The sequence below is a fragment of the Paenibacillus sp. FSL R7-0340 genome (assembly GCF_038002205.1).
Lineage (GTDB): Bacteria > Bacillota > Bacilli > Paenibacillales > Paenibacillaceae > Paenibacillus > Paenibacillus polymyxa_B.
The window spans coordinates 2,367,229-2,828,601 of the sequence record NZ_JBBOBY010000001.1 but is presented as its reverse complement, the minus strand read 5'-3'; the positions used below and the strand labels follow the sequence as shown (position 1 = coordinate 2,828,601).

431 protein-coding genes, 1 tRNA gene, 4 pseudogenes, 1 riboswitch and 2 other annotated features (2 of these 439 cut by a window edge) are annotated in these 461,373 nt (G+C 46.1%); of the genes and pseudogenes, 86 read left to right on the top strand and 350 right to left on the bottom strand.

Features of this window, described 5'->3' with window-relative positions; translation table 11 throughout:
* A protein-coding gene (locus MKX59_RS12575) for a helix-turn-helix domain-containing protein (RefSeq protein ID WP_076295330.1) crosses the window boundary here: on the top strand, window positions 1-118 show its 3' portion. Its footprint begins 110 nt before the window's first position; only the last 118 of its 228 coding nucleotides appear in the window; its start codon lies off the left edge, out of view; its stop codon occupies window positions 116-118.
* 28 nt (window positions 119-146) lie between these two features.
* Here MKX59_RS12575 and MKX59_RS12570 read toward each other — a convergent pair whose 3' ends face one another.
* The 15 genes from MKX59_RS12570 to MKX59_RS12500 all read right to left on the bottom strand — a co-directional run bounded on the left by MKX59_RS12570 (window position 147) and on the right by MKX59_RS12500 (window position 9,030).
* Window positions 147-374, bottom strand: coding sequence for a hypothetical protein (locus MKX59_RS12570; RefSeq protein ID WP_076295329.1), 228 nt, complete (start codon window positions 372-374; stop codon window positions 147-149).
* Window positions 371-685, bottom strand: coding sequence for a hypothetical protein (locus tag MKX59_RS12565; RefSeq protein ID WP_179085381.1), 315 nt, complete (start codon window positions 683-685; stop codon window positions 371-373). Before MKX59_RS12565 ends, MKX59_RS12570 begins: the two co-directional genes overlap by 4 nt.
* Window positions 636-1,154: a DUF1064 domain-containing protein gene (locus MKX59_RS12560; RefSeq protein ID WP_076295328.1), complete on the bottom strand. Its 519-nt coding sequence runs from the start codon at window positions 1,152-1,154 to the stop codon at window positions 636-638. Before MKX59_RS12560 ends, MKX59_RS12565 begins: the two co-directional genes overlap by 50 nt.
* Window positions 1,154-2,284: a DNA polymerase III subunit beta gene (gene dnaN, locus MKX59_RS12555; RefSeq protein WP_340858451.1), complete on the bottom strand. Its 1,131-nt coding sequence runs from the start codon at window positions 2,282-2,284 to the stop codon at window positions 1,154-1,156. The genes MKX59_RS12560 and dnaN overlap by 1 nt, the downstream gene beginning before the upstream one ends.
* 131 nt (window positions 2,285-2,415) lie before the next feature.
* Complete coding sequence (gene dnaI, locus MKX59_RS12550; protein ID WP_076295326.1) at window positions 2,416-3,366, bottom strand: primosomal protein DnaI; 951 nt, start codon at window positions 3,364-3,366, stop codon at window positions 2,416-2,418.
* Between the two features lie 6 nt (window positions 3,367-3,372).
* Window positions 3,373-4,383 (bottom strand): phage replisome organizer N-terminal domain-containing protein, encoded by a 1,011-nt coding sequence (locus tag MKX59_RS12545; RefSeq protein WP_076295325.1) that lies wholly within the window; start codon window positions 4,381-4,383, stop codon window positions 3,373-3,375.
* The gene (locus MKX59_RS12540) at window positions 4,376-4,672 is read right to left on the bottom strand and encodes an HNH endonuclease (protein WP_076295324.1); all 297 of its coding nucleotides are present in this window, start codon (window positions 4,670-4,672) and stop codon (window positions 4,376-4,378) included. Before MKX59_RS12540 ends, MKX59_RS12545 begins: the two co-directional genes overlap by 8 nt.
* A gap of 161 nt (window positions 4,673-4,833) precedes the next feature.
* Window positions 4,834-5,241, bottom strand: a complete 408-nt coding sequence (locus MKX59_RS12535; RefSeq protein ID WP_256704495.1) for a hypothetical protein — start codon at window positions 5,239-5,241, stop codon at window positions 4,834-4,836.
* Between the two features lie 32 nt (window positions 5,242-5,273).
* Window positions 5,274-5,945 (bottom strand): hypothetical protein, encoded by a 672-nt coding sequence (locus MKX59_RS12530; RefSeq protein WP_076295322.1) that lies wholly within the window; start codon window positions 5,943-5,945, stop codon window positions 5,274-5,276.
* Between the two features lie 60 nt (window positions 5,946-6,005).
* Window positions 6,006-6,389, bottom strand: a complete 384-nt coding sequence (locus MKX59_RS12525; protein WP_256704494.1) for a hypothetical protein — start codon at window positions 6,387-6,389, stop codon at window positions 6,006-6,008.
* A gap of 5 nt (window positions 6,390-6,394) precedes the next feature.
* A complete protein-coding gene (locus tag MKX59_RS12520) occupies window positions 6,395-6,754 on the bottom strand; it encodes a hypothetical protein (RefSeq protein WP_076295320.1) in 360 nt (119 codons plus the stop codon).
* Between the two features lie 103 nt (window positions 6,755-6,857).
* Window positions 6,858-7,289, bottom strand: a complete 432-nt coding sequence (locus tag MKX59_RS12515) for an ORF6C domain-containing protein (RefSeq protein WP_076295319.1) — start codon at window positions 7,287-7,289, stop codon at window positions 6,858-6,860.
* Complete coding sequence (locus tag MKX59_RS12510; protein ID WP_076295318.1) at window positions 7,270-8,409, bottom strand: ParB N-terminal domain-containing protein; 1,140 nt, start codon at window positions 8,407-8,409, stop codon at window positions 7,270-7,272. The genes MKX59_RS12515 and MKX59_RS12510 overlap by 20 nt, the downstream gene beginning before the upstream one ends.
* A gap of 15 nt (window positions 8,410-8,424) precedes the next feature.
* A complete protein-coding gene (locus MKX59_RS12505) occupies window positions 8,425-8,691 on the bottom strand; it encodes a hypothetical protein (RefSeq protein WP_064963048.1) in 267 nt (88 codons plus the stop codon).
* 99 nt (window positions 8,692-8,790) lie between these two features.
* Window positions 8,791-9,030 carry a helix-turn-helix transcriptional regulator gene (locus tag MKX59_RS12500; protein ID WP_076295317.1) on the bottom strand — a complete coding sequence of 80 codons (240 nt, stop codon included), beginning with the start codon at window positions 9,028-9,030 and terminating at the stop codon, window positions 8,791-8,793.
* 91 nt (window positions 9,031-9,121) lie between these two features.
* On the opposite strand from MKX59_RS12500, the gene MKX59_RS12495 reads away from it, so the two are divergent.
* Window positions 9,122-9,493 (top strand): helix-turn-helix domain-containing protein, encoded by a 372-nt coding sequence (locus tag MKX59_RS12495; RefSeq protein WP_076295316.1) that lies wholly within the window; start codon window positions 9,122-9,124, stop codon window positions 9,491-9,493.
* 102 nt (window positions 9,494-9,595) lie between these two features.
* Entirely contained in the window at window positions 9,596-10,750 is a 1,155-nt protein-coding gene (locus tag MKX59_RS12490) for a tyrosine-type recombinase/integrase (RefSeq protein WP_330706138.1), read from the top strand.
* A gap of 110 nt (window positions 10,751-10,860) precedes the next feature.
* Here the strand turns inward: MKX59_RS12490 and glnA are convergent, their stop codons facing one another.
* The 16 genes from glnA to MKX59_RS12410 form a co-directional block, all read right to left on the bottom strand.
* Window positions 10,861-12,189 (bottom strand): type I glutamate--ammonia ligase, encoded by a 1,329-nt coding sequence (gene glnA / locus MKX59_RS12485; protein ID WP_013310575.1) that lies wholly within the window; start codon window positions 12,187-12,189, stop codon window positions 10,861-10,863.
* A 117-nt stretch (window positions 12,190-12,306) separates the two neighbouring features.
* Complete coding sequence (locus MKX59_RS12480; RefSeq protein ID WP_007430683.1) at window positions 12,307-12,720, bottom strand: MerR family transcriptional regulator; 414 nt, start codon at window positions 12,718-12,720, stop codon at window positions 12,307-12,309.
* Between the two features lie 83 nt (window positions 12,721-12,803).
* Window positions 12,804-14,057 carry a methionine gamma-lyase family protein gene (locus tag MKX59_RS12475; RefSeq protein ID WP_071558586.1) on the bottom strand — a complete coding sequence of 418 codons (1,254 nt, stop codon included), beginning with the start codon at window positions 14,055-14,057 and terminating at the stop codon, window positions 12,804-12,806.
* Window positions 14,058-14,168: 111 nt separating this feature from the next.
* Complete coding sequence (gene hflX, locus MKX59_RS12470; RefSeq protein WP_023989039.1) at window positions 14,169-15,455, bottom strand: GTPase HflX; 1,287 nt, start codon at window positions 15,453-15,455, stop codon at window positions 14,169-14,171.
* A gap of 113 nt (window positions 15,456-15,568) precedes the next feature.
* A complete protein-coding gene (locus MKX59_RS12465) occupies window positions 15,569-16,552 on the bottom strand; it encodes an AAA family ATPase (protein ID WP_071558585.1) in 984 nt (327 codons plus the stop codon).
* A 115-nt stretch (window positions 16,553-16,667) separates the two neighbouring features.
* Entirely contained in the window at window positions 16,668-17,363 is a 696-nt protein-coding gene (locus tag MKX59_RS12460; protein WP_023989041.1) for a YdcF family protein, read from the bottom strand.
* On the bottom strand, window positions 17,360-17,917 hold the full coding sequence (locus MKX59_RS12455) for a DUF402 domain-containing protein (protein WP_013310580.1): 558 nt from the start codon (window positions 17,915-17,917) through the stop codon (window positions 17,360-17,362). The genes MKX59_RS12460 and MKX59_RS12455 overlap by 4 nt, the downstream gene beginning before the upstream one ends.
* 163 nt (window positions 17,918-18,080) lie before the next feature.
* A complete protein-coding gene (locus tag MKX59_RS12450) occupies window positions 18,081-20,741 on the bottom strand; it encodes a PBP1A family penicillin-binding protein (protein ID WP_076264860.1) in 2,661 nt (886 codons plus the stop codon).
* 190 nt (window positions 20,742-20,931) lie between these two features.
* Window positions 20,932-21,177 (bottom strand): RNA chaperone Hfq, encoded by a 246-nt coding sequence (gene hfq / locus MKX59_RS12445; RefSeq protein WP_023989043.1) that lies wholly within the window; start codon window positions 21,175-21,177, stop codon window positions 20,932-20,934.
* Between the two features lie 20 nt (window positions 21,178-21,197).
* Window positions 21,198-22,178, bottom strand: coding sequence for a tRNA (adenosine(37)-N6)-dimethylallyltransferase MiaA (miaA, locus tag MKX59_RS12440; protein ID WP_076264859.1), 981 nt, complete (start codon window positions 22,176-22,178; stop codon window positions 21,198-21,200).
* Window positions 22,162-23,013 carry a class I SAM-dependent methyltransferase gene (locus MKX59_RS12435; protein WP_076264858.1) on the bottom strand — a complete coding sequence of 284 codons (852 nt, stop codon included), beginning with the start codon at window positions 23,011-23,013 and terminating at the stop codon, window positions 22,162-22,164. Before MKX59_RS12435 ends, miaA begins: the two co-directional genes overlap by 17 nt.
* 12 nt (window positions 23,014-23,025) lie before the next feature.
* A complete protein-coding gene (gene mutL, locus MKX59_RS12430; protein WP_076264857.1) occupies window positions 23,026-25,200 on the bottom strand; it encodes a DNA mismatch repair endonuclease MutL in 2,175 nt (724 codons plus the stop codon).
* Between the two features lie 63 nt (window positions 25,201-25,263).
* On the bottom strand, window positions 25,264-28,083 hold the full coding sequence (gene mutS, locus MKX59_RS12425; protein ID WP_076264856.1) for a DNA mismatch repair protein MutS: 2,820 nt from the start codon (window positions 28,081-28,083) through the stop codon (window positions 25,264-25,266).
* A 110-nt stretch (window positions 28,084-28,193) separates the two neighbouring features.
* Window positions 28,194-29,429, bottom strand: a complete 1,236-nt coding sequence (locus MKX59_RS12420; RefSeq protein ID WP_076264855.1) for a putative amidoligase domain-containing protein — start codon at window positions 29,427-29,429, stop codon at window positions 28,194-28,196.
* 132 nt (window positions 29,430-29,561) lie between these two features.
* Window positions 29,562-30,119 carry an outer spore coat protein CotE gene (locus MKX59_RS12415; protein ID WP_013310588.1) on the bottom strand — a complete coding sequence of 186 codons (558 nt, stop codon included), beginning with the start codon at window positions 30,117-30,119 and terminating at the stop codon, window positions 29,562-29,564.
* Window positions 30,120-30,254: 135 nt separating this feature from the next.
* Window positions 30,255-31,142 (bottom strand): LysR family transcriptional regulator, encoded by an 888-nt coding sequence (locus MKX59_RS12410; protein WP_076264879.1) that lies wholly within the window; start codon window positions 31,140-31,142, stop codon window positions 30,255-30,257.
* 115 nt (window positions 31,143-31,257) lie between these two features.
* On the opposite strand from MKX59_RS12410, the gene MKX59_RS12405 reads away from it, so the two are divergent.
* On the top strand, window positions 31,258-32,574 hold the full coding sequence (locus MKX59_RS12405) for an amino acid permease (RefSeq protein ID WP_071558579.1): 1,317 nt from the start codon (window positions 31,258-31,260) through the stop codon (window positions 32,572-32,574).
* A 21-nt stretch (window positions 32,575-32,595) separates the two neighbouring features.
* Here MKX59_RS12405 and MKX59_RS12400 read toward each other — a convergent pair whose 3' ends face one another.
* The 5 genes from MKX59_RS12400 to MKX59_RS12380 form a co-directional block, all read right to left on the bottom strand.
* Window positions 32,596-33,552 (bottom strand): aromatic acid exporter family protein, encoded by a 957-nt coding sequence (locus MKX59_RS12400; protein ID WP_023989050.1) that lies wholly within the window; start codon window positions 33,550-33,552, stop codon window positions 32,596-32,598.
* A 117-nt stretch (window positions 33,553-33,669) separates the two neighbouring features.
* Complete coding sequence (locus MKX59_RS12395; RefSeq protein WP_023989051.1) at window positions 33,670-34,503, bottom strand: ABC transporter permease; 834 nt, start codon at window positions 34,501-34,503, stop codon at window positions 33,670-33,672.
* An 8-nt stretch (window positions 34,504-34,511) separates the two neighbouring features.
* Entirely contained in the window at window positions 34,512-35,324 is an 813-nt protein-coding gene (locus MKX59_RS12390) for an ABC transporter ATP-binding protein (protein WP_023989052.1), read from the bottom strand.
* Entirely contained in the window at window positions 35,321-36,412 is a 1,092-nt protein-coding gene (locus MKX59_RS12385; protein ID WP_023989053.1) for an ABC transporter substrate-binding protein, read from the bottom strand. The genes MKX59_RS12390 and MKX59_RS12385 overlap by 4 nt, the downstream gene beginning before the upstream one ends.
* Before the next feature lie 146 nt (window positions 36,413-36,558).
* Window positions 36,559-38,076 (bottom strand): carboxypeptidase M32, encoded by a 1,518-nt coding sequence (locus MKX59_RS12380; RefSeq protein ID WP_028540702.1) that lies wholly within the window; start codon window positions 38,074-38,076, stop codon window positions 36,559-36,561.
* A 173-nt stretch (window positions 38,077-38,249) separates the two neighbouring features.
* Between MKX59_RS12380 and MKX59_RS12375 the strand changes: the two genes are divergently transcribed.
* From MKX59_RS12375 to MKX59_RS12350, 6 genes are all read left to right on the top strand, one after another.
* Complete coding sequence (locus MKX59_RS12375) at window positions 38,250-38,813, top strand: beta-class carbonic anhydrase (RefSeq protein WP_023989055.1); 564 nt, start codon at window positions 38,250-38,252, stop codon at window positions 38,811-38,813.
* 250 nt (window positions 38,814-39,063) lie between these two features.
* Complete coding sequence (locus MKX59_RS12370) at window positions 39,064-39,636, top strand: PadR family transcriptional regulator (RefSeq protein WP_028540701.1); 573 nt, start codon at window positions 39,064-39,066, stop codon at window positions 39,634-39,636.
* 154 nt (window positions 39,637-39,790) lie between these two features.
* Window positions 39,791-40,246 carry a hypothetical protein gene (locus tag MKX59_RS12365; protein WP_023989057.1) on the top strand — a complete coding sequence of 152 codons (456 nt, stop codon included), beginning with the start codon at window positions 39,791-39,793 and terminating at the stop codon, window positions 40,244-40,246.
* Window positions 40,247-40,249: 3 nt separating this feature from the next.
* Window positions 40,250-40,528: a YxcD family protein gene (locus MKX59_RS12360; protein WP_044647775.1), complete on the top strand. Its 279-nt coding sequence runs from the start codon at window positions 40,250-40,252 to the stop codon at window positions 40,526-40,528.
* 263 nt (window positions 40,529-40,791) lie between these two features.
* On the top strand, window positions 40,792-41,433 hold the full coding sequence (locus MKX59_RS12355; RefSeq protein ID WP_143758223.1) for a TetR/AcrR family transcriptional regulator: 642 nt from the start codon (window positions 40,792-40,794) through the stop codon (window positions 41,431-41,433).
* An 84-nt stretch (window positions 41,434-41,517) separates the two neighbouring features.
* The gene (locus MKX59_RS12350; RefSeq protein ID WP_044647803.1) at window positions 41,518-42,339 is read left to right on the top strand and encodes an N-acyl homoserine lactonase family protein; all 822 of its coding nucleotides are present in this window, start codon (window positions 41,518-41,520) and stop codon (window positions 42,337-42,339) included.
* A 156-nt stretch (window positions 42,340-42,495) separates the two neighbouring features.
* Here MKX59_RS12350 and MKX59_RS12345 read toward each other — a convergent pair whose 3' ends face one another.
* The 11 genes and pseudogenes from MKX59_RS12345 to MKX59_RS12295 form a co-directional block, all read right to left on the bottom strand.
* Window positions 42,496-43,350, bottom strand: coding sequence for an STM4011 family radical SAM protein (locus tag MKX59_RS12345; RefSeq protein ID WP_340858442.1), 855 nt, complete (start codon window positions 43,348-43,350; stop codon window positions 42,496-42,498).
* Window positions 43,347-44,765 (bottom strand): STM4012 family radical SAM protein, encoded by a 1,419-nt coding sequence (locus tag MKX59_RS12340; protein ID WP_028540700.1) that lies wholly within the window; start codon window positions 44,763-44,765, stop codon window positions 43,347-43,349. Before MKX59_RS12340 ends, MKX59_RS12345 begins: the two co-directional genes overlap by 4 nt.
* Before the next feature lie 69 nt (window positions 44,766-44,834).
* Window positions 44,835-45,617, bottom strand: coding sequence for an STM4013/SEN3800 family hydrolase (locus tag MKX59_RS12335; protein ID WP_023989060.1), 783 nt, complete (start codon window positions 45,615-45,617; stop codon window positions 44,835-44,837).
* Complete coding sequence (locus tag MKX59_RS12330; protein ID WP_340858441.1) at window positions 45,610-46,950, bottom strand: STM4014 family protein; 1,341 nt, start codon at window positions 46,948-46,950, stop codon at window positions 45,610-45,612. Before MKX59_RS12330 ends, MKX59_RS12335 begins: the two co-directional genes overlap by 8 nt.
* Window positions 46,951-47,016: 66 nt before the next feature.
* Window positions 47,017-47,859: an STM4015 family protein gene (locus tag MKX59_RS12325; protein WP_340858440.1), complete on the bottom strand. Its 843-nt coding sequence runs from the start codon at window positions 47,857-47,859 to the stop codon at window positions 47,017-47,019.
* Window positions 47,860-48,081: 222 nt separating this feature from the next.
* On the bottom strand, window positions 48,082-49,548 hold the full coding sequence (locus MKX59_RS12320) for an efflux RND transporter periplasmic adaptor subunit (RefSeq protein WP_023989063.1): 1,467 nt from the start codon (window positions 49,546-49,548) through the stop codon (window positions 48,082-48,084).
* A 68-nt stretch (window positions 49,549-49,616) separates the two neighbouring features.
* Window positions 49,617-51,134: a DHA2 family efflux MFS transporter permease subunit gene (locus MKX59_RS12315; protein WP_023989064.1), complete on the bottom strand. Its 1,518-nt coding sequence runs from the start codon at window positions 51,132-51,134 to the stop codon at window positions 49,617-49,619.
* Window positions 51,135-51,149: 15 nt separating this feature from the next.
* Window positions 51,150-51,803: an HlyD family secretion protein gene (locus MKX59_RS12310; protein ID WP_023989065.1), complete on the bottom strand. Its 654-nt coding sequence runs from the start codon at window positions 51,801-51,803 to the stop codon at window positions 51,150-51,152.
* Between the two features lie 357 nt (window positions 51,804-52,160).
* On the bottom strand, window positions 52,161-52,973 hold the full coding sequence (locus MKX59_RS12305; RefSeq protein WP_053325630.1) for a hypothetical protein: 813 nt from the start codon (window positions 52,971-52,973) through the stop codon (window positions 52,161-52,163).
* A 20-nt stretch (window positions 52,974-52,993) separates the two neighbouring features.
* Window positions 52,994-53,452, bottom strand: coding sequence for a flavodoxin (locus MKX59_RS12300; protein ID WP_034095047.1), 459 nt, complete (start codon window positions 53,450-53,452; stop codon window positions 52,994-52,996).
* Between the two features lie 107 nt (window positions 53,453-53,559).
* A pseudogene (locus MKX59_RS12295) lies at window positions 53,560-53,703 on the bottom strand (hypothetical protein); the annotation flags it as partial.
* A gap of 364 nt (window positions 53,704-54,067) precedes the next feature.
* Between MKX59_RS12295 and MKX59_RS12290 the strand changes: the two are divergent.
* Window positions 54,068-54,931, top strand: coding sequence for a class I SAM-dependent methyltransferase (locus MKX59_RS12290; RefSeq protein ID WP_028540694.1), 864 nt, complete (start codon window positions 54,068-54,070; stop codon window positions 54,929-54,931).
* A 9-nt stretch (window positions 54,932-54,940) separates the two neighbouring features.
* Window positions 54,941-55,687 (top strand): RluA family pseudouridine synthase, encoded by a 747-nt coding sequence (locus MKX59_RS12285; RefSeq protein ID WP_023989069.1) that lies wholly within the window; start codon window positions 54,941-54,943, stop codon window positions 55,685-55,687.
* A gap of 137 nt (window positions 55,688-55,824) precedes the next feature.
* On the opposite strand, the gene MKX59_RS12280 is transcribed toward MKX59_RS12285, so the two are convergent.
* The 22 genes from MKX59_RS12280 to leuC form a co-directional block, all read right to left on the bottom strand.
* Complete coding sequence (locus MKX59_RS12280; RefSeq protein ID WP_028540693.1) at window positions 55,825-57,327, bottom strand: DHA2 family efflux MFS transporter permease subunit; 1,503 nt, start codon at window positions 57,325-57,327, stop codon at window positions 55,825-55,827.
* Complete coding sequence (locus MKX59_RS12275; protein ID WP_023989070.1) at window positions 57,311-57,796, bottom strand: MarR family winged helix-turn-helix transcriptional regulator; 486 nt, start codon at window positions 57,794-57,796, stop codon at window positions 57,311-57,313. The genes MKX59_RS12280 and MKX59_RS12275 overlap by 17 nt, the downstream gene beginning before the upstream one ends.
* A gap of 294 nt (window positions 57,797-58,090) precedes the next feature.
* Window positions 58,091-58,561, bottom strand: coding sequence for a MarR family winged helix-turn-helix transcriptional regulator (locus MKX59_RS12270; RefSeq protein ID WP_013310615.1), 471 nt, complete (start codon window positions 58,559-58,561; stop codon window positions 58,091-58,093).
* Between the two features lie 275 nt (window positions 58,562-58,836).
* Window positions 58,837-61,299 (bottom strand): DNA gyrase subunit A, encoded by a 2,463-nt coding sequence (gene gyrA, locus MKX59_RS12265; RefSeq protein ID WP_023989071.1) that lies wholly within the window; start codon window positions 61,297-61,299, stop codon window positions 58,837-58,839.
* Window positions 61,300-61,321: 22 nt separating this feature from the next.
* Window positions 61,322-63,301, bottom strand: a complete 1,980-nt coding sequence (parE, locus tag MKX59_RS12260; RefSeq protein WP_028540692.1) for a DNA topoisomerase IV subunit B — start codon at window positions 63,299-63,301, stop codon at window positions 61,322-61,324.
* A gap of 98 nt (window positions 63,302-63,399) precedes the next feature.
* Entirely contained in the window at window positions 63,400-64,389 is a 990-nt protein-coding gene (locus MKX59_RS12255) for an ABC transporter permease (protein WP_023989072.1), read from the bottom strand.
* The gene (locus MKX59_RS12250) at window positions 64,382-65,458 is read right to left on the bottom strand and encodes an ABC transporter ATP-binding protein (protein ID WP_028540691.1); all 1,077 of its coding nucleotides are present in this window, start codon (window positions 65,456-65,458) and stop codon (window positions 64,382-64,384) included. Before MKX59_RS12250 ends, MKX59_RS12255 begins: the two co-directional genes overlap by 8 nt.
* Window positions 65,458-66,405 (bottom strand): GDSL-type esterase/lipase family protein, encoded by a 948-nt coding sequence (locus MKX59_RS12245; RefSeq protein WP_071558576.1) that lies wholly within the window; start codon window positions 66,403-66,405, stop codon window positions 65,458-65,460. The genes MKX59_RS12250 and MKX59_RS12245 overlap by 1 nt, the downstream gene beginning before the upstream one ends.
* A gap of 175 nt (window positions 66,406-66,580) precedes the next feature.
* The gene (locus MKX59_RS12240; protein WP_023989075.1) at window positions 66,581-67,261 is read right to left on the bottom strand and encodes a TIGR00266 family protein; all 681 of its coding nucleotides are present in this window, start codon (window positions 67,259-67,261) and stop codon (window positions 66,581-66,583) included.
* 227 nt (window positions 67,262-67,488) lie between these two features.
* Entirely contained in the window at window positions 67,489-68,229 is a 741-nt protein-coding gene (locus tag MKX59_RS12235; RefSeq protein WP_028540689.1) for a CAP domain-containing protein, read from the bottom strand.
* A gap of 208 nt (window positions 68,230-68,437) precedes the next feature.
* Window positions 68,438-68,899: a GNAT family N-acetyltransferase gene (locus MKX59_RS12230; RefSeq protein ID WP_013310623.1), complete on the bottom strand. Its 462-nt coding sequence runs from the start codon at window positions 68,897-68,899 to the stop codon at window positions 68,438-68,440.
* Window positions 68,892-70,076, bottom strand: a complete 1,185-nt coding sequence (purT, locus tag MKX59_RS12225) for a formate-dependent phosphoribosylglycinamide formyltransferase (RefSeq protein WP_071558575.1) — start codon at window positions 70,074-70,076, stop codon at window positions 68,892-68,894. The genes MKX59_RS12230 and purT overlap by 8 nt, the downstream gene beginning before the upstream one ends.
* Window positions 70,077-70,205: 129 nt before the next feature.
* On the bottom strand, window positions 70,206-72,044 hold the full coding sequence (locus MKX59_RS12220; RefSeq protein WP_028540688.1) for an ABC transporter ATP-binding protein: 1,839 nt from the start codon (window positions 72,042-72,044) through the stop codon (window positions 70,206-70,208).
* Window positions 72,041-73,816: an ABC transporter ATP-binding protein gene (locus MKX59_RS12215; RefSeq protein ID WP_023989079.1), complete on the bottom strand. Its 1,776-nt coding sequence runs from the start codon at window positions 73,814-73,816 to the stop codon at window positions 72,041-72,043. The genes MKX59_RS12220 and MKX59_RS12215 overlap by 4 nt, the downstream gene beginning before the upstream one ends.
* A gap of 263 nt (window positions 73,817-74,079) precedes the next feature.
* Window positions 74,080-77,739 carry a dynamin family protein gene (locus tag MKX59_RS12210; RefSeq protein WP_340858439.1) on the bottom strand — a complete coding sequence of 1,220 codons (3,660 nt, stop codon included), beginning with the start codon at window positions 77,737-77,739 and terminating at the stop codon, window positions 74,080-74,082.
* A gap of 482 nt (window positions 77,740-78,221) precedes the next feature.
* Window positions 78,222-78,494, bottom strand: a complete 273-nt coding sequence (locus tag MKX59_RS12200) for a hypothetical protein (RefSeq protein ID WP_013310628.1) — start codon at window positions 78,492-78,494, stop codon at window positions 78,222-78,224.
* Window positions 78,495-78,550: 56 nt separating this feature from the next.
* Complete coding sequence (gene nth / locus MKX59_RS12195; RefSeq protein WP_023989081.1) at window positions 78,551-79,225, bottom strand: endonuclease III; 675 nt, start codon at window positions 79,223-79,225, stop codon at window positions 78,551-78,553.
* Between the two features lie 213 nt (window positions 79,226-79,438).
* A complete protein-coding gene (locus tag MKX59_RS12190) occupies window positions 79,439-80,089 on the bottom strand; it encodes a GerMN domain-containing protein (protein ID WP_023989082.1) in 651 nt (216 codons plus the stop codon).
* Between the two features lie 45 nt (window positions 80,090-80,134).
* On the bottom strand, window positions 80,135-81,634 hold the full coding sequence (locus MKX59_RS12185; protein WP_340858438.1) for an N-acetylmuramoyl-L-alanine amidase family protein: 1,500 nt from the start codon (window positions 81,632-81,634) through the stop codon (window positions 80,135-80,137).
* A gap of 293 nt (window positions 81,635-81,927) precedes the next feature.
* Complete coding sequence (locus tag MKX59_RS12180) at window positions 81,928-83,502, bottom strand: N-acetylmuramoyl-L-alanine amidase family protein (RefSeq protein WP_068942691.1); 1,575 nt, start codon at window positions 83,500-83,502, stop codon at window positions 81,928-81,930.
* 232 nt (window positions 83,503-83,734) lie between these two features.
* Entirely contained in the window at window positions 83,735-84,337 is a 603-nt protein-coding gene (gene leuD / locus MKX59_RS12175) for a 3-isopropylmalate dehydratase small subunit (RefSeq protein WP_013310633.1), read from the bottom strand.
* A 20-nt stretch (window positions 84,338-84,357) separates the two neighbouring features.
* Window positions 84,358-85,782, bottom strand: a complete 1,425-nt coding sequence (gene leuC / locus MKX59_RS12170; protein ID WP_013310634.1) for a 3-isopropylmalate dehydratase large subunit — start codon at window positions 85,780-85,782, stop codon at window positions 84,358-84,360.
* A 604-nt stretch (window positions 85,783-86,386) separates the two neighbouring features.
* On the opposite strand from leuC, the gene MKX59_RS12165 reads away from it, so the two are divergent.
* A complete protein-coding gene (locus MKX59_RS12165) occupies window positions 86,387-87,865 on the top strand; it encodes an FAD-binding protein (protein ID WP_256703639.1) in 1,479 nt (492 codons plus the stop codon).
* A gap of 234 nt (window positions 87,866-88,099) precedes the next feature.
* Here MKX59_RS12165 and MKX59_RS12160 read toward each other — a convergent pair whose 3' ends face one another.
* The gene (locus tag MKX59_RS12160) at window positions 88,100-88,207 is read right to left on the bottom strand and encodes a sporulation protein YjcZ (protein ID WP_196233322.1); all 108 of its coding nucleotides are present in this window, start codon (window positions 88,205-88,207) and stop codon (window positions 88,100-88,102) included.
* A gap of 576 nt (window positions 88,208-88,783) precedes the next feature.
* On the opposite strand from MKX59_RS12160, the gene MKX59_RS12155 reads away from it, so the two are divergent.
* Window positions 88,784-89,767, top strand: coding sequence for a discoidin domain-containing protein (locus tag MKX59_RS12155; protein WP_340858437.1), 984 nt, complete (start codon window positions 88,784-88,786; stop codon window positions 89,765-89,767).
* 412 nt (window positions 89,768-90,179) lie between these two features.
* Here MKX59_RS12155 and MKX59_RS12150 read toward each other — a convergent pair whose 3' ends face one another.
* Window positions 90,180-91,598: a helix-turn-helix transcriptional regulator gene (locus tag MKX59_RS12150; protein ID WP_076264852.1), complete on the bottom strand. Its 1,419-nt coding sequence runs from the start codon at window positions 91,596-91,598 to the stop codon at window positions 90,180-90,182.
* A gap of 319 nt (window positions 91,599-91,917) precedes the next feature.
* Between MKX59_RS12150 and MKX59_RS12145 the strand changes: the two genes are divergently transcribed.
* Window positions 91,918-92,343, top strand: coding sequence for a MaoC family dehydratase (locus tag MKX59_RS12145; RefSeq protein ID WP_023989095.1), 426 nt, complete (start codon window positions 91,918-91,920; stop codon window positions 92,341-92,343).
* A gap of 68 nt (window positions 92,344-92,411) precedes the next feature.
* Here the strand turns inward: MKX59_RS12145 and MKX59_RS12140 are convergent, their stop codons facing one another.
* The gene (locus MKX59_RS12140; protein WP_071558572.1) at window positions 92,412-93,464 is read right to left on the bottom strand and encodes a ketopantoate reductase family protein; all 1,053 of its coding nucleotides are present in this window, start codon (window positions 93,462-93,464) and stop codon (window positions 92,412-92,414) included.
* A 202-nt stretch (window positions 93,465-93,666) separates the two neighbouring features.
* On the opposite strand from MKX59_RS12140, the gene MKX59_RS12135 reads away from it, so the two are divergent.
* The 8 genes from MKX59_RS12135 (at window position 93,667) to hydF (ending at window position 103,024) form a co-directional block, all read left to right on the top strand.
* Window positions 93,667-94,212, top strand: a complete 546-nt coding sequence (locus MKX59_RS12135) for a TetR/AcrR family transcriptional regulator (RefSeq protein ID WP_071558571.1) — start codon at window positions 93,667-93,669, stop codon at window positions 94,210-94,212.
* Window positions 94,213-94,842: 630 nt separating this feature from the next.
* The gene (locus MKX59_RS12130; protein WP_013310644.1) at window positions 94,843-95,208 is read left to right on the top strand and encodes a hypothetical protein; all 366 of its coding nucleotides are present in this window, start codon (window positions 94,843-94,845) and stop codon (window positions 95,206-95,208) included.
* A 127-nt stretch (window positions 95,209-95,335) separates the two neighbouring features.
* Window positions 95,336-97,498: a formate dehydrogenase subunit alpha gene (gene fdhF / locus MKX59_RS12125; protein ID WP_028540678.1), complete on the top strand. Its 2,163-nt coding sequence runs from the start codon at window positions 95,336-95,338 to the stop codon at window positions 97,496-97,498.
* Entirely contained in the window at window positions 97,495-98,145 is a 651-nt protein-coding gene (locus MKX59_RS12120; RefSeq protein WP_023989098.1) for a 4Fe-4S dicluster domain-containing protein, read from the top strand. Before fdhF ends, MKX59_RS12120 begins: the two co-directional genes overlap by 4 nt.
* Before the next feature lie 32 nt (window positions 98,146-98,177).
* The gene (locus MKX59_RS12115) at window positions 98,178-99,683 is read left to right on the top strand and encodes a [FeFe] hydrogenase, group A (protein ID WP_023989099.1); all 1,506 of its coding nucleotides are present in this window, start codon (window positions 98,178-98,180) and stop codon (window positions 99,681-99,683) included.
* Window positions 99,684-99,748: 65 nt separating this feature from the next.
* A complete protein-coding gene (locus tag MKX59_RS12110; protein WP_028540676.1) occupies window positions 99,749-100,339 on the top strand; it encodes a 4Fe-4S dicluster domain-containing protein in 591 nt (196 codons plus the stop codon).
* Window positions 100,336-101,784 carry an aspartate ammonia-lyase gene (locus tag MKX59_RS12105; RefSeq protein WP_076159271.1) on the top strand — a complete coding sequence of 483 codons (1,449 nt, stop codon included), beginning with the start codon at window positions 100,336-100,338 and terminating at the stop codon, window positions 101,782-101,784. Before MKX59_RS12110 ends, MKX59_RS12105 begins: the two co-directional genes overlap by 4 nt.
* Entirely contained in the window at window positions 101,771-103,024 is a 1,254-nt protein-coding gene (gene hydF, locus MKX59_RS12100) for a [FeFe] hydrogenase H-cluster maturation GTPase HydF (RefSeq protein ID WP_071558569.1), read from the top strand. Before MKX59_RS12105 ends, hydF begins: the two co-directional genes overlap by 14 nt.
* Before the next feature lie 147 nt (window positions 103,025-103,171).
* On the opposite strand, the gene hydG is transcribed toward hydF, so the two are convergent.
* The 10 genes from hydG to MKX59_RS12050 all read right to left on the bottom strand — a co-directional run bounded on the left by hydG (window position 103,172) and on the right by MKX59_RS12050 (window position 114,867).
* Window positions 103,172-104,584, bottom strand: a complete 1,413-nt coding sequence (gene hydG, locus MKX59_RS12095; RefSeq protein ID WP_013310651.1) for a [FeFe] hydrogenase H-cluster radical SAM maturase HydG — start codon at window positions 104,582-104,584, stop codon at window positions 103,172-103,174.
* A gap of 49 nt (window positions 104,585-104,633) precedes the next feature.
* Window positions 104,634-105,686: a [FeFe] hydrogenase H-cluster radical SAM maturase HydE gene (hydE, locus tag MKX59_RS12090; protein WP_226887778.1), complete on the bottom strand. Its 1,053-nt coding sequence runs from the start codon at window positions 105,684-105,686 to the stop codon at window positions 104,634-104,636.
* Window positions 105,687-105,942: 256 nt separating this feature from the next.
* Window positions 105,943-107,559: an alkaline phosphatase gene (locus MKX59_RS12085; RefSeq protein ID WP_053325646.1), complete on the bottom strand. Its 1,617-nt coding sequence runs from the start codon at window positions 107,557-107,559 to the stop codon at window positions 105,943-105,945.
* A gap of 117 nt (window positions 107,560-107,676) precedes the next feature.
* On the bottom strand, window positions 107,677-108,816 hold the full coding sequence (locus MKX59_RS12080) for an amidohydrolase family protein (protein ID WP_053325647.1): 1,140 nt from the start codon (window positions 108,814-108,816) through the stop codon (window positions 107,677-107,679).
* Window positions 108,806-109,876, bottom strand: coding sequence for a pyridoxal-phosphate-dependent aminotransferase family protein (locus MKX59_RS12075; protein WP_028540671.1), 1,071 nt, complete (start codon window positions 109,874-109,876; stop codon window positions 108,806-108,808). The genes MKX59_RS12080 and MKX59_RS12075 overlap by 11 nt, the downstream gene beginning before the upstream one ends.
* Window positions 109,863-110,645: an ABC transporter ATP-binding protein gene (locus tag MKX59_RS12070; RefSeq protein WP_053325649.1), complete on the bottom strand. Its 783-nt coding sequence runs from the start codon at window positions 110,643-110,645 to the stop codon at window positions 109,863-109,865. Before MKX59_RS12070 ends, MKX59_RS12075 begins: the two co-directional genes overlap by 14 nt.
* Window positions 110,642-111,415 (bottom strand): ABC transporter ATP-binding protein, encoded by a 774-nt coding sequence (locus tag MKX59_RS12065; RefSeq protein ID WP_048481509.1) that lies wholly within the window; start codon window positions 111,413-111,415, stop codon window positions 110,642-110,644. Before MKX59_RS12065 ends, MKX59_RS12070 begins: the two co-directional genes overlap by 4 nt.
* Window positions 111,400-112,266, bottom strand: coding sequence for an ABC transporter permease (locus MKX59_RS12060; protein ID WP_023989108.1), 867 nt, complete (start codon window positions 112,264-112,266; stop codon window positions 111,400-111,402). Before MKX59_RS12060 ends, MKX59_RS12065 begins: the two co-directional genes overlap by 16 nt.
* Window positions 112,263-113,261 (bottom strand): ABC transporter permease, encoded by a 999-nt coding sequence (locus MKX59_RS12055; protein WP_023989109.1) that lies wholly within the window; start codon window positions 113,259-113,261, stop codon window positions 112,263-112,265. The genes MKX59_RS12060 and MKX59_RS12055 overlap by 4 nt, the downstream gene beginning before the upstream one ends.
* 4 nt (window positions 113,262-113,265) lie before the next feature.
* Window positions 113,266-114,867 (bottom strand): ABC transporter substrate-binding protein, encoded by a 1,602-nt coding sequence (locus MKX59_RS12050; protein WP_053325650.1) that lies wholly within the window; start codon window positions 114,865-114,867, stop codon window positions 113,266-113,268.
* Between the two features lie 274 nt (window positions 114,868-115,141).
* On the opposite strand from MKX59_RS12050, the gene MKX59_RS12045 reads away from it, so the two are divergent.
* Window positions 115,142-116,059, top strand: a complete 918-nt coding sequence (locus MKX59_RS12045; protein WP_025723122.1) for a LysR family transcriptional regulator — start codon at window positions 115,142-115,144, stop codon at window positions 116,057-116,059.
* 339 nt (window positions 116,060-116,398) lie between these two features.
* Here MKX59_RS12045 and MKX59_RS12040 read toward each other — a convergent pair whose 3' ends face one another.
* From MKX59_RS12040 to MKX59_RS12020, 5 genes are all read right to left on the bottom strand, one after another.
* Window positions 116,399-116,539 carry a hypothetical protein gene (locus MKX59_RS12040; protein WP_023989112.1) on the bottom strand — a complete coding sequence of 47 codons (141 nt, stop codon included), beginning with the start codon at window positions 116,537-116,539 and terminating at the stop codon, window positions 116,399-116,401.
* A gap of 82 nt (window positions 116,540-116,621) precedes the next feature.
* The gene (locus MKX59_RS12035; RefSeq protein ID WP_071558565.1) at window positions 116,622-117,422 is read right to left on the bottom strand and encodes a hypothetical protein; all 801 of its coding nucleotides are present in this window, start codon (window positions 117,420-117,422) and stop codon (window positions 116,622-116,624) included.
* Window positions 117,423-117,493: 71 nt separating this feature from the next.
* Window positions 117,494-117,913, bottom strand: coding sequence for a hypothetical protein (locus MKX59_RS12030; protein ID WP_053325652.1), 420 nt, complete (start codon window positions 117,911-117,913; stop codon window positions 117,494-117,496).
* 235 nt (window positions 117,914-118,148) lie between these two features.
* A complete protein-coding gene (locus tag MKX59_RS12025) occupies window positions 118,149-119,429 on the bottom strand; it encodes a helix-turn-helix domain-containing protein (RefSeq protein WP_071558564.1) in 1,281 nt (426 codons plus the stop codon).
* Between the two features lie 22 nt (window positions 119,430-119,451).
* Window positions 119,452-120,270, bottom strand: coding sequence for a carbon-nitrogen family hydrolase (locus MKX59_RS12020; protein WP_340858436.1), 819 nt, complete (start codon window positions 120,268-120,270; stop codon window positions 119,452-119,454).
* A gap of 176 nt (window positions 120,271-120,446) precedes the next feature.
* Between MKX59_RS12020 and MKX59_RS12015 the strand changes: the two genes are divergently transcribed.
* The 7 genes from MKX59_RS12015 to MKX59_RS11985 all read left to right on the top strand — a co-directional run bounded on the left by MKX59_RS12015 (window position 120,447) and on the right by MKX59_RS11985 (window position 127,825).
* The gene (locus tag MKX59_RS12015) at window positions 120,447-121,628 is read left to right on the top strand and encodes a pyridoxal phosphate-dependent aminotransferase (protein WP_340858435.1); all 1,182 of its coding nucleotides are present in this window, start codon (window positions 120,447-120,449) and stop codon (window positions 121,626-121,628) included.
* 241 nt (window positions 121,629-121,869) lie between these two features.
* Complete coding sequence (gene proB / locus MKX59_RS12010) at window positions 121,870-123,075, top strand: glutamate 5-kinase (RefSeq protein WP_028540662.1); 1,206 nt, start codon at window positions 121,870-121,872, stop codon at window positions 123,073-123,075.
* 12 nt (window positions 123,076-123,087) lie between these two features.
* Complete coding sequence (locus MKX59_RS12005; RefSeq protein WP_028540661.1) at window positions 123,088-124,380, top strand: glutamate-5-semialdehyde dehydrogenase; 1,293 nt, start codon at window positions 123,088-123,090, stop codon at window positions 124,378-124,380.
* A 39-nt stretch (window positions 124,381-124,419) separates the two neighbouring features.
* Window positions 124,420-125,286, top strand: a complete 867-nt coding sequence (gene proC, locus MKX59_RS12000; protein ID WP_023989119.1) for a pyrroline-5-carboxylate reductase — start codon at window positions 124,420-124,422, stop codon at window positions 125,284-125,286.
* A complete protein-coding gene (locus tag MKX59_RS11995) occupies window positions 125,283-126,494 on the top strand; it encodes a 2,3-diketo-5-methylthiopentyl-1-phosphate enolase (RefSeq protein ID WP_023989120.1) in 1,212 nt (403 codons plus the stop codon). The genes proC and MKX59_RS11995 overlap by 4 nt, the downstream gene beginning before the upstream one ends.
* The gene (locus MKX59_RS11990; RefSeq protein ID WP_023989121.1) at window positions 126,491-127,168 is read left to right on the top strand and encodes a 2-hydroxy-3-keto-5-methylthiopentenyl-1-phosphate phosphatase; all 678 of its coding nucleotides are present in this window, start codon (window positions 126,491-126,493) and stop codon (window positions 127,166-127,168) included. The genes MKX59_RS11995 and MKX59_RS11990 overlap by 4 nt, the downstream gene beginning before the upstream one ends.
* Window positions 127,169-127,825, top strand: a complete 657-nt coding sequence (locus MKX59_RS11985) for a methylthioribulose 1-phosphate dehydratase (protein ID WP_023989122.1) — start codon at window positions 127,169-127,171, stop codon at window positions 127,823-127,825.
* 202 nt (window positions 127,826-128,027) lie between these two features.
* Here the strand turns inward: MKX59_RS11985 and MKX59_RS11980 are convergent, their stop codons facing one another.
* The 27 genes from MKX59_RS11980 to MKX59_RS11850 all read right to left on the bottom strand — a co-directional run bounded on the left by MKX59_RS11980 (window position 128,028) and on the right by MKX59_RS11850 (window position 154,536).
* Window positions 128,028-128,639: a flavin reductase family protein gene (locus MKX59_RS11980; RefSeq protein WP_023989123.1), complete on the bottom strand. Its 612-nt coding sequence runs from the start codon at window positions 128,637-128,639 to the stop codon at window positions 128,028-128,030.
* Between the two features lie 164 nt (window positions 128,640-128,803).
* Entirely contained in the window at window positions 128,804-129,586 is a 783-nt protein-coding gene (locus MKX59_RS11975) for a hypothetical protein (protein WP_023989124.1), read from the bottom strand.
* Between the two features lies 1 nt (window position 129,587).
* Entirely contained in the window at window positions 129,588-130,853 is a 1,266-nt protein-coding gene (locus tag MKX59_RS11970) for a hypothetical protein (RefSeq protein WP_023989125.1), read from the bottom strand.
* A gap of 92 nt (window positions 130,854-130,945) precedes the next feature.
* Window positions 130,946-131,416, bottom strand: a complete 471-nt coding sequence (locus MKX59_RS11965) for a hypothetical protein (protein ID WP_023989126.1) — start codon at window positions 131,414-131,416, stop codon at window positions 130,946-130,948.
* On the bottom strand, window positions 131,413-131,901 hold the full coding sequence (locus tag MKX59_RS11960; RefSeq protein ID WP_048481510.1) for an RNA polymerase sigma factor: 489 nt from the start codon (window positions 131,899-131,901) through the stop codon (window positions 131,413-131,415). Before MKX59_RS11960 ends, MKX59_RS11965 begins: the two co-directional genes overlap by 4 nt.
* Before the next feature lie 322 nt (window positions 131,902-132,223).
* Window positions 132,224-132,952: a DnaD domain-containing protein gene (locus MKX59_RS11955; RefSeq protein WP_023989128.1), complete on the bottom strand. Its 729-nt coding sequence runs from the start codon at window positions 132,950-132,952 to the stop codon at window positions 132,224-132,226.
* A gap of 3 nt (window positions 132,953-132,955) precedes the next feature.
* Window positions 132,956-134,251, bottom strand: coding sequence for an asparagine--tRNA ligase (gene asnS / locus MKX59_RS11950; RefSeq protein ID WP_013310674.1), 1,296 nt, complete (start codon window positions 134,249-134,251; stop codon window positions 132,956-132,958).
* A 132-nt stretch (window positions 134,252-134,383) separates the two neighbouring features.
* Complete coding sequence (locus tag MKX59_RS11945; protein ID WP_023989129.1) at window positions 134,384-135,580, bottom strand: acetate/propionate family kinase; 1,197 nt, start codon at window positions 135,578-135,580, stop codon at window positions 134,384-134,386.
* Window positions 135,577-136,449 carry a 3-hydroxyacyl-CoA dehydrogenase family protein gene (locus MKX59_RS11940; protein WP_023989130.1) on the bottom strand — a complete coding sequence of 291 codons (873 nt, stop codon included), beginning with the start codon at window positions 136,447-136,449 and terminating at the stop codon, window positions 135,577-135,579. Before MKX59_RS11940 ends, MKX59_RS11945 begins: the two co-directional genes overlap by 4 nt.
* 136 nt (window positions 136,450-136,585) lie before the next feature.
* Window positions 136,586-138,088 (bottom strand): AAA family ATPase, encoded by a 1,503-nt coding sequence (locus MKX59_RS11935; protein WP_025723104.1) that lies wholly within the window; start codon window positions 138,086-138,088, stop codon window positions 136,586-136,588.
* Window positions 138,081-138,614 (bottom strand): hypothetical protein, encoded by a 534-nt coding sequence (locus MKX59_RS11930; protein ID WP_023989132.1) that lies wholly within the window; start codon window positions 138,612-138,614, stop codon window positions 138,081-138,083. The genes MKX59_RS11935 and MKX59_RS11930 overlap by 8 nt, the downstream gene beginning before the upstream one ends.
* Window positions 138,615-139,060: 446 nt before the next feature.
* Window positions 139,061-139,585 (bottom strand): cell wall elongation regulator TseB-like domain-containing protein, encoded by a 525-nt coding sequence (locus MKX59_RS11925; RefSeq protein ID WP_023989133.1) that lies wholly within the window; start codon window positions 139,583-139,585, stop codon window positions 139,061-139,063.
* A 37-nt stretch (window positions 139,586-139,622) separates the two neighbouring features.
* A complete protein-coding gene (locus MKX59_RS11920) occupies window positions 139,623-140,924 on the bottom strand; it encodes an amidohydrolase (protein ID WP_023989134.1) in 1,302 nt (433 codons plus the stop codon).
* Window positions 140,911-141,564 carry a redox-sensing transcriptional repressor Rex gene (locus MKX59_RS11915; protein ID WP_023989135.1) on the bottom strand — a complete coding sequence of 218 codons (654 nt, stop codon included), beginning with the start codon at window positions 141,562-141,564 and terminating at the stop codon, window positions 140,911-140,913. The genes MKX59_RS11920 and MKX59_RS11915 overlap by 14 nt, the downstream gene beginning before the upstream one ends.
* Before the next feature lie 44 nt (window positions 141,565-141,608).
* Window positions 141,609-144,476, bottom strand: a complete 2,868-nt coding sequence (dinG, locus tag MKX59_RS11910; protein ID WP_053325663.1) for an ATP-dependent DNA helicase DinG — start codon at window positions 144,474-144,476, stop codon at window positions 141,609-141,611.
* Window positions 144,477-144,633: 157 nt separating this feature from the next.
* A complete protein-coding gene (locus tag MKX59_RS11905) occupies window positions 144,634-145,266 on the bottom strand; it encodes a tetratricopeptide repeat protein (protein WP_023989137.1) in 633 nt (210 codons plus the stop codon).
* Between the two features lie 82 nt (window positions 145,267-145,348).
* Window positions 145,349-145,732 (bottom strand): aspartate 1-decarboxylase, encoded by a 384-nt coding sequence (gene panD / locus MKX59_RS11900; RefSeq protein ID WP_013371641.1) that lies wholly within the window; start codon window positions 145,730-145,732, stop codon window positions 145,349-145,351.
* A complete protein-coding gene (gene panC / locus MKX59_RS11895; RefSeq protein WP_023989138.1) occupies window positions 145,725-146,663 on the bottom strand; it encodes a pantoate--beta-alanine ligase in 939 nt (312 codons plus the stop codon). The genes panD and panC overlap by 8 nt, the downstream gene beginning before the upstream one ends.
* Window positions 146,660-147,559 carry a 3-methyl-2-oxobutanoate hydroxymethyltransferase gene (gene panB / locus MKX59_RS11890; protein ID WP_023989139.1) on the bottom strand — a complete coding sequence of 300 codons (900 nt, stop codon included), beginning with the start codon at window positions 147,557-147,559 and terminating at the stop codon, window positions 146,660-146,662. Before panB ends, panC begins: the two co-directional genes overlap by 4 nt.
* 345 nt (window positions 147,560-147,904) lie before the next feature.
* Window positions 147,905-148,879 (bottom strand): biotin--[acetyl-CoA-carboxylase] ligase, encoded by a 975-nt coding sequence (locus tag MKX59_RS11885; RefSeq protein WP_028540649.1) that lies wholly within the window; start codon window positions 148,877-148,879, stop codon window positions 147,905-147,907.
* Window positions 148,872-150,194 (bottom strand): CCA tRNA nucleotidyltransferase, encoded by a 1,323-nt coding sequence (locus tag MKX59_RS11880; protein ID WP_028540648.1) that lies wholly within the window; start codon window positions 150,192-150,194, stop codon window positions 148,872-148,874. The genes MKX59_RS11885 and MKX59_RS11880 overlap by 8 nt, the downstream gene beginning before the upstream one ends.
* Window positions 150,195-150,249: 55 nt before the next feature.
* Window positions 150,250-151,413, bottom strand: coding sequence for an N-acetyl-alpha-D-glucosaminyl L-malate synthase BshA (bshA, locus tag MKX59_RS11875; protein ID WP_023989143.1), 1,164 nt, complete (start codon window positions 151,411-151,413; stop codon window positions 150,250-150,252).
* A 206-nt stretch (window positions 151,414-151,619) separates the two neighbouring features.
* Window positions 151,620-152,312 (bottom strand): bacillithiol biosynthesis deacetylase BshB1, encoded by a 693-nt coding sequence (bshB1, locus tag MKX59_RS11870; protein ID WP_023989144.1) that lies wholly within the window; start codon window positions 152,310-152,312, stop codon window positions 151,620-151,622.
* The gene (gene mgsA, locus MKX59_RS11865) at window positions 152,309-152,746 is read right to left on the bottom strand and encodes a methylglyoxal synthase (protein ID WP_023989145.1); all 438 of its coding nucleotides are present in this window, start codon (window positions 152,744-152,746) and stop codon (window positions 152,309-152,311) included. The genes bshB1 and mgsA overlap by 4 nt, the downstream gene beginning before the upstream one ends.
* A gap of 56 nt (window positions 152,747-152,802) precedes the next feature.
* Window positions 152,803-153,606 (bottom strand): 4-hydroxy-tetrahydrodipicolinate reductase, encoded by an 804-nt coding sequence (gene dapB, locus MKX59_RS11860; protein ID WP_023989146.1) that lies wholly within the window; start codon window positions 153,604-153,606, stop codon window positions 152,803-152,805.
* A gap of 31 nt (window positions 153,607-153,637) precedes the next feature.
* Window positions 153,638-154,156 (bottom strand): tetratricopeptide repeat protein, encoded by a 519-nt coding sequence (locus tag MKX59_RS11855; protein WP_013310696.1) that lies wholly within the window; start codon window positions 154,154-154,156, stop codon window positions 153,638-153,640.
* A gap of 50 nt (window positions 154,157-154,206) precedes the next feature.
* Window positions 154,207-154,536, bottom strand: a complete 330-nt coding sequence (locus MKX59_RS11850; RefSeq protein ID WP_023989148.1) for a nucleotide pyrophosphohydrolase — start codon at window positions 154,534-154,536, stop codon at window positions 154,207-154,209.
* Between the two features lie 214 nt (window positions 154,537-154,750).
* Here MKX59_RS11850 and MKX59_RS11845 point away from each other — a divergent pair, with 214 nt between their 5' ends.
* Window positions 154,751-155,620, top strand: a complete 870-nt coding sequence (locus tag MKX59_RS11845) for a YitT family protein (protein WP_023989149.1) — start codon at window positions 154,751-154,753, stop codon at window positions 155,618-155,620.
* A gap of 77 nt (window positions 155,621-155,697) precedes the next feature.
* On the opposite strand, the gene MKX59_RS11840 is transcribed toward MKX59_RS11845, so the two are convergent.
* The 30 genes from MKX59_RS11840 to mtrB form a co-directional block, all read right to left on the bottom strand.
* Entirely contained in the window at window positions 155,698-156,543 is an 846-nt protein-coding gene (locus MKX59_RS11840; protein ID WP_023989150.1) for a sporulation protein YpjB, read from the bottom strand.
* A gap of 80 nt (window positions 156,544-156,623) precedes the next feature.
* Entirely contained in the window at window positions 156,624-157,520 is an 897-nt protein-coding gene (locus MKX59_RS11835) for a GNAT family N-acetyltransferase (RefSeq protein WP_028540647.1), read from the bottom strand.
* A 2-nt stretch (window positions 157,521-157,522) separates the two neighbouring features.
* The gene (locus MKX59_RS11830) at window positions 157,523-158,167 is read right to left on the bottom strand and encodes a DUF1405 domain-containing protein (protein WP_028540646.1); all 645 of its coding nucleotides are present in this window, start codon (window positions 158,165-158,167) and stop codon (window positions 157,523-157,525) included.
* Window positions 158,168-158,340: 173 nt separating this feature from the next.
* Window positions 158,341-158,520, bottom strand: coding sequence for an IDEAL domain-containing protein (locus MKX59_RS11825; RefSeq protein WP_013371655.1), 180 nt, complete (start codon window positions 158,518-158,520; stop codon window positions 158,341-158,343).
* A gap of 22 nt (window positions 158,521-158,542) precedes the next feature.
* A complete protein-coding gene (locus MKX59_RS11820; RefSeq protein ID WP_023989153.1) occupies window positions 158,543-159,049 on the bottom strand; it encodes a gamma carbonic anhydrase family protein in 507 nt (168 codons plus the stop codon).
* A 52-nt stretch (window positions 159,050-159,101) separates the two neighbouring features.
* Entirely contained in the window at window positions 159,102-160,211 is a 1,110-nt protein-coding gene (locus MKX59_RS11815; RefSeq protein ID WP_023989154.1) for a hypothetical protein, read from the bottom strand.
* Between the two features lie 165 nt (window positions 160,212-160,376).
* Window positions 160,377-160,979 carry a histidine phosphatase family protein gene (locus MKX59_RS11810; protein ID WP_028540645.1) on the bottom strand — a complete coding sequence of 201 codons (603 nt, stop codon included), beginning with the start codon at window positions 160,977-160,979 and terminating at the stop codon, window positions 160,377-160,379.
* 68 nt (window positions 160,980-161,047) lie between these two features.
* The gene (locus MKX59_RS11805) at window positions 161,048-161,674 is read right to left on the bottom strand and encodes a hypothetical protein (RefSeq protein WP_025723085.1); all 627 of its coding nucleotides are present in this window, start codon (window positions 161,672-161,674) and stop codon (window positions 161,048-161,050) included.
* Window positions 161,671-162,267: an RNA polymerase sigma factor gene (locus MKX59_RS11800; RefSeq protein WP_013310707.1), complete on the bottom strand. Its 597-nt coding sequence runs from the start codon at window positions 162,265-162,267 to the stop codon at window positions 161,671-161,673. The genes MKX59_RS11805 and MKX59_RS11800 overlap by 4 nt, the downstream gene beginning before the upstream one ends.
* An 808-nt stretch (window positions 162,268-163,075) precedes the next feature.
* Window positions 163,076-164,164, bottom strand: coding sequence for a prephenate dehydrogenase (locus tag MKX59_RS11795; protein ID WP_068941606.1), 1,089 nt, complete (start codon window positions 164,162-164,164; stop codon window positions 163,076-163,078).
* Window positions 164,165-164,190: 26 nt separating this feature from the next.
* Window positions 164,191-165,294 carry a histidinol-phosphate transaminase gene (gene hisC / locus MKX59_RS11790; RefSeq protein WP_023989160.1) on the bottom strand — a complete coding sequence of 368 codons (1,104 nt, stop codon included), beginning with the start codon at window positions 165,292-165,294 and terminating at the stop codon, window positions 164,191-164,193.
* A gap of 57 nt (window positions 165,295-165,351) precedes the next feature.
* Window positions 165,352-166,158 (bottom strand): tryptophan synthase subunit alpha, encoded by an 807-nt coding sequence (trpA, locus tag MKX59_RS11785; RefSeq protein ID WP_023989161.1) that lies wholly within the window; start codon window positions 166,156-166,158, stop codon window positions 165,352-165,354.
* The gene (gene trpB / locus MKX59_RS11780) at window positions 166,155-167,351 is read right to left on the bottom strand and encodes a tryptophan synthase subunit beta (RefSeq protein ID WP_013310713.1); all 1,197 of its coding nucleotides are present in this window, start codon (window positions 167,349-167,351) and stop codon (window positions 166,155-166,157) included. Before trpB ends, trpA begins: the two co-directional genes overlap by 4 nt.
* Window positions 167,348-168,019, bottom strand: coding sequence for a phosphoribosylanthranilate isomerase (locus MKX59_RS11775; protein WP_028540642.1), 672 nt, complete (start codon window positions 168,017-168,019; stop codon window positions 167,348-167,350). Before MKX59_RS11775 ends, trpB begins: the two co-directional genes overlap by 4 nt.
* Complete coding sequence (trpC, locus tag MKX59_RS11770) at window positions 168,016-168,810, bottom strand: indole-3-glycerol phosphate synthase TrpC (RefSeq protein ID WP_028540641.1); 795 nt, start codon at window positions 168,808-168,810, stop codon at window positions 168,016-168,018. Before trpC ends, MKX59_RS11775 begins: the two co-directional genes overlap by 4 nt.
* On the bottom strand, window positions 168,800-169,846 hold the full coding sequence (gene trpD / locus MKX59_RS11765) for an anthranilate phosphoribosyltransferase (RefSeq protein ID WP_028540640.1): 1,047 nt from the start codon (window positions 169,844-169,846) through the stop codon (window positions 168,800-168,802). Before trpD ends, trpC begins: the two co-directional genes overlap by 11 nt.
* Window positions 169,847-169,880: 34 nt before the next feature.
* Window positions 169,881-171,431, bottom strand: a complete 1,551-nt coding sequence (gene trpE / locus MKX59_RS11760; protein ID WP_028540639.1) for an anthranilate synthase component I — start codon at window positions 171,429-171,431, stop codon at window positions 169,881-169,883.
* A gap of 386 nt (window positions 171,432-171,817) precedes the next feature.
* Window positions 171,818-172,192: a chorismate mutase gene (gene aroH, locus MKX59_RS11755; RefSeq protein WP_013310718.1), complete on the bottom strand. Its 375-nt coding sequence runs from the start codon at window positions 172,190-172,192 to the stop codon at window positions 171,818-171,820.
* Window positions 172,193-172,194: 2 nt separating this feature from the next.
* Window positions 172,195-173,289, bottom strand: coding sequence for a 3-dehydroquinate synthase (gene aroB / locus MKX59_RS11750; protein WP_076159307.1), 1,095 nt, complete (start codon window positions 173,287-173,289; stop codon window positions 172,195-172,197).
* Between the two features lies 1 nt (window position 173,290).
* Window positions 173,291-174,460: a chorismate synthase gene (gene aroC / locus MKX59_RS11745; RefSeq protein ID WP_028540638.1), complete on the bottom strand. Its 1,170-nt coding sequence runs from the start codon at window positions 174,458-174,460 to the stop codon at window positions 173,291-173,293.
* A 228-nt stretch (window positions 174,461-174,688) separates the two neighbouring features.
* On the bottom strand, window positions 174,689-175,489 hold the full coding sequence (locus MKX59_RS11740; RefSeq protein WP_023989169.1) for a CheR family methyltransferase: 801 nt from the start codon (window positions 175,487-175,489) through the stop codon (window positions 174,689-174,691).
* A 30-nt stretch (window positions 175,490-175,519) separates the two neighbouring features.
* Entirely contained in the window at window positions 175,520-175,963 is a 444-nt protein-coding gene (gene ndk / locus MKX59_RS11735) for a nucleoside-diphosphate kinase (protein ID WP_013310722.1), read from the bottom strand.
* Between the two features lie 110 nt (window positions 175,964-176,073).
* A complete protein-coding gene (locus tag MKX59_RS11730) occupies window positions 176,074-177,048 on the bottom strand; it encodes a polyprenyl synthetase family protein (protein ID WP_340858434.1) in 975 nt (324 codons plus the stop codon).
* Window positions 177,045-177,911, bottom strand: coding sequence for a menaquinone biosynthetic enzyme MqnA/MqnD family protein (locus tag MKX59_RS11725; protein WP_028540636.1), 867 nt, complete (start codon window positions 177,909-177,911; stop codon window positions 177,045-177,047). The genes MKX59_RS11730 and MKX59_RS11725 overlap by 4 nt, the downstream gene beginning before the upstream one ends.
* Window positions 177,868-178,527, bottom strand: a complete 660-nt coding sequence (locus MKX59_RS11720; RefSeq protein WP_013310725.1) for a UbiX family flavin prenyltransferase — start codon at window positions 178,525-178,527, stop codon at window positions 177,868-177,870. The genes MKX59_RS11725 and MKX59_RS11720 overlap by 44 nt, the downstream gene beginning before the upstream one ends.
* On the bottom strand, window positions 178,527-179,399 hold the full coding sequence (locus tag MKX59_RS11715) for a UbiA-like polyprenyltransferase (RefSeq protein ID WP_028540635.1): 873 nt from the start codon (window positions 179,397-179,399) through the stop codon (window positions 178,527-178,529). The genes MKX59_RS11720 and MKX59_RS11715 overlap by 1 nt, the downstream gene beginning before the upstream one ends.
* Window positions 179,392-180,120 carry a demethylmenaquinone methyltransferase gene (locus MKX59_RS11710; protein WP_023989173.1) on the bottom strand — a complete coding sequence of 243 codons (729 nt, stop codon included), beginning with the start codon at window positions 180,118-180,120 and terminating at the stop codon, window positions 179,392-179,394. Before MKX59_RS11710 ends, MKX59_RS11715 begins: the two co-directional genes overlap by 8 nt.
* A gap of 9 nt (window positions 180,121-180,129) precedes the next feature.
* Entirely contained in the window at window positions 180,130-180,999 is an 870-nt protein-coding gene (locus tag MKX59_RS11705) for a heptaprenyl diphosphate synthase component 1 (RefSeq protein WP_028540634.1), read from the bottom strand.
* Between the two features lie 116 nt (window positions 181,000-181,115).
* The gene (locus tag MKX59_RS11700) at window positions 181,116-181,667 is read right to left on the bottom strand and encodes a hypothetical protein (RefSeq protein ID WP_254347449.1); all 552 of its coding nucleotides are present in this window, start codon (window positions 181,665-181,667) and stop codon (window positions 181,116-181,118) included.
* Window positions 181,668-181,765: 98 nt separating this feature from the next.
* Window positions 181,766-181,996: a trp RNA-binding attenuation protein MtrB gene (gene mtrB, locus MKX59_RS11695; RefSeq protein ID WP_013310730.1), complete on the bottom strand. Its 231-nt coding sequence runs from the start codon at window positions 181,994-181,996 to the stop codon at window positions 181,766-181,768.
* Between the two features lie 37 nt (window positions 181,997-182,033).
* Here mtrB and MKX59_RS11690 point away from each other — a divergent pair, with 37 nt between their 5' ends.
* The gene (locus tag MKX59_RS11690) at window positions 182,034-182,327 is read left to right on the top strand and encodes a hypothetical protein (RefSeq protein WP_034095056.1); all 294 of its coding nucleotides are present in this window, start codon (window positions 182,034-182,036) and stop codon (window positions 182,325-182,327) included.
* A 71-nt stretch (window positions 182,328-182,398) separates the two neighbouring features.
* Here MKX59_RS11690 and MKX59_RS11685 read toward each other — a convergent pair whose 3' ends face one another.
* The 5 genes from MKX59_RS11685 to MKX59_RS11665 all read right to left on the bottom strand — a co-directional run bounded on the left by MKX59_RS11685 (window position 182,399) and on the right by MKX59_RS11665 (window position 187,866).
* Window positions 182,399-182,671, bottom strand: a complete 273-nt coding sequence (locus MKX59_RS11685; RefSeq protein WP_013310732.1) for an HU family DNA-binding protein — start codon at window positions 182,669-182,671, stop codon at window positions 182,399-182,401.
* A gap of 247 nt (window positions 182,672-182,918) precedes the next feature.
* The gene (locus tag MKX59_RS11680; protein WP_013310733.1) at window positions 182,919-183,905 is read right to left on the bottom strand and encodes an ABC transporter permease; all 987 of its coding nucleotides are present in this window, start codon (window positions 183,903-183,905) and stop codon (window positions 182,919-182,921) included.
* Window positions 183,902-185,419: a sugar ABC transporter ATP-binding protein gene (locus MKX59_RS11675; protein WP_068941596.1), complete on the bottom strand. Its 1,518-nt coding sequence runs from the start codon at window positions 185,417-185,419 to the stop codon at window positions 183,902-183,904. Before MKX59_RS11675 ends, MKX59_RS11680 begins: the two co-directional genes overlap by 4 nt.
* A 66-nt stretch (window positions 185,420-185,485) precedes the next feature.
* A complete protein-coding gene (locus MKX59_RS11670; RefSeq protein WP_023989178.1) occupies window positions 185,486-186,601 on the bottom strand; it encodes a sugar ABC transporter substrate-binding protein in 1,116 nt (371 codons plus the stop codon).
* Window positions 186,602-186,933: 332 nt separating this feature from the next.
* Window positions 186,934-187,866: a zinc-binding dehydrogenase gene (locus MKX59_RS11665; protein ID WP_340858433.1), complete on the bottom strand. Its 933-nt coding sequence runs from the start codon at window positions 187,864-187,866 to the stop codon at window positions 186,934-186,936.
* 131 nt (window positions 187,867-187,997) lie between these two features.
* Here MKX59_RS11665 and MKX59_RS11660 point away from each other — a divergent pair, with 131 nt between their 5' ends.
* On the top strand, window positions 187,998-188,909 hold the full coding sequence (locus MKX59_RS11660) for an MmyB family transcriptional regulator (RefSeq protein ID WP_023989180.1): 912 nt from the start codon (window positions 187,998-188,000) through the stop codon (window positions 188,907-188,909).
* Between the two features lie 331 nt (window positions 188,910-189,240).
* Here MKX59_RS11660 and spoIVA read toward each other — a convergent pair whose 3' ends face one another.
* From spoIVA to MKX59_RS11585, 15 genes are all read right to left on the bottom strand, one after another.
* The gene (spoIVA, locus tag MKX59_RS11655) at window positions 189,241-190,719 is read right to left on the bottom strand and encodes a stage IV sporulation protein A (RefSeq protein WP_023989182.1); all 1,479 of its coding nucleotides are present in this window, start codon (window positions 190,717-190,719) and stop codon (window positions 189,241-189,243) included.
* Window positions 190,720-191,139: 420 nt separating this feature from the next.
* Window positions 191,140-191,490, bottom strand: a complete 351-nt coding sequence (locus MKX59_RS11650) for a 2Fe-2S iron-sulfur cluster-binding protein (protein ID WP_028540631.1) — start codon at window positions 191,488-191,490, stop codon at window positions 191,140-191,142.
* A gap of 39 nt (window positions 191,491-191,529) precedes the next feature.
* Entirely contained in the window at window positions 191,530-192,180 is a 651-nt protein-coding gene (locus tag MKX59_RS11645) for a hypothetical protein (RefSeq protein ID WP_076159337.1), read from the bottom strand.
* A gap of 178 nt (window positions 192,181-192,358) precedes the next feature.
* Entirely contained in the window at window positions 192,359-192,634 is a 276-nt protein-coding gene (locus tag MKX59_RS11640) for a stage VI sporulation protein F (protein ID WP_013310741.1), read from the bottom strand.
* A 165-nt stretch (window positions 192,635-192,799) separates the two neighbouring features.
* Window positions 192,800-193,840: an NAD(P)H-dependent glycerol-3-phosphate dehydrogenase gene (locus tag MKX59_RS11635; protein ID WP_023989185.1), complete on the bottom strand. Its 1,041-nt coding sequence runs from the start codon at window positions 193,838-193,840 to the stop codon at window positions 192,800-192,802.
* Window positions 193,833-194,441 (bottom strand): glycerol-3-phosphate 1-O-acyltransferase PlsY, encoded by a 609-nt coding sequence (plsY, locus tag MKX59_RS11630; protein WP_023989186.1) that lies wholly within the window; start codon window positions 194,439-194,441, stop codon window positions 193,833-193,835. Before plsY ends, MKX59_RS11635 begins: the two co-directional genes overlap by 8 nt.
* A gap of 11 nt (window positions 194,442-194,452) precedes the next feature.
* Window positions 194,453-195,775 (bottom strand): ribosome biogenesis GTPase Der, encoded by a 1,323-nt coding sequence (gene der / locus MKX59_RS11625; RefSeq protein WP_013310744.1) that lies wholly within the window; start codon window positions 195,773-195,775, stop codon window positions 194,453-194,455.
* 147 nt (window positions 195,776-195,922) lie between these two features.
* Entirely contained in the window at window positions 195,923-197,149 is a 1,227-nt protein-coding gene (rpsA, locus tag MKX59_RS11620; RefSeq protein WP_340858432.1) for a 30S ribosomal protein S1, read from the bottom strand.
* 120 nt (window positions 197,150-197,269) lie between these two features.
* Window positions 197,270-197,863, bottom strand: coding sequence for a lysophospholipid acyltransferase family protein (locus MKX59_RS11615; protein ID WP_013310746.1), 594 nt, complete (start codon window positions 197,861-197,863; stop codon window positions 197,270-197,272).
* The gene (gene cmk, locus MKX59_RS11610; protein ID WP_023989187.1) at window positions 197,860-198,567 is read right to left on the bottom strand and encodes a (d)CMP kinase; all 708 of its coding nucleotides are present in this window, start codon (window positions 198,565-198,567) and stop codon (window positions 197,860-197,862) included. The genes MKX59_RS11615 and cmk overlap by 4 nt, the downstream gene beginning before the upstream one ends.
* Before the next feature lie 128 nt (window positions 198,568-198,695).
* The gene (locus tag MKX59_RS11605) at window positions 198,696-199,355 is read right to left on the bottom strand and encodes a flagellar brake protein (RefSeq protein ID WP_023989188.1); all 660 of its coding nucleotides are present in this window, start codon (window positions 199,353-199,355) and stop codon (window positions 198,696-198,698) included.
* Window positions 199,356-199,520: 165 nt separating this feature from the next.
* Window positions 199,521-200,906 carry a germination protein YpeB gene (gene ypeB / locus MKX59_RS11600; RefSeq protein ID WP_023989189.1) on the bottom strand — a complete coding sequence of 462 codons (1,386 nt, stop codon included), beginning with the start codon at window positions 200,904-200,906 and terminating at the stop codon, window positions 199,521-199,523.
* Between the two features lie 264 nt (window positions 200,907-201,170).
* Entirely contained in the window at window positions 201,171-201,866 is a 696-nt protein-coding gene (prsW, locus tag MKX59_RS11595) for a glutamic-type intramembrane protease PrsW (RefSeq protein ID WP_023989190.1), read from the bottom strand.
* A gap of 86 nt (window positions 201,867-201,952) precedes the next feature.
* Complete coding sequence (locus MKX59_RS11590; protein WP_013310751.1) at window positions 201,953-202,567, bottom strand: genetic competence negative regulator; 615 nt, start codon at window positions 202,565-202,567, stop codon at window positions 201,953-201,955.
* Window positions 202,568-202,764: 197 nt separating this feature from the next.
* A complete protein-coding gene (locus tag MKX59_RS11585; RefSeq protein ID WP_053325676.1) occupies window positions 202,765-203,142 on the bottom strand; it encodes a hypothetical protein in 378 nt (125 codons plus the stop codon).
* A 94-nt stretch (window positions 203,143-203,236) separates the two neighbouring features.
* Between MKX59_RS11585 and MKX59_RS11580 the strand changes: the two genes are divergently transcribed.
* Window positions 203,237-204,160, top strand: coding sequence for a polysaccharide deacetylase family protein (locus MKX59_RS11580; protein ID WP_023989192.1), 924 nt, complete (start codon window positions 203,237-203,239; stop codon window positions 204,158-204,160).
* Between the two features lie 140 nt (window positions 204,161-204,300).
* Here MKX59_RS11580 and MKX59_RS11575 read toward each other — a convergent pair whose 3' ends face one another.
* Complete coding sequence (locus MKX59_RS11575; protein ID WP_023989193.1) at window positions 204,301-204,642, bottom strand: hypothetical protein; 342 nt, start codon at window positions 204,640-204,642, stop codon at window positions 204,301-204,303.
* Window positions 204,639-205,226 (bottom strand): type II CAAX endopeptidase family protein, encoded by a 588-nt coding sequence (locus MKX59_RS11570; RefSeq protein ID WP_339200294.1) that lies wholly within the window; start codon window positions 205,224-205,226, stop codon window positions 204,639-204,641. The genes MKX59_RS11575 and MKX59_RS11570 overlap by 4 nt, the downstream gene beginning before the upstream one ends.
* A 185-nt stretch (window positions 205,227-205,411) precedes the next feature.
* Window positions 205,412-205,661, top strand: a binding site (T-box leader).
* Between the two features lie 261 nt (window positions 205,662-205,922).
* Between MKX59_RS11570 and serA the strand changes: the two genes are divergently transcribed.
* Complete coding sequence (serA, locus tag MKX59_RS11565) at window positions 205,923-207,515, top strand: phosphoglycerate dehydrogenase (RefSeq protein WP_028540623.1); 1,593 nt, start codon at window positions 205,923-205,925, stop codon at window positions 207,513-207,515.
* Window positions 207,516-207,730: 215 nt separating this feature from the next.
* On the opposite strand, the gene MKX59_RS11560 is transcribed toward serA, so the two are convergent.
* The 6 genes from MKX59_RS11560 to MKX59_RS11535 form a co-directional block, all read right to left on the bottom strand.
* Window positions 207,731-209,173 carry an ATP-binding protein gene (locus MKX59_RS11560; RefSeq protein WP_023989196.1) on the bottom strand — a complete coding sequence of 481 codons (1,443 nt, stop codon included), beginning with the start codon at window positions 209,171-209,173 and terminating at the stop codon, window positions 207,731-207,733.
* 1 nt (window position 209,174) lies between these two features.
* Window positions 209,175-209,891, bottom strand: a complete 717-nt coding sequence (locus tag MKX59_RS11555; protein ID WP_013310758.1) for a response regulator transcription factor — start codon at window positions 209,889-209,891, stop codon at window positions 209,175-209,177.
* A gap of 109 nt (window positions 209,892-210,000) precedes the next feature.
* Window positions 210,001-210,759 (bottom strand): pseudouridine synthase, encoded by a 759-nt coding sequence (locus MKX59_RS11550; RefSeq protein WP_013310759.1) that lies wholly within the window; start codon window positions 210,757-210,759, stop codon window positions 210,001-210,003.
* A gap of 78 nt (window positions 210,760-210,837) precedes the next feature.
* Window positions 210,838-211,368, bottom strand: coding sequence for a spore maturation protein (locus MKX59_RS11545; RefSeq protein WP_023989198.1), 531 nt, complete (start codon window positions 211,366-211,368; stop codon window positions 210,838-210,840).
* A 7-nt stretch (window positions 211,369-211,375) separates the two neighbouring features.
* The gene (locus tag MKX59_RS11540) at window positions 211,376-212,119 is read right to left on the bottom strand and encodes a nucleoside recognition domain-containing protein (RefSeq protein ID WP_279832695.1); all 744 of its coding nucleotides are present in this window, start codon (window positions 212,117-212,119) and stop codon (window positions 211,376-211,378) included.
* Window positions 212,120-212,176: 57 nt separating this feature from the next.
* Window positions 212,177-213,439, bottom strand: coding sequence for a D-alanyl-D-alanine carboxypeptidase family protein (locus MKX59_RS11535; RefSeq protein WP_279832692.1), 1,263 nt, complete (start codon window positions 213,437-213,439; stop codon window positions 212,177-212,179).
* A 208-nt stretch (window positions 213,440-213,647) separates the two neighbouring features.
* Between MKX59_RS11535 and MKX59_RS11530 the strand changes: the two genes are divergently transcribed.
* Window positions 213,648-214,370 carry a protein-glutamine gamma-glutamyltransferase gene (locus tag MKX59_RS11530; protein WP_023989201.1) on the top strand — a complete coding sequence of 241 codons (723 nt, stop codon included), beginning with the start codon at window positions 213,648-213,650 and terminating at the stop codon, window positions 214,368-214,370.
* Window positions 214,371-214,461: 91 nt separating this feature from the next.
* Here MKX59_RS11530 and ytfJ read toward each other — a convergent pair whose 3' ends face one another.
* From ytfJ to MKX59_RS11430, 20 genes are all read right to left on the bottom strand, one after another.
* Window positions 214,462-214,953: a GerW family sporulation protein gene (ytfJ, locus tag MKX59_RS11525; protein ID WP_023989202.1), complete on the bottom strand. Its 492-nt coding sequence runs from the start codon at window positions 214,951-214,953 to the stop codon at window positions 214,462-214,464.
* Between the two features lie 129 nt (window positions 214,954-215,082).
* Entirely contained in the window at window positions 215,083-215,796 is a 714-nt protein-coding gene (locus MKX59_RS11520) for a DUF2953 domain-containing protein (protein WP_069079978.1), read from the bottom strand.
* A gap of 167 nt (window positions 215,797-215,963) precedes the next feature.
* Window positions 215,964-216,575 carry an SMC-Scp complex subunit ScpB gene (gene scpB / locus MKX59_RS11515; protein WP_069079979.1) on the bottom strand — a complete coding sequence of 204 codons (612 nt, stop codon included), beginning with the start codon at window positions 216,573-216,575 and terminating at the stop codon, window positions 215,964-215,966.
* Entirely contained in the window at window positions 216,544-217,338 is a 795-nt protein-coding gene (locus tag MKX59_RS11510) for a segregation and condensation protein A (protein ID WP_034095057.1), read from the bottom strand. The genes scpB and MKX59_RS11510 overlap by 32 nt, the downstream gene beginning before the upstream one ends.
* Window positions 217,339-217,510: 172 nt before the next feature.
* On the bottom strand, window positions 217,511-217,975 hold the full coding sequence (gene ribH / locus MKX59_RS11505) for a 6,7-dimethyl-8-ribityllumazine synthase (RefSeq protein WP_209942716.1): 465 nt from the start codon (window positions 217,973-217,975) through the stop codon (window positions 217,511-217,513).
* A 79-nt stretch (window positions 217,976-218,054) separates the two neighbouring features.
* Entirely contained in the window at window positions 218,055-218,738 is a 684-nt protein-coding gene (gene ribB / locus MKX59_RS11500; protein ID WP_081819194.1) for a 3,4-dihydroxy-2-butanone-4-phosphate synthase, read from the bottom strand.
* 60 nt (window positions 218,739-218,798) lie between these two features.
* On the bottom strand, window positions 218,799-219,464 hold the full coding sequence (ribE, locus tag MKX59_RS11495; RefSeq protein WP_316243905.1) for a riboflavin synthase: 666 nt from the start codon (window positions 219,462-219,464) through the stop codon (window positions 218,799-218,801).
* A gap of 331 nt (window positions 219,465-219,795) precedes the next feature.
* Window positions 219,796-219,969: riboswitch (FMN riboswitch) on the bottom strand.
* Window positions 219,970-220,037: 68 nt separating this feature from the next.
* Window positions 220,038-220,505, bottom strand: a complete 468-nt coding sequence (locus MKX59_RS11490) for an IDEAL domain-containing protein (RefSeq protein ID WP_013310772.1) — start codon at window positions 220,503-220,505, stop codon at window positions 220,038-220,040.
* Window positions 220,506-220,725: 220 nt separating this feature from the next.
* Window positions 220,726-223,014, bottom strand: coding sequence for a thiamine pyrophosphate-dependent enzyme (locus MKX59_RS11485; RefSeq protein WP_340858431.1), 2,289 nt, complete (start codon window positions 223,012-223,014; stop codon window positions 220,726-220,728).
* Window positions 223,014-224,027: a 2-oxoacid:acceptor oxidoreductase family protein gene (locus MKX59_RS11480; protein WP_023989209.1), complete on the bottom strand. Its 1,014-nt coding sequence runs from the start codon at window positions 224,025-224,027 to the stop codon at window positions 223,014-223,016. The genes MKX59_RS11485 and MKX59_RS11480 overlap by 1 nt, the downstream gene beginning before the upstream one ends.
* Window positions 224,028-224,278: 251 nt before the next feature.
* Window positions 224,279-224,713, bottom strand: a complete 435-nt coding sequence (locus MKX59_RS11475; RefSeq protein WP_013310775.1) for a peptidylprolyl isomerase — start codon at window positions 224,711-224,713, stop codon at window positions 224,279-224,281.
* 162 nt (window positions 224,714-224,875) lie between these two features.
* Complete coding sequence (gene lysA / locus MKX59_RS11470) at window positions 224,876-226,243, bottom strand: diaminopimelate decarboxylase (protein ID WP_013310776.1); 1,368 nt, start codon at window positions 226,241-226,243, stop codon at window positions 224,876-224,878.
* 110 nt (window positions 226,244-226,353) lie between these two features.
* Window positions 226,354-228,048, bottom strand: a complete 1,695-nt coding sequence (locus MKX59_RS11465) for a spore germination protein (protein ID WP_340858430.1) — start codon at window positions 228,046-228,048, stop codon at window positions 226,354-226,356.
* Between the two features lie 26 nt (window positions 228,049-228,074).
* Window positions 228,075-228,497 (bottom strand): stage V sporulation protein AB, encoded by a 423-nt coding sequence (locus MKX59_RS11460; protein WP_023989211.1) that lies wholly within the window; start codon window positions 228,495-228,497, stop codon window positions 228,075-228,077.
* Complete coding sequence (locus MKX59_RS11455; protein WP_340858429.1) at window positions 228,494-229,147, bottom strand: stage V sporulation protein AA; 654 nt, start codon at window positions 229,145-229,147, stop codon at window positions 228,494-228,496. Before MKX59_RS11455 ends, MKX59_RS11460 begins: the two co-directional genes overlap by 4 nt.
* A gap of 176 nt (window positions 229,148-229,323) precedes the next feature.
* Entirely contained in the window at window positions 229,324-230,079 is a 756-nt protein-coding gene (gene sigF / locus MKX59_RS11450) for an RNA polymerase sporulation sigma factor SigF (RefSeq protein WP_023989213.1), read from the bottom strand.
* An 11-nt stretch (window positions 230,080-230,090) separates the two neighbouring features.
* Complete coding sequence (gene spoIIAB / locus MKX59_RS11445; RefSeq protein WP_023989214.1) at window positions 230,091-230,546, bottom strand: anti-sigma F factor; 456 nt, start codon at window positions 230,544-230,546, stop codon at window positions 230,091-230,093.
* Window positions 230,543-230,896, bottom strand: a complete 354-nt coding sequence (gene spoIIAA / locus MKX59_RS11440; RefSeq protein ID WP_013310782.1) for an anti-sigma F factor antagonist — start codon at window positions 230,894-230,896, stop codon at window positions 230,543-230,545. Before spoIIAA ends, spoIIAB begins: the two co-directional genes overlap by 4 nt.
* Window positions 230,897-230,992: 96 nt before the next feature.
* Complete coding sequence (locus MKX59_RS11435; protein ID WP_340858428.1) at window positions 230,993-232,186, bottom strand: D-alanyl-D-alanine carboxypeptidase family protein; 1,194 nt, start codon at window positions 232,184-232,186, stop codon at window positions 230,993-230,995.
* 213 nt (window positions 232,187-232,399) lie between these two features.
* Window positions 232,400-234,043: a glycosyl hydrolase family 28-related protein gene (locus MKX59_RS11430; protein WP_068941573.1), complete on the bottom strand. Its 1,644-nt coding sequence runs from the start codon at window positions 234,041-234,043 to the stop codon at window positions 232,400-232,402.
* 205 nt (window positions 234,044-234,248) lie between these two features.
* On the opposite strand from MKX59_RS11430, the gene MKX59_RS11425 reads away from it, so the two are divergent.
* A complete protein-coding gene (locus tag MKX59_RS11425; RefSeq protein ID WP_028540613.1) occupies window positions 234,249-235,460 on the top strand; it encodes an O-antigen ligase family protein in 1,212 nt (403 codons plus the stop codon).
* A 123-nt stretch (window positions 235,461-235,583) separates the two neighbouring features.
* Here MKX59_RS11425 and MKX59_RS11420 read toward each other — a convergent pair whose 3' ends face one another.
* From MKX59_RS11420 to MKX59_RS11390, 7 genes are all read right to left on the bottom strand, one after another.
* Window positions 235,584-236,408, bottom strand: a complete 825-nt coding sequence (locus tag MKX59_RS11420; protein WP_023989218.1) for a purine-nucleoside phosphorylase — start codon at window positions 236,406-236,408, stop codon at window positions 235,584-235,586.
* Between the two features lie 72 nt (window positions 236,409-236,480).
* Window positions 236,481-237,425 carry a site-specific tyrosine recombinase XerD gene (gene xerD / locus MKX59_RS11415; RefSeq protein ID WP_025723042.1) on the bottom strand — a complete coding sequence of 315 codons (945 nt, stop codon included), beginning with the start codon at window positions 237,423-237,425 and terminating at the stop codon, window positions 236,481-236,483.
* A gap of 105 nt (window positions 237,426-237,530) precedes the next feature.
* The gene (locus MKX59_RS11410) at window positions 237,531-237,773 is read right to left on the bottom strand and encodes a YqzK family protein (protein ID WP_023989220.1); all 243 of its coding nucleotides are present in this window, start codon (window positions 237,771-237,773) and stop codon (window positions 237,531-237,533) included.
* Window positions 237,774-237,939: 166 nt separating this feature from the next.
* Window positions 237,940-238,437: a ferric iron uptake transcriptional regulator gene (fur, locus tag MKX59_RS11405; RefSeq protein WP_023989221.1), complete on the bottom strand. Its 498-nt coding sequence runs from the start codon at window positions 238,435-238,437 to the stop codon at window positions 237,940-237,942.
* 99 nt (window positions 238,438-238,536) lie between these two features.
* Window positions 238,537-239,190: a stage II sporulation protein M gene (gene spoIIM / locus MKX59_RS11400; RefSeq protein WP_023989222.1), complete on the bottom strand. Its 654-nt coding sequence runs from the start codon at window positions 239,188-239,190 to the stop codon at window positions 238,537-238,539.
* A gap of 188 nt (window positions 239,191-239,378) precedes the next feature.
* Window positions 239,379-240,575, bottom strand: a complete 1,197-nt coding sequence (locus tag MKX59_RS11395) for an endonuclease Q family protein (RefSeq protein WP_071558542.1) — start codon at window positions 240,573-240,575, stop codon at window positions 239,379-239,381.
* A gap of 4 nt (window positions 240,576-240,579) precedes the next feature.
* Window positions 240,580-241,191, bottom strand: a complete 612-nt coding sequence (locus MKX59_RS11390) for an NUDIX domain-containing protein (protein WP_071558541.1) — start codon at window positions 241,189-241,191, stop codon at window positions 240,580-240,582.
* A gap of 125 nt (window positions 241,192-241,316) precedes the next feature.
* Between MKX59_RS11390 and mciZ the strand changes: the two genes are divergently transcribed.
* Complete coding sequence (gene mciZ, locus MKX59_RS11385; RefSeq protein WP_071558540.1) at window positions 241,317-241,460, top strand: Z-ring formation inhibitor MciZ; 144 nt, start codon at window positions 241,317-241,319, stop codon at window positions 241,458-241,460.
* A gap of 71 nt (window positions 241,461-241,531) precedes the next feature.
* On the opposite strand, the gene MKX59_RS11380 is transcribed toward mciZ, so the two are convergent.
* A complete protein-coding gene (locus MKX59_RS11380) occupies window positions 241,532-242,665 on the bottom strand; it encodes a tripeptidase T (RefSeq protein WP_023989225.1) in 1,134 nt (377 codons plus the stop codon).
* A gap of 85 nt (window positions 242,666-242,750) precedes the next feature.
* On the opposite strand from MKX59_RS11380, the gene prli42 reads away from it, so the two are divergent.
* Entirely contained in the window at window positions 242,751-242,855 is a 105-nt protein-coding gene (gene prli42, locus MKX59_RS11375; protein ID WP_023989226.1) for a stressosome-associated protein Prli42, read from the top strand.
* A 121-nt stretch (window positions 242,856-242,976) separates the two neighbouring features.
* Here the strand turns inward: prli42 and lipB are convergent, their stop codons facing one another.
* From lipB to MKX59_RS11345, 6 genes are all read right to left on the bottom strand, one after another.
* Window positions 242,977-243,675 (bottom strand): lipoyl(octanoyl) transferase LipB, encoded by a 699-nt coding sequence (lipB, locus tag MKX59_RS11370; protein WP_068941567.1) that lies wholly within the window; start codon window positions 243,673-243,675, stop codon window positions 242,977-242,979.
* Between the two features lie 45 nt (window positions 243,676-243,720).
* A complete protein-coding gene (locus MKX59_RS11365) occupies window positions 243,721-245,112 on the bottom strand; it encodes a dihydrolipoamide acetyltransferase family protein (RefSeq protein ID WP_069079986.1) in 1,392 nt (463 codons plus the stop codon).
* Between the two features lie 88 nt (window positions 245,113-245,200).
* A complete protein-coding gene (locus MKX59_RS11360) occupies window positions 245,201-246,187 on the bottom strand; it encodes an alpha-ketoacid dehydrogenase subunit beta (protein ID WP_013310796.1) in 987 nt (328 codons plus the stop codon).
* 2 nt (window positions 246,188-246,189) lie between these two features.
* A complete protein-coding gene (locus MKX59_RS11355; protein WP_340858427.1) occupies window positions 246,190-247,218 on the bottom strand; it encodes a thiamine pyrophosphate-dependent dehydrogenase E1 component subunit alpha in 1,029 nt (342 codons plus the stop codon).
* 140 nt (window positions 247,219-247,358) lie between these two features.
* Window positions 247,359-248,780 carry a dihydrolipoyl dehydrogenase gene (gene lpdA, locus MKX59_RS11350; RefSeq protein ID WP_209942725.1) on the bottom strand — a complete coding sequence of 474 codons (1,422 nt, stop codon included), beginning with the start codon at window positions 248,778-248,780 and terminating at the stop codon, window positions 247,359-247,361.
* A gap of 126 nt (window positions 248,781-248,906) precedes the next feature.
* Window positions 248,907-249,140: a hypothetical protein gene (locus tag MKX59_RS11345; protein WP_336297594.1), complete on the bottom strand. Its 234-nt coding sequence runs from the start codon at window positions 249,138-249,140 to the stop codon at window positions 248,907-248,909.
* A gap of 208 nt (window positions 249,141-249,348) precedes the next feature.
* Here MKX59_RS11345 and MKX59_RS11340 point away from each other — a divergent pair, with 208 nt between their 5' ends.
* Together MKX59_RS11340 and MKX59_RS11335 are read left to right on the top strand one after the other, a co-directional pair.
* Window positions 249,349-249,945 carry a thymidine kinase gene (locus MKX59_RS11340; protein WP_023989232.1) on the top strand — a complete coding sequence of 199 codons (597 nt, stop codon included), beginning with the start codon at window positions 249,349-249,351 and terminating at the stop codon, window positions 249,943-249,945.
* 171 nt (window positions 249,946-250,116) lie between these two features.
* Window positions 250,117-250,893 (top strand): sporulation protein, encoded by a 777-nt coding sequence (locus tag MKX59_RS11335; RefSeq protein WP_340858426.1) that lies wholly within the window; start codon window positions 250,117-250,119, stop codon window positions 250,891-250,893.
* Window positions 250,894-251,001: 108 nt separating this feature from the next.
* Here the strand turns inward: MKX59_RS11335 and MKX59_RS11330 are convergent, their stop codons facing one another.
* The 33 genes from MKX59_RS11330 to MKX59_RS11170 form a co-directional block, all read right to left on the bottom strand.
* Window positions 251,002-251,406: a hypothetical protein gene (locus MKX59_RS11330; protein WP_028540603.1), complete on the bottom strand. Its 405-nt coding sequence runs from the start codon at window positions 251,404-251,406 to the stop codon at window positions 251,002-251,004.
* Window positions 251,407-251,770: 364 nt separating this feature from the next.
* Window positions 251,771-252,325, bottom strand: a complete 555-nt coding sequence (locus tag MKX59_RS11325; RefSeq protein ID WP_235322285.1) for a hypothetical protein — start codon at window positions 252,323-252,325, stop codon at window positions 251,771-251,773.
* Window positions 252,326-252,438: 113 nt separating this feature from the next.
* On the bottom strand, window positions 252,439-254,139 hold the full coding sequence (locus MKX59_RS11320; RefSeq protein ID WP_023989236.1) for a methyl-accepting chemotaxis protein: 1,701 nt from the start codon (window positions 254,137-254,139) through the stop codon (window positions 252,439-252,441).
* A 299-nt stretch (window positions 254,140-254,438) separates the two neighbouring features.
* Window positions 254,439-255,188: a class I SAM-dependent methyltransferase gene (locus tag MKX59_RS11315; protein WP_028540600.1), complete on the bottom strand. Its 750-nt coding sequence runs from the start codon at window positions 255,186-255,188 to the stop codon at window positions 254,439-254,441.
* A gap of 526 nt (window positions 255,189-255,714) precedes the next feature.
* Entirely contained in the window at window positions 255,715-256,518 is an 804-nt protein-coding gene (gene spo0A / locus MKX59_RS11310; RefSeq protein WP_023989239.1) for a sporulation transcription factor Spo0A, read from the bottom strand.
* A gap of 216 nt (window positions 256,519-256,734) precedes the next feature.
* Entirely contained in the window at window positions 256,735-257,895 is a 1,161-nt protein-coding gene (gene spoIVB / locus MKX59_RS11305) for a SpoIVB peptidase (RefSeq protein ID WP_023989240.1), read from the bottom strand.
* Between the two features lie 123 nt (window positions 257,896-258,018).
* A complete protein-coding gene (recN, locus tag MKX59_RS11300) occupies window positions 258,019-259,737 on the bottom strand; it encodes a DNA repair protein RecN (protein WP_071558536.1) in 1,719 nt (572 codons plus the stop codon).
* Between the two features lie 58 nt (window positions 259,738-259,795).
* A complete protein-coding gene (gene ahrC / locus MKX59_RS11295) occupies window positions 259,796-260,245 on the bottom strand; it encodes a transcriptional regulator AhrC/ArgR (protein WP_013310809.1) in 450 nt (149 codons plus the stop codon).
* A 16-nt stretch (window positions 260,246-260,261) separates the two neighbouring features.
* Complete coding sequence (locus MKX59_RS11290; protein ID WP_071558535.1) at window positions 260,262-260,738, bottom strand: hypothetical protein; 477 nt, start codon at window positions 260,736-260,738, stop codon at window positions 260,262-260,264.
* Window positions 260,739-260,893: 155 nt separating this feature from the next.
* The gene (locus tag MKX59_RS11285; RefSeq protein WP_023989243.1) at window positions 260,894-261,745 is read right to left on the bottom strand and encodes a TlyA family RNA methyltransferase; all 852 of its coding nucleotides are present in this window, start codon (window positions 261,743-261,745) and stop codon (window positions 260,894-260,896) included.
* 76 nt (window positions 261,746-261,821) lie between these two features.
* The gene (dxs, locus tag MKX59_RS11280) at window positions 261,822-263,720 is read right to left on the bottom strand and encodes a 1-deoxy-D-xylulose-5-phosphate synthase (protein ID WP_023989244.1); all 1,899 of its coding nucleotides are present in this window, start codon (window positions 263,718-263,720) and stop codon (window positions 261,822-261,824) included.
* 107 nt (window positions 263,721-263,827) lie between these two features.
* Window positions 263,828-264,751 (bottom strand): polyprenyl synthetase family protein, encoded by a 924-nt coding sequence (locus MKX59_RS11275; protein WP_023989245.1) that lies wholly within the window; start codon window positions 264,749-264,751, stop codon window positions 263,828-263,830.
* Window positions 264,723-264,983, bottom strand: a complete 261-nt coding sequence (gene xseB / locus MKX59_RS11270; RefSeq protein ID WP_013310814.1) for an exodeoxyribonuclease VII small subunit — start codon at window positions 264,981-264,983, stop codon at window positions 264,723-264,725. The genes MKX59_RS11275 and xseB overlap by 29 nt, the downstream gene beginning before the upstream one ends.
* Window positions 264,973-266,337: an exodeoxyribonuclease VII large subunit gene (gene xseA / locus MKX59_RS11265; RefSeq protein ID WP_340858425.1), complete on the bottom strand. Its 1,365-nt coding sequence runs from the start codon at window positions 266,335-266,337 to the stop codon at window positions 264,973-264,975. Before xseA ends, xseB begins: the two co-directional genes overlap by 11 nt.
* A gap of 12 nt (window positions 266,338-266,349) precedes the next feature.
* Complete coding sequence (folD, locus tag MKX59_RS11260) at window positions 266,350-267,207, bottom strand: bifunctional methylenetetrahydrofolate dehydrogenase/methenyltetrahydrofolate cyclohydrolase FolD (RefSeq protein WP_076264823.1); 858 nt, start codon at window positions 267,205-267,207, stop codon at window positions 266,350-266,352.
* 37 nt (window positions 267,208-267,244) lie between these two features.
* Window positions 267,245-267,694 carry a transcription antitermination factor NusB gene (gene nusB / locus MKX59_RS11255; protein ID WP_013310817.1) on the bottom strand — a complete coding sequence of 150 codons (450 nt, stop codon included), beginning with the start codon at window positions 267,692-267,694 and terminating at the stop codon, window positions 267,245-267,247.
* Between the two features lie 135 nt (window positions 267,695-267,829).
* Entirely contained in the window at window positions 267,830-268,063 is a 234-nt protein-coding gene (locus MKX59_RS11250) for a DUF2273 domain-containing protein (protein ID WP_023989248.1), read from the bottom strand.
* Window positions 268,064-268,078: 15 nt separating this feature from the next.
* Window positions 268,079-268,618 (bottom strand): alkaline shock response membrane anchor protein AmaP, encoded by a 540-nt coding sequence (gene amaP, locus MKX59_RS11245; protein WP_013310819.1) that lies wholly within the window; start codon window positions 268,616-268,618, stop codon window positions 268,079-268,081.
* A 73-nt stretch (window positions 268,619-268,691) separates the two neighbouring features.
* The gene (locus MKX59_RS11240) at window positions 268,692-269,105 is read right to left on the bottom strand and encodes an Asp23/Gls24 family envelope stress response protein (RefSeq protein WP_028540595.1); all 414 of its coding nucleotides are present in this window, start codon (window positions 269,103-269,105) and stop codon (window positions 268,692-268,694) included.
* 125 nt (window positions 269,106-269,230) lie between these two features.
* Window positions 269,231-270,574, bottom strand: coding sequence for an acetyl-CoA carboxylase biotin carboxylase subunit (gene accC, locus MKX59_RS11235; RefSeq protein WP_023989250.1), 1,344 nt, complete (start codon window positions 270,572-270,574; stop codon window positions 269,231-269,233).
* Window positions 270,575-270,635: 61 nt separating this feature from the next.
* Window positions 270,636-271,121 (bottom strand): acetyl-CoA carboxylase biotin carboxyl carrier protein, encoded by a 486-nt coding sequence (gene accB, locus MKX59_RS11230; RefSeq protein ID WP_068941548.1) that lies wholly within the window; start codon window positions 271,119-271,121, stop codon window positions 270,636-270,638.
* Window positions 271,122-271,259: 138 nt separating this feature from the next.
* Entirely contained in the window at window positions 271,260-272,084 is an 825-nt protein-coding gene (locus tag MKX59_RS11225) for a SpoIIIAH-like family protein (protein ID WP_053325695.1), read from the bottom strand.
* A 62-nt stretch (window positions 272,085-272,146) separates the two neighbouring features.
* Complete coding sequence (gene spoIIIAG, locus MKX59_RS11220) at window positions 272,147-272,788, bottom strand: stage III sporulation protein AG (RefSeq protein ID WP_023989253.1); 642 nt, start codon at window positions 272,786-272,788, stop codon at window positions 272,147-272,149.
* Between the two features lie 16 nt (window positions 272,789-272,804).
* Window positions 272,805-273,575 carry a stage III sporulation protein AF gene (gene spoIIIAF, locus MKX59_RS11215; RefSeq protein WP_023989254.1) on the bottom strand — a complete coding sequence of 257 codons (771 nt, stop codon included), beginning with the start codon at window positions 273,573-273,575 and terminating at the stop codon, window positions 272,805-272,807.
* Window positions 273,576-273,614: 39 nt separating this feature from the next.
* Complete coding sequence (spoIIIAE, locus tag MKX59_RS11210) at window positions 273,615-274,805, bottom strand: stage III sporulation protein AE (protein WP_023989255.1); 1,191 nt, start codon at window positions 274,803-274,805, stop codon at window positions 273,615-273,617.
* A 12-nt stretch (window positions 274,806-274,817) separates the two neighbouring features.
* Entirely contained in the window at window positions 274,818-275,207 is a 390-nt protein-coding gene (gene spoIIIAD, locus MKX59_RS11205; protein ID WP_013310826.1) for a stage III sporulation protein AD, read from the bottom strand.
* An 8-nt stretch (window positions 275,208-275,215) separates the two neighbouring features.
* Window positions 275,216-275,419 carry a stage III sporulation protein AC gene (spoIIIAC, locus tag MKX59_RS11200; protein ID WP_010345636.1) on the bottom strand — a complete coding sequence of 68 codons (204 nt, stop codon included), beginning with the start codon at window positions 275,417-275,419 and terminating at the stop codon, window positions 275,216-275,218.
* Window positions 275,420-275,431: 12 nt separating this feature from the next.
* Window positions 275,432-275,950, bottom strand: a complete 519-nt coding sequence (spoIIIAB, locus tag MKX59_RS11195; RefSeq protein WP_023989256.1) for a stage III sporulation protein SpoIIIAB — start codon at window positions 275,948-275,950, stop codon at window positions 275,432-275,434.
* The gene (gene spoIIIAA / locus MKX59_RS11190; RefSeq protein ID WP_023989257.1) at window positions 275,943-276,938 is read right to left on the bottom strand and encodes a stage III sporulation protein AA; all 996 of its coding nucleotides are present in this window, start codon (window positions 276,936-276,938) and stop codon (window positions 275,943-275,945) included. The genes spoIIIAB and spoIIIAA overlap by 8 nt, the downstream gene beginning before the upstream one ends.
* Window positions 276,939-277,349: 411 nt before the next feature.
* Entirely contained in the window at window positions 277,350-278,603 is a 1,254-nt protein-coding gene (locus MKX59_RS11185; protein WP_028540593.1) for an aspartate kinase, read from the bottom strand.
* 197 nt (window positions 278,604-278,800) lie between these two features.
* Window positions 278,801-279,358, bottom strand: a complete 558-nt coding sequence (gene efp / locus MKX59_RS11180) for an elongation factor P (RefSeq protein ID WP_023989259.1) — start codon at window positions 279,356-279,358, stop codon at window positions 278,801-278,803.
* 33 nt (window positions 279,359-279,391) lie between these two features.
* Window positions 279,392-280,465 carry a M24 family metallopeptidase gene (locus tag MKX59_RS11175; RefSeq protein WP_053325698.1) on the bottom strand — a complete coding sequence of 358 codons (1,074 nt, stop codon included), beginning with the start codon at window positions 280,463-280,465 and terminating at the stop codon, window positions 279,392-279,394.
* Between the two features lie 81 nt (window positions 280,466-280,546).
* Window positions 280,547-281,128, bottom strand: coding sequence for a YqhR family membrane protein (locus MKX59_RS11170; protein ID WP_023989261.1), 582 nt, complete (start codon window positions 281,126-281,128; stop codon window positions 280,547-280,549).
* Between the two features lie 286 nt (window positions 281,129-281,414).
* On the opposite strand from MKX59_RS11170, the gene MKX59_RS11165 reads away from it, so the two are divergent.
* The 3 genes from MKX59_RS11165 (at window position 281,415) to MKX59_RS11155 (ending at window position 283,987) form a co-directional block, all read left to right on the top strand.
* On the top strand, window positions 281,415-282,416 hold the full coding sequence (locus MKX59_RS11165) for an ABC transporter substrate-binding protein (protein WP_023989262.1): 1,002 nt from the start codon (window positions 281,415-281,417) through the stop codon (window positions 282,414-282,416).
* 250 nt (window positions 282,417-282,666) lie between these two features.
* Window positions 282,667-283,659 carry a DUF1385 domain-containing protein gene (locus tag MKX59_RS11160; protein ID WP_023989264.1) on the top strand — a complete coding sequence of 331 codons (993 nt, stop codon included), beginning with the start codon at window positions 282,667-282,669 and terminating at the stop codon, window positions 283,657-283,659.
* 7 nt (window positions 283,660-283,666) lie between these two features.
* Window positions 283,667-283,987, top strand: a complete 321-nt coding sequence (locus tag MKX59_RS11155) for a hypothetical protein (RefSeq protein WP_023989265.1) — start codon at window positions 283,667-283,669, stop codon at window positions 283,985-283,987.
* A gap of 117 nt (window positions 283,988-284,104) precedes the next feature.
* Here the strand turns inward: MKX59_RS11155 and MKX59_RS11150 are convergent, their stop codons facing one another.
* The 3 genes from MKX59_RS11150 to mntR form a co-directional block, all read right to left on the bottom strand.
* Window positions 284,105-285,094, bottom strand: a complete 990-nt coding sequence (locus tag MKX59_RS11150; protein ID WP_023989266.1) for a patatin-like phospholipase family protein — start codon at window positions 285,092-285,094, stop codon at window positions 284,105-284,107.
* Between the two features lie 95 nt (window positions 285,095-285,189).
* Window positions 285,190-286,932, bottom strand: a complete 1,743-nt coding sequence (locus MKX59_RS11145; protein ID WP_068941545.1) for a family 10 glycosylhydrolase — start codon at window positions 286,930-286,932, stop codon at window positions 285,190-285,192.
* Between the two features lie 136 nt (window positions 286,933-287,068).
* A complete protein-coding gene (mntR, locus tag MKX59_RS11140; protein WP_007430946.1) occupies window positions 287,069-287,494 on the bottom strand; it encodes a transcriptional regulator MntR in 426 nt (141 codons plus the stop codon).
* Window positions 287,495-287,746: 252 nt separating this feature from the next.
* On the opposite strand from mntR, the gene splB reads away from it, so the two are divergent.
* Entirely contained in the window at window positions 287,747-288,811 is a 1,065-nt protein-coding gene (gene splB / locus MKX59_RS11135) for a spore photoproduct lyase (RefSeq protein WP_023989268.1), read from the top strand.
* On the opposite strand, the gene MKX59_RS11130 is transcribed toward splB, so the two are convergent.
* The 8 genes from MKX59_RS11130 to adhE form a co-directional block, all read right to left on the bottom strand.
* Window positions 288,804-289,520: a cytochrome c biogenesis CcdA family protein gene (locus MKX59_RS11130; protein WP_340858999.1), complete on the bottom strand. Its 717-nt coding sequence runs from the start codon at window positions 289,518-289,520 to the stop codon at window positions 288,804-288,806. The genes splB and MKX59_RS11130 overlap by 8 nt on opposite strands.
* A 166-nt stretch (window positions 289,521-289,686) precedes the next feature.
* Window positions 289,687-291,705 carry a methionine--tRNA ligase gene (gene metG / locus MKX59_RS11125; RefSeq protein ID WP_023989270.1) on the bottom strand — a complete coding sequence of 673 codons (2,019 nt, stop codon included), beginning with the start codon at window positions 291,703-291,705 and terminating at the stop codon, window positions 289,687-289,689.
* 412 nt (window positions 291,706-292,117) lie between these two features.
* Window positions 292,118-292,408 carry a membrane protein insertion efficiency factor YidD gene (yidD, locus tag MKX59_RS11120; RefSeq protein WP_023989271.1) on the bottom strand — a complete coding sequence of 97 codons (291 nt, stop codon included), beginning with the start codon at window positions 292,406-292,408 and terminating at the stop codon, window positions 292,118-292,120.
* A 1-nt stretch (window position 292,409) separates the two neighbouring features.
* Window positions 292,410-292,901, bottom strand: coding sequence for a Fur family transcriptional regulator (locus tag MKX59_RS11115; protein WP_013310843.1), 492 nt, complete (start codon window positions 292,899-292,901; stop codon window positions 292,410-292,412).
* A 253-nt stretch (window positions 292,902-293,154) separates the two neighbouring features.
* On the bottom strand, window positions 293,155-295,377 hold the full coding sequence (locus tag MKX59_RS11110) for a copper amine oxidase N-terminal domain-containing protein (protein ID WP_028540587.1): 2,223 nt from the start codon (window positions 295,375-295,377) through the stop codon (window positions 293,155-293,157).
* A 219-nt stretch (window positions 295,378-295,596) separates the two neighbouring features.
* Entirely contained in the window at window positions 295,597-296,355 is a 759-nt protein-coding gene (gene pflA / locus MKX59_RS11105; protein ID WP_013310845.1) for a pyruvate formate-lyase-activating protein, read from the bottom strand.
* 51 nt (window positions 296,356-296,406) lie between these two features.
* The gene (gene pflB, locus MKX59_RS11100) at window positions 296,407-298,668 is read right to left on the bottom strand and encodes a formate C-acetyltransferase (protein ID WP_025722256.1); all 2,262 of its coding nucleotides are present in this window, start codon (window positions 298,666-298,668) and stop codon (window positions 296,407-296,409) included.
* Between the two features lie 328 nt (window positions 298,669-298,996).
* Window positions 298,997-301,609: a bifunctional acetaldehyde-CoA/alcohol dehydrogenase gene (gene adhE, locus MKX59_RS11095; protein ID WP_023989274.1), complete on the bottom strand. Its 2,613-nt coding sequence runs from the start codon at window positions 301,607-301,609 to the stop codon at window positions 298,997-298,999.
* A gap of 258 nt (window positions 301,610-301,867) precedes the next feature.
* Between adhE and MKX59_RS11090 the strand changes: the two genes are divergently transcribed.
* Window positions 301,868-302,584: a Crp/Fnr family transcriptional regulator gene (locus MKX59_RS11090; protein ID WP_013310849.1), complete on the top strand. Its 717-nt coding sequence runs from the start codon at window positions 301,868-301,870 to the stop codon at window positions 302,582-302,584.
* 139 nt (window positions 302,585-302,723) lie between these two features.
* Here the strand turns inward: MKX59_RS11090 and MKX59_RS11085 are convergent, their stop codons facing one another.
* On the bottom strand, window positions 302,724-303,491 hold the full coding sequence (locus MKX59_RS11085) for a DODA-type extradiol aromatic ring-opening family dioxygenase (RefSeq protein ID WP_340858424.1): 768 nt from the start codon (window positions 303,489-303,491) through the stop codon (window positions 302,724-302,726).
* Between the two features lie 317 nt (window positions 303,492-303,808).
* Here MKX59_RS11085 and MKX59_RS11080 point away from each other — a divergent pair, with 317 nt between their 5' ends.
* Window positions 303,809-304,108, top strand: a complete 300-nt coding sequence (locus MKX59_RS11080; RefSeq protein ID WP_226887755.1) for a hypothetical protein — start codon at window positions 303,809-303,811, stop codon at window positions 304,106-304,108.
* 125 nt (window positions 304,109-304,233) lie between these two features.
* Here MKX59_RS11080 and MKX59_RS11075 read toward each other — a convergent pair whose 3' ends face one another.
* The 7 genes and pseudogenes from MKX59_RS11075 to MKX59_RS11045 form a co-directional block, all read right to left on the bottom strand.
* Window positions 304,234-304,578 carry a winged helix-turn-helix transcriptional regulator gene (locus MKX59_RS11075; protein ID WP_034095058.1) on the bottom strand — a complete coding sequence of 115 codons (345 nt, stop codon included), beginning with the start codon at window positions 304,576-304,578 and terminating at the stop codon, window positions 304,234-304,236.
* Between the two features lie 245 nt (window positions 304,579-304,823).
* Window positions 304,824-305,555 carry a ThuA domain-containing protein gene (locus MKX59_RS11070; protein ID WP_071558528.1) on the bottom strand — a complete coding sequence of 244 codons (732 nt, stop codon included), beginning with the start codon at window positions 305,553-305,555 and terminating at the stop codon, window positions 304,824-304,826.
* 20 nt (window positions 305,556-305,575) lie between these two features.
* Window positions 305,576-306,544: a sugar phosphate isomerase/epimerase family protein gene (locus MKX59_RS11065; RefSeq protein WP_013310854.1), complete on the bottom strand. Its 969-nt coding sequence runs from the start codon at window positions 306,542-306,544 to the stop codon at window positions 305,576-305,578.
* 77 nt (window positions 306,545-306,621) lie between these two features.
* Window positions 306,622-307,704, bottom strand: coding sequence for a Gfo/Idh/MocA family protein (locus MKX59_RS11060; RefSeq protein ID WP_071558527.1), 1,083 nt, complete (start codon window positions 307,702-307,704; stop codon window positions 306,622-306,624).
* Window positions 307,697-308,464, bottom strand: coding sequence for a sugar phosphate isomerase/epimerase family protein (locus tag MKX59_RS11055; protein ID WP_013310856.1), 768 nt, complete (start codon window positions 308,462-308,464; stop codon window positions 307,697-307,699). The genes MKX59_RS11060 and MKX59_RS11055 overlap by 8 nt, the downstream gene beginning before the upstream one ends.
* An 18-nt stretch (window positions 308,465-308,482) precedes the next feature.
* On the bottom strand, window positions 308,483-308,653 hold the full coding sequence (locus MKX59_RS11050) for a hypothetical protein (protein WP_233903743.1): 171 nt from the start codon (window positions 308,651-308,653) through the stop codon (window positions 308,483-308,485).
* Between the two features lie 2 nt (window positions 308,654-308,655).
* A pseudogene (locus tag MKX59_RS11045) lies at window positions 308,656-308,949 on the bottom strand (Gfo/Idh/MocA family protein); the annotation flags it as partial.
* 166 nt (window positions 308,950-309,115) lie between these two features.
* Between MKX59_RS11045 and MKX59_RS11040 the strand changes: the two are divergent.
* The gene (locus tag MKX59_RS11040; protein WP_023989280.1) at window positions 309,116-309,934 is read left to right on the top strand and encodes an AraC family transcriptional regulator; all 819 of its coding nucleotides are present in this window, start codon (window positions 309,116-309,118) and stop codon (window positions 309,932-309,934) included.
* An 84-nt stretch (window positions 309,935-310,018) separates the two neighbouring features.
* Here the strand turns inward: MKX59_RS11040 and MKX59_RS11035 are convergent, their stop codons facing one another.
* The 5 genes from MKX59_RS11035 to MKX59_RS11015 form a co-directional block, all read right to left on the bottom strand.
* Window positions 310,019-311,503, bottom strand: coding sequence for an alpha-N-arabinofuranosidase (locus MKX59_RS11035; RefSeq protein WP_028540582.1), 1,485 nt, complete (start codon window positions 311,501-311,503; stop codon window positions 310,019-310,021).
* Window positions 311,504-311,823: 320 nt separating this feature from the next.
* Entirely contained in the window at window positions 311,824-312,102 is a 279-nt protein-coding gene (locus MKX59_RS11030) for a hypothetical protein (protein ID WP_023989282.1), read from the bottom strand.
* 96 nt (window positions 312,103-312,198) lie between these two features.
* On the bottom strand, window positions 312,199-312,519 hold the full coding sequence (locus MKX59_RS11025) for a hypothetical protein (protein ID WP_023989283.1): 321 nt from the start codon (window positions 312,517-312,519) through the stop codon (window positions 312,199-312,201).
* Window positions 312,520-312,591: 72 nt separating this feature from the next.
* The gene (locus MKX59_RS11020; protein WP_076159489.1) at window positions 312,592-313,536 is read right to left on the bottom strand and encodes a Gfo/Idh/MocA family protein; all 945 of its coding nucleotides are present in this window, start codon (window positions 313,534-313,536) and stop codon (window positions 312,592-312,594) included.
* 163 nt (window positions 313,537-313,699) lie between these two features.
* Window positions 313,700-314,389, bottom strand: a complete 690-nt coding sequence (locus MKX59_RS11015) for a TerC family protein (protein WP_023989285.1) — start codon at window positions 314,387-314,389, stop codon at window positions 313,700-313,702.
* Between the two features lie 351 nt (window positions 314,390-314,740).
* Between MKX59_RS11015 and MKX59_RS11010 the strand changes: the two genes are divergently transcribed.
* A complete protein-coding gene (locus MKX59_RS11010; RefSeq protein ID WP_023989286.1) occupies window positions 314,741-315,358 on the top strand; it encodes a TVP38/TMEM64 family protein in 618 nt (205 codons plus the stop codon).
* A gap of 179 nt (window positions 315,359-315,537) precedes the next feature.
* A complete protein-coding gene (gene msrA / locus MKX59_RS11005) occupies window positions 315,538-316,509 on the top strand; it encodes a peptide-methionine (S)-S-oxide reductase MsrA (protein WP_076159486.1) in 972 nt (323 codons plus the stop codon).
* A gap of 105 nt (window positions 316,510-316,614) precedes the next feature.
* Here the strand turns inward: msrA and MKX59_RS11000 are convergent, their stop codons facing one another.
* Complete coding sequence (locus MKX59_RS11000) at window positions 316,615-317,418, bottom strand: lipid II flippase Amj family protein (RefSeq protein ID WP_069079998.1); 804 nt, start codon at window positions 317,416-317,418, stop codon at window positions 316,615-316,617.
* 153 nt (window positions 317,419-317,571) lie between these two features.
* On the opposite strand from MKX59_RS11000, the gene MKX59_RS10995 reads away from it, so the two are divergent.
* Window positions 317,572-318,021, top strand: coding sequence for a DUF2188 domain-containing protein (locus tag MKX59_RS10995; RefSeq protein WP_071558523.1), 450 nt, complete (start codon window positions 317,572-317,574; stop codon window positions 318,019-318,021).
* A gap of 66 nt (window positions 318,022-318,087) precedes the next feature.
* Here the strand turns inward: MKX59_RS10995 and MKX59_RS10990 are convergent, their stop codons facing one another.
* Complete coding sequence (locus MKX59_RS10990; RefSeq protein WP_013310869.1) at window positions 318,088-318,792, bottom strand: YitT family protein; 705 nt, start codon at window positions 318,790-318,792, stop codon at window positions 318,088-318,090.
* Window positions 318,793-319,254: 462 nt separating this feature from the next.
* Complete coding sequence (locus tag MKX59_RS10985) at window positions 319,255-320,145, bottom strand: DMT family transporter (protein WP_069079999.1); 891 nt, start codon at window positions 320,143-320,145, stop codon at window positions 319,255-319,257.
* Window positions 320,146-320,452: 307 nt separating this feature from the next.
* On the opposite strand from MKX59_RS10985, the gene MKX59_RS10980 reads away from it, so the two are divergent.
* From MKX59_RS10980 to MKX59_RS10960, 4 genes and pseudogenes are all read left to right on the top strand, one after another.
* Window positions 320,453-320,854, top strand: a complete 402-nt coding sequence (locus MKX59_RS10980; protein ID WP_028540573.1) for a hypothetical protein — start codon at window positions 320,453-320,455, stop codon at window positions 320,852-320,854.
* Window positions 320,855-321,077: 223 nt separating this feature from the next.
* A pseudogene (locus MKX59_RS10970) lies at window positions 321,078-322,542 on the top strand (spore germination protein).
* A complete protein-coding gene (locus MKX59_RS10965) occupies window positions 322,535-323,626 on the top strand; it encodes a GerAB/ArcD/ProY family transporter (RefSeq protein WP_076264820.1) in 1,092 nt (363 codons plus the stop codon). The pseudogene MKX59_RS10970 and the gene MKX59_RS10965 overlap by 8 nt, the downstream one beginning before the upstream one ends.
* Window positions 323,623-324,744 carry a Ger(x)C family spore germination protein gene (locus MKX59_RS10960; RefSeq protein ID WP_076264819.1) on the top strand — a complete coding sequence of 374 codons (1,122 nt, stop codon included), beginning with the start codon at window positions 323,623-323,625 and terminating at the stop codon, window positions 324,742-324,744. Before MKX59_RS10965 ends, MKX59_RS10960 begins: the two co-directional genes overlap by 4 nt.
* 14 nt (window positions 324,745-324,758) lie before the next feature.
* On the opposite strand, the gene MKX59_RS10955 is transcribed toward MKX59_RS10960, so the two are convergent.
* The gene (locus tag MKX59_RS10955; protein ID WP_023989294.1) at window positions 324,759-327,284 is read right to left on the bottom strand and encodes a transglycosylase domain-containing protein; all 2,526 of its coding nucleotides are present in this window, start codon (window positions 327,282-327,284) and stop codon (window positions 324,759-324,761) included.
* Between the two features lie 216 nt (window positions 327,285-327,500).
* Here MKX59_RS10955 and MKX59_RS10950 point away from each other — a divergent pair, with 216 nt between their 5' ends.
* Complete coding sequence (locus MKX59_RS10950; protein WP_076264818.1) at window positions 327,501-328,769, top strand: DNA polymerase IV; 1,269 nt, start codon at window positions 327,501-327,503, stop codon at window positions 328,767-328,769.
* Between the two features lie 148 nt (window positions 328,770-328,917).
* Here MKX59_RS10950 and MKX59_RS10945 read toward each other — a convergent pair whose 3' ends face one another.
* From MKX59_RS10945 to MKX59_RS10930, 4 genes are all read right to left on the bottom strand, one after another.
* Entirely contained in the window at window positions 328,918-329,205 is a 288-nt protein-coding gene (locus tag MKX59_RS10945; protein WP_013310877.1) for a stage VI sporulation protein F, read from the bottom strand.
* Between the two features lie 111 nt (window positions 329,206-329,316).
* A complete protein-coding gene (gene recG, locus MKX59_RS10940; RefSeq protein ID WP_028540567.1) occupies window positions 329,317-331,365 on the bottom strand; it encodes an ATP-dependent DNA helicase RecG in 2,049 nt (682 codons plus the stop codon).
* Window position 331,366: 1 nt separating this feature from the next.
* Window positions 331,367-332,236 carry a DegV family protein gene (locus MKX59_RS10935; RefSeq protein WP_023989297.1) on the bottom strand — a complete coding sequence of 290 codons (870 nt, stop codon included), beginning with the start codon at window positions 332,234-332,236 and terminating at the stop codon, window positions 331,367-331,369.
* Window positions 332,237-332,285: 49 nt separating this feature from the next.
* Window positions 332,286-334,070 carry a DAK2 domain-containing protein gene (locus tag MKX59_RS10930; protein WP_028540566.1) on the bottom strand — a complete coding sequence of 595 codons (1,785 nt, stop codon included), beginning with the start codon at window positions 334,068-334,070 and terminating at the stop codon, window positions 332,286-332,288.
* A 509-nt stretch (window positions 334,071-334,579) separates the two neighbouring features.
* On the opposite strand from MKX59_RS10930, the gene rpmB reads away from it, so the two are divergent.
* Window positions 334,580-334,768, top strand: coding sequence for a 50S ribosomal protein L28 (gene rpmB, locus MKX59_RS10925; RefSeq protein ID WP_013310881.1), 189 nt, complete (start codon window positions 334,580-334,582; stop codon window positions 334,766-334,768).
* A gap of 223 nt (window positions 334,769-334,991) precedes the next feature.
* On the opposite strand, the gene spoVM is transcribed toward rpmB, so the two are convergent.
* The 19 genes from spoVM to MKX59_RS10830 form a co-directional block, all read right to left on the bottom strand.
* The gene (spoVM, locus tag MKX59_RS10920; protein WP_010345573.1) at window positions 334,992-335,072 is read right to left on the bottom strand and encodes a stage V sporulation protein SpoVM; all 81 of its coding nucleotides are present in this window, start codon (window positions 335,070-335,072) and stop codon (window positions 334,992-334,994) included.
* A 391-nt stretch (window positions 335,073-335,463) separates the two neighbouring features.
* Window positions 335,464-336,132, bottom strand: a complete 669-nt coding sequence (gene rpe, locus MKX59_RS10915) for a ribulose-phosphate 3-epimerase (protein WP_028540565.1) — start codon at window positions 336,130-336,132, stop codon at window positions 335,464-335,466.
* Window positions 336,133-336,136: 4 nt separating this feature from the next.
* Window positions 336,137-337,054: a ribosome small subunit-dependent GTPase A gene (rsgA, locus tag MKX59_RS10910; protein WP_023989300.1), complete on the bottom strand. Its 918-nt coding sequence runs from the start codon at window positions 337,052-337,054 to the stop codon at window positions 336,137-336,139.
* Between the two features lie 73 nt (window positions 337,055-337,127).
* Window positions 337,128-339,398: a Stk1 family PASTA domain-containing Ser/Thr kinase gene (gene pknB / locus MKX59_RS10905; protein WP_071558518.1), complete on the bottom strand. Its 2,271-nt coding sequence runs from the start codon at window positions 339,396-339,398 to the stop codon at window positions 337,128-337,130.
* Complete coding sequence (locus MKX59_RS10900) at window positions 339,395-340,171, bottom strand: Stp1/IreP family PP2C-type Ser/Thr phosphatase (protein ID WP_025723490.1); 777 nt, start codon at window positions 340,169-340,171, stop codon at window positions 339,395-339,397. The genes pknB and MKX59_RS10900 overlap by 4 nt, the downstream gene beginning before the upstream one ends.
* Window positions 340,172-340,177: 6 nt before the next feature.
* On the bottom strand, window positions 340,178-341,218 hold the full coding sequence (gene rlmN, locus MKX59_RS10895; protein WP_013310887.1) for a 23S rRNA (adenine(2503)-C(2))-methyltransferase RlmN: 1,041 nt from the start codon (window positions 341,216-341,218) through the stop codon (window positions 340,178-340,180).
* 187 nt (window positions 341,219-341,405) lie between these two features.
* Window positions 341,406-342,821 carry a 16S rRNA (cytosine(967)-C(5))-methyltransferase RsmB gene (gene rsmB / locus MKX59_RS10890; RefSeq protein WP_076264817.1) on the bottom strand — a complete coding sequence of 472 codons (1,416 nt, stop codon included), beginning with the start codon at window positions 342,819-342,821 and terminating at the stop codon, window positions 341,406-341,408.
* The gene (gene fmt / locus MKX59_RS10885) at window positions 342,818-343,777 is read right to left on the bottom strand and encodes a methionyl-tRNA formyltransferase (RefSeq protein WP_340858423.1); all 960 of its coding nucleotides are present in this window, start codon (window positions 343,775-343,777) and stop codon (window positions 342,818-342,820) included. The genes rsmB and fmt overlap by 4 nt, the downstream gene beginning before the upstream one ends.
* Before the next feature lie 6 nt (window positions 343,778-343,783).
* A complete protein-coding gene (def, locus tag MKX59_RS10880) occupies window positions 343,784-344,281 on the bottom strand; it encodes a peptide deformylase (RefSeq protein ID WP_013310890.1) in 498 nt (165 codons plus the stop codon).
* Between the two features lie 132 nt (window positions 344,282-344,413).
* The gene (priA, locus tag MKX59_RS10875) at window positions 344,414-346,990 is read right to left on the bottom strand and encodes a primosomal protein N' (protein ID WP_028540561.1); all 2,577 of its coding nucleotides are present in this window, start codon (window positions 346,988-346,990) and stop codon (window positions 344,414-344,416) included.
* Window positions 346,990-348,294 carry a bifunctional phosphopantothenoylcysteine decarboxylase/phosphopantothenate--cysteine ligase CoaBC gene (gene coaBC / locus MKX59_RS10870; protein ID WP_023989307.1) on the bottom strand — a complete coding sequence of 435 codons (1,305 nt, stop codon included), beginning with the start codon at window positions 348,292-348,294 and terminating at the stop codon, window positions 346,990-346,992. The genes priA and coaBC overlap by 1 nt, the downstream gene beginning before the upstream one ends.
* 90 nt (window positions 348,295-348,384) lie before the next feature.
* On the bottom strand, window positions 348,385-348,588 hold the full coding sequence (rpoZ, locus tag MKX59_RS10865) for a DNA-directed RNA polymerase subunit omega (protein WP_013310893.1): 204 nt from the start codon (window positions 348,586-348,588) through the stop codon (window positions 348,385-348,387).
* Between the two features lie 122 nt (window positions 348,589-348,710).
* Window positions 348,711-349,283 (bottom strand): guanylate kinase, encoded by a 573-nt coding sequence (gene gmk / locus MKX59_RS10860; protein ID WP_013310894.1) that lies wholly within the window; start codon window positions 349,281-349,283, stop codon window positions 348,711-348,713.
* 14 nt (window positions 349,284-349,297) lie between these two features.
* Complete coding sequence (remA, locus tag MKX59_RS10855) at window positions 349,298-349,558, bottom strand: extracellular matrix/biofilm regulator RemA (RefSeq protein ID WP_005548256.1); 261 nt, start codon at window positions 349,556-349,558, stop codon at window positions 349,298-349,300.
* Window positions 349,559-349,614: 56 nt separating this feature from the next.
* Window positions 349,615-350,502, bottom strand: a complete 888-nt coding sequence (locus MKX59_RS10850; RefSeq protein ID WP_013310895.1) for a YicC/YloC family endoribonuclease — start codon at window positions 350,500-350,502, stop codon at window positions 349,615-349,617.
* Between the two features lie 35 nt (window positions 350,503-350,537).
* Window positions 350,538-352,424 carry a bifunctional homocysteine S-methyltransferase/methylenetetrahydrofolate reductase gene (locus MKX59_RS10845; protein WP_028540559.1) on the bottom strand — a complete coding sequence of 629 codons (1,887 nt, stop codon included), beginning with the start codon at window positions 352,422-352,424 and terminating at the stop codon, window positions 350,538-350,540.
* A gap of 155 nt (window positions 352,425-352,579) precedes the next feature.
* Window positions 352,580-353,605, bottom strand: coding sequence for a hypothetical protein (locus MKX59_RS10840; RefSeq protein ID WP_023989310.1), 1,026 nt, complete (start codon window positions 353,603-353,605; stop codon window positions 352,580-352,582).
* 207 nt (window positions 353,606-353,812) lie between these two features.
* Window positions 353,813-354,646, bottom strand: a complete 834-nt coding sequence (gene dapF / locus MKX59_RS10835) for a diaminopimelate epimerase (RefSeq protein ID WP_076264816.1) — start codon at window positions 354,644-354,646, stop codon at window positions 353,813-353,815.
* A gap of 109 nt (window positions 354,647-354,755) precedes the next feature.
* Complete coding sequence (locus MKX59_RS10830) at window positions 354,756-357,554, bottom strand: calcium-translocating P-type ATPase, SERCA-type (protein ID WP_023989312.1); 2,799 nt, start codon at window positions 357,552-357,554, stop codon at window positions 354,756-354,758.
* Window positions 357,555-357,783: 229 nt separating this feature from the next.
* Between MKX59_RS10830 and MKX59_RS10825 the strand changes: the two genes are divergently transcribed.
* Window positions 357,784-359,529, top strand: a complete 1,746-nt coding sequence (locus tag MKX59_RS10825) for an Rqc2 family fibronectin-binding protein (RefSeq protein WP_028540556.1) — start codon at window positions 357,784-357,786, stop codon at window positions 359,527-359,529.
* A 93-nt stretch (window positions 359,530-359,622) separates the two neighbouring features.
* Here MKX59_RS10825 and MKX59_RS10820 read toward each other — a convergent pair whose 3' ends face one another.
* The 9 genes from MKX59_RS10820 to MKX59_RS10780 all read right to left on the bottom strand — a co-directional run bounded on the left by MKX59_RS10820 (window position 359,623) and on the right by MKX59_RS10780 (window position 368,921).
* Window positions 359,623-360,492, bottom strand: coding sequence for a PHP domain-containing protein (locus MKX59_RS10820; protein WP_028540555.1), 870 nt, complete (start codon window positions 360,490-360,492; stop codon window positions 359,623-359,625).
* Complete coding sequence (locus MKX59_RS10815; protein WP_049828338.1) at window positions 360,492-361,448, bottom strand: selenium metabolism-associated LysR family transcriptional regulator; 957 nt, start codon at window positions 361,446-361,448, stop codon at window positions 360,492-360,494. The genes MKX59_RS10820 and MKX59_RS10815 overlap by 1 nt, the downstream gene beginning before the upstream one ends.
* A 209-nt stretch (window positions 361,449-361,657) precedes the next feature.
* Entirely contained in the window at window positions 361,658-362,095 is a 438-nt protein-coding gene (locus tag MKX59_RS10810) for a hypothetical protein (RefSeq protein WP_023989315.1), read from the bottom strand.
* Window positions 362,096-362,325: 230 nt separating this feature from the next.
* Window positions 362,326-362,586 (bottom strand): YlbG family protein, encoded by a 261-nt coding sequence (locus MKX59_RS10805; RefSeq protein WP_023989316.1) that lies wholly within the window; start codon window positions 362,584-362,586, stop codon window positions 362,326-362,328.
* 39 nt (window positions 362,587-362,625) lie between these two features.
* On the bottom strand, window positions 362,626-363,066 hold the full coding sequence (locus MKX59_RS10800) for a YlbF family regulator (protein WP_013310906.1): 441 nt from the start codon (window positions 363,064-363,066) through the stop codon (window positions 362,626-362,628).
* Window positions 363,067-363,174: 108 nt separating this feature from the next.
* Window positions 363,175-365,196: a helicase-associated domain-containing protein gene (locus MKX59_RS10795; protein WP_340858422.1), complete on the bottom strand. Its 2,022-nt coding sequence runs from the start codon at window positions 365,194-365,196 to the stop codon at window positions 363,175-363,177.
* A gap of 6 nt (window positions 365,197-365,202) precedes the next feature.
* Window positions 365,203-367,026, bottom strand: coding sequence for a DNA repair helicase XPB (locus MKX59_RS10790; RefSeq protein WP_340858421.1), 1,824 nt, complete (start codon window positions 367,024-367,026; stop codon window positions 365,203-365,205).
* Window positions 367,027-367,202: 176 nt separating this feature from the next.
* The gene (locus tag MKX59_RS10785) at window positions 367,203-367,631 is read right to left on the bottom strand and encodes a CBS domain-containing protein (RefSeq protein ID WP_023989320.1); all 429 of its coding nucleotides are present in this window, start codon (window positions 367,629-367,631) and stop codon (window positions 367,203-367,205) included.
* A gap of 84 nt (window positions 367,632-367,715) precedes the next feature.
* Window positions 367,716-368,921, bottom strand: coding sequence for a M20 metallopeptidase family protein (locus MKX59_RS10780; RefSeq protein WP_023989321.1), 1,206 nt, complete (start codon window positions 368,919-368,921; stop codon window positions 367,716-367,718).
* Between the two features lie 250 nt (window positions 368,922-369,171).
* On the opposite strand from MKX59_RS10780, the gene ftsW reads away from it, so the two are divergent.
* Window positions 369,172-370,431 carry a putative lipid II flippase FtsW gene (gene ftsW / locus MKX59_RS10775; protein WP_025723472.1) on the top strand — a complete coding sequence of 420 codons (1,260 nt, stop codon included), beginning with the start codon at window positions 369,172-369,174 and terminating at the stop codon, window positions 370,429-370,431.
* A gap of 225 nt (window positions 370,432-370,656) precedes the next feature.
* Here ftsW and MKX59_RS10770 read toward each other — a convergent pair whose 3' ends face one another.
* The gene (locus MKX59_RS10770) at window positions 370,657-371,022 is read right to left on the bottom strand and encodes an Asp23/Gls24 family envelope stress response protein (RefSeq protein ID WP_013310912.1); all 366 of its coding nucleotides are present in this window, start codon (window positions 371,020-371,022) and stop codon (window positions 370,657-370,659) included.
* A 192-nt stretch (window positions 371,023-371,214) separates the two neighbouring features.
* Between MKX59_RS10770 and cax the strand changes: the two genes are divergently transcribed.
* On the top strand, window positions 371,215-372,285 hold the full coding sequence (cax, locus tag MKX59_RS10765) for a calcium/proton exchanger (RefSeq protein ID WP_068941497.1): 1,071 nt from the start codon (window positions 371,215-371,217) through the stop codon (window positions 372,283-372,285).
* 140 nt (window positions 372,286-372,425) lie between these two features.
* Here the strand turns inward: cax and MKX59_RS10760 are convergent, their stop codons facing one another.
* The 5 genes from MKX59_RS10760 to MKX59_RS10740 all read right to left on the bottom strand — a co-directional run bounded on the left by MKX59_RS10760 (window position 372,426) and on the right by MKX59_RS10740 (window position 377,414).
* Complete coding sequence (locus MKX59_RS10760; RefSeq protein ID WP_007431028.1) at window positions 372,426-372,716, bottom strand: YlaN family protein; 291 nt, start codon at window positions 372,714-372,716, stop codon at window positions 372,426-372,428.
* A 141-nt stretch (window positions 372,717-372,857) separates the two neighbouring features.
* Window positions 372,858-373,100: an HPr family phosphocarrier protein gene (locus tag MKX59_RS10755; protein WP_013310915.1), complete on the bottom strand. Its 243-nt coding sequence runs from the start codon at window positions 373,098-373,100 to the stop codon at window positions 372,858-372,860.
* Window positions 373,101-373,189: 89 nt separating this feature from the next.
* A complete protein-coding gene (locus MKX59_RS10750; RefSeq protein ID WP_013310916.1) occupies window positions 373,190-374,305 on the bottom strand; it encodes an aminopeptidase in 1,116 nt (371 codons plus the stop codon).
* 76 nt (window positions 374,306-374,381) lie between these two features.
* Complete coding sequence (locus tag MKX59_RS10745; RefSeq protein ID WP_023989325.1) at window positions 374,382-375,233, bottom strand: hypothetical protein; 852 nt, start codon at window positions 375,231-375,233, stop codon at window positions 374,382-374,384.
* A 195-nt stretch (window positions 375,234-375,428) separates the two neighbouring features.
* Window positions 375,429-377,414 (bottom strand): sensor domain-containing diguanylate cyclase, encoded by a 1,986-nt coding sequence (locus MKX59_RS10740; RefSeq protein WP_028540548.1) that lies wholly within the window; start codon window positions 377,412-377,414, stop codon window positions 375,429-375,431.
* Between the two features lie 436 nt (window positions 377,415-377,850).
* Between MKX59_RS10740 and rpsD the strand changes: the two genes are divergently transcribed.
* The gene (rpsD, locus tag MKX59_RS10735; protein ID WP_025723468.1) at window positions 377,851-378,450 is read left to right on the top strand and encodes a 30S ribosomal protein S4; all 600 of its coding nucleotides are present in this window, start codon (window positions 377,851-377,853) and stop codon (window positions 378,448-378,450) included.
* Window positions 378,451-378,529: 79 nt separating this feature from the next.
* Here rpsD and MKX59_RS10730 read toward each other — a convergent pair whose 3' ends face one another.
* A complete protein-coding gene (locus MKX59_RS10730; RefSeq protein WP_068941495.1) occupies window positions 378,530-379,399 on the bottom strand; it encodes an AraC family transcriptional regulator in 870 nt (289 codons plus the stop codon).
* Window positions 379,400-379,600: 201 nt separating this feature from the next.
* On the bottom strand, window positions 379,601-380,854 hold the full coding sequence (gene tyrS, locus MKX59_RS10725) for a tyrosine--tRNA ligase (RefSeq protein WP_013310921.1): 1,254 nt from the start codon (window positions 380,852-380,854) through the stop codon (window positions 379,601-379,603).
* 66 nt (window positions 380,855-380,920) lie between these two features.
* Window positions 380,921-381,187, bottom strand: a binding site (T-box leader).
* Between the two features lie 135 nt (window positions 381,188-381,322).
* On the opposite strand from tyrS, the gene MKX59_RS10720 reads away from it, so the two are divergent.
* The gene (locus MKX59_RS10720; protein WP_068941492.1) at window positions 381,323-384,346 is read left to right on the top strand and encodes a penicillin-binding protein 1A; all 3,024 of its coding nucleotides are present in this window, start codon (window positions 381,323-381,325) and stop codon (window positions 384,344-384,346) included.
* A gap of 123 nt (window positions 384,347-384,469) precedes the next feature.
* Here the strand turns inward: MKX59_RS10720 and acsA are convergent, their stop codons facing one another.
* Window positions 384,470-386,185, bottom strand: a complete 1,716-nt coding sequence (gene acsA / locus MKX59_RS10715; protein ID WP_068941489.1) for an acetate--CoA ligase — start codon at window positions 386,183-386,185, stop codon at window positions 384,470-384,472.
* 246 nt (window positions 386,186-386,431) lie between these two features.
* On the opposite strand from acsA, the gene MKX59_RS10710 reads away from it, so the two are divergent.
* Window positions 386,432-387,064, top strand: a complete 633-nt coding sequence (locus MKX59_RS10710; RefSeq protein ID WP_068941487.1) for a GNAT family N-acetyltransferase — start codon at window positions 386,432-386,434, stop codon at window positions 387,062-387,064.
* Between the two features lie 12 nt (window positions 387,065-387,076).
* On the opposite strand, the gene MKX59_RS10705 is transcribed toward MKX59_RS10710, so the two are convergent.
* The 4 genes from MKX59_RS10705 to MKX59_RS10690 all read right to left on the bottom strand — a co-directional run bounded on the left by MKX59_RS10705 (window position 387,077) and on the right by MKX59_RS10690 (window position 389,894).
* A complete protein-coding gene (locus MKX59_RS10705; protein WP_068941485.1) occupies window positions 387,077-387,775 on the bottom strand; it encodes a 5'-methylthioadenosine/adenosylhomocysteine nucleosidase in 699 nt (232 codons plus the stop codon).
* Window positions 387,776-387,889: 114 nt separating this feature from the next.
* Window positions 387,890-388,897, bottom strand: coding sequence for a catabolite control protein A (gene ccpA, locus MKX59_RS10700; protein WP_023989333.1), 1,008 nt, complete (start codon window positions 388,895-388,897; stop codon window positions 387,890-387,892).
* Between the two features lie 107 nt (window positions 388,898-389,004).
* A complete protein-coding gene (gene ytxJ / locus MKX59_RS10695; RefSeq protein ID WP_013310927.1) occupies window positions 389,005-389,346 on the bottom strand; it encodes a bacillithiol system redox-active protein YtxJ in 342 nt (113 codons plus the stop codon).
* Between the two features lie 101 nt (window positions 389,347-389,447).
* Window positions 389,448-389,894 carry a hypothetical protein gene (locus MKX59_RS10690; RefSeq protein WP_023989334.1) on the bottom strand — a complete coding sequence of 149 codons (447 nt, stop codon included), beginning with the start codon at window positions 389,892-389,894 and terminating at the stop codon, window positions 389,448-389,450.
* A gap of 338 nt (window positions 389,895-390,232) precedes the next feature.
* Here MKX59_RS10690 and MKX59_RS10685 point away from each other — a divergent pair, with 338 nt between their 5' ends.
* Window positions 390,233-390,769: a type 1 glutamine amidotransferase domain-containing protein gene (locus MKX59_RS10685; RefSeq protein WP_023989335.1), complete on the top strand. Its 537-nt coding sequence runs from the start codon at window positions 390,233-390,235 to the stop codon at window positions 390,767-390,769.
* Window positions 390,770-390,956: 187 nt separating this feature from the next.
* Here the strand turns inward: MKX59_RS10685 and ptsP are convergent, their stop codons facing one another.
* From ptsP to aroA, 4 genes are all read right to left on the bottom strand, one after another.
* A complete protein-coding gene (gene ptsP / locus MKX59_RS10680; protein ID WP_023989336.1) occupies window positions 390,957-392,702 on the bottom strand; it encodes a phosphoenolpyruvate--protein phosphotransferase in 1,746 nt (581 codons plus the stop codon).
* Window positions 392,699-394,582 carry a glucose PTS transporter subunit IIA gene (locus MKX59_RS10675; RefSeq protein WP_023989337.1) on the bottom strand — a complete coding sequence of 628 codons (1,884 nt, stop codon included), beginning with the start codon at window positions 394,580-394,582 and terminating at the stop codon, window positions 392,699-392,701. The genes ptsP and MKX59_RS10675 overlap by 4 nt, the downstream gene beginning before the upstream one ends.
* A 300-nt stretch (window positions 394,583-394,882) precedes the next feature.
* The gene (locus MKX59_RS10670; protein ID WP_013310932.1) at window positions 394,883-395,317 is read right to left on the bottom strand and encodes a CoA-binding protein; all 435 of its coding nucleotides are present in this window, start codon (window positions 395,315-395,317) and stop codon (window positions 394,883-394,885) included.
* Between the two features lie 33 nt (window positions 395,318-395,350).
* Complete coding sequence (aroA, locus tag MKX59_RS10665; protein WP_053325724.1) at window positions 395,351-396,643, bottom strand: 3-phosphoshikimate 1-carboxyvinyltransferase; 1,293 nt, start codon at window positions 396,641-396,643, stop codon at window positions 395,351-395,353.
* Window positions 396,644-396,912: 269 nt separating this feature from the next.
* On the opposite strand from aroA, the gene MKX59_RS10660 reads away from it, so the two are divergent.
* Window positions 396,913-397,218, top strand: coding sequence for a rhodanese-like domain-containing protein (locus MKX59_RS10660; protein ID WP_010345522.1), 306 nt, complete (start codon window positions 396,913-396,915; stop codon window positions 397,216-397,218).
* Window positions 397,219-397,463: 245 nt separating this feature from the next.
* Here MKX59_RS10660 and gndA read toward each other — a convergent pair whose 3' ends face one another.
* Together gndA and MKX59_RS10650 are read right to left on the bottom strand one after the other, a co-directional pair.
* The gene (gndA, locus tag MKX59_RS10655; protein WP_013310934.1) at window positions 397,464-398,870 is read right to left on the bottom strand and encodes an NADP-dependent phosphogluconate dehydrogenase; all 1,407 of its coding nucleotides are present in this window, start codon (window positions 398,868-398,870) and stop codon (window positions 397,464-397,466) included.
* A gap of 173 nt (window positions 398,871-399,043) precedes the next feature.
* The gene (locus MKX59_RS10650) at window positions 399,044-399,643 is read right to left on the bottom strand and encodes a hypothetical protein (protein ID WP_340858420.1); all 600 of its coding nucleotides are present in this window, start codon (window positions 399,641-399,643) and stop codon (window positions 399,044-399,046) included.
* 279 nt (window positions 399,644-399,922) lie between these two features.
* Here MKX59_RS10650 and MKX59_RS10645 point away from each other — a divergent pair, with 279 nt between their 5' ends.
* Window positions 399,923-400,555, top strand: coding sequence for a YktB family protein (locus MKX59_RS10645; RefSeq protein WP_340858419.1), 633 nt, complete (start codon window positions 399,923-399,925; stop codon window positions 400,553-400,555).
* 25 nt (window positions 400,556-400,580) lie between these two features.
* On the opposite strand, the gene MKX59_RS10640 is transcribed toward MKX59_RS10645, so the two are convergent.
* Window positions 400,581-401,864: an MFS transporter gene (locus tag MKX59_RS10640; protein ID WP_023989342.1), complete on the bottom strand. Its 1,284-nt coding sequence runs from the start codon at window positions 401,862-401,864 to the stop codon at window positions 400,581-400,583.
* Between the two features lie 187 nt (window positions 401,865-402,051).
* Here MKX59_RS10640 and MKX59_RS10635 point away from each other — a divergent pair, with 187 nt between their 5' ends.
* Window positions 402,052-403,527: an aminotransferase class I/II-fold pyridoxal phosphate-dependent enzyme gene (locus MKX59_RS10635; RefSeq protein WP_013310938.1), complete on the top strand. Its 1,476-nt coding sequence runs from the start codon at window positions 402,052-402,054 to the stop codon at window positions 403,525-403,527.
* 106 nt (window positions 403,528-403,633) lie between these two features.
* Here MKX59_RS10635 and MKX59_RS10630 read toward each other — a convergent pair whose 3' ends face one another.
* On the bottom strand, window positions 403,634-403,939 hold the full coding sequence (locus MKX59_RS10630; protein WP_007431055.1) for a DUF1292 domain-containing protein: 306 nt from the start codon (window positions 403,937-403,939) through the stop codon (window positions 403,634-403,636).
* A gap of 79 nt (window positions 403,940-404,018) precedes the next feature.
* Window positions 404,019-404,576: a hypothetical protein gene (locus MKX59_RS10625; protein WP_023989343.1), complete on the bottom strand. Its 558-nt coding sequence runs from the start codon at window positions 404,574-404,576 to the stop codon at window positions 404,019-404,021.
* A 201-nt stretch (window positions 404,577-404,777) separates the two neighbouring features.
* On the opposite strand from MKX59_RS10625, the gene MKX59_RS10620 reads away from it, so the two are divergent.
* On the top strand, window positions 404,778-405,536 hold the full coding sequence (locus MKX59_RS10620; protein WP_028540538.1) for an MBL fold metallo-hydrolase: 759 nt from the start codon (window positions 404,778-404,780) through the stop codon (window positions 405,534-405,536).
* 122 nt (window positions 405,537-405,658) lie between these two features.
* On the opposite strand, the gene MKX59_RS10615 is transcribed toward MKX59_RS10620, so the two are convergent.
* Window positions 405,659-405,895, bottom strand: a complete 237-nt coding sequence (locus tag MKX59_RS10615) for a DUF3892 domain-containing protein (protein ID WP_023989345.1) — start codon at window positions 405,893-405,895, stop codon at window positions 405,659-405,661.
* Between the two features lie 90 nt (window positions 405,896-405,985).
* Window positions 405,986-406,429 carry a GNAT family N-acetyltransferase gene (locus MKX59_RS10610; protein ID WP_028540537.1) on the bottom strand — a complete coding sequence of 148 codons (444 nt, stop codon included), beginning with the start codon at window positions 406,427-406,429 and terminating at the stop codon, window positions 405,986-405,988.
* A 141-nt stretch (window positions 406,430-406,570) separates the two neighbouring features.
* Between MKX59_RS10610 and MKX59_RS10605 the strand changes: the two genes are divergently transcribed.
* A tRNA-Val gene (locus tag MKX59_RS10605) sits at window positions 406,571-406,642 on the top strand.
* Between the two features lie 290 nt (window positions 406,643-406,932).
* Here MKX59_RS10605 and nirD read toward each other — a convergent pair.
* On the bottom strand, window positions 406,933-407,262 hold the full coding sequence (gene nirD, locus MKX59_RS10600; RefSeq protein ID WP_025724005.1) for a nitrite reductase small subunit NirD: 330 nt from the start codon (window positions 407,260-407,262) through the stop codon (window positions 406,933-406,935).
* A gap of 12 nt (window positions 407,263-407,274) precedes the next feature.
* A complete protein-coding gene (gene nirB / locus MKX59_RS10595; protein ID WP_076264809.1) occupies window positions 407,275-409,707 on the bottom strand; it encodes a nitrite reductase large subunit NirB in 2,433 nt (810 codons plus the stop codon).
* A gap of 445 nt (window positions 409,708-410,152) precedes the next feature.
* Here nirB (MKX59_RS10595) and MKX59_RS10590 point away from each other — a divergent pair, with 445 nt between their 5' ends.
* Together MKX59_RS10590 and MKX59_RS10585 are read left to right on the top strand one after the other, a co-directional pair.
* Window positions 410,153-410,755, top strand: a complete 603-nt coding sequence (locus MKX59_RS10590) for an ANTAR domain-containing response regulator (RefSeq protein ID WP_023989349.1) — start codon at window positions 410,153-410,155, stop codon at window positions 410,753-410,755.
* Window positions 410,756-410,774: 19 nt separating this feature from the next.
* Window positions 410,775-411,848, top strand: a complete 1,074-nt coding sequence (locus MKX59_RS10585; protein ID WP_028540535.1) for an anthranilate phosphoribosyltransferase — start codon at window positions 410,775-410,777, stop codon at window positions 411,846-411,848.
* 127 nt (window positions 411,849-411,975) lie between these two features.
* On the opposite strand, the gene nasC is transcribed toward MKX59_RS10585, so the two are convergent.
* Window positions 411,976-414,156, bottom strand: a complete 2,181-nt coding sequence (gene nasC / locus MKX59_RS10580; protein ID WP_076295273.1) for an assimilatory nitrate reductase catalytic subunit NasC — start codon at window positions 414,154-414,156, stop codon at window positions 411,976-411,978.
* 86 nt (window positions 414,157-414,242) lie between these two features.
* The gene (gene nirB, locus MKX59_RS10575) at window positions 414,243-416,417 is read right to left on the bottom strand and encodes a nitrite reductase large subunit NirB (RefSeq protein ID WP_076295272.1); all 2,175 of its coding nucleotides are present in this window, start codon (window positions 416,415-416,417) and stop codon (window positions 414,243-414,245) included.
* A gap of 419 nt (window positions 416,418-416,836) precedes the next feature.
* Between nirB (MKX59_RS10575) and MKX59_RS10570 the strand changes: the two genes are divergently transcribed.
* The 4 genes from MKX59_RS10570 to MKX59_RS10555 all read left to right on the top strand — a co-directional run bounded on the left by MKX59_RS10570 (window position 416,837) and on the right by MKX59_RS10555 (window position 423,321).
* Complete coding sequence (locus MKX59_RS10570) at window positions 416,837-418,078, top strand: nitrate/nitrite transporter (protein WP_076295271.1); 1,242 nt, start codon at window positions 416,837-416,839, stop codon at window positions 418,076-418,078.
* Window positions 418,079-418,455: 377 nt separating this feature from the next.
* On the top strand, window positions 418,456-420,174 hold the full coding sequence (locus MKX59_RS10565; RefSeq protein WP_023989354.1) for an NAD-dependent malic enzyme: 1,719 nt from the start codon (window positions 418,456-418,458) through the stop codon (window positions 420,172-420,174).
* Between the two features lie 98 nt (window positions 420,175-420,272).
* Window positions 420,273-421,232, top strand: a complete 960-nt coding sequence (locus MKX59_RS10560) for an AEC family transporter (RefSeq protein ID WP_025718424.1) — start codon at window positions 420,273-420,275, stop codon at window positions 421,230-421,232.
* A 325-nt stretch (window positions 421,233-421,557) separates the two neighbouring features.
* Entirely contained in the window at window positions 421,558-423,321 is a 1,764-nt protein-coding gene (locus MKX59_RS10555) for a methyl-accepting chemotaxis protein (RefSeq protein WP_071558508.1), read from the top strand.
* A 96-nt stretch (window positions 423,322-423,417) separates the two neighbouring features.
* On the opposite strand, the gene MKX59_RS10550 is transcribed toward MKX59_RS10555, so the two are convergent.
* From MKX59_RS10550 to MKX59_RS10520, 7 genes are all read right to left on the bottom strand, one after another.
* Window positions 423,418-424,470 carry a glycoside hydrolase family 53 protein gene (locus MKX59_RS10550; RefSeq protein WP_075154426.1) on the bottom strand — a complete coding sequence of 351 codons (1,053 nt, stop codon included), beginning with the start codon at window positions 424,468-424,470 and terminating at the stop codon, window positions 423,418-423,420.
* Window positions 424,471-424,572: 102 nt separating this feature from the next.
* A complete protein-coding gene (locus MKX59_RS10545) occupies window positions 424,573-426,660 on the bottom strand; it encodes a beta-galactosidase (protein ID WP_340858418.1) in 2,088 nt (695 codons plus the stop codon).
* Window positions 426,661-426,688: 28 nt separating this feature from the next.
* Entirely contained in the window at window positions 426,689-427,567 is an 879-nt protein-coding gene (locus tag MKX59_RS10540) for a carbohydrate ABC transporter permease (protein ID WP_023989359.1), read from the bottom strand.
* A 27-nt stretch (window positions 427,568-427,594) separates the two neighbouring features.
* Window positions 427,595-428,485, bottom strand: coding sequence for an ABC transporter permease (locus tag MKX59_RS10535; RefSeq protein ID WP_025718416.1), 891 nt, complete (start codon window positions 428,483-428,485; stop codon window positions 427,595-427,597).
* A gap of 243 nt (window positions 428,486-428,728) precedes the next feature.
* On the bottom strand, window positions 428,729-430,411 hold the full coding sequence (locus MKX59_RS10530; RefSeq protein WP_028540528.1) for an extracellular solute-binding protein: 1,683 nt from the start codon (window positions 430,409-430,411) through the stop codon (window positions 428,729-428,731).
* A 136-nt stretch (window positions 430,412-430,547) separates the two neighbouring features.
* Window positions 430,548-432,173: a response regulator transcription factor gene (locus MKX59_RS10525; RefSeq protein WP_340858417.1), complete on the bottom strand. Its 1,626-nt coding sequence runs from the start codon at window positions 432,171-432,173 to the stop codon at window positions 430,548-430,550.
* Window positions 432,148-433,968 carry a sensor histidine kinase gene (locus MKX59_RS10520; RefSeq protein WP_340858416.1) on the bottom strand — a complete coding sequence of 607 codons (1,821 nt, stop codon included), beginning with the start codon at window positions 433,966-433,968 and terminating at the stop codon, window positions 432,148-432,150. The genes MKX59_RS10525 and MKX59_RS10520 overlap by 26 nt, the downstream gene beginning before the upstream one ends.
* A 114-nt stretch (window positions 433,969-434,082) precedes the next feature.
* On the opposite strand from MKX59_RS10520, the gene MKX59_RS10515 reads away from it, so the two are divergent.
* Window positions 434,083-434,235: a hypothetical protein gene (locus MKX59_RS10515; RefSeq protein WP_023989363.1), complete on the top strand. Its 153-nt coding sequence runs from the start codon at window positions 434,083-434,085 to the stop codon at window positions 434,233-434,235.
* Between the two features lie 5 nt (window positions 434,236-434,240).
* Here MKX59_RS10515 and MKX59_RS10510 read toward each other — a convergent pair whose 3' ends face one another.
* A complete protein-coding gene (locus tag MKX59_RS10510; protein WP_023989364.1) occupies window positions 434,241-434,678 on the bottom strand; it encodes a NucA/NucB deoxyribonuclease domain-containing protein in 438 nt (145 codons plus the stop codon).
* Between the two features lie 140 nt (window positions 434,679-434,818).
* Here MKX59_RS10510 and MKX59_RS10505 point away from each other — a divergent pair, with 140 nt between their 5' ends.
* Both MKX59_RS10505 and MKX59_RS10500 read left to right on the top strand, forming a co-directional pair.
* Complete coding sequence (locus MKX59_RS10505; protein ID WP_013310963.1) at window positions 434,819-435,013, top strand: hypothetical protein; 195 nt, start codon at window positions 434,819-434,821, stop codon at window positions 435,011-435,013.
* Window positions 435,014-435,400: 387 nt separating this feature from the next.
* Window positions 435,401-435,703 (top strand): hypothetical protein, encoded by a 303-nt coding sequence (locus MKX59_RS10500; protein WP_013310964.1) that lies wholly within the window; start codon window positions 435,401-435,403, stop codon window positions 435,701-435,703.
* A gap of 69 nt (window positions 435,704-435,772) precedes the next feature.
* Here MKX59_RS10500 and MKX59_RS10495 read toward each other — a convergent pair whose 3' ends face one another.
* From MKX59_RS10495 to MKX59_RS10445, 11 genes are all read right to left on the bottom strand, one after another.
* Window positions 435,773-437,659: an Ig-like domain-containing protein gene (locus MKX59_RS10495; RefSeq protein ID WP_340858415.1), complete on the bottom strand. Its 1,887-nt coding sequence runs from the start codon at window positions 437,657-437,659 to the stop codon at window positions 435,773-435,775.
* A 120-nt stretch (window positions 437,660-437,779) separates the two neighbouring features.
* Window positions 437,780-438,202, bottom strand: coding sequence for a hypothetical protein (locus tag MKX59_RS10490; RefSeq protein WP_023989366.1), 423 nt, complete (start codon window positions 438,200-438,202; stop codon window positions 437,780-437,782).
* 16 nt (window positions 438,203-438,218) lie between these two features.
* Window positions 438,219-438,887 carry a uracil-DNA glycosylase gene (locus MKX59_RS10485; protein ID WP_013310967.1) on the bottom strand — a complete coding sequence of 223 codons (669 nt, stop codon included), beginning with the start codon at window positions 438,885-438,887 and terminating at the stop codon, window positions 438,219-438,221.
* Window positions 438,888-439,146: 259 nt separating this feature from the next.
* Complete coding sequence (locus MKX59_RS10480; protein ID WP_025718398.1) at window positions 439,147-439,809, bottom strand: S-layer homology domain-containing protein; 663 nt, start codon at window positions 439,807-439,809, stop codon at window positions 439,147-439,149.
* A gap of 123 nt (window positions 439,810-439,932) precedes the next feature.
* The gene (locus MKX59_RS10475) at window positions 439,933-441,219 is read right to left on the bottom strand and encodes an apiosidase-like domain-containing protein (protein WP_340858414.1); all 1,287 of its coding nucleotides are present in this window, start codon (window positions 441,217-441,219) and stop codon (window positions 439,933-439,935) included.
* A 71-nt stretch (window positions 441,220-441,290) separates the two neighbouring features.
* Window positions 441,291-442,595: a PTS sugar transporter subunit IIC gene (locus MKX59_RS10470; protein ID WP_053325740.1), complete on the bottom strand. Its 1,305-nt coding sequence runs from the start codon at window positions 442,593-442,595 to the stop codon at window positions 441,291-441,293.
* A 45-nt stretch (window positions 442,596-442,640) separates the two neighbouring features.
* Window positions 442,641-444,050, bottom strand: coding sequence for a glycoside hydrolase family 1 protein (locus MKX59_RS10465; protein ID WP_076159405.1), 1,410 nt, complete (start codon window positions 444,048-444,050; stop codon window positions 442,641-442,643).
* A gap of 44 nt (window positions 444,051-444,094) precedes the next feature.
* Complete coding sequence (locus MKX59_RS10460) at window positions 444,095-444,394, bottom strand: PTS sugar transporter subunit IIB (protein ID WP_023989371.1); 300 nt, start codon at window positions 444,392-444,394, stop codon at window positions 444,095-444,097.
* The gene (locus tag MKX59_RS10455) at window positions 444,391-444,750 is read right to left on the bottom strand and encodes a PTS lactose/cellobiose transporter subunit IIA (protein ID WP_023989372.1); all 360 of its coding nucleotides are present in this window, start codon (window positions 444,748-444,750) and stop codon (window positions 444,391-444,393) included. The genes MKX59_RS10460 and MKX59_RS10455 overlap by 4 nt, the downstream gene beginning before the upstream one ends.
* A 178-nt stretch (window positions 444,751-444,928) precedes the next feature.
* Entirely contained in the window at window positions 444,929-446,878 is a 1,950-nt protein-coding gene (locus MKX59_RS10450; RefSeq protein ID WP_028540520.1) for a BglG family transcription antiterminator, read from the bottom strand.
* A 42-nt stretch (window positions 446,879-446,920) separates the two neighbouring features.
* Window positions 446,921-447,991: a LacI family DNA-binding transcriptional regulator gene (locus MKX59_RS10445; RefSeq protein ID WP_023989374.1), complete on the bottom strand. Its 1,071-nt coding sequence runs from the start codon at window positions 447,989-447,991 to the stop codon at window positions 446,921-446,923.
* Between the two features lie 311 nt (window positions 447,992-448,302).
* Here MKX59_RS10445 and MKX59_RS10440 point away from each other — a divergent pair, with 311 nt between their 5' ends.
* From MKX59_RS10440 to glpK, 4 genes are read left to right on the top strand one after another with little or no spacing between them, the layout of a single operon-like run.
* The gene (locus MKX59_RS10440) at window positions 448,303-449,766 is read left to right on the top strand and encodes an L-fucose/L-arabinose isomerase family protein (protein WP_068941454.1); all 1,464 of its coding nucleotides are present in this window, start codon (window positions 448,303-448,305) and stop codon (window positions 449,764-449,766) included.
* Between the two features lie 54 nt (window positions 449,767-449,820).
* Window positions 449,821-450,666 carry a transketolase gene (locus MKX59_RS10435; RefSeq protein ID WP_025718384.1) on the top strand — a complete coding sequence of 282 codons (846 nt, stop codon included), beginning with the start codon at window positions 449,821-449,823 and terminating at the stop codon, window positions 450,664-450,666.
* A 2-nt stretch (window positions 450,667-450,668) separates the two neighbouring features.
* Window positions 450,669-451,604, top strand: coding sequence for a transketolase family protein (locus tag MKX59_RS10430; RefSeq protein ID WP_076264801.1), 936 nt, complete (start codon window positions 450,669-450,671; stop codon window positions 451,602-451,604).
* 12 nt (window positions 451,605-451,616) lie between these two features.
* Window positions 451,617-453,134 carry a glycerol kinase GlpK gene (gene glpK / locus MKX59_RS10425; RefSeq protein ID WP_076264800.1) on the top strand — a complete coding sequence of 506 codons (1,518 nt, stop codon included), beginning with the start codon at window positions 451,617-451,619 and terminating at the stop codon, window positions 453,132-453,134.
* An 86-nt stretch (window positions 453,135-453,220) separates the two neighbouring features.
* Here glpK and MKX59_RS10420 read toward each other — a convergent pair.
* Window positions 453,221-454,098: pseudogene (locus tag MKX59_RS10420) on the bottom strand (LysR family transcriptional regulator).
* Window positions 454,099-454,189: 91 nt separating this feature from the next.
* Here MKX59_RS10420 and MKX59_RS10415 point away from each other — a divergent pair.
* Both MKX59_RS10415 and MKX59_RS10410 read left to right on the top strand, forming a co-directional pair.
* Window positions 454,190-454,444 carry an MFS transporter gene (locus MKX59_RS10415; protein ID WP_076264799.1) on the top strand — a complete coding sequence of 85 codons (255 nt, stop codon included), beginning with the start codon at window positions 454,190-454,192 and terminating at the stop codon, window positions 454,442-454,444.
* A 10-nt stretch (window positions 454,445-454,454) separates the two neighbouring features.
* Entirely contained in the window at window positions 454,455-454,637 is a 183-nt protein-coding gene (locus MKX59_RS10410; RefSeq protein WP_175405281.1) for a hypothetical protein, read from the top strand.
* 169 nt (window positions 454,638-454,806) lie between these two features.
* Here the strand turns inward: MKX59_RS10410 and MKX59_RS10405 are convergent, their stop codons facing one another.
* Window positions 454,807-456,867 (bottom strand): glycosyl hydrolase 115 family protein, encoded by a 2,061-nt coding sequence (locus MKX59_RS10405; RefSeq protein WP_081391167.1) that lies wholly within the window; start codon window positions 456,865-456,867, stop codon window positions 454,807-454,809.
* A gap of 256 nt (window positions 456,868-457,123) precedes the next feature.
* On the opposite strand from MKX59_RS10405, the gene MKX59_RS10400 reads away from it, so the two are divergent.
* Window positions 457,124-459,067 carry a serine hydrolase domain-containing protein gene (locus MKX59_RS10400; protein WP_071558499.1) on the top strand — a complete coding sequence of 648 codons (1,944 nt, stop codon included), beginning with the start codon at window positions 457,124-457,126 and terminating at the stop codon, window positions 459,065-459,067.
* A 185-nt stretch (window positions 459,068-459,252) separates the two neighbouring features.
* Here the strand turns inward: MKX59_RS10400 and aspS are convergent, their stop codons facing one another.
* Together aspS and fabD are read right to left on the bottom strand one after the other, a co-directional pair.
* Complete coding sequence (gene aspS, locus MKX59_RS10395; RefSeq protein ID WP_069080030.1) at window positions 459,253-461,022, bottom strand: aspartate--tRNA ligase; 1,770 nt, start codon at window positions 461,020-461,022, stop codon at window positions 459,253-459,255.
* A gap of 64 nt (window positions 461,023-461,086) precedes the next feature.
* Window positions 461,087-461,373 carry the 3' end of an ACP S-malonyltransferase gene (gene fabD, locus MKX59_RS10390; RefSeq protein ID WP_023989384.1) on the bottom strand. It continues 1,987 nt past the right edge of the window, so only the last 287 of its 2,274 coding nucleotides appear in the window; the start codon falls outside the window, past its right edge — the gene reads right to left on this strand; its stop codon occupies window positions 461,087-461,089.

The window sequence follows — 461,373 nt, the reverse complement described above, 5'->3', positions numbered from 1 at the left end:
CAATAAGGCTAAACAGTGGTCACCAGAAAACTTAAACAAGATATACAAGGCGTTGGGTTTGGAGTCAGTCAATGATTTAATAGAATATGTTGATGAAGCGGAGCAAGAGGAGAAATAACCTCTATGCTCCTTTTTTTGTTTCCCGCTTAGATCGGATTAAGAAGCCTTTCAAGTCGCATAACTTCTTTCTGAAGGTATTGAATCAAATCAGCTGCCTCTTCCAAGGCCATGAGTTTCCAGTCATAGGACATATCTGATACCTGGTCTATGGTGGTTCCATACTTCTTTAGACCTTTCTCGTTTTGCTTGTCCAGCAATTCTATGATCCGTTGTGTTACTTCTGGACGTTCAATTTCATTTTGAGAGTGCTTCATTTAATCGCCTCCTCCGTCTCCGGTAGAATAAGCATATCTCCGTCATACTTCAACTCCGCCTGATTAGGGTCAATCACTGGTCCCCAATGGTTATTAGCCTGCATGATGCGGACTATATCAGCCGCATATGTTTCGTCGGTGTTAACTACCAGATAGGTATTTAAAGCTGGCTTTCCATTCAGATGTCGCAACTCTTGGATTTTCCAAAGAATGCGGGACAACTCACTTTTATCCCGATCATCAAGGTAATTCTCAGCATCCTCATTTTTGATTACGGTGAATCTGACTTTTATTCCGGCCAGTTCTGACATTTTTAATCTCTCCTTCGGCTCGTTTTACTAATTTATTGATTGCTCGCTTTCGATCTGCCCGTTCTTTCTTGGCCTGCTGTGTAGGGATAAATTCGCCACGCCGCTTTACCAGTATTTCAATTGGTAAAGTCGGGTATTTTAGTAGGAAAAGCTTCAACTTCACTCTGAAGGTAGCCGTTTCAACTCCCTTTATGTCAATTACTCGTTGGCTTCCGTCAAGATCAGTAACAAGGAAATCTGCAATGTAGGTCACCTTCGGGCTTTCCTGTAAGACGTATTTGGGCTGACAAACAAAATCCTTTATTTCCCCAAGCTGCTTCTGCATGAGCAATTCCTGATAATACTCACCTTCCATTTTGCTATCGAAGCGAATACCAGTTACATCAAGGTTATATTTCTTTACCAACCATTCCTCGAATAGGGTTCCATCGGCTGTAACAATCACTTTTTTAGCATTGTATTTACTCATTAATCTACCGTCCTATAAGGTTGTACAATATGAATGCTTTGATTATCTTCATTGCTAAGAATGAAAATAGACTTCGTTTTGCCTGCAAAAACCAAGGTAACTTTTTCCCCATCCAAAGCTTTTAAAGCATCTATAGCATACTTAGAATTTAAAGATATAGATAACTCCTGTCCCGTAAACTTAGTGGGCACAATACTTTCGCTTGCCTTGCCCGTTTGCTTTCCTTTTCCACGAATATTTATTTCTTTTTCAGTTATATCAAGCTTGACCATATTATTTTTTTCTTCTTTTGCCAGAGTGTAAATAAGTTCAACTGATTCCAAGAATTCTTGTTTATTTATCTCAATCCTCGTACCACTATCAGGTAAAATAACCATCTGGTGTATGTCTGGATACTCACCCTCTAGAACACGAGAGTAAAAAGCGAATCTCTCTGTGCGAGCAAAGGCATAGACTACCCGATCATCCTTCCCCTTTGAAAAGCCAAATTGGACATCGTCCTTATCTGTAATGATCTTCTGTAGTTCAACTAGTCCTCTCGCCTCGATCACGGCACTACCAAAATCGCCTGATTCAATATCTTTTTCTGCTTTTGAAAGGCGATGCCTATTGGTTGCTTCCATTCCTATTTTTCCATCCTTGAGGTAGACATTTGCTCCAGTTAGTATAGGCATGCCTTTACCATCAATGTCCGCTGCAAAGATAGCCTTTTTGAATAGTCCCCTTAGGTCTTTCCCTGTAATTTCAATATATTCATCGTCATTTATAGTAGGTGGTGAAGGGAATTCCTCAGGGTCCAATCCTGCCATTTCAATTTCTTTATTCCGGGACGTGATAATCACATTCATACCATCTTTAGACTCAATCCGAACGTCACCACTTAATTTCTTGAGCATTTTCAAAAACAATTCAGGCAGAACTACCTTTCCACTCCGTTCGATTTGAACATGCTCCTCGAAAATATATGATTGTATTGTTGCTCTATCATCAGTTCCTGTCACAGTTAACCCCTCTTGATTCGCTTCAATCAAAAAGCAATCAAGTATCGGCATGATACTTTTGGCTGAAATAGCTTTACTGGTATCTTCTAAAGCCTCAGCTAATAGAGAACTGTCCACTACTATATTCATAAGGTTTGACCCCCTCCTTCGAAATGTCCTTTCTAGCATTAGGGTTACACTCCGGGCATGGACCTGATATCATCATGGAGCCGAGAAACTGATATGCTACCTTACAGCCGCCGCATGTTCTGCACATATGCTTACCCCCTACGTCTATTCCGTCCGCCTACTGGCAGTATTTTTACAAATGGTTCAATCCGTTCGATAATTCGCGCCGCTTTCTTCTCATTCTGCTCACTAGGCTTGCTGTCTTTTGGATTCGCCAAATGCTGTTTCAACTCACTCATAGTTAAATTCGATGTGTAGATCGTCGTTAGGCGTTCCATACGTCGCTGAAGTATCGGTCCCAGGACTTCATCCCTTGTCCAAGTCGTTAATGACTCGGCCCCAATATCATCCAATATCAACACAGGAACTGTCCTCAAAGCATCAAGCTTACTTTCAACAGTTTCTGTCTTTGAACCAATCGCATCCTTGACCTCCAGTAGGAAATCAGGAACATAGACCATCAGTACGCTTACGTCACGCTTAGCCAACTCTTGGGCAATGGCTCCAACGATCCGGCTTTTGCCTACGCCCATTTGACCGTAAAAGTATAGTCCTGTTGTCGTTTCTCCTGGAACAAATTCATCACAGAAGCTTATTGCCGCCGCAATTGCAGATATCCGCTGCGGGTCAGGTTCAATGTCTTCGAAGGTGGCATTCAGGATGTGAGCCGGGATGTAATGACTCTTGATCCTTTGACCTATTCCTTGTTCTCTTTCGTGAGCGACCAACAATGGGCATTTCCGAAGTCGGAAGACCAGTTCGTCAGCTTTGGTCGGGTTAGGCTCCGCAACGCTTGCATGCCCCTTCTGTTCGTTCCGGCAAGCAAGCAACCCTGGACACTCGCTGCATTTATCGCAATAGGATATATGCTGTGACAAATCTCTATATCGTTTGGGTTCGGTCAGATCCTCAGTTCGGTCAGGAAATTCGCTTTTTAATCTCTGAACCTCAGGATGGTTTGTTAGACGTTCCAGCACCGCAGCCTGTCTCTTGGCAAAACCTGCGGGTATTAATGCCTTTAGCTCTTTGCCGAAACTCTCCATACGGCATCAACCTCCCTGTTTAGCCCTTAGTTTTGCAAGCATGCTTTGAATGTCCGACTCGGTGTATTCGCTTGGCGGCACATCTATTTGTGACTCAGGTTTATAAGGCAAAGGACTTTCGGCCCTCTCCCCCTTACCAACATCTTCACGTAAGGCGTGTAAGGAGAAAATAATAGTCGCACAATAACTCAGACTCCGTATCCCATCGCGCTTATGCTTAGGTTTAAATTTGTCAAAGGATTGATCAATTCCGTCCAAAGCGGTTTGAAGCGGTACACCAGCAGTCAGCAATTCATCAATGCTCGTTTCGTCGGCTGCTGTAATGTCTAATCCTTTCCCCCTGCGCTGTAGGTACTTGTTGGCAAGGGTGTTGCGATAATCAATATCCGAAGATGATACTTCATTCTGTCCAGAGTCGGCATCTGTTTCAGGATTGACAGGAACGGCATCCTGTCGGGTGAACGGTATCCCCTCATCTTCGGATTTGATTTCAGTCTCGGGCGTTAAACAACAACTTTCTTTTTCTAGTTCTAAATCTAATTCTTTATCTGTTTCGTTACCGACCGTTACTGTAACGTTACCAGTAACGTTTCCTGTAACATGAGGATCATTTCCACCTGAATCAAGCTGCTTTTGCTTGTTCCGGTAATTTTGAACCCTCTTTTTAGTTTGTTCCCTGACCTTATCCATTCCATCTACATTCTGATGTTTCTCCCAGTTAGGCAGAAAGAAAGCTCCTTGCTCAGAAACTTCCAGCATCCCGAATCTTTCGAAGATGGATAGAGCCATTTTTATAACCGGCAGCGGCCTTTTGATCACTGAAATCAACATGTCCTCTGTATATGGAATAGTTTCGGTCAGCATGATGTAACCGCCCATATTTGATCTTCCTGTCATAGTCATTAGCTTGAGCCATATAACAATGATCGTGTCAGCTTCGGGCATATCTTCGATAATTTTAATTTTTTCGTCGTCGAACATACCAGTACTGAGCTTAATCCATTTAATTTCAGCCATCTGTATCAACCCTCTGAATAGCAACTCTCATATTTTCAGCATCTTTAACACCCTTCTTGGAATTGCACGATTTACAAGCAACTACCAAGTTATGAGGCTCAGTCGGTCCGCCCTTTGATTCAGGAATCACATGGTCGATTGTTAGTCCCTTTTCTCTTCCGCAATATTGGCATTTGTAGCAATCTCTTTCTAATACCAGTTCCCTCATTTCCTTAGGAATCAACGCTTTAGAATAAACAGGTATCTTTTTTATTATGTTCACTGGCCTTCTACGAGGGTTAGGTTCCATAATCCATCGTCTTCTAACCTCCAGTAGCACATCTGGCAAATGCCATATCCTGTACCCTCAAAGTTCACGAATCTTATGTGACTCATTTCTTCAGAGGTATGCTCACACCATAAGCAAATACTTTTTTTGTCCAATTCACTCACCCCGGAAACTTCTGTATACTATCTCGTTCCGCTGGCTGAACTACCGAATTCAGCTAGAAGAACCTTCAAGCTATATTTCAAAGAGTTTATTACCTGGTCATTACTTTCCACAGCATTACTCCAGCGGACTTTATCAGCTTCTGCATCAGCCTCTTGAAGGCGAAGTTCAATTACCGCCAATTCCGCACGTTGCTCCCTTAGGTTCTTTGCTGCAATATACGCTTCAGCATAAACACGCTTCCTCTCAGCATATTTCTTCTTATAATCCCTTACGGCCTCAGCTGCCTTGCGCCCCAAAAGAATCTGGACTTCGGTCAGTAATTCAATCTTACGTGCCAGTGTAGCAGGGTAATCATGGCTGCATTGATCCGCAAGACTATAAAGCTCTCCGAGCGTATATTGTTTTTTTAGAGACAATGCAACCACTCTTTCTTACTTATTTGTCTGTTCAATTTCAATTAGTATTCGCTGTTTTCGTAATAGAGGTTTATTTCATCCTCATCAATGACTAACTTAGAACCATGAGCATAAATCTTGAATAAATCCTCTGCAATTCCATGTAAGCCGTACATCATATCTTTTGATTTAATTTCGCGATCATCTATTTTCAGGCAAAATAATGTACCATCATCGCGAATAAGCATTCCATATTTGCATTGATACTTACCCTTATCCGGTTCTGGATCAAGGTGAATCCACGTACTATAATCCTTGTCAATATGAAGGGAGAACTCATCACTGTCATCATATTCATCATCTTCGTTTTCACTTTTTTTCCAGCTGTTGATAAGCTCTGATAGTTTATACTCTGGCTTAACATCAGCAAGCATTCTATCCATCTGTTCCTTCAATTTTTCTACACCCTGTATATGAGTAATCTCATCCAGTTTTTCTTTAATTACTTGCGCGATTAATGTGTTGTAAGACGGTAAATCCAACACGCCAAGATTGATAGAAAAATGTTGTTTTACATGTTCTTTTAATTGCTTCCCAAAGTCTCCATAGGAACTAAAAATATCATCAATAATAGATTCAATTGTTTTTTCAAGCTTATTTCTGACGATTTTTTCAACTAACCCCTCACTATGAATATTCGTTAGCGCCTGATTTACCATATTATTCAAATCCATATTATTACACTCCTATTTTCATTTTTTAGAATCCATGATATACTGCCGTTGAAATGTTTCTTAAATGATCGTGTTGGTAGCACGATTGTTTGTCAGGGCTTCTCTGTCTTTTCTTTTGCGGTATAACTTACGGCAATAGTAATTACAGAAAAGTCCTTCTTCATTTGGAATGGGGTGTTTCTGATCTTCGAATATCTCTTTCCCACAATGATTGCAGCAGCCTATTCCTTTACCGGATATCTTGTATTCTGACGGCTTAGGAGATTCTAGTCCTTCATATTCTTCGTTTTTAAATTGCTCAAGTTCACTTAATTCGGCAGTAAGCAAGCCTATTTGAGCATGAATTTCGTCAGTCGATAATCCGAATTTGACAGCATCAATACTGTCCTCGTATAGCTCCCTTAATTGTGCTCTAAGCACCCTAGATTGTTTATGCTCGTCCAACTCTCTCAGCTCCATATCTCCGCTTCAAGTTCGGATATTCTAGTTTTTAATCGCCTTTCTTGTTCCTTCAAAGGCTTCATCCTCTGGATACAAACATGATTAGGCCATGGACTATCTGTAATAGCATATTGAGTTTTATAAATGGCCTGAAGCTTTTGTTCAGTAAGTTCTTTTTCCTTTTGAAGAGAGATCTTTTTCTTATCCTGCTCTGTCAGCTCTAGCATCTCAATATCTACTGAATGTTGACAATTTAACCAGCGATGCATGAGTAATACAGCGGCTATAAGTGAGTCTGCTGTTTGATCTAAGTTAAATTTGAATCCTTCATCATCCACGATTGGAATAGAGTAAATCTTGCTGCTCATTTTGACTTGTCCTTACGCCGGATATTACGAACGATAATGGCATGCTGTAATTCATTTTCGAACCAGATACGAGCCAGTTCTGGTAGAGTCATATCCTTCCCCCCTAGATATAGTCTTCTGGACGAAACTCTTTAACGAAGTAAATGGAATCATCAAAATCTATGCGCCGGATGTGACTGTACTTTGCAACCGAGAACAAAACTTTCAGCTTACTCCAAATCATGCGGCGATATTTTCCGACCGTTTCATTAAATTTTCCATCTGTCTCCTTGTAACGATCTTTTGCGAGAGTAATGGACCTGATTCTTACTGCGTTCTGTAACTGATAGCATTCGGCATCTGTGAGCGTAACACTGTCACGAACCTCCTGGACCATCATCTGGACTTCCTCAACTTTTCCAGTAACATCCTCCTGCATCTTCTTCATACCGTCCCACAGGCCTCGAATGGCAACTCCTTGAGACTCTGTAAGTTGGAGCTGCTTTTCCACCAGCATCATATAATCCGATTGTTGATTATTGTTTATCAATGTCATATACTTCTACCACCTTTCTGCCGTTTACGGCTGGTCTAACTTGGTCTATAAAACGTTGCAACATATCAAGGCTTTCCCCCAAGCGCTTTTTCTCCCCCATGTTTGCAGCCCCAATTGCACCTAGCATGAATGAAGTGATTCCGACCGTTTCAAGAAATCTTTTTACATGGGTATTCAGTTGTAAGGCGTTGATATTAGACTCAGAGCGAAGCTTCCTCATTTTCAATTCCGCTTGCTGCTCGTCAAAATCATCTGTCTTCTGCAATTTCATCGCTTCCAACTCTTCTTTTTTCTGTTGGTAGCCTAATTTCAATTGTTCGATTTTCAAACGTTCTTTTTCCAAATCTTCAGTGATTTTGTTTTTCCAGTATTCATCACGTTGTTTAAGCTGCACCTCAGCTTCTTTTTCCTTCTGCCGGATAAATACAGTGGTTTCTTCCTCATGACGCTCTACAGCAGCAGATACTGCATCTTCAAGTTGATCAGCAGGAATGGCATCTTTGTACTGTCTTTGTAACTCAAGCTTGTCCCGCTCTGCCTGCTCTGCTCTTTCCTCGGCATCACGGACAGCAGCTTCGAGCCGAGCTTTGGTTTCTACAAATGCTTTGTGAGTGCTGATCAAGCCTTCATCAAGCTGCTGAATGATCTCAGGAGTAGCATTTTCTGCAATAAACTTCGCTTTGTCGTACTGTCTGCCAGAGCCAAAGCCTGCCTGATCCGCTACAATATCCCGAACTTGTCCGGTAGGTTGGTCAGGAAAATTTTCCGTACCTCCAGCCATACGCTCTTTGGCCTTCAAGCGTTCGACCTCTTCAAGTCGCCGCGCCCATTCTACTCGCTCGGAAAAAGTGAACTCCTTACGATGTTCATTCTCGGAAATCTCAAGCTGAAGTTGATGCTCGAAATCCTTAATTTCCATAACTCTTACCGTCACTTCTGAGCGTCCAAGGAACTGGTGCGCTCTCAACCGCCGCTCTCCGGCAATTAACTGATAATCTGGTGTTACTACAATAGGATTAATGAGTCCGTTTTGTTCTATATCCCGGGCCAGTTCTTCGATTCCGCCAAAGTCTTTGCGGATACGATCACTGACAATGATTTTGTTAATGTCAATTTGCAAGTTGAATCTCCTTTCTTAATAAGATTGTTCAAATAACCAAGTTTCCAAAAATAATCGTGTTTCCTTGGCTGGAAAATACCACTTCTTGCCTATCTTTGTTTTCTTAAATCTCGGATCATGAAAAAAAGTGTCTAGAATTGCATTCCAACTCATGCATGTACGTTTCCGCAGCTCTGTGGAATCCCAAAATACATATTCAGTTTCAGCCTCTTTTACTAGCTTTGCTATTTTTTCATGAACGATTTTCTTCGCTTCTTGTTCATCAACCTTTACAGTTATCATAAAGCACCTCATAAATGATAATTTAATTATCCAAAAAGACCAAAAAAATAGCGTGCTTGACACCGATAATTAAATTATCTATAATACCAAATAGATACTTTAATTATCTATTTTCGTCAAAGACTTTTTAAAATAGTCAGGAAAAAGCTTTGTAGCATCAGTATTAAAGTAAGAAGACAAGCGGAACATTAGATCTCTTCCCGGAGTGAATGTTCCATTTTCAATCATTCTCACGTAAACTTCTGATATTCCGTTCTCAGTAGCAACTTTTGCTTGGGTTCCTTTCTGTTTACGAAGTTCAGAAAAAAGTTCACGCTTGGCGCGTTTTTCGTTCTGCATCCAGCGACCTCCTTTCGATAATTTTATTATAGTGGATAATATAATTATCCGTCAAGGAGTTTGGATAATTTAATTTTCGGAGGCGTTTGTTTTGAGTATAGGTTCTAGATTAACGGACTTAAGAAAGAAAACCGGTCTAAGCCAGTATGAGGTTGCTGAACGGCTAGGAATTCAGAGAGGTCGTTACAATAGCTGGGAAAACGACATAGCCAAACCTCGTACGGAAATGATAAATAAATTAGCTGACTTTTACGAAGTGAATCCAAACTATCTTTTAGGCTACGAGGATCATTCTATACCAGAATGGGCCACCGAGAAAGACAAACGTGATTTCAAGAAAATGCTGGAGAGCGGGGAACAAGTCCTTTTTGATGGAGTACCAATTGAAGGGGAAGCACGGCAACGTGTTATTGACGTACTTACCGGCATGTTTTGGGAAACTAAGAAAAATAAGCAAGATTAATTCGATCAAAGTTTCTACTTTATTAATAACTTTGCGCTTTCACCGCCGCAAGGCGGTTTCACATACACAAAATTAGAACAAACGTTCCTATGGAGGTATGAAATGGCAAACTTCAAAAAGCATAACACAGGTTGGGAATACAGACTTAAATACAAAGATCCCTTCACTGACAAATTTCGTGAAAAATCAGGTAAAGGATTTCGTACAAAAAAAGAAGCTGAAGACGCAGCCGCAGACATGAAGAAAAAACTTGAGGAAAAATCCGAGCAAGGAGATATATCGCTTTCATTTTTTTTAGACGAATGGCTGAATGAATACAAAAAAGGTAACGTTCGAAAAAATACGTTGAATCTTCATGAGTACAACATTGAAAAGCACATAAAACCCCACTTCAAAAAAATGACATTACAAAAATTAAAACCGCTCATGTATCAAAAATTCATAAATAAACTTTCTGAGAGTAAAGGTAGAGGGGATAAAGTTTATAGCAGACGTACAGTAGAACTCATACATTCCACTATGCATGACGCGCTAGAAAAGGCTGTTACGCTCGGTAAACTGGATAAGAATCCGTGTGAAGGTGTGACTATCAGGGGGATTAAGAAATCAGATAAAGTAAAATTTATTGAGTCAGAGCACATTCCTGAATTTCTAGCAAATGCAAAAAAATACGGATATATTTATTGGTTTTTCTTTATGTTTATGTTAGAGACAGGTATGCGAAAAGGAGAAGTTGGCGCGTTACAGTGGCCAGACATTGATCTAAAAAATGGCTTGGCAACCGTTAGTAAAACTTTAGATTACGATCTCCCTGAGAATCCTGATGATTTATTTGGTGATACAAAGACATTCAACTCAAAAAGAACCATAAAAATAAGTAACACTTTATTGGCTGCATTAAGACACCACCTAAATGTTCAAAATCAAAACAAGATCACTTTAGGCGAAATGTATAGGCATGATCTTAATCTAATTATGTGTCGTACAGATGGGAGTCCGATCCCAAAATCGTCTTTGTTCAATTCATTTTCTAGGATAATAAAACGAGCGGGCCTCCCCCCCTTACCGATCCATTCTCTTCGACATACGCACGCAGTATTGCAATTAGAAGCTGGGGCTGAAATGAAATATGTGCAGGAACGTTTGGGACATGGTAGCATCCAAATAACTTCTGACATCTATGCACACATTTCTAAAAAAATAGAGATGAATAACATGGAGAAATATGAGTCTTTTACTGAAAATTTATTTCGATAAAAAAAATTTTAGGGGCAATTTGGGGGCAATTATAAACCAACTTAATAAAATTCTTTACCTACCCCCGAAAAAAAATCCCTCAACGCTTAGAGCGCCAAGGGATTCCCATTTTAGTAAAGAGTCAGATATTGATCACGTTCCCATTGATGCACTTGGGTGCGATACATATCCCATTCAATTTCCTTAAGCTCATAGAAGTAGGCCAGAGCATGGTCGCCCAGTGCGTCAGAGATAACTTCGCTCCGAATAAGCTCAGACAAAGCTTCTTTCAAGTCTGCAGGCAGACTTGGAATGCCTTCTTCAATCCGCTCTTCCTCAGACATTACGTAAATGTTACGATCAATAGGAGCTGGCAGAGCCAACTGACGTTTGATACCATCCAAACCAGCTCTCAGCATCACTGCCAAGGCCAAATAAGGATTCGCTGCCGGGTCAGGGTTACGAACTTCGACGCGAGTGCTCAGACCACGAGATGCGGGAATCCGAATCATTGGACTGCGATTGCTTGCAGACCAAGCCACATAACAAGGCGCTTCATAACCTGGTACGAGACGTTTGTAGGAATTTACCGTTGGATTCGTGATCGCTGCCATTGCACGTGCATGTTTAAGAATACCAGCCATATAGTGGCGGGCTGTCTGGCTTAATCCGAGTTCATCCGTTTCATCATAAAATACATTTTCATTATCCTTAAACAAGGATTGATTGCAGTGCATACCGGAGCCATTTACACCAAACAAAGGTTTTGGCATAAAGGTAGCATGCAAACCATGCTGACGAGCAATCGTCTTAACAACGAGCTTGAACGTTTGAATCTGGTCGGCAGCTTTAATTGCATCTGCATATTTAAAGTCAATCTCATGCTGACCAGGTGCAACTTCATGATGAGATGCTTCAATTTCGAAGCCCATCTCTTCAAGCTTAAGTACAATTTCACGACGGCAGTTTTCACCTAGATCCATCGGAGCCAGGTCAAAATACCCGCCTTGGTCATTCAGTTCTGTAGTTGGCTCGCCTTTTTCATCCGTTTTGAACAAGAAGAATTCAGGCTCTGGTCCGACATTCATCGAAGTATATCCCAACTCTTCTGCTTCCTTAAGTACACGTTTCAAGATACCCCGCGGGTCGCCTGCAAACGGAACTCCGTCCGGCTTGTAAATATCGCAGATCAAACGGGCTACACGATCCGAGGTTACCCAAGGGAATACAACCCAAGTGTCCAAATCCGGATATAAATACATATCAGATTCTTCAATACGCACATAACCTTCTATGGAAGAACCGTCAAACATCATTTTATTATCCAATGCTTTTTCCAGTTGACTAACCGGAATTTCAACGTTCTTAATAGTGCCCAGCAAATCTGTAAATTGCAAACGAATAAAACGAACATTTTCTTCTTTCGCAATCCGAAGGATATCTTCTCTGCTATAACTCACTCTAACCTCTCCCTTTCTGTAACGACTATATACGAATCGGTTGTTGTATAAATTACTTAAATGATGAGACCGGGTTTTAAAGTAAAGCGACCTTATGCCAAGAGGTAAGTCAAAGCATTATCTCTTATTGAAGAACCGTGATAATTCGCCTTGGATCAGGGATACCTGTCCTGGTCTTTTGCCTGCAACAAGTTGTTGTTTCAGCAAGCGGTGAAGCTGAGTATCGGACATTTCACGGCGTTTGACTTCCGTATCTGCAGTAATAACCGTAGCTTCCTCCGATTCCTTGGTAACCGGATTCATGACTTGTTTAATTCCCGCAATGTTAACACCCTTCTCGATCAACGCCTTAATTTCAAGCAGACGCTCTACGTCATTAAAAGAAAAAAGACGTTGGTTTCCCGATGTACGGGCAGGAACTATCAAGTTATGCTGTTCATAATAACGAATCTGACGTGCTGACAAGTCCGTTAGCTTCATGACAATACCTATTGGAAATAAGGCCATATTTCTGCGAATTTCGTCGCCCATTTGTCATCAACCTTCCAGTGATCTATTATTCACCTTATTGTACATTTAGCTGATGCAAAGTGTCAATGACATGTTAGAAAAACTCACAATAATTTACGTTCTTTCATCGTTTGCAGAGCCATAAGCACTCCAAATTTAACATGAGAGTAGGTTAAGCCCCCTTGCATGTAACCAATATAAGGCTCACGAATCGGAGCATCCGCAGATAGTTCCAAACTTCCCCCTTGTATGAACGTACCTGCAGCCATGATAACTGGATGCTCATAACCCGGCATATCCCACGGCTCCGGCACCACATGGCTATCCACGGCAGCTGCACGCTGAATGCCCTGTACAAAAGCAATTAGATGCTCTGGTCCACTAAAAGAAATAGCCTGAATCAAATCCGTACGCTCTTCATGCCAGGCAGGTTTGGTCTCAAATCCCATCTCCTCAAAGACCGCAGCTGCGAATACGCTCCCTTTAACCGCTTGCCCAACCAGTGTCGGAGCAAGGAATAGTCCCTGAAATATGCCTCGTGTAGTACCTAGCATGGCACCTACTTCTCCACCGATTCCAGGTGCAGTTAATCGGTAGGATGCTAGCTCTACATACTTTTGTTTGCCGCAGATATATCCACCCGTTTCTGCAATGCCACCACCGGGATTTTTAATCAACGAACCTGCCATCAAATCGACACCTACCTGAGTAGGTTCCAGCTTCTCGGTAAATTCACCGTAGCAATTGTCAACAAAGACAATGACGTCAGGTTTTATTTCCTTCACACGTGCTGTCATTTCTTCAATATCTGCTACACTAAACGAAGCTCTCCAATCATAACCGCGTGAACGCTGAATACCGATCACTTTGGTATTGGCATGGATCGCAGCCTCCACCGCTTCCCAGTCCACTTTACCTTCCGCTGTCAGTGCGGTTTCTCCATAAGTAACACCAAAATCCTGCAATGATCCTGTTCCATCGCCGGGCTTACCAATCACTTTGTGGAGGGTATCATAAGGTCTCCCAGTAATGTACAACAGTTCATCCCCTGGACGCAGCACACCAAATAAAGCAGTGGCAATTGTATGAGTACCCGAGGCAAAATGCGGACGCACCAACGCTGCCTCCGCACCGAACACATCCGCATAGACTTCTTCCAGCACCTCACGTCCCCGATCATTGTAAGCATATCCCGTAGAACCCGCAAAGTGAAAATCGCTCACTTGCTTCCGCTGGAATGCCTGAATTACCTTCCACTGATTTGAATCTACAATATGATCTATGTGCTGTATACGTTCTTGTATTTTATGTTCTGCAGTTTCCTGAATTTTCTGAATTTCTGGACTAAAAACTACCATTTACCTTCTTGACCCTCTCTCTTACGCAGCCTTAGGCTATTCATGTTATATTATTGTTCACTTTGAACGATGAGCATTTTCATTTTATTGACCCAAAAACATCATTAGATGTTAACCTTCTGTGAACTCGCTGAGTGCATGACCGTACTTTTCGTACTCGCCTCTTTGAATTTCAACCTCATAAATGACATCATTGCCATCATACTCTGTCAGCAGTACATCTCCGATTCGATAAAGCACCGAGGTTAAATCCCCACGTTCCGCAGGAATGCGGAATCTCAGCGTATCACCGCTCAGATGCTCTTGAATCAGTTCACGAATGTGCAGCAAATCCCCTTCATCAAAAGCACTAATTTTCAAATAGCCCTCCCCAGAAGGAAGCATTTCCAGTTGCTCAGGGGTACAGGCATCTTTTTTGTTAAATAATACGATCTGAGGCTTGTCCGCAGCCCCTAGCTGCTGCAAGATCGTCTCTACAACTTTCATCTGTTCGTCTCGCATATCCGAGGAAGCGTCCACGACATGCAAAATGAGATGAGCCTCATTCGCCTCCTCCAAAGTAGCCCGGAAGGAAGCAACCAAATCATGAGGAAGATTTTGGATAAAACCGACTGTATCCGTAAGAATAATTTCTTTTCCACTCGGTAGCTCCATTGTTCTGGAGGTAGGATCCAGCGTCGCAAACAGTTGGTTCTCAATATATACATCGGCTGCTGTCAGTTGCTTCAACAGCGTCGATTTGCCCGCATTGGTATAGCCAACAAGTGCAACCTGAACAATACCGCTCTTTTGTCTGCGCTCCCTGTGCAAATACCGGTGACGAGTCACTTCCTCCAGTTGGCGTTTCAGATCACTGATTCGGTCACGAATATGACGACGGTCTGTCTCCAGCTTGCTTTCACCAGGACCACGTGTTCCGATTCCGCCACCGAGACGCGAGAGATTTTTGCCATGTCCAGACAAACGGGGGAGTAAATATGACAACTGCGCCAGTTCAACCTGAATAATACCTTCCCGTGTTTTTGCACGTTGAGCAAAAATGTCCAGAATCAACTGTGTCCGGTCAATAATTTTGAGATCCAGACTTTCTTCCAGATTTCGTACCTGAGCTCCCGAGAGCTCCTGATCAAAAATAGCTGTATTCGCTCCCAATTCTTCAGCAACTGCACGCAATTCCTCTACTTTTCCTTTGCCAATAAACCATTTTGAATCCTTGGCTTCCTTATTCTGTGTCAGGACGCTCAGTACTTCAACTCCCGCTGTCTCAGCCAATTTCACCAGCTCATCCAACGAGTATTCCGTATTGATGCCAGATCGTTTGACTTCATCCGTAATCAGACTGACCAGTACCGCCTTGTCCTGCATTTCAGTTTGTGTATCATGAGTGGAGTTCGCCATATTGTTTGCTCCTTTATTTTCATGTCAACTCTCGAACAGAGACCGACCTGATGTTCAGGCCGGCCCCCGTTCGATGTCATACCATTCGATGTGATTCAGATTCCTATTATCGCCTATCTTTTGTCCATTTTCAAATCCTCTGGACGCAGCGTCATCAATTCCTGCTTGCCGGGTTGCCCGCTCCGGTACTGATTGAGCAACCTGACAGCTTGGTGCCGAATCGCTTTTTCAATCACGTTACGAACATAGCGTGCATTACTAAATGCATGAAGACTGTCATTACGCTCGTTTAGCAAATGCTCCTTCATTTTAATTATGGACTGAGGCATGAGAATATAATCCCGCTCCTTGGCCATCAGCTCGGAAATTTGGATAAGCTGATCTACAGTATAATCAGGAAAATCCAACTGGATTGGAAAGCGAGAAGGAAGACCAGGATTCGTTCGTAAAAAAAAGTCCATTTCCCCCGAGTATCCAGCGAGAATCAAAATAAATTGATTTTTTTGATCTTCCATGGACTTTACCAAGGTATCAATCGCTTCTTTTCCAAAATCCTTTTCCCCTCCGCGTGCCAAACTGTAAGCCTCATCAATGAACAACACGCCGCCAAGAGATTTCTTTACCAGATCTCGCGTTTTCTGTGCAGTGTGCCCAATATACTCACCGACCAGATCAGCCCTCTCCACTTCAATCAGATGACCTTTGCTCAGTACCCCCATTTTTTGCAGCATTTTAGCGATAATGCGGGCTACTGTCGTTTTCCCCGTACCTGGATTTCCTTTGAAAATCATGTGATATACGTGTGCATTGCTCAACAATCCCGCATCCGTGCGCATATGGGCGATTTGCAAAAAGGCATATACCTCAAATACCAGGTCTTTGATGTTATCCAAGCCGACGAGATGATCGAGTTCTTTCTGAATTTCCTGATAAAGACTGAGATACTGCGGTAGCGCCTGTGACTTGGTTGAAGCCACTGCTTCCGTCTCGTCCACAGTCACCGAAGCTATCGGCTCCGGGCTACGCAGCACGACATTAATTTGTCTGGAAGGTCTCTCCTCCGACCGCTTGCCCGCGGCGATTCCCCGTCCGTTCATGCATCCATCACCTCAACATTTCTTCAGGCACAGCTTACCCTATTAATGTATTCGGTCTGGCATGTCCTTATTAGCATAAAAGCAACGGGAACGTGCACAAAGCCTTTTCTTAAATTCAGGCAACCCAAGTTTGAGCGCTGATCCACCACCGTTGCAGCGTCCATTTAGCGTATGCCAATACTTCTCTTGATTGATGAATTGGCATATTGAGCACTTTGGATTCCGTCAGAGCCATCTGAGGATGATCAAAATTCAAGAATTGAGCAATCTCCATCGCCCGAGGGCCATGATAGCTATGTGTAATGATCACGGTGGAGGTCCATCCATATTCCTTCATAATGCGCTGGCTATAGAGCAGATTTTCGTAAGTACTGGTCGCATGGTTTTCCAACACAATATGCTGTACAGGGACCCCTTTATCTACCAAATAGCGTTGCATGCCCTCAGCCTCCGTATACGGAAAATCTGGTTTATCCAGTCCCCCACTTACAATTAGACGCTGTACCGTCCCGTTGCGGTATAAGTGCAAGGCTTCTTCCAGCCTTTCCTTCAATCCAGGGCTGGGCTCAGCTCCCCACATAGAAGCACCTAGTACGATACCAATTTGCACTTGCTGGAGCGGAGTGGTAGAGGCAGCCGTATTCATGTTCCACACTCGGATACCTGCCCATACCAATCCGACCAAAATGAAAATCATCAAACAAAGTACAAGACGCTTGGATACCATAGATATTTTCTTAAGGCGACTCTGCCTGCTTTTCAACTCAGGACGTTTGGGCCCAGTGTCTTTAATCCACTGCAAAACTTTCACCGTTCTCTCTTGAAATCACCGTTGTGAAACCATTCTGCCCGGTGTTTCAGTGACATTTTAAAATAGGGGAACACGTGGGCATCTATCTGATGTAACACATCAGCCGCTGTACGGTTAGCCAATTCTGCCTCTTGCGTTGAGATATGCCCCCGTTGTAACGCCTCCTCCAATTCATCCTCATCCACTAGGAAGATTTCACCGTTTTTAAGCACCACAACATCCAAATACAAATCGTCAAACCATGGGACTCCTTGATCGGTCACACCCTGATTACGGCAGGTGTCAATGTACCATTCAACGATCTGCTCCCGATTGTCAAACATAGCAGTCACCACGTAGTGCTCACCTTTTGGATAATATTGCAGCCAGGAATATCCTTTATCGGCTATGCAAAACGTATGACCACCGTAACTTTTCCATAACGGCTCCTTGAGACTCAAAATTGTATACAGGGTCACATATCCTGTAAACGCGTCACTTTCTACATACCGGCAAGCAAACTTGCGATTGGTGATTCTGCGCCAGTTGGCCCGGTCTCCGAATTTGCGCTTCATAAATGATGTTCCTCTCCAACATTGGTAAAACCAGCTTACCATATTTAAACTGTACACTCAAAAAGAACCCCTTTAAAACAGCAAAAAAGGTATTCTCAGACCAGTTCACGGACTGAGAATACCTTTGATTTGAAGCATATTCAACTTACTAAAGTAATACTTGCTAATTCCGATTATGACGTCCACGATTGGAATTCGAATGACCGTTGGAATTGCCTTCTTGAGTCCCATCCGTTGTGACTTCAGTCGTAGATGCATCCGTGTTTTCTGGATTTACCATAGTATCTTCATCAGAAATACCTGCATCCGGTGTAGTAGTCTGACCATTTCCCTGATTAGTATCGTTTCCATTGCCGGAATTGCCACTATTGTTACCTGTGCCGCCAGCACCATTCCCATTAGTATCCCCAGGAGATGCCGGAAGCTGACCTGAGCCATTATTGTTATTGATACCGCCAGGAGTTGTATTTCCCTGATCTGTACCGTTTTGTCCGTCTGTAGCCCCGCCATTATCCGGTAAGGTTCCATTCTCGTTTGGATCAGTCCCTGGCTGTGGATCAACCGGAGTAGTCTCTGCCGGAATTTCCACACGGATCGTATTAGAAGCCTCGGATTCTTTACCATCCGCCCCATAAGCTACTACATAATATTCATACGTGTTTCCAGCTATAGGAGACGTGTCTTCACCACTCGTGCCCTTCATGGCCTCCATGATTGCCGTAAAGCCTGTATCGGAAGTCCCCTTGCGATACACGCGGTATTGTACATTATCCCCCGTAGCCGCAGTCCAGGATAACGATACAATTTGGGTGTCCTGACTATAAGACCCGCTCAGTCCGCTCGGAGCGGTAGCCTGAACCGGCTCTTCTGGCTTCTGCTCAACTGGTGGTTCATATCCCTTCGGCTCGCTGAATTGCGTAACCGGGTGTCCCTTGAGAGCTTCACCCATGACCCTTCCGAAAAAGGCTGCCGACTGCCCACTGTAGTTTCTCAGCATATGCTTGCTGTCCGGCTTGTCATAACCCATCCATACCGCTCCGGTATATTCCGGTGTATAACCGACAAACCAGATGTCCCGGTTACCACTGTTACCGCTAATCCCACTTTGGGTCGTACCCGTTTTACCAGCTACAGGCCAGTCAATACGTGCTTTGCGACCTGTACCGCTATTGACTACATTTTGCATCATTTGTGTCATTTCATAAGCCGTTTTTTCACTCATTACAGATTTAGTTTCCTCTTCATGAGTATAAACAACTTGATCATCACTATTGTTAATTTGCTTAATAGAATAAGCTTTTTGGAATTGTCCTTTATTGGCAAAAGCGCTGTACGCCTGCGCCATTTCAAGGGTATTCGTTCCTTTGCTTAATCCACCCAATGCGATAGCAAGTGAGTGATCATTTTTGTCCATCGGAATTCCTACGCTCTCGGCAAATTGAACCCCTTTTTCCACACCGATTTGGTTCAGCAACCATACAGGCGGAATATTTTCAGATTTCGTAATGGCGTCGAGCATGCTGATGGTCGACGAGTAACCATGCAAGTTTTTCGGACTGTATCCGTTAAAACTCTGGCGTTCGTTACTCAAAGGGGTATCCATCGTAAACTTACCGGATTCAAGAGCTGGCGCATAGGCTACAATCGGCTTAAAGGCCGATCCTGGCTGTCTGCGGCTCTGTGTCGCACGATTGAAGGTTCCCTTTTTGTAATCCCGTCCGGGTGCCATCGCGGCAATTCCACCTGTCTGGTTGTTAATAATGACCATCGAGGCTTGAACAGGCTGATCGTCCGGACTTTTTTCGAACATGTCATCATCTGCCATCGCCTGATCCAGCGCATTTTGAGCCTGGGCATCCATTGTGGTATGAATTTTATAACCACCAATAATCAGATCATTACCGCTAACTCCTGGCAACGCATCCTCTGCCTCATCCATGACATATTCCATAAAATTTTGATACTTTTGAACTTTTTCCGGCTGTTTGTAATCGTAATTTACAGCTTTGGCCTCTTCCATCTCTTGCTTCCCAATCATCCCTTGCTCAAACATCAGCTGGAGAACCACAGCACGCCGGGCCTTTGAGTTTTCTGGGTTACTAATCGGATTATACTTGGATGGCCCTTTTGGAATAGCTGCCAGTGTAGCGACCTGCCACAATTTTAATTTATTCAAATCCGTTTGCCCAAAATAGCCTTCCGACGCTGCCTTAATTCCAGAATACGAGCGTCCAAACCAAATCCGGTTCAGGTAAAGTGTAATAATTTCATCTTTAGTCAAATTCCGCTCCAGCGCCATTGCGATGGATACCTCTGTCGCTTTACGGAAAAAGGTTTTGTCACGTGTCAAAAACAAGTTTTTGGCCAGCTGCTGAGTCAGCGTACTGCCGCCCTCCACTGCCGAACGGGCCACGATATCCTTAACGGCTGCCCGGCCGATAGACCAAATATCAACCCCTTGATGCTCCATAAAACGCTTATCCTCGGTTGCGATAAATGCTTTTTTGAGCAGCGGTGGAATTTCTTCACTTTTGACAGGATCGCTTTTTTGCACAGACAACTCACCCATGAGCACACCGTTGCGGTCATAAACCTTCGATGTCTCGTTCACTGTAATTTTGTCCTTGTTGGCTTTGTAAATTTTTTCGCCATTAACCATGACAAATAAGTATCCACCAAGTGCGCAAAATATGGCTAACGCCGCTGTAATAAATAGCGTCCACCCCACTCGCTTACCTGTTATTTTCTTTTTCTTGCCCTTCGGCTTCTCTTTAGATGTGTTTCTATTGCGATTGCCGGATCTGGACAATGAATCGTTTGGCATTCCCCTGACTCCCTTTCGCGAATAATCATATGATACCTAACATAAGCTTAAAGCTTGCTGTCGGCAGCATGAAAGTAAACGGAATGAAAAGAACAACCCTGATCAGGTTGCTCCCGGTCACATTCCTATACAGTTAGACGAGACGGGAGCCTGAAAAGTTTCATGAACCCGGGCGACCGTCAAGCCGTAATCAGTTATCGCTAGCGTTATCCTGTTGCTGTACAAGCGATACATTGCGTTGCGGTGTAAAGGTGGAGATGGCATGCTTGTAAATCAGCTGTTGCTTTCCATCCGAGTCGATAACAATCGTAAAATTGTCAAATGCTTTAATCGTCCCTCGCACCTGAAATCCATTGATGAGGTATACCGTTACAGGTATAGAATCCTTGCGCAATTGATTCAGAAACGTATCTTGGATATTAATGGACTTGTTCATTTTAGCCGTACCCCCAATAATCATTTGGATTGTTTTGAAGTATATTCAAGGTCTGTCCGGAACTTTCCTGCTATAATTTCGTGTATTCGGGCTGCATGAGCAGAAAAATTTCCGAAATCAGTGACATCTACCCACTGGATATCCTTCATATGGCGAAACCACGAGAGCTGTCGCTTCGCAAAATGACGCGTATCCCGTTTTAGCCAAGTCACCGCCTCTTCCAAAGACACTTCTCCCCGCAGGTAGGAGGATATCTCTTTATAGCCTAGACCTTGCATGGAGATGGCATCGCTTCGCACTCCCCGTTCCATTAAGGAGGTTACCTCAGCAACAAGCCCTTGATCGAGCATCCCGTCAATTCGGTCTTCAATACGTTTATATAGCATTTGCCTATCCATTGTCAAACCTACAATGCAGAGTTGGTAGGGAGATTCCTTTTTTTGACTGGCAAGTTGAGAGCTAAGTGTCGTTCCGCTAACATGGTAAATTTCGAGTGCCCGAACGACACGACGACGATCATTAGGATGCAAACGAAGTGCACTTTCGGGATCAACCGCCTGTAGTCGCGCATGAAGCGCCTCAGCTCCAAACTGTTCGGCATAGTCAAGCTGTTCCTGACGAAAAGCTTCGTCAGCCTCTACCTCGGAAAACTGGTATTCATAGCAGACTGATTCTACATATAAACCTGTTCCGCCTACGATAAACGGTAGCTTTCCTCTAGATTGAATATCAGGTATGAGACGACGACAGTCTTCCTGAAATTGGGCTACTGAATATGGGTATTCAGGCTCATGAATATCAATTAAATGGTGCTTGATTCCTTCCATTTCCTGTTCGGAAATTTTGGCGGTTCCAACGTCCATACGACGGTATACCTGCATGGAATCCCCGGAAATAATTTCTGCGTCAAATTGTCGAGCCATCTCGATGCTTAGTTTCGTCTTGCCAACCGCAGTCGGGCCAACAAGAACAAGTAGTTTAGGCTTAGGTGCCACTGTCAATATCAATCACTCCGTACACTGTTTTCGTTGTGCCCCGCTGCTCCACACGGAAGCCGAGGCGGGCAAATTCCCCGCTACCCCGTTTTTCTTTTAATACAATTGTTTTTCGTGCAATCCGTTTCGCATGAATAATACTTTCCTCACTCAACGCGTCTGGGTTAGCCAACCCTCTCAATGGACCGATTGCGCTGGAATCGAGCAACGGATCACGGAACATAGGGTCAAAGTAAATAATATCTATACTGCGATCCGGCAAACTACGCAAATAGTCCAAATGATGACCAAAACGAACGTCAATGTTGGAAAAGGCCTGATCTACTTCAGCGTTGCCGGAACGGTAATGCCTCATTCCATCCTTGATTAAAGCGTAGACGGGGAAAGAACTCTCCACAGCAGTGACTTGTCCAGAGCTTCCCGTTCCAATTGAAAATAGAAGAGAATCCGTACCAAGTCCTGCGGTGCAATCCAGAACAGTATCACCCGGGACGATCCGGGCAGCCGTCAACATTGGGTCAGGTTCACCCTTTAATACCCGTTTGGCGCGAATGAAGCCCATACTCGGGTGAAAAACCATCGGTGATTGTTCTGGACTAATCAACCTCACTTCGCTCTGCACCAGAACCAACGCTTGGCGGACTCTGTGAGCCGCAATTAGCTTAGCTACCGATATGCCACGACGAGGGGCGTACAGCACCCCTAACTCGGCTGCAAGCAGCTTCGCTCGCTCCATAACCTCAGCCGAAGGGGAATCCCCTGTCGTGACCAGTAATTCGACTTGCTTCTCCCGTAGCCTCGACCGCTCTTCTTCTTCATGGTTTTCCCGATCCTGCAACATATATATACTCCCTTACATTACTCTTTTAAACAGCTTCTCTAAATCATATGTGGAAAAGGAAACCACAATAGGTCGCCCATGAGGGCAAGTATATGGTTGTTTGCATGCTGCCAAACGCTCTAGCAGCACGATAGCCTGTCGGTCAGTCAGCTTCTGGTTTGCTTTAATCGAAGCCCGGCAGGAGCACATAATTGAGGCTGCTTCCCGCAGCTTAGCAAGATCAATGGCTCTTTCCTCCAGCACCCATCCGGCCATTTCCTCAATGACATCCGCTTCTTCCCCTTGGGGAAGCCAATACGGGTAAGAGCTGACACGGAAGGTTTGACCGCCAAAATGCTCCAAATACACCCCCGCCTGTTCAAACCAGTGCAGCCTTGTTTTCAACTTTTCCGTCTCGGAAGGCGTAAAATCCAGTGTAATTGGCAGTAGCAGTTCCTGCGATACTGACGCAGGATTGCCGAACTTTTCATAATAAAATTCATAATTCACCCGTTCATGCGCGGCATGTTGATCAATTAAATACAAGCCCTGGTCGTTCTGCGCAATCAGATATGTCCCATGGTGCTGACCGATTAAATTCAGTTCAGGAAAAGTGGGCAACTCTGGAGCTTCTCCCGACACCGCTGCCAATTGCTCGGCATCTAGGCGTTGCTGGCGCGGCTTCTGATCCGCGAAATGACGGGAATCCGTAGCGTGTCCCGCAATCGGCGGCATAGAAGATGGGTAAGCAGCAGAAGCAGCCGTTTCCTGTATCCCTCCACTGTATAAGGAAGATGTGCCTATTGCGGCACTATCTCCTTCGGACGACTGTACAGTCGCTCCATCAGGGAGCGGCACGTCCCCTCTAACTTCACTCCCGCTGTTTTCTTCTACAAAATCTGCATCCAGTTCATCATCACTAATACTTTTACCTGAAAGGTTGTTTGCCCGTCCAATGACTGAGAGGCTATCCCTGCTCGGACGTTGCTCACGCTCCTGGCTACCTCTGTTATTCTCTTCGTTTCTGTTCAAGTAATTGGATTGGCGCGGTACCTGGCTCTCCGGCGAAGTCACGGAAAGTGGCAGTGCTCCCCCCTGGTCTTTGCCGGAAGGAGCATCCCCTTCCACACTATTTCCCTTCGAGAAGTGAAACTGCTCCTGCACAAACGAGCCACTGTCCTTGCCACCGATCTCGCGCTTGACTGCCTTCGGAATCAGCACTTGCTGCCCTAAAACAGCTTTTACCGAATCTTCAACCAACTGAAACAGTTCAGCTTCTTTGCTGAACCTTACCTCCAGCTTGGCAGGATGAACGTTAACATCCACCAAAGAAGGATGCATTTCCAGTTGGATCACAGCCAGCGGAAAACGATTGATCGGCAACAAGGTATGATACGCCTTGAGCAACGCCTGATTAAGCCCGTAGCTTCGCACAAAACGTCCATTCACTACCGTAGAGATCGCATTTCGATTTGATCTCGTCCACTCTGGACGGCTGACATAGCCGCTAATTCGGTAATCGAGGCTCTCTCCTTCCAGCAGCAGCATGGATTTCGCCGCAGAAGTTCCGTAAATAGCGGCAATCACCTGCAGCAAATCACCATTACCCAGCGTTTGCAGCAATGTATTGCCATTATGCCGCAATGTGAAGGCTACTTCTGGATGCGAAAGCGCCATTCGATACAATACATCCGAAATGTGTCCCAGCTCGGTCTGGATTGTTTTCATATATTTCAGCCGTGCAGGTGTATTATAAAACAGCTCCCGTACGGTAAAATCCGTCCCTTGTCTACTAGCAGCATCCTCGTGAAGCAACAGCTTACCGCCCTCAATCACTAATTTACGGGCACGTCCGTCATCTCCGGCTGCTGTAAGCAACTCTACTTTCGATACAGCCGCAATACTTGGCAACGCCTCTCCTCGGAAGCCGAGACTTGTGATCTGAAACAGGTCGCGACCATGTCCAATTTTGCTTGTCGCGTGCCGATAGAATGCCGTCTCCACATCTTCAGGCTCAATGCCACTTCCATTATCCGTCACCCGGATACTTTGCAGGCCGCCCTCTTCTACCCATACGTCCACCCGCGTACCGCCTGCATCAATCGCATTTTCCACCAGCTCCTTCACGACGGAGGCTGGACGTTCTACGACCTCACCGGCAGCAATCTGGTTCGCAATATGTTCATCCAGTACCCGAATTTTAGACATCCTTTTAACCTCCTCCTGACTTCAAAGTGTGATGAAAAATAAGAATAATGTCACTTATTTTAACTACAGGCCATTGGCCTTGTTTTTAAGATCATTTAATAGCTGCATTGCCTGTAAAGGAGTCATATTCATGACATCAGCATTTTTCACCTTGCGCAAAATTTGGCGCACAATCGGATTAGCCTCTACTGTCTCTGCGTGTGGCTTGGAGGCGGCAAGCTCCTGCTCTCCGAAAATGGACAGCTGTACCACTTCGGTTGCTCCTTGCTCCAACGTGTTGGAAGTTTCCACCGTCTGCAGAGTATCTTCTTTTACCAGGGTGGCCTGCTGTGATAAAGACTGAGCTGATGATGCAGTTTCTCCGCTTTCTCGCAATGTCTGGCCTGAATTATATTCGGTCAAAGAAGAAATATCTTCTGTCCCTGAAACTGTACGAAGATCAGTCCCTTCCTTCCCTCCTACTACTGTCTCGGTACCTGCCGTTACTTGAGCCGCTGCCTGTTCAAAACCATTCAGCAGTCCATTCGCTCGCTCAATAATGTTATTGGGCAAACCTGCAAGCCGAGCACAATAAATACCATAGCTACTGCTAGCCGCTCCCGGTATGAGCTTGCGCAAGAAATTCACCTTGTCGCCGCTTTCCTGCACGGCCATAGAGTAATTTCGCAGCGAAGACAGGCCTTGCTCCAAATGTGCCAGCTCATGGAAATGCGTGGATACCAGCGCCTTACAGCCAATCGTGTCATGGACAAATTCGATGACTGCCTGTGCAATTGCCATTCCTTCACTGGTGGACGTACCTCGTCCCAGTTCATCAATAATGATCAAGCTTCGCGGAGTTGCCTTGTCCGTCATTACTTGGATATCTGCCATTTCGACCATAAACGTACTCTGCCCGCCGATGAGATCATCCGCCGCGCCGATCCGTGTGAAAATGCGATCCAGCATTGGCACCTTGGCACGTGCAGCAGGGACAAAGCAGCCAATTTGAGCCATAATCGCAATAAGCGCAACCTGACGCATATATGTACTTTTCCCAGCCATGTTCGGCCCAGTGATAAGTAGAATATGCGCATCGGCTTCCTCCAACACCGTGCTGTTTGCGATAAAACCGCCATCTTTCATTACAGCTTCCACCACGGGATGGCGACCCTGCTCCACTACGAAATCATATCCTGTAGTCAGCTCAGGTTTCACGAATCCCCGTTCCGAGCTAACCGAAGCCAGCGACTGATACACGTCAATTTCAGCCACTTGTTCTGCCAGCTTTTGCAAACGTGGAATTTCAGCGTTCAGTTTACTGCGAAGCTCGGAGAAAAGCGTGTACTCCAGATCAACCATTTTATCCTCGGCTTCCAGAATTAGAGATTCCTTTTCCTTCAACTCCGGTGTAATATACCGTTCCGCATTCGCCAACGTCTGTTTGCGTTCATATCGACCTTCTGGTAATGAAGCCAAATTGGATTTGGTCACCTCGATATAATAACCAAATACTTTGTTGTATCCAATCTTAAGTGACCGAATGCCGGTTGCTGCACGTTCCTTGGCCTCTAGCTCAGCGATCCAACGCTTACCGTTCACACTCGCCTCGCGCAGTTCGTCCAGACGCTGATGGTAGCCTTCCTTAATAAGACCTCCATCCCTTACGGAAATCGGCGGTTCATCCGCCACCGCTTCCTCAATCAACGCACACAGGTCTGTACAGCTATCCAGCGTTTGTGCAATTCGTCTCAGCGTCTTCGAAGGAGATTCAGCGCACAATTCGCGTAAAGACGGAATTCGGGCCAGCGACAGCTTGAGAGCGATCAGATCACGTGCATTAGCACTACCAAAGGCGATCCGCCCAACTAGACGCTCCAGATCGTAAATCTCTTTAAGCTGAGCACGTACATCCTCTCGGAAAATAAATTGGTGGTATAGCTTGTCCACCGCCTCCAAGCGCTCCTCAATAAGATTGCTGCTCAACAGCGGCTTGTCAATCCAACGACGCAACAGACGCGCTCCCATGGAAGTCTCTGTGCGATCCAACAGCCACAGCAGCGAGCCTTTCTTTGAGCGTTCACGTACCGTCTCCACCAGTTCCAGATTCCTGCGGGTAAATGGATCCAGAATCATAAAATGGTTTGGCTCATATACCGAGATTTGGGTCAATTGGCCTAACGATCTTTTTTGCGTTTCATTCAAATAGGAAATCAGGCGCGATACGCACCGTCTACGTTCCTCCGTAAGCCTTGCCCATGTGGCTTCGCCAAATTGATCCCGAACCAGATCATCCTTGGATTTGTCCCAAGCCGTATACACAACGCGCCGTCCAACGGGGGACATACGGGATGTCACAAAATCGAGCAGATGACCATCCCCCAACATTTCGGAAGGCTCATAAATGTTAATTTCATCTAGTAGCCATTCTTTCGAATCAGGCACAGAGGTCACATACAATTCACCTGTTGACAAGTCGCACGCCGCAAGTGCCAGCATCCCGTCCGTCTCTGTGACACATACCATATAGTTGTTGGATTTGTCACCCAGCACCTTGCCTTCCATTACCGTACCCGGGGTCACAACGCGGACAATATCCCGCCGCACCATCCCCTTCGTAGCTGAGGCTTCCTCCATTTGCTCACAGATGGCCACTTTATAACCCTTCTCAATGAGGCGCTGTATGTAATTTTCCGCTGAATGATAAGGCACGCCGCACATCGGAATTTTTTCCGTGGCGCCACCCTCACGACCCGTAAGTGTAATTTCCAGCTCCTTGGATGCAAGAATTGCATCATCGAAAAACATCTCGTAAAAATCTCCCAGGCGGAAAAACAAAAATGCATCTTTGGCCTGCTCTTTTATGGATAAATATTGCTCTATCATCGGTGTATATTTGGACATACCGTTTACTAACCCCCACACTTTGTTCCGTTTAAACTTATAATTATCTCTCATTATATCAAAAATGACAGTCGATAACATGAAACCATTCCTGGTGTCGACACTTCATTTTACGTAAGCTTCCAATACGGGCGCAAATCCCGTGATTCATCCCACTGTTTCCCCTTGCGGAGGCTGTCCAGCAATGGCGCTACATAAGCTTCATATTGCGAGTATATTTCCAGTGAAACCATGTCCAAAATAAGAGGTTCCATATACTCTTTAAGGACAAGTTGATTTCCTTCATAAAAGGCTCTGTGAGCCTCCTCCTCACCCAGCGGCCTACGTTGCAAACGCGGATATTGAGAGGCAATGAGAAACGCCATTCCAATCACACCTTTCGCCAGCTGTGGTGAGATAAGAAAACTGGGCAGTGTACGATATTCAAAGCCTCCATACGACTGACGGCGAAAATCACCTAAATTGCCATAATGCGGTCTGCGCCGAGTCGCACGCTTGTCTTCCAGTAGCGCCAAAGGCAGTGCCAAATAGTTATCTAGTGCCCGAAGCAAGGCACCGTTTAGCGAAACCCCGCTGAAATGCAGATGTCCGCCCAGCGGAAAACCCGGTTGTGGCATCCCCCCTGCCTGCCAGATGAGTGTGTGGTCGGCAATGCGCCGGGCTGCTGTTGCAAAAGCTTGACGCAGGTGCTTCAGCAGATGGGCCGGATCTCCACTCGGCGCAGGGCGAAGCTCAGCGACTGGATACAGTGTTCGTCCTCGACGAGTAACAGCATCGCAGCCGGCTATGCCGAGACGACCCAAATATCTTGAGGCCGGAACGACCCGTCCCTCGGGCATACGAACCAGCACAAATTCAGGGTCCATTCCGATGAGCAGTCGATCTCTTCCTCGTTGCGCTGAAAGATTCTCACTCTCAACATCCCCTTCGCGCGCAGCAATTTCATATAATGTGGCCAAACGTCCATCGTTCAGCCATGGCTGTGCCGAGATTTCGCGCACCTGACAGCTGCGCTCCCCCAGCGGCGTCAGTACCACCTCACCACTGTCCAAACCCAGGGTGTACAACGCTCGTACAGCCAGCCGCTCCATCCGGACATAGAGCGGTGAATGTTGATCCAGTTCAGACAGATCGTATGCGCGGACTTTGGAAGGGCCTTCGATGGCACGTCTACGAATTTCCAACACTCGCAGTAGATGGATTTGCACCGCGTAGCCTATCTCAAAATCTGCTATACTGCTATCCATCCACTGCACCGCTATGCCTGAACGCTCCAGTCTACGCTTTTTTTCATCATTTGGCATCTGTCTGAAGCGTATGAGCGCCTGTCCCGGCTGCTGCATCATATTCCCCCCTACGGACTACGTACGGATTTCAACCCAATTTCAACCCACAATAACAAAAAAGGAGGGCCTTTGCCCCCTGCGCAGAATCAGCCGGCGCAAAGAGTAAAGCGGCCCTCTTTTTGGTTACTTCTGTCAGAGCTCGTCGTCAATGAGGTCGGGGTCGAGCTCCTCATAGTCCCCCTCTTCCGCTCCAAAATCAAAGTCTTTGTCAAAATCATCGCTGCTACCATTCGGGAATACTTCTACAACAATCTTCGTTTCCGCCACCAGCTCCACCGCAAATTCCCGCTCGACCCGGATCATTACGCTGCCACCTCCAGAAGACACACTGGCCTCGACGCAACTCGGCTCCTGTGTAGCTTCGGCGGATACTTCCACTGTAGACGCCCGGTGCTTCGGATCAAGATACGAGAGCGGCACATTTTCCACGTACGACACCGTTTCCTTGGCCACATCGGTCTGCGAGTTTTTATCGTATGAGTACCAAATATTGATATCATACGTCCCGACGACCTCAATGCCGTCCCCCGCCGCCACAGCTTCATACTGGTGGTTAATAATCCATGCCCCTAAAATGCTCGTCGGATTATTCGGCGGAGTTACGGTATGGGTTACGGTAGAGAATCTGCGACCTTTACCACAGATCGCTTTGGTAATAATCTCTCTACGATTTTTATGACTTAATGCCATTCTTGAACCTCCTCCATACAATCAATCATTCCATACATATGTATGCAGGTTGTGGGCGAATGTTGAGTGAATAGGCGAAAAGGAAAAAATATTATTTGTATAAGCATATGCCGCGATGGCTTGAACTCATGCACGTCAATGTGTTACATGCTGCTCAACGATCTGTAAAAATTCACTAAGAGCCGGGGATTTCCACTTTTTCGTGTGATAGGCGACCTGAGTAGCCACCTGCTGTTCACTGTCATCCCAGGCTAAACGCGCCATTTTACCTTCTCGCAGCTCGTTTTGTACCGTTACCAGCGGAAGCAGCGCGATACCCAATCCAGCCATGACACACTGCTTGATGGCTTCAATACTCCAAAATTCCAGGCTAGGGTCTGAAAAAATACCGTGTTTATTCAAATACTGCTCAAAAAGGATACGGTACGTACATCCTGCCTCCGTATGCAAAATGGTTTCGTCTTTCAAGTCAGCAGGCTCTACCCGGGTATAGGTAACCAGCGAATGCTTAAGTGGAGCAACCAAGGCCATCGGCTCATGAATAAGCGTGGTGACATTCAGTTCTCTATCCTCCGTCTCAGGCTGAAGCAAAAAAGCCAAATCCAGCTCACCGGAGCGGATCAAATCGCGTAATTCCCAGCATTCGCCGGGTTTAAGGACAATTTTAACCTTCGGATACCGTTCTCTGTACTCACGGATCAGACTCGGCAGACGAAAAGCGGCCAGAGACTCTGGTGCTCCTATTTTCAGCGTGCCTGCCAATTCCGTTTCTGAACGAAGCGCATCCTTGGCCATAGCATGCATCTTGGAAATTTCCTGCGCATAGGGCAGCAAACGTCGTCCAGCATCCGTCAGCATGATTTTCTTGCCAATGCGATCAAAAAGCGGCGTACCCAACTCTGCCTCCAGCGTTTGAATTTGAGCAGTGATACTCGACTGTGCATAATCCAGTATACGCGCTGCTCGCGTAAAACTGCCTGCCTCAACTACATTTAAAAAGGTAAACAAATGCCGCGATTCCATAATCCGCTCCTTCAATCGGTTTTTCCGATGCAAGCAATCGTTATATTCCGTTTTTCCGATAGATTGATTATCTGATAAGCTGGAGAAAATAACAAGAGAAAGAAGGCTTTTCTGCATGACAAATGAAAGTAAACTTCAATCCACCATTGGTCTTCCACAGGCCATTGCACTCTATATCGGAGCTGTACTGGGTTCGGGGATATTGATTGTGCCTGGTCTTGCCGCCCAAATGGCGGGGCCGGCATCGCTGCTGGCATGGGGTTTTATGACCCTGCTCATCCTGCCAATGGCACTTTCCATGGGTCTTCTATCCGCCAAATTTCCGAATGCGGGAGGGGTATCGCATTTTGTCACGTTGGCCTTTTCGCCACGTGCCGGTGCTTATATCGGGTGGTTTTTTCTCATGTCGGTTCCGATTGGGGCACCTGTTGCCGCACTCACTGGAGCCGGCTATATGACCGCAGCCATGGGCTGGGGAGAGGAAAGCCGCATGATGTTAGCCGCTGCTATGTTGGCGGTGGGCCTGATCATCAACTGGATCGGCATGAAGGTCGCGGGACGTATTCAGATCGCTGTCGTCATAGCTATCGTTGCCGTCCTCATATTCGCCATTGCCGCAGCACTTCCTCAGATGGAAACAGTCCATTTCACCCCGTTTGTTCCACATGGCTGGTTCCCTGTCGGTCAAGCGGCCGCGATTCTGTTCTGGTGCTTCATCGGTTGGGAGGCTGTGTCCCATATGTCAGAGGAATTCACCAATCCCCAGAGAGCAGCCGTTAAAGGCGTGACCATTGCAGCCGTCATTGTTGGTTTGCTTTATTTCTTAACTGCGCTGGCTACTGTGGGCACACAAAGTTACCTTGCAGGGGATTCGGATGCTTCGCTCGTATGGGTGATTAGTCGGGCTATCGGGCCATGGGGCGCGATAATTGCAGGCTTGACGGGTATCTTTATTTGTACCGCTACTATTATTGCTTATGTTGGTGCCGCTTCACGTGTCGCTTATGCTTTATCCCGGCAAGGACAGGCCTTTCGCTGGATGGGCATGTTATCCCAACGATTCCATACCCCTATCGGTGGCATTGCTTTTCTTAGCGTCTGCTTCGTGATCATTATGGTGTTGTACGGTAGTGGTACTGTTTCACTCACTAACCTGATCCAGTTCCCGAACGCCACCTTTATTCTGACCTATCTAGGCGGTTGTGCAGCAGGAATTAAGCTTCTGCGTGGTAGTCGCTGGGGCGTTTCCATTAGTTGGATATCGTTCATCTCTACGGCGATCGTTTTCCCCTTTGTTGGGTGGGCTATGCTGTACCCTTGCCTGATCACCGCTGTTTTATGGATCACAGACCGAATTCGGCACAAACGGACTTTGAGTCATCCGACTTCTACCATCACTGAACAAGAAAAGGCTACTGTCCGTCATGGATAGTAGCCGCTTAAGGCCTTTACTCTAATTTTTCACTGGAGTAGGGGCCTTGTCCTTTTTCGCAATTTTCAAATACTGATGAAGCTCATGTGTAAGCTGCAATAATGCCGAACGAATCTCAAATTCCTCCCGGGTTGCGGGAAGCTCCATAGCTTTAAATTCTTCACGAACCTGCTCCAGCAGCTTCTCAGTCTGTCCCGTATAATGTCCAGCCAAAACGTCATTGCTAAGCTGGTCGAACAGCTCGGCCAGCAGCTTGGCCTGCGGCATATGCTGATACATTTGTGCGATCAACTGCATCATGTTTTGGATCGAATCCAGCTGCTCTTTTCGCATATAAAAATACACATTCCAGCCCTCTTGGGGACGAAGCATCTGATTTTCCAAGGAACGCCCCGCCTCAGTGACCCCTTTGGCTATCACGCTGTTCGCTTCAATAACTTCCTTGCCATCCCATATGTATGCTGGACTACGCAGCGTATTGGCCATATTTCTGAATATAACAGAAAAAGTCCGATCCACCTCCTGCCGAATTTGTTGCATTGTATTATCAGAACCCGGCATATAGGCTAAGTTGACAATCATCGCGGAACCCAGCCCAATCACTAGCAGAGCTAGCTGGGTCAGCAGTACTTCCATATCAATCACGCCGCCGCTGAATACGCGAAAAACCACGACCGAGCCGGTGACGATCCCTTCTTTAAAGCCCACCCGTACAATGACTGGAAACGCCGTTAAAATATATAATGCTAGTACCCAATCATGAAATCCGAATACCACAAACAAAACACAAGCAAAAAGAAGCCCCACGACGGATGCAAAAAATCTCGCCGAAATGGTACGGAGACTTCTCTTGCGTGTGACATCCACCCCCAAAATCGCTAAAAGCCCTGCTGAGGTGGCTCCATGAATGCCAAAACCCTCCGCAATAAGTACGGCCATTAATGCGGCAATAGCCGTTTTAATCGTACGAAAGCCCATGAAAAAATTCTGTCCTCTCTAGATGAAATCTGTTTCCACATTTTCATAAATATTAAGTATTTCATTTTCATGGTACTTTATTTTCACGTTTTACACAAATGTTCAGAAATTTTATTATTACCGATGAGGACGACCGGAAAGCAGACGATGCTCCACATACACGACCGCCTGATACATCAGTGTAGCTACGACAGCAATGATCAACAAACTGGACATAACCAGCGTGAAATTGAACACCTGAAAACCATAGATAATCAAATAGCCTAAGCCGTTTTTGGCCACCAGAAATTCACCAACTATCACGCCAACCCATGCCATACCGACATTCACTTTCAGCGTAGAGACGATTGCAGGAAAGGATGCAGGTAAAATCACCTTTTTAAACGTATCCCGGCGTGATCCGCCAAACGTACGAACCACTTTGATCAGATTCGAATCAACTTCCTGAAAGCTGTTGTATACGACTAGTGTCGTAATAATGACCGTAATGGAGAGGGTTGTCATTAGGATAGCAGTAAATCCCGCCCCAAACATGACGATAAAAATTGGACCTAGCGCCACCTTAGGCATACTGTTGAACACGACCATATAGGGATCAAGCACCCTCGACAAAAACGGTGACCACCAAATAAGTACAGCCAGCAACGTACCTAACAGTGTACCGAGTAAAAACCCCGCCATCGTTTCTCCCACGGTGACACCTACATGTCCCCATAATTCACCACTGACCGCATCCTTACCGATCTGGGTGAAAATTTTGCTCGGATAGCTGAACAACAGTACATCAATCCACTTCAAACGGCCTGCAATTTCCCATAGCACAAACAAAAGCAGTAAAATAGCTGTCTGTACACCTGTCACTAACCATCGCTGCGAACGCCTGCTGCGTAAATACGCCTGATGTAGTCCTTGAATCCAACGTTGCTCAAGCTGATCCGCTTCGTCCTTCATACGTTAACTCACTCCTTTGCTCCCGAAGCCTCCAGTTCACCCCATATTTCATGAAAAAGCTCATTAAAACCCGGCTGCTCGCGTGCATAAAAAGGCTGAGCTTTTCGGATGCAATCCGGAATCTCGAAGGTACGTCGGACATGACCAGGATTTCGACCCATCACTATAATCCGGTCACTGACCGCAATGGCCTCGGCCAAATCATGTGTGACTAAAATAGCCGTCTTTCTCCGCTCGCGCAAGGTTTCCGCAATCAGATCTTCCAGCTGTAGCTTGGTTTGATAATCCAGCGCGGAGAAAGGCTCATCCAGCAGCAGCAGCCCCGGATTGGTCGCCAGCGTCCGTACCAGCGCCACGCGCTGACGCATTCCCCCAGACAGCTGGGACGGATGCAGATGCTCCTTCCCTCCTAGACCCATGCCTTCCAGCAACAGCCGTGTCCGCTCACGCGCAGCTTCATCCACTCTATTGCCTAGCTCCAAACCCAACAATGCGTTATCCATTATCGTCCGCCACGGGAACAGATAATCCTGCTGCAGCATGTAACCGACCTCTGGACTCGGACCACTTACCGGCTGACCTTGCAGCATGACTTGGCCTGCCGCTGGACGCAGTAGCCCCGCGATCATGGACAGGATCGTCGTTTTGCCGCAGCCGCTTGGACCAACCAAACTGACAAACTCCCCTGTCTCTACAGAAAAATCAATATTCTCAACCGCCAGCGAAGCTTCACGATCCGTTACATAGACATGCGTCACTTTCTCCATTCTCACCATCGGGATGGTCGCGTCCGAAGTGAGGCCACTCCGTTCCTCCATCATGACGAACCTCCAGCACCGACACCTGCATCCGTAGATTCAGTTGTGCTCTTTTTCACAGGCGGTTCAGTATTCCCGGTAGAGTTTGATGAAATCGCTTGTTGTGCAAAGCTTGGGTTCACTAGCTTATCTAGTACAACCGGACTTTTAAGCTCCCCTGCCGAGGTCATGACATCCTGTAAGTTCTTCCATTCCTTTTCCTCAATCATCGGGTTCAAAGCATAGGTACTCTGTTCCTTATATCGTTTGATACTACTCGTCAAAACAGCTAAATCTGTATCTTTAAAATAGGGCGTGATTGCTTCAGCAATCTGTTCAGGTGAATGCGTAGCAATCCACTGTTGTGCCCGATATACAGCATTTGTAAATTTCTGTGCAGCCTCGCTATTTGTGTTCAGGTAGCTTTGCTTAGCCATATATACCGTATACGGCAACTCGCCGCTCTCCACACCGATAGAGGCAACTACCCGTCCACGGCCTTCCTTTTCAAAAATAGATGCCTGTGGCTCAAACAGCTGCACATAATCCCCTGTACCGGAGCCGAAAGCAGAGGCAACATTAGCAAAATCAATATTTTGAATCAGCTTCAGATCCTTATGAGGATCAATGCCGTGTTTGCGAAGCGTAAATTCAAGTGACATTTGCGGCATTCCGCCCTTGCGTTGCCCCAAAAAGTTTTGTCCTTTCAGCTTTTCCCATTCAAAGCTATCCTGCGTTTGACGGGCAAATAAAAAGGTACCATCCTTCTGTGTCAGTTGGGCAAAATTAATGATAGGGTCCTCTGCTCCTTGCTGATACACATAAATAGATGTTTCCGCGCCGATCAGCGCGATATCTGCCTGATTGGACAATAACGCCGTCATCGCCTTGTCACCCCCGGGAATCGTTGCGAGTTGGACATCCAGTCCCTCCTGAGCAAACATCCCCTGGCTCAAGGCTACATACTGCGGCGCATAAAAGACCGTACGGGCTACCTCGCCCAGTCTGATCTCAATCGTCTGCTCCCCTCCTTTAGGGGTGCACCCACTGAGCAACAGTAATCCGAGTAGTGCCGCAGCCACCACAGCTTTGAAACGAGCGCCGTTTTTCATCCTTGTTCCCTCCCCACCTTTTTACATCGGTTGACTTCATATATTGTTATGCGACTGTCGTTATAATGGTTAATCGCACAAAAAAAACCCGCGTTCGCCTAGGAACGCGGGGTAGATGCATATATGATTATTTTATAGTTTCTAAATTACAGCTTGTATATGGAGGTATATTTCTCTTCCAGATAGTCGGCGAGATAATCCGGGTTCAGCTCCTCACCTGTAATGGCTACAATCAATTCGGATGGCGTCCGACTCTTGCCGTAACGGTAAATACGTTCGGTCAGCCATTGCTTGATCGGCTCAAGTTCCCCAGCAGCAATTAATTCATCCAGATTGGGCAACTCTTTGCGTAATGTCGCCAAAATTTGCGCTGCATACATATTGCCAAGCGAGTAGGAAGCAAAATAACCAAAATCACCACCGGACCAGTGAACGTCTTGAAGTACGCCCAGTCCGTCATTCGGTGGTAGAAGCCCCAGGTAGTCCTTATATTTCGCATTCCACACCTCGGGGAGACGCTTCACATCCAGCTTTTCATTAAACAGCATTTTTTCAATTTCATAACGGATAATGATATGTAAATTATATGTTAGCTCATCCGCTTCAATACGAATCAGTGAATTTTCCACACGGTTGACTGCCCGGTAGAATTGCTCTGCCGTAACCTTCGCCAAACGATCAGGAAAATGCTGTTGCAAATCATCGTAATACCGATCCCAAAAAGCACGACTGCGTCCGATTTTATTTTCCCACAAGCGCGACTGGGATTCATGAATCCCCATAGAGGTTCCTCCAGACAGTAGTGATCCTGCCAGCTCTGGAGCAATATTTTGTTCGTACAGCGCATGGCCTCCTTCATGCAACGAACTGAAAATAGCGCTGGTTACATCATCTTGCAGATAATGAGTTGTTATACGCACATCACCTGGATTTAATCCTGTTGCGAAAGGATGTACACTCTCATCCAAACGACCTGCGTCAAAGTCATACCCCATCTGTCCTAAAATGAACAGGCTGAACTTCTCCTGCTGCTTCACATCAAACACACCATCTAAAAAGCTCTTATCCGGCTGGTTCGATGAAGCCTGAATTTTAGACAATAGGGGCACAAGGCGCTTTTTGAGACGATCAAACACAGCATCCAGCTTTTCAACCGTCATCCCCGGCTCATATTGATCCAAAAGCGTGTCATACTCTGTATCCTTAACACCCCAGTAGCCGATAAACTCACGCTTCATGTCGACGATTTTAGACAAGTACGGTTCAAATCCGGCAAAATCGCTATGTTCCTTTGCGTCCTCCCACTTGCTCTCTGCCTGTGCTGCAAGAATGCTATACTGCCGATATCGGTCTGCCGGAACCGAACGATTCAGTTCATAATTTTTACGGCATTCCTCCACCAATCTGCGATCATTATCCTCCAGTTGCTTCAGCTTGTCTTCTGGGGCAAAAAATTGCAGCAATTGTCCCATTTCATCCGAGATCATCAGCTTGAACATTTCAGTGGACAGCATACCTAACGTCTCCGACCGAATGTCAACGCCCTTTCGCGGGGCACCAGTCCGTAAATCCCAGTGCAGCAGACCTACTGCTTCGCCATAACTACTAATTTTGTGTGCAAGCTCCTTTAAAGCCGTCAATTGATCCAACGTCTGTTGCGCCATATTTGAGGTCACCTCTTTAACTTAAAATGGTTAAAACTTTACAATACCTATACTTGATGATACTTATATTAAAAAGTATAATCAACACACAACATGTACGACCAGCTCCTAAGACCTGAAATAAACGTTGGGCTGTACATATCAAACTTTATAAGAATCTGGAGGGAACAATCGTGGATCACATCAAAGACATTTTAGAGTACAATCGTGTTTTCGTAGAAAACAAAGAATACGAGGCCTATAGAACGGGCAAGTTCCCCAATAAAAAAATGGTCATTATCACCTGTATGGATACACGGCTAACAGAGTTACTCCCTAAAGCCATGAACCTGCGTAATGGTGATGTGAAAATCATCAAAAATGCGGGTGCGATTATTTCACAGCCCTTTGGAAGCGTAATGCGCAGTGTACTAGTCGCCCTGTATGAGCTGGGAGCAGACGAAGTAGTGGTCGTGGGCCATTATGAATGCGGCATGGCTGCATTAAATGCAGACCACATGGTCAATGAAATGCTCGATCGCGGAATTTCTCAGGAAGTGCTGAATACATTAGAAAATTCAGGAATTAAGCTAAATAAATGGTTGAAAGGTTTTGACAACATTGAAGAAGGGGTAAAAACTACCGTGAAGCTTATTAAAAATCACCCGCTTCTCCCCCCTAATGCCCCCGTTCACGGCATGGTTATTCATCCAGATACAGGAGCGTTAACGCTTGTCGTTGACGGGAATGAACAGTAAATAGGATACGCTTCGGCAGAAAGTTACCAGGTAGTTTAAGCTCGTACATACGAGCTTAAACTACCCTTTTTTATGAAAAAAAGCGCATATACGTGGAAAATGACAGGAGCCAATTTTGGCTAACCTGTGAACGACCTGTCTGAAAGTTGTCAAACCATACAGTTTCAGTGTACACTTTTCATGAAGCTGCAGAATACCTGCCGCAGTGCTGTTACAACCGTTACTATGATGGATGAAGGAGATAAGATCTATGAATTTACTATCGTATGGTCTGTTGGGGCTTCTCGCAAGAGAGGAATCCTCCGGCTATGATCTGATGTTGCGTATCCAGCCTTTTTGGCAGGCCAAGCACAGTCAGATCTATCCGCTACTGGCCCGTATGGAGGGCAAGGAACTACTAGCCTCCCGTTGGATTCAGCAGTCCGACAAGCCTGATAAGAAAATGTATACCATTACCGACAAGGGAATCCATATGCTTCAGCAATGGTCCCAGGAAGCGTTAGCTGCTCCGGTTACACGGGATGAATTAAGTCTTCGACTGTTCTGTCTTTGGTTGACAGACAAAAGTAGTGCCAATCGTATGCTGGAGGAACGCAAACGTCATTTTATTCAGAAAATCCAGCATCTAGAGGATATTCTGAACAACATTCCCGCAGAGAATTTACATTTTGGCAGTAAAAACTTTGGTGACTATATTTTAGTACAAAAAGGGCTTTTGAATGCTAAAGCAGGTCTGGAATGGTGCCAAATGGTTCTGCACATGCTGCTTGCCGGTGATGTCAGTGTGGACACTAATCCGTTTGCACTTAAGCCGCAAAGCTGAATGCTTTTGCTAATCCATGCATAGGATTTAAGGAACGTTATTATTTAATTTTTTAAAAATTAAAATTCTTTGAAACCCTTTTCCATGCCATTCGTATTACTAGTAAGCGGTTGTTTGACCTATAAAACAATTTACTAAGGGGGATTATATTTACATGAAAAAAACATTCACTTTGAAAAATATGATGATGCTGATGATGGCTTTTACCCTATTCATTGCTATGATCGCACCATCTACAGCTGACGCAAGGCGAGGCGGCGGGTTTAAATCCGGGCCTAAATCGTACCAATCTACACCAAGCAAGGCGAATGACAGCAATGGCATCAATAAGTCAGATAGCGGAACCAAGTCAGGGGCAACTGCTGGTAATACAAGCAGAACTGGTGGATTCCTTGGCGGTGGCGGCGGTTTCCTGAAAGGTATGATGCTGGGCGGATTGGCAGGTATGCTCTTCGGTGGATTGTTCGGCAACATGGGCGCATTGGGCAGCTTGCTTGGCCTTGCCGTTAACGTTCTCGCCATTTACGTCCTGATCATGGCCGGAGTAGGTATCTACCGTGCTATTAAAAATCGTCGCAGACCAGATGATTCCCGCGGAGGACGTTACTAAGCTATGATTTTGAGTATGGATGAGATTGTCAACGCTATTTGCTTGCATATGGCTGAACGCAAAGGTGTCCAGCCCACTGATGTGACAGTAGAATTAAGCTGGGAAGAGGATACAGGTTATTCAGCAGAAGTCCATGTACAGGGCCGCAGTCAATATCTGGTGGAAGCCAATATGATTGAAGCAATTCTGAGATACCTGCATTCCGAGTACAATATCCGTGCCTATCGCGAGCAGGTCAGACTGGATCTGGACGAAGAAATTACAGCCATTGTCCAGAACTAACTCTGCATTTCGCATAGATTAGTCGTGCTAAGCACGCTATACAACATCAGAACCGACCTTTGCTTGATGCAAGGGTCGGTTCTTTTTTTGACACCGTTTTTTGTTATAGCTTCTTCGAAATGTGGAAATATAGTGTGAAGTACGTAGCTCCAGTAAAGGCCCAGCCACATCCTTATTTATTGATCAGGCACTTAATGCGGTTGACACTTTAATTTAATTATTATATATTTCATTCAACGGACGGTTAATGAATATGAAAGAAGATGATGTATGTAGTGCATACTCCAAAAAACTCTCGACAGATCCAAGCTGCAGAAACACGTCGAAAAATTCTGCAACAAGCTAAAATACTGTTTTTTAGGGAAGGCTATCATAAAACTACAGTAAGAAGCATTCATAGAGCATTAAATATGGCAGATGGCATTTTGTATCATTATTTTCCTGGTGGGAAAAGAGAATTGCTGACTGTTCTTATTCAAGAAGGATTCGAAGAACAACTAGGAAAACTTAATTCATCTAATTCAGATTTAGAATCCCTTCCATTAAAGGAAGCATTGAAAAAGATATATGAATTGGGAAATGAATTGTTTACGGGGGACATAGAACTCATGCGTATTTTGTTCAGAGAAAGTGATGTGATGGAGCTTTCTGAAACCATTCACCTTTCAAATTTACTTCATGAGCGGCTCCAATGGTTCGCAGGTTTTTTGCAGAGAAGATATGAAAAAGGCGAAGTACGTAAAATGAACTTTGAAATCGCAGCTAGACAGTTCATGTCTATGAGTATACAGGATATTGTAAGCAAATTGATCAATATTGAATTATTAAGCGACCTTTCCAGAGATATTACCAGGGAACAAATTATTGATCATATGCTCGATTTATGGAACCCCTTGACATCATAATCGTGTCAAGGGGTTTAATAGGAAATTAAATTCAACAACCGGTTAATGAAATTTAAATTGCTGACGAAAGCTGAGGTTATTATAATGTCTGAAACGATTAAAATTCATGTACTGCACTGCGGCCAAGTTCAAACCGACATGGCTCTGCCATTTAACCAAAACACACTCAACCCTATTGCTTTTACAGGGATTTTCAGGTCAAAAAAATATCAGAATAAGCTGCCTGTTTCCGCTTATTTAATCGAACATCCTAAGGGCCTCGTATTAATTGATACCGGTTGGCACACCGATGTACGTAAAGATCAGCGCAAATACATGGGTAGAATTCATTACCAAATTAATAAAGCTATTCTTCCAGAAGGTCAGGCAATTGATGAACAACTTCAGAATTTGGGTGTGAAAATAAAGAATTTAGATTATGTCATTTTAAGCCATCTCGATATTGATCATGCGAGCGGTATTAAACTGGTAAGCAAAGCTAAGAATATTTTGACTAGTGACATTGAATGGGAAGCCGCGCCCAAAAGCAAACATCGCTACTTACAACATATGTGGGAAGGAGTCCCGATCAGGACCTTCTCTTTTAAACCATCAGAATATGGTCCACAACATCAGTCATTTGACTTATTTGGTGATGAATCTTTAATTTTTGTGCACACTCCTGGTCATTCCCATGGTTTGTCAGCTACTATTGTAAAAAATAACGGGAAATTTGTTCTCTTAACTAGCGATACAGGATATGCAAAAAAGTCTTGGGAGGAAATGATTCTTCAGGGTGTACTTGTTAATAAACAACAGGCCATTGAATCGTTGAAGTGGGTCAAACATATGAGTAATGAACCTAACTGTATAGAAGTGATCGCTAATCATGACCCAGACATTAAGCCGCATACGATTGTGTTATGATGAGTCATATCTTTGGGGGGCGTTAAGCAAAAGCCCATCCCGATGCCAATTGGAAATAAATCAACTTCCAAGCAATCGGTGATGGGCTCATTTGCATTAGTCAAATCGGTATACCACACTACAGTATTTTAGCTACCATTAGAAGTTTGAATTCATCTACCTTTGCGGCACCCTTTCGAGCAAGCCGCGACCGTACATTTCCCGAAACGGCTGCTCCTCCATATGGATATAGCCGATATAGCAGCCGCATTCTTTCATCCGACACGGGCGCTTGCCGCTCAGACCTTCCAAGCCATCCCTGTACAGATGCCCAATTACACGTCGATCCTGATAGCAATGCTTTACACGTCCATCGCCTTGAACATAAAATACATCCTCTCCGGCACGACATGCTCGCCCCTGACTGCTGTAATCCTGCAAATTCCATTGGAAATAGGGGTCGATTACAGCCAATTCGTCCATCTCGGCATCCGTATAATAATGGGGGCGATCCTTGTAGGCGTTGATCCACAAATAAACATCCTTTGGAAGTTGCGATCGTAAGGAACGAATAGCCGGAAATGCCTGTCTTAACCCGACGGTACCGACACTATAGGAAATACCAAGTTCATATAGCTTTATAGCCTGCGATATAAAAACTTGCTCTTTCGTCTCTCCAGGGTGATATGTAGCCCACAGCGCAGCAGTCTCCGGGTTCAGTTCTTGCGTCCAATCCAGCTTAGTCGATAGATTCGTCTGTACCGCCACTTTTTCCACATGCGCCATGTGGGAAAACTCAATCATGGTCTTGCGATACCAGGAATGAATTAAGGCTTCTCCATACGGATTAAAAAAAATAGAGAGACGATGCCCCAAAGCGCCCTGTTCCCGTACCCAATCAGCAAAACGTTCCAACTGGGCCCGATCCTTGTTCAACGTTTCCCGACTATCAACGTTTTTACTGAACGGGCAGTAAGGACAAGCATAGTTGCAAGAGGTCAACGAACCACGATAATATAAGGTCGCTCTCATGCGCCTACATATCCTTCCATGCGCTCACGTACTGACGTGGAGATCATCCAGTCCCCAATCGCATCGGAATAGGCCATTCCTTCCTCTGTAAGTCGCAGCGTACCCTCCTCGACGACAGCCATACCAGATTCCAGCAGCAACGACATTCCTGTAAAATCGTCCGACAGGGATACACCGAAGCGCTCTGCATAGGCCGATAGCTCCAAACCTTCACGATGAAGAAGCGCCTTTAAGATAAAGCGTCGCTTACTCTCATCCACATTTAAAATAAAGCCGTAGTCAGCCAGATCATGACGTTCCGCAGCAACATAATCTGCGATAATACTACGCGTAGCTGCTGCACTAACACCATAACGGCTAGCATAGTGGACATTGCGTGTATAGGAGCGTGCACCACACCCCAGACCGGCCATACCTTCCTCCTGACAACTGTAGGGCAAAAGCTCTTTGCTGGATATACCATCATTTTTAGCAAAACGGCGCATAGAATATTGTACATATCCTGCCTGTTTGAGCCGTTCACGCGCCACTTCATACAAAGTAAGGCGAATATCATGATCCAGCCCGGTATAGCCTGGCTTTAAAATCGTATTTTCTCGAATATATAACGGGTAAAGAAAAATCTCTCCTGGCGAGTAAGACAGTGCTTCCTCTAAAGAATACAGCCAGGTTTCCACCGTTTGACCAGGCAGGCCATAGATCAGATCCACGTTCAGCAAAGGAAAGTTGTATTCCACCAGCCGCTCAAGTGCTTCTCTAACAAGTTTTGGCTTCTGAGGTCGGTATATGGCGGCACTTTCTGATTCCACAAAGCTCTGAATTCCCATGCTGACACGATCTGTCCCGCGGCGCTTGAGCACCTCCAACCTATCCTCAGTCACAGTATCAGGAGAGGTTTCCACCGAAATAGAAGCTCGTTTAGGGTCCAGTCCCATTATATTTTCCGCAATGTCAAACAAACGCTCCACCAAAGGAGCCTCCAGTAAGGTCGGTGTACCGCCGCCGATCGCAAAACGCGAAAAAGGCCGACGGCCCATAATTGGTGCCCATTGCTTGGCTTGTCTTTCTAGCGCATCCACATACTCCTTATGTACATCCAGACGCTTGTCCGGCAAAGTGAAGAGATTACAAAATCCACAGCGAGCCGCGCAAAATGGAATATGCATATACAAAAAATTGCTTTCTAACTCCTCCTTCTCCCACAACTCCTGCAACGAGAGCGGTGTATCAAACGGGCGATAGGCCGTTTTATGTGGGTAAGAGTACAGATAGGAGCGATAGGGAGCTTCACGGATCGTGCGTGCCCATTCAACAGGAGTTTCAGGCCACTGAAACCTAGACGGTGTTAAGTTTGTATCTATCTCCTGGGCTGCCGCACCCGTTGGATGCGAGTGATTCAGATTCATGGCTTTCATTTCTGCTCCTTCCTCGCGCTGGATTGATTTCTTGATTTTTTACCAGTGCAATCTATATTTCTATTTGCTCTATAATATAAATTCGCGGTAAGGCACATTCCAGACTACCTCATGCGCCAGACGATGTCCTTCATAGCCGTCTTCCCCATAAGCTGTACCATGATCGGAAAAAACCATACAAAACGTTTTGCCCCGATTTCGTAAGGCATCAAACAAACGTCCAAGTTCACCATCCACATACCGCAAGGCTGCCCGTTGAGACTCCACTGAATCTTTAGCAGAGCCCTTCACAAAATAATGATTTGGCCCATGAATCGCTGATACATTCAGAAACAAAAACAAGCGCTGCGACGGGTCTGTATTCCCCAACAGTTTCAGAGCATGATTCACCTGATTCTCCGTCGAACGGGGGTTGGTAACGCCAAAGTTCATACGCCAGTAGCTTTCTTGAAAATATCCAGGCAGCACCTTGGCAAGCTTATTTTTCTTCGTGAAAAAAATAACGCCGCCGATACAGATGGTCCGATAACCTTCACCCTCTAGCCCGGACACAATATCCGGGGCATCGAACAGCCAGGTATGTGGATGCGTACGCAGTCCCGTATCCTTTGTGTGAAACAGTCGGATATGTGAAGTCTTATCCGTATTCGCCGGAGTCGGCAAAAATCCGCCAAAAAAAGCATGATGTGCAGCATAGGTAAAGCTCCCCGGTGTATGGCGCTTTTCCCACGACCCGGAGCCACACAAATTCGGACAGTTCTCTTCCTCCAGCTTTGCTACATCATAACGCAGGGTATCCAGCGTAATCATGACAATATCATGAGAGCCGACAATTTGGTTCATATCAGTCATATCTGTCTTTCCTTTCCCTAACCACGCTCCTATTAGCGAGGTGCTGCATTTCCCATTCATACGGATTCCAACCCTGATGTTCAACCCGGTACAGCAAATCACCGAACGGATTAACATCCAACACATAGGGACGACCCCCATGAGCCGGAACAAGCACATCCAGCCCAGCGACCATGGACGCCGGAAAAACACTCATAGCAGCTTTCGCAGTAAGCTGGACCGATTCCACCGTACTCTGTGGTAATCCGGCTTCCTTCAGCGAGAGCCGCTCATTACGCAAATGCAAATTGGTAATGGGACTGTGGCTCAAACGCAAAACCGCATGGCAAGCTTCTGATCCGCACACGAGTTGACGCACATCATAAACACGCCCGTTCAGGGTCGCTTTGGGAATCCAGCGCTCCACATGTACCCCTTCCAGGCATAGCCAGTTAAGGATAGCATGAATGTCCTGCTTATTCGTATAACGACGTAATCGTCCGGCATTATAATACACGCGCTGTCCGTGTATGATTTCCGTTCCAATCGTGGTCACCGCCAGTTCCGCGTGTGTATGGGGATGTACCTGATAGGCCATGACACCAGAAGCACCGGACCCACAAAATATTTTCACAAATACGCGGTGAAACCCGCTCTCCTTCATTGCCGTGTGCAGATCATCAACATCACGAAATGCACCACCTGAAGATGCAAGTACTGGCGGGACCCTTATGTCTGCCTTGCCTAAATCGGCGCTACAACGCCGTTTGTCGAACATCACGGCCACTTCCGCCGGATCATTCATCCAGTGTGACGAGGGCCAGAGCAGAGCCACTTCATCCCGCAGCCAGGCCAGCAGACGGCAATAGCCCCGGAACCATTGTGCCGGGTGCCAAATACGACCGTGCTGCTCCTGCAGACGTCGCGCTTCTGCCGCCGCTATACCTGTGCCTTGTGTCCATTCGGGCCATGGCAACAGAGAATCGTCTCCCTCAACATCCGAGGCGCCCAGAGCAATCAACTCACGCTCTACCTCAAAGTTTTCGCCCGGTGCATCCAGACGAAGCAGCGAACCACTGTCCATCTGCCCCGCCAGTAACTGATCAATGCTCTCTTGCACAAAAGAACTGCCATTCACGCTATCCTGCGTAGCTCGTGCAGCTATTCGCAACATCAGCTCGCTCAGACCTTGTTTCTGCCGAATAGCTTCCAGCACATTCTTATAGGAAACCTCCAGAGCGGGCGGAAGCTTTAATCTGCTTCGCGCCTCCTGCAGCCCGGTAGTTCGACGATTCCCCGGATTACCGAACAAGATAAACGGCTCGCTGACATTACAGTCTGACATCCTAACCATAGAGCCGCCTCACTTTAGATCATTTTAATTTTGAAAACAGTCCGTTTTAGAAATCCATTTAACAAATTACTCAGTCAGTGATGGATAGCGCCAATCATCTTCCTCATCCGCTTCTTGTTGATCTTCCACGTTCACAGATAGACCCGAGCTTTTCCAACGTTGCATCATTTCACTAGACATATAATGATAGCTCAAATCCAGATGCTTCAGCCCTTTTATACTTTCACTAGCCAGCAGCGCTTCTGCACCTTTATCAGACAACGTACCTTGTGAGAGATCCAGCACTTCCAGCTGTCCAATCACAGGGGCATTAGCTGCTGCAATTGCAATTTCATCCTGTATTTCACTATCTTTGAGTCCCAAGTATGTAAGTTTGGGAAAAGGATTGCTGTCCAAGAACGGCAAAATATCATTGAGGTTACCGTCAAAACCATAGTCCTCGACACCCAAATACAGTTCCAGCTTGCGTAGTTCAGGCAGTTCGGCATTACGTATTTGCTGAAGAACCCTCACAGGCAGGCCACCACAGATAATAACCAATTCCTGAAGATGGCTATGACGAAGCGGCTCCAAGCTCAGGTCCTGGCTTCCTTTGATATGAAAGGACTCCAATGCTGGAAACGCTTCTAACAACGGGGACAGATTCGTCTGGTTAATCCATGAAACCTCACACTCATCATATTCCATATCACCAATAAACAGTTTGCGTATCTTAGGGAATTGATCTTTGAGCTTCACTAACACTGGGATAAAATCCTCTGGTGAACTTTCATAGGCGCCGCCCCAATCTCCAATGATGAGATCAGTAATTTGCGCGCTCTCCGGCTTGGCTGCCAGTTCCTCAATAGATTTAGCCATCGTTTGGCCATTCTCATAAGCTTCATAATCCACTACCAATTTCACTTCCATCTTACAATTCCTCCGATCGCTTGTCTGAGATCTCGTAAACTATCTATTTCCAATTTAGTCTATCCTATTCTACCAATGTTCGTCAAAAATAGTCCCGCTTCGACATCAATCCTATGTAAAATGTGCTCAATGAAATAAAAACAAGACAGCCCGCTAAGCAGGCTGTCTTGCATATTCACAATAAACTTCTACTATTATATAGTACGTGAGTTTAGAGCCAAATTATTGGCTAATTGTAATCGGTGAGTTATCGGACAGCAATGCCAGATTATTCACGATCACATTCTCCTCATTGCTCAAACCACTGGTAACGAGTGTTTGGGAACCTGCCGTCTGAACAGTCTTCACTTCCTTACGTTTCGCATGGTCTCCGTTTACAACATATACATATTCTTTTCCTTGATCCTTTTGAACTGCCGCAGTAGGAACCACAATGCCTTCTTGTGCATTGGCAGCGACAAAGCTGATATCAGCCAACATACCGGATTTCAGTTTCGTGTCTGGATTCGCTACTGAGATTTTTACAGGATAGCCTTTTCCACTTGCATCCAACGGGCTTACATTTTTAACTGTACCTGTTGTTACAATGTTGGAAGCTGCAACACGAACCTGTACCTTGTCACCTGCTTTTACATTGTTGATCTGTTCCGCTGGAACATAGATCAAAGTATTGACTGTACTCAGATTAGCGATGACCAGTGCAGGAGACTGAGCGGATACCATTTCGCCCACTTCTGCATTTTTCGTACCCACAATACCATTGATCGGTGATGTAACAACGGTGTCATCCAATGCATCCTGAGCAATGTTCACATTCAGCTGAGCCTGCTTAAAAGATTGTTGGCTGGACTCGATAACCGCAGTATTTTGAGATACTTTGAGCTGATTTTGCGCATTACTGTAACCGCTATTGGCATTACTATAGCTATTTTTTGCTGAATCATAGCTGTTGCGAGCTGTAGTTAGGGCCTTCTGCGCAGCTACCAACTGATCTTGCGCATTAGCCTGAGCATTTTGTGCATTATTGTAAGCCGCTTCCGCATTCACAACTGCTGTTTTGGCTTGTTCTAATTGTGCTTGGGTACTCGCACCTGCATCAAATAGACTTTGTGTGCGTGTTACATTTTTCTGTGCATCTGCCAAAGCTTGCTGCGTTTGTTTCACCGTATTGGCTGCCGAGGAGACACCATGTGTTGCTTGTTCTACGGCTGTAGTGGCTTGATTAATAGCCCCCTGTGCCTGATTGATTGCGCTTTGGGATTGAATCACGCCGCTCTTGGACTGCACTAAGCCCGAGTTTGCTTGAACCATCGTAGATTCGTGGGATGCTTGAGCGGTGCTTACTCCGGCTGCTGCCGCAGCTGCTGCGGCGCGGGCTTTCGCAACATTATTCCGCATGTCCTTATCATCAAGCTTGAACAGTACTTGACCCTTTTTAACCTCGGTGCCAATATCCACAGGCAGTTCAACCACTTTGCCGCCCACTTTAGGCACGATGTTCACCGTCTCCGAAGGTGTTACGGTTCCTGTATAAATATTTCCCTGTCCGATAATTCCCTGCTGTGCTTGGCTGATTTTAACCGGAACGACCATATCCTGAGCCGCCCCGCTATTACTGGAGCAGCCTGCCAGCACTGCGCCGCCGAGCACTAAAGCCGCTAATGTACTTTCTACTCTCAATATTTTCATGATAATTCCCTTTCTTTCTGTCCGTGGAAATAATGTAAGCCATCCAGTCGTATTTTATAGTTCTTTGGTTATGCTTCCGGCTGTGTCTTTGCTTTCTTCCTCTGAATAAACAAAAAGATTAGTGGAATCGTGCAAAACAGCGGTATGGATGAAATGAGGAACGTATCCCCAATTCCTCTTGATGTAGCATCCAGTGTGATTAAACTACTTATGGATGACATCCATGAGCTGCCCAATGTCGCTTGTAGCGTATGAGCCGAGTCTGGTGTAATGGACTCCGAAATTTGCTGGGCATGAGCAGCCGAACGGCTTTGCATAATGGCGGTTAGCACCGCAATCGCCATAGATGCAGCCACAGTACGTACCAGATTGGACGCTGTAGACGCATTGGCTACCTTGCTCGGATGAACGGCATTCATGCCGACCGTGGACAATGGCATCATGCAAATACCAATTCCCAGACCCCGTAATGCCATTACGGTTTCCAACCAGGCATGCGAAGTATCTGGCGTAAGCTGGTGAAGATGATAGGTCATAAAGCTGGTTAGCGTCAGACCCACAAGTCCCAAAGGCACAATGCCGAACTTATCGAACAGCTTCCCGGCAATAGGCATCATAGCCGCCATGGCAATGGCCTGTGGAATGAGGATAATACCGGTATCAATCGGTGACACACGCTGGATATTTTGCAAAAACAACGGTGTTAGGAACGTTCCTCCGTACATCCCCATCATGACCAGACTGGAAGCAATGACACTAATCGTATATTTTGAATTCTTGAATAATGAGATTTCAATTACCGCATTATCCTTGCCGCTTTCTACATAGATCAGAAAAACAAGTGCCCAGAAAGCAACAAACAGCAAGGATACAATTCCAAAAGAAGTCCAGCCATCACGCTGTCCGTTTGTCAGTGCGTACAAAAGTGTTCCGGCACAAGTTGCGGCCAGCAAAAAGCCCGGTAGATCAAACGGCTTCGGCTCTACTTTAGGCGGTTCTTTGATTAGAAGAATAACCATTAAAATTGCAAATAAAGCAACTGGCACACTGACAATAAACAAGAACCGCCAGTTAAACCACTCAATTAAATATCCGCTGAGCGTAGGCCCTACAGCCGGCGCTGCCATTGCGGCGATCCCCCATATACCAAGGGACATACCGATTTGTTCACGCGGCATAATTTTGTAAATAATCGTCATACTCAGCGGCATAATAACACCACCGCCCAGACCAGCCAGCACCCGTGCTGCGATCAGGGAAGAATCACTCCATGCAAAAATACATATTCCCGTTCCCAGCGAAAACACGCTGAGCGCAAGAATCAAAAACTTTTTGTATCCGAGGCGCTGCTCCATATATCCGGTAATCGGTACAATTACACCAGATGCAAGCGTGTAACCTGTAATAACCCACTGAATACGTGTCGTCGTAGATCCTAAATCCGTCGTCAATCTAGGAATGGCGACATTGATCAGACTGTTGTTCAGAATGGCGACAAAGGCGCCTAAAACGATAGCGAAAAAGGCAAGCCAGCGTTCTTTGGAAGAATCTGTCGAAGGAGCAGCAGCAATATCATTGGCAGCCACATGGACCCCTCCTTTTTAAGGTGTATGAATTTTTACTTCCACGTTCGTTCCAGGGATAAGCTTCATATCCTTCGGCTTGTTCACAGCAATCTCTACAGGCACACGCTGAGTCACCTTGTTAAAGTTACCACTTGTGTTCACTGCAGGAACGAGTGAGAACACGGCGTTGGAGGCTTCGCCCACTTTACGAACTTTACCCTGAATCACCTGGTCACCTGCTGCATCAAGCGTAATATCAACAAGCTGTCCTGGTTTAATACGGTTAATATCGGTTTCTTCAATGTTCGTGGATACGTACAAGCTGTTCATATCCACCATAGTTGCAACAGCACTACCCGGCGATCCGATTTCATGCTCTTTCGAATAAATCTTAATAACGGTTCCGTTGATCGGCGCGCGCAGTACGGACTTGCTGATCATACTCGCATCCAGCCCCGATACATCCTGCTCGGCAATCGGTTCGTTACGCTGAACAACATCTCCTTCTTCCACATCAATGTGGCTAATTTCTCCGGAGATTTGCGGCATTACCTTATATTGATCGGCTTGAATGCGCGCATCGTCACTTTTAACAAAGTGTGTTGCCTGATACCAATAATAGTAGCCAATAGCTCCACCGCTCAGAATGAGCAGTACAATGAGGATTGGCAATACAGTTTTCTTACTCACTTCTTCCACCCCTGTTGTCCAAAAAATTTTATTATTCAACGCTAATATTTTAAAATTGAAATATTAGGCCATTAAACCAAATAGAGAACGTAAATAAACACATGGCAACATTCCATGCAAAAGACAGGACTAACTTTATGTACATAGGACAATCTGATCCATGATCCACAAACCGTCTTTTTATATTTAAATATTTTCATATAACTATTGTACATTGAAATATTATAGATATATTTATCTATTCAGGCAACATAAATTTTCAGTTTTTTCATAATTTTTTTTCATAAAAAAGAGCCTTGTTTCCAAGGCTCTTTCACGAAAAGGGATAGTTTACAATTAAAGGGTTACACAGTAACGTTATGAGAAAGGCGTAGGTACAGCTGACCGTTGTTTGCAGTTTTTCGCCCCCTGCCCTTCCTTCGTGTTCCTATTCATTCTATTCCCTTGAGAAGCTTGCTTTTCCATGCAACCCCCGCAACGGCAGCGTTCTGTTGTCCCATGTACATACTCTTTGGAATCCCGTAATAGCAGCACGTAATCCAGAGATTGCTGTAAAGAAGAAGGTCCCGGAATGAAACGGACCTTCTTGCCTTCTAGCAGACAATATACCTCAATAAGCTGAGGAAGAGCTCCAAATGCATAATAACAAAATACATTTGTCATATGTTGGAACGTACTAATAACGTTAGGGTTATAGTCAACGATGTACTTTTGAATGAGCAGGGAATCTGCTTCTGCTGATAGTTGCCAAGCAGCCTGAACAATAAGCGAAATATTGACCTCTAACTCAGGCACAGACGTACAAAATTGTTCATACAGCATTACAGGTACCAGCAAGTCATTATTTAAGCCACAAATTTTTGACAACTCACCTGACACTTTATTTTTGACATCCCAATAATGGAACAAAGATTCAAAGCTGTCTGACTGCTTGGGCCACCATTTCTCCAGCACATACTGGACAGGGACTTCCCGCCGCACTTCTACTTCCATTCCAAAGTATTCGTTCAGCGCATGCCCTATTGCATATTGAACCCGTTGCCGCCAATTCCAACCCTCACGCCCTCTTTTCCTCTGTGATTGACGAATTGGCTGTGGAGTTCTCCACATCTCCTCAAGCTGATAGTCGTGCAGAAGAGGAAAGGCGCTTAAGCCATCGCTATTGCGCATACCTATCCCTCACTCTCTTCTCAGGACACCCCAATACCCGCCTGTGCAAATTGTCTTCCGTAAGCTCGGCAATTCTCCTTATCATCATCCAATGGATTAAATTCAATCTTCAGACTCTCCTGAATGACCGATGCGCCGCGTTCTTTGACTTTTTCCTCTACCAAGTCCACTGCGCCACAGAATTGCGTATAAGATGTATCTCCACTGCCAAATACTGCGGTCTTTTTACCAGACAAATCAAGCTCGTCTAGTTCCTCGTAAAAATCCAAAAATTCATCAGGAAGCTCACCATCTCCCCATGTATATACACCCAGTAGGAACCCGTCATATGCGAGCAGTTCTTGCGCGCTGCAATCATACGAAGCCTTCAACTCCGCCTCGTGCCCTGCCTGACGGACGCCCTCGGCGATCAATTCCGCGATTTCCTCTGTATTACCTGTCAAACTGGCATAAGCAATCATGATTTTACCCAAGTTCATCCCTCACCTTTATTTGAAATATGGGATGCTTTCACTCCCTGTTACTCAAATAATATTTGATAATGATTCTCATTGTCAAATGTTAATTTCAAAAACTAGGTTTAATCTTATGGAAATATACGCAAAACAGCCGCATTACATGCGGCTATTGGCAGATAAACTCTATGGATAAACAAATTATTAGTTACAACATAGGTCATTACCTTATAATGCGCTCCGCCAACATGAATCCACGCTTCGGCAGAAGCTTCGAACGAAGGCTTCGTCTACCACAAAACGCTGGCTACAGGTAGTTTAGGCAGTTTGTGTTTAATTAAGTGGAACTTCAGCTGTGTTGATAAAAAAATATTATGTACGTACAATACAATCCGTTTTTCATTATTATGATAAAAAACGGATGGTTGTACGTACAAGTGGGATTGATTTCATTTTAATATGGAAGCGCTATAATTACAAGTACATCCTAGAAAAAATATTTTGGACCATTTGACTACTTACTTATTTATGTAATCATTCGATTGTTGCTGAGGTTTGTTGTACAATAGACTCCATATGGGGATTTCTGTGCAGCTTGCTGCCTGAATCCTGAATTGACTGCTGAAGGATGGATTGTACATGTATGTAGCACAAGAATGGAAAGACTATGAAGTAATGGATACAGGCGGTGGTGAAAAACTGGAACGTTGGGGTGATATTGTCCTGCGTCGTCCCGATCCGCAAATCATATGGCCTTTGGCCCAGGAAACAGCCGAATGGCGTAATGTTCATGGACATTACCACCGTAGTTCCTCCGGTGGTGGCAACTGGGATATGAAAAAACCTATCCCCGAGCGCTGGACAATTAGCTATGGACCGCTTAAATTCCACATTAAACCGACCAGCTTCAAGCATACCGGTCTTTTTCCAGAGCAAGCAGCGAACTGGAGCTGGATGATGGATAAAATCAAAGGCGCAGGCAGACCAATTTCCGTACTGAACCTGTTTGCATACACGGGAGGAGCCACGACTGCTGCTGCGTATGCTGGAGCTAGTGTAGTTCACGTGGATGCCGCCAAAGGCATGGTGCAGTGGGCAAAGGAAAACGTTCAATTGTCCGGTCTGGCTGACCGTCCGGTACGCTTCATTACGGACGACGTATTCAAGTTCGTGCAACGAGAACAACGTCGGGGCAACCGTTATGATGCCATTATTATGGACCCTCCTTCTTACGGACGCGGACCAAACGGAGAAACTTGGAAGCTTGAAGAAAGCTTATACCCGTTTCTCGAATCCTGCATGAGCATTATTTCAGATCAACCGCTGTTCATGCTGATTAACTCTTATACTACAGGTATTTCGCCTACTGTATTGCGCAACATGCTGAGCATGACCATGCAACAAAAGTACGGCGGCCAAATTAGCGCTGGTGAAATTGGATTGCCGATCACACGCTCGGGATTGAATTTGCCTTGTGGTATTCTCGGACGCTGGGAGGCTTAAATTCCTCTTATGACTCAAAATGAACTTACCCGGCATGAGCATGCACAGCCGAATATTCCTGTCCTCTATGAGGACAATCATGTTTTGGCGGTTGTAAAGCCTGTCAATGTTCCAACGCAAGAGGATGCCAGTGGTGATCCTGATCTGTTGTCTTTACTCAAGGAAGATCTAAAAATTAGACACAATAAGCCTGGTAACGTTTTTTTGGGTTTAGTTCACAGACTGGATCGGCCTGTAGGTGGAGCCATGATTTTTGCTAAGACGTCCAAAGCTGCTTCTCGCCTGTCTGAGTCGGTTCGAAGTCGTCATTTTCACAAACTGTATACAGCAGTTCTGAATGGCGTTCCTACGGCCCCACAGGGCCGTCTAACCCATTATCTGCTAAAGGATAGCCGTACCAACACGGTTCAAGCGGTTCGGCCTGGCACGGCTGGTGCGAAGGAAGCCATTTTGGAGTACCGCATGATCGGACAAGCAGATGGACTCAGTCTCGTGCAGATTAAGTTGCACACCGGACGCTCACACCAAATTCGTGTGCAAATGCAGGCGATCGGCTGTCCCCTCTACGGTGACCAAAAATATGGCGGTAATCTGAGCCGGCCCGGTCAACAGCTCGCGCTCTGGTCCTTACTCGCTGGAGCACCGCATCCGGTTAGCAAGGACGATATGAGATTTCACTCGTTACCTCCAGTCCAATTTCCATGGAATGAATGGCCCCGGTCGCTTTATGAGAACATGATTACGTCTGAAATTTGAACCGGAAAGCCCTGCCCTATCTGGATATCAACATCTTCAACCCCATTTGCACAAAGAACCTGCAACGCATGTAAACAAACATGCATTGCAGGTTCTTTTTTTTGCAGAAAATTAAATTAATGCGTCATCCCATCCTTTTATGACGAGGAAGCCACGGACTGCCCCTTCTTGCTGTTTACCAGCTGTTGACGGGGATGGGCGTTTTGTGCATTCGTATTTTTGATGAAAAACGCTAAAATCAGAGCGGCCACACTCAACACTGTTGCAATGATAAAAGCCGAGTTAATCCCATAAATTGTAGCTTGGTTGCCTGCAGCCAGCATCCCCGCTTTATCTGTCACGGTCAGTCCCTCAGATGTAACAATCGATGTCAAACGGTTGCTGCTCTGTGTTGACATCACTGTCACCAGAATTGCCGTCCCAATCGAGCCAGAAATCATACGCAGCGTGTTACTCATCGCCGTACCATGTGCATTCAATCGTTGCGGAAGCTGATTCAACCCGGCTGTTTGGATCGGCATCATCAGCAACGACATCCCGAACATCCGCACCGTATAATTAATTAACAGTGTCATATAGGTGGTTGTTTCGGTCAACCGTGTAAATTCCCAAGTCGTTATAGCCATGATCAGCAAGCCAATTACAGACAACCAGCGTGCTCCGATTCGGTCAAAAATAGCCCCCGTTACAGGAGACATGAGCCCCATCAGAATCGCTCCCGGTAACATTAGCATACCGGACTGGAGCGGTGTAAACCCCCGAATATTTTGCAAATAAATCGGAAGCAATATCATACCGGCGTACAAAGCCATCGTCACAATCACGTTAATGATTGTCGTCAAGCTGTACACATCGTATTTAAAGATACGGAACTCCAGCATAGGCTCATCTGCCTTCAGTTGGCGAACAATAAACAAAATAAGCGCAATAGTCCCAACGATAAGCGTAGACAGGACCGGAATACTTCCCCAACCCGATGTTCCTGCATCACTAAAGCCGTATAATATTCCACCGAAACCGAGCGTAGACAAAATGATGCCGGGAATGTCCAGCTTTGGCTTGGACTGCTCCGTTACATTTTTCAGAAAAATAAATCCGATCACAATCGAAATCACTGAAATCGGCAGGATGATCCAGAACAAAACCCGCCAGTCATAATGCTGTACTATATAACCGGATAAGGTTGGCCCAATGGCTGGAGCAAAACCCATCGCAATCCCCAAGGTTCCCATCGCCCGGCCACGACGCTCTATTGGGTAGATGTTCAAGATAACCACCATCATTAAGGGCATCATGATACCTGCTCCCGCGGCCTGAATAAGCCGACCGATCAGCAATATGCTGAAGCTTGGAGCTACAGCACATAACAGCGTGCCTATTGAAAAAATAGTCATCGCGCTAATAAACAATTTACGAGTGGAGAAACGGGCAATCAAGAACGCGGTCACCGGGATCAATACCCCATTCACGAGCATAAAGCCCGTACTAAGCCACTGAGCTATATTGGCATCTATATTCAAATCACTCATCATTTTCGGTAAAGCCACACTGATCAACGTCTGATTTAATATCGCTACAATCGCGCCAATCAACAGAGCGGCCACAATGGGTGCTCTGCGTACATTACCTGGTAGTGTCATTTGAGGACTGCTCAAGTTGATTCATTCCCTTCGGTGTTAATTTCATGATCATTTGTTTATGGATATCCAGGACCATCTCTAGCTGCTCCTTCGGGATGTCCAGAATGGGCAAGACGCGCTCCATCCACATGGCGTCTACTTTTTGCATGATATCTTTTCCTTCTGGCGTAAGCGTCAGCACTAAGGATCTACGGTCATGCTCATGCCGTCCGCGAGCAATATATCCCGCCTTGGTCAAGCGGTCAACTACCCCACTCATAGAGCTGCTTCCCACATGCGCTATGTCTGCCAGCTCGGATAATCCGATGTTGGGGCGTTTATTCAGAATTGCCAAAGCCATATGCTGAATGGCCGTCAGATCCAAATGCTGCTCCTCATTCCAGAAGGAATAAAATATCGTTTTGTTAACCTCCCTTACCGATTGAATAATCCGGTACACCTCAAGTCTGTCTTCCTCTCTATCACTCACTGGAACCATCCTTCTTTCTAATATCCAATTGACAATCCATATTCATATACATATACATATACATATACATATACATATACTAGAAACTATTTGCATACGAAATGTTATTTATTCATAACTATTATTTTATCATCTCTTATGTAAATGTCAACATTCACCCAAATATCACCTATACTTCAACACAAAAAAGCGCGGTATGAATACCACGATAGGTATTTACATCCGCGCACTCCTACTTACCTTAAAATGATAATCTGCTGCGTACAGCTACTTTTCATGTAGCCGCCATTCTAGTTATTCTGCTCGCTCTATTGGTTCCTTTACTCCCTCAGCCTCACTTGTCATTACTGAAGTTTTCGCCTTCGTTGTAATTTTCCCCAACAAATAAACCAGCAAATTTTGATTGTGCTGAGAAATTCGGTTTAGTGCAGAACCCAGAAAATCATCCCGGATTCGCAATCCACGCTCTACTTCTTCTCTCCCTTGATCCGAGATAACAATCCATACAATTCTACGGTCCTTTACGTCTCTGAAACGGGTGACCAGTCGATTCCGCTCCATCCGATCCAGCAGCATCGTAACCGCGGCTGGTGTGGTGGCGAGATATGGGATTAGTTGAGACGGTTTCATACGGCCGTATTCGTTCAAAACCTCCAGCACCGTAAGTTGAGCTTCCGTTAGTGATGGAGCCAGCTGCTGCTCCATATGAACCTTATAATCCTTAGCCATTCTGGACCAGATTTTCGCAAATTCGGTCGTTTGCATTTTGCCTCACTCCTTTAAATAACAGGGTCAGTAAAAGCATCAAAGTTACCGTATGGGCCACCGTCCGGATTGTATTTCATCACATTAAATTTTCGCCATTCAGCCCCGGTTTCCTGCCGTTTTTGGAGCACGAAATGAAAAGGGGAAGGAAGTCTCACTTCGGTTTTGAAGGCTGGTCAGGGTTCGACAGCATGACGGCAAAAAGGTCCTCATTCGTGCCGGAATGGCACGAGAGGACCTCTCTTTTTCGAGCTAAAAAGCGCTTGACTTTCCTATTATTCTATGGACTGAGAAGCTTGCGGCTCACTACGCAGCAGCACATTCACAATTTCGTCCTTCTTCTCCACTGGAGCTAGCAGCTTGCCTGTATCCTTTCGGTCGGTCAAAGGGGCCTTTTCCGAAAGGAAGGACATCGTTTGTCCTTCTGCTGTGATTGCAAATAATTGAACAGCTTCACGGCAATAGAAGGCAGCCACGATTCGAGTTCCATTCGAACGTACTCGTTTGCCTTCCTTGAACTCAAAGGTGGTGATACCTTTGCCGCCTCTTCCCTGTGTAGGATAATCCAGCAGAAGCGTACGCTTACCATAACCGGACTCGGTCAGCACCAACACTTCTCCTTCATCCTCTTCTACCCACAACGCCGCGATAATTTCATCGCCTTCGGCTAGCTGTATACCTTTGACACCAGCCGAGACGCGCCCCATCGCATTAACCTCTTGCTCCTTGAAGCGTATACTCATACCCGCGCGGGTAATCAGCATAATATCCTGGGTACCCTCGCTTAACGTTACCGATAACACCTCATCGTCCCCTGCTACTTTGCAGGCGGCTACGGCACTGGAACGTTTTGTAGCATATTCTTTTAATTCTGTACGCTTTACTTGGCCCTTCTTTGTTACAAATACCAGGCTTTTTCCTATTTCCTCGATGTTTTTGAGCGGAATAACACTTACGATACGATCTTCCTTCGATAACGGAATAACGTTGACAATTGGTGTGCCCGGCTCTTTCCACTTATACTCTGGCACCTGATGTACAGGCAATAAAAAGTATTGTCCACGCTGGGTGAAGACGAGCAATATGTCCAGCGTATTCACATCAAGCAATTGGGTAACGTAATCCCCTTCTTTAACACCAGAACTTGAACGTTCCCCGCCTGAACGAGTGAATGACAACATACTTGTGCGTTTCACATAGCCATCTTTCGAGAGTGTCAGCAGCACATCCTCTGCTCCCACCATGACTTCCAGGTTCACCTTAATCTCTTCTACCTCGCCCTGGATATCTGAACGACGGTCAATGCCGTACTTTTCGCGAATTTCCAACAGTTCCTTGCGAATCAGGCTGATCAGCTTGCGATCACTTTCCAGAATAGAACGATATTGCGCGATTTTTTTCTGGATGTCCCCCAGTTCTTTTTCAAGCGTGGTGATTTCCAGATTGGTGAGACGGTACAACTGCAAAGTCAAAATAGAATCTGCCTGACGTTCGCTAAAACCAAACATCCATTGCAAATTATTTTGCGCGTCCTGGCGATTTTTGGAAGCTTTAATGGCTGCAATGACCTCATCCAGAATGTTCAGCGCCTTGACCAAACCTTCCAGCACATGGGCACGATCCTCTGCCTTTTCCAGTTCATACTGGATACGGTGAGTGACAACTTCGCGTTGATGGGCGATATACGCTTCCAAAATGGACTTTAGCCCAAGCTGATGTGGCGCTTTGTTCACAATAGCTACCATGTTGAAGTTATATGCCACCTGTAGGTCGGTTTTTTTCAGCAAATAAGCTAAAATCCCTTCCGCATCGGCTTCCTTCTTCAGCTCCACAACAATGCGCAAACCATTTCGTCCGCTTTCGTCACGAACCTCGGCAATCCCTTCCACCTTTTTCTCCAGACGGATATTCTCCATGGCGGTTACGAGCCTTGATTTGACGATCTGGTATGGGATTTCGGTAATGACTAGCTGCTGCTTACCTCCGCGCAAGGACTGAATTTCCGTTTTGGAACGAATATAAATACGTCCTTTTCCCGTACGGTAAGCGTCCTTGATGCCTTCGCCACCCATAATGAGTCCGCCAGTCGGGAAATCAGGACCTTTGATAAAGGTCATAATCTCTTCCAGCTCAATCTCTGGCTTTTCCATCACCGCAATGCTGGCATCAATAACTTCGCGTAAACTATGTGTAGGGATCTCTGTCGCAAATCCCGCCGAGATCCCACTGGAACCGTTCACCAACAAATTTGGATAACGAGACGGCAACACAACGGGCTCTTTGGCCGAGTTATCAAAATTGTCCTTGAACAAAACCGTACGCTTTTCAATATCGCGCAGCATTTCCATTGCGATCGGAGACAAGCGAGCCTCCGTATAACGCATAGCTGCCGCCGGATCATCATCCTGGGAGCCCCAGTTACCGTGACCGTCCACCAGCACGTGACTCATTTTCCAAGGCTGCGCCATCCGTACCATGCCGTCGTATATCGACGAGTCACCGTGGGGGTGGTAATTACCCATAACGTCCCCAACGGTTTTGGCCGATTTACGATATGCTTTATCCGGCGTATTGCCCGAATCGTACATTGCATAAAGAATACGACGTTGTACGGGTTTTAATCCGTCCCGTACGTCGGGTATCGCCCGATCCTGAATAATATATTTGGAATATCGGCCAAAGCGGTCACCGACCACTTCCTCCAGAAAAGCTGGCAAAAACTGCTCCGATAAGCTCATGTATACACCTCTTTTGATAGCACTACTCTACGTATTCCGTAAAATCTACGTTTTCCACGATCCAGCGCTTGCGCGGATCCACCTTATCACCCATCAAAGTGGACACCCTGCGTTCAGCCTTGGCTGCATCCTCTATCTGAACGCGTAGCAAGGTGCGTGAATCGGGATTCATCGTTGTTTCCCATAACTGATCAGGGTTCATTTCCCCAAGTCCTTTATAGCGCTGAAGCTCAAAATTTCGTCCAAATTCTTTTAAATAATTATCAAGCTGCTCGTCAGTCCAAGCATAACGCACCGTTTCGAGCTTACCCGACTTTCGAGTTATTTTATACAATGGCGGTTGAGCAATAAATATGCGTCCTGCATCAATAAGCTCTTTCATGTACCGATAAAAGAACGTCAACAACAGCACTTGAATGTGCGCACCATCTGTATCTGCATCGGTCATAATGATGATTTTGGAATAATTGCTGTCTTCCAGCGAAAACTCTGTTCCTACTCCCGCACCAATAGCTGCTGTAATAGCACGGTACTCATCATTCTTCATAATATCCGCCAGTTTGGATTTTTCCGGATTCATCGGCTTGCCCTTTAGCGGCAATATGGCCTGAATTTTGGAATCCCGTCCCTGCTTGGCTGATCCTCCAGCCGAATCGCCTTCCACAATAAACAACTCATTACGTGTAAAATCCTTGGACTGCGCAGGCGACAATTTACCATTCAAATTGGAACTTTCACTGCGTTTTTTGCCGGAACGCATTTCATCCCGAGCTTTACGTGCAGCTTCACGCGCTCTGGATGCTTGAACTGCCTTCTTGATCAAAGTTTGTGCTATCTGCGGATTTTCTTCCAAAAAACGCTGCATCTGCTCAGATACGATGGCATCCACTGTACTCCGTGCCGAAGCGCTTCCCAGCTGATCCTTTGTCTGGCCGACAAATTCAACCTCAGCCATCTTGACACTGATTACAGCCATCATGCCCTCACGTAGATCGTTGCCCTCCAAGTTTTTATCCTTTTCTTTCAACATCACCGTTTTCCGGGCATAGTCGTTCATGACACGAGTGTAAGCGGTTTTGAATCCCGTTTCATGCGTACCTCCTCCACGTGTCGGAATGGAGTTAACGAACGAAGCAATCGTCTCTGTATAACCAGCATTGTACTGGATGGCAATCTCTACTTCAATGTCTTCTTTCTCGGCATTAAAGTGAATAACGTCATGCAGCACATCCTTGCCCTCATTCAGAAAAGCAACAAACTGACTTGCGCCACCCTCATAAAAATACTCATCTGACTTTCCGCTGCGTTCGTCTTTAAGTTGAATACGAAGGCCCGAATTTAGAAAAGCAATTTCCTGAAGGCGCTCAGCCAACGTATCGTAGTTAAAATGAATGCCTGCCTGAAAAACACGAATATCCGGTTTAAATGTAATTTTCGAGCCCGTCTTGTTAGTATTGCCCAGCACTTCAAGGCCTGTGGTCGGTTCCCCGACATGCTCCACGCCCTTCTTGTCCTGCCAATATTCAAACCGCTGACGGTGAATCTTGCCGTCCCGGTAAATTTCTACTTCAAGCCATTCCGAAAGAGCGTTCGTTACAGACGCACCTACACCGTGCAGACCCCCGGATTTTTTATATCCCGAACCGCCAAACTTACCTCCGGCGTGCAAAATGGTGAATACAACCTGAGGCGTAGGAATTCCCGTTTTGTGCATTCCCGTAGGAATACCGCGCCCGTTGTCTGATACTGTAACGGAACCGTCCTTATGCATTGTAATATCAATGCGAGAGCAAAACTTGGCGAGATGTTCATCCACCGCGTTGTCTACAATTTCCCATACCAAATGATGCAGCCCCGAAGAACTGGTGCTCCCGATGTACATGCCCGGCCGTTTGCGAACTGCCACAAGCCCTTCGAGCACTTGAATGTCGTCCGCGCCATATTCCGAAGCTCCGCTTTGTGTGCCGGACACTCCCGCAGACAAGTCGATTTTGTCGACCATTCATGCTCCCCCTTTGTCTAATCGTAACCGTGTTTTGCCTTATTCTTGATGATTTTCACCAAAAATGCAAACAGATGTTTTCTTTTACCTTGTCCATTTTAATTCAATATATCCCGTTTCGTAAAGACGGCGAATGAAACAATCAATGCCGCAGCCCCCCAAATGCCCAGTACAGCTAAAGAAAAGGGTAAGGTCATTCCCTCAATGGGGGCGGGGCTTCCAGATAAATAATCGGTTAATTCGAGGTTAACCATAAATAAATATTTAGCACTCTGCCAAGATGAAGCCATGTTTGTCAAAATAGTGCCCGAAATAAGTGCAGCCATCATGACCACGATACTTGCCGCCGTACTTCGTACCAGGACAGATACCATGAAGGCTAACGAAGCTACCACAAGACTGACGAACCAGATCAATCCGGCTTGCAGCATCAGATAATGCCATTGTGGAATCGCGTGTACAGCAGACAAATCCACCGTCGATCCAACAATTTGAAATCCGGTAAATACCGGAACATTAAAACCGCGAAAACCAAAAAACAAGCCTGATATCAGATAGCTAATTACAAATACAGCTAAAATGATGAGCGAGACGAACATATACAATGTCAGCAGCTTGCTCAGCAGTATTTTCCACCGCCTGACTGGGCGAGTCAGCAACATTTTTATCGTGCCTGTCGTCCGTTCTCCAGAAACCAAGTCGGAGGCAATGGCCATAATCAACAGCGGAACGAACAGATTAATGGAATTATCCATAAACTCTCTGGTAAAGGTGACACCACTCGGCTCATTAGGATTCACATCATTTTCCAAATAATATTGCATCTGCTGCACAAAGACCCGACGGTAGGTCTTCCATTCCTCGGGAACCCGGTCACTTCCCAGCGAGTTTTGATTATCGGTAATCGCCTGACGCAGTTCGAGTCGCCAATCATTGCCGAATTTTTCGCGATTGTTTTCTGCCACTTTCATCTGAGCGTACGTAAAAATCGGCACAAGCACAAGTAAAACAAGTAAAATGACATAAAATCGTTTCTTCTTGATAATTTTGAGCGTTTCATTTTGTACGAGCGGTAAAATGTTATTCAAGTATCTCACCTTCCGTCATTTTCAGGAATAGCTGCTCCAGTGTAGGATTGATTTTGGTTACACCTTTAACGGAAATACCGGAAGCCGTCATTTGTGTCACCAGCTCCGCAATATGCTCTTCATCCATTTCTGTAAAAATTGCATCGGCTCCGCTGCCTGCCACAATGCTGTCATCAATTAATTCATCGGCGTTCGTAATTATTTGCACATGCGGAGAATTTTGCAATATGGCAAGACCCTGATCACGAGGCTCCAGTTGCCATACGGCCATGTGCGAGTGCGTATCAACCAATTCCCGTACACCACCTACAGCTAGCACCTTTCCCCGACTTATAATTGCCACCCGATCACATAGCAGCTGGATTTCGCTGAGCAAATGGCTGGAAACAAATACAGCCATGCCTTCTGCCGCTAGCAAACGGATAAAAGCTCTCATTTCCTTGATCCCCTTGGGGTCTAACCCGTTCGTCGGTTCATCCAAAATGAGCAATTTCGGTCTACCAAGCAAGGCTTGGGCTATACCAAGACGCTGGCGCATTCCGAGAGAATACGTACTTACTTTATCATGGATACGGCGATCGAGCCGAACAAGCTCAACGACTTCGCGGATACGCGGCTCGTCTACACCAGGCTGCATACGGGCAAAATGCTCTAAATTCTCCCACCCTGTCAGGTAGCTGTACACCTCTGGATTTTCCACAATAGAACCAATATGCCGCAAAGCCTGCTCAGGGTCACGATTTACATTATGTCCACAGACAGTAATCGTCCCTTCCGTAGGCTTAATTAAATCGACCAGCATACGAATAGTCGTCGTTTTTCCAGCCCCATTAGGACCGAGAAATCCGAAAATTTCACCCGCACGAACGTCGAATGTTACATCATGAATGATCATTTTGCGTTTGATACGTTTCTTAACGCGCTGAACAGAGAGAACTGTTTCGTTATTGCTTCTGTCTCTGCCTGCGCTGCCAACCTGATTGGCGGAATGGAAACTGGACACTGCATCCCTTGATGTCGGATTTTGGGTTATTCCAGCCCCGGTCTTGTCAGCAGATTGGATGCTCATTACTTGTTCCCTCCCTTTTTCACTTCAGCGGGTTGGCTACTTGTAGACTGTTGTTCATTTTCCACTTTATCGGCATCCTTCGTGGTTGCAACTGCAAACCCTTGCGCGATACGTTCAGCGATTGCCTGATAGCCCTGTCCGTTTGGATGAAAATGATCGGAAGATAAATAGACGGGCAAATTTTGCTGGAACAAATCGAAAGTTGGAACCAGAGTCATATTGCTGTTTTGGTTGGTAATTGCCATGGCAGCCAGATTCCATTCTGTGACCACAAGATTACCAGGAATTTTCATTTCCTGCAGATCACTGAATGGATTATATAATCCGACATAGATAATTTTAGCATTCGGATTGATTTTCCCTACCTTTGTCAGCACTTTTTGCAGACGTTTGGCGGCATCAGGCACAGCTTTACGCAAACCACTGAGTGTAGGTGGCTCTTTGCCCGTTTGGGCAGCCTGAGCCCCCTGAAATAAATCATTTCCGCCAATCGAGACAATAATGACGTTAGCCTTTTTCAACACATAAGAAACACCAGGCTCATCCAGCTTGTTCAATAGTCCTTGAGTCGTCAGTCCATTAATCCCCAGATTATTTATGAGCTGAGCCTTATGGCCTTCCTGATTATTTAACAAGCTCACCGACCGACGCACAAAACCACTTCCGGAGTCATCCCCTGTGCCTTTGGCTAGCGAATCTCCAATGGCAGCTACCCGAAACTCTCCCATCTGATTTGTAGCGGATGGCGCAGTTTGTGTCTGCGATGAACCGGAATGCACAGGTTGAGTGCTAACCATTGGCTCTGGAGCCGTGATACTTTGTACTGCTGTAATAAATCCGTACAATAATAGCAATGTGGCGGCAATGGAAACGGAACCGACAGACCGCCAAATCCATTTTGATGAATTCACTCGTGTTCCCTCCTGATAGCTTAGTGAAATAAACATAAGGCTTCTCATATCATTTTGCAAATAAACCGTTCGGAATAAAAGCGCAATAAACGCTTAGAGTCACACATAATTTCCCATGAACATGCAAAAAAAGGATGGCAAATGGCCACCCTTATATTATACTTTCTTGTGCGAATAGTTTATCCTCACAACTCTAATCAGACGAACCAAACTATTTACTATCAGGGATGAAACTTTTGATCCATTGTCCAAAACTGCCCGGATTTCGACTTTGAATCAGTACCGTCCCTTCACCGCGAAAGCGGCATACAAGCGCTTCTCCACTCGTTACGCTGGACAACCAGCCTTTAGATGCTTTTTCAATTTTATAATCCATATAATCCGGCCATGCCACCAGATGAGCATTATCAATAATACGCTCCTCTCCTGGCGCGATGTAAATGGGATGAATGGCTCCGTAAGAGGACAGGAATACCGTACCTCGACCACTGATTTCTACGATAAAAAAACCTTCACCAGAGAATAAACCTTTCATCAGGTTTTGCATTTTGGTGCTAACCTCAATACCTTCCGTGCAAGCCAGAAAACCGTCCTTTTGGACCAACAGTCTATACGTGCCATCCAGTTCCACCGCTTGTACATCACCTATACTGGCAGGGGCTAATAACACCTCAGCCGATCCCCGGGCTGCCCTCAGTTCTTGAAAAAAGAATTTTTCTCCGCTCAGCATTCTGCCTAAACCACGTAACAGTCCACCGTCTACCGTCCCCTTTATATCTACACTGGAAGACATGGAAACCATCGCTCCCATTTCCGCTTTAATCATTTCTCCGGGGTTCAACTGCACCTTGAGCATAGCAAAGGCACCTTCATGCACGATTTCGTAGCTCATTTGTTCACCTGGCTTTCCATAAGTAGTCTGCAATCCATTCAACTTGCTGATATCATACTATAAATACGTCCCTTATGTCTTTTCTGGTATAAAGCAATGGTTATGCCACTGGAGGAATAAGAGACACCAAAAGACCCGCTGAACGTGTCAGCGGGTCTCCAGATTAACGTCACGTCACTATCTTTTCGTAGCAGCGACATGACGTTGTGAACGTATTTACGATCATCTTAGTTACGTGTGAACTCTTGTACCCAATATCCATTGTAGTAAGCCACACCAATTTGTGTATATTCTGCCTTCAAAATATTCTCACGGTGTCCCTGGCTGTTCATCCAGGCTTTCATCACTTCTTGTGGTGTTTGTTGTCCCATGGCAATATTCTCACCCGCATACGTATAAGTTACACCGAATTTTTTCATCATATCAAATGGTGAACCATAGGTCGGAGATGTATGGGAAAAGTAATTGTTCGTACTCATATCCTTCGCCTTGACTAAGGCTACTTCTGTAAGCTTCGCATTCGATGCGAGGGGCTTCAGACCTTTTTGGCTGCGCTCGTTATTTACAAGCTTTACAACCTCAGCTGCAAATTGGGACTTGCTCAGTTGTGCATCCGATCCTGCTGACTGGCCCGCGCCTGAGTTTGTGCTTTGTTTTTGGGTCTGTTGCTTGTTACTAGACTGCGAAGCCTTTTGGCTACCCTGTTTGGTTGTTGCTTGTTTACCGGATGAAGGATTTGCTGTTTTGTTTTTAGCCTTGTCCTTTTCAGAACCATCCTTAATTACGGTCTTTGTTATTGTAGTCGTCCCGTTGGACATATTGACGGTATATCCGTTATTTTGAAACCATTGTTGCAGTTGGGCAGTCAAATCGTCAGCTGGTGAAGCTGATGCCGGAACGATGAATCCTGCGGATAAAATGGCGCTTAGACTTCCCATCACCAGTGTTTTTTTCAACATATTCTTCATTTCGTCATCTCCTTGTTGTATAAATGCCTTGGTGTGAACGCGTCTGGTTACAACTTTGTAATCTTTACTCTAGCAGTATATCATGTTTTATAGAAGGATCAATGGTATAAAAGTTGGAAAAAAAATAGTCCCGCTCGGAATTGACCCATGCGGAACTAAGTTAAAAGTAGTGAGGCTTTAAGTATTAGATTGTCTTGTTATAGGCTGATTATCTAAGCTTTTTGCTGAAACGGTAGCCTTGCTTTTCAAAGCCGATTCGATTGTAGAATGCTCGGGCCTCTACTTGTTTGATGCGGTTATTCGCTCCGGTAATGAATAAATGATAGCATCCTTGCGCACGTCCCCACTCCTCACCACAAGCCACCAGGCGCTTGCCAATGCCCTCGCCGCGATACTCCCCGCTCACGACCAGCATGGTGATTTGTACGGCAGGATCAGGATAAGCCAAGCTTTGAGCCGTATGCATGCCGATTACTCCGACAACACGACCATCCATTTCTGCAACCATCATATTCGCTTGACTGTCCTCCCGCGTTGTTCCCATAACTTCTTTCATTACACCACAAGTCATCGGGTACCCGACTTCTCTTAGTAGTCCAGTTACGGCTTCGCAATCGCCAAGCTCTACGGAACGAATTGTCAGTACTGGAATCATCACATTGTTAGACATGATTTACCTCCACTTTCAGCATATTAGCAGCTTCTTTGGCCGTCTTCCGTGCTGTTTCCACATCTTCTGCAGCGCTAAGCGCTACAGCCATCCGGCGTCCCGGCTTGGTTTCAGGCTTCCCGAACACTCGCACCTGTGTCCGGGGTAGCAATAATGCATCATGCAGACCGCTTATTACAAAATCCCGCGTAGCCACTTCTGCCTTCAAAGTAGCTGAAGCTCCTGGTGTAAGCAGCGTGACGGATGGCACCGGGAATCCGAGAATGGCCCGCACATGAAGCGCAAATTCCGACAAATCCTGCGTGATCATGGTCACCATTCCTGTATCATGCGGACGAGGGGATACTTCACTGAATATGACGCCATCAGCTGTTAAAAACAGCTCTACGCCAAACAATCCGTAACCACCCAGTTCATCCGTAATCGTACGGGCAATGTTCTCCGCCTCCGAAAGCTGCTTGTCCGTCATGCCATGAGGCTGCCAGGATTCGACATAATCCCCATCTTTCTGAATGTGGCCAATCGGTGGGCAAAAAGTCGTACCCGAAACCGATCTGACGGTCAATAAGGTAATTTCGCTCTCAAACGGGACAAAAGCTTCAACAATGACACGTGTTGTTTTGGCACGCGCGCCTTCCAGCGCCGTATTCCAGCAGGATTCTGCATCTTCGAGTGCCCGGCATACAGACTGCCCTTTACCCGACGAACTCATCAAAGGCTTGACCACACATGGCGTGCCCAGCTCATGAACCGCCGACCGCAACTGGTCAAAATTATCTGCAAAACGATAGGCAGCAGTCGGAAGCTGTAATTTCTCGGCAGCCAGCCTGCGGATACCTTCCCGGTCCATCGTAAGACGGGCGGCACGGGCCGTTGGTACTACGTAAAATCCTTCTTGCTCTAATTCTTCCAAAGCACCCGTAGCAATAGCTTCGATTTCAGGTACAATTATGTCGGGCTTTTCCTCACGAATTAGTGCCTTCAACGCCTCAGCATCCTGCATATCCAGACAGTGAGAGCGATGGGCCACCTGCATTGCTGGAGCCAGTTCATAGCGATCAACAGCAATACATTCCACGCCAAGCCGCTGAGCTTCAATAATGACTTCTTTTCCCAATTCGCCGCTACCCAGCAGCAGCATCTTCTTAGCTTTGGCAGAAAAAGGAGCACCCCACATCTTGAACTCTTCCCCCTCTGACGAAATTGCTCTGATCTCTTTTCATCTTTATTTTCAGGGTTTAGCTCCAAGAATGCAATAGTGCTCGGCATTTAAATTTACAAAAAACGCGATTTTTTGATCTTTTTTTTACAAAAATCTGAACTGTGCTTCCACCAGCCCCCGATATATTCCATGTTTTTTCATCAATTGTTCATGATTACCACTTTCTTGGATTTCCCCATGATCCAGTACAACGATATGATCAGCATTCCGGATGGTGGACAAACGGTGAGCGACCATAAACGAAGTTCTGCCTTCCAGTAAAACCTGAAGAGCCTCCTGAATTTTCAACTCCGTTTCCGTATCAATACTGGCTGTTGCTTCATCCAGGATAAGAATTCTCGGATTTGCCAGCAAGGCACGAGCAAAGGATAAGAGCTGTCGCTGGCCCATGGACAACATTCCCCCCCGCTCCTCTACCTCTGTTTCATAGCCAGCTGGCAAGTGAACAATGAATTCATGAGCATTGACCGCCTTCGCAGCCGCTTCAATTTCCTCATCCGTTGCATCCAATCGGCCAAATCGGATATTATCGCGTATCGTCCCCGAAAAAATAAATGTATCCTGAAGCACAATGCTTATCTGGCTTCGCAAGCTCTCCACCGTGACATCGCGCACATCATGGCCATCAATCGTAAGCCGCCCTGACGTAATGTCATAAAAACGGCTGAGCAGATTAATAATTGTACTTTTACCTGATCCGGTATGACCCACAAGCGCTATAGATTGACCCGCTTCAACAGAGAGATTGATACCTTTAAGCGCCTGACGTCCCTTTTCATATTCAAAAATGACCTTTTCAAATTGGATATCGCCCCGTATGGGCGGCAAATCTTTTGCTCCCGGTTTGTTCGCAATATTCGGCTGTTCATCCATAAACTCAAAAATTCGTTCTGACGAAGCCATCGCAACCAGTAGCTGATTATACATTTGGCCCAGCCGATTAATCGGCTCCCAAAAGTTCCCAACATAGTTAGCAAACGCAACCAGTAATCCCACCGTAAGCTGATCTGTCTGAATTAAATGCGCTCCAAACCAGAACAGCACAAGCGTACCAAATCCTCCGGTAATATCAATAAGTGGGCCAAAGACCTGATTCATGGCAGAAGCCTTATCCCACGATTTTTTGCTAGAGCTGTTCATATCGTCGAAATAAGCCATGTTTTCCTGCTCCTGCGTATACGCTTGTGTCACACGAATCCCCTGAATGGACTCATTCAAATGAGAGTTGATACGCGAGTTCTTCATACGGACTTCTTGCCAAGCGCGGCGGATGCGTACGCGCAGCTTGGTCGAGATCAAAAACATGATCGGAACGGTCACAATTACCGCCAAACCGAGCTTCCAGTTAATAAGCAGCAAAATGACAATAATTCCGATAAGCTGTACGCAGTCAATCAGGACATTCACTGCACCGTTCGTAAAAAGATCCTGTAGCGAGTTAATGTCATTTGTCACGCGCACTAATACAGAACCTGCTGGTCTCTTATCAAAAAAGTTAAAGGATAGCTTTTGAATATGCTTGAATAAATCTTCACGCAAATCGTAAATAACCCGTTGACCGATAATATTGGTGAATTTAATGCGGTATGTGCTGGCTGCCCATTGAATTAAATATAACAAGAGCACGGCACCCGTGATGAGCAGCAGTAACTTTACGCTGGGCAGTGCAGGCCATGCGGGAGCAATTGCCTTATCAATGGCCAGACTGATCAAATAAGGAACGGTCAGCTTAGTAATGGTGCCGAGAATCATCATGACCAGAAGGATCGGCAGAATCTGACGGGCATAAGGCTTCATGTATGCCAGCAAACGTTTGAATTCTGACCAGTTAAACGGTTTGTCAATGACATCATCATCTTGATAGACAAAGCGTTCATTCGTTGGCTTTTTTAACGGTTTGACTTTTTCTGCGGGTATATTCATGGTCTCACCTGCCCTTCGGATACACCGTCTGGAGCCTGAGCTATGTAATCGGCGTATTGAATATGATACACATCCTGATATGGACCTGGAGTAGCAATGAGCTGTTCATGTGTTCCACGCTGGACGATTCGTCCTTCCTCAAGCACCACAATCTCATTGGCATGACGAAGTGAAGAGATTCGATGAGCAATTATAAATGTTGTTCGACCACGCATAACCTCTTGAAAACCGGTCTGTATTTCATGCTCTGTCTCCATATCAACCGCACTGGTAGCATCATCCAGTACCAGAATTTTCGGATTTTTGAGTAGTGCGCGCGCGATGGCGATCCGTTGTTTCTGCCCTCCGGACAGTCCCAATCCACGTTCTCCGACGACAGTGTCATATCCCAGCGGTAGTTCAGTTATGAATTCATGTGCCTGAGCCAGTTTGGAAACGCGTATGATGTCATCCATACTGACATGACTTAATCCATATGAAATATTGTTGCGTATAGAGGACGAAAACAAAAACGTCTCCTGAAACACGGAAGAAATTTGAGCACGTAAATCGCGAATCTTCAAGTGACGTATATCCTTGCCATCCAACTTGATACTTCCTGCATTCACATTATAAGCGCGCATGAGTAATTGAATAATGGTAGACTTCCCTGACCCCGTTCCGCCTAAAATTCCAATGACTGATCCCGGAGGTGCGTCTAAATTGATGTCAACAACAGCAGGGAGCTTATTTCCGTAAGCAAAGGTAACATGTTCAAACGTAACATGTCCTTCCACCTGATCGGCATCGAGTTTAAGTGCTCCGGCTTCATCGGTTACATCTATGGACTGATTTAGCAGTTCCAAGACCCTTTCACCAGAAGCTTTGGACTGCGTATAGTTATTGATATGAAAGCCAATGCTCCAGATGGGGCCGATAATATACCAAATTAAGCTAAAGAAAGCGACGAGCTGCCCCAAGGTCATTGACTTCTGAATGACCAGATACCCCCCCATGCCCAACAGCAGGACCACACTGACAGAAGCTATCAGTTCCATTGCGGGGAAAAACCGACTCCATAAGGAAGCAGCCTGAATTTGATTACTTTTGTATTGCTCATTACGTACTGAAAATTTCTCAACTTCATATGATTCGCGGGCAAAAGATTTGACGGTTCGCACACCTGTTATATTTTCTTGGACCGCTGTCGTCAAGGCGCTAAGGGCAATCCGCATTTCCTGAAAGGTGGGATGAATCCGGGATTCAAACTTGAATGTGACGAAGAGTAGCAATGGCATGCTGATCATCGTAATGAGGGTGAGCTGCCAGTTAATATACAGCATCATCATAGAGCCGAATACGACCATCAGTAGCACATTGAGGAGTTGGGCAAAACCAAACCCGATAAAGTTACGAATTGCCTCCAAATCACCAGTCAGTCGGGACATGAGATCCCCCGTTTTGGCAGTGTCATAATATCTGAAGGACAGAAATTGCAGCTTTTCGTAACAAGCATTGCGGAGTCGGTACGCCAAGTAGTTACCTAGCCGTCCACCAAAAAAACCATGTAAAAATTGCATGAACCCTTTGATGATGACTACTCCCAGCACAGTCAGAGCCAGCGCCGGGACTTTCCCGAAGTCACCGGGGATGATAGCGTTATCAATTAGCCTTTGGAGCAGGTTCGGATACACCAGTCCCAGGGCCGTCGCTATCGCAAGGCATAAAATAGAAAGAAACAGATAGTGTCTCCTCTCGCGAAAAAAAACTTGCAGTTGCCTGAGCACTTCCATGTCAATGTCCCTCCATTAGTTGCACGACGTTGTTATATGGCTTAGTGAAGTTTACCATTCGCTTTCCAAGGGGGCAAAGAGGATAACAAGCCGTATTCAGGCAGGTTATCAATTGGTGGGTGATTAGACAAATTAAATCGCTTTCTTATTATTGAATATGGCTATTTACTCAGTATTGCTTTCTTTTTGGAGCATGCATAAAACACCGGGTTGTCCCACAACCCGGTGTCCTGAACTTAAATAAATGGTGTACTTATTTATCTTTACTCCAAAGCCGCAATCTTGCCAGCAAGCTCTTCCCAAACCTGTGGCTGCTCACCGCCCATAAGGGCATGCTCCATGCTACGAGTCGTCTCCAGCATTTGCTCTCGAAGCTGAGCTTTCTGCCACATTTGTTCCTCCTGCATCAGCGTAACGTAAAAAGAAGACATTCGTTCTCGTTGCTGATCCACAGCTTCCCCGATTCGCTGGCGTAATATCGGCTCCAGTTTGGTTTGTAGATTCGCTCGCCCAGTTCCTTCAAAAAATAGCTTTGGATTTTTAAAGCTATTCCAATAGTCCTTCCAATGAATAGACTCCTGCAGGGAAATTTCATTCAGCTCGGGAACAGCCCAGTTTCTGGATTCAGGAATCGTACAAACTAGTCCTTGCAACTGATGGTTCATGTGTTCTACGCACTGTTGTATAGTCTTGTGTACCAAAATTTGGCCCGTTTTTTCCAGCCGGAGTGTGGTTGCCAGCAATTCCTGAGACAGCTCCAGTTCGATTAAACGCATCAGCTCACGACCACAAGATGCAAAAGCCGAACGAAGATCACCTACTCCTTCACGCAGAACAGATGGATGAAAAGCCTCTGCCATAAATTCTCCAGTCCGATAGGACAGCCTTTGACGTACATGATACAGCAATTCATCGGTTTCACCCGATAACACAGATGCACCGTTGCTGTCAGTCAGGCCTAGGAGCGTATGCTCCAATTCTCCACGGATGCGAGTTAATCGCTCTAATCGAATCTCACGTTCTTCCTCGCTATACCGGGCATCGGTTGCATGTTGCTCTATGCGGTTCCGCAGCCGACCCAGTTCCTGCATAGCAGAAGCAATGGACAAACCTGCCAGCTCTTCGGCTGCAAATGCTGAAAAATCATCTTCAAATGCATCAAAACGTGAAGCTGAACGCAGCGAAGCCTCTCCCTGTTCGGCAGCTTCCAACGCCAGCATACTGGAAAGCGGATAAATACGTGGTTTTCGGATTCCATTCGCCTGTAGTTGTTCCTGTACATGCCGGGTAACAGAATGCAGTTCTTCTTCAGAAGAAGCCAGATCTGATGCATTAACTATAAAAAACGTCTGATCCAGCGCCAAGGTCTCTTTAACTCGACCTAGTTGGTTCAGGAACTGGCGATCACCTTGCGTAAACGCATGGTTATAATAGGTGACAAATACAAGAGCGTCCGCATGCTTCATATAGTTGAAAGTCACGCCTGTGTGTCGTGCATTCACAGAATCCGCTCCTGGCGTATCCACTAGCACGATGCCCTGACGGGTCAGAGCGCAATCATAATAAAGGTCGATATGCTCCACAAAGCATGATTTGTGCTCAGACGCAACAAAATCCCGATACTGCTCTAAATCCACCTGAAGCTGTTCTCCCAGCAAGCTTTCAGCTTCTTCCCATCCGGCTGCAGCAGCCTTCAAAAAACTATAATGAGGCCTGCCCGCAGGATGGATGCCTTCCGGAGATAAAGCATGAACGGCTTCTTGCCAGCCCGCTGCCGCGGGTTCCCCCAATCCTAATAGCCGAAATGAGTATTTAAGATCTTCCCGCAACGCGTCCACTGATTTCATATGGACGTCGGCCGTGGCATGGCGCTCAGCACTTGCAGGCGCCATTATGCGGTTAATCGCCGCTGTCGTTGGATGCGGCGATACGGGCAACACAGCTTCACCCAGCAAAGCGTTGGCGAAGCTGGATTTCCCAGCGCTGAACGCTCCGAACAGCGCCAACGTAAACTGCCCGCCCTCCAGCGCAGCGGCGCGGGCATGTAAAGCCCGTACCGCCGCTTGCATGGCAGGGTACGGGCTTACCAGGGCAGCGGCAGCCTTCAATCGGGCCGCTGCTGCATCCAGCCGCGTGCGGCGGCCTCCGGCGGCAGGCTGTGCTGACGCCGTTCCTGCTAGCGGCTGCGCCGATGCGTTGCGCGAGCCAGCGATGCCAGGACGCGCAACGCCCGTTGGCGCCGCAGCTAGCGAGACATCGCCGGTATCGGACGCCGGTGCAGGCGCGTCCGCACGGGGCAAGCCGCCTGGCGCGGACGCCTGCGGCAGCAAGCTGCGCAGCAGGCTGGCGTGCGAAGCCGAGGCCTGCACGCGGGTGCTGTAGCGGCTCGCCGCGTCCGCCTGCGCCAGCAGCGCAGTGCGTGCATCCGCGAGAGCCGCGCGGCGGGCTTCGGCTCGCACTGCAAGCTGGGCCAGCAGCTGGTCTACCAGCGTTAGCGCCTTACGGCGACATTCGGCGGTCACAGCAGCGCGTAGATCCTTGCAATAGTTCAACGTATACTCCGGCGACAACGCATTTTCCTTCACCGTCTGCTCTACCAGTTGCCGGTCCGTCACAGGGCGGATGTCATCCAGCTCCTGCTCCATCGCAGCGGACCACAAACCCTGACTGTCACCCCAAGACCTCAGTAGCTCCCGTACATGGGGAAGCAATTGTCCCTCCACCTGATCAGTCAGCATTCCTGTCAGCCGTTCCAAACGGCTTTCCTTTTCTCGCTCAGTCTTTCCTCCTGCAAACCATATTCCTGTTTTGAAGCCCGGCTTGCGGCTCTCTAAGTATTCGCCTGCGGCTTCACGTAGCTCCGCTGGCGTCAAATGTGCGTGTTCCAGTAAATGATCCAGCTCTTGACGCAGTCGTTTACGCTCCTGCTCCGGAAGCACCTTCCAGTGTTCATCTTCTTGCTGCAAGGTTTTCTGCTCTATATCCAGGCGCAAAATGGCTTCTTCTCCACCTGCTTCTTTTAACAGTGTGTTCAGTTCCTCTTCTTCAGCTGCCTGCACAGTCTCCACGTGTTGCTCTACCAAATGATGCATAGAGGACACTAAACTGTATGCCAAAAGCTCTGTTTTTCGCTCCAGCAATTTCGGAATCAGGTACGTCAACTGTTTCCACTGGTTCCATGGATGATTCTGCTCCTTCAAGGAAGTAAAGAGGATATCCGTATAATGAACCTGCCAGGCATGAAAGCTGGTCTCCACCTCATTACGATAACGTGTAAATGAAAGCTCTCGCTCCCGGTGTTTATCGATTTGATTGATGATCAAATATAATGGCTTGCCCCAATCCGACAAACTTTTGGCAAAGGACAAATTATTTTCAGATTGGACATGATTGTAATCCATCACATAAAAAACAATATCTGCCCAATGTAAAGCAGAATGTGTCGCCAGCGCATGTCCGTGGTCTGTGGAATCTACGCCTGGTGTATCCAGCAGCACTCCTCCGCTAGATAATATCGGAACATCCTCCCACACTTGAACCGATTCATAGGCTCCACCATTTTTACAATACTCAGCAAGCTCGGACAGGGAGGCTTCCATGCTTTCCGGCTCTGGATTTTCCGCTGATTTGGCTGGATGAATGAGCGCTCTCGGACGTCCATAACGGATGGACACTACATTAGCGCTCGTAGGCACCGGTCCAGACGGCAGCACAGTTTTACCACACAGGCTGTTAATCAAGCTCGATTTACCCGCTGAAAAATGTCCACAAAAGGCAATGGTCAGCTCCTGCGCATATGCTTTTTCCAGCAGATCACCTATCGCCTTCGCTCCCGCTTCATCCCCGGCTTTACGCAATGTACTCTGTATCTGTTCTATCGTATCCAACCACTTTCCCGCATCTCCTGTAATCGTTTGCATCATAAGCTACGGTTCCACTCCTTATCACTTGTCTGCACCAAATAGCTATATTGTAGCATTCCTAAGCCGTTGTGAGAATCATCACATCAAAAAAACTAAACAGCGCTCCCCGCCAGTACTTGGCATTAGGGAACGCTGTTTTCGTACATGATAATAATAAGTTCATTTTATTCTGTTCAAAACGGATCATTAAAAATAAATATTTAGGCAACCGAATGCAATTCATCAAAGCCCTCAAAGAGCACCGACGAAGCAAGATATGTATACAACGGGTGAGCCTGCTCATCACGTACATTCACCTTTTAGAACATGGGGAACGCGACACCATAATTCAGGGTCAAAATGTATGCACACTTCATTGGAACGAGGCTCTATCCATATCAGGATGGTCTGCAAGGTTCGTGTATATATGCGCCTTCGGGCTGGTTAAACCAGCCGAGCCGCCTACACCGGAACATGCAACGCATGTCGTCCGCGAATTGAACTTAATTGGCTGCAGTCTCAAGCACTGGCAGCAAAATTTCAAATACTTGACCATGCTGTAAAATCGTAATCCCACGGGATTTGTCCTTCATTACGACCACTTCTGGCTTTTGTGACATACGCTCCAGATAATGTTCAGGTACATCACCGGAATGACTAACTGTGATTCCCTCAAGCTCGCGCTCTTCGTTTTCAGCAAATTCTGTTGTTACAATTTGCTCAAAAATATCAGAGAACGCTTCAAAATTGTCTGTATATACCGAAATGCACTTCATACTCTTCATCCTTTTCTACACATAAATGGTTAAACCCTCTGTTACTCTGTGGGTCTTTAAGCTCTACGTTCCTTATCTTTTCTGATAAGAGACGTTTTCATACGTTTCTTGCCTTCCCTGCACACATCAAGTAACGGACATACCTGACATTGAGGATTTTGAGCTTTACAATGGTAGCGTCCGAAAAAAATAAGCCTGTGGTGGGTCAAAGACCATTCATCCCTAGGTACCCTCTTCATCAGCTTTTTTTCCACCTCAAGCACTGAATCATCCCACCCTGCAAAACCGAGCCGTTTGGAAATACGCTCTACATGCGTATCTACCGCAATAGCCGGTACATTAAAAGCAGTAGATACTACGACGTTAGCCGTCTTACGGCCAACACCGGGTAGCTTAACCAGTTGATCGTGCTCCGAAGGTATCTCTCCCCCGTACTGGTCTATTAAAATACGACAGAGGTTATGAATATGCTTGGCCTTGTTTCGGTACAAGCCGATTCTGCGAATATCCTGCTCCAGTTCCTCAAGAGGAACAGCCAAATAATCCTCAGGTGACTTGTATTTTTGAAACAGGTCTGCCGTTACTTTATTGACCATCTGATCGGAGCATTGAGCAGACAATAACACGGCGATCGTTAATTCAAAAGCATTGTCATGGTTCAACTCACAATGGGCATCCGGAAACATCGTACCGATGGTGTCCAATATATGACGTGCGGTTGCTGCATTCACGGAAATCCTACCTCCTACCAAAAAAAACGTCTTGATACGGGATAGCCCGCATCAAGACGGTCACTCTAAATAATCATCCGGAAAGAAACGAATACTATTTGTGCATGACTGCCTGCATAGGCGAGAAATACACTCCTATATTATCATTATCTGTCACAGATTGCACGTGAAAAGTGTGTAAATCTCCAAGAAATTTTCATACTGTCTGATCGGTTAGCGGCTCATGGGATGATCCAAATCTACATGTCCCATTAAGGACTCTAAAGATTGACCATCTACGAGCAAATCCAGCGTTTTGACTTCCTTGAATTGGAACATCGTTTTCTTCAAGGCATCGATAGCTAATTCCTCGCCACCAGCTCCCAATCGAGCCTCGTCCGGCAGAGAAATATCAAAAGTCAATGCACCGTTATCTAATTTGATCTTATGCACGGAAATTTTCTCGGACCACAACGGGATAAGAGCAGAATCCCCACTCTTTTGCAGAGCTTCAAACGCTTTTTGCAATTTTTCCAGCTCGCTTGGATAGGTAATTTCCTTTTTCTGTTCTTTCAAGCCGTTCTCTTGTGTATCCGTATAGTACACCGTAATCTGCTGTGTTTGTCGATCTCCTGAATTTTCCGTGTCCGTCTTGGTCTTTGTAGGCTCTGTTGACGGAGATGCAGGTGTTTGACTCGCCCCATTATTTTCAGCAGATTGAGCCGAAGGTTCAGGAGTCGTCTGTTCAGGTGTACTATTTTGTGCATTCGAAGTTTGTGTTTCCTGAGATGGAGTCGCAGGAGCCGTTGTTTGCTTAGAGGCACACCCTGCACCTGCAATGGCAAACAGTGCCAGCAGACCTGCAATTACGATTTTCTTGTTCATATGTCCCCCTCCTTGCTTGACGTTGACAAGCGATTTGTTGAAGATCTATTTTACGTCGAGATACTCTGTGATTCCATCTGCAATCCCTTGAGCTACCCGGTTTTGAAAATCTTCATCAAACAGTGTGGCTTCCTCTTTTGCATTACTCAGATATCCTACTTCAAGCAATACGGCTGGCATAGTCGTTTCCCGAATTACATGGAAATTGCCATAACGAATGCCTCGGTCTGTCAGACCCGTCGCAGGAGCAAAGTACTTATGCATAACGTTAGCGAACGCTTTGCTTGCACTACGCTGGTAATACGTCTCTGTACCGTTGGAGGCTGAGCTACCGCTGCTGTTAGCATGAATGGACACGAACACGTTAGCATTAAGGTTTTCAGCTACTTTTACGCGCTGTTTAAGCTCCAAGAATGTATCATCACTGCGTGTCAGCACAACCTCAAGCTTGGGGTTCTGCTTTAATATGCTTTCTACTTTCAGAGCCATAGCTAAGTTGAAGGTCTTTTCATAATTTTTTCTTGAAACACCAACTGCTCCAGAATCTTTTGCTCCATGGCCAGCATCAATAACAACGACCTTTTTACCATTGCTGTTAGTTGGTGATGTCTGCGTGTCATCCGGCTGTGAGCCATCTGGTAACGTTGCGTCTGGCGTGGTATTCACAGAATCTTTGGAAGCCAGATCGACGATAACACGATTCGAACCATCATTATATGCGGTATAATTCATGGCATGTTTCAAATCAATAACAACGCGCACCGTTGAAGGTTCCTTTTGGAATAAAGCATAACGGATACCGGACACATCCGCTTCATTCTCAATGTCCAGCGAACCATTTAAGTTGCTATCCAGCTTTTGCTGCTCTCCGAAATTGTCAGCAAACGCAGTCGCTGGCAAATCCACCACTACCCGATCAGGGCCTGCCATCGTAAACGCTTTCGGCTTGACGGCACTGGCTGTTGTGATGGTTAAACGGTTTTGGCTGAAACTAACTCCCTGCACCTGTGTAACACCTGAGTTCGCATTATTCGTTGGTGCAGTAACACTACCAGTATCTGTACTGTTATTTCCGGACTTGGGAGGTGTAAATTCCCCGTTTCCAGACCCGCTACTGCGGGTATATAATTTTACGGACTTGGAGCTGCTGTCCCATTTTACGTCCAGTCCCATTTGCTCGCCGATAAAACGAAGCGGTACAAGGGCATAATTGGAACGCAGCAGAGGCGAAGCATCCAGACTAATGTCGCTTCCATTGACAGTCGCCGTCTTACTTCCGATTATCATTCGGATCGAGGTACTGTCTTTCTCAATCGTTATGGTTCGCGCCTGCTGCTTCCATGTCACGTCATATCCCAAATTTTCAGAAATTACGCGTAGCGGGACCATTGTACTTCCGCCAATTACTTGTGCCTTAGCACCACTAGGGACACTTAACTGTTGATCGTCGAGATAGATTTGTGTTCCACTCGAAGCCGCATGTCCATAACCCGGAACCGCCCACATGAAGACAAATAATAACAACAAAAAACCAAATTTCTTCATTCGTCACCCTTCCATTCATAATTTTTTTGCCACATGCTCCGGTGCGGCGACCTGATATACGCGCTTATGTAATATCAGACAACCTTATAGACGTTATCTCACACCAAAAGTTGCGAATATATTCCATCATAACAGAAATATACGTGCCAAAGAACTATTTTTGTCGAATTTTGACTAAAAATATAGATCATTCGCTTTCCGTCAAAAGTCACAGCCAAAAAAACTAAAAAAGCTACTTTTCACCCCATGAATTTTCATTAAAAGGTGGAAAGTAGCTTTTATTGTAAACATCCTTAGTTAAGTGATTCAGTTGCTCCTGTGCCTGTTCCAAGATACTCCTTCAACCCATCGACAATACCTTCGGCGATCTTTTCCTGTGTTTCTTCTGTGAACATGGCTGCTTCATTTGATAAATTACTAAGGTAGCCACATTCCAGCAATACAGCGGGCATTTGTGATTTTCTCGTCACCACATGGTTTGCCACCCTGATGCCATTATCCTTAAATCCGGTAGCCGCTACAAGATATTTATGCATCGCCTTTGCCAGTGCCAAACTGTCCTGGCGTGCATAATAGGTTTCAGAGCCATTGGTTTTTCCTTTATCTGAAGCTAGCATACTATTACCATGAATGGATACAAACACGCTTGCCTGTTGACTATTAGCCAGTTGTGGTCGTTCATCCAGCGTGGGATACGTATCTCCATTGCGAGTCAATACGATTTGAATGTCAGGATCATTTTGTAGAAGCTGCTCGACCTTTAACGCTACCGCCAATGTAAATTCCTTCTCATGTCGCCCAGTCACACTACCTGCCCCAGGGTCCTTGCCACCATGTCCGGGATCAATGACAACGATTCGCCGTCCTTCGACATTCGTTGGTGTTACCACTACCGGATTCACACTACGCTCACGCAATTGAAGGGTGATATCGCCTAGGCCATTGGTTAAAAGGTCGTAATCACGTGCTTGATTTAAAGCAATGACAATGCGTACGCCCCCATTTTGTCCATCTGTGGGAGCAAATCTAATTTCCTGCACATCCTCACTGTCACTATTCGTCAACGCCCGCGTGCCATCGGTGCGAATCGGGAACGGCTGAAGAAAATCAGTCGCCAGTGAAGCCCCGGGTAAATCTACAACAATACGATCATTCCCCGTCATTTTGGATACTTTAGGGGTAACATCTTTGTTCAGAGAAATCTTTAACGTTTCACCCTCAAAAGTAATATTTTGTACAAGCAACGCATTTGCTGTGGTCTGTTCTGTATTTTGCTGCTTGGCTGGTGAAGATGCGGCTTCAGTATGCTTGTCTGCTTCAACTGGATTTATTGTCGTCGCTGTTGCTGAAGACGTTTTATTGGTGCTTGTTGTACTCTGTGTTGACGTTTGCGACGATGGTTGGGATTGAGACTGTTTACTCACTTGTTGAGTTACAGCCTTTTGACTGAGATTAACGGATTTACTTTTATTATTCCAATCTACTTTTAGCCCCATTTGCTCCCCAACAAAACGCAATGGGACCATGGTCGAGCTTCCCCGAAGCACAGGAGGTGCATCCAGACTAACTGTTTTTCCATTCACATCAGCCGATGTACGGCCTACATACATGGACATATCGGTACTATTTTTTTGAATTGAGATTTTATAGGATTGTGGTTCCCACTTGAATTGATATCCAAGCTGCTCCCCAACCACCCTTAGCGGTACCATGATTTTTCCATTGACCATTTCAGGCTTGGCATCTGCAGGCGCTTCCACCCTTTTGCCATCTAAAAACAAATCTGCTCCAGCCGCATTCGCATGAGGGGAGGACGGCCACAACCAAATCAGGATAGCCGCTAGTATCACCCAACCATATTTCTTCATTCTCATTCCCCTAACTTATATATGTATTTTTTGGTATTTCTCACAGACACAGTCCTTCAATCATTTTACATTTACAATACCATGCTGAGTCGAACCGTCAACCCCTTATTTTCCAATTTATTTTTTGAGCATGATAAAAGCCCGCAGGCAAAAGTAATGCCAGTACGGGCTTTCTGTCTAACAAATGAGCTAGCTATATGACTACGTATTGAAACTGAACTGGGAATTAACCCTATGCGCCTTGTTTCGCAGCACGTTTTTGTTCATAAGCCAGAATTTCAGATTCATGCTGGAGTGTCAGGCCAATATCGTCCAAGCCTTGCAGCAGGAACTGGCGGCGATGTTCATCCAAATCGAATTCAATTTTCAGACCATAATCGTCAGTGATCGTTTTATCATTCAGGTCGATGTTTAATTGGTAGTTATCATGCTGCGCCGTGCGCTGAAACAATTCCTCTACTTGCTCTTCAGACAGCTTGATCGGCAATATACCGTTTTTAAAACAGTTATTATAGAAGATATCCGCATAAGACGGAGCAATTACGCAACGAAACCCATAGTCCATAATCGCCCACGGCGCATGCTCACGTGAGGAGCCACAGCCAAAGTTAGCGCGAGAGATCAGCACAGACGCCCCTGCATAACGAGGCTTGTTCGGTTCAAATTCAGGATTGATATTGCCCGCTTCATCAAACCGCCACTCGTAGAACAGAAACTGTCCAAAGCCCGTACGTTCAATTCGTTTCAAAAACTGCTTAGGAATAATAGCATCTGTATCCACATTCACCCGATCCACAGGTGCTACAATTCCTTTTAATGTTGTGAAAGCTTCCATCGTAATTCCTCCTCTGTATCCTAGCGGACTACTTCTTCCTGCTTGAATTTCCAATCCCGTACATCAACAAAATGTCCATGAATCGCCGCAGCGGCTGCCATTGCTGGAGATACCAGATGAGTCCGTCCTCCGCGTCCCTGACGACCTTCAAAGTTACGATTAGAAGTCGATGCACAACGCTGTCCCGGTTGCAGTACGTCTGGATTCATCGCAAGACACATACTGCATCCCGCTTCACGCCACTCAAATCCTGCTTCTGTAAAAATGACGTCCAGCCCTTCTTCTTCAGCCTGAATTTTCACACGCCCCGAACCTGGTACGACGATGGCCGTTACTTTGTCAGAAACCTTGTAACCTTTGGCAACCTCAGCGGCTGCACGCAAATCTTCAATCCGCCCATTGGTGCAGGAGCCGATAAACACATAATCAATCGCAATATCCGTGATCGGAGTACCTGGCTTCAAATCCATATATTCAAGCGCTTTTTCAGCTGCTTTACGTTCGTTTTCGGTTGGCAGTTCTGCCGGAATCGGTACGGTTGAGGAAATATCTGTACCCATCCCCGGGCTGGTGCCCCAGGTTACTTGCGGAATCAAAGCATCTACGTCAAACTCCAGCACGACATCAAACTCAGCGCCTTCATCTGTGACAAGCTCTTTCCACTCAGCAACCGCTTGCTCGAAAGCAGCTCCTTGTGCTACATGTTGACGTCCACGCAAGTAATTGAAGGTGGTTTCGTCCGGTGCAATCATTCCTGCTCTGGCTCCGCCTTCAATGGACATGTTACACACAGTCATGCGCTCTTCCATGCTCAATTCGCGGATAGATTCACCTGTGTACTCAATAACATAACCTGTGGCGAAATCTGTACCGTATTTGGCAATGACACCCAAAATCATGTCCTTTGCTGTCACACCAGGTTTGCGGCGGCCTACAAAGCGAACTTCCATCGTTTTGGCTTTAGCTTGCTGGAGACATTGTGTTGCCATTACGTGCTCTACCTCACTGGTTCCGATACCAAAAGCGAGTGCTCCGAACGCCCCGTGTGTGGAGGTATGGCTATCACCACAAACAATCGTTTTGCCCGGATGAGTCAGACCAAGTTCAGGCCCCATAACGTGAACGACACCTTGATCCACCGTATCCAGATCATACAGTGTAACACCGAAATCACGGCAATTTTGAGTTAATGTATCAATCTGCTGCTTGGAAATCGGGTCCGTAATATTGTAACGGTCCTTAGTCGGCACGTTATGATCCATCGTTGCAAACGTAAGCTCTGGACGACGTACCTGACGTCCGCTAAGACGTAATCCCTCAAACGCCTGCGGCGATGTTACCTCATGTACGAGGTGAAGATCAATGTACAAAATACTCGGCTTTCCCGCTTCCTGATAGATGACATGGTTATCCCAAATTTTCTCGAACATGGTCTTTTTACTCATCATTATTCACCCCTGTGTTTTTCGAACCTAGTGGAGAGAAGCTAACGGCTCTCTCTTGAATGTCAACAATATACCACGGGATGTTTGATTGGTCTAAGATATGATATCTATAGAAGTGATAGGTTAAGGCTATAAGGATGGATACTATGAACTCTGTCGCCTTTTCTAAGGTACTGCCAGTTATTACATTAAGGATTTGTTTGAATATTCATACTGCGAAAGCTGAGTCAATTATATATTCTCAGATAATGTTGACAATATAAGGAATAAACTTGTACAATTAGGAAAATATTTTTTTGGATTCCATTCTTCGTTGGTAACAAGGATATTGGAAATCGTAATAAGAATCATCTTAGCGATTGCTATAATGGTTCTTTTTTTCCTCTACTTTTGCAAAACTGTTCGTATTTGATTTTGTTAGCTCTTAATAACTATATAAAGTATAAAACGAAATATAGTTATATAATTTGATATAAATTACAGGCAATTAACAACGGAGCAAGAATTTTATGAATATCATCATGATGCGTTTTGTTGCAACAAATAGAAAACTGACTACGAGATTCAGCCGAAGATAACATTCACATCCTAAAAGGGAGTTGGAATGATGAAACAAAATGGAATATCCGTTGAAAACTACACTCCAATTTTGATTGTCGGTACGGGGATCTCAGGGCTTACTGCTGCTTATTATTTGTCGAAAAATAATATTAAGTACACGATTGTAACAAAAAAGAATGCACCCAAACAAAGCAACTCCTTTCTTTCAGCCGCAAATACTCGGGTTCCATCAGAGAATGAAGTTAACAATATTATTAATCTTACTATTGATAAATGTGGAGCAGATCGATCAGTAATTGAAGCGCTATATAGGAATTCCAACATAATTATAAATTTCTTCAAAGAATTAGGAATTCCTTATGAGAAAACATCCTTTGGTATCATGCCTGAATGTTTGATTAAATCACATGGGGGAAAGAAATTAATCAATTGTTTGTTACAACATATTGAACAACCGATGTGTAATAAAATTTTGATTCATTTGGAAAAGTACGATCAAGGAATTATCGCAATATTTTATGACACACAATCAGATCAATTTATCAGAATATTTACAAATTATTTGGTATTAGCTACGGGAGGATATGCAGGACAATTCTGTTTCAATGATAATTCGCCGGGTTCAACTGGTGAAACGCTTATCTTAGCTAAAAAAATAGGTGCAAGATTAAAGGGAATGTCTACAGTAATGTGTCATCCTTGGTCTATATATAACGGAAGGCAAATTTTATTGGGCGGGGTTGTATCTTTGAGTCAAGGGAAAATAATAGATGAGGATGGAGTTCAATTATTAAAAGATAAGTATATTTGTGATGCAATTGCTCGAGATGATTACCACGAAATGATTGATGAGATTTTAAAATTCCAACTTGAATGTATCAAACAAAAAAAAGACATGTACTTGGATATGAGCCATGCTGATGAAAATGTTTTAAATGAAAAATTCAAAAAATATGGATTTAGTCCTAAGGTAGTTAAAAATAAAAGAATTAAAATTACACCAACGATGCACTATTCTTCAGGAGGAATCGAAATCAATGCTAATGCTGAGGCTATAAACTTGAATCGTGTTTTTGCTACTGGAGAAGCTCAATTTAATGGTGATCTTGGTATAGGAAGAATCCCTGGGCAAGCATTCGCATCGGGGATCGTTTTTGGTAAATTAATTGCGGACAAAATAGCTAATGAAGGTGTTTTCAATACTCAATATCAAACTTCATTTAAAGATCCACCTGAAACGATGCATCTGTATTCAAAAGAAAATAATGACTTTCCGATTGAAGAGTTTCAGAAAAAGTTGTCAACTCTAATGATGGATTTGATCGCTTCCAATCCACCTGTGGTTTCTCTATCATTCCTTAGAAAAAAAATACAAGAAAGTCAAAACATCATATTAAGTAGAGCAAGAGGATCAGGAAAACGATACGAGGATATTTTAACATTATTTTTTGGATATTTTGTTGCAATGGAAATTATAGAAGATCTTGAAGCAAAGTCAGGCTTGTTGAGTAACCAAAAATAGGATAAAAAGAGTCGCCTTTTTGGCTAATGGAAAGTGCCACCCAACCATTCCAAAAAGAGGCGACCCTCATGGATTAGCCTAGGGCCGAACGGCGAACCTTATAGATTCCTCGGAAACTAATGTGGCTATGCTCAAGAAATTAAATTCAACACGCTTTAGTCATTATGACCAAAAGGATAAAAAGTACAGGGCTAAACAGCAATTCGAAAAAATGCCGGTGGAGCTTAAGAATCTTTATAAATGAATTAATTTCAAGATGATTACCAGCAAAATGAACAATGCCAATACAGCAGCTATCGATGTCCAAACTCTTCCGGTGATTCCCTCGTAGTCTCTTTTCATTTCCCCCACACGTAACGCCTCCTTTACTTTAGGGTACTATACTCCATAGGCTATGCGAGGTTTTGGTTAAAGGAAGGGCTTCTTAACAAAAAAAAGCTCCGCCGACCATTTAAGGTCAGCTGAGCTTTTTGATTTATTTAGTGTATTCACTTACTTCAAATATAATCTAAATATTGGCATATTTATTTTTTATGGGTATAAGAAGACTCAATCGTCTGCTAACCAGTGGCGTCTCCCATCCTTATTTCACAATAAATCCCACTTTTGTTCCATCTACATATTTATAACTGATGACTTACCCGTGATCCTGCTCCCCTGTTATCACTTGGACTTATGACACCTCCAAAGTATATTAAATCTTCTTAATACTATATTGCGAGGCGTTCGAAGTATCACATGTGTTGCCGCAAAACAAAAAAGTCTACCAGTTATAGAGCGGCAGAGATAGACATTATTATTCTAAAAAATTAAATCCACAATTAAACTTATATTTGAATATATAGACATTAATGTTTAGACATTCCTCTTTAACTTTTGTAAGCTTTCTAAGCAAATAAAACAAAAAGGGGCTTTAACATGAAAAAAATATTTTTTTCTTTACTATCTATCTTTCTATTAACATCAGTGTTTGCAAGTTCTTCTTTCGCTAGCTCAAGTGAGGAAACAAACCTAATCCCTATGATGACTTCCAATACAACTCCTTCCGGCATTGCAAGTGCAAGTTCTGCTTGGAGTAATGGTCATCAACCATACAGTGTGTTTGATAGAAACCCTACTGATTATGGTTGGGCAACAACTACAAATTCTAAGACTGGCTGGATTGCTTATGAATTTGAAAATCCTGTAGTTGTCAACAAATATGTATTGACTGCACGTGCATCTAATCTAAACGAATCGCCAAAAGAGTGGACGTTCGAAGGATCGGACGGTGTTTCATGGGTCATTCTCGATACACAAATAAATGTTACTAACTGGAACCAAAAAGAGAGAAAAGAATTTTCATTTACCAATGAAACAAAATATAAAAAATACCGTTTGAATATCACTAGTAATAATGGTAATTCTTTATTTTCACTTGGGGCCTTTGAGATGTACAATAATTTGCCTGTAACACCAACACCAGATCCGTCAACAACACCTGGTTCGTCCACAACACCTGGTTCGTCTACAACACCTGGTTCGCCTACAACACCTGGTTCGTCTACAACACCTGGTTCGCCTACAACACCTGGTTCGTCTACAACACCTGGTTCGTCTACAACACCTGGTTCGTCTACAACACCTGGTTCGTCTGATTCAGATGGTTCCTCACAACCAACTGGTGACCGCGCTATTCTGACTGTAACCATGGATAATGGGTTTGACAAAGAATTCGATCTGAGCAAAAAAGAATTGAATGCTTTCATCGCTTGGTATGACGCAAAGGATGCTGGTAGAGGTTCTTCATTCTTTGCCATTGATAAGCACAATAACAACAAAGGACCATTCAGCAGCCGTAAGGAATATGTAATATTCAACAAAATACTCACCTTTGAAGTAAGCGAGTATTCAACTAAATAAACAAAAGAAGGGCTCTTTCGCGGCTACAAACCGTTGGAGTCCTTTTTTTCATCTACTCTAAATTCAAACTGTTCTATAATAAAGAAGACTCCACAGGCCAATTAAGAGATTAATCCCCTTACTGTAAAAGCATTACTTTAGATTTATTCATTATAAAAATATCGGTGAATTATGTTAATAAGGATAAGTGACTTGGGTAATTATGTAAATACTTATACTTATATGTATGGTTCATGCTGATCACATCAAGATAGTTATTCTGTGGTATGTGTGGTAATTCCCGCACTGAAGAAAGCTCTGCTAGCCTTATGGTCGGCAGAGCTTTCTTTTGCTTTAGAATCCCCCAATTTGTACAAGGGTCTGAATAAGCTGATCATGAATGTGAGCGGGTACGGTTATAAAAAATAAAAAGCTACTCGCAACGATTAACAATGCCATTTTTTTCAACATTACTTAACCACACCTTTTCAATTAGATTGGAGAACTCTGTTTTGATTTCAGGAGTCGCATGGACTTGGAAACGCATAAACAGACCAATACAATTTATAAAGTAAGTTTCATTACTTATTATATGTGACTTTACCATTGCATACATCAAGTATTTAAAGCCATCACTGTATTTCACCCGATGTAAATAATAATGAGCCATTTCGTAACCAAACCATGCGAAATAGTCTGGTATTACTTGTTGGGTATATATATCAGATGATGTTGGGAGTTGAGCAAATGAATTAATATTCGTTTCAAAACGTGAAAGGACATCATCCACATCTATTTCATATCGGTTAGCCGCTATCATAACGTTTAACAGCTTTGAGAGTTTCTCATTTTCGTTAGCGGTTGATGTTGCTGCAATATATTCAACATAATCTTGAAGCACAGTAACATCTCCAGACAGGAGCTTATTAACGTACGTGTTACCTTCTGCCCACTGACTGAACAAGTTTACCCAGTGTTGAGTATCTTCGTCAGTCTCTTTGACCCAATCTAAATCCGCATAGGCGTATGTATACTGTAGAGCTTGTTGATAATCGCCTTGGGCTTCACAAACACTAGCACACAACAAATCGGCGTAAGCAATGTATCCAAATAACGGCCCTCTGGTTTCCTTTTCATGCTCGCTGTTCTTTCGACTCTTCTGCTGATGCTTTATGGAATATTGTACTTCCGCTTTCCCTCTCATTTTCCTTGCCATTTCTTCAACCTTGTCCCACTTACGCAAAGACCTGTACACGTTCGCCAAATCCTTTAATGCGTCAAGTTGGTCCATTTCATCCAGACGTTCAATGTAAGGCTCGAACAATGTAGCTGCCTTGAGATTACGGCTTTGATCGTCACCAACCTGAATCGTGAACATTCGATACTGACAGGTCGCCAATCGTTCAGAATGTTGGTACTTCTCCGTTTCAGCTACACCCTTATAGAACAGCAATGCAGCATCATGTCGTCCCTGTGCTATTAGCACTTCTGCCATATCAAATAGTTTAGGCGAATAGAGTAGGTTGTCCATAATGGTCCCCACCACTCGACGGATTGCATCCAGCTTGTCCAATTCCGCACAACGATACAAAAATGGCTCTATTCGTCTCATATTCGGGGGGGTATCGATGATGTAGTTTTCTATAAATAGGTCGTAAAAGTAGCCTTCTGGTAAACCCATAGCCTCGGTAATGCGATCTATCTGGTTAACAGACATAGATTTATTGCCTGACACTATGCTACTTACTATCCCCCTATTCATGCCTGCTATATGCCCAAACTCCATCATGCTCAAACCTTCTTGTTTAAGATATTGTTCCAATTCTGCTCTAATCGTGGGTGTAATTTTCATGGATAAACCACCCTCCATACAGAAGTACCAATATTTATATATTATTGCATTCTATTGTTGTCCATAATTTAACAGTTGTCAATAATTTTTATTGATTTGCAACACTTACATTGATCTGACTGTACAAAAGTACGGAGGGTTACTTGCTGAGATAGACTCTTTAAATTAGTTTTGTTGCTATAACGCTACGGATTTTAAAGGGAAATATTAAGTTGTAGACTGACAATACGTCATTAAGCTAACAGGCAGTTTAACTTGATTGGTGATATTATGCTACTCTAATATAAATAAGCAAATAATTGAATCAAGAGGTGCAATAATGCGATTTCATGAATTTTATATCGGACAAGTATTTAAAACCAAGTCTTTAAAATTAACTAATGAGGATATCACCAGATTTGCAAGGGAGTTTGACCCGCAATATATGCATTTAGATGAAGAGAAAGCATTGCAAGGTAGATTTAATGGAATTATCGCTTCAGGAATTCAAACATTAGCTGTTTCTTTTAAGCTTTGGGTTGAAACAGGCAGTTACGGTGATGAGGTTATTGCTGGAACGGCTATGAATAATATTAAATTTATCAAACCAGTGTATCCAGGCGACGAATTGTACACTATTGTTGAAGTGATTGGAGTAAAAGAGAAGCGGAATGAAACAGGACTCGTTACTGTATTGCTGTCGACTTTCAACAACAAAGAGGAGAAAGTTTTTGAAGGGGATTTATCCGTTCTGGTTAAACAATAAAGCTTTATAAAAAATCAATTGATAATGGTTTGAAGAGGTCCATGCATTCTAGCACGGACCTCTTCTCTTTATTTTAACGTGGCTTGACTTGCGGCTTCATGTTCAGCCACACGTTGCAGTAATTCCTTCAAAGCCTTCATTTGGCGACCTTGACGTTGCCCTTCTACAACTGAATTTCGCATAGATTCTACATCCTGAGTCCGCACTTTACCACCATGATGAAAACGATTGAACGCTTGATAATCTAACGGAAGCATATCTCGTTCCATTTTAAGATGTATTTTCGCCGTCATGCGTGATCCCATCATTAAACCCATGATTTTACCGACAACACCATGCTTTGGTAGAGTTGCTATTTCACCTTGTGCTCGGCAAGCAAGTTGCCAAAGTTCTTTATTGGCTACAACGGTCGAGAAGTTAGGCCAGCCTAAAATATCGCAAGCGGCGTATACAGGAAAGCCGACACTTGAGAAAATATTGAACATCGCCGGGCTTACTTGACCACAACGTGAAACTTTAGAGCGATTGTACAGTGTGATAAATTGCTTTGCTACCACTTTATTATTGGTCCCGACTTGAAACCCAACGCCGTTTGTCGGGTGTTTGTAACAGACAATGGCTTGGGCAATCTGATTTGGATCCGTTGGTTTGTGTACAGGCAAAATAGCGTTGGATTGATGACTTAGCGTACCCAGTATTCCTCTTAGCAACTGGTCTTCCGGAATTCGCATAACCTGAAGATAATGTTCACGAATGCCACTTCCAAACCCACACATAATCACGGTAGTTGCAGAATCACGTACGATATCACCCATTTGGGATAACATATCTATGCCTTCTGATGTTCGACTAGCATTTCCGTCCAATGTAATAATAATAAATTGATATTGCTGAGGTTTTATTTCTTCTAGATCTTCAATGACATTAAAATCGCTAAAATTTTTCAATGTAGCATCATCATAGCAATATAGTTTTTGTGGAGAATCGAATGTTGCTTTTCGTCCTTTTCGCACAAGAAAGGTAATATCAGTACCGGATAAGTGAAGGTGGTATCCAACAGAAAACCCTACAGCTCCTGCGCCCACAATGAGTATTTTGGGTTTGTTTGAGTTGGTTTTCATGTTTTATTTACTCTCCTTGTATGATTGAAATAAATTATATTTTTTAATCATTATCATCAAATGAACATGTGTTGATTTAATGTCGCGATGTAAGTATAATCTACTCATCTCTGCAATCACAATAATCAATACATGAGTTAGTGTTATGAATTCAACAGTTCAGCTTGAGTTTGTTGAAAAGATGAAAAAAGAGGGGTAACATATGGTTGGAGTCAAGAATAATAGAAGAACTAAATATACGATCGATCTCATTAAAGAGAGTTTCCTCAGTCTATTAGAAACAAAAAAATTGCCTCAAATAACGGTTACTGAAATATGTAAACAGGCAGATATCAACCGTGGCACTTTCTATCTGCACTACAAAGATCCTTATGAACTATTTGAAGTAATGCAACATGAATTTAATCGAGAAATAATGGAAACGTTACAAGAAAGAGACAGTCCCTGCGCAACAGAAGAATCAATGATCAACCTATTGAACATCATTCGAGATAAGAAAACGATGTATAAAATCTTAATTTCGGAGACAGGAAAAAATGATTTTTTATCACAAGTCTTGCTTGAAGATCATGTGCAAAGAAATGGAGAAGAACCAAACAGGAAGGAACCATGTACAATGGACTATTCTTTCACTTACATGGTTCACGGTTCTATTGGAGTCATTAATCAATGGCTCGAGTCAAATGGTAAGGAAAGCCCGCAAACTATTGCCCATATCATTTCTTCCCTGGGTCATCAGAATATTTAGTTTAAATGAGTCGCTAATATAGCGGCTTTTTTTATTCCAACTAAACATTAACATATGACTTCTATTCTAAATGTAGCTCCTGCAAGTGCTGCTTCTCTTGCAGCGTCAAACCAAAGCTTTTCTCGATAAAAGCATCAATGCTGCCATATTTTTTCTTACCGTAACTAAAGTACAGGCGGCACTGTAAAGTTTCATGTTTCGACTTGACGGATCGAATGATGCGTTTGTAATCATATAAATGAATAATTTACTATAAATCTCTGAGATTCGCACTGTGCTATTTTAGTATAGAGGGCTTTGAGAATGCCATTTACTAATCTCAGCCCATAGCTTGTCATTCAACTGCTTTTGTATTGGATCTGTACAAACAACACGATGGAACGAGAAGCATCATACAAACCATAGAGGTATAGCTGCTTCAAGAGTGGTCTAATCTATGTAAAATTTTGGTTCAGTGTAATGAATTTCACATCTTTCCGGGTCAACCTGTTCTACCATAGAAGAGTGATACGCCGTGCTGGGCAGACCAATTTGATCGGGACGGTTACGTCTTGTTCTAAACCAGCTACACAGGCTGTCTGGCATGCGCGGCAAGTACGCCTTTATTTTGATTCGAAGCGGAGTGTCCAGATGTTGAATACCGAATTGGAATACCGTGAGCGCATCAGGAAGTTGGCCGTGTGTATTGTCAAGCACTACCGGGGAAAAGGACCGGACAACGTCAAGGTTTCACTGGATTCGCCGCTCCGGATTACGGTAGAAATTCGAGGTACATTGTCTAATTTGTCCGAAATTCTCGTTCATGAAGGGGCTGAGGACAAGGTCAGGGAATATTGGGACGTCCTTCGTCCCTATCTAGAAAAGGAGTTTATGAACGAAGCCGAAAAAACACTCGGCAGTCCCTTCACTTATACTTGGGAGGTCTGCCCCTCCGTCCATGGAGACGGACACATTATCATTACTCTAGAACTACAACACATACACCGGTTGGATTAGCGGGAAGGAGCTTGTCTCCTCGCTCGCGGATAAGCCAGTACAGGATGCAGCGTAAAGCGGCATTTTTGTATTGGCTTTTTTTATGTTACGAGTTTCATCTATTTCATATAAAAGAGGTGCTGCACTTATGGCAGACAAGGTATTGACCGTATGTCCCTACTGCGGGAGCGGTTGTCAGCTTCATTTGCTGGTGGAAAAAGGACAGGTAATTGGCGCAGAGCCGGCTGGTGGTCGTACGAATGAAGGAACACTGTGTCTGAAAGGACACTATGGATGGGATTTTTTGAATGACCCGCAAATTCTGACTGCACGCTTGCGCAAGCCCATGATTCGCAAAAATGGAGTTATGGAGGAAGTCGAGTGGAAGGAAGCCATTCAATATACTGCCGAACGGCTGTCAGCAATTAAGGAAAAATACGGACCCGACTCCATTATGGGAACGGGCTCCGCACGCGGTCCGGGTAATGAAGCCAATTATGTCATGCAAAAGTTCATGCGAGCGGTCATTGGCACGAACAATATTGACCATTGCGCTCGTGTATGCCACGGCCCTTCTGTAGCAGGTTTGACTTACTCGCTCGGAGATGGAGCTATGTCCAACTCTATTCCTGAAATTGAACACTCTGATCTCATTTTCGTGTTTGGATATAATGCACCCGAAACACATCCGATCGTCGCAAGACGCATTGTAGCTGCCAAGCAAAGAGGCGCCAAAATTATTGTATGCGATCCGCGCATGACCGAAACAGCTCGTATTTCGAATATGTGGCTACCCTTAAAGGGCGGTTCGAACATGGCTTTGGTGAACGCTTTTGGTCATGTACTTGTGCATGAAGGACTGTACGACAAACGATATGTTGAAGCAAACACAGAAGGCTTTGCCGAATACGTAGACAGCATTAAAAAATATACTCCCGAATATGCGGAAGGCATTACGGGGGTCAAGGCGGCCGATATCCGGGCGGCTATGAGGGAATATGCAAAGGCCCCTACCGCTACAATTTTGTACGGAATGGGCGTATGTCAATTTTCACAGGCCGTTGATGTGGTAAAGGGGCTCGCTTCCCTTGCACTGTTGACTGGAAATTTGGGCAAGCCGAATGTGGGTATCGGACCAGTACGGGGACAAAACAATGTACAGGGGTCCTGTGATATGGGCGCTTTGCCGAATGTGTATCCTGGCTATCAGGATGTAACAGATAACACAGCTCGCAAAAAGTTTGAAAAAGCATGGGGTGTTGAGCTGCCACGTAAAAAAGGCTATCCACTTACGGAGGTACCACACCTCATTCTGAAGGAGAACAAGCTGAAAGCTTATTACATTTTTGGCGAGGACCCTGTACAAAGCGATCCGAACGCCGCCGAGTTGCGTGAAGCCCTAGACCAATTGGAATTTGTCGTGGTTCAGGATATTTTCATGAACAAAACAGCGCTGCACGCCGATGTCATCCTCCCTTCTACTGCCTGGGGTGAGCATGACGGCGTATATTCTTCGGCAGATCGGGGCTTTCAGCGCATCCGTAAGGCCGTTGAGCCACAGGGTGATGTAAAGCCAGACTGGGCTATTATTAGCGAGGTTGCTACCGCCATGGGCTATCCTATGTCCTATGCAAACACAGAAGAAATTTGGGATGAAATGCGCAGTCTCAGCCCATTATTCTCCGGTGCCAGCTACCAAAAAATGGAGCAGCAAGGCGGCGTGCAATGGCCCTGCCCTACTGAGGATCATCCAGGTACACCGTATTTATATAAAGGAAATCAATTTTCGACACCTAGTGGCAAAGGCAGATTATTCGCCTGCGAATGGCGTCCACCACAAGAACAACCGGATGCAAAATACCCGCTTGTCTTGTCCACAGTCCGTGAGGTAGGTCACTATTCCGTTCGTACCATGACTGGCAATTGCCGCGCGCTGCGCCAGTTGTCTGATGAGCCTGGCTTTATTCAGATTAGCCCAGAAGACGGAGCAGATCTGAATATTCTGGATGGCGAAATTGTTGCTATATCCTCTCGCCGGGGACGCATCATGGCACGGGCACAAATCAGTGACCGTGTGCAACAAGGTGCGACCTACATGACCTATCACTGGTGGGTTGGAGCATGCAACGAGCTGACCGCTGATTTTCTCGATCCGGTATCCAAAACCCCGGAATTAAAATACTGTGCCATCCGTCTGGAACGGATCGCCGACCAAGCGCAGGCTGAACGTGATGTACATGAATCGTACCAACGGATTCGCAGACAGATGAACGTCCAGGAAGCTGTTTTGGCTGATAAGGTGACGAGATGAGCGGCACAGGGAATATGATGCACCGTCCGACAGATACCCGGTCAGCTTCGACGAGTAGAATGGGAGCAGCCAGTAGAACAAGCGCTGTTGCTTCTTCTTTTGTAGTCGCGGACGCCGGACAGTGCATCGGCTGCAAAGCCTGTGAACTGGCGTGCTTCGCCGTTCACAGTCAGGCTAACGGCATAGGAGCTTCGGTCGGAACCGTCAGCGTACCTGTTGTACCCAAGGTGTATGTTGTACGTACAGGGGAAATGTATGTGCCGGTGCAATGCCGGCATTGCGAAAATGCCCCCTGCGCACATGCTTGTCCGGTACAGGCCATTCGTCAGGAGGACGGCGTCGTCATGATAGATGAGGAACGATGTATCGGCTGTACCTCCTGTGTTTTGGCCTGCCCCTTCGGGGCAATTGAGGTGTCTCCGGTCTACCGGGCAGGACACGTTGTAACGCAGTCCGGCCTGACTCACCGTGCAAATCGAGTCGCCCTTCCCCGCACCGCAGCAAGCAAATGCGATCTGTGCGCGGAAACAGAGAACGGACAGCCTGCATGTGTAGAGGCCTGCCCGAATCATGTCCTACGGCTGGCCAAAGGTATATCCGACTCACCTCCAGAGCCTCGGCGGGAAGTCTTTTTCCCACGCCTATAAGGCCAAAATCAGCCGCAGAAAGGTAGAAAACCATGTCAACCACAATAGACAAGATCTCCTCGCCTCCTTGTATGAAGACGACTGATTGCACAGACCCTGTCATTCATATTGACCCTACGCTCTGCACAGGATGCAGACGTTGTGCTGGGGTTTGTCCAGTAGATGCCATAGAGGGATTGCCCGGAGAACCGCAAACCGTTAATGCAGACCGATGTGTTATTTGCGGTCAATGTGTACAAATATGCAGCGTATACGCATCTGACTGGGCAGGTTCATCTTCACAGGAAGGCGCCGCTAGACGGCTGGAACGTATCCAAGAACGCGATATGCCTGCCGACATCAGAGAGCCACTATTCGCTGCCTATTATAGCTACAACTTGAATAAGGTAGCCGATATGATGACCAAACCTGGACAGTTTCGGATCGTCCAATGTGCTCCAGCCATTCGTGTTTCACTCGCGGAGGAATTCGGAATGCCGTTCGGCACCTTGACGCCTGGGAAAATGGCTGCTGCTTTACGCCGCCTTGGCTTCGACCGGGTATACGACACCAACTTTGGAGCTGACGTGACCATCATGGAGGAAGGCACTGAATTGATTCGTCGCGTGACCGAAGGCGGTCCCTTACCCATGTTCACATCCTGCTGTCCAGCATGGGTCCGATTTGCAGAGATTGAATATCCCGATCTGCTAGACCATCTATCCAGCTGCAAATCTCCGATGCAAATGTTAGGAGCGCTAATCAAATCTTATGGCGCACAACTGGACGAGGTGGAACCTGCGAATATATACAGCGTTGCCATCATGCCCTGTACTTGTAAACAATTTGAATGCGATCGTCCCGAAATGGAATCTGACGGTTACCGTGATGTGGATGAGGTACTGACCACGCGTGAACTTGCATACTGGATCAAGCAGCGCGGAATTGATTTTGCGAACCTGCCTGATGAAGAATTCGATTCACCGTTAGGACAATATTCAGGTGCAGGCTCCATTTTTGGAGTCACTGGAGGAGTCATGGAAGCTGCCATCCGTACAGGTTACGAGCTGCTGACAAATGAAAAACTGCCGAAGCTCCAGCTCGATTTTGTACGTGGTGAGGAAGGCATTCGAGTAGCTGAGGTTCAGGTAGGCAAGCTGCAGCTCAAGGTAGCGGTCGTCGCCGGGCTACAACATGCCTATCAGCTACTGGATCGTGTCCAGGCGGGCGAATGTGATTATCATTTTATTGAGGTGATGGGCTGCCCTGCTGGATGTATCAGCGGAGGGGGACAACCTAAGCTCATGTTAGAAAAGCAACGAATTGAAGCTTATCGTGCACGTAAATCCTCCATTTATGGACATGATGCTGCACACCAGGTACGAAAATCGCATGAGAACCCTCACATCATCAAACTTTATGATGAATTTCTAGGTGAGCCGCTGGGTCATGTGTCGCATCATCTGCTGCACACCACCTTCCAACAACGGGGGCCCGGCAAGCAAAGCCGCAGCAACACTATTTCCACCAAAGGGGATGCGGATTACTCCATTCATTAATACATTAAGTTATTTTTATGCTGTATACATTATTTTTGTCGTAAGTTAGAGAGGAGTCGAATTGTATGAACCGTTTTGTTTTAGCTGATCCCGATCAATGTATCGGCTGTCGTACCTGTGAAATCGCATGTGTCATCGCACATTCAGCGGAGAACCCTTTTATCTCGCCGGATGATGAGTTTCATTTTCACCCTCGTCTGAAGGTTATCAAATCATTTGGGGTCACTGCACCCGTTCAGTGTCGTCACTGTGAGGATGCTCCATGCGCCAACGCTTGTCCGAACGGCTCTATTACGAACGCAGATGGCTGCATTCTCATTAATAGCGAAAGCTGCATTGGCTGTAAAACCTGCATGATCGCCTGCCCTTACGGCGCGATTAACATGGTACCCGAGTATCGAAACGGGCAGCCTGTCGTGCAGGATGGATTGTATACCAATATGTCAGGACGCTTGCAACCCAAAGAGCGCATGATTGCCAGCAAATGTGATTTATGCGAAGGCGTGGACGGCGGTCCGGCCTGTATTGGTAAATGTCCAACACAAGCCCTCAAGCTGGTCGAGCCAGATCTGGTTCATGCCCGGGTTGAAGAAAAACGCGCTGCAAGTGCACGTCAGCTACTGCATATGACACGCATTCCGGCAACGGGTCTATGACCGAAGGTTTCCCTCTGTCTACAAATACGCGAACCGAGCGGGATGCGCTAGGAGAGATGGAAATTCCCGCAGATGCCTTTTACGGTATTCACACCGCACGCGCGATGAACAATTTTGCGGTCAGTGGCAGACCCGTGAACCAAAACCTGATCCACGCTCTTGTGTTGGTAAAAAAAGTAGCCGCTCAAGTGAATGGTGAGCAGAAACGGCTCCCTGCCCAACGGGCCTCTGCTATTGTAAATGCCTGCGACGAAATACTCGCCGGGAGGCACCAACATATGTTTACCGTGGATGCCATGCAAGGCGGCGCAGGCACCAGTACCCATATGAATGTAAATGAGGTCATTGCTAATTTGGCCATCGTACAGCTAGGAGGCAGACCAGGGCAGTATGAGATTATACATCCTCTGGATGATGTGAACTGCTGCCAGTCTACGAATGATGTCTATCCCACAGCGCTACGAATTGCAGCAATACGGCTGCTTCGGCCTTTATGTGACACGATGTCTTCGTTACAGGATGCTTTACAGCACAAAGAAACGGAATATGCTGACCTGCTCAAACTAGGCCGCACTCAGCTAATGGATGCCCTGCCCATGATGGCCGGGCAGGGCTTTGGTGCCTACGCAAAGGCTATAGCGCGCGACCGCTGGCGTCTCTATAAAGCTGAAGAGCGGCTGCGGGAAATCCCTATTGGAGGCACGGCGATTGGCACAGGTATGAACGCGCCCCGCGCTTACAGCTATCGGATGGTCGAAAAGCTGGCGGATGAGACTGGTTTTGGACTGAGTCGCAGCGACCACCCGATGGACCCGATTCAAAATATGGATGTCTTTGTGGAGGTGTCCGGTCTACTCAAATCAGCCGCCGTGAATCTGTACAAAATATCTGGCGATTTTCGCCTACTGGCCTCTGGTCCTTTCGGTGGTATTGGCGAATACACGCTGCCTCCAGTTCAGGCCGGATCCTCTATTATGCCTGGCAAGGTCAATCCGGTAATAGCTGAAATGGCAGGACTAACAGCCATGCGTGTGATAGCCGAAGATGCGGCTATCACTATGGCCGCTGCCTCCGGTCAGTTGGAACTAAACGCATTCCTGCCGCTGATTGCCGAATCGCTGCTGGAATCGCTACATATTCTGAACAGCGCGGTTCGACTATTCGAGGAAAGATGCGTACGCGGCCTGATCGTGCGTGAGGAACGCTGCACTACAAATCTGCGTAACTCAGCCGTGATGGCTTCTGCGCTGGTCGCGGAGCTTGGCTATGATGAAGCTGCCTCCATTGCATCTGCAGCCATTGTGCAAGGTCGCACACCAGAGGATATTGCAGAAGATCGCGGCCTACTGACCCGTTCGAGGATTGACCAATTATGCCATCCCTATACAGTAACCAAACCCGGAATTCCGGGGCAGGAAGAAGGAACTCACCATGGGAATGAATGATACCCCTCGTAGCAACCGACCACATATTGTCCTGCTCGGTCGCCGCAACGCAGGCAAATCCAGCATTCTGAACACCCTGACGGGTCAGCCCGTCGCTGTGGTATCTCCTGTAGGAGGAACGACCACGGACCCCGTTTTCAAACCGATGGAGCTGCTCCCAGCGGGTCCCATTGTTCTGGTGGATACCGCCGGACTGGACGATGAGGGTGAGATCGGGGAGCTGCGCCGCAACAAAACGCTAGAAATACTTAATAGTACAGACTTGGCCCTGCTCGTTATCGACGCTACCGTTGGAGTCGGACCATTCGAGCATGAGCTACTCGAAAAGCTCCGCACCAAAAAGATTCCTGTTATTGGGGTATTGAATAAGATAGATACCCTTACTGAATCAGATAAAACGGCTACAAAGCTGGCAACTGAACTGGATCTCACCCTAATTCCTTTCAGTGCATCTTTGCTCCGGGGAGACACGGAACTGAAAAAGGCTATCACTAATACACTCCCCCAAAACGAGGATCGTTTCCGTATCGTCGGTGACCTGTTGTCACCCGGCGATGTTGTTGTGCTGGTCGTTCCCATCGACAAAGCTGCACCAAAAGGCCGATTGATCCTGCCACAGCAGCAAACAATCCGCGATACACTAGAGAGCGATGCCATCGCCGTAGTGACCAAAGAACATGAACTACGATTGACGCTGGAGAGATTGGGACGCAAGCCTCGCTTGGTCATCACCGATTCACAGGTTTTTATGAAAGTAGCGGCCGACACGCCCAAGGATGTGCCTCTCACCTCTTTTTCCATCCTGTTTGCCCGTCATAAAGGCGATCTGGACGAACTGGTACGAGGTGCAAGAGCCATTGATCGCCTCAAGGATGGAGACCGCGTACTCATTGCCGAAGCCTGCACTCACCAATGCCAATCTGACGATATTGGTCGAGTGAAAATTCCTCGCTGGCTCCGCCAAACGATAGGCAAACGTCTCATCATCGAGCATGCATCCGGCTCCAGCTTCCCTGATGATCTGAGCGAATATGCACTGGTTATTCATTGCGGTGCATGCATGCTCAATCGGCGTACGATGCTTCATCGAATGTCGGAAACGAAAGCTGCCGGAGTGCCGATTGTGAACTATGGTATTTTCATCGCTTATGTACAGGGGGTCTTTCCCCGTGCTATTGAATGCTTCCCATCTGCTATGCTGGCATGGGAGCAAGCTGTAGAAGCCGGCAGTTATTCCTAAAAGACCTCATCTCATCATTAATATTTTTTTCCAGACGCACAAAAGCAGTCGCGCTGATTCCAACGCGACTGCTTTTTATTTTCAAGTTCTATTATAAATCATGAGAATTTTCATAGTGTGAAATGATACTACGAATAATATAAATTGCTAAAAATACAAATCACGTTCGCCTGCTTCCAGTCGCTCCAGTCTGTCAAGCGTCAAACGGCGCGTCGATTCACGTGGTATACGCTCCAAATTCTCTCGCAGAGCGGCAGCTCCCAGTTCACGCGCCTCCTCATCCCCATAATCCAGCAGATATTCTTGGAAGGTTAGCAGCGAATTCGGCTGGCACACATTATGAATTTGTCCTGATTTGGCAAGCTCCATGAAACGATCTCCAGTTCGCCCCTCACGGTAGCAAGCTGTGCAGTAGCTCGGCATATATCCACCACGGCACAAACTTTTAATAATTTCCGATGGTGAGCGATGATCCCCTACCTCAAATTGAGGCTTATCATCAGTTTCCTGTTTTGCATATGCCCCTACGCCTGTAGCTGAACCTGCACTAATCTGCGACACGCCTAGACCAATGACGCGGTCCCTATATTCCGGCTCCTCGCGTGTGGACAGGATCATACCAGCATAAGGGACAGCCAGTCGAAGAACGGATACAATTTTCATAAAATCCTCATCGTTGACCAGGTACGGATATCGCTCCAGGTCTACATTTTCAGCCGGACGCAATCGTGGAACTGAAACCGTATGAGGGCCACACCCAAAGGCTTCTTCCAAGTGCTCGGCATGTTTCAGCATCGCTACGGTTTCATAACGGAAATCATACAGACCGTACAACACACCGATCCCCACATCATCTATACCCGCACGCATGGCTCTGTCCATTGCGGTGGTGTGCCAATCAAAGTCCCGCTTTGGTCCCTGCAGGTGGAATTTACGATAGCTTTCCCGATGATACGTTTCCTGAAATAAAATATACGTACCAATGCCCACCTCTGCCAGCTTCCGATAGTCCTCCTCGGTTGTGGATGCAATATTCACATTGATCCGCCGAATGCTGCCGTTATCTACCTTGACCTCATAGATCTGGCGCAGACAATCGACGATATAGTCAATGGGACAATGGACTGGGTCTTCCCCCGCTTCCAGCACGAGCCGCTTGTGTCCCAGTTCTTGAAGCACTCTAACCTCCTCCACCAATTCCTCCGGTGTCAGACGGCTACGAGTAAAGCTGTCATTGGTATGTTTATAACCACAATATTCGCAGTTATTCACGCAGTGGTTGCTTACATATAAAGGGGCGAACAGCACAATCCGGTTGCCATAAATTTGTTCTTTGACTGCTCTCGAAGATTTGAACATCTCTTCCAATAATTCAGGATCATCCACATGCAAAAGAGCCGCCGCTTCACTCGCACTCAGTCCCCGGCAGGCTCTCCCCTTTTCTAAAATTTCTAAAATACGGTGTCGATCTGTTGCCTCTTGTTTCCCCTGCTCCACTGCTGCCATAATCTCTGCTTCATTAATAAAATCCGCCGACACTTTCTCCCGTACTCCACTCACGTATACCCATCTCCTTATTTATGGTTACTGCAATGTTTCCGTTATGGCCTCACAAAGTTTCCTGTCTCATAAGCTGTCGTTGCACCCTCAAACTATCGCCACGCCCCATATCGACTTCAAATCCTGCTCCACGGATTCGCAGCTCCAAGCAATGTCGACATTGGGCAGACTCATCGCCCAAACATATTTTATTCTCATAAATCGCATACTTAGGTCTCACCGCTAGTGGCGACAAATTGGGCATCACCACATTGGCCCCTGCCTGAAGCGCCTTCTCCCTGCCTTGGGGATGAATCGTTCCCATTGCCGTGGACGCCGGAATAAGTGCATCTGGAACGACCAATCGGGATAACGAAATAATATCGAGTGCCTTTTCCATGCTCCCCTGACTGGCATCCCGAAGCGGCGTGTTGCTATGCGGTAAAAAGGGGCCAATTCCGATCATATCTGGTGACAGGCTGTGCAGATAGACCAAATCGTCTGCTAATTCACTATTCGTTTGTCCTGGTAACCCCACCATACATCCGGCCCCGATCTGAAAGCCGATTCGTTGCAAAGCCAGCAGACGGCTGCGCCTGCTTTCCATCGTCATCGTCGGATGCAGCTTGGCGTACAAACGGGGGGAAGCTGTCTCATGCCGCAGCAAAAAACGGTCCGCGCCCGCCTCGTATAATTGCTCATAAGTTTCATCATCCCGTTCACCGATGGACAGTGTAACCGCCACATCCGCAAAACGGCTTTTAATTTCGCGAATCAATTTCGTCAGCCGTGCTGCTGTAAACCAGTAATCTTCCCCACTTTGCAGCACAAAGGTCCGATAACCGAGTTCATACCCCTCCGCACAACAGGCCAGAATTTCTTCTGGCTGCAAACGGTAACGATCTGCCTGTTTATTCGAAGCGCGCAGCCCACAGTACATGCAGTCCTGACGACATATACTGGAGAATTCAATTAATCCCCGTAAAAAAACACCTTTGCCATAGCGCTCCAATTTGGTGCGAGCTGCCAGGTGGCGCAGTTGAGCCCGAAGCGTTGGCTCATCATCCAGACGTGTCAGCAGCTCCATCATTTCCATATGCGTCCATTCCTTGCCGTCAGCCAAACGCAGTAATAATTCGTCCGTGACTCATCCCTTCTTCCCTCGTCCATCCGGACTTCACATCATCAGCGGCTTGTACCGTACATGTATTATTCTAGCAATATCGGAGAGGATGTAACGTGATTAGTTTCACAAAAAATCCCATTTTATAAAAACCTCCTCCAACTTCTGCCCCAAAAAATACACATTTATATCAACACACAAAAAAGCTGTCTCTTCCTCTAATGGAAGAAACAGCCCTTGTCGATGGTTCTGCTTATTACTGAATCAAATCAATCGCCTGCTGGGGTACAAAATAATCAACGCCGTTAAATACAACTACACCGTTGAGCGTGGTATTTTTACCATTCAACGTAGCGACATTTTTGTATACCGGAAGCTCCAGCTTGTTACTGCCTTTGGTCACTGTAATAACTTTCGTGTCCGCAGAAAACTTGGCTCCTTTAGCTTCAAAAGCGGCTTTTGCAGGAACAAAAAGCTGCTTGCTGACCGTATCCAAATCCAGTCCAAGTACACGTGTCATATATTTATTAACATCTGTATTGTCGATTACACCGGTTGGACGGTCTCCGTTCGGCGCATACGTGTACAACACGACATCGCCTCCTGTATGTCCGCCTGTAGTCCAGCCAATATTCGCACGTTTGCTAATGATCGGTCCGACAGCATAGTTCATGCTTCCTTCTTTGGCATCCTTAATGGTTTTTACTTCTTCGTCTGTCAAATCGGTGATGCCAAAATATGTGGAAAGCACCTCTTTAATATTGCTGCGATCTGCATTCAGCTTGGCTTCCAAGCCCTCACCCGTCAGCTTCGCTTTTTTCAGCGGGTCTATAAAAGAAGCTAAAGGTGTTTTGTCATAATTGCTAGTTGTATCGCTGCTACCAATCGTCAATCCACCGTTTCCGTGGTCTGTCACTGCTACGACGACTGTATTTTGGTTTTGTTTGGCGTAATCCACAGCAACTTTCACTGCATCGTCAAACGAAAGCACGTCACTAATAATTCCGGTTGGATCATTTGCATGGGCGGCCCAATCCACCTTACTGCCTTCTACCATTAAGAAGAAGCCTTTATCGTTTTTGGACAACACATCAATGGCTTTCGATGTCATTTCTGCCAGACTAGGTTCCTTGGATGCATCGCGATCCAGGTTATACGCAAGGGCTTCAGGAGAAAAGCTACCCCAGAGCTTGCTGGAGGTCGAATTTTTCAACCCTTCAGGTGTCGTGACAAAGTCATAACCCTGGTCTTTAATTTGGGCTACCAAATCTTGGCCATCTTTACGCCCTGCTGCCTCCAAAAACTTGCCGCCTCCACCTAACACTACATCAACCCCGTTGTAGGCTTGCTGCATGCTGAGTGCATCATAATTTTTACGATCAGGATAATGTGCGGTAAAATCAGCTGGTGTCGCATGCATAATCTCCGAAGTCGCAATAATTCCAGTCGATTTCCCTGCCAGCTTGGAAGCCTCAAGAATGGAAGCTACAGGCTTTTTGGCGTCACCCGCTGCAATGGGTTGTTGTCCGGGCATTGTCGCTTCATCAGGAAGGACGCCTACATACCCAGTATGAGATTTATGTCCTGTGGCAAAAGCAGTACCCGCTGGAGCAGAATCGGCAATTGGAGCATCCGCAGAATGCGTACGCACCATGCCGCTTGCCATGCTGTCTAACGTTAAGGAAGATCCTTTGTACCATCTAGCCAGTGCAGTGGCGTCATTAGCCATACCGTCTGGAATCAAAATAATTACGTTTTTAATCGACGTGTCCTTTTCGACTGCCATCGCCGTCCCACCGCTTACTGCTAGCATGATAGTCGCTACGAGTGCTGCCACCGATTTTTTCGTATGTATCCCCCAACATTTTAGCATTCAATTTCCTCCCAGACACTTTATTGTACAATCAGAACTAAGTCTAATCATACTTTGTCAGGAGAATGTTAAGGGGATTGTCTAACTATATTAAAGATGCTCTCTGGAGTATTGGTCTCACTCAAATTGTCCCTGAATTACCGATACGATACTTTCACGGAGTGCTTTGGCGTTTTGTGACTTATACGGATCAGCATTAAAAAGGATTGTATCTGCTGTGTAGTTTTCTTTTATACGTCCCAATCTGTCCCCATATCCCAAAATTTCAGCGGCGAACTCCGTGGCAGCCTGCCAGGCCTCTTTTCGAGTTAATCCACAGTCTATGAGTGTGTCTAATTCCTCAAGGTTACGTCCATGTAACGAAGGTGTGGCAAAATCTGTACCGAACGCAATTCGTACGCCTGCTCTTTTGGCATAGCTAACGGCTTTAGGGTGGGCTTCGGCGGCGCGGGCGGCGCGGTCACAAATTTCCCTGTCGAGTAAAAGAACTCCAGACGGGTCTGCAGCAATACGATAGATGGAAGCAGTAGGCACAAAGGCTGTCCTGGATTGCGCAAGCCGGTTGGCTTGATCCTCGGTCAAATACATTCCATGCTCTATAGATTCCACTCCAGCGTCAATAGACCAATCCACAGTAGGTCCACCCCAGGTATGAACCATGACTTTTATGTTGCGTGCATGGGCGCTACGCACAATAAAAGAGAATTCTTCCTCAGAAAAAATCGGGTTCAGCACTGTATCTGGCGACGAGCCTAGTCCCCCCGTTGCAAGAATTTTAATCCAGCTTGCCCCGCAATCAATAATTTCTGTTACCCGCCGTTCCAAATGCTTAAGACCTCGTGCGTCTCCGGCTCCGAGCATATCACCACTGGTATAAACTCTTAAAGGCTGGCTATAATGCTGACCTATATGCTTCACCGTACTTGGCAAAAGCCCACCTGCATCACGCACTGAAGTCACTCCAGCCTGGAAAGTAGCCTCAAAGGCTTGCGCCTGCATCACTTCGATCTCCAGTTCATCGCGCTTCTCCTGGTCAGTATGATTAAAATCCGTCCATGCCAAATGCGTATGAAGATCAATTACGCCGGGGCTAATCCATAAGTCGCCATCTGGACCATTTTGTTGAGTATGCGAGGATAAGGACTCTGCAATGGACGAAAAACGACCATTGGTGATTGTTATATCAAATCGTTTCCCATCAATCCCCGCCACAAATATATTTTTATAGGTTAACTCTTTTTGAATTTTATTTTCCATCTTCATTCCCCCAAATTAACCTTTGGGCGGCAAGCGCATGATAAGGGTCTTGATGTACAAGCTCAGCAAGCGTTTGGATAGCTTCTTCAACGCTTTGTTGATTTGCCTTCGCCCCAAAATGGTTAATGCGTAAGAGTTTATTATGCAATTCTCCATCTCCGGGTGCGACAATGCCTATGGGCTGTTCGATATTGAAATTACCGCCTTGAGGAATCCGAACCGTTGTAGTCAACGTTGAGTAGCTATCTTTATTCCGCTGCCACGGTTCAAGGCCCAAGGCTTTAATGCCAGCAATTGCAGCAGATGTAGTTAAGCGATGGCGGCGGTTGACTGCTTCCAGACCTTCTTCTTCAATAAGCTTTAATGACTCTATAAGCGCACGGGCTTCCAAAACAGGGATGTTGGCAGGAACTCGCACGGGCGTCACATGATTAGGGGAACGCTTTAAGTCAAGCAAAGACAGTATGGAATTGCGCGGCGCATTTTTGTTGGAGGCCAGAAACTCCCAGCCACGGGGAGAAATCCCCACAGCGCTGATCCCGTTAGGCCCGGATAGTGCTTTTTGCGCCCCTACAGCTACAAAATCAATTCCCCACTCGTCCATGAGCACCGGTTCGCCCCCGATTGCAGAAACTGAATCTATCACGGTTATAATGTTTGATCTACGCGCAAGCTCCATGATTTCCCTTGTTGGATTAGAGCCTCCTGTGACCACTTCCGCCTGCACAAAAGAAAGCGCACATGGGTTATATCGCTCAATCGCTGCGGCGACTTCATCTACAGTTACCACATCATCAAAAGATGTTTTGAGTTCGATGACTTCTGCTCCGCCACGCGCAAGCCAGTTACCAAAAATCGTTCCATATGGACCTGTCACAATGTTTAGAATTTTACGGTCGGGCGCAGATATGCCTGCTGCTATGGCTTCAATTCCCAGGATCGCCTCGCCCGGTATGATTACCGGGGATTCTTGGGTGGACAGGAGTTTGGAGAGCAAGTTAGTTAGCGTATCAAACTCCGATATTGTAAGAGGTACAAATCCTTTATTATTTTGACTCATAAATACCTCCTGCAGAATGGGATATTGGCATTTTAGGAACAGCGGACAAAAGCTCACGGCTATAAGGCGTTTCAGGACGAGAAAAGAATTTCTCCTTGGGGTTGATCTCAACCAGCTTCCCCTGCCGCATTACAGCAACAATATCGCTTATGGCATTTATAACTCCCAAGTCATGAGAGATAAAAAGCATCGTAAGATTAAGCTCCGATTTGAGTGTGCTCAACAGTTCAAGCATACTCCGTTGTACCGAAACATCCAGTGCGCTCGTTGGTTCATCTGCGATAAGTATGCTTGGCTCAACGCTTAATGCGCGGGCAATTGCTATTCGCTGACGCTGACCGCCGGAAAATTCGTGAGGGAATCTGCCAAGGGCGCTTTCATCGATGTGAACACGTGTAAGCAGTTCCCTACATTTCTTGTCCACTTGAGCTCGGTCAACAATCTTGTGAAAAAGTAAGGCTTCGGCAAGGATTTGCCTGATCGTATGCTTTGGATTTAGCGAGGAATCCGGGTTTTGAAACACCATTTGTATTCTTTTATGCTGCTCCCGGCTCCGTCGCTTGCCCAGAACCTGAGAACCCAGCATGATCCGGCCCTCATCCGGGGCGATCAGCCCGGCTATTACCCGCGCGAGGGTAGACTTTCCTGAACCCGATTCTCCCACAAGACCAAGCGTGGTACGCTCCTGCAGCTCCAGGCTTACTTGATCAAGCGCGGTGAACTTACCATAAGCAACCGTTATATTTTCTATCCGCAAGGCTGTTTTCATAAATCCGCGCTCCTTTCAAGATCCGGGAGAGGAAGCACTGAGCTTATCAGCAACTGTGTATACGGATTTTGCGGGTTTTGTAAAAGGGGCAAAGTGTCTCCCCGCTCTATGATTCTTCCCTCTTTCATAACGCAAAGCTTTGAGCACATCGAAGCAGCTACGGCAAGATTGTGCGTAACAAACACCATGGCAAAACCCAACTCCTTTTGAAGACGTGAAATAACGTCAAGTATTTGCCGTTGAACCGTTACGTCAAGCGCAGTTGTTGGCTCATCACAAAGAAGGATACCCGGCTTGCACGCCAAAGCCATCGCAATAACAATACGTTGACACTGGCCGCCTGAAAGCTGGCGGGGGTAACGGTCAGTATGCTTTAAGGAATCGGGAAGACCGAGCATTTCAAGCAGTTCCAAAGCTATTGTGCGCGCGACCTTCCGACTCACCTTCTGCCTGTAGTACACAACCTCGGCAAGCTGCCGAGCCACCGGGCAGAGAGGGTCAAGTGCCCTTATCGGGTCTTGAAAAATCATTGCGCATCTGCCATTGCTCCTAATATGCCCGCCAACTTGTTCAATACCGGAGGGAAGCAACCCTATGATGGAGCGAAGCGTGAGCGATTTTCCAGATCCGGATTCCCCCACAAGTCCTATACTTTCGCCCGCTTCAACTTTGAGACTCACATTGGTGACCAATTTATGATTCGATTGCGTCGCGAGCGACAAATTTTCCACTTCTAAAATTGGATTCATAGCATTCATTTTCTTCTCCATATATCTGCTAGCCCATCGCCCACAAGGGATAAGGCTATCCCTGTATATACTACCGCAAAGCCCGGGATTGCTGAAAGCCACCACTTAGTAGATATAAAGGGCTGCCCATCAGAAATCATAGTTCCCCAATCCGGAGTTGGCGGCGCAATGCCGATACCTAGATAGCCTAGCGTAACAATGGCTACAAGCAGAACAGCCATGTCCGTCATAAGCACTACCACCGCTTGCGGTAACACATTCGGCAGAAGATGGCGCAGTATGATTTTAATATCCGGGATTCCCAGAGTTTTTGCAGCGGCTATCCATTCCTGCTTGCGAAACGATGCGCTAAGACCCTTGACCACGCGCGCGTATACAATCCAGCCAACCAGGACAAATGTAATGTATATCCCCTGTTCACCCGTACCGCTTGCAAACGCCACTATAATTACAATCAAATAAAAAGGGAACGCAATAAACGTATCGGTCAAAAGCGTGATAACCGTGTCTACCCATTTACCATAATACCCGGCAAGCATTCCCAGAAACACCCCCATACAAAAAGGGATGATCTCCGCCAGCACCATAATCTTCAAATCAGTCCGTGCGGCATAGATCAGCCGTGTAAACAAATCACGCCCCAGTTGATCGGTTCCCAGCCAGTGTTCGAAGGACGGGGGTTGTAAAGTTGCCGAAATATTTTGATCAGAAGGCTGGTAGGGGCTAATAACCGGTGCGAACACTGCAATACCTATGAGTAACGCAAACATAATACTGCCCCATAAAAGAGATGGAGTATTTAGTATTTTTCCCCAAGAGCGGTTGCTATGACCCGCCTTCTGAATCTGAAGATCTAATTGCGTGCGTTTCATTGTTCTCCTTTCGTCCTGGGATCAAGATACCCAGAAGCAACCTCAATCACGAAGCCGATGATGACCACAGATATCGCACAATAAAGAGCAATCCCCTGTATAACAGGAAAATCCCGGTTTGAAATGGCTGAAAATAACAGGCTTCCGATACCCTTGAGGCCAAAAACCTGTTCAATTACCAACGTGCCGCCCATCAGGTAGGCAATGTTTACGCCAAGCAGCATAAGAGCGGGAAGAGCGGAATTGCGCAGGACATGCTTTACCAATATAACCCGGTCGGGGATTCCCGCTGCCTTCAAGGTTACAACAAAATCAGATTCCAGCACTTCCAGCATCTGCGCTCTTAAAGAACGAACAAGCGAGGGAATTTGCGACAATCCGACAGTGATCGCAGGAAGGGCGAGACTGTACAAGATTCCAAGCCAGCCCTCGCCGACTCCCCCAACGGGGAACCAGCGAAGCCGAACGCTAAATACCAGAATCAGTAGCAGTCCAACCCAAAAAATCGGCATACCGAGCGTTACAGCAGGCAAGATGCGTATAATGTGGTCAAGCAGTCCGTCTTTATGTGTTGCCGCAAGGGTGGCCAGCACCAGCGAAACAATGATGGAAAAAAGACAGGTCATTGCAATGAGCAGCAGCGTCACAGGGGCCCGCTCTGCAATCAACTCTCTTGAAGAAGTCTCAAAAACAATCGAAACGCCGGTATCACCGTGTGTAAAGAAATTGTGCACAAAGCCTATAAACTGCTCCCAAAGAGAACGATCCAGCCCCAACCTATGGCGCATACTCTCAATAGCCTCAGCTGTGGCGTATTCCCCCAGAATCATTTTGGCGGGGTCTCCCGGCACCAGCCTTATGATGAAGAAGACTGCCACCACCACACAGATGACTACTGATGCCGCTCTTATCATAGCGCGCACAAGCCATTTGTGTGGGAAAGTTAGATTTGCAGACAATCCGGCAGACTTTTTAAATAAGTTGTGGGCCGTCAAGGATCTAATTACCTTTCACACGTACATCTTCAAAACGAGCGCTGTTATTGGGAAGCACGACCAGGCCATCAATGGAAGAACGAACACCTTTCAGAATATCCGGATAATAAAGCGGGATGTAAGGTACCTCGTCTGCAAGGATTTGTTGAAGCTTGGCGTAAATTCCCGCACGTTCTTCCCCATCAGGTGTTTTTTGCCCCTCGTGCAGGAGCTTGGTAACTTCATTGTTCGTGTAATGAGTCCAGTACGACTTGCTAAAGCCTTCCGGATCTGTCTGGAAAGCGAGGATCGAGTTGGCTTCTGGAGAATCCGCCTGTCCGCTGTTGATCATTGCCGAAAAATCATAGGCAAAGAAACGCTCGCGAAATGAGGCCAACTCAACAGATTCGATTTGAATGTCTATGCCGATCGTTTTGGCGGCCGCCTGAATAATCTGTGCCTCCTGAGTTCTTGAGTTGTTACCAGAGGCAATGAGCAATTTTGTAGAAAACCCATTAGGGAACTTTGATTTTGCAAGCTCTGCTTTGGCAGCGTTCGTATCAAAGCTGAGCGCTTTAATCGTATCGTTCGTGTTGTAGGGAATGGCTGGCGGCAAAAGCGAATTGGCTGGCTTTGCGAAACCAAAGGTAACCGCATTGGTCAATCCATTACGGTCAAGTGCCAACGCCAACGCACGGCGAACGTGCACATCCGAAAAATGCTCGTCCAGGGTATTGAAGAACAATTGCTCTGTCACCCAGCTTCCATTGGTCGCCACTTTGGTATCAGTTCCTTGTTTTAATTCATTTACATTTTCAAGAGCTACAGACTCAATAGCGTCTATCGCGCCAGCCTTCAGCTGGTTAATCGCTTGGCTGTCATCTTCAATGAGCTTGTAGACAAGTTCATCGATATATGGCTTGCCTTTCTGCCAATAGTATTTATTTTTGCTGAAAGTAAGATCACCGGCAGAATCCCATTTCTTAACGACGAAGGGACCGGTACCGACCGGATTCTTAAAGAATTCTTTTTCCGAGACACCGCCAAAATCCTTTGGAAGGATGCCATTGGAGAAATTTGAGAGTTCAGAAATAAACGGCGTATACGGCGCTTTAAGCTTAATTACAAGTGTTTTTTCATCTTGAGCCGAAAGCGAAGCCACCTGTGCCGCTATTGCAAGAGGACCTCCTACATTCAAATGACGCTGAATTGAAAAAACCGCGTCCTCGGCAGTAACTCCTTTGCCGTCTGAAAATTTCAAGCCATCACGTAAAACAAAAGTATAGGTTAATCCATTCGCGCTAATATTGTGCGACGCTGCAAGCCAATCCACAATTTTCCCATCACTGTTAAAGGCGACTAGTGGCTCAAATACTTTGTCGATAGCAAAAGCATTATTTGATGTAATCTGATTATGCAAATCAAACGAGGTTACGGAAGCCGGGCGGCCATATGTAAAGGTTCCCCCTTCCGCGGGTTGATCAGCGGTTGTGCTTGGGTTAGTTGCGTTTGTATTTTTATCTGCATCATTTTTGGAGCCGGAGCATCCTGCCACGAGAACCAATAAAAGAAATGCTAAAGATCCAACCAAAAACGGTTTCCTAAAAGATACAATAAGTTTGGACATCCCATTTTCCCCTTTTCTCCAATAAAACATATTGTTTTAATATGAATAATATTATGGATGAACCCATTTGCCATGTCAAACAGAATTAAATACCATAATTTAAAAAATCAAAGATAAAAGTAAACATAGGGATTTTCCAGCTTGTGTACACATGGAGTTCATATGGGATTGGGAATTTCATTATATTATTGTATAATCAGTCTATGAAGTAATAGGTAAATCTTATAAGACGACAACCATTATAAAAGCGTATATAAAAGGGGTTTAAAACTCGATGGAATTCAGACAACTTCAATACACCCTGCAAATTGCAGCGGAAAAAAACTTCTCACGCGCAGCAGAAAAACTGCATATTGCTCAGCCCTCTTTGAGCCAACAATTGTCCAAACTGGAAAAAGAACTTGGGGTACTTCTATTTCAACGCAACACCAGCACGGTGGAATTAACACATGCAGGAGCAAGCTTTGTGGAAAAGGCAAAAAAAATAGTCGATGCAGTTGAGCAGCTCCGGCAGGAAATGGACGACATTTCTCAACTGCGAAAAGGGAAGGTTGTGGTTGGCAGTATGCCCATCACAGGTTCTCATTTGCTGCCGCATGTGCTGCCTGTATTCAAGAAAGCTCATCCGGACATTGAAATCGTGTTGGTCGAGGATTCATCCATGAATTTGGAGAAAAAAACTGCCAGTGGGGATACAGATCTCAGCCTGCTATCTCTTCCATTAGTAGAACCTACACTTTCCTATGTGCCGATCGGTGAAGAGTGGATTGATCTTGCCGTTCCTCCAGGTCACCCCCTAGCCCTGCGTAAAAACGGAGACCATCCGCAGCCTGTGCATATGGAAGAACTGAAAGATGAGCCTTTTGTCGTTCTGAAAAAAGGGCAAGGCTTTCGCAAGCTGACGATGGATTTGTGTCATCAAGCTGGCTTTGAACCCAATGTGGTGTTTGAGAGCACTAATATGGAGACGCTCCAATCGCTTGTAGCGACAGGTATGGGAGTGACACTCGTCCCCCGTTTTATCGCCCGGGCCGCCAGCAGCGAGTTTGTTCCAGCATTATTGCCACTCGCCGAACCTACCCCTAGCCGTACCCTAGCCATTGCCTACCGAAACGGACGTTATTTGTCTAAAGCTGCCGAAGCCTTTATTGATACCTTCCGAGAAACGGTCGAGCAACTTTCTCAAAAGTAGCTTCAAATGTGAAAAGGACCGTCTTCCTCCTCAGCCAAAGCCAGAGAAGAAGACGGTCCCGGGGCTTCGCCCCTATGCTTTCAATACTTCATTTACTTTACGGGTTCGATTACACTGTTGCGATGTTGCTTCCATCTGTCTTTAACGAACCACATTTCATGTTCATTTGAATTTCATGTCAGCCTCGCCTGATTACTTTACGCTTGCTCGGAAACTCCACTTTATCCATCCCGCATCACTTCTTTCCTTAAGGTCTCTAGCCTTGGTCTCCCAAGAATGTCCTACCTCAGTTCCAATGTGCTGTGTGATCCCAAAGTGCCTGTCCTCGCCTTTTTGTGATCAGGGTCTCCCTAAATCTGGTGGACTTTTATCCTGATCATAGCCCATTTCATAATTGTTTCCGACAACCTGTCTATTTAAGCCTCTCGGCCGTGACAGGCCATCCCTATTCGCCAGTTCGGATCTACTTTGGTTATCCATCGTTATCAACCTCCTGGTGTCGGGATACTATTATAATACACCTATGGGCTGTATCTGAAACAGGTATCAGAAAACTTTTTTATTATCGAGAAGAACCAAATGCTTGCTGTACCTCGGCTTCACTCACTTGTGTTTTAAAGACCAATTTCGAAGGATCTTGAGGTGAATAAATGACCTCTATAATACTTCCCTGCTGCAGCTTGGACAGTTGGGAAGAAAAAACAACCTTTTGCGTGGTTACATTAAATGTATCGCCGTTGTTTTTCGTAACACTCAGCGTAAATTGAAGCTTAATTTTATTAGGTCCTGCTTCCCCCATGGGTGTGACATCCAGCACCTTCGCATATGCCTGCTCACCGGTTTTGGCAATTTCCATCAGCTCAGGCGATACGCCCTGCTTGACCATTTGCTCATTCATTAACGCTTGCAAATCCGTCTGCGACACCTGCCCTTTCAGGTCAAGTGCTACTTTCAGTTTATCTTTCTCCGATACGACCAACGGAATGATCGAGCCTGGCTGAAATTGAGCCATGGAAGTCAAAGGAATAATCGTCGTCAAAGCAGTATCATATTTGTCTTCTCCATGTTTGGTTACGGTCAACCCGAGCTTTACCTGCGGCTGATTGTTTACATAAGTCCCTGTTAGCTGAACACTTGTAATAATCCCAACCCCAGGAACACCCTTCTTTACCTTACCGCCTCCAAAAAAAACACCTAAAATGCCAGGTAGAAAAATAAGCGCAAAGCCTATATAAATTAACGGCCTATACCACGGGGCATCCATAATCACAAATGGATCATCCCATAAATAGTTAGCCAAAAATGGTGAGAAGCCTACACCAAACACCATAAGTACCCCGATAATACTCAAAAATCCTTTCATCCTCCAAAACCCCTTTTTCAATCATCTGTTCAAATTATATGTCAGCAAGAAAGGTGAAACGACCTGCTCATTTACACTGTCACCAGACCCATATAAATCAGCTCCGATGGATTTACCGGATTGCTCCCCAGACCCACCGTATCTCCAGGTCGCGGAATTTGCAGCTTGGATACGAGCGTTTCCAACGTTTTTGGATATCGATTACCGTTTACTTCTGTCACATCTAGCATTAGCACCACAATCGGATCAAAATTCACGAGCTTCCCGGTATCTGTTACCGAAATAACAACCGCAGTCGCTGCCATCGCCAAACCACCGTTAGCCGCCGTTTGAGCTTGTCTTGCCGAGTTTAGGCTTTGGTTAATCTGTTCCCGATGCTCTTTGGGTACCAAACCTTTCATAAATAATCCTGACAGGCCTTTATTCATCAGTTGATCTGCTTGTTCTATCGCATCCTGCTGTTTTTTCTTTTTCCCGAATAAGTTCATCATGTGGTTGCACCTCGTATTTTGTATTGTCGTTCCCTATGAATTCAGTATAAAAGAGGGTATATGGCATCACAATACGTTTTGGCGCATACAAAAAAACCGAAAAAACAGGAGCTTTAACCTGTACTTTTCCGGTTTATTTTGAACTCTGGGACGGTTTACACAAAATTTTGCGCACTTTGGAGTATTCTTTCGCACGATCTATCCGATAGTTTTGTGAAAAACGAGTGAATTCAGGCTATTTTTTACGCAAAAGATAGACCAATTTGCGATAATACGCCGATGATTCTTTATAACGACGACTGTCCTCGGACACAACTGCCAGCGTTTCATATAACTGTTCAAGCCGCGCTGGATGCTGGAGAGCTTCAAAATAAGGCAAGCATTGCAAGGCATGCATCCAAAAGGCGTCCTGATTTCCCTGAGCAAGCGCAAGCTGGCTTTCATAAAAATCAAGCCCCATTTGCTGATCTGTTGTCAGATTTGTTTTACGCAGTTGATCCAAATGCTGTGAGAGAAGCCCCCAATTTTTTCGCGCAAACGCAATCTCACAGCGATAAATTAGCGTAACGGGCAGCATCATCTGCTGCATTTCCTCCCGCTCCCGGCTCACCAGCGCTTCAAAACGCGCTACTTCCTCCAAAGCCTTGTCCAGCTCACCAATCGATGTCAGCATAATAATCCGGTTGTTCAGAATGGTCGTGAGCATATCTGCCGCATTTTCCAAATAGACCAAATTGGCCTCAGCCATAGAGAGCGTTAACAGTGCTTCCTGCACAGAACCCATGGCAAAACAATATCCGCTGTAAGCCACATACAGACCCGTCAAACGGTGAAAAAGCCGATCATCATACACCCTGCGCATCGTCTGCTCGAATACCTGCTTCGCCTCATCAAATTGCTTGACCTGAATACAGGCCTCCATCATAATGTTTTGCGCATTCAGCCAGTTTTCCGTCCCCTCTTCCACCAGACGGCTTAGCTGCTTAACGTTATTCAGCACATCATAATAATGGTTTTTCGAGCGGAAATACTGGATTTTATAAAATAATATTGCTTTTTTTAGCGGTGCGGGCAGCTCCACCTCATCCGAGCGACCAAACTTCTCCAAATAAAAATTCAAATAGGTTTGATGTAAATATTCATAGGCCGTTGGGTCATTTAACTGCTGGTAATAAACGGCCTTCATCAAATAAGTCGTCATTTCCACCACAAGCGAATCGTTGCGATCCTCCAGTAGATCCACATAGCTTTCCGTGGCAGGATTAGCCAGCTTGGACAGCTCTGTGAAAATCTTATCCGCTGTAGTCAGCGTCTCTTCATCCTCTGCCGCTGCACGCAAGAGGTAGGAGGGATTTACACCTAAACGCCCAGCAATTTGCTCGGCCAAATCCTCTGCCAACGGGTAACGGTCAGCCAGTATATTTGCGAAATGTGCTGGTGTCACCAGCCCGTCTACCAGCTCTTTACGGGACAGATTTTTCTTTTTACACAAAAATTCAATGCGTTCCTTAAGCATGGAGTATTCCTTTCTACACTGATTATCGGTCATACAGTGAGGGACGCCGATCTTCAAACACCGGAATACGACCACGTACGTCCTGCACTAAGGCAGACTCAATCGTTCCTGTGATGATCCCCTCCTGCTCTCCGCCCTCAGCAATGATTTCTCCCCATGGATCAATAATAAGCGAATGCCCGAAGAAATCAGTATCTCCACTGCGACCTACCCGGTTACAAGCAATAACATACATTTGATTTTCTATAGCACGTGCGGTTAGCAAGGTGCGCCAGTGATGAAGCCGGGGATGAGGCCATTCTGCGGGTACGATCAGCAAATTTGCGCCCGACAGGGCCAAACTACGGGCTAGTTCAGGAAAACGAATATCATAGCAGATCGACGCACCTGCCCGAATTCCGCCATCCAGTGCGAATAAAACCTTTTCTTCGCCAGGCTGCAAATATTTTTCTTCATCCATAAGTTGGAATAGATGAATCTTGGAATACGAAGCAACCTCTCTGCCTGTTCGGTCAAAAACGAGCATCGTATTATACACATGACCGTCGCTTTTTTTCTCTGCGATCGACCCAGCTACTACGTTCACTTCATGGGTGGCAGCGAATGCTGCTATCCATGCCCGAGTCTCCGTCCCTTCCTTATCCGCCAGCTCATGAATGCGATCCAAGGCATAGCCCGTATTCCACATTTCCGGAAGGACAATCAGATCCGGCTTCAGTTCGGTTTTCATCGCTTGTTCCATTAAAGCTCGGATATGACTGCGGTTTTCCGGGGGATTTCCTATCTCTATATAAGCTTGTATGAGTGCAACACTGAACGGCTGAGCTTCCTGATACTTCAAAATCCTTCATCCTCCTTGTGAGCCGGAGCTTCCCGCGACCCATTATCCGGTATTTTCTCCCATCATAGCCCGATCAGTCTGGATTACGCAACTATGCAAGTTTAATTCCTCCTATACAACTCGGTAAAATCGTGATAGATTATTTCTTAAACTATTCCAAAAGGTCGTGTGTATTGATGACTCATTTTTCTATTCCCTCCGCTGACGTCATGAAACAGTTACCTACTCAATTTTTTGCCACACTTGTACAAAATGTAAACCGTGAAATTGCGGCGGGACATGATGTCATTAACCTCGGACAGGGGAACCCCGACACTCCCACTCCTTCTCATATTGTAAAAGCTTTGCAGGAATCAGCGGATAACCCGCTGTATCATAAATATTCGCCATTTCGCGGTTACAGCTTTCTCAAGGAAGCCGTTGCCCAGCGCTATCAGGAGGATTACGGTGTGACGCTCAACCCTGAAACCGAGGTCGCCATCCTGTTTGGCGGAAAAACAGGTTTGGTTCAGCTGCCGCAAGTCTTACTCAATCCCGGCGATGTGTGTCTCGTCCCTGATCCCGGCTACCCGGACTACTGGTCTGGTGTAGCCTTGGCTAAAGCGGAAATGTCTTTTCTCCCATTAAAGGAAGAGAACCGTTTTCTGCCCGATTATGAAGCCATTTCCGTGGAAGACCGCCGCCGCGCCAAGTTAATGTTCCTTAACTATCCGAATAATCCAACCTCGGCAACGGCTCCACTTTCTTTTTACGAGGATACGGTTGAATTCGCGCAACGTAACGGTATTGTGGTTGCCAGTGATTTCGCCTATGGCGCTATTGGATTTGATGGCGAACGTCCGGTGAGCTTCCTCCAGGCAGAGGGTGCTAAAGACGTGGGGATTGAGTTCTATACCTTGTCCAAAACGTACAATATGGCGGGCTGGCGTGTTGGTTTCGCGCTCGGTAATGCCGAAATCATCTCGATGATTAATCTGCTACAGGATCATATTTATGTAAGCTTGTTTGGCGGCATTCAGGCAGCGGCGGCGACAGCCTTGACGGCCTCGCAGAACTGCGTAGGCGAGCTGGTAGCCCGCTATGAATCACGCCGTAACGCTTTTTATGATGCACTTGGGCAAATAGGCTGGAAGGCGACGCGCCCAAGCGGCTCCTTTTTCAGTTGGTTGCCTGTGCCGCAGGGCTATACTTCCACTTCTTTTGCCGATCTGTTGTTGCGGGAAGCCAAGGTGGCTGTTGCTCCAGGGATCGGCTTCGGGAATGGCGGCGAAAGATATGTGCGAGCGGGACTGCTCAGCTCAGAAGCTCGACTGACCGAGGCGGCTGATCGAATTGGCAAGCTAAACCTGTTTGGTTAAGCCGTATTTTCCAGCTACAACTTCTTTGCCAAACCTGGTCTTTTCGTGGTATTCTGTATCCAATATCATTTAGCGCGTTGAAGGGACTATTAAGAGAGACTCGGTCCTGTTCAGAGAGTAAATTCCGATAGGCTGCAAGAATTTACCTGGACTCTCTCCCAACTCCTATCCCCGAGCGCCCTGCGCAATCAGGCGGTCCCTGCCGTTAACAGGTTTCAAGTGGGATGATCATGAATCATCAATGAAGGTGGTACCGCGGAAGCACAAACTTTCGTCCTTTGCATACAAAGGATGGAAGTTTTTTTGCATTAAAAAGAGTAAAATTAAGGAAGTGGACGTCTTGTCAACACGAATCGTCATTAAAATCGGAAGCAGCTCTCTAACTGGAGTGGAAGGTGGCTTGAATCGGGAAGCCATCGCTTATTTTGCCCGGGAAATCAGCTTGCTACGTGCAAAAGGTCATGAAGTGCTGCTGGTTACATCAGGTGCAGTAGCCGCCGGATTCAGAGAGATTGGGTACCCGTTTCGCCCTAAGCTATTACATGAAAAGCAAGCGGCAGCGGCTGTTGGCCAAGCCCTTCTCATGCAGGCCTATGAGCAGGCTTTTAAAGATTTTGACCTAGTGATCGCGCAGGTTCTACTGACCCGTAGTGACTTTTTGAGCCGCAAACGGATGAATAATGCCGGAATGACCGTAGAAGAATTGCTGCGCCAGCAGGTTATCCCGATCTTTAACGAAAATGATACTGTATCGATTGACGAATTGAAATTCGGCGATAATGATATGCTGTCCGCGCTGGTTGCCAATCTGGTCAAAGCTCAGCATCTAATTATCATTACGGACACCGATGGCGTATATACGGCAGATCCGCGCAAGCATCCGAATGCCGTACGTTTTGAACGTATCGAAGAAATTACAGAGGAGATTTATGCATTAGCTGGAGGTTCTGGATCGTCTGTAGGTACTGGCGGCATGCGATCCAAGATCGAAGCTGCCAAAGTCGCTACACGCGGCGGTGTGCCTGTATATGTGGGACGTGTAAGCGCGAATGGCGATCTAAACGCAGCCGTCGAAGGACACGGACCGGGAACTTATTTTGACACTCACCTCTCTTCACTTCCGATGAAAAAACAGTGGCTTGGATTTATGTCCACCCCTCTGGGCGCGGTGCATGTAGACGAAGGGGCCGAGGAAGCGTTGGTTCACGGAGGACACAGTCTACTTCCGGTTGGCGTACGACGTGTCGAAGGCAGCTTTCATGCCGGAGATGTCGTTGAGGTGCTCGGACCGGAAAATAAAGTTTTAGGACGCGGCATCGTCAATTATGACGATGAACAGCTCCGAATTGTACAAGGATTATCCAGCGGCGAGGTTGTGGGCAAAATCGGTCCCATTCACCGGCTTGAGGTGATCCACAGGGATGAATGGATTACATTATGTATGTAGGGAGGCCGTAACATGAGTGATTTAACGACTAACACAGCTACAACCGAGGAGAATCAGTTTAGCGAAGTACGAACCAAAGCCAATCTTGCCAAAAAAAGTGCCGGGGTCATGAACCGCCTGACTACAGCACAGAAAAACGAAGCATTGCTTGCTATGGCTGAAGCTCTAGTAAATCATACTGAAGAGCTGATTGCAGCAAACCATAATGACCTGAAACATGGACGGGAACAGGGAACATCCGAGTCGCTGCTCGACCGCCTCAAGCTGACCGAGGACCGAATCGGAGCTATTGCCGAAGGATTACGCCAAATTGTGGCACTGCCTGACCCGGTCGGCGACACCCTTGAGCAAATTGAACGTCCAAACGGTCTGAGAATTGAGAAGATACGTGTGCCGCTGGGTGTCATCGGCATTATATATGAAGCGCGTCCAAATGTAACCGTGGATGCCGCGGGCCTGTGCTTGAAAACAGGCAATCCGGTTGTGCTACGCGGTGGTTCGGCCGCCCTCTTCTCCAACCGCAAGATTATCGAAGTACTCCAGCAGGCACTAGACGCAACAGCTGTGCCACGCGAGGCGCTTCAACTTATTGAAGATTCAGACCGTGCCTCGGTCAACGAAATGCTCACCTTGAACGGCTTGCTGGATGTAATTATTCCACGCGGCGGGCGTTCACTCATTCAAAATGTTGTTCAGAACGCTACCGTACCTGTCATCGAAACCGGAGCTGGTGTATGCCATACCTTTTTGGACGCTACAGCGGATGCAGCAATGGCCGAAGCGATTACACTGAATGCCAAGGTGCAAAGACCGTCCGTGTGTAACTCGATGGAAACATTGCTCGTACACTCGGATTATGCAAAAGCACACTTAACAGGATTGGCAGAACGCTTTCGTGATGCGGGGGTTGAGCTACGCGGCTGTGCACGCACACGAGAATTGGCCCCTTGGGCTATTCCTGTTACAGAAGAGGATTACGGCACCGAGTATAATGATTACATTATGAACATCAAGGTCGTAAACAATTTGGACGAAGTACTAGAGCATATTGCCCGTTACGGTACGATGCATTCTGAGTGTATTGTCACCGAGGACAAAGCCCATGTCGAGCGTTTTCTGCAAGAAGTGGACGCGGCAGCCGTGTATCACAATGCATCCACTCGCTTCACGGATGGCTTCGAGTTTGGGTTTGGTGCCGAGATCGGAATCAGCACACAAAAATTACATGCCCGCGGCCCAATGGGATTGCCTGCCTTGACTTCAACCAAATATCGCGTGTACGGTACTGGACAAATCAGGGAATAATAACATAAATCAATCTGTATCCTTGGAGGTTATGAATCTATGTGTGAATCACAAACAAAGGTTTTAATTAATGAGCAAATTACATTTTTCGGGGCAGGATCAATGGCAGAGGCTATTATTCGCGGAATGACGGCTCGTTCTGTCGTCAAACGTAGTGGTATTACCGTCATCAACCGCAGTAATCAGGCTCGCCTTGAGGAACTTCAAAAGCAATATGGAGTCTTGTTCCAAACCGAGGATGCCGCCAAAACCGAGCTTCTGCGTCGTTCTCCGGTCATTGTGCTTGCCATGAAGCCCAAGGATGCTGCACAAGCACTTGGGCAACTCGGCCCACTTCTGTCTGATGAGCAGCTGATTATTTCGGTAATCGCAGGATTGTCCATTCGTACGATGCAAACGTTGCTGGGTCGCAAGCAGCCGATCGCACGGACGATGCCCAATACATCCAGCTCAATTGGGCTGGGAGCCACAGGCATTAGCTTTTCCAAGGAAATCAGCGAAAACCAGCGTAAAAACGTGCTTACGATGTTCGAATCTGTAGGGACGGTAACGGTTATAGAAGAAGAGAAAATGGATGTTTTGACCGGGATATCTGGAAGCGGCCCTGCTTATGTCTACTACCTGATGGAAGCCATGATTGCCGGGGGAATCCGTGGTGGCTTGACCCCTGAGCAAGCGCACGAACTAACGGTGCAAACCGCGCTTGGAGCGGCACGCATGGTGCAGCAAACCGGAGAGGAGCCTTCTGCCCTTCGCCACAAAATCATGTCTCCTAATGGCTCTACGGTAGCTGCATTGGAAATGCTGGACAAAGGTGACTTCTACGAAACGGTGATTGCGGCGGTGCAGCGGTGCGCTGAACGATCCCGCGAGATGGGAGCTGTACTCAAGGAGGGAATTGAATGAGCTATTGCTTGGCGACCTACCGGGTATACGATGACAAAGCCGATTTTAACCAAAAGGCCCAATCTATTGCCATCGGCATGACGGTGGGCAGCTGGACTGAGCTCCCGCAAGCCAAACGGGACGCGATGCAAAAGCATCTTGGCTCGGTTCATTCTGTGGATATTTACGATGGAGGTCCCGGTGAACGGTACGCGGACCTGACCATCGCTTACCCGGATGTCAACTTCAGCCGAGACATTCCTGCTCTGCTGGTCACAGTCTTCGGCAAAATTTCGATGGACGGCCGAATTAAGCTAACGAAGCTGGGTTTCTCGGAAGCATTCCGCTCTGCTTTTCCAGGACCGAAATTCGGTATCAGCGGCTTGCGCGAACAGCTTGGCGTGTATGATCGTCCCCTGCTCATGAGCATTTTCAAATCTGTAATTGGCCTCAATTTGGACGAACTTCGTGAACAGTTTACCCGGCAGGCTCTCGGTGGCGTTGATCTGATCAAGGACGACGAGATCTTGTTTGAAAACGCGCTGACGCCGATTGAAAAACGTGTCGAAGCCTGCATCAAAGCCGCCGAAGCGGCTGAGCGTGAAACCGGTAAAAAGCTGCTGTATGCCGCTAATTTAACGGGGCCGACCTCGCAGCTTAAGACGCAAGCTCTCAAGGCCATTGATGCGGGTGCCAACGCGTTACTGTTTAACGTGTTGGCCTACGGTTACGATGTGCTACATGAACTTAGTAGCGATCCTGCCGTCTCGGTGCCGATTGCAGCCCATCCTTCGTTGGCGGGAGCTGCTTATCCATCGCCGCATTATGGTATTTCGGCGTCCGTCCTACTCGGTCAGCTTATGCGGCTGGCTGGCGCTGACCTCGTCCTCTTCCCTTCTCCCTACGGCTCAGTGACGATGCCGCGTGAGGAAAACATGGCGATCCGCGATGAGCTGATCACCCCTGATCTACCGCTTAAGGCCAGTATGCCGGTCCCTTCCGCAGGGATTCACCCGGGCCTCGTGCCGTTAATTGTACGTGACTTTGGTACTGACGTTGTTGTCAACGCTGGGGGCGGGATTCACGGTCATCCGCTGGGTACAGAAGCTGGTGGGCGCGCCTTTGTGCAGGCGATTGAAGCGGTACAGCAAAATGTCCCTCTGGCAGAATACGCCCGTACTCACCCCGAGCTGCAATCTGCGCTCGACACATGGGGAGGTGAACGATGAGCACAGCGAAGAAGCCCGTCATTTTTTGCGATTTTGACGGGACAATTACGAACAGCGACAATATTGTCGCCATTATGAAGCATTTTCAACCTACAGGCTGTGAGCCCATCATGCATCAGATCGTAAATGGGCATACATCCATTCGTGAAGGCGTAGGTGCGATGTTTGCCCTCATGCCTTCGGAGCAAAAGGACGAAATTATCTCATATGTACTTGGACAAGCTGGTATACGCGAGGGCTTTGCACGCTTTTTGGACTATGTACGAGAGCAGCAGATTCAATTTTTCGTCACCAGTGGCGGCATTGATTTTTTTATTGATCCATTGCTAAAACCCTTCGATATTCCACACGACCACGTCTATTGCAACGGAGCGGATTTTTCCGGGGATCGCATCCAGATTACTTGGCCGCATCCATGTGAGGAACCGTGTACAAATGATTGTGGCATGTGTAAAACGACTGTGATTCGTCAATACCCTTCCGAACAATACGAACGGATTTTGATCGGCGACAGCCTGACCGATTTTGAAGGAGCTAAAATTGCCGATCTTGTGTACTCCCGTTCGCATCTGACTTTAAAGTGTCAAGAGCTTGGCGTACCACATGTACCCTTTGAAACATTTGATGACATTATCGAGGATTTAAAGCAAAAACAGGAGCAAGGGGTGCTGTAAATGAGTTTTAACTTGGCAGACATTTCATTGGAAGAAAAACGCCGCGCACTTGAAGAACTCGCTGATGTCAAAGAACTATTCGCATCTCGCAACTGGTTCCCAGGCACGAGCGGCAATTTGTCGATCCGAATTGGTGACTTTCATCCCGAACAATTTTATTTTGCAGTCACCGCCAGCGGCAAGGATAAAACCAAGCGTACTCCGGAAGATTTTCTATTCGTAGACCAGTACGGAAAAGCGGCAGAAGCGACAAACCTCAAGCCAAGCGCAGAGACGCTTATACATTGTGAAATTTACCGCCTAACAGGCTGCGGAGCCGTTTTTCATGTGCATACCGTGTTTAACAATCTGATTTCCGAATATTACGGTGAGCAAGGCGCTGTACCTATCCAAGGTATTGAGCTGATCAAGGCTTTTAACATTTGGAAAGAAAATGCTGCCATTGATATTCCTGTGCTGCCTAATTACGCGGATATTGCCTCGATTGCCAAGCTCGTACCTGGTGTGCTGAATGATCAGGTGCCTGGAATTTTATTGCGTAACCACGGCATTTATGCGTGGGGCCGTGATGTATTTGAGGCTAAAAAGCATTTGGAGGCGTTTGAATTTTTGTTTGAAACGACCTATCGCTCCTTGCTGCTGAAAACTTTGAAGTAAATAAACTCATAAATATCAAAGATGCGTATCCTTATTTGTAAAAGTGGTCATTGAATATCGAGAACGGAGCCTAAGCGATAGCACAGGAACGTTCTCTTTTTTTATAATAAGGGTATTTCTATTCTACTAGCGACATAAAAGGAAATATGATGAATAAGAATCCTCCTGATATAATTTTGGATATGCTGTAAAAAAACGCCCCCTATTGGGGACGCTCCAGCGTGAATTGCTCTCCTAGCTTCGCATAGTTGTTCCCAGCCAAACGACTTACTGGACGCAACTCCTTAGCAATCACATACGTATTTTGATACGCTTCCTCGGACAAATGATACTGCACTACGCGTCCGATTAACAGATCACAGGCAGGTGTGTCCTCCTGACCTCCCAACGGTATAACCTGTTCCAGAATACATTCCATACGTATTTTCGCTTCTGTCACACCGGGAACTTCGATTTTTGTACTTTTGACCGGGGTAAGGCCTGCCAGTGTAACCTCACTCTCCTGCGGCAACAGACGGGAAGCCGTCACATTCACCGCTCCCACATTGTCCTCGTCTGTGATATGTACGACAAAAGCCTTATGCTCCATCGCATTACGTGCTGTATCTTTGGGTACTCCATCAACACGTTGTACGGATACAGACAGCAGTGGCGGTTCAGAAGCTACGATGGAAAAATAACTGAACGGCGCACCATTCAGCACCCCTTCGCTGCTCAAAGTCGTTACAAAGGCTACCGGCCTTGGGATGATACTTCCGGTCAACAGCTTATAATTTTCACGCCCTGTAAGCGTGTCAGGATTCAACGAAATCATTTTTCTCCCTCATTTCCGATTACAATCGCTATTCGACTGCACATCATCAAGTTTCGCCTGATAAGCAAATGCACCATTAGTTAGCGACATGGATGACATCTCAGGCTTCCCTTTCAGTATCGCGTGAATGATACGAAATGTAAAGTTGGAGCCGGAAGATCTCCCTATTTTTCAATTATATTTCCTCGGCTATCGCGCACAGTAACCGTAATTCCCTCAGGTACAGCAATCGTAACATCAAGCTGCTGCTGAGTCTGCATAAACCGTGTCGGAATTTGACCCAGTAATACATACAAGGTATCGCCGATTTGCTTGGTCTGATATAAATCTTGCCCCTTTATTTCGTCCTCTTTGCCTGTGTATACATAACTCCCGAACACATGCACCTCCGGTGAGGTGGTTGCATCAATTTTGACCGCATAAGGATCTTCTCCCTGTACAATCACCTTGGTCACTCCGGCAGGCAGTTTTTCATGCCAGTCTGGGATAAGCCTTGTTTCCTGAACCGAACTCATTATTTCTCTGACTTGCGGAGTGATCCCCAATGAACTGACCAAGGCAAATCCGATACAGCAAAAAACCAATACCGCCGTAATAAACATACTGAATAAATCATAACGAATGCGCTCACGCGTCCCTTTCCAAGCAGTATACATTAAAATTTCCAACCCCAGCAAAACAAAAACGACAGGCCACCAGGTCAAAGCCTGGTCCAGTATGCCCGCTCCCCAAAACTTGGAGGCAAACGTTATGCCCCCCAGCAGGACGAGGAAAAGTCCCATTGACAGCCTTCCGACTTTCCACACCCCTGCCGGAGCGTTTGACGCTTTAGAGGAACTATTTTTGTTAGACGATGTACCAAATATACCTGTGGAGCCTCCTCCATCGCTATGAGGATGATGGGCTCCCTTAAAGGGAGCCTCACTCTTTGAAAACTCAGTATCCATTCTATTGCTTCTCCTTTACTCGTTTAGATTTGGAATTCCCAATCATCATCCAAATACCACCGCCAATCAACAATAAGGATACGATAATCGTCCGTAGATACATGTCAACCAAATTATAAATCTCTCCATTCGGAAACAGACGATCCAGAGTAGGAACTAGTACGTTGATTAAGATGTAATAGGCGCCCAGCAATAGCAACCCCAAGCCTACCCAGCGGTGATATTGTGCAAACATACCGATCACAGGCTTGTCGATCAGCGGCTCCCGTCCATAACGGCTTACTTGCTGCAACGCATCAAAAAAGCTGTAAAACCAAACCACCGGAATCAGGAACAAAAAGAGTGAAAGATATAGCACGTCCAGTACATAGATGCCTCCTAAAAACAGAAGCATAAGCTGGAGTCCACGCTTTTGCAAACCGATATACATATGTCCAGCACCGGGAAATACCGATAAAATGGTAGCCAGCATTTTACTCCGCCGTCCCTCGACTCTTCCATGCTCCAGTTCCTCAAACAAAGTCCGGTCCTGAAGCATTTCTCCCGCTTGTTTGCGATGTACATGCTGCACCGCATCAAACATGCAATACAGCCAAATGATCGGCAGCACGCCCGCAAACGCCAAAAATCCGGATTCGTTTGTAATGCTGGTAATAAAAACGAGGATCGCTCCAAAGCCAAAGAAAGATAGCAGAAAAGACAAACCACGCTGCATCAGCCCCAAATGAAGGTGTCCCAATCCAGGAATGAACGACAGCAAAATCGTAAAAAAGCGTTCATTCTCCGATCCTTTTTGAAAAGCAGGTGATCCTGCCATACCATAGTGTCCTTGTTGATAATGGTTATAGCCCGGACCATATCCCATTCCTGCTCCCGGTGCATCCACATCCGCGTCTGTTGCCCCCTCCGGTACCTCTCCCGTTGAACCTGCATGTCCATAAGGCCCACTTTGCGAGTAATAACCATATGGATTGGGTCCTGCATGTGGGGGATATGGAACAGCAGCTGCACGAGAATCATAACGCAACAAGCTAATAATGATATGCAGCATACTCAGCCCCCAAAAAAGAGCGGCAACAAACATACTGGCCAATAAAGGTAATTCGTCTCTTGAAACCACTGAAAAAAATAATCCTCCCGCCAGACATCCGAAAAACAAAATGGTGTATACAAACGCATTGGCTTTTCTGGTCCAGTAATAGTGACCCACACCGGGAATGATGTTCAATAGAAATGCCAAGAGCTTGCTTCTTTCCGTATAAGGCATCGCTACACTTCCTTTCTATTTATGGGATTTAATAAAGTCCCCATTTGAAGGTTGTTGTTTGAGTTTTTTCATCTCAGCCTTTATCCGATGATTTAGGGCTTTAATTTATCGAGCCAGGTTGTTGTAGCTCGCATGACCTCTTCACTGTAAGAAACGCGTTCTTTTGGAGGAATCGGCTTTCCATCTGTTTGCGGCATCATTTTGTCAAAGGCTCCACTGGACAATAAGATCAACGTTAGGCTTGCGGCGACAACGTAGTGAAACACAGGTTTTTCAAACCAGCGGCGTTTTTTAAACAGAACTTGATTCGGTTCAGCTTCTATCTCGGGAAGAACGGCCATTACCTGATCTGTGAAGCGCTCCGTATCCATCCAGGCAGAATAATCTTTCATAGTTGACTCCAGTTGCTCCAGTGCGACAAGATATAGCATCAGCGCCTGTTCGTCTTCCAGCAGGAGCTTTTCCAGCCGGGCAGACTCCTCTATCGTGCAAGTTCCTGCAATGTAAGCATGCCAGTCATTCGATTTCCCTTCAATCCACGGTTTATCCTGTTGGTCAGTCATTGCCATTCCTCCTCCTTCCAGTGGTTTCGAATCCATAGCCGCGCCCGATAGAGCCTCGACTCTACTGTTTTTAAAGCTACCTGCGTCTCTTCTGCAATTTGGTCGTAGGTTTTGCCCTGCATATAATAGGCTTGAATAATATCCCGATGTTGCTGGGGCAACTGGGCGATTTTTTGCGATAGTTCTTCAATTTGCTCCTCGCGAATGAGACGAGCCAGCACATCCTCATCCCGGGAAGGGAGCTGTACAAGGGATTGTGCGACGTCTATAAGCTCTGCGGGTCGTCTGTCCTGTTTGCGCTTAATATCCAGCGCTTTGTGGAGCGCAATTCGGCTCAGCCACGTTTTAAAACCTTCGTTCCGGTACTGGGGGAGAGACTTGTACACCTGAACGAATGCCTCCTGCGCGGCATCTTCTGCTTCCTTGCTGTCATGCAGTACCGAATAGGCGACATGAAATACATGCTTGCTGTACAGCTCTACGATCTCACGGAACGCCTGCCGGTCACCGGACCGTATTCGTTCAATGATTCTCTCTATATCAATGACGCTCTCCCCCTTCCCAATACTATAGACGCCAGGAAATTTCCTTCCCCTGCATATTTCAAAAAAATATTTAAAAAGGACACACCCTCCTGACGGAATGGTGTGTCCTCTATCATTAAAGCCTATTTACTCGCTTTCATTTCGGCTTAGTTCACGCGCACAGGCGATATTCCAGATTGTTCTCATTGCACATTAGCCAATTTGCAGTGACAACCTCGATACATAAGTCTACTGCTTAGCCTAAAAGGCTTAGACCGATATATCAATTGCGTCCGCCACCACGGAATCGCTGGGCGTATTCTTTGGCATCCTGTGCATTACGAACACGGTTTCGGCTCCACTCCAGCAAAATACGGTCTATATACCGGAAATGTACCTTCCCTGCAAATACCGCTTCCTTCAAAGCCAGCAAAATCAGCTCCTCGGGATACCGATCCTGATCCACCCAGCTGGTGATCGTCTCGTATTCCATCGGTGACAATGGTCGCCCGAATTCTTTCTCAAAAATCGTAAACAAATTCCGTTCTTCTGTAAGCGGGGATTCTGCTATTCCATTCAGTAAATCCGGCTTTCCAGCAAACAAAATGTCATCTTCATCGTGCTGCTCGTTACGCTCAGCGATCATACATTCTGCCAACTTACGATACAGCCCCGTCAAATTGTAACGTTCGAATTGTACGGATGAGCTGCGGTCTTCTACGGAATCGATTCTCAAAAATCCTTCTTTCATGAGCTTACTGAAATAGAGTGCGATTTCGTTCGCAGTACATCCGATGCGGGTCTGCAATTGTTCCCATGTCGGAAATTCATTACGTTCCGCTTGTTTAAAGGCAAGCAACTGCATCAGTAGCAGCATTTCAGCATCTGTCAGCCGAAGTGTCCGATAATGCTTGAGCAGGGCATAGGGAATCTGGACCATTCCGGCTTCCATAGCAAAGGCTACTCCCTCCGCCCATTCTGCCGCTGATGTCTTGTCGAATGATCCGGTCATCGGTTACGGATACAAACGATACAGCATACGTGGGAACGGAATCGTTTCACGTACATGATCGAGTCCACAAATCCATGCTACTGTACGCTCCAGGCCCAGTCCAAAGCCGGAATGCGGAACGGTACCATAGGTGCGCAGATCCATATACCATTGGTAGGCTTCACGAGCCAAGTTATGCTCGTTAAAACGTTCTTCCATCAATGCTGGATCATCAATCCGTTGGGAACCCCCGATAATTTCACCATAGCCTTCAGGAGCGATCATATCGGCACACAGAACAACCTCTGGACGGGTTGGGTCTGGTTTCATATAGAATGCCTTAATGTGAGTTGGCCAATGTGTAATGAACACAGGTTTGTTATATCTTTCAGCAATCGCCGTTTCATGAGGAGCACCAAAGTCTTCGCCCCATGGGATATCGAAACCTTCACCTTGAAGGAAGGCAATCGCCTCATCATACGTAATACGTGGGAATTCGCCTTGGATTTGCTCCAGCTTCGAAACATCGCGTCCGATTGTTTCAAGCTCCTTCGCACAGTTTTTCAGGACAGATTGCACGATATGGCTTACAAACTGCTCCTGAACGCGCAAGGATTCTTCATGATCCACAAAAGCCATCTCAGGCTCGATCATCCAGAACTCAATCAGGTGACGACGTGTTTTGGACTTTTCCGCACGGAAAGTTGGACCAAAGGAATACACTTTGCCCAGCGCCATTGCCGCGGCTTCCATATACAACTGTCCGCTTTGTGTCAAATACGCATCTTCATCAAAATATTTAATGTGGAACAACTCTGTTGTACCTTCTGCAGAGGAAGGAGTCAAAATAGGTGGGTCAACCTTCGTAAAGCCGTTGCCGTTAAAGAATTCCTGTACAGCACGGATAATTTCCGCCCGTACGATCAGAACAGCACGTTGCTTGGCGGAACGCAGCCACAAGTGACGATGATCCATCAGGAAATCTACACCATGCTCTTTGGGTGTAATCGGGTAGTTTTCGGTCAAATGAATAATTTCAATGCCTGTAACCGTTAATTCAAAGCCCGATTGGCTACGCGGTTCTTCACGCACCACTCCAGTAACGTAAAGGGAGCTCTCTTGAGTCAAGGATTTGGCGTCATTCCAAATATCCTCGGACACTTCGCTTTTCACGATAACCCCTTGAATATACCCGCTACCATCGCGCAGTTGCAGGAACTGAATTTTACCACTAGATCGTTTATTGTTTACCCAAGCGCCGATTGTAACCGTTTCCCCTACATGGCGGCCCACTTGGGCAATCGTACTTTTATTCGTCATGACCGTCTCTCTCCTCTTAACCGAAAATCAAACAGCCCTTCCCCCTGGGTCAGGCTGTTTGCTCTCGCTGTTTGGTGCATGCGGAACTCAAACAATAGTCCGCATGCATAAAGTTTACACTTTCGAACCGAACTACTGAACCAGACGGAACGTGTCGCGGGCAATAACCAGTTCTTCGTTCGTTGGAATGATCAGTACTTCTACCTTTGAATTTGCAGTTGTAATCCGACGAGGCTCGCCAGAACGAATAGCATTCAACGATTCATCCAGCTCGATACCGAGGAATGTCAATTGCTCCAACACTCTCTTACGCAGAACGATGGAGTTCTCGCCTACACCTGCTGTAAATGCAATTACGTCTACCCCGTTCATTGCGGCAGCATACGATCCAATGTATTTGCGCAGACGGTATTCATACATTTCGAATGCCAATGTAGAATTAGCTTCGCCTTTTTCCATACCTTCTGTGATTTCACGCATGTCACTGCTGATACCAGAGATAGCTAAAAGTCCACTATGCTTGTTCAACATGGAATTGACTTCATTGACAGTCAATTCTTCTTTGTTCATGACATAAGGTACGATTGCTGGGTCCAAATCACCACTACGAGTACCCATCATAAGACCTTCCAATGGAGTCATACCCATGGAAGTATCAACAGACAAACCGCCTTGAACTGCTGTTACACTACCACCATTACCGATATGACAAGTGATAATCTTCAGGTCTTCCAAAGGACGACCAAGGAATTTGGCGGCTTCCTTACTTACAAAATCATGGGAAGTGCCGTGGGCACCGTAACGACGAACCTTATACTTATTGTACAACACTCTTGGAATGGCGTACATATAAGCTTTTTCAGGCATAGTTTGATGGAACGAGGTATCAAATACCACAACCTGTGGTACATCTGGCATATTCAATTCAGCCGCTTTAATCCCCATCATGGAAGCAGGGTTATGCAGTGGCGCCAGGTCAAACAAGCGACGAATTTCACTCTTCGCTTCAGGCGTTACAACTGCTGACTGTTTGAAGATTTCGCCTCCATGAACCACACGATGGCCCACAGCCTGAATTTCACTAGTACTGGAGATTACACCATGTTCAGCATCTGTGAGTACGTTCAGCACTTTACGGATGGCTGTAGTATGTTCCAAAATCTCGCTAACTTCAGTGTATTCTTCTTTATTGGTTGGCTTATGCGTCAGAATGGAGGAATCCATACCGATGCGCTCTACCAATCCTTTTGCCAGAACGGACTCGTCCGTCATATCATACAATTGGTATTTCAGGGAAGAACTCCCTGCATTGATTACGAGAATTTTCATATCCGGTCACCATCCTTGTCGTACTTAAAGAAGCCTTCGCCCGATTTCACGCCCAAATTACCTGCACGCACCATTTTCTTCAGTACGATGGACGGACGATATTTCAATTCGCCGAATTCACGGAACATACGCTCCAGAGCAGCTAAAACGGAATCCAGACCAAAGCGGTCAGCCATTTCCAAAGGACCGCTTTGGAAGTTATATCCGATTCGCATAGCGTCATCGATATCATCAGCGGAAGCCACGCCTTCTTGAAGTACATGGGCCGCTTCGTTAATCAGCAGACAGATAATCCGGCTTGTTACGAATCCAGGAGATTCATAAATCATGACTCCTTTTTTCTCCACTATCTCTTCCACGAACATTTTAGTGTTTTCAAATGTATCGTCCGAAGTTTTCAAACCACGAATAATTTCTACAAGATCAATACGGGATACTGGATAAATAAAGTGCATACCAATAACACGCTCAGGATACTTGGTCGAGCTAGCAAGCTCGGTCAGGCTCAGCGTGGATGTATTACTTGCAAGAATAATATTGCTTGGACACACATGGTCTAGCTCTTGGAACACTGCTTTCTTCTCGTCCAGATTCTCTGTAATAGTCTCAATGACCATATCACAGCTGCCGAGCTCCGCTAAATGGATTACTTTTTGAATACGGGATAAGATCAATTTTTTCTCAGCTTGAGTAATTGCCCACTTTTCCAGTTGTTTGTCCAGACTCGTTTCAATCATATTGTAGGCGTAGTCTAGTTTCTCTGGTGTCTGCTCTACCAGCAGCACATCGATTCCTTTGGACGCGAGCATTTCAGAAATCCCCTGTCCCATGGTGCCGCCGCCGATGACGCCGATTTTTTTAAATTGCATGATTCTTTACTCCACCCTTTCCTGGTCACTCTCATATATTGTATCCTTCTTTGTCGAAAAATACATGTTTATGTCCCAATAGATAATAATATCTTAGCACGGACTAAAAGTAAAAAAAAATAACCAGCATAAAAAATTATGCTGGTAATAAAGCATTTTCACTAAATTGACATCTAAATTGGTCTCCAGACAGAGTTTCTTCCTTCATCAGGATGTCAAGTGAGTTGTCGAACACAGGACGATGCTTTTCCAGCAGCTCCAAAGTTCGGGTATGCAGGTCAGCCATAATCTCGCCATTTTCCCGCATGAGTTCTTCTTTGGTTACCATTTCCATGTTAATAATGCCAAGTGAAGTCAAACCGGAAGTCATCATCGTATGAACGATGTTCAGCGCCTGCTCAAAATCATTACTTGAGCCAGTACTGCGACCGCCATAGTACATTTCTTCCGCCGTAGCCCCTGCGAGCGAGATCATAATTTGCTCCTCCAGGAACTGCTTGGTGTATAAATAATGCTCTTGCTGTGGATTGTGGCGCACATAGCCAAGCGCTTTCCCACGTGGGCTAAGTGCTACCTGGCTTACGCTACCGGGACGAACAATTTCGGCCATAATAGCATGTCCTAGTTCATGAATCGCTACACGTTTTTTCTCTTCCAAGGTCGATTCTCGGTCTGTCTTTTCACCCATCATCACTTTGTCAATCGCCATCGACAGATGCTTCTGCGCAATCATTTTCTGATCCTGTCTCATCGCATAGATTGCCGCTTCATTCATCACGCTCTCCAGCTGTGCGCCGGAAAACCCGTAAGATTCCTCAGCAATTTTGTCCAGATTTGCATCTTCCTGAATCGGTTTGTTTTTGGCATGAATTTTTAGAATATGAAGACGGCCCTTCTTGTCAGGCAGATCCACTTGAATATGACGATCAAAACGCCCTGGACGCGTTAAGGCGCTGTCCAGCATTTCTTTACGGTTTGTTGCCGCAATGATCAAAATCCGCGGTGTATCTGCGGAATAAATACCATCCATTTCTGTCAGCAACTGATTCAAAGTCTGATCATATTCTCGTTGCTGTCCACCCTCACGTTTACCACCAATTACATCGATTTCGTCAATAAAAATAATTGCATTTTCCTTCTTTTCCTTGGCTGCACGAGTACGCGCCTCCCGAAACAACTCACGGACACGACCCGCTCCAACACCAACGTACATTTCAACAAATTCACTACCTGAGGCTGCAACAAATACAGAATTAGTGTAGTGTGCCGCTGCCTTCGCCATCAGCGTTTTTCCTGTTCCCGGAGGACCAGTGAGCAAAACGCCTTTTAATGGACGGATACCAAACTTGGAAATTTCATCATGTCGATTCAAAAAATCCAGGGCCTCGCGCAGTTCCTGCTTAGCGCTTTCTTGCCCACCGATTTCCTCAAAAGTCAGCTTGTCCGGACCATTTTTTTTACGTTTACGCTCTTGCCCAGCACCTACGGCCAAACCGCCACGCGCATGCATAAGCATTAACAAGCCGCTGAGCATCACGCCAGCAACCAGAAGAGGGATAATATTTACCCCAATAAAAACGAGAAATATAATGGTTACCGGCACAATGCCGATTAATATTTCCTTAATCCATCTAGGCATTAGGCCATACCCCCATTTGCTGAGATTGACGTGGCAAAACGATAAACTTGGTCGCTTTACCTTCGCTGAGTCGGATATAGACATTGTTCGAATCCATGTCGGTATCAGCTTTGATACCCGTCTTTTTCTTTTTCATCTGCTCAACTGTAGATGAAATTTGAGTATACTTTTTATTTTCCATCGCTTCGGCCACAGGAAACATAGCCTCAGACCACCATTGATTCAGTGCTGAATTGGAACGATCTGCGATATCCAGCTTAATGGTGCGGCTGCCAATGATGGATTGTCCTTTTTGCTTAACCACATCGACCAATCTGGCCACATCCGCCTGCGGTTTGAGATCTAGTTTCAATACAACCTGATCCTGTTTAATATCTATTTGAGCGCTTGTCACGCCTGGATATTGAGATACCAGTTTTTCCAGAGGACTTTGCATTGTAACCTGACGGTAAATGAACCATCCCCCAAATAGCAGCAAAGCTGCCAAAACTGCCGCCACAACGATAGGAACTGCACGCAATTTCAAACAACATCCTCCTCTCAAAATGTAAAACCCAGAAGAAACGGGACGAATGTCAACAAACAACCAAATTGCATGATCTTATAGTGATCAGCAATTCTTTTTTCTATCATTTTTGTCTATCACTTATAAAATATAGTATATCATAACGTATATCTAATATCGAAGGCAATGTGTGGAGGAGTTGTGATGAGGCAAAATCTTTGGTTATGGTGGAGGCGAGACGCTGCGTGTAGGATTTGATCTTACGATCGCTGTTGCCCGCCACAAAGATGAATTTGACCTAGGAGAGAAGATGGATAGGTAAAGATGCTTCACTGGCTTTCAGCCAGCTTTACGGCATAGCAAAACTAAAAGACGTAAATACGAATTTTGTCGTATTTACGTCTTTTTCTTGAGCTTTTAATCATTTACTAGTCATTCATTCCACATTTGCCAATCCTCACACCAGCTCAGTTATTGGGCAAAGTATATTTCACACCCGTCGCTACCCCATCTGAGAAACGATAAAAGGTGTAGTAATGATGACTTCCATCATCGTAAAACAACTGCCACACATATTCGCCATTGAACACACTCGGCTGAAGCCTTACAATTTTTGCACCTGGAAGCTGCTGCTGAATTATTGCCGTCATTTTTTGCTCATCGACTCCGTTCTTCAGCAACTCGGTGTGAACACCGCTATTATCTGCGGCAGGTATGTTAGGTTTTCCTTCCACTTTTTGAAAAGGAACCCACACCATTATATTTTCATTCTGTGCATTTTTCCCTTGAACCACCCAATATACCTGATCCCACACAGACTTCCATGTTTGAGTCGTGCTAACCAGACCACCTGATTGCTTGGCCTTAATGATAGCGGCATTTTCCTCAGCCACCTGGTCTTGAGTAACATAGGAATAATACCAGAAAATGCTGATCAGGATCAGTATCACGGCCAAAATGGCGACCGCTATCCACTTTTTCTTATTTTTCAAACCCGTGCTTCCTCTCTAAGGGGATGTGACACCTAAATTAGCGCGACAGCAGCCCTTCAAAGGCGGCTTGTGCCTCATGTTTGATACGTTCCTCGTCCATAGTCAGGCATTCGCCGTTTTTCACAACCTGGCGACCGTCTACCCACACATGAGCCACGTCCTTGGCGCTTGCAGAGTATACCGCATGGGAAATAAGATCTGTACGCGGCAAGAAATGTGCCTGATTCAGATCCAACGCGATAAAGTCAGCCTTGTTGCCTGCTGCCAACGCTCCTACTTCTTTTAAACCAATCGACTTTGCACCGTATTCTGTTGCCAGACGCAGCGCTTCACTTGCAGGAACTGCCGTAGGGTCACCGGATACACCCTTGTGAATAAGTGCCGCCAGACGCATTTCCTCGAACATATCCAGGTTATTATTGCTGGCAGGACCATCCGTTCCGAGAGAAACAGTAACCCCTGCACGCAGCAATTCAGGCACTCTTGCCACACCACTTGCCAGCTTCAAGTTGCTACCCGGATTGTGCGAAACCGCTACACCACGTTCAGCCAGTAAAGCTATTTCTTCGTCGTTCAAATGAACGCCATGGGCAACAAGCGAAGGACGGGAGAAAAAGCCAAGCTTATCCAAATGTGCAACTGGACGCAAACCGTAGTCGCGTACGTTTTGCTCCACTTCGGCGATCGTCTCAGACATGTGCGTATGCAGTGGCAAGTCCAGATCATGCGCTGCTTGTACGAATTTTTCAATAAACGCAGGTGGACATGTGTATGGCGCGTGCGGAGACATCATCGTTGTAATACGCCCGTCTGCTTTACCATGCCAGTTACGTGCAAAAGTCACGGCCTCAGCCAGCTTGATTCGCTGTTCTTCTTCCGAGCATAGTCCAATTGCTCCACGCATCAGACTTGCACGAATACCTGACTCTTCAGCTACACGAGCCACCTCATCCATATGATCGTACATGTCCAGGAAGGTCGTTGTTCCACCTTTCAGCATTTCCAGCACAGACAAGGACGTACCCCAGTACACGTCGGTAGATGTAAACTTGGCTTCCATAGGCCACATTTTTTCCTGAAGCCATACTTGAAGTGCCAAGTCATCTCCATGCCCACGCAGCAGAGACATCGCCGCATGACCATGAGTATTAATCAGACCAGGTAAAAACAATAACCCTTTACCATCAATCGCTTCCGTCTCTTCCTCACCCGCAGGCAAAGTCTCGCCAATGTAAGTAATGCGGCTATCCTCCACAATCATAAAACCATGGACTACCCCAGCTTCTGATCCATTTACGGCAAAAGAGCCGTTTTTAATCATCCATTTATTCACTGTCATATTGTGTTTCTTCCTTTCCGTCCTCCAAATAATAAGCGAGGCTAAGCAAATCAGTTGTAAAGTCTGTGGCATGAATCCGAATGTTGGCCGGTGCCTTGAGAGTAGTCGGTGCAAAGTTCAGGATCGCTCCAATTCCGCTCTCAATAAGCCTGTCAGCCACGTGCTGTGCTTCAAAATCAGGTACGGTAATAATCCCGATTCGAATGTTTTTTTCTCTCACAGTGGCTTCCAGTTCATCCATCGGTTGAACGACCAATGTATTGATCTTGGTCCCTACCTTATCTGGAAACGCATCAAATACTGCTACAATCTTCATATTGTCTTTTAAATAAGCGTTATAATTCGAAAGGGCTTGCCCCAGATTACCCGCACCGACCAATACGACATTAATTTGCTGGTCGATTTTCAGGATATGGCGTATTTTCTCAATTAGATAAGAAACATCATAACCGATACCCTTCCGACCAAAATCTCCAAAATAGGCGAGATCTTTACGGATTTGGGCCGGGTTCAAATCTAGCCTCTGTCCCAACTCTTGAGAAGAGACCGTAGCCACCTCCCGTTTGTGAAGTGCATTCAGATAACGTAAATATACGGGTAACCTCCGTACGACAGCCTCTGAAATTTTATCTGATTTCATACTTGCTCCCCCTAATTGTAACGAACATACTTAGTGTCCGTCCGTTATGCCTCTGTCTCCGGGGCGGATTGGAGCCATTCGGCGATGCGGGGCACCATTTGCTCCGATGGCATATGCTCCATTTTTGGTCCCGGTAACGAGTACAAAAAGTGCTTTCCGTAATAGGATTCGATCACACGCGTATCGTAAACGATAACGACCCCGTGGTCGCTCGCTGTACGTACTAACCGACCAAATCCCTGTTTGAAGCGAATGACCGCTTGTGGTACAGACAGCTTCATAAATGGATTCTTCTTCTGCTGCTGAAGCAGCTCGCTTTTTGCCTCCAGCAACGGGTGATTCGGCGGTTGAAACGGCAAGCGAACAATGGCCAGACAAGTCAGAGCCTTTCCTGGAATATCGACGCCTTCCCAGAAGCTGCTGGTTCCCAGCAATACAGAAGCTTTGGCTTCCTGAAAACGGCGGGTTAGCTTGCTGCGACTCCCACTGTCCACACCTTGTCCCAGCACAGTAATTTCGCTGGATGCTAAGGCCTCTTTGAGCGGCTCATACACTTGCCGGAGCATCCGATAGGAAGTAAACAGAACGAGCATTCTCCCCCGCGTCGCCTGAGCAGTCGCTCCTAGAGAGCTAACGAGCATATCTACAAAGTGTGCATCTCCTACACTGCCCTTCACGCTTGGGAAATCCCGTGGAATGACCAGCAACACCTGATCCCTGTAATTAAAGGGTGACGGGAGCTGCGAAGTCATCAGCCGCTCTTGATCTGCGGCCTCCTGCAAGCCGAGCTGATCGATCATGTACTGAAACGACTTATCTACCGATAAGGTAGCAGACGTCAGAATAATGCTTCTTTTTTTGTCAAAAAACATTTCTTTCAACTGGCGGCTCACATCGACGGGCACCGCATAAAATTGCAATGATTTACTACGGAATTGCCCACTCGCTTCGAGCCAGTATACGGTTGTTTCATCATCGAGTCGGATAAAAAAGCGCAAATTTTCTCGGATTCCCGCCAAATCCTTGAGCAGACCCGTGATATCTGTAATAAGGCTATCTGCCGCATAATCGTCATGTTCTTCCTTGACGTCCAGCATCAGCTTGTCGCCCTTGCGCAAAATTTCGCTCATCGTTACATATAGCTGATTTTCCAAAGCACCCGCCTGATCCCACTTTGCAGGCTTGGCCGAAGGTTTGAGACGGGAAGAAAACTGTCCTGTTTCACCCGGTGTCGCATCGCTTCGCTCTGGCAACATGCCAAACAGCTTGTCGCTTAGCAGGTCCCAAGTTTCCTTAACCTCTAACACGAGCGGATACATCTGGTCGATGGTTGAAGCCCAATCCGCCGACTTCTCGTGCCCCGATTTTGCCAACTGTTGACGAAGTGAAGGCAGTTGTCCATTCTTGCTGTCTTTGAACAGTCGCGTCAGTGTATGCACGAGTGTGAAATATTTCATATGCATACCTAGGTGCTTACCAGCTACTTCCTCCAGGTGATGGGCTTCATCAATCACCAGATGTTCATAGCTCGGCAACAACTGGTGACTGGCTTTGACGTCTGTGAACAACTTAGAGTGATTCGTAATAACGACATCCGCTATTCCTGCTTCATGGCGTGCACGATGATAATAACATTTGCGGAACCATGGACAAGAACGACCAAGACAGGACTCTGAATCACTCGCCACCGTTTCCCAGAAATCCCCTCCACGGTTGCTCAGATTCAGTTCTTCATCATCACCGGTTTCTGTTAGCGTCAACCAGACGATCATCTGAGCCGCTGTAATTAAGTCTTCCTTCGGTGTCGCGAAGTCTCTTCTGTTTATTTTATGTTCAAACTTACGCAGACACAAATAATGTCCCCGACCCTTGAAAATAGCAGCCCGGAACGGAAACGGAATCACCTTGGTCAGCATAGGAATGTCGCGCTCGCGTAATTGCTCCTGCAGGTTGATCGTATGTGTACTTACCATAACGCGCTGTCCTTTTTTTACACTGTGATACAGCGATGGGAGCAAATAACCGAGAGACTTTCCTGTTCCTGTACCTGCTTCGATCAGCAGATGCTTGTCTTCACTCAGTGCCTGATTTACACCCTCAATCATCTGTATCTGCGCCTCGCGCTCCTCATATTGGCTCAAGGATGAACGCAAATTGTCCCGCACATCATCCATGTACTCCTCAAAGGAAACACCTGAAAGTGGATTCGGGTCATCTTCTCTACGCGGTGCAGCTAGCTCCGTCCAATCTTCCACTTTTAGCGCAAGCTGACGAAAAAACTGATGTCCCTCCAAATCCTGAATAGGATCAAGCTCTTTCTCTTCACGCACCCCATCAAGAAACCATCCAAGGTCACTGTCTTCCTCTGCAAACAAATCACTAAGCCGCTGTATCGTTATCAGAGGTAATGCTTGAAGCTCACCCAGACACTTTAAAAACACCTCAGCCGTAGCCAACGCGTCGCTGTCTGCTTGGTGAGGGCGATCATGCGCCAGCCCGAACTCAGAAGACACAAAACCTAACTGATACGAAGATAGCGATGGAAACATAATTTTCAGAAAATCCATTGTATCCAAGATTCTTCCGCTAAACGGCAAATATCCGCACCGATCCAGAGCGTTTTGCAAAAAATTAAAATCAAACGCCACATTATGACCGACCAGCACAACATCGTCCAGCATAGGCACGAGCTCCATCATCATTTCTTCAAGTGCAGGAGCATCCTTGACGTCATCGTCTGTAATTCCGGTCAATCCAGTGATAAAAGGTGGAATAGATCTGCCAGGGTTCACATAAGAGCCGTAAACACGGGAAATGCTGTTATCATGATCTATAATTGCAAGTCCGACTTGAATGATGTCATCCGCGGACTGGGTGCCTGTCGTTTCAAAATCCAATACCGCAAATTTCATTCGGGCTTAATCCTTTCTTATGACACTTACAAAAATAATAACTCTATATATTAGCATAGCAGAAGATCGCCTGTTTGGAAATTAAGACAGCCAAAAAAGACGATGCACACGCCGCCTGAGGAGGTGGGCATGCATCGTCTTACTCGGTGTCTGACAACTACATCCAGGTCATCATGGAGCTGTCGTATCGAAGCATTTCGGTACCGGACAAACAGGCTTCCATATTGTGCAGCGGCTCGGGTAACGCAGGATCGAACTGATGTGCGAGAGCAAAACATTTTTGCGCCTCCTCTACGTCAGCCTGCTTTGCCAACAGACAGCCTAGCGCATTATAGATGACCGCCTTTAGTCCTGCCTGCTCAGTCAGGTCCAGCACCTTCTGAAAATGGCATACAGCCTCTGCTGGATCATCCAGTTGAAAATAGGCCATTCCCATATACATGCGACTCTGCCAGCTGTTCGGAAAATGCTGTAGTACCTGCTCAAATTGTTGGATCGCCTCAGGGTACATAAGTAATCGATAATACCCTTGCCCCCGATTAAAAGCTGGCAGCTCTTTTTCTGGCAGCTCAGTGTCAGACATATCGGTCTCTGCGGAAAATCCGGCCGCACGCAAGCAAACCATTTTTTCCTCAAAGGCCAGCCACTCATCCATAATTCCGTCACTCATTCTCCGCAGCAGACTCCAGTGCTGTAGCAGCTCCTGCCTGCGGGAGCCCTGGGCTGATGGGTAATGCTTCACGATATCATCTAACATGCTGTTCATTTCTGCGAATACATGCTGGAACATGTGCATCCCGCCCTTATGAAAGATGGATTAATACACTCACATTTTTCGCTTAAAAGACGGGTTTCATCCGCACTCCCATTCATTACATGATCGTCGCGTGTACTTCTTTGTTCATCGTTTGGGCTGGTTTATTATGTTCATCAACAAATACCACTGTTGGTTTGTATGTTTTGGCCTCTTCATTCGACATGGAAGCATAGGAAATAATAATGACTGTATCACCAGGCTGCACCAAACGGGCTGCCGCACCGTTGAGACAGATCACTCCGCTCCCACGCGGTCCGGGGATAACATAGGTTTCCAGTCGAGCTCCATTGTTATTGTTTACAATTTGAACCTTTTCATTCTCCAACAGATCCGATGTCTCCATGAGATCTTCATCTATAGTGATACTCCCCACATAGTTCAGGTTAGCTTCCGTAACGGTAGCGCGGTGAATTTTGGATTTCATCATGGTTCTAAACATGGGAAAGCACCTCCGCCTTCTGTATTCTTATATTGTCAATCAGTCGGGTATTGCCAAATTTCACAGCCAGCGCTACGATGACGTCTTCCTGAACATCACATAGCCGTTGCTCGGGAAGAAGGGGCTCCAGACCGGGAAAAGTTAATATTTCAATGTAATCAATGTCTGCTAAAGGAGAGGAAGTAATGGTGGACTCCACCATTTGATGTAGCTGACGAATCGTAATTGTGTTTGTTACAATATCTTCGCTCACTTCTTGCACCTTACGCAATGACTGGGACAGCACCAACGCCTGCTCGCGCTGTTCTGCACTTAAATACACATTACGGGAGCTGAGGGCCAAACCATCCGCCTCTCTAACGATGGGACAAGGTACGATAGTCACGTTCATATTGAGATCAGTCACCATCTGCTGGAGCACAGCAACCTGCTGCGCGTCCTTCATTCCAAAAAAGGCCAAATCAGGACCTATCATGTTAAAAAGCTTGGCTACCACCGTAGTCACACCATCAAAATGGCCGGGACGGGAGGCACCGCACAAGCGATCTGTCAAAGCGGATACACGAATTTTGGTTTGGGTTGGTTGTGGATACATTTCTGCTACAGTTGGCAAAAATACAATATCCACGCCCTCGCGCCGTGCTACCTCCAAATCACGAGCTTCATCGCGGGGGTAGCTTTCCAGATCTTCATTCGGTCCAAATTGAATCGGATTTACGAAAATGCTAAGCACCACCGTATCTGCCATTTCACGCGCCTTGTGCATCAAGCTCGCATGTCCTTCATGCAGGTATCCCATTGTTGGTACAAAGCCGACTTTATGTTGCTGTAAAGAAGCAGAATCGTTTATTGTTTTTGCTCCGTTTGTCCCAAGCTGCCGACGTTCAGCAATAATCTTGCGCAGCTGAGCCACTTCTCTTACGATGATCATGACCGAGATTCCACCTTTTCCTTAGCTTGTTCCTGTGTCTGTCCTTTTGCCTTACCGTATAGGGATTCCACAACGCGGTCATCCGCGCTGAACACATGCTCTGCGGCCGGAAATGCCCGCCCTTTCACATCACTCACATACTGCTCAATGCTGCTGCGGATCAAGCCGCCTACATCGGCATAGGTTTTAACAAAGCGTTTGCTGAAATAAGGCGATGCGTACTGAATCAGATCGTGATAAACAAGTACCTGACCGTCACATCCACGTCCAGCACCAATTCCAATGGTTGGAATGGAAAGCTCTTTAGAAATCGCTGTTGCCACTTCCTCAGTTACCAATTCCAGTACAACGCCAAAAGCACCCGCCTGCTCCAGCGCCTTGGCGTCCGCCATCAACCGGCGTGCGTCCGCTTCGTCCTTGCCTTGAATGCGATAGCCGCCAATTTGATTAACCGATTGCGGAGTAAGCCCGATATGTCCCAATACAGGCACACCTGCCTGAACAGTTGCTTTTACGACATCGGCAATTTCAGCTCCGCCCTCCAATTTAACAGCATGCACATGTCCTTCCTGCATCAGACGGCGGATGCCCTGAAGACTTTCTGATACGCTGCTGTGATATGTCATAAAAGGCATGTCCGCTACGATAAATGTATGTTCCGCGCCTCTTGCGACTGCCCGGGAATGGTACACGATATCATCCAAGGTTACAGGGATGGTTGAATCGTAACCAAGAACTACGTTACCCAGCGAGTCACCTACGAGAATCATGTCAATTCCCGCCTCCTCGGCTATTTTAGCCGATGGATAATCATAGGCGGTCAGCATACTGAGCGGAATGCCCTCTTGCTTCATTTTTTTCATTTTCACAATATTCAGTGCTTGTTTTCCTGCCATTGCGAATGGCTCCCTTCCATCTTTTTTTGGCACAAAAAATAACCTTTTATGAACGCCTGTACATCTGCGTCATCAAAAGGTCCGAACAGCCAAAAAAGACACTCATTTTGAGATCGTCCCTTCTGTCTCGGTCCTGTTCGGCTCAGAGCAGAATCCAACGTAACCTTCAAATGAAGTTATGATGGTCTTACAAACTTGCTAAAGTAGAGCATGTGCCCCTGGAGTGCAGCTCGGACCGTCCGATGCCGCCTCCTGCACAGTATAACAAAAAACATCAGCTTTTTCACGTGAAGTTTTGCACAGGGAATAGAACGATTTCGGTCGTTTTCATAGCTAAGGTCGCTTCTATAATTGTATATCCCCTGAAATGACCTGAATTCGCTCTCCCTGATCCGTTTCTATCACGAGTGCCCCGGAAGGGTCCAAGCCAACAGCTGTACCTTCTACAGTTATCCCTTGTCCGGTATGTGCCCGTACACTACGGTTCATAGTCACGGACAAAGCCTCCCACAGCATGGCTATAGGCTGGAACCCCTGCTCGGCATACAACTTACTTAGCTGTTCCATCTCTTCCAGCACTGAGGCAATCAGCACAGTACGGTCAATTTCACGCCCTGCTTCTATTTTCAATGACGTTCCCACCTGCGATAACTCTTCCGGGTAATCTTCTTTATTCAAATTTACGTCAATGCCGATCCCTGCAATACAATAGCGAACCCGTTGATCCTCTGTTGCAGATTCCAACAGAATACCGGATACTTTGCGACCATGAATCAGCAGATCGTTTGGCCATTTGATACCAGCCTCCACACCCGTCAGCCGACGAATGGCTCTACACACTGCTACACCTGTAAGTAGCGTTAGCTGGGGGGTAAAAGCCAAAGGCTGGGTAGGGCGCAACACAATGCTCAACCAGACTCCTTTGCCACGAGGTGAATACCACTTCCGCCCCAGACGTCCCCGACCTGCCGTTTGTTCCTCTGCAAGCACTACTGTCCCCTCTGGCGCGCCCTCTTCTGCCAAACGCATGGCATCCTGCTGAGTGGATACCGTCGAATCCAGTACAACGATACGCTGGCCAAACGATTGGGTATTTAATATATCGGCCAATTTGGAGACTTCTAGCCGATCCGGTCGGGATATCAACCGATAGCCCCGACGCGAGGAGGCATCAATATTGTAGCCCAACTCACGCAGTTTGTTGATCTGCTTCCATACTGCTGTTCGGCTAACCGAGAGCCGTCGGCTGATTTCCTCCCCTGATACGTAATCGGATGTACCTTCCTCCAGTATGCCTAACAATCTTTCATGATTATTCACTACTCATCACCCGTTTCGCTTCCTGAAGCAATGTTTCTGTTTCATTCGGAATATCTCCACAGGCAACAGCTTGTAAAAGCTGTTCCATCATCTGACCCAGCCAAGGTCCGCCTGGTCGATTCATCTCCTGAACCAGTTCATTTCCTGTAATATTTAAATCTTTGATACGAACGACTACAGCCTGCTTTGTCCACAAGCTTGCCAGTTCGGCTGTTTTCGCCACATGCTTTTCTACCCATGGCGGTAATCCGCGGAATGTAGCAGGCAGTGTATTGTAAAGATCAAGCCAGTCTGAAGCTGTATCCTTTCCCAGTCTAATTAGCAGTCGAATCCAGCTACGACGCAGTGCCTCATCGTTGATAATGTCAGACTCCTCCGTAACGGAGTCGCCAGCTATGACACTAGTACTGTAGATTAATTCGGTCTCCCATTCCAGCAAATGAACCAGCCGAAGTCGTACCGCGTTGGAGAAGGTCCAAGCTCTTAGTAGCTCGTCAGCTACCTCTGAGGTAAGTCTACAAGACATTAAGAGCAGGCCCCACCGCAGTTCTTCTTGCAGTTGAACGATCCCCTTGAGCGCTTGTGCTTCACATTGCTCCCAGGGAACCGGAACCTTCGTACAGCCGAGCAATCCGCTACGCCCCAGCATCTCCAACCCACGTAAAGGGTCAGGGCCCGCCAGCATCTTTTCCAGCTCGACCCGCACACGTTCCATGGCTATGTAACGAAGTCCCTCTCTGCGCCGAATCATACCTTTCCAGGTGTTGAATGCAACGCGGAACCGAAATACAGAGGCAAAACGGATGCAACGCAGCATCCGCAACCCGTCCTCCTCAAAGCGTTCCTCGGCTCGGCCTACACAACGAACGAGAGCAGCTCGTAAATCGGCTTCTCCCCCAAACGGGTCCACCCGCTCTCCGTGTTCTGCCATCGCAATCGCATTCATAGTAAAATCCCGTCGCATCAGATCCTCACGGATATCCTTCACGAAGGCAACTTCCGTTGGGCGGCGGTGATCGGCATAACCGCTTTCCGTACGAAAAGTGGTCACCTCGAACGCATGACCACCCTGCATGACCGTAACCGTCCCATGCTGAATCCCTGTCGGAATGACGTGAGGGAATAGCGCTATGACCTGTTCAGGCTCAGCCGAAGTGGTCAAATCCATATCATGAATAGCTCGTCCTAATAGCTCATCCCGCACACAACCACCGACCCAGTAAGCTTCGTGTCCTGCTGCTGTTAGTGTATGTATGACCTCTCTACCATGAAGAGCCATCTCTTGGTCAGCATATTGCCAAGTATTTGTATTCACAGGGTTTCCCCCTTTGCAAGTATTCAATATAAAAAACGGACGCGAGTCCGCCCCCTTAAACGCTGATCGGTTTAAGATCCGGCACCTCGCGTCCCAACACACGGTAATATATTTCTTCATATTGACGGGTAATCAGCTTATCACAGAAAACGGTACGGGCGCGTGTCAGACACGCTTCACGGAAACGTTCCGCCATCGCTTCATCGGACAACAGCTCTACTGCATAATCAGCCATTGCCTCCGTATTACCGATTTCAGCAAGATACCCTGTAGTTCCATGCACAACGAGTTCAGGTACTCCCCCTGCCTGAGAACCGATTGTCGGCACTCCACAGGCCATTGCTTCCAGCGCAACCAGACCAAAACTTTCTTTTTCCGAGGGAAGCAGCAGTACATCCGCCATAGAAATCACTTCTGCGATCTGATCCTGCTTACCTAAAAAGAAGACCTTATCTTGCAGACCTAAAGTCTCGATTTTGCAACGGATTTTTGGAAGATCCGGTCCTTCCCCCACCAACAGAAGCTTCGCAGGTACTTTACGTTGCACTCTTTCAAATATATCCAACACATCTCCCACCCTTTTGACAGGACGGAAATTGGAAATATGCATCATTATTTTTTCATGCGGTTGGGCAAAATCACTTCTAAGCGCAGCGGCATCTCGTGGATAATATACCCGTTTATCTACAAAATTGTAGGTTAAATCAATAGGCCGTGTAATTTCCAACGCATCTATCGTCTCCCGAATCAAATCCTTGGAAACCGCTGTCACAGCGTCACTTTTGTTAATAGCCAGCCGAATCAGGTCCTTCAACGACTCATCCTGTGCCAACACGGTAATGTCCGTACCATGCAAGGTGGTTACCACCTTCAGATGATCACCCACCATTTCCTTCGCCAAGTAAGCGCATACTGCATGTGGTACCGCATAATGAACATGGAGTACGTCCAAATTCTTCATTTGTGCGACTTGGGCCATTTTGGTCGCCAGTGACAAATCATATGGCGGATATCTAAACACGTAATAATCGTTAACTTCAACCTCATGATAAAAAATATTTTTCTGAAACGCCCCGCCTAATCTGAACGGAATGCTATTGGCAATAAAATGAACCTCGTGCCCTTTTTCTGCCAGCAACTTGCCCAGCTCAGTAGCCACTACGCCGGAGCCACCCAGCGACGGATAACAGGTAATTCCAATTTTCAGTTTGTCATTCAAGCTAAGCTGCCTCCTTCCGCCCATCAGTGATAACTTTTCTGCCGATTTATTTTAACATTCTGCAAAATGCTCAAGTATAGAATTCTTATGTCAGGATTTTGCTAAATTCGATTCCAATCGCTCCGAAGTACAAGATATAGACAAACTAAACCATTTCGATCTATATCTTATCATTGGAAGTCGCCTATTGGATTTTTGCAAAATCCTTATGTGAATAGCTTAACCAGGTATGGCGTTTTGGACGCAAAGCCTTCTGCATACGAAATCAGTTTGCGCTGACCCAACAACGAGTCGCGAGCTTTTACGCGTTCTACATATCCCTGATTTAATGGTGTGGATACTGTATCCTTTCCAGGCGTTGCCTGAAATTGCGAAGCATAACTCAACAACGACTGTTCCTTAGCTTCATAATGCTCGGTAATATCCACAATCAAATCCGTTCTGCCAATATCATTAATAAAATAAAAATATAATTGCTCTACCTGTACCGCAGGATTTTCTGGCATAAAGCGTCGCAACTTGGCGTTAAATACCGCTTCCTCCACCAACTTGCTGCACATGACATGGTCTGGATGCCGATCCTCCCAATAAGGAGCGAATACAACTTTCGGTGCATGGCGTCGAATTTCTGCTGTAACTGCAGCTACATGTTCAGGAGTCACATTTAATCCACGATCAGGCAGACCCAAATTCGTACGCACAGCAAGCCCGAGCACTTTCGAAGCATGTTCAGCTTCTGACATACGAGTATCCACATCACCATTGGATGACATTTCAGCCCGCGTCAAATCGCACACGCCCACCTTTAAACCAGCGGCTGTATGCTTGGCAATCGTGCCACCCATTCCTATTTCTGCATCGTCGGCATGGGCTCCGAAAATCAGGATGTCCAACGTCATTTTACATCACCCTGCTGGTCGATGCCCGGTTTATATTTATGTACCAGCTCACGCCAAGCAAAATCGCCACGGTCTAGTGCTTTGACCAGTATTTCAGCAGTTGCAACGTTAGTTGCCAAAGGGATCCCCTGCACGTCACACAAACGTAACAAGGCGCTAATGTCCGGCTCATGCGGTTGTGCCATGAGCGGATCACGCAAGAATATAATCAAGTCCATGTCATTTTGCGCAACCATAGCCCCGATTTGCTGATCTCCTCCAAGCGGCCCGGACATGAAACGGTGAATTTGAAGCTTGGTTTGCTCCATAATGCGCAGACCTGTTGTACCTGTTGAAAATAATTGGTGATCTGTAAAAACATGCTCATAGGCCGTTATGAAATTCACCATTTCATCCTTTTTTCGGTCATGCGCTATAAATGCAATCTTTAACATTCAAAGTTCCTCCTGCCTCATTCTATAATTTCATTCGTCAAATCATTCGCGTATTCTTAATCGATGTAATGCTCAAATCCATATACAAGCCCTGGCTGCTCCATGACCTTCTGAATTCCGATTTTAACACCAGGCATATAGCCCGCCCGTTCATAAGAATCCTGACGAATTTTCAGAGATTGTCCAAATCCTCCGAATATAACTTCTTGCTGTGCGAACACACCGGGAAGACGGACACTGTGGACACGGAACCCTTGATAGTAACCCCCCCGTGATCCTTCTAACGTTTCTTCCTCTTCCGGGTTACCCTGTCGTAGCTCTTCACGCTGTTCGGCGATCAGCTCTGCGGTCTTAATGGCTGTGCCCGATGGCGCGTCCAATTTTTGGTCACCATGATATTCGATGATTTCCAGATGTGGGAAGTATTTCGCTGCCTGAGCCGCAAAACGCATCATCAAAATGACCCCAATCGAAAAGTTTGGCGCGATCAGACCACCAATTTGCTGCTCACGACACTGCTTGTCCAGTTCATCAATCTGTTCGGGGGTAAACCCTGTCGTTCCGATAACCGGACGAACTCCATGCTTGATAGCAAGCGCTGTATGTGCGTACGCAAAACGCGGCCCCGTAAAATCGACCATGACATCCGCACGACTCTCCAGTAAAGCCTGCTCCACATCCTCCACAATAGCGATACCCGCTTCCGGTAGTCCGACGAGAAGGCCGGCATCACTGCCGGCATGTGTTCTGTTCACTGCGGCCACAAGCTGTAGTTCCTCATCCTGAAGAACCAATTTGATAACTTCACGGCCCATACGCCCTGCTGCTCCTACAACAGCCACTTTTATTGGTTCTGACATATCCCTACAACTCCTTATGCATCCATTTGTGTTAGATCTGTTCATTCATCTGCTGGCATAACTTCTTCATGAGGTTGGCAAGCTGCACATTGTGAGGAAACAGTGCAGCCGCCTCACGAGCAGCCTGCACAGCCAGCTTATACTCATTCAATTCGTCATAAATCAATGCAAGCAGCAAAAAAGCATCCCCACATAACGGATCGAGGGCTATTGCTCGTTCCAGTAGTAAAATCGCATCCTGACGCACCTGTGGCGTAGCTCTGTCAACATCCAGCATTTTTCTGGCCTTCTCCGTATGCTGCCTGGCTTCCTGCGCATGCAGATGGAGAACATATTCATCCTGCTGTGGAGCAAGACGAACCGCATGCTCTGCATATGCGAGAGCCTGCTCCAAACGACCACTGCGAGCATAGGTAACCGAGCACCGGAAATAATGCTCCGCATGATCAGGCTGGGCTGAAATTGCTTTTTCAAACCATTCCACGGCCTGCTCAAAATCGTTCTGCAAAATGCACTGATAAGCTTTCTGAACGTATTCCTCCGCCTTCATGACACTGCACCTCCGGGTAACCGGTTTGGTACAGCATATGTACAAAACGCCTAATCGGTGTCCTTTTTAGTCCAGCGATTCGCGTCACGCGTGTTAAATTTTTGCATGACCTTATCATGAGCCTCGGTCAAATTTATACCTAGTGAGTTCGCAAAGCAAACTGTGATGAACAAAATGTCCCCCAGCTCTAGCTCAATGGAATTGTCCGCCTCATCCGTTTTTTTCGGTTTCTCGCCAAAGGAGTGATTGACTTCCCTCGCCAGTTCCCCGACTTCCTCAGACATCCGGGCCAACATCGCCAAAGGGCTAAAATACCCTTCCTTAAATTGAGATATATACTGGTCTACCTCACGTTGAATTTCATCTAATGATTTTTCCATGAAACACGCAATCCCCCCATGTGCAGGTTTATTCATATGTTATCGTAAAGCACATTTTAAAACAAATTTTTTTTAATTGTGTACTTATGATCCCAACTTACAGTCATCAGTCTTTTAAAGCTAGCGTAAAAAGGTATACTACATATAAGGAGCTGCGATTTAGCAAAATCAGCATGAAGTCGTTCTTCCTTAAACTGCTACTGCGAGGGATTATATGAAGATATCCAAGTCCATGGAACAGCTTAAAATGATTTTATCCATTGTGCTCGGGACCGCCATCTATGCATTCGGTCTGCTTTATTTTATTATACCCAGTAAACTGATGGAAGGTGGTATTACAGGGATCACCCTGCTGCTTAATTATGCTTTTTCGATTTCACCCTCTCTCTCCACATTACTTCTGAACATTCCTTTATTTTTAATTGGTTGGAAAATGCTTGGGGGCAAGCAAATTCTATATACAGGGGTAGGTATCGGGTCGCTCACTTTTTTTCTGTGGTTATTTGAAAAAATGATTCATTTCGGATGGATGGGAACGTTTCAGACTGAACACGATTTTATACTTTCTTCATTATATGCAGGGGTTACGCTTGGGGCCGGGTTAGGTATTGTGTTCCGCTTTGGCGGCACTACGGGCGGCTCGGATATTATCGCTCGTATTCTAAACCGGAAGTTTGGCTGGAGTATGGGAAGGATTCTGCTGGTCATTGATATTGTCATTATCGGTGCTTCACTACTTTACATACCAAAAGAAAAAATTCTATATACATTAGTCGCCGTGTTCATCGCGTCCAAGATTATTGATTTTATACAAGAAGGGGCCTATTCCGCCAGAGCCTTTATGATTATCAGCGACCACACGATGGACATTGCGGATATTATTATTAGGGACATGGATCGCGGAGTTACTATTATTCCGGCTGTAGGTGCATTTTCCAAGCAGGCCAAGCATGTTGCCTATTGTGTCGTGCCTCGTCAGGAAATACGACGTTTGCACCAAATTGTTAAATCGGTTGATCCACGGGCGTTTATTATCATACAGGATGTGCATGATGTACATGGAGAGGGGTTCAAAGAGGAATAGCCCGGAAATCCGGGCGATGGGCTAACCTATATGGATGGCTCAGCAGCCAACGACGCGAATGTTTGAATTTTGCATCGTTATCCAGAGAGACCAGCTCGATATTTACGATAACCTGCATAGACCAGCGCCAGCAGAACAATCATGCCGATTGCCAATTCTGCCCGGCGCTCACTTTCACGCGGGATAAATGGCGCCAGGGCAGTGGCGTCTTTTTCACGTCCAAACAAGGCATTAAACGTCGGATTCCCCTGATCCAACGCCCCTCTAATCGCTGAGGCATCTGCATTTTGCTGATCCCCCAAACCTTTGACGTAGGAAATCCATGAATCAGCCCGGACAACTTCACTTGTTCTGCCATGAATCAATGCTGCTGTACGGATCGTCTCATAGTGGTCCTCCAGCACTGCGGCTCCAGCTTTGAAACCCTTCATGTTACCTTTAGCAAACTGGCTGTTCAAGCCACTAACATCTTCTTTTAAAATCTTATAATACTGCTGCCATAAAGGCTGACGCGGATGTGCAAGCGCATCGGTCGCAAGTCGTAAATTGGCCGCAGCCTTCACCCACTCATCCGGTGATGCTTGGACGGACTGTGTAGCTTGCTGCACCTCAAGGATGCTGCCGGACAAAGCATGAATGGCCTCTACAGATAACGCTGCCTGCACCTGTCCGGTGCCAAACCATCGACTCACCTCGGCTACATCCGCGCGCGCTTTTTCAATGTTCCCGTCCATGACATCCCGGTACAGTATCGCAGCTGCATGATCTAGTTCCTCAATTTCTTTTGTATTTCCTATGGGTTTTGACTGATCACGCGCTTCTGCCACACCTGGAGGGACGCAGACAGACAGCAGCAGGACCATAGATAAAACAACACTCGAAACAATACGTATCATAATTTGAAACGCCTGACCCCTAAACATGGGACATCCCTCCTCACCTTACTGTATGGCAAGGTTACCGGGACTAGAACTTGCTTTAGGACGAATCGTTTGAAGCCGGGTTATGCCCGGGACAAAATAGGAAACATTCGTTGGTTTTCTTTACATGTGTTTTGATCTTTAGTTTTATAAAATAGCGTCGTATCTTCCTGTTTCAACAGAGAAATATTGCAGCCTTCCTGTTCTCTTGGTGTAAAGCCAAAAACAACCTTCTTCGTTTCTTGTTTCGTTACCGCTGACAGTATGATATCCATAGGAATTTCGCCCGTTCCATAAATATCGTAACAATTCATCGTATCCCCTTCAAAATCTGCAACCACAATCGTATCGTATTGAGGTATATACCAAAATTTATCATTAAAAAACGAGATGGCATAGAATAAGACCAGCCATTCACTACTTTTCGCAGCAAAAAGTGAATACGGATTTAATCTAGCACTTTTATTTTTCAGTAAATTTAAATCCGACTGCTCTTCCATGTTCAATTTCTCAACTTTAATGTCTACGTTGTTTGCGGTTACTTTCCGGTTTAATTGATATTCTTGTACCGAAACAAACCCGAATTTAGGGTAAAAATTCTTCACACTATCATTTGCGAACAAATACATAGCATCACAGTTGCCCTGCCAATCTTCTAATACACGTTCTATTAAAAACCGGCTCAACCCTTGATTTCTATAGTTGGTATCCGTCATTACAGTTCCGATTTGGATATACTTTCTTATTTCACCCGACAAACAAAAATCCATCAGACTTATAGATACATTAGCCACAACAGCCTCCCCATCTAAAAGTACGTAAGGGATATATTTATCATTCCAAAAGCCCAATTGATACCAAGCCTCAAAATCAAAACCAAAGCTTTGTTTGGCTAATTGATTAAAGCTCTTTCTTATTTTAAGATCATCACGGATTCCTTTTTTAAATATATATTCTTTTTGGCTTATAACAATATTCATCTCTATTTCTCCACTTCTACTCCCATTCGATTGCGCCCAAACATGGCAAGCCATGTCGCTATGATACTGACAAGGGTCAGCATATAGGTAAAAGCACGCACTTGCGGTACATCATCCGTTAGCGTCTTCGGAAGATACGGATATATGCCAAATGTATAATCCATCGTATCATTTAACAATGTCCAGAGTGCAGCTAGGCATAAAGCAGTCCATTTGCAGGTGAAAAAACGCACGAACAGTAACACTTCGACCGCCATTGCCGTATGAGATGCCACCAGCATCCAATCCTGCCATATCATGTGTCCCCCCTGCGCGACTCCCCAAAAAATAATAGCCGAAGCCCAGATGCCATATTTTACACTCGTGACAACAGCCAACGCCTCCATGATCTGGCGAATGACCTTTAAGCTCTTGAGATGCGGAGAATAGAGCAAAAATGCTATAGAGATCGTAAAAAACAGACTCGCCGTCGGACTATCAGGCACAAATACAATCTGCCACAACGGGTGATAATTTAGTGTATATTCCAACTGCCCCCCATACCATATGTACCCATACACTGTTCCCACAAAATTACACCAGAACAGCAGCCACAAAAAAGGCCGGCTCGTCAAGAACGACCGGCTCCACAAATAAGATAACGACACGTCCTTCATCCTCCGTTCATACGACAGTTACCTTGTACAGGCTCCATCCTACAAAGACTATATCATATCCAAGCGTATCAAAAAAACCTGACCGCCGCTACAGTCAGGTTTGATGATTATAATCTCGAACTAACGATTTGTCTGAAATCCAACTTAGGGTTCCTAAAATTGTTCTAACTCATTGCTTTCAGCTCATCCGTAAGATGACGAAAAGCTACTTCATCTCCGGAGGCTAGCGCCTCATCAATATCCTTGTAGAGTTTTTCACTCCGGTGTTTACGTAATGCCTCGTCCAAAACCATCTCAGCAGACAGGCCCAACATTACTTCATAAGTAACCTTCATTTTATCCATAGGATGCACCTCCAACATGAGTTTAAGAGATCCTATATTCTTTTCCTTTCGCCACATAGCTGAGTGCCGTTCGTGACATCCGCTGCAAATCTGCATCTGTCAATTCGCGCACCACTTTGGCAGGTGTACCGAGAGAAAGAGTATAGGGTGGTATTTTGGTATTTTCCGTAACGACCGACCCTGCTCCTATTAAAGCATATTCACCAAGCTCCGCTCCGTTGAGTACAATGGCCCCCATACCGATTAAAGTGCCTTTGCCTACCGTACAACCGTGGATTATTGCAGCATGACCTACCGAAATGTCATCCGCCAGCAACAGGGGCTGATCCGTGTTCACATGTCCCACGACACCGTCCTGAATATTGCAGCGTTCACCGATGATGATAGGCGCCATATCTCCGCGCAGTACGGCATTAAACCATACAGAGGAATCTTGACCGATCGTTACTTTTCCGACAATTTTTGCTCCTTCTGCCATATAGACAGATGAATGGAGCTGTGGCATGTTTCCGTTATAGTGAATCAGCATCAACTTCACCCTCTCATTTTGGGTGAAATTCTATCAACATGTGTGCTGCTTGTCAATGGAGCCGTATACCCGAGTCGTTCCGCCCAATGCGGCACTCTCCCGCCAACTTCAGCCCCCAGGCCGTCATCTGTACAGATGGTCCTGTCGAATGATCACCCTGACGAAGCATACCCAAGTGAAGCATCATTCGTATAATCCTCTGATCAAAGACCGAACGGGGCGTATCATAGTAAAACGGTCGAATCAGTGGGCCGATATGTACAAAAAGCGACTCTGAGGACGTCCAAGGCCTGGCACATTCTCCAATCCAGTAGACTAGAGAGAGCAAATTAGGAACGGCTCCTTTATACAATCTTAACCAAAACCTGAATAGCTGTATCATTTCCTGCTCAATTGTATGCTCCTGATGCGCTTCTCCCTTTGCCGTCAGCACAACTTGGTCCCCTTTCTCCTCAATGTACTTGGAGTGACGGGCATAATCATACAGTAGTGCCATTCGGTCTGGATAAAACTTAAAAGAGGAGCCATACCCGAAACGCCATCCTCCCTTACCCAAAAGCGGCTCCGCAATGTGCAAATGCTCCATCAGCTGCTGCTGATTGCGACGATACCAAGCTCCCTCGGGATTTAGCGGAACCTCATGCTGCCCCATGTATTGAAGGAAAAGCCGTAAATCCTCTGCCAGCAGATGCCCTTCATCCCGGTACGACGACGGTTCGCTCACCCGTGTCATTCCGCTTTGGAAGTCATGTACCATAACACGTCGAAAACGCTCCTTCATATCCAACGGAATTTGGAACAAATACCTCGTATTGTGCGTCGAACCATTGAACAACCAGCCACTAGAACGCAGACGGGTCACAATATCCCTTGGCCGCTCACCAGGACTTTCGTCCTCCTCAACAGACTGTTTGGCTATTGCAACCAATTCCTCCATGCTGAAATACGGTCGGTCATCGAACAGCAGCGCGTTCAAAAACCTTACCTCTGACAACCTCAGCTCCTTGACCTGCGTCTCAAAAAAACTACTGCTGCCGAGCTTCGTCAAAATCCCCTGGATCAACTCATGCTTGGAATTAGGTTTACAGTCACAATCGTAATACACCGCGATTCTGTTCAAATGCACAATATCCGCAAATGTCAGCATATCCGCCAGATTCATTGTTCCATCGCCTCGTCACTGGACTGTCATCCGGAATTGATTCTTACCTGTTGTACCCACAGCTTTGACGGATTGTTCAGACTCTAAACCTCTTTTTTGCAAAGGTATAATTAAAAAACAAAAAAGACCACGACTTCTACGATAAGTAGAAGCCTTGGTCTTTTACTAACTTTTTGAGTTACAGTCACTTTTCTCTTGCAAATGCTTCGTGCAATTATACAAAAGTGGTGCCCAATCCATATCCTCACGCTGGAGTACGCTAAGTGACAAATTGCCGATTCGTTCCGTGAATTTTTCCTGATACAGAGCCTTATACAAATTAGCCAAAAAACCGCCGTGGGAAACGACCAGCAGATTCTTGTCCCGATTTTCCGTCCAAATGGCCTCCATAAAAGCTAGCCCACGAAGCTGAAGATCTGCATCGCTTTCCTGCCCGAGATCCAGCAGATGCCAGTCGACTCCCCACTTCTCTTCACGCTCGGCCTGCGTCATGCCCTCGACCTGACCATAAGCACGTTCTCTTAGTCGATCATCAGACTCTAACAACGGGAGATGCAGAGCAGAAGCAATAATCTCCCCGGTCTCTTTCGCTCTGGAGAGACTACTTGTAATAAGCCCGTCCCAATGATAAGGCTCTTCCTTTAATCGTTCTGCTAGCAAGCGTGCCTGTCGGCGCCCTTCCTCATTCAACGGAATATCACTGTGGCCCTGGATTTTCCCTACCGCATTCCAATCCGTCAATCCATGTCTGATCAAGCCAATAAGCATCGTGTCGTTTCCTCCGCTGTTTTGTTATTCAGTCATTGTTATGAATTCATATTGGACCAGCTGTCCTGCTAATTTCTGACCCTTCTCGCCCGATGGATCCAGCCCAGAGAAAATAAAGCAAGCGCAAGTGCCAATACAGACAACAGCATCCAGTATTGCGGATAAGTAGGAACAATGCTAGCAACCAGCGGGTCCATAATGCCACTATTCACATCTTTAATGTGGTATTGATATTGTGGAGATGTACTTGTAGTTTCCAACAGGCCTGTCGGTAAAATACCAGTGTCCATGACAGGAGCTGCTTGAGGGGGATTTTCCTGAGAGGAGCTTCCATTCCAGTTCAAAAACAAAAAGCTGCATAAAAATACGGCCAAGAAGCCGGCGATCCATACAGACATATACTTACGGGCTGCTGGGTTCACACGCGCACGTCGATGCTCGCCCGGAACAAGCCACGGTGATTCTTCATAAATTCGATCCATGACCCTGCGATTCATTGCCTCTAGCTTATCATCTGTTATTTCAAAGGAAATATCACGAATGGCGGATCGATTTTCTTTTGACAAATCCCACTCTTTTTCTTCCGAACCATGCTCCCACCCAGCAGACGAGCTTTTGGCCCGTCTGCGCTCCGAGTCTTGTTTCGATACATTTTTGCCTGTAGCGAACAAATCCTCAGTGTCCCTGGATTTCATTGGCTGCTCATCCCTTCGTTTTCCTCATAGAGAGGCTCAAAAAAATAAGGCTCCAACTGCGTCTTCACACTGGTTCTTGCCCGGAAAAGCAATGACTTCACCGCACTGACCGTCTGTCCTAAAATAGTCGCAATCTCCTGATAATCTAATTGCTCATATTCACGCAAAATCAGCGCAGATCGCTGCTTCTCAGGCAATCTATTGATCGCTTCACGAACCATCTCTACCTTCTCACCGCGAAGGACGGCCTGCTCCGGAATTACATCCGATGGAGCTACCGGTACATAACCGCTCTCCTCCAATGGAACCTGACCGCTACGGTGCTTGCGAAGCTCACTTAGCACCGTATTGCGTGCAATTGTATATAACCAAGTGGAGAACGATGCGTCTACCTCGCGAAAAGAGTGCAGGCTCCGATACGCTTTATAAAACGTCTCTGAGCATAAGTCCTCAGCAATCATTTCCAGGTTCGAACTTTTCAGCATATGATAAACAAAAGCTAAAATTTTACGTTGGTGCCGCCTCATTAATTCTGAATAAACCTCAACATTACCTTGTTTGATTTCCTGAATCATCTGGGAATCTGTCATCATCCGAGTGAGACCCTCCTCGCCCATACATGTGCTGTTTTCCCGTTCGATTCTGTCTATATATACCGAACAGGTCAAAAAAAGTTGCGCCCTCTGCGCAAATGGATGAAACAGCATCATGGAACATTTGTTATTTTCTTACCCTATGTAGTGCCAACATTAACGGTGCTATCCCCAACAATATTCAACATCCAAAATGGACTTACCCATTGTACCACAAAATGACCGCCAGTAAAAAAGTCCAAAATCCCCACGATTTCCATCAATGCCTCCCTAACGCTGGCAACTAATTCATTTATACAGCTTTTCAATGGATTTTAAATTTTTTCAAGATTAAATGACTAACCGATTGAAAGTGTTCTATTCAAATGCACCAATAAGGATAAATACACAAAAAGAAAACGCTTTAAAAAAATATTGACAAAATGAAAACGTATACATATAATAAAAGTACAGTATGGTTTCTCTCCACTCCTATCCTACTCAGCTACTTCACTAAAAGTAGCTACCACCCGGGGCTTTACCCGGGTGGTCTTTTTTTATTCAAAAAAAGGAGCTTTAAAAAAAGCGGACGAAGAAACCTTCGTCCGCTCTAAATCTTTTCTACTACTTCACTCCCAGAAAGTGCGTGTTGCTTTTAAGGCGGTCAGTAGCGCAGAGGTTCATTTGAATCTGGAGAAGCGGAGCGTTCGCCTTTGCCACCGGATTTTCCCATTAAAGAATCTGATCGAAAAAAATCCGGCGGCAACAGCGATCGTAAGATTAAATGAATCGCGAAGCGGCCTCCTTAACGAACATCTCACTTTCCTTCCTATACCACCACTTTATAGCCCATCGAATCCAGCAGAGTCTTAGCACGCTCCCAATCCTGCTCTTGACGGAAGGAAAGCCGCATGATGCCTGGGACATCCTCCCGGCTTTCAATGATTTGCATATTGCTCAGATTAATGCTGTGATTACCGAGTTCCATAGCAATTCGCCCGATAATCCCTGGGGTATCCGGTACATCAATATACAGATCAAACGTGGAGACGATGACTCCTTTGCGACGCTCTGGCAGTTCACTGCGGAAGTGCCCAGCTGTCAAAAACTCGTCAGCTATTCCCTCACCGTCTTGTATTCTCAGTAAATGGGTAAAACGCTCAATCTGTCCGTTCCATTCTTCCAACAGACCTAGTAAAACTTCACGATTGCTCAGTAAGATGTCACGCCACACAACCGGATCACTAGAGGCTATCCGTGTAATATCACGGAACCCACCGGCAGCCAATGTACGGTACAACGGATTTTCATCATTGTGCTTTCGCACCTGATTCACCAGCGCCGCTGCAATAATGTGCGGAAGATGGCTAATCGCGCCGACAATGTCATCGTGCATATCAGGTTGGACACGCACAACATGAGCACTAGTATATTTTAACAAACGTTCCAGTGAACTGTATGCTTCCTCTGGCACACCCTCTGCCGGGGAAAGCACATAATATGCGTTTTCAAACAGCAACGCGGAAGCAGCCTTTACACCGGAACGCTCTGAACCGGCCATTGGATGACCACCGATAAAGTAAGCGTTGCGCAAAGAAATTTCTGATGCTTTCTTGGCAATTGCCGATTTCGTGCTGCCTACATCAGTGATAATACAACCCGCTTTAAGCGGTAACTTGCTTAACAGTTCGAGATAATGCTCCAGTAAGCCCACAGGTACGCATAAAAAAATAAAATCGGCATCCGCTGCCGCTTCTTCAACCGAGAGAGTCGCGGTGTCCACGACACCACGGCTTAACATCGGTTCCATCAGTTCAGGGAGATGAGCATGGCCGACAACAGTAATATTCGGCTTCCCTTTAAAACAAAGTGCGAGGGACCCACCAATCAGTCCCACGCCGAAAATGGCAATCTTCATCAATTATCAAATCCCATCTGCGGAAATTATAGGCGTACTTTCGCCGCTTCCGCCCCCAGGACCTGTTCCAGCGCACGAATAAACAACTCATTTTGCGGTTGTGATCCAACCGACACCCTAATATATGTCGGATATTTGTGATGACCTGCGCGAATAATCACACCTTTACGAAGCAACTCCTGGAATACTTCACCGGATGGACGACGTACATCCAGCATAATAAAATTACCATGTGCCGGGAAAGACTCCAGTCCCAGACGCTTCAGCTCATTTTGCAAATAAGCTCTGCCCTCTGCATTACGATCCCGGCATTCTTGAACAAATTCCTGATCTTCCAAGGCAGCAATGGCCGCAGCCTGTGCTACCCGTGATGTATTAAACGGTTCACGAACCTGATTTATCAAGCGAATGATTGACTCAGCTCCCATACCATAACCAATGCGCAGCGAAGCAAGCCCATAGATTTTGGAGAAGGTGCGTAGTACAACCAGGTTTTCATACGCTGGCAACAAACGAATGCCGTCGGGATACGAGCGATCCGTCACAAACTCGGCGTAGGCTTCATCCAGTACAACCATGATATGCTTTGGTACTTGGTCCAAAAACGCAATCAGCTCTGCTTCGGGTACAATCGTGCCCGTCGGGTTATTTGGATTACAGATCCAAATAATTTTCGTACGGTCATTGATGTGGGACAGCATAGCATCCAGATCATGTACACCGTCACGCAAAGGCACCTCAACTGCAACCGCTCCCTCAATTTCTACGTTACTTTTGTATACGGAAAATGTCTGATCGGCCATAATGCTTTCTTCCCCGGGAAGGAGAAAAGCACGCGTAATCAACGCAATTATTTCGTCAGATCCGCAGCCATAGATAAACTGTTCCTCTTTTAAACCCGTCCGTTTAGCTAGTGCCTGTGTCAAAGCTACGGCACTTCCGTCAGGATATACACTAATGTTAGCAAACTCCTGCTGAATGGCCTGCAACACTTTGGGAGAGCTACCATACGGATTCTCGTTCGAGGCGAGCTTGATGACTTCATCGAGTCCCAGCTCACGTTTTACGTCTTCAATCGGTTTACCGGGCTGATATACTGGCAAATGTACAATATGCGGTTTAGGTTGCATGCCCCTACCTCCTCTATCCAATCAGAACATATTTATTACTTTCTATTTTGACAGCCATTACTGCTTTAATTGTGCCACAAAATTATGAATTTGCAAAAGACCTTCTTGCCTGCGCGCAGAATCATTCAGCAATGGAATGGCTTCTTCCACCTGACGTACAATAGCACTGCCGACCACAACTCCATCGCAAATGTTTGAAAACCGGGCTACCTGCTCTTGAGTAGAGATCCCAAAGCCGACCGCTACCGGAATATCCGTATGCCGTTTGACCTGCGCGATAAAGCCCTCTATACCTTCAAAAAAGGAAGCTCTTTCCCCGGTTACACCCAGCGAGGATACACAGTATACAAATCCTCGGGCCTGACGGACAATTCGCTCGATCCGCTGTTCAGAAGTTGGAGCCACCAGAGGAATCAGATGCACACCCACCTCTGCTGCCCGTCCTCCCAGCTCCTCCGCTTCCTCCAGCGGAAGGTCCGGAATAATCAGACCACTGATACCGTGCTCCTGCAAGCCTGCGAAAAAAGCATCCATACCCATCTGTAATACAGGGTTATAATACGTGAACAGAATAAAAGGCAGGCTTGAACCTGCCGCCCTAGCCAGAGAAGCTGTCTCCATGCACGTGCGGATGGAAATTTGCCGTTTCAGTGCACGCTCAGACGCGCGCTGAATTACAGGACCGTCAGCCAGCGGGTCGGAATAGGGTACACCCAGTTCCAATATGTCAGCTCCGGCCGACTCTAACTGCCGAATGATCTCTATTGTAGTATCCACATCCGGGTCACCTACCGTCAGAAAAGGAATTAATGCCGTTTTGCCTTCATTTTTAAGGCGACCAAACGCCTGATCAATTAAATTCATGACGGATTTCCTCCCAAATACTTGATAATGGAGTCCACATCTTTATCCCCGCGTCCAGACAAACAAATGACGATAATATCATCTGCCGTCAACGTAGGTGCCAGCTTGACGACCTGTGCAACTGCATGTGCCGACTCTAATGCAGGAAGTATTCCTTCGGTACGGCAGAGAAGCTGAAGCGCATCCAGCGCTTCCTGATCGGTAATCGGAACATACTTGGCCCGCTCAATATCTTTCAGGTATGAATGCTCCGGTCCAACACCTGGATAATCCAGTCCAGCCGAGATGGAATGCGCAGGCTGCACTTGTCCGTACTCATCCTGAAGCAGATAACTCATAGAGCCTTGGAAGACCCCTTGTGTTCCCTTGGTCATCGTAGCTGCATGGAATTCCGTTTCGACACCTTTTCCAGCGGCCTCCACGCCAATCAAAGCGACACCCTGATCCTCAATAAAAGGATAAAACATGCCGATGGCATTGCTTCCGCCACCGATCGCTGCCACGATGACATCCGGAAGTCTGCCTTCCTTCTCTAGGATCTGGCGACGTGTTTCATCACCAATCACACGTTGGAAGTCCCGCACCATCATCGGATACGGATGCGGGCCGACAGCTGAACCCAAAATATAGAACGTATCATGGACATGGCTGACCCAGTAACGCAAAGCTTCATTCCCGGCATCCTTAAGTGTACGTGTACCCGATGTCACCGGAATGACCTCTGCACCCAAAAGCTGCATCCGAAAGACGTTCAGCTGCTGGCGCACAGTATCCTCTTCGCCCATAAACACCTTGCATTCCAATCCGAGCAACGCAGCCACAGTCGCTGTCGCGACACCATGCTGTCCTGCGCCTGTCTCAGCAATGACCTTCTGTTTACCCATACGCTTCGCCAACAAACCCTGAGCTAATGCATTATTGATTTTGTGGGCACCGGTATGATTTAAATCTTCGCGCTTCAAGTAAATTTTAGCCCCGCCCAAATGCTGACTCAGACGCTCCGCATGATAAAGTGGCGTTTCCCGACCAGAATAGTCCTTTAGGAGCCCGTTCAACTCTGCTTTAAACTCGGGATCATCCGCGTACTTACGGTAGGATTCCTCCAATTCAATCAGTGCGTTCATCAACGTTTCCGGTACAAAACGTCCTCCAAATGTTCCAAAACGTCCGTTGTTATCAGGTAATTGTGTCATGCCTGCTTCACCCTTTCTACGAATGCTGTGATTTTTGCAATGTCCTTGACTCCGTTCGTCTCTACACCGCTGGATACATCCAGCCCATCGGGATGATACTCATGAACTAGCTTTTCCGCATTATCGGCAGTCAGCCCGCCGGCTACAAACAAAGGGATTCCATGTTGATGAGTCCAAGCCTGATAGGCAGGAATTCGATCCCACGCAAACGTTTTTCCGGAGCCGCCACCATACAGGGGATCGTATGTATCCAGCAGTAAAGCGTCAATTGTCCCGACATAGGCATCCAATTCGTCCGCCGAGCGTTCTAGCTGCCCTTGACTGTCCACAGACCATGCCTTGAATACCTGTATACCAAAACGCTCCCTGATCTCCCGACAGCGCTGCGGACTTTCCTGCCCATGCAGCTGTATGACATCCAAGGGTGCTTTCTCCATCACATCATTTAACAGTGCATCACCAGGGTTCACAAATACACCCACGCTGCGCGGTCTGCTGCCTGAGGTCCATTCATCCAATACGCGAAGCAGCTCTCCAGCCTGTACGCCGTCAATCCGGCGCTTGCTGTCGGCAAACACAAAACCTATATAATCGACCGGTAAGTTTACCATAGATTTTAGCACTTCAACGCTTTGAAGTCCACAAATTTTTATGCCCGTTTTGTTCATGCTTTAACCCCGTCCATCAATTCGGCTACAGCCTGTCCTACATCTTCCTTGCGCATCAGATGCTCCCCGACCAGGATACCGTGTGCACCTACCGAATACAGATACTTAACATCTTCCGGTCCCGCAATTCCGCTCTCACTGATGAACGTAATCCCTTTAGGAATTAGTGAGATCAGCTCCTCTGTCGTCTGGAGACGAGTCTCGAATGTCCGCAGATTTCGGTTATTTACACCAATCAAGGTTGCTGTCCCCAGCTCCAGCACCGCTTTAAGCTCCTCGCTGTCATGCACCTCTACCAATGCGTCCAGCCCGAGGTCCTTGGCGATCTGTAAAAAGGACCCTAATACACGCGGTTCCAGGATAGCGGCAATCAACAGCACCGCATCCGCTCCCAGCAGACGAGCTTCATATATTTGCCGTTCATCAATGATAAAATCCTTTCGCAGCAGCGGAATCTTCACCTGATCGCGAATTTGCTGTAAATATTTAGGGCTCCCCTGAAAATACGTCACATCTGTCAGTACAGAAATGCAATCCGCTCCTGCTCCCTCATATGCACGTGCAATGTCCACAGGATGGAAATCCGGTCGAATCAACCCTTTGGATGGGGAAGCCTTCTTCACCTCAGCAATCAGTCCGAGCGGACGGTTGCGTCCGCTCGCGATCGCATTTTCGAATCCTCTCGTCGCAGGTAAATCAGCAATTAATCGTTCAGCTTCACTTATTTGAAAATGCTTCTTAAGCTGCTCCACTTCTTGTCGCTTCGTCACCACAATTTTATCAAGATACATATTGATATTCCCCCGTTGCCTGTATTAATTGATCCAGCTTGGAGAGTGCCAGTCCCGAGTCAATGGCTTCTGCCGCTCGTGCTACTCCGTCCGTCAAGGTGTCTGCTGCCCCTGATACATAAATGCACGCTCCTGCATTCGCTAGCACAACATCCCGATAAGCTCCATGCTCTCCGTTCAAAATTCGTCGTATGATATCTGCGTTAACCTGTGCGTCGCCACCCAGCACCTGATCGAGAGAATGCGTCTGCAAGCCCAGATCCGACGGATGAAGCTCGAACGTGTGAACCTTGCCGTCCTTCAACTCGGATACTCGTGTCGCAGCTGAAATACTAATTTCATCTAGCCCATCCAGACTACTGACAACCATGGCCCGTTTGGAGCCAAGCTGGTTCAATACCTCGGCAATGACTTCCGTTTTGTTGGCGTCATAAATGCCCAACAGCTGCCGATCCGCACCAGCCGGATTCGTCAATGGACCAAGCATATTAAATACCGTCCGTACACCCAGCTCGCGACGCGGCGCGGCGGCATGCTTCATAGACGGATGATACAGCTGCGCGAATAAAAAGCAGATGCCGATTCGGTCCAGACATGACCTAGCCTGATCACTCGTCAAATGAATGTTGACTCCCAATGCCTCCAGGACATCAGCGCTCCCAGCACGGCCACTTGCAGAACGATTGCCATGCTTTGCTACCCGCACTGACACCGAAGCTGCGATGATCGCGGATATCGTGGAAATATTAAACTTGTGAATACCCGAACCTCCAGTGCCACATGTGTCCAGCAAACGACCACTACCTTCTTCAGCTTGCACTGGACTAGCGTAGCTACGCATAGCCTCGGCAAAACCAGTGATTTCATCTACCGTTTCCCCTTTGAGGCGAAGAGCCGTCAGCAGCCCGCCAATTTGCGCCTGTGTAGCACTTCCACTCATAATCTGTTCCATTACGCTACGGGCCTCCGTACGCGAAAGATGCTGTCCCTCAATGATCCGGCTTAACCCCACTTGCATCATGTCATGTCGTTCCATTGTCGTCTCCTCCTCAAAATCAGATTTTTGTGTGTTACGGAGTGTACAAATAATCCTGGTTGATGACGCTGTTATAGGGCTGTGTTGTTGCCGGAAACATCACTTCTGCCGTGCGGATTGCCTTCAGCAATGCCTTTGCTTTGTTTACCGTCTCCTGATACTCGCTTTCCGGAACCGAGTCCCACACAATTCCAGCGCCTGCCTGGACATAGGCCCGGTTCTTTTTAAACACAATCGTGCGAATCGTAATGCAAGCGTCCATATTGCCCGAGAAGCCCAAATATCCAATCGCCCCTGCATAGGGTCCGCGTGCTTCCCGCTCCAACTCAGCAATAATCTCCATGGCCCGTAGCTTCGGAGCCCCCGATACAGTGCCAGCTGGCAGACAAGACAGGAAGGCATCGAAGAAATCTTTGTCCTCACGTAGCTCACCCGACACATTGGAAACAATGTGCATGACATGGGAATAGCGTTCAATTTCCATAAACGTATCGCATTTGACTGTGCCAAACTGTGATACACGGCCCAAATCATTTCTTCCCAAATCGACCAGCATCAGATGTTCTGCACGCTCTTTTTCATCGTTTAACAGTTCTTCAGCAAGTGCCGCATCTTCTGTCTCCGTTACCCCACGCGGTCTCGTTCCTGCAATAGGACGGGTTTCTACCCGGCCGTTTTCCACCTTGACGAGTGCCTCAGGCGAGGTACCTACGATGATCTCGTCATCCATTTTCAAATAATACATATATGGCGACGGGTTCATCGTGCGCAGCACGCGGTATACCTGTAAAGGAGAGGCCTCTGTATCAATGTGAAAACGCTGGGATAGTACAACCTGAAAAATATCACCGGAGCGGATATACTCCTTTGCCTGCTCTACGTTTGATATAAATTGTTCCTTCGTCATATTGGATTGGATCTCACCTAGTTCCACATCATCAGGAATGGAAGCCGATCCTAATCGCTCAGGCGGGGTCTGCTTGCGCAGATACTGCGCCGTTTCCTCCAACCTGCGTTCCACATCAGCATAAGCAGCACGAATGTCCTCATCGCGAAACCCTTCGCCTATATGAACATTGCCGACCAGCAAAATTTGCTGTTTCACATGATCAAAGACAATGACTTGATCGCAGAACATAAAACGAATATCATCCATATTCAAATCATCTACCGAATGCTCTGGCAGCTTTTCATAGTATTGAAGCAAGTCATATCCAAAAAATCCAATAGCCCCGCCTGTAAATGGAGGCATTTCTTTCAGTTTCGGACTACGGTATTTACGAAGCAATGCTTTGAGCGCTTCAATCGGCTTGTCGTTTAATATTTGCCGTTTACCGTGTTGCTCCAATATCAAACGTCCTTTTTTACCCGAGACCATTAGGAACGGGTCTGTACCGATGAATGAATGTCGCGCCCACTGTTCGCCTCCCTCTACACTCTCTAGCAGAAAGGCACGGTCCCGCTCGGCATACCGACGGAAAATCCGAATCGGCGTCTCCATATCAGCCAGCACTTTTTTGTACACAGGAATCAGGTTAAATTCACTCGCCATCGTTATCACTTGCTCCACATGCGGCGTTAACATGAGATCACTTCCTTTCCAAATTGGCGCAGAACCAAAGGAGAGAATATAAAAAAGCCTCTACCGGTAAGGTAGAGGCTGTCAGTTATCGAAATTATAAGAATGCTCCATATGTAAAATGACTACAGCAAATAGATAAGTATACACTCATCCCTTTTGTATAACCGCACAGGTTGCCTCAAATAAGCTTCTCTGTAGAAGAATATCTCTTCATAGACAAAAGCTTACCCGCTACCGCCGATCTCTGTAATCTCATATGGAATTGGCTAAGGCTGCACTCTTCTCATCTCAACTCTGTCTCTGGCTAACTCTACTCTACTTAACTCTGCTACACACACTATATCTCATGGGATGTTACTTTGGCAACCATCAACTTTAAAAACGGGCACTTATTTCCCTTGGGAAGCCAGATCCGGTCTTAACGCCTGTGCTCCGTTCAAATATACATGTTTAATTTCCCGCTGGGATTTATCGGTGTTCACCTGTACCATCAAACGGATGCACTTGGGTAAACTGCCTGCCACAGGAATTTCTAATGCACACATGAGCGGAACCATATCCCAGCCATCAAGCTGACGAATGGCCTTGGCTGGAAAGGCAGTATCCAGGTCATGGGTCACCGTAATCCATACGTTACTAATATCCTCCGGCTGAATTTCATTGTAGGATACAATTTCCTCCAGTAGTTGGCATGTTGCTTCCAAAATTTCGTTTTCTTCATTATTCACTACGGTCGTCGCGCCACGAATTCCCCGATTGTACATCGTTACGCCCCCTCTTTTAACTGTTCAATAACTCGTCGGATGTAAGAGACGGAAATATCCTTCACAACCTCCACGTGCCCGATGCTACGTGGGACGACAAAAGTAATGCTGCCTTCTTTGAACTTTTTGTCATGCATCATCGCGTCCAGCAGCCGATCTGTATCGAGATGTGACGGAAGGGAGGTCGGTAGCCGTAGCGAAGACAACATATCCTTCGTTTCATCTACCAAAGAAGGATCTGCCCCCAGCTTCACGCCCAAAAGTGCGGAGCCGACCATACCAATAGAAATGGCTTCCCCGTGTAAAAACTCACCATATCCCGCAATGGCTTCAATCGCATGACCAATCGTATGACCTAGATTTAGAATAGCACGCAAATCATTTTCTCGTTCATCACGCGACACCACTTCGGCTTTTACGGAACAACCCTTTTCCAGTCCGTACTCCAGGGCTGCCGCATCTAGCGCAAGCAAATCAGTCGCATGGTCACGGCACCACTGGGCGAAATCAGCATCCCAGATCAAACCATGCTTGATCATTTCAGCAAGCCCCGCAGATACCTCACGAGGAGGTAAGGTGGACAACGTATCTACGTCATATAACACAAGTTCCGGTTGATGGAAGGCTCCTATCATATTCTTCGCCAAAGGATGGTTGATGCCGACCTTACCGCCCACGCTACTATCATGGGCAAGGATCGTAGTGGGGATCTGTACAAACTTGACACCTCTCATATAAGAAGCTGCCACAAATCCAGCCAAATCACCCACCACACCACCACCAAGTGCAATAACGGCTGAATTGCGATCCAAACCGCCCTCAATGGCTGCTGTTATGACCTGCTCAAATACAGCAAGCGACTTGGAGGTTTCACCTGGCTTAACGACAAAGGACACTGTCTTGTAGCCAGATGCCTGAAGATTGCTCTCCAATGTTGCCAAGTAGAATCCCGCTACATTTTCGTCAGAAACAATTAACAACGGGCTTTTTTGCGCAATTCCTCGTTCCTTCAACAACTCTCCGGATCGATGTAACAGCCCTCGTCCGATATGAATAGGATAAGAACGTTCGCCAAGTTGTACCGTCAGCGTACTCATCTTAGTACCGCCCCAGTTGTTCTTCGTAGGATGCAATATTCGCGCGAATCTCTTCAATCGAATCCCCACCGAATTTTTCTAGTAAAGCTTTCGCAATCTCCCAAGCTACGACATGCTCCATGACTACGCTTGCCGCTGGCACTGCACATGCATCCGAACGCTCAACCTGTGCGGTGAACGCTTCCTTTGTATCAATGTCGACGCTTTGCAACGGCTTGTAGAGTGTGGGAATCGGCTTCATTACGCCACGAACCACAACTGGCATTCCATTCGTCATACCACCCTCAAAACCACCCAAACGATTGGTACGACGGTGATATCCACGTTCCTCATCATATAGAATCTCGTCATGCACCTGTGAACCGCGCAATTCCCCTGCTTCAAAGCCGATGCCAATCTCCACGCCTTTAAATGCATTAATCGACATGACGCCTTGTGCGATACGTGCATCCAGTTTCCGATCATACTGTACATGACTGCCCAGACCAATCGGAACACCTTCTACAATACACTCCACTACCCCACCGACTGAATCACCTTCTTGCTTGATCAGATCAATGTATGCTTCCATTTTCTTTTCGGTTTCTGGATCGGTTACTCTCACCGAGGAGGCTTCTGTCACGGCAATCAGCTCATCAATCGGCAAATCACGGTAAGGAGCTTCGATTTCCCCAATACGGATGACCTGACCTGCCACCTTGATTCCGAACTCAGCCAGCAATTGACGGGCCAAACCGCCGCATGCCACACGAATTGCTGTTTCACGTGCACTGGAGCGCTCCAGCACGTTACGAAGGTCCTTCAGGTTGTATTTCATTCCGCCATTCAAATCCGCATGACCCGGACGTGGTCGGTGAACCCGACGCTTGTCTTCATCACTGCCTTCAATAGGCTCAATATTCATAATGTTCTGCCAGTGCTTCCAATCGTTATTTTCCACAACCAGCGCAATCGGTGCACCTGTGGTATAGCCGTGACGTACGCCTCCGGCAATCTTCGCCGTATCTTTTTCAATCTGCATACGCCGCCCCCGTCCATACCCTTTCTGACGACGGTGCAGCTGAAAATTCAATTCCTCAAAATCCAATTTTAAATTGCTCGGCATACCCTCTACAATGGCAGTTAGCTGGGGACCATGCGTTTCCCCCGCGGTTAAATAACGTAAACTCATGACGCGTTCCCCCTTTAAACTGTTAAACTGTGCATCGCTAAAATCTTTAACTGTGCTTCATTATAGTATACGCACCTTTCTTTGACAAGAAAAGCCACGTGTATGCAGATAAACAAAAACACGCCTCTTAGCCAAAGGGGCTAAAGGACGTGCTTTGCTGATAAGCCAACCATCAATTACTCAAGGATATAAATAAGTTCCTACAAACTTTGGATGATACATGCAGGCTTATGCTTTTTTGCGATAAAAAAAGGTTTCCGTCGATTCCAGACCATATTGGTTAGGAGAAAAGATTTGCTCTGTACTACCGACAAATAACACACCGCCGGGACGAAGACTGGCTGCAAACTTTTGATACAACGTATGTTTGGCCTCTTCTGTAAAATAAATCATTACATTTCGACAGATAATGAGATCATAACCATCCTCAAACCGATCCAGCAGCAAGTTTTGCTTTTGAAATTTCACGGCTTGTTTCAAACGGTCATCAATTCGATACATCGCACCATCCGGCTTAAAATATTTGCTAGCCACCTGCTCAGGTACATCCTTGAGCGAACGCTCCAAATATTTGCCTTCCTTGGCTTTTGCCAATGCACCGTCATCAATGTCGGAAGCTGTAATGGAACAATTCCCCAAAATCCCTTTACCGTCGAGAACCATAGCCAGGCTATAAGGCTCTTCACCAGTCGAGCAGGCAGCACTCCACAGCTTAAGCTTCTGCTTCCCCACAAGCAGCTGTGGCAAGATTGTATCTCGCAGCACTTCCCACCGATTGGGATTTCGCCAAAATTCCGAAACATTGATCGTCATTCGATCCAGAAATTCATAGAATAGAGGTTTTTCCTTCATCATGGCATCATAAAAAGAAACAAAACTGGGAAACCCGTTTTTGTTGCGAAGCGTAGTTAACCGCCTTTTCATCTGTGCTTCTTTGTATTGTGCAAGATCAATACCTGTGCTGTCCTTGATTTTGCGGATAAACGCTGTGTAATCGGGGTCCGTCTGACCCAGTTCCATATCCGTCATGCTACCATCCTTCTTCATACGTAATTTAACTTACATCCAGGTCGCCACACTTTTTTCGTACCGAACGGATTCTTCCGGCATGAAAAAATTTGCAATCTCGCGCTCTGCGCTCTCCGGTGAATCTGAACCATGAATGAGGTTAAACGGTGTATGTGCTGCAAAGTCTCCACGAATTGTGCCCGGAAGAGCTTCAGTTACTTGTGTTTTACCAATCAACAAGCGGGAAAGCGTAACGATGTTATCCCCTTCCCATACCATAGCAAACACAGGGCCTGATGTGATAAAACCTACAAGCTCTTCAAAAAAAGGCTTGCCCACATGCTCCGCATAATGCCGTTCTGCCTGTTCTCTAGATACTTGCACAAGCTTGCCAGCCGTCATTTTGAAGCCTTTGTCTTCCAGTCGACTGATGATACGTCCAATCAATCCACGTTGTACACCATCCGGTTTAACCATCAAAAAAGTACGATCCATCGGCTCACTCCCAATCCAATCTAATGTATTTATACAGTACTAAACTGTATTGTAACAGAAAGCTTGGAACCGGTTAAAGCATTTTGTCACAGCAAACCCAAAACACAACTTTAGTAGGAGCGGCGTGTTACAAAATGAGCAATATCGCGTAGCGTCTTTTTTGTTTTGACATCTGGTAGTAAGTCCAGCGCGTTTAGCGCTTTATTAATATATCGGTCGGCGAGAATTTCAGCTTTAGCGATTCCTTCACTTTTTTTGATCATATCCACCGCTTTGCGTGCGTCTCCTTGCCCATCTCCATCCTGAATGCGGCGGATTTCAGCCAGTAGATCGGCACGCAACTCAGGCTGTTCAAGCGCATAAATCACCGGAAGCGTAATATTCCCCTGTCTCATATCGCTGCCCGGCGGCTTGCCAATCTTTTTTTCCGTGCCACACAGATCAAGCAGATCATCCTGAATTTGAAAAGCCATACCTACGTTATAGCCATAGCTGTACAGCAGGGAATTGACACTTTCTCGTGCCCCTGCAGCCATAGCTCCCAGCTGGCAACTAACCGCAATCAACAATGCCGTTTTTCGCCGTATGCGAAGCAAATAATTCTGCACACTCTGATCCACATTAAAAAAATCACGAATTTGTTCCATTTCACCAATGGACATCTGTACCAGCGCTTTAGACAGTACCCTGTGAATGTCGGGATTCGGCAGTCCAGCAGCAATAGACAGCGCACGTGCATATATGTAGTCTCCGGTGTACATAGCCACCCGATTGTCCCATTTGGACTTCACGGTGGGTTGACCGCGTCTCATTTCCGCATCGTCAATCACATCGTCGTGAACGAGAGAGGCAGAATGAATCAGTTCCAGAGGTACCGCTATACGCTTGAGCTTGTCCAGATCATATTCTCCAAACTTGCCTCCCAGCAATACAAATACGGGACGCAAACGCTTGCCCCCTGCTTTAAGCAGATGAAGCGACGTATCATTAATCAACGGCTCCGTACTGTCGATACTGCGATACAACTCTTCTTCTATAAAGTTCATATCCTTCTTTAATAAACCGAACAAATCCAATCGTTTCATTCTTTCACCCGTGTCAGCGTATTGTCACTCCAGAGAAGCGGCTTCACTCGTCGGTCAAGCAGCCCCAGTTCATGCGCATACTGAAAATAAAGCTCTAAACCTTGTTGTTGCTTCTCTCCAAAATCATAACACAGATTAGTAAAGTAGCGCTCCCAATAATCTCGCAGACCTCCAATTTCCTCGCATGCTTCAGAAATAACAGGCGTCAGGTCCGACAGACTACGCTGCTTGCTTACGCGGAACGCACTTGCAATTTCAGCCACCGCCGCGGGATTTTGAGCAGCAACAGCACGTCGTACTGCCCATACAGCAAAAGTCATACTATAGCCCGTCCAGCGCTTCCACTCTTCTCCGAGGTCCGTAACATACAGACCTTCGCTTCGCCAAGATGCCTTAATCGCGTGATCTCCAATCAGCAGCCCTGCATCTGCCTGTTCCAGCATCAAGTCAAGATCCGGTTCACAGTCAAAATAGGAAGGCTGACCTTCCCATGCCTTTTGCATCAAAATTTTCAACAAATTCACGGATGTAGCAGACGTATTCGTTAGTGCAATGGTTCCGTTTTTGATTTCGTCCAGCGGCTTGCGTGAAAATAGTAAAATGGATTGCACAGGACCATCTGCACTGACGGATAAATCCGGCAACAATAGCATTTCCTCAGCACCCGATGCATACGCAAATGAGGACATCGCACTGATATCCAAACTCCCATTCAGCATACCTCGATTCAATTCAGCCGGAACTTTAGAAACCATCTCCGCCGAATGGAGAAGCTCAGAAGGATTAAAATAATGAAAAATAGGCCAAGCGTTTGTATATTTAATTTTTCCGATTGTGATTGTCTTGGTGTCCGGCGTCGGCATCGGAATCCCCCCATCTCGTAAACAGTTGATGTTCTATACGCAAGCTGTCCAATACTTTGCCTACGAGGAACAGCACAATATCATCCAGCGTCTTCGGATGAAAGTAAAAAGCCGGCATAGCCGGAATCATTTTGACGCCGAGTCTCGCAAGCTTAAGCATGTTTTCCAAATGAATGGCATGTAGAGGCGTTTCACGAGGCACAAGGATCAGCGGACGCCCTTCCTTCATCATCACGTCCGCTGCCCTCGCCATGAGGTTATCGGACGAACCGTGTGCTACTGCTGACAACGTCCCCATCGAGCATGGCATAATAATCATCGCATCCACCAAATAAGAGCCGCTCGCAATCGAAGCTCCAATATCTGTGAACGGATGGTATACAAGAGAACCGGGACGGCCTCCGAATTGTTCATTCAAAGCCCCTTCCCGGTCAGTCACATTCCAGCCCAACTCCTCTTTCAAAACCCGCCAGCCAGCATTGGAAACGATCAGGTGAACTGTGTATTGCAAGTCCAGCAGAGTCTCTACCAGTCGCACACCATAAATGCTTCCGCTCGCGCCTGTAATGCCAATAACGATTCGTTTGCCTTGATGTCCGCTCACCTGATTATTCATTAGTATTGACGCACCACCAAATCAATCAGTGTAAAGGCAAACACGACAGTGCTAAGTACACCGTTCATAGTAAAGAATGCCGTCTGCAAACGACTCAAATCTTTTGGAGATACGATATAGTGTTCATAAAATAAAATAATGTACGAAATAATCATGCCCGCCAGATACCACCAGCTTAAATCTGCAATAAAGAACAATACAATAAATCCGATTGCCGTAATGACGTGGAATGCCCGAGCGATGTTCAACGCACCTGCTACACCAAAACGGGCAGGAATAGAATAAACTCCTTCGTTTTGGTCAAAATCTATATCCTGACAAGCATAAATTACATCAAATCCCGCCGTCCAAAATGCAATCGTGAGATATAGTACGATAGCGGTCAAATCTATTTGTCCCGTTACTGCAACCCACGCGCCGAGTGGCGCCAAACCAATGGTCAGACCAAGTACAATATGGCAAAGCCAAGTGAAACGCTTGGTGTAAGAATAAAAAACGAGCATAAAAAAGGCCAGCGGGAACAGCTTGAACGCCAGCGGACTTAACTTGAATGATGCCCAGAATAACAACACCAAACTGACGATAATGAAAATCACCACTTCGCTCGATTTGAGCAACCCCGCCGGGATAGCGCGTCCTGCTGTGCGCGGATTTTTCCCGTCAATCACCCGGTCAATCATACGATTGAAGCCAAAAGCCGCGCTACGTGCGCCAACCATAGCTAGCAGAATCCAGCCGATCTGCGGCCAAGAGGGAAGGTTGCCTGTCACGATAACAGACCCCAATACAGCCCCCATGAATGCAAATGGGAGCGCAAATAACGTATGTTCAATTTTAATCATTTCCAAAAAAATAGCAATTTTCTTAAACATGCTGACTCTCCTTGATTCCAATGTGCAATGCCGCAATGCCTCCGGTGAGAGAATGAGCCTGAACATCCTTCAATCCGACTTCACGGAAGATGCCAGCCAACTCATCCCTTCCTGGAAAAAGCGCCAACGAATCAGGGAGCCATTTATACTGCTCATAACGTTTGGCGAACAATTTGCCGAGCATGGGCAAGATGTGTTGAAAATATGTGTAGTAAATTCCCTTGAACGGCTGCCAAGTAGGTTTGGACAATTCCAGACATACGACCTGCCCGCCAGGTTTGACGACTCGTTGCATCTCCTGTAACACGTGGCGCAGATCAGGCACGTTGCGCAGACCGAAACCAATCGTCGCATAATCAAATGAATTATCTTCAAAAGGTAGTTCCATCGCGTTGCCTTGAACAAGCTTAATTTGCTTTTCACGGGATTCTGATGTAATCTTACGCTCGCCAACATTGAGCATGTTCTGACTAAAATCGAGTCCTACGATGTGACCACTTTCACTTGCTCGTGCCATCGCAAGCGTCCAATCACATGTACCACAGCAAAGATCAATTGCCGTATCGCCGCGATGCATGTTCATTTTTTTCATCGTAAATTTCCGCCAAGCCTTATGTCTGCGAAAGCTCAGTATATCGTTCATCAAATCGTATTTACCTGCTATGCTTTCAAACACACCATGAACAAATTGCTCTTTCGGCTTGGTGTCGCTTGATCCCATCACGTTCACCTAACCTTCCCTCACAACTGGGTGCGGACTATTTAGCAGCTTCTGGAAAGGCTCAAGCATGCGTTCAAATTCCTCGATCCCTGTATTTTGATCATCTGACAGGATATGCCTGATGTGTGTAACAGCCGTGCGAAGCTTGTCCAGTATCGCATCCTCGGCTTTGTATTTCAGAACAAGCTTACGCCATGCTTCAGTGTCAGTACCACTCCCTGAAAGCAATGCCTGCTCGTTCCGGTCCCCGTTACCATAAATATGCCAGAACATATATCCGAAACGGGACTTGTCCGGTTCTGCCCGCTTGCCCCATTCCTCCACCAAGGTATCACAGAGGGCAAATTTGTTGAGAAGCTGCTTCCAAATTTCCTGATCCTGTTCTGCTACAAGTGAAGTGAATGATAAAAAAAGCTCCTTTTTGAAACGAACCATCTGAGTTAAATACTGAGTTGCATCCAATCGGAATTGCTTCATTCCCCAGTACAGATTCATTTTCCCTGCGTTCACTTCACATACAGCATCACTCAGCTTCGAAATGGCCGTGATGCGGCCTGCCAGTGCAAGCAGCTGATAAAAACGACTGCTAAAATAGTCCCCAGCTAACACTTTCAGCTGTCTGGAACGCATCTCCTCCGGGCTCCGTATACCGGATAAAGTATCAATCATATCATGCGTATCCAGCCCCATCTGCACAAGCGAGGTTACCAATGCGTACAGTTCGTCCTCACTGGCATGCAGCTCCTGCGCATTCCGGTTCAAAAACACAAACATCAAACGGGTACGGCTGTCAGGAAAAGCCGGCATTTCCGTATGTTGTTGAATCATGTCGTATTCCACATATTTCCTTGCTAATTGGGGTACGCGATACGGTTTCATCCTAAGCCTCCGAGACATGACTTTCTGCTATACTCAAATAATTGCAATGCCTTATATTATATCACAATTTAAAATGATTCGCGACTAAAGTACTGTAGGTCCACCGGCAGAAACATCTAATCTGTATATACACCGTTAAACCTGTTTTGCCACATGGGCGTTACCGTAATGCGGAAACGGGACCTCAAATCCTCTGGCAATTCCGCGCCTTCCCGGCTTCTCAGCTGTTCCAATGCCTCGTTCGTCCACTCGTTCCGGCGTATATCGGATGCAAGCAGCAAATGACGTTCTCCTGACCATTCATCCTGTGTCACCACCCGAAGCAGCAATTGCCGTACATTCGTCGTTCCGTAAAAGCTAAAAGCGGCAAGCTCCGCCATGTTTTGATAAATCTCTAGTGGGGCAGTTTCTTCCTTAGACAGCTTGACATCCAGGGTCAGGACTGAATGTTCCCAGCTTGCGCTTGCAATCGGTGTGGTCAACGGCAGCTCATTCAGCGTATCCACCAGATTGTCATCCGACAGCAGCACCCGTTGCTGAGGCGAAATCGTCGCCTGTGTCTCGCGAACTGCTGCGGTTCCTGAGTCCAGCACCTGTAAGGACGGCAGCAACACAGCTGCTGCGATGGTTATGAGAATGGAGCCACCGAATACAATCCAAGGTTTCATCAGAGCCTCCCCTGACCTCTACCTCATAATGTGGGTTTGCTACGGTAAAGGTCCTCACTCTCATTCTACAACAAAAAAAAGCAGGCTATGCCTGCATTTTAATCCTCCGTATCTACTACCCCGTGCTTGGTCATCACAACGGCTTTGCCGCGAATTTTAATAGCAGAAGTATGATCCGTAAATTGGACGATCAGTACTTCGCCCTTGTCCAATTTTTCTGAATGATGCAAGCGTGTATCCTGACCTCTGGTCAGACCAAAAACCTGACATCCGTTGCTTTTCGCTTTAATTACGACGTACTCACTACTACCCGTCACATTATCTTCCATGTCCTTTTCCTCCCTGAGAGCCGAAGCTATACTTTTTATGATGGAGATTCAAGCTTGTTTTGTCAACTACATGCTTCCTTCGCTACCTGCAACAATTAGCGTGTCCCGAGCCATACTATCCGTGCAGTCCCATCCATTAAAGAAAGGAACGGATCTGATGAAAAACTATCTTCCCGCCAATCTCAGTCCTGCCCAAATCGAACGACTTCAACAGCTGGAGCATGAATTTGCTGAGCTAACAGGTGAACCCCTAGTGCTGATCGCTTATGCCTCGCGAAACGGCAGAACAGCTTCCTCTTCTCCAGTCCATAGCACCTCTACCACGAAGTAAACAGGACAAAAAGAAAAGGCCGTGAATCAAATTCACGGTCTTTTCAGCGCATTGGGAATATGTAAGAAATCTTATTTAATTCCGTCTTTGAGCGCTTTACCCGGTTTAAATGCCGGAATTTTACTCGCAGGGATTTCGATTTCTTCTCCTGTTTGCGGGTTACGTCCTTTACGTGCGGAACGTTCACGAACCTCAAAGTTCCCGAAACCTACCAGTTGCACCTTATCTCCGCTTTGCAGCGCTCCAGAGATCGCCTCAAATACTGCATCGATTGCTTTGGTTACGTCCTTTTTGGACAATTCAGTGCTTTCAGAAACCTGATTGATCAAATCCGTTTTATTCATAATATTCACCTCCCAATTCAAGTGTAGTCCAGCATTAAGGTTATCGGTGTTAATGACCGATATGAGGTCGCCTGTATAAAATAACCCGGGCGGCGTACTGCCTTCCATAATGTTATCATCTGTTTCCGTTTCGTCGTTAAATATACATAGAATATACCTAACCTCCGCAATATAGGCCGAAACTGGCGTTTTATGGCACCCTTCTTGCGTGGAACAAGGTTTATAGTAATACAGTCCACAGACAATTTCAAGTACGACGACGGTTTAACACGTAAAAAGTAACGGCCAGCGCAAGTACCAGCACTACTCCTTTGACAATATCATGGGCAAAATATTGCACATTCATCATCGTTAGTCCATTAACCAACACACCGATCAACACTGCACCAATAAATGTACCAATGACATTGGGTTTACCAGCACCAAAGACCGAAAAACCGACGAATACTGCAGCTACCGCCTCCATCAGCAAGGGGGACCCCGCGTCAATTTGGCCTGAGCCTACTCGCGAGGCATACAAAATACCGGCAATCGCCGCAAATACGCCTGAAGCAACATAGGCTAGAGTACGGACTTTTTTTACCCGTATGCCCGACAGACGAGCAGCTTCCTCATTTCCACCCGTTACATACATTTGACGCCCATGCTTTGTATAGGTCAAGAAGACATGCACCGCTGCCACAGCCAGCAACAGTAAAATAACTGAAATCGGGATACCCAACCATTTACCTTGCCCCAGCAAAAGAAATGCAGGAGATATCTCCCCCGGCGCCTTGCTGCCATCGGGAAACTGCATATGATTGTATATGGTATAGCCCTGGGCGTACGTTTTGTGAATCCCGCTTACAATATACATGATTGCAAGGGTTGCGAGCAAATCAGGAATACGCAGTTTAATAATCAGTAATGAATTCAACAGTCCTACCAAAGCACCGACAACCAGAGACACAATAATGACCACCGCAACAGGCTGCTCATACCAGACCATCAAAGAAGCTGAAACGACCGTTGTCAAAGATACTGTAGCTCCCACCGATAGGTCAAAACCGTCCACAATAAGTGACAACGTCACACCAATGGCAACGAAAGTCACAATGGCAATTGAGCCAAGAATGTCCATTAAATTATCATACGTCCAGAAATAAGGTAATGTAGATGAAAAAAACGCTAACACACCTATAATGACAACTACGGCACCGTAACGAAATGAGACGTTTAACCATTTTTCCTTCATGAATGCACCTCTTCACCGCCGCTGGCATACAACAGAAGCTGTTCCTGTTCCACTTCGCCCCGCGCAAATTCCTTTATAATTTTGCCATCATACATCACTGCAATCCGATCACCAATGCCAATCCCTTCAGCAAATTCACAGGTTAGATAAATGATCGCTTTTCCTTGCTCCGCCAACTCGCCAATGATACGGAAAATATCACTTTTTGCCCCTATATCTACACCTTTGGTTGGCTCGTCAAAAACAAATACATCCGCTCCAGAATGTAACCATTTTCCAATCGCAACTTTTTGCTGATTCCCACCACTTAAATATTTAACATTCTGGCGGAGCGATGGCGTCTTAATACCGAGAGAGGCGACAATCCCATTACCGTTATTTCGTTCTTTATGCCGACTGATGAAACCAAGGACACTCAGTTTGCCCAAAAGCGGAAGGCTGAGGTTTCTTTCCACACTCTCCTCAATTAGCACCCCCTGCTTACGCCGCTCCTCAGGTATCGACACAATTCCTTGAGCTACCGCGTCCGCTGGCTCTCTCAATCGAATGGAGCGACCTTTAAAGGTCAGCTCTCCCTTATCCGGCTTGTCTGCTCCTGTAAGAAGTCGTGACAGCTCTGTCTTGCCTGCACCAACCAAACCCACAATAGAGAGAATTTCACCACATCGGACCTGTAAATCAACGCCGTGCACTCGTAAGCCTTTGTGAAGCCCTTTCGCTTCCAATACCGTTTCACCAATCGGTGCCTCTGTTTTTGGGAACTCCTCTTCAAATGTTTTCCCAAGCATATGCGTTACGATGTCGCCTACACTTAAATCAGAGGCAGGCCCCGTGAACACGCGCTCACCATCACGCATCACCGTAACATGGTCACTGTGTTCGATAACCTCCGGCAATCGGTGTGTGATGAGGATACATGCAACTCCCTCATCCTTGAGTGTATGGATTGTGCGGAACAAACGTCGCGTTTCTTCCTCGCTGAGCGGCGCCGTAGGCTCATCAAAAATGATGGTATTTGCTTGCTGTGTCAGAATGCGTGCAATAAGCACAAGCTGTTTTTCTGCCAACGTCAATTCAGACACATATCGTCTTACGTCAATATCTACCTCCAGACGTGCTAATGCCTCACGCGCTCGTCTGCGCATAGAACCCGGTGCAGCCCACCATCGACCATCAGGTGCAGATAAATCGTCCATTACAATATTTTCAGCGACACTTAACTGAGGTACAAGCGCTGAATCGACCTCCTGATACACACAGTGAATTCCCGCCCTTTTGGCCTCCCACGGTGAACTAATGTTCAGTTCCTTCCCACCAACTACGATAGCTCCCTGATCGGAACGATACGCACCGGACAAAATCTTCATCAATGTGCTTTTCCCTGCCCCGTTGGCGCCCAGCAGAGCGTGAATTTCGCCACCCTGCACCGTAAAATCCACAGCTCGCAGCGCATCTACACCAGCAAACTGTTTGCTGATTTTTTTCATTTCCAATGTATATACTTGTGAACTCATGGTGCCCCCTCACGCCTGCTTATGATAAAAGCGCGCCGAAGCGCGCCTTTGCGTTATGCAAACATTTTATTTGGACGTTTCATATTCCTTCATCCAATCCTTATAGCCCTGCTCGCTTTGGCCCCATCCCTTCACATATTGGGACAGCTCGGATGTGGAAATTTGCTTATCTGGCAGCGCTTCGCGTTGCACATATACAGCCTTCAGTACGACTTTCTCCTCCGGATTATCCCCATGCAGCTTCTGATATGCATAGCGCACTTGTACGCGCCCGATATCTGTTGGATCTACGGCTGCCGAGGCCACCCAAGGATTTTTCGGGTCCTGGATCATTTGCAAGTCCTCGTCGCTCATGTCAATGCCGTAGACTTTAATTTCCGTACGTCCCGCTTGTTGGATGGCACGGGCTGCACCTTTGGCAAACTCATCCCACGCCGCCCAGACGGCTGTAATTTCGCCCTTAGGATATTGCTTTAATACAGCTTCCATTTTGGCTTGCGTATCCAACGCAGGATTCTGAGCCGAACCAAAAGTCGCAATTTCTTTAATATCTGGATTGGATTTCAAAAATGCACCATAAGCAACCTGACGACGTTCCATCGGTGCAAATCCGGCAACCCATACTTTCACAATGTTGCCTTTGCCACCGATATCCTTTTTCATTTGCTCCAGCGTCAGCTCAGCCATGCTTTGGTCATCCTGTGAGAGCACTACCGCACCCGGAACATTGACGGCAGCATCAAACACGATAACCGGAATATTGCGGGAAATTGCTTTTTTCAGCCCTGTCTCCAGCAATGCATCACCATGATCAGTCAAAATGACATCAAACTGCTGGTTAATCGCACTATCAAGCAGAGAAGCCATTTTAGCCTTATCGTTATCTGCCACAAACTTAGTCAGCGTACCGCCGAATTTCTTAACTTCCTCTTCCACACCTTGAACATACTGTTGCGAAAATGTGCCCGTGTTAAACTCCATGATCAACGCAACCCGTTTACCCTTTAGATTTAAATTGTCCGGTTTTCCGTTTGTTGTATTCGATCCCTCAGTGCTTGTCCCTTGAGTGCCGCTCTCTGTTTTCGGCACGCCACATGCAGTGACCAGCAAAACCAGCACCAGTAGCATGATAGCCCCCAGCCCTAGCTTTTTGTTTCTTTGGAGCTCTTTTTGGATATTCATAATTTCATTTCCCCCTCGTTCAATCCACAAAATAATTCAAATTTGATACTTAATATATCGCTTTAAACCAAGTATGTAAATAGGTTTTATGAAATATTGAAAAAATCCCGACTACATATGACAAAATACGACAATTCCACAAAAAAATTAAACAACCGCCCCCGATTGAATAACGGGGAACGGTTGCTGCATAGAGGTGTCTTTTTAGTTCTCTATTTGACAGGGTACGCCACAGGGTCGATTTTTGCTTATGCTTAAAATGTGAACATCATGAGCGGAGACTAGCCTGGAGATCAATCTCCTTGTCATTTTCAATATGAGGACGCTCCCATCTAACTTATTTGGAGCACTGCTTTACCAGAAAACTTCCGATCTATCAGTTGTTGGGCAATAGTTCCAATTTCCTTCCACGATGCCTCCACTTCGATCCTTGGTACTAACTGGCCTTTTGAAACAAGCTCACCTAGTAATTTCAGATCTTCCGCTGGCGAATAGCGATTTATCTCCTCTCCTAGAAAGAAGCTATACAAGGTCCTACCCCCTAAGCCCCTGATATTAATCGTTGCGTAAGGTGAGGACGAATGTCCCATAGATACACATATCCCCTCTGGCACAAGCTGAGGTAGTAATGCAGCTAGCGTATCACCACCTACTGAATCCAAAATTAGATGATAAGGTCCAAATGTATCAACCGATAAAATCGCCGTATCTCCAACGACAACCTCATTAGCACCAGCCTCTTGAACAAGTAGAGCCTTTTCCTTTGTTCTGGCTACACCTACTGTAAAAGCTCCTGATTGCGCTGCTAGCTGGTGTGCAAAAATCCCCACTCCGCCAGTCGAGCCAGTTACCAATATCCGCTTACCGAGCAGCATTCCTCCTTTTCTAAGCGTATAGAGCGCTGACAGACCGGCTACCGGTAAAGTAGCAGCCTGGGCGAAGGTAATATCATCGGGAAATTCAGCCAGTAATGAAGTAGGGGCAGCAACTTGTTCGGCCCATGCTCCCATTGGGAGAAGGCCTACCACACGGCTTCCTTGTTTCGGACCCGTGCCATCTTTGGCCTGCTCGATGACGATCCCAGCAAAATCCCAGCCTGGTCTGATCTGTCTTCCATTATTCCTTGCATCTACAACTTCACCCCGATTAAGAGAGAAGGCCTGTACTTGAACGATCGCTTCCCAAGGCTGGGCCTGTGGGGCGGCAACTTCCTTTATCGCGAAAAATCCTGAAGCAAACGGATCTGTTACAATTGCACGAACCATACGATCTCCTCCATGATTATCATTGAGAACCTCTTGTAAATAGCTCACCTTTTTCACAATGTAGTATACTGTAGGGAATCATCTGCACCAAGTGTAGAACTACACCTCATTATGAAAAGGATTGAAAAAGGATGACCATGCACAAGGACGAGGACTTCCAATATAAAACATTAAAAATCGTATTGGGAGAGATTGAAGCTGTTCGCATGAAACGTCAACGGGAATATACTGAGCTATCTCACCCGTTATTGAAACGATTTACTCAGCAGGAGCTTAATGATGAGGCATGTCCTACGTATAAAAATCTATTGGTTGGACGGTCTCGTCGAATACCGGATCGGCAAACGATGATCCATATTGCTGAGTATCTGGAGTGCACTTCAGATGAGCGCAATGATCTTCTTCTCGCCGCTGATTATCTTCCGATCCATTACGAATTGGAGGGACGGTCTCTGGAGCTGGCTCTGGAGCAAGCGCAGCAGATCATGAGTAATTTGCCATTTCCGGCAATGATCGTTACTCATACCTTAGATATCAAGGGGTTAAATGAGCCGTTTCGCCATTTATTTGATATCCCCTCCGATTCTTTTATGAATGGAAAACTGAATAAAGTTGATTTTCATTTTAACTCCGATTTTTCCATTCGTCCCCGTTCTACCTTCGATGCTGAGTCGTTCGAAGAGTGGGAGTCTCATGCTATTTACGGGATACAAGCTTTCAAAAGGTATAACATGTTTTCCCGATACGACCATTGGTATAAAAAGTTAATTGACAGATTTCGAAAATACGACGATCTTAATAAATATTGGAGTATGCAGCCAAAGGACTCATCAAATGAAGTTGAGCACTCTAAAATCATTTTGGCCAGAATGGGAGCCATGGCCGATTTAGCCCCCATTCGCTACAAGCAAATTCATCTTTCTGTAAGCAGCCACATGTATCCTGGAATTGAAGTGTACTTACCGATTGACGAACCTGGACGCAGAGTATTTGAATATTTGGGGTGTCCTGCCGAATGCCAGAACAACGCTTTTAATAAATAGCCAGTCAATTGCTATATCGATTATAAGAATCGTTCATTGCAAATTAAATAAGCCTCGGTGCTACGTTGAAAGAGACCAAATATGAAAATGACTACCAGGGTAATCACGTTGTGAAACTCATTAATCGGATTGTTACATTTGAACCTAAATCCCGCTAGGAGAAACGAAAAGCTCAATAAAAACAGAGGTAGTCTAGGGCTTTATTTTCTCGTCCATGGCTACCCCTGTCTGGTTTTAGAGGTCAGTCTAATATTTTGTTTTTGCGAACCATAGAGAGTCAATTGCTCTCCACGGTATTTCTCTTATACATTTTTTTGGGTGTGGCTTAGCCTTAAAGAATAATAGCAATGAGACCGCCGGAGCCTTCATTAATGATACGACCCAGCGTTTCCTGCAGCTTATAGCGTGCATTGTCCGGCATCATAGCGATTTTACCCTGAATGCCTTCCCGTACAATGGAATGCAGCGAACGTCCGAAAATGTCTGACTCCCAAATTTTGATTGGGTCATTCTCAAAATCCTGCATCAGATAGCGCATAAGCTCCTCACTTTGCTTCTCTGTTCCGATAATCGGAGCAAATTCCGATTCCACATCCACACGGATCATGTGTATGGAAGGTGCTGTTGCCTTGAGCCGCACACCAAACCTTGTGCCCTGACGAATTAACTGCGGATCGTCTAGTGCCATTTCGGACAATGACGGCGCTGCAATGCCATATCCCGTTGTCTTGACCATTTCCAGCGCCTCGGCGAAGCGGTCGTACTCCCGTTTGGCATGGGCAAAATCTTGCATCATTTGCAGCAAATGATCCTTGCCGCGAATCTCTACCCCGACGACTTCGACCAAAATCTGGTCATATAGCTCATCGGGAGCATACAGATCAATTTCAGCTACGCCCTGCCCCATATTCATCCCGCTCAATCCGGCCCTGTCGATGAATTCATATTCCATAAACTGGCCAACCACTCGATCTACATCACGCAGACGTCGAATATCTTTAACCGTATCGCGAACGGAATTTTCATAATTGCTACGCAGCCAGTGCTCTTCGTTCAGTACCATGACCCAGCTCGGCAGGTTTACATTCACCTCATGCACCGGAAATTCATACAATACTTCACGAAGTACGCCTGTAACATCATCTTCCGTCATAGTCGCCGCGCTGAGTGTCATAACTGGTATATCGTACTTGGCAGCCAGCTCACTGCGAAGCTGGAGTGTTTCATCACTGCGCGGATGCGTGGAGTTGATAACCAAAACAAATGGCTTGCCAACTTCCTTCAACTCCTCAATGACGCGTTCCTCCGACTCTACATAAGAGCTGCGCGGGATTTCCGCAATCGTGCCGTCTGTAGTGACTACCACACCGAGCGTCGAATGCTCCTGAATAACCTTGCGTGTACCAATTTCCGCCGCTTCCTGAAAAGGAATGGGTTCTTCGAACCATGGTGTGGAGATCATCCTCGGACCATTTTCATCCTCGTACCCTTTTGCTCCTTCTACTGCATATCCTACACAGTCAACCAGACGTACATTCACGTCCAGTCCTTCCGTTACTTTGATCTGGACGGCATTATTCGGTACAAATTTAGGCTCCGTCGTCATGATCGTCTTGCCTGCCGCACTTTGCGGCAACTCGTCTACGGCGCGGGCACGGTCCGCCTCACTTGTAATGTTCGGCAGAACAATCGTCTCCATAAACCGCTTGATAAACGTTGATTTTCCTGTTCGGACTGCGCCGACGACCCCAAGATAAATGTCTCCTCCGGTGCGTTCGGCAATGTCTTTAAAAATGTCCACTTTCTCCATTGAAATCCCCTCCTCAAAAGTCTCCGAAGGAAAAATGCTTAAAGAGCATCCGCTTCGTGTTCAACCAACTGCTTGATCCCAGATGCGGCAGAACAGCCTTTAAAATGCCCGGAAGTCGTCCGCCGCCGAGATTCAGGAGACTGATGGAATCGGCGAAACGGCGTAAACTCGTACATGCATTTGGACTGATACCATCATATGTATCCCCTCCGTAAAATATGTTTAGTTTTTTAAAAAATAGATTACGACACAGCGATCATTGCAGAAACGATATTTTACGTTTGGGTCCACTCACCTAATATATGCGGGGCAAGACTCTCCCATGACTTCGTCGCTAGACTAAATAAAAAAAGGATGTTTCTCCTGACCGTTTAGAGTCGTCGGAAACCATCCTTTTTTATTCTCCTGATATAATCGGCATTACCACAGTTCATCATCCATCGCCTGACGCTCCAGTTGCCGCCTGATAGCCGCCTTAAGCCTATCCTCCGGTACGGTTACCTGCATATCGCCTTGGACACGCGCCTGGCAGGATAAGCGTATTCCTTCATCCAGTAAAGGTCCCAGCTTACGCTGCTCTGCATCGCTGGGTTGGCCTGCGAATTCAGCCCATTCCGGTGATATCTGTACCTTACACATCAGACAGGCTGCTTTTCCGTCACAACGAGTGGGAATATATACACCCGCTTTACGGGCAGCCTGAAGCAATGACGTACCCTGACCGACCTGTACGCGCCTGCCTGACGGCTTGAACATAATCTGCACATTCATGAACGGTCCTCCAGTCGTCTTTCTCCTAACACACACAGCTTATACTTCATTGCCCATCAGGATGACGGAATGCAACTCGGGCCAAGGCAGAAGTTCTGCAAGCTTGTCCAATTGCTCCTCATTCCAAATATTACTGACTAGTAGCTGCTTCAGTACAATGATATGACGTCGCGGGTCGCGCTTCATAACATCTGCAATCGCTTTATATCGGTCGGGTCGATTTCGCAATATATTGAATAAAAGTTCATGACTGAGCGGCATCAGACGCAGTGAAGCACTCCCCAGCTCAAGCTGAACCCCAGCCGACCAAAGTAGTCGCTCGATCTCTAAGCGGTATAACGCTCCGCCACATAATACCTCAAATCCCCCCACCAACTCGACTGGAAAACCCTCCAAGTCATAGTGGCTCAGCAATGAAACGTAAGAGCCGCTACGGTCAACCTGCTGTCGATCTATACTCATACCCAGGGGGTGCGCATGGAGCTGCTTTGCAGCATGAATATCCGCATAAATATCAATGTCCCGAGGCAGGCGATCCAGTTCAACTTCTTGCACAAGTAGTGAACAGCTCCCCCCCAGCATCCACGGAATCGACACTTTTGACCAGCTCTCAGCCAAGCTACTCAGCGCAACTGCCAGATTGTGAGGAAGCCTGTCTACTAACACTGATGATATTGCCTCCTTCAACATCGTTTCCTCCTTTGCTGTCTTTCCTTCCGTTTCCTGATGGGCATCATTATAACATGTTCGACAGGGCAGTTCGATATTTTGTGTACTGAAAAAGAGGTTAGCTGCTCCAAAATATAAAAAAAACCGCGAACCTTCCCGGTTCACGGTGAATAATACTAACCGGCGTGCGGCCAGCGGTCTATTTTTTCATCATCATTTTCATCAACGCTTCCATATTGGAAGGATTCATTCCGCTCTTTTTGACGGCACCAACGATATCCCTTACTGTATCTTCCGACACCGGAATGTTGGCCATCGCAGACACCTGCTTGATAAGCTGACGCAGTTGCGCTTCGCTTTGAAGCGTGTCCGCCTTTACCGTGCCTGCCAGCTTTTTCACTGCATTTTCGGATATGTTTTTGCCACCTTTTTTGTTAATGGCCTTCAATGCATCTTTCGGAAAGTTTTTATTCACAATCTCCCCTCCTCCGCCATTGCTCAACTCAGTCTATGAGTGGCGGAGACAAAAGGTGATTAAGCGTACATAAGACATGCCAAACGCCTAACTAAAAAAGGCTATCTCATTATAGAAAAAATCTACCATGAGACAGCCTTTATATTATTAAAGCTCATCCGACCCTTAAGAATGCCATTGCTCCCAAGTTTGAAGTGGCATGACTTCCATCTCGGTCTTAGGATCGCGACCCATCAGCGCCTCAACGGCCTTACGGACGTCACGTCCTTCAAACAGTACTCCATACAGCACCTCTGTAATAGGCATCTGAACACCTAATTTTTGAGAGATGGCGTATGCAGCTTTTGTCGTTCGAATACCTTCTACGACCATGCCCATCGATTCTAGCACAGCATCAAGCTGCTGGCCCTGTCCCAATAGGGACCCTGCACGCCAGTTGCGACTGTGACGACTCGTTGCAGTGACCACTAGATCGCCAATACCAGCCAGGCCGGCAAAGGTTAATGGATTAGCACCCATCTCAACTCCGGCACGGGTAATTTCAGCCAATCCACGAGTCAATAAAGCCGCTTTGGCATTATCACCGAAACCAAGTCCGTCTGACATTCCCGCACCCAATGCGATAATGTTTTTTAGCGCCCCGGACAGTTCCACGCCGAGCAAATCACGGTTTGTATAGACGCGGAAATAGGAGTTCATGAACAGCCCCTGTGCGGCCTGTGCAGCCTTCTCATTGGAGGAAGCTACAACGACCGTTGTAGGACACTTCTTCACCACTTCTTCCGCATGACTCGGACCAGACAGCACGGCAATATCGCCCTCCGCGACTTCCAGTTCTTCCGAGATCACCGTGGACATACGTTTAAGCGTTTCAGTTTCAAAACCTTTAATGGCATGCACTACCAGCATATCCTTGCTAAAATGAGCTTTCAGACTACGTGCTACCTGACGAGCAGCAGCCGAAGGAGATACGATAATCACTGCTCTAGCACCAGATACCGCAGTCTGCATGTCAGTTGTAGCTGAAATGCGATCAGACAAAATGGAGCCTGGTAAATAATGCTCATTCGTATGCTTCTCATTGATTTCAGCTGCTTGCTGCTCGTTTCTCGTCCAGACAGAGACATTGTTGTTATTGGCCGCAAGAACGGAAGCCAGGGCTGTTCCCCAACTCCCCGCGACCAGCACAGCTATTTTCTCAGACAAGACGATCTCCTCCTTTGGAGCCAAGCTTATTCTCATTCCCCCGTACCAGCTTGACTATGTTGGTACGGTGTCTCCACACAGCGAACAGACAAATGATTAGAGCCGTCCAGAATAACGGCCATGCATAACCAAGCACGAGTAATATCCAGGGGGTCAAAATGACAAAAATGAGCGATCCCAAGGATACGTAACGCGTCATTACGATTGCAAGTATCGCAATGATTCCGGCATATAGTGCGGGCAGTAAGGCAAGCGATGCCAATACACCAATAGCAGTCGCAATACCTTTTCCTCCACGGAAGTGAAAATATACCGGCCAGTTATGGCCCGCAATCGCCGCAATGCCGCACAAACCCGGTCCCCAGGATGATTGTCCACCTAACCAGTGCCCTATTAGCACTGCAATAACCCCTTTAAGTACGTCCAGCAGCAGCACCAGAATAGCTGGGCCTTTTCCAAGCACACGCAGCGTATTCGTCGCACCGGCATTGCCGCTTCCATGCTGGCGAATGTCGATTCCTTTTAATTTTCCATACAGCAAACTAAAGCTGACAGAGCCAAGCAAGTAACTGAGTACGATGGCAACGATTTGTAAAATCAACCTATTCGCTCCTAACTTTCGTCAGACTTGCGCCGTGTAAAGATACGAATTGGAGTTCCTTCAAAATTGAAGGCGGCGCGAATTTTGTTCTCCAGATAACGCTCATACGAGAAGTGCATTATTTCTGGATCGTTTACGAATACAACCATCGTAGGCGGCTTAACAGCAACCTGGGTCACATAGTTAATGCGCAGACGACGTCCCTTGTCTGTTGGTGGAGGATTGATGGCAACCGCATCGGAAATTACATCATTCAGCAAATGTGTCTGAATACGCAACACATGCTGCTGCGCCACATGCTGTACAACAGGAAGCAGCTTTTGCAGGCGTTGCTTCGTTTTTGCAGACAAGAACACAATCGGAGCATATGTCATAAACAGAAAGTGATCGCGAATTTTCGTTTCAAACTGGTGCATCGTTTTATCGTCCTTGTCCACGACATCCCATTTGTTAACGACAAACAGCGATGCTTTACCCGCTTCATAAGCATAGCCAGCAATGTGCTTATCCTGCTCAATAATGCCTTCCTCGCCGTTAATAACGACCAGTACAACATCTGCACGCTCAATGGCACGCATGGCACGCATTACACTATATTTTTCGGTCGTTTCATAAACTTTACCACGTTTACGCATACCTGCCGTATCAATCAGCACATACTTTTGACCGTCTTTTTCAAAAGGTGTATCAATTGCATCACGAGTCGTGCCTGCAATGTCACTAACGATAACCCGTTCTTCTCCCAAAATGGCGTTAACCAGTGAAGATTTACCTACATTTGGGCGGCCGATCAAGGCAACACGAATAACGTCTTCATCATAGTGATCTTCTTCCAGCTCAGGCAAATTGGACGTAATGGCATCTAACAAGTCGCCTATCCCTGTTCCATGACTACCAGAAACAGCGATTGGATCACCAAATCCATAAGAATAAAACTCATAAATCAGATCGGCGCGACTGAGGTTGTCCACCTTGTTGACAGCTACGATGATCGGCTTACCCGAACGATATAGCATTTGAGCTACCTCTTCATCTGACTGTGTAATTCCTGCTTTCGCATCACTCATGAATACAATTACATCTGCTTCTTCTATTGCGAGTTCGGCCTGCATACGGATGGATTTTAAAATGACATCCTCACCATCAATCTCAATGCCGCCGGTGTCAATAATACTGAAGGATTTACCATTCCACTCCGATATACCGTATATACGGTCACGAGTGATTCCGGGTTTATCTTCCACGATGGACAAACGATCCCCGATAATCCGATTAAAAATAGTGGACTTACCCACATTCGGACGACCAACGATAGCCACAACGGGTCTTGCCATAAATTCACTCCTCCTGTCAATTCTTCCGCTATCATCATAGCAAAAAACATACCTATTGGCGATATGGTCACGTAACAACAATCGGCGAACCCTCTGGGTCCGCCGATGGTGTACGTTATGCTTATTATAAAATGTATTGATTTAAACTCATTTAAATTTGTTCAGCTTATCGCCAAAACGCTCGCCGAGCGTAATGCTCAGACCGGAATTATTGAGGGAAACGTTAGGATTATTCAGTTCCTCACGAGGTGCACGAGATGCACGTGGTGCTCTTTCTGCTTTAGGAGCAGCTTCAGGAGCTTCCTCAGTTTCTTTAATGCTCAGGCTAACACGTTTTTCGGAAGGATTCATTTCAAGAATTTTAACTTTCACTTCTTGTCCTTCTTCCAGAACTTCTTGTGGAGTTCCAATGTGTTTGTGGGAAATTTGGGAAATATGAACCAAACCTTCCACGCCAGGAGCGATTTCAACGAATGCGCCGAAGTTAACCAGACGTTTTACAACACCTGTTACGATGTCATTGTTGTTGAATTGTCCAGCAGCCGATTCCCAAGGACCAGGCTGTGCAGCTTTCATGCTCAGGCTGATTTTTCCTTTTTCAGGATCTACTTTCAAGACTTTCACTTTCACTTGATCTCCTTCAGAAACTGCATCAGAAGGCTTATCGACATGAGTCCAAGCAATTTCAGATACGTGAACCAGACCGTCCACGCCGCCAACATCTACGAAAGCACCGAACTGTGTAAGACGTTGAACCGTACCTACGATTTCTTGACCTTCTTTCAGCTCAGCCATTACTTTAAGCTTGTTGGCTTCGAATTCTGCTTCCAGAACGTCTTTTTGAGAAAGGATCACTTTGTTATTTTCACGATCCAGTTCTTTTACAACAACACGCAATGTGCGGCCTTTGTAATCACTGAAATCTTCAACGAAGTGACGTTCTACCATGGATGCAGGGATGAATCCGCGCAGACCTACGTCTACCACGATGCCACCTTTAACGACATCATTTACAACGACTTCAAATACTTCTTTGCTTTCGAACAGTTGCTCCAACTTTTCCCAAGCATTTTCACTGTCGATTGCACGTTTGGACAGAACAAGTTTTTCTTTGCCATCGTCGATGCTGATAATTCTAGCTTCAACCTCTTGGCCTACTTGTACTGCTTCTTCTGCGTTATCCAGACCAGAAGACAACTCGCGAATTGGAATAACTCCATCGTATTTATATCCAATGCTTACTACCGCTTGGTTATCTTCCAATTTCACGATTGCACCCTTAACGGTGTCACCTTTTTTCAGGGAGACGATTTGATCGAGCTCGTCTTGATTTGCCGCTTCAGCAGCTTCTTGATTTTTAATTTCTTCCGACATGTCAATACCCTCCTCAATTCAAAAAAAACCATTTATTTAAACCTGCGCATGGCAGAGTTCAAAACATAAATAAACTTTTGTTCTAGTTTTCCGAGCTTAGACACAATTCATGCAAGCCTTTCAGTTATTCGTAGGCTTACCCGTTTCCTTCATCGTGCGAATACGAGACATAATTGCTTCTGTTGCCAGTTCAAGCGGATCTCCTTCGATATCGGCACCCTTTTGGTAAGCGTCCAAATTGACAGGTTTACCGTATAACACTTTCGTTTTACGGAAAAGCTTGTAATCACCAATGATGGCGACCGGAACGGCAGCCGCTCCACTGCGTAGCGCAAAGCTTGCAGCACCCTTTTTACCGATTCCCCCAGCTCCTCTGGAGCCTTCGGGAAAGATCCCCATAACCTTACCGTCACGCAAAATGTTCAATGCCAGCTTAATGGATTCCTTACTTACACCACCGCGTTTGACTGGAAAAGCTCCCAGTTTCCCAATTAGCGGACCTAGTACAGGAACATTAAACAGCTCGGCTTTTGCCATAAAGTGAACCTTTCGCTTCAACAAAATACCGACTGTAGGAGGGTCAAGATTACTAATATGATTAGAACACAACAGTACTCCGCCCTCGGCAGGAACATTTTCCCTGCCTACCGCCTCAAGTCTAAACAGAACGCGGTAAATGAGACGCAAAATACTGGCGCATACAGTATATATCATTGGCTGATCTCTCCATCCTTCTCCGTTAAGCAATAAGATACGATCGTATCAACGACATCCTGAATACCCATATGGGTCGTATCGAGCACGATGGCGTCCTCACTGCAACGAAGCGGGGATACCTCCCTCTCCTCGTCAAGCTTGTCACGTGCCGCAATGTCACGTTCTAGCTGCTCCAGAGTGATATCATCAGTTTCGCTCAGTTCTTTAAAACGGCGAGAGGCACGTTCCTGAACACTTGCGGTCATGAACACCTTGACTTCCGCATCGGGAAGTACAGTTGTTCCAATATCGCGACCATCCATAACGACACCCTTGCGTGCAGCCATTTCACGCTGGTTTTCAGTCAAACGTGTACGTAAACCAGCAATACTTGAATACTGAGACACGTTGCTAGTCACTTCCATCGAACGGATCACAGTGGTTACATCTTCCCCGTTACAATAAACCTTTTGGCCTGTGGGGTCCGGTACTAATTCAATCACCAGCTCAGGTACATGCTGAAGCACTTTTTGTACATTTTCTGCAGGAATTTCCTTACACATCATGTACCACGTTGCTGCTCGGTACATGGCGCCGGTATCTACATATACATAAGAAAGTGCTTTCGCCACCAGGCGGGCCACTGTACTTTTCCCTGCACCAGCAGGTCCATCAATGGCTACATTTATTTTGTTACTTGAAGATACATGTTGCCTTGCCAACAGGGAATTCCTCCTAACCTAACCTCAAGAAAAAAGCAGGCATTGCCTGCGACGTGAAAATTATACCACACATTTATAGGCGATGCAAAATAAGCGACAGGTTACTAAAAAAGAAAAATTTCGGATGATTAAGATTTTTCCCTGAATTCCAGCTGCCGTTCAAAACAATATTTAATCAGTTTTTGGCGCTCCTGATCAGCAATTTTCTCATATTTCAGCATAATGAGTCTGCGGCCGTTTTCCATCTGCTGAATACGTACAATTTCAGATTGGAACGGAACATGCTCTTGAGTTCCGTTTTTATAAGGGACCAAAATCCAGCAAGATAATGATTCTCCTTCTTCAAGATGATGAGCTCCCTGGGTCTGAAAAGAAACGCCTCCGCCTCCCACATCATGTGTCTCTGCTACAAATCTGGACTCGTTCTCACCATGCTTTACCGCAATTTCCAAGTTGGCCTTAACCCGAAGAAAGTTTCGGCGCTGAATTTTGCTGATGCTGTCTGGAGCAGGTTTGTGGATGCGAACCATCCGGAGGATATCCTCTTTAAAACCCGTAACGTGGGTATTGAAATAATTTTTAATACCTCCCTCGCTCATAAAAAATATAGACAGCTCTTCCCCTAGAAACAATTTTTTCAAGTGTCCACTTGTTTGTGACATAGGAATTTCAATTAGAAAGTTCTGTGACTCCTCTTCCGCAATACGAGACTTAAATTCAAAAATCTCGTCCTTATGGTCAGTACCAGCCACTTGTATGTATAACACATCATTAATTTTGGGAAACAAATGATCCACCATCCTTGTCCATTAAAAGCTCTAATTAAGGTATATAATACCACGACTTTATGCCTATATTAAGCATTATATTTGTTCGAGCTATGACTAAAGCACAAAAAACCTCCTTCATGAAGGAGGTTTAGAGTGACTATTGATTCATTTTCATGTAATCAACTACGCATTACTTGCAGTAACCTGAGGTTCATCTGAATCTTTAACCTCTTCAATCGTTTCTTCCATCCCTGTATTGGCGTTAATGTATATCCGGTAAACGGAACCATTGATTTTACCACCAAATTCATAACACAGAACTTCATTCGAAAGTTCATTTTCAATTAAGGCTTTACGGTGGTAAGTTTCACGAAACTCAGGATTCAATTTTGCTCGTGCTGCATTCAAATTCAATTTCGCTTGCGGAATGCGGCGGAGATGACTATGCTCATACACATAATCACTGGATTGAAAACCGATCACTTGTCCGTTATCAAGGCCTGATCTGACTGTGATTTTTTCTGGATAGATAATCACGTCCCCTTGTTGGCTCGCAAATGTAATGTTAGCTAAATTCCCGCTTTCATCATATGCAACTGGCTTCATTCCTTTGTAACCTTTTTGTTCAAGGTATTCACTAGCATAGCGAATCGCTTCATTACGTGTTGCTTTTTTAGGACCTACTGCCCTCATGTCATGATAAGAAATAAGCTTGCCGCCTTTTTTCGTGAAATCCATACTGGCCACGGGTTGCTTCTTATTTAGCAGGGTAGCTGTATAAGATGCCCATTCCGTTCCTTTACCGTTTTCGTTCACACGAATCTGACTTTCCGGTTTTCCTGTAAATTCAGCGGCATTTCGTTTAATTTGTTCTGCATTCACTGCCGGGAGACTCAATTTTTTCACAGAGCGTTTATCATAGATGCTGGCTACAGACGGTCCCCAATCCAGCTCCTTGTAGTTTTCCACCTTTTTGTCCACGGTTTTAAAGCCATCAATAATGGTATTGTCCTTCGGCCCAGTTTGAGAACCTGCCGCCATATCTACATCCATCCATCGCAAATTTTTGCTAAGGACCTTTTGCTGCACTTCCTGCATGTTTTTCGAAATTTCTTTGGAATTGTTATATAACGTTTTCAGGTTCGAAATTTCTTTCTCATTTAAAGGCTCGTGATCCAGATCACGAACAGCGGTCTGATACGAAAATGCAGATAGATGTGACAGCAAATCCTTGGCATGATTAAAAGGCATTACATTGAGAGGCAACTGATTAACCTCATTTTGGGCCTCACTTGCAATTCTCCACACGTTCATCAAACATTTGCGGTGCATCGAGTGTGAAGTGTTATGGACAGCAACCGCGTTACCGAGTTGAGAATGCAGCTGATCCATATGAAACGACAAATCGTGAAACGCACGCTGGTATTGATTTTCCGCTTTAATCGACATGTTATCTGCCTGAAGAGACACCTCTTTTCTCATCTGGCTTTGCTGATAACCCCACACAAATGCTCCTATCATCATCAGGGTAACCACCGGGAACAATACGGCACTAAGTCGCTTATACATATTGGGAGTCTCCTTTCTTCAAGTACACTACCGATAGTGTGACAAGAAGAAAGCTCTCTTATGCATGCTTTTCCATGACTTCAACAATAAACTCACAGTTATCGCAAATGCAGCGCTTAAAGCCGGTCTGAATCTGTCCTTGCTCTATGCGTCCTCTTAGCACAAAGCGTTCCCCGCATCTTTTACAATGAATTCTTACTTTTATGCGCAAAAAAAGACACCTCTTTCTCTAACAGGTTTGTCAGATCAGTGTGTCCCATTTCGTTACATATTAACCTTTTCTTCCCGCTTTAACAAGCGAAAAGGAGAACGGTTATTGGCTCGACTAATCTTCGCCATTCCCCCATACCATAGAAATGCCATCAGTGGAATGATAAACCAGATCCAGTCATGCGAAAATTTCGTCAAAATCAAATCGTATACTCCGTGCCAGAACCATGGAAGCACCAATGACAGCAACAACATGTATTTGCTCCTCAAGCCCTTTGAAAACTTGGCCTTCCCCATGTAGTAGCCCATCATTACGCCAAACATCGCATGACCGGATACCGGTAGCAATGATCGCATCAGCATCATGCTAATCGAAGCATGCCCCGCCCAGGCATATAACAGATTTTCAACCGTTGCAAATCCGAGTGAGACTGCGGCTGCATACAAAATACCATCATAAGGCTCGTCGAACTCGGTATGATTATAGATGATGTGATACAACAGAAACCATTTAAAAAACTCTTCCACTCCGGCTGAAATGCCGAATACCTGGATTAACGTGTGATCCCCTAGCCAAAGCAGCAGCCCGCGTTGAAAAATCATGACAGGAAGAACCACCAAAAAGCCGAGCAAAAACACTTTAATAACCATGTGCAGTGGCTCCGAATCATACCTGTCCTTCAAGTAAAAATACATCAATAAGGCGAGACCCGGCGCTGTGGCTGCCGCTAAAACCGAAAACAGAAGCACCGATCATCCCTCCATAAAAATGAGTCGGCCCTGCTTTCAGCGCAGAGCCGACAAATTCACTTCGATATCACTTTCAATAGAACGAATCAAGAACGGCTGTCAAAATGAGTGCAGATGACAGCAACTGCCTGTTCAGGAATGACCAGCTTGCCGTACTCTTCCAACATAGCTGGTGTAACGGATGAGCCTTCTCCAAATTCAGCAAGAACCGCGATTAAAGCCGCAAGCTTGGACTCCTCTACTTCTTCTGGTTCCAAATGCAGAATCCATTTTCCTCTATAATGATACAGCTTACCTGCTTCCGTAGTGTTGCTACGAAGCATATGAGCCGCTTCTATGAGAACTTCGAAATCGCTAAACGCGTAAACGATGGAATCGCTATGCTCCAGCGTGACTTCCATTTCGTAGACTTCTTCTGGAAGCTCCTCATCGGGACCCGAACCATACTGTTGATGGTCATATTTTCCCCGGGTGACGATAACAACCATTCCTTGAGCAGGAAGCGCAAAGACTTCGACAGCTAACGGTCCCGTGGCGTCGAAGCCCAGTTCACTGTATGCCTGATCCATCATTTCGGTAAACAGCTCATGAACTCTTGGAATTTCTTGCCACATATCGTCTTTTTGAATACCGCGTTCGCTCAAATCGTCAAAGGTAAGGAAAATCCGTATCTTGTCCTGACTTAATCTTTCTATTTTCATACTGGACCCTCCTCCTGGCAGCCGAGTGTTATTAACAGATTATGATGCAATTATGATGCCTGTGATGAAAATGGTTCTATGTAATCATGTTATCATTTTATAATCGTAAATGCACGCAATAAAAAGATAAAAAAAAGAATCATTTGAACGGCTTTTACAAAAAAGCCGCAAAATGATTCGGAATAAAGGTTTCTGGGTTACAATCCCGGTACGGCTGTATGAGTTTCTTTCAAAATTTGCTCGACCTCACGTTTAACATCGGGACTTGTGCTGATGAAGTCTTTAATCAACTTCATATTCTCTTCTTTGTTCTTGGCAGTATGGGCGTTATGAGCGGTTTTATCTGTTTGTAAATGATGGTCTTGATCCTTACGGGTGTCTTCTTTATTGAGCGTAATCTCGCCCATTCCGGGGAATGCCGCGTCCATCATTTTAGTACGGGCTTTCTGCACTAAATTGCCGCCTTTTTTTCCACCCATGTCCATAGATAAGCCCAACATGTTGCGGTTGCGGGAGATCAAAGAGCTTGCGACAGCGCCCAAGACGATTCCCAGGAAAAATGAAGATGTTTTCACAATTAGAACCTCCCTTTGTGGTAGAATCAAGCATAGTGTTCGTCAGTAGTGACAAACTCATACGGTATAAAATACAGGAAGGTGAGATGAAATAATGGGTACAAAAACAGCAGCCATTTTGTTCACCGCATGTCTGCTGCTTAGTGCTTGCACTGCAACCAAGCCGGAATCTGCGGCAACAAGCAACCACCAGGATTCGGTAGCGTCTGACTCAAGTAACAGCGCCAAAGATCAGAGCAACGTCTCTTCCCCAAAAAGCAGCAGTAAGCAAGCAGGCAGTGATGATCATAACTCAGCGAGTAAAACCAATGCACAAAATGATAAAACCAGCGAAAGCAACGAAACAGGAGCTGCGACATCTGCAACTACCAATAACAAAATGTATCACTTGGATAAAGCCTACAATGTAATCCCTAACCAACAAGGTACCGAAAAAAAAGTCGTGTTACTGACCTTTGATGATGGTCCTAAGGAAGCAGCCATGATTAACAAAATCATAGATGTACTGGACAAACACAAAGCGAAAGCAATTTTCTTCGTAAACGGTTACCGTGTAAAAGAGCATCCTGAGTTACTCAAGCTTATCCATGACCGTGGGCAGCCCATCGGCAACCATAGCTGGGATCACATCGTGCTGAAGAATAAATCTGAGTCCGAGGTTAAAAAACAGATTGAAACGGTACAAAAAGCTGTTAAGGACATTACAGGACAAGCCCCAGTATTCTTCCGTCCCCCTCATGGTGCAGGCGGAGACGTAGGTCGCAAGGTCGCTAAGGAAAACGGTCTCCTATACATGACATGGTCCGTCGGTTCTCTGGACTGGACAATGAAAAAGAATCAGCCTAATAAAACGGAGGCACTCCTCAAAAACGTAACAGAACAACTCCATCCAGGCAGCAATATTTTGATGCATGAACTGCCATGGACAGCTGAGGCTCTGGACAGTCTATTGACACGCCTTGAGCAAAAGGGTTATCAATTTGTCGATCCGCAAGGCATTGAGGTTCCTGCCAGCTAATAGACACTTGCGTATACTCCGGATTAACTATAGATGATGCAATAAAGGCCTCCATTCTCCGCTATTCATGCGGAGATGGAGGCCTTTACCGTATCATTACGCGCCTTGACCTAAGCACAGACGTCCATAATAACTTTATATTACCAAAGCATTTCACTGATGGGTGGTGCACCCTTGATGCCCCACCACAGTAACGCTGCAGTAATCAGCACAAAAAGAGTGCTCAAAAAATTTAAAAACCACTTGCTTACCCGAATACGGCGGGACGGAAACATTTCCGCCCGCGTTCGGTACTCACTGGCAGGAGTGTCATTCTCCATCGTCACAGCAACTTCTGGTGCAGCGGCAACGTGAGCCAATTCTGGCACGGGCCGTGAAGCACGGGAGCGAACTGGTTTAGATTTTGACCTGTCCTCCTCCTTGCCTTTGCGACCATTTCGACGGCTACCATAGGTCTGCACTCTGCTAAGTTCCTGATTCATTCTTCATACCTCCGAAAACGTAACGCTAAACCAGATATAAGGTCAATCACAAAATGACAAATGATCGGTGCCCACAGACTACCGGTCTGCACATATATGTAGCCCAATCCATAACTGCTAAGAAAAACCCAGCCAGTGGGAATCCAATGCCGTAAATATCGGATATGAATCACCGCAAACAAAATGCTTGTCCAATAAGGACCAAAGCTGTACTGAATCGCACCTCTGAACAAGAGTTCCTCACAGATGGAGACGATAGCTGCTATACAAATAATATGCCAAACCGGACGATTTTGAAACAGCATTTGGTTAATACCACCGTCTTCCATAGCATCCTCAGGCATAATCCGGGATAGCAACAGATCCACAAGTAACATAGCGGCGGCCAATCCCAATCCCCACCATAAGACGTGCAGAGTGTTCGGCAATGCAAATAGTTCTAACACATTTCTTTTCTGAAAAATAATCCAGATTGCGCCAATCAGCAGGGTCAGCCCCTGAGTTAGATACAAATTGTAAAGCAGCAAGCGGTCATTCAATTCATGAATTTGCGCTCTTTTCCATTTCACTTTAAGCTTTTTCATAGTTAGTTAGTCCTCTGCATAGTCTTCTTTAGCATCATAGCCAAAAAGTCGGGCGGATTCAAGAAGACTTAAATCTTAATTTTCCGCATTCTGTAGCTATATATCTAGCCGGCTATCCACACATGTCGCATGTCCTATTGACATGCCCATGTAAGCCATGATACATTATGAAAAAATTATTAGCGACAACAACAATGATGGAGAAAAGGTATTGATTTCGTCCTCAGAGAACCGGTGCTTGGGTGGAAGCCGGTGACGAAGTAACTACTTTCAGCGCTCCTGAGTTATTGCACCGAGGTCTGGGGAATATTTCCCGGCATTAGATGCAATCGGCAGAAAACCGTTATCCTTTCGGTCATTTTATGACCGCTGAAGGCAGTCCATTGCGAAATGGCTGCGAATTAGGGTGGTACCACGATAACTCTCGTCCCTTACTATGGAGATAGTATGTGATTCGGGAGTTTTTTTGATGCCCGAAAACCGCAAAGTGTCTCCGCATAAGACTTTTGGTCGTTAGTTTGGTGCATAATGCTATTCCATCCCTTTTCTGCGTCAATGCGTTATCACACTAGTATTTCACACCGCTCTCCTGTACTTTTAGAAGCATTTCAAGTTTTTTCATGTTCTTTATGGAATGTATTTCAGTTTGAAGTACATCCTGTCCATAAAAGAAGTTAACTTTGAGGAGGAAACCAAATGTTTAAAGTGTTAGTATCCGATCCGATCAGTGACCTGGGCATCCAGCAACTGATGGATGCAGACGATGTCACGGTGGACAAGAACACAGGTCTCAGCGAGGATGAATTGGTTCAAATTATTGGTGATTATGACGCGTTACTCGTTCGAAGCCAAACTCGGGTAACCGAACGAATCATGACGGCAGGTAAGAACCTCAAGGTTGTAGGGCGAGCTGGGGTCGGAGTGGACAATATCGACCTTGAAGCAGCAACACAGCGCGGGATTATCGTTATTAACGCTCCTGACGGCAACACGATTACGACATGTGAGCACACTTTTGCGATGATGATGGCTCTAGCACGTCATATTCCACAGGCGTATGCCAAAACCATTGGCGGTACATGGGATCGTAAAACATTCCTCGGTGTCGAACTGCGTAACAAAACACTTGGAGTCCTCGGCATGGGACGTATCGGCAGTGAGGTGGCTAAACGTGCCAAAGCATTTGGCATGAGCATCCTCGGCTATGATCCATTTCTAACGGAAGAACGCGCTGAGAAGCTGGGCATTAAGCTGGCGAGCGTGGACGAAATTATCCGCAACGCAGATTTTATGACCGTACACACACCATTAACACCGGAAACGAAACATATGATTGCTCGTCCACAGTTTGAAGTGATGAAAAAAGGAATGCGCATCATCAACTGTGCCCGGGGCGGAGTTATCGATGAAATGGCTCTTGTTGAAGCCATTGATGAAGGTATCGTTGCCGGTGCAGCCTTTGACGTATTCGAATCAGAGCCGCCAGCACAGGATCACCCATTCCTGAGTCATCCGAAAATTATCGTCACACCACATCTGGGTGCCTCAACTGTCGAAGCTCAGGAGAATGTAGCTATCGATGTGTCCGAGCAAGTGCTGCATATTTTGCGTGATGAGCCTTTTAAAAATGCGGTCAACATGCCTCCAGTACCATCCAACGTCATGACGCAATTGCAGCCATATTTCTCGCTTGGAGAGAAGCTGGGCAGCTTTGCCGCTCAGATCACGAATCAGGCTGTACGTGAAATTCAGGTAGATTACGCTGGTGATTTGTCCTCTGTGGATACACAGCCGCTGACACGTTATATTTTGAAAGGTGTACTTAGCCGTCATCTGGGCAGCGATGTGAACATTGTAAACTCTGTACATCTGGCCAAAACACGTGACATCCATCTTGTCGTGTCTCAGGCGCCCGCCACCAAGGGATTTACCAACCTGATTACCGTTACACTCAAAACCCAGAGCGGCGAAGAGCAACGTGTATCTGGCACCCTGCTGGCAGGCTATGGCGAACGTATTGTTCGGTTGAACCAGTTCCCAGTAGATGTGGCACCGGAAGCTCATTTCCTGCTCATCTCCCACAATGATAAACCAGGCATTATCGGTCGTGTCGGCACCTTGCTTGGGGAGAACGGCGTCAATATCGCTTCCATGCAAGTAGGGCGTAAAATTGTCGGCGGAGAAGCCATCATGATCTTGACCGTCGATAAAGCCGTGCCTAAAGATGTGCTGGTTCAACTCGTTGGTTTGCCAGAACTAAATACTGCCCAAGAAGTAGTGCTAGATTAGTTCCAGACAGTATTGAGAAGTCCAAGGTTTATAATAAAGAGAGGCGCCTGGCTACCCAGGCGTCTTTTTCTTATACCGTTATCTATCATGAGAGCAATTATCTTGAAACAGGATGTTCCACGTTGAACAAGATAAATGTTGATTTTTCAACAAAAAGCACCCTCTTCCGAGGATGCCTGCAAACCGGGGTATATCAGTTGGGGCTTATAAGCCTGTTACAGACCCAGCTTTGTTTTGTTGGAGATCGGCAGCAAAATAGTAAATTCCGTCCCTTCCCCCAATGCGCTGGCAGCAGAGACAGAGCCTCCGTGAGCCTCTACAATATTCTTGACAATAGCAAGCCCCAAACCAGTCCCTTTATCCTCACCACGTACTCTGGCCTTATCTGCCTTGTAGAAGCGGTCGAAAATATAAGGTAGATCCTCGCTGGCAATGCCTACACCTTCATCCTTAATCCGAATACGGATTAACTCATGCCGTTCTCCCAAAATTCGATCCGCCGCAATAGTAACCTTTTTCCCGCCGGGTGTATGTCTGAATGCATTATCCAGCAAATTGGTCAATACCTGCTCCAGTCGGTCTTCATCTGCCTCAGGCAGCAGCAAACGTTGGCCTTGCTCATGGTAATCGAGTGTCAGTCCCTGTTCCTTCGAACGTACCGTAAATTTACGATGAACACGCTCGATCAGCTCATTCACATCCACTTCCTGTCGGTGCATGTCTGTATGACCAGCCTCCATTCGGGCCAGATCAAGCAGATCTTTGACTAATCTTCCCATGCGTAATGATTCATCATGGATGACCTGTACCAGCTCCTCGGATTCTTCAGGTGAACCCGCCATACCATCCAGCAACGCCTCGCTGTAGCCCTGCATCATAGATAAAGGTGTACGGATTTCATGAGAGACGTTGGCCACAAAATCACTCCGCATCTTCTCAAGCTTCACTTCTTCCGTAATATCTCTAAGCACAGCTACTGCACCGCGGATTGCATTATCCGTATACAGAGGCGCCATCTGCACCGACCAGGAGCCCTTCTTGACATGGATATAGTCTCCGACATCCTCTCCCCTGTCCATAACGGTATGGAACAGAGACTGCAAAGGCTCAGGTACAGAAGCTCCAAACTCCTCCAGATCACGCTCCTGCCACTCCAGCTTTTTCCAGATATCCAACAGACTTTGTGCCGGCGGATTCGTCAAGATGATTTGTCCGCTTCTGTCGAAGGTGATTACTGCATCAGACATGCTTCGCAGTACACTGGATAAATGGTTTTTTTCCTCATTCAGACTGCGGATCGTTGCTTCCAGTTCCGTAGACATATGATTAAAAGTTTTCGCCAGTTCTCCAATTTCATCACTGGTCACCAGCGAAAGCCGAGTATCATACCTTCCCTCACGAATCGCATTCGCCGCCTGAATCAACAGCTGCATAGGCTGTGTGATTTTAGTAAAAAGGAATAGGGCAAAAAAGGTCGTCAATAAAAATCCGACAATGCATGTATAGGTGAACAAATGCTTGATTTCCGTCGATTCATACGCCGCAAAATTTCTGTTGATGTACGGCAATAAAAAAAGCCCTAGAAAAATAAGCACAGAGCCTACAAGACAAATGATGGTGATCCACAGCTTGCCCACCAGCGATCTCCAGAAGTTCACGTTATTTTGGAACCTCCAGCTTATAACCTACGCCCCACACGGTCGTAATCATAGCCGCTGCCTCTGGCGATACCTTATTCAGCTTCTCACGAAGCCGTTTCACATGCGTATCCACAGTGCGCAGATCACCAAAAAATTCGTAATTCCAAACGTCTTTCAGCAGTTCTTCGCGCGAGAAGACTTTATCTGGTGACACCGCCAAATAATGCAACAGCTCGTACTCTTTAGGCGTGAGACTGATTTCAATCCCACCCGCAGTTACCCGGTGCGCATCATGCTCAATGATAAGATTCGGAAAAACAATACTATTGCTTGGTACCGCCTCTTTCGTTAAAAAGGCAGTTTCCGACGAACGGCGTAAAATTGCCTTCACCCGGTAAATGACTTCTCGCGGGCTAAAGGGCTTAACCACATAATCATCGGCTCCGACTTCAAAGCCTTGTACACGGTTCACTTCCTCGCCTTTGGCAGTCAGCATAATCACAGGTGTAGCTTTGGTCTGACGCAGCCGTGTACATACCTCAATTCCATCCATCCCCGGAAGCATTACATCGAGCAAAATAATGCTGTAATCGCTTGCAGTCGCTTTTTGGAGGGCAATCTCACCATCCTCAGCTTCGTCAATTACATATCCTTCTTTTTCCAGATACATCCGCAGAAGGCGGCGAATGCGTTCTTCATCGTCTACAATTAATATGCGGTTGCTTTGTTCTGACATATTCCCAGCCCCTTCGCTAAAAAAAGCATTCTCTCTATTTTACTATTTTCCTGTGCTTGGTCAAACTTTACTCTCATCCAACAGTCTCTTTACACCAAAAAGGCCGGGGTTATGACCCCCGTCCTGTCCGTTTCTTTTTCGTGTTGTCTGATTTGGCAAGTTGAATGAGACGGTTGATTTCGTCCTTAGTTAGGGGTCTGGTCAGACCGCGCTTCAAGTTTTGTAGCAAAAGATCTCCGAAGGCAATCCGCTTGAGTCTGATGACTGGGTGTGAAATGGCCTCAAACATCCGTCTTACCTGGCGATTTCTGCCTTCATAAATGGTAATCTGGATCACAGACTCCTTACCATTCGGATCTACATCTTTATATTCTACCTCGGCTGGTGCAGTAATGCCATCTTCCAGCACGATTCCTTTTTTCAGCTTGTCCAGCTCAGTACCATGCGGAACGCCTTTGACTGTTGCCACATATGTCTTGGGCACATGATGCTTGGGATGGGTGAGCAGATTGGCGAACTCGCCATCATTGGTAAGCAACAGCAGTCCTTCGGTGTCGTAATCGAGACGTCCTACCGGATATACGCGTTCCTTAACGCCTTTCAGATAGTCTGACACGATTTTACGGCCTTCCGGATCGGAAGCACTCGTAATAACTCCTTTAGGTTTGTTCATCATCAGATAGATTTTTTTCTCGGTTTTGATCGGGCGTCCCTTTACCGTAATCATATCTTGATCAGGGTCTGCCTTCGTTCCCAGTTCAGTTACGATAACCCCGTTCACTTCCACGCTACCCGCCTGAATAAGCTCCTCACATTTACGTCTGGAAGCTACACCAGCTTGGGCCAATATTTTCTGCAATCTTTCCATGTTCGCTAATTCACCTCATGCTAATGATACCCATCCATGAGCAAAATCACAACCCCCGTTCAAAAAACGATGCAGAAATTAAAATATAAGCAGGCAAATCGCAATGGCTGCCACAAAACCAACCACATCTGAAAATAGTCCTACCTTCAAAGCATACCGTCCATTGCGGATACCTACCGCACCAAAATATACAGTTAGCACATACAGCGTCGTATCTGTGCTGCCCTGAATCGTTGAAGCGATCCGACCGATCATGGAATCCGGGCCATAGGTGCGAATTAGATCCGTCGTGAACGCAAGTGAACCTGTGCCCGTCAATGGACGAAGCAAGCCTAAAGGCAATACCTCGCCCGGTACACCCCAGTGCTTAATCCATGGCGTTACCCAGGAGATCAAATAGTCCAAAGCGCCGGATGCTCGAAAAATGCTAATCGCCACCATCATACCTACGAGATGAGGAATAATGCTGATGGCGGTAGAAAAGCCGTCTTTAGCTCCATCCACAAAAGAATCGTAGACAGGCACCTTTTTGGCATATGCATATAAAGGAATAAAAGCGAGAATAACCGGGATAGCCCAAGTTGATACGAGGTTAATAAAATAAAGCATGCCTCCCTCATCCTTTCCAAGTGGTGTCCCTGCCCTTGGCAGCCGTGATTCCCGTTCGCGGAACGGCAGGTGAAGATATGGACGACGTTGTTGAAGAGGCAGCAGATGTTGATGCTTGTGAGGTGAGTGGCGCCAAGGATGTCTGGGACGGCGGAATCGCTGGAGGACGTCGGCGCAATTCTCGACTACGGTACCAACGGTCCGCCGCAATTGCGGCAAAGGTGGCTATTGCGGTCGCTACCAGTGTTGTACCGACGATTTCTGCCGGATGTGCGGAATGAAAATTAAGCCGTATCGCGATCAACGTCGTAGGAATAAGCGTAATACTGGCTGTATTCAGGGCGAGCAGCGTACACATGGCTGGTGTGGCGGTTTGCTTATCTGGATTGAGCGTCTGCAACTCTTGCATCGCCTTGATTCCCATCGGTGTAGCTGCATTCCCCAGACCCAGCAGATTGGCGCTCATATTGGACAAAATGTAACCCATAGCGGGATGATTACGCGGAACATCAGGGAAGAGAAAGGCAACCAAAGGAGAAAGCAGCTTGGATATTTTCTGTAAGAGCCCGCCATCTTCAGCCAGCCTCATCATGCCCATCCAAAACACCAGCACACTTATCAGTCCAAAGCACACTGTAACCCCCGTAGTTGCCCCGTCAAAAGCCGCTTTCGTCACCACCTCAATATTTCCCTGCGCGGCAGCAAATACAAATCCAATACAAATCAAAGCCACCCATATGAGATGAATCATGGCTGATTCCTCCTTTACCCAATGATGTGACACGTGCAGCTCTATTTCCTGCTTGCCCTAGGCTCCAAACAAATTTTTAAGAATTTCGTTCCATCTGCTCGTCCAACCTCGTTGCTGAGTATTGTTCGCAGGATCTTGTGCAGTTGGAGCCTCCTGCTGTGGCCGTACGGTACTTTGAGCAGGCAGCTTACTCCCTTTTTCATACACAGGAACGGAACCAATAAGTTCACCATCCAATAGGAATTCGACCCGTCCTCGTAAGCCAAAAGATATGTCCGCTCTGTCTACAGAGGCGGAATTTTTATACAACACTAGTCTTTTGTGCAACTGGGTTTTCTCACTATCATGTAAAGGATATGCAAAGCTTGTACCTGTTAATAGTGGGTAACCATCGATAGGTTGCTGCTTGTCCGTAATAGGAATGAGCGGATAATATCGAAATCCGTAATCAAGCATACGGGCATGATCGTTCCAATCGTCCCCGTCATTCAAGGTAACAGCAGCGAGCTGGCGACCGTCCCGTGTGGCCGAACTGACCAGACAGCGAAACGCTTTTTTGGTAAAGCCTGTTTTCACCCCGTCAGCTCCCTCATACAGCCGCAGCATTTTGTTTTTGTTGTGCCATGAGTAGTCCCAAGAATCGTTGGGATTCGGTGCTTTTTTCAGTTCTGTTTTTACGATACGGGCAAAAGTTGGATTATGCAGCGCATAAGCAGTAAGCCGGGCCATATCATTGGCTGAGGAATAATGTCCCTCGGCATCCAGCCCGTGCGGATTAGCAAAATGTGTATGGCTTAGCCCAAGCTGAACCGCCTTGTCATTCATCAAATGGACAAATCCCTCTTCTGTCCCCCCCACATGCTCAGCAATGGCAGAAGCGGCATCATTACCAGAACGGAGCATTAAGCCGTACAACATATTTTCCAGCGACATTTGTTCACCCATTTGCAGAAAAAGCGAGGACCCTTCTTTGGCATACGCCGTTGGACTCACCTTCACCCGGTCCTGCAAGCGTCCATGTTCAATGGCCACGATCGCTGTCATAATTTTGGTCAGGCTGGCAATACGTAGCTCCCGGTCACCCTCGGTAGAATAAATGATTCTTCCTGATGTGACATCAATTAAAGAAGCACCCTGTGCATGGGTTCCTAATGCGGGCGGTGCTGCTTCTGTTTTTATCGCTCCCCGAACGGGCTGCGGACTTAGCAACGTAAGCGGCAATGACAAAATAAGCAGAAGTACCAGCGGCAAAACAAATGCGCGTGCCTTATTCAAGAAATGGCTGTGGTCCGCGTGGATGTGTTGCTTTTTTTTAAACATTTGGATTCCTCCGGTTTTGAGCAAGTCTTGTACCATTCTATGTCCAAGCTGTTCAAAGTATGTCCACCTTTATAACAGAAAATTCCTTTACAGGACAGCCATTAGCTGCTCCTTTTTCGCTTTCTTTCTACACAAACTAAGCAACATCCCTCCCTGAATACATATATATTAGTTACTAAACGTTAAATATGGATCGAGGGGTTATAACATGCAGCGACTACAGTTTGAAATGATTTTAAGATCGCGGATTGTAGAGTCCGCAGAAGCATTACACCGTAGTGGTGTATCCTTTGCCACGTTTTCTACCGCACGTTGCAACCAGCAATTTTGGGATTTAACGGAAAAAGGTGGCTTTCAGATCAAAGCAGGTGTCACACCGGCACAGGGGATCAGAGATATCTTTTTAAACGGACATCAATACGCTTTTGAATGTGCAACAGCTATGGTTATTGTGCTGTACAAAGGAGTGCTGGATTCCATTTTGGAAAGTGAGTTTAATCGGATTTTTGCAGATATGCTGCTGTATGACTGGCACTATGACAGCGACCTCAGGCTCATACAGCAGGAAGGAAGTCATAAAGCGGCTCCTGGCGATATTCTGTATTTCAACAATCCGGATGTGTCGTCTGAAACATTGGAATGGAAAGGAGAAAATGTCGTTAAGCTGAAGGAAGACTTGTTTTATGGACATGGGATTGGCATCTTGCCGGCGAAGGGTATTATCGATTCCCTGAATCAACATCGTCGACCGGAAGCCACGGTATCTGCTTATTTGACGGATGAAGTGATCTATCCGGACTTCATCTACCTATCCCAGTTTGCTGCCGAAGGAAATCGAAAAAATGAAATCTCGCTGCATACTTTGTATCAACAGGAATACAGTCACCATATACATACTGTCATTGGGAGAAGGCAGTATATTCGGGGATAGGGCCAAGTACAAGCAGAAAAGAAGGTATTCCTTAGCCTATACTCGGCTTTGGGATACCTTCCTGAGAGAACGCTTTTAATTTCAATAACTTTTACAAGTAAGCCGGGCCAGAATTACTGTGATCCGTAGCAACATCTACAGGTACCTGTGGGGGTGGAGTCTGCAAGTTGCCGCCTGCGTTCTGGAAGATAGACTGAACCTTATCAATCAGGTATGGCGTGGAGTCAATGAGCTTCTCAATCAGATGCGTTTGATTGTCCAATGGAACGATTTGTGCCCCCTGTTTGCCAACAACCAGAAAAGCAATGGGATGAATAGATACACCACCACCGCTACCGCCTCCAAAAGGATGCCCTTCCTTCCCGCTATGATTACCCGACGCCGAGGAAGTATGAAGTGCCTCTTCGTCTACGTTAAAATCACTTCCTCCGGCAGCGAAACCAAATCCTACCTTACTGATTGGCAAAATAACGGAACCATCGGGTGTTTCCACTGCGTCTCCTACAATCGTATTCACATCTACCATGGCTTTGATGTTTTCCATTGCGGTTTGCATGAGCCCTTGAATCGGGTGATCTGACATGATTTATTCCTCCTCTGCTTATCTCAAGCGTAGACTGCCTTTTCTTTCGCTATTGTGCGCAGGGGTTCAAGGAAATATGTATGTCATTCGATAGTTCAGAAAGGATTGAGTCTCACCTCACTCCACTGTTTAACTTTCACTGGTAGCTTGAGGATCCTCAGTTTTTTTGGAAAAAACCCGTTTCCACGCCTCCGGTCCACCCGGAACGCGCCATATGCGGTAAGCTAACATGAGCATAGAGAAAATCAAATAACCAAGCGACATATTTGCTTCACAGGTCAAGGTGGTAGTAAAACGCAAGCGATCCACCCAATAGGGCACGACAAACAGCTTCGGGATACAGTCCACACGTACAAAGCTGGTAGCAAAACCGATCAAGGTCGTTTTCAATCCCCATAAAATACCGGTTGAGGTAGCTGTATAAGCCGCATCAGCAAGACTTATATTGGTAGACCATTCCATTTTGGACAACGTCACATGCGCCAAGGTATGTCGCAACCATCGATGTAAGGATTTCGTTCCCTTGAGCAAAACCCGTATATCATGTATAAATTGCTTTATTTTTTCTGTATCAATATTTCCGCTATCTACGGAAGCATCCGTTTTATGTATGTTTTTATTGCGGTCAAGCCGATAGAGAAGCCCTTTTTTTAAACCTGTTATGAGAATGGCCGGAATATCGTAATTCATTTTAATCATCCCGTATAGAAATCTGATCTCTAGATGCGCCCGATCATCATTGTCATGTTTGGCAATATCCAGCTTCAATCGAATACGAGAGAGCAGAATAGCCAGCACAAGTAATATAACGACGATGATGGCGATACTGATCCATTTCCACACTGGCGAGTCCTCCCTACCTTTTTGCTATAGATATCATGGCAAAAATAGTATGACCGTTCGCCGGAAAATCATGCATCTTAAAATACCAACAGCCAGCCCCCAACTACGTGAGGACTGGCTGAATGTTTGAGCTTTTACATAAGTGAGCCGCAAGATCCGGAGCAACTTTATTGGGATTCAAGATCCAAATCGTTGGCCGCAGGCTGGCTGTTCTCCAGACGCTCGAACAATAATTGAGTCTCTTCCTCCAAATTGTCCGAATCCTCGAACAGCTCCGGTTGCGGTAGATCTGCCAAAGAGCCCAGACCGAAATAATCCAAAAATGATTTCGTCGTTCCGTACAATATTGGCCGTCCGATGGCTTCAGCTCGACCTTTCTCTTCAATGAGCTCCTTGTTGACCAGTGTATGTATGGCCCGCTCGGATTTGACACCCCGAATCTCTTCGATTTCAACTCTTGTAATGGGCTGGCGGTAGGCAACAATGGCCAGCGTCTCCAAAGCAGCTTGAGACAGTGAGGCACGTGCCGGAGAGTATGCGAGCTTTTCAAAGTAAGGTGCATGTTCGGATAAAGTTGCAAGCTGATAATGACCGGCAATACGGACAAGTTGCAAGCCCCTTCCCCCCTGCTCCATGTCCTGCTTCATATCTTCCAGGCACTGTTCAACCAGCTCTTGCTGCTGCTCTACAATGTCGGCGATCTGCTTGGTGGACAACCCTTCCTCTCCTGCGAGAAACAGCAGTCCCTCAATAATTGATTTCAGCTTCAGATAATCCATTAACCCGTAAATCCCCTCTCCACTCCATTACAATATCATCGAAAAGCTTCTCCTGATAACAGAAAATTTGTTTCATTTTCATCAGTTCAAGGATAGCCAAAAAGGTCACAACCACCTCATGCCGATACATATCCTCATGCATCAGCTTGGAGAACAGCAGCCGTCCTCCGTTCCCCAGCATCTCTAACGCCCCGATAACTTGCCGGATACGGTCCTTGACTGAAATTTCGTCTCGATGAACACGGGTTACCGTCGTACGTCGTTCTGCTTTGCGCAAAGCACGCTGAAAGGCCGCGACCAAATCGCTTGCATGCAGCCCATGCACCGGATTTGCGGGTTCAGTGGGCAGGAATGCGCTTAGATCTTCTGGCTCCTTGCCATAAATTAGACTCCGCTCCCACTCACGTTCACTTAGATGGCGAGCAATCCCTTTATATTTACGATACTCCACCAGCTTGCGGACCAGTTCCTCACGTGGATCATAATCCTCTTCCTCATAAAAATCCAAATCGTCATATTCCATCACAGGTGGCTTGGGAAGCAACAATTTACTCTTAATAGATAAGAGCGTCGCCGCCATCACCAGAAACTCGCTCGTAATGTCCAGTTCCAGCTCCTGCATACTGTGCAAAAAAGCCATATACTGATCAGTAATATCGCTAATCGGGATATCCTGAATGTCGATCTCGGCTTTATCAATCAGATGCAACAGTAGATCCAGCGGACCCTCGAATGTTTCCAGCTTGTAGTTTACGACTGTCAATGTGCTTCCCCCTGCCTTACTCCAATCATCATTCAACAATACCTTTCCCTATAGCACTTATGCTCTACGTTATCAATCCCTCTTTCTGTAGTATATACGTCATCGCCTTGCTTAACAATCCAATCCCTTTTCACCTTGCAGTTTATACCGTTCTATTCAGCTATTCCTATAATTAAAATTGCTTGCCGAGATTGGCCATTTCAATCGCAGCCAATGCAGAATCCCAACCTTTATTACCAGCCTTCGTACCTGCTCGTTCAATAGCCTGTTCAATGTTTTCTGTCGTCACTACCCCAAAAATAACAGGCACTCCCGTTTTCAGGCTGCTTGCTGCCACACCCTTGGCCACTTCATTGCAGACGATATCATAATGTGAAGTAGAACCACGGATGACCGTACCCAGCGTAATTACGGCATCATATTTGGCGCTTGCAGCCATTTTTTGTGCAATCAGTGAAATTTCAAATGCACCCGGAACCCAGGCTACATCAATTTCATCTTCCTGCGCACCATGTCGTTGAAGGGCGTCAATTGCGCCGCTTAACAGCTTGCTCGTAATAAACTCATTAAATCTGCCCACCACAATACCATATTTTAAACCGTTCGATACGAGATTACCTTCTAGAAAACGTGCCATGTTTAATCAACCTCTCATAGTTTAATTATTTAGGGACTTCGGATAATACTTCAGATTTACTTGGAACTGAGATGTATTTTTACAATGACAAACGACGACGGTAGTCCACCAAATGCTGAATACTGATCAGCTTCAATTGATGTCGCTTGGCGACCACTGCCAGATCAGGCAGGCGGGCCATTGAGCCATCTTCCTTTATAATTTCGCAAATGACCCCAGCAGGCTTGAAGCCACTGAGTCGGGCCAGATCAACAGCCGCTTCAGTGTGACCAGCACGCTGCAAGACACCACCATCGCGAGCAATCAGCGGGAACATGTGACCAGGCTTGCGGAAATCACTTCCTGTGACTGCTTCGTCTGCCAAGGCGCGTACAGTCAAGGAGCGCTCGGCCGCTGAAATACCCGTTGTTGTCTCCATATGATCTACCGATACCGTAAAGGCAGTACCGTGGAAATCTGTATTTTGCTCTACCATAGGATGCAATTCCAAAGCTTCGGCTCTTTGTCGTGTGATTGGCACACAGACCAACCCGCGACCTTCTGTAATCATGAAATTAATGACCTCAGGCGACGCTTTTTCAGCCAAAGCGATAAAATCGCCTTCATTTTCGCGCTGTTCATCATCCACTACAATAACGACTTTACCGTTTTTTAAATCCTCCAACGCTTCTTCGATGGAATCCAAACGAATCTCTTCGTCATGTTCCAACTCGCCATGCTCCATGACGTTTGCCATTGCACTTGTTTGGCTACCTCTATCCATAACACTTTCCTCCTTATGTCTTGTGCCACGAATGCTCCTAAACAGGCTTACCATTCAATATCAGGCAAAGCCGTGTTTCGCCAAATAGTCCAAACTGAGAGGAGCTTTTTCTACTCTCTCCGCCTCCGCTGCACCTCTGTAATTTAAAAGCTGTTCTACATATTTGCCCAAAATATCACATTCGATATTGACGGTATCCCCCTCACGTTTGGCTTGTAAGGCCGTTTCGGATAAAGTGTGGGGAATAATGGATACGGCAAAGGTATCTCCCGTACGCTGTGCGACTGTGAGGCTGATACCATCAATTGTGATTGACCCTTTGAGTAGAATATATTTAAATAATGTTTGATTTTTAGGCTCAACTTCGAACACAACTGCATTCTGGTCTGATGTCACCCCTCGAATCGTTCCCGTCCCGTCCACATGTCCTTGCACGATGTGTCCTCCGAACCTTCCACTCGCCGTCATCGCTCGCTCCAGATTGACTCGGCTGCCGGATCTCAACTCTTTCAGATTAGTGCTGCGAAAGGTTTCCGGCATCACATCAACCTTAAAGTCTTTCGAACCAATCCGTATCGCCGTCAGGCAAACGCCATTAACCGAGACACTGTCTCCTATTTTCAAATCGCCCAACACCACGGAACCCGAAATCCCCAGCACCATCGCTTCACCGCTTTTGGAAATAGTTTGAATGCGACCCACTTCCTCAACTAATCCGGTAAACATGTCTTCACTCCTTTCCACTACATTTCAGTTTATCCCTAATTCATCAGCTATAAGCGCAAAAAACCCCCAGTTCGGATTCAATCCGTCATGGGGGTGATGAGAGTCACATTTGTAGTATACAAGCGCAGTTCATATGCATCTTAAGACGACATGAAATCATAGGTTTGCCAATAGAAAGCATGACTGAGGATACAACCAAATACGCTCAGAACACCCATCAAAAAGAAAGCTTAAGCAAGCTATCGCCCGATGCTGTCCTACAACGAAATAAGCCGTACGCACAATTGGGTATGCTAAAAATCGGCACATGTCACGTCATGCACATGCGCTTCGTATCCTTCTCCCATCCAGACTATACTGTCGGTCCCGGATTTGCACCAGGTCCACCTTCTGCCGATCATTCAGCATCCGGGTCACGGACTAAGCCATGCTGTTTCTCACAAAAACGATCCACAAACATGTCATCACCGCCGGTGGGGAATTTCGCCCCGCCCCGAAGGATCTTGCTCTTATTTAATTGAATTAACATTAAACTTGTTACGTATATTAGCACCGACTTCTAAAAAAAGCAAGTTATCTAATAGAAGCGCCTGCTTTGGTTTTGACATATTGGCTGGAGAGTTCTTCAAACCAGGTTTTATCATTCATATGAAGCGCCAAGTCAATCAGATCGGCCAGTTCCTCGACTCCCAACTCTGTTGCATGATCAAAGGTAATTACGGCTGAAGCAACAGGTCCCCGCCCTTCCTCAGAACATGCCTCATAATCCAGTCGCACATCAACATGTCCGTCAATAAACTCGCATTTCAGAAAATAAATAATTTCACACATTAAAATGGGGCGTACCTGTGTTTCTAACACGCAATCCATCACCTTGGCAGAATAGTGCTGGTTCGTCAGCGTGAATTTGTGTTCTGTCGCTGCCAGCGATGCCCGTCCAAAATCGTCCGTAAATTTTAGTTCTACTGGCTTGATGTTCATAACCTTAGGGATCTGCTTCTTTATAATTTCGATTATTTCAACTGTATTCAGCTTAATCATTACCTGCACCTCATTGCATCTTAAAATTCAGAAGAAAACTTTTTAACGTGCCTCTTATAGGCCTCCACTCCTATATCGGAAATCATTACCTGTTTTTTTATGCTTCAACCCATAAACGACAAAAAAGATTCTTTGCGCAATAAGCGCAAAGAATCTTGATCGAACCACTACAGTAACAGCGGCTAACAATGCTAATCGATGATTATGCAAAAAAACAGAATTATAGCTCTGAAATTTCATGTTTCTTTTTCAGGGTAGTCCAGCGACGCTCAATCTCCTGCTCAAAGGTAGCCAGCGTAGCCTCTTCCTTGAGAAGATGCTTCGTTTTACCCATTAATTTCAACCATTCTGCAGCTGGAATCCGTTTTCCCTTGTCTTCCGGATTATACGTAATCGTCGTACTGCCTTGCTCTATTTCGTACAAAGGAAAGAAACAGGACTCGACTGCGGCGCCCACAATGCTGGTGCCCAGTCTGTCTTCGGATTTCCAATTCAGCGGGCAGGCGCACAGGATCTTACCATAGGCCGTACCCACGTTGTTCGCATACCATTGAGCTTTGGCTGCTTTACGCAGCATATCCTGCGGATGACTTTCAGCTGCTGTAAAAGCATACGGAATGTTACAAGCAGCCATGATTTGCACGGTATCCTTGTGATGCCCTTGCTTTCCTTTTTGCATTTTCCCTACACCCGACGTACTGGTCATGTGACCGAGCGGAGTGGAGTACGATTGCTGTGAACCTGTATTCATGTACCCTTCGTTATCATATTCCAGCATGATCAGCTTATGATTACGCAGAGCCGCACCAATCGCAGAACCCATACCAATATCCATTCCACCGTCACCACTGATCATGATAAAGGTCGGATCGTCCGACATCTCAATTTCATTGCGGCGCTTCATTTCCATATAAGCTTCCAGCGCTCCCGAAAGTGTAGCGGCCCCGTTTTGAAAAAGATTGTGGATCATCGGTTGTTTGTGTGATGTATATGGATACCCTGTCGTCGTCACATATACGCAGCCTGTCTGGAACAGCACGACAATATCCCCTTCAATACCTTTGAAAAACAGTTCCAGCGCAGACAATGCCCCACATCCTGGGCAAGCCCCGTGACCTGGTGTAAGACGGCGTGGTTTGCTCGTCAACGACCGCAGGGGTGGTACCTTGACTTTGAGCTTCCCGGTCGCCTCGTCCGGCGTAACCTGAATCAGACCCGTACGGTATGCATTGCCACGTGGCGGTTGCATAACTTGCGGCATCACCTTGTCCGGTGAACCCGGATTAATTCCGTAATAATCAAAGGGCTTCTCGGCTCGTCCGGCCTCTGCCGCCTCAATCGCAAGCTGGAAGAACCCCTCTGCATCTTCCGCATAAAAATCCTTGCCGCCCAAGCCAAATATACGACTCAACACGAGTGTCCGGTTCAGCGGGTCCTCCTGCAAGGCCGCTTTAATTTCATGCGTTAAATTACCGCCGTCTGCCCCATACGAATCTGCACGTTCACCTACCAGCAGCGCCTTGACATCGCGTAATGCTTCCCGCAGTTGTGCAGCTGGGAACGGTCTGATGATATTCGGACGTATCACACCAGCTTTAATCCCGCGCGCGCGGAGTTGATCCGCCACATCCTTGGCCGATTCAGCCGCCGAATTCAACAGGAATACCGCGACCTCAGCATCCTCCATATGATACAGATCCAAAATCGGGTATTCCCGACCGGATAAAGCGGCATATTCTGCTGCTACCTGCTCATATACTCCTTCTGACAGCTTCAGTGCTTCGGATAGCTGAACATGATTATTCGTCAGGTCATCACCGTTCATATGCGCACCCACGGTAACAGGATGATCAAAATCCGTAATATTCGGATAATTCAAGTTCGGGTTAGGACCTACAAAACCGCGCACGGTCTCAGCATCGGCAAAATATTGCACTTTACGTTTTTGATGGGACGTATAAAAACCGTCATATGCGACCATTACAGGCAGCCGAACATCGCTATGCTCTGCGATTTTTAGTGCCATGATGTTCATATCATACACAGCCTGTGGTGTACTTGCCGTCAAAATGACCCAGCCTGTATTCAAACCATAGTACAGGTCCGAATGATCCCCGCGAATATCCAGGGGACCACTAACAGCTCGTGTCACCAGATTCATAACCATTGGAAAACGGGTACCTGACTGAACAGGTAACTGCTCCAGCATGTACAGGAAACCTTGCGAACTAGTGGCGTTCACAACCCTCGCTCCCGCTGCGGCAGCTCCATAACAAATCCCTGCCGATCCGTGTTCTCCGTCTGCTGCAACCAGCTTAATATTATGCTGACCTCTCGTTCTCATCTGATCCAGATACTGCGCTACCTCGGTAGATGGAGTAATCGGGAAATATCCCATCATATGATAATTAATCTGCGCAGCCGCCGTAGCTGCCATTTCATTACCGGATTCGAACGTTGTCACTTGCGCGGCGCCTGTCTGTTTGAGTTCTTCCTCCAGTTTTGCCATTACGCACGCCCTCCTTCATATGCCGGAAATTGGTGGGCAACTCGATTCTGTTCCGCCCATCCCCATTGTTCGCGACGCGAGCTTAATGCCCCCGACGGGCAAATATCTACACATTTCAGACATCCTTTGCAATACTGGTAATCAATTCCTTGCAAAAATGGCATCATTCTTCCGCGTTTGTCTGCTTGCTCTTCCCATACAAAACAGTAATCCGGGCAAATCGAATCACACTTGGCACAATGGGTACATTTATCAGCTTCATATTCAGGCACATACCCCTGACGTGAACCACTAACATCTCTCGTCATGCTGTTTCCCTGAGTTGCAATAACGCCCCCCAGTAGTTGGGTTTCGTATCCCAGCAATGGCTGCGGACGTTCAAAAACCCGATCCTCTGCGTCATCAGTAACTGGATATACGTGCAGTTCCATTTCATCATAACCACGGTTAAACGTACGCAGATTAGGTTCCACTAACAGTGGATTTTTCTTTTCAAAGGTACTGCGAATAACCGATCTCATCGCTTCCGGGTCCAGGAAATCACAGACACGGAACAAGGCACCGAGCATGGACGTATTTAGTTTGGTTCGCTCTTCCAGTGCGATGCCCATCGCATCCACCACCGCTAATGTACCGGATACCAGTCCCAAATCAGCCCGTATTTCTTCTGCTGGACGTGTGGAATTAACCACTACAATCCCATCCGCTGGCAGTCCGCTGATTACATTTACCGTTTTGTATAACGTTTCATGGAAAATGCCTACCACATGCGGTTGCTCAATCGGACTGTGATCCCGAATATCGACCTCCGGCTCACAGAAGCGGACGAAGCTTTTAACCGGAGTTCCCTTTTTTTCCGAACCGTAGGACGAAAAATTTGAAGCATTCAGCCCCAGACCAAGCACCCCGGTTTCGGCCAACATTTTGCCAGCCAGATTAGCGCCGAGTCCACCAATGGATTCCAGCCGGATTTCAAAAAATCCGAGTCGATTTGTGCGCGTTAAAATAGACAATGTGATAAGCCCCCTTCTTTTCCAATCCTTACTGAGTTTGAATACTCATATAAAATAAATGGAAAATGCATTCTTATGAGAAGGCTATCACAACACTTACTTTTCGAATGTGATCTTACGCACTGTAATGCCTACGTGATTGCGAAAATCAATAAACCGTCAAACAAAAGACAACAAAAGCCGCCCTGTCCAAAGACAGAACGGCTTAGGTGCAACGCTATTTAAAAAAGATCATGTAATTAATGGTAAAATTACACGTCAAATACTTTAACCTCTTTCATTTTGTCGCCTTGTTTTACAGCATCAATGAATTCCATACCTTTGGTTACTTTACCAAATACAGTATGTACTCCATCTAAATGTGGTTGTGGAGCGTAGCAGATAAAGAATTGGCTGCCACCTGTGTTGCGACCTGCATGAGCCATGGACAGAACGCCTTTGGCATGCTTTGTTGTATTCGTAGCTGTTTCACAGTCAATCGTGTAACCAGGACCGCCTGTACCGTTACCGATTGGACAACCACCTTGAGCCACAAAGCCCGGAATGACACGGTGGAAGCTCAAACCGTTGTAATAACCGCTGTTTGCCAGCTTTTCAAAGTTAGCAACGGTGTTTGGAGCTTCTTCTGGGAAAAAGTCAATTTCGACGATACCGCCGTTTTCAAGATCTATTCTACCTTTTTTCATTGTTTGTATCTCCTTTTCAACCTGTTTTGAGAACTAAATAACATCAAGTTCCAGTTTACTATGAATTGCCGCGCTTAGCAAAGTCTTGTCCAAAAAAAAGGGCCATTGTCCCCGGTGTATTATTACCGACTCAATGGCCTGCTTGATCTTACAATGCTAAAATCAGGACGAAACCGTAATCTTGGCGTTAGGCTGAACCGCCGGACTGGCTTGATCACGAATCAAGCGCTGTGGCACAACATCGTTGCGTACGATATCCTCGTAGGTTTCCCGACGCACCACCAACTCGGCCTCACCGTTGTTGACAAATACAACTGCTGGTCGACGTATTCGGTTATAATTACTCGCCATGGAGTAATTGTAGGCTCCGGTTGAGGCAACAGCGAGCAAGTCGCCGCTATTTATACGAGGTAGTTCTACATCCCAAATAAGCATATCGCCGCTTTCGCAGCATTTGCCCGCAATGGACACCGTCTCTTCGTTCGTATCCTGCGCTCGATTAGCCAGCATCGCTTCATACTTGGCCTGATACAGTGCAGGACGTGGATTATCTGTCATCCCGCCATCTACCGAGACATATTTACGTACCTGCGGAATATCCTTGATGCTTCCTACCGTATATAAGGTCGTGCCTGAATCGCCTACAATACTGCGTCCCGGCTCAATCCAAATTTCTGGAAGTTCATCGTAAAGTCCTGAAAAATAGGTTTTCACCGCTTCGCCGATAGCCTGCACATAGGTGGATACTTTCAGCGGTGTGTCCTCCTCTGTGTAGCGAATGCCAAATCCCCCACCCAGATTAATCACTTTGAAAGAAAACTGAAGCTGTTCTTTAATTTCTCTGGAAAAAGCTGCAACCCGTTCAGCAGCCATTTGAAAGCCATTCACTTCGAAAATTTGCGAACCGATATGAGAATGTACCCCTAACAGGTTAAGATGGTCCAGCTCGATAGCCTGTTCCACTGCTTGGCGTGCTGTACCATTCCCAATGTCAAAGCCAAATTTCGAATCTTCTTGACCTGTGGCCATATATTCATGCGTATGCGCCTCAACCCCTGGTGTAACACGCAGTAAGATATTCACCTGCTGTTCTTTCTCGGAGGCAAGGGCCTGCAACAAATGCAACTCCATTTCGCTATCAACGACGAAGCAGCCAATTTGCGCATCTAACGCCATTTCAATTTCTTCCGGTGTTTTGTTATTGCCGTGAAAATGGATTCGCTCTGCCGGGAACCCTGCTTGTAGCGCAGTAAACAATTCTCCACTGGAAACTACGTCAAGCGACATTCCTTCTTCAGCAGCTAAAGCACACATCGCCATAACACAAAACGCTTTGCTTGCATAAGCAACTTGAAACTTCAATCCGGTTTCACGAAAAGCTTCTATGAATTCCCGGCAGCGCCGGCGGACTAACTGTTCGTCAACAATATATAGCGGCGTGCCAAAACGCTCTTTCAAAAGCGTTGTATCACAACCGCCGATCTCCAAATGTCCATTGCTGTTAATTTTACTGCTTCCATGCAAATACATGTTCTGGCGCCTCTCTTTCTGGAACAAGCTAGTCATATTCCATCGAATGTTTACACCAGTATAGCAAAAAAAACATCAAGAACAATGGATTTTTATGCAGATCATTTATATTAATGCTCCTGTCCATTGCCTGAGTTCGAATCTGTGTCGGCATCCGTATGGGGCATACGCGTATTGTCCCTCGTTTTGTTAGATGACGGGCGGTTAGGCGCATCTAGTACAGGCATACGGAACAAGATGGAAGCTAACGCTTTGGCATTAAAAGGAATGAACGGCCACAAATACGAAGAATTATATGACCGATGCAGCGTCAGCATCAAAATGATCAGTGTCGTACCCACGACAAAGCCCGGTACGTGAAAAATTGCAACAGCAACCAGCAGGAATAGTCGAATCAGTCTATTCGCCAACCCCAGCTCATAGCTCGGTGTTGCGAACATTCCTATGGCAGCGACAGCCATATACAGCACGACCTCATTCACGAAAAGTCCCGTCTTAACCGCTATATCACCGACCAGAATCGCTGCGATCAAGCCCATAGCGGAAGCCAGTGGTGTCGGAGTATGCACAGCCGCCATTCGCATAAGATCGACCCCTAGTTCTACAATGATAAACTGGGCAATCAGCGGAAGATGTGCTTCCTTTTGAGGACCAATAAAATCAAGAAACGCCGGTTTTAATTCGGGATTGATGACCATTAGCAGCCACATCGGAAGCAGAAACATCGAGGCGAATATACCTATAAAACGTACCCAGCGCAAATAACTTCCCATAAAAGCGGTTTGCCGATTCTCTTCTGCATGCTGACACAAGTCAAAAAAAGTGGTAGGCAAAATCATCACGCTGGGTGAGGTATCGACGAAAATAACGAGCCTTCCTTCCATGATATGCGATGCCACGACATCTGGTCGCTCCGAATATCGTACTAATGGATATGGATTCCAACCTTTATTGATAATAGTCTCCTCTAATTGCTTGTCGGCCAGCGGAATACCATCCAAATTAACATTTTTAATTTTGTCTCGTACAGTATCCACCATCACCTTATCCACAATATCGTCAATGTAACCCAAACATACGTCTGTTCGGGTTCGACGTCCGACCTGCATAGCCTCAAATTTAAGCCCTGGGTCCCGCAAACGCCGGCGCACCAGACCTACATTTGTAAGCATTGTTTCAGTAAACCCGTCGCGAGCACCGCGCACAACCCGCTCCAAAGAAGGTTCCTCCGGATTACGCACCGGGTAATTACGAGTATCCAGAATAAGGGAAAAACGCTCGCCTTCCATGAAAAAGGCACTCAGTCCCGTCAGCACCTTGTTAATGACCACAGACATCTTATCCGTCTTCTCCACCTGAATATGTGGAATAAAATTTTCAAAATACGCTTGTAGTCCATCCGAAGAGAGATCATCCGGCGTCAGATAGGTGAGCCGCTTTAGCACTTCAAGCATGATCTGATCCTTCGCAAAGGAATTTAGGAACAGATATCCGGTATGACGCCCACCCAGTGTCATTTCCCTGAATACTACATCAAAGGTCTCCCCCAAACCTAATACTGTTTCAAGTGTATTCTTATTATCCTTCATCCTCGGCGATATATCATCTTCGGCCTGCCAGTAGCGAACGGACTCCTCTACGTTATCAGACCGCTCACTCTCTTTTTTGTGTTGAAAACGTGCTGATTCCTGCGCCTGCTTTTTCTGCCATGGACTCAACTCTTCTCCGCCGGTATGGTTCTCCTTTCCAATTCCCCCGTCTTCTTGATGCTGCTCCTGATGCTCTTGATCCGCTCTGTGATCCATATTCCTTGCCCCCTTCGCTTTCGTTGTTAACGGTTGTATACAAACCAGTCAAATAAGGAACCCGTCACCTTGCCAAGCACCATTGCCATCAACAGACCGAGCATATACACGGTCATGTGGAGTCGCTTGGCGAGTATAGGCAGGAGATTCAATACCTCCGTTAGAGCCGCGGCGAGCAAGCCAATAAACACTCCGCAAAATAACCCAGGTATCCATGTAAATATGCCCGGTAGTGGCAAGCAAATGTTCCAAAAATCGACCACAGTTCCCAGTACTGAGCCTACAATCATTGCCTTTTCGTATGCACGTGATTTTTTATACGTACGGGTAAGTTGTGCTAATCGCGGCATGATATCCAGCACAATAAAAAAAGCAATTACACCGCTACCCACCGCAAGGCCCCCAGCAATACCTAAAATAATCTGAAGTGCAGCCTGTACAAATATCATGGTTTCTTATCCTTTGTCTGCAGAAGGGCCATCTTTTCATATTCCTCTGCCACAACATACTGATCCACATTTTCCTGATACAGATACATTTCCACCTCCAGCGGCGTCGGCTCCTCGTTCCAATTTTTCTTGAACAAGTGATTAAAAAAAACGATCATGCCAAAGCCGATGCCGATCGAGTAAGCAATTTGAAACAGGTACGGATGCTCATCCTTACGTCCCGTAATCATCTCTACAATCCGAACCTGTACCTCCATCATGCTAACGTCAGCATGAAAATTCATAATTGTCAGCGCAGAGCCAAAAAACAGAAGCACCCATACCAAAACAAACAGTATTTTGGACGGCTTACGGGGTTTCTCCACGAGTTCCACAAGTACATGTGGCTTCCCGAGAGATTCAACTACGACCCCCGGAATATGATCTCTAATTTTTGCTATAATCTGCAGCATGTCTATCAGTATCAGATTACCGTCCTGGTGCTGCGGCCGCTTGAGAACAAGCTCAAGCAAATCCTTTTCCCATTCAGGATTAGTCAGCAGTTGGGCTACATCACCCAAATGTAAATCCTGCCCTTGTATCATGCGGACACGGCTGCGGAGCCGCAAGTAGACAATAGGAGCTACTGTAGGAGCCGGACTATGAGTCATCCGATCCCCTCCTTATCCTCGTAATTATCGATTAGTATGGAACAAAGCAAGGAAACCTATTCTGTGTATTGTCTTTTATCCCACGCAAAAAAGAGTACCCTTTGCCATTAAAATGGCTTTGGAATACCCTTTAGTAATACGTAAGCATAAGGATTTCACTAAGATCCTGACTGTAATTATTGGGCAATCTGATCGCGGATCAGTTGTAAAATCTTTTTTTCCAGCCGTGATACCTGCACCTGAGAAATACCAAGCCGACTTGCAACCTCTGATTGAGTCTGATCCCGGTAGTAGCGCAGGTACACAATCAACCGCTCCCGCTCAGATAGTCCGCCAATGGCCTCATTGAGTGCCAGCTTGTCGAACCATCTTTCCTGTGATTCGTCAGCAATCTGATCCATAAGTGTAATCGGATCACCGTCATTTTCGAACACCGTTTCGTGAATTGAAGTAGGCGGCTTATTGGCCTCCTGCGCAAAAACAACATCCTCCGGTGTCACTCCCAGCTCATCAGCAACTTCCTTGACTGTAGGCAGGCGGTTGAGTCGTTTGGATAGCTCGTCCTTCATTTTGCGGACCTTATTGGCCGTTTCCTTCAAGGAACGGCTAACCTTGAGTGTACCGTCATCACGCAGAAACCGTTGAATCTCACCGATAATCATCGGTACTGCATATGTTGAAAATTTGACTTCGTAGCTGAGATCGAATTTATCCACCGATTTTAACAAGCCGATGCAACCAATTTGAAAAAGATCGTCAGGTTCATACCCCCGGTTCATAAAGCGCTGCACGACAGACCAGACGAGCCGGATATTACTATTGACCAGTGTCTCACGAGCCTCATTATCACCAGATTGACTCAGTGCAATAAGCCGCTTGACTTCCGCATCCTCCAAATAGCTGTGCGAAGTTTTTTTTCCTCCTGCTTCCATAGGATCAACTCCTAATTATATAAAGCTTTCTTGGATTCAATCCTTTTCTTCATCCGGACCGACGTGCCTCCGCCCGGCTCACTGACTGCTTCAAACTCATCCATGAAATTTTCCATAATCGTAAAGCCCATGCCGGAGCGTTCCAATTCAGGTTTGGACGTATATAGAGGTTGCTTGGCTAGCTCTATATCCTCAATTCCTCGCCCTGCGTCCTCAACAACCAACGTGATCACGTCCGCTTCAATCCCGACTTTGATCGTTACGACACCTGACGGGTCGCTGTCATAGCCGTGAATAATACTGTTTGTCACCGCTTCAGACACCACGGTTTTCAAATCGCTTAGCTCATCCATTGTGGGATCAAGCCTGGAAATAAAGGCCGCGACAGCCACACGAGCAAATGCTTCATTCTCCGATTTGGCAGCAAACTGCAAGCTCATGAAATTGTTTCCCGTGCCTTCTCTCATGACACAACCTCCAGTTCCGTGAGCGCATTTCCCTCGTTGTCATATATGGGCATGATTTTGAACAGCCCTGACATATCCAGCAGTCGGTGTACTGGCGGATTGACATCACAGACTGCCATTTTTCCGCCCTTTTGCTTGATCAGTTTGTACCGTCCCAAGATAACGCCAAGGCCGGAGCTATCCATAAACTGAAGATTCTTCAGGCTGAGCACAATATGCTCGCATTGCCGGCGCTGAATCGCCTCGTCCATTTGCATACGGACCATGTCCGACGTATGGTGATCAAGCTCACCAGACAGCCTTACAATCAGTACCCCCCGGTGATGCTCCATTTCAATTTGCAGGTTCATGCTTACTCACTCTCCTCCCGGTCTTGGACAAGGATTTCTACGTAGCCGCAGACGATTCCTGCCCTCCGACAAAACTAGAAGAAAACCCCGTAAAATCTACAAAGAAAATAGGTTCGACATGGTACGTTTAAACAATTTCCACCATCCAGCCTTTTCGATAGCCACAGGCGAAGTGATATTAAACTCCTTAAGCTGTTGTCCATCCTGATAGACGACCAGCTTACCGATTGGGTCACCAGCCCGGACAGGAGCTTTGAGGCTTGGGGCCAGTTGCAATTCATGACGCAACGTTTGTTTGTTACCACCTTTTTTCACCAGTACACTGTAAGAACGGTCAGCCTGAATTTTCAGCTCTGGCAATACGCCTTTTTCAACTTTTACGCTGCCCAGCAATTCACCCGGCTTGTATATGGATTTCATTGTATATTGAGAAAATGCATAGTCGAACATGGAAGATACTTCATTGTTGCGTACCTTCGTATTTGGCTCCCCGAGCACCACAGCTACGACACGCAAGCCATCACGCTTCGCAGTAGCGGAAAGACAGAACTTTGCTTCTGCCGTATAGCCTGTTTTCAGCCCGTCTGCTCCAGTATAGAAACGGACAAGCTTATTCGTATTCACCAGCCAAAAGGGTTTGACTGAGGATTTGCGCAAATAGTCCTGATAGGCTCCCGTATATTTCGTAATTTGCGGGTATTTCAACAACTCTCGGCTCATAACCGCAATATCATGCGCAGAAGAATAGTGATTCTCTACGGGTAAACCGTTGCAATTGGCAAAATGCGTATCCTTGAGCCCGAGCTGCTGCACCTTCGCATTCATCATCTCGACAAAAGCCTGTTCAGATCCTGCAATTTTCTCAGCCATCGCCACAGAGGCGTCGTTGCCGGAAGCCATTGCAATTCCCTTCAGCATCTCATCGACCGTCATTTCTTCACCGGGCTCCAAGAAAATTTGCGAGCCTCCCATTGAAGACGCATATTCGCTGGCCCGAACTTTATCGGTCAGCTTGAGCTTGCCATCTTGAATAGCCTCCATTGTCAGCAACATCGTCATAATCTTGGTGATGCTCGCTGGAGGAAGCTTTTCACGACTGTTTTTTTCATAGATGACTGTGCCCGTATCTGCATCCATCAGGATCGCCGAGAGAGCCTCGGGAGCCAGCTCAGCCGCTGATCCCTCTTTGGGTTTGCTTTCAGGTCTGCTTTCTTCGGCCCAACCGCCGACAGGGACGGCAGTCAAGGCTACCAGACAAGCCAGGATGAACGCCACCACTTTTTTCTTCACAATCGGTTCCCTCCTCAACATATTGGCGTAAAGCACCGGAGCCCATTTACTTACCCCTCCGGCCTATTCGCGTGCTGCTAACCATTGTCGTCAGAATGAAAGAAAAATATTCCATATGAATAAAAACATCAAATAGCACCAAGCTGAGTCAGCATGGTGCGCATTTTCCAATATATAAAATGACAGAACATCTATCGTCTGTGAAATAATTGTTTAAATTCGGCTTATAGTGAGATATGTGATTCCTCCACCGGGTAGAATATCCATCGTATTTTGACTGAACACCCGTATATCAATAAAAGAATTCGCTTCCAATCTAAGTTCCATAGCTCCACTCAATGCACTATAGTTCAGTCCGCCAATTACCCTATCATCGAGATACGCATAGGCGGAACTTCCGGTAAGCTGCTCATCATTCAGGTGAAGTGCCAGCCGTGTGCGATTGCCATCCACTTGGGGATCGGTCGAAATGTAGACTTGTATTCTGTATTTCCCAGCTCGCTTGGCTCGCCATCGGCTATTCACCGCATCGAATTCGATCAGCTCATCATGGTTGATTTGATTAAACTTCACCTTCTGCCAGCTACCTGCGGGAAGATTTTGCCTTGCTCCCAGGTAGGCTTTAACAAAGGTTTCGTCCAAATGCTCAATCCCGTTGTTTGAGTATTTCTCGACAAGCAGCAAAGCCTGCCCTGTCCCATTATTCTCGCCATAACGATTATTGCTATAGCTAAAATCCAAATGTGAGCGAAGTGTCACCTGCTGTGTGGAAGAGCTACCAGAGAAAGAAATAAGCTGCTTTAGATTACGGGGATACCCTCCCACCTCGTCCACCAAAACTTTTTTGCCAATGACCACATCCACAAAATAGTTACATACGGATTGGGTGTCATCGAATTTGTCCGCTATCGCTAAAATGGAGTCACGCAAGGCCACATTTTTTGTTTCTTTGGTAGCACCAATTTGAATAAAAGAAGGCACTGTCATCTTATGCTCTCTGCTTAGTCCCTCAAACCAGCAACCTATAAATTCAGCGTTCATAAAATCATTAATTAGAATGGGAATATCATTGGAGCTTCCATCCTTAATGTGCTGGCTAGCCAAAAATCTGGCCCCATTGGAGCTATTCAGATCCAATGCCGTATCGTTCCCCAATGTAAAAAGCGCTATGCTAGTAAACTGTGAACTTCTGTTCTGCAAGTGAATCCCTGTTTTATTGTAATTAATCTCCGTGCATTTAAATAAATTCACATCACTTTCATAGCCCCAAAAAGCCGTTTCAAAATGCTCAATTAGGACGTTATCCAGGACAACTCCGCCACCCTTCCAATCCTGAATACCCAAAGTACCTTTGCCATAATATCCACGCTTCACTGACTGCGAAAACGGATTATTTAATGTGCCTATGTCAGCCCCCTCGTACCGGATCGATAAGTCATGAAACTGCACATTTTGATATCCGCTAAACGATGGTAGACTTTCATCTCCAATTTGAAAACAAGGACCCGTACCATAATATTCAATCGACGTAACACCTTTGCCTTGTCGGTATCTGCCCTTATGAATGCCAAAAATGCGCACACCCTGCTTGCGAATCTGTAAGGTAGAGGTTATTTTGTATCGTCCACTGGGGATGTGAAGAATGGAATAATCGGGGGTCTTATTAATCAATTCCTGTAAAGCTGCCGTGTCATCCTGAATACCATCACCAGCAGCTCCAAACCAGCTTACGTTTACACTTCGTTCAATGAATTCTTTTTCAATGGTTTTAAAATTTTCATTTAATTGCTGCGGCGTTAACTCTTTGCCCGTACCACTCAAATTCAACTTCAAACGGTCTGTAAAATGATCCGCCACCCGAACACCCCCATGTTTAAAAACGTAAAAAGTTCCTTTTTTGACCAAGCCGAAGAATTCTTCATTTTCTTAGCATGGACTGAGTATATGCACAAGAGGGCTTGCTCTAGGCTTGAGAAAAATGAAAATAAATATTTTATTATTATTGTACAAGAAGATACGTTTTGTATATTATAGATACATAATGTATCCAGGTGGTGAAATCGTGAAACATGTACTTACAGTAGCTGGTTTACTGGCTTTTTCGATTCCTTATGCTTGTCAGGGTTTGTCCCCCAGAGTTATCACGATTTCCGTGCTTATCCTGTTGTTCAGCTATACCATGCTACTCCCTTCACTCAAGTCATTGATCGCAACCTTAGCCGACAATCCGTTACTGACTCTACTCACGCTGTACATCGCTGCCTCCTGTTTATGGGCTGAACAAGAACAGACCTCTTCCTTGCTGATGGTTCTCAAATTCCTTGCCTTCTCTACCTTTGGGCTCTATTTGGTCACCCATTATACAACTCAGGGCTGCATTCGCCTCTTAGTCGTTACGTTAAGTATTTTGAGCATACTCAATCTACTCGCCGTTTTGCTCGTTCCCTCCTTTGCCATTCATGGTGGAGTAGAACATACTGGGCTATGGAAGGGCATCTCTGGTCATAAAAATACACTTGGAACTCTCTCTCTGTTAAGTTTTGTTTCACATGTCATTTATTTTTTCAGGGGTAAACGTAAAGTTTTGCATATTGGCTTTATCTTACTCAATGCCCTATTGCTCATCGAGTGCCAATCTACCACCTCTTTGGTACTGACATCTTCGCTCTTCGTATTTATATTGTTTATACTGCTATTCAAGAGAATCCGAAGCATTGCGTTGCGCGGTTTCTTCATTAGCTGTTCCTGCTTGCTCGTTCTTTTGGGTTTGGTACTCACCTTTACTTATGGAGATGCGATTGCGTCGGAATTCGGAAAAACAACGACCTTAACTGGAAGAACGGAAATCTGGCAGGGGATTGGTGGTGCTATTCAGAGCCATTACTGGTTCGGACATGGTTACGGCTCCTACTGGGCAGCCCGACCCAGTATCTATGCGAACGGCATCCGATTTGATCTGACAAGCAGCCATAGCGGTTTCCGTGATCTGTGGATCGATGTGGGCCTTACAGGACTACTGGCAACAATTACACTCGCCATAACAACTTTATTTAAATTCAGAATTGGCAAAGCAGATATGTATACATGGCTGACGGCAGTGGTTTTTTTCCTATTTATCGTATTGAACAATATAACGGACAGCCGTTTCCTGAACTCGCTAGCCATTTACTGGATCATTTTTATGGTTATTGTGATCAAGGTGCAAGAACGACATAAACTGGCTGTAGCAGAAAAAGCGAATTCAACTGCATTGAGCACACCCCCTCTTCATTAGGAGATCATACTCAGCTCAACCGTTGATGTAAAAAAGAACCCCATATCCACGCCATCAAAAGGCGATCGGATATGGGGTTCTTGGGATATATGTCCACCGCTTCGGTTGAACATGATCCCCAATCTACATTTGTGGAATAATCGCTAGCACAAGTTTTAAAAATTGCTCACGTACTTTCTCTGCCGTCTCCATCACTTCACCATGGGACAAAGGCTGATCCAGAATGCCTGCGGCCATATTCGTGATACAGGAGAAGCCCAGTACCTCAATACCTGCATGACGGGCTACAATAACCTCAGATACGGTCGACATACCCACCGCATCTGCACCCAGTGTACGCAGCATAACGATTTCAGCAGGCGTTTCATAGTTAGGCCCCAGCAATCCAGCATATACACCTTCTTGCAGACTGAAGCCCTGTTGGTTAGCCGTTTGCTTGGCAATTTCACGCAAGCGGCGGCTGTACGCCTCCGACATGTCTGGAAAACGAACGCCTAGACCAGCATCGTTCGGTCCGATCAATGGATTTTGTCCGGTCAGATTAAGATGATCCGAGATGACCATCAGATCGCCTGCTTCGTAGGAAGTGTTTACACCACCTGCTGCATTCGTCACCAGCAGACTTTGAATCCCCAATTGCTTCATCACCCGAACTGGGAAAGCCGTCAGCTGCGGGCCATATCCCTCATACATATGAAAGCGCCCTTTCATCATGACGACAGCGCGACCTTCAATCGTGCCTAACAGTAATTCTCCCTCGTGACCTTCTACCGTCGATACAGGAAAATGGGGAATATCCTGATAAGGAATACTAATTCCATCCTGAATTAAATCGGCCAGAATACCGAGACCTGATCCCAGAATAAGACCAATCTCTGGACGTATTCCGCTCTTGGCACGGATATAATCTGCTGCTTCCTGAATTGTAGATTGGTTGGCTGTTGACATTAATATCTCTCCTGACTTGTACAATCGTAAAGTTATAGTCATTATCACATTTTCTATGAAAGCAAAGTATCGTTACGTTCGATCTTTGCTTTCATGAGAAGTGCGGTTGCCGCCGTGCGGGTGATGCTTTTCATATACTTCCTTCATATTCCGTCTGGCCGTCTGCGCATATACCTGCGTCGTTGACAGATCAGCATGACCCAGCATTTCCTGTACAGAGCGTAAGTCCGCTCCGCCCTCCAGCATATGTACCGCAAAGGAATGCCGCAACGTGTGGGGCGTGATATCCTCGCTTATGCCTGCTTCCTGGCCGTACTTCTTAATCATTTTCCAGAAGCCCTGTCTACTGAGACGCTGACCAGATACGTTCAGGAACATGGCTTCCTGCTCTACCTGAGCTTCTTCACCCTGCCCGGATCTCAGCAATAATAGACGCTGCTCGTCCATGTAGGCTTGTGCCCACTGTGATGCCTCACGGCTGATCGGTACAACACGCTCCTTGCCTGCCTCGCCGCCACAGTGCACAAAGCGCAGATCGGTGCGGACATCACGCACGTTTAGGGCAATCAGCTCCGATACACGAATGCCCGTCGCATACAGCAACTCCAGCATCGCCTTGTCTCGCACCCCTTGCGGGGCAGTCACATCCGGCGCGTCCAGCAAACGCTCTATCTCATCCTGCGTTAGCACCGAGGGCTTCTTTTTAGTCGCTTTGGGCAGCTCCAGCAGAACGGACGGATCATGGATCGTAATTCCCTCCCGAATAAGAAAATGAAAAAAGGAGCGAATGGAGGCGACGCTACGTGATATCGTCGCCGCAGCTTTTCCCTGTTCCTTCAAACGGCCCAAATACAGTACCAGATGTGACCGTTGAACGTTATCCGGCTGCTCAATACCACAGCTTTCTGCAAACTCGGCAAACTGCTGTACGTCCCGTTGATACGCTTCCAATGTGCTGCGCGACAAGCCCTTTTCCTCTTCCATATATTGAACGAAAGGTTGAATGTACATTTTCATGAGTTCCAAAAGTCTCCTTGTTCTGCATACAGCGGTTCAGTCTCAGCCTCTGCTTCTTCGTGTGCTGCGTTCATATCATAAGCTCATCAAGACCGATTACTTAGACTATTCACCATACCAGTAAAAGAAACGTAAACGTTCCAACACTGCTATTCGATGCTCGGACCCTTCATTTACTTTTTGCCCGCCAAATACCTTAACTGCATGTCCTTCCGGTATTCGGTAATGATCTACAGGTGTTATCCAATCTGTAAACAGCCTGAGGCTATAAAAGAACATACATGCCAGCACTCCGAACAATATTACCAAACGCAGCCATTTTAGTCCTCTCCGCAACGATAGTACCATGTGGATCAGCCGCCTTTTCCCCAGAATATAGTCCCTAATAGGACTCTCTATGGAAGGGTATGACAAGCTATTCCTTTTTATTCCGCTTAATCCCGAACAACAGATTCCGAACCAAAAAAGCTCTCCCGAACGCATCTTCGTCGGTGAGAGCTTGGGTAGTCAGCTTTTAGTCCTGAGATTTGTGTTTTCTGGATTTGCCCAAAGATTTCTGAGCCGTCGTATCGTTCTTCGCCTTACAACGATAACAGATACCGTGGAAGTCCAAACGATGATCCACTACGGTAAAATTATATTCCCGTTCCAGACGCTCCTCCAATGGTCCAAGCCAATCTTCCAGTATTTCATCTACACTGCCACACTGCACACATATCAAATGGTGATGGTGATGTTTGGTTGTATCGCCGCGCAAATCATAACGCGCAACGCCATCACCAAAATTAATTTTCTCCACGACATGCAGTTCACTTAGCAGTTCTAGGGTACGGTATACGGTTGCCAGACCGATTTCGGGAGCTTTCTCTTTGACGAGCATAAATACATCTTCCGCACTCAGATGATCATCTTCGTTCTCAAGTAAAACTCTGACGGTGGCTTCCCGCTGAGGCGTTAGTTTGTAGCCCTGGGATTGCAGCTGCTGCTTAATTTTTTCGATCCGTGCTTCCATGTGTCTCCCTCCCCCTGCAAAGCTACTGCCTACTGCACTTTTTTCACTCCTATTATTATAGGGGGTCTATACAAATAAAGTCAAACATTTTGAAACGGATCAAGATGATACGGAAGCTGTCAGCATAGGAGTGACCCATTGCATCATAACCGGGGTGATCCAAGTTTCAAAGGACGCGCTACCGATAAGAAGCACCATCATCACAGCAGTCAATCCTGCATAAGACAGCAACGGACGCAGCATCCCGTCTGACGGCCGGGTAGCGAGTATTTTGGTTTTGATCATATGAATGGAAAAAGTCATCGCAGCCACGCTGCAGACGAGCAGTACCGGAATGACGAGCAGGTTATGGGGAGCAACTGAAACCAAAGAAAATAGCAGTCCTTTCCACGAATATTGCCCCACCATATAACCTACTGAAAATCCGATTAGCACACCCTTGAGGAAATTCAATACAAGAATGCCCGGCAGACCGATAACCGAAAGGCCACACACCCAAATTAGGCCGACCCATTTTAGATGTAAAGATACGCTATCCCAAAAGGTCGAAGCCGCCTGCGAATCAGCGAAGCCCTGTTCGTTTTGATTGACCGTTACAAAAAAATCCTTCAGGTAACGGGACAAATCCTGTAACTGCTCCAGCGAGAGTGCGTTAACCATAAGTGCGCCAAAGACGACTCCCACCAGAAACAGCACAGCCAAGAAAACATAATACGGCGTCTGATCTTTTAACGTATGACGAAACCATTGCATCGGCGTCCTGCCCCTTTCATCTGCTTGTTTGTCCAAAAAACAACCGTAATCCGACGGCTGATGGCTAGAAATGGGGCAGCTTTCACTGCAGATCAAGCATCACGAATGATGTGCCAAGCCAGCGGCATAGATAATTTATGGTTATGAACAAGCAGACGCTGATATGCCTTTAGAGGGACAAGACTTTACTAGGACTTAGCTATTTTGCCGTATGTTCCACCACCACCGGATACAAGCGACAGTCTCCCCTCACGTGAAAGCACAATTTGCTCTGCCAGCACTTTTCCGACGACTGCTGCTAACTCCTCCTGTGTAATCTCATGTAAAATATTCATTTCTGTTCCAAATGCAGCCAATAGCTGGTTCAGTTTGGCTTTGCCCAGACCTGGAATAAACTCCAGTGGAATCTGGTAAATGTACGGCGGACGATGGGAGGGGATCATGGGCTGTTCACGGTCGGCAATGCTCCATATTCGATCCAGCACACCTCGCACCAGCTTGGTATGACCACAGTCAGGACAACGTTCATCCGCCATCTGTTGCTCGTCAATAATCGTACCGCAGCTTTGACAGTAAGAACGATGGTATTTGCCCAGTTTCGGATTTAATCCGTAGTTGGCACGCACCCGTCGTCCTTCCCGCCGCTCCAAAGCCATTCTGAATTCATCAAAACACGGCTTTGCCAGTGATAATTTGTTGTATTCTCGTCCGATTTTCCCAAGTGAATGGGCATCTGAATTCGTGAGAAAGCTGAAGCGATCCAGTTCCGAAATCAAACCGGCCATAGATGAATCTGCGCTCAGCCCCAGCTCCACCCCGCTAACGAGCTCCATATCCAGCAGTTCCTCCATACGGGCCGCTGAGCTGCCGTATATGCCCTTATGAGGAGTAAACACGTGTGCAGGCACCATAATGCCTCCACGTCCGTAAATTTGCTGCTGCAACTCGCGTGGCGGTGCATAGATTCGTTGTGAGCTAAGATTAACATTTTTCATATGCCGGGCCAGCCATTGGGTAAAATCCTCCATCGCCGCCAGATCTGGAAAATAGGCCAGTACGTGCGCCTCAGGACGACCTTCAGCACGTATTTCCAGCTCCGTGCCAAGGAGAATAACCGTATCCCGATATGCGATACCGCCGCCGCTGATTTCCTTCATTTCACCCGTATGTAAATAGGTACGAATATCCTCCTGTACATTAGGTGCATGGCAGTCAATGATACCGATCAGCCCAATTCCTTTGCGACCGGAGGCTTCCTTAGCTATGTTGGCAAAGGTCAGATCGCGGCTGCCACTAATTTTGACCGGATTTCCCTTCTCTGTTCTACCAATATGAATATGCAAGTCTGCAAAGTAGTCGTTAAGTTCTACTCTATTTTCATCCATCCGCTTAGAAGCTCCCTGTATGTTGGCGGAGTTGCCATGCATAGACGGCCAGAATCGTTTTGGCATCACTAATCCGTCCTTCACGAATGAGCGTCTGTGCTTCTTCCAGCGTCACCTCAAACAACTCCAGAAATTCATCCTCATCCGGTTCCATCTCACCTAACTCCAGTTCTTCGGCCACATACAGATGAATGATTTCATCCGCAAAGCCAGGAGAGGTATAAAAGGAGTGCAGCAGCTTCAACGACTTGGCAGTATAACCTGTCTCTTCTCTCAGCTCACGCCCCGCTGCTTCCATCGGATCTTCACCCCGCTCTAGCTTACCTGCAGGAATTTCTACCTCACAGCGCCCCATCGCCTGTCTGTACTGGTCCACGACCAGCATTTTTCCTTCATGTAGAGCCAAAACAGCCACCGCCCCTGGATGCTTTACGATCTCACGCTTTCCAGTGGAGCCGTCGGGAAGCTCTACCGTGTCTACCTGTAATGTAATGACCTTTCCCTCAAAAATAGACTGTGTGGACACGGTCTTTTCCTCCAGCGCAGGATTGGAATAAGGCTTGCGATGTGCATCGTTTGTTGGATTGTTCAATTGTCCGTTCGTTTGCTCGTTCATCGGTAAGTTTCCTCCTTCATATCTATCTTTCTTTATTAATTATCACCAAAGTTAGTCTAACTTGTCCACTTTGTACATATGCTGGTGGTAGAATAACAAACTTCCTGTCATGAGGAGATGCAGAAATGAAAAGCTACCGTACTGAAAGCACCCTCCATATCGTTGGTAAAGCCTGGCAGATTCAAGCACTTTTGCGTCAGTGGCAAAAGGAACACGGACCTACCGCCACTATCGCTTCGCTAGCTGTTCCAAAAAAGGTTCAGATCTAAAGACGAAGGAACGCTGTTCCTGTCTTTAACCTGAACCTTTTTTCAGTATGTTGCAAGTGTATGATACAAGTTTATTTTGTGGTTTCTTGAATCAGAGCTATGACAACTTCAGCAACCTTCACCAGGTCATCGGCCTTAATCTTTTCCTCTGTTGTATGGATGTTCTGGTAGCCCACAGCCAAATTCACCGTTGGAATTCCAAGCCCGTTGAATACATTAGCATCTGAGCCACCACCGGAATGGAAGGTCGGCGTTGCCAGTCCCAGTCCTTGAATTGCACGCTGTGCAACCTGTACAACTTCGTCATGCTCCGTAAAGCTGAATGCCGGATAGATGACTTCACTGCGGAACTCTCCCTGTGCACCAAATTCGCGTGTGGTGGTTTCCAGCGCTTCACGCATATGCTGGATTTGATGATTAACCTTTTCCTGCACAATACTACGTGCCTCTGCACGGATCAATACAAAATCGCATACCACATTCGTCGCGCCGCCGCCCTCGAAACTGCCGATGTTAGCGGTCGTTTCCTTATCAATCCGTCCTAGTTTCATTTTAGAAATGGCTTTAGAAGCGACCTGAATGGCACTAATGCCATCTTCTGGATTTACCCCCGCATGAGCGGACTTCCCAGTTATCTTCATTTCAATACGTGCCTGCGTTGGGGCAGCTATACAAATAGAGCCAACTTCACCATTCGAATCCAAAGCATATCCGAAATCAGAATCTAGCACTTCTGGCTTCATCGCCCGTGCACCCATCAAACCAGATTCCTCGCCAGCCGTAATCACGAACTGGATTTGACCATGGGGAATATTCTGCTCGCGCACGACACGAATCGCCTCGAACAAAGCAGCAATTCCCGCCTTGTCGTCAGAACCCAGAATCGTTGAACCGTCACTACGAATCCAGCCATCCTCACCCAACTGTGGCTTAATGCCTTTACCCGGAGTAACGGTATCCATATGGCAGGTAAAAAATAATTTGGGTGCTTGCTCCACACCTTCCGCTTTCCAGGTGACGATCAGATTGCCTGAACCATGTCCGGTTCTTTCACGAGAATCGTCTTCCATTACTTCCAGCCCGAGTGCATTAAACTTTTCTTTTAGAACACGTGATATTTCCTGCTCATTTTTCGTTTCACTATCCACCTGTACGAGTTCCATAAATTCCTGTACGATTCGGTCTTTTACTACTTTTACTGTCATTAAACTTTCCTCTCTTTCCCGATTACGCTACAATACGGATAGATGTTCTTATCTATGACTTAAACCTATCCTAAAGGAGTTACACATGTCGAACAAAAAATGGGTTCGTTTTTTCGTCTACATTATGCTCGCAGCTATGATTGGTTCTACGCTGTTCATGGTAATTGAGCCGTTTATTATGCCACTATAATAACTATACCGCTCAAGGTATCTGGCTGCTCTAAGGCACTATTGAAGCCTTGAGTGGACGAGCTGTTACGTAAAGCAAACAGGCGGGCTTTCGTGTACATACACAATAGCCCGCCTTACCTTTATTGGAAAGAATGCGTTTGCCATTGCGCAGCAAATGAAAATTGCTGTTCAAAGAACGGTACAATTTCCTTCGCAATCTGCTCCACCGACATAGGCTTCTGTATGCAGTCCTCCAATGATGTCACACCGTATTCCTGAATTCCGCACGGGACAATGCCCTCAAAGCCCTCATGCTGTATCCCTGATTTGATGTTAAAGGCAAAGCCATGGCTGGTTACGAAGCCCCGACGGTGCTTACACTTGTTGAATTTGACGCCAATGGCCGCAATTTTTAGATTCCCGATCCATACCCCCGTATATTCAGGCTTACGGCTTCCCTCAACCCCATAAGATGCCAACAACTGGATGATCACTTCTTCCAGACTTCGAAGGTATCCGTGCAGATTCAGCGCCTCCCGGTTGCCGAGCATAAGTAGAGGATATCCGACAAGCTGCCCCGGCCCATGATATGTAATGTCTCCCCCACGGTCAATCTGAAAGACGCTGATTCCCTGCTCCTTCAGTTGCTCTGGTGTGAGGAGCAAATGTTCAGGATGTCGCTGAGAACCAATCGTGTAGGTCGGTGGATGCTGGAGAAGCATAAGCGTTTCTCTTGCCTCTCCCGCATCCAGCTTTCCCACAATCTCCTTCTGGACATCCCATGCATGGGCATATTCCATCCTATTCGTATAGGTTACATCAAGCGGTCGTCTGTTCACGGCCTGTCACTTCCTCTCCGTACATTTCCCCCACTGTTCGGATGATTAGTACAGCTTCGTATCCAAAGTGTAGCCTTCTAGATTTTCTTTAACCCGTTGCAGGAATCGTCCGCAAATCACTCCGTCCAAAATGCGATGATCCAGCGACAAGCACAGATTAGCCATCGAGCGAACCGCAATCATATCATCAATAACCACTGGTCTTTTGACAATGGATTCAAAGGTAAGAATTGCAGCCTGCGGATAGTTAATTACCGGATAAGATAAAATCGAACCAAAGGAGCCTGTGTTGTTTACAGTGAACGTTCCGCCTTGCATGTCGTCCAGTTTGAGCGTGCCTTCCCGGGTTTTACGTGCCAAATCGTCAATTTCACGAGCTAATCCAGCAATATTTTTCTGGTCCGCTTTTTTAATAACAGGAGTAAGAACGGAGTCCTCTGTACCCACGGCTAGCGAAATATTGATATCTCTTTTGACGATAATTTTGTCCACAGCCCACACCGAATTCATGATCGGATATTCTTTGATTGCATTCACGACTGCTTTCATGAGGAAAGCCAGATACGTAATATTGATGCCTTCTTTTTGCTTGAACTCGTTTTTGATCTTGTTGCGGAGCATTACCAGGTTGGTCACATCCACCTCAATCGTCGTCCATGCATGTGGAATTTCGGAAACGCTTTGTCGCATATTGCGAGCAATTGCACTGCGAATGGGTGTAACATCAATAAAATACTCGGATCTGTTATTGTTGCCACCCTCAACTTCGATCACAGGAGCCTTTGGAGCCTCCGTCAAATGAATCCCACTGTTACGAACCGGAATAGCAGGGTCCATATTTTGAATCGGTGTGCTGTGCTGAGTGGCAGACTGCTGTCTTCCTGCAAAAGGAGAGCCTTGTCCTGATGTTGTCGCAGTCGGCTGTCCAGATACTCCAGTGGGAGCAGAGCCGCCCTGCTGCACATAATTCAGCACGTCTTTGCGGGTAATTCTTCCCCCCATGCCCGTGCCTGGTACTTGGCTTAAGTCGACATTATGCTCAGCAGCCAGGGTTTGCACCGCTGGGGAAAAACGTCCTCTCATGGACTGGTCCGATCCAGCACTCTGCTGAGATTGTGTTTGTACGGTACTTTGAGATGCTGGTGCAACAGGTGTCGCTCCTGATGCCGCCGCAGGTGCAGCCGACTTCGTCTGGATACGGCAAATTAACTCGCCTACCGCTACTGTCTGACCTTCCTCTGCCAACAGATCACCCATAATGCCGTCCAATGTGGATGGGATTTCTGCATTCACTTTATCTGTAATAACCTCGCAAATCGGCTCGAATTGCTCTACCGTTTCACCAGGTTGTTTGAGCCATTTGGCAATTGTCGCCGATACGAGCGATTCTGCCAATTGTGGCATGGTCACGTCGTTCCATTGTGTTTGGTCTGACATTTTTTCAACTCCTTAACATCATAGGAGGGCGCGTTTTACCGCTGCCCCCGCTATACTTTTGGAATGCTTTCGTCCAATCTGCCTTTTATTAATACATTGCAAGACGGCGCATGGCTTCCTTAACTTTATCCTTGTTTAACATATAAAACTTCTCCATCGGTGGACTGATCGGCATGGCTGGTACATCAGGAGCACATAGACGCTCAATCGGCGCATCCAGCTCAAACAGACACTCCTCATTAATAATTGCCGATACCTCGGCACCGATGCCGCCCGTTTTGTTGTCCTCATGCACGATTAATACCTTACCTGTATGTCGTGCAGCCTCAATAATGGCTTCGCGGTCCAGCGGTTGGAGTGTGCGCAAATCCACAACATGTGCGGTAATGCCCTCTTCCTTCTCCAATTCCTCAGCAGCCTGCATGACAAAATGCAAAGGCTGGCTATATCCGATGACCGTAATATCGTCACCCTCACGTAATAGATTAGCCTTGCCAATCGGAACGATATAATCATCCTCAGGCACTTCACCCTTGATCAGCTTGTAGGATTTTTTATTTTCAAAAAACAGCACTGGATCAGGGTCACGAATGGCTGCTTTCAACAATCCTTTTGCGTCATAAGGTGTAAATGGAGCAACAATTTTCAAACCCGGCGTACCAAAAAAGATAGATTCTGGACACTGAGAGTGATACAAACCACCAAAGATACCACCACCGATTGGCGCGCGGATTACCACAGGACAGTTCCAATCGTTGTTAGAGCGGTAACGGATTTTAGCTGCTTCACTAATAATCTGATTTGTCGCCGGAAGCATGAAGTCCGAATATTGCATTTCGGCAATCGGCTTCATTCCGTACATGGCTGCACCAATCGCAACCCCCGCAATAGCCGACTCAGCCAATGGCGTATCCATGACACGTTGCTCACCGAATTGGTCCATAAGCCCCTTTGTCGTTGTAAAGACGCCGCCCTTCACCCCGACATCCTCACCTAATACAAAAACCGTTTCATCCTGCTCCATCTCTTCTTTCATGGCAAGACGAATCGCATCAATATATTCCATAATCGCCATTGTTACCGGCCCTCCCCATCGCTATCTGCATACACATGCAGCAGCGTATCTTCGGGCTTTGGAAAAGGCGCTTTATCTGCATATTCAATCGCTTCCTTGACTTCGAGCAGCAGCTCAGCCGACAGATCCGCATCCTTGGCCTCATCCCAAATGCCGCATTCAATCAAGTAGTTTTTCATACGGGCTACGCCATCCTTGGCCCAGTTCTCATCCACTTCCTCCTTGGTCCGGTAAGCCAGATCATTATCCGAGGTGGAGTGAGGAGACAGACGGTACATCATGGCTTCGATCAGCGTAGGACCTTCACCGCGGACAGCACGTTCCCGTGCTTCCTTCACCGCCGCATATACCGCCAACGCATCATTACCATCGACTCGAATCCCTGGAAAACCATATCCCAAAGCACGGTCGCTTACCTTGCCTGCCAACTGTTTATGAATCGGAACCGATATCGCATATTGATTGTTCTCGCACATAATGATGACTGGCAGCTTCTGTACACCAGCAAAGTTACAGCCTTCGTGAAAATCTCCCTGATTGCTGGAGCCTTCCCCAAACGTAACAAACGAAACAAAATCCTTTTTCTGCATTTTGGCAGCCAAAGCTACACCTACTGCATGCGGAACCTGTGTCGTTACTGGGCTGGAGCCTGTCACAATACGCAGCCGTTTACTACCAAAATGTCCTGGCATCTGGCGACCGCCGCTATTGGGATCATCTGCCTTGGCAAATGCCGACAGCATTAGTTCGCGCGGCGTCATTCCTACCGCAAGCACGAATCCATAATCCCGATAATAGGGAAGAAAATAGTCCTTTTCCCGGTCAAGGCCGAAAGCTGCACCTACTTGTGCCGCCTCCTGTCCAATGCCAGAAACGTGGAAATTAATTTTCCCTGCCCGTTGCAGGAGCATGTTGCGCTCGTCAAATCTTCTTGCGAGCAACATATATCTGTACATATCAATAGCTTGTCCGTGAGTAAGTCCCAGCTGTTCATGTCTGAAGCCAGCGTCTACAGCGCCTTTAGAACTCATTGAGGCACCTCCTTAAGTGTCAAACATCCTACTTCCAGTACCTAGTACCATCTTGTCTTAAAACCTGGTACTAAACTCTAGCTAACCCCATTATAATCCTTTTCTCCCCAAAAAGAAAAGCACCGATTTATTTGAAACGTTTATATGCCAATCGCCTGTCCATCAACGGCCAACATCGCTTCTCCCAAAATCTCCGACAACGTCGGATGCGGATGAATAAGTTGTCCGACTTCCCACGGCGTAGCATCCAGTAGTTGCGCAAGAGCGGCCTCGCTGATCAGATCCGTCACATGCGTACCGATCATATGTACACCGAGAATATCATTGGTCTTCTCGTCGGCCACTACTTTGACGAAGCCGTCCCGACTGCCGTATACTAGCGATTTTCCGATAGCTTGAAAAGGGAACTTCCCTGTCTTCACCTGATGTCCACGCTCACGGGCTTCTTGCTCCGTTAAGCCGACGCTCGCGGCTTCAGGACGTGTATAAATACACCGCGGAATCAGATGGTTAGGTACACTGTGAAACTCTTCGCCCGCCATATGATGAACCGCCTGCAAACCTTCATGGCTCGCCGCATGCGCCAGTTGTAAGCCGCCGATGCAATCTCCAATGGCGTAAATATGTGGTTCATTCGTCTGCAAATGCTCATTAACCGAGATAAAGCCACCCTCTACGCGGATATCCGTATTTTCCAGCCCGATATTTTCCACATTTGCCTGACGCCCTACAGAAATGAGCAGTTTGGAAGCGCTGAGGGTTTCGGTTTCTTCCCCTTTTTGCACGTCAATCTGTACGCCTTTCTCATCTTTGCCGTATGTTTTAGCCAGCACTTGTGAACCCGTCAGCACCTTGACACCACGTTTGGTTAACAAGCGCTGCATTTCACGCGAAACGTCTTCGTCTTCCGTGGGAATAAGTCGATTCGCGGCTTCAACCATCGTAACCTCCACGCCAAAATCATTTAGCATGGAAGCCCACTCTACGCCAATAACACCACCGCCCACGATAATCAGGGATGCTGGTAGCTCCTCCATAGTTAACGCTTCGTCACTGCTCAGGATAAATTCGCCATCTGGCTCCAGTCCGGACAGCACACGCGGGCGTGATCCCGTTGCGATAATGAGATGTGTAGGAACAATCGTTTCCATCTCACCATCTTCTAGTTCCACAGCAACTGCCCCGCTTTTTGGAGAAAATATAGACGGACCAATCACACGTCCCTTACCACTCAGCACCGTAATTTTATTTTTACGCATCAAAAATTGAACGCCTTGATGCAGTTGCTCCACAACGGCTTCCTTACGCTCCTGAACCTTAGGAAATACAAGCTGTGCTCCCGATGTCTCAATACCGTATTGTGCACTTTCCTTAATCGTCGCATATACTTCCGCACTGCGCAGCAAGGCTTTACTCGGAATGCAACCACGGTGCAGACAGGTTCCGCCAAGCTTGTCCTTTTCGATGATAACCACTTCCTTGCCTAGCTGGGCGGCACGAATGGCTGCTACATATCCCCCGGTTCCTCCACCCAAAATAGCGACATCACAATGTATAGTCATGTTTCTCCTCCATTAACAATTGATTATATATAGCTTATTGTACTCTCTTTATTTCACTGTACAAAATATAGCATTTAGGCATAGGCTACAAAAAAGATAACCCTTTAATCCAGATATCTTTCCATATCATTCATACAGCGCATCTCGTAATTTAGTAGACATCCTTGGACTTTGTGCTGATTTGGCTCGCAGCGCCTTGCGAAATGATTCATTTTGCTTGCACAGAAAGTTCAGCTCTGTCTCCAGCTCAGTGATGAGTTCTAGAGCTTGCGGGCTGATCAGCCCTTGCTCCAGTAATGCTCCTTTTTTGGCACTATAATCCGTATTTTTTTCGTCCATGCCTTTCACTCTTCCCTTCATTCCACTACGCTTCACCATATCATGCCAGAGGCGGCAGAGCAATGACGACCACATTTACGTTTTAGGAATAGACATACAACAACATGTCGAAAAACAATATATTTTCTCTAGTCTGTATGCGGCTGGTTATGGTAATCTATAATGGCGTTTTCTTTCGGAGAAGAAGATTTACAGTGTTATGTACATGTTACAGAGAGGGGAATTCGCTTTGCCTACAGGACGAATTACGATTATTACAGGCCCCATGTTCAGTGAAAAATCTGGCGAATTGATTCGCCGCTGTCAAAAACTAATCCAATACGGGCATCGTAAAGTGGTCGCTTACAAACCCGCTGAAGATAACCGCTATGCCGAGGACGAAATAGTAAGCCGGATCGGATATCGGCTGCCCGCTATCTCTATCCCCAGAAAACTCACAGATGAGCTCGTTCAGCGTATTTTGCAAGAAACAAAAGATGCCGACGTGGTTGCCTTTGACGAAGTCCAGTTTTTCAGTCGTCATATTATGTCGCTCGTACAAGAGTTAGCTTATTGCGGCAAGCATGTAATTGCCGATGGGCTGAATCTGGATTATCGGGGCAAGGAGTTCGGCTATGTCGGTGGTCTACTCGCCATGGCGGATGATATCGAGAAGCTGACTTCCTTTTGCGCTGTATGCGGTAGCTCGGAAGCAGTATTTACGCAACGTATGGTAAATGGTAAACCTTCCACTGTAGGACCTATTGTGATGATCGGTGACTCTGAGGCTTATGAGCCTCGCTGTCGAAATTGCTTTATACCTCCTCATAAAGTGAACTGCGATTAGTAGACAGATAGATCGACAAGCTGCAATATGCCTACGTGAGTACCAGTTACTTTTTTCTTGCATTTTTTTGGAACGATTCGAACCATTGCCCCGTATATCCGGTTAAGCTGTACAAGTTTTTAGTTTTCGTTTGTATATCATGACCATGAGGTTATCTGGGGGGACGGAATAATGAGTTTTTTCAACAAAATCTTAGCAAGCGCAGGAATCGGTTCAGCTAAAGTCGATACACTGGTAGATCAAGCCGTATATGTGCCTGGGGAAGAACTTAGTGGTATCATGCGCATCAAAGGCGGCAAGATTGATCAGGAAATCGGCAAAATTGACATTGAGCTCAAGACTGAATATATCGTAGAGCACGATGATAAAAAAACTACCACCACCTGCTGCATTGCACGGATCAAGGTATCTGATGGCTTTCATCTACAGCAAGGACAGGAGCTTGAAATTCCTTTTTCCTTCAGATTGCCGTTGGAAACTCCTGTTACTAACGTCAAACAGCCCGTCTGGCTGGAAACAGCATTAGATATTGGCATGGCTTTGGACCCGACCGATCGTGATTCACTAAAAATCGAGCCACATCCCTATATGAATACAGTGTTTGAGGCGGTTCACCTGTTGGGCTTCCGATTCCGCTCCTCCACCTGCGAACGTCACCCTAAGCTGGGACGCGGTGTTCCGTATGTACAGGAATTTGAATTTACGCCCGGATCAGAGTATGCACGTGATATCGAGGAGCTGGAGCTGATTATGCAGTTGGAACCCAAGGGTGTGCATGTGCTTGTAGAAGTAGACCGCAGGGGCAAAGGGTTATCTGGTTGGCTGGAGACTGCCTTTGATATGGATGAGCGTCATGCCTGGTTGAGCTTAAGCTGGGAAGAGCTATCCTATGGACCAGATCACATAGCAGATGCGCTTGAGGAATTGATTGACAGGCAAATTAGATAACAATGTAAAGCACAAACAAAAAAACTCCTAACCAATTTACTGCATCGGTTGGGAGTTTTTATTAATTATAAGAATTTTTTAATGATGGTCCTCAATCGTCTGTATAGACTAAAGTGGCAACATATCCTGTCTTTCCGCCTTATGCTTACACTCTTTGCATACCCCATACAGCGATCCATTGTCATCCGCATAGAAGGTTAATTTGTCTTCTTTTTTACAAAAGGAGCATTTTTGCTTGCCTGTGCCCTGGATAGAGTCAGACAGTCCAAATCCAGTTTGGGCCTGAATACCTGCTGCTTTTTCATTTGGGCGTGAACCGGAAGACACTTTAGACTTAGATTCATTTCCGGTGCGGGATTGTCGAGCGGACTTACGAGGACGAAATTCAACGACATTACTGCCCCGCTGTTCATGCACTTGTTTATTGCTGCTGCGACTACGCCTTGCTTTAACAATCCAACCCAACGCCACCAACAACACGCCGAAGAACACCCAAGTCAGACTATTCCACATGCTCTCATCCCCGCCTTTGCTTTAGAATCAATTGGGTTAATACCACTAGCCCGTTCAATGCGATGACTTAGCCTATAGCTTTATTCATTGAAATTATACCCGTTATACAGCCTCTGTGCTGTTCATCCGATTGTCTACCCATATAAAAAACGTACCCTTCAGTGCAACATCCGACTCGCCTCTTAGCAAGAAATTGAGCATGTTAGGTAAATCATCTTTTCCTAAGGAGTACATTGACCCGTTTTACAAATTGTACATCATCCTTTTGAAAAACGATAATATCCCCCCCATGGAATTCGTTCTCCTTATCAAAATGCTTACCTACTGCCCAATGGTGAGAACAAAAATGTCCCAGATGGCTACATTACTCCCCTTGATAATAAAAATCAATGAATCTTTTCGTCAAAGGATTAAACTTATCAAAGCGTTTGCGATGCGGTAAAAAGCCTGACTTATGTACTTGTTCTGCTAGTGTTTCTACATGTTCAAATCGCTTGAAAAAGGGCAACGCGAAAGTGTAGATATCTTCAATAATCTCTTGGATCACCCGTTCTCTTTCTGCTTCTGTGGACACAAGGTAATCCCTGTTTCCCGTATATTTCTTGGTGAGAGCAATCAGCTCACTGTGAAAACAAGCCCCAGTACTATACTTCTTTTTTATTCTTTTGGATTCCACGATAATATAAACTTTTAATGCACCATATTTCGTCGCACCAAAACAAATTCCAAATATAAATTCCTTGGTTTCTTTTTTCAAAACTTTTCTGCTTTTCAGATATTTAAAATCATTCAAAAATGGTGTAGCTATGATTTTTTCTATCGCTAACTGACGTAGGTCACTTGCTTTAAGTTCAGTCTTATAGTCCATGATGTCACTCCAACCCAAAGAATTTCCCACCATTATATCATATCTTTCCAATTACAGATTCCTCATATCTCCACCCTTTAATCACAATATATTAATAAAAAAAGAAAAAAGCCGCTCACAATAGAGCAGCTAGTTCCTCTGAAACATAAAAAGCAGTATACGAATTATACTTTGAATTTACCAATTTGCCCTTGCAGATCCTCTGCCATCGTAGACAGGTTTCTTGCAGATGAAGCAATTTCCTCCATGGACGCCAGCTGTTCCTGAGTTGCGGCAGATACGTGTTGTGTCCCTGCTGCGGCTTCCTCAGCAATCGCTGAAATTTGTCTGACAAAACCAACAATCTCATCTGTACTTGCAGACATTTGTTCTGATCCGGCAGAAACCTCTTCAATTTCACTGGCCACTTTATTTACGGTTTCCTGAATTAGTTCAAAGGATGCGCCTGCATTTTGTACAACTTCACGACCTGTCATGACATCCTTCCCGTTAGACGCTACCGCCTCAATAGCATGGGTAGTATCCTTTTGAATCAATCCCACTAGCTCCGTAATTTGTTGAGCTGAATGAGCCGATTGTTCAGCCAACTTGCGAACTTCGCCTGCAACTACAGCAAATCCGCGACCATGTTCTCCTGCACGGGCCGCTTCAATCGCAGCGTTCAAGGCAAGAAGGTTGGTCTGACTAGAAATATTGGTGATAACATCAATGATCTTGCCAATTTCGTCTGAGCGCTCTCCCAATCCAGCCATGAGATCTGCCAATCCATTCATCGAATCATTCACGGCATTCATCTGCGTAACTGCCTGTTGAATCATCTGGTTACCTTCAGCCGATTTATGGGCCGCATCTTGCGCAGATGCGAATACATTTTGCGCGCGGATGGCGATTTGCTCAACACCGATAGACATTTCCTCAATAGCTTGGGACGATTTCGTCACCATATCTACCTGGTCTCCTGTTCCAGTAGCTACTTCTTGCACCGTTTCGGTTATTTGTGCAGAAGCTTGGCTATTTTGCTCTGCGCTGGCCGTCAATTCTTCTGAGGAAGTGGTTACCAACTCAGTCGTCTTACTCACAGATTGAATCAGTTGACGAAGGTTCTCAACCATGACATTGAAGGAATGTGCCAACGTACTGATCTCGTCCTTGCCCTTCACAATGATAGCTTCACTTGTAAGATCACCCGATGCAATACTTTCAGCAGCACGACTGATCCGCAAGATAGGTTTAGAAATAATTTGGGCTATGATGATTGCCATGATCAATGCTAATATAACGGCTACTATACTCAAAACGATGACCAATTGTCTCCCTGAAATAAAATTGTCAACTGCTTCTTTCGTAGTCTGTTTAGATCCATCTGCATTCAATTTAATGAGCTGACTGATCATATCGTTTGAACTATACCACAACTTATAGGTCTCTTGATGAAGGATGCTTGATTGAGCATAATCATTGGCTTTACCTGCTTCGATCACTTCAGGCAACTTAGCCAAATACTCCGTATAATTTTTAGAGAATTCTTCGTACATTTCGCGTTCTTTAGGGGTAGCAATTAATTTTTCGTATGTTTTGCGGCCGTCCTCAACCTTTTTTAAAACCTTATCATATTCGGCCTGAACCTTCTCCATTTCCTCTGGGTCACGTTCTACAATAATGTTTAATGAAATCCGCTCTACATCAGATACATCACCATTTAGTGTTCCCAGTATGGTCACACTTGGCATCCAATGGCTATCAATTGCCATCGAAGTGTCACCTAGGTTTTTCATTTTTGAGATAGATACTGTACTAATCACGATCAAAAGGATTATTACCGCTAAAAAACCCAATATCAATTTTGTTCGAATGTTAAATTTCATATATACGCTCCTCAGTTCTCTTTATATTAGATACTATATCGACAAGAAACGACACTTTGTTTATATCAAAATTAAAGAGAATTTCAGAACTGTTTACAAAAGGAAAATTTCCCTTCGTGATGGTTGGTGCAACTGATTCAGGTTTATTTTATAACCTCGTGGAGAGCATTATGTTTTATAATCCCCAACAATTGTACCGCCATATAGGGAGGGAGATGCTGAAAATCTTTATTCACTTATTCCATCAAACTTATAAGTTTTAAAAAAAGGATACCCAGAAACGGGTATCCCTTTATGTTTTACTTCCTAGCAATCACCATAAATCGTTCTGAATTTGTCCTTATTCCTATTTCGGTTTGATTGTCTATAATAAATTGTTGGAGTATTTGAAAATCAATTTCTTTTTCTCCGAAGTTAGAAATAGTCGGAGTGTGTTTCAAGAGGAATATTAAGTCTGCAGGAGTCTGATAATATTCGTTTGCATTGAATTCAAATGACTGTATATCGTTAAAGCCCGCATCACTTAATTCGGTAATATATTTAGCTTTTAACGAGTCTTTCTTAGCACCCCAAGCCTGTCCTCTTCCAAACGCTTCTTTAATATTTAATTTGTCGTTTTCGCTTACTTGCTGTGTCAGGAACATACCACCCTTTACTAACACCTTTGCTATCTCTTTTGCATAAAAACATGAATGTCGAGAAGAGATTACATTAAAGAAGTTCTCAGGAAAATTTAGATTTTCAGCATCCATCTGGAGAAAACGAACATTTGCTATGTCTGATTCAGCAGAATTCTTGGTTGCTGTTTCAATCATTCCGGTGGAATGGTCAATCCCAACTAGAAGTAATGCAGAATCTGCTATTGATAAAATTGCTTCCCCGCCGCCAGTACCGATATCAAGCAATATATCCGACTTCTTGCATGTCTTCGCCACTTCATTGTAGAAGTCCCATTTTACTCCTTTGGAGATACATTTCACATTGCTGAAATCCCATCCGTTGATTTTTCCAACCTTATCATAAAACTCTTTATATTCTATTGAATTCATTTTTCTTCCACCTTCCAATTAAGGATAAAAACTACGAGTTAGCAGACCGATATCATTCAGAATTTTAGTTTTTGTAGCCAAAAGGATAGACTTCTCCCTTGACGGCTGGTACGCGTTTTTTCCAGCCCGGAAACTAAATACCTCGAACAATACGGAATGACATCCGATTCACCTCATTTGAAAGATTGTTTTAATTATATTTCTTATAGAGCTTGTCGATCAAGCAATAGTTCAATAACAATTCCAACTCTCTCCCTTGGTAGAACGACGACTGATAGCAATGAAATGACGATAATTGAAGAAAACTTTAAATTGTCCAGTTGAAATTGAAAATCGTTCATAAAAAATACCGCTCCTTTACTGGTTCTTGGAAGAACCAATAAAAAGGCGGTATTAGTTTTCTACTATTCAGAAGTTTATCGGTAATCTGGGCGGCTGTTTTGGAGATTAGAAGCCATCCCTGCAATTATCATTGATAAACGTCAAACCCCAAAAATCCCTTGCTTCATCAATCATTCTGACTCTTTCAGGACACCTTATTCTCAATCCGCAGCTTATCTGCCACCATCGCTATGAATTCACTATTGGTTGGTTTGGACTTACTGATATTAATGGTGTAACCAAACAGATGTGAAATGCTGTCGATATTTCCTCGGGTCCATGCTACCTCGATAGCATGACGAATGGCGCGTTCTACGCGAGATGCCGTCGTTTTGAACTTTTCGGCGATTGCCGGATATAATGTTTTGGTGATGGCTCCCAAGATTTCGATATTATTGTACACCATCGTAATGGCTTCGCGTAAATATTGATAGCCCTTGATGTGAGCTGGTACACCAATTTCATGTATGATGGCCGTGATACTGGCATCCAGGTTTTTCGTCTTACCCATAGGTACTACGTTGGACCGCATGGATGAAATGGTTACCGGACTGCTGCTAACTAACTGCGGTCCCACCAATTGGCGAACACGGTTAGCCAGCACTTCCATGTCAAACGGCTTCAAAATATAATAAGATGCCCCGAGCTGTACGGCCCTCTGTGTAATATTTTCTTGACCGAATGCAGTCAGCATAATGATTTTCGGCTGTGGAGTCAGGTTCATTTCTCTCAAACGCTCCAACACACCGAGACCATCCAGGTGAGGCATAATAATATCTAAAATAAGTACATCAGGTATGTTGCGGGATTCTGCGATGCGTTGGAGCACTTCTTCGCCGTTATAGGCGATTCCTGTAACTTCCATATCCTCCTGATCGGAAATATATTCAGCAAGCAAATTCGTAAATTCCCGGTTGTCATCAGCCAACAATACCTCAATTTTTTGCAATGTACTTCCTCCTCATTGAGTGATATTCCATTGTGATATCTATTTACAGTATATAAATATTTCTTGTCGGAGTATATGATTTCGACATCGAATTATGAATTCCTTCTGTCGAAAATTATTTTTATTTATTTTTTTTAGAGTTTCTATTATAATTGATTCTTTATCTTGCAATTATGAGTTATTCCCCTGCTTTTCGACAAAAAAATCTTAAGGCCACTAGCTCGCCTTAAGATTAGAAGATGATTTCAAGCTTACGTTATTCTGCATGATTCCTGCATCGCGCAGCATCCATTCGATAAAACAACCGTAACCTGATTTAGGATCATTCACAAATACATGTGTCACAGCCCCGATAAGCTTACCATTTTGGATAATCGGACTACCGCTCATTCCTTGCACGATTCCCCCGGTCTTATCCAGCAGCTTTGGATCTACAATGCGAATCACAAGTCCTTTGGTTGCCGGTTTGTCCTGCTGAGAAATGTGTACAATTTCCGCCTGAAACCGCTGAATTTGTTGACCTTCCAGTACAGTCAAAATTTCTGCAGGTCCTTCTTTTACTTCATTCGCAAGGGCCACCGGAATAGGAGTCGAATACAATCCATATTGCGGCTCATCTGACATTTTCCCAAAAATTCCGAAATTCGTATTTCGTTCAATATTTCCTAATACCCGATGATCTTTGAGAAAATGAGCGCGTTTTTCTCCTGGTTCCCCACTTTGGCTTTTCGCAATTGACGTCACATTGGATTGCACAATCTCTCCGCTCCCCACGACAATAGGGGTTTGGGTATTCATATCGGTAATTACGTGACCCAAGGCCCCGTATACACCCTGGTCCGGTGCGTAAAACGTTAATGTACCTACACCTGCAGCCGAGTCCCTAATATACAACCCAAGCCGCCACGCTTTATCATCTTGATCATATGCTGGTGTTAACTTGGTGGAAATGGTCTGCTCCCCTCGACAAAGCGTGATGTCGAGCGGTTTTTTGTTCTTACCTGCTTCGTCTACTGCCTCAGCAACCCTTGCCAGGCTATTGAGTGGCTTGCCGTTCATGTGTGTAATTCGATCCCCTAGGCGAATCCCTGCTGTTTCACCAGGTGACACCTTACGATCATTACTTTCCTGAATGATATGGTGACCGACGACAAGCACTCCTGAAGATTTTACTTTGACCCCAATCGTCTGCCCCCCCGGGTATACTTTTAAATCGGGGACTACACTTTCTTGGGTTGTCCTCATGCTTTTAGAGCCGAACAAATCCAAAGAAGCTTGTGGAGGCAGCGCTGCTTGCACATACTGAGCGTTACCGATAGAACACATAAGAAAAACAAGCAAAAGACCGAGCAATTTGATCCTGGAGTAAAAATTCAATGGCTGTCACGCTCCCTTTGCTTCTTTCGCTTGACGAGTAAAGGTGGTCGCCAATTGCGTACCTATAAGGTAACCTTGCCCCCAGGCTTTTATAACTGTTAAACATTACGCCAGCCGCTCTTTTCAGGCTTTCTTTCCTTCCGCCAAATTCAGCATTTCCTGTGCGTGATGCAATGTTTTTTCGGTAATTTCCACGCCGCCCAGCATCCGTGCCAATTCCTTGACACGCCCGTCCTCCGTAAGTCCCTCAATTTGAGTCATGGTCCGTCCATCATGAACATTTTTCTCAATAAGGTACTGATGATCTGCCATACATGCCACCTGTGGCAAATGAGTAATGGAAAACACCTGACAAACGGAAGATAAACGATATAGCTTCTCGGCAATGGATTGAGCTGCACGACCACTCACCCCGGTATCCACCTCGTCAAAAATGAGTACTGGAATTTGATCATGACGCGCAAAAATACTTTTCATCGCCAACATGATACGTGATAGCTCACCGCCTGAAGCGATCTTACCAAGTGGACGTAGTGGCTCACCTGGATTGGGGGAAATAAGAAATTCCGCATTATCTATGCCTTGCTTGGTAGGTCTTACCTTCAGACCTTTATACTCATATCCGCGTGGATCTTCAATTGGATCAATGCGCACCTTGAGTGAGGTTCTTTCCATCTGCAGGTCTTTTAACTCCTGCTCCACTTGCTCTGCAAGCTCTTCAGCACAAATTTCACGTGCTTCTGTAAGCTCTTCCGAAATCTCCAGCAAATCGGAAAGCAACTCATCCCGTTTTGCAATGAGCTGCTCCAGCCGCTCATCTTTATTTTCCAGCAGATCGGTTTCCTGCTCAATACGGCTATAGTATTCCAAAATCTGCTCTATACTATCACCATATTTTCGCTGTAATCCGGTAATTTGATTCAAACGTTGCTCCACTTCATGCAGCTTGCCTGGATTAAATTCAATATCCTCACGATAAGAACGTAATTGGAATGCTGCGTCCTCTAACTGGTAAAAAGCAGACTGAATCTGCTCCGCAATGGGCTGAAGGCTTTTGCTGTCATAGCTTTGAACATCGTTCAATCTAGACATTACGTTATTGATCGTATCCAGCCCACCTCTGCCGCTTAGTAGTTCGTATGCTCCTGATATCCCATCCATCATTTTCTCACTATGGGATAGCTTGACCCGTTCCTCTGCCAATAATTCATCTTCTCCCAATTTCAACTCCGCCGCAGCGATCTCTTCTAATTGAAATCGGTACATATCCAAAAGCTGATAAGCCTTTTGACTGGAGCTTTGCAGTTCTCTTACTTCTTTTTCCGCTTTGACAAAAGCATTGTAACGCTCACGGTAAAGCGTTTTGACTGGACCGATCACCGAATCACCGAACGTATCCAGCAGTGCCAGATGGCGATCTGCACGTAGCAGGCTTTGATGCTCATGTTGCCCGTGGATATTGACGAGTTGCTCACCTACCTCACGCAGCATCGTTAAATTAACCATCTGACCGTTAATTCGAGAAGAGCTTTTCCCCTGAACCGTAAGTTCGCGACGAATCAGCAAATGCTCCTCCGCATTAGCCTTAATCCCTTGTTCCTCAAGTGTATTCCAAACTGGATGTTTTACCGGCAGCTCAAACAAGGCTTCCATCTCTGCTTTATCACAACCGTAACGTACTAGATCAGCAGAGCCCCTACCGCCTGCAATCAGCCCAAGCGCATCGATAATAATGGATTTACCAGCACCTGTTTCCCCGCTCAAGACATGAAACCCTTTATAAAAATGAACATCGACGGCCTCTACGACCGCCAAATTCCGTATAGACAAAGTGACCAGCATCGTTCTTTCACCTCTATGATGTACAAATTAAAACGCCTAATATGCGTAGCCATTATAATTAGGAAATATAGCCCATAAGACGATTCACGATAGCTTCGCTGTTTTCTTCCGATCGGCAAATAATCAAAATGGTGTCATCTCCGCTAATCGTACCCATAATCTCGGACCATTCAATATTGTCCAATAAAGCAGCAATCGAGTTGGCTGTTCCCGGCAGACACTTCATCACAATCAGATTGGTTGTGTAGTCAATATGCAAAAAGTTATCGACCAACGTACGTTTCAGTTTCTGGGCCGGATTGTAGCGCTGATCTGAAGGCATTGAATATTTATATCTGCCATCGTCCATTGGAACCTTGATCAGCAGCAGCTCCTTGATATCACGCGATACGGTCGCCTGTGTGACCTGAAAACCAGCCTTACGCAATGCTTCAACCAGATCATCCTGCGTCTCAATCTCATGTTGTGAAATAATTTCCCTAATTTTAATATGTCGTTGACCCTTCATATAATCCTCCTATGGATTAACCTTCATATTCCTCTTCTTCGAGGTCTTCCACTAATGTAATAAGGCGAATACTTCGCTCGTCCGTATCAACGTACAATACACCCGCGCAACCCGGATAGAGCAACAAATACGGCATGAGCCTGTCCCGTAAATCAGGACCACTCCACTCCATTGGTTTCTTGCGGCGTGACGTTTTGACCATATATGTCGAACCGTTTCGTACAGCCACGTAGTCTAGAAACAAACGGCTATACACGGTATGTCCATTCACTTTAAAAGCAAGCGGTATTTTCATTTTCCCACCCACTACTTCATAACCTGCTTCTTCGAGTATATCTATAGCAGGCCCTTCATCCAAATCCTCGTTAATCGGTATTGTCTTTAGCACAAGCGGCCCTGGCTCCTTCAACCAGGCACGCAGGCTATATAAAGCCCATATCCCTAATATCACCCCGATTACAGCGATGATAATCGTATCATATCTTGTGTCCATGGACCGATCACCTCATGGACATATTCTAGGACAAGATGTAAAATTCCTTTTCCTTTGTACATCTCATTATAGGCGAACGTGAGTTCTATAATCAATCCCTCACACCAAAAAGAGGTTCCCTTAAGTTCACAGAACTCATGGAGAACCCCTGAATGTTACTTACGCGATGGACCATTATTAAAAGTCTGCCCTGCTTCCTGAACAGTACGTTCAATTAGTGGTCTGAAATCCATCTTCTCCAGCTGCGATTCTGCAGCAGGAAGCCCATCCAAACGCCAATGCGCTAAAAATTCAATATTGCCTTCTCCACCTGTAATAGGCGAATAAGCCAAACCTTGCAGCGTAAGTCCAAGCTCATGCGCAAACATCAGAATGGTCTGCAACACTTCTTTATGCGTAGCAGGATCACGGACCACACCGGATTTTCCGACCTTTTCGCGTCCAGCTTCGAATTGCGGCTTGATTAGAGCTACAATATCAGCAGGTTGATGCAATAAGGCAAGCAACGGGGGCAAAATAATACGTAATGAAATAAACGAAACGTCAATACTTGCGAAATTCGGGACAGAACCATTCAAATCCGCAGGTGTCATATATCTGAAATTCGTTTTTTCCATTACGCATACTCGTTCATCATTACGAAGCGACCAATCCAGCTGATTATAACCCACATCAATGGCGTATACGTATTCCGCTCCATGCTGAAGTGCACAATCCGTAAAACCTCCAGTGGACGAACCAATATCCAGCATTGTCCTGCCCTTCATATCCAGCTCAAATTGACGAATGGCCTTCTCTAGCTTTAATCCTCCACGGCTTACATACGGATGCACCGAACCCTTAACTTTAAGCTCGCTGGCGCGTGGTACCTTCATACCCGCTTTCTCTATCCGTTCGCTGTCCGCCAGCACTAGACCAGCCATAATCGCAGCTTTAGCTTTTTCACGGCTTTCAAAAAAGCCTTGTTCTACAAGTAATACATCAATGCGTTCCTTCGGAACAGACATGTTAATCTCCCTTTAGGCAGCCAGGCTGCTCTTGTCATACTTTTTATAAACGTCATGGTCTTCGCTTCAAGTTACCCTATACGGACTGTCCCATGCCATATGCTGGTTCAGCAGCCCATTTACGCAGCTTTAAGCATACATCTTCAATGGTAAGCCCTACTTCAGCACGCTGCTCTTTAATGGAGCCATGCTCCACGAACAGATCGGGAATCCCCATTAGGCGCACCTGCGCCTCTTGTATTTCGGCTTTGGCGTAAAATTCCAGTACAGCGCTACCCAAGCTTCCTGCTTCAGAAGCTTCTTCCAATACGATCAGCTTCGTATGCTGACGAGCCAGCTCACGCAACATATCCTCGTCCAAAGGCTTCAGGAAACGGGCATTCACTACGCCCACTTGCAACCCTTCACGTTTCATCGCCTCCGCAGCCTCTGTCGCCACCTGGAGCATCGGTCCTGATGCAATTACAGCAAAGCCCTCACCCTTACGCAGGAGCTCCCAACTGCCGATGGAAATAGCCTGTAATTCTTTATCCAACGGCACGCCAACCACATTAACACGCGGGTAACGATAAGCAATTGGACCGTCTTCATAATCGAGCGCTGTTTTCATCATATGGCGTAGCTCGTTCTCATCCTTTGGCATCATAAGCACAAGATTCGGGATATGACGTAGGAATGCCACATCAAACACGCCATGATGAGTTTCCCCGTCAGCCCCAACAAAACCTGCACGGTCAATCGCGAACATTACGTTCGCATTATGACGACAGATATCATGCACAATCTGGTCATAAGCACGCTGCATAAAAGTCGAATACACCGCAAACACCGGTTTCAGCCCTTCCATTGCCAACGCAGCACACATGGTAGCTGCATGCTGTTCAGCAATGCCTACGTCAATCATACGGCTAGGAAACTCTTTACTAAACGGTACCAGTCCTGATCCACCAGGCATAGCAGGCGTGACCGCAACGATGCGCTCATCCTGCTCAGCCAGCTCAATCAGCGTTCGGCCGAAAATTTCCGTATACATCGGATTACCTACAGCTTTGAGTACCTGACCCGATTCAATCTTGTAAGGGCTGATTCCGTGCCATTTGTGTGAATCTGCCTCTGCAGGTTTATAGCCCTTGCCCTTGGTGGTTACGACATGCACCAATACAGGGCCAGTGACATTATCAGCCTGCTGGAAGGTTTCGATTAGCTTCGGCAAATCATGCCCGTCCACTGGACCGAGATACGTAAGTCCCAGTTCCTCAAACAGTACACCAGGCACCATCATATATTTAAGACTGTCCTTGACACGGCCAGCCGATTTGGCAAGTTTACCGCCGATCGCGGGTATTTTTTTCAGCAAGACTTCCAGCTCATCTTTTGCTCGCAAATAATGACGGTCCGAGCGGATTTTACTCAAATAATTATGCATGGCCCCCACATTAGGTGCTATGGACATTTCGTTGTCATTCAGAATGACCATTAAATTTTTGCGCTCATGTCCGATATGATTCAACGCTTCGAAGGCCATCCCCCCAGTCAACGCGCCGTCTCCGATCATTGCAATGACTTTATTGTCCTCGCCCTTCAAATCTCGAGCCAAAGCCATTCCCATTGCGGCCGACAGAGAAGTGCTGCTATGACCAGCTTCCCAAACATCATGCTCACTCTCGCTTCTTTTTACAAAACCACAAAGTCCATCACGCTGACGAAGTGTATCAAAACGATCCATTCGCCCTGTCAATATTTTGTGTACGTAGGCTTGGTGCCCAACGTCATAAATCATCTTGTCCTTCGGACTGTTATAGCAATAATGCAGGGCGATCGTGAGCTCAACCACTCCCAGATTCGATGCCAGATGCCCCCCAGTCACGGACAGCTTCTCAATCAAAAAGCTCCTGATTTCCTCGGCCAGAGAAGCCAACTCCTCAACCGACAGTGATTTCAGATCGCCTGGTTGCTTTATGTGTGGAAGCAGCACGCATATCTCCCCGCTTTCCTTCAAGTTTGTGTGTAAAGTTAACAAATATTATATCACACTTTTTGACTGTGCTTAAACGCAGACAAGTCAAAACAGCTCTAAGGCAACTAATGATCACGCTTCATCAGGTAATCGGCTATCTCCAGCAAACGAGAAGAATCGGGAATACCGCTCTCTGTTATCACTTTTTTAGCAGATGCGGTGAGTTCCTCCACCTGCTGCAAAGATGCGTCCATACCAATGAAATACGGATAGGTAACCTTCTCCTGTTCAACATCACTTTGCGTTTTCTTACCCATTTTGCTCTCATCGCCTATGAGGTCCAGTATATCGTCCTGTATCTGAAAAGCCAGCCCCAAGTCTCGTCCAAAACGGCGAAGCGCCTCTAATTGACTCTTGTCCGCCCCACCAATCCGTCCACCTGCCAAGAGCGAGAAAATAATCAAATCAGCAGTTTTATGAAGATGGATATATTCCAGTTCCTCGATCCCCGTCATTCCTTGCTCGCCTGACATATCGGCAACCTGTCCGCCTACCATGCCCCGCGCGCCACTCATTTCGGACAAATCCTCGACAATGGACAATAGCGCATCGGATGAAACACCGTGACGCCGTCCTGCTTGCACAATGCTGTAAAAGGCATGGGTCAACAAAGCATCACCCGCAAGGACAGCAACCGCCTCGCCGTATACCTTATGATTCGTCAGCTTACCTCGCCGATAATCATCATCATCCATGGCTGGCAAGTCGTCATGAATGAGGGAGTACGTATGTACCATTTCTACCGCACATGCCACTGGCAGCGCAGCTTCCCTACTTCCACCGAATGCTTCAGCAGCAGCGATCACAAGCAGAGGCCGCAGCCGTTTTCCGCCTGCGGTAAGTGAGTAATTCATGGATTCTCGAAGAACAGCGGGAATGTTCCAATCGACCGGGAACTGCTCGATCAGTGCGGATGAAACTACATCCGTCGTCCCGGTCAAATATTCCTTGAACGACGGTCTATTCAAGCCCTTCACCGCCGTTTTCATCCAATCCACCGCCAAAAGGCTTCTTGCGCAAATCTCCATCCTCTTCCACGATCATTTCAATTTTACGTTCAACCTGCTCCAGCTTCTGACTGCAAAGCTGAGACAGCTTCATCCCCCGCTGGAACAAATCAATGGCTTGCTCCAGAGGAACGTCTCCATGCTCCAGTTGTCCGACAATTTCTTCAAGAGCGGCCATAGCCGCTTCAAAATTCAATTCCGTTTCATTCGCCACCGTGCTTCGCGTCCTCCTTCATTCCCCATACTTGGCAGTCCAACTGCCCATCACTTACTTTAATCTTGATGGAATCTCCCGGCTGTACGTCTTTGAGCGACTTAATCAGCCGTTTCTCCTGCTCATCGTATACCAAGCTATAGCCTCGGGCCATGACTTTGAGTGGGCTCAGCGCATCCAGCTGACGAATTCCCGTGTGCAACTGCTGCCGTCCCGTTTTCGTAATAGCACGCATCGCAGACTCCAGCTGACGTTGCGCCATATCCGTCTGCTTGCGTGCCGAACGAATTTGTTCACGCGGATTAAACCGCTCTAGTACCTGACGCATACGTGCGTTCTTTTCTGCGTTCAAACGCGAACGGTTACCCGCTGCGCGAATCAGCCGCTGATGCAGCATGTCCATTCGCTCTGCATGCTGTAGCATATAACGGCGTGGGTGCAGCAGAACTGGCGAACGCTGAAGCCTCGCCAAGCGTTCACGGCTGGTTTCCAGCCGCTGCCGGAGGGCGTTGCGCAACCGTTGCTCACGTTGGAGCAGCTGATCCCGTAGCTCTGCCTGATTAGGCACAGCCAACTCGGCTGCTGCGGTTGGCGTTGCCGCACGCAAGTCAGCCACAAAATCGGCAATAGTAAAATCCGTTTCGTGTCCAACTGCCGAAATAACCGGAATGACCGATTCGTAAATGGCGCGCGCAACCGCTTCCTCATTAAAAGCCCACAGTTCTTCCAACGAGCCACCTCCCCGTCCGACGATTATCACCTGAACCTCTTGCATACGATTCATAGCTTCAATTGCCTTGATTATCGAGGGTGCGGCACCTTTTCCTTGTACGAGCACAGGATACAACACAATTCCAGCCTGCGGGTATCGCCGTTGAAGTGTCGTAATAATATCACGCACAGCCGCTCCGGTCGGTGACGTAATCACGCCAATGGTTGCCGGATGGGCAGGGAGATTACGCTTACGAGCAGTATCAAACAGTCCCTCTGCATCCAGCTTTTGCTTGAGCTGTTCGTAAGCCAGATAAAGGCTTCCTATGCCGTCAGGCTGCATTTGAGTTGCATAAAACTGATATTGTCCATCTCGTTCGTACACGGATACGTTTCCCCGGGCAATAACACGCGTACCTTCTTTCGGTACGAAAGGGAGCCGCTGATTATGGGTTGCAAACATAATCGAACGTATGCGACTCCCCTCATCCTTGAGCGTAAAGTACATGTGACCACTCGAATGATGCGTAAAATTAGAAATTTCCCCGCGTATCCATACATCAGACAGCACCTGATCCGATTCCAGTTTCATCCGGATATAACGATTCAGGTCCTTTATAGAGTAAATACGTTGTTCAGCCACAGGCAGCTGCCCTTATGCCAAACCGTGCGACCGCTTGGCCGCTACAAGCGTATTTTGCATCAGCATCGTAATTGTCATCGGGCCTACTCCGCCGGGAACAGGCGTAATCGGACCAGACACTTGCTTCACGCTCTCAAAATCAACGTCCCCCGCCAACTTTCCGTTCTCCAGACGGTTCATCCCCACATCTATCACTACCGCTCCGGGCTTCACGAACGAAGCATCAATAAAGTTGGCTTTGCCGATCGCAACGACTAAGATATCCGCTTGTCGACTTAGATCCGCGATATTCGCTGTACGGGAGTGGCACATCGTAACCGTAGCATTTTCACGCTGCAACAATAAAGACACTGGCTTGCCTACGATATTACTGCGACCAATAACTACCGCATGTTTACCAGCTATCTCCACTCCAGCACGCTTGATTAACTCAATGACTCCAGCAGGAGTACAAGGCAATAGACTATCGTCACCGATGACCAAATTTCCTACGTTCACCGGATGAAATCCATCCACATCCTTCTCCACTGCAATCGCGTCAATGACAGCTTTTTCATGAATATGCTTTGGCAACGGCAGTTGTACCAAAATTCCATGGACAGTACTTTGATGGTTCAGCTTGTCCACCAGTTCCAGCAATGCTTCCTGCGAAGTATCTGCTGTTAACCGGTGAACCTCTGAGTAATAGCCGAGATCATGGCATGCCTTTTCCTTGTTTTTAACATATACCTGCGAAGCGGGATCTTCGCCTACCAATACAACAGCCAGTCCCGGCTGAAACCGGTGCTCTTTCAGACGAATGACCTCTTGCTGAATGCTTGCGCGAATATCCTGAGAGATTTGTTTACCATCAATGATCGGTGCTGACATGTTTATCCACTCTCCAACCTGATTCAGTAGTCTCTACTTAAAAACGTGCTTTCAATTGCTCCAGTTCTTGAATCACTCGTCCCAGTACACCATTAACAAATTTACCGGATTCCTCGGTACCAAAGTGCTTCGACAATTCAATCGCTTCATTAACAGCTACCTTAGCTGGAACATCCTCACGGAAAATCATCTCATATGCCGCAAGTCTCAAAATTTGACGATCTACACGTGAAAGTCTGCTGATCTGCCAGCCTTTAAGATAATCCACCAACAGCCCATCAATGGCTTCCTTGTGCTCCCACGTACCCCGCACATGCTCCAAAACATACGCTCTTAAAACTGCCGCGTTTTTAACGACAACTTCCGCTTCGTTTTCCTCAGCGGCTTCCTGAAGCAACATGTCCACGGCTGCTGCCGCATCCACTTCATTCATTTCCATATGGTACATACTCTGTACCGCTAATTCCCTCGCCAGACGTCTTTTCATGCCCTGCCTCCTACGCTTGCCTATATCTATTTTTCATTCTAACCAATTTCCACAAAAAAACCTGTGAACGCATCCTCCAAAACGTTGGGCGCAAAGAAGCTACAGCTCTATTTTGGAGAACACGTATCACAGGGTTCATTTAAAAGGACGCCAACGCTGCGACAACCAATCGCCCCATTCCTTCCAAGGGAGGAATGAACCAAGCGCTGAATCGCTACGTCTTCCTAGCGTATATCCGATGAACACCATCAATGCAAAGAACAACATATTCCAAAAGCCTGCCCACAAATAAATAAAACCGAAAAAAATACCAGCCGTGATCCCCATGATCCGGCCCTTGTAACTTCCCCATATTTCTTTCCAGGGCATCAGGGAAAATCACCTCTATTCCACACGACTCTTAAAGCTGGGTGACTGAGAAACATTAGCGATGTACACCGACACATTGGACACAGGAATTCCTGTAATTTCTTCCACATGATCGTGTACCCCCTTTTGTACCTCGGAGGTTAACACCGGAATGGAGCTTTCCCCGTCTACAACCGCCCGAATCGTAATATCAAGTCCCGATTCCAACACGCGAACGCGTGCTTTCAAATCCTGCATCCCGCGAAATCGGGAAGCTGCTTTGAGGCACAAATTTTCAATGGTGTCCACTGAAATCTGAATGTCACCATATTCCGTTCGTTGATCAATAGAATGCTGTACGGTTTGGTTCCGTCGAATAGAGATATAAAAAAAACGAAGACTCAATAACAACAGAACCCCTGCAATAATCAGGCTGGTAAACCACACCACTCGCTCATCCTCAATACTTAAAACATACGGAATGGCCCCGCTCAGGAGGAGGATGGCGAGAATGGAAATAATTCCGATACTTAAGCTGTACAAGAACAGCAGAAGTCTGTCCATAACTTTAGCCACGAAACGCACAGCCTCCTTAAATTAGAGTAAACCCTCGACCCATAAGGGTCGGGGGTTTGTACAAAGTATCGCTCTATTTAACCCGTCCGGCGCCCAGCACTTCCGGCTCTTCTACTTTTTCGGCACTTTTGAATTGAACATCATGAATTTGCACGTTCACTTCAACAACGTTAAGACCTGTCATGTTCTCAATCGAACGCTTAACATTATGCTGAATAGCAGCAGCCACCTCAGGCAGACGGTTACCGTACTCAATAATGACGGAGACGTCTACAGCAGCTTCACGCTGTCCGACTTCCACTTTTACACCTTTAGATAAATTTTTGCGGCCTAGCAATTCGGCAAACCCACCAGCAAATCCGCCACTCATTCCCGCAACGCCCGGTACCTCAACGGTAGCCAGTCCGGCAATGACTTCAATAACTTCTGGGGCAATTTGAATCTCCCCAATTTCTGTACGTTCGAATTCGGTTGGCACTGTGCTCATACCTTCAACACCTTTCGGTCAAAATAAGTTTCATTCCAGCTTTGGATTTCAAAGCAGACATGCTCACTTATTATCCATACTATATCATTTGGCGTTCATTATGACAAACTGAGGAAATATACCGATTAAACTTCGTTTTCCTCCAAAAATTTAATATCAAAATCGCCTTTAATAAAGGTAGGATGCTCTAGCAAGCGCTGATGAAAAGAAATCGTTGTGGGTATGCCCTCAATAGCAAACTCAGACAAAGCCCGCTTCATTTTGGCAATTGCATCTTGCCGTGTAGGTGCCCACACAATCAGCTTGGCGATCATAGAGTCATAATAAGGAGGAATGCTATAACCTGGATATGCTGCGCTGTCTACCCGTACTCCAGGACCGCCTGGAGGCAGATAAAATCCGATTTTACCCGGTGCAGGCATAAAATTACGATCCGGATCCTCAGCATTAATACGACACTCTATCGCCCAGCCATTGATGGTGACTTCTTCCTGCGTAAAGGAAAGCGGATGTCCTTCAGCGACAGAAATCATTTCCTTAATCAGGTCTACACCAGTAATCATTTCTGTTACTGGATGTTCTACCTGAATACGTGTATTCATTTCCATGAAATAGAAATTATTGTCCGGGCCAAGCAAAAATTCGAGAGTACCTGCACCAGAGTATTGAACGGCCAAAGCTGCACGAACAGCTGCCTGACCCATTTCTTCACGAACATCCTGCGATAGTACAGGACATGGTGCTTCCTCCAATAACTTCTGACGACGACGCTGCACAGAGCAGTCCCGTTCGCCCAAATGGGCAACATTACCATGCTTGTCCGCTATGATCTGTATTTCCACATGTTTCATACCGGTCAAATATTTTTCCAGGTACACACCCGCATTGCCAAATGCTTTTTGCGCCTCCTGCTGAGCAGTAGTGATTTGCTGAATAAGGTTATCCTCATCTTCGGCGATACGAATACCTTTACCTCCGCCACCTGCTGTGGCCTTGATAATTACCGGATATCCGATATCACGTGCGATGCTGATCGCATCCTGCAAATCCTCAACCAGCCCGTCTGAACCCGGAATAACCGGAACTCCGGCATCCTTCATGGTCTGTTTGGCTACGGCCTTATCTCCCATTTTGTTAATGGCTTCAGGAGAAGGACCAATAAACGTAATATTACACGATTCGCAAATTTCAGCGAAGTCTGCGTTTTCCGCCAAAAATCCGTAACCTGGATGAATGGCATCACATTCAGTCAATGTAGCAACGCTCATCAGATTCGTAAAATTAAGGTAGCTGTCCTTAGATAGCGTCGGTCCGATACAGTAAGCCTCATCTGCGAGACGCACATGTAACGAATCCTTGTCAGCTTCCGAATATACGGCAACTGTCGAAATATTCATTTCGCGGCAAGCGCGAATGATACGAACCGCAATTTCTCCACGATTCGCAATCAATACTTTTTGAAATGTCATGACTTTATCCTCCCTGGGAGTAGTCTTGCCGAACCCTCAAAAGAGGGTTCAAACAAGCTTTTTACTCCGGTTTCACAAGGAACAATGGCTGGCCATACTCGACCAACTGTCCGTTTTCGGCCAAAATTTCCACAATTTCGCCCTTCACTTCAGCTTCCAGCTCGTTCATCAGCTTCATCGCTTCAATGATACATACCGTTGTTTTTTCGCCCACTTTGCTGCCGATACTCACATACGGAGCCGTATCCGGAGATGAAGAACTATAGAAAGTGCCTACCATCGGAGATACGATTTTATGTAGATTGCTTGCATATTCCCTCGGTTCCCCAGCAAGTCCAACATCGGACTGTACTTGTGGATTTGGAATAACAGCTTGTGGTGCCACTGCATAAGCAGGTGTTGCCACAGGAGCCTGTACCGTAACGATCTCGCTTTTGCCCGGTTTCCGGATCAACAGGCGAGTTCCTTCATTTTCAATTTCAAGCTCATGCACAGACGTTTCATCCACCAGCTTGATCAATTCCTTAATCTCGCTTAATTTAAACATCTCTATTAATCACTCCTTCAGCATTTTGCCGGTTGCTGATAACATTGTTGAAACAGCTTTATGTATTATATCACAATCATTAAAAATAGAAAGAGCCCGGAATAATGCAGAAATCCGGGCTTTTTCGCGTTTTTTGTCTTATTGTGTAACATACTGGACACTGATCTTATCCTGCGTTACATTCAGTTCCTTCATGACTTTATCGACAATTGTTACCGCTTGCTTAGCATCCAATTTTTCACTCAGAACCACTACTTTGTATTTATCAGCATCTTCCTCACGGACGACCGCATTGGCGAACTGCTGCTGAAGCTCTTCTTCAATTCCAGTAATTTTAGCCTGCTTATCTTCAAGTACATGTAATTCCTTTTGAGCCTCAGCAGCTTTCTTTGGTGTGCTGTCGTTCATTGCGGTAGTCAGTTCATCATTTTTCTTCTGATTTTCCACATCCCGTTCCAGCAAATAGTTGTCAATCACTGCTGCTGCTGTAGGTTGGGCAGCTTGATCGGTTGCCACTTGATCCAGTACCTGCTGGTCGGTTTTGGCTGTAGAGGTTGCTTTGTCGTCACTTTGTGCTGTCGCGTCCGTTTTAGTCGCAGTTGTGTTTTGATCGGATGTCGCCGGTTCAGTAGTAGGGGCAGCTGCCGTATCTTTATCGCCTTTTGAGTTTTCCGTTGCTGGGTCAGTTGTGGAAGCCGTATCCGATTTTGTGGAAGTTGCTGATGCTCCATCAGTTACTTCGCCATTCGTCACTACTTCATTTACCTTCAGTTCGTTCAATTGTTCCTCTGCCTTCGTCGTTGCTTCCTGTGCGGCATCCTGCTTAACCTTGCTCACTTGCTCACTATCGGCTACTGGTGGATTTGCAGGGCTCGAGTCCTCCGTAAACAAATAATACGCAGACAGCACGACCATTAAACTCAGCATGGACACCAGCCAAACGGTTTGTCTTTTATTATTCATGTTCCGTCCTCCATATTCATTAATGGTTTAAAATATAAACTTCTTTGTTCCTCAATTCCATATTATCCCTGCTTGCGCGGTACGACTGAAATTTTGTAGGAAGGTACATTTAGTCCCTTCTGTACAGCATCGACAATTAGCTGCTTCACTGTAGGGTTTTCTGCCCCCATAGCCACAACAAGCACTCCCCTCACCTGCGGTTTTACTTTTTTTGTCACAATCGGGGTGTGCTGACCACCTGATGACTCATAGGTGACAATCTCGCCATCACGTGTATATTGAGTAGTGTGCCGTTGTCCACCATTGGCGTCCGTCTCGTTGTTCTCTTCCTGCATATCTTTTACATTGCGTTGAACGATAACTTCTTCGGTGGAATCTACCGTAACCATGACATCGACGGTTCCTACGCCAACAATCTGCTCCAGCATCTGTTTCATATTGTCCTCAAAAACCTTCTCGATCCCGGCAAAGGAACTTTCTTCACCTGTTGTTGTCTCTAATGTAGGCTCATTTTTCATCACGCCAGGCGGCTCACGCCCTACGTTTTCTGGATCGACCTTTTTCACATTAACGAATGAATTAAAAAGCATGATCGCTACACCGATAAGGCCAAGTATAAGCAGCCAACGAAATGAGTTGAATCTTTTCGCCCCATCCGCCCCTCCACCCAGCCATCGCTCGAGCTTTTTCAGCCATTTGCTCATTTCTGCTCACCTCCTGTTACCATTCATGTGTTCCATCCTGCGAAGAAACCACCTGAACATTTTTGCTGTCTATCCCCCATTTTTCACGTAGAAGTCCTGTAATTAAGTCAAAAGCTTTCGTATCCGTTGGCTTTCCGTCCTCAGCAGTTTTATCAGGATTACGATCATCTTCTCGCGTTCCTTCATTAAAATCTGAAGTTTTTGTATGTGTCGGCTCCACACGAATATTCACTGTCTTTTCGGCCACAGGCTCCACCATAATCGGCTTAGCATCTGCACCAGGCGAGACGTCTGTGTTTTTCTTTTCTTTTTCTGGCTGCTGCTCCGCCAATTTGACCACTACCGACTGGACACCCGTTCCTGCCTCCAGCCCCGATTCCTTCTGTTGAATCTTTGCAAGGGTAACCTGGACCGACTGAATTGCTAACCCAGTATACTGTTCCAATTGTCCTTTCATTTCCTTAGCTACCTCTTTGCCAGCCCATTGCATGGAGCTTTGTTCTTGCTGTTGCTTTAACTGGCTGCCTTTTGCCAAAATCTCCTCCAATGTCGGTTCCCTCTTGCCTGTCTCAGCCTGACGTTGAAGATCCAATGCTCGCCCTAAAACCTCGGAGGGGCTGCTGCTCAGTAAGCGCACGACCGGAGACAGCAACGTCAGCAGAATAAGCAGGCTGAGAACGAGTTTGACATACCTTTCCATAGATCGGCTCGGTAAGATCATATCGACAAAAGAAGCCAGCAACACGATTAGCACCAGTTCCTTAAGCCAACCTCCCAGCCAGGTCACGTCACTCCCCTCCCCCCTTGTTGGTTTACGTGCATTGGTTCACCTCATCATGACCGTCATATTTCCTGCTGCGAGCATGATTGTAATCGCAAGGAAGGACATTAAACCCACTGCCGCCAGTGCCGCGAAAACATAAATCATGCTCTTGCCGATCGCATCGAGACATTCCACGATAGGCGTATCACCCAAAGGCTGCATGATCGCTGCTGTCACTTTATAAATGAGAGCCAGTGTCAGAATCTTGAGAGCAGGAAATGCGCACAGGAACAAAATAATAATGACTCCTACCAGACCAATGGCATTTTTAACGAGCAGCGAAGCCGAAATGACTGTATCTGTCGCATCTGCCAACGCCTTGCCGACCACCGGAACAAAGCTACCTGTAATATATTTGGCTGTGCGGATCGTTAATCCGTCAGTAACTGACGATGTCAAGCCTTGTACCGAAATGACTCCTAGAAATATGGTCAGCAACACTCCCAGCACTGCTACTCCAGCGTTCCGCAACAGATCGGCTAGCTGGGTCAGTTTGTATTTGCCTGTCAACGAGTTGACCAAGTACAGCACAGCCGAGAAAAACAGTAGCGGGAAAACCAGCGTATGAATGACTGTTCCGACTGTGTTGATCATAAATACAATCAGCGGGTGGGTCACCGAAACTGTTACGACGTTACCCATCGAAGCTAACATGGTAAACAACAAAGGCAACATTGCCATCATGAAGTGAATCATACTATCAATCGCTTCTTTGGCATAACCAATCGCTACACTAAAGCTATTAATCGCCAGAATGATAATGACCATGTATACGATAGCGTAGGCCACTTTGCTGACCTGTTTGCTTTCAAAAGCGCTTTGCAGCGTTTCCAGCACCATACTCATAATGCTGAGCATGACGATGGTGACGAGCAACTTGGCATTTACCCGGATTTCATGGATGAAAAAATCAGCTATAGCGCTCAATACACCCTTTATGCTGAACCCTTCACCGCCTGGAAGCAGCATGTCCATGAAGGAAGGCGTTTTCTGATCAGGGAAAAATCCGCCGTATTGCTGCATGAGCCCGTCCCAATAATGTTCTACTTCATCTTTGGGCATTTGCTCCGCTTGCTGTCTGATCCATTCGTTTGTCGGTGTATCTGCAAAGAGGACCGCAGCTGAGGCACACCAGAGACATAGCAGCAACATTGCAATTACTTTGAGATTCGGCATGCCCCCTAGCCTTTTCATGGCATCACCCCCTCAGGCGGGCATCAGCTTCAGAATGGTATCAATAATAATGCTGATAATCGGGATTGCGAGCACCATAATGAGTACCTTTCCGGTAAGCTCAATTTTGGAAGCAATCCCGTCTTGTCCTGCATCCCGAACGATTTGCGCTCCAAATTCAGCAATATAAGCGATACCGATTATTTTCAATACGGTTTTAAAATAGATCATATCCATGCCTGAAGACCGGGCCAGTCGCTCCAGTACAGCAACCACAGATCCGATCTTGCCAATCAGCAGCAAAAAAATGACGATTCCCGCAGCTGTTGCAATCAAAAAGGCAAACATCGGCTTCTGTTCCTTAATGACTAAAATGAGGACTGTGGCAATGAGGGCGAAGCCCACCACCTGAATGATTTCCATGTGTCCACCTACTGAAAAAGAAAGATAGATTTGATCTCTTGCAGAAGGTTATCCAGCATTCGCACCACCATGAACAGGACCACGACGAAACCAATGACCGTTACCCAGTGGGCCATGTCTTCTTTGCCCATTTGCTTTAATACGGTATGAATCATAGCGATAATAATGCCAATTCCGGCAATCTGGAAAATTGCGTTCACTTCTAAATTCATTCGAGCACCCCGCTAATAGATCAAAATGACGATCAATGCTCCGATCAGCAGTCCCAGGCTCCTGCTCATACGCTCGTACCTCACCTGATCTGCCTGCGCCTGCGCTTCCTCATGGGATAACTGTTGGATGGTCAGCGCAATGTGCTTGATCTGGTCTTCACGGTCGCTGGTTCCAAGACTGTAAGCAAGCTGCCGCATCGCTTCCTTCTCGGCTTGCTTCATAGAGGAACGGTTCCACGAGTCTTCAATAGCTTTATGCAAGCTTTCTCTGGCAGTCAGGCCAAAAGAGGGGTGCATCCAGCGTGAGGCTTGCTGAAACAGAGTGCGCAGCGGCTCTCGCAAGGGCTCTCCTGTCTTGGCGAAAGCATCTGGTAGCGGAGACACCCCGTAGGAAACCTCGGTGGTCAATCTTTGCAGCGCAAGAATCAACTCCCTGATTTGCCGCGGCCTCATCGCAAACTGCCTTGCCCGCTGCCAGCCTGCCAGCGTAGCGGCCAGTATAACCAAGGCTGCACCCAGCAGCTTAAGCATAGGAGATGCCCCCATTCTGCCCTTCTCCAGGCAGTGTAAGCCTGCGCTGCTTGGCATCTGCCAGCCGAAATGAGACGCCCCGGCTCGTCCGCTCCAGCATGACGTAGAGTTGAAACAGCTCTTGTCCTGTAGTTAATCCAGCAAACGCAGACCGGGTCGCCATTTCAGCCACATCGCGACCATGTGCGGAAGCAATGACTGCAATGCCTGCATGAAGCGCTTCGCGCACCGCCTCCGCATCTTCCGGTCGTCCGATTTCATCAACAATGAGGACATCCGGTGACATCGAGCGGATCATCATCATCATGCCTTCTGCTTTCGGACATCCGTCCAATACATCGGTGCGAGGCCCGACATCAAAACCGGGGATACCTTTGTGACTACCAGCGATCTCAGAGCGTTCGTCTATAATGCCTACCTTGAGTCCATTCCGTCGCCCTCCGTTGCTTTCCATCCCTCCGTAACTGAGTTGCCGAGCCAAGTCCCTAAGCAGTGTCGTTTTGCCATGCTGAGGAGGGGACAAAATGAGGGTGTGCCGGATTTTCCCGGACATTCGATCTGCTACATAAGGCAATATCCGATCAGCTATGCCGGGAATTGCACGAGCAATTCTTACATTAAAGCTGCTTATATCCCTCAAATGCTCCACTCGTCCTCGGTTGAGCACGGTTCTCCCTGCCAAGCCAATACGATGACCGCCAGGGATCGTAATAAACCCTTTACGAAGCTCCTCTTCCATGGTATACAGGGAATGATTGCTGATAAAATCCAGCAGTCGGTGGGCATCCTCACGGTCAGGCTTATAGGCTTCCACATGGTTCAAAGTCAGCCGACCAGCAGACGTTACAAAATGATGATCACCATTTGCATTAATTTCCAACGGCCTTCCTTCCCTGACCCGGATTTCTTCCAGTTGCTTAAATACCGTTTCTGGAAGCCTTCCAAGTATACCGTGCAACGGTTCGGGAAATAACTCCAGCCATTCCATACCGATGCCGCCCCCTCACAGTTGTCCTTTTTCTTTAAGACAAGTCTATGGTTGACTCTCGCTTTTTATGCCGAAAATATATTGAAAACCTAGGCAAACTTTTGCTAACTCCTATCAACACTCAACAGACCTTTCTCCCGCTTGTTTAAGCACCATTCTCTAATTCGCACAAATAAAAAAGGGCCTCTCAAAGCCTTGTCAGCTAAGGGATACCCTTGGGTAGAAAAGATAGATTCAGCAAAAAAAGAGGCTGCCCCTCAGTCTAACTCTCGCTGATGGAACAACCTCTTAACCTACTGCTATATTCTATGATTTATCAAACTATAAATAGAGGGCCTGTATCAACCTTTACCTATCATAAGCATCGTTCACATTAGACATATTCAGTGTCTAGATCTCACGTTGCAGTTATTAACGACGGTCCTGCGGTCCACCCACAAACGCTTGCTCCTCGGTGTCCAGGTTATAAGCTGTATGCAACGCCTGAATAACCTCATGAAGTTTACCCGCTTCAATTACACACGATACTTTGATCTCAGATGTGCTTACCATTTTAATGCTAACGCCTTGCTCTGCCAGTACGGCAAACATTTGCGCAGCAACACCCGGATGGCTAACCATTCCTGCACCTACAATGGACACCTTCACCAGGTTTTCCTCAGACGTTACTTCACGGTACGGAAGCTCTCCACGAATACCTTCCAGCGTCTTCAGTGCTGCTTCACGATCCGTCAGAGCTACTGTAAAGGAGAAATCCGCTTTACCAGCTTCAACCCCGCTCTGTACAATAATGTCTACATCAATTTTGGCTGCCGCCAGTGTTCCAAATACTTTCGCCAGTACACCGGGGATATCGGCGACGCCTAAAATACTGATTCTTGCTACATTTTTATCATATGCAATCCCACTGACTACAACGCCTTGTTCCATTACTGCATCCTCCTTTACGACCGTTCCTTCATTATGGTTAAAACTGGACCGCACAATCAGCGGTACCCGGTTATGTTTGGCATATTCTACCGCACGAGGATGCAATACAGCTGCACCCAGATTAGCTAATTCCAGCATTTCATCATAAGAAATTTCTTTTAGCTTACGAGCAACCTTCACGATCCGTGGATCTGTTGAATATATGCCGTCCACATCCGTGTAAATTTCACAGGCGTCCGCTTGAATCGCCGCCGCCAGCGCAACCGCTGTCGTATCAGATCCACCACGTCCCAGCGTCGTAATGTCTCCCTCTGCAGACATCCCTTGGAAACCAGCTACAACAACGATCTTGTTGCTGCTCAGTGCATCCAGCACACGCTGAGGTTGAATATCCGTAATCCGTGCTCGACCAAAGTCAGATTCAGTACGGAAACCAGCCTGCCATCCCGTAAACGATACCGCTTCATGACCCAACTGCTGAATAGCCATCGACAACAAGGCGATTGAAATTTGTTCACCTGTCGTCATCAACATATCCAGCTCACGTGCAGGCAACTGCTCATTCAACAATTTGGCCTGGTCAATCAGTTCGTCTGTCGTGTCTCCCATTGCGGAAACAACCACTACACATTGATGCCCTTCACTCTGTTTCTCCACAACGCGTTTTGCCACGCGTTTCATGCGCTCCGTGTCACCGACGGAACTGCCTCCGAATTTCATGACATACAAAGACAACGATATTCACTCCCTCAGACTCAACAGTATGTAACCTTGAGATGGCACCAAACGACTTGAACGTGACATCCTGCGGCATAACTTTAGTACAGTATAATACGAAAGTGCTGTACGGAGCCATTGTTTTTTAATATTAGTGCTTATAAAAATATCCCCTGCCCTTAACAAGGACAGAGGAAATCTAAAAGCTGCAAAATTTATGCGCGGGAAATGTATTTACCATCGCGTGTATCAATCAGCAATACGTCGTCCTGGTTGATAAACAATGGAACCTGAACGTTCAGTCCTGTTTCAACTTTTGCATTTTTAGTAGCACCCGTAGCGGTGTTACCTTTAATACCCGGCTCAGTGTCAATAACCTTCAGCTCTACGCTGTTAGGCAGGTTAATCCCGAGAATTTCACCATTATAGCTAATGATGTTTACATTCATGTTTTCTTGCAGGAAGTTAAGTTCCCATTTCAGTTGGTCACTTGAAAGTGTGAATTGATCATATGTTTCATTATCCATGAATGTATGCTCGTCTGCGCTCGCATAGAGGTAAGACACACCACGGTTTTCAATTTGCGCGCGGCCGATCGTTTCACCCGCACGGAATGTACGTTCAACAGTGTTGCCGTTACGCAGGTTTTTAAGCTTGGAGCGCACGAATGCCGCACCTTTACCCGGTTTTACGTGTTGGAAATCCAGCACCGTAAAAATATCTCCGTCTACCTCGACGGTCAATCCTGTTTTAAAATCATTAACGTTAATCACTAAAATACCCCTCCTACAGGACTGTTATCGTTATTAAACGACTGTAAATTCTTTGCTCGAATGTGTTAATACCTTGATGCCGCTATCTGTAATAACGATATCATCCTCGATCCGTACACCGCCCAATCCAGGCACATAAATACCTGGCTCGACCGTTACCACCATGCCCGGCTCCAGAATATCATCGCTTGCCTTAGACAGGCGTGTAGATTCATGTACTTCCAGACCCAGACCATGACCTGTACTGTGCCCGAAATTGTCTCCATAGCCATGGCCAGCAATAATATCCCGGGTCAGTGCATCCGCTTCACGGCCTGTCATGCCCGGCTTAATATGTTCGAGTGCGTGAAGCTGCGCCTTAAGCACAATATCGTAGATTTCACGCAACTGGGGCGCCAAATCCCCTTGTGTAGCCACTGTACGTGTCAAATCGGAGCAGTAGCCATCCAGCAACGCACCAAAATCAAACGTAATTAGCTCGCCTGCTTGTACTAACTTAGCACTGGCTACGCCATGTGGCAATGCCGAACGAACCCCGGAAGCCACAATTGTGTCAAATGAAGAGGATGTAGCTCCCTGCTTGCGCATGAAGAATTCCATTTCCAGATCCAGCTCACGCTCGCTGACACCCGGCTTGATGTAAGGTAAAATGTGTGCAAATGTAGCATCTGCCAAATCCGCTGCCCGCTGCATCACTTCCAGCTCTTCTGCATCCTTGTACACCCGTAGCTTCTCCACAATGCCCGACACCGGAACCAGTGAAATAGGTGACAAATCTTCGCTATAAGCTTTATGCGTCGCAACAGTTACAGCGTCTTGCTCGAAGCCTGTTTCGCTGATCTGATGGGAAGACAGTAATTCTTTCACCGTTTCCATGACCTGTGCAGCGTGCTGCACCACCGTGAAGCCTTCGGCTTGTTCGGTCGCTTGCGTCATATAGCGAAAGTCAGTCAGCAAATAGCTATGGGATTCCGTAATCAGCACATAACCCGCCGAACCTGTGAAGCCTGTCAAATATCGACGATTGACAGGGCTAGTAATCAGCATAGCCCGCAGATTATGCTCGCCCAGCGCCTGCCGCAGCTTTAACACCCGGTCATTCTTCATCTTTCATTCCGCTCCCCTCTGTCAAATAACCAAATGCTATTTTAACACAGGGGATAGGCGCTTGAGAAGTTTTTGTTACGTTCAGCCCTCAGCTTTCTCAGGCTCGCGCTTTCTTTCATCCGTATACTCGACAGCAACGGTATATCCGATAAATAGTCCCCACAGTATAAACACACAAATTTCTGTATATAAGGAATTCCATGTTAACCGATCAGGAGCATTCATCATTCCTAGCTTAGGACCTGTTAATACAAATAAAACAACCCACCAAATCAGACCATACACAATTCCGGGTATAGGACCCTTAAATCTGCGCAGCAACAGAGTGTACACCAGTGAAGCTACGACGGATAATCCAATAAAAAAAAGTAGCCCTACCAGATGTCCCGCCATGGTGTTCATAAACGAATGCTTGAAAAAAGGCTCCGCGAGAAAGCCAGGCGCTACTACCGTAAAATGCAACTTATAAAACAGCCAGCGCAGCAATCCCCAGAGTAAACCCGCAAAAAAACCCAACTCAAGTGCAAAAGGAATGAGAGGCGTATGTATTTTGCCTGACTGCTGCCTGCCTCTACCACTGTCGTTATGATGACGTTGATCCTGAGATCCGCGAGACTGCTCCTGTTCATGTCCTATCTTGGGTATAGAGTAGGTTTCACTCATGTTGTTTAATCCCCTTTCAATATGCAAACTTTTTCCCATCGTAAAGACAATTGCAATCGGAAATGCATGTACGTCCATCGGATTCTGCATTCCATTTTGCTAGGTAGTATGCTCCAAGGGGGAATAGTTTAACAATGAACAGGAATGCTGAATAATGGCAGCTTTCCAATTGAGGGTACGGACCCGTTTTTTACATTGACAAAATTTCAATCCTCTATCATAATATAATGATGAAAATGATAATCATTATCATTTCCTAAAAACATATATACGGGAGAACGCTTCTATGAAAAAGGGATTAATCGGGATTTTATTGTTAATGGTTTTTACGCTCACTCTGGCAGGTTGCGGAGCAGCCGACAAAGCATCGGATAAAGATCAGACAGCCACGTCGGGTAGCAAACCGACTGACACAGCGACTGGTCCTGTGACGGTAAAGCATAATCGTGGTGAGGTCACGCTCAACAAGCCCGCACAGCGTGTCGTAGTGCTGGAATGGACATTTACAGAGGATTTGATTGCGCTGGGCGTTCAGCCGGTTGGTAATGCAGACAATGCCAACTACAAGGTGTACGTGACACCGGAGGCGGCTCTCGATAGTAGCGTGGTCGATGTCGGCACGCGTAACGAGCCGAATCTGGAAGCGATTGCTGCATTGAAGCCGGATCTGATCATTTCAAATGTTGATGGAAATGAGGCTATCTATGAGCAACTCAAGGCCATCGCTCCAACGATCGAATATAATCTGAACGATGGTAACGGCTACGATCATGATAAAATGGTAGAAATTTTTAATAGCATCGCAGGTGCTCTTGGAAAAGAAGACAAAGCTAAGCAGGTGCTTGCCGAACTGGATCAGCATTATGCTGAAGCCAAAGAAAAGCTCACCGCTGCTGGCAAGTCGGATTATCATTATATACTGACACAGGCTTTCACTTCGCAAAATGCGGCCAGCCTTCGTATGTTTTCAGATAACTCAGTCGTCGTAGCAACACTGGCGAAGATCGGCATGATTAACGATTGGAAACCGAGCAAAGTTGAACAGTATGGCTTTTCAACCGTAGGCATTGAAGCTCTGTCTGCCGTTCAGGACAGCAACTTTATCTATATTGTTCAGCCGGACGATAATGTTTTCGGCGCACCCATGAAAAATAATTCGGTCTGGAATGGTCTAAATTTCGTTAAAGAAAAACGTACCTATTCACTGAGCGGTACGACATGGACATTTGGCGGCCCCCTCTCTTCAAAAGGGCTGGTTGACCAGGTTGTCGGGGCAATTACGCAATAAGTTGTCTCCAAATATTCATTCGGTTTTATAATGAGTAGCATTTATGTGAGCAGTCTGAGCTCCATAAATGCTTTTTTTATAAGCCTGTGGCATGAGCTTTCTCCACGATAAGAATTTCTACCTTCTCCTTTAAAAGCAGAATCTTAGCTTGGAGTGGCCTAATTACTACACTCAGTTTCATCTAACTAGATATTCCCTTCCAAATTCGATACAATATACAAAAAAGCATGTATTAAGAGAGGTGAGACGGTTGTCACAAGCATCCAAGCCTGTGAGCTACGGCGGTCAGGCAGTCATTGAAGGTGTCATGTTCGGCGGCAAGCGTGTCAATGTCACGGCAGTTCGCCGCAAAACTGGCGAAATCACATATTTGGAAGTACCACGCAAGGAGCAATCCTGGGTATCCAAATTCCGCAGAATTCCTTTATTGCGGGGGATTGTAAGCATCATCGACTCCAGCGCCAAGGGTACCAAGCATTTAAACTATTCAGCCGATGCGTATGCTGATGATGAAGTAGATCCGGAAGAACGCGCTGAGCAAAAGAAAAAAGAAGAATCTCGCTGGAGTCTGAGTATGATGATCGGTGTGGCGGCAGTCGGTATTTTGTCATTCCTGTTTGGCAAAATTGTATTGACTCTCGTTCCGGTTATTGTAGAGAATTTCCTGTTCGGAAGCTTGTTTCACAGCCAAATTTTGCATAACCTCGCAGAAGGAGCTATTAAGCTGATTCTGCTACTGGCTTATTTGTGGAGTATTTCCCAAACTCCGTTAATTAAGCGACTGTTTCAATATCACGGCGCAGAGCATAAAGTAATTACAGCATTCGAAGCAGGGGAAGAACTAACCCCAGCCAATGTACAAAAATACAGCCGTCTGCATTACCGCTGCGGTAGTAGCTTTATTATGCTGACCGTGATCATCGGAGTACTTGTCTATTCCCTATTTACCTACGATAATCTGTGGGAGCGCATGGGGCAACGGCTTCTACTGCTTCCGATCGTACTGGGGCTTTCTTTTGAATTTCTCAAGCTGACCAATGCTCTTCGTGAAATTCCGGTACTTCGTTATTTAGGTTACCCCGGTCTGTGGCTGCAACTACTTACCACCAAAGAACCGACTGATGATCAAGTGGAGGTATCCATTGCCTCATTTAAGCGTATGCTTGAATTGGATGCTGAGTTGGAAAACGTACCTGTAAAGGAGACCTTCAACAGTCCGGTCCTTGATCCTGTGAAAGGATGAGTGAATAATGAACAGACATGCCGTTATTTTCTGGCTTACCCTTGCTTTGGGTGCATATGGGATTGTGGATATGCTATGGAGAGGAAGCTGGGGCTTTCTCATGAGTTTACTAATTCCCGTCCTTGTTTTTGCAGTTATATTTCTGCTATACAAATACCTGCCAGGGCAACGCAATCGTACTCCCAAAATCAAACCCTCTGTGCGCACCATGGCCAAAACAGCCAACGCACGTAAGCAGCAGACTACAGGCAAGCGCAAAGCGTATCCTTTTCATGTAATTGAAGGTTCCAAGGGCAAAAATGAAGAAGAACAACCTAAATATCATTAATGATAATCATCCTTTAAAATGTAGCACAAAGGAGCCATCACCCGCGTATTCAAATATGACCGGGAAGAGGCTCCTTTTTTACACCCTTTTAAATTAACTTTAACTGCGAGTTAGTGTTTATTTCATAGCGTACATGGTATCCTTCATCAATTGGTACTTGCTATACTGCTGCTGGTAAGAAGTGATGCTCCATTTGTGGAAAAAAGCATCCCCTGCCTGCACACCGGAAGCATACAACAAATCACTTTGCTCTGTAGAAATGTTAAATTGTGCAGTGCGGATACCCAATGTTGGAATTTTAATCGTCCGATACCGATTCTCCTGCTCAATATATCGTTCATCGTGTGCTGATAGCATGGTATCAAAAATAGCCTGCAGCATGGTCAGTGGACCCCGTATATAAGAAACTTTGGTCTCCGTCCCCGTTTTGCCCACCATTTGAAACCCTACCGTTGGAATCGTTTTGGCCTCACGTTCATTTACAGGCTCATCAAAAAGCCACAACGGCAAATTGCTTAGTAAAGCCCCATCAACTACAAATACAAATTGCTGAGAAAAAGTCTTTCCCTTGGCAAGTGCAGAATCAAGCCTTAACATAACGGGATCAAAAAAATAAGGGATACTTGTGCTCATGCGAATGGCTTTAGCTACCTCCAGTGAAGAGGGATTGATACCAAAACGTTTGATATCCTCAGGAAGCACCAGAATGCGTCCATTCGTAATATCTGATGCAATAATGCGCAGTTTGCCAGGAGGTAAATCCGCGAACGTACGCACTCCCTTAGCTCGTAACAGCTCACGTACCCAGTGCTCCAGTGCCTCCCCTGAGTAGAGCCCTTTTTTAAGAAAGATACGAGCTGCTGGTCCAACCCACTTAATATTGAACACTGGAGAACGTCGTAACAACTTGACCAAGGGGGTTTTCTCAATTACGGCTTTCATTTCATCCGCAGAGTATCCCGCAGCCAATAAAGCGGCTACAATAGCACCTGATGATGTACCTGCCAAACGATTGAATACAATCCCATGCTCCTCCGCAGCCTTAACTGCACCCGCCAGCGAAATTCCCTTAACCCCTCCACCCTGGAACACAGCATTGATCAGCATAGATCAAAAAACCTCCGTTCTCTTGGGAGTAAGCAGTTCTACTGCTTATGTATGAGAACGGAGGCCCAAATAGAACCTATATGATCCAATTTATATCACATTTGATAATAATTTTGAAGAAGCTGAATGAGTCCGTATGGATTTTTACGCAAATGCTGTGCACTAAAGTAAATATCCCCTTTGACCTGTTTATAATCTTCGTTCAGTTCAAGCTGCTTAATTAGCTCTTGAGCCGTTTGCCAGCCCTTTTCAGGGGTGCCGATCTTATAAGGAGAATGACCGATATATAGCTTAACATCTGAGTTTTTTACCTCATTGGACCACCATGCGACAAGCTTGTCATATCCCGCCGCTGGGAAACCGATACTCCAGTAAATTTGTGGAGCTACATAATCAATCCATTCTTTGTTAATCCAGGTTCTTACATCCGCAAACGTCGTATCATACGCTGTAACGCCTGCCTTCGTGTCTGAACCCGTTAAGTCCTGAGATTTGTTACGCCATACCCCAAAAGGACTAATTCCGAATTGAACTTTAGACTTGCTGGCATGAATGCTTTTGCCCAAATCGCGAACAAAACTGTTCACATTATCTCTCCGCCAGTCGCCCTTGCTAGAGATTTTGTTGGTATTATATGCTTTGAAGGTCGCATCATCATCAAAAGTCCCGCTGTAAGGATAAAAATAATCGTCCAAATGGACGCCGTCAATGTCATATCCGTTCACGACCTCCATAATCGCCGTAATGACATGCTGACGTGCAGCCGGAATTCCTGGATTGATGTACAATTGGCTACCATTCTTAACAATCCAGTCTGGATGTTGATTAGCCACATGATTTGCAGCCAAGCCGCTGGTTGTTCCTGTAGAATTCGCACGGAACGGATTAAACCAGGCATGGAATTCCATCCCTCGCTTGTGCGATTCGCTAATCATAAATTTCAAGGGATCATAGCCTGGATTTTTACCTTGGGTGTTGGTCAAATACTTGCTCCATGGTACGAGACTCGACGGATAGAGCGCATCGCCGCTGGCACGAACCTGAACAAATACCGCATTGATGCCCATCCCCTGCAAATCATCGAGCATTTTAGTAAACTCCTGCTTTTGCTTCTCTGAGCTGCTTCGGGCAGCGGAAGAAGGCCAATCTCCGTTAATGGTAGAAATCCATGCTCCACGCATGGAAGTTGAAGCCTTTACCTGAACCACATTTGCCTGTGAAGAACTTGAACCGTCCTCACTAGTAGACGTTGACGGTGAAGTGACAACCGCCTGCTCATCATCGATGGCTCCCTGATCTGTACTTACACTGTCCTGATTGCCAGATGCAGGCGTATCTGATATAGAGCCGCTGCTTCCTGCAGAAGTGTTCCCGCCAGTAGAGACACCTTCCTTACCACTGCTTAACGTAATAACTCGCTCTGAAGCTTGCCAATCCACTTTTAATCCCAACTCTTCCCCAACAAAACGCAGAGGCACCATGACTCTCCCGCTTGTCATACGGGCAGATGCATCCAGTCGAACTGACTTGCCATTCACCGTAGCGCTTTGTGCACCGTTCTCCATAGATATATTTTTGTTCTGTGCTGTAATCGTTACCGTACCGGACGATTCCGACCAGTTGACCTGAGCGCCCAATCCCTCACTAATCACTCGCAAAGGAACCATCGTAACATTGGCTCCCTGTACAATATACGGTGACGCGTCACTTTGCAGGGACTGTCCGTCCAATATAATTTCAATATTACCAGTTGGAGCTGCTTGAACTCCAGGAACGATGGCAGTCTGCACTGCTAAGAGTAGGCCAGCAGCCAATGCCACTATTTTCTTTCGATTCATATTATTACAATCCTCCGCTAACCCTGTTAATTTTAACCCCTATCTTGTCCTGCTATATAATGGATAGACGCTAATAACCGGATATTTGTTGCGGTCGGGACAAATAAAAAAGCATCGTCCGTAAGGACAGATGCTTTTAGGAATCTCCACTCAATTCCTTGTGTATGTCATGAAGCTGGCGCAAGCGATCTTCATCCCGACGAAAATACTCAACCAATGTTTCGATACGGGTGATGGAATCCCAGCTCAAATGATGCTCAATACCTTCCACATCTTTATATATCAGGTCCTTGTCAACCCCAATCATATCCAGAAATTGCTCTAATAACTGATGGCGATCAACCAACCGTTTGCCGACCTTTTTCCCTTTCGGTGTCAAAATCAGTCCCCGATATTTCTCATATACAAGATAATCGTCCTTATCCAACTTCTGAATCATTTTGGTGACGGACGAAGGATGCACCTCTAACCCCTCTGCGATATCCGAGACACGAGCATAACCCTTCTCATCAATCAGTTGGTAAATGCGTTCCAAATAATCTTCCATGCTTGGCGTTGGCACTTGTTTCCCTCTTTTCTGTTATTGAACGGGCGCTTACCGCCTTCATTTCCTGCGTTAAACCTACTATGTAATGATACATGTTATCATTGCCCATTGGCAAGTCTCATCCCTCCACTCACAGCTATTGCCACGATTTGTTCAATTTAAGCGGGGCACACTAATATCGTCGTCCCTGTATCGTTTATTTCTGCGGCAATATGTTAAAGTTGGACACCAGAGCACTGTGGATTTATTTCGAAAGGAGCGTTAGTCATGTCTACGCTTGAGCGTACTCCTGTCCAAACCAGAGGAACCAAGCCATTTTTGCCTGATCTGGTGTTTTTTGAGCCAGACGCACTGAATTATCCTAAGGGCCAGCGTATTATGGATTGGGTTAAAGCCAAGGATATTCCGTATCGGATGACTACCTCTCACAACCGAATTACCAATTTACCAGGTGAAACTGAAGTTGAAAAGTACCGAATGGCAAAAAAAACTTTGGTAGTCGGTATCCGTAAAACGTTAACTTTTGACCAATCCAAGCCCTCTGCCGAATACGCCATCCCCATTTCGACTGGTTGTATGGGGCACTGTCACTACTGTTATTTACAAACAACCTTGGGAGCAAAGCCGTATATTCGTGTATATGTCAACACTGACGATATCTTATCAGCAGCTAAAGCTTATATCGAGGAGCGTGCGCCTGAAATTACCCGTTTTGAAGCAGCTTGCACCTCCGATCCAGTTGGTTTGGAGCATATCACCGGAACGCTTGGAGACTTGATTCGTTTCATGGCAGATGAAGAATTTGGTCGTCTGCGTTTTGTTACTAAATATCATCATGTTGATCCATTACTGGATATTAAACATAATGGTCATACTCGCATCCGCTTTAGCATTAATTCCGATTATGTTATTAAACAGTTTGAACCTGCAACTTCACGCTTCGAGGAACGTATTGAAGCCGCTGGCAAAATCGCACGAGCCGGTTATCCACTGGGGTTCATCATCGCACCCATCATCTGGTATGACGGCTGGGAAGAAGGTTACGGCGAGTTGCTGCGAAAATTGGGAGAAACCTTGCCACAGCATGCTACAAAAGATTTGACGTTCGAATTAATTCAGCATCGCTTCACCAAAACATCCAAAGCTGTCATCGAGAAACGTTATCCGAAAACCAAGCTGGAGATGGACATAGAGAAACGCAAGAAAAAATGGGGCCGCTGGGGACAAAACAAATATGTTTATCCCGATGAACAGCAAAATGCACTGCGAGAGTTTATCACAGAGCGCATTTTTGAACATTTCCCTTTAAGTCGTATTGAATATTTCACATAACTAGCATCCAATCTGGGGTAATCCGTTGTAAAAATAGCGTTACATGGGTCATATGATCCGTTACCAGTAAAATGCCCGTAATAACTAGTAGTATGCCACCTGTCTTGATGAGGATGGAGGTATAGCGAGAGGATAGTCGAACAGAGCCTACCAGCAAAGCTAATACAAAAAATGGAATCGCAAAGCCAAGCGCATAGCCTGTAATCAGTTTGAACCAAATGTGATGCTCTACTGCCGCCAAAGCGATAATAGCTGTTAGCATGGGACCGATACAGGGCGACCAGCCTGCCGCAAATCCAATTCCGATTACAAAGGAACCGGCGTACCCGGCAGGCTTCCATGTCCAGCGAAGCTTATGCTCCCTCATTAGAATCAAAGGACGCACCATACCAAGAGATACCAGCCCCATTAGTAAAATAAGTGATCCCGCTACCACTCTTAGCGCATCCCCATAATTGGCAAACCATTCTCCAAGCAACCCGACACTTGCACCCAGTGAATAGAAAACCACCGAAAAGCCCAATACAAAAGCAAGCGTATGTCCCATCGTACGATAACGAACCTCAGTCTTGTGCCGTCCTTCAGCCAGTTCACGCGCAGACATCCCTGTCATATACGATAAATAAGATGGATACAGCGGTAAACAACACGGTGAAAAAAAAGAAACCAGTCCGGCTATGATCGCCAACCCAGCGTTGATATTTGTCATCATCATTTCCTCCCACCTGTCTTAAGTGAACACAAGCAAACAAGCCCTGCCTACTAAAACATACGTATAGCGGGAGCAAAATATGATGCAAGCCAAAAAGCGCATGCCCAGGAAGAATAATTCCCGGACATACGCTCATTACGCTCTTTTATTTTTACATAGCGTTCTACTTTACAACCGCACCATTCGGCATACCTTCCGGTACGGTGGCCAGCGTAAGCTGATCTCCATGTGATGCTGCCAAAATCATACCTTGCGACAACTCTCCCCGAAGTTTTACTGGCTTCAGATTGGTCACACAGATCACCTTGCGCCCAATGATATCTTCAGGTGTATAAAACTTCGCAATCCCTGATACTACTTGCCGCTGCTCATAACCAAGGTCAAGCTGAAGCTTCAATAGTTTATCGGCCTTCTTCACAGGCTCGCAGGCGACGACCTGAGCAACGCGCAGTTCCACCTTGGCAAAATCCTCAATGCCAATCTCTTCCTTTGCCTCCGGTGCTTCCTGACTCGTCTCAGATGCATTCTGCGGTTGAGCTTGTGTCGTAGCTTCCTCCGGCTTCTTACCTCCAGTCATCGCTTCCACGATAAAAGCAACCTCTTGCTCTGAATCCAGACGCGGGAAGATCGGATTACCTTTGACCAGCTGCGTTCCTTCCGGAATACGACCGAACTGTTTGCCGCTATCCCATGTAGTCAACTCACCTTGGCTAATACCGAGCTGCTCCCAAATTTTATGAGGAGCACGGGTTAAGAATGGCTGGAGTAAGATAGAAGCGATGCGCAAGCTTTCTACCAAATGCAACATAACAGATGACAATTCGCGACGTTTTGCCTCATCCTTAGCCAAATTCCATGGTTGCGTCTCGTCAATATACTTGTTGCTACGGCTAATAAATTGGCTAATCGCCGTTAATGCCACGGAAAACTCCATGTTTTCCATGGCTTCTTCTACTTTACTATAAGTCGATGTTGCCATGTCTTCCAAAGCTCCGTCGAATGCTGTTACATTCGCTTCATAAGCTGGAACCTTACCATCAAAATATTTATCTACCATCGCCACGGTACGATTCAACAAGTTGCCCAGATCATTTGCCAAATCCGAATTAACTCGATCTACAAAACTTTCTGGTGTAAATGTTCCGTCTGCCCCAAAAGGCACCTCGCGCAGTAAGTAGTATCGTAGTTGGTCCAGACCATAACGGTCAATCAACGTCACTGGGTCTACAACATTGCCTTTAGATTTCGACATTTTACCGTCTTTCATGAGCAGCCAACCATGTGCAAATACTTTTTTAGGCAACGGAAGATCCAGCGCCATCAGCATAATCGGCCAATATATCGTGTGGAACCGTACAATCTCTTTACCTACGATATGCACATTTGCAGGCCAGAATTTATCATACAGCTCGGTATTGGAAGAGCCATAACCCAAGGCTGTGATGTAGTTGGAAAGTGCATCAATCCACACATACACGACATGCTTCGGATCCCCCTTCACCTTAATGCCCCAATCGAAGGTAGTACGGGATACAGCCAAATCCTCCAGACCCGGCTTGATGAAGTTATTGATCATCTCTTTTTTACGTGATTCCGGCTGGATAAACTGCGGATTCTCTTCATAAAATTGCAGCAACCGATCAGCATACTTGCTCATACGGAAAAAGTAACACTCTTCCTTGACCAGTTCTACAGGGTGTCCACTATCCGGGCTTTTTCCTCCAGCCACATTGCCTTCGGCGTCCTTCACCACGTCAACCAGCTGAGTTTCTGTGTAGTACGTCTCGTCAGGGATGCTGTACCAGCCTTCGTATTCTCCCTTGTAAATATCGCCTTGCTTCAGCAAACGATCAAAAATTTCTTGTACAACAGCCTTATGACGTTCCTCCGTAGTACGGATAAAATCGTCATTGGAAATGTCGAGCTTCCGCCACAGTTCTTGAATACCTGCCACAATATCATCTACGAAACGTTGCGGCGTTTTGCCTGCTGCACTTGCTTTCTGCTCAATCTTCTGACCATGCTCATCCGTTCCTGTCAAATAGCGCACTTCATAACCGCGTAGCCGCTTGTAACGGGCCATTGCATCTCCCGCAACCGTCGTGTAAGCATGACCTATATGTAGCTTGTCGCTCGGATAATAGATCGGTGTCGTAATGTAAAATGTGTTCTCATTGGACATGTGTGTTGCCTCCTGTTTTGTTCACGGCAGCTATAAGACCTGCTGACATGATGGTACTCCAATTCATGTATTTGGCACAAATTGGGCACAAAAAAGACCCCCGCCCCTATGGGACGAGAGTCACCTCACGCGTTACCACCCAATTTTCCTGTATCCTCGCAGACTACAGGCTTCACCGGTCACATCTGACCGCCCATTAACGCTGGAACACGCCTCCCCCTTACGATTGCCTCCCAAGCACTAATAATTGTGGCAAATACGCTCGAAAAAGGTTCCTCCAGGACCATATTCAGGCTTCGCTCCAGACCGGTTTGCAGCTAACCCCGGCTCTCTGTACTGGGCGGTTTACCCTACTCATCCCTTCGCAGGAAAACAATATTAACCAAAATATAACCAAATCCGCATAGCGCTGTCAAGTCAGACCCTTTTCAGAGTGGGTAGCCAAACGATCTTCGCTAGACCTATCTGTTCCCTTTTTTGCAGGAGGGACCAAATCTACGCCGCCCGGATGAAAGGGATGGCACTTGGCTATACGCTTAGCAGCAAGCCATGAACCTTTGAGCGCACCATGCATCTCTACCGCCTCCAACGCGTACGCCGAACACGTTGGATAGAATCGGCAGGTAGCCGGCTTTAACGGTGAAATATAGGAACGATAAAACTTAATCGGAGCCTGTACCACTCTGCGTGTGGTGATTTTCATTTCAGTAGCCCCCGTGGCTGTGAGTGTGACTGCTCGTCTGTCTGAATCCCCCATCCGAATTACTGTCAGTATGCCCATTCTTCTGTTGACAATCTTTGCAATAACCAAAAATTTCAAACTTGTGCTCGACGATTTGGAATTGATCCGTTGTATCCGTCATTTGCATTGGGCAAAAAGAAATCGGTAATGTTTTCTGACAGCTCAAGCAAATCATATGGTGATGGTGATGATGCTCATTACAGCTCACCTTGAACTTCATTCCATCCTCAAAAGATACCTGTTCCAGTACACCCAATTCCTGCATTACACGCAGATTACGATAAACCGTATCAAAACTAAGTCCACTGTACTTCTTACCCATATATTCATAAACGTCTTTGGGGGACAGATACCCTTCATTCTCGGAAAATAACGTGGCCAACGTCTTGCGCTGATCTGTAATACGCAGCCCCTGAGCGGACATTGTTGCAATAATTTCATCCTTTGTCAGCATGCGTTTCACCCTCCCCTGTCTGTAGTTTCAGGTTTTCTGATGCAGGCTTAGGCTTGCATCTATTTATTATACCACGATTAAAGTCAATATTATAAGAGATATTCGTATCTATACATAAGAAAAAGACGCTCTCCGGCGCTACGATTAAATTCGCAGCAGGAGAACGCCTATATTCTGCAAGTGACATCGACTTTTAAACGGTGAATGACGAGACCCAAGGTCTAAGCCGGTAAACAGCACCGGTTAATTCATATTAATTTTTAATAGCTGGTAAAGGCATAACTACTACGGAAACTGGCAAGTTACTTCCTGCAGCAGCAGTGAAATACATCTCTACACTTTCCTCGATATGCCCTGTGCGATACAGCACACTCATCTCATTTGGAGCCCATACCGCGCCGTTCGTCGGGATACCCACAACCTGATTGTTTACCATCGCATAGCCGGAATATTCGCCTCCACGCGGGTTGAACGTAATCAGTGAATACGGCGCTACATGATCCAATTTAACTTTATATACAACACCAAAATTACCGGCATTGGAAGCAGAAGAGCCGTCCAGACCGTCCGTACCAATCAGGTTCGGGTCTACCTTATTATCACCAAGAACGATACGTTGAGCTGTTTTACCAACCTCTTCGGTATAATTGAGCGAGATATCAGCATTAGCATACGTTCCACGGTTGTGAATACCGTCCTTAGGCAGTTTTGCCAGAGTAGGCATCACGGTCAACGGATCTACATTTGCATCTAACACAATAACCGTGTATTGAATAGGTTGATCCGTATATAAATCGGATAACAGAGAAATGACCTGTTTTTGCTTGATTTTTTGTGCATTCAAATCCTCTAAAATAATGCGATTTTCGCCAGGATTTAGAACTGTGCTAGAACGCTTGCTTCCATCCTGCATGGATTGAAAATATCGTTGAATCGAGACTTTACCCGCAGCCGTGGCAAATTCAGATGGTCCAGCAAAACCGGAATTTTCGACATTTATATTGGCAGGAGTGATATTGTTGTTGGTCGCAATCACGTACATCTTCACATCTCTACCCGTTTCATTGACATGATGGACGAGTATGCGCGTGCTGCCTGATCCGGTTTCTTGATACACGATACCATCCTGGAACACACGTTCTGGGCTGTTAGCACGGATCAAAAGACGCGGTGAAGAAGTACTTGTCACTGGAATAGTAGCCATGGTAGGCACCTGACTGCCGTCTACTGTATATTTATCACCATATGGTGTGAAGATTTTATTGAAATCATCTTCGTTGTACAGCAATTCATTCGTAATTTTAATTGTTTCACTTTTGGTACCTGTTGCGCCGTGCTTATCAGTCACGGTGAGTGTGATTGTTACATCACCTGGTTGGAAAAAGGCAAGTTTCTTATTCTCCCAATCACGCTTAGTGATAGCATTCTCATCATCTGTACTCAGGTCGGTAATGGTGATTTTCTCGCCCATCTTGTACTCTTTTTTATCAGTTGTAAACAGAGCCACTGGCGGCTGATTTGGTGGTCTTACTGTAATTGTAACTGAGTAAGGATCACTCCAGTTCCCAGCAGAGTCAAGAACAGAATAGGTAACTACATATGTACCCGGCTCCTGAAATACGTCCTGCTTACCTTCCCAACGTTGGTTCACAATCGGAAGACCTGTAGGAGAAGATTCCTTCGTCAAATACGTAACTTGGGTTTCGCCCGCATAGATATCTTTTTGCTGAACCGTGAAGGAAGCTTTAGGTTTCTGATTCAAATCCATGATAACTTGTTTAGTCGTATTATTCACAGTATAAGGAATATTTAAGGCCTGTGTAATCGAGGTCAATGGCACCATAAATACGTTCTTTTGCTGAAAAGCCGGTCCCTTCATTTGTCTGGCTTCACCGTTAACCGTATAAACCTTGCTGTCTGTTTTGAAGCGCATGACATTTGTTCCTTGTGTGATTACGGTTTCTTTGGTGGCAGTGTCATAACTAAACTGCAATCCGACACGGCTGACAAGAGAACGGATAGCTACATAGGAAACTCCGTCCTTAACAGTCATCGGCTGAGTTGCTGTGTACACCTGTCCGTTTTGTTCCATTTTCGCGCTGTTTAAGTACAAAATCAATTGATTAGCACCCATGGATGTTGGAGCTCCACCAGGATTGGTGATCGTTCCGTCTCCACCGTATACATCATTGGAAACGTTCGATCCGTTGGTTGTATCCGTAGGCAGGCCAGTCAATGGATCATTGGATACGCCTGTGTTATTAGGTGTAACCGTGTCATTTTGTGTGCTAGTTCCATCTTGATCTCCGATGCTATTCTGAACGCCTGAATCAGCAACATTGGCCTGAGCCTGCTGTGCGCTAACCGAATCGGTGGATTGAACGGTTGTTGATGCTGCTTCTGCTCCTACAGGGGCTACTGCGGCCACCTGAGCCACCGCAAGGGCGGTGAGCATGGTCCATTTCTTGAAATTCATTGTCTGTCTCCTTCTATCACCAAATTATTATCATTCCCGTAAAAAGTCATACTATTAGACGCGTCAGTTGTTAAAAAGTTTCTGGAAATTTTGCTGATCATGAAAAAAAGGGAACTTTCTCCTGTGACTGCAAAAAATTCAACAACAAAAAACCGCCGCCCATCTGACCTGATGTGGCGGCGGCTTCATTACTAGGAAATAGCTTTTGAACCATTTACATTATGATGGACGACAGACAGCATTCTTTCCTGCAGTCTCCAGACGACCCTCTTCAATGAGTCGGTAAGCACGTTGAACTTCTTCATCTGTAGGAGATGGAACTCCCTCCAACGGATACTCCTTACCGAGCATTTCCCACTTGTAAACACCCATTTGATGGTAAGGTAAAATTTCGAATTTCTCGACTCCGTTCAACGTTCCGATAAACCGTCCCAAATTCAATAAATCTTGCTCGTCATCATGAATACCCGGTACAAATACGTGTCTAATCCACATTTTGCGCCCTTGCTCAGACAACCAGCGAGCCGTACTTAACATACGGTCGTTAGACTTGCCTGTAAGCTTAATATGCTTGTCATTGTCAATATGCTTAATATCCAGTAGCACCAAGTCTGTTACGTCCAGCAGTTCATGGATACGGCCCGCGTCATTAAAGCCGTTACTGTCCAGTGTCGTGTGCAAATTCCACCGACGTTTCACTTCTTTGAACAGCTCTGCGACAAAATGAGCTTGCAGCGTCGGTTCTCCACCGGATACGGTCAATCCGCCTCCTGAAGAACGGTAATAGGCTAAATACGGCTCAATCTCAGCCAATACCTCCTCCAACGTCATCGGATTACCTTCATTCAAGGCCCAAGTGTCCGGGTTATGGCAATATTGACATTTCAACAAGCATCCTTGCATAAAGAGCACGAAGCGGATGCCGGGACCATCGACGGTCCCGAAGGTTTCCAATGAGTGTATGTGACCTTTCAACATGTTGCATCATCCTTCCCGCATCCGCTATGCGTGCGTCATTGTAATACTTATTTACATTGTACCGTGGAAAGTACGGTTAATAACATCCAATTGTTGTTCACGAGTCAGCTTGATAAAGTTAACGGCATAGCCGGAAACACGAATCGTCAGCTGTGGATAGTTTTCTGGGTGCTCCATTGCATCCAACAGTTGTTCACGAGCAAACACATTGACATTCAGATGATGTGCGTGGCTTCCAAAGTAGCCATCCATCATCGAAACAAGGTTTGTTTTGCGTGTTTCTTCTTCTTTACCCAGTGCTTTAGGCACGATGGAGAAGGTGTTCGAGATACCATCCAGACTGTGTTCATAAGGCAATTTGGCTACGGAACTCAGAGATGCCAAAGCACCTTTTTTATCACGGCCGTGCATTGGGTTTGCCCCTGGTGCAAACGGTTCGCCTGCTTTACGTCCATCCGGTGTTGTACCTGTTTTCTTACCGTAAACCACGTTGGAAGTAATAGTCAGTACAGATTGAGTAGGAACCGCATTACGATAAGCTTTATGCTTGCGAATCATGCTCATGAAGCTTTCTACCAGTTCCACAGCGATGTTATCTACACGGTCATCGTTGTTACCGTAGCAAGGGTATTCGCCTTCGATTTCAAAGTCAACAGCAATCCCTTTTTCGTTACGGATTGGTTTAACTTTTGCAAATTTAATGGCACTCAAGGAGTCGGTAGCAACTGACAGACCCGCAATACCACAAGCCATGGTGCGGAGAATATCACGATCATGCAACGCCATTTCAATGCGTTCGTAGCTATATTTATCATGCATGTAGTGAATAACATTCAAAGTGTTCATGTACAGTTTTGCCAACCATTCCATCATAGGTTTGAAGCGGCTCAACACTTCTTCATATTCCAGAACTTCACCTGTAATGGCTGGGAATTCAGGCCCTACTTGGACGCCAGATTTTTCATCTTTACCACCGTTAATTGCATACAGCAGAGCTTTAGCCAAGTTGGCACGAGCACCAAAGAATTGCATTTGTTTACCGATTTTCATTGCCGATACACAACAAGCAATACCATAATCGTCTCCATAAATCGGACGCATCAGATCGTCATTCTCGTACTGAATGGAGCTAGTTTCAATAGAAACTTTCGCACAATATTTTTTGAAGCCTTCAGGCAATTTTTCCGACCACAGTACAGTCAGGTTCGGCTCCGGTGCAGGTCCCAGATTGTAGAGGGTGTGCAGGAAACGGAAGCTGTTTTTAGTTACCCGAGTTTCTCCAGTTACGGACATACCACCAATGGACTCAGTAACCCAAGTTGGATCTCCACTGAATAGTTCATTATAGTCAGGTGTGCGCAAGAACTTAACAATACGCAATTTCATAACAAAATGATCGACCAGTTCTTGAGCTTGTTCTTCTGTCATTGTACCCTCTTCCATATCACGTTGAGAGTAAATATCAAGGAAGGAAGATACACGTCCTAAGGACATTGCTGCACCATTTTGTTCTTTGATTGCTGCAAGATATCCAAAATATACCCATTGGAAAGCTTCTTTCGCATTGTTAGCAGGTTTTGAAATATCAAAACCGTGCTCAGCAGCCATTTGTTTCAGTTCATTCAAAGCACGAATTTGTTCGGAAATTTCCTCACGCAGACGAATTACGTCTTCTTCCATGGAATCAACTTCAAGGCTTTTCAGTTGCAGCTTTTTATCTTGGATCAAGAAGTCTGCACCATACAAAGCTACACGACGATAGTCACCGATAATACGACCACGACCGTATGCATCTGGCAGACCAGTAATGATACCAGCTTTACGAGCTGCTCTCATTTCATCTGTATAAGCGTCAAATACACCTTGGTTGTGAGTTTTACGAATATGAGTGAAAATATCAATGATACTTTCTGGTACTTCAAAACCATAGGCTTTACAAGCGTCGATCATCATCCGAATTCCACCAAACGGCTGCAAAGAGCGTTTGAATGGAGCATCTGTTTGCACACCGACAATTTGCTCTTTATCCCGGTCTAGATAACCCGGTTTATGTGAAATAATAGTGGATGGCGTATTCACGTCTACATCAAGCACGCCGCCGTTTGCCAACTCTTTTTTGGTAAGATCGGATACAATATCCCACAATGCAGTTGTGTTGGCGGTAGGACCAACCAAAAATTCTTCATTGCCAACATAAGGTAAGATATTAGTTTCAATAAAATCGTTGACGTTGACTTCTTTAGTCCATTTGCCTTTTTTAAAACCTCTCCAGCCAGATTGTTGCTCTTGTAATTCTCTCTCAATCACCGACATGTAAATCCCTCCAAATTGTTTGGTCTTCCGGACTTGTGATTTTTTTCACGATAAAGCTATTTCTTGAGCCCGGCCTGTTCACCGATGCCTTACGCTCAGTGTCGGGACCTTTCTTACACCCTTATTGTAGAATAATGATAGAGTGTAGTATGTGATAAAAATCACAATATGAGTGATTTTTATCACTTTATTTTCCCTAGCTTCACGCCTATATCCTTAGCCTTGCCGTTCACCTCCCTTCCCAAACCAACAGGCCCTCTATATAGAGAGCCTGCATCGGTATTGAACGAGAAAATGCTTTTTCACAAGCCTCTTCGTACCTATTATATTATTGGTCAAAACGTCCGTAGAAGGCATTGCGATAGACATCAGCCAACTCAGTAACCAGCGGCAACTTCGGATTCGCAGTTGTACATTGATCTTCAAATGCGCGGTCAGCCAGATAGTCTACACGTGATTCGAAATCCTTCGCATCGAAACCGATTTGTTGGAACGATTCCTCGATACCGAGTGTTTTGTTCATCTTACGGATTGCTTCGATCAAGCTGTTAACCCCTTCTTCGGTGGTGCGTGCAGGCAGTCCCAGTATGCGCGCGATTTCTGCATAACGCTCATCCGCAACAAAGTGCGAATATTTAGGGAACGAAGCAAATTTTGTCGGTTTTTTCGCATTATAGCGAATAACGTGCGGCAGCAAAATGGCATTCGTGCGGCCATGCGCTGTATGGTATTGTCCACCCCATTTATGTGCAAGACTGTGGTTAATACCCAAGAATGCATTAGCAAACGCCATACCAGCAAGTGTGGAAGCATTATGCATTTTTTCACGAGCCAGCTTATCACCGATCAGAGCCGATTGTTCTAGGTATTGGAATACCAATTGAATGGCTTTAATTGCCAGACCATCTGTGTAATCATTAGCCATTACGGACACGTAAGCCTCGATAGCATGTGTCAGAACGTCCATACCTGTGTCCGCTACAGCTGTTTTAGGCAGCGAATATACAAACACTGGGTCAATAATTGCCACATCAGGAGTCAACTCATAGTCAGCCAGCGGGTACTTCGTGTTACCCAGGTTTTTGTCCGTAATTACTGCAAACGATGTAACTTCGGAACCTGTACCCGAGGTTGTAGGGATAGCTACAAATTGTGCTTTTTGGCCCAGACGTGGGTACTTGTAAATCCGTTTACGGATATCCATGAATTTTTGTTTTAAGTTATTGAAATCAGTATCTGGATATTCATAGAACATCCACATGCCTTTAGCCGCATCCATTGGCGAACCGCCGCCCAGTGCGATGATGCAATCCGGTTGGAAACGTCTCATCATTTCTGTACCACGTTCTACCGTAACTGTCGATGGATCTGGCTCTACTTCAGAGAACACTTCGATAGCTACCGGTGTTTGGCGTTGATGCAGATAATGAATAACACGATCCACATATCCCAGTTTTACCATCATAGGGTCCGTGATAATGGCTACACGTGTGATATCAGGCATTTTAGCAAGATACTGTGTCGAATTTTTTTCAAAATAGATTTTGGAAGGTACTTTGAACCATTGCATATTCACCGTCCGTTTCGCCACCCTTTTCACATTAATCAAATTGACTGCCGATACGTTCGACGAAGTCGAGTTACGACCGTACGAACCGCAACCGAGTGTCAACGAAGGAAGGTTGGTGTTGTAAATGTCGCCAATCGCACCATGTGTGGAAGGTGCATTTACAATGATACGTCCTGTTTGCAGACGGTTTGCGAAGCGAGCGATAACGTCCTCATCGTTCGAATGAATAGCGGACGAGTGGCCCATGCCCCCGAATTCCACGACTTCAGCAGCGCGTTGAATACCTTGTTCCGCATTTTTCACTTTATAGCAAGCCAATACAGGACTCAATTTTTCCGCAGACAATGGGAATTTTGTTCCTACCCCTTCAATCTCAGCGACCAAAATTTTAGTTCCTGCTGGTACTGTGATACCACTCATTTCAGCAATTTTCACAGCAGACTGCCCGACGATTGCTGGGTTCACTGCACATTTCTCGACATTCATAGCTCCTTGAGTGAGCTTAGCTGCTTCTTCTTTATTTACAAAATAGCAGCCGTTAGCGATCATCAATTTTTTCACTTGTTCGAAGATTGGCTCTTCGATAATAACCGCTTGCTCGGAAGCACAAATCATACCGTTGTCAAAAGATTTAGAGAGGATAAGATCGTTCACGGCCTGCTTGATGTCTGCTGTTTTTTCAATAAAGCAAGGCACGTTACCTGGGCCTACACCCAGAGCAGGTTTACCGCAGCTATATGCCGCCTTAACCATGCCTGATCCACCAGTTGCCAGAATCAGAGCCACATCCGGGTGATTCATGAGTGAATTTGTCTTATCCATCGATGGAGCTTCAATCCATTGAATACAATCAGCTGGAGCACCATGTTTGACGGCTGCTTCGAGCAAGACGCGGGCTGCTTCCGCACTACACGATTGAGCAGATGGATGGAAACCGAAAATGATTGGGTTACGTGTTTTAATGGCAATCAACGCTTTGAACATCGTAGTCGAAGTCGGGTTTGTCACTGGAGTGATCCCCATGATAATGCCGACTGGCTCTGCTATCTTTTGAAAACTGTCAAAATCATTGTCTTCAATGACACCGACGGTTTTTTCATTTTTGATACTATGATAGACATATTCTGTTGCAAACATGTTTTTGGTGATTTTGTCCTCGTACACACCGCGTCCTGTTTCTTCAACAGCCAACTTCGCCAGGTACATGTGTTTATCCATCCCTGCGAGTGCCATAGCTTGTACGATTTCGTCAATCTGTTCCTGATTCATACTCATGAAAGCTTGCTGTGCCCGGTTCCCCCGGTCAATCAGCGTTTGAATATACTGCTCTGCGCTTTGCTCTTTTTGGATAACCTCGTTTTTAACAGCCATTTCCCTCATCCTCCTGTTATCTCGTGTACTATCTCTTGTTCACGCACTGATCGTAACACAGCTTTTCAAGATATATTGTGATTTTTTTCACAATCTATTTAAAATTTTATTTTATGAAGTGAATTAAATCACAAAGTTTGGAATTCTGCCACTTTTACCCCCTCTTCTTGCCCCAAAAACGCATTGCGCAGGTATATAATGAATTTGAATTGATCAAGTTGCAGATAAAAAACATAGGATACAAAGGGGAAATGGACGATGAGAAACCCTACAAATGTAATGGAAGCCCGCGGCAACACCTGTTGCTTCTCGGAGGCCAGCTTCAACCGGTTGCAAGTGATGATGAAAGATCGAGTTATGCCAGAAAGCTCGCATCTGTTCTGGGAAGGAGATACAGCGGATAAGCTGTTTTATATTAAGCGCGGACGCGTGAAAGTAACCAAAACAACGGATGAGGGTAAGGAACTTATTCTATATATGTATCAAAGCGGCGATCTTGTTGGTCAAGCCGATCCATTTTTCGGTACTAAGCATTCCTTTTCTGCTGAGGTTCTGGAAGACAGTGATATTGGCGTAATCGATCATACAGATCTGGAGCTACTTATTTGCCAGCATTGTGATTTTGCGATTGACTTTATGAAATGGATGGGTTCGCATCATCGCATTACTCAGACTAAGTTCCGCGATTTGATGATGTACGGCAAGCCTGGCGCTTTATGTTCAACACTCATCCGTCTATGCAATACCTATGGTGAGCCTCACGGCGAACATATCCTGATTCATAAAAAAATTACTCATACTGACTTATCAAATATGATCGGTGCGACTCGGGAAAGCGTAAACCGGATGCTTAGTGATCTACGTAAGAAAAATGCAGTTGAATATGATAATGGCATGATTGTTGTCAAGGATTTGGAAATGCTGCAAGGCGTATGTCATTGTGAATTGTGCCCTCGTGAGATTTGCCGCATATAATAAATCGTTTTTTACGTAAAAGGGAGTGTTATAAGCCATTATAGCTTATAACACTCCCTAATTTATTTCCACTCCTCTACTTATACAGAAGCAGTTGCGAAGCATTTTAACAATAGTCCTTCTTCTGGCAACACACTTTTTAAAACTGTAAGCATAGATAACTTAAATTCCCCATCTCATAGCTTCTATGGATGACCTTGGCTTTGTTTGCAGGATTGCCACTCCCCATTGCAATAAACAACGGTACAAAGTGCTCTGCTCTTGGTACGGCCTGGCGAGCATACGGTGCTTCGCTTTCATAGTGATCCAAAGCCTCTATATCTCTACTTTGCACTTTTTCAATAATCCAATCATCAAAATCTATAGCCCAAGGTTCTGTTTTCGTTTCCCCCCATTTGACGATACGCAGATTATGAACAGTCACTCCACTGCCAATGACCAGAATATCTTGTTCTCCCAGTCCACGCAGCACTTCACCAATGGCATATTGTGCTTTGGGCGAAAGATATGGATTTACTGAGATCTGAACTACCGGAATGTCTGCCTCAGGATACATACGATGCAACAATGTCCAGGATCCATGATCCAGTCCCCTCACCCGGTCAGTTTGTACGTCAATGCCCTTTTGTTCATATAATTTTTCCAGCTTATTGGCCAGTTCCACAGAACCATGTGCTGGATATTTCACCATGTACAGTTCCGGTGGGAAACCGCCAAAATCATAAATGGTATCGTACACGTCATCCATCGAACTGATCGTCAACGTTTGCGCTTCCCAATGAGCAGTAATGATAACAACCGCTTTAGGGCGAATGCTTTTCCCCAGTTGCTCTAAAAATGAAGTATAGTCCGTCTGTTCAATAGCAAGCATCGGTGAGCCGTGGGCCAAAATTAAAGATGGCATCATATAAAGATCCCCTTATCATCAATAGTTTATTTTATTCATTAAGTAACTTTATGTAAGTAATAATACATAAGTAACAAAGTAATGTCAACACAGATTTCAACATACACTTAAAGATCAGAGATTCCATAAATAAAGATTGATATAGGTATAAAGTCATAGTAATATATAACTAATAAATTTAAAATTTCACTATATTTCGATACAAAGGACTGGTTTCTATGGAAATACATACTTCTAATTGCCCAAAATGCGGTTCCGTTTTTCGTCAAAACCTTAGAAACCTGTGTAGTTCTTGTATTCAGGAAGAAAATATATTCTTGGACCGCTGTTCTAACTATCTATGGAAGCATCCTTCTACTCATACTCGCCAGCTCAGTGACGTAACCGGCACACCTATAGAATTGCTCACAGATTGGGTAAGAGCAGGCAAGTTTCCCTCCACATACAGTCAGCTTGATTATCCTTGTGAATCCTGCCGTTCCCCCATTTATGCAGGAAGACTTTGCCATTCCTGCTTGGGTACATTCCGTTCGGCCGCGCTGGATATTCAAACCCGTGTGCCCCGCCGTGCAACAGCAGGATTATTCTCAGTTGCAGGGCGCGTCAAAGGCTATTAAGCCGTGCTGCCTATGTAGATCATTTCTGTAAAATGGATAAGTAGCCCTATACACAAAATAAAAAAACAGCCTTTTTCCTAGGAAAAGGCTGTTTTGCTATGAGAAACGCTTATTTAGTTTGGTGCTCATCTAATCCATTCCTCAGCCCAAAATTGAATCTGTTCCATAACCGGCTGAAGTGCACGGCCTTTGGTTGTTAGCTCGTATTCAATACGGACAGGAGTTTCTGGATATACATGACGTGTAAGAATTCCTTCATTTTCCAAATCTTTCATCCGCTCTGATAACATTTTGTCACTCATTGTGGGAATCAGATTGGAAATATCCTTAAACCGCTTAGGACCGCTCATCATGGATTGAATAATTAATCCATTCCAACGCTTACCCAAACATGAAAAGGCGGTTTCAAAACGCGGACACATTTTTGTACATTGCGGTTGACTCTCCAAATTTTTCACCTTCTTTTGCATTTCGGTTTGATAAAGCTTTCCTTTTGTTAGTATATATCATTTTAGCATACTTTATCCCGAAAGAAAACACTTTCTTCTTAAATTAAATACCTGCGCTGATAAAGTTGCCATGACCAAAACTGATTATACAACAAACCAACACAGCAGGTATATGTCTAAATCGTTAAATCAAAAAGGCGGAATCCCTAGAGGTTCCGCCTTTCAATCTGTTCATTATACAGCTCATCAAAATGTGATGATTTTCATTATACCAACACTCCACCGAGAGGTCTTACAGGTTCACTTCTTCCATATATTGGTTTGTTAATATTTGTCGGAGAAGTCCAACGAATGCTGTTGGCGATAACTTTCAAAATATCAGGCTGGTAATAAGTCGGATAGGTCTCATGACCTGGGCGGAAATAGAATATCTTACCGCTACCTCGGCGGAAAGTACATCCGGTTCTAAATACTTCGCCGCCTTCAAAGTTACTAACAAATACCAATTCATCCGGCGCTGGAATATCAAAGAACTCGCCATACATCTCTTCCTGCTTCAACAAAATTTTGGCGTCTATGCCTTCTGCAATAGGATGTGACGGATTCACCGACCAAATAATCTCCTGTTCACCTGCCACCCTCCATTTCAGATCACAGCTAGTGCCCATTAGGGCTTTGAATGGCTTTGAAAAATGGCCCGAGTGCAGCACGATCAAGCCCATTCCTTCTTGCACTCTCTTTACAACACGCGCAGTAACTTCATCGCTCACCTGATCGTGGGCTTTATGCCCCCACCACAGCAGCACATCTGTGGAATTCAGGATCTCTTCTCCCAAACCATGCTCGGCATCATCACGCAGAGTAGCTGTTCGAATGCCAAATCCCTCTCCTGCCAGGCCGTCAGCCAACGCTTTGTGTATCCCGTCAGGATATATCTGTTTGGCTTCATCATTCAACTTTTCGTTCAAAAATTCATTCCAAATGGTGACGTTAATCATCAACATTTCCCCCTATTAGGTTAGACCCACCACATCTCGCTCAGCGGTTCTTCAATCAATACCTGGCGAAGATTGTGGACAGCCTTAGTAAAGCCTTCCTCCACGGACATCAGACCATCTTCATGCTCAATACTCACTACATAATCGTATCCCACCAGACGCAGAGCACTGATAATATCTGCCCAGGTTTTTACATCATGTCCATAACCCACAGTACGGAACTGCCAAGCGCGATCTAGCATTTTCGTATATTCCTGCATATCGGTAAGCCCATATTTATTTACATTGACCGGATCAATCGTCGTATCCTTGGCATGAAAATGGTGAATGGCTCCCTCTCGACCCAAAATTTGAACCGCCTGCACTGGGTCAATTCCCTGCCACCACATATGACTCGGATCCAGATTAGCACCAATGACCTCTCCCGCAGCTTCACGCAAACGAAGCAAGGTCGCTGGTGTATGAACGGAGAAGCCTCCGTGTAGCTCCAGCCCAATTTTAACATGATGATCTGCTGCAAATTTTCCCGTCTCAGTCCAGTAAGGAATAATTTTATTCTCCCACTGCCACTTCAACACTTCCTGAAAATCATTAGGCCACGGAGCCACAGGCCAGTTTGGATATTTCGCATCCTCATGATCACCCGGACAGCCAGAGAAAGTGTTCACAACTGGAACTTCCAGCTTTTCTGCCAATCGAACGGTTTTAAGAAACGTTTCATGATCAGCTTGGGCCAAATGCTTTTGCGGATGAAGAGGATTGCCGTGACAGCTAAGCGCACTAATCGTTAGTCCGCGGGACTCTACTGCCTTTTTAAAATTTTTGAGCGCTGTATCATTCTCCAGCAACTCATCCGGCTTACAATGCTTATCTCCTGGGTTGCCGCCTGTACCGATTTCTACAGCATCCAATCCTTGAGAAGCCACATAATCCAGTGCCTCCTCCAGCGAACGTCCGCCAAACAACACCATAAATACTCCAAGTTTCAAAAGAAATCCCTCCCTGTATCATATGTGAAAAAAGCTGCTTTCATTATAATGATGGTCTATTCGGGATAATTACGTGCTTAGTCAAAATAGACAGCTTTCCCGGTACGGGCCGATTCATAGATAGCTTCCAAAATTTCAGTAACAACCAGTGCCTGTTCCGGCTTCACAAGAGGTTCTTTGTCGTCCAGAATAGATTCGATCCACAGACGGGCTTCGCGGTCTGCTTCATTTTCCGTTTCTCCAGAGTAAAAGGCAACGCCGCCTGCATCCAGATCTATTTTCGTATCAAACAAGCGGCTGTTCTTTTCCCCGTTAATGCGCAATCCATCCTGCATATCGGCTCCGCCTTCGGTTCCGCATAACAGCGTCTTCGCTTCGCCAAACTCTACGACGTTCAATGCCCAGCTGGATTCCAGTACAATCGTAGCTCCATTTTGCATCGTAATAAAACCAAAAGCTGAGTCCTCTACCTTAAATTCCTCAGGATTCCAAGGCCCAAAGGCATTTGCCGCATCTTTACGATCCCCTAGCTTATGGAAGGTTGAACCTAGTACACTTTTAGGCTTGTAATTATCCATCAGCCAGAGTGTCAGGTCGAGTGCATGCGTGCCAATATCAATAAGAGGACCACCGCCCTGCTTCTCTTCATCCAAGAATACTCCCCAAGTCGGAACCGCGCGACGGCGTAGAGCAATGGCTTTGCCCAGATAAATGTCTCCAAGCTCCCCTTGCTCAACCATTTGCTTCAGATACAAACTGTCATCACGATATCGGTTTTGATACGCAATAGACAGCTTCTTACCTGTACGGTTGGCTGCATCGAGCATCTCCCGTGCTTGCTCAGCAGTTTTAGCCATCGGCTTTTCACACAGCACATGCTTACCTGCCTCAAGCGCCGCTACGGTAATTTCTGAGTGCGAGTCATTGGGTGTACACACATGTACGACTTCAATGTCTTTATTTTCTAGCAACTGACGGTAATCACTATAAACTTGCGACCCTTCAACTCCAAACTTTTCTGCTGCCTCTTCAGCGCGCTCCTGAATGATGTCACAGAATGCAACGATTTCTGCACGCTTCTGCTTGGCAAGACTCGGCAAGTGTTTGCCGTTGGCAATGCCTCCACAACCAATAATCCCGATTTTGAGTGTTTTAGACATGAATATTTCCTCCCTGAGCTGCGTATTGTTGGAGCCATTTAATGCTGGTTTCAATGCTTTCGATTGGAGGGTTTGAGCAGAAATCCTGTTCCACGACGACCCAATCCACACCTGCCTGAATAGCGGCGTCTGTAATGGCCTGAAGCTGCACTTCGCCTTTGCCAAGCTCTACAGTCACTGCTTTTTGTTGCTCGTCACGTGCCATATCCTTTAAGTGAATGATAGGCAGGCGTCCATTATAACGTCCGATGTATTCCACTGGATCATAGCCCCCATAGTATACCCAACAAGTATCCATTTCGACCTGTAACAAATCATCGGAAACCGCATCATATAAAGCATCGAATACCGGGCGATCATTGATTTTTTCTGTCAATTCAAAATCATGATTATGATAAGCCAGTATCAAGCCCTGTTCTTTCACTTTTTCACCAATACGATTCAAATTAGCAAAAATTTCATCCCACTGTCGCTGTTCTTCGGTTAAATAAGGAACGATTAGGTACTTATTGCCCAATTCTTTGTGGTATGCAATCTCCTCATCCAAATGATCCAACAAACGAGAATATTGTATATGAGTTCCGACAACTTCCAGATTCAGCTCATCCAAAAGCGCTCTGACATCCTTGGCATTGCGTCCGAAAAAGGTATGAAATTCTACCCCTTTATAGCCAAGCTCAGCTACCTTGCGCAATGTACCTTCAAAATCCTGTTCAAGCTCTTCCCTTACTGTGTACAATTGCAATCCTACTTTAGCCATTACCCTTCACCTCTTTAATTAGGATGAATTTTCCATTATATCTGTTCCATAATACAAATCCTCGTCCGGCTTGAACGTGCTTTCCATCGTAATGTGATTGCCTTCCAATGATGAGCGCTGAAAAGCATGCATGGCTTCTAACACATGGTAGGCCAGCTCAGCATTAGCACGATGGTCCGTGAATTTCAATGCGCCAAAGGCTTTTCACTGTACACATGCTTGCCTGCCTCTAGTATCGCCACATCTGTCAGTGCATGGCTGCCAGGCACGGTCAGATTAAATACAAGCTCAATCTCAGGCTGACGAAGCAATTCATCCACCTTGTATACGTTTTCAATGTTGAATTCATCGGCCCTCTCCTTGGCCCTCTCATCTAGTAAATCAGCGACGGCCACTACTTCAATAAGTGGGCTCTTTTGGAGATTTTCAAGATATACCGAGCTAATAGTACCGCATCCGATAATCCCGGCCTTCATTCGTTCCACGTCGTCACACTCCTTGGCCTCCAACATGTACTTTCTCATCTAACATGTAAGCTTTACAGTTCACATAGTATTCTATTTCTGTTTCGTTTAAAATGAATAATATGATTAAAACATGAACAATCTGGTCAATATTTGAAACAGCCATATGCCCAAAGGAGTCATCATCATGTCTATCGTCGAGCCTTGTCAGGTTCTTACCGCAGGCTATTCCTTCCATCGAAAGCCCTTTTATTCGAACCAGCCTGATGGGATTAAAAATTATTTATTCCGTTTGCAAACAGATGGACGCTGCCAGGCCCGCATTAACGGGGAAATGACACGGATTGAAGCGGGTGATCTACTGCTATTCAATCCTACCGAGCCTTATGAACTGGATATTCATAGTGAGTTGAATCCCATGGGAGATCTGGTCGTGGAAAGTGGAGATTATCACATTTTTTTCGGTGGTTCCTGGGTAGATGAGTGGTGGAACCATCATAAACGACCCAACAGAATTAAGGTTCAGCTCACAGAAGCCCTGCTTGGCCTATTTCGTCAGCTTGTGATGGAGCAACGACGTATTTCTAATCCTTATCCGGAAATATCAAGCTATTATATGCGCATTTTATGTTTGGAGTTTGACCGTATGCTATCCGATCATCCTATCGCTACCCATCATAACTATCTTGCTTATCAGATTAAAAATTATATTGAAGAAAATGCATCCTCTAACTTCAAGCTAGATGACGTGTCTTCACACGTAGGTATCAGCGTATCCCGAGCAGTACATCTGTTTAAGGAAACATTCGATACGAGCATTATGCAGTACACGCTGGACATCAGGCTTAACATGGCGAGAGAACGAATCATTTTCAGTCCCATGTCACTGGAACAAGCCGCCGAATCGTCAGGATTTGCAAATTACACGTATTTTCATCGTGTATTTCGTTCCCGCTTCGGTATGTCGCCCAAAGAATTCAGGGTGATTCACCGCGAGCAACTGTAGGTAAAAGAGAGCGTTCACCTGAACGCTCTCTTTGTCATAACCAATAATAATGAAATTCTGCTTACATACCACAACCCAGCTTTTTTACGGAGCAATTGTCAGCATCACTACCGACATTGGTGGCAGTGTAACATCCAAATGCTGACCTTGCAGCTGATAGGATGTGAAAGCTTCCTTTTTCACACGCTCTGGCTGATCAAACGTATTATGTGCCTGCATATCGTCGCTGGCAAGAACAACACCGCTGATCTTTTTAACCTCTTCCAGTCCTCTTAGCTCCAAATTCAAGTTTGCCGACTCGCCCGGATGGACGTTGCAAAAGCTAATATGAATATTGTCATCCTGCGCCTTGGAGGCGGACACGCTTACTTGTGGGATGGAATCCCCATCATATTCATAATCGCCCACCTTTACATGAACAGCCAGTGCTTGTGCATCCTGATGCACCTTAAACATTTCAAATATATGGTATGTCGGCGTCAACAGCATAGCAGGGCCTTCGGTCAGAATCATGGCCTGTAAAACATTGACCATTTGAGCGATATTCGTCATCTGTACTCGGTCATGGTGATTATGGAAAATGTGTAGGTGCAGCCCAGCTACCAGCGCATCGCGCATCGTGTTTTGCTGATACAGGAAGCCAGGATTGGTCCCCGGCTCAGTCAGGAACCAGGTTCCCCATTCATCGACGATCAGTCCGACCCTTTTGTCAGGATCATATTGGTCCATAATGGCTGAATGACGAGTAATCAATTCATCCATATGCAATGATTTTTTCATCGTCTCGAACCATTCCGCTTCATCAAAGCCGAGTGCTTGCCGTTTCCCTTCCCAGTTTCCCGGGATCGTATAGTTATGCAGGCTCAAACCGTCCATAAGATGCCCAGCTTCACGCATTAACACTTCGGTCCAACGATAATCATCCACATTCGCCCCCCCTGCAATCCGATAAATGCGGTTCTCGCCATAGTTACGGACATATGTCTGATAGCGGCGATACAGGTCGGCATAATATTCTGGGCGCATGTTACCGCCACAACCCCAGTTTTCGTTACCCACTCCAAAATATTTGAGCTTCCATGGTTTCTCACGACCGTTTTCCTGACGCCATGCAGCCATAGGGGACTCTCCATCGAAGGTCATGTACTCTACCCACTCCGACATTTCCTGAACTGTACCACTGCCGACATTTCCACAAATATAAGGCTCTGCATCTAACAGTTCGCACAATTGAAAAAACTCATGTGTGCCAAAATGATTATTTTCAACCACACCGCCCCAATGCGTATTTACCATTCTCTTACGGTTTTCTTTTGGTCCGATACCATCTTTCCAATGATATTCATCGGCAAAACAGCCTCCCGGCCAGCGCAATACAGGAATGTTCAGCTTTTTCAGGGCTTCCACTACATCATTTCGAATTCCGTTTGTGTTTGGAATCGGTGAGTCCTCTCCAACCCATATGCCTTCATAAATGCAACGTCCAAGATGCTCAGCAAATTGTCCATAAATATTTTTATTAATAATGCCTTGTTTCCAATCGGTATTAACAACAATAGAACCCTTCACAACAAACCCTCCCCAAAATATTAAGATTGTTGGAACACCCTTACGAATGTTTGCGCTTTCATTTTTGGTCTAAATATCACTCATACCACCGATCTTCTTCCGATCTTAATTTTTACGCAACATCACATCTAGAAAATATTAATATAAATATTAATAATTAAATAGAAACATTTCACGTGTTTAATATATTTTATTGCCTACTTTTTGTCAATCGTTAAGAAAAGGTCCAATCAAACCAAAAAGCCTGCCATTAGGGCAGACCAAGGTATGACTACTTTAACCCGTAATCCAAGTTCAGCCGAGCCTGAGCATTGTATCTTTTAGGCTGTTCCTATCCAGCGTGAACCATGGTAACTGGGACAATTTTGAGCTGCCGCCAAAGCACGTACACGAACAATACTTCCGCTGATGCCACATGTATGCCCGGACATTAACTCTTCACATTGTGAGCAGGCCAACAGTCTGGCTTCGTACACTTCATCGTTTACACATTCCATTTTGGGTCTCATGTTGGTTAGAATTCTGGTAATTTGCTCTTCCGATATCGAGATATCTCTTTCACAGCCTTTACAGGTACTTGGCATAGGTATATCTTCCATCGTAAGCTTACCCTCCCCATCAACAATGTCTTAAGTAAATACAGTGAGTCCATGATGCCATAAATGATAACAGTATATTGTTTATTCTGGCTAGCCCTATTTCCGTTCCGACGAAAGGCTGGCAGCCGCCTCAGATACGACCATCGCCAAGTCCTCATTTCCGAACATGGACAGTACCCCTAATACCGTATCCAGCGGAATATCACCCGCTTCTTCACGCGATACAGTCAACTTGCGTACTCGTAGCAGACGCTCGTTACTATCCTGATGCGGATACGCTACACGATATAATTCCTCTGGCTCCAACCCGTGATTGATACACCATTGCGCAAATACAAGGATCATCATATCTTCTTCTTGCTTATAATTTTCAATGATGGCTTCTTCTAGCTGTTTACCACGGTTATCTTCTTCCATTCATTCATTTCTCCTTCAACCTAATTCTTGATGTCTGTCTGGACTGTTAAGATCACGTTCGGACGTTCCATATTAAACACTCAAACGGCTGATCAGTTCGTCAGCCAGCATATGGCTTTCCAATACTTTTCCAGCCCGTACAGCACACTCCTCCGGACGATGAATATGCTCCAGAAAATGATTCACGACTCCGGTGAATCCCCGTCTTTCCAAAATCGTATCCCAGCTTCCAAATGTTTGCGTTAGTGGTGAATGATTTTTTTGCATAAAAACAGCCTGTTCCATATTTATTACTTCAACAGACCGTCCTGCCCCGTGAAGCTCCAGCTTCTCTATGTCAGCCCCTGCCTGTCTACTCATACTGTAGCTTCCGGTAGCATTCCCCAAACGTACGGTCCCGAACGCAGCATCCATATATCCATCACTCGTCGTATTCATACTACTATGCAGCAGCTCATAATCATCGCCACCCAACCACAAAAGCAAATCAAGCATGTGAATTAAATCATCATAAACCGTCTGTGCCGCCGGTCTTCGATCATATCCAGTACGGTGTTTAATGGCCGCACATTGACTGAATCCACCTGCTTCCTCTAACCATGCTTTAGCAGCTACATAATGCGGGGCAAAACGTCGATTAAAGCCTACCGCCAGCAGCACGGCCTGCGCTTCCGCAAAAGCGGTCATTTCCAGATTCTGACGAACATCATAGGACAACGGTTTATCCACATACACAGCAATCCCTTTTTCAATACACGCCATAACTAGATCAAAATGAGCTTCGGTCGCGGCATGTATAAATACAGCTTCCGGTTCCCATGCTAGCATCTCCTTCACATCAGTCGTTCCTCTTGGCAACCTATATTGCTCCATAATGGAACTCACCGGCTCCTGTGAACGGTTCATGACACCTACAATGTCTACACCTTGGTGTGCTGCCAGTAACGGTAAGTATACTTTTCGAGCAATACCACCCAGTCCTGCAATAGCTACCCTTGTCTTCGTTTGCTTGTCCATTTCGCTCCCACCTTTAATCACTCATTCATCTGTTGTCTAGTTTACATGGAAGTCTGCTGACAAGCAAAGAAAAGAGACTGCTCCGGGTCCAGTTGGACCTAACAGAACAGCCTCTACGGCATGAATGTTCAGCTTCAGCTAAGTTTACTTAATGTAAGTTAGCTTAGGCGTGCTGCGCTTGCTTTCTTGTTTTTTCACTTTTAATTTTTTTAACACGCATCCCAATGGCTACAACCAGAACCACAACCAGAACCTCAAAGCCGTATTTAATGACCCCGTTCATAAACCAGTGTGCAATCAGCGGTTCCGCCACCACCATTTTGGCGGCAGTGTAAGCCAGTACAGCAGCACCAATCGTAATAACTACTGGGTAACGTTCAGTCAGCTTCAAGATAATCGTACTTCCCCACACCATGATTGGAACGGAGATTGCCAGACCCAGTATAACAAGCAGCATGTTTCCATGAGCTGCTCCCGCAACAGCAAGTACATTGTCGAGGCCCATCATCGTATCCGCGATAATAATCGTGCGGATCGCTGCCCACATTTGATTCGTAGCTGAAATTTCATGTTTTTTCTCTTCGACCAGCAGCTTATAGGCAATATAGATAAGTGCGAGTCCCCCAATCAAACGCAATCCATAAATTTGCAATAAATACGTGACCAGCACTGTAGCAATCACACGAATGATGACCGCTCCGACCGTCCCCCAAATAATGACCTTCTTTTGATTGGCCTTATCAACATTGCGAGCCGCCAAACCGATTACGATGGCATTGTCACCAGCTAGCACCAGATCAATGATAATGATGGATACTAATGCGGTTAAAAACTCAATTGACAAAAAATCCATACGTTTCTCCCACCTTTTTTATTTATTTGTTATACTGTACATAGTTCAGCGCTTTATACTAAAAAAGCGCCATTTCACGGAATCCGGAAACGGCGCTTGACCCAAATTTGGCATCAAAAAAAGACCATTTACCCGGATTCCTAAAATCCTGGCAAAGGTCTCGCTTACAACATTACGTTGCCAATAAAGCCGGGGATTAAAAATCCCGTAATGACGACTTTACTCGTTGAGCTACTCCCCTTTGGGAACTATTCTATTAGTGGCAGTATAGCACACATTATTGGGAATGTGAACCCTATTTTTTTCTGTATAAGCGATAAGCCGAACAGGGATATTGAAAGAGGTATGTAAATGAAAAAATGGCTACTCGTCGCGGCTTATGTTTCGCTGCTTTGCATCGCGTTTATCTACAGATATGATTGGCTCGCCTGGGCGGACAAGCAAACCTCCTTTCCAGTTCTGCTACTGCTCGCATTTTTATTCGCGTTAATACCGTTTGTGCCGTACAAGCTGATTATCGCTTCTATTGCTTATGCCGCAGGCCCCTGGCAAGGTGCTCTGATCTGCTGGCTGGGCACTACCTTGGCTGCGCTGGTCGTTTATAGTGCCGTACGTACCCTGTTCCGTGACAAAGGACGTGCCTATTTGGAGCGGGTTCCCGCATTGGAGCGCTTCAATCGGGTCATGGAGAGGGAGCCTTTTGCTGCTGTGCTGCTGGCTCGCCTGATTCCGGTCATCCCCCAGGCAGCGGTAAATGTATACGCTGGAGTAGCAGGGTTTCCGTTCTGGAGCTTTATCCTAGGTACAGCTATTGGCAAGCTTCCCGCAATTGCGGTGTATGCTTATGCAGGCGGCACCTTTGCAGAACATCCAATCACCGGTTTGCTCATTTTGGTGCTATATACTGCACTGGTGGGCGGCGGCTTTATACTCTACCGAAAAAGGCTTCAACGCGCCAATAGAATATAATGCGATAGTTTGCCACCGTCTCTGTAGGATGTTTCGTTGCGATTTTTGAGGACAGAGCCAGTTACACTGCTGTTTGGTTTCTGACGTTTCGTTGGATTTTGCAAAAATCTCGTATATAATTTAATTGTAAGCTATTTAAATAACAACTAATTAAACATTCTCAGATTGGAGTGACAAATATGAGCACCAACAATCCACACACAGTAGAAAAAGCAACTTTTGCAGGTGGCTGCTTCTGGTGCATGGTTTCCCCTTTTGAGGAATTACCCGGTATTTTGAAGGTTAGATCTGGATACACAGGGGGACATACCGAAAATCCTACCTATGAAGAGGTGTGTTCTGAAACAACGGGGCATGTGGAAGCCGTACAGATTACATTTGACCCACAAGTTTTCCCGTATGAAAAACTGTTGGAGCTATTCTGGCAGCAGATTGATCCGACGGATGAAGGTGGACAATTCCACGATAGGGGTTCATCCTACCAAACGGCTATTTTCTATCATAATGAAGAGCAACGAATCAAGGCAGAAGCGTCTAAAGAAGCTTTGGCTCAAAGTGGCCGCTTCGACAAGCCCATTGCTACACCGATCCTGCCTGCGGCCACTTTTTATGAAGCAGAAGAATATCATCAGGACTATCATAAGAAGAACCCCGCTCATTACAAGCGCTACCGCAAAGGTTCGGGACGTGAAGATTTTATCGAGCAAAATTGGTCCGGCAAGATTGATAAATCCGATCTTAAAGATCGGCTGACGCCTATTCAATACGAAGTAACACAAAAAAACGCGACCGAGCGCCCTTTTCAAAATGAGTTTTGGGATCATGAGGGTGAAGGCATTTACGTGGATATCGTATCAGGAGAGCCTTTGTTCAGTTCATTGGACAAATATGACGCAGGTTGCGGTTGGCCCAGCTTTACCCGTCCGTTGCGCAGCTACAATGTCAAAGAAAAAACTGATCTCAGCCATTTTATGATCCGTACCGAGGTGCGAAGTCGTGAAGCTGACTCCCATTTAGGGCATGTATTCGATGATGGTCCTGGTCCAGATGGTTTGCGTTATTGCATAAATTCCGCCGCGCTCCGCTTTGTGCCTCAAGAAGACTTGGAACGTGAAGGATACGGAGCATATAAGTCATTATTTGAACAGTAAATAGCCATGAAATCATTGGGGCTGACCCGCGATCTATCTTTAATAGATGATCACGGGCCAGCCTTTTTTGGGATGTGGCAGCACATCATTACGTAAGCTAGCCATTTAACTCATTACCCATCCAAGCCAAATGGCTAGCGGTACTAGCAATAGCTGGGCTAATAAAGTACCTGCCAAGCGCGAGATGATCATCCAGCCGTACATGCTGTTCATCCGAGTTAAGGGTAGCTCCCCTCGTAGCGTTTTCTCCGACAGAACCGCCAATCTTGGATCAATTAACAAGGTTAATAATACCGTTGCGACGCCATTGATTAGACCTGACGACATTGACATTGCTGTACCTTGAGCAGGCCACAGGAATGATGCATATAAAGCAGATACTACTCCTGTTGTATAAATCGCAGTGACAGCTATATTCAGAATAATTAGACGCTTAGGTATCGCTCCACTAATCAGTGAAGTAAGCATTGACCAGGTGGGGCGCTTTATGTAGTAGCCTGCATGTTTCCAGCGACTTCGCAGCATTAAATGACGCACCAAAGCCGGAATAGATCCGGTATGCTCCAAATGCACAATCCATCTGGCTGACATGCGTACCACTGTTGGATACAGTAATATAGCAAGCATGGTTCCAACGGTTGCTGCCAGCAGTACCCCATGCATATATAGTTCCAGTCTAATATCCGTTCCGCCCACTTGTGTTGCAGCTTTAGCCTGATCGACCATCCCTCCAAGTAAAGGCCCCTGCGCCATGTTAGAGGTGCGTGAAACCAACAGCAGCATCCCCGCAACGGTTAACGCCAATCCAATCCGACGCGCTCGCAAACCACCAAGTCGAAGAGCATAGGACAAGCTATCTGTAGTATGAATGATGATAGTCAGCAAAAAAACAAAACCCCAGGCAAGCAAATGCTTCACTCCTTTTTCTGGTATTCTGCACACCATTATACGCTTTTTCTCAAGATACATTTTACAATATATTCATTTCTTTGATTTCCGTTTGTTTAAGCCGACAACGGGTAATAAACATAATACATCATCTGTTATAAGGAGTGTGCAACTATGCCTTGGAACAAACATGATTACCCTCCATCCATGAAAAACCTGGAGCCTCGTGTGCGAGAAAAAGCCGTCGATATTGCTAACGCCCTACTCCGTGACGGCTATGAAGAAGGGCGCTCGATTGCGATTGCCACTTCCCAAGCCGAGGAATGGAACGATAATCATCCAGCCGAGCAAGATGAGAAACCGACAAAACATGAAAAACAGCATTCAAGCGAAAATCTGCACAACCATCATCCCGCTTCTTCCGATGCAAAGGAACCCATTCATGTGGTGCCGCACGAGGATCACTGGGCAATCAAAGAAGAGGGACACAACCAGCCCATTTCAACCTTTAAACACAAAAATGAGGCGATTGACGAAGCTCAAAGTTTTGTAGAACGCCAACAGATTTCTGCAATTATTCATGACCGGAATGGACGCATTCATTCAACTTTAAAGCCTTCCTGATAGAAGCTGAATACAGCGAAAGGGTGTTACGTAAGAAGATTTCTCTCCTGACGTAACACCCTTTCCTTATTGACGAAGGCTGTGGACGACCGGCACTGTTTTGGCAACCACCTTTTTAGCGGGAATAGCCGCTGGCAGTACCTTTTTCACAGGTCGGTGCAGTTGGAACGTGGTCGTCCATGTAATTATTTTTCCGGCAAGCCACACAGCCAGTATTGTAAACATTGTTTCCTTCATAGGCAGATACAACAATGATAATCCCAGTACGATGATGTCACTGACAATAAACACGTTGCCGATTTTCCACCCGCGCCACTCACTGATCAGCAGAGATAAGATATCATCGCCCCCGGTTGCTCCACCGAATCGCAGTACGATTCCGGCTCCCAAACCTGTAAGCACCCCACAAAGTAGAGCAGCTATCAGCAGATTTCCATGTAGATCTATAACCAGAGTCGAATACTTCTCAAATCCTGCATAAAACAGTGAAAAAGCGACGGCTCCGATTAACGCAAGCAGCATAAATCTTCTGCCCTTCAGTACCCATGCCAGCAATATGACGGGAATATCAAGCAACAACATACTCCATGCTGGAGATATGCCAAATGCGTAATGTCCCAGCAGGGCCAAGCCTGCAAAGCCGCCTTCTGACAAATGATTTTGAGCATTAATGTGATAGTACGTAAAAGCTAAAATGCATGTTCCGAGCAACATGACAGCAATCTGTCTCAATGCTCCATTGTTCACGATAGATTCGTAAGTTTTCCTCATACAGGCTCCCTCGGTTTCTCGTAAGTTTGATGTGGATGAACCCACTCTTACGGAAGCTACCGGGTAAGATGTGCCTGGAGGACTTGGTCCTTCGCATGTACAATCCCCTCTTCCGCAGAGTTGGCTTTCGCAACTTGACGTTACTCCGCGGAAAAGCTAAGTATAAGACAGATCAAATCGTTTCCAAATCGTCCTTTGGGGAAGTATCCTTCGGGGACACATGGTATCCTGATCCTTTCTTTTGTGGAATAAAACTCCGACATTTCTGTGGTGCATATAATTCTATAATTTATTATACCACACCTTGTCACCTGCTAAACAGCTTGCTTTTTTGCTGCACCATATTTTATTTTATGTGTGAGCATGCTTTATTGTATGTGCGAATTAACGCATTATACCGAAGGTTTGGCGAATGCACATTTAATATAATAACCAAAGCGTATTTTATTTCTGTTTAGATTATTATTCACTTAATTTGGCGGTTCTACGCTGGTTGGCCATAAACACGCCTCCAAGTATAAGGACCAGCCCGGTCAGAACGTTCCAGCCGATATGTTCATTCAGGAGCAAAAAGCCCCATACGATGGCACTTACTGGTACAAAATACGTCACCGAAGAAGCAAATTCCGCACTCCCCCGCAAAATCATGTAGTTGAACAAAATATATGCTACTCCTGATCCCAAAACTCCCAGTCCTATAAGAGAACCCAATACACCTGGGTCAGAAACAATCGACAAATCAGGTCTCTCCACAATTGCCATCATAATGCCACCCCCTACCGCAGCACCAAACAGTGTCGAAAAAGTAGCCTGATACATGGAAAGATTGGAGAGAAAACGTTTGGAGAGCTGTGTTCCAAATCCGTAGCAGAGAGTCGCAAGCAGCATACATCCAAAACCCACAGGATCAACAGAAATAATAGATGCAGGATTAATACCCAATAAAATAATGATTCCTACAAAAGCGAGACCCATTCCTAACCACTGCATTCGATGAAAAATAGCCCCGAAAAAAACAAGCCCCACCAACATGGTCCATATTGGCGTGGTGGCATTCAATACAGAAGCCATGCTGCTAGCTATTCTGGTCTCGCTAAAACCGATCAGTGTCCATGGCAAAACCATGTTGACCAAAGCTACCAGAACAACCGATTTCCACGGAATGCTTTTGATTTCAAACGGCCTGCGCATAAGTAGCATTAATAAGACGATAAAAATAAATCCAAAGCTGGATCTGAGAAATACAATCGTCCACGGCCCTACTTGATGTAGCAACAACACCTTGATAAACATAAACGAACCGCCCCAAATGAGGCTCAACAATAATAAAGCTGCATATAACGAACGTGACAATATGTATACCTTCTTTCTCCACTTTCTTAAGTTAAATAGTAAAGGCTGACCGCAGCCAGAACGATCTCTCCTTTTATGTAAGTTTTTATCCAATAGCTTAACATAAACTCTGTTTGACTGTCATTGGCGATAAACGCATGAATTCTTTACACAATGGCACATAGGATATCGCTCCCTACCACTTTTCCAATAATTGATGATTGCTTTAGTGATGGAAAAATTCCTATGATGAGGGAGGTATAAACAGAACATACGTTCTATATACTGATTATATATTGTATTCTTACTCGGAGTAAAGGAGATTTTTATGCCAAACCAAAAGACACTAAACCACAAGAATAAAGCTCCTTTGCCTTCTGAAGAAGACGCAGGGCTGATCAAGATCTGTGTACTTCTAACTCTTGTGCTGGATGTGCTGGAACGAGACATTCGTATTATAAATACCTCTCCTCTAAAAATGCCCGATTTGTATGTTCGTAGCCTGACTGGAGTACAACAGCGCGTAGCTGTTCAATTAGCAGAGACAAAGGCGCGAATGAAAACACTAGGGGTTAAAATATACAGCGAAATCCGAAATCATGAAGGCGTAGAGGTTTTGTATGTATGCCGCGGCTATCAAAGGCGTTTTTTCATGCTTTCATCCTTTGCCCGCAGCGAGGTCCGACGGAAACTGGGACATTATCTGGGAATTGACCCCACCCAAGATTAAGCCCCCTTGTAATCTCGTCTCTAGTTCTTGCACGATTAATTTTCATTCCCTGCAAAATAACCAACCCACCTCCCATTTATCAACCTAAATTAAATTCTAGTATAAAACTATTGCGTTACGTGAAGTGAAGGTGATTCGAGAATGGATAAGTCACCATATCATGGATAAACTCAATCCATTTGACTCACATTATGCCTATCTCATCCAAAAAGGAGGTGCTCTCTTGGCTGGACATGACGCAGCTTCCGTTGAATTAAGTAGGAATGTTTCCTTTATTGAGCAAGCCCTTTTTTATACGGATGATTTAAAAAAGCAGGCGATTTCCGTTGACGGCAAAGACGGTATGCTGCTCTATATTGATTCGCTCGTAGATCAGGAGATGATTCAAACTCATATCCTGAGTGCCTTATATGAGAAAACCGATGCAGTCTCTCATCAAATGTTCACCACCTTAAGCAGTCAAAAAGACACCGACCTTCAAAATGCTGCTGATTCGCTTATTCAGGGATATTGCATTTTTATGATAAATGGAGCGGAAGGATTTTTTTATCCTTTCTTCCGAAAAAACGTATGCTCGCAGTACGGACGAACCAGAAAACGAAGGGATTATTCGCGGACCGCACAATGGATTCATTGAGCAGTTATCCATCAATCTGAATCTGATTCGCAAACAAATTGTCACACCGTCACTGGTTGTACGCTACTTTTATGTGGGATCTAAAACCCGGACTAAAATCGCTATTGTCTATGTTCAAGACTTGGCTAATCCTGAGCTAGTGGAAGCAGTGAAAACGAGAATTAAAGCGATCTCCTCCGATATGGTGCTCCCCCCCGGTTTTATTCAAGAGTTTATTGAGGACAACCCTTTTTCCCTCTTCCCTCAACAGCTCAGCACGGAACGACCGGATCGTGTGACCGCTAATCTAATGGAGGGATGGATAGCGATTTTGGCTGAAGGTAGCCCAACTGCTCTAATAGCTCCCGTCTCTTTTTTTGCATTTTACCAAAGCCCAGATGATTATCACGGCCGTTGGATTATTAGTTCATTTCTAAGAACGATTCGAATGATGAGCTTTTTGATCGCTTTTACGCTACCTGCCATTTACATTGCGACGATTGCTTTTCATCCAGCTATTTTGCCATTAGAGCTGGCGCATACCATCAAAAAATCACTGGAAAACGTTCCATTCCCAGCGATTGTGGAGGCTATGCTGCTTGAATTGATCTTTGAGGTGCTACGAGAAGCCGGGGTTCGTCTACCCAGTCGGGTTGGTCAAACTATTGGAATCGTTGGCGGTCTCGTCATCGGAGATGCTATCGTTCGGGCTGGTCTCGTGTCGTATACGATGATCATCGTCGTCTCGTTAACAGCCATTTCTTCTTTTTTAGTGCCTTCTCATGAAATGAGCTCAGCGGTTCGTATCCTTCGTTTTCCGATGATGATTGCTGCAGCCTTGTTTGGATACATTGGCATTGCTTTCGGTTTACTTTTTCTTACCATCCACCTTTGCAAGCTGGAGACCTTTGGTACGCCCTACTTTGCTCCTCTTGCACCATTCCGGCTCGGTGATATGAAAGATGTTTTTATCCGCTTTCCGATTTGGACATTCCATCAGCGACCATATGATTCCCAAGCCCAAAAATTGAAGCAGCAGAACGACTCTAGGAGCTGGAAAAGACGTGAATAAAGAAAGTACCATTGCATCGGGTCAACTGTTTTTTCTCATCATTAAGTTTGAGATTGGCGTAGATATTTTGTCACTTCCCTATCAGATGCACCTTTCAGCTAAAGGAGGGGGTTGGATATCTGTCATTATTGGTGGCCTTTTGATTCAACTCATTATTTTGATGTGCTGGCTCCTGCTAAGACGTTTTCCCTCCTCTTCGATTTATCAAATATTAACCCAGATTACTGGTTGCTGGATTGGAAAAGCATTGACTGTGGCTTACATTGCTTACTATCTGCTCATGGGTACCTCGGTTCTTGTGAACGCTTATGACGTCATTAATCGCTGGATGCTGCAATATACTCCCCGTTGGGCTATACTTGCCCTGTTTTTGTTCAGTAGCATATATCTGGTTCGCGAAAATTTAAGAACGATTGCCCGAGTACTTGTTTTAATTTCATTTCTGATTTTTCCCATGATGCTGTTAATTAGCTATGGTATAAAGCAGTCCAACCCGCTTTATCTGCTACCTCTGACTGAGGCGGGATGGCCCCGTATTATTGTCGGTTCAAAAGAAACGCTCCTAGCGATGTTTGGTTTTGAGTTCATTCTTGTCGTCTTTCCCATGGTTGAGGGCAAAAGTACAAGCAAGCTCAAGTCAATTCTGGCAGCTAACGCGATCGTGGTACTATTGTATTGTTTTACCGTATTTACCTGTACAACCGTATTCAGTCCCCAACAGCTTGAATTAATGCCGGAGCCAGTCATTTATTTGCTCAGATCCATTCCACTGGGGACGATGGATCGGGTCGATTTTATTTTTCTGCCGATTTGGCTCATTTCGATCTTTGGCGCTATAAGTGGATATTATTATGCGGCGTCTTACGGAATAAGCTATCTATTCAAGCAAAAAAGTCACAAAAAGGCGGTTCCCTTTGTTGTGCTCGCCTCATGTTGTATTGCCTATTTGCCTCAACGAAGAGAAGATTTCGAGCTTATTGGTTCCATAGCCAATAATTCTGCTTATATTTTCCTAATTGTGTTCCCTTTTCTGCTGCTGATCCTATCCTATCTCTTCAAAAAAAAGGAGGGACCTGAAACATGAAAAAAAAGAGCAGAGCGCTTGGAATGCTAACTCTACTCATTTTTATAACAGGCTGCTGGGATCAGGACAATTTGAAGGATGCCCGATTGGCAAATGCATCGGCTTATGATCTCACTCCTGAAGGCATGTTGTTGCAAACGCTAGAGGTTGTAGACGATTCTCAAAGCAATCAAGGTAAAAGCACCAATGAAATTCACTCAGGCACCGGCCATTCCGTTCGGCAAAGTACAGACAAAATCCGAGCCAAAGTAACCGGGGATATCCGCTTTTTCAAATACGGAGTTATTCTGTATGGTACAAGCTTGGCCCGAAAAGATTTATATCCCTATCTGGATGTGCTGTATCGTGAGCCTGACCATCCGACTTCCCATGTCAAGGTAGCTATTGTAGATGGATTAGCTGGGGAAATAATAGATCAAAAAAGCATAGGTAGCCTCTTGATTGGCGAATTTATAACCAAAAAAATCAGAAGCCTTGAGGAAATGTGTATGTTCCCGGAAATGACACTGGAGACACTGCTCCCCCCAATGCTTGATCCGGGTCAAGATTTTGTACTCCCCTATCTTTCCAAAGAAGGAGAAGATATTACAGCACGTGGAATTGCCTTATTTCACGGACAAAAATTCACAGGAAGCCTAAGTAGTGAGCAAGGTGTTTTATATGTCTTAATGACTGGAAAGTGGAAAAATACAGCTCGCTTTGTAAAAAGGATACATCCCGGACCTGTCGGTGATGTGCAAAACTTTATTACGTATCAGGCTAAAATCCAGAATGTCAAACGTAGCCTTAAAGTGAACGTTCAGCGCGATGGACAAATTGATGTGGAGCTTAACCTAAAATTGCCTGTCGATATTGTTGAATATGCACGAAACCATCTTCAAGATAAAGCTAACGTACAGCGTCTGAACCGTCAACTTTCCGAAATCATGACCCAGGATGCGGAACAAATTATCCGTACACTTCAGGAAAATGGATGTGATGCCTTTGGCGTAGGCAGACAGTTGATCGCTCATTATCCAGCAGTATGGAAAAGTGTAGATTGGAATAAAGAATACCCCAATATCCATTTTCATCCGCAGGTCACTGTAGACATTGTCGGGAACGGCATTTTAAACTAGGCCGTTCCTGCCGTTTAGTTTTTGGGTTGATCAGATATTATTTCAGGATAAATAACTTCGTCAGATTTGGTTTTTGGAGTCTCACTCTGGCTTTGTGATTCAGAAGGAGTCACCTGCTCGTTCTCAACAGAAGGTTGCGGAGTATCTGTAGATGGCAAATCTTTATTCTCATCAGGCATATCTATCTCTGTGTCTGCGTCAGGAACAGTAGGATCCGTTTCCTCTGGTGGAATTTTCTCTTGATCTATTGCAGGTACCTCAACCTCTGGGACTTCTTTTTCCTTGATATCTGGTTTAGATGGGACCACTGGTCTAGCAGAACGCGGAAGCTGTTCTCTTCCAACTTCGGTAGGCACATACTTTTGATTAAACCAGTCAGTCACGAGTTGACCCGATTGACGGGAATAACGCCCTGGCAGCTTACCTGTAAGGCTAGAAACCGTAACTCTTACAACACCTTCCGGCCGTATAAAGTGCTTATTCTTAAAAAGCTCAGGCTGGTCCTTGACCGCCTCATTCATGATCAGTGCCCACACTGACTGTGCTCTGGAATGGCCTTCTTGAGATAATGTATTAACCTGTTGGCGGTAACCAGCCCAGACGCCTAGTGTAACGTCAGGTGTGTACCCCATAAACCACACATCACCAAAGTTTTGTGTCGTACCGGTTTTACCGGCGATATCAATGGCACCATAGCTTTTAAAAGCATTTTGCAGGCGTTTGCCGGTTCCCCTCGGATCTGATATAACCGTTTTGAGCATATCCGTCATCAAAAATGCGGTTTGCTGCGAATATACACGCTTCGTCTGCGGTTTAAATTCATATACGATCTTCCCGTTGGCATCCGTAATTTTGCTGATCAGATGAGGTGCATTATATACACCCATATTGGGAATCGTTCCATATGCTGCGGTCAGTTCCTCGACGGATACCCCTTTGCTTAGTCCACCCAAAACCCCTGTCTGAGCATGTTCATCCTGCGGCTGAATCGTCGTAATTCCAAGAGAACGCACAAAATTCCAAGCATTTGGAATTTTAACTTCATATAGGAACAGCCTCAGCGCAGGGATGTTGATTGACCGATTGAGTGCTTCACGGGCTGTCATAAGCCCCTCGTACCGTCTGTTATAATTTTTAGGAATATGATAACCTTTACGCCCGTCTTTCAATATGATTTGTGAATCATCAATAAGACCGGCTGGCTGAGTGTAGCCCTTTTCCAAAGCAGGTAAATAAGCAGCAATAGGCTTCATGGCAGAACCGGGCTGACGTGTCATTTGAGTTGCATAGTTCATTTGCTCGGTATTAAAATCCCTGCCCTCGATCATACCGAGTATAGCCCCTGTTTTATGATCAATCATGATTGCTGCAATCTGCTCTAATCCCTTCTTCTTGCTGTATGGAGAAAAATTTTGTGGATTGGCTGCAATCTGCCGCATATTGTTATAAATTTTCTTATTTATCGTTGTATAAATTCGATAGCCGGACCGTTGCAACTCTTCTCGCGTATTTTGAAGAAGCTCGGCATGCTCAGGCTTGGAAATCTCGGCTGCCGTGATATCGGGATTTTGCTGGAGCGCTAACAATTGGGCGGCTTCCCGCTCTGTCTCCAGCATCAAATAAGGGAATGTGTTATAACTTTTTTCGCGATGTGGCGCAAGAGTGGCTTTCACATCAAATTGAAGCGCCTCGTTATATTCGGATAGCGTAAGTTTACCTGTTGCCAGCATTCTTCCCAACACGACACGTTGGCGCTCCATCGCTTTATTGAAGCCTTCTTCATCGAAGTTCCCTTTACCATCAAAAGCGGAATAAACAGATGGCAGTTGCGGGAGACCTGCCAAATAAGCCGCCTGAGCAATATGAAGCTTATGTAGATCACTTACATTGAAAATCCCTAACGAAGCAGACTTGATTCCATATAAATTGTAACCAGCGGAACCATTACCAAAAGGCATTTTGTTTAAGTAAGCCGTTAATATTTTATCCTTGCCCATAAACCGCTCCATACGCAGTGCCAGCAGCATTTCCTTCACCTTGCGACTGTCCGTCTTATCCAGACTGAGAAAAACCCTTCGGGCTACCTGCTGCGTCAGTGTGCTGCCGCCTGTTTGGCGGTTTTCATTCAAAAGCTTCTGCTTAACGGCACGAGCTGTTCCCTTTAAATCCACACCACGATGCTCATAAAATTGGCTGTCTTCCGTTGAAATGAGGGCGTCCACAATAGACTGAGGAACATCCTTCAGATCAACGAGCTGTCGATCCTCCTCCATGCGCATTCTTCCAACCGGAGTTACCTGATCATTAAAAAATACAAAGCTGGTCAGAGCGTTCTCATTTACCTTTTCATATATCAACTGACGTGATCGTACAGGTTCATCATGAACCAGTGCCGCCACATAACCGGATATAAGACCTCCAGCAAACAGCACTCCAAGTACACCCGCAAACGAGAACCACTTGATATTAATCAGCAAAACTCTGCCAAAAATACGCCACCTACTGCGTTTTTGAGATGATGGTCGACGTTTTGGGTTCATAAAAATGGTTTTCTCCCCTCAATATTCATTCATTTCCACTTGTTTTTGCTCAAGATATTATGATACGCCATGTTAGGTTTTCCGTAAACTGTAACGTTCCAAAAAATACATTTGTATTAAGAACACTTGTTCTGTATATAATACTACTATAAGAGTATACATTCAAGAATATTTTGGAAGGATGATCCACACATATCAGGAGAGGAGGTCGGATTTTTGAAGGAACGCAGAAATAGAACCATATTCTTATCGGACTGCCAAAGTTTTTATACCAGCATCGAAAAAGCAGATGATCCCAAATACCAACATAAGCCACTCGTTGTGGCCGGTGACCCTGCACTTCGTTCAGGCATTATTTTAGCTGCGTGTCCGCTGGCCAAAAAATACGGTATATCTACAGCAGAACGTCTGGGAGAAGCGGTGAAAAAATGTCCTGACCTTATCATTGTACGCCCACGCATGCAGCATTATATCGATGTCTCATTAAAAATAACAGAAATCTATAATGAATATACGGATTTGGTTGAGGTTTTCAGCATTGATGAACAGTTTCTGGATATGAGCGGAAGCCTCTCCCTGTTCGGGGATCCGGTGAGTATTGCAAGTGAAATTCAGCAAAAGGTACTGGCACAAACAGGAGTATGGATTCGAATTGGCATCGGCTCCAACAAAATGCTAGCTAAAACCGCAACAGATATATGGGCTAAAAAAAATGACAGTGGCATTTTCTTGTTGCCTACATCCGATATTGCAGCATTGCTGTGGCCTCAGCCAGTACGGCTTATGTTCGGCATCGGTTCGCGCATGGAATGGCATTTGGAGAAGCTTGGACTACACACCATTGGAGATATCGCACGTACTCCCTTACCCCGGCTACAGGACAGATTCCGGTCTCATTTCGGCAAGCAGTCCGATATTCAGGCAGAGGTGATATGGCGAACTGCTAACGGGATCGATCACAGCCCGGTCAAGCCGGAAACATTTAATACACCTCCCAAATCCATCGGTCATATGATGACTCTTCCCCGCGACTATCTCCAGCCTGCGGAAGTGGAAACCATCCTGCTTGAACTAACAGAGGAGGTGTGTCGGGACGCCCGCCGCAAAGGATATATGGGCTCGGTTGTGACTGTTCATTGTATATGCAGTCCCTACGAGGCACCAACCGGATTCTCCCGACAAATGAAGATACCCGATCCTACAAACCATACCCAAAAGGTATATGAAACCGTTAAAAAAATCTTTTATACTTTTTGGAATCATATGCCCGTGAAGCGCGCAGGGGTTACTTTAAGCGGATTGGTGGATGATCAACTGTATCAGCTGGATTTTTTTGAGGATCAGGAGCGATCCCGTGCTTTGGAAAAGGTGACGGACACTTTAAAGGATCGGTACGGTCAGTCCATCATCATGCGCGCATCGTCGTTAACAGATGCCGGACAGGCCATGGAACGGTCTATCAAAATTGGCGGTCATTACAAATAAAGGTCTCATGATAAGCACACACTAGCTATTGCCCGGGGAATGAACTAATACAAACCAAAAAGGATCGCCTGATATCAGGCAATCCTTTTTTCATCTGTGCTTCACAAAAAAACATGGAGAGCGCTTTGAAGCACCTCTTCAAAAGCAATCAACGGAACATTCCCCACAGCTTGATTAGATGGAATGTATTGGACGGATCAATTTTTTGTGCCAATACGAAGGCGGTCAATTGCTCCTCCTGCGCAGCCGTCAAACGCTCGTTTAAAATAGCAGAAGTGGACTTCACAAGATGACGCACCTTAGCTTTATTTTGCAGGTCCGCTTTAGTCACACCTTCAATCTGCTGCTTAACCCGCTCCTTGAGCGCACGATTCTTCATTTTCAACTTAATCCGCTCCACCAGTTGCGGACTAATTCCATATTGCTGATAGCTCAATGTTGCCACACCTCCCATATCATTCGGTCATTCCCAAATATATGACGGCCAGCCTGTCCATTGTGCCTATCTGTTTAAAACGTTTAGAACAACCTCATGATTCATGGTGGATTAGTCGATGAGATCCCCCTGGAAAATCTGTTCTTTTTGCAAATAACCGCGCAGTGCTTCATACTGCGGAGATGTCCAAAAGGACGAATCCTTGATCAGATCGGTTGCATCCTCCCGCGCCTTTTCCAGCACCTCAAAATCCGCTACCATATCTGCTAAACGAAACTCGGGTAGCCCACTCTGCTTGGTGCCAAAAAAGTCACCCGGCCCTCTCAAATCCAGATCGCGTCTAGCCACCTCAAAACCATCGTCCGTATCGGTCATAACCTTCATCCGCTCCTGACCAACCTCCGACTTAGGATCAGCGATCAGTACACAATACGAGGCATGTGCTCCCCGTCCAACTCGTCCACGTAATTGATGTAACTGGGATAATCCAAAACGATCCGCATCCATAATGATCATTAGCGTCGCATTTGGGACGTCTACCCCCACCTCCACAACCGTCGTTGAAACGAGCAACTGAACCTCATTCGCATAGAAAGAACGCATAACTTCTTCCTTTTCTGCGGGAGTCATTCGTCCATGTAATAGCCCAACGCGGTAATGTGGAAAAGCCTGTTGCATTTGAATATGCAAATCGATGGCATTCTGTACGTCCAGCTTCTCCGACTCTTCAATCAACGGGCAAATCAGATAAGCCTGCCGTCCCTGATCTACCTCGCGGGAAATAAAACCAAGTACCCGATCCATCAGTTCGTGCTTCACCCAATAGGTGGAAATTGGAATACGCCCCTTCGGCCGCTCTGACAACGTAGAAACATCCATATCGCCAAACGCAGTGATGGCCAGCGTACGGGGGATCGGTGTGGCCGTCATCGTCAGCACATCGGGATTATAGCCTTTGCGACGCAGTACACTACGCTGATTCACTCCGAATCTATGCTGCTCATCCGTTACAACAAGCCCAAGCTGGTGAAAATATACATCCTCCTGAATGAGAGCATGGGTGCCTACTACAATGTCCAGCAGACCCATTTGGAGAGCAGCTAGCAGCTCCTTACGCTTCTTCCCGGTTGTACTCCCAGTCAGTAGGCCCACACTGATTCCAAAGGGCTCAAACAGCTTGTGAAGCGATCGCATGTGCTGCTCGGCCAATATTTCGGTTGGCACCATCAGCGCTCCCTGAAAACCGGAACGTACTGTGGCAAATAAACCGATGGCAGCAACAACTGTTTTACCTGACCCAACATCTCCCTGAAGCAGACGGTTCATACAATAAGGTGAGCGTAGATCGTGCAGTATTTCAAGCTCTACCTTCTTCTGTGCATCCGTTAATTCAAAAGGCAAAGCCCTTACAAATTCACGAATCGTGGCGTTATCCACGGTATGTACCACCCCGTCCGCTCGACCACGATTTAGCGCCCGGAATGCCTGCATTTTCAGCTGAAATAAAAATAGCTCCTCATACACCATCCGCCGACGAGCCTCTTGCCCCTCGCGGTTGTCCTGAGGCTGGTGTATACCTGCAATAGCCTGCTTGCGCGGCATCATACTATATTTACGCACAAGCAACTCAGGCAATATTTCGGGGATCATTTCACCAAACTGCTGGAGTGTCTGGCTCATTGTTTTTCGCATCCAGCTTTGCGTAATCTTGCCGCCTATAGAGTACACCGGTTGAAGTGTCCCCGAGCGGGCTACTCCTTTATCAGGAAACTCAGAATCTGCAACAGTCATCTGCATCCGTTTGAGATCCCATTTACCAGTCACCACAATTTCACGACCTGAGGTTAGCTGCTCCTTCATGAAATGCCGATTAAACCACGTCGCGGTAAACATCCAATCCTCGGCCATCAATTTACAAGTCAACCTTGATTTGCGCCCGTAACGCTGAAGCACCGGAATGCCCATAATTTTGGCCTGTACTGTAATCTTATCTCCATCCTTCACTTCGCTTAGCGAGCGCAGTCGGTAATCTTCATACCGAAACGGATAATATTCCAGCATGTCCTGTACGTTAGAAATGCCAAAAGCGTGAAGCTCTCCCTCTTTGAGAGCACTCACGCCATGTATTTGTTTTAAAGGTATTTGATCCAATTGCAGCATATTACCTCTCATCTCCGGCCGGCCATACAAAAATGCCAATCGTTCCTGGCCCTACATGGGTCCCAATCACAGCGCCAAGTTCAGTATATATTCGATCTCCCAGCTCAAAATGCTCTGCCAGCTGAGCCACGAACGCTTCTGCCGCTGAGCGATCTGCCGTATGACCCACAGCAATATTAATTTTTTGGCCTTTTAAATCCCGCTCCAGTAGTTCAATTATACGTGCTGTCGCTTTTTTATGCCCTCTCGCCTTATCAACCGAATAAATAGTGCCTTCTTTGTCAATCGAAAGAATCGGTTTAATGTTAAGTAACGTACCAACCATTGCCGCTGCCTTGCCAATACGTCCGCCTTTTTGTAAGTATTCCAGGGTATCCACCAGGAAATACAAACGACGGCGCTCCCCACGACGTTCCACAGCCCGAACAATATCAGCCGGGGAGTGCCCGGCAGCCGCCAGCTCTGCCGCATAAACCACTAGCATGCCGTATCCGTATGAAGCTGATTTGGAATCCACCACAGTCACTCTATGTTCATGCTTCTCCAGCATGGATTTGCCCAGCAGAGCAGACTGATACGTTCCGCTCACACCCGAGGATAAATGGATAGAGATAACCTGGCTCTCGGGGTATTGCTCCAACAGCGTCGTGTATGTCTCCAAAAAACGGGCTGGTGAAGGCTGTGATGTCGTAGGTAGCTCATCAGCCCGTACTAGTTCGCTGTAAAACTGCGACGCTGACATCTCAATGCCGTCCAGGTAAGCTGTGCTGCCGAACATCACTGTCAATGGTACAACAACTATACCGAGACGGTCTGCTAATTCCGGTGGAATATCAGCCGTGCTATCCGTCAAAATGATGGTACTGCTCATCAGTCAGACCTCCTTTTGTTGTGGACTTCCATGGGCGTGCTAAAGCACATCAGGTTTCCACTGAGAACAAATAAGGATAAATCGGCTGACCACCTTCATGAACTTCCACTTCAGCATCCGCATAATTTTCTTTAAGCCATGCAACAAGCTGATCTGTGTCTTCTTGATTCGCGTCTGAACCTGTGAGAATCGTAACAATTTCATCGCCATTCACCAGCATTTTCGCTAGCAAAAGACGGGACGTTGCCATTAAGTGTTCCTCGGTCGCTACAATTTTGGAATCCTGAATACCGATGTAATGCCCGGCTGTAATATGCAGGTCATCCAGTGTCGTATCCCGTACCGCGTAGGTCACTTGCCCAGACTTCACCCGGGTGACTGCGTCACGCATATTGTCCTGATTCACCTCAAAAGCCTCTTCCTCCTGGAAGGCAAATGCTGCCGCAATGCCCTGAGGAATTGTTTTGCTCGGAATAACCGACACCATACGTTCCATCTCTAGCAGTTCACGTGCTTGTTCTGCCGCCAAAATAATATTGGAATTATTCGGAAGAATAAAAATATGTTGAGCCGCAATCGAGCGCGCCGCATTAACGAAGTCCTCTGTGCTCGGATTCATTGTCTGGCCGCCAGAAAGGACAACATCGACGCCTAAACTTCTGAAAATATCAGCAATTCCTTCACCGGAAGCCACAGCTATAAAACCAAAGGATGCCAGTTCATGAGCAGGGGGCTCAGACGGCTCTTCCTCACGTGCAGGCTCTGTTGGTATTTCAGCAAACCACTCAGGCTCAGGAGCAACATCCATACCCGCAGACAACAAATCACGATGCTGCTCGCGCATATTTAAAATACGAATCTGTGTAATTTCTCCGTAGCGCAGTGCCAAATTCAGCACTTCACCAGGAGCCTTAGAATGCACGTGAACCTTGATGACATCATCGTCTGAAATTACGATAATAGAATCACCATCTACTGCTAACGCTTTCCGGAAGGCTTCCTCATCAAAATCGGTACCTTGCGCTTCGCCCAATTGTCGATTAATAAAAAACTCCATATCATACAAAAATTCAATATTATCCGTTTCGAGCTTCGCTTGCGCAGAAATCGGCGCATCTGGGGAAGGAACAACTGCAGTAGCAGTAGGTCTCTCCGATACGTGAGGAGCAAAAACCGTGCGTACATTATCACTTTTTGCAGTTGAAGACGTCACCAAGCCGCTTCCAAGATACTGCATAAAACCTTCATAAATGTACACAAGACCTTGCCCACCCGAATCTACAACTCCTACTTGCTTCAATACAGGGAGCATGTCCTGCGTCATGGCAAGCGTTTCCTTCGCTTTGGCAAGCACTTCTTCCATCAGTTCCGTGATGTCGTTCGTCCGGCGCGAGAAAAACACAGCATGCCTGGCCGCTTCCTTCGCCACGGTAAGAATTGTACCCTCCACCGGCTTAACAACCGCCTTGTAGGCCGCATCCACCCCGCTCTGCAATGCCGATGCGAACTGAAGGGTATTCAATTCCTCGTATGGGGCAGCGTAACGGCTGAAGCCACGAAACAACTGAGACAGGATAACCCCTGAATTGCCGCGGGCTCCCATCAGCAAACCTTTGGATAATATGCCGGACATGACACCGATGGAGGAAGAGTCCCCCCTCTTTAATTCCGTTACGCCCGCGCTCATCGTCAAATTCATGTTGGTTCCCGTATCACCGTCTGGCACTGGGAATACATTTAGTGAATTGACATGTTCCGCATGCTGCTGTAATTGTTCCGCCCCGGCTAAAACCATTGCGGTAAAATCTGTTCCATTCAAAGAACGATTACTCAAGAGAATTCCCCTTCCTAGCTTAATACACTTGTTTTACTATCAACCTTCACAACACCTTATTCAACTGTGCGTACAGGTTCAATTGAATTATACTAAAGCCAGACGACGAATACGAATATCACACTTTCGTAAGCTTTTGTACTCACGTCTGGTCGTTCTTCTACAGGTCATATAAAATGAAAAACCAGTCAACTGCCTAACAATAAATCATCGGCTGGAATGATGACTATAGTCCCGCCTCTGAACTGCCGGCATGACTGGAATAAGAATTCACATTCCATTTTAATACAAAATAATCGCAGCAATAACTATCCCATATTGTACTATAATGCGAAAGAGAAATAAATAAAGTTTTTGAATCAGTTGACGGAGCTTTTTTGACTATGATATTATATTTAAGTATTGTTTTGTTCAGGTTAGTGACTTACAAAGTCCGGCTGACCCAGTCGGCCTGAAGAGAGACCCGTTCCATATGGAATTTGGTTATTTTCAGAATAGGAGGTGGAATCATGTCTCGTAAATGTTCTGTAACAGGCAAAAAGCCTGGCAGCGGTAACCACGTATCTCACGCTAACAACCGTAATCGCCGTACTTGGGGCGTCAACGTACAAAAAGTTCGCATTCTCGTTAACGGTAAACCGAAACGCGTTTATGTCAGCACTCGTGCATTGAAAGCCGGTAAAGTGACTCGCGTGTAGTCGTAAAAAAATATCGTTATAAACAAAAGGCACCTCGTTTTAAACGGGTGCTTTTTTGGTTATTCGAAAGTAATATCCATCTGGTTCAGGAGAACAAAATGTCAGGCACCTTCCCGTGCGTTCCTATCTTTTACTGCCGAGCTACCTATCTGTTGTGCCCGGGAAGCATGCCCTGTGTACCTCCAGCTTTCATCCTACATCCTGTGTTTACATTACGTTGAATTCAGTTTTTCTGGAATGTATTCAAAATGGCTTTAACGAATCCACCCAGAAATTTTGGCAGCTTGATTGTGTAAAACTTCATGCCTCACCCTCCCCATCATCCTCCTGCATCCGTTCTCTGTAGTTTATGCAACCTGTCAAGGGTTGTTGCCCCACAAAAAAAAGGCTACATGAGAATCCCGCTCATGTAACCATATTTATGCACAACCATCCCAGGCTATACCATCAGACAAGTCCGCGAATATAGAGATATGCTGAGAGTATGAAAATAAACAGGATATAATAAAGTACGCTGCACACTACAAAACCTATTCGTAAACCACGCCGTTCATTTTTCCGAAAATAAAACAGTACAATTAGAACAGCCAAAAGTGAAAGAACAGCATTCCAAGGAGCCTTCACTAGCGAGAAACAGCTAAGGGTCAACCCCGTCGCCATGCTCGCTACAGTCATCCACAATGCTTCGGTCAGCTTCACTTGGACAAACGTGCTGCACTGTCCCGAATCGCAGCTATAGCCGCAGCGCGGTCTGTTCTGCCAAATACCGCACTCCCAGCCACCAGCACGTCAGCCCCCGCTTCAAATACGGCTGGTGCCGTCTCCTCCGCAATACCTCCGTCTACCTCGATATGTACGTCTGGACGACCCAGTTCGTTCAACCAAGCACGGATTTGTCTGATTTTATTTAACGTCTCTGGAATGAAGGACTGACCTCCAAAGCCAGGATTGACCGTCATCACCAGAATCATATCCACATTTGGCAGCACTTCCTTGATCGCGTATGGTGAAGTACCCGGATTGAGAGCCACTCCAGCCAGAGCGCCTTGCTGCTTGATCAAGTGAAGGACACCATGCAAATGAACACAGGCCTCAGCATGAACAGTGATGATGTTGGCTCCTGCTTTTACGAAATCGCCAATATAGCGTTCAGGATGCTCAATCATCAGATGAACATCTAAGGGAAGAGTCGTATGCGGACGAATAGCCTGAACGATAGGTGGGCCCAGTGTAATATTGGATACAAAATGTCCATCCATTACATCCACATGAATCCAGTCTGCCCCTCCTGCCTCAGCTTCCGCAACTTCACTGCCCAAGCGAGCAAAATCAGCGGATAAAATCGACGGTGCTATTTTTAACATATACTCAGTACCTCCGCTTTTTTTCTTTTAATTCCTGATAGAACTGCAAATAGCTATCATATCGTCCCTGTGAAATATGGCCTTCTTCCAGGGCCTCTCTTACTTTACAGCTAGGCTCGTGAATATGGGTACACCCCCGAAATTTACATCCTTCCGCATACTGCTGGAATTCACGAAAACAGGGAGATAACTCATCCACACCTAGCTCCAGAAAATCCAGCTGGCTAAACCCCGGTGTATCTGCTACAAACCCTCCGTTGTCTAGAGGAATCAGCTCCACATGACGAGTTGTATGTTTTCCTCGGCCCAGCTTATTGCTTATGGCGCTCGTCTCCAGCGTTAACCCAGGCTCCAGAGCATTAAGCATGGAAGACTTTCCTACACCTGATTGCCCGGAAAACACGCTGATTTGACCAGCCAACAGCTTCTTAAGCTCAGCCGTCCCTTCTCCGGTACGGGCACTGGTCACCAGCACCTCATAACCGATCTTCCGGTACATTTCCTGAACGGCCAGCACGGTGTCATCCTCTGAAGGGCTGCCTTCATACAAATCGCGCTTAGTCAGACAGATAATCGTATCCAGTCCGGCGTGCTCAATATGGACTAAAAATTTGTCCAGTAAAGGCAGGTTTAAATCCGGCTCACGCAAGGAAAACAGTAGCACGGCTAGCGTGGTATTAGCTACTGGAGGACGAATTAGCTCTGTCGTACGCTTTCTAATCTCCTCGACCATACCTTCCCCGTTCTCAGTCAGTTCGTAAACGACCCGATCACCGACAAGAGGCGTAATCTCTTTTTTCTTAAAAATGCCGCGTGCTCTGCATTGTACTGTAGCTTCGCCAGATACCGGACGCCCATCCTGATCCAGGCTGGAGACATAATAATATCCGCTAAGCGCCTTGACGATCAGACCTTCAGGCATGTGTAAGATGTCCTCCTTCATAATGTTCAAGTTTCATTGCGTATAACAGGTTGAGCATCTTCCTATTGCAAGTTTACTGATGCTGAACAGCCTCAATCACTTTTTCCTTCTTTGCGTGGCCTGGGTTGTTTTTATGACTAACCGCCAACTCACTGCGCGTACTCCCCGTGGAATTCGTTCCAGGAACAAAGGCGGAAGGGTCACCATTACCTCCTGTGCCCTCCTGATTGTTCGAGTCGCCTCCACTATTGCCAGTATCATTAGAAGATCCCCCGCTATCACCTTCCTCGCCGTTTCCACTTCCATTCTGCGAGGAAGTACCATCAGGTGTATCCGTTGGTGAAGTTCCAGCAGGCGGAGCAATTTGGGGCATCGTCACCGTTCCATTTTTCGCCTCAATATAAGAGACTGGATACGTATCAATAAAGTCACCATCTCTAAATACTGAGACAACACTGTCTTTGTTCGGAGCCATTAGCAGATTGATAGTGAACATCTGTGTCGTATTAATCGTACGGCTTCCCCATTCCTGATTTTCTCCACGCGCATCCGTATAAGTGATACGAATTTTGCTGTTTTTGCCCTCTTCCTTCGGCGCAACAGGCACATTAAATGGTAGTGTAATAGCTTCTGGCGGGTAACCCGTGCTTACATAAAACGTAATTTCCGTATTTGGTGGCAACTCACTGCCTGCCTCTGACGGCCACTGTTTGGTTACTCTTCCTTTTTCCTGCTCATAGCTAAATTCTTCTTTAATCGAGCCAACCTTCAGCCCTGCCTTTTTAACCTCATTTTCTGCTTGGTTCTGCGTCTTCCCTACCAGGCTTGGCATTTTCACAGTATCAGCGCCCTTGCTGACTGTGAGCACAACCTGGACTGAGTCCTTATCAAATGGCTCATTTGCAGCGGGTGTCTGACTAAGGACGGTCCCCGCGGCCTGATCACTGAACTGCTCATTTTGCTGAATCTGCGTCTCCTTAATTTGCTGGGCGGTCAGCAGCTTAACAGCATTCTCGTAGCTTTGGCCTTTGACATCCGGCATCGGAGTGAGCGGCTTGGCAATCCCGACTTTCAGACTAATCTTGGTTCCTTCCTTGACTAAAGAATCTGCAGGATAGCTTTGATAAAATACAACTCCTGGCGCGATTCCCTCTTTGTATTCATGCTGTATTGGCTCCTCAATGAGTAATCCCGCTTTACTGAGATTAACCTTCGCTTGGTCTTCTGTTTGTGTCAATACACCTGGTACTTTTACCTCAGGCACGACAAGTACACTTTGCACATAGTACACCACTCCGCCCATGCACAGAAGTAACACCAACACTAGTGTTACCCACAAGATCGCTTTTTTTCTATTATTTTTGGACGATTGCTTGCTCGGAAGCTGTTCAGACTCACGCGGTTGAACAGGTACATCATCGCCACTAGAAGACATCCCTAATTGTTGAGGCTTAATAGCCGGAATAACCCGTGTTTGATCCTCATCATCCAAATGTGTAAACTCCAGCTTGGATTCATTACGCCGTCCCGGCAGCAAACAGGTTTCCAGATCTTTTAGCATTTCGTCTGCCGATTGATAACGCTCTTCTGGATTTTTGCGCATGGATTTTAGAATGACATTTTCCACACTTTGCGGAATCAACGGATTAATTTTACGTGGTTCCTCAAATTCCTCTTGCAAATGCTTGAGCGCTACACTAATTGGACTTTCTCCCAGGAAAGGGAGCTGCGCTGTCAGCATTTGATATAAGACAATACCTAAAGAATATAAGTCCGATTTTTCGCCGGTGACGACACCCTTTGCATGCTCAGGTGAAAAATAATGAACAGAACCCACAACAGAACCCGTCTGGGTAATGGTCGTTGACGTAACAGCTCTAGCAATCCCAAAATCAGTTACCTTAACCCGTCCATTACGTCCAATTAATATATTATGAGGCTTAATGTCTCGGTGAATGATCTGATTTTGATGGGCATGCTCCAGCGCATCACAAATCTGGGAAGCAATCCGTACTGCTTCATCCACTTGCAATGGTGCACGTTCTTTAATAATCTCATTCAAATTTTTACCTTCGATGCACTCCATTACAATATAATGGATTTCATCCTCTTGGCCGACATCATAAATACTGACCACATTCGAATGCGAAAGCGAGGCCGCAGACTGCGCCTCACGCCGAAATCGGCGAATAAATTCCTCATCATGAACAAATTGCTGGCGCAACACTTTAACTGCGACATTGCGATTCAGCAAAATGTCTTGAGCCTTATACACCAGCGCCATACCGCCGCCACCGATACGCTCAATAATTTCGTATCTTCCCCCTAGCAGGTGCCCGATCATGCGTCACACCCCTTTTCACTCAATGAAACCGTGTCGTCGGGCAATTCAAACAAAGCTACAGTAATGTTATCGTCTCCTCCGGCAAGCAACGCCAGATGTAGCAGACGATCCGCGCGCTCCTCCAAAGGATTCTCTGCGGCACCTACTACTTTGCTGATTTGTTCTTCCGTTACCAGATTGCTTAATCCGTCGCTACACAGTAACAGTACATCGCCTTTTTCCAGCGCAATGGAGTCAATATCCACTTTCACCTCGGAATCAGTGCCCAGCGCCCGTGTCAGTACATTGCGACGAGGATGGTTCTCCCGTTCTTCCTTACTGATCTGACCGTTTTTGAACAGCTCATTAACCAAAGTATGGTCTTCTGTAAGCTGACGTACCGCTCCTTTAGAAATGACATAGGCACGACTGTCACCGATATGTCCGATAATTCCGGATGCGTCGTTTAATAAAACCGCAACAACTGTCGTTCCCATATTATGATACTTTTCATCGCGTGCAGCCGTCTGGAAGATGACTTCATTGGCATGCAAAATAGCGTCGCTGAGCGCCGCCGTCAAAGAATGTGCGGATAATCCGCTCTCCAGCGTCGCCAAATCAGCGGCAAGTGTCTCTACCGCAAGGCGGCTGGCCGTATCACCGGCCAAATGCCCCCCCATACCATCGGCAACAATCCCAAGGATATAGCCTTGCTCCAAGTGCCTGATCCAGGCAGAATCCTCATTCACCGAACGTACACGTCCGACATGGCTGACATGAACTGTTTTGATCAAATGGTTTCACCCCAACTCCATATGCTTTGCACGCAACTGACCGCAAGCAGCGGCAATATCGTGACCCTGTTCACGCCGGATCGTCACATTGACGCCTTTTTCGGCAAGAATACGTTGGAAATTAAAAATATCACTGCGTGATGTGCGTACATACTTGCGCTCAGGCACATGATTGACTGGAATCAAATTGACGTGACACAGCATGTCCTTTAACACATCCGCTAGCTCTTCAGCATGTTCTGCCTGATCGTTTACCCCACCAATCAGGGCATATTCAAACGAAATTCTCCGCCCCGTCTTAGCAAGATAGTAACGTAGAGAATCCATAACATCCTTAAAGGGATAACGCCGATTTACAGGCATCAGCTTCGAACGAAGCGCATCATTAGGCGCATGAATGGATATTGCCAGATTAATCTGGGTATCCTCGTCGGCAAATTTATAAATATTCGGTACAATACCGCTGGTCGACACTGTGATATGACGTTGACCAATGTTCAGACCTTTTTCATGAACCATTGTACGTAAAAACGTCATGGTCGCTTCATAGTTTTCAAAAGGCTCGCCCGAGCCCATAATCACGATGCTACTCACTCGTTCATTGGTTTTATCCAAAATTTTCTGAGCCTGCACCACCTGTGCAGTAATTTCACCAGCCGTCAGGTTCCGTTTGAGGCCTCCGAGCGTCGAAGCGCAGAAAGTACAACCAATCCGGCAACCCACTTGAGTCGTTACACAAATGCTGTTTCCGTAATTGTGTCTCATAATGACCGTTTCAATGGCATGATCATCGTGCAAACCGAACAGGAATTTTACTGTACCGTCCTTCGATTCCAACTTTGTAATTTCACTAAGCGTCACAAAACTAAATTGCTCCTCAAGCTTCTCTCTCAGCGCCTTGGACAAATTCGTCATCTCGCTGAAATCATTGACTCGCTTCACATACAGCCAGTCAAAAATTTGTCCTCCACGAAAAGCAGGCTCGCCATTGTTCTTGGCCCAGTCCTGAAGCTCCTCCAGAGTTAAATCATATATAAAAGGTTTCATCAATGTTTGCACCCGTTCCTTCTTCATTAAGTTCTGTTTGATCGCAGATAGTATTTTTCATTCTTCCTATTTTAGCACAAATCCCTGAGGGGGTAAAAATTTTTCGTCTTCATGCAAAAAACCGCCGGAAATGTTCCGGCGGAATGTGGAAATACTGGTGGAAAGCTGCCTGGAATTCTCTTCCGCGCTATTTCACCCGACGCAGGCGCGCGATATAAAATCCGTCGCTGTGGAAATGCTGCGGTAACAGCTGTACCGAGCCTCCCTGTATACTATCCTTTTCGCGGCTCACGTCCGGGAAGGAATGACCCTCTGCCAATTCATACTCTGGATGTTCGCTTAAAAATTGAGTCAATTGTCCTTCATTTTCGTCCGGTTCAATCGTGCATGTGCTGTATACCAGAATACCACCTGGCTTCAACAGTCCCGCCACACTATCCAGCAGCTCATGCTGAAGCTGTGTAATGTCGCGAACATCCTGCGCAGTTTTGCTCCAACGCAGGTCCGGTTTACGACGAATCACTCCAAAGCCAGAGCATGGCGCATCCAGCAAAATACGGTCAAAAGAAGCTGGAGCATATCGTTCCTTCAGTTCTAGCGCATCACCAGTGACTGTTTCCACGGCATCCAGACCAAGTCGATTAGCCTGTTCACGAATTAATTGATGCTTATGGGCATGCAGATCATTCGCAACTATCCGTCCGTGATCCTTCATCAGCTCAGCCATATGAGCTGTTTTGCCACCTGGAGCGGCACAGCAATCCAGTACCAGCATGCCAGGCTCAGGAGCGACTGCTTCGGCAACGAGCATGGAGCTTTCATCCTGTACGGACAGCAAGCCGTCCGTATACCACGAGGTAAGCGCCATATTTCCACCGCTACGAACAACAATCCCATAGGGACTAACTGCCGAAGGAACGGCATCAAGCCCTTTTGAGTTCATCTCGTCCAGCAGCTGATCACGGCTGATCATTGTCGTATTCACCCGTACGCTGACCGCAGGGGGCTCATTATTAGCCTGACAGATAGCCTCAGCAGTATCTGCACCGTACTGCTTAATCCAGCGCTTAACCAGCCACTGTGGATGGGAATGTTCTAATGAAATCCGTTCCTCCGGTGACAAATTGTCAGGAATACGCAGCTTGTCCGGCTCACGCAGCATGCTGCGGAGCACGCCGTTGACCATACCGGAAATACCCTGATGCCCACGCCGCTTGGCAATGGTCACCGCTTCACTAACGACTGCATGATCCGGAACTCGATCCAGATACACCACCTGATACACACTCATCCGCAGCAACGAACGTACCCAAGCCTGAAGCTTGGCCGTTCCTTTTTGAACAAATTTATTCAAAAAATAATCTAGTGTATTTCGGCGTGCGACTGTACCGTATACAAGTTCCGTCGCCAAACCAGCATCACTTGCAGACAAACCTGCCTGCTGAAGCCGACGATTTAGCTCAAGATTGCTATACGCACCCTCTTGCTCCACACTGGTCAACACATCAAGTGCAACTTCCCGCGCCGTCTGATTGCGAGTCTTGCCGGTTCTGGCACCCACTCCCTTGCCTTGGCCTCCCTGGCGGGAGTGACTCCCGCTCATCCGAGCACCATGCCTGGCTTCATCTGTCCGCCGCGTGCAAAGGTTCCAGCATCCATAACTTTTTTGCCAGCCGGTTGAACCTGAGTCAGCCAGAGAGTTCCTTCGCCTGTCTGCACCTCAATGCCACGAGCGGTCAATTGAAGAACCGTCCCGGGTGCTGGAGCATTTGAGACACTCACTTCATTATTTATGAAAGGCTGCTCAGCAGCCCATATTTTAAAAACATTTCCCTCCCAAAGCGTAAACGCGCCGGAAAAGGGAACAAGGCCGCGAATCCGGTTGTATATCTGCTGTGCATTGTCACTCCACGAAATGCGCTCATCGTCGCGGTTCAGGTTAGGGGCATAGGTAGCCTCGTCCTCATTTTGCGGCGTACGGTCTGATTGGCCTGCCAGCAACTTAGGCAGCTCGTCCTGCAAAAGCTTTGCTCCAGCTACGCTTAACTTCTCAAAAATCGTACCGGAGGTATCCTCCGGCTCTATAGCAACCTCAACTCGCGATATCATATCGCCAGTATCCAGTCCTTCCGCCATATACATCAGCGTCACACCCGTTACGGTCTCACCGTTAATAATCGCACGCTGGATCGGTGCACCTCCCCGATAACGGGGAAGTAACGAACCATGCACATTCAGACAGCCGAACCGAGGCAAGTCTAGTACGGACTTAGGCAAAATTTGCCCATAGGCTGCGGTTACGATCAGATCAGGACGCAGCTCTGCCACCTGGGCCACCGCTTCTGGCTGGCGCAGGCGGGTCGGTTGCAGTACAGGTAATCCGCGTTTTTCTGCCGCTTCCTTGACTGGTGTATGCGTCAATATTTTTTTTCGTCCCTGTGGCTTATCGGGCTGTGTAATCACACCGACCACGTTATAACCGTTGTCCAGTAACATGTTCAGCGATGGCACTGCAAACTCAGGCGTACCCATAAAGATAATACGAATGTCTTGACTCATCGAACCTCACTCTCCTATCTGACGGTTCGGTCCTGGCTGTTCCAGCGCAACCTCATATACTTTTTCTGCAATATCCGTGAATAAAATTCCATTTAAATGGTCAATTTCATGCTGAAAAGCACGAGAAAGCAATCCTGTCGCTGTAACGGTAATGGCCTTACCCTCGCGGTCCAGTCCCTTGACTGTAACCTTCTCGGCACGACGCACATCCCCGTTCAACCCAGGTATACTCAGGCAGCCTTCAGGACCCAATTCCTCCCCTTCTTCGGCCACGATCTCTGGATTGATCATTTTAATCAATCCATGCTCATCTCCAGCATCTACAACAATGAGACGCTTCAAAATACCTACTTGCGGAGCAGCAAGACCTACTCCCTCCGCTTCATACATCGTATCTGCCATATCGTCGAGCAGCTTTTGCACGTTAGGCGTAATTTTAGTGACTTCCTTTGCTACTTTGTGCAATACGTCATCCGGCTCCAACACTATAATTCTAATTGACATGACAACAGAACACCTTCCTCTTTATGTTTCATTTAGGCTTAACTGTATTCATCACACACGCGACTGCTACATTATCCTATGTACGGACGGCTTGTCCGCATTAATTGTGATAATAACTTTTGTGGCAACACTCTACATAAGCATTTGCGGATCAACATCCAGACTAATCAGCAACTTTTGTGCCTGTGCGGATTCGGCCATTTCATCAGCTACTTGCTGAGCCAAACTAATCGCATCGATATTTCCACGCCATTTTATCATACATTGAAATCGGTATCTATTCTTGATTCTCGAAATGGGTGAAGCTACTGGCCCCAAAATGTCGAGTACATCCGATGTAAGACGATCCATATTCCCGAACCAGCCCCGTTGTCTGGCCCGTCCCTGTAGTGTTGCTGAATAATTCTCAGCCAATCGGACCAGCACCGGGAGTTGTTCATGAGAAAAGGTCACCAAAATAAGACGACAATATGGTGGATAGTGCAAATTGCGGCGGTGTTTCAATTCTTCCCTCACAAAAGAAGCATAATCATGGCGACTTGCGTGAATCACCGAATAATGCTCTGGAGTATAGGATTGTACGAATACTTCCCCCGGCAATTGATGTCTCCCAGCCCGTCCAGCTACTTGTGTTAACAGCTGAAATGTCTTTTCCGCAGCCCGAAAATCCGGTAAATTGAGAGCCGAATCCGCAGTAATGACACCAACCAGTGTCACATCGGGAAAGTCCAGGCCTTTGGCAACCATTTGAGTACCGAGCAGCACGTCCGCTTTTTTATCACGAAATTGCTTGAGAAGCTTTTCGTGGGCATTTTTTTCTGTCGTTGTATCAACATCCATTCGAACAACACGTATACCGGGGAATAGCTTCGCCAGCTCTTCTTCCACTCGCTGGGTACCTGTACCGAAATAACGAATATGCTCACTACCGCACTCAGGGCAAGTCTGAGGCACGGGCTCGGAATAACCACAGTAATGGCAACGTAAATTGTTCGACCGCTGATGATACGTAAGGGAAATATCACAATGCGGACAACCCGCGACATAGCCACAGCTACGGCACATGACGAACGTGGAGTGCCCACGCCGATTCAACAGTAGTACCGTCTGCTCCTTACGCTCTAACCGCTCTGCAATTCCATTATGCAACGCACGGCTGAACATAGAGCGGTTGCCAGCACGCAGTTCCTCACGCATATCCATGATATGTACTTCGGGTAACGTGTTCCCCAATGCGCGAGTTGGCATTTCAAGCAGCAACGGCGCAAACTCGTCGTTGCTTTGTGAGCGAGCCGCATAGTAGCTTTCCAGCGACGGTGTTGCCGAGCCGAGAATAACGACAGCCCCATGCTGATGGGCTCTGCGAATGGCAACATCACGCGCATGGTATTTAGGTGTCTCTTCCTGCTTGTAGGACGTTTCGTGCTCCTCATCCATAATAATAAGACCTAACTCACGAAAAGGCGCAAATACTGCCGAGCGAGCACCAATCGCCACTTTCACACGGCCTTCGCGTATTTTGCGCCACTCATCGTACCGTTCCCCCCCGGACAACCTACTGTGCATCACTGCTACCTGATCGCCAAAGCGGCCTTTAAAACGTTCTACCATTTGTGGGGTTAACGATATTTCAGGTACCAGTACAATGGCCTGACGATTCTGCTCAATACAACGCTGAATCGTCTGTAGATAGATTTCCGTCTTACCGCTCCCTGTGACTCCATGCAACAAATAAGCTCCCTGCTCACGCGTGTCCAGCTGGCGAATAATCCGTTCATATACCGATTGCTGCTCTGCCGTGAGAGGGAGTGGCTCTGTAGGCTTGAAGTGTCTGCCCCGGTATGGGTCGCGGAACACTTCGACATCCTCCAGCAACACGTAGCCCTTATCTTCCAGCGCCTTAACCGTTGCTGCCGATACACTCAGTGAGGTCATGACCTCCTTCAGCGACAGAGGCAGAAACTCGCTACGTTCCAGCAAAAAAGCAAGTACCTCCCGCTGACGCTGCGCTTTGGCAGAAAATTGCTCCAGCGCCGTTGATGCCTCGTCTATGCCGATAGCCAGATCAACGGATTTCATGGTCTTTTTGCCGAGTTTGTCTTTAATAACTTGACTTTCCTGAAGCACACCCCGGCGTAACAGTGATTTAATAACCTCTGCTTCCTCAGGGAAACGTCGACTGAGTTGCTGCAATGGGACTTGCTCCTTCTCCTGAATGAAGCTAACAATCCGACGCTCCGTCGGATCACTCATACCATCGTCGGTCAGAAGTGCCCATTCGAGTTCATCGCCCTGATTCGGTTGTATAGTACGCTGTGGATGCGTTAACTCATGCTGTTCGGCAATTGAGATATAACGTTCTGCTTTGCCCTTGAGCGCGGTAGGAATCATCACTTGCAGTGCCATAATTTGATTACAAGCATAACGTTCGCTCATCCATTTGCCCAGTTCGACTAGGTCGGCAGATAAGGGTGGTACCAAATCCAGTAACTCCTGGATCGCTCTCATCCTGTATTTCGGTGGATCATCAGCTGGGACTACCGAGATGACAAAAGCCTGCACCGTCCGTTTGCCAAATGGCACAGCTACCCGGCTACCCGGCTCAATCCAAGGTCTCATTGAGTCTGGTATCAGATAATCGAAGGTGCGGTCCGTATCCTTGGCAGGTACATCGACAATGACCTTGGCAACTAAATTGCCCGTCTCCATTAATGCAGCACCCCACCCATGCGTCCCGCGGCTATAGTAAGCAACTTACGCGCAACTTCTTCCTTTGACTGTACAGGAATACGCTCTACGATCCCGCTTCGGTCATAAATTTGAACAGCATTCGTATCGACGCCAAAACCAGCACCATTCACAGTTACATCGTTTGCCGCGATCAAATCACAATTTTTACGTTCTAATTTATCTATCGCATACGTCTCCAAATGTTCGGTTTCAGCTGCAAAGCCAATTAAAAATTGATGTTTCTTACTCTGTCCGAGTGATTCTAGAATATCGACGTTCTTCACTAGCTCTAGCGTAAATACACTATCTTTTTTCTTGATCTTGGTCTGTGCAATCTCACGTGGTCGATAATCTGCAACTGCAGCAGCCATAACGACCATATCGCTCGTTTCCCATTGCTTTAATACAGCGGCGTACATGTCTTCAGCTGACTGGACTCTTTCAAGCATAATACCAGCAGGCGGTTCCGCGCTGGTATTGGCAGCAATCAAGTGCACCTCTGCACCCATCTCCTGAGCCACTTTTGCAATGGCAAAGCCCATTTTGCCAGATGAATCATTTGTGATATAACGCACTGGATCAATTCGCTCTATCGTGCCTCCAGCCGTTACAATGACTTTTTTGCCTGAAAGCACCGATTCATTCTCATTCACAAGTGACTCAGGCACTTGAGCCTCCATAGATTCGCCACCAAACCATCGTGGTTCAGACTTGATGTTGGTTTTTTGTTCCTGAGCTTGCTGATCAAAAAAGCGCTCTATGGTTTGCACAATTGTGTCCGGCTCTTCCAAACGTCCTTTGCCAACGTAACCGCAAGCCAGTAATCCTTCACCAGGCTCAATCATCTTCACGCCACGTGATACAAGCGTCTCCATATTTTGCATGACTGCCGGATGAGTGTACATATGTACGTTCATCGCAGGGGCCACCATAATAGGCGCTGTTGTAGCCAGCAGCGTTGTAGACAGCATATCATCAGCAAGACCATGCGCCATTTTCCCGATAATATTCGCAGTTGCAGGAGCAACAAGCACCAAATCAGCCGCATCCGCCAGATGAATATGGGATACGACTGACGGCTCTCTTTCATCAAATGTGTCACTGTACACCGGATTACGAGAGAGCGACTGCAACGTAAGTTCGGTAATAAACTCCTTGGCAGAGGCCGTCATAATCACATGAACCTCGGCTCCCTTTTGCGTCAACCTACTGCACAGCGCAGCCCCTTTGTAAGCAGCAATTCCGCCAGTTATACCAAGAATAATAACTTTTCCCTTCAACATCGTTAACTCCCCCTGACCTAAAAAAATAACAACCTTGCGGTTGTCAAAGGAATTGGCATTGCGCCCGGTTATAATAGTTGTGTATAATTCTTACTCGTCTTCGCCGCTTTCAAGACGCAGATGATCCGCGTAAATCTCTTCCAACGCCACTCCAACCTGTTTGTGGGATTTAGGATTCTTGAGAGTCGTCTTTTCACCCTCGCGCAACTGTCTGGCACGACGTGAAGCCGCTACAACCAACGAATACTTACTATCTGCCTTTTTCATCATTTCATCAATGGAAGGATACAGCACGAATAGACACCTCTTCATGTAGTTTTGGGACTGTATAAGCTGAACTCCAGTGTACACCTTCAAGCTCAGCTTATACAGTATTATTTCTCTTTAGGTACGCTTGGCATATGTAAAGCCCTCGTTTAAGGATGAACCTTACAATGTTCGGCGATAATAATGGATTCTATTCGTTTACAAGCGAAATCAATCTCATCATTGACGACCGCATAATCATAGTGACGCAACAAATTCATTTCATCCACAGCTACCGACATACGGTGGTCTATGGTCGCTTGAGTTTCTGTGCCCCGTCCCCGGATTCTATCCTTTAATTCGTCTAGCGAAGGCGGAAGCAGAAAAATGAATATGCCTTCTGGAAATTTTTCTTTAACCTTTAGCGCTCCCTGAACTTCAATCTCCAGAAAAATATCTTTTCCCTGCGCAAGCGTCTGATCTACAAAATCACGTGGAGTACCATAATAGTTCCCTACATACTCAGCATACTCCAGCATTTCATCTCGTTCAATCATACCCAAAAATTCTTCACGCGTTTTAAAAAAATAGGTCACTCCATCCTGTTCGCCTGAACGAGGTGTTCGAGTTGTAGCAGAAACGGAGTATGTTATCTCTGGTAGCTTATCACGCAATGCGTTGCCTACCGTCCCTTTACCGACACCCGAAGGTCCGGATATTACAAATAATAATCCCTTAGCCATAGTACACTCCATTTTTATTCGTCATTGTCATCATCTTTAGTGGATAGGCGATGAGCGACCGTCTCCGGCTGCACCGCAGACAGGATTACATGATCACTGTCTGTAATAATAACAGCCCGCGTCCGGCGGCCATAGGTAGCATCAATTAGCATATGACGGTCCCTGGCTTCCTGTATAATCCGCTTGATCGGAGCAGACTCCGGACTGACGATGGAGATAATTCGGTTGGCCGACACGATATTGCCGAAACCAATATTGATCAATTTGATTGCCATATTCAGGTCTTTCCCCCTATACATGTGACTCTTGCAGCCGTGCCGCTACCAGGTAGCTACTCAATATTTGCAGCCTGCTCACGAATTTTCTCGAGCTCTGCTTTCATCTCAACGACCAAATTAACCAATGTGAGATGATTAGCCTTGGAGCCGATCGTGTTGACTTCCCTGTTCATTTCCTGGATTAAAAAATCTAATTTGCGACCGGCCGGCTCGTCTGACAGCAGCAATCCCTTGCACTGTCCAAAGTGACTTTGAAGCCGGGTAAGTTCCTCATCAATATTGCTGCGATCCGCGAATAACGCAATCTCCATTCCGAACTTATGTTCATCAAGCGTAAATGAACCGTCCTGAAGCTCTTTAAGCCTGTGTTTCAGCCTGTTACGGTAGTCGCTCACAACATGAGGAGCCAGCACCGTCATTTCATGATGCAGGGATTCCAGCCGTAAAATACGGGATTCCACATCTTGCGCCAAATGCCCGCCTTCTCGCCTTCTCATCTCCAGTAAACCTTGCAAAGCTTCATTCAAAGCTCGCTGTAGTTGCTCTTCCCAGTCCTCTTCGTCTCCATGGCAAGCCTCTCCAGGCTCACCCAGAACGTCAGGCAAAGCAAGAATATCGCTTATCCCTAACGTTCCTTTCACTCCATAACGATCCGCCAGCTGCTCCGCTGCATGCAGGTAAGCCTGCACCACAGTGTCATTCAACCGCGCGGCGGGCATCTGTTCTTCATCACGTTCTCTGTGGATGAAGACATCGATACGACCGCGTTTAATCTGCTGTTGAACCGTTCTTCTCAAGCCATCTTCGTAACGAGTCCATTCGCGCGGAATTCTCATCATCACTTCGCAATAGCGGTGATTCACCGATTTCAATTCCAAGCGCACTTTATAGCCCTCATAATGAAGGATGGCTTGACCGTATCCGGTCATACTCAATGACATCGGCATCACATCCATTATACTATTGTAATTGATTATTATAGTCGAAACAAGGGGGCCTGTACGCGGCCTGATTTTTGCCATACGTAAGAAGTCAATTCAGCTGTCATTTCATAGAACATAAATGGAGTCATAAAATAGATACCATTAAAATGTTCCATTGCCGTATCGAGTAACTCCTTGGCAATAGACACGCCCATTGCTCGTCCTTCCGGACCCTCAAGACCAGACATACGTGCACGTACCTCATCGGATAACTGAATGCCTGGCACTTCATTGTGCAAGTATTCTGCATTGCGCCCACTAGCCAGCGGCATAATACCGATAAAAATCGGTACTTCCAAATGTCGTGTCGCTTCCGCGATGGCTGCAATGAGCTCGTGGTCGTAAACGGGCTGAGTCATAACATAATCAGCTCCGGAGGCAATTTTCTTCTCTAATCGCTGCACGGCTTTACCCAAATGCTTGACGTTAGGATTAAATGCGGCACCTACCACAAAATTAGCCTTCTGCTTCAGTGGCTTACCGGAAAATGCAACACCATCATTTAATTGCTTGATCATGCGTATGATTTCAAAAGAGGTCATATCATACACCGAACTGGCGCCTGGCAAATCACCGAACCGCGCCGGATCGCCAGTAACCGCCAGTACATGGTCAATACCGAGCGCGTCAAAACCCATCATGTGGGATTGAGTACCAATCAGATTGCGATCACGACATGCTATATGAATTAATGGGCGCAAACCTGTTTCAATACTGACCAAATGTCCAAGCGCCATGTTGCTCATACGAGTAACTGCAAGCGAGTTGTCAGCCAGTGTAAGTGCGTCGGCCCCGGCTTTCTTCAACGCATGAGCACCTTGCATAAACCTCGTAATGTCCAGATCGCGCGGAGGATCCAGTTCTACAATGACCGTATGTCGTTCCTTAACCAGATCCACAATGTTGGGCTCGCTGGTATGTCTGCCATTTCCTCGTTCCCCTTCATCTGCAATCTGCTCCGCCACTTGAAAGGACTCTTTCGACAGAGCTTCTTTTGAAGCCAGCGGAGGCGGTTGCAAACGGTTCAAAGCTTTTGAGATAGCTGCAATATGGTCCGGTGTAGTTCCGCAGCAACCACCGAGCAGCCTCGTCCCCAGGTCTACAAAGGACTTGGCACATTCTCCAAAATATTCAGGTGATGCACCGTATACATAGTGACCGTCCACATAATCTGCTAGTCCCGCATTCGGATATACGGACAGCGGTACAGACAAAGGGCCATCCAGCTGCTCCATTACACTCATAATTCCCTGCGGACCCGAGTGACAGTTAAATCCAAGGATGTCTGCCCCCTCATTACGCAGCACCGAAAAAGCTTCCGCAACTAAAAAACCATCCTGGGTGCGACCAACCTGATCAACTGCAAACTGACAAATTACCGGAATGTCACTGTATTTACGTACACTGTGAAGCGCAATGCGTATTTCATCCAGTGAATAAAACGTTTCGCACAGAATGCCGTCGACTCCTTCGGAGAGAAGGGCATCAATTTGCTGCTCATAGTTTCTTGCCAGCTCCAGCTTGGATATGTTAAGCCGTTTGCCCCCACATATGGAACCCACCGCACCTACCACATAATGTTCAGGTCCGGCCGCAGCTCTGGCAATTCTCACACCGGCACGATTGATCTCTTCTACCTTAGATTCCAGTCCAAACCGGGCTAACTTATAATCATTTGCAGAAAATGTATTAGTCTCCAGCAATCGAGCTCCTGCACTTAAATATTGACCATGTACGTCTGATATAACGTCAGGCGAAGTGATGTTCAGTTCTTCGAAAGACGTATTTACTGGAAATCCTAGCTGATATAAAAAAGTCCCCATTGCGCCGTCTCCGACAATAATTTCACGATTCAGCACAGTACGCAAATCCGGTTTCATGTCCTCTGCTCCACCCCGCTCTTTATTTTCATACTAATGTAACATAAAGAGACTATAAACATAAGCCAAAAACAAAAAAAGCCGCCCCACTCCCCGACAAAATGATATCAGGAGTGAAACGACTTGATTTATCTTTTCTATTTCCTAATACATTTTCATGGCATTTTCCCATCAGAAGAATGAAGAGAGTAAGCGTAAAAAGTCCCTTTTTTATTCACTTTAGCCACAATAGAATCCGTTCCCTTTTGCTGCTTCGAGAACGTATATTGATTCCCTTGAACTTTCACTTTATAGCCCGACAAATTGATATTAAACAACATTTGAGCCTTGGGCTTGACTAGCTTCAAAGCTTCTGAGGCAGTATATTTCGGGCTTGCAAATGTTTTTTTGAAATCTGCGTCATCATTCCAGTCCACCCCATAGGTGGATACGGCCAGCACTTTACCGGTTACCGCGCTAATTTTGACCTCACTCGCCTCGTTTGCATCCTCGAACGACCAATATGAAAGTCCCTTCGTCTCGTCCTTGTACCGTGAAGCGTGCTGTACCTTGATTCGCTGTCCACTCACACGCTTAAATGTGTTCATTGCACGGTTCAGTAACAAAGGGTCCACCTGCTTCAGCGCATAGTCCGCGTTGATGGTAATAGCGTTACCTCGATCCACATCCACATACAACGAGGAAGCTTGTTCTCCTGCGCCCCAAAATACCCAGTAATTTGAAGGCTTGTTGGACTGATAAGGGGATTTGACCCGCCAGAATGCTTCAAATTGCAAAGGACGCTTGCTGTCAAACGCTTTGGCGCTGTTTAGCACTTTCGTCTTGAGTGGCGCGTTCATCGCCTTTCCTAAGCTGCTTATTTTATATCGTATGGTTGTAGAATCCACTCTGTTTTTTTCTTTATTATATTCTGTCTGCAACGTAGCAGTTCCATCTTCCAGTTCGCCTTCTACAATCCAAGTTTTCCCCATATCTGTCACATCGTCAAATTGAAATGCTGTCTTTGAACCGATGAGTTCTTGCACCGCTTTTTCTAAACGGCTTACCACTGTCGGAGTTAGCGAGCCAACCTGCTTGTCCGTCGTTTCCGCGCCAGCAGGGATGGTCGCCGCCTGAACCGGAAGCGCGGTGGCTACAAATATGAGGACTGCAACTGCTGAAATCCAACGAAATTTCCGCACTATGAACGGCCTCCTTATTGTTTTCTCATTTTCTATATTATACATCGTTCAGGCGCCAAAAAAAGACAGAATGTTGCTTTGTTCATCGTATTCCTTGTATACAGTGGCATGTAAGTCCAAAAAAAGAAGACCTACTAAGGTCCTCTTTTCACTCACTTCTATACGATTCATAGCCCAGTTGCACGCTATTTTTAAAGTTCACATGATTTAGAACAGACGACCTTCGTACACGATCTCAGCCGGGCCCGTCATATATATGTGATTATCGTCCTCGCTCCATTCGATATCCAGATCGCCGCCCTTCAGGCTTACAATGGCGTGGCGGTCGCTGTACCCGTTTAGTACAGAAGCAACAAGTGTAGCACAGGCTCCGGTTCCACAAGCTAGCGTTGGTCCGGCTCCCCTCTCCCATACTCTCATATCTATATGCTTCCGGCTACGTACCGTGGCGAACTCAACATTTGTCTTTTTAGGGAACAGCAGATGGCATTCCAGCTTCGGCCCCCAGGCTTCCAGATCAAAGCTTGGCGCATCCTCCACATAAATGACACAGTGCGGATTCCCCATAGATACAGCCGTAAAACGAAAACCACTTCCGCCAGCTTCAATGGGCTCATTAATTACGCTAGACAGATCCAGTGTAGTTGGAATCTTCAAACCCTCAAGAATCGGCTCTCCCATATCCACCTTCACCATACGAACAAGTCCGTTCTCTACAGTTAGTTCGACCTGCTGTACCCCTGCACCCAGTGTCTCGATCGTGATCTGTTCACGGTTGATGTGCTTACGGTCATATACGTATTTAGCAGCACAACGGATAGCATTACCGCATTGCTCGGCCTCCGAGCCGTCCGAGTTAATGATACGCATGCAGAAATCCGCTTTTTCTGACGGCAATATATATACCAACCCATCGGCACCAACACCAAAATGTCGATCACATAGCCGAACAGCTAATTCCGAGGCGTCAGACGGCAAATCCTGATGCCCAAACCAAACGATAAAATCATTACCTAGACCGTTCATTTTTGTGAATTCCATAGCTTACCTCCGCCGTTGCTGCTGATATCATGTTCCTCATGAAGCTTTGATCCCATGATATCATACAGGGCAATAGTGGGAAAGCGATGCGGTATACATGACCTGATTTCTAGGCTGAAAACTTCGTACGTCCCGCTGAAAAGTGTGTATTTCCGCCGCGACGACGGTTGCGTCGACCGCCCCATACACTTCCCGCTCCCATCAGAAACGTGGGAATCCCGGCTGCCACAATGGATAGCGCCCACTCACGCAAACCGAGCGGTACCGTTTTGAAAATAGGTTGCAGCATAGGCACGTACATAACCACCAGCATTAACACTACGGAAGAAAGCACGGCAAGCACGAGATAACTATTTTGAAACGGATTACGATGGAAAATAGAACGGGAACTACGGCAATCAAATACATGAATTAACTGTGCCAGAACTAGCGTAGCAAAGGCAACGGACTGTGCTTTGATCAATTGTCCTGCGTCATCCGGTGCAATACGTAATGTCAGCCAGAAGGCCGCTAGCGTACATAAACCAATCAACAAGCCACGACTAATGATTTTCCAGCCCAGTCGACGAGCAAAAATATTTTCCTTTGCGCCACGAGGTTTGTGCTCCATGAGATCCTTTTCTGGCTGGTCCACCCCCAGAGCCATCGCTGGTAGGCCATCTGTCACCAGATTCACCCATAAAATCTGGATCGGTAACAAAGGTAATGGCAGCCCGGCCATCATGGCAAAGAACATCGTCAAAATCTCACCAACATTGGAGGCGAGTAGATAACGGATAAATTTACGGATATTCTCGTAAATATTCCGTCCTTCCTCAATTGCGGCTACAATCGTTGAGAAATTATCATCACTCAGTACAAGCGCAGCCGCTTCTTTGGTCACGTCCGTCCCGGTAATGCCCATCGCAATACCGATGTCCGACGCCTTTATCGCCGGAGCGTCATTGACGCCATCACCGGTCATGGCTACGACATGTCCGCGTCTTTGAAGTGACTTGACGATCCGTAGCTTGTGCTCCGGCGAAACCCGTGCATACACAGAGACGGTATCAACGGCTTTGTCCAGCGCCGCATCATCCATCACAGACAACTCCTGTCCTGTCAACACATGGGAGCCGCGCTGAAGAATGCCCAGCTGCTGTGCAATGGCCTCTGCAGTTGTACCGTGATCTCCAGTAATCATCACAGTGCGAATGCCAGCACGACGGCACTTGCCAATGGCTTCGCGAACCTCGCGACGTGGCGGATCAATCATGCCTGTCAGCCCGATAAAGATCAGCTGTGCTTCAGCCTCCTCAACCGTGGAGACACGCTCATGCGAGCGGATATCACGGTAAGCGACACCAAGTACACGCAGCGCCTCTGAGGCCATTCCTTCGTTAGCTGCCAGTACCTTTTGGCGCAGCGTGCCCGTTAACGGAACGACATTTCCTTCCCATAAAATGTAGGAGCACTGACCCAGCAGCACATCCGGCGCACCTTTGGCAAAGACGATGTGTCCTCCCTGGTGGCGTACGAGTACCGACATTCGCTTCCGATCCGAGTCAAAAGGGAATTCTCGCTCCCTTGTGTACAGCTCATATAGCCCTTGTCGCGTGACTCCGCCCTTGGCAGCTAACGTGACCAGTGCTCCTTCCGTCGGGTCACCCTTCAGCTCCCAAACGGCGGACGGCGTCGGCTCTTTGGTCTTCTTTTTCGAACGCAACTCCTCTGTATCAGCTTGAACAATTTCAGCATTGTTGCAAAGTACACTGGCTTGTAGCAGTCTACGCAGAGATTGTCCGTTTTTAAGATCAGCAGGAAGGTCTCTATCCATAATATGCCCGTGTGGGTCGTAGCCCTCTCCCGTAACTCCCCAGAAGCGACCGTCCAGCCATAGCTTGGTGACTGTCATTTTATTTTGGGTCAGGGTGCCCGTTTTGTCGGAACAAATGATAGATGCACAGCCGAGCGTTTCAACAGAAGGCAGCTTACGCACAATCGCCTTTCGTTTAATCATACGCTGCACACCCAATGCGAGCGCAATCGTCACAATAGCCGGCAATCCTTCCGGTATAGCCGCCACAGCCAAGCTCACTCCGGCCAAGAACATGCTCATGGCTGGCTGTCCATGTAAAATGCCTGCTACGACAACGAGCACCGTTAGCGCCAACGCTACGATAATCAAAATTTTGCCCAATTGCTCCAATCTGTGCTGCAACGGTGTCTCCTGCGACTCCGTATTTTCAATCAAGTCTGCGATCTTACCCATTTCGGTACTCATACCTGTACGTATAACCATTCCTTGTGCGGTTCCTCTGGTCATCATCGTGCCCATAAAACCGATGTTTTTTTGATCCCCGAGTGGTACTTCGGCGGCATGAATAGGACGGGAATGCTTACTCACCGGAACTGATTCCCCCGTCAGGGCAGACTCCTCTACATCACAGCCGTTCGTACTCAACCACCTTACATCTGCGGGAATGCGATCACCACTTTCCAGCAGCACAATATCACCCGGAACCAGCTCTCTGGCCGGAACTTGAATTCGTTTGCCGCCCCGCAACACTTTGGCGGTTGGAGCCGACAGTTGTCTCAAAGCTCGCAATGAACGCTCAGCTCTGAATTCCTGTACAAAGCCGAGAATTCCATTCAGTACAACAATAGCAATAATGGTAATCGCGTCCAAATATTCGCCAAGCAGGCCGGATATCAGGGTCGCTCCCATCAATACGAGCATCATAAAATCCTTGAACTGGTTGAGCAGCAGCAAGATTGCCGAAACTCGCTTCCCCTCACTCAGCTCATTCCATCCTGACCTTTCTCTTCGTTCCGCAAGCTGTTCCTCCGAAAGACCCTGCTTCGGGTCGACTTCCAGACTTGTTGAAAGCTGTTCATTGCTTAATTGGTGCCAGTGTGCTTGTTCCATTCTCCCCAATTCCCTCCCGGTCAGATAGTCCGTTTCCGTCGGTTGTGCGTAGGATGGCTGCCCGTTATTATATTTTTGTGCCGCGATTGCTGATAAGCTGGACAGACTTTCTAGATTCAATCTATTCGGACAGGACCTGAAATATCACAAAGCCGCTTAAGTTTTGTCCCAAAGTTATGTATCATAGAAGGAAGGCGAAAATACATTTGCTTCAAAGGAGAACATAATTATGGCATTGGACGGAATCGTAACCCGCGCTATCGTACACGAACTGCAAGGCATCCGGGGCGGGCGCATTAATAAGATACATCAGCCAAATGATCGCGATATCGTGCTGAATCTGCGGGCACAAGGCGGAAGCGTAAAGCTGCTGCTGTCGGCTAATCCGACCTTCCCGCGTGTACATTTTACAGAACAAAGCTTTCTTAATCCGACAGAAGCCCCTATGTTTTGTATGCTCCTTCGCAAGCATTGCGAAGGAGGCGTTATTGAGAAAATCACGCAGGTGGGCATGGAGCGTATTATTCACATGGATATACGTCAACGTGATGAACTGGGAGATATTTCACTCAAACGAATTATCATTGAACTGATGGGTAGACACAGCAACATTATTTTGCTTGACCCGGAAACAGGCGTGATGCTGGATGGCATTCATCATGTCACACCGTCTATCAGCAGCTATCGGGTCATTATGCCTGGCTTTCAATACACGGAGCCTCCTGAACAAAACAAGCTGAATCCACTAGAAACGGAAGAGGCAGCCTTCATATCCTCGTATCAAACAGCGATCGAGGCCGAAGAAGCTCCCAAACGCTGGATCGTGAACACTTTTACTGGACTCAGTCCCCTCATTGCTGAAGAGATACTAGCTCGAGTAACTAATGAAGTATCTGGTGATAGTGATCGTTCACTATGGAGGACATTCAGTCACATCATGGATGACGTGCGGAATCATCGTTTTCAGCCGGTATCTGGACTAAACGCACAAGATAAAGTGATATTCTCAGCCATTCCACTGACGTTGATCCAAGAAGGACGTAAGGAGTACGCTACTATCAGTGAGTGTATGGAGGACTTCTTCGGTGAAAAAGCAGAAAGGGATACGGTTAAGCAAAAGGTCAGTGACCTACTGCGGTTTCTGCAAAACGAGCGGAGTAAAAACCTAAAAAAACTCGACTATCTCCATCAGGATTTGGCCGAGGCGGAAGATGCCGATCAATTTCGCATTTATGGAGAGTTGCTGTTCGCTTCGCTGCATGAGGTGAAAAAAGGGGACAAAGTAGTGACGCTCACTAACTTTTATGATGAGGAACAGCGTCCAATGACCATCCCACTGGACCCACTACTCAACCCGTCGGATAATGCACAACGGTATTTTAAAAAATACAACAAATATAAAAACAGCTTGGCTGTCATTGATGAACAACTGGAGAAAACGCACGAAGAAATCCGTTATATGGACAATCTTCTTCAGCAGCTAGCCCATGCCTCTATGAATGACATTGAGGAAATACGTGAAGAACTGGTTCAGCAGGGCTATCTCAGAGATCGGGTCAAAAAAGGAAAGAAAAAGAAGAAAAACGACCGTCCAACCCTGCACGTCTATACATCATCCGAAGGTATCGAGTTACTGGTCGGCAAAAACAACTTGCAAAATGAATATGTGACAAATCGACTGGCCGGACCAAATGACACCTGGTTGCACACAAAGGATATTCCGGGGTCACACGTCGTTATACGTGCTGAGCAATTCGGGGATACGACGCTGGAGGAGGCAGCTCAACTCGCTGCCTATTTTAGCCAGGCCAAGCAATCCAGCAGTGTACCTGTGGACGCCACCCTGATTCGGCATGTACGTAAGCCCAGCGGAGCCAAACCTGGCTTTGTCATCTACGACCATCAGCGTACGCTCTTCATTACACCCGACGAGGAGCTGATCAAAAAAATGCCGAATCGCATCAAAAACGGCTAAGTCTCACTAGCCTATTGAATCCACAAAAAAAGCCCTTTGTTCTTTGCACGGTACACTTCTTGTGTTCCATGCATAAGGCAAGGGGCTTTTTATTTACTTTTGTCCAACAGCAGCCTTCCTCAATTCCTCGACAACCTGACCTTCCACACTACGGCTACCCAGATCACCGTGGAAAATAACACCTTGGCGTGCACCGTGAAAATCCGAGCCGCCAGTTGCAATAAGCCCATACTGCGCCGCCATCGCAGTATATCGGCTCTCAGCCTCAGCATCATGGTCCGAATGTCGCACCTCCAAGCCCACAGGCTTCGCCTCCTCTATAATTGAGCGAACCAGCTCATCATTTCCGTACAAGCCAGGGTGGGCCACCACAGGTCCCCCTCCTGCTTCACGAATCCAGTTTATGGCCTCCGCAGGCTCTACACGGGGTACTGACACATATCCGGGCGCTCCTTCCGCCAAGTAACGGTCAAACGCGTCTCGCATATCCTTCGCATATCCCTTTTGAACCAGCGTATCCGCCATATGCGGACGTCCAATGCTTTCATCTGGTGCCAGCGGTCTGCCCATCGTAGCCACCACTTCATCCAGTGTGATTTCCACGCCCAGACTACGCAATTGACTTAAAATCAAATCATTACGGGTATCCCGCGCCTGGCGAAGCTTTTCCAACCGCTCCAAAAACACTTTATTGCGGTAATCCATAAAATAACCGAGTATATGAATATCCTTACCGCCAGCTCGAGTACTAATTTCCACTCCTGGCACCACAGTAATTCCTATGCGTTTTCCCTCCTCCAGAGCTTCTTCCAGGCCAGCTACCGTATCATGATCTGTAATGGCCACACCTGCCAGTCCTTTTTCCTTGGCCCAGCGCACATTATCTACAGGTGGCTGCATACCGTCAGATGCTAGGGTGTGTGTATGTAAATCATATCGTTTTACGCTAATCTGCTCCTTCATTATGCATCCTCCTTCTCTTTCAGCTTTGCAAGCTCGTCCTGCGAGTCCCTCTGCACGTCCGTTCCCTGATCATGACGACGCAAGTAAGACAGGAAGGTTACTACCGGAATCGGCAACAACGCCGACTTCAAATGAATTGCATAAAATTCTCGTTTGAACGTGATATCTGAAATGTTTACAATTTTCAACAATCCGAGCGCAACTTCATGCTTCACCGAAGAAGGTGATAGCATGGTAATACCCAGTCCAGCCTCTACCGCCGATTTGACCGCTCCAGTGCTCCCCATCTCCATTACAATACCAAGTCGGGAGGCATCCACACCACGACTTTTCAGCTCATCTTCTATCACTTGACGTGTACCAGATCCCTTTTCTCTGGCTACAAAAGGATGCTTAAACACATCTTCCAGAACCACTTTTTTTGCCTTGGCCAGCGCATGGCCTGAAGGCACAATCAGTTTCAGTTCGTCCTGCATCACAGGTTCCACCACGATATCTGGATGCTGGACTGGGGCCTCAATCAGTCCTAAATTCAACTGATGTTTTAGTATATCATCCATAATTTGAGTCGTATTCATCACATTCATCGCCATACGTATATGAGGGTATTCCTGGCCAAACGGCCCCAACATTCTTGGTACAATATACTCACCAATCGTTAGGCTAGCGCCAATATGCAATCTTCCCTCCAGCATGTGAGTAAAAGCAGACATCGCCTCGTCAGCTTCCCTGATCAGTTGCATGCTTTTTTTCGCAAAAGGCAATAGTGTCGCTCCCGCCTCTGAAAGCTCGATTTTTTTAGTCGAACGTTGCAGCAGCTTCGTGCCGAAATAATCTTCCAAAGACTGAATTTGCATCGTCACCGCAGGTTGTGTCATATGCAGCGCTTGTGCCGCCGCCGAGAAGCTTCCGCGCTCCGCTACGGTATAAAAAATGTGCAACTGATGAAAGTTCATACTGACAGCCCTCTCCCCTCTGATCTCCCTATTTTAACATAAGAAAAACATCTGTCGAAGTATTTCCAAGTAAACTTACCGAATTGGAGAGTTATATTGACGGAAATAAAAAAAGCATGCAGCTAATAACTGCATACTTTCTACTCAAAGTTGACGGTAATCATAAGTTCGGAGATTTTTTCGCCTAGGGCCGACCGCCCAATCACCGTCTATTTTTGCTTACGAGTGCTTTTCATCAGTGTCATGCGCCGCGAATGGCGTAGCCATGAATAGTATGACTTCAAATCCCTTAATTCAATGGTCTCCGACATCCGGCCCAAAAAGGTAATGACAATCATCTTGTGCAGCGGATTCCCCGCAATATCCATCTCGCCGGGCAACTCTCCAAATTCGGCCACGACGACCAGATCACCATCAATTAAATATACATCCTCTTCGTTATGATAGTAGGACTCCATCCTGTTTTGCTTCAGGCATTCCCAAAGCCAGGCGGCGATATGATTCGTCTCGGACTGTTTCTGCTCTATCCGATCTAAGTAGCGAGTTTTCGCATGATTTGTAATCACGATATCGGCGACTTTTTTATCGCCCATCTCCACGTAGAACGGTTCGTATGTACTCCATCGCTGCATTGCTTTGTCACGCACGGGATCACTCTCCCCACCAGATAGGTCTTTATATCTACCAATATATTCATATGTTACCTCAACAGACCCGGGACTACAAGTTACAAAATTGAAGTTTATGGGTGATTTTTAAAGATTTTTTAGGTCTAACAGCATTAAGACCATTATGCAAAAGTCCTGGCTTTACAAAAAAAAGCCAGCCCGTAGGCTGACCTTTTAAGAATATTTTACAATTTACAGACATTAGAAGCTTATATTTCATATTCTTTCATCTTTTCCTTATCGTCGTTGTACTCCGTCCTAATCTCATTTCGAAAAGAGCGCTCGACCTTACGCACATAGGAAAGTCTGCGAATATTTTTAACGGTGTCTTCTGCCCGATCCGCATTCATATATATAACTACATAATGCATACGCTTTGAAATAAAGTGGACATTTCCGTATTTCTCCAGATTGCGGGCAGCCTTGATATCGCTTACCCAAATGATGTACCCTGTCCGCTCGGCAAACATTCGCTTCATCTCCCCTCCACTCGGTATCATTCCTATGACCTATCCACAGGAGCATTTCCCTCCGCTGCCACATCCGCCCTTTTTCACATTCGGATCATTGCTCGGCACCTTAATGGTCTCGGACACGGAATATGCAATCGTTTCAGACATGGCATGAAGCATATCATCCAGCGCCTTTTCGGCTCGTTTGAACTCCTTAACATCCACGAATTGTTCCAGTTCCAGCTCAACGACCTGCACTGCATCCTTCGCTTCATGATAGTTCGGATGAAAATGCCCAAAACGCTCCGTTTCCGCGAATAGCTCCTTTTTGGCATCCAGCTTGCGTACACACGCCTGAATAGACGGGTTCAATTCCACACGCTGTTTCCAATATAAATAATCCGATACCTCAAAGGATCGGTTGACCATATCGCCCAATTCATAGGCGTTAATAAGCACTTCTGCCATATTGACCGTATTCAATTCGGCTACGCTCATGAATGTTCATCTCACTTTATATAAAGTTCTACCCTGTAAAAGTAGACTCATTTATCATACCACATCCTTCTTTTGAGAAGAAGGAGTTTCATGCACTTCCTGGCTCTACTATGTAAAAGGAACCAGCAGCCGCATGTCTGACCATTCACTTGGCTGTAAAGTCGCAGGAGAAGGTGCTTCGTCATCCATTCCTGAGGCGTACCAGCCTGTGACACTCCATGGTGCACCGGGAACCACCGCCTCCGGTATCCATTTAACCTCTTTCCCACCGATTCGCAGTCCCACAGCAGCCTGCCAACGAATCGCTTGCTCGATCAACTGCCGGGCAGTGGAAGTATGGTAACTCCTCCATTCTTTTGTCCATGAGGAGGGGACTGTAGATCTTTCTGGAAAATAGTCAGACGGATCAGGCAGCGTGTGCTCTTGTTCGTAAAAATGCAGCGTGCGCCCAGTATAAACAAAACCTGCTCTTCCCTCTTGGGAAAATATAGAACGGGCTTGAGTAGGGTCGGACTCCATTTCACTGTTGGGGCTGCCTGAACTTATGTTCTCTGGTTCCAAAATCAATGGATAATGATGAGTCGGATCCACACCTTCCAGTTCACGACGTGGACCTAATCCAATTGCAGCAAGCGTTTTTCGTATTTTGACAGCAGAGCTCGCCGGAATAATAAAGTCCCTGTCACCGAGCCGTTCCAGCAATCCTTCCAGCGCGGGATGGCGTGCAACCATGTCTGCATCCTCCTGTGTGCCACATCGCAAAAGTGTTACCGTTGCAAAAGCCGTCCGTCCGACATCGCCTGCCCACTGTTCTACCGTCATGCGTACATGATCAGGCACACCTGTCCGGCTGAACTTGTGCAGAAGAGCAGGAATTGCTTTGGCTTCCATTCCTAACTCGATTGCCTCTGTAACACTTTCTCTGGTGATCCGGTATACTACCATCCGATCTCCTGTCACACGTTCACAGCAGCATTCCAGTCGCCAGCGCACATCATATGCCACATCTGGTGGAACCAATATTTCAAAATCAGGTTGTACATAAAAAGTACCTTGTTCTTGATGTGTATCCTCGTAATTATTGGGACGAAGCATATCTATCACAGATACATCCCAGCGAAAACACAGTTCGCCCGATGCAGTCTGGCCCCAATCGCCCATTCCAAAAGCAGTCAGTGCCTTCAGCCAACCCTTCAATTCCTCCATGAAAGGTCCATTGAAATTAAAATCAGATACCGTTTCTCCCGCAAACCCTTCCGTATTTGAGATTGTAGGAACAAGGTCTAAAAGGGCACCGTTCTTGGGATCAGCTCCGTTCGTACTCTCCTGCTGGATTAGACCTACCTGAAGCATCCATTGCAGCAAACACTGGATAGATATCCACCCTTCTGATCCTACATACTGGGAGACGGCACACAGCATATAGCGAAAATGCTGCATAGACGCTTCGGCCTTGCCGTATCTTTCCATGAGTGTAGCAAAAATATGCTTGCGCATTTGCCAAGCAGACAAACGAATCCAAGTCTCCAGTTCCGTTTCCTGAACGCGAAAAGACACAGTTTCCTTCACTAACAGACCCAAACTGAGTAGCAAATCCATCATTACCACCGTTTGCACTGGATACAGCTCTGCATGCGCATAATGCAACCCAAGACCTATCAGGTCCTCTGGGCGAAAGGGGGTCAGTTCATTCAATTTTTGCAATGACCGCTTATGTATGGTTCCTTTGGCCGTCAAAGGAACGCCCTGTACCGCAATACGTGACAACGCATGCAGCAAATCCGACTCCAGGCCTGTCATTGATTCATGTACCATTATCGGATGATCCGAATGCATCATGTTCATTGGATTTTGCTCTAACAACATATCGTACAGATCCGGTAGCCGATGAACCGGAATATATAAAATTCGTTCGCCCCACGATTTGGTAACAGCCTCCAGCCAGCCCCGGGCACGTAATCCACGCAGTGCCAGTTTCGTTTCGACTCCGCTTAACGCTCCCCGGGTAAGCTGTATAGGTTCTTCTTCCTTCATGGGCTGTCCCGCGTACCGGATAAAGCATTGTCTAAGCACCAGCAGCTCATCTGATGAAAGCTCATTCCAGCTGTCTTGCGTGTTCGTTACGCCCATTCTTGATTAGGCCTCCTTTTTCTTTCCACGATCTCCAGGCTTATCATCCCGGCCTACGATAGCCTCTGTCACACTAAATCTGCGAACCGCATATTCATAGCCTTGCTCAATCAGAAACAGCTGACGACGAGCTGCAAAATCCGTCTCCTTGCTATTCTCCGTCACTAGCGCATAAAAATAAGCTTTATTCTCGCCCGACTTTGGTCGCAAAATGCGGCCCAGTCGCTGCGCTTCTTCCTGACGAGAGCCAAAGCTACCCGATACCTCTATGGCTACTGCCGCATCCGGCAGATCCACCGCAAAGTTTGCAACCTTGGATACCAATAGGGTCCGAATTGTACCCTTGCGGAACGCATCAAACCAACGCACCCGCTCCGTCTGGCTCATTGAACCCGTAATCAGTGGGACACCGAGCTCCTGAGCCAATATACGTAATTGGTCCAAATATTGACCAATAATAAGCGTGGGCAAGCCGCTGTGCTGCTGCATCAGGCTACGTACCGCCTCCAGTTTGACCGGATTTTCGGCTGCAATTCGGTACTGCTGTCTACCCTCGGCACGCATACTGCGCTCCAAAAGTTCAGCTGTCATTGGAAGCCGTAGCTCCACACAATCGACCTGAGCGATCCAGCCCTGTCGCTCCAGTTCCTTCCACGGCATATCATACCGTTTGGGTCCAATTAAAGAGAACACATCGCGTTCACAACCATCCTCTCGAACCAGCGTGGCTGTTAACCCCAAACGACGGGTAGCCTGAATGTCAGCCGTCGCCCGGAATACTGGCGCGGGCAGCAAATGAACCTCATCATATATAATGAGTCCCCACTTCCGCTCACTCAGCAGTTTCATATGCTCAAAATCCCCATCTTTGGTGCGACGGTGTGTCAATATTTGGTAGGTCGCCACCGTAATCGGACGCACCTCTTTTTTCTGACCACTATATTCCCCAATGGAATCGGGAGGAATATCCGTCTTTCGTTTTAACTCTTCTACCCATTGCCGTACAGAAGTAGTATTAGATGTTAGAATAAGCACCTCGCACTGAAACCGATTCATTACCGCCATACCTATCACTGTTTTTCCGGCTCCGCATGGAAGTACCAGTACACCACTCCCCCCTAAGCCGTTCGCTCCTTCAAACGCATCAGCGGCCTTTACTTGATAATCACGAAGCTGCAACTTCGTTTGTCCCTTTCCCAAGGTAAAACTAAGCTGATTCCCTTCAAGATAGCCTGCCGTATCCACAACGGGATATCCCAAGCGCGTTAATTCCTGCTTGAGCAAGCCCCGATTTTCGGACGGGACCGACGCGCTTACCTCATCAAGTCGAAGTAAACCAAGCTGTTTAAGCTCTTGCTTGGTCAGTAGCTCACCCAGTAAAGCGGGGGTCTCTGCTGCCAAGATCAAGCGATCACCCATTGTATAGCTGTTGGCTTTCCCTGTCTTTATACCTCCGTCTGGCTCATGCTCAGCACGGTATGCGCCAATCATATCTGTGCTATAAGTTCGCTCTTCTTCCGTACCCTCCCGTGAAAGCGTCAACGTCCCATAACGAGAAACGAGCTGTTCAATATCCTTCAACAAATCACGTGGAATATCCCAACGGGACATGGAGTGCAAACTATTTTGAATGTCCTCAGCACTCCATCCGAGGGCAGCTGCGTTCCACAAAGACAGTGAAGTGATGTGGTATGTATGAAAAGCGGACGGGCTTTTAACCAGCTCCGCATAAATCTGCAACTGAGAACGAGCCCATTCTGAACCGGGCAAGCCCATCTCCAGCAGAACGGTAAAATCACGTTGTACAATACAAGGATGATCTGGATTCATAACTACCTCCTGATAATCTAACAATACATCATTTTAAACTTATATAATAAATAGCTTATCCGTTTATTGGCATATCAACCAGAATAGCAAGGAGCCCAACCCATATTCGGGTTGAACTCCTGATTAGAAGCTCGGGGTAAAAATCTCCCCAAACTAATGCTACCTTAATTATTCTTCTAGTGGACCTGCTCGGAAATATGACTAAGCGCCTCTCCAGCGTTGTCTGCAAAAATATTACGAACAGCCAAATCCCCGATCGAGACAATCCCGATCAGACGGTCTCCTTCCGTTACGGGCAAACGACGGATTTGCTGTTCTGCCATCAGTTCAGCTGCTTGGTCCACCGACATGTCCGCACTGGCTGTACGAATACCTGTCGTCATGACGGTATCGACCGAACCCGAACCCGAATTTTTAGCCGCATAACCGCGAACGACAAGATCACGGTCCGTTACTACACCGATCAACTTATCACTGCCTTCGCTTTCCACAACCGGAATAAAACCAGTATCATTGTCCTTCATTTTGACCGCAATTTCATAAATATTGTCCTGCGGGGTAACCGTTACGCATTTTTTAGTCATAACTTCCTGAACCTTTTTCATGGGTACTCCCTCCTTTTCAACAGTAGGGTACCCCATTTCATTAACCTCATACTCCAGATTGAACCGTTCCCAATTCAACTCATTTTAGCCCTTAATTGCCCCTGCGTTTCGTTCCGCAGCGTATCCCGTAGACATCGCAATAAACAAACGAACCGCGTTAATCATAGCATCCTCATCAAAATCAAATTTTGGATGATGGTGTGGATAAACTGCTCCTTTAACTGGGTTACCCGCTCCTACGAACATGAAGCAACCTGGCACACGTTCCAAATAATACGCAAAATCTTCAGCAGGCATCAGCTTCGACGCTTTCTGCACATTCTCCTCGCCGAAAACAGATTTTGCTTCATTAAAGAAACGAGATGCTTCATGTGTGTCATTGACAACTGGTGGGTACCCCATAATATAGCGAACCTGTGCTGTTGTACCGTATGTTGCGGCTGTAAGCTCGGTCACCTCATGCAGTCGCTCCTTCATTACCGTTCGTGTCTCCTCATCAAACGTACGAATCGTTCCACTCAAGCGACACGTTTCTGCGATCACATTTTGCGCAGAGCCCCCTTGGATGGTTCCCACCGTCAGCACGGCAGGTCGTAATGGGTCGACTGAACGGCTTACAACACTTTGCAGTTGCATAACAAGAGCTGAACCCGCCACGACACTATCATTAGTGGACTGGGGCATCCCACCATGCCCACCCTTACCTGTGATTTCAATATAAAAATCGTCTGCCGCCGCCATCAACGGCCCTGCGCAACTCGCGGCCGTCCCGACCGGAAAAGGTGTCCATAAATGGATGCCATAAATGACATCCACACCTTCCAATATACCATCCTTTATTACACTGACCGCTCCGCCAGGCAGCAATTCCTCCGCAGGTTGGAACAACAACCGAATTTCTCCTTGCAGCTCGTCCCGATTCAGACTGAAATAGTAAGCCGTTCCAAGCAACGCGGATGTATGTCCGTCATGGCCGCAAGCATGCATGGCTCCGTCCACGCTGGAGCGATATTCACATTCCTTTTCATCCTGAATAGGAAGAGCATCCATATCGGCGCGCAGCAAGACGACAGGCCCGGGTTTAGCACCACGAATGGTGCCTACAACACCGTGTCCCCCTACCTGACGGCGAATCTCGATTCCCCAACTCTCCAACTTATCCGCTACAAAAGCTGCGGTTTTGCTTTCTTGAAAGGAAATTTCGGGATTCTTATGTAAATGTCTACGCCACTCCACCATGTTTTCTTGCAAACGATCAAACCAAATCTTATCTATCGCATGTTGTGTCATTCTGCTCCACCTCTCCTTTTAAAGCACCGGGCAAGTTCCCGAATTAATCATGCAGCGTCACCACGTATGCACCGCTGCTCTCAAGTCTTCATTTTCATCCTATTGTAGCAGATATGGAATTGTTGCGATATCTGTTGCTCCAGGGAGGTTGCAGAAGCCCAACAAACATAATATGATAAAATGGATAAACGATAAAATGATAACCGTCTGCGAGGAATATACCTTGTGGCGAATACCGGGGGAAGCTGATATGAGAAATACGAAGCCGGAGACTCGAAGAAGAGGCACACCGGATTTTCAATTGCTGATCCTCACTTTGTTATTGGTTGGATTCGGTGTAATTATGGTATTTAGCTCCAGCTCCAGCGTAGCTCTGCTGAATAAAGAATACAATTTTGACTCTTTATATTTTGTGAAGCGCCAATCTGCATTTGCTGTACTTGGACTTTTTATTATGTTGGTAGCTATGAATATTAAGATGGAAAAATATAAAAAGCTTTTTGTACCTTTATTTTTCATAACTATATTACTGCTAATCATCGTTCTTTTTACAGGCTCACTTAACGGCGCAAAAAGCTGGCTCAGGTTTGGTAGTGTTGGCTTCCAGCCAACGGAGCTTGCGAAAATTTCCATCATTCTTTACTTATCCGCACTTATTGTCAAAAAAGGAGATCGCTTTAGAGATCTGCGGACTGGCTACATACCTGTAACAGTCATTGTAGGCTGTGTTGCAGGACTCATCATGCTTCAACCTGATTTAGGCTCCTGCTTCATTTTGGTTGCTACCAGTGGTCTGATTATTTATGCCGGTGGAGCCAGTGTCAAGCATATTACAGCATCAATTGTTCTGCTCGTGCTAGGCGCTTCCATCGTATTTGGCATTGGGTCGTTGTTTGGAGGAGATTCTGGAACCACAGATGGACAAGCTGCTGCCAAGCAAGATTATAAAATCGGACGCTTTCAAGCCTTTCTCAATCCCGAAAAATATAGACAAGGAACAGGATACAATCTGGTACAGTCCTTGCAAGCTATAGGTGAAGGCGGTTTAAACGGGTCAGGATTTGGTAAAGGTATTATCAAGCTTCACTATCTTCCTAATTCATTTAATGATTTTATCTTTTCTGTAATTGGTGAAGAATTCGGATTTGTCGGAACAGCCATATTCCTGATGCTATATTTGTATTTCATTTGGCGAGGCATGATCATTGCTCTGCGTTGCCATGATCCGTTCGGAACGTTGGTAGGCACTGGCATCATGGGTTTGATCGCTATTCAGGCCTTCATTAATATCGGCGGTGTAACCCAAACGATTCCAATCACTGGCGTAACGCTTCCATTTATCAGCTTTGGTGGCTCCTCCCTACTTGTCATGATGTTTTCCATGGGCATTATGCTCAGTATTTCTCGTGAGAACACCAAACAAGCGGTGCAGGAACGCACCACAGGGGTAGCTGTCCGTAATGAAGTACCCAATCGCTTTCAAACGCGTAGAACCAACCGTTTTCGTTAAAAAAAGAACTTCCATGGACCACTTACAACGGTGGCTTTGGAAGTTCTTTTGGTTATGTATAAAATATGGGAACCCTCTGCAAAAATGGCTATACTGTTGATTCACAAAACGAAAACTGGCGATTCTATAACCACCAGTTTTCGTGTTTTTATTCGGGTTATCCCACGGAATTCCCGGCATGTATACAATTGGTGAAAAACGTCAATTTATCGGTTCCTAATTCTTTTACACTGCGTCGTCCTTGAACGCGACACCTTCCACTTTTACGTTCACTTCCACGACCCGCAAACCCGTCATACTTTCGACGGCTTCTCGCACATTTTGCTGAAGAATTCGGGACACCTCATGAATAGGTGTTTCGTAGAGCACGATAATACGTAGATCAATGGCAGCTTCCAGCTGTCCAACCTCCACTGATACGCCTTTTTGCACATTTTTACCGCTCAGCCTTTTGGCCCAGCCTTCCGATAAACCGCCTGACATTGCAGCAATGCCCGGTGTCTCTAATGCGGCCATCCCGGCAATTTTACCTACGACATCGTTGGAAATCTTGATGTTTCCTGCTTCCAGTTGTTGAATTTGCTCTGCCATGACCTATGTCCCCCTTCATCCATCCTTTATTTGTATTGTAAAGCCTCAGCCACTCCAAATGCAAACCCTACGTATGAAAAACAACTTTCGTTTACAACCTATATCATTTTGGGTATATTAATTTAGAAAATCCATACAAGTGACAGCTTTCACCAAACTTGTACACATCTATTGATATCGAGGTGCTCTTCATTGAAAAAATGGTTATCTCCCGCTTTGCTTATAGTGACATTTGCTCTTAGCGCAGTCGCTCATTACACGCATTGGAACGCTATAGCCCAATTTGTCATTTGCGCAATTTCTGTTGTATTCGTAGCCGGTTTTCTCGGCAGGGCGACCGAAAGTGTCGCGCATTATGCTGGCCAACGTTTAGGCGGATTCTTAAATGCCACCTTTGGTAACGCAGCCGAACTGATCATCGCCATCTTTCTTGTTAAAGAAGGTCTTTACGATATGGTAAAGGCCAGTCTTACCGGTTCCATCATCGGTAATCTGCTGCTGGTGCTCGGAGCAAGTCTGTTCGCTGGCGGTTTAAAGTACAAAGTGCAAAATTTCAATATATCGCTGGCTGGATTAAGTGGTTCTCTGATGATTGTGGCTGTTATTGCCTTGTTCGTTCCAGCTGTCTTTCTGAACACACACGTTATCACGGATAACGAATCAGATACGCTCAGCCTCATTGTCGCAGGCACGCTCATTGTCGCGTATATTGCGTGGCTTATTTTTTCTATGATTACGCATAAGGACTATTTAGCTGATGTGACCGAACAAAAAGATGAAGAATTGCCACATGAGCATGCCCCTGTGTGGTCCAGAAACAAATCCATTGCCTATTTGGTACTCGCTACTGTCATGGTCGCTTTTGTCAGCGAATGGCTGGTAGGTACACTGGAGGTATTTACGACCCAATTTGGGCTCAGCGAATTGTTTGTAGGTGCCTTCCTCGTCGCTATTATTGGTAATGCAGCCGAACACAGCGCTGCTATTTTACTGGCGATGAAAAACAAAATCGGTGCATCTGTCGAAATAGCTGTCGGCAGCAGTTTACAAATTGCACTATTTGTTGCCCCTGTGCTGATTTTTATCAGTTACTTTATGGGAAACACGATGAATATTGTTTTCACCACAATTGAGCTGGTCGCCATTGCTGTCGCTGTATTTATCGCCAAATCCATCACCCAGGATGGCTCAACCAACTGGTATGAGGGACTCATGCTACTGGTAGTGTATGTATTGTTAGGTGTATCCTTCTTCCTTGTGTAGCTTTTAAGGTTTTAAAATGTGCATTAGGATGGTGGAAGGGCGATGCGCTTTTACCATCCTTAAAGAACATTTTTTAAAAAAAGGCATCAAAAAAAGCATGCTCTCAAACTCCGCATGCTCTCATCAATTCAACCGTCTTCCTAATTGGCCTTATTATTCATGGCCTCATATAGAATAGCCAGATTGCGTTCCAGCTCACTGACCAGCTGTTTACCTACCATTTCCGGAAGAAGTCCAGCGCGAACCGCAAAATCCACTTCCTTGGAAAATCCGTACATCTGAGTATCCAGCACTTCCTCATAGAGAGGGCAATAACGGGTTGCCAGATTCTCCATCTGTACTTCAATAAGCTTCTTTATTTTATCTGCATCTTCCTGAAGCAGATTAATAGCCTTGATATTCAATTGTTCCTGCAAATCAGATGAAGTCATGGATTCTTCCCCCCTATGTCTCAATGTCGCACAAGACGTCCTATCCTTAATATTAGACCAAATTGCAGGCTAATACAAGAACCTGACAAAAAAAGCATCCCTACAGTTACAGGTAGGGATGCTTTTGCTTCAAGAATAAAGTTAGCTGGCTACTGAAATATGAAGTCCGTGCTTCTCGAACACCTCGATGATCGCTTTCTTAGCTTCCTCCGCATCTGGTCCATGAACGTGTAGTTCATAGCTATGGCTGCTGACTAGGGTCGTAAACAAGCCCAGTATACTTTTCACATCAATATACTTATTTTCGGAATGAAGGACGATAGAAGAGGTGAACTTGCTCGCCGTCTGTGCAATTTCAACAACAGCCGCGTTATTATTGGACATAGAGATCCCTCGCTTTACTGAATTGTCATGTATCGTTACTCATCCATAATAATACATTGAAATCGCTTTCTCAGCAAGAACGGATATCGTTATTTTAAATTTTCAGGGTTTAATGGCTCCAGCTCAGGCAGTACAAAGATGCCGTCTTTACGAATCAAAACATCGTCAAAATAAATTTCACCACCGCCATATTCTGGACGCTGAATCAACACCAAATCCCAGTGGATGGATGAACGATTACCGTTATCCGCTGTTTCATAAGCTTGACCTGGTGTAAAATGCAAGCTGCCAGCGATTTTCTCGTCAAACAAAATATCCTTCATTGGATGTAAAATGTGCGGATTAAACCCGATGGCAAACTCGCCAATATAACGTGCTCCCTCGTCAGAATCAAGAATATCATTCAGCCGCTTCGTATCGTTACTCGTCGCTTCCACGATCTTACCATTTTCAAAACGGAATTTAACATTTTCAAAAGTAATACCATTATACAGGGTTTGTGCATTGTAGCTGATAGTTCCGTTAACGGAATCACGTACAGGTGCGCTGTATACTTCGCCATCCGGGATATTGCATTGACCTGAACACTTGATAGCTCCGATTTGCTTAATAGAGAAATTCAAATCCGTACCCGGTCCGCTGATCCGTACCTTGTCCGTCCGATTCATCAGGTCTGCCAATGCATCTTGAGCTTTGTCCATTTTTGCATAATCCAGATTACACACATCGAAATAAAAATCTTCGAATGCTTCTGTGCTGATATTCGCCAATTGAGCCATGCTGTCATTCGGATAACGCAGCACTACCCATTTGGTGTGTTTCACCCGTTGTTCGCTATGTACCGCATGCTGATAAATGGAATTATACATTTTCATTTTATCTTCCGGCACATCTGACAGATCATTTACATTTTCCCCTGCACGAATTCCGATGTAGCAGTGCATTTGCTTCATCCGGTTAAGATCAATCTCAGCCCAGGTCTCCAGCATTTCCTTTGTCGCGTGACGAAGCATGGCGCTCTGTACCTTACGGTCTGTAAGTTGTACAAAAACATTTCCACCTTTTTTACCAACTTCATGAATGATGGCGTTAAGCAAGTCACGCTCTGTACCAATCATTTCGATCAATACATTTTCTCCAGGCTGCACCTCAACAGAGTAACCTACCAAATTTTCCGCCAGCTTAAGTATTCTAGGATCTTTCATGTAGTGTCTCTCCTTCTCTATTTCATTCTTTTTGAACAATGGTTAATTCAAAATTCATTGTATCACGCCCGCTCCGTTACTTGTAGTCCTCAAAAGTAACTCTGGTTATCAAAGCCTCTTGATGCAGCTCTTCATTCACTCCCTGTCGGGAAATCCTGCATTCCGATGAAAGCTTTAAGGGTAAACCTGTTTGGCGATCTATGGTCAGATGATACACAGTACGCACAATGGATTGCTCCAACTGGTTGCTCATATCCTCACAACTTTGTGACCATACTTGAGTCAGCTTCTTTTGCAGTTCTCGATTCGTTCCTGTATGCTGCGTTTTTAATATCCCGATTTGAGGGTTTAACGTATTCATTTCTTTTATTAAACGATCTTTCAACCAGCGCTTTGCCGAAGCAGATTCCGGTTCAATCCTCAACATCCAAGTTCCCCGGGCAGCTCCCGTTTCCATACGAATGCTCTTATTCAGTGTATTTAATTCCTCAAGCTCCTGAATCGGATTGAAGCGATTTAACATACCATTTCCACCCAGAGGGGGATAACCGGATGTCAGCGCAACCCATTTTCCACTCTGACGAAGAAAATGTTCTTGTGTAACATCATGCTCGGACTTACCTTGTTGCAGGGCTACGTAGCCACCTTGCTTACGAAAAGCTTCTGTAGAGCCCCAATGCATGATCAATTCATCGTGATTTCTTAGCCTACCGCGATATTCAAACTGCTTATTCGTTGGCAGACCACTGTCAGCTCTAATTGCAGTCCGTCCAGTAAACGTTACCATCTCTTTGCCAGCCATTCCTGCAACAGATCTCTTAAAAATCTGCTCAGGAGTATATTGTCGATCCAGTGCACAACCACTTAACACACCTATCACAAGGAACACACCACAAACCTGCATCACCCATTGCTTTCTCCAATGCATCCCATCATCCATCCTATCCTGAACATAACTGTACTCATGAGCAATAATCCTGCTTCAAGGCAGTTATGCTACCTGGTTCACTTTATCGTGTTTTCCCTATAGTTCAAACATACACACGATAAAGCTACGTTTAGGATTACCTGTCTGCAATGGGTTATGCAAGACAAAAAGAGAACATTCCCTAAGGAATATTCTCTACACATTGGCTACATGATCAACAACTATTCGATTGCGTCCTTCATTTTTCGCTTCGTACAAGGCCATATCAGCGCTATAAAATAAAGATTCAATACTGATCTGCTCGTCCAGCCAGTTCCATTCAGCAATCCCGCAAGAAACAGTCACCTGAGGCTCGGTTTCATGCTGTACACGGTAACGTATTTTTTCTGCATATCCGAGCGCCTGCTGTACCCCCAGCTGCGGTAAATAAATGGCAAGCTCCTCGCCGCCCCATCTGGCACATACATCCTCATCGCGAGTCGCCGAACGAACGATATTGCTGACGCTTTTCAGAATTTCGTCACCCGTCTGATGCCCATACGTATCGTTCACCTGTTTGAATTGATCAATATCTACCAAAATAAGAGATCCACAGAAATCCTTTTCCTGATGTTGCTGAATGATTTGGTCCACATAATGACGTACATACAGACCTGTTAACATATCCATATTAGCCAAACGTCGCACCTCAGCGTGCAGCATAGCATTGGTTACCGCCAACCCGATGTGAGGGGCTAGCATTTGCAGCATTTTGTAATTATCATAAGAGAAAAAGTGTGGAAGCTTGCTGGACAATAGTATAACCCCTCTAGGAGTACCGCTGGTCTTCATAGGTACAGCCATCAAAGACTGGGAGTCCGTCGCATCCATAAAATGAGAGGTTATCTTCCCATCCTTTCTATAGTCCGACACAATCACTGGTTCTCCTGTTTTGCGTATCAGTCCAGCAAATCCCTCTTCATGAGGGTAACTTTCTAATTTTAAGCTTTCCACATTACTCGACATGACCTTAAAACAGCTTCCATCCTGATCAAGCTGTACAATACAACAAAAGTCAGCCATGAACATTTTTAATAACTCCTGCACGGCAAATTCAAATATTTCATTTAACTTCAGGCTCTGATTCAAGCGCTGAACCAGTTCATTAATGAGACGCAATTCATGAATAAGTACATTAGACTGCTCAAGCAGCTTCGCATTTTCAAATGCAGTGCCAGCCGTATCCGCCATCATGGCAATCAGCTCTACATCCACTTTTTTCATACTATCCGCACCCGATGGAAGGATCATATGGAAAACACCGTATACACCCTGCTTGCCACGTAATGGGATGCCGATTTCAGTCATTTCATCTTGTGTACCGACAGGCTCATTCACAGCCATTTGCCCTTTCATAAATGCACGGACGCATACATCTTCGTCCCGTTCATGCAGCAGCAAAGGTTTGACCTGCGGATTGCGACTGTGTCGATCCTGACTCATATACAAGGTGATATCTACATGGGGAAACAAATAGGCGATGCTCCCGAATACCTCATCCAGCACGCCTTCCACGTCAATTTTGTCATGCATCCGTTTTACAATCTGAAATAAAATAGAACGGCGTCTACCTTCACGATCGCTTCGATTCTGCATCCCAAGGATATCTTCCATAAATATATACTCAAACTTCGAGTAAAAGCAGGATTTAAAATGTAAAGCAGCTGCTAACAATGTGTCCTGATTTGAGACAGAATGTTGAGCAGGCCGTGTAAAACGAAGAGCGGCAAAGGGCTCCCTCTTGTAATTACGGCATAGTATGGGAACCATATACACAAACGCAAGGCTTCCATCACGAAGTTTGCGCTGACTCACTTCCATCTCTCTAGATATGCAACAACGTTCGACCAAATCCAAATCCTCGTCATCATCTTCTTCCCTACCAGCAACACGAACACCTATAAAATTAAAAACAGCAGTATATTCTTCGTTAATCCAGGATATACCATTGCTCTGCTGTAACCAACTCCGATATCCTTGGACAAGCAGCTGGTTAATATAGGGGAAATCATAGGGTGTCATATCCATGTTCTGGAGCCAGGCAAAAGACGTATATCCTTTATCATCAAACAGCGGAGCACCGCCAGCCTGGACTGTTTTACTGTCAAGCATTTGCTGATCCGTTGTTGAAAATTCCGACATATTAAGGCGCTCCTTCACAGCAAAATTAGCTGTACCAAGACAGCGGCTATACACCACTATAGCTCATAATATGATCTATTTTACTCTCAACTCTAGAAATTTGCATCCATTTTTCAGAAATTCGTCCCACTTTTTTAGTTCTTAAGCCCTATCGACAAATTCTGACGTTTTCATTCTTTTTCTTTTCTTGACATTGACCCACTCTTACATATAGTATATATTAATGAAAAAGACTGTACGGCAGAACTATCTACTGTGCGGATCTTAAATTTTGGGCGTAACAGTTTGTGTCACCCTCATCTTTTTTGTTGCTGACAGGACAGCGGCTGAACTTTTCTGTCAGTAGTGCGTCTTACCTTAATTGGTAGCGCCGAACAAATTGGAGCGCAAAGAGAGCCCCAACTCAAATTTTAATTATGAAGGAGTTAACTCTATAATGGCACGTTACACTGGTCCTAAATTTAAATTGAGCCGTCGTCTCGGTATTTCCCTGAGCGGCACAGGTAAAGAATTGAAACGCCCTTTCCCTCCGGGACAACATGGTGCAAACCAACGGAGAAAAATCAGCAACTACGGTATGCAGCTTCAAGAGAAACAAAAGCTGCGTCACATGTACGGCTTGGGTGAAAAACAATTCCGTACCCTGTTCAACAAAGCTCAACACATGCACGGTATCGCTGGTGAAAACTTTATGTTCTTGCTGGAAAGCCGCCTGGACAACCTTGTGTTCCGTCTTGGCTTTGCTAATTCCCGTGCAGGCGCACGTCAATTGGTAGCTCACGGTCACGTTACTGTGAACGGTAAAAAAGTTGACATCGCTTCTTACCAAGTAAGTCTTGGCGACGTGATCGGTCTTCGTGAAAGAAGTCGTTCCCTGTCTTCCATTAAAGAAGCTTTGGAAAACCGCAACCACTTGGCAGCTTACCTGGAGTACAATGACGCAGCTCTGGAAGGTAAATTCATTCGTTTGCCTGAGCGTGGCGAATTGTCCCAAGATATCGATGAAAAACAAATCGTCGAATTCTACAACCGCTAATCCTTGTATTAGCACCAAAAAGCACCCGAATTTATTCGGGTGCTTTTTTTATATTTCCTATGCATCGAGCCTGAGGGTTTTATTCAATGGGGATGTATACCTTCATACTCAAGTGATCTGGATAGGAGGAATTCATCACGTCCGTAATTTCAAAATCAGGCCCCTCCCTCCGTTCAAAATTAGAATTAGGAAGCCATGTGCCATAGATAAAGTCTCGTATATTCTGAACCCGTCCATCTGAACCCGAAGCGTCAAACTCAGCATACTTCCCTGCTGGAATCTCCATATATATGAAACCCTCTGCCAGTTCTTTTGACTCTTTTTCAACTGCCTCGCCCACCACAAATGAAAATGCACCGTTGTCTTCAAATCGACAGGCAACCCCATATGACATTCCCGGTGCAATTTTGTTCGGGATAAACATAAAATATTCATTTGCTCCAAAGTGCCCATAAAACCCTGGGATTTCTTTATAGTGCTGCTCATTATTCAGATTTGTTTTATATTCATATCCTACAATTTTAACTGTTTCGAGCTGCAATATCACCGGCTTATTCACATCCAAATCCCCCATCGTATTTTTTTGGTAATCCAGAAAATTGATTTTACTTTGCGCAGGAAACTCGATATCACCGTTACGATACTTGCCAGGGGTGATCCCAAAATTCTTTTCAAAAGCGCGGGTAAAAGCTTCTTGTGAGTTGTATTGATACTCAATAGCAATGTCCAACACTTTTTGATTGGATTGTTTTAGCTGTTCAGCCGCCTCGGACAATCTTCTCCTTCTTATATATTGTTGAACCGTAAAACCCGAAATGGCCTGAAAAACCCGTTGGAAATGAAAAGCTGAAAAACATGCCTGTGAAGCAATCTCGGCAATTTTTAAATCCTCCCGGAGATTCAATTCAATAAACTCAATCGCACACTGAATTCGTTTAAAATAGTCCATATAATCCTTCCCCGCACTTGTAATTGTTTTGGTTATCTATCCTACACCCAAATTGTGCAACCCACGTTTTCATTATGTATAACTCTTTACCTACATGTTTGATTATTTGTGCTAAGTTTACCATGACTTTTCACTTGTCAGAAATAAAAAAGCAGCGCTGAGATCGATACAATCTCAGCGCTGCTTTTGAAAATATTTTCATTATCCAAGCTTGATTTTAGCAAATTTCCGTTTACCTACCTGCACAATGTCGCCTTCCTTCGGCGTGTATGCTTCGTTCACATCGGTCCATTTCTCTTCGTTAATTTTGACCGAACCCTGCTGAATACTGCGCTTGGCTTCACCATTAGATGCTGCAAAGCCCAGATGAGTCAGCAACTGGATTACACGAATGCCACCTTCTTCTAACTGATCAGCCGTCAAGGTGAACTCTTCAATATCGTCAGGCAGCGCACGTTGCTGGAATACGGTCACAAAATGCTGCTTTGCTGCTTCCTCTGCTTCTTCACCGTGGTACATGCGCACTAACGTTCCAGCCAGCTTCATTTTGGCATCACGTGGATGTACTGAGCCGTCCTTAACACCTTTCGCCAGCTCTGCCAGCTCCTCGTTGTTGATATCCGTTGCAAGCTCAAAATATTTCAGCATCAGCTCGTCAGGAACGGACATGGATTTCCCGTATATTTCGTTCGGCTCCTCATCAACACCAATGTAGTTCCCCAAACTTTTGCTCATCTTCTGGACGCCATCCAGCCCTTCAAGCAATGGTAATGTAATAGTAGCCTGCGGCTCAACTCCGTATTCTTTTTGCAGGGTTCTGCCCATCAGCAGATTAAACTTCTGATCCGTCCCCCCCAATTCAATATCGCTTTGGAGAGCCACGGAATCCATGCCCTGCATCAGCGGGTAAAAGAACTCATGGATGCTGATCGGCAATCCGTTTTGGTACCTTTTTGTAAAATCATCTCGTTCCAACATACGGGCAACCGTTACTTTGGCCGACAGGGTTACTACATCAGCAAAAGACATTGGCCCTAACCATTCGGAATTGTAGAATACCTTTGTTTTTTCAGGATCGAGAATTTTAAAAATTTGTTCCTTGTACGTTTGTGCATTACGCTGTACATCTTCCTCAGTCAGTTGCTTACGAGTCTCCGATTTACCTGTCGGATCACCAATTCTGCCTGTAAAATCTCCGATAATCAGTTGCACTTGATGGCCTAATTCCTGGAACTGGCGCAGTTTGTGCATAACAACCGTATGTCCGATGTGAATGTCGGGCGCAGATGGATCAAGACCCAGCTTAATTTTGAGCGGCTCGCCGCTAACGACCGATTTAATTACCTTACGCTTCAGCTCATCCTCCGGTACAATTTCCGCCACACCCCGCTGTATCACCTCTAGCTGTCGCTCGACCTCTACCTGTTGCTCCGGCTTCAATTCTTCCCACTTCATCCTGTATACCTCCTATTTTTCATCCAAAATATTACATATTATACAAACCAAAAAGCCCCTTTCATCCCAAGGGACGAGAAGGAGCTACTCGCGTTACCACCCTAATTAAAGAAACGCATGTCAAAGACAGACATTTCTTTCACTTCATTCCTATAACGGGCCTACACCCGGTACTGGATTACTATGGTAGCTTCGCAAACCTGCAAATGCTTTCCATTCATCCAGACAGCTCCAGACGGTAATTCAAAGGAGGGACGCTACCGATTCACACCACCCATCGGCTCTCTGCACAACGTGATTCCGCCTTCTACTGAAGTCTTTCTCTGCTTTTCACGATATTTACTTTGACCTATTTATAACACACTGCTTTTATGTAGTCAACGACACCAAAAGACAGGCTTTTTAGCATATGGGTTCATTTTGTAATTTTATGCTATAATAATGGCTGTTATAAAGGAGGAAGACTTAATGGTTGAAGAAAAAAACAATGTATCAGCGCCAAAGCCTTCCCGCTTGAGGACAACCATGCGAAGGCTCGGCCGTGTCATAAAGTGGGTCATCATCATCGGTTTTATGGGGGCACTATTTGCAGGGGGGGCCGCCGCTGGCTATGTCGCTTCTATTGTAAAAAGCGAACCCGTGCGTTCCAGATCCATGATCCTACAGGAAGTAGATAAGAATGCAATTACAGGCTTCGCTTATTTCAATGATGGCTCTCCCATCGGACAACTTCGGACAGAAGAAGATCGAAGACCTGTCACGTTTAAGGAGATTCCACAACTCGTCATTGACGCAGTCATTGCCATTGAAGATAATCATTTTTATGAGCATAAAGGTGTCGATTTGTCGGGAACGCTGCGTGCTGTGAAGCAAAAGGCGCTGCATGAATCCGTACAAACCGGGGGGAGTACCCTCACCCAGCAGCTTGCGCGTCGTGTCTTTCTAAATCTCGATCGCACGGATGACCGCAAGGTCAAAGAAATTTTGCTGTCTCTGCGCCTTGAGCGCTTCCTGAGCAAGCAGCAAATTATTACGGCCTATCTCAATAAAGTACCTTTTGGTAACGGTTCAAGCGGTTACAACGTCTTTGGCATTAAAGCAGCGGCCAAAGGTATTTTTAATGAGAATGATCTGAACGAGATTAATGTAGCCCAGGCCGCCTATCTGGCAGGTTTGCCACAGCTTCCTTCTTCTTATTCTGCTTACAACGGTAAGGGCGAGTTTAATGAAGCTGGCTTTAAAAGAGCCATCAACCGCCAGCACCTGGTGCTCAGTCGAATGCTGGAGGAGAACAAAATCAATAAAGCACAGTATGATGAAGCGATGGCTTTTGATATCAAAAAATCTCTCGCACCACGCACTGTTAAAGCTTATAACACCTATCCATACCTTATGATGGAAACAGAACGACAGGCTGCGCAGGCACTCATGTCTGTCACCAATCCGGGTCAAGCAGCTAATGCCAGTGCAGATGCCAAGACCAAGGACGATAACGATTTACTCAAAGAAGCTGAACAGCAGCTTCGCACAGGCGGTTATATGGTGTACACCACCATTGATAAGAGCGTCTACAAATCTATGCGTCAAATTGCAGAAAATAAAAACAACTTCTCTGCCACTAGTAAAACCAAGGGTGACGAACAAGCAGCGGCTATTCTGATTCAGCATAAAACAGGCGCCATTCTTGGAATGATGGAAGGTCGGGACTTCCAAAAGGAGCAGATGAATTATGCCACGCAGATGGTACGTCAGCCAGGTTCGGCAATGAAACCGATTGCTGCCTATCTCCCTGCATTGGACAGCGGTCTTGTGCAGCCTGGTAGTATCGTGGATGATGCCCCTATTATTTTGAAAGATGGCAGTAATGGATATCACATTCCGAAAAATGCTAACAACCGCTATCAAGGATTGGTTACGGCGCGTTATGCACTGAATCAATCGCTAAATACGATAGCACTCAAGCTGTTTAACGAAAAAGTAGGGATTAGCAACGCTTGGGCTTTTGCTAAAAAACTGGGTATCACCACCTTGGAATCCAGTGATAACAACGCTCAAACGGGTGTACTTGGCGGCTTGGCCCATGGGGTGACTGTCGAGGAACTCACGAATGCATATGGAGCCATTCCAAATGGCGGTGTGTTTAATGACGCCTATATGATCGAAAAGATTGTGGATTCGCAAGGCAATATTGTATATAAGCATCAGGCTAATCCTGTGCAGGCCTTCTCACCGCAAACCGCCTACCTGATGACGGATATGTTGCGTACAGCCGTGTCGGAAGGCACAGGCAGACTGGTGAAGCGGAACTTTGATCAATCCGGCAAGATTCCGATTGCCGGCAAGACAGGCACTACGCAATCCTACACTGATGTTTGGTTCGAGGGCTTTACGCCTGACGTCACGCTGGGTGTATGGGTTGGTTACAAGCAACCTGTCAATAAGCTTGAAACGAAAGTCCAAAAAGAGCGGGCTCGTCGCTTATGGGCTCTAATCATGAATGAAGTAACAGCTAAAGATGCCCAGCTGTTCCAAACGGACAGCTTCAAGAGACCTGACGGCATTGTAAGCCGCACAGCATCCGCGTATGGTTCGGACATTTATAACAGTAAGTATCCACCTAAAAACAGTGAAAATGGTGTGAGCCGTGCGAAATATATTACCTACCAAGGTGTGAATTATATTCCACGCGATGGTACACCGGATGATATGTTATATGAACGGACCGTTAGAAAACGGGAAAAGCCCATCTCAGAATTGATTAAAGAGCTTCAGCAAGCCTTTAAGGTGATGAGACGACATAATTCGTTGTCCTACTATCTGCCTCAGGATGCAGATAAGGAAGCTCCTACTCAGATTGATCCACGCAAGGACGATGGAGCAGCCCCTAACGCTCCATCTAGCGTCAACGTAAGCTATAGTGACGGCAAAGCCATAATCAGCTTTAGCCCAAGCGGAAACAGCGACGTCGTAGGATACCGTCTGTATCGTTCTACAGATGGGGGCAGCTTCCAACGGCTTGGCAAGGTTGTTATGGCTGACGGCTCCAAGGTGTTCTCTGACAGCCCTGGGGGCAGCAGCTCCAGCTACTACGTGACCGCCGTTGATGTAGGCGGCCATGAGTCTGGGCCAAGCACGAAAGCAAGCGCAGCACCTGTGGTGCCACCTGCAGATTCTGAGTCTCCAGACGTTCCGGGCGAGGGAGATGGAACAGGTGCACAGCCTACAGAGGTTCCTACTGCCCCTGGACAGCCTCAAGCTAAAGCCGCTGGCTCATCCGTAGCGCTCCAATGGAGCGCAGGTAAGTCTGCGGACGCTATTACAGGCTATAACGTGTATTACAGCGAAAGCGGTGCGGAGCCTTTTACAAACATAGGCTCTACCGCATCTCCCAGCTTTGAATATAAGTCGGGGAAAAAGCCAAAAGGCTGGTTTCGTGTCACTTCCATGAATACCATAGGGGAATCGGCTCCTTCCGGAGCCGTCCGTCCATAACTGAAGACAAAAGCAGAAAGTGATAGGTTGGGTGAATATGAGATTCACCCTAACAAAAAGGGAGCCCCCTTAGCCATTAAGGCTTTGGAGACTCCCTTTTATAATTCTAATATGCACAGCACTTCAATCCTCTATGGTAGATAAGTCACCTGTAGGAAGGTTAAGCTCCCAGGCTTTCAACACGCGTCTCATAATTTTACCGGAACGGGTTTTGGGTAGCTTTTCCTTAAACTCAATTTCGCGTGGAGCAGCATGAGCAGACAGCCCTTCCTTAACGAAGCGATAGATGTCCTGCTGTAAAGCTTCAGACGGTGCATAGCCTTCACGCAGTGCAACAAAAGCCTTGATAATCTCTCCCCGCACGGTATCTGGTTTTCCAATGACTCCGGCTTCCGCTACTGCAGGATGCTCCAGAAGCTTGCTCTCCACCTCAAAAGGGCCGATTCGCTCCCCGGAGGAGTTAATGACATCATCAATCCTACCCTGAAACCAGAAATATCCGTCCTCATCCATGTAAGCTGAATCACCCGATACATACCAACCGGGAAAGCGGAAATATTCCTGAAACTTGTTCGGATTGTTCCATATACGATTCATCATGGATGGCCATGGTGTACGGATCGCCAAGTGGCCCATCCGGTCAGGAGGCAACACCTGCCCTCTGTCATCCAAAATAGCAGCCTGAATACCTGGGAGTGGCTTTCCCATCGAACCCGGCTTAATTGGCAGCTCAGGGTAATTACAGATCAACTGTGCTCCTGTTTCCGTCATCCACCAAGTATCATGAATGCGCTGTGTATACACTTGCCATCCCCATCGCACCACTTCTGGATTCAGCGGTTCCCCAACGGATAATACATGCCGCAGACTGCTAAGATCATATTTGGAAACAACCTGCTCCCCTGCGCTCATCAGCATCCGAAACGCTGTAGGAGCACTATACCATATGGTCACTTCGTGACGCTCAATCGTGCGGTACCAGTCTTCCGGGCTGAAACGCCCCCCACGAATGACATTCGTCGCTCCATTTAGCCATGGAGCAAAAATACCGTATGATGTTCCCGTGACCCAGCCAGGATCAGCAGTACACCAATACACATCATCTTCCCGCAAATCCAGCACCATTTTGCCAGTATAGTAATGCTGAATCATCGCATTTTGCACATGATACACGCCTTTGGGCTTGCCTGTTGAGCCTGATGTATAGTGAATAATTAATCCATCTTCACGATTCAACCATTCTGGCTCAAGTTCCTCTGAGGACATAAGCATTTCTGTCTCGAAATCGATAATTCCCTGCTCGCGTGCATCCATATCACCAACCACAAAAATATGTCGCAGCTCAGGAAGCTCCTCACGTTTTACCCGTGACAGAAGCGCAGGTGTGGTCACTAATGCCACCGCCCCACTATCCTCCAATCGATCCTTAACCGCAGTTTCCATAAACGCCTCAAACAATGGACCGACAATAGCCCCTACCTTTAGAACACCAAGTAAACTAATAACCAGCTCGGGTGAACGGGGCATGAAAATAAATACCCGCTCCCCTTTACCAATACCGTATTTCCGCAGCACATTTCCGAACCTGTTAGAGCTAGCACGAAGCTGAGAGAAGGTGTAGGTTTCGTGACGGTTTGCGTCACAATACAATAGTGCCGCTTTCTCACCTCGTCCTTCCTGTACATGTCGATCAATGGCTTCATGTGCCATATTTACCTTGCCTGTTTCATACCACGTAAAATGACGCTCTGCATCCTCCCACTGAAAGTTGTTGTAAGCTTGTTCATACGGGCCCATGTTGGATGTGGGAACTACAGTCTGGAGTTCTTCAATCTTCATACGTTCAGCCTCCTCACAATGGATTAATGAGAATCACACAGAACAAGATAACGCTTACAAAATAAATAAAGCAGACGAAATCCTTTGGTGTACTGGTTGATTTAAGCACTTAATTGTGAACATTTTATGTCTAAAACAGTATATCATAGGTCAGGATGTGACGACCATCCTTTTCATTTAATTGTTTTTTTGCTATAAGTAGGGGATATGAGGAACGAGCTCATGGCGAACAAGGAGGGCGTACACATGCAGCATTTAAAACTGTACCACTTGGACACGCTGGATCATAACGGACAAACAATCTATGTAGAAGGCCCCGTATCCGCGGATCAACTGCGTTCATTTCAAATGCACAAGCAATTAGATGCCTTTCGCAAACCAAAGGAACAGTTCGACGCGTTGGTGGATATTTCGGAACTGCCAGAAGGCAGAATTATCATTGCCCACAACGGGGAAACCCTTCTGGGATATGTTACTTTTCATTACCCAGATGAGATGGAGCGCTGGTCGGAAGCTGGCATGAAGGATTTACTGGAACTTGGAGCTGTTGAGGTAGCCAATGACTATCGTGGTCTGGGCCTGGGTAGCCGAATGATTCGGATTGCCTTTGAGGACAGACAGCTTGAATCTTATATTATTTTTACCACCGAATACTATTGGCATTGGGATTTAAAAGGCAGCGGTCTCTCCGTATGGGAATACCGCCGCATGATGGAACGTCTGATGAAAACTGTAGATATGGTCTGGTACGCCACGGATGATCCTGAAATATGCTCACATCCTGCTAACTGTCTGATGGTACGAATGGGAAAGGATGTGCCCCTCGCATCACAGGAGCAGTTTGACCATATCCGGTTTGTCCGAAGATTCATGTATTAAAAAATTATACCCTTAGCCCAAATGCTTGAGCATGAACTCCACAATACGATGCGAACGATGTGAAGCTTCTACCGTAAATTCAGCATAATTAACGTGAGCCGATCCATCAGCCTTATCTGACATAGATCGTAGGACAACATAAGGCACAGCGTTCATATGAGCTGTCTGAGCCACAGCTGCACCCTCCATTTCGGTACAAGCACCGTCCATTTCCTGATGCAATGCAGTCACTAACTCACGATTTGCAACAAATTGATCGCCAGAAAGTACCTTGCCGACAATATACCGATCGCCAAACGATTTGCAGGCTTGCTCAGCTAGACTTGCAAGCTCGGGATCAGCCACAAACTCTGAGGTGTCCTGATAAGGAATGACCCCTCTGGCATAACCCAAAGGCGTTACATCCATATCATGCTGCATACATGTTGATGAGATGACAATATCCCCAATGTTTAAATCGGGATGAACTGCCCCTGCCACTCCCGTAAATATAATCTGTTCTACACCAAAATGATCAATCAGGATTTGTGTTGTTACCGCAGCATTAACCTTGCCTACACCGGATTTGCAGACAACGACTCTTTGCCCGTGAATGATTCCTGTAGTGTACGTGATTCCAGCCTTGACCGTCTTGCTCGCTTCCGTCATCGCTGCCAGCAGCAATTCAATTTCTTCATCCATAGCACCCATTAATCCATAAAGTCGGCTCATTACGCATCCCTCTATTCTTGGTTTGATGATGATGTCCATAAGAAGCTTTATATCCGCGAAAAAAGCTCCATCAAAGGAGCTTTCATCGAAGGTATATCCTATTCAGCACTGCATCTAGTCTAAATAATTAACTGACAACCGCAAAATAGTTTCATGCGGCAAAATAACGCGAGGGTTCTCCACGTTTTCCTTTTTCATCAGCTTGGTCAGCAAACGCATCGCTACCGCACCCAAATCGTACATCGGTTGCGCGACGGTTGTCAGCTGAGGACGAACCATAGAGGCCATACGAATATTGTCAACACTGATTACCGAAAAATCATCAGGAACTTTCAATCCCTCATCCTGAATACTGTGGATCGCACCAATTGCCATTTCATCCGTAGCAGCAAAAATCGCACTTGGCTTCTTCTTCAGGCCGAGAAAATATTTCATTGCTTCGACACCGGATTCATAACGGTAGTTCCCGATTCGCACGAGATCCTCCTGATAATCAATTCCGGCTGTTTCCAGTGCTCTCTTGTAACCTTGGAAACGTGCATAGCCGTTTGCAGGGTCTTGAAGCGTACCACTGATCATTGCGATTTGACGGTGTCCATGGCGGATCAACGTGTTTACTGCATCAAAAGCAGCGGCTTCATGGTCGATATCGACCGAAGGATAGCTTCCTTTTTCATCACTCGTTGCACATAGAACGATAGGGACCGCAGCTGTATGGAACGCCTGAATATGCTCGTCCGTTACTGTACCACCCATGAACAGAAGACCATCCACTTGCTTTTCAAGCAATGTGTTGATGACACGAATCTCTTTTTCTTTTCGCTTGTCGGCATTACACAAAATAATATTATAGTGATACATATTCGCTATATCCTCAATACCGCGCGCAATTTCTGCAAAAATTGAGTTCGATATATCGGGTATAACCACGCCGACGGTCGTTGTCTTCTTGCTGGCCAGACCTCTAGCGACCGCATTTGGGCGATATCCCAATTGTTCAATCGCTTCGTACACTTTCTTGCGGGTCTGAGGTTTCACATTAGGATTATTGTTAACTACGCGGGACACTGTGGCCATTGAGACACCAGCTTCGCGAGCTACATCATAGATCGTTACCGTCACATTCCTTCTCTCCATTGCCAATAAATTTTCAACCGAATCCTAGATCAACTAATTAGAACCATGATACGACAAAATACTACTTTATGCAACGACAGCACACATTCTATCTATGTGAGATGATCGTGGAGTGCACGGGCTGTAATATTCGAATGGGATGTATGCCAAACAGCCTCTCCGCCCTTGATTAAAATGGCCTGCGGGGATTCATGCTTCACCTGAAGCCTGTCCGCGGTTTCATTGGACACCGGCCGATCTTCTACTACATAAATGATACCGTATTCAATATTTTCGTTGGGAGCGCCATGCAAATAGGACTCCACTTCCTGATATGCGCCTGCACTTATCGGACAACGTGTGCTATGTTTAAAGAGAAGCAACGGCTTGTCTGATGACGCTTCCAGAGCCGTATTTAATTGTTGAACAGTAGTCATTTTTGTCATCGTCGCCATTGGATATACATTCCTTTCTGTGTCTTGTCGTATGGCCTATTCACATCGTAACAAAAAGAACATGTAAAATCCAATGGTGACCATGAAAATTTTCATATTTTTTAGTTTTTTGTATTCGTAAATACCGATTCACTGGTAAAACCGGATAATTGAACCAATTTTTTCTCTACATCATTCATCCAATCTTCGTCTCCCAGACTTCTCGCATAGCGATAAAGATCCAGTAAGAGATTAATTCGAAGCTCCATGCGCTCCTCCAAAGCAGATTGCCAATCCACATTGGGATTGTCCGCTTCCTCCAATACAAGCTTGCGAATTATTTCTGCCAGTTCATTGTTGCGAGCAAAAGATATTCTCCGTGCCGTAGGTTTGCTCCCTAGACTTTGTAATAGTGCCTTAATGTCCTTCGTCACATGCTGCAAAACCTCACTGGAAAAGCATGACGAGCATGAGAATACAGGGACGTGCAAAATTTCAACCTTGCCCGCATAGATTACCTTTCGCAGTTCCAGTCCCATCGGTTTGCCACATTGACATTGCTTCTGCATTTAACCACCTCATTACGTAGGATCAAACTATACGAGGATCTCATCAGAATCCAAATATATCTATCTACTAGTCTAATAAATATTTGTTAACTCCATTAAATCTATCATACCTTGTTTTATTTCGACTTTGGGACCTCAAATCCTTCCACAGATTGCAGCTATGAACAAATTACCAAAGCTTTGGCGGGTCAGAAAATGACGACAATTGCTGTCAAAGAGCAGACTACTAACATAAGAATCTGCGAAGGAATGGACTTCGAGCGTTCTTTTTCTTAAGATGTAAAAGTACAGATTACAAAACAGAGGTGTCATCATGTGACGCACGAAAGGATGGTTGGATGTCAAGACTTGCCGGAAAAAAGGTTATCGCCCTGGTGGATGAGGAATTCGAGGATCTGGAGCTGTGGTATCCGATTTACCGTGTTCGTGAAGAAGGCGCAGAAGTGCATTTAGCCGGTGCTGAAAAGGGTAAGAAATATATTGGAAAATATGGCGTACCTGCTGAAGCGGAATACGCTTTTGAGGAACTGAATAGCAGCGACTATGACGGAATTCTTGTCCCTGGCGGTTGGGCACCTGATAAACTGCGTCGCTATCCCAAGGTAATTCAACTCGTACAGGAGTTTCATGCTGCTCATAAACCGATTGGACAAATCTGCCATGCAGGCTGGGTACTGATTTCTGCTAAAATTTTGGATGGTGTTACGGTAACCTCCACTCCAGGCATCCGTGACGATATGGAGAATGCAGGAGCTATTTGGAAGGATGAGGCAGTTGTGACGGACGGACATATTGTATCTGCTCGTCGACCACCCGATCTTCCACCTTACGGAAAAGCTTTCTGCGATTTGTTAGCAGATAACACCCGGAAATAAGAGATTAAGTTAATTTCCCGCAATCTCAAGAGGCTGTCAACAAGATGAAAAAAAGAACCTTCAAAACCATGAATAAGTGGTTTTGAAGGTTCTTTTTCGTCCAAGCCGTGCTACGCCATTAAGGTTTGCTACGACAAGCTCAACAGTACGGGGTGTTGGCTGTGCAAAGCTTTGCGGACATTATATATTACTGCCGTCCAGGCCCGGCCGGAGTGCAGCTGACATTAGCTGCAGTCAGCTTGTCTTCGATCGCTGCACCAGTGGACATGCCAAAGCAAACCTGAGCGACTGTCGTTGCCTCAGATGCAGTCGTATTCAGCACACGATGCTTGACCCGCAATAACGATTGGGGAGACATGCTGAGTTGGTGTATCCCCAGTTCCAGCCAAAGAGGAACGGACCGTTCATCTCCAGCCATCTCACCACATACACTTACATCAATTCCTGCTTGATGTGCCGCTTGTGCAGTCATGCGCAACATTCGAAGTACAGCTGGATGGTATGGATGGTACATATGTGCAATCTGCTCATTCATACGATCTACAGCCAGCACATACTGAACCAGATCATTCGTTCCGATACTAAAAAAATCTGTTTCAGCTGCCAATAGATCAGCGATCATCGCTGCTGCCGGTACCTCTATCATGATTCCACGCTGAATGTTCGGATTATAGGCAAGCCCTCTTGCATCCAAATCCGCCATAGCCTCCTTCAAAAGAGCATCTGCCTGGCGGACCTCCTCCACGGATGAGATCATCGGATACATTACCTTGATATTTCCCGTTGCACTGGCTCGCAAAATTGCAGTCAACTGGGTTTTAAATAATTCCTTCCAATCCAGACTGATCCGTATAGCACGGTAACCTAGAAAAGGATTTTCTTCCTCTGGTAGTTGAAGATAGTCCAACGGCTTATCTCCACCGATATCCAATGTACGGATGACTACAGAGTGGTTTCCTGCCTTTTCCGCTATCAGCCGATATACTTCATACTGCTCCTCTTCATCTGGAGCAGATTTGCGATCCATGTATAAAAACTCCGTGCGGAACAGTCCCACACCTTGAGCGCCATGCTTCAAAGCTGCCTCCAGCTCTTTAATCGAACTAATATTGGCCGCTAGCCTCAGGGTGGTTCCATCCTTGGTCACGGCATCTACAGAAGCAAGCACCTGAAGCTGCTCTTTTCTGCGTCGCTGCTCGTCACGCAAAATTTTATAATGATCAGTTACCGTTTTTTCCGGATTCACATAAACTTTGCCCAGGTCTCCATCCACAACCATCATATCTCCCGTTTGAACGGGCAAATTCAGATTGCTCTCCAGTCCTGAAACGAGTGGAATACCAAGTGCGCGGGCCATGATCGCAGAATGTGATGTTTTCCCACCATTCATAGTTACAATCCCTAAAACATAGCTAGGATTCAAGTGTGCCGATTGGGAGGGTGAGAGCTCCTTGGCTACCAGAATATAGGGCTGCGTATCCTTGGGAAGAGTCACTTCCGGTGCACCCAGCAAATGCTTGAGCAGCCGGTTTCCCACATCTTTGATATCGATTGCCCGCTCCTTCATATATTCATCATCCAGTAAATCAAACATTGTTACAAAATGATCAATGGCTTCCTTCACGGCCACCTCGGCCGCCTTATACTGACGCTCAATAATTCCGCGAATTTCATTCATGAATTCTGGATCTTCCAATATCGCAAGATGAGCATCAAAAATGCTGGATTCCTCCGGCCCCACCATCTCTCGAAACTCATCCTTAATAAACTGGATCTCACTTTTGGATGTGCGTATCCCTTCATACAACCGTTCAAATTCCTTTGCAAGATCTACCGCATCCATTTTTTGATCAGGTAAATCCCACTCCCAGCTCGGCAGGACAAATGCCTTCCCGATTGCCACACCTGCTGCGGCGCCGATGCCTTCTATCATGTTTCTACCCCTCCAACATTCCTGTCATGCAGCACAACGGACATTACCGAGGCCTGACCTTTTTTCACTGTTTTAAACGGAGCAAAGCTCCACGACTTGACGCGATCCGGATTCGTGATGACCATAGGAGTCACCAGTGATGGAGCTTGCTCTCGCAGCGCCTGCAAATCAAATTTGATCAGCAATTGCCCCGGTTCCACCGTATCGCCTGCTTCTACCATAGCAGTAAAATTTCCTTTTAGCTGTGAAGTATCAATCCCTATGTGGAGCAGAACCTCAAGTCCCTCTCGTGTGGAGATGCCTAAAGCGTGCATAGTCGGATACAAGTGCATCACAGTACCATACACTGGAGACACAAGTTCACCACGTTCAGGAACAAAAGCAACACCGTCCCCGACCAGCTTCGTCGCAAAAATTTTGTCAGGCACTTCATGAATCGGGAGCATTTTTCCATGTACAGGAGCGTTGAACAAAATTTGAGGGAGATCACGCTCCATCAGCTTCGCGATTTCCTCACGAATCAGTTCTGAATACGTTCCGAATACAACCTGCAAATTACCTCCACCCAGATTGATAAGCCCGGCCGATCCCAAAGCCTTCATCGCTCCGGTATCGATCAGTCTGTCATTGTGGACGGTCAGCCGCAAACGTGTGATGCAGGCCTCCACCTGCACAATATTTTCCTTCCCGCCAAGTGCTTCCAAAATAAGCGGAGCACTATAAGGAATATTGCCGGCCCAATCCTCCAGAACCGAACCTTCCTCGCGCCCAGGAGTTGGAATACGGAACCGCCGGATAGCCCATCGAAACAGTACATAATACACAAGCCCATACGCCACTCCCACTGGAATTAACAACCAGGCGTTATGTGAGAGATGAAAATTAAGGACATAATCTATAAAACCCGCCGAATAGGAAAATCCGTGATGAATATCCAGCTCAAAGGTAAGCCACATGGCCAGCCCAGACATAACCGCATGAACGAGGAACAAATAAGGTGCTGCAAACAAAAAGGCGAACTCGATCTGTTCCGACACTCCGGTAAAAAAGCAGACAAGCGCAGCCGTCAAAAATGTTTTTTGCACCTTTGGCTTCAAATCTTCACGTGCTTCCTGAATGATCGCCAGCGCAATGGCAGGGATCGCAAACATCATAATGGGGAACAACCCGGACATGAAATAGCCCGCTGTCGGATCGCCAGCAAAAAACCGGGGTAAATCTCCCTGCACAACGTTGCCAGACGGCGTTTTATATGTACCCAGTTGAAACCAAAAAATATTATTAAGCAGATGGTGCAGACCAAAGGCCGCCAGCAACCGATATAGAATACCGTAGATAAACAGTCCAAAGCCGCCCAAGCTCGATTCCAGACCTACTATAAATTGCAGCCCTCTCTGTATGAGTGGGGCAATAATTAGCATGAGTCCTGCAAACACAGCCGAGAAGAGGCCAATAAGCAGCAGAACAAATCGGGTACCCCCAAAAAACTGAAGCACCTCGGGCAATTTGATGCTTTTGAAGCGATTATAAGCCACCCCTGAAATGACCCCCAAAATGATACCAATGAGCGTCGCCGGTTGAATGAGTCCGTTTCCAAATCTCAATGTGACCTGATCATATATAGCCATACCAGCTAATGCTGCCAGTCCCGCCTGACCTGCCTGATTCGACATCCCCAGTGCAACACCAACCGCAAATAAATATGGCAAAAAATAAAAAATCCCATGTCCCGCCGCATTTGCCATATCAGACACCATAGGGAATCCCCATGTGGACCAAGGAAGGCTGCCGAGACTTAGCAATATTGCAGCGGCTGGTAGCACCATCGTCGGGAGCATGACAGCACGACCGAGCTGTTGTAAGGATCCGAGCCAATTCATGGCATTCCTCTCCTTTCTATCCCTGATGGTAAGCCGAATAAATACTTTTGTCAAAGCAATGATTCCATCTGCCAAAATATTTATTTACGCTTCTACAGGTCAAAAAACTTTATCACCACAACAGATAACACTATGAATCCGTCTAGACCATTTTCATCATCAGGCATACATACATTATATGGATTGCTAAAAGTATAATATACTTTACCATATTCCTCATTTCGCACCAAAAACCTTCAACCCTGTGAAGCAAGGGAAGAAGGTTTTCATGTGCGTATAGCACGGGTCACTGATCCTTGTTTATCCTTTACGTACAGCCTGGGTCACTGAGTCCTCCACCTTAATGCAACGATCCATAATAACCGTCATTCCATGCTCCTGCGCAATGTCAGCGGCTTCCTGGCTTATAATCCCCTGTTGAAGCCACAAAATCTTAGCTCCAATAGCTGCTGCTTCACGCGCAACCTCTGCACAGTATTCACTGCGGCGGAATACATTGACCAGCTCCACAGGCTCAGGTACTTCAGCAAGACTGGCATAACAAGTCTCCCCAAGAATCGTTTGCCCTGCCGCCGCAGGGTTAACCGGAATAATCCGGTATCCCCGCTTCTGCATGGCATAAGAAACCATATAAGAGGTTCGATCTGATTTATCAGACAAACCAACAACCGCAATATTGCCTACTTGTTCCAAAATGGTTTTAATCTCTTCTCTCGACGGATTTTCAAAAGCCATCCTGTTCCCTCCTATTCGCATCTTCGTTTGCTTTTATTTTACCCATTCTACAGAAGCACCAAGCGTCGTTAGATGATCAAAATACTGCGGATACGATTTGGCGACATGATGTGCATCCTTGATCACTAACGGCTTCTGTGAACGCAAACCTACAATCGTCAAGGCCATAATAACACGGTGATCAAAATGCGCGTTAATTTCCACGCCACCTTCGACACCCTCCGGTCTGCCATGTACGATAATTTCCGCTTGGCGTTCTTCTACCCGAGCTCCAGCCTTGGTCAGCTCATTCAAATAATCGGTAATGCGGTCGCATTCCTTATACCGTAAATTCTCCACGTTATAAAAGCGGGACGTGCCTTCAGCAAATACAGCCGCAGCCACCATAGCAAGCACAGCGTCTGTTGCAGCATCACCGTCAAACTCGACAGCTTTCAATCGGCCATTGCCCTTCACGACAACGGTATCGTTCTCATGTGTCAGTGGCACTTCCATCATACGCAACACATCTACGATAGCGCGTTCTCCCTGTTTGCTCTGCTCTTTAAGACGATGAATGGTAACATCAGAATTCGTTACTGCAGCAGCCGCTAGCACCGCTGCACTCCCTGGATAGTCTCCCTGTACAGTATACGTACGTGGCTGATAGGATTGCCGCCCCGGGACACGGAAAGACATGTAATCATCCCTTGCATGAATGATAATACCAGCCTCTTGCAATACCTCCAGGGTCTGCCCAATGACCACCTTGGATTTCAAATCATGCAGCACTTCGATTTCACTGTCTTCCTCCAGTAAAGGCGTAAGGAATAGCAAGGCGCTCAAATATTGTGAGCTAACCGAGCCGGACACCTGAATTTTACCGCCTTTCGCCTGACCACCCTGAATACGAATTGGCAACTTACCTTCACGATGATCTACTTTCACACCCAGTTGCCCCAGTGCATCGATTAGATCATCATGTGGTCTCTTACCCAATGAGTCGGGATATGTATTAACAAATGTAACATCCGGACATAGAGATGCAATACCCATCAAAAAACGGAGCACCGCTCCTGCGTTTCCCACATTCAATTCCTTCACAGCTTGAGGATGGCTACCAAAACCTGTAATAACTATTTTTTCATCATCCTCTTCCAGTACTGCACCCAGATCGGCGATACAACGACGCATAGCATCACTGTCTTCACTATGGGCTGGATAATAAATGGTACTTTGTCCCTCAGCAAGTGCCGCAGTGAGCAGATAACGAGTAGTGTAGTTTTTGGAGGACAGGGCCCCAATCTCTCCTTGCAAGGAAGGGGTAGGTCTAACGATAACATCCATAATGTACATGCTCCTTTTCGGTTCAAACCATCCTATTTTACGTTAATTATACAAGTTGTAGCATTCATTTCTCCACCCAAAAAATAAGAAATATTAATCTAGGTCGCCCGAGTGAATCCCGTCGGCTAATTAATCTATACCTGCCTTTAGGATTAAGCCGATTGACAGCCTAGAGATAGCTTAGCTATCATACATAGAGTGTGTGTGACATTTTGCACACGTCAAAAATATACGTAGCACCCATTATTTATCAGAAAAGAGGTCCGGCCATGACGCAAATCGCCCTGATTGAACCTTCTGAGTTGCGCGCACGTCTGCAAGCAGGAGAGCAATTGCAATTAATCGACGTCCGCGAAGCGGAAGAAGTAGCGGAAGGCATGATTGAAGGTGCCAAGCACATTCCGCTCGGACAGCTTCCGGGTCGTCTTGAAGAAATTGAACGCACCGGTGAAATTATCTTTATTTGCCGGAGCGGTTATCGCAGTGAACGAGCCTGCGAATATCTACAGCAGCTAGGTTATGAAGGCTGTACTAACATGACCGGCGGCATGCTGCAATGGTCACAGGAGCAATAGAAAACCTACTTAACAAAAGAGACGAGAACTTCCCGTCTCTTTTGTTTTAACTCAAAGCTTAGACGCGGTAATGCATTAAAATATTCTGTCCCTATCATACCATAGCCTCAAAAGATTACACAATCCTCTACTACCCTAGAATGATATCCATAATTAAAAATTAAAAACGGAAGCTTCTTCTACCCATAGGGCAAAAAAGCTTCCGTTGTATTACATAATGCTATTCATACATATCCGTCCGTTCATTAGAACCATTGATGATGGAATACGCCTTCTTTGTCCACACGTTTGAACGTATGGGCACCGAAGTAGTCACGTTGTGCTTGCAGCAGATTTGCTGGCAAACGCTCAGTGCGGTAGCTGTCATAGTATGCAAGCGCGCTGGAGAAGCCAGGCACTGGAATACCTTGAGATACAGCCACGGAAATCACTTGACGCCATGCATCTTGATACGTTTCAACTACATTTTTGAAGTAAGAATCCAGTAACAGGTTTTTCAAGGCAGGGTCGCGGTCATATGCATCCTTGATGTTTTGCAGGAATTGCGAGCGGATAATGCAACCGCCGCGGAAGATCATAGCGATTTTTCCGTATTTCAAATCCCAATCATATTCATCGGAAGCTGCACGCATTTGAGCGAAACCTTGAGCATAGGACACAATTTTACTTGCAAACAGTGCTTTACGTACGCTCTCGATAAATTCTTTTTTGTCGCCGCTGAAGGACTCAGCATTAGGACCGCTCAGCACTTTGCTTGCCGCAATGCGCTCGTCTTTCATAGCAGACAAGAAGCGGGAGAATACGGATTCGGTAATCATGGACAATGGCACACCCAGATCCAAAGCGCTTTGGCTTGTCCATTTACCTGTACCTTTTTGACCAGCAGCATCCAAGATAACGTCTACCATTGGCTTGCCTGTTTCAGCATCGTATTGGGAGAAGATGTCAGCTGTAATTTCGATCAGGTAGCTGTCCAGTTCCCCTTTATTCCATTCCGTGAAGATTTCATGAAGCTCTTCCGCATTCACGTTCAGGACTGATTTTAACAGGTGATAAGCTTCACCGATCAATTGCATGTCGCCGTACTCGATACCGTTATGCACCATTTTTACATAGTGACCAGCACCGTCGGGACCGATATATGTACAGCATGGGTCGCCTTCCACTTTGGCAGAGATTGCCGTCAGAATCGGCTCTACCAGTTTATAGGCACTTTCTTGTCCACCCGGCATAATAGCAGGACCATTCAAGGCACCTTCTTCACCACCGGATACGCCTGTACCAATAAAGCGAAGTCCTTTTTCCTCCAGCTCCTTGCTGCGGCGCTGTGTATCAGGGAAGTAGGCATTGCCTCCGTCTATAATAATGTCGCCCTTGTCCAGATGAGGCACAAGCTGTTCAATCGTGGCATCTGTAGCTTTACCAGCTTGAACCATGATCAGGATTTTACGGGGTGACTCCAATGAGTTCACAAATTCTTCAATAGAGAAAGTACCCGTCAGTTTTTTACCTTCTGCTTCTTTGATAAGATCGTGCGTTTTTTCTGGAGAGCGATTAAAAACCGAGACGGTGAAGCCTCTGCTCTCAATATTAAGGGCTAAATTCTTACCCATTACCGCCAGGCCGATCACACCAATTTGCTGTTTTGCCATCTGGTTCCTCATCCTTTGCAACATATTTTGTCTTCTACATCGCCGCTTTACCGCATTACACTTTATGTGAATCGGAACACGTGCACTTCTATTTTAACGTTTTTGGTGTCAGAAGTGAACCCCTGTCTATTCACAGATCAAAACACCCCATTTTCATGAGGTGTTCAGATGTATTACACTTCCATCATCAGCAGTTGGTGGGATAGCGTTTGCAGGCGTTCATGGCAATTCCCGATTTTAGCCTTATCTCCGTCTGTCATCGCTGTGAACAGTTTCTCCAATTCATCGTCTACTTCCATTTTGAGCAGCAGCAGCCGGGTTTCCCCTTCTTTGGAAGCGTACATATCCTCCATTTCCTGTGCGGACAGCACCGGTCCTTTCTGATAAATGACACGCTGCTTAAAGCCTGTAACCTCGACCAGACGAATAACCTCACCGAACAAAATATTTTCTACTAAAATATGATGATCCTTAACTCTTTTGACAATGGCATGACCTCGGGTGCTTCCAATCAGCTTCTCCAACCACTCAGCCAGCTTGGCATCGCGGATTACATAATCTCCAGCCAACTTGTAGTGTCCTGTGCGCAGCTGTTGAAAACGGAGCTTCACCAGCTTGCGCCCGGTTCTCACCGACAAAACCAGGTACGACTCATCCTCGCTCCAGTACAGCGAATACCCTTCCGATATCAAATCCTTGATCAGATTATGGATATGCCGACGGCTAAACCGGAGCTCTAGATTGCAATATTCTACCTCACAGCCCTTGTTCACGGCATTCCCTCCTTTTTCAAGTCCGATTCAAGAAGTCCGGCTACAGCAAGCCTGCGGCTTTCCCGCTTGATCTTCCCTTGCTCTATTTTATACTTCATTTTATGTAAGGGTACTTGGTTATTTGACCTATTTTTATGAGTAACAGCGCACAATCCTACTTTTGCCTTATATGCTTGTTTCAAACCTGGTCTAAAGTCGGCCACGCCCGGCGGCATTATGCTATAATCGGACATATTACGCCACACGACATGGCTTAACCCAGTTACAGGAGGAAAAGGAATGACATTTAGTGGATTTACTGCAAAGGACTTCGATGTTTTTGAAATACCGGGGTTGGAGCCTCGTATGGAAGTGCTGATTCAGCAGGTTCGGCCCAAGCTGGAGGCAATTGGCGAGGAATTGGCCCCGTTCCTGACAGACTTATGTGGGGAGCCTATGCACGTTCACGTTGCCAAGCATGCACGACGGAAAGTCAATCCCCCCAAAGATACTTGGGTTGCCTGGGCGGCAAACAAGCGCGGATACAAGGCGCTGCCGCATTTTGAGGTAGGCATGTTCGCTTCCCATCTTTTCGTCATCTTCGCAATTATTTATGAAAGCCCGAACAAAGCTACATTTGCCCAGGCGCTCGAAGCCAACCTGAGTGATGTACGTTCTAACCTACCGGATCATTTTTACTGGTCCATGGATCATATGGCTCCAGAAGGCACAGAACAACAACATATGGCTAATGAAGATTTTCAAACGATCATCCACAAGCTGCAACAGGTAAAAAAAGCGGAGGTCATGTGTGGAATCCGTATTGACCGAGAAGATCCACTCGCCAGCGACGGGGCTGCATTATTACAGGCTGTGCGTTCTACCTTTGAGCATTTACTGCCGCTGTACCGAATGTCTTTCTCGAAAGAGTAGCCCTCGCCGCTTTTCAAGGTGCTGTTCAGGCCTCCACAGTCTTCCTGCGTGGATTACGCGCCAGAGCCAGGTGGCAGCCAAACATGAGCAGCATCACGACCCCACTGATGATAAATGGTGCTGTGTGTCCGGCACGGTCCCATAGCACTCCTGAAACGAGCGGGCCTATAACCATGCCGGAGCCTTGAAGTGTTAAAAAAAAGCCCCATACCGTTGCTCGCTCGCTTTCCGGAATCAGTCGGGCAAGAAATGTGTTCCATGCAGGCAAAATGAGCGCATATCCCAAACCAATAAGCGCTACGGATACAAATACCAGCGGAATAGAGCGAACGATTGAAAAGAGAAACAGTGTAATTCCGGCTAGCAAAAAACCAACATGTAGAAAATACTCCGTTCCAAGTCGGTCGACCAACTTGCCGCAAGGGATCAGTGCCAGCACAGTCACCCCACCGCCTGCAATCAGGAGGACGCTGTACAGGTTTGGTGAAATCCCGAGGTCCGTCCGAGCGTATAGCGTCAGTACCGGGCTGATTAAACCGATAACAAAAGACTGCAAAAACAGCGCCGGGTAAATTAACGGATTGACGTTAAGCTTTGTTTTGAGCACGCCAATCGTCTCCTGGATTCCTTTCAGAACTCCCCGCTTCTGCTTTATGTGCCCATCAGACGACACTAGAGCGCTCTGTTCGAGGTCACCTTTGTTAGCAGACCTTTTCGGTCCTGGCAGCATGAGAGCAACCAACAACAATACAACACTGCATCCTATCAAAATCATGAACACCATGCCGTAAGAATGCCCATAGTGGGATATGGCGAAGTTCATAATGAGCGGACCCAATCCCGTTCCGCCCATAGACGCAATTTCCAGTGTGCCCATCGCCGCGCCATTGCTGTTATTAGGCCCGGACATTTCGGTCGTTCCGGTCATAACACAAGGCCAGAGCGGAGAAGTACCCAGACCGAGCAGCAGACACGCGACGACGAGCCACACGGGCTCTGACAGTACGCTCAGCATAATAATAGCTACAAGCGTAAACAACAGTGCGGTCGACATCGTTCCACGGTAACCAAGCCGTTCAGCCATCCAGCCCGCCGGTGCCCGGAACGCATTGTCTCCAAAATATTGAAGTGAAAAGGCTAAACCAATAATCCCGGCTGACAAACCAAGCGTTTCTCCCATATATACCGGAAGGATGGATACCAGAAGAGATCCTTTCATAAATTCGACTAGAAATACCAAAACCCACAATTTGCTAAAAAAAGGAGTCCACAGCCGCTGCGGAGCTTCTTTTCGTCCTTTTTGCCACATCTAATCCACATCCTCCACCTTCGTTTTTTGGCTATAAAGACCGGGTTCTCCGCCTACTCCACTCTTTCGCAAATAAATGCGCCCTCAATCGCTTGCATTCCTACTTCAAACTGCTATACTCAATTTTGTTCTATTATCACTTGCACAGGATTGTCGAAATCCTGCACGAAAGGTTGTGACAACACTAATGAATCAAAGCAACACCCCGCTTTTTACTGCTTTGAAGAAGCACGCTCAGAGCAACCCGGTTCAATTTCACATCCCAGGTCATAAAAAGGGAGTCGGAGCAGATCCGGAATTTCGCGAATTTATGGGGGATAATGCCTTTTCCATAGATATGATCAACATCGCTCCATTGGACGATCTGCATCAACCAACAGGTGTCATCGAAGAAGCCCAAAAGCTTGCAGCAGATGCCTTCGGAGCAGATTATACTTACTACAGTGTACAGGGGACAAGCGGAGCCATCATCACCATGATTATGTCCATTTGCTTGCCAGGTGATAAAATTATTGTACCCAGAAACGTACACAAATCTATAATGTCTGCCATTATCTTTGCTGGTGCAAAACCAGTATTCATTTCTCCAGTCAGTGATGAAAATCTCGGTATTCACCACGGGGTTACAACCAAGTCCGTACGCCGGGCATTGGAACGCCACCCTGACGCCAAGGGCGTCCTTGTTATCAACCCGACATATTACGGTGTGTGCGCCGACTTAAAAGAAATTGTAGATCTCGCTCACAGCTATAATGTGCCGGTCCTGGTCGATGAGGCTCACGGGGTACTGATTCATTTTCATCCTGATCTACCGATGTCCGCCATGGAGGCGGGAGCAGACATGTCAGCTACAAGTGTCCACAAGCTGGGCGGTTCCTTGACACAAAGCTCGATCTTGAATGTAAATACGAAAAACGGATACGTTAACCCACAACGTGTACAAACGATTTTCAGTATGCTGACAACGACATCCACTTCGTATCTCCTGTTGGCTTCCTTGGACACATCCCGACGCAACCTGGCACTTAACGGTCATGAAATAGCACAACGCGCCCTTGATTTGGCTGAATATTGCCGCTCAGAGGTTAACAAGATTGAAGGACTATATTGCTTTGGTAGTGAAATTCTCGGCACGGAAGCTACCTACGATTATGATCCAACCAAAATTACGGTTCATATCCGCCATTTAGGTCTTACCGGATACGATGTGGAAAATTGGCTGAGAGATCACTACAATATCGAGGTTGAGCTTAGCGATATGTACAATATTCTCTGTTTGGTGACCCCTGGTGATACCAAAGAGGAAATTGAAATTTTGTTGAAAGCTCTGCGTGAGCTGGCTTCTCTGCACTATTCCACAGGTCAGGAGCATGAGCTGGTTGTAAAGATACCGGATATCCCTCAGCTCTCCCTCATTCCAAGAGACGCTTTTTATGGAGATACGGAAATCGTGCCTTTCAAGGAATCTGCTGGCCGCATTATTGCAGAATTCATTTATGTGTATCCACCTGGTATTCCGATCTTACTGCCAGGAGAAGTTATTTCGCAGGACAATATTGATTATATTGTTGATCATGTAGAAGTAGGCCTGCCTGTTAAAGGACCTGAGGACCGAACAGTACATCAGGTGAAGGTTATCGTCGAGACTGACGCTATTTCATAATATTGAACTGTCAACACATGCTTACAAAATATGTTGATAGCCAACAAAAAAAGCCCCCATTTGGGGGCTTTTTTCTTGAAGAGCTATGCAGCTGCTACATCCAATTCTATTCGTATTGGGCAACAAGCTCGCTATATGCGGCTTCTACACGTTTCCACTCATCTTCGTCCTCAATATTGTAAAGCACCATTTCTTCGTTTTCTTCTTCCATACGAAGAATAATGCCATCCGCTTCGGGATTGCCTCGCTCAAGCAGAAGAGCATAAACGTGATCTTCTACGTCAAAGGTCTCTACAAGCACCATTTCTACATCTTTACCATTTTCATCAGTTAGCGTAAGAACCATTTCTTCATGTTCGTGGTCATGATCGTGGTTGCAGGCTTCACCGTGTTCATGTTTGTGATCACTCATGGAAATACCTACCTTCAAATTGTTTTATTTTCCCCCGTATCGTAACATGATCAAGGGTGCAGGTCAATTTGTGGTATGCCTAATTTATCGCTGTAATGACTTTTTCGGACACCAGGGTATAGCTGCCGTCTTTGCTCTCTTTAATGTAGAAACCAACCCGGTAATTCCCTGCTGTTTTGAAATCATACGTAAAGTCGTTCGTACGGAACCAGAAGTTATCCTTTTGCGCTCCTTTGATATCTTGAGACTGAATATCCTTCACGTTGCCTGAAGGGTCGGTGATCGCTACCTTCACTCCGGAGATATCTGTTTTCAAGGTATCAATTTGACTGAATACATTAAATTTCACTTTATTGCCTTTATTCACGTTACCAAACACCGTATCTCCCTTGAACAGGAACATATGCACGTTAGGCTGGTCGAAAACAACTTTTCCACCGGATGGATCAAAATTTACAAGTCCGTTAAAATCACGGATGGGCACATAGGTTTTCCCATCAATGACAACTGCGCCATCTTTTGACACTTCTCCATTAATAATCAACTGCACTTGGTCCTTGGCGGATTCCGCCGAAATGGCGGTCCCTCCCATTATTGAAAAGGCCATCACTAGGGCCATCACTTTTCTCCATTTCATCACTACTAATCCCTCCATCGTTATCTGTTTAAAACCTTCTGTCGTACATTTATACCTAGCTCAGCCGCACAAGTTGCGCTGTGTTTCACAAATTGTCCAAAGTTTTTACATAAGGAGCCAAATCTTTAGTTCCAGCAGCATAGGTGATAAAATACGACTGTAGAATGTCCTAGTACACAAAGTCCGGAGGGATAATCCATAATGAGCCTAACGATACAAATGCTTGGCACAGGCAGTGCCTTTGCCAAGCATTATTACAACAACAACGCGCTGCTGGACAGCGGAGAAGGCAAACTGCTGATCGATTGCGGTACAACCGCTTCTTTAGCATTACACCAAATGGGCGTCCCTTTGCCTGATATTGGCGCAATTTTAATCACACATATTCACGCAGATCATGTCGGAGGTTTGGAGGAATTCGGTTTTCAAATGAACATTCTCCATCGTCGCAAGCCTCTACTTTATATCGCCGAACCACTAATCCACCCTTTGTGGGAACATACGCTCAAGGGCGGAATGTCACAGCAAGGTATGATTGACAAGCTTGAAGATGTATTCGAGGTAAACGTAATAACGCCTGGTGTACCCACTACATTAGTATCGGGTATCCAGGTGGAGCTAATCCCTACAAGGCATATTCCGGGTAAAAACAGTTATTCCATATTCATTAATGACCGCCTTTTTTATAGTGCAGATATGGTTTTTGACCCTGATTTGCTTCATCATCTGGTGCATGAACGAGGATGTCGGGGTATTCTGCATGAGGTTCAATTACAAGGCGCTGGAGAAGTCCATACGACGTTGGACGAGCTGCTAAGCTTGGCGCCATCTCTTCAAGAGCGGATTCATCTGATGCACTATAGTGATGATATGGAACAATTCAGGGAGAAGGCAGGAGTCATGTCCTTTCTAGAGCAGCAACGAGTATATCAACTTACAGAGTTGGAACGTGCAGAGTAGCATGCTAAATACAGTTTGAACAATTAACAAAAAGCCGCCTGGCTTTCCTACAAAGGATAGCCAGGCGGCTTGCTGTTCTTGAATATAATGATGAACTTGCATTCTAATGTTGCGAGTTAAGGTCAGAACAATGGCAGTTGATCCAGGTTATTAGATGGATCTCCATCGGCATCTCCCCGAATTCGTTTGCTTCCATCCTTGGCCTTGAAAACGTTAACGCCTGCAATTGAGCCTGCCTCAATCTCGTTCAATGCTTGGTTATAATCTAAAACCCGACCAGTAGATGTCTGAAAAGACGTAAGGTCGCCATCCCCGTCTTTACGTACTGCTGTAATTTGCTCTCGTTCTGTATCAGCCATACTGTATCGCTCCTTATCCATAGTATTATAGTGGAGGAACTTTTACTAGCATGCACATTGTACAGATTTGTATGCACCTTACGCTGTCGACTACAACTTTTTGCGCATACGTACATGCGTTATTCCCGCATCGTCAAAAGGTTCATCGGAGATCGTCTCATAACCGAGCTTTTCGTAAAACTTCTCGGCTTGACATTGGGCATCTAGCAGCGAGTATCTTAACCCCAATTCACGTGCACGTTCCTCCAGTGCTAGCAGTAATACACGTCCATAGCCTGCCGCACGATGCTCCTTGAGAACGGCAATACGTTGCATTTTAGCTGTATCTTCCTCATAGTATGTCAATCGACCAGTGGCCACCATTTCACCATGTTCACAAATTAGCAAATGATGGGCCGTATCTCCCAGCTTGTCATAATGGTCAATTTCTAAATCAAGAGGAACCTTTTGCTCTTCGACAAACACTTTGGTACGGATCGATATTGCCTCCTGTAGCTGTTCCTCTGTTGTTACACTTATAATTTCTGCGGCCATCATCTGTTCCCCCTATCATTAATTCCAAATTGCAAACTCGCTAAATTCGAATTATATATATAAATGGTCATGAAGTACAGGCTGACTTCTATTTTTTCACTTTACATATATGGTTAATACATGATATTATCTAGTAACCGCAGGACGGTAGCTCAGCGGGAGAGCATTATCTTGACAGGGTAAGGGTCATGGGTTCGATCCCCATCCGTCCTATTCGTCAAAAGCCTTGATTCTCAAGGCTTTTTTTATTTGTCTAGAAATAAAGCGAGTTATCCTGAGAAAAGAAAACAGGTCATTCACTAAGATTTAATCAAGAAATATTTTTTAATTAAAATCATACTTATAAGATAAAAAAGCCGCCCGGAAAAATAGGGTCGACTTTTCTGTATACTCAGTTCATTGCACTTTAACAGCACCACTTCTTCAACAAAGCCTTTCACCTTGATCCTTCTATTATATAGAAGAAAAAAAGCAGAACCATCAGCACAATACGTATAGAACTCTTAGATTACGATATAAACCGCCCCGCTCTCACTATCAATCTCCGTGGGGTAAGCAGTCACACATCCAGTATCCGGCTCTTGCACCCGACCAGTGGAAAGGTCGACTTTCCAGTCATGGAGCGGACAATGGACCGCTGAGCCACATATCATTCCTTCGGATAACCGCCCCCCTTTGTGCGGACAACGATTCTCAAGCGCATGCACGCTGCCATCGCTCAGACGGAATACAGCTATCTCTGTATTATGAATGCGAACTGTCCTTGCTCCACGTCGGTCAATTTCGTTCAGATCAGCTATTCTGACTCTGTTGGTTGTCGTATTGGTCTCCATTTTGTCAGCCCCCTATTCCGTTACTGCCTTAAGTTCCGGCAACTGTACAAAATTTTTGCGCAGCTCTTCGTTGTGAATAATTTCGTGCCACGGATCAGTCGTCGTGCTTAACGTCTCTTCAATTCTGGTCACCAGTTGTTTCCTCGTCTCTGCATTCGCGAGTGCCTGTTTGATGGATTCAACTCCGACCCGTTCCACCCAATGGGCTGTGCGTTCGTTCCAATTGGCCTGCTCGCGATAATACTGCAGATAGGCACCGGTCCATTCCATTACTTCATCCTCGGTTTTAACGGTACAAAGCAGTTCAGCTGCCCGAACCTTAATACCGCCGTTACCTCCAACGTAGATCCCCCAGCCACCGTCAATAGCAACGACGCCTAAATCCTTGATCGTCGCTTCAGCGCAGTTACGCGGGCAACCAGATACAGCCAGTTTGACTTTGGATGGCGCATTCAGCCGTTCAAATGCCTTTTCCAACCGAATGCCCATACCCATAGCATCCTGAGTGCCAAAGCGGCAAAAGGTGTTACCTACGCACGTCTTAACCGTTCGCAGCGTCTTTCCATAGGCATATCCAGACGGCATATCCAACTCGGCCCAGATCCCCGGCAAATCCTCCTTTTTCACACCAAGCAGGTCAAGACGTTGGCCACCCGTAAATTTAACCAGAGGCACATTGTATTTTTCTGCGACAGCAGCAATTTTCTTCAGATCGGCAGGTGAAGTAACTCCTCCATAAATGCGGGGCACGACAGAATAGGTGCCATCTTTCTGTATATTGGCATGGTACCGTTCATTCGTGAATCTGGATTCCTTCTCATCCTCATAATCCATCGGCCATACCATACCTAGATAATAATTGAGGGCCGGACGACATTTCGTGCAACCTTCCGGTTCGTTCCATCCCAGCACATTCATCACTTCTTTAACGCTCTTCAATCCCATCTCTCGAATGCCATCAATGATCGCTTCCCGGTCAAGCGTCGTACAACTACAAATCCCCTCTTTCAGCGTTTCTCCGGCTTCTGCACCTGCGTATAGCTGTAAGAGTCCCTCCACTAATGGCTTGCAGCCGCCACATGATGCCGATGCCTTCGTACATGCCTTAATCTCCCCGACACTCCGGCAGCCAGCCGCAACCGCCTCTCCAATGTCACCCTTGGATACACCATTACATCCGCATACAATTTCGTCATCAGGCATCTGCTCCAGCATCATGGCGCCACTAGCTTCAGGTTGACCGGGATTGAAGCCAAGTAATAACTCTTTCTCTCGGCCAACCACCGACCCGCCACTTTTGATCAAAGAAAACAGCATGGCTCCGTCAGACGTATCCCCAAACAGAACGGCTCCGATCAGTTTTTCGTCCTTGATCACGATTTTTTTGTAGACGCCGCCAATATCATCCTGATACCGCAGGGAACGTGTTCCCGGTTCATCCTTGTAATGCCCTGCTGAAAACACGTCGACACCCGATACCTTCAACCTTGTAGAAGTGACGGAACCACTGTAGCCGGGAGTCTCCATTCCCGCGAGCCGCTGAGCCAGCACACCACCCTGCTCATATAATGGAGCTACCAGTCCGTAAGTGATTCCCTGGTGTTCTGCACATTCGCCAACGGCGTATATGCCAGGGACATTCGTTTCCATGTAATCATTTACGATGATGCCACGGTTTACAGGAATTCCCGCCGACACCGCCAGTTCAATGTCTGGTCTGATGCCTACCGCCATAACGATCAAGTCTGCTTCCAGCTCACTGCCATCGGCAAATTTCAATCCTTCCACGCGACGACGGCCCGTAATAGCCGCCGTTCGCTTATTGACCAGAAAAGTCATTCCCTGCTCCTCCAGCTCGCGCCGGAGCATAAGGGAAGCAGCCTCATCCAGCTGCCGATCCATAATATATCCGTTAATATGAATAACTGTGACGTCCATCCCCAAGTTAAGCAGCCCCCTAGCTGCCTCTAGCCCAAGCAATCCGCCGCCGATAACAGCTGCTTTTTTGTGCGTCTTTGCCGTCTCCATCATCGTTTCACAGTCACGAATATCCCTAAAACCGATAACACCCTCCTTGTCGGCCCCTGGAAGCGGCAGAATAAAGGCTTTAGAACCTGTTGCCAACAACAACAAATCATAAGAGATGCATACGCCGGAGCGTGACGTCACCTGCTGCTTTTCCGTGTCGATGGCTGTGACAGGATCATCGGTATACAATCGAATATTGTTGTCTTCATACCAACTCCAGTCATTGATGACAATATCCTGCAAACCAGCTCCTCCCGCCAGAACGGAGGACAGCATGATCCGGTTATAGTTTGGATGGGGCTCGGCCCCGAATACCGTAATCTCATAGCTACCTGGTGCAAGCTTCAGCAAATGTTCGAGAGTGCGTATCCCTGCCATTCCGTTGCCGATCAACACTAACTTTTGAATATCGTTCATCAGGTCACTCCCCTTCCATTTGTATCCTCAAAACATAAAAAGCCTGCTTCACATATGGGGATTCAAAATATCCCTCCACATGAGAAAACAGGCTCCATTGCCGTTTCATCGAATACGCCGTTGTATCCATCAGAGTATGGAATTAAAAAGTATTGTAGCTAATATATAATGCTTCAAATGATATGTCAACATTCCTTACGCATAAACTTATAAAAATTATATTTTATCACCATGTAACATATCTATGACGTATAAAATATCACTCCCCTACAAAATTAGGATTGATTTTCAGTCCAAAACACGCCAAAATGGTTTGAAAGTCCGTTTTAGCTTGATGATGATGAAAAAAATAAGCAGGCAGACAAAATCTTATGTCATATTTGTTATCAATGATTACTATCCCCATCGCTAACTACCCTTCATGTTACAGAGAGGAGGAGCCCGCTTGCGTTCCTTGTTGGTAATTCACTTACATTCTGACTATGTATCTGAGCAGACACACGCCGTTTCCTCATGGCAGGCAGGACCTGAGCACCTTTTAGAGTCCAACGGATACCTAACCCTGCCCTGCCGCAATGAATCTGAAATCAAACAGCTAATTCTTAATGCAGACGCGGCGGTACTAAACATACCTGTCGGCACTATCAGCATATGGAGTGGCAGGCTGGAGCAAGCCAAAGCGATCCCATTGCTCTGGTGGTGCAGCGCAGAATCAGCGCTATCATCGACAGAGGCCTGTGAAGCTGATGTCACTGTCGATGGCATTCTAACCCCTTCTATGGCAGCCCATGAGCTGAATTGGGCTCTTCATTTTAGCGCCAAACGCTTTTTTGAACGCCAGCACTGGCAAAGTGAACGCAAGCAACTGACCGCTCGGCTGGAAGAACGCAAATGGATTGATATGGCGAAAGGAATACTTGGGGAAGTAAACGGTATCCCGGAAGCGGAAGCATATGATGTGCTACGCAAAAAAGCAATGAACGAACGCAAACGTATCGTTGATGTGGCCATCTCCATCGTCAAAGCACAGCAAATGCTAAAAGCATAAATCTGAAAGGGGCCCGAACATGAATATCATTGAAATATTAAAAGAAGTTGGTCGCGGCAAAAGGGGCGCCCGGGATCTGAATTACGCCGAAGCCGAAGCTGCTGCCGAACTTATTATGACCCAGTCAGCAACCCCTGCTCAAATCGGAGCTTTCTTTGCCGCGGAGCGCATTAAAATGGAGAGTGTTGCCGAGTTGGAAGCATTTGTAAACATCTGCCGTAAATATACCCATCGCTTTCCGATGCAGGAAGGGATTGATTTCGCCGGTCCGTACGATGGCAGAAAGTCTTCATTTATCGCCACCTTCGCAACGGCCTTTCTACTCGCCTCATGCGGAATTCCTGTAACGATGCATGGCAGTGCACCTCTCCCTCCCAAATGGGGTGTTACGCTCCCGCTTTTGCTGCAGGAAATGGGGGTAACGTCCCGGAACATGACACGTGAAACCGCCATTCATGCCGCGAAGCTGACTGGTGTACTGTTCGTTGCCTCCGAACAGTGGTGCGCGCCCCTGCGAGATATGCGGCCCATTCGCGAAGAGCTGGGGCTTCGCACAGTGCTGAATACTGCCGAGAAACTGGTTGATTACGGTTCTTCCCCGTATATTGTATTCGGCGTTTTCCACAATACTGTGCTCGAGAAGACGGCGAAACTCATGCAAAATCTGAATTACCGCAGGGCTCTGATCGTCCAGGGGAGCGAAGGATCGGAGGATCTGTTCATCGATCGGCCGACCCGGACTTACCTGCTTGCTAACGGCGAGGTATCACTACAGGTTATTGATCCGGAAATGTACGGGCTGGATTCGGTGGTACCCGAGCATAACTGGACCCCCGCTGAACAGCTGCGCATTACGGAGGAAGTGCTGCAAGGCACAGCTTCTATAGCCTTTTCGAATCAAGTGTTACTCAACAGTGCGGTCCGACTGTTCGTTGCAGGGCGAGTCGACTCCATAGAGGAAGGTTTGTATACCTGCAAACCGCTGCTAGAAAACGGGGACGCCTGGGGTTTGTATTGTCACTGGCGGGAAGCTATGCTCAGAAAAGAAATAAAAACAGGAGCAAGCAGATCCGAAACCCGAATGCATTTTTAATTATTGGCGTCACGCAGTCTAGGGATTGCGGGCCCTAAACTGTCCAACCCAAAAAGGCCAGCTCCCTCACTCATACAAAGGGGGCTGGCCTTTTATGCAAAGAAAAAGTCACTTACTCAGTCCTGCTCTAGAACTCAGACCATTCCCCATTATCTGCACTGGTCGCGGCTACGGCCAGGTGAAGGGGACGGATGCGTACAGCAGCCGTTTTGAAGCCAGGCATCCGGCAGAACGGATCAAGATCGGGTCGGGTCGCCCGATTTACATTTTGTATCCCACCCCAATGCATGGGCACGAAGAGCGTATCTTCGCGGATATGTGGTTTGATCCGGCCGCGGACAGTGAAGCTGCCGCGCTGTGATGCTATTTCTACCCACTCCCCGTCCCTGATATGCCAGCGTCGCGCTGTCCGCGGATGAATTTCCACATAATTCTCAATCTCTCGTGCGGCCAGCGACGGACTTCTGCGCGTTTGTGCACCGGTCAAATAGTGAGCCAGCACGCGGCCGTTCGTCAAAATAAGCGGGTACTCCTCGGATATCTCCTCTCCTGCTCCACAGCTTTCAACCACCGTAAAAACAGCCTTTTGATCGGAATGGGCAAAGGTTTCCCGAAACATCGTATCCATACCGGCTCTGTCCGTAGACGGGCATGGCCAATATACCCCTTCTTCACGACGCAACCTGTCATATGTGATCCCATAATAATCGGCAGGACCGCCCCGGCTGGCAAGCCGCAGTTCTTCAAAGATATGCTCAGCATCCCTGTACGAGAAATAGCTGCCCTTGTTTAGCTTTGCAGCTACCTGACACAAAATGTTCCAGTCATCTCTAGCCTCGCCTGGTGCGGACCTCGCCGCTTCCCGTAGCAGAACGCGGCCCTCCAGATTGGTCATCGTCCCCGTATTCTCCAAATAAGACGTCACAGGCAAAACAACGTCGGCCATCCGCGCGGTTTCAGTGAGAAACATATCCGCCACAACCAGCAGATTCAGCTTTTTGAGGGCTTCCTCCACCAGCCGGACATTCGGGTTAGATACAACAGGATTAGAGCCCATCACGAACAAAGCTTGGATTTCTCTCTGATGGACAAGCTCCATCATTTCATAGGCGGACACTCCCTTACCCGGTAAACTGCTTGGTTTTACTCCCCACACGGACGCCACATAGGCTCGATCTTCTTCATCCTCAATTGATCTGTAACCAGGAAGCTGGTCAGCCTTTTGGCCGTGCTCTCGCCCCCCTTGCCCGTTTCCCTGACCTGTAATAGCTCCATAACCGCACCCTTCCCTTCCAATCTTGCCAGTGGCCAGCACCAGATTAAGAAATGCACGCACCGCCATATGTCCATCTGTCTGCTGTTCAACACCCCTGGCCGTAAAAACGATGCCGGTCTCCACACTGCCAAAGGCATGTGCTGCCTGCCGGATCATTTCTACTTCAATTCCACACAGCGCAGCTGATTCGTTCAGATCCACACCCTTCAAATGAGTCAACAGCTGATCATAGCCGTTGGTCCGCTTGCGGATAAACTCTTCATTCGCAAATCCTTCGTCCATGATGACCTTTAGCATGGCATTGGCCAGTACAGCATCCATACCTGGCTTGATTTGCAGGTGCAGATCGGCGGCCGCCGCCGTTGGCGTCACGCGCGGGTCAATTACAATGACAAACGCACCGTTTTCCTTCGCCTGATGAAAATAAGGCATTAAGGTCGGCTGGCATTCAGCGATATTCGTGCCTGCAAGCACAATACAACGAGCCAACGGAATATCAGCCAGTCTGCAGGTCAGTCCGCGATCAACGCCAAACACTTTACTGCCAGCGGATGCCGCTGCCGACATGCAGAAGCGCCCGTTATAATCGATATATCGCGTACCTACAGCTACTCTTGCAAATTTACCGAGTAAATAAGCCGTTTCATTGGAGAGTGAACCTCCACCGTAAATTCCGATTGCATCGGGACCCTGTGTGGACAGTAGCGTAGAGAAACTGCTAGCTATAGTATCCAACGCCTCCTCCCACTTGACGGGAACAAGTTTGCCCTCTTTGCGTATGAGGGGCTGTACCAGCCTTTCCGCATGAGTCGCATGCTGATGCGCATTCATTCCCTTGATGCACAGCCTACCCTGCGAGGCTGCATTAGCCTTCCCTTCCGCCTTATACACTGTACGGATGATACCCGCAAGTGTCTCCGTACCCGCACTAACGGTCATCTTACATTGCACGCTGCAAAACGGGCACTGCGTATCCATTACTGACGATACATGTAGCCCAGCTTCCGGTTTGCCTTCTCCTGACTGACACATCAAAGTCACCTCCCCTTCGCCATTTTTCGGAATTTTATTGTCTGCACACGATAGAATATCGCCACAACTGAACTCAACCCATCACATCATCCTGTCAGCATTGTGGTCCGCAGGCTACCCGCCAGTCCACTTCGAAGAGCAGCGTCAAGCACACTTTCCCGTAATGCCAGAACGCCAGTCCTTTCAATCCACTCCCACATTTTCTCCCCATACCGGGCACTATGTCGGTATATTTGCAAGCAGGCTACAGCCATCAGGACCGCTTCTGCCGGGTCTTCCTCCAATCCAAGCAGCTGCCCCTGGCGAACTGGATGCTCTGCATGGCCACCGGCATAAACCTCCCAGCCTACTGGAGATCGGGATATTCCAATATCGTGGACAAGTACACCTGCCGGATACGCCGATCCAGGACAAATAGCAACTGTAACCAACGCGGGCAATGCGAGACTTCCCCATAAAGTTACCAACCGCTCTCTGAGCCAGGCTACTTCTACAAATGCCTGATCCATCAGGTCCGACTCAACAAAAGCCCGATTCTCGGCATTTAGGTTCGTAAAGCGCAGACCCGCAGAGGGCGCTTCTCCTCCGTACTGCGGTGTGACCTGAACCACAACACCAGCACCTAATGGATTTGTCGCAGATCTGTCGCGCAACCCAAGGGATTCCAAATAATAAAGTACAGCCGGCCGACACAATTCACACCCCTGCTGTCTAGTCCAACCGAGACGGGACACTACTTCATCTGGAGTCTGACAGGCTGCGTCCACCATAGCTGTTTTAAGCGAATCATGATCGTAATGCGTACATCCACACACAGGGACTACTTCTTGGGCGGTCGGAGTAACTACAGGTCCGGAAACTGTCGATTGGGACAAACTATTTTTGACCAGTGCAGCCACCAGCGGCCGACAGCCCCCACAGGAACCGGATGCTTTGGTCCGGCTCTTCACCTCTTCCACCGTCTTCAGCTTATCCGTAGTGATCGCTCGCAAAATAGCCCCCTTACTCACGCCGTTGCACGCACATACCGTTTCCTCTTCCGGCAGTGCGGCTGCCGCATCCTCCGCTTTGCTTCCGCCGTTATCCCGGGATGTTAGCTCTGTAGCGGGTGCGCCGCGCTGTACCATTCCGAGCAGCGAGGTGCTTTCCGCCGTATCTCCGAACAAAATGGCGCCAGTGACAGCACCGCCGTGCATCATCACTTTTTTATAAACCTTCAGCATCCCGTTATATTCCATGACTGCTGTCTCGTTTCCCTCATCACGAATGTCTCCTGCGGAAAACACATGGATTCCCGCTACCTTGAGCTGCGCATACGGAACCGTCCCTTCATAGGGAGCCGTTTCACGACCACAAATAACTTTTGCCAGCACTTTGCCCTGCTCATATAGCGGCGCCACTAGCCCGTATGAAATCCCGCGGTGCTCAGCACATTCGCCGACGGCATAAATACTAGGAATACTCGTGCGCATATAATCATCTACGACAATGGCACGGTTTACGGTCAGACCGCTGTCCTGAGCTAATTCGATATTCGGTCGGATACCAACCGCCAGCACAACCAAATCCGTTTCCAACCTGTCCCCGTCCGCAAACATCAATCCTTGCGCCCTGTTTCGGCCTATGATGTTGACCGTTTCCTTCGCCAAATGAAACCTCATGCCCTGTTGCTCCAGCTTTCGCTGCAGAAGCACAGCCGCCGTCCGGTCAAGCTGACGGTTCATAAGACACTGCGCATTATGAACAACCTCAGTTTCCATCCCTAGATTCAGTAGGCCTTGAGCGGCTTCAAGTCCTAACAGCCCCCCTCCGATAACCGTGGCCTTGCGGTATGTTTTGGCATATCTCGCCATGGTTTCACAATCATTCACATCACGAAAAGCGATTACTCCCTGTTTTCGAGCTCCGGGAATGGGCGGCATGAAAGGCAATGAGCCCGTTGCCAATATGAGCATGTCATAAGGTTCTTTCATACCGGATTCCGTTTCCACCATCCCGGCTGCAACATCAATACGACAGACGCGTTCACCCGCGTACAACTTTACCCCGTTCTCTTCATACCAGTCCCAGTCATGGGTAACGATGTGCTTAAATGAGCTCTCCTCCTGAAGCATTTTGGACAGGAGCACTCGGTTGTACCCGGGACGGGGCTCTGCACCAAATATCGTGATTTGGAACCGCTCTGGCTCCAGATCAAGTATTTCCTCCACACATTTGATGCCTGCCATACCGTTACCGACGACGACCAGTTTTTTCATCATATTAAACCAGCCCCATTCTCCGAATAAAATAAGACAGAAAAAGCCCTTCTCCATTCTATGGAAAAGGGCACCGTTGCCGTAAATGTCGGCACATCGTTGTGCCGATATGTATCTAAGATTACTGAATTGTGAAGGTCATGTCAATATTTAATACACGAAAGCTATATTTTCACCTTATATTTAATTTTTTTTACGAATTTGTGTTATGTATATTGACATGAAACAGATCCTTTTTTATAATTTGATTAAAATCACTCCAACGTGATCATACCAAGTCGACTCACAATGAGGTGTGTCAACCACGGCAATGAAGCCGCAAACCGTTTCCTAGATACCATGTAGGGGCGATTTGCGGCTTTTTCATGTTCAAATTACATTTTGCAGACAAAGAACAACAATTAGAACAGGAGAGATGGAGAATGAATAAAAAAAGTTTCTGGAAAAGCGGACACAAGCCCACCCTATTTGGCTCCTTTCTGTATTTTGATATCAGTTTTATGATCTGGGGAATGATCGGACCATTGGCCGTTGTAATTGCTAATGATTATCCAATGGACCCTGTACAAAAAGCCAATCTTGTCGCCCTACCTATACTTGGTGGTTCCCTGCTGCGGCTCGTGCTCGGATTCATGTCGGATTATATCGGTCCGAAGCTCACGGGACAGATTGGTATGCTTGTCACGATAATCCCTCTCTTGCTCGGCTGGCTGTGGGTTGATTCGCTAGAGCACATGTACGTTGTTGCCCTGCTCCTGGGCGTAGCTGGAGCATCATTTGCAGCTGCGCTGCCGTTGGCCAGTCAATGGTACCCCAAAGAGCATCAAGGCTTGGCTATGGGAATTGCCGGTGCTGGGAATAGCGGTACCGTCCTTGCGACATTGTTCGCCAACCGCATTGCTCAACATTTTGGCAGTTGGGAAGCCGTTTTCGGATTGGCTATCCTCCCCATCTTAACCGTCTTCGTTCTGTTCAGTATTTTTGCCCGCAACAGCCCTCACCGCCCAGCACCAAAAAGTCTGTCGCAATATGCTTCGGTGCTCAAACAGAGGGATGCCTGGGTATTCTGTGCCTTTTACTGCGTGACGTTTGGCGGATTCGTTGGCCTTTCTAATTATTTGACTATTTTCTTCAATACCCAATATGGCCTCTCCGCGGTACATGCCGCCGATTTTGCGACCGTTTGTGTGATTGCCGGAAGCTTCTTTCGTCCTGTAGGTGGCTTTTTGTCTGATCGGATTGGTGGTTCACGCATGTTAATGTACTTGTATGCGGGAGCCGGGATTATGCTCGCCGGCATTGCGTTTTTACCGCCACTTACCGTGGTAGTTGTGCTGCTGTTCGTAGGCATGATGTGCCTTGGCGCTGGCAACGGCTCCGTATTCCAGCTCGTTCCGCAGCGGTTCGGCAACGAAATCGGGCTCATGACCGGTATCGTCGGCGCTGCTGGTGGCATAGGCGGGTACTTTCTTCCCCTTATACTGGGTCATCTGTACAAATTAACGGGTTCCTATATGCCAGGCTTCATCTCTCTGAGCCTAATCACGTTCTGTGCCTTTACCCTCGTCATCATAATGCAATTGAAATGGCGTAACAGCTGGATGCGACGCTCTGCTACAGTTACTGATGAAGCCGTCAAGCGCATCGGAGAATTAAATGCCTGATGTTCATTAAACATAGAGCTGCGAAGCATTGAATTGTCCCTCAACCATCCCTATAGCCAAAAAATAGCTTAACTTCGTTTATATAAAATGAAGTTAAGCTATTTTTCATGCACACTTAATCGAACTACACCTATAAAACTATGATAATTATCACATTTAATAAATATTTTCCGAAAATACCATGAAAATTAAATGAAATTTTCATTCAAAAAACATTGAAAATCGCTTTCATTTTCATAATTTTTCTTATGTAAACACTTATATAACCATTTTTCACACAACATACTTGTTCACTTGGTTTAAAATAAGGCGTATACTTGTTCACGAATTGTTCAAGGATTAATTAAATGTAATTTTTTAGAAAGAAGGAATTGGAAATGCGTGCTTTTCATTTTACGGAAGACGGATCTATCGAAACTAAATTAACCGGAAAAGATCTACTTGCCAACCCACTGCTGAATAAAGGAGTAGCTTTTACCCTGGAAGAACGGAAACAGCTTGGACTTGACGGTCTCCTTCCTCCTACGATATTAACTATTGAGGAGCAGGTTCAACGGGTTTACGAGCAATTTCAGAGCCAACCGGATAATTTGCGTAAAAATGTTGCGTTAAATGATCTTTTTAACCGGAATACGGTCCTTTATTATCGTTTGCTCTCTGAGCACCTAAGCGAAATGCTCCCGATTGTTTATACACCAACAGTAGGCCAGGCTATACAGGAATACAGTCATGAATATCACAAACCTGGTGGTATGTATTTATCTATTGATAATCTGGCGGGTATTGGAGAGGCTTTTAAGAATTTGAACCTAGACCCTGATGATATCGACCTGATCGTAGCCACAGATTCCGAGAGTATTTTGGGAATCGGGGACTGGGGAGTCGGAGGTATTAATATCTCTATTGGTAAGCTTGCTGTGTATACTGCTGCTGCTGGTATAGATCCTAGCCGAGTACTGGCAGTTGTTCTTGATGCAGGTACAAACAACGAGAAGCTATTGGAAGATCCTTTATATATGGGGAATCGTCATAAACGTGTACGTGGAGAACAATATGACCAATTTATTGACACTTATGTTCAAGCTGCACTTTCCTTTTTCCCGAATGCCCTGCTGCACTGGGAAGATCTCGGCAATGTCAACGCACGGAACATTATCAATAAATACGGAAATAGTATTTTGACTTTTAATGACGATATTCAAGGTACTGGAGCGGTTACGCTCGCAGGTGTAATGTCCGGTGTTCAATTGTCCGGAATCCCACTGAGCAAGCATCGGGTTCTAGTCTTTGGCCCAGGAGCTGCTGGAATCGGCAATGCAGACCAAATTAGCGCAGCCATGATGCTGGAAGGACTGTCAGAAGCAGAAGCAAGACGTAACTTCTGGGCTTATGATTACCGCGGCCTGCTTACCAACGAAACAGAAGGACTTTTTCCATTCCAAGTCCCTTATGTGCGTGATGTTGCAGAATGCCGCGACTGGGAACATGCTGAGGATGGCAAAATTCCACTGCTTGAAGTCATTCGCCGCGTAAAACCGACGATTATGATCGGTACTTCTGGTGTTACTGGGGCATTTAGTGAGGAAATCGTTAAAGAAATGGCCAAACATACAGAACGTCCTATTATTATGCCTATGTCCAACCCGACTCCACTGGCAGAAGCAACTCCGCAAGATTTGATCCACTGGACCGAAGGAAAAGCCCTCATTGCAACAGGAAGTCCTTTTGAGCCGGTGATCTATAACAATATTAAGTTTGAAATTGGGCAATCCAACAATGCTTTCGTGTTCCCGGGTCTTGGTCTTGGCGCAATCGTGGTAAAATCCAAAATTATAACAGATAGCATGTTTGCAGCAGCTGCCCATGCAGTAGCTCAAATGGTTGATTTGTCGCAGCCTGGTGCTTCCCTGCTGCCAAAAATCAATGAATTACGCGAAGTATCTGAAGCGGTAGCCGTGGCTGTGGCCAAGGCAGCAGTTCAGGATGGAGTAGCGCGTCATCAACCGGACGATATCGCACAAGCGGTTCGAGATGCGATGTGGGACTGCAAATATAAACCAATCAAACAATATGGTCAGGAAGCGGTCCTGGTTTAAAAAATAGCGACAACATCAAATTTGTACTTGCATACGCAAAGTGATTATTTAACTGATGTCCGCCTTTTTTGGCGGACATCTTCATTGGAGGCGACATCATGGCTACAGGTCATATTTTTATTATCTTAATTCCTATTTTCTTTGTCATTTTAATTGGTTATTTCGCAGGATTGTTTAAGGCTTTTAACCCTGCTTCTTCTAAGGGATTAAATACACTCGTGACGAAGTTTGCTCTACCTGCACACTTGTTTATTGGTATTACGACGACACCAAGAGAGACATTGATTCAAAAGTGGCCCTTTCTTGTGGCTTTGCTACTTGGTGTAATCGGCTTTTATATTGTATTGCTCATTGTTTATCGCTTAATTGCCAAAAAAGGCCTGACTGAATCCTCCATGTTCGCATTGAATTCAACACAGCCTTCTTTCGCATTCATGGGAATTCCGGTTCTGGGAAGCTTGTTCGGAAGTGCGGCAGTCGCCATCCCTATTGCGATTACTGGGATCGTCGTTAATGCCATTCTTGATCCGCTTGCAAGTATTTTGGGAACGGTCGGTCAGCGCAAAACAACAGAATCTGACGGCACTAAAGGCAACTTATTTAAAGTCACTATGAAATCAGTCCTTCATGGACTCAGCGAGCCGCTTGCCTGCGTACCCTTGTTTGGTGTCGTATTGACTCTATGTGGATTCCACGCTCCGAAACTTTTACAATCCATGTTTGATCAAATCGGCAATATTACTGCTGGTACAGCCCTATTTGCCATCGGGGTAACCATTGGTATCAAAAAGATTACGTTCAGTCCAAAAGCACTTAGCATCGCTGTACTGAAAGCCATCGTGATGCCTATTGTTATGCTCGGTATTGCTGTTCTGATAGGACTATCCCATGAGGATGTAACCAAAGCCGTACTGCTTGTCGCTTTTCCCGGCTCGGCTGTGGCCGCTATGATTGCTACCCGTTATGAAACACTGGAAACGGAAGCTGCATCTGCATTTGTTATTAGCTCAGTCTTATCGCTCATTTCACTACCCTTACTCATTTCACTTCTTTTATAGGAACAGAAACTTAAGAACCCTCAATGCAATCCAGGTATTTATAGGTATAAAGTATACCCGTTTGCTCTCATTTATCTTATTTTTTAAATATTGTTCGAACAATAAAGTGATTTAGTAAGAATTGAGTTGGAAAAACAACATAAAATCCAGTTTTGCCGACAAGCGGCGGTCCCATCGTTTCATTCACTAGGGGCCGCCGTTCTTTTTGAATAACCTTCTACTCTCCCTTTTAATAAATACCTAACATTTAGAAAGCAAATTGTCGAAATATATATGGGGTAGGTTGTATATGAAACTAAATTGCTAATTCAAAGGAGAAGAAAACGTGAAAAACTTGAAGTGGAGAACTATGTCCTTTTTTGGTAAAAATCTATTAATCTCTTTTCTTAACATCGTATTAATAGGTGCTATTCTCATCACATCCAGCTATATACTTCAAAAGAATATTCTCACCACGCAGCTGCAAGACCAAGTTAAAGTATTGACTAAAAAATGGGCAGAAGATGTTGACAAAACAAAAGTACAACAAGCATTAAGCGAAAAAGATTATAACGGTTCTGCTCAACAGGATTTACGCAAATTCCTAGATTCTATCCACACATTTTATCCTAATGTTGCCCAAGCTTACATATTTGGCACAGAACTAACAGAAGGAAATCAAACTTCCATTATTGGCGTTCCCACAAATTTAGTCCAAGCTTTCCAAGACTCGAAGATGAATATTGGGGATATGTACACTCTTCCAGACGAAAATGTACAAGGTGTAAATAAAATGCTTCAATCTAAAGACTCAGCGTTTAGCAGCTTTTATACTGACGATTTTGGTACATGGACGACCATTGTTTACCCAATTACAGATGAAAGCGGTAAAATCACAAGTGCGATATACTTTGACGTAGACGCGAGCTCTGTACCTAACGGACTTCATAAATTGCTTGTATATGGTGTTTCATTGCTCATTCTGTTCCTTGCGATCTTCTTAACGGTCCAATATTTACTGGTAAAACGTACCCTCTCCCCGATTCGTAGCCTGATGAAGGGCATTGAAGAAGTCAGCGAGGGGAATCTGAATGTAAAAATCAAGACAGGCGAGGACGACCTTGGCATTATCAATCAAAAATTTAATTCTATGATCAAACGCCTTAACGATACAATGGTGAAAGTACAGGATACGACACAAGAGGTTACGGGATCTGCCCAGGAATTATTAAGCATTAGCGAGAAAAACAGTACGAATACGAACGTCATTAACAGCAATATTCAGGAAATAACCCAGGGACTTGAAGCTCAGGATCACGCAGCACTTGAAAGTTCCAGATCTATGAATGAAATGTCGACAGTTATCCAAACGATTGCCGAAAGCTCCTCTTCCGTAGCGGATCAAGCTTATTCTATGGAAAAACGCTCCGTTGAAGGCAATCAGGTAGCCCAGAAGCTTTCCGCTCAAATGGACTCCATCTCCACTACAATGGAAAGTACAGCTGATTCCGTTAATGCGCTGCAGAACCGTTCTAACGAAATCAGTAATATCGTCAGCATCATTACAGGCATTGCCAGTCAAACGAATCTGCTTGCATTGAACGCTTCTATCGAAGCTGCCAGAGTCGGTGAAGAGGGCAAAGGTTTTGCAGTCGTAGCGGGAGAAGTGCGTAATTTGGCTGAACAGTCTCAAGAGTCTGCCAAACAAATTGCAGAGCTCATTGAAGAAATCCAAAGAGAAATTGAGCAGACTGTAAAAGGCATCAGCCTTGGTACAAAAGAAGTTCACATTGGGCTGGAAGTTACGAAGCAGACAGGCGAAATGTTCTCTGAAATTTTAGATGCGTCTAATAAAGTGTCGTCACAAATTCAGGAGGTATCCAGCGCAACGGAGCAGATCTCGGCCAGCACGCAGGAAATGTCAGCTACCTCTGACGAGCTGTCTTCGACAGTTAGCAAAACAGTCGGCAGCAGCAAACAAATCGAGCATACCATTGGAGAACAGGCTGAGTCTATGGCTTCTATTGTCCAAGCTTCTGACAAGCTTACATTGATGTCCGGGGAGCTGGAAGAGCTCATTTCGTTCTTCAAGGTGAACCGGGAAGCCTAATTTTATAACTTCCAACTAACTCAAGATAACAATAAAGAACCTCTAGTCTGCATAGAAAGCGAACTAGAGGTTCTTTGATATACTCTTACATACTTCTTAATTTACAAATCCCTCCAAAGCTGAGGTTGGTTTACCGTCAGCCTGCCAAGCACCTTTGTTATAACCTTGATTGTAACCTGGAGTTGCAGCCGGCTCCCAATAAAATACCCCTGTGCCTTTGCCGCCTCCCATGTTCCGAACCTTTGTTTTGATTGCAGAAATAAATGCCTTGGAAGCTGCAGGTTCGTTATATTCCATCCCGATTTCACTGATGACAATACCTTTACCGTATTTGGCAATGAGGTTATTGGCATTCGTAATCGTCTGATCCACCTTGCCCTGCCAGTCAGAAGGAGACGGATACAGAGACAGCCCGATGAGATCAAACTGAGCTCCATTATCAATCAGTCCGCCGATATTCCAGTTCAACACGGAACCGTTATCCCCGTTGGCTAAATGTACTATCGTTTTAGTACTGCTGCTTACCGATTTTACAGCATTATTACCTGTATTGACGAGCCAGGCATAGTTTTTCATGTTCACCGAAGCTTTGCCGTCTTCCCAGAGCATTCCATTGTTCGTCTCATTACCGATCTGCACCCAGTCCGGTGTTACCCCCTTGCTTTTCATCGTGTTCATAACATAAACCGTATGAGACCAGACTGCATCCATGAGTTGTGTAAATGTAAAATTGCGCCACGCATAAGGTTTGTTCTGTTGCCCTGGATCTGCCCAGGAATCACTATAATGTAGAGTCAGCATAACGCTCATACCCAATTTTTTAGCTCGCTGCGCCAGTTCTGCTGCCTTTTCGGCATTCATGTATCCGCTTGCATAATCTTTCATGTCGGGGTTTACCCACACACGGATACGTACCGAGTTGATCTGATAGTCATCTCGCAAAATTTGCAGTATATCTCGACGAACACCCTTTTTATCCTTCCAAGTCATACCTTGCGCTTCCATTCCTGCTACCCAGCTTATATCTGCTCCTTTGGCGAAAGCAGGGGCGGCCGAAGCCGCACCCAACCCTACAGAGCCGAACGGATACAATAAGCTGGAAAGTAAGATCAACATCGCAAATACCATCGTGCGGTTACCTGTTTTCATAAGTCATCTCCCATCCGAATTGTATACTTCTCATTGCCTCTGACCAATCTACCAGTTCCCTCACTCGGGAAAACGACAGAGATCACATTTTAATATCATGTTCTATTTATTACGCTCTGTCTTTAAAACCTTAACAGTGTAGGCATCCAATTGAACGCTACCGTCTTCTATCGCATGATTTTCAAGCATATCCGCATAAGTTCGTCCATCCAACGTAATCTTTTGCGGCTCATGCGTGAAATTTAGTATAAAAATATAATCATGAACCCCATCGGTACGAATCGCCGTATTCACTCCATGAGGCAACTTCACATTGAGCGCTTTACTGATTCCTGCATTATCAATTAAACTTCTGTAAAAATGACTGTGGAACAGTCCGGTGTTGCGTGACGCGATGTAATAAGCCTTTCCTTCTCCCAAACGGTTCACCGTCAAAGCCGGGCGTCCTGCATAAAAGTCTGAGCCGTACACAGCCAGTACCTCTGCACCCTCCGTATGAATGAGATCACACAATTCTACAGCTTCATACTCCCCTTGCAGATCCAGCTCATTGCCTTCAAGCGGCAAAATGTGATTACGGTCATGATCATGCAATCCGTCAATCTCTTCCGACCAGATCCCCAGCGTCTTACGAAGCGGGCCCGGAAAGCCTCCAAGGAAGCACAAATCATGTTCATCTACAATACCAGACCAATAGGTTGCTACGAAAACGCCACCGTTTTCAACAAACTTCTGTATACGTTCCCCCACACCGCTGCGGACCATATACAACATCGGAGCTACCAAAAGTTTGTATTTGGAGAAATCTGCATCCATATGAATGACATCTACGGGCACTCCCTGCTCCCAAAGTGCCAAATAATGCGCTTCAGCTGTCTCCTCATATTTCACACCCTTGTTGCGTGGTCCCTGTGAATCGTTGATTCCCCAACGGTTCTCCCAGTCAAAAATGACTGCGGCCTCCGCCGGTACCGATGTACCGATAACCTCCTCCAGTTTTTCCAGCGCATTACCGACCTCTGTCACATCTCCAAATACACGAGTGTGCTCATGTCCGACATGATCGACAACCGCACCATGCAGCTTTTCACTCGAACCGCGGCTTTTCCGCCACTGAAAATATTGAACGGTGTCTGACCCGTGTGCCACAGCCTGTAAAGACGATAGCAGATGCATTCCTGGTCGCTTCAGCTTGCTTACGTCTTGCCAGTTCGTCAAACTCGGCGTACTCTCCATGAGCATCCAAGGCTTGCCTCCCTTGATTGAACGAATAATATCGTGCATCATGGCCACTTTAGCAGCCTGACGGCTATCATCTCCCTCACGGTCATGCCACGTTGGGTAACTATCCCAGGATATAACATCGAGCAGATCAGCAAACTTCCAGTAATTCAACCCTTCAAAAAACTCCATTAAATTGGTTGTGACCGGAATTGCTGGATTTGCAGCCTTGAGCGGCACAATCTCATGTTTGATAAAATCTGCGGTCTGATCGGTCACAAACCGTCTCCAGTCCAAATTCAGGGCATGGACCTGTGTTTCACCGTGAGGTGCCGGGGACTCAACTTGGCTCCAATCCGTAATCGTATGACTCCAAAAGGTCGTCCACCATGCGTGATTAAGCTTGTCCAGCGTACCGTATTTATCCTCGACCCAAGCGCGAAATGCCTCCTGACAATAATCACAGTGGCAATCTCCACCAAATTCATTGGAAATATGCCAGCCAATCACAGCAGGATGGTTAGCATAACGCTCGGCCAGCTTCGTATTCATGATACGTACTTTTTCCCGGTAAACAGGCGATGTAGAACAGTGATTATGGCGAAACCCGTGCAGGTTACGGACACGGTTAGCCTCCACACGCAGCACCTCAGGATATTTTTGTGACATCCAGGCTGGTCTTGCTCCACTAGGAGTGGCCAAAAAAGCATAGATTCCGTTCTCAGCAAACGAATCCAGAATACGATCCAGCCACTCAAACGTAAATACACCTTCCTCAGGCTCCAATGAAACCCATGAGAAAATACCGACAGACATCACGTTGCATTTGGCTAGTTTCATTAGACGGATATCCTCCGCTAACACGTCAGGGTAATGCTGCCATTGCTCCGGGTTATAGTCCGCGCCATGCAGCATACGTGGAACTCGCTCACTAATGGGAGGGTACTTGATTATGTTTTGATTCGTCACTACAAATCATCTCCTTCTATGAATTCTGTTACTCTTTGACGGAACCTAGCGTCATACCTTTAACAAAATACTTTTGTAAAAATGGATATACAATGAGAATAGGCGCTGCACCAATGAAAATTTGCGCAGCATTAACCGTCGTTTGAGAAAGTAATTCCATCTCTTTGGGACTCATGCTCATGGAACTCATGTCCTTCTGAATAATTACAGTTTGCAGGAACGTCGCCAGCGGATAGTCCTTTGCATTGCTCAAATAGAGCAGACCGTCAAACCAGGAGTTCCAATGAAATACCATACTAAACAGCGCAATCGTGGCAATGGAAGGCAGGGATATCGGTAAAAAGATACTAAACAATGTCCGAAAATGTCCTGCTCCGTCGATCAATGCGGCCTCTTCCATCTCTTTAGGAATTCCTCTAAAAAAGTTCAACATAAGGATGACCAGAAATGTGTTGACCGCTCCTGGCAAAACAAGTACCCAGAAGCTGTCCATAAGATGGATCTTTTGAATAACCATATAGAATGGAACCAGACCACCGTTAAAAATCATGCTGAATACGAACAACCATGAATATACGTTTCTGCTACGGAACACAGATGTTTCCTTTGAAAGTGGATAAGCAGCTAAAAAGGTAATAAGCAATGTTAAGCCGGTTCCCAATACAGTCCGACAGACAGAAATCCAGATAGAGTGCAGAAAAATCGGGTTATTCATCGTCTTCTTATAGGCTTCTAATGAAAATTGCACCGGCCACAGCCCAACCAGATTGGCATCTGCTGCTGATTTAGCACTAAATGATACCGCCAACACATGAATCAGCGGAACGATACACATGATGGACAAAATCACAAGCAAGCAAATGTTAAACACATTGAAGATGCGATATGGCGTTGTTTTATGATACATGACTCTCCCTCTTTCAGCCTCGTGGAATCAAAATATGCGGTAACCTGCCCATTTGTAAGCAAGTCGATAAGATATCAGAATGAGAATCATACTGATAACGGATTTGAACAAGCCGATTGCGGTGGCAAAGCCCATTTCCCCATTGATTAACGCTGTCCGGTAGACGAATGTATCAATAATATCGCCTTTTTGGTAAACCAGCGGATTATAAAGGTTGAAAATCTGGTCAAAACCGGCATTCAGTACATTGCCAAGTGCAAGCGTTCCAACAACGACTACCATCGGAATTAACGAAGGTACAGTGATGTGCAGCGTCTGTCTCCAGCGGCTCGCTCCATCCATTTCAGAAGCCTCATACAACGAAGGATTAATACCCGCCAGTGCAGCAAGAAATACGATGGTGTTGTATCCGAACTCCTTCCATATATCCGATACAATGACAGTAAACCGAAACCAGTTATTTTCTCCCAGAAAAAAGATAGGCTGGATCCCGAAACTACCGAGAATACGATTCATAAATCCATCTGTAGCCAACAGGTCAATCAGAATTCCGCCCAAGATGACCCACGAAAGAAAGTGTGGCAGATAAACCAGTGTCTGAATGGATCGCTGAAGGCCGACCTTGCGAATTTCATTCAGCAGTATAGCAAAAACAAACGGAACCACCAGATTGAAAAACATCTTTAACACAGCAATAATTAGTGTATTCCAGACGACTTGAAGACTGTCCTCCCGTTGAAACAAAAAGCGGAAGTTATCCAGTCCAACCCACTCGGAACCAGTTATGCCTAGCCAAGGTTTGTAATTTTGAAAGGCCATCACGATGCCGCCCATCGGAATGTAGCTGAATACAATTAAGAAAATGATGGCTGGCAGCAGCATGATATGAAATGGCCACGTACGTTGCAGACTTCTCATTGCAGTTCCTCCTGTAACTCTCATGGTATACTTCAATTATAAAAGCGTTTTCGCTGTCCCAACAGTTCAAAAAACCAACATACATGGCACAAAAGCAATCATTTTTTAAGTTCGCCAAACGAATGAAATTTTTTTTCACACACGTCATAATAGCGCATTCATTTCTACTCAATCCTGATAAAGCTGTAGTAAAAAGGCTGTCCACCTTGGGACAGCCCTCCTAACTATTACAACATCATGATTTTACTTTTCGACGCTTTTATACCATTCGTTTACTTCATTTGTAATTTGTTCGCCACCAGCTGTTTTCCACGTCTGTACAAAGGTATCAAAAGCAGAGATCGGCTGCTTGCCATAAATAATTTCATTGAAGGTCTGACTTTCAATCTTATCCAGATAGTCCTTTTTAGCCTTCATGGTTGGCGTAGTAGGTCCCGTGAACTGATCTTTCATGGAGATATCCTTCTGTTCCATAAGCACTTTGGCAGCTGCGGGAGTGTCTTTCCCGTAGTTCACCATTACATCTTTCTCCAGACGGGTCTTCGGTTCTGCGCCATTAGCCAAACTTAACAAAGCCTTCATTTGGGCATCAGGTATACGCGCACCATCACGAACCAACAAATAACGAAAAGAGTTTACATAACCGCCTGGTATTTTATCGATAGACATTAGCTTTCCGCCCGCATCCAAATCATAATCGTAGCCCTTAAACAGCCCATTCGACAAATCGCCGTCCGGTTTGGCATTAGCATAATGGTCAAACAAATAATTTTGATAAGTGAAAAAAGCTTCAGGATGCTGCATTTGTTTGTTGATTAGTACAACACCATTGGTATATTGCGTTCCGTGGCGCATGGCTTTGTTGTCAGGACCCGCTGGAATCTTGATCGGCTTCCACACGGCACCCGGCGCATTTTTGACTGTATCCTGAAGCGGCCAGCCGCTCATCCAATATGGTCCAGGAATCATACCGGCTGTTCCTGCGACTGTAGGTTCTGACGTTTTATTTTCATCCCACAATGCTGCTTCCTGAGGAATATATCCCTTTTTGAGCCACTCGCTCAGCTTTTGCAAACCCGGCTTCATACCAGGCTGCACGGAGCCATATTCCAAACTGCCATTCGTGCCTTTGTTCCACTGCTGAGGTAGTGTGCCATATGCCCCGAAAATCCAGGACGGGTCACCCATCCAAGTGTTCATGGATGTTTTGAAACCGATGCTGAGCGGAATCACTTTGTTCGGAGCCAGTCCGTCCGGATTTTTATTTTTAAAGGCATCCATCACTTTTTCCAAGTCATCCATCGTCTCTGGAGCCTTCATACCCAGCTTATCCAACCAATCTTGTCGTACCCACAATACATAATCATGGTTATAGGCAAAATCAAGCACAGGAATGCCCATTTTTTTGCCATCTCGGCTATACTGATTCCATACGTTCGTATCCTGATTCATCGCCTGCTTCCAGGAATCCGAAGCGTACTTGTCAAACAACGGACCAGCCTCTGCAAACATACCGGAATCAATCATGTCCTGTGCCAGTTGCTCATTCTCCGTCCCCAATACAACCACGTCTGGCATCTCCTGACCGGAGGACATAGCCAATCGCAGCTTCGTAGCAAATGCACCATTCGTATCTGTGACGGACCAGAGTGATTTGATATTAATACCGAATTTCTCTTTAGCCCATTTTGTCGCAATGTTATTTTCGATAGATTCACCATTTTTAAATTTTAAGGCGGGATCTACACCCCATACCGTGGAAATTGTGACTTCCGGATTGTATTTTTCTTTGTATACGTTTTCAGTTTTAGCTGTGCTGTCCGCATTCCCACCATTTCCTGCTCCTGAGCAGCCCACAAGGCCAACTCCTAATACCATAGTTGCGGCGAGCAACGACAGCAACTTTTTTTTCGAATGAACTCGCATATTGTTCCCCCTCTAAAAATCATTTTCTACTATTTTATTATAAGAGGGCTTTTCTTCGCAGCCTATGTCACAAAATAAATATTTCTGCACCTTTCCCAACTGATCTTTGCTGGTTTCGTCCTTACTGGTCCCATCTTTACTGGTCCCGAAATTCATGCGGAGTCATTCCGTAATGCTTTTTGAACATCTTACTGAAATATTGGGGATTCTGATAGCCCAGTTCCGTCGTAATTTCGTATATTTTTTTGTTGGAATATTTAAGCAAATAAAGAGCCCGCTCCATTCTCATTCGGATAATATAGTCACCCAAACCTTCTCCGGTTTCAGCTTTATAAATTTTAGACAGATAGACTGGATGAAGATAAACCTGATCGGCAATCGTCTTAACAGACAGCTCCTGACCTTTATCCTGGGAGATGAGCTCCTGAACCTGCTTGACCACATAGCTTTTAGCGCTTTGCTCGCTTGCGGACCATTCAGATTTAAGTTTGTTCATCATGGAAAGTATCCACTCTTTGAGGTGAGGGAACGAATGAACCATTTTCTGCGCATGTAACGGATCGAAGCCTACTTGATCCATCTGTGTAATGAAACGTCCTTGTTTGTGCGCTGTATACATAAAGGCGCTCGTCACCGAAATAAACAGCTCATATAAATGCTCGCGTGTGTATCCCACCTCTTCCATTTTTCCAAATACACGGCTCACTTTCGCTTCGGCCTCTTCCCATTGCCTGGACTCTAGCAGATGAGTAAGCGTAGGGTGCATATAAAGCCCCTCCAGTGACTTAACTGAGCTGTGTAGCTGTTCTGTCTGTTCTTCTATGAATAGCAGTGTATCCGTCTCCTCCTGATGGTTCCAGTATAAGGATCTAATCGCTGTCTGATATAGCTTAGGCAGCTCCTCTGGAAAATTAAACCATCCGGTTAATGCAACGTAAATTTCCCCTTTCAAGTAATTGCTCACATTTTTTCGAAAGGTCTCAATCGCCGCACTCAAAAAACGATTCTGCTCATCCGCACTCCGTTCAGGAAATGAATTCCAATTCCCTTCTATTAATACAATTAAGCAATCATGCGGCGCTTTGCAATGCCAAACGTGAAAATCAGGTGCGAACACTTCTTCGGCAATATTTCCAATCGCATACTCAATTAAGGACACTGAATGATAGTCCATATCAGAAAAATGCTTCCCTAGCTGAATAAGCAGCATACTGGCAGGATGTCCCGTGCGTAGCTTGATTTCGTACTCAGACATTTTGCTCTCTATTTTTGGTACTGGCAAATCACGCCCGAGTAGCAAATCATGCATCAAATGGGTCCGCAGTACACCAAAATCGTTTCTGCGGCTATATTGTAATTGATGAACCTTGTCAAATGCTTCCCATTCTTCCTTTAGCGAATCCATGGCAGCTGACACACATTTGATAAACTCTTCATCATCCACCGGCTTTAAAATGTAATCAAAAGCCTTAAGCTGGAGCGCTTTTTTAGCATATTCAAAATCGGCATAGCCTGTCAGTAACAAACTTCGGATATGTGGCCATCGTTCGTTTACCTCAACAATCAACTCCAGTCCCGTCATGCCAGGCATACGAATATCCGTAACCAGAATATCAATATCGTACGCTTCCAGCACATCCACCGCTGCTAATGCGGAAGCCGCTTGATGAACCCTCTCGATGCCTAGCGTCTCCCACGGAATGGTAGCTGCCAGACTTTCTGTTACATAACTCTCATCATCTACTAGTAATATCTGAACCATCTGGTCCCTCCGTTTTAACTATATTCGAATTTGGCGAAGGCTCAATTAAACCATTCGCATGCTCTGCTTCTGTTGAGATCGACCATTTTAAAACTGCACGCAATCCTCCCAATGGAGACAAAGAGAATTCCAGTCCTGCATCTTCCCCAAAATGTAATCGCATGCGTTGATGCACATTCCACAAACCGTATCCATGATCCTCTTCCACAGGCTTGTCAAGCGTTGATGTCAGGGCAGTTATAGCCTCTCTACTCAAACCGAGTCCGTTATCATCCACAATCAGGTACATATACGAGCCAACACGCTCGGTTAAAATATGAATTATACCACCCTCCGCTTGAGGCTCTATCCCGTGCAGCACCGCATTTTCCACCAGTGGCTGCACTACAAGCGGCGGAATCAGCAGACTGCTGGCTTGTGAAGAAACATGAATTAAAAACGTTAGCCTTGGCATACGCATCTGCTGTATGTTCAAATAATATTGAACAAACTCGACTTCCTCTGACAATGGAACCAAATCCCGCTCCTGTCTTGTCGTATACCGATAATACCTGGATAAATTTTGAGCCATGGCTACAACCGCCTCATGATTGCGCAGCTTTGCCATACTTGTAATAAACGAAAAACAATTATAAAAAAAATGCGGATTGATTTGTGACTGGAGCTGCTTTAGTCGCGCTTCCTTGACATGTAGCTGCTCAACATACACCTTCTCAAACAGCTCCTGAATCTGTTCGACCATCAGATTAAATTGACTAGACAGGAAAGCAAACTCGTGACTCCCCCTTAGACTTAATCGAACAGCATAGTCTCCATCCTTTAATCTCCGAAATGCCCGCACAAGCTGAAGAATCGGCACTTGTACCTGTGAATGAAGCAAGTAAGCACCAATCAAGCCTACCAGCAGCGAGCCAACAACAGTTATATAAAACAGTCGATTCGATGAGTAAATCGGAGACATCATATCGGACAAAGGCATGTAATCAATCAAATACCAACCAGTCGTTTGCGAAAGAACGGCATGAACCAGGTAGCTTTCTTCTCCAATTTTCACAGTCAGATTATCAACTTCATGGAGTCCCATTTTTTCCAATTTAGAAATCAGCTTTCCAGACAGCTCTTCATTTGCAGTACGATTAAAGATCACTCCTACGCCTTTTTTATAATAAAAAGGCTCCTTTCGACCATCACCTTTGAAGCGGTCAAGCATGTCCTGAATATTACTGCTGTCAAATTCAACCTTAATAATCGTGTTAGCGGTTTCTGGATTACCAAGTGAAGAAAACGGGGATAATGTATACAATGAAAATATAAATTGGTCCTTCCCGTATGATCTTTTTTTGGATACCTGCCAGCCGTCTTTTATCAGCTGATTTAGTTTTTTCTGGTCATATAAACCTGCTCCATTCTCCGATACAACCCGTCCAAGCGAAGGAGAATAGATACTCAGCCCGGTTCTCCAATTAGAAGAGCTTTCCTGAAGCCCAAGCTTGGTTTGGATCCGTTTGACAAGGTTAATTCCATCCAGATTGAGAACCTTGTCCTTCAAAAAAATCGCTTGAAAACTGGCTACATCGGGATCATGAATCAGCAGATGCGGCCAAGAGGAGATCATTTCAATATTCGTATTCACCTGGTTTTGAAAAAAAGTCAGCTGATTATAATTAGATTGATTCAGCTCCTCACGTAATACACCTGTCGTTGTCTGATTAGAATAGACATACAGGATCAGCATAGGTATAAGCAATACGATAACGATGGAGACGATTTTAGTATAAAAATTAAATTTAAACATGAGTTCTACACATCCTCTGCACAAAAAACAAGCATACTTAAATGGTATGCCAGAGCCCTGACCTTCGTTGCCGTCAGTACATACTATACATTATCAATGGTTGGCGGTGATAATATGTTTGATGCTAAGCAAATGGAATGGTTTAACCAACTATCCGCTGAAGACTTGGCCATTTTAGGTGCCGGCTTCAATACACTAGGTGATTTTTTTGATTTTCTGGCGTTGATTAAGGCCAGACAGGAAACAGCCCAAGGTAATAAAAAGTAATAGCACTATTTCACAACAAATTTCACACGAGTTCCATCCTCATACTCATCCAATTGGTGACTGACCCATGATCCTGCCCCACGATTATCCTTAGGGGCTATGTATTTGATATTTGCACCTTTGCCACCTTCTGAGCACATAGCCATCGGCCATTCGTCACGATCGTATCCTTTACGAGTGGGAACACCTGCAAGCGAATGCTTGCGATTTTGCTCGGCTCCTTCACGGTCAATTGTGCATACCGGTGATTTTCCCGCCTGAATGGCTTCCTTAATATGCTGCGCCGTTTCAGGGTAGCGACCTGACGGGAATTGCAGCGTAACCTGAGCCGATGAAGGCGGGTTCTCTCCTGTCATTTTTGTAAGAAGATTGCCTCCTTCAAACCAGTACGCGCCCAAAGCTAGCAGCACTAAAGCTATAAAACTTAGCAACTTTTTCTTCAATTTCCCTCTTCCCTTCAAGCTATTCCAGTAGATGCCTTCAACTAAGGTAATCCCTGGATTTTATTTTTTGTAACCCCTTACTGACTATAAAAAAAGGTTGAATATTCGACGACAAATAGTATAGAGAGGAGGTTGTACGAATGAACGATGAGATCAAACTGGCCGTGAGCCAAATGCAAGCCGTTGTAATCCGATTACTGAATGGAAGTACCGTAATTGGCTGGCCTAAGCTCCTATCTGACCAAGAAACTCAGCAATTCAAGCTCTATGATGACGAACACGTATATACGATTTCCGTTAATGACGTGGATACAGTCGCAAGAGTTATTGTATAAGATACAGGAAGCGACTTAATGAGACATCCAGCGGACAAGCCCAAACAAGGCACACCACAGGAGAAGACTGATCAGAATCCCCCAAAATAAACCTTTAAAAAGCTTCATACCATACTGACAACCTTTCCTACTGGGCTTTTCCCCCATTATAACATGTCAGAAAGACAGCTGTCGCAGCTTGCTCTTATATCATCTTCGTGTCATATATATTAAATTTTAAAATCACGACACAAAGGAAAGAATGAAATAATTCCGAAAATTAGGCCTGATCACCAGTGAAAATGCAATCATGACATAATAAAAGTCACATTTTAATCAAAATTTAATGAAAGTTTTCCGAAAATGATGTATAATTATTGACATAACAAAACGCACGAGGTGATCATCATGGCATTATTAAACAGAGTTCATGAATTAAAATTGCAACTGCCTAACGAGCATCATAGCATTTCCCAATACGTGGAGCATGCATTGCATTCGATTGACAGTTTTGTGGAGCAACATCGTCAATTTATAGCCGCTCAGGCTCTATATGGTGAAAAAATCAATGGTACGGAAGAAAGACTGTTCCGAGACACAATTTCTGAGATTAAAGCCCAACTGGTAGCTACTTTGGAAAAGACAGTTGAAGACTTCGCACACAAAGGCGATAAGCACTGGAAAAATCATTATCAGGACGGCGTAGAATAAGCTGAAAATAACCCCCGGTCTTTGGACCGGGGGTTATTTTGTATAAGTGGATGTGGCAATATACGTAGACTATTTTAACACTCTGGCCGATGTCGCTACAGTCTTACCACCATAGACTACTTTGATACTGGAACTTCCGGTATCAATCGCCTTCACCTGACCGCCAGTAACTTGTACGACCGACGGTTTGGAAGATGTCCATACCGCTGAGCTTGTCACATTGGTAGTAGCGCCTGAATCATAAACTGCATTCACACTAAGCACTTGAGAGGAGCCTTTAGGCAGCTTCAGGTTTTTATTGCTCAATACCAGTTTGAGCAGCTTAGGTGTGACCTTGATCTCAACGTTAAACGACTTATCCTGATATGTGCCCGTAATTGTTGCTGTTCCAATTCCAACGGCTTTAATGGAAGAGCCTTTTACGATCGCTACGGAAGCATTCGATGATGTCCATTTCACTTTACTGCTCAGCGTAGCTTTTTTACCATCCGTATATATGCCGATGACTTTGATGGACTTACTTCCTTTCAAATTCATATCAGCACTCGAAAAGCTTGGTGTCAATGTAGAAATGGCTCCTTCCACAATGACAGGTACTTTCACATATTTGTTCATATACATAGCCTTGATTCCAGAGTTACCGCCATTTACCGCTTTTACTTTACCATTTGCTACTGTAACTGCGGCTGTTGTACCTACCCAGCTTACCTGATTGGTAACATCCAGGATTCCGCCACCAGCCATGTGTGCTTTTACTGTCGGAATACTTGCTTCTTGGCCTGCAACCAATACATATTTTTTCTCAGAAGCGGTCAGCTTGAGCACTTTGTATTGCACAGTCACTGGAATATCCAGTTTGAGTGCACCTACCGTTGCTGTCAATGTTGCACTGCCTGGGTTCACTGCAATCAGCTTACCATTTGCTATTTTAACTGCACTTTCACTGCTTAAGCTCCATTTTACATCGGATTGAACTGCTTTTTTAGCCCCATTGACCAAATAAGCAGATATACTCGGAAGAGAAGTTTTGCCTCCTGTTTCGAGAGTCAGACTGGCTTTGCTTGAAACCAGTTTTTCAACCGTCGGAAGTACATTAATCTTCAGAGTCTTGCTCAAACCGTGATAGGACGCTGTAATCGTCGAATTGCCTGCATCCATCGGTGTGATTTTACCTTGCTCGACTGTGGCAACCAACGGATTGGAGGAAGTCCATTCTGCCGTGTTGGTCACATCTGTCTTGCCGCCAGTCAGGTTGACATCGGTTGCACTAACCTGAATTGGGGAGCTACCCAGAAAGACCGATTTGGACCCAGTTGCATTCAATACTAATGCCTGAGAAGAAGAACGCACATACACAATCGTTTGTGCTTTGAGTTCATCTTTGCTTGCTTTAATGTAAGTCACGCCTTTGGCAAGTGGACGAACCAGACCATCTTCAACGGTAGCAACAGCCGCATTCGAAGAAGTCCATTCGACACCGGATACATTTTCCGTCCCACCTCCAGTAAGTACACCTTGAGCAGTCAATTGCTTTGATTCTCCACCAATCGTCAAATTAATGGGACTAGACGGATTTAATTGCAGCTTGCTGTAAGGCGATTTTACTGTAATCGTTGTACTTACCGTTTGCTGCTCATATGTGGCAACAATCTTAATCTGCCCTTTTGACACAGGAGTAATGAGTCCCTTATCTACCTTTAAAATGCTTGAATCCCCAGAGATCCATTCTGCTTTTTGTGTAACATCTTCTTTGCCCTTTTCTGTCAATGACCACACTTTTAATTGAGCGGGGCTTCCACCCAGATTCAATGTAGTCGGATTTTGACTGTCCCACTGTACCGTGGAAGTCGTGCTCTCCTCAGCCCGGATCAAACCCGCTGGCCATGCTGCAAATACAAACATCAGCAAAGCAAGTAAGAAGGTACTCCGTTTGCTCATACGTTTCATACGCTCCATTCGTTTCTCTCCCTTAGTTTCATCTCTATAAAATAGGATATAATTAACAATCCCATTACTTTTATCGGTTAGCAGCTAACTAAATTGAACCCTTCATCAAAAAAAGGTGAATAATTACAGTTAAAGTTCTCCACGTAGTGACCTTACTACAAACAAATGCTCTTCTTTAGATAAGGTTTGTCCATCTTCAAGAATTACATCGTGTGCCGAGTGGCTAACCAGCTTTACATTATAAGCAATCAGCTGATCCTCTCTCCAAATCGTCACCGCCGACTGAAAATGAATGGCATTATCAAACTGTAACGGAACGCTCATTACATAACCGATAGCGTTCAGCTTCGCCGGATGGCGGCTTCTACGTTCACGCCCCGGAGGAAGCATGGTAATATGCGTAATATTTTCAAAAGGAATAGCAAGCATTTTCGGGCCTAAAATAACACACTTTCGTATATCATCCCATTTTTCAAGCGTGCCGCGCACCTTCTGGGTATGACCGTTGTTGCCGTGATATAAAATGACCTGACGTCCCTTCCACTGACGCATGTCCTCACCTCCAGTGCTAGCGGTTAGGAATCTCCCACCGAATAGGCTCCATTCCATGCTCCTGCAAAAATGCATTGGTACGCGAAAAAGGCTTGCTGCCAAAAAAGCCTCTGTGAGCCGCCAATGGACTTGGATGAACGGATTTCAGCACCAAATGCTTGCTGGTATTCACGAAGCTTGCTTTTTTCTGAGCATGGCTCCCCCACAAAATAAACACTGCTGGCTGCTCGCGTTCATTAATCGCTTCAATGACAGCATCCGTGAAACGTTCCCAACCTATTCCCTGGTGAGATTGCGGTTGTCCTTCACGCACGGTTAACACGTTGTTTAGCAGCAGCACACCTTGCTCAGCCCAAGGCACGAGGTATCCCTGATTCGGAATGGGAGTGCCGATATCATCGCGAAGCTCCTTGTATATATTTAGTAGAGATGGCGGTGTTCGCACACCAGGTCTAACAGAAAAGCTCAAACCGTGAGCTTGTCCCTCTCCATGATATGGATCCTGTCCCAATATAACCGCTTTGGTCAGATGAAATGGCGTTAATTTAAGTGCGGAAAACAAGTCTTCTTTTGGAGGATATACCTTATGTAACTTGTACTCTCGGGCTAACGTATACCTTAATTCATTAAAGTATGGCTTTTCGACCTCTTCTCGTAGTACATCATCCCAGTCATTTCCAAACATACCCCTGTCTCCTCTCAATATGTAGATCTGTGAAAACGGTAAGCTTTTTGATCCAAAAAAATAAGCTGAACTCCTCATCCGGAGCCAGCTTATTTATTCGTTACCTGTGTTATATGCCGAAGGACCAGGAAAATATCCTTACGGTAATCAGCTACCGCAGGTCTAAATTCGATTTCCTTATTATAACATTAACGATAATGATGTCAAGTAACTGAAAGCTTAATTCCCTCAGAAGAAAAGCTCTTTATTGCTGTATTTATTACGATTTTGTATGAGCATTCAGGTATTCCAATGCATTATATAACATAACAGCAGCTTCGGCACGTGTAATCTCGCTTTTTGGATGAAACTTTTCACTTGCATCCAAGGTATTGACCTTGTAGACTAGCGAGCGTTGAATGCTACCTTGGTAAGAAGGCTCCAGTTCGCTGTCATCCGCAATATTCGCAGGTGCGATTTTAATCATCGGAAGAGCGCCTGCTTTTTCCATGCCCTGAATCAGCATGTGGGTGAACTCTTCCTTAGTCAGGGTTTTTGAAGGAACGATATCTTTTGGAATCTCTACGCCATTATAATGCGCGTTGATAAAGGCTTCGGCATACCATGCAGTATCCTTAACATGGGTAAACAGTCCGCTGGCCTGTGGCGCCTTATTAAAATCAATAGCGGCCAAACTGAGCTGGAGTCCGCCGGAGATCAACTGAATGCCCTGGGCAGCGGTCACTTTAGATGACGGGAGAAACTGCGTGTCAGAGGCACCTTTGAGCAGACCCTGATCTTTAAGGGATATAATTTTTTCTTTGCCGCTTACGTTGTCCAAATCCTTGAATTGACGGTCTGCCGCAGACATTTGACCTCCAACGGAGAAGGACAAAATGGCTACAGTTGTAATGGCTGCAAATGCACTTTTTCTCATGTTCATGTCAAGTTCCACCTTGTAGTTGAATTAGGCCGCCTGGCCATTAACAACCTCTTTGACGTAGTTCAGGATGGAAAGGTTGCAAGCGATATCTAACAGAGATTTGAATGAAGATTGCCCGAACGCTCAATTCTTATCTTTCACGCCAATCACGATGACATCCCCCTCAAAATTATGCATATCAATAACCGTTACATTGCCCTGAAACGCTAACGAAGCTGCTGCAAATCGGCGGTATTCCAGGTCGATAATCGTAAAGTCATATTCTCTGAGATCGGCGTCTAGCTTCAGGACCGTGTTCACCGGCACATAAATAGCAATTTTTTCGAAGCCTCTGGTTGAGGCAACTCGAATCTCTTCCGTGTTTTTAAGTACTATGTTCCAAGGCTGCAAATCTACCAGTCCGTACATCTGGAACAGCCACTTCGCGAATCCATAATCCCACGCTCCCTCAAATTTAAGGGCAACCTGCCATTCATAGGGGCTATCAAAACCTTCCCCAGTAACTCCAAATCGTTTCCCTTTTTTGTGCCAGCTCCATATTCCATGTGCTCCGTAGGTTACGCCGGCTTCCGCACCGGACAAAAGACTTTGCCATGCAGCTTTACGCACGTCGGCACGGCCGAAACGACCGTATTCTCTCCGGCTGTATCCCATCATCTCGTAGCAAGGTTCCGAGTTTAGCACAGGCCGTGTTACCCGCTTGTTGTAGAAGTCCAACGCCAAGGTGTAGGCCTTGGACTGAAACTGCGAATTGTGACCTGATTGGTACATGTAAAAGTCCAAATTAGGATCGTTAATGAACTCATCCGGCAGATCCGCCAGTCTCCCCTGAATGTGGAGAGTAGTCAAGCACTCCGGACTATGTGTCTTCACAACGTGAAGTGTGGTGCGGTAATACTCGTTCGCTCGCTCTGACGGGAAGTCGGTATCCCCGCTCACAATATAGATAGGGTGATACTTTGAGAATCGGTCTGCCGCGTAACGCACATACGGTTCTACCGCCTCCAGAGGCATCTTTTTCTCATCACGAAGCTTGGCCGCCCATGTATCCGGGATATAATTGCACCAAAGCAAAACAAGCGCGGGTACAAATCCCTTGCTCACCGCCATCTCGACCATTGTCTCCGCCCTGTCAAAATAGTCTGGATTCAGCGAATAAAAATCGTAGCTCCCGTCCTCAATCCGTTCGAACGGTTCGTAATCCAAATCACTGCCGCTGGCATCCCACTGCCGCAGCAAATTGATTTGCAGAACATTAAACCCCTGGCTACTTCTGTAGTCAAGATAATCAGCCCATTCCTCCAGTGAGATGTTGGTAAATGCGCTCCAGACGGTATCCGCCAGATAGAAAAATGGAACTCCTTCATTGACAAAGTAACGTTTATTCTCCGCTATGCCAAGCTTTATCATACGGCATCCCCCTTATTGCTGTAATGACAGAAAACGGCGAACAGTTCGCCGCTTTCCCTTTTATTGCTCATTTATGAAGTAACGATACTAGCTTGGGCTCCAGCCGTTCCCTCCTGCTCTGACTTTTCCTGTGCTTCGCGTTCCCTGTTCAACGCTTGTTTATCAAGCGTTCTAAAGAACGGATAGTAAATCAGCATACAAACGGGAATGAGCAAAAGCTGTGCAACTGCAAGTCTCCAGCTCCCCTCAATAAAGCCCAGAGCAAAAATCGGAGTGCCAAATGCCGGGTAAATTCCGATGGGCGCAGGCAGCAAGCCCGCAGTTGTCGCAAAATAACCGAGGACGGCGCAGACGATAGGAGAACTGATAAACGGAATAGCCAGGAGCGGATTCAAAACAACTGGAATTCCGAAATTGAGTGGCTCGTGAATCGAGAAGAAAGTCCCCGGAAGGCCGAGCTTGCCAATCGTGCGTAATTGCTTGCTCTTGGCCAAGAAGACCAGCAGGAGAGCGAAGCCCAGCATCGGCGCATAGTTTGAGAAGATATACCAGAAAGCCAGCCCGATAATGTTCGGTAGCGGAGCTCCCGCCTGGAAAGCGTCGAGATTGGCAAGATCCAGGCTCATCCAGATCGGTTTGACGATGGCAAGCGTTACGATTGCACCGTGGATTCCGAACATCCAGAGCACCTGCATAATGATGAGGGCGACAATCATAGCCCCCAGTGATCCACCCAGTCCTTCCAGTGGCACTTGCAGATAGGTATAAATAAACTCATGGACCGTACCGAATGACGTATGCATGAATAGACCGGAAACGATAACGAATACCATAGCTACGAGTATCGCCGGAATTAATCCTGAGAATGTTTTGACAACGGTAGGCGGTACTCCTTCGGGCATTTTAATGGTCCAGTTGCGATCGACAATCCAGATATACAATCGGGAAGCGAGCAAGCCAACCAACATGGCGACAAACAAACCCTGCGCACCGAGCCACTGAAGTGGAAGCGCCCGGACTTTATCGAATGTTTGGATCGGCGTCAAAATAAGAAACGAGAGCAGTGCCGTTGCTGCGGGAACCAGTGGGTCCTTGTCAAAAGCTTGCGCCAGTCTGTAGGCAATGAAGAAGACTGCATAGAGGGCGACGATGCCAGTTGTCATCGTCGATCCTAATCCGATAATACCCTTGATGGGTGCGATGAGGTTCTGGTAAGGCTCCCAGGCAAGTGCGGAGAAAAGCGTCGAAAATGCTCCAATAATCAAAAAAGGAAGGGTGGACATCAGTCCATTTGATATAGCGCTCATATAGCGATTTTGCTGAATTTTCCCAGCGTATCTTTGCAATTTATGCGATAGTTTTTTTTCGTTAGCCATATTCCTTCAACTCCTGTTTTAGAGTTTCATCTGTTGAACAATAATCTAGAGAGCGCTTCCATTTGAGAAAATCATATTTTTGTACCAATGGAAGCTGTTCTTGCGAATCCGCCGCAATTGTCTCAGGTTGAACTCATCCCGGTCAACATAGACGAATCCGTAACGTTTGCTTACTCCCTGGTGGGTGCTGACCAGATCAATTGCGGACCAAGGACAATAACCAAACAGCTTCACCCCGTCCGTAATAGCCAGCTGGCATTGCTCGATATGCTTGCGTAAGTAATCGATGCGGTAATCATCTCTTACAACATCGCCCTCTTCCAAGGAATCAAAAGCCCCCAGTCCATTCTCGGTAATGATCAGCGGTAGCTGGTAGCGGTCATAGATCTTCCTAAGAGTAACACGCAGGCCTGCCGGATCAATTCCCCAGCCGAACTCCGTTCGCTCCAGATACTCATTTCCACTCCCAGCAAAAACACCCACTTCTCCAACTGAGATTTGCTGATCTCCCATCCCGCCTTTTTCTACCGAATTCTGGGTACTGGCTTTGACCGTTGCAGAGCTGTAATAATTAAAAGCGATAAAGTCTGGCTTCGCGGCGGCCAGAATGCTCATATCCCCTTCTTGAATCTCAGGCGTATAGCCTTTTTCCTCGAAGTAACTCCAGACCAGCGTATTGTAACGGCCAAACACCGCCATATCAAGGTATAACCAATTGCGGATTGCGTTGAAGTTATCAGCCGCCAGCACATCTTCCGGACGCGAAGACGCTGGATATACGCACGAGATGTTAGGGGCCGGTGCCACTTTAGCTTCAGGTAACATTTCTTTGCACAGAATCATCGCCCTGGCTTGAGCCAGAAGCATATGATGATTTTGCTGATACAATTCCTTTTTCGGATTCTTCAGGTTCGGGTCCAACGTTCCCAAAGCGGAACCGTGCAAAATCATCATGTTTTGTTCGTTAATAGTTAACCAATATTTCACCCGGTCCCCAAAGTGTTCGAACAATGTCTTCGCATACGTTTCAAATGCGTTGATTGTACTACGGTTCGACCATCCGCCTTCTTTTTCCAAAGCTGCCGGAAGATCAAAATGATACATGGTCACGATCGGTTCGATCCCGTATTTTAATAACTCATCAATTAAATGGTTGTAAAACTGTATGCCTTTCGGATTCAATTCCCCTGTTCCCTGCGGATAAATGCGGGTCCAGGCCACCGAGAAGCGATAAGCCTTAAAGCCCATTTCCGCCAGTAAGGCAATGTCTTCCTTATAGTGATGGTAATGATCGCTTGCCACCTTATAATCAGTGATCTCTTCCCGGGGTGGACGGGTGTCAATAACAGACGGCCCTTTTCCGTCCTCGTTCCATGCTCCTTCAAACTGATAGGACGAGGTCGATCCACCCCATAGAAAATTGGAATCAAACGCTTTCAATTTATGATATTTCATTTAACACCTCCAATGAAAAAGTGTTGATCTATATGTACAGACGATTATAGATTTAAGGCTTCGGCAAGTACTTTTTCACCATTCATCATGCCATAATCCATTCTGTCGATTACGCTTACCTTGATGCCTTTAGGCTCGTATTTGGTTTTAAAATCGTCTTCCAAGTAGCCAACCTGCGGTCCTATCAGCAATACGTCCGTTTTGTCCGCATACTCTTTAAAAGAGCTTTCGGAAGTAGCTCTGATTTCAACCTCAACATTTTGAGCCTGTGCAGCCTTCTGCATCTTTTGTACCAACATACTTGTAGACATTCCTGCTGCGCATACAAGCGTAATTTGTTTCATTGGTTATTCCTCCCCGATAATGGTGTGATGGATACTGTTGCTTCGTAACGGTTCAATCTGCTGTAAAGTTCCACGATATGTCTCGCCAGATCCTTGGTCGTAATGGCAGACATGAGATGGTCTTGTGCATGCACCATTAGCAGTGTCACTTCATGAGCTGTCCCACCCGCTTCCTGCTGGATCAGTCGCGTCTGCGATTTATGCGCTTGGACCAGCTCGTTCTTGCATTCTTCAAGACATTCTGCTGCCTGCTCCGCATTACCCTTCTCGGCAAAGCTGATAGCTTCCATAGCTTTACTCTTCGCAATACCCGAATTTGTTATAAGTCCCATTATGATTTCCTGATACTCATCCATTGAATTCACCTCATGCATTTCATCTCTTTAGCTTACAGATTCAGTGTATACGATTCTTGCCGACTTCTAAACGCAACCCTTTTCCACTAGAAGCGGAAATGCTTACAATGGAAAAAAATAGAGAAGCTCTGCACGATGCTTGTTCAAAATCCAAGCAGATGTCGTGCAGAGCTTTATTTTAATACAGTTTATGTTTGACAATAATTTGAGCAAAATCCCCGTAGGTTTTGCATTCCAGCATTTGCTGGATAATATCCGAGTCGTCGAGTAGTCCCATCAGATGCTTATACATTTTCGCCGGAGGCTCGTCGCCGTTTTTGTTAATACTGAGCAGGCAGACGAACTGCACGGGCTTGCCGGACCAATCTATGGGAGATTTCAGTGTACAGACCGCCCATACCGTCCGGTTGCTTTGCGGAATAATAGGATGAGGAATGGCTATCAGATTTCCGTAAGCCGTAGGAGCAGCATTTTCCCTTTCCATCACCAATCCGATGAATCCCTCGGAAGAGCGGATCAATCCGGAAGCATGCATTCTTTCTCCCAAAAAAGTAATAACCTCTTCTTTTGTAGTAAAGTTATGTCTCAGAAATACAAGCTCTTCCATAATGTAGCGGAAAGTAAATTCGTTTTCATCCGTCAGCAGCTCTTCAATCTTATCGATGTCACCGCCGCCAAGCAGAGTCTGAACTACCACGACCGGAACGGATAATGTCTGCGGGATTGGAACTGTGCTTACCACAAAATCAATGCCATGCAAAGGAACCTGCTGCAACTTGTAATACTCGGTCGTGCCAGCAACCTCAAGCCTTTCACCGAACTTGCTACGTAGCTTGTAATACAGCAAGCGGGCACTTCCAACACCCGAAGTGCATACGACAAGGCAGCGTTTAGGTCTGTTGTTCATCTGCTGCCTTTCCATGGCGGCCCCGATATGAATCGCCAAATAACCCATTTCTGTCTCTGGTATGGTCAAATTCAGTTTGCTCTCGATTAACTTGGCACCTATGACCCCCGCCTGAAAAGCCAAAGGATAATTATTCTTCACATGATCCAGCATCGGATTACGGATATTCATCCTATATTTTACGCGGTTTAGCGCCGATTTCAGATGAAGACATATGCCCATTAACAGTTCTTGATCCCGGCTGATATTCAGGTTAAAGCCCCTGTCAATTTCAGCCAGCATTTCTCTGCCAAGCTCATAAATTCCCCGATCCAAGAGCTTCTGAGGCCCTGTCTCTTCTGTCTGTTGCTCCGTAACTCCCTCAAACCACTTGTTCCCGGCCAGATGCATGGCGATATAAGCAACCTCATCCTCCGGAAAGGTCAAATCCATTTGCTTTTCAATGTGGCTAACAATATGTTCAGCGGCTCGAAATTCCTCGGTAGCCCGAAAATCTTCCCTTTCATCGGAAAGCATCGCGACCCGGTTCCCATCGCGAATACGCTTGCAAGCTATAGCGATATGAATGGACAGGTTGTTGAAGGCAACATCCGACAAAGTGACCCCGTGGTTCTGGATTTGCTCCAGAATAATACCTCGAATGAGTGTCATTTCCCAAGGGGTAACCATTCTCGATGCGGCCTCCACGCCCCCAGCCCTTTCTTCTTCAGAACGGTTGACGATGAATTCAGACATGCAGAAACGTAAGCGAACCTCGTCGCCCCTCAGCTTGACACCGTAATTCGGGCGCTTATCAATGCCGATTCCGTAAGCCTGTAGCATATGCTTAACCTCTTTGAAATCATTTTGTACGGTGGATTTGCTAATGTATAACTCATCCGCCAACTCTTCGAGCTTCAAATAATTTTCTGTAAGCAGGAGGCGCGAGATTAAATAACGCTGTCGGTATTCAGGAGAATTGGGATCATCCGGTTCGTTATACAGGAACAACTGCTGTAGGAGCGTACGAAAGCTGCGGTCGTCCGTGATTTTCAGTTCATACCCCCTTGAACGAACAGGCTGAATCGATGCTCCATGCTTGGCCAGAAATTCATCCAGTTCTCTGATATCGCTACGTACGGTACGTGAAGTAACCTGGATCAACTTTGCCAGATGCTCGCTGTTGACAGGAGTGTCCGCAGCCAGCAAATGCTGTAGAATCGAAACCATTCGCGTATTCATTCAAGGTGACCCCCCGTTCTTTTGTCAAAATCTATCCTCTACTCAGGCCTGCTCGGTTAGCTCGCCTTTAGGTACGAAAGTGGCAGGAGCAGCACAGGAATTGCGCTCTACAAATTTCGTATCCACTGTGATTTTTGCTGTAACCTGCGTTCCCTGCTCAATAGTATCGGTCAGGAGATCGACAGCCAGAACGGCCATTCTTTCTTTTTCTACATGAATGGTCGTTAGCTCCGGCGTAACAATGACCGATTCCGTAATGTTGTCAAAGCCGATAATTGAAGTATCCTGCGGCACCCGGATGCCAAGCTCGCTCATGGTCTTCATAGCGCTGATAGCAATATAGTCGCATTCGCAGAACCAGGCCGTCGGCAAAGTTTTCCCGCTCTCCAGATAAACGGTTAACTGCCGATTCAGATCCTCCTGCGAAGTAAGAATGGTTGGCGCTACAGCCAGCATTTGTGCCTCCGGAATCTTCAGCCCCCGTTCCATGAGTGCCGCCAAAAATCCGCGTTTACGTTCCTCAAAATTATGAATTCGTACATTTGAAGCAATATAACCGATTGAGGTATGACCCATGTCGCATAAATAAGCTCCTGCCTGATAAGCACCCATAACATTATTAATCTGGATAAATTGTACGGGAAGCGTATCAAAGCAGGTATCCAGCACAATCAGATTCGGCAGCTTGCCATGAATATCACTGATCTGCTCACGGGTCAGATTGGTTCCCAGAACAATGGTGCCTGCACTGCGTTTCTCCTCTGCAACCATCTGGATATCCCTCTGGAAAAATTCTACGTCGACCGTCGAGAAGATCAACGAATACCCTTTTTGTCGGCAACGTTCCTCAATAAACTGGATTAATTCTTTAAAAAATGGCTGTTGATAGTATTCCTCAAGGACAATGCCCGAATTTGTACACACGAGAAAAAGCAAGGACTTATCACTTCTTGAAGCCGTTATCGTCTTGCTTTTGGGACTGTATCCTGCCTCGTGGGCTACCTGGAGAATACGTTCACGCGTATCCGGGCCAATACCCGGCTTGCCGCTGAAGGCCAGTGAAACAGCTGATTTGGATACGTTGGCCAGCTTGGCAATGTCTTCCATTTTCATGCCCTAATTCTCCATTCTAAATAAGATGAACACAGCAGTGAAGTGAATAAATGAAGTTTACACCGATTTGAGATGCGATGCAATAATTAGCTGAATTTATTTATATTTGTTTAGTTATTTTTTTAGTTTTTATAACTAAATATCACTAAATAATTAATTGACACCGTTTTAATTCGATGTTACTATGGCCTCGACATAGAAATAGTCATTGAATTTAGTTTTTACAACTAAACTAATTTGATTTTGTTTAGTTTATTTATTCTATTTTGTTCAGCAAATGTTGTTTATTCAAGTACAGAGGAGACATGATCATGAAGAAATTAAAGTTGGGTTATGCTCCGACGCGCCGATTTACGTTCAGCGCCGACGATGCCTTTAAGTACAAAGTGGAAATTCGCAAGAAAATTGAGAGTTTAGGCATGGATATCGACATTGTAGACCTGGAGGGCCTTAATGAGGAAGGCTTGCTGTATGACGACCATATAAACGCGGATTTAATTGCAAAGCGATTCAAAGAAGAAGAAGTCGACGCTGTTTTTTTCCCACATTGCAACTTTGGTACAGAAGATACTGTAGCTCGTGTAGGCAAGGCGCTCGGCAAGCCTGTCCTGCTGTGGGGACCGCGGGATGAAGCGCCGCTTGCGGACGGCATGCGCCTTCGCGACACCCAATGCGGTATTTTCGCCACAGGTAAAGTGCTGCGAAGATTCAACGTTCCCTTCACCTATGTAACGAACAGTTGGGTGAATGATCCGGTTTTCGAAAGAGGCTTTACCAACTTTGTGGCGGCCGCCAACGTCGTGCGCCAATTCAAGAGCTTACGCATTCTCCAGATTGGCCCCCGCCCCGCTTCATTCTGGACGATGATGTGCAATGAAGGCGAACTGCTGGAACGCTTCGGCATTGAGATTCATCCCATTACCATTGTCGACATTCAGCTTAGAACCAAAAAAATCGCCTCCAGCAATAGCTCAGAGCTTCTGGAAACGATGGATTACATTAAAGAAAAACTCGATTACAGTGAAGTGACCGAAGATGATGTAAGACGGATAGCCGCTTTAAAGGTCGCCATGAAATCCTTCGCCCGTGAGACGGGAAGCAGCGCTATCGCAATTCAGTGCTGGTCCTCTTTGCAGGATGCCATATCTATTATGCCGTGTCTGGCCAATGCAATCCTGACTGACGAACAAATTCCGGTTACTTGTGAAACAGATATCCATGGAGCCATTACTTCCATTATGGTGCAGGCTGCCTCCATGAACACATTGCCAACCTTCTTCGCAGATATTACTGTTCGACATCCTGAGAATGATAACGGCGAACTTCTCTTCCACTGTGGCAATTTCCCGGTCTCGCTCTCCGTAGAGAACAAACCGAAGTTACGCAAACATTTTCTCTTCGACGACCATTCTCCCGGAACTCATGAAGGCGAAATCCGCGGTGGCGGTATGACCATTGCCCGATTTGACGGCGACCACGGTGAGTACTCCATGTTCCTCGGGCGTGCCCGGGGTATTGAAGGTCCTTATACCCGCGGCTCCTACGTATGGGTGGAAGTAAACGATTGGCCGCTGTGGGAGGAAAAACTCGTAAAAGGGCCTTACGTCCATCATTCCGTAGGTATCCACGCCAATGTGATCCCGGCCATTTATGAGGCCTGCAATTATATACCCGGCCTGACGCCTGATCCGGTCGATCCCACGGAACAGGAAATTCAAAGCTGGCTTAGAGGATCCGATCTCGCCCGTAATAAGCGCCCGAACCTTCACGTTTGAGACGTCTAAAGCGACAAAGCCCATCCCTATAATACCTATCTTGAGGAGGACATTATGGAAATCCAGGAACTGAAAGTAAAAGCCGCACAAATCCGCATGGACCTGCTAACCATCATTCACCGCGCCAAAACGGGACATACGGGGGGATCGCTGAGCAATACAGACATTTTAACGGCTTTATATTATGAAATCATGAACGTTGACCCTGCTAATCCAAAATGGGATGACCGTGATCGCTTTATCGCCAGCAAAGGGCATTCCGTAGAATCTCTATGGTGTATTCTGGCCGACCGGGGCTTTTTCCCAAAAGAAGAGCTGGAGACCTATAGCCAGTTCGGCACCCGACTCATTGGCCACCCGAACAACAAGGTTCCAGGGATTGAAATGAACACCGGGGCCCTCGGCCACGGCCTGCCCATTTCCGTAGGCATGGCACTAGCTGCCAAGCGGGATGACCGTCCTTACCGTGTATTTTGTTTAATGGGAGACGGCGAACAGGCCGAAGGCTCCAACTGGGAAGCCGCTATGGCAGGCTCTCATTATAAGCTGGATAACCTGATCGGCATTATCGACCGCAACCGACTCCAGATCAGCGGTGCTACCGAAGAAGTCATGGGACTGGAGCCGCTGGAAGAGAAGTGGACTGCCTTCGGCTGGAACGTCGTCTCTATCAACGGCAACAATATGGAAGAATTGCTTAAGGCATTCAGGTCCGCCCCTGAAGTAGCCGGAAAGCCAACGTTAATTATGGCCAATACCACCAAGGGCAAAGGCGTATCGTTCGCCGAAAATGTCCCGGCATGGCATCACCATGTGCCTAATGATAAAGAGTTTGAGCTGGCTCTCACAGAGCTAAAGGCAACGATCGAAGAATTGACGCAGAAAGGGCAGGTGCATTAAGCATGAATAAAATTCCTAATCGCCAAGTAATCTGTGACACACTGCTGGAGTTGGCCAAAGACGACCGTGATATCATGGTACTGGCCAGCGATTCGCGCGGTTCTGCTGCAATGGCTCCCTTTGCCAATACGTTCCCGGAGCAGTTCGTCGAGGTCGGCATTGCCGAACAGAATATCGTAGGCATGTCTGCAGGCCTGGCCCACAGCGGTAAAAAACCGTTTGTGACTTCACCAGCCTGCTTCCTCAGTATGCGCAGTATTGAACAAGTCAAAGTTGACGTTGCTTATTCACGGACAAATGTGAAGCTCATCGGCATTAGCGGAGGGGTCAGCTACGGGGCGCTTGGCATGTCACACCACTCCGTGCAAGATATCGCAGTAGCCCGGGCAATTCCGGGACTGGCGATTGTCCTGCCTGCTGATCGTCACGAAACGAAGAAACTGACTGAAGCACTTGTAAAATATGACGGCGGCGTATACGTGCGAATCGGGCGTAATCCCGTTGAGGACGTTTACGAAACCGATGATTACCCATTCGAAATAGGCAAAGCTATAACTGTGAGAGAAGGCAACGACGTTACAATTATTGGTGTCGGTGAAACCGTGCGAATCGCACTCGATGCCGCCAAGGCACTCAACGACGAAGGCATATCCGCCCGGGTAATCAACATGCATACAATCAAGCCGCTGGATGAAGAGGCGATCATTACCGCTGCACGTGAAACTGGACGCATCATTACCGTTGAGGAACATAGCATTTACGGCGGTCTCGGCGCAGCCGTGGCAGAAGTTGTTGTGCAGAATCACCCGGTTCCTATGAGAGTGCTCGGCATCCCGGATGAGCCGGCGATTGCCGGTAAATCGGCGGAAGTTTTCCACCACTACGGCATTACGGGTGACAATATCAAACAAATTGCATTCGAATTGATTAATAAGTAGAGGGCGAAGCATATGGAGCACAATCAACAATATATATTGGCCATCGACCAGAGTACTTCAGGCACCAAAGCACTCCTTGTAGACCATCAGGGTACAGTAATCGCCCGCAGCGGGATGGAGCATAAGCAATATTACCCCCATCCCGGCTGGGTAGAGCATGATCCGCTCGAAATTTATGAAAATGTCAAAATAACGGCCCGCAGCGTATTGGAGCAAGCCTGCGTCCACCCGTCCGCACTAGCTGCGCTGACAATCACCAATCAACGCGAAACGGCATTGGTGTGGGATAAGACGACTGGTCAGCCAATATATAATGCTGTTGTCTGGCAATGCCAACGTACGGCGGACCTGTGCGCCGAGCTGAAGCAAGCTGGCCACGAAAGAACCATCCACGCCAAAACAGGGCTTATGCTTGACCCTTATTTCTCCGCTGCCAAGTTCAAATGGATCATTGAACATGCGGAAGGAGCTGCCAACCTGCTGGCTGAAGGGAGGCTACTTGCAGGGAACATGGACAGTTGGCTGGTCTGGAAGCTTACCGGCGGTAAAAACCATACAACCGACTTTACAAATGCCAGCCGTACATCGCTGTTCAATATCCACACGCTGGAGTGGGATGAAGAGCTTGCCCAGCTGTTCTCCGTTCCTTCTTCCCTGCTGCCTGAGGTTAAACCATCCGACGCTATTTTCGGATATACGGCAGATTGCGACCTTTTCAATGAGAAAATACCGATTTCGGGCGTCATTGGGGATTCACAAGGGGCATTGTATGGGCATCTGTGTTTCAAGCCCGGAACAGCCAAAGCAACCTTTGGCACGGGTACCTCTGTATTAATGAACGTAGGGAATCATCCGGTGGATGGCGGTGACGGACTTGTAACCGCTATCGCCTGGGGGGCCGGCGGAACTGTTACGTATGCGCTTGAAGCCATCATCCGGACAACAGGCGACAGCATCAAATGGACGCAGGACAACTTAGGACTGTTCTCTACCTTTGAGGAAATGCAGCGCTTAGTCGAAAGCGTTCCTGCAAACGATGGCGTCTATCTTGTGCCTGCCTTTGTCGGAATGGGCGCTCCCTATTGGAATCCCTACGCCCGGGCGGCAATTATCGGTATGAACCGTGGAACTGGCAAAGGACACATCGTCCGGGCTGCGCTGGAGAGCATCGCTTACCAAGTACGGGACGCTATAGAGTTTATTCAGGAACAGTCCGGGATTGAGTTGGTCGGCCTGCGCACGGACGGCGGGGCTTCCTCCAACACTTGGCTGATGCAATTTCAGGCCGATATTCTGGGCAACCTTGTGACCCGATCCACATGTGCCGAGCTGTCGGCCATGGGTTCGGTCTATCTCGGTGGGCTCGGCACAGGCTTTTGGTCCGATCCAGAGCAAATCGCTTCCAATCTTAAAATGTATGAAGCATACGAACCAAAGATGGATGAGGCTACCAGAGAGAAATATTATACTGGCTGGCAGCGGGCTGTTCAGTCTGTATTGCAACAACAGCATGAATCTCCCGTTTTATAAATAATCTCTGTACTCCACTCCTCATATCTCCCCAATACAAACCAAACAAAAAGGGCCCTTGCTTTTACAAAGGCCCTTTTATTAAGTTACTCACTCGAACGATATAACTGACCCAACGCTTTTACAAACTCACGGGCTGCCGGGGTCGCTTCATCAAAAGAATGCGCGATAATTCCGATATCCCGCGAAATTTGGGGAATGATCTCTTTAACGATTAGTGTATGGGACACCGAGGAAAGCGTAAACTTCGATATAATGCCAATGCCCAACTTTTTTTGGACCATATGGACTAAGGTTTCAGCCGTTTGGACCGTGAGACTCTCCTGGAAAGGAATTTGCTGCTCATGCAAGGTGTTTAATACAGCAGATTCATGTCCTCCTTTACAGAAGATAAGGTCGTTCCTGTTCTGTTCCAGAGAAACCTCATGTTCTGCTTGCAATGGATGATTCTCCGGCATGATAGCAACCATGGAATCGTGTTCAAGAATATGGACGTCATAATGATCGAAAGGAGAAGCTACTATTCCAATTTCAACAGTGCGATCCTCCACCCATTGTTTAATTTGATTCGAGTTTCCTTCCATCAGTTCAATGGTGACATCGGGGTATTGGGAGCGGAATAAGCAGATCGCTTCTGGAAGCAAGTTCGTAGAGGCTGCCGGGAAGGAGCCTATTTTTACTTTACCGCGTAAAAGCTTATTCTCCTGACACGCAAGCTGAACCATTTTATCTTCGATTTCCTTCATTTGTCTGGCCAGACTCAGCATTTCTTTTCCCACTTCGGTCAGTGCGAGTCCATTCTGCTTGTCGCGAATAAACAATTTCACTGCAAAGTATTTTCAAATTGGATCAAAGCCTTGCTAACCGCAGGCTGGGAAATAAACAGCGCTTTGGAAGCCTCCGTCATATTCATTTTCTCCGCAACCTTCATAAACACTTCAAGATGATTCATATTCACAGACATACACCCGTTATAACCATACGGTTATTCCCTCCATGAAATAATAGTACTTCAGTTATATCAAAATATACCTTTAACTGTCGTTTTAATTTGGGTGCTAGCGTATAATATTCTTTACACCTATATCGCTCCCTATCTAAATCAAGCTGGACTGGCTTCCCAAACAGATGTGTTGCTGCTTATTTTTGGAATAACTTCGGTTGCCGGAATCGGGTTGATCGGTGTATTCATTGACCGCTGGCTGCGTCTACTGGTACTTGTGAGTACCTTCGGCTTCGCTATCGCATCTTTGGCGCTGGGAATCGGAAGTCACCAACCTGCTGTTGTCTATTTAACTGTTGCCTTGTGAGAGCGCGGATGTGGCACAGTCTATGCTTGTAACCGCTTGGAATTTGGCCATTGGTGGAGGCGGTTTGCTTGGCGGAATTCTTCTGGAGACACTTGGAAGCAGCTCTTTCCCGTGGGCGTTACTGATTCTTATGCTACTTGCCTTCATAGTTTCGTGGCGTGCTAAGAATCACGAGTTCTCCCCCAAGAAATAGACCTATTGCCCTATAAAAACATTGACGGTTAGATGGCTGAGAATCACATCCACACTTGGCAAGAAGCTCAACGAATATGTAGATCAGGTTATAAAGAACCTTCCTGTCCATCTAACTTCATGGATTGGAAGGTTCTTTTATCAGAAGTCATAGAAGTTCTAAGATCCTTTTAATATAATACCTTCTCCAGACAGCGTGCCAACTCATCATCGGGAAGGGGCTTGCGATGCGTATTCTCCAGGTAGATATATTTCTCTGTTTCTGGCATTAAATATTGTTTGGACCACAGGAACATATCCGGACTGTCTCCCTGAAGACGAAGAAATCTCCGCACAGTGTCCGCATGAGAAATAGTGTTATCTAGATTGGTTAACCAATCTGCCCGGTAGAAATGCTCCCATCTTCCAGTTCCTGCGAGCGACAACGCTTCTTTACCCATCCGGTAGCTCCAAACAGCATGAGAAGCTTGTATAAATGCTCTTGGGTAATCTTTTTCAAGGAACAGCCCATAAGCGCTACATAAGCTTGCCAGTCCACGTGAACCACTCAGATGCAGTTCAATCTGCACAAGCAGTTGATTATACAGCCTGCGACATTCATCTTCAGACAACTGCTTCATGATTCGTAGACACCGCTCTCGTAGTTCAACCCAATCCGGGATTGCCGACTCGGCTTTTTCCTTGAACCAGCGTACCTGTTCAGGAAAAGGCCTTTCTCCAGTAGCCCAGTACAGCCGTTCATCACTGCTTTCTTTGCCTTGTAGCCAATACCCCATAATTTGCCGAGCCGGATGGTGATAGAATTCCTCCCCTGCTCGATCATCCTTATGCGGGCCATAAACGATAGTGCAACGGGAATAATCCCGGTATAATTGGGAAATCTCTTGAAGCTGACTACTGTACAGCCGTCCGATAAAATCAGTAAGCTGCTCTTCGGCATCCACGTTACCATTCGTCCATAAATTTGCTACTAAATCCAGCGTATATACATGCGGCAAAATATTACCTGAATTGACCAGCAGGTACTCGTCCGCCCCTGTAGTAAACGCTGATGTTAATTCCTCTACAATCAAGCTGGCTGAGGAGGGAAATTGGGTAAGATGGTTCGACGCTTGCAAGTCGTGGAAGGTCACATGGTAATATACTCCATTCTTGCCCCCATCCTGCGCCTCAGGCAATGCTGGTACACGATAATTAAGATTCCCATGGCGCCGAGATACCATTTTACCGTAACCATTGTCCGCCCATATTTTGATCACCCCTTTGGGTACCTTAATATGCCCCTGCTTGTATAACTCGGCAATCTCACCATACATCGCCATACAGCACACGGGCTGCTCCACAAATTCACAGATCATATTGTACTGCTTGCGAACCACATACGAGATTAATTGTCCGCGTTTGTCCGGCGTATTAAAGGAAGGATCATCTTCCCAAAAAGGCTTGTCACCCTGCCCGCGAAAAGATAGTACCCATACAATTTTCTCTTCCTTCTGCCGTTCAATCGCTACCTGCCACAGCTGTTCAAACAACTCGGGATGCTCTCTGTAGCTAGCTTGTTTACCCGGAAAGGCGCGCAAAAACATCTCCGCCCCCAACGGTTCAGCATGATGATGTGTGATCCATAAGCCCATGTCTGCTGCAAGCTTATGATGGATACCTGTGCGTGGTAAATCGGTTCCGGGAATCACCATATTTCCACCGCAGCGCAGTAACGCTTCAAAAACGGGCTGCCACACCTGCTCCGTCGGTGGATAATCATCCTTCCAGCCAATCAAGCATACCTCATCATTGACAAACCATCCCCGATATCGGACCTTGGACGGTATACTGTCAACATTCAGACTCGGCAAAACGATGGTATCCCGCTTAGGAGGGAGAAGCTCCGCCCAGAACCAGAACGGCTCCACACCCAGAACGAAACGGCTGTAATGAAGCAGTCCATAAATGATTCCCAATTCATCACGGCCGATAATTTGGAGTACCGTTCCCTTGCTACCAGCAACAAAACGCAGACAATAGCCCTCTGGCCAATGCGGGCAGCTATCTCCTTCCTGCGCATAACGGATAATGATCGAGGGCTCTACTTCTGTTTGCAATGGCTCGCGGCCAAACACTTGCTTATGATCTCGCGCAATCATGTTCCAAGCGTGGGCAATTGGCACACTTTCATCGGTTTGAAGATTGTATCCGCTTTCAGATGAAATAGTTAGAGGTTCACAGGCTTTCATTTATTGTCATCTCCTATTTTTTTCAACTATGAGGATTCTTCTTGTCTTTATTTTATAGGTTGGCAACATACATATAAAGCTGTTCCAACGTAAATATAGCTTTTTTCGGTAAATCACTTGAGAGTTGAAGCTTAATTCGAGAAAGAAAAAAGTAAGGAACAGGAGAGAAATAAGAAAGACTTGATTGCTACACTAAAAATGTTCCAAAAAACAGACTGCCCTTAAAGATTCAAGTGCAGCAAAAAGGAGACTTGATATGAAATTGAAAAAACGATTTGCCTCTTTGTTCCTGTTGGCATTGATGGCATTTATCCCGGTCCAGGCATATGCTTCTGGGTCCGTTCCAACCACGCCCTCTGGAATTCCGATTTCCGAAATCGAAAACAGAACAGATCAAATTATGAAAAAATATATAGGAACAGCGATTCCTGGTGCTGCGGTTTCCATAGTAAAGGACGGGAAAATTGTTTTTTCAAAAGGTTACGGATACTCAAACATCGAGAAACAAACACCCATGAGTACGAAAACAACCTATATGGAGGCCGGTTCAGTATCGAAATTGTTCACCTGGACGGCAGTAATGCAACTGGTTGAGCAGGGAAAGCTGGATTTGAATACGGACATCCGCACATACTTGCCTGACGGCTTTCTCAAGCTTTCTTTTGATAAGCCTATTACCCTGAAATCACTGATGAGCCACACGGCAGGTTTTGAGGAGCACCTGGAAAAACTTTTGGTTCATGATCCTGCTGATCTTAGGTCTCTCAAGGAGCATATCGCACCCAGAAATCAGCCTGAACAGATTTATGAGCCTGGAACAGTGATTGCTTATTCCAACTATGGGACCAACCTGGCCGGTTATATTATAGAACGTGTATCCGGAATGCCTTTTGAAACCTATATTCAGAAACATATATTTGAGCCTCTAGACATGAAACATTCTTACTTTACACAACGATATGATCTTATCCCGGAGGTTATCGAACATAAAGCAACAGGCTACTCCAAGAAGGATGGAAACTGGGTGGCAAAGCCCAATGTTTTCTTTAATGATGTGCCGGCGGGTGCGTTAAACATTACTTCGGAGGACATGGCTCATTTTATGCTTGCTCATCTGAACATGGAGCATTCCTTAAAATATTCGCTATTCAACAAGAATGAAACCCTGCGAGAAATGCATGAGGCTTCATATACCCACTATCCCGAGCTTCCGGGGAATGCCCATGGCTTTTGGGAACGGTTCGCGGGAGATTATCGTGTTATCGAGCACGGTGGAAATACAGATTCATTCTCCTCTCTGGTCTCTATCGTGCCGGATCAAAACTTTGGGATCAGCATCCTGACCAATGTGGAAAATGAAATGTCCGGTGCAAGAAGCGAACTCATTGACCTGTTTGTTGGGGATTCCCACGCTACTCCGCAAGCGGATAGCACGTTGAAGCATAGCGCGGATGTGGCGGGAAAATACCGTTCTGCTCGTGCAGTATCATCTGGTATATTGAAGCTTATACCCGTATTATCCAATGCGGAAGAAGTGGTCACAGCCAACGGCAATGGCGGAATCACTCTGAGTATTCCATCCATGAATATTCATGTTGATTATGTAGAAACCAAACCCTATTTTTTTGAACGTGTGACTCCCGGGAGCACTTCTTATGATTACGCGGGCTTAAACATCAGTCGTCTTTTTTTCTTAACCAATGCCGATGGTAAAGTGACGCAATTGTCATATGGAGTGATCGATGACCAATTGCCGATATCCTTCCTGCAAACATCCATTTTCAGTTATATTCTAGTGGGGGCATGCGGCATTTGGTTTGCGCTTGGGTTTGTTTTTGGTATTACAGGGTGGCTGCGGAAGCTCAAGGACGCAAGAAAGCAGAAGAATACTTCGCGGCTTCCCTTCCCTGACAGTGTAACCGTAATACCATTGCTGGGTCTGCTTGTGATCGTCAATCTCATTGCTTCCAGCATCCAATTGATAGGCGACCCCTTTCAGCCTATGTCCAATTTCAATTTGAATATTATCTTTTTCTGGGTACTTGGGCTTGCCTTTGTACCGGCTGCCTATCTTGCTGTAAGAAAATGCAATATTTCCAAAACAACATTGTTAAGAAAGGTATACATCGCGACGCTGATTCTTTCGTTTCTAGCTATTTCGATTTTCCTGTATTCCTATAATTTCTACTTTTTGGCATAGCTCCACTTGATAAGCCTGCCATACCTTCTAGTATACCGATGAAGATTGTCATCGTGAACAACCCCAATCTGAGCTAAATAAAAAAACTCTCCTCTGCATCTAGCAGGGAGAGTTTTTAACACACTCAATGAGATTCAAATACGTGCCGATTTCAGCCTTTGCTTTCAGTATGTTGTTGAATCTGTTTATTCTGTTTCTGGCTGAGTATTTACCAATTTTATATGAACATCTCTCAATTGTTTCTCAGTAACCTCCGAAGGTGCTCCCATTAATAGATCCTGCGCTTTGCTATTCATTGGAAAAGCAATAACCTCTCGGATATTCGATTCATTTGCAATGATCATAACAATCCTATCAATTCCAGGTGCTATACCTGCATGAGGCGGCGGCCCAAATTGAAAAGCATTAAAGAGTGCAGGAAATTTACTCTTGATATCTCCATATGTATAACCTGCAATCTCAAAGGCTTTTACCATAATCTCCGTATCATGGTTACGGACAGCACCCGAGGACAGTTCAATCCCATTACATACAATATCATATTGGTACGCTAGGATATCAAGAGGATTCATATTCAGCAGCGCATCCATACCACCTTGTGGCATCGAAAAAGGATTATGACTAAACCCAATTTTATGAGTATCAGGATCCAATTCAAACATAGGAAAATCAACTATCCAGCAAAATTTATATATATCCTTTTCCAGCAAATCCAGTCTTTTTCCTAATTGATTTCTGACAGCACCGGCTATTTTTTCGACATTTTTAAGTTGGTCAGCAGCAAAAAACAGTGCATATCCTGAACTAGCTTGCGTAACATGTATTAATTCGTTTTTCACCTCTTCAGAGATGAATTTTGCAATAGAGCCACTAAGAGACATATCATCGTTGAACTTAATCCATGAGAGGCCTTTCGCTCCAGCCTCAATAGCAAAGTTTACTATATCGTCATAAAAGCTTCTTGGCTGTGCTCCACAACCAGGAACAGCAATAACTCTTATCGTTTTATTTTTAAATACTTTAAAATCAGTCTCTGTAAACAGCTCTGTAACATCATGGATAATTAATGGATTTCTTAAATCAGGTTTATCGCTCCCGTATTTGAGCATGGCTTCTTGATATGGAATCCTGGTAAAAGGCTTTGAGATTTTAAAATTTGTAAATTCAGAGAAAACTTCATATAGCATATTTTCAACTACATTAAAGACATCTTCCTGTGTTGCAAAAGCCATTTCCAAATCCAGCTGATAAAACTCGCCGGGTGATCTGTCTGCCCTTGCATCCTCATCTCTAAAGCACGGAGCAATTTGAAAATATTTATCAAAGCCCGAAACCATTAATAATTGTTTAAATTGTTGTGGTGCTTGAGGCAAGGCATAAAATTGGCCTGGATGCACTCTACTAGGAACTAAATAGTCTCTGGCGCCCTCTGGAGATGAACTTGTCAGGATAGGTGTCTGGATCTCTAAAAAATTCAAATCGATCATCTTTCTTCTGATACTTTGAATTACTTTAGAACGAAGTATAATATTATTGTGTATTTTTTCATTCCGTAGATCCAAGAAACGATACTTTAATCTTAAATCTTCCCGAGCTTCATTTGCTAAAGATACTTCAAAAGGTAATGGATTCACTACCTTCCCTAAAACTTCTATCTCATTAGCAGCTAACTCGATATGCCCGGTTTTCATAGTGGGACTAATCGTATTTTCAGATCTGTTACATACAGTGCCTGTAACAGAAATGGTTGACTCCCTGCTGATCTTTGATACAAAATCTTTCAATTCGTTATTATCAGAAACAACAATCTGCGTTACTCCATAATGATCCCTAAGGTCAATAAAAATAACCCCGCCATGGTCACGCATATTTTTTATCCATCCTGCAATTCTCACTACTTCGCCGACATGTTTTTGATCCAATTCTCCACAGTTATGAGTCCTATAACTATGCATGAAAAACCCCACTTTCTTTTATCCCTATCATCTTAATGATTTCTATTTTTCTCCACACATATACTCACATTATCGTTAAAGCTTTATACCTCTCATTCAGGTATTCCGCAGTTTCAACCATTATTTTTTGTCCTATTTCATCAACATGCCTGTTCTTCCAATTCTCAAAGACTGTTCCCTTGACCCATTGGTTAAAAGCGCCAAGGGCTGGTCCGCAGTGTACTTGATAATCAACCTTACTGTGTTTGTCTCCATTCATTGCAAGTCGTGTAGAATAAGTAAAGTACCATCTAAATATCAACGCCATCTTACGTTTAGGAATTCTTTCAGCTTTTTCAATGATCTCAGCCG

Excerpts from the sequence above, each read along its gene's own strand:
- hydF (WP_071558569.1), top strand. The coding sequence starts at position 101,771 with ATGGGAATGAATGATACCCCTCGTAGCAACCGACCACATATTGTCCTG.
- MKX59_RS11645 (WP_076159337.1), bottom strand. The coding sequence starts at position 192,180 with ATGTTGAAGGAGGCAATATCATCAGTGTTAGTAGACAGGCTTCCTCAC.
- MKX59_RS11720 (WP_013310725.1), bottom strand. The coding sequence starts at position 178,527 with ATGAATAATCAGGTGAGCGGACATCAAGGCAAACGAATCGTTATTGGC.
- gmk (WP_013310894.1), bottom strand. The coding sequence starts at position 349,283 with ATGGCTAAGGGATTATTATTTGTAATATCCGGACCTTCGGGTGTCGGT.
- MKX59_RS12560 (WP_076295328.1), bottom strand. The coding sequence starts at position 1,154 with ATGAGTAAATACAATGCTAAAAAAGTGATTGTTACAGCCGATGGAACC.
- MKX59_RS11580 (WP_023989192.1), top strand. The coding sequence starts at position 203,237 with ATGGGTACAAAAACAGCAGCCATTTTGTTCACCGCATGTCTGCTGCTT.
- MKX59_RS11715 (WP_028540635.1), bottom strand. The coding sequence starts at position 179,399 with ATGTTTAAGAAAATTGCTATTTTTTTGGAAATGATTAAAATTGAACAT.
- MKX59_RS11995 (WP_023989120.1), top strand. The coding sequence starts at position 125,283 with ATGAGCTATTGCTTGGCGACCTACCGGGTATACGATGACAAAGCCGAT.
- MKX59_RS10630 (WP_007431055.1), bottom strand. The coding sequence starts at position 403,939 with ATGAGTGATCACAAACATGAACACGGTGAAGCCTGCAACCACGATCAT.
- MKX59_RS10490 (WP_023989366.1), bottom strand. The coding sequence starts at position 438,202 with ATGCGTCAGTGGAAGGGACGTCAGGTCATTTTATATCACGGCAACAAC.
- MKX59_RS11475 (WP_013310775.1), bottom strand. The coding sequence starts at position 224,713 with ATGAAAAAAGGTAGAATAGATCTTGAAAACGGCGGTATCGTCGAAATT.
- MKX59_RS12305 (WP_053325630.1), bottom strand. The coding sequence starts at position 52,973 with ATGCGCAATAGCGATGGCTTAAGCGCCTTTCCTCTTCTGCACGACTAT.
- MKX59_RS11390 (WP_071558541.1), bottom strand. The coding sequence starts at position 241,191 with ATGAACGAGCAAACGAACGGACAATTGAACAATCCAACAAACGATGCA.
- MKX59_RS11460 (WP_023989211.1), bottom strand. The coding sequence starts at position 228,497 with ATGATATTTGTACAGGCTGCACTTCAGATTATTTTAGGTATTGCTGGG.
- MKX59_RS11535 (WP_279832692.1), bottom strand. The coding sequence starts at position 213,439 with ATGTTTAAAAAAAAGCAACACATCCACGCGGACCACAGCCATTTCTTG.
- MKX59_RS12120 (WP_023989098.1), top strand. The coding sequence starts at position 97,495 with ATGAGCGGCACAGGGAATATGATGCACCGTCCGACAGATACCCGGTCA.
- MKX59_RS10620 (WP_028540538.1), top strand. The coding sequence starts at position 404,778 with ATGAGCCTAACGATACAAATGCTTGGCACAGGCAGTGCCTTTGCCAAG.
- MKX59_RS10830 (WP_023989312.1), bottom strand. The coding sequence starts at position 357,554 with ATGGAACAAGCACACTGGCACCAATTAAGCAATGAACAGCTTTCAACA.
- aroC (WP_028540638.1), bottom strand. The coding sequence starts at position 174,460 with ATGAGTTTACGTTATTTAACCGCGGGGGAAACGCATGGTCCCCAGCTA.
- MKX59_RS11955 (WP_023989128.1), bottom strand. The coding sequence starts at position 132,952 with ATGACCGGATCATTCGACAAGACATCAGCGGCAGAATGGGCGGAGGGA.
- MKX59_RS11845 (WP_023989149.1), top strand. The coding sequence starts at position 154,751 with ATGAAGATATCCAAGTCCATGGAACAGCTTAAAATGATTTTATCCATT.
- MKX59_RS12505 (WP_064963048.1), bottom strand. The coding sequence starts at position 8,691 with ATGATAACTGTAAAGGTTGATGAACAAGAAGCGAAGAAAATCGTTCAT.
- MKX59_RS11145 (WP_068941545.1), bottom strand. The coding sequence starts at position 286,932 with ATGAATCGAAAGAAAATAGTGGCATTGGCTGCTGGCCTACTCTTAGCA.
- MKX59_RS12490 (WP_330706138.1), top strand. The coding sequence starts at position 9,596 with ATGGCAAACTTCAAAAAGCATAACACAGGTTGGGAATACAGACTTAAA.
- acsA (WP_068941489.1), bottom strand. The coding sequence starts at position 386,185 with ATGAAGATTGAAGAACTCCAGACTGTAGTTCCCACATCCAACATGGGC.
- proB (WP_028540662.1), top strand. The coding sequence starts at position 121,870 with ATGAAGGTGGTACCGCGGAAGCACAAACTTTCGTCCTTTGCATACAAA.
- spoIIIAG (WP_023989253.1), bottom strand. The coding sequence starts at position 272,788 with ATGAGCAAATGGCTGAAAAAGCTCGAGCGATGGCTGGGTGGAGGGGCG.
- MKX59_RS12070 (WP_053325649.1), bottom strand. The coding sequence starts at position 110,645 with ATGAAAACAGCCTTGCGGATAGAAAATATAACGGTTGCTTATGGTAAG.
- MKX59_RS12360 (WP_044647775.1), top strand. The coding sequence starts at position 40,250 with ATGATTTTGAGTATGGATGAGATTGTCAACGCTATTTGCTTGCATATG.
- accB (WP_068941548.1), bottom strand. The coding sequence starts at position 271,121 with ATGTTTAAATTAAGCGAGATTAAGGAATTGATCAAGCTGGTGGATGAA.
- MKX59_RS10790 (WP_340858421.1), bottom strand. The coding sequence starts at position 367,026 with ATGAATCCAGATCATCCTTGTATTGTACAACGTGATTTTACCGTTCTG.
- MKX59_RS12215 (WP_023989079.1), bottom strand. The coding sequence starts at position 73,816 with ATGGAAGTGCTCAGGCAACTGCAAGTTTTTTTTCGCGAGAGGAGACAC.
- MKX59_RS10485 (WP_013310967.1), bottom strand. The coding sequence starts at position 438,887 with ATGTTTGGAAATGACTGGGATGATGTACTACGAGAAGAGGTCGAAAAG.
- MKX59_RS10760 (WP_007431028.1), bottom strand. The coding sequence starts at position 372,716 with ATGACTTCATCTGATTTGCAGGAACAATTGAATATCAAGGCTATTAAT.
- MKX59_RS11805 (WP_025723085.1), bottom strand. The coding sequence starts at position 161,674 with ATGAAATCCAGGGACACTGAGGATTTGTTCGCTACAGGCAAAAATGTA.
- MKX59_RS10850 (WP_013310895.1), bottom strand. The coding sequence starts at position 350,502 with ATGTCATTGAGTATGACCGGATACGGTCAAGCCATCCTTCATTATGAG.
- MKX59_RS11055 (WP_013310856.1), bottom strand. The coding sequence starts at position 308,464 with ATGGCTAAAGTAGGATTGCAATTGTACACAGTAAGGGAAGAGCTTGAA.
- lysA (WP_013310776.1), bottom strand. The coding sequence starts at position 226,243 with ATGTATTTGCATGGAAGCAGTAAAATTAACAGCAATGGACATTTGGAG.
- MKX59_RS12515 (WP_076295319.1), bottom strand. The coding sequence starts at position 7,289 with ATGACATTGATAAACAATAATCAACAATCGGATTATATGATGCTGGTG.
- MKX59_RS12025 (WP_071558564.1), bottom strand. The coding sequence starts at position 119,429 with ATGCTTAAGGAACGCATTGAATTTTTGTGTAAAAAGAAAAATCTGTCC.
- MKX59_RS12370 (WP_028540701.1), top strand. The coding sequence starts at position 39,064 with ATGAATTTACTATCGTATGGTCTGTTGGGGCTTCTCGCAAGAGAGGAA.
- MKX59_RS10460 (WP_023989371.1), bottom strand. The coding sequence starts at position 444,394 with ATGAAACAAATTACGCTTGTATGCGCAGCAGGAATGTCTACAAGTATG.
- MKX59_RS11970 (WP_023989125.1), bottom strand. The coding sequence starts at position 130,853 with ATGCCTTATACGGAAAGAAGCAAGCTCTTGGCATTTCTATTGAACATC.
- MKX59_RS12320 (WP_023989063.1), bottom strand. The coding sequence starts at position 49,548 with ATGAAAATATTGAGAGTAGAAAGTACATTAGCGGCTTTAGTGCTCGGC.
- MKX59_RS11685 (WP_013310732.1), bottom strand. The coding sequence starts at position 182,671 with ATGAATAAAACGGATTTGATCAATCAGGTTTCTGAAAGCACTGAATTG.
- MKX59_RS11615 (WP_013310746.1), bottom strand. The coding sequence starts at position 197,863 with ATGATATATACTGTATGCGCCAGTATTTTGCGTCTCATTTACCGCGTT.
- MKX59_RS10610 (WP_028540537.1), bottom strand. The coding sequence starts at position 406,429 with ATGGCCGCAGAAATTATAAGTGTAACAACAGAGGAACAGCTACAGGAG.
- MKX59_RS11985 (WP_023989122.1), top strand. The coding sequence starts at position 127,169 with ATGAGTTTTAACTTGGCAGACATTTCATTGGAAGAAAAACGCCGCGCA.
- MKX59_RS12015 (WP_340858435.1), top strand. The coding sequence starts at position 120,447 with ATGACTCATTTTTCTATTCCCTCCGCTGACGTCATGAAACAGTTACCT.
- panC (WP_023989138.1), bottom strand. The coding sequence starts at position 146,663 with ATGATCATCGTAAGAGAAGTGGCTCAGCTGCGCAAGATTATTGCTGAA.
- MKX59_RS12480 (WP_007430683.1), bottom strand. The coding sequence starts at position 12,720 with ATGGGCGACGAAATTCGCAGAAATATGGCCTTATTTCCAATAGGTATT.
- MKX59_RS11815 (WP_023989154.1), bottom strand. The coding sequence starts at position 160,211 with ATGAATCTGGCGGATATGCTGACATTTGCGGATATTGTGCATTTGAAC.
- MKX59_RS12455 (WP_013310580.1), bottom strand. The coding sequence starts at position 17,917 with ATGAAGCGCAAATTCGGAGACCGGGCCAACTGGCGCAGAATCACCAAT.
- MKX59_RS11150 (WP_023989266.1), bottom strand. The coding sequence starts at position 285,094 with ATGCTGATCAATGCTGTGTTCCAGGGTGGAGGGGTTAAGGGAATTTCG.
- MKX59_RS11540 (WP_279832695.1), bottom strand. The coding sequence starts at position 212,119 with ATGATTCATCTCATATGGGTGGCTTTGATTTGTATTGGATTTGTATTT.
- MKX59_RS12065 (WP_048481509.1), bottom strand. The coding sequence starts at position 111,415 with ATGGAGAAGAAAATGAATGCTATGAATCCAATTTTAGAAGTGGAAAAT.
- MKX59_RS12240 (WP_023989075.1), bottom strand. The coding sequence starts at position 67,261 with ATGAGCTACGAAATCGTGCATGAAGGTGCCTTTGCTATGCTCAAGGTG.
- MKX59_RS12105 (WP_076159271.1), top strand. The coding sequence starts at position 100,336 with ATGACCGAAGGTTTCCCTCTGTCTACAAATACGCGAACCGAGCGGGAT.
- ytxJ (WP_013310927.1), bottom strand. The coding sequence starts at position 389,346 with ATGGCGACGATGACAAAAATGACTACTGTTCAACAATTAAATACGGCT.
- MKX59_RS10520 (WP_340858416.1), bottom strand. The coding sequence starts at position 433,968 with ATGTTTAAATTTAATTTTTATACTAAAATCGTCTCCATCGTTATCGTA.
- rlmN (WP_013310887.1), bottom strand. The coding sequence starts at position 341,218 with ATGAAACCTTTTATATATGATTTAACTCTGGAGGAGCTTCAGGACTGG.
- msrA (WP_076159486.1), top strand. The coding sequence starts at position 315,538 with ATGAGCACCAACAATCCACACACAGTAGAAAAAGCAACTTTTGCAGGT.
- MKX59_RS10450 (WP_028540520.1), bottom strand. The coding sequence starts at position 446,878 with ATGAATACGCGAATGGTTTCGATTCTACAGCATTTGCTGGCTGCGGAC.
- MKX59_RS11380 (WP_023989225.1), bottom strand. The coding sequence starts at position 242,665 with ATGACAGTAAAAGTAGTAAAAGACCGAATCGTACAGGAATTTATGGAA.
- yidD (WP_023989271.1), bottom strand. The coding sequence starts at position 292,408 with ATGAAAATCACCACACGCAGAGTGGTACAGGCTCCGATTAAGTTTTAT.
- MKX59_RS12325 (WP_340858440.1), bottom strand. The coding sequence starts at position 47,859 with ATGGAAGTGAAATTGGTAGTGGATTATGAAGCTTATGAGAATGGCCAA.
- mciZ (WP_071558540.1), top strand. The coding sequence starts at position 241,317 with ATGAAAAGCTACCGTACTGAAAGCACCCTCCATATCGTTGGTAAAGCC.
- MKX59_RS10805 (WP_023989316.1), bottom strand. The coding sequence starts at position 362,586 with ATGTTTGCCGAGCGGACAGGGTACATCATTTGGGTAAGCGATATCAAG.
- MKX59_RS11675 (WP_068941596.1), bottom strand. The coding sequence starts at position 185,419 with ATGAGTTCACAAGTATATACATTGGAAATGAAAAAAATCAGCAAACAG.
- spoIIM (WP_023989222.1), bottom strand. The coding sequence starts at position 239,190 with ATGCAATGGTTTCGTCATACGTTAAAAGATCAGACGCCGTATTATGTT.
- MKX59_RS11465 (WP_340858430.1), bottom strand. The coding sequence starts at position 228,048 with ATGGATCACAGAGCGGATCAAGAGCATCAGGAGCAGCATCAAGAAGAC.
- dnaI (WP_076295326.1), bottom strand. The coding sequence starts at position 3,366 with ATGGAGAGTTTCGGCAAAGAGCTAAAGGCATTAATACCCGCAGGTTTT.
- hflX (WP_023989039.1), bottom strand. The coding sequence starts at position 15,455 with ATGGCGAACTCCACTCATGATACACAAACTGAAATGCAGGACAAGGCG.
- MKX59_RS11455 (WP_340858429.1), bottom strand. The coding sequence starts at position 229,147 with ATGACTCATAGTCCGGCTCCTACAGTAGCTCCTATTGTCTACTTGCGG.
- MKX59_RS11320 (WP_023989236.1), bottom strand. The coding sequence starts at position 254,139 with ATGAAATTTAACATTCGAACAAAATTGATATTGGGTTTTTTAGCGGTA.
- spoIIIAC (WP_010345636.1), bottom strand. The coding sequence starts at position 275,419 with ATGAATTTAGAAGTGAACGCAATTTTCCAGATTGCCGGAATTGGCATT.
- MKX59_RS12520 (WP_076295320.1), bottom strand. The coding sequence starts at position 6,754 with ATGAGCAGCAAGATTTACTCTATTCCAATCGTGGATGATGAAGGATTC.
- MKX59_RS10550 (WP_075154426.1), bottom strand. The coding sequence starts at position 424,470 with ATGAAAACAGGTAACCGCACGATGGTATTTGCGATGTTGATCTTACTT.
- proC (WP_023989119.1), top strand. The coding sequence starts at position 124,420 with ATGTGTGAATCACAAACAAAGGTTTTAATTAATGAGCAAATTACATTT.
- spoVM (WP_010345573.1), bottom strand. The coding sequence starts at position 335,072 with ATGAAGTTTTACACAATCAAGCTGCCAAAATTTCTGGGTGGATTCGTT.
- MKX59_RS12475 (WP_071558586.1), bottom strand. The coding sequence starts at position 14,057 with ATGGTAGTTTTTAGTCCAGAAATTCAGAAAATTCAGGAAACTGCAGAA.
- MKX59_RS12500 (WP_076295317.1), bottom strand. The coding sequence starts at position 9,030 with ATGCAGAACGAAAAACGCGCCAAGCGTGAACTTTTTTCTGAACTTCGT.
- MKX59_RS11015 (WP_023989285.1), bottom strand. The coding sequence starts at position 314,389 with ATGGATTTTTTGTCAATTGAGTTTTTAACCGCATTAGTATCCATCATT.
- MKX59_RS11810 (WP_028540645.1), bottom strand. The coding sequence starts at position 160,979 with ATGCTTATTGGCTTGATCAGACATGGATTGACGGATTGGAATGCGGTA.
- MKX59_RS10990 (WP_013310869.1), bottom strand. The coding sequence starts at position 318,792 with ATGAGGAAAACTTACGAATCTATCGTGAACAATGGAGCATTGAGACAG.
- rpsA (WP_340858432.1), bottom strand. The coding sequence starts at position 197,149 with ATGTCGGAAGAAATTAAAAATCAAGAAGCTGCTGAAGCGGCAAATCAA.
- MKX59_RS12180 (WP_068942691.1), bottom strand. The coding sequence starts at position 83,502 with ATGAAGAAATATGGTTGGGTGATACTAGCGGCTATCCTGATTTGGTTG.
- rpmB (WP_013310881.1), top strand. The coding sequence starts at position 334,580 with ATGTCTCGTAAATGTTCTGTAACAGGCAAAAAGCCTGGCAGCGGTAAC.
- MKX59_RS10685 (WP_023989335.1), top strand. The coding sequence starts at position 390,233 with ATGTCAAGACTTGCCGGAAAAAAGGTTATCGCCCTGGTGGATGAGGAA.
- MKX59_RS10690 (WP_023989334.1), bottom strand. The coding sequence starts at position 389,894 with ATGCAGAAGCAATGTCAATGTGGCAAACCGATGGGACTGGAACTGCGA.
- MKX59_RS10435 (WP_025718384.1), top strand. The coding sequence starts at position 449,821 with ATGGAAATCCAGGAACTGAAAGTAAAAGCCGCACAAATCCGCATGGAC.
- MKX59_RS11250 (WP_023989248.1), bottom strand. The coding sequence starts at position 268,063 with ATGCCCTGGAAAGAAATATGGGGAAGTTACAAGGGCCGGATCATGGGG.
- remA (WP_005548256.1), bottom strand. The coding sequence starts at position 349,558 with ATGGCAATCAAATTGATCAATATTGGTTTCGGCAATATCGTGTCGGCC.
- MKX59_RS11835 (WP_028540647.1), bottom strand. The coding sequence starts at position 157,520 with ATGAATATTGTTATAAGCCAAAAAGAATATATATTTAAAAAAGGAATC.
- MKX59_RS10505 (WP_013310963.1), top strand. The coding sequence starts at position 434,819 with ATGAACGATGAGATCAAACTGGCCGTGAGCCAAATGCAAGCCGTTGTA.
- MKX59_RS12450 (WP_076264860.1), bottom strand. The coding sequence starts at position 20,741 with ATGCCAAACGATTCATTGTCCAGATCCGGCAATCGCAATAGAAACACA.
- coaBC (WP_023989307.1), bottom strand. The coding sequence starts at position 348,294 with ATGTTGAAGGGAAAAGTTATTATTCTTGGTATAACTGGCGGAATTGCT.
- MKX59_RS10475 (WP_340858414.1), bottom strand. The coding sequence starts at position 441,219 with ATGATAAAGCTTGGCATAGCGGAGAATAAACGTTACTTTGTCAATGAA.
- metG (WP_023989270.1), bottom strand. The coding sequence starts at position 291,705 with ATGTCCAATGAGAACACATTTTACATTACGACACCGATCTATTATCCG.
- MKX59_RS11490 (WP_013310772.1), bottom strand. The coding sequence starts at position 220,505 with ATGATTAAGCTGAATACAGTTGAAATAATCGAAATTATAAAGAAGCAG.
- rsgA (WP_023989300.1), bottom strand. The coding sequence starts at position 337,054 with ATGCCTGAAGGTCTGATCGTCAAGGCGCTTAGCGGATATTATTATGTC.
- MKX59_RS10640 (WP_023989342.1), bottom strand. The coding sequence starts at position 401,864 with ATGTGGCAAAAAGGACGAAAAGAAGCTCCGCAGCGGCTGTGGACTCCT.
- MKX59_RS10710 (WP_068941487.1), top strand. The coding sequence starts at position 386,432 with ATGCAGCATTTAAAACTGTACCACTTGGACACGCTGGATCATAACGGA.
- ribE (WP_316243905.1), bottom strand. The coding sequence starts at position 219,464 with ATGTTTACCGGATTAGTTGAGGAAGTGGGTCGCATTCAAACTATTTCC.
- aspS (WP_069080030.1), bottom strand. The coding sequence starts at position 461,022 with ATGCATAGTTATAGGACTCATAACTGTGGAGAATTGGATCAAAAACAT.
- MKX59_RS11290 (WP_071558535.1), bottom strand. The coding sequence starts at position 260,738 with ATGGACACAAGATATGATACGATTATCATCGCTGTAATCGGGGTGATA.
- nusB (WP_013310817.1), bottom strand. The coding sequence starts at position 267,694 with ATGAAAAGACGTCTGGCGAGGGAATTAGCGGTACAGAGTATGTACCAT.
- MKX59_RS12565 (WP_179085381.1), bottom strand. The coding sequence starts at position 685 with ATGTCAGAACTGGCCGGAATAAAAGTCAGATTCACCGTAATCAAAAAT.
- spoIVA (WP_023989182.1), bottom strand. The coding sequence starts at position 190,719 with ATGGAGAAAGTGGACATTTTTAAAGACATTGCCGAACGCACCGGAGGA.
- MKX59_RS12530 (WP_076295322.1), bottom strand. The coding sequence starts at position 5,945 with ATGGATTTGAATAATATGGTAAATCAGGCGCTAACGAATATTCATAGT.
- accC (WP_023989250.1), bottom strand. The coding sequence starts at position 270,574 with ATGACATTTCAAAAAGTATTGATTGCGAATCGTGGAGAAATTGCGGTT.
- mutS (WP_076264856.1), bottom strand. The coding sequence starts at position 28,083 with ATGTCCAAATATACACCGATGATAGAGCAATATTTATCCATAAAAGAG.
- sigF (WP_023989213.1), bottom strand. The coding sequence starts at position 230,079 with ATGGAAGCAGGAGGAAAAAAAACTTCGCACAGCTATTTGGAGGATGCG.
- MKX59_RS11575 (WP_023989193.1), bottom strand. The coding sequence starts at position 204,642 with ATGAATCAGGAACTTAGCAGAGTGCAGACCTATGGTAGCCGTCGAAAT.
- fdhF (WP_028540678.1), top strand. The coding sequence starts at position 95,336 with ATGGCAGACAAGGTATTGACCGTATGTCCCTACTGCGGGAGCGGTTGT.
- MKX59_RS11915 (WP_023989135.1), bottom strand. The coding sequence starts at position 141,564 with ATGAAATCAGATAAAATTTCAGAGGCTGTCGTACGGAGGTTACCCGTA.
- lpdA (WP_209942725.1), bottom strand. The coding sequence starts at position 248,780 with ATGACTATACATTGTGATGTCGCTATTTTGGGTGGAGGAACCGGGGGA.
- spoIIIAA (WP_023989257.1), bottom strand. The coding sequence starts at position 276,938 with ATGGAATGGCTGGAGTTATTTCCCGAACCGTTGCACGGTATACTTGGA.
- MKX59_RS12220 (WP_028540688.1), bottom strand. The coding sequence starts at position 72,044 with ATGAATATACCCGCAGAAAAAGTCAAACCGTTAAAAAAGCCAACGAAT.
- parE (WP_028540692.1), bottom strand. The coding sequence starts at position 63,301 with ATGGTCGACAAAATCGACTTGTCTGCGGGAGTGTCCGGCACACAAAGC.
- MKX59_RS11070 (WP_071558528.1), bottom strand. The coding sequence starts at position 305,555 with ATGATTAACGTCACCATTTGGAATGAATTTTTGAACGAAAAGTTGAAT.
- MKX59_RS12115 (WP_023989099.1), top strand. The coding sequence starts at position 98,178 with ATGTCAACCACAATAGACAAGATCTCCTCGCCTCCTTGTATGAAGACG.
- glpK (WP_076264800.1), top strand. The coding sequence starts at position 451,617 with ATGGAGCACAATCAACAATATATATTGGCCATCGACCAGAGTACTTCA.
- MKX59_RS10670 (WP_013310932.1), bottom strand. The coding sequence starts at position 395,317 with ATGGCTTTTGAAAATCCGTCGAGAGAAGAGATTAAAACCATTTTGGAA.
- nirB (WP_076295272.1), bottom strand. The coding sequence starts at position 416,417 with ATGATGAAAAAACTGGTCGTCGTCGGTAACGGTATGGCAGGCATCAAA.
- MKX59_RS12400 (WP_023989050.1), bottom strand. The coding sequence starts at position 33,552 with ATGGGCTTTCGTACGATTAAAACGGCTATTGCCGCATTAATGGCCGTA.
- MKX59_RS10755 (WP_013310915.1), bottom strand. The coding sequence starts at position 373,100 with ATGTCCAATAATAACGCGGCTGTTGTTGAAATTGCACAGACGGCGAGC.
- MKX59_RS11920 (WP_023989134.1), bottom strand. The coding sequence starts at position 140,924 with ATGACAGTGAATAAATGGATGATTAAAAACGGCTCTTTTGCCGTAAAT.
- nasC (WP_076295273.1), bottom strand. The coding sequence starts at position 414,156 with ATGTGTCAGTCAGGAGAAGGCAAACCGGAAGCTGGGCTACATGTATCG.
- ribB (WP_081819194.1), bottom strand. The coding sequence starts at position 218,738 with ATGGATAGAGGTAGCCAAACAAGTGCAATGGCAAACGTCATGGAGCAT.
- MKX59_RS11025 (WP_023989283.1), bottom strand. The coding sequence starts at position 312,519 with ATGGAAGAAGATAACCGTGGTAAACAGCTAGAAGAAGCCATCATTGAA.
- MKX59_RS11680 (WP_013310733.1), bottom strand. The coding sequence starts at position 183,905 with ATGAAGGAAAAATGGTTAAACGTCTCATTTCGTTACGGTGCCGTAGTT.
- MKX59_RS10625 (WP_023989343.1), bottom strand. The coding sequence starts at position 404,576 with ATGAAATGGAGAAAAGTGATGGCCCTAGTGATGGCCTTTTCAATAATG.
- MKX59_RS11075 (WP_034095058.1), bottom strand. The coding sequence starts at position 304,578 with ATGCAAAAGAAGGTGAAAAATTTGGAGAGTCAACCGCAATGTACAAAA.
- MKX59_RS12250 (WP_028540691.1), bottom strand. The coding sequence starts at position 65,458 with ATGAGCATCCAATCTGCTGACAAGACCGGGGCTGGAATAACCCAAAAT.
- MKX59_RS12030 (WP_053325652.1), bottom strand. The coding sequence starts at position 117,913 with ATGATGAACTTATTCGGGAAAAAGAAAAAACAGCAGGATGCGATAGAA.
- dnaN (WP_340858451.1), bottom strand. The coding sequence starts at position 2,284 with ATGAATATAGTAGTGGACAGTTCTCTATTAGCTGAGGCTTTAGAAGAT.
- MKX59_RS10400 (WP_071558499.1), top strand. The coding sequence starts at position 457,124 with ATGAAATTGAAAAAACGATTTGCCTCTTTGTTCCTGTTGGCATTGATG.
- MKX59_RS10500 (WP_013310964.1), top strand. The coding sequence starts at position 435,401 with ATGGCATTATTAAACAGAGTTCATGAATTAAAATTGCAACTGCCTAAC.
- MKX59_RS12285 (WP_023989069.1), top strand. The coding sequence starts at position 54,941 with ATGACTCAAAATGAACTTACCCGGCATGAGCATGCACAGCCGAATATT.
- MKX59_RS11485 (WP_340858431.1), bottom strand. The coding sequence starts at position 223,014 with ATGGCAAAACTGGAGGAAGAACTCAAACAGACAGGCGCCGCGCAAGTG.
- MKX59_RS10530 (WP_028540528.1), bottom strand. The coding sequence starts at position 430,411 with ATGCGAGTTCATTCGAAAAAAAAGTTGCTGTCGTTGCTCGCCGCAACT.
- MKX59_RS12435 (WP_076264858.1), bottom strand. The coding sequence starts at position 23,013 with ATGTTGCAGGATCGGGAAAACCATGAAGAAGAAGAGCGGTCGAGGCTA.
- MKX59_RS11945 (WP_023989129.1), bottom strand. The coding sequence starts at position 135,580 with ATGAAAATTCTCGTAATCAATGCAGGGAGTTCTTCCCTGAAATACCAA.
- trpC (WP_028540641.1), bottom strand. The coding sequence starts at position 168,810 with ATGTATCTTGATAAAATTGTGGTGACGAAGCGACAAGAAGTGGAGCAG.
- serA (WP_028540623.1), top strand. The coding sequence starts at position 205,923 with ATGTTTAAAGTGTTAGTATCCGATCCGATCAGTGACCTGGGCATCCAG.
- MKX59_RS11155 (WP_023989265.1), top strand. The coding sequence starts at position 283,667 with ATGAACAGACATGCCGTTATTTTCTGGCTTACCCTTGCTTTGGGTGCA.
- MKX59_RS10955 (WP_023989294.1), bottom strand. The coding sequence starts at position 327,284 with ATGAACCCAAAACGTCGACCATCATCTCAAAAACGCAGTAGGTGGCGT.
- MKX59_RS12355 (WP_143758223.1), top strand. The coding sequence starts at position 40,792 with ATGATGTATGTAGTGCATACTCCAAAAAACTCTCGACAGATCCAAGCT.
- MKX59_RS11905 (WP_023989137.1), bottom strand. The coding sequence starts at position 145,266 with ATGTTCCAGCATGTATTCGCAGAAATGAACAGCATGTTAGATGATATC.
- hfq (WP_023989043.1), bottom strand. The coding sequence starts at position 21,177 with ATGAACAAGTCCATTAATATCCAAGATACGTTTCTGAATCAATTGCGC.
- MKX59_RS10635 (WP_013310938.1), top strand. The coding sequence starts at position 402,052 with ATGAATCAAAGCAACACCCCGCTTTTTACTGCTTTGAAGAAGCACGCT.
- MKX59_RS10770 (WP_013310912.1), bottom strand. The coding sequence starts at position 371,022 with ATGGCAGAGCAAATTCAACAACTGGAAGCAGGAAACATCAAGATTTCC.
- rpe (WP_028540565.1), bottom strand. The coding sequence starts at position 336,132 with ATGTTAAAAATAGCACCGTCGATTTTATCCGCTGATTTTGCTCGCTTG.
- rpsD (WP_025723468.1), top strand. The coding sequence starts at position 377,851 with ATGGCACGTTACACTGGTCCTAAATTTAAATTGAGCCGTCGTCTCGGT.
- MKX59_RS12085 (WP_053325646.1), bottom strand. The coding sequence starts at position 107,559 with ATGCTAAAATGTTGGGGGATACATACGAAAAAATCGGTGGCAGCACTC.
- MKX59_RS11840 (WP_023989150.1), bottom strand. The coding sequence starts at position 156,543 with ATGTTTAGGGGTCAGGCGTTTCAAATTATGATACGTATTGTTTCGAGT.
- MKX59_RS11570 (WP_339200294.1), bottom strand. The coding sequence starts at position 205,226 with ATGAAAAAGCTTAAAGTGAAATGGAAAAGAGCGCAAATTCATGAATTG.
- hisC (WP_023989160.1), bottom strand. The coding sequence starts at position 165,294 with ATGCAACCTAAACCGCATATTGTACATTTGCCAGTATATCAGCCCGGT.
- trpB (WP_013310713.1), bottom strand. The coding sequence starts at position 167,351 with ATGACACAATTACCTGATAACAACGGACGTTTTGGAACATTTGGAGGA.
- MKX59_RS12040 (WP_023989112.1), bottom strand. The coding sequence starts at position 116,539 with ATGGATAACCAAAGTAGATCCGAACTGGCGAATAGGGATGGCCTGTCA.
- MKX59_RS11355 (WP_340858427.1), bottom strand. The coding sequence starts at position 247,218 with ATGAGTTCTAAAGGCGCTGTAGACGCTGGCTTCAGACATGAACAGCTG.
- MKX59_RS11360 (WP_013310796.1), bottom strand. The coding sequence starts at position 246,187 with ATGGCGATTATGGAATATATTGATGCGATTCGTCTTGCCATGAAAGAA.
- adhE (WP_023989274.1), bottom strand. The coding sequence starts at position 301,609 with ATGGCTGTTAAAAACGAGGTTATCCAAAAAGAGCAAAGCGCAGAGCAG.
- MKX59_RS11420 (WP_023989218.1), bottom strand. The coding sequence starts at position 236,408 with ATGTCAACAGCCAACCAATCTACAATTCAGGAAGCAGCAGATTATATC.
- leuD (WP_013310633.1), bottom strand. The coding sequence starts at position 84,337 with ATGGAAGCTTTCACAACATTAAAAGGAATTGTAGCACCTGTGGATCGG.
- MKX59_RS10980 (WP_028540573.1), top strand. The coding sequence starts at position 320,453 with ATGCCAAACCAAAAGACACTAAACCACAAGAATAAAGCTCCTTTGCCT.
- ndk (WP_013310722.1), bottom strand. The coding sequence starts at position 175,963 with ATGGATCGTACTTTTTTGATGGTTAAACCGGATGGTGTACAACGTGGA.
- MKX59_RS10430 (WP_076264801.1), top strand. The coding sequence starts at position 450,669 with ATGAATAAAATTCCTAATCGCCAAGTAATCTGTGACACACTGCTGGAG.
- MKX59_RS10405 (WP_081391167.1), bottom strand. The coding sequence starts at position 456,867 with ATGAAAGCCTGTGAACCTCTAACTATTTCATCTGAAAGCGGATACAAT.
- spoIIIAD (WP_013310826.1), bottom strand. The coding sequence starts at position 275,207 with ATGGAAATCATTCAGGTGGTGGGCTTCGCCCTCATTGCCACAGTCCTC.
- tyrS (WP_013310921.1), bottom strand. The coding sequence starts at position 380,854 with ATGAAGTGGGAAGAATTGAAGCCGGAGCAACAGGTAGAGGTCGAGCGA.
- MKX59_RS11795 (WP_068941606.1), bottom strand. The coding sequence starts at position 164,164 with ATGAAGATTGCCATTTTCGGCGTGGGACTGATTGGTGGGTCCCTCGCA.
- MKX59_RS10585 (WP_028540535.1), top strand. The coding sequence starts at position 410,775 with ATGAATATCATTGAAATATTAAAAGAAGTTGGTCGCGGCAAAAGGGGC.
- MKX59_RS11315 (WP_028540600.1), bottom strand. The coding sequence starts at position 255,188 with ATGAATTCAATAGAATATAAAGAGTTTTATGATAAGGTTGGAAAAATC.
- MKX59_RS10565 (WP_023989354.1), top strand. The coding sequence starts at position 418,456 with ATGCGTGCTTTTCATTTTACGGAAGACGGATCTATCGAAACTAAATTA.
- MKX59_RS12540 (WP_076295324.1), bottom strand. The coding sequence starts at position 4,672 with ATGGAACCTAACCCTCGTAGAAGGCCAGTGAACATAATAAAAAAGATA.
- aroA (WP_053325724.1), bottom strand. The coding sequence starts at position 396,643 with ATGGATGTTATCGTTAGACCTACCCCTTCCTTGCAAGGAGAGATTGGG.
- MKX59_RS10730 (WP_068941495.1), bottom strand. The coding sequence starts at position 379,399 with ATGGACTATTTTAAACGAATTCAGTGTGCGATTGAGTTTATTGAATTG.
- MKX59_RS10750 (WP_013310916.1), bottom strand. The coding sequence starts at position 374,305 with ATGAAAGATCCTAGAATACTTAAGCTGGCGGAAAATTTGGTAGGTTAC.
- MKX59_RS12405 (WP_071558579.1), top strand. The coding sequence starts at position 31,258 with ATGACAAATGAAAGTAAACTTCAATCCACCATTGGTCTTCCACAGGCC.
- MKX59_RS11990 (WP_023989121.1), top strand. The coding sequence starts at position 126,491 with ATGAGCACAGCGAAGAAGCCCGTCATTTTTTGCGATTTTGACGGGACA.
- MKX59_RS12140 (WP_071558572.1), bottom strand. The coding sequence starts at position 93,464 with ATGAAAACCAACTCAAACAAACCCAAAATACTCATTGTGGGCGCAGGA.
- MKX59_RS12045 (WP_025723122.1), top strand. The coding sequence starts at position 115,142 with ATGGAATTCAGACAACTTCAATACACCCTGCAAATTGCAGCGGAAAAA.
- MKX59_RS11365 (WP_069079986.1), bottom strand. The coding sequence starts at position 245,112 with ATGTCAGACCAAACACAATGGAACGACGTGACCATGCCACAATTGGCA.
- bshB1 (WP_023989144.1), bottom strand. The coding sequence starts at position 152,312 with ATGACGTTGGACATCCTGATTTTCGGAGCCCATGCCGACGATGCAGAA.
- MKX59_RS12410 (WP_076264879.1), bottom strand. The coding sequence starts at position 31,142 with ATGGAATCGCGGCATTTGTTTACCTTTTTAAATGTAGTTGAGGCAGGC.
- MKX59_RS11410 (WP_023989220.1), bottom strand. The coding sequence starts at position 237,773 with ATGGTACTATCGTTGCGGAGAGGACTAAAATGGCTGCGTTTGGTAATA.
- MKX59_RS10935 (WP_023989297.1), bottom strand. The coding sequence starts at position 332,236 with ATGAGCAGTACCATCATTTTGACGGATAGCACGGCTGATATTCCACCG.
- MKX59_RS11700 (WP_254347449.1), bottom strand. The coding sequence starts at position 181,667 with ATGAAACCTTGGATTGTATTCGGTGGCTCCATTCTCATAACCATCGCA.
- MKX59_RS12280 (WP_028540693.1), bottom strand. The coding sequence starts at position 57,327 with ATGACACTACCAGGTAATGTACGCAGAGCACCCATTGTGGCCGCTCTG.
- MKX59_RS11740 (WP_023989169.1), bottom strand. The coding sequence starts at position 175,489 with ATGACGGATATGGAACTGGGTCAGACGGACCCCGATTACACAGCGTTT.
- MKX59_RS11335 (WP_340858426.1), top strand. The coding sequence starts at position 250,117 with ATGAGTTTTTTCAACAAAATCTTAGCAAGCGCAGGAATCGGTTCAGCT.
- MKX59_RS10995 (WP_071558523.1), top strand. The coding sequence starts at position 317,572 with ATGCCTTGGAACAAACATGATTACCCTCCATCCATGAAAAACCTGGAG.
- pknB (WP_071558518.1), bottom strand. The coding sequence starts at position 339,398 with ATGATCGGGCACCTGCTAGGGGGAAGATACGAAATTATTGAGCGTATC.
- MKX59_RS12345 (WP_340858442.1), bottom strand. The coding sequence starts at position 43,350 with ATGAGAGCGACCTTATATTATCGTGGTTCGTTGACCTCTTGCAACTAT.
- MKX59_RS12335 (WP_023989060.1), bottom strand. The coding sequence starts at position 45,617 with ATGACTGATATGAACCAAATTGTCGGCTCTCATGATATTGTCATGATT.
- MKX59_RS11165 (WP_023989262.1), top strand. The coding sequence starts at position 281,415 with ATGAAAAAGGGATTAATCGGGATTTTATTGTTAATGGTTTTTACGCTC.
- MKX59_RS11725 (WP_028540636.1), bottom strand. The coding sequence starts at position 177,911 with ATGCCGACGCCGGACACCAAGACAATCACAATCGGAAAAATTAAATAT.
- MKX59_RS12200 (WP_013310628.1), bottom strand. The coding sequence starts at position 78,494 with ATGAAGTGCATTTCGGTATATACAGACAATTTTGAAGCGTTCTCTGAT.
- MKX59_RS11710 (WP_023989173.1), bottom strand. The coding sequence starts at position 180,120 with ATGGGATCAAGCGACACCAAGCCGAAAGAGCAATTTGTTCATGGTGTG.
- MKX59_RS12380 (WP_028540702.1), bottom strand. The coding sequence starts at position 38,076 with ATGGCGCAACAGACGTTGGATCAATTGACGGCTTTAAAGGAGCTTGCA.
- MKX59_RS11020 (WP_076159489.1), bottom strand. The coding sequence starts at position 313,536 with ATGGACAAGCAAACGAAGACAAGGGTAGCTATTGCAGGACTGGGTGGT.
- dapF (WP_076264816.1), bottom strand. The coding sequence starts at position 354,646 with ATGGAATTCACAAAAATGAACGGTCTAGGTAATGATTTTATCGTTTGG.
- recG (WP_028540567.1), bottom strand. The coding sequence starts at position 331,365 with ATGCTGCAATTGGATCAAATACCTTTAAAACAAATACATGGCGTGAGT.
- MKX59_RS11240 (WP_028540595.1), bottom strand. The coding sequence starts at position 269,105 with ATGAGCACAGTGCCAACCGAATTCGAACGTACAGAAATTGGGGAGATT.
- MKX59_RS10470 (WP_053325740.1), bottom strand. The coding sequence starts at position 442,595 with ATGGCTAACGAAAAAAAACTATCGCATAAATTGCAAAGATACGCTGGG.
- MKX59_RS11965 (WP_023989126.1), bottom strand. The coding sequence starts at position 131,416 with ATGACTGACCAACAGGATAAACCGTGGATTGAAGGGAAATCGAATGAC.
- splB (WP_023989268.1), top strand. The coding sequence starts at position 287,747 with ATGTCTACGCTTGAGCGTACTCCTGTCCAAACCAGAGGAACCAAGCCA.
- MKX59_RS11545 (WP_023989198.1), bottom strand. The coding sequence starts at position 211,368 with ATGCTTTATTTTATTAACCTCGTATCAACTTGGGCTATCCCGGTTATT.
- mtrB (WP_013310730.1), bottom strand. The coding sequence starts at position 181,996 with ATGGAAGATAATGTGACGGGTAGTAGTGAGTACGTCGTAATTAAAGCG.
- MKX59_RS10495 (WP_340858415.1), bottom strand. The coding sequence starts at position 437,659 with ATGGAGCGTATGAAACGTATGAGCAAACGGAGTACCTTCTTACTTGCT.
- MKX59_RS11690 (WP_034095056.1), top strand. The coding sequence starts at position 182,034 with ATGATGGAGATTCAAGCTTGTTTTGTCAACTACATGCTTCCTTCGCTA.
- MKX59_RS10795 (WP_340858422.1), bottom strand. The coding sequence starts at position 365,196 with ATGGGCGTAACGAACACGCAAGACAGCTGGAATGAGCTTTCATCAGAT.
- MKX59_RS11590 (WP_013310751.1), bottom strand. The coding sequence starts at position 202,567 with ATGAAAATAGAAAGATTAAGTCAGGACAAGATACGGATTTTCCTTACC.
- MKX59_RS10660 (WP_010345522.1), top strand. The coding sequence starts at position 396,913 with ATGACGCAAATCGCCCTGATTGAACCTTCTGAGTTGCGCGCACGTCTG.
- MKX59_RS10645 (WP_340858419.1), top strand. The coding sequence starts at position 399,923 with ATGACATTTAGTGGATTTACTGCAAAGGACTTCGATGTTTTTGAAATA.
- dinG (WP_053325663.1), bottom strand. The coding sequence starts at position 144,476 with ATGAAATTTGCGGTATTGGATTTTGAAACGACAGGCACCCAGTCCGCG.
- MKX59_RS12165 (WP_256703639.1), top strand. The coding sequence starts at position 86,387 with ATGATGAAACAAAATGGAATATCCGTTGAAAACTACACTCCAATTTTG.
- dapB (WP_023989146.1), bottom strand. The coding sequence starts at position 153,606 with ATGTCAGAACCAATAAAAGTGGCTGTTGTAGGAGCAGCAGGGCGTATG.
- MKX59_RS12135 (WP_071558571.1), top strand. The coding sequence starts at position 93,667 with ATGGTTGGAGTCAAGAATAATAGAAGAACTAAATATACGATCGATCTC.
- MKX59_RS11935 (WP_025723104.1), bottom strand. The coding sequence starts at position 138,088 with ATGCCTAGATGGATTAAGGAAATATTAATCGGCATTGTGCCGGTAACC.
- MKX59_RS10560 (WP_025718424.1), top strand. The coding sequence starts at position 420,273 with ATGGCTACAGGTCATATTTTTATTATCTTAATTCCTATTTTCTTTGTC.
- MKX59_RS11670 (WP_023989178.1), bottom strand. The coding sequence starts at position 186,601 with ATGAATATCCAAAAAGAGCTCCAAAGAAACAAAAAGCTAGGGCTGGGG.
- MKX59_RS11115 (WP_013310843.1), bottom strand. The coding sequence starts at position 292,901 with ATGCTGACAAAGGATGAAATTATTGCAACAATGTCCGCTCAGGGGCTG.
- MKX59_RS11825 (WP_013371655.1), bottom strand. The coding sequence starts at position 158,520 with ATGGATAAAATGAAGGTTACTTATGAAGTAATGTTGGGCCTGTCTGCT.
- MKX59_RS12545 (WP_076295325.1), bottom strand. The coding sequence starts at position 4,383 with ATGGCTGAAATTAAATGGATTAAGCTCAGTACTGGTATGTTCGACGAC.
- MKX59_RS10820 (WP_028540555.1), bottom strand. The coding sequence starts at position 360,492 with ATGAAGGAGCAGATTAGCGTAAAACGATATGATTTACATACACACACC.
- MKX59_RS11345 (WP_336297594.1), bottom strand. The coding sequence starts at position 249,140 with ATGAAGGGAAGAGTGAAAGGCATGGACGAAAAAAATACGGATTATAGT.
- MKX59_RS11855 (WP_013310696.1), bottom strand. The coding sequence starts at position 154,156 with ATGAAGGCGGAGGAATACGTTCAGAAAGCTTATCAGTGCATTTTGCAG.
- MKX59_RS11660 (WP_023989180.1), top strand. The coding sequence starts at position 187,998 with ATGACCATGCACAAGGACGAGGACTTCCAATATAAAACATTAAAAATC.
- MKX59_RS12350 (WP_044647803.1), top strand. The coding sequence starts at position 41,518 with ATGTCTGAAACGATTAAAATTCATGTACTGCACTGCGGCCAAGTTCAA.
- trpD (WP_028540640.1), bottom strand. The coding sequence starts at position 169,846 with ATGGAACGACATGACATGATGCAAGTGGGGTTAAGCCGGATCATTGAG.
- MKX59_RS12145 (WP_023989095.1), top strand. The coding sequence starts at position 91,918 with ATGCGATTTCATGAATTTTATATCGGACAAGTATTTAAAACCAAGTCT.
- fmt (WP_340858423.1), bottom strand. The coding sequence starts at position 343,777 with ATGAGTCAAGACATTCGTATTATCTTTATGGGTACGCCTGAGTTTGCA.
- MKX59_RS12080 (WP_053325647.1), bottom strand. The coding sequence starts at position 108,816 with ATGGAAAATAAAATTCAAAAAGAGTTAACCTATAAAAATATATTTGTG.
- der (WP_013310744.1), bottom strand. The coding sequence starts at position 195,775 with ATGGCAAGACCCGTTGTGGCTATCGTTGGTCGTCCGAATGTGGGTAAG.
- xerD (WP_025723042.1), bottom strand. The coding sequence starts at position 237,425 with ATGAAAATGTACATTCAACCTTTCGTTCAATATATGGAAGAGGAAAAG.
- MKX59_RS12570 (WP_076295329.1), bottom strand. The coding sequence starts at position 374 with ATGAAGCACTCTCAAAATGAAATTGAACGTCCAGAAGTAACACAACGG.
- MKX59_RS10440 (WP_068941454.1), top strand. The coding sequence starts at position 448,303 with ATGAAGAAATTAAAGTTGGGTTATGCTCCGACGCGCCGATTTACGTTC.
- folD (WP_076264823.1), bottom strand. The coding sequence starts at position 267,207 with ATGTCAGCACCGATCATTGATGGTAAACAAATCTCTCAGGATATTCGC.
- MKX59_RS12270 (WP_013310615.1), bottom strand. The coding sequence starts at position 58,561 with ATGCAAACGACCGAATTTGCGAAAATCTGGTCCAGAATGGCTAAGGAT.
- MKX59_RS11175 (WP_053325698.1), bottom strand. The coding sequence starts at position 280,465 with ATGAAGAATGACCGGGTGTTAAAGCTGCGGCAGGCGCTGGGCGAGCAT.
- MKX59_RS11275 (WP_023989245.1), bottom strand. The coding sequence starts at position 264,751 with ATGAAAACGGCGGTGAAGGGCTTGAATAGACCGTCGTTCAAGGAATAT.
- panB (WP_023989139.1), bottom strand. The coding sequence starts at position 147,559 with ATGGCAGGAAAACAAGCACTGAATATTGTGAAAATGAAAAAAATGAAG.
- MKX59_RS10780 (WP_023989321.1), bottom strand. The coding sequence starts at position 368,921 with ATGACACAACATGCGATAGATAAGATTTGGTTTGATCGTTTGCAAGAA.
- MKX59_RS12190 (WP_023989082.1), bottom strand. The coding sequence starts at position 80,089 with ATGAACAAGAAAATCGTAATTGCAGGTCTGCTGGCACTGTTTGCCATT.
- ptsP (WP_023989336.1), bottom strand. The coding sequence starts at position 392,702 with ATGATAGAAGGCATCGGCGCCGCAGCAGGTGTGGCAATCGGGAAGGCA.
- ahrC (WP_013310809.1), bottom strand. The coding sequence starts at position 260,245 with ATGAAGGGTCAACGACATATTAAAATTAGGGAAATTATTTCACAACAT.
- MKX59_RS10785 (WP_023989320.1), bottom strand. The coding sequence starts at position 367,631 with ATGAAAAAGGTTCAGGAAGTTATGACTAAAAAATGCGTAACGGTTACC.
- ftsW (WP_025723472.1), top strand. The coding sequence starts at position 369,172 with ATGAGAAATACGAAGCCGGAGACTCGAAGAAGAGGCACACCGGATTTT.
- MKX59_RS10615 (WP_023989345.1), bottom strand. The coding sequence starts at position 405,895 with ATGGCTGATACAGAACGAGAGCAAATTACAGCAGTACGTAAAGACGGG.
- MKX59_RS10815 (WP_049828338.1), bottom strand. The coding sequence starts at position 361,448 with ATGAACTTTCATCAGTTGCACATTTTTTATACCGTAGCGGAGCGCGGA.
- prli42 (WP_023989226.1), top strand. The coding sequence starts at position 242,751 with ATGTCGAACAAAAAATGGGTTCGTTTTTTCGTCTACATTATGCTCGCA.
- mutL (WP_076264857.1), bottom strand. The coding sequence starts at position 25,200 with ATGTCTAAAATTCGGGTACTGGATGAACATATTGCGAACCAGATTGCT.
- MKX59_RS11010 (WP_023989286.1), top strand. The coding sequence starts at position 314,741 with ATGAAAAAATGGCTACTCGTCGCGGCTTATGTTTCGCTGCTTTGCATC.
- recN (WP_071558536.1), bottom strand. The coding sequence starts at position 259,737 with ATGCTGGTCACTTTGTCTATACGGAATTTGGCGGTCGTAGAGGCCGTC.
- asnS (WP_013310674.1), bottom strand. The coding sequence starts at position 134,251 with ATGACGAATAAAAGTACGATTGCCCAAGTGGGCCGCCATGTAGGGGAA.
- fur (WP_023989221.1), bottom strand. The coding sequence starts at position 238,437 with ATGGAAGCACGGATCGAAAAAATTAAGCAGCAGCTGCAATCCCAGGGC.
- MKX59_RS11555 (WP_013310758.1), bottom strand. The coding sequence starts at position 209,891 with ATGTCAGAACAAAGCAACCGCATATTAATTGTAGACGATGAAGAACGC.
- nirB (WP_076264809.1), bottom strand. The coding sequence starts at position 409,707 with ATGAACGATATTCAAAAGTTAGTGTTGATCGGCAACGGAATGGCAGGG.
- MKX59_RS12245 (WP_071558576.1), bottom strand. The coding sequence starts at position 66,405 with ATGTTTATTTCACTAAGCTATCAGGAGGGAACACGAGTGAATTCATCA.
- MKX59_RS12050 (WP_053325650.1), bottom strand. The coding sequence starts at position 114,867 with ATGTCCAAACTTATTGTATCTTTTAGGAAACCGTTTTTGGTTGGATCT.
- gyrA (WP_023989071.1), bottom strand. The coding sequence starts at position 61,299 with ATGAGCTTATCGGAGCAGTTTTTGCCAGCTTTTCTGGAGGAAGTGGTC.
- MKX59_RS12060 (WP_023989108.1), bottom strand. The coding sequence starts at position 112,266 with ATGAAACGCACGCAATTAGATCTTCAGATTCAGAAGGCGGGTCATAGC.
- leuC (WP_013310634.1), bottom strand. The coding sequence starts at position 85,782 with ATGAGTAAAAAGACCATGTTCGAGAAAATTTGGGATAACCATGTCATC.
- MKX59_RS10480 (WP_025718398.1), bottom strand. The coding sequence starts at position 439,809 with ATGAACATGAGAAAAAGTGCATTTGCAGCCATTACAACTGTAGCCATT.
- MKX59_RS12385 (WP_023989053.1), bottom strand. The coding sequence starts at position 36,412 with ATGAAAAACGGCGCTCGTTTCAAAGCTGTGGTGGCTGCGGCACTACTC.
- MKX59_RS12130 (WP_013310644.1), top strand. The coding sequence starts at position 94,843 with ATGTTGAATACCGAATTGGAATACCGTGAGCGCATCAGGAAGTTGGCC.
- MKX59_RS12035 (WP_071558565.1), bottom strand. The coding sequence starts at position 117,422 with ATGAAAGGATTTTTGAGTATTATCGGGGTACTTATGGTGTTTGGTGTA.
- MKX59_RS12005 (WP_028540661.1), top strand. The coding sequence starts at position 123,088 with ATGAGTGATTTAACGACTAACACAGCTACAACCGAGGAGAATCAGTTT.
- MKX59_RS11800 (WP_013310707.1), bottom strand. The coding sequence starts at position 162,267 with ATGATGACAGATTCCCAGATGATTCAGGAAATCAAACAAGGTAATGTT.
- spoIIIAE (WP_023989255.1), bottom strand. The coding sequence starts at position 274,805 with ATGAAAAGGCTAGGGGGCATGCCGAATCTCAAAGTAATTGCAATGTTG.
- MKX59_RS10445 (WP_023989374.1), bottom strand. The coding sequence starts at position 447,991 with ATGAAAATGGAAGACATTGCCAAGCTGGCCAACGTATCCAAATCAGCT.
- MKX59_RS11730 (WP_340858434.1), bottom strand. The coding sequence starts at position 177,048 with ATGAAACGATTGGATTTGTTCGGTTTATTAAAGAAGGATATGAACTTT.
- nirD (WP_025724005.1), bottom strand. The coding sequence starts at position 407,262 with ATGGAGACCAATACGACAACCAACAGAGTCAGAATAGCTGATCTGAAC.
- MKX59_RS11820 (WP_023989153.1), bottom strand. The coding sequence starts at position 159,049 with ATGCTGATTCACTATAACGGAAACATGCCACAGCTCCATTCATCTGTC.
- MKX59_RS12465 (WP_071558585.1), bottom strand. The coding sequence starts at position 16,552 with ATGAACGGACGGGGAATCGCCGCGGGCAAGCGGTCGGAGGAGAGACCT.
- MKX59_RS11940 (WP_023989130.1), bottom strand. The coding sequence starts at position 136,449 with ATGCAATTTAAAAAAATCGGCGTCATCGGCGGCGGCACCATGGGACAG.
- MKX59_RS11530 (WP_023989201.1), top strand. The coding sequence starts at position 213,648 with ATGCAGCGACTACAGTTTGAAATGATTTTAAGATCGCGGATTGTAGAG.
- MKX59_RS11030 (WP_023989282.1), bottom strand. The coding sequence starts at position 312,102 with ATGGAAGATATACCTATGCCAAGTACCTGTAAAGGCTGTGAAAGAGAT.
- gndA (WP_013310934.1), bottom strand. The coding sequence starts at position 398,870 with ATGGCAAAACAGCAAATTGGTGTGATCGGCCTGGCGGTAATGGGTAAG.
- MKX59_RS10845 (WP_028540559.1), bottom strand. The coding sequence starts at position 352,424 with ATGAAACCGGATTTGCGTACTGTGCTGAATCGTGAAATTATTGTCGGA.
- MKX59_RS12210 (WP_340858439.1), bottom strand. The coding sequence starts at position 77,739 with ATGATGCAAACGATTACAGGAGATGCGGGAAAGTGGTTGGATACGATA.
- trpA (WP_023989161.1), bottom strand. The coding sequence starts at position 166,158 with ATGAATTTAATTGATCAGGCGTTTGGTCGCCTTAAAAATGAAGGCAAA.
- MKX59_RS10745 (WP_023989325.1), bottom strand. The coding sequence starts at position 375,233 with ATGCATTGGAGAAAGCAATGGGTGATGCAGGTTTGTGGTGTGTTCCTT.
- MKX59_RS10465 (WP_076159405.1), bottom strand. The coding sequence starts at position 444,050 with ATGAAATATCATAAATTGAAAGCGTTTGATTCCAATTTTCTATGGGGT.
- MKX59_RS11085 (WP_340858424.1), bottom strand. The coding sequence starts at position 303,491 with ATGATGCCATCTTTAATTTTGGCCCACGGCTCACCGATGCTTGCTATT.
- MKX59_RS10570 (WP_076295271.1), top strand. The coding sequence starts at position 416,837 with ATGAATAAAAAAAGTTTCTGGAAAAGCGGACACAAGCCCACCCTATTT.
- MKX59_RS12415 (WP_013310588.1), bottom strand. The coding sequence starts at position 30,119 with ATGGCATTAAGTCATAAAAATCGTAGAGAGATTATTACCAAAGCGATC.
- MKX59_RS11285 (WP_023989243.1), bottom strand. The coding sequence starts at position 261,745 with ATGTCTGTTCCGAAGGAACGCATTGATGTATTACTTGTAGAACAAGGC.
- MKX59_RS10800 (WP_013310906.1), bottom strand. The coding sequence starts at position 363,066 with ATGAGCGTAGCCGAATTGAATACGGTCAATATGGCAGAAGTGCTTATT.
- MKX59_RS11130 (WP_340858999.1), bottom strand. The coding sequence starts at position 289,520 with ATGACAAATATCAACGCTGGGTTGGCGATCATAGCCGGACTGGTTTCT.
- MKX59_RS10455 (WP_023989372.1), bottom strand. The coding sequence starts at position 444,750 with ATGGATGAGTATCAGGAAATCATAATGGGACTTATAACAAATTCGGGT.
- panD (WP_013371641.1), bottom strand. The coding sequence starts at position 145,732 with ATGTTTAGAACCATGATGAAATCCAAAATTCACCGCGCTACCGTTACG.
- aroH (WP_013310718.1), bottom strand. The coding sequence starts at position 172,192 with ATGTACAATCGGGGAATTCGTGGCGCGACGACCGTAGTGAATAATGAA.
- trpE (WP_028540639.1), bottom strand. The coding sequence starts at position 171,431 with ATGTTAACGCCGCATGTGGAGCAAGTGATAACGATGGCGAGTGAATTT.
- MKX59_RS11395 (WP_071558542.1), bottom strand. The coding sequence starts at position 240,575 with ATGGATGAAAATAGAGTAGAACTTAACGACTACTTTGCAGACTTGCAT.
- MKX59_RS12155 (WP_340858437.1), top strand. The coding sequence starts at position 88,784 with ATGAAAAAAATATTTTTTTCTTTACTATCTATCTTTCTATTAACATCA.
- scpB (WP_069079979.1), bottom strand. The coding sequence starts at position 216,575 with ATGGATTATCTGAAGCTGAAATCAATTATTGAGGGACTGCTGTTTCTC.
- MKX59_RS12075 (WP_028540671.1), bottom strand. The coding sequence starts at position 109,876 with ATGAGTCAAAATAATAAAGGATTTGTACCTCTTACAATATCGGAGTTT.
- MKX59_RS12390 (WP_023989052.1), bottom strand. The coding sequence starts at position 35,324 with ATGATGGAGGAACGGAGTGGCCTCACTTCGGACGCGACCATCCCGATG.
- MKX59_RS12365 (WP_023989057.1), top strand. The coding sequence starts at position 39,791 with ATGAAAAAAACATTCACTTTGAAAAATATGATGATGCTGATGATGGCT.
- MKX59_RS10825 (WP_028540556.1), top strand. The coding sequence starts at position 357,784 with ATGGCATTGGACGGAATCGTAACCCGCGCTATCGTACACGAACTGCAA.
- pflA (WP_013310845.1), bottom strand. The coding sequence starts at position 296,355 with ATGTTGAAAGGTCACATACACTCATTGGAAACCTTCGGGACCGTCGAT.
- MKX59_RS11040 (WP_023989280.1), top strand. The coding sequence starts at position 309,116 with ATGTCTATCGTCGAGCCTTGTCAGGTTCTTACCGCAGGCTATTCCTTC.
- pflB (WP_025722256.1), bottom strand. The coding sequence starts at position 298,668 with ATGTCGGTGATTGAGAGAGAATTACAAGAGCAACAATCTGGCTGGAGA.
- MKX59_RS10540 (WP_023989359.1), bottom strand. The coding sequence starts at position 427,567 with ATGTATCATAAAACAACGCCATATCGCATCTTCAATGTGTTTAACATT.
- MKX59_RS11225 (WP_053325695.1), bottom strand. The coding sequence starts at position 272,084 with ATGAATAATAAAAGACAAACCGTTTGGCTGGTGTCCATGCTGAGTTTA.
- MKX59_RS12185 (WP_340858438.1), bottom strand. The coding sequence starts at position 81,634 with ATGAAGAAATTTGGTTTTTTGTTGTTATTATTTGTCTTCATGTGGGCG.
- priA (WP_028540561.1), bottom strand. The coding sequence starts at position 346,990 with ATGGAGACGGGCAATTTAGTTGCCAAGGTCATTGTCGATGTACCTGCC.
- MKX59_RS12300 (WP_034095047.1), bottom strand. The coding sequence starts at position 53,452 with ATGAACTTGGGTAAAATCATGATTGCTTATGCCAGTTTGACAGGTAAT.
- MKX59_RS12290 (WP_028540694.1), top strand. The coding sequence starts at position 54,068 with ATGTATGTAGCACAAGAATGGAAAGACTATGAAGTAATGGATACAGGC.
- MKX59_RS10535 (WP_025718416.1), bottom strand. The coding sequence starts at position 428,485 with ATGAGAAGTCTGCAACGTACGTGGCCATTTCATATCATGCTGCTGCCA.
- MKX59_RS11060 (WP_071558527.1), bottom strand. The coding sequence starts at position 307,704 with ATGTCTAAAACACTCAAAATCGGGATTATTGGTTGTGGAGGCATTGCC.
- MKX59_RS11665 (WP_340858433.1), bottom strand. The coding sequence starts at position 187,866 with ATGGTTCGTGCAATTGTAACAGATCCGTTTGCTTCAGGATTTTTCGCG.
- MKX59_RS10525 (WP_340858417.1), bottom strand. The coding sequence starts at position 432,173 with ATGGTTCAGATATTACTAGTAGATGATGAGAGTTATGTAACAGAAAGT.
- MKX59_RS11090 (WP_013310849.1), top strand. The coding sequence starts at position 301,868 with ATGAGAAACCCTACAAATGTAATGGAAGCCCGCGGCAACACCTGTTGC.
- MKX59_RS11330 (WP_028540603.1), bottom strand. The coding sequence starts at position 251,406 with ATGTGGAATAGTCTGACTTGGGTGTTCTTCGGCGTGTTGTTGGTGGCG.
- MKX59_RS11650 (WP_028540631.1), bottom strand. The coding sequence starts at position 191,490 with ATGAATGTGCAGATTATGTTCAAGCCGTCAGGCAGGCGCGTACAGGTC.
- spoIIIAB (WP_023989256.1), bottom strand. The coding sequence starts at position 275,950 with ATGCTTAAGCTGCTGGGTGCAGCCTTGGTTATACTGGCCGCTACGCTG.
- mgsA (WP_023989145.1), bottom strand. The coding sequence starts at position 152,746 with ATGTTAAAGATTGCATTTATAGCGCATGACCGAAAAAAGGATGAAATG.
- MKX59_RS12340 (WP_028540700.1), bottom strand. The coding sequence starts at position 44,765 with ATGAAAGCCATGAATCTGAATCACTCGCATCCAACGGGTGCGGCAGCC.
- ypeB (WP_023989189.1), bottom strand. The coding sequence starts at position 200,906 with ATGTATAAGCGACTTAGTGCCGTATTGTTCCCGGTGGTTACCCTGATG.
- ribH (WP_209942716.1), bottom strand. The coding sequence starts at position 217,975 with ATGGCACGTTTTCTAGAAGGTAATCTCGTATCGAACGGTTTAAAATAT.
- MKX59_RS12235 (WP_028540689.1), bottom strand. The coding sequence starts at position 68,229 with ATGAAGAATATGTTGAAAAAAACACTGGTGATGGGAAGTCTAAGCGCC.
- spoIIAA (WP_013310782.1), bottom strand. The coding sequence starts at position 230,896 with ATGAACCTGCAAATTGAAATGGAGCATCACCGGGGGGTACTGATTGTA.
- MKX59_RS11775 (WP_028540642.1), bottom strand. The coding sequence starts at position 168,019 with ATGAACAAAACGGGCATAAAAATTTGTGGACTTCAAAGCGTTGAAGTG.
- MKX59_RS11975 (WP_023989124.1), bottom strand. The coding sequence starts at position 129,586 with ATGGATACTGAGTTTTCAAAGAGTGAGGCTCCCTTTAAGGGAGCCCAT.
- MKX59_RS12395 (WP_023989051.1), bottom strand. The coding sequence starts at position 34,503 with ATGAAGGACGAAGCGGATCAGCTTGAGCAACGTTGGATTCAAGGACTA.
- rsmB (WP_076264817.1), bottom strand. The coding sequence starts at position 342,821 with ATGAGCGGGAGTCACTCCCGCCAGGGAGGCCAAGGCAAGGGAGTGGGT.
- aroB (WP_076159307.1), bottom strand. The coding sequence starts at position 173,289 with ATGAGTACGCTGACGGTACAACTTGGCGAACGTTCTTATCCTATTCAT.
- MKX59_RS10720 (WP_068941492.1), top strand. The coding sequence starts at position 381,323 with ATGGTTGAAGAAAAAAACAATGTATCAGCGCCAAAGCCTTCCCGCTTG.
- MKX59_RS12110 (WP_028540676.1), top strand. The coding sequence starts at position 99,749 with ATGAACCGTTTTGTTTTAGCTGATCCCGATCAATGTATCGGCTGTCGT.
- MKX59_RS10740 (WP_028540548.1), bottom strand. The coding sequence starts at position 377,414 with ATGTCGGAATTTTCAACAACGGATCAGCAAATGCTTGACAGTAAAACA.
- MKX59_RS12150 (WP_076264852.1), bottom strand. The coding sequence starts at position 91,598 with ATGAAAATTACACCCACGATTAGAGCAGAATTGGAACAATATCTTAAA.
- MKX59_RS12420 (WP_076264855.1), bottom strand. The coding sequence starts at position 29,429 with ATGATGCAGCAGCCGGGACAGGCGCTCATACGCTTCAGACAGATGCCA.
- MKX59_RS11110 (WP_028540587.1), bottom strand. The coding sequence starts at position 295,377 with ATGAATTTCAAGAAATGGACCATGCTCACCGCCCTTGCGGTGGCTCAG.
- MKX59_RS10675 (WP_023989337.1), bottom strand. The coding sequence starts at position 394,582 with ATGAATTGGCTCGGATCCTTACAACAGCTCGGTCGTGCTGTCATGCTC.
- MKX59_RS12330 (WP_340858441.1), bottom strand. The coding sequence starts at position 46,950 with ATGGTTAGGATGTCAGACTGTAATGTCAGCGAGCCGTTTATCTTGTTC.
- MKX59_RS10515 (WP_023989363.1), top strand. The coding sequence starts at position 434,083 with ATGTTTGATGCTAAGCAAATGGAATGGTTTAACCAACTATCCGCTGAA.
- MKX59_RS11170 (WP_023989261.1), bottom strand. The coding sequence starts at position 281,128 with ATGAGTGAAACCTACTCTATACCCAAGATAGGACATGAACAGGAGCAG.
- def (WP_013310890.1), bottom strand. The coding sequence starts at position 344,281 with ATGTCAATTAGAATTATAGTGTTGGAGCCGGATGACGTATTGCACAAA.
- MKX59_RS11850 (WP_023989148.1), bottom strand. The coding sequence starts at position 154,536 with ATGGAAAAATCATTAGATGAAATTCAACGTGAGGTAGACCAGTATATA.
- MKX59_RS11550 (WP_013310759.1), bottom strand. The coding sequence starts at position 210,759 with ATGGAAAGATTGCAGAAAATATTGGCCCAAGCTGGTGTAGCTTCCAGA.
- MKX59_RS10705 (WP_068941485.1), bottom strand. The coding sequence starts at position 387,775 with ATGAGCCGACTTTATGGATTAATGGGTGCTATGGATGAAGAAATTGAA.
- ytfJ (WP_023989202.1), bottom strand. The coding sequence starts at position 214,953 with ATGTCAGATCACCCGATTCAAGGGCTCATGCAAACCGCAATGGAAAAC.
- MKX59_RS12160 (WP_196233322.1), bottom strand. The coding sequence starts at position 88,207 with ATGAAAAGAGACTACGAGGGAATCACCGGAAGAGTTTGGACATCGATA.
- MKX59_RS11980 (WP_023989123.1), bottom strand. The coding sequence starts at position 128,639 with ATGATTTCGTTGAATCCTGACACGCTTACAGGGCGTGAAAATTATAAG.
- spoIIAB (WP_023989214.1), bottom strand. The coding sequence starts at position 230,546 with ATGAGAGAAGGCACGGGAAACAATTTCATGAGCTTGCAGTTTGCTGCC.
- MKX59_RS11705 (WP_028540634.1), bottom strand. The coding sequence starts at position 180,999 with ATGAAACCGTATCGCGTACCCCAATTAGCAAGGAAATATGTGGAATAC.
- MKX59_RS10960 (WP_076264819.1), top strand. The coding sequence starts at position 323,623 with ATGAAAAAAAAGAGCAGAGCGCTTGGAATGCTAACTCTACTCATTTTT.
- purT (WP_071558575.1), bottom strand. The coding sequence starts at position 70,076 with ATGTGGGGTGCTCCTTTTTCTGCCAAAGCTAAGAAGATGCTGCTGCTG.
- MKX59_RS12230 (WP_013310623.1), bottom strand. The coding sequence starts at position 68,899 with ATGTCTAACAATGTGATGATTCCAGTACTGACAATTCGTTCCGTAGAG.